At 42.9% G+C, this 413,566-nt stretch carries 349 protein-coding genes, 2 pseudogenes and 4 riboswitches; of the genes and pseudogenes, 265 read left to right on the forward strand and 86 right to left on the reverse strand.

What is annotated here, in order from left to right; genetic code table 11:
* Positions 1–241: 241 nt before the first annotated feature.
* Positions 242–427 (reverse strand): 2-hydroxymuconate tautomerase, encoded by a 186-nt coding sequence (locus tag J7E35_RS10410; RefSeq protein ID WP_044392785.1) that lies wholly within the window; start codon positions 425–427, stop codon positions 242–244.
* A gap of 204 nt (positions 428–631) precedes the next feature.
* Between J7E35_RS10410 and J7E35_RS10415 the strand changes: the two genes are divergently transcribed.
* Both J7E35_RS10415 and J7E35_RS10420 read left to right on the forward strand, forming a co-directional pair.
* Positions 632–1,219: a site-2 protease family protein gene (locus tag J7E35_RS10415; RefSeq protein ID WP_214780060.1), complete on the forward strand. Its 588-nt coding sequence runs from the start codon at positions 632–634 to the stop codon at positions 1,217–1,219.
* A gap of 23 nt (positions 1,220–1,242) precedes the next feature.
* Positions 1,243–1,755 (forward strand): YwhD family protein, encoded by a 513-nt coding sequence (locus tag J7E35_RS10420; protein WP_214779512.1) that lies wholly within the window; start codon positions 1,243–1,245, stop codon positions 1,753–1,755.
* A gap of 243 nt (positions 1,756–1,998) precedes the next feature.
* Here the strand turns inward: J7E35_RS10420 and J7E35_RS10425 are convergent, their stop codons facing one another.
* Positions 1,999–4,062: a transglycosylase domain-containing protein gene (locus tag J7E35_RS10425; protein ID WP_214779514.1), complete on the reverse strand. Its 2,064-nt coding sequence runs from the start codon at positions 4,060–4,062 to the stop codon at positions 1,999–2,001.
* A gap of 429 nt (positions 4,063–4,491) precedes the next feature.
* Between J7E35_RS10425 and speE the strand changes: the two genes are divergently transcribed.
* The 3 genes from speE (at position 4,492) to J7E35_RS10440 (ending at position 7,805) form a co-directional block, all read left to right on the forward strand.
* Positions 4,492–5,319, forward strand: coding sequence for a spermidine synthase (gene speE, locus J7E35_RS10430; protein WP_214779516.1), 828 nt, complete (start codon positions 4,492–4,494; stop codon positions 5,317–5,319).
* A 136-nt stretch (positions 5,320–5,455) separates the two neighbouring features.
* The gene (speB, locus tag J7E35_RS10435; protein WP_214779518.1) at positions 5,456–6,328 is read left to right on the forward strand and encodes an agmatinase; all 873 of its coding nucleotides are present in this window, start codon (positions 5,456–5,458) and stop codon (positions 6,326–6,328) included.
* 157 nt (positions 6,329–6,485) lie between these two features.
* Complete coding sequence (locus J7E35_RS10440; protein ID WP_214779520.1) at positions 6,486–7,805, forward strand: short-chain fatty acid transporter; 1,320 nt, start codon at positions 6,486–6,488, stop codon at positions 7,803–7,805.
* Positions 7,806–8,054: 249 nt separating this feature from the next.
* Here J7E35_RS10440 and J7E35_RS10445 read toward each other — a convergent pair whose 3' ends face one another.
* Positions 8,055–8,207, reverse strand: a complete 153-nt coding sequence (locus J7E35_RS10445) for a DUF1540 domain-containing protein (RefSeq protein WP_214779521.1) — start codon at positions 8,205–8,207, stop codon at positions 8,055–8,057.
* A gap of 232 nt (positions 8,208–8,439) precedes the next feature.
* Here J7E35_RS10445 and J7E35_RS10450 point away from each other — a divergent pair, with 232 nt between their 5' ends.
* On the forward strand, positions 8,440–8,883 hold the full coding sequence (locus J7E35_RS10450; RefSeq protein WP_214779523.1) for a YwiB family protein: 444 nt from the start codon (positions 8,440–8,442) through the stop codon (positions 8,881–8,883).
* On the forward strand, positions 8,880–10,550 hold the full coding sequence (gene argS, locus J7E35_RS10455; RefSeq protein WP_214779525.1) for an arginine--tRNA ligase: 1,671 nt from the start codon (positions 8,880–8,882) through the stop codon (positions 10,548–10,550). Before J7E35_RS10450 ends, argS begins: the two co-directional genes overlap by 4 nt.
* 46 nt (positions 10,551–10,596) lie before the next feature.
* Here the strand turns inward: argS and J7E35_RS10460 are convergent, their stop codons facing one another.
* Positions 10,597–11,007 (reverse strand): hypothetical protein, encoded by a 411-nt coding sequence (locus J7E35_RS10460; RefSeq protein ID WP_214779527.1) that lies wholly within the window; start codon positions 11,005–11,007, stop codon positions 10,597–10,599.
* 445 nt (positions 11,008–11,452) lie between these two features.
* On the opposite strand from J7E35_RS10460, the gene J7E35_RS10465 reads away from it, so the two are divergent.
* On the forward strand, positions 11,453–12,475 hold the full coding sequence (locus J7E35_RS10465; RefSeq protein ID WP_214779530.1) for a M48 family metallopeptidase: 1,023 nt from the start codon (positions 11,453–11,455) through the stop codon (positions 12,473–12,475).
* A gap of 33 nt (positions 12,476–12,508) precedes the next feature.
* Here J7E35_RS10465 and uvsE read toward each other — a convergent pair whose 3' ends face one another.
* Positions 12,509–13,465: a UV DNA damage repair endonuclease UvsE gene (gene uvsE, locus J7E35_RS10470; RefSeq protein ID WP_214779532.1), complete on the reverse strand. Its 957-nt coding sequence runs from the start codon at positions 13,463–13,465 to the stop codon at positions 12,509–12,511.
* A 227-nt stretch (positions 13,466–13,692) separates the two neighbouring features.
* Positions 13,693–14,880, reverse strand: a complete 1,188-nt coding sequence (gene cls, locus J7E35_RS10475) for a cardiolipin synthase (RefSeq protein WP_214779534.1) — start codon at positions 14,878–14,880, stop codon at positions 13,693–13,695.
* Positions 14,881–15,164: 284 nt separating this feature from the next.
* On the opposite strand from cls, the gene J7E35_RS10480 reads away from it, so the two are divergent.
* The 10 genes from J7E35_RS10480 (at position 15,165) to J7E35_RS10525 (ending at position 29,700) form a co-directional block, all read left to right on the forward strand.
* Complete coding sequence (locus J7E35_RS10480; protein WP_214779536.1) at positions 15,165–17,276, forward strand: (Fe-S)-binding protein; 2,112 nt, start codon at positions 15,165–15,167, stop codon at positions 17,274–17,276.
* A gap of 296 nt (positions 17,277–17,572) precedes the next feature.
* Entirely contained in the window at positions 17,573–18,760 is a 1,188-nt protein-coding gene (locus J7E35_RS10485; protein WP_214779538.1) for an acetyl-CoA C-acetyltransferase, read from the forward strand.
* Between the two features lie 67 nt (positions 18,761–18,827).
* Complete coding sequence (locus tag J7E35_RS10490; RefSeq protein WP_214779540.1) at positions 18,828–19,679, forward strand: 3-hydroxybutyryl-CoA dehydrogenase; 852 nt, start codon at positions 18,828–18,830, stop codon at positions 19,677–19,679.
* A 59-nt stretch (positions 19,680–19,738) separates the two neighbouring features.
* Positions 19,739–20,869 (forward strand): acyl-CoA dehydrogenase, encoded by a 1,131-nt coding sequence (locus J7E35_RS10495; protein ID WP_214779542.1) that lies wholly within the window; start codon positions 19,739–19,741, stop codon positions 20,867–20,869.
* 278 nt (positions 20,870–21,147) lie between these two features.
* The gene (locus J7E35_RS10500; protein WP_214779544.1) at positions 21,148–22,287 is read left to right on the forward strand and encodes an acyl-CoA dehydrogenase; all 1,140 of its coding nucleotides are present in this window, start codon (positions 21,148–21,150) and stop codon (positions 22,285–22,287) included.
* Positions 22,288–22,305: 18 nt separating this feature from the next.
* A complete protein-coding gene (locus J7E35_RS10505; protein WP_214779546.1) occupies positions 22,306–22,941 on the forward strand; it encodes a TetR/AcrR family transcriptional regulator in 636 nt (211 codons plus the stop codon).
* 20 nt (positions 22,942–22,961) lie between these two features.
* A complete protein-coding gene (gene icmF, locus J7E35_RS10510; RefSeq protein ID WP_214780061.1) occupies positions 22,962–26,222 on the forward strand; it encodes a fused isobutyryl-CoA mutase/GTPase IcmF in 3,261 nt (1,086 codons plus the stop codon).
* Positions 26,223–26,945: 723 nt separating this feature from the next.
* A complete protein-coding gene (locus J7E35_RS10515) occupies positions 26,946–27,152 on the forward strand; it encodes a hypothetical protein (RefSeq protein WP_214780091.1) in 207 nt (68 codons plus the stop codon).
* 117 nt (positions 27,153–27,269) lie between these two features.
* Positions 27,270–27,836: a DNA-directed RNA polymerase subunit delta gene (gene rpoE, locus J7E35_RS10520; RefSeq protein ID WP_214779548.1), complete on the forward strand. Its 567-nt coding sequence runs from the start codon at positions 27,270–27,272 to the stop codon at positions 27,834–27,836.
* A gap of 262 nt (positions 27,837–28,098) precedes the next feature.
* Complete coding sequence (locus J7E35_RS10525; protein WP_214779550.1) at positions 28,099–29,700, forward strand: CTP synthase; 1,602 nt, start codon at positions 28,099–28,101, stop codon at positions 29,698–29,700.
* Between the two features lie 106 nt (positions 29,701–29,806).
* Here J7E35_RS10525 and J7E35_RS10530 read toward each other — a convergent pair whose 3' ends face one another.
* Positions 29,807–30,328 (reverse strand): DUF2529 domain-containing protein, encoded by a 522-nt coding sequence (locus tag J7E35_RS10530; protein ID WP_214779552.1) that lies wholly within the window; start codon positions 30,326–30,328, stop codon positions 29,807–29,809.
* A gap of 198 nt (positions 30,329–30,526) precedes the next feature.
* Between J7E35_RS10530 and J7E35_RS10535 the strand changes: the two genes are divergently transcribed.
* From J7E35_RS10535 to spoIIR, 12 genes are all read left to right on the forward strand, one after another.
* On the forward strand, positions 30,527–30,895 hold the full coding sequence (locus tag J7E35_RS10535) for a response regulator (protein WP_041964634.1): 369 nt from the start codon (positions 30,527–30,529) through the stop codon (positions 30,893–30,895).
* 320 nt (positions 30,896–31,215) lie between these two features.
* Complete coding sequence (locus J7E35_RS10540) at positions 31,216–32,073, forward strand: class II fructose-bisphosphate aldolase (protein WP_214779554.1); 858 nt, start codon at positions 31,216–31,218, stop codon at positions 32,071–32,073.
* A 100-nt stretch (positions 32,074–32,173) separates the two neighbouring features.
* Positions 32,174–32,821 carry a fructose-6-phosphate aldolase gene (fsa, locus tag J7E35_RS10545; RefSeq protein ID WP_214735491.1) on the forward strand — a complete coding sequence of 216 codons (648 nt, stop codon included), beginning with the start codon at positions 32,174–32,176 and terminating at the stop codon, positions 32,819–32,821.
* Positions 32,822–33,127: 306 nt separating this feature from the next.
* Positions 33,128–34,414 (forward strand): UDP-N-acetylglucosamine 1-carboxyvinyltransferase, encoded by a 1,287-nt coding sequence (locus J7E35_RS10550; protein ID WP_214779556.1) that lies wholly within the window; start codon positions 33,128–33,130, stop codon positions 34,412–34,414.
* A 254-nt stretch (positions 34,415–34,668) separates the two neighbouring features.
* Entirely contained in the window at positions 34,669–35,631 is a 963-nt protein-coding gene (glpX, locus tag J7E35_RS10555) for a class II fructose-bisphosphatase (protein WP_041964630.1), read from the forward strand.
* A gap of 292 nt (positions 35,632–35,923) precedes the next feature.
* Entirely contained in the window at positions 35,924–37,198 is a 1,275-nt protein-coding gene (gene rho, locus J7E35_RS10560) for a transcription termination factor Rho (protein ID WP_167831280.1), read from the forward strand.
* Between the two features lie 143 nt (positions 37,199–37,341).
* Positions 37,342–37,551 (forward strand): 50S ribosomal protein L31, encoded by a 210-nt coding sequence (rpmE, locus tag J7E35_RS10565; protein WP_214779559.1) that lies wholly within the window; start codon positions 37,342–37,344, stop codon positions 37,549–37,551.
* Between the two features lie 497 nt (positions 37,552–38,048).
* Entirely contained in the window at positions 38,049–38,669 is a 621-nt protein-coding gene (locus tag J7E35_RS10570; protein WP_214779561.1) for a thymidine kinase, read from the forward strand.
* Positions 38,670–38,993: 324 nt separating this feature from the next.
* Positions 38,994–39,443 carry a hypothetical protein gene (locus J7E35_RS10575; protein WP_214779562.1) on the forward strand — a complete coding sequence of 150 codons (450 nt, stop codon included), beginning with the start codon at positions 38,994–38,996 and terminating at the stop codon, positions 39,441–39,443.
* Positions 39,444–39,756: 313 nt separating this feature from the next.
* Positions 39,757–40,830 (forward strand): peptide chain release factor 1, encoded by a 1,074-nt coding sequence (prfA, locus tag J7E35_RS10580; protein WP_214779564.1) that lies wholly within the window; start codon positions 39,757–39,759, stop codon positions 40,828–40,830.
* Positions 40,823–41,689 carry a peptide chain release factor N(5)-glutamine methyltransferase gene (gene prmC, locus J7E35_RS10585; protein WP_214779566.1) on the forward strand — a complete coding sequence of 289 codons (867 nt, stop codon included), beginning with the start codon at positions 40,823–40,825 and terminating at the stop codon, positions 41,687–41,689. Before prfA ends, prmC begins: the two co-directional genes overlap by 8 nt.
* A gap of 93 nt (positions 41,690–41,782) precedes the next feature.
* Positions 41,783–42,484 carry a stage II sporulation protein R gene (spoIIR, locus tag J7E35_RS10590; RefSeq protein ID WP_214779568.1) on the forward strand — a complete coding sequence of 234 codons (702 nt, stop codon included), beginning with the start codon at positions 41,783–41,785 and terminating at the stop codon, positions 42,482–42,484.
* A gap of 87 nt (positions 42,485–42,571) precedes the next feature.
* On the opposite strand, the gene J7E35_RS10595 is transcribed toward spoIIR, so the two are convergent.
* A complete protein-coding gene (locus J7E35_RS10595; protein WP_214779570.1) occupies positions 42,572–42,913 on the reverse strand; it encodes a cupin domain-containing protein in 342 nt (113 codons plus the stop codon).
* Positions 42,914–42,927: 14 nt separating this feature from the next.
* Positions 42,928–43,305, reverse strand: a complete 378-nt coding sequence (locus J7E35_RS10600) for a globin domain-containing protein (RefSeq protein WP_214779572.1) — start codon at positions 43,303–43,305, stop codon at positions 42,928–42,930.
* A gap of 306 nt (positions 43,306–43,611) precedes the next feature.
* On the opposite strand from J7E35_RS10600, the gene J7E35_RS10605 reads away from it, so the two are divergent.
* The 37 genes from J7E35_RS10605 to spoIID all read left to right on the forward strand — a co-directional run bounded on the left by J7E35_RS10605 (position 43,612) and on the right by spoIID (position 80,148).
* Positions 43,612–44,013 carry a KGG domain-containing protein gene (locus J7E35_RS10605; RefSeq protein WP_214779574.1) on the forward strand — a complete coding sequence of 134 codons (402 nt, stop codon included), beginning with the start codon at positions 43,612–43,614 and terminating at the stop codon, positions 44,011–44,013.
* 151 nt (positions 44,014–44,164) lie between these two features.
* Positions 44,165–44,608, forward strand: a complete 444-nt coding sequence (locus tag J7E35_RS10610; RefSeq protein WP_214779576.1) for a GNAT family N-acetyltransferase — start codon at positions 44,165–44,167, stop codon at positions 44,606–44,608.
* A gap of 142 nt (positions 44,609–44,750) precedes the next feature.
* Positions 44,751–45,794 carry an L-threonylcarbamoyladenylate synthase gene (locus J7E35_RS10615; protein WP_214779577.1) on the forward strand — a complete coding sequence of 348 codons (1,044 nt, stop codon included), beginning with the start codon at positions 44,751–44,753 and terminating at the stop codon, positions 45,792–45,794.
* A gap of 332 nt (positions 45,795–46,126) precedes the next feature.
* Positions 46,127–46,681, forward strand: a complete 555-nt coding sequence (locus J7E35_RS10620; RefSeq protein ID WP_214738671.1) for a manganese efflux pump MntP — start codon at positions 46,127–46,129, stop codon at positions 46,679–46,681.
* Between the two features lie 291 nt (positions 46,682–46,972).
* Entirely contained in the window at positions 46,973–47,410 is a 438-nt protein-coding gene (locus J7E35_RS10625) for a low molecular weight protein arginine phosphatase (RefSeq protein ID WP_214779578.1), read from the forward strand.
* Between the two features lie 42 nt (positions 47,411–47,452).
* Positions 47,453–48,748 carry a methyl-accepting chemotaxis protein gene (locus tag J7E35_RS10630; RefSeq protein ID WP_353050358.1) on the forward strand — a complete coding sequence of 432 codons (1,296 nt, stop codon included), beginning with the start codon at positions 47,453–47,455 and terminating at the stop codon, positions 48,746–48,748.
* A gap of 324 nt (positions 48,749–49,072) precedes the next feature.
* Positions 49,073–49,513, forward strand: coding sequence for a ribose 5-phosphate isomerase B (gene rpiB / locus J7E35_RS10635; protein WP_167831099.1), 441 nt, complete (start codon positions 49,073–49,075; stop codon positions 49,511–49,513).
* A gap of 39 nt (positions 49,514–49,552) precedes the next feature.
* Positions 49,553–50,134 carry a TIGR01440 family protein gene (locus tag J7E35_RS10640; RefSeq protein ID WP_214779579.1) on the forward strand — a complete coding sequence of 194 codons (582 nt, stop codon included), beginning with the start codon at positions 49,553–49,555 and terminating at the stop codon, positions 50,132–50,134.
* 147 nt (positions 50,135–50,281) lie between these two features.
* A complete protein-coding gene (locus J7E35_RS10645) occupies positions 50,282–51,523 on the forward strand; it encodes a serine hydroxymethyltransferase (RefSeq protein WP_214779580.1) in 1,242 nt (413 codons plus the stop codon).
* Positions 51,524–51,701: 178 nt separating this feature from the next.
* Positions 51,702–52,331: a uracil phosphoribosyltransferase gene (gene upp / locus J7E35_RS10650; protein WP_079506306.1), complete on the forward strand. Its 630-nt coding sequence runs from the start codon at positions 51,702–51,704 to the stop codon at positions 52,329–52,331.
* A 33-nt stretch (positions 52,332–52,364) separates the two neighbouring features.
* A complete protein-coding gene (wecB, locus tag J7E35_RS10655; protein WP_483297657.1) occupies positions 52,365–53,486 on the forward strand; it encodes a non-hydrolyzing UDP-N-acetylglucosamine 2-epimerase in 1,122 nt (373 codons plus the stop codon).
* Positions 53,487–53,973: 487 nt separating this feature from the next.
* Entirely contained in the window at positions 53,974–56,250 is a 2,277-nt protein-coding gene (locus J7E35_RS10660; RefSeq protein WP_214780063.1) for a S8 family serine peptidase, read from the forward strand.
* A gap of 348 nt (positions 56,251–56,598) precedes the next feature.
* Positions 56,599–56,820, forward strand: a complete 222-nt coding sequence (locus J7E35_RS10665) for an AtpZ/AtpI family protein (protein WP_167831103.1) — start codon at positions 56,599–56,601, stop codon at positions 56,818–56,820.
* Positions 56,821–56,826: 6 nt separating this feature from the next.
* A complete protein-coding gene (locus J7E35_RS10670) occupies positions 56,827–57,195 on the forward strand; it encodes an ATP synthase subunit I (protein WP_192471848.1) in 369 nt (122 codons plus the stop codon).
* Between the two features lie 24 nt (positions 57,196–57,219).
* Positions 57,220–57,930, forward strand: a complete 711-nt coding sequence (gene atpB / locus J7E35_RS10675; RefSeq protein WP_214779583.1) for a F0F1 ATP synthase subunit A — start codon at positions 57,220–57,222, stop codon at positions 57,928–57,930.
* 71 nt (positions 57,931–58,001) lie between these two features.
* Positions 58,002–58,214 (forward strand): F0F1 ATP synthase subunit C, encoded by a 213-nt coding sequence (atpE, locus tag J7E35_RS10680; RefSeq protein WP_023613579.1) that lies wholly within the window; start codon positions 58,002–58,004, stop codon positions 58,212–58,214.
* A 273-nt stretch (positions 58,215–58,487) separates the two neighbouring features.
* Positions 58,488–59,006, forward strand: a complete 519-nt coding sequence (locus tag J7E35_RS10685; protein WP_192471850.1) for a F0F1 ATP synthase subunit B — start codon at positions 58,488–58,490, stop codon at positions 59,004–59,006.
* Entirely contained in the window at positions 59,003–59,539 is a 537-nt protein-coding gene (locus J7E35_RS10690) for a F0F1 ATP synthase subunit delta (RefSeq protein ID WP_214779585.1), read from the forward strand. Before J7E35_RS10685 ends, J7E35_RS10690 begins: the two co-directional genes overlap by 4 nt.
* Positions 59,540–59,563: 24 nt before the next feature.
* On the forward strand, positions 59,564–61,072 hold the full coding sequence (gene atpA, locus J7E35_RS10695; protein ID WP_214779587.1) for a F0F1 ATP synthase subunit alpha: 1,509 nt from the start codon (positions 59,564–59,566) through the stop codon (positions 61,070–61,072).
* Between the two features lie 103 nt (positions 61,073–61,175).
* Positions 61,176–62,036 (forward strand): F0F1 ATP synthase subunit gamma, encoded by an 861-nt coding sequence (locus tag J7E35_RS10700; protein WP_214779589.1) that lies wholly within the window; start codon positions 61,176–61,178, stop codon positions 62,034–62,036.
* Positions 62,037–62,303: 267 nt separating this feature from the next.
* Entirely contained in the window at positions 62,304–63,716 is a 1,413-nt protein-coding gene (gene atpD / locus J7E35_RS10705; protein WP_214779591.1) for a F0F1 ATP synthase subunit beta, read from the forward strand.
* A gap of 22 nt (positions 63,717–63,738) precedes the next feature.
* Positions 63,739–64,146 (forward strand): F0F1 ATP synthase subunit epsilon, encoded by a 408-nt coding sequence (locus J7E35_RS10710; RefSeq protein WP_102264580.1) that lies wholly within the window; start codon positions 63,739–63,741, stop codon positions 64,144–64,146.
* A 919-nt stretch (positions 64,147–65,065) separates the two neighbouring features.
* Positions 65,066–65,443, forward strand: coding sequence for an NADH-quinone oxidoreductase subunit A (locus J7E35_RS10715; protein ID WP_023613586.1), 378 nt, complete (start codon positions 65,066–65,068; stop codon positions 65,441–65,443).
* Positions 65,434–65,946 (forward strand): NuoB/complex I 20 kDa subunit family protein, encoded by a 513-nt coding sequence (locus J7E35_RS10720; RefSeq protein ID WP_023613587.1) that lies wholly within the window; start codon positions 65,434–65,436, stop codon positions 65,944–65,946. Before J7E35_RS10715 ends, J7E35_RS10720 begins: the two co-directional genes overlap by 10 nt.
* Positions 65,947–65,949: 3 nt before the next feature.
* A complete protein-coding gene (locus J7E35_RS10725) occupies positions 65,950–67,332 on the forward strand; it encodes an NADH-quinone oxidoreductase subunit C (RefSeq protein WP_214779593.1) in 1,383 nt (460 codons plus the stop codon).
* 3 nt (positions 67,333–67,335) lie between these two features.
* Entirely contained in the window at positions 67,336–68,436 is a 1,101-nt protein-coding gene (locus tag J7E35_RS10730; RefSeq protein WP_214779595.1) for an NADH-quinone oxidoreductase subunit D, read from the forward strand.
* The gene (nuoH, locus tag J7E35_RS10735; RefSeq protein ID WP_214779597.1) at positions 68,436–69,443 is read left to right on the forward strand and encodes an NADH-quinone oxidoreductase subunit NuoH; all 1,008 of its coding nucleotides are present in this window, start codon (positions 68,436–68,438) and stop codon (positions 69,441–69,443) included. The genes J7E35_RS10730 and nuoH overlap by 1 nt, the downstream gene beginning before the upstream one ends.
* 43 nt (positions 69,444–69,486) lie before the next feature.
* Complete coding sequence (gene nuoI / locus J7E35_RS10740) at positions 69,487–69,906, forward strand: NADH-quinone oxidoreductase subunit NuoI (protein ID WP_214779599.1); 420 nt, start codon at positions 69,487–69,489, stop codon at positions 69,904–69,906.
* The gene (locus J7E35_RS10745) at positions 69,903–70,427 is read left to right on the forward strand and encodes an NADH-quinone oxidoreductase subunit J (RefSeq protein WP_214779601.1); all 525 of its coding nucleotides are present in this window, start codon (positions 69,903–69,905) and stop codon (positions 70,425–70,427) included. Before nuoI ends, J7E35_RS10745 begins: the two co-directional genes overlap by 4 nt.
* Positions 70,424–70,738, forward strand: coding sequence for an NADH-quinone oxidoreductase subunit NuoK (gene nuoK, locus J7E35_RS10750; RefSeq protein ID WP_023613593.1), 315 nt, complete (start codon positions 70,424–70,426; stop codon positions 70,736–70,738). Before J7E35_RS10745 ends, nuoK begins: the two co-directional genes overlap by 4 nt.
* 144 nt (positions 70,739–70,882) lie before the next feature.
* Positions 70,883–72,745: an NADH-quinone oxidoreductase subunit L gene (gene nuoL, locus J7E35_RS10755; protein WP_214779603.1), complete on the forward strand. Its 1,863-nt coding sequence runs from the start codon at positions 70,883–70,885 to the stop codon at positions 72,743–72,745.
* Positions 72,745–74,265, forward strand: coding sequence for an NADH-quinone oxidoreductase subunit M (locus J7E35_RS10760; protein ID WP_214779605.1), 1,521 nt, complete (start codon positions 72,745–72,747; stop codon positions 74,263–74,265). Before nuoL ends, J7E35_RS10760 begins: the two co-directional genes overlap by 1 nt.
* A gap of 6 nt (positions 74,266–74,271) precedes the next feature.
* The gene (gene nuoN, locus J7E35_RS10765) at positions 74,272–75,792 is read left to right on the forward strand and encodes an NADH-quinone oxidoreductase subunit NuoN (protein ID WP_214779607.1); all 1,521 of its coding nucleotides are present in this window, start codon (positions 74,272–74,274) and stop codon (positions 75,790–75,792) included.
* 353 nt (positions 75,793–76,145) lie between these two features.
* A complete protein-coding gene (locus J7E35_RS10770; RefSeq protein ID WP_214779609.1) occupies positions 76,146–76,382 on the forward strand; it encodes a DUF1146 family protein in 237 nt (78 codons plus the stop codon).
* A gap of 345 nt (positions 76,383–76,727) precedes the next feature.
* A complete protein-coding gene (locus J7E35_RS10775) occupies positions 76,728–77,447 on the forward strand; it encodes a YwmB family TATA-box binding protein (RefSeq protein ID WP_214779611.1) in 720 nt (239 codons plus the stop codon).
* Between the two features lie 32 nt (positions 77,448–77,479).
* Positions 77,480–78,787 (forward strand): UDP-N-acetylglucosamine 1-carboxyvinyltransferase, encoded by a 1,308-nt coding sequence (murA, locus tag J7E35_RS10780; RefSeq protein WP_214779613.1) that lies wholly within the window; start codon positions 77,480–77,482, stop codon positions 78,785–78,787.
* A gap of 332 nt (positions 78,788–79,119) precedes the next feature.
* Positions 79,120–80,148, forward strand: coding sequence for a stage II sporulation protein D (gene spoIID, locus J7E35_RS10785; RefSeq protein ID WP_214779615.1), 1,029 nt, complete (start codon positions 79,120–79,122; stop codon positions 80,146–80,148).
* A 95-nt stretch (positions 80,149–80,243) separates the two neighbouring features.
* Here the strand turns inward: spoIID and J7E35_RS10790 are convergent, their stop codons facing one another.
* Both J7E35_RS10790 and J7E35_RS10795 read right to left on the reverse strand, forming a co-directional pair.
* A complete protein-coding gene (locus tag J7E35_RS10790; RefSeq protein ID WP_214779616.1) occupies positions 80,244–81,233 on the reverse strand; it encodes a nuclease-related domain-containing protein in 990 nt (329 codons plus the stop codon).
* Positions 81,234–81,538: 305 nt separating this feature from the next.
* On the reverse strand, positions 81,539–81,928 hold the full coding sequence (locus J7E35_RS10795; RefSeq protein WP_251040891.1) for a VanZ family protein: 390 nt from the start codon (positions 81,926–81,928) through the stop codon (positions 81,539–81,541).
* A 344-nt stretch (positions 81,929–82,272) separates the two neighbouring features.
* Here J7E35_RS10795 and spoIIQ point away from each other — a divergent pair, with 344 nt between their 5' ends.
* The 8 genes from spoIIQ to J7E35_RS10835 all read left to right on the forward strand — a co-directional run bounded on the left by spoIIQ (position 82,273) and on the right by J7E35_RS10835 (position 92,499).
* Positions 82,273–83,190 carry a stage II sporulation protein SpoIIQ gene (spoIIQ, locus tag J7E35_RS10800; protein ID WP_214779618.1) on the forward strand — a complete coding sequence of 306 codons (918 nt, stop codon included), beginning with the start codon at positions 82,273–82,275 and terminating at the stop codon, positions 83,188–83,190.
* 160 nt (positions 83,191–83,350) lie between these two features.
* A complete protein-coding gene (locus J7E35_RS10805) occupies positions 83,351–85,351 on the forward strand; it encodes a penicillin-binding transpeptidase domain-containing protein (RefSeq protein WP_214779619.1) in 2,001 nt (666 codons plus the stop codon).
* A gap of 108 nt (positions 85,352–85,459) precedes the next feature.
* Entirely contained in the window at positions 85,460–87,064 is a 1,605-nt protein-coding gene (locus tag J7E35_RS10810; RefSeq protein WP_214779620.1) for a gamma-glutamyltransferase family protein, read from the forward strand.
* Positions 87,065–87,396: 332 nt separating this feature from the next.
* Positions 87,397–87,579 (forward strand): hypothetical protein, encoded by a 183-nt coding sequence (locus J7E35_RS10815; RefSeq protein ID WP_353050359.1) that lies wholly within the window; start codon positions 87,397–87,399, stop codon positions 87,577–87,579.
* A 179-nt stretch (positions 87,580–87,758) separates the two neighbouring features.
* Positions 87,759–88,061 (forward strand): DUF4212 domain-containing protein, encoded by a 303-nt coding sequence (locus tag J7E35_RS10820; protein ID WP_214779623.1) that lies wholly within the window; start codon positions 87,759–87,761, stop codon positions 88,059–88,061.
* A gap of 44 nt (positions 88,062–88,105) precedes the next feature.
* Positions 88,106–89,776, forward strand: coding sequence for a sodium:solute symporter family protein (locus J7E35_RS10825; protein WP_214779625.1), 1,671 nt, complete (start codon positions 88,106–88,108; stop codon positions 89,774–89,776).
* Positions 89,757–91,643 (forward strand): DUF294 nucleotidyltransferase-like domain-containing protein, encoded by a 1,887-nt coding sequence (locus J7E35_RS10830; RefSeq protein WP_214779627.1) that lies wholly within the window; start codon positions 89,757–89,759, stop codon positions 91,641–91,643. Before J7E35_RS10825 ends, J7E35_RS10830 begins: the two co-directional genes overlap by 20 nt.
* Before the next feature lie 190 nt (positions 91,644–91,833).
* Positions 91,834–92,499, forward strand: coding sequence for a 3'-5' exonuclease (locus J7E35_RS10835; protein ID WP_214779629.1), 666 nt, complete (start codon positions 91,834–91,836; stop codon positions 92,497–92,499).
* A gap of 746 nt (positions 92,500–93,245) precedes the next feature.
* Here J7E35_RS10835 and J7E35_RS10840 read toward each other — a convergent pair.
* A complete protein-coding gene (locus tag J7E35_RS10840; RefSeq protein WP_214779630.1) occupies positions 93,246–94,040 on the reverse strand; it encodes a LysM peptidoglycan-binding domain-containing protein in 795 nt (264 codons plus the stop codon).
* A gap of 392 nt (positions 94,041–94,432) precedes the next feature.
* Here J7E35_RS10840 and spoIIID point away from each other — a divergent pair, with 392 nt between their 5' ends.
* Together spoIIID and mreB are read left to right on the forward strand one after the other, a co-directional pair.
* Positions 94,433–94,705, forward strand: a complete 273-nt coding sequence (spoIIID, locus tag J7E35_RS10845) for a sporulation transcriptional regulator SpoIIID (RefSeq protein ID WP_031307660.1) — start codon at positions 94,433–94,435, stop codon at positions 94,703–94,705.
* A gap of 463 nt (positions 94,706–95,168) precedes the next feature.
* On the forward strand, positions 95,169–96,173 hold the full coding sequence (mreB, locus tag J7E35_RS10850; RefSeq protein WP_214779632.1) for a rod shape-determining protein: 1,005 nt from the start codon (positions 95,169–95,171) through the stop codon (positions 96,171–96,173).
* A 161-nt stretch (positions 96,174–96,334) separates the two neighbouring features.
* Here the strand turns inward: mreB and J7E35_RS10855 are convergent, their stop codons facing one another.
* Positions 96,335–96,541: a hypothetical protein gene (locus tag J7E35_RS10855; RefSeq protein WP_214779634.1), complete on the reverse strand. Its 207-nt coding sequence runs from the start codon at positions 96,539–96,541 to the stop codon at positions 96,335–96,337.
* A gap of 256 nt (positions 96,542–96,797) precedes the next feature.
* On the opposite strand from J7E35_RS10855, the gene J7E35_RS10860 reads away from it, so the two are divergent.
* From J7E35_RS10860 to J7E35_RS10880, 5 genes are all read left to right on the forward strand, one after another.
* Positions 96,798–97,616, forward strand: coding sequence for a flagellar hook-basal body protein (locus tag J7E35_RS10860; RefSeq protein ID WP_214779636.1), 819 nt, complete (start codon positions 96,798–96,800; stop codon positions 97,614–97,616).
* A gap of 64 nt (positions 97,617–97,680) precedes the next feature.
* Entirely contained in the window at positions 97,681–98,529 is an 849-nt protein-coding gene (locus J7E35_RS10865) for a flagellar hook-basal body protein (protein WP_214779638.1), read from the forward strand.
* A gap of 19 nt (positions 98,530–98,548) precedes the next feature.
* Positions 98,549–98,809 carry a DNA-directed RNA polymerase subunit beta gene (locus J7E35_RS10870; RefSeq protein ID WP_214779640.1) on the forward strand — a complete coding sequence of 87 codons (261 nt, stop codon included), beginning with the start codon at positions 98,549–98,551 and terminating at the stop codon, positions 98,807–98,809.
* 86 nt (positions 98,810–98,895) lie between these two features.
* Complete coding sequence (fabZ, locus tag J7E35_RS10875) at positions 98,896–99,318, forward strand: 3-hydroxyacyl-ACP dehydratase FabZ (RefSeq protein WP_192471879.1); 423 nt, start codon at positions 98,896–98,898, stop codon at positions 99,316–99,318.
* 427 nt (positions 99,319–99,745) lie between these two features.
* Entirely contained in the window at positions 99,746–100,042 is a 297-nt protein-coding gene (locus tag J7E35_RS10880; RefSeq protein ID WP_214779642.1) for a hypothetical protein, read from the forward strand.
* Between the two features lie 133 nt (positions 100,043–100,175).
* On the opposite strand, the gene J7E35_RS10885 is transcribed toward J7E35_RS10880, so the two are convergent.
* On the reverse strand, positions 100,176–100,613 hold the full coding sequence (locus tag J7E35_RS10885) for a YwpF-like family protein (protein ID WP_214779644.1): 438 nt from the start codon (positions 100,611–100,613) through the stop codon (positions 100,176–100,178).
* Between the two features lie 260 nt (positions 100,614–100,873).
* Between J7E35_RS10885 and ssb the strand changes: the two genes are divergently transcribed.
* The 3 genes from ssb (at position 100,874) to J7E35_RS10900 (ending at position 102,395) form a co-directional block, all read left to right on the forward strand.
* Positions 100,874–101,290, forward strand: a complete 417-nt coding sequence (gene ssb / locus J7E35_RS10890; protein ID WP_214780064.1) for a single-stranded DNA-binding protein — start codon at positions 100,874–100,876, stop codon at positions 101,288–101,290.
* On the forward strand, positions 101,283–101,489 hold the full coding sequence (locus J7E35_RS10895; protein WP_214780093.1) for a hypothetical protein: 207 nt from the start codon (positions 101,283–101,285) through the stop codon (positions 101,487–101,489). Before ssb ends, J7E35_RS10895 begins: the two co-directional genes overlap by 8 nt.
* A gap of 336 nt (positions 101,490–101,825) precedes the next feature.
* Positions 101,826–102,395, forward strand: coding sequence for a YdcF family protein (locus J7E35_RS10900; protein WP_214780065.1), 570 nt, complete (start codon positions 101,826–101,828; stop codon positions 102,393–102,395).
* A gap of 41 nt (positions 102,396–102,436) precedes the next feature.
* Here J7E35_RS10900 and J7E35_RS10905 read toward each other — a convergent pair whose 3' ends face one another.
* Positions 102,437–105,262: a DEAD/DEAH box helicase gene (locus tag J7E35_RS10905; RefSeq protein ID WP_214779645.1), complete on the reverse strand. Its 2,826-nt coding sequence runs from the start codon at positions 105,260–105,262 to the stop codon at positions 102,437–102,439.
* Positions 105,263–105,410: 148 nt separating this feature from the next.
* Positions 105,411–107,063 (reverse strand): SWIM zinc finger family protein, encoded by a 1,653-nt coding sequence (locus J7E35_RS10910; RefSeq protein WP_214779646.1) that lies wholly within the window; start codon positions 107,061–107,063, stop codon positions 105,411–105,413.
* A gap of 439 nt (positions 107,064–107,502) precedes the next feature.
* Here J7E35_RS10910 and J7E35_RS10915 point away from each other — a divergent pair, with 439 nt between their 5' ends.
* From J7E35_RS10915 to J7E35_RS10945, 7 genes are all read left to right on the forward strand, one after another.
* Positions 107,503–108,162, forward strand: a complete 660-nt coding sequence (locus J7E35_RS10915) for a hypothetical protein (RefSeq protein ID WP_214779647.1) — start codon at positions 107,503–107,505, stop codon at positions 108,160–108,162.
* Between the two features lie 12 nt (positions 108,163–108,174).
* Positions 108,175–109,413 (forward strand): efflux RND transporter periplasmic adaptor subunit, encoded by a 1,239-nt coding sequence (locus J7E35_RS10920; RefSeq protein ID WP_214779648.1) that lies wholly within the window; start codon positions 108,175–108,177, stop codon positions 109,411–109,413.
* 927 nt (positions 109,414–110,340) lie between these two features.
* On the forward strand, positions 110,341–110,823 hold the full coding sequence (locus tag J7E35_RS10925) for a C40 family peptidase (protein ID WP_214779649.1): 483 nt from the start codon (positions 110,341–110,343) through the stop codon (positions 110,821–110,823).
* A gap of 127 nt (positions 110,824–110,950) precedes the next feature.
* Positions 110,951–112,267 carry a short-chain fatty acid transporter gene (locus tag J7E35_RS10930; RefSeq protein ID WP_214779650.1) on the forward strand — a complete coding sequence of 439 codons (1,317 nt, stop codon included), beginning with the start codon at positions 110,951–110,953 and terminating at the stop codon, positions 112,265–112,267.
* A 389-nt stretch (positions 112,268–112,656) separates the two neighbouring features.
* Entirely contained in the window at positions 112,657–112,812 is a 156-nt protein-coding gene (locus J7E35_RS10935) for a YwzD family small protein (protein WP_214779652.1), read from the forward strand.
* A 258-nt stretch (positions 112,813–113,070) separates the two neighbouring features.
* Entirely contained in the window at positions 113,071–113,445 is a 375-nt protein-coding gene (locus tag J7E35_RS10940) for a hypothetical protein (protein WP_214779654.1), read from the forward strand.
* Positions 113,446–113,821: 376 nt separating this feature from the next.
* A complete protein-coding gene (locus tag J7E35_RS10945; protein WP_214779655.1) occupies positions 113,822–115,498 on the forward strand; it encodes a DUF4855 domain-containing protein in 1,677 nt (558 codons plus the stop codon).
* A 25-nt stretch (positions 115,499–115,523) separates the two neighbouring features.
* Here J7E35_RS10945 and J7E35_RS10950 read toward each other — a convergent pair whose 3' ends face one another.
* Entirely contained in the window at positions 115,524–115,667 is a 144-nt protein-coding gene (locus J7E35_RS10950; protein ID WP_214779657.1) for a hypothetical protein, read from the reverse strand.
* 202 nt (positions 115,668–115,869) lie between these two features.
* Here J7E35_RS10950 and J7E35_RS10955 point away from each other — a divergent pair, with 202 nt between their 5' ends.
* The 5 genes from J7E35_RS10955 to J7E35_RS10975 all read left to right on the forward strand — a co-directional run bounded on the left by J7E35_RS10955 (position 115,870) and on the right by J7E35_RS10975 (position 123,647).
* Positions 115,870–117,276: an N-acetylmuramoyl-L-alanine amidase gene (locus J7E35_RS10955; RefSeq protein WP_214779658.1), complete on the forward strand. Its 1,407-nt coding sequence runs from the start codon at positions 115,870–115,872 to the stop codon at positions 117,274–117,276.
* Between the two features lie 175 nt (positions 117,277–117,451).
* Complete coding sequence (locus tag J7E35_RS10960) at positions 117,452–119,386, forward strand: S8 family peptidase (RefSeq protein ID WP_214779659.1); 1,935 nt, start codon at positions 117,452–117,454, stop codon at positions 119,384–119,386.
* A 512-nt stretch (positions 119,387–119,898) separates the two neighbouring features.
* Positions 119,899–120,900, forward strand: a complete 1,002-nt coding sequence (locus J7E35_RS10965; protein ID WP_214779660.1) for a C40 family peptidase — start codon at positions 119,899–119,901, stop codon at positions 120,898–120,900.
* Positions 120,901–121,110: 210 nt separating this feature from the next.
* Positions 121,111–123,102 (forward strand): S-layer homology domain-containing protein, encoded by a 1,992-nt coding sequence (locus J7E35_RS10970; protein WP_214779661.1) that lies wholly within the window; start codon positions 121,111–121,113, stop codon positions 123,100–123,102.
* Between the two features lie 98 nt (positions 123,103–123,200).
* Positions 123,201–123,647: a hypothetical protein gene (locus tag J7E35_RS10975; RefSeq protein WP_214779662.1), complete on the forward strand. Its 447-nt coding sequence runs from the start codon at positions 123,201–123,203 to the stop codon at positions 123,645–123,647.
* Positions 123,648–123,766: 119 nt separating this feature from the next.
* On the opposite strand, the gene murJ is transcribed toward J7E35_RS10975, so the two are convergent.
* From murJ to csaB, 3 genes are all read right to left on the reverse strand, one after another.
* Positions 123,767–125,287, reverse strand: a complete 1,521-nt coding sequence (gene murJ / locus J7E35_RS10980) for a murein biosynthesis integral membrane protein MurJ (protein WP_214779663.1) — start codon at positions 125,285–125,287, stop codon at positions 123,767–123,769.
* A 142-nt stretch (positions 125,288–125,429) separates the two neighbouring features.
* A complete protein-coding gene (locus J7E35_RS10985) occupies positions 125,430–126,605 on the reverse strand; it encodes a glycosyltransferase family 4 protein (protein WP_214779665.1) in 1,176 nt (391 codons plus the stop codon).
* Between the two features lie 295 nt (positions 126,606–126,900).
* Positions 126,901–128,010, reverse strand: a complete 1,110-nt coding sequence (gene csaB / locus J7E35_RS10990) for a polysaccharide pyruvyl transferase CsaB (RefSeq protein ID WP_214779667.1) — start codon at positions 128,008–128,010, stop codon at positions 126,901–126,903.
* Positions 128,011–128,273: 263 nt separating this feature from the next.
* On the opposite strand from csaB, the gene J7E35_RS10995 reads away from it, so the two are divergent.
* The 8 genes from J7E35_RS10995 (at position 128,274) to J7E35_RS11030 (ending at position 143,248) form a co-directional block, all read left to right on the forward strand.
* Positions 128,274–129,551 carry a nucleotide sugar dehydrogenase gene (locus J7E35_RS10995; protein ID WP_214779669.1) on the forward strand — a complete coding sequence of 426 codons (1,278 nt, stop codon included), beginning with the start codon at positions 128,274–128,276 and terminating at the stop codon, positions 129,549–129,551.
* 18 nt (positions 129,552–129,569) lie between these two features.
* Positions 129,570–130,283 (forward strand): WecB/TagA/CpsF family glycosyltransferase, encoded by a 714-nt coding sequence (locus J7E35_RS11000; protein WP_214779671.1) that lies wholly within the window; start codon positions 129,570–129,572, stop codon positions 130,281–130,283.
* Positions 130,284–130,469: 186 nt separating this feature from the next.
* Positions 130,470–131,954, forward strand: a complete 1,485-nt coding sequence (locus tag J7E35_RS11005; protein WP_214779673.1) for an O-antigen ligase family protein — start codon at positions 130,470–130,472, stop codon at positions 131,952–131,954.
* Positions 131,932–133,020 (forward strand): glycosyltransferase family 4 protein, encoded by a 1,089-nt coding sequence (locus tag J7E35_RS11010; RefSeq protein ID WP_214779674.1) that lies wholly within the window; start codon positions 131,932–131,934, stop codon positions 133,018–133,020. The genes J7E35_RS11005 and J7E35_RS11010 overlap by 23 nt, the downstream gene beginning before the upstream one ends.
* A gap of 596 nt (positions 133,021–133,616) precedes the next feature.
* Positions 133,617–136,073: an S-layer homology domain-containing protein gene (locus J7E35_RS11015; RefSeq protein WP_214779675.1), complete on the forward strand. Its 2,457-nt coding sequence runs from the start codon at positions 133,617–133,619 to the stop codon at positions 136,071–136,073.
* Positions 136,074–136,364: 291 nt separating this feature from the next.
* A complete protein-coding gene (locus J7E35_RS11020; RefSeq protein WP_214779676.1) occupies positions 136,365–138,737 on the forward strand; it encodes a 5'-nucleotidase C-terminal domain-containing protein in 2,373 nt (790 codons plus the stop codon).
* 143 nt (positions 138,738–138,880) lie between these two features.
* Entirely contained in the window at positions 138,881–142,624 is a 3,744-nt protein-coding gene (locus J7E35_RS11025) for a chitobiase/beta-hexosaminidase C-terminal domain-containing protein (RefSeq protein ID WP_214779677.1), read from the forward strand.
* A 66-nt stretch (positions 142,625–142,690) separates the two neighbouring features.
* Positions 142,691–143,248, forward strand: a complete 558-nt coding sequence (locus tag J7E35_RS11030) for a transposase (RefSeq protein WP_214779678.1) — start codon at positions 142,691–142,693, stop codon at positions 143,246–143,248.
* A 50-nt stretch (positions 143,249–143,298) separates the two neighbouring features.
* Here the strand turns inward: J7E35_RS11030 and J7E35_RS11035 are convergent, their stop codons facing one another.
* Positions 143,299–145,281 (reverse strand): S-layer homology domain-containing protein, encoded by a 1,983-nt coding sequence (locus tag J7E35_RS11035; protein ID WP_214779679.1) that lies wholly within the window; start codon positions 145,279–145,281, stop codon positions 143,299–143,301.
* 256 nt (positions 145,282–145,537) lie between these two features.
* On the opposite strand from J7E35_RS11035, the gene J7E35_RS11040 reads away from it, so the two are divergent.
* From J7E35_RS11040 to J7E35_RS23695, 6 genes are all read left to right on the forward strand, one after another.
* Positions 145,538–146,536 (forward strand): hypothetical protein, encoded by a 999-nt coding sequence (locus J7E35_RS11040; protein WP_214779680.1) that lies wholly within the window; start codon positions 145,538–145,540, stop codon positions 146,534–146,536.
* Between the two features lie 105 nt (positions 146,537–146,641).
* Positions 146,642–146,731: riboswitch (cyclic di-GMP riboswitch) on the forward strand.
* A gap of 90 nt (positions 146,732–146,821) precedes the next feature.
* Positions 146,822–155,260, forward strand: a complete 8,439-nt coding sequence (locus J7E35_RS11045; protein WP_214779682.1) for an RHS repeat-associated core domain-containing protein — start codon at positions 146,822–146,824, stop codon at positions 155,258–155,260.
* A gap of 24 nt (positions 155,261–155,284) precedes the next feature.
* Positions 155,285–155,728, forward strand: a complete 444-nt coding sequence (locus J7E35_RS11050) for an SMI1/KNR4 family protein (protein ID WP_214779684.1) — start codon at positions 155,285–155,287, stop codon at positions 155,726–155,728.
* Positions 155,729–156,268: 540 nt separating this feature from the next.
* Positions 156,269–156,652: a hypothetical protein gene (locus tag J7E35_RS11055; protein ID WP_214779686.1), complete on the forward strand. Its 384-nt coding sequence runs from the start codon at positions 156,269–156,271 to the stop codon at positions 156,650–156,652.
* Between the two features lie 169 nt (positions 156,653–156,821).
* A complete protein-coding gene (locus J7E35_RS23855; protein ID WP_483297655.1) occupies positions 156,822–156,935 on the forward strand; it encodes a DUF6572 domain-containing protein in 114 nt (37 codons plus the stop codon).
* On the forward strand, positions 156,901–157,071 hold the full coding sequence (locus tag J7E35_RS23695; protein ID WP_483297658.1) for a DUF6572 domain-containing protein: 171 nt from the start codon (positions 156,901–156,903) through the stop codon (positions 157,069–157,071). Before J7E35_RS23855 ends, J7E35_RS23695 begins: the two co-directional genes overlap by 35 nt.
* A 60-nt stretch (positions 157,072–157,131) precedes the next feature.
* On the opposite strand, the gene J7E35_RS11060 is transcribed toward J7E35_RS23695, so the two are convergent.
* The gene (locus J7E35_RS11060; RefSeq protein WP_214779688.1) at positions 157,132–157,986 is read right to left on the reverse strand and encodes a hypothetical protein; all 855 of its coding nucleotides are present in this window, start codon (positions 157,984–157,986) and stop codon (positions 157,132–157,134) included.
* A gap of 229 nt (positions 157,987–158,215) precedes the next feature.
* On the opposite strand from J7E35_RS11060, the gene J7E35_RS11065 reads away from it, so the two are divergent.
* Complete coding sequence (locus J7E35_RS11065) at positions 158,216–160,285, forward strand: S-layer homology domain-containing protein (RefSeq protein WP_214779690.1); 2,070 nt, start codon at positions 158,216–158,218, stop codon at positions 160,283–160,285.
* A gap of 47 nt (positions 160,286–160,332) precedes the next feature.
* Here the strand turns inward: J7E35_RS11065 and J7E35_RS11070 are convergent, their stop codons facing one another.
* Positions 160,333–161,118 carry an SGNH/GDSL hydrolase family protein gene (locus J7E35_RS11070; RefSeq protein ID WP_214779692.1) on the reverse strand — a complete coding sequence of 262 codons (786 nt, stop codon included), beginning with the start codon at positions 161,116–161,118 and terminating at the stop codon, positions 160,333–160,335.
* A 225-nt stretch (positions 161,119–161,343) separates the two neighbouring features.
* Here J7E35_RS11070 and J7E35_RS11075 point away from each other — a divergent pair, with 225 nt between their 5' ends.
* The 30 genes from J7E35_RS11075 to J7E35_RS11220 all read left to right on the forward strand — a co-directional run bounded on the left by J7E35_RS11075 (position 161,344) and on the right by J7E35_RS11220 (position 198,386).
* Entirely contained in the window at positions 161,344–162,093 is a 750-nt protein-coding gene (locus tag J7E35_RS11075; protein ID WP_214779694.1) for a YveK family protein, read from the forward strand.
* Between the two features lie 22 nt (positions 162,094–162,115).
* Entirely contained in the window at positions 162,116–162,787 is a 672-nt protein-coding gene (locus tag J7E35_RS11080) for a CpsD/CapB family tyrosine-protein kinase (RefSeq protein ID WP_214780067.1), read from the forward strand.
* A 109-nt stretch (positions 162,788–162,896) separates the two neighbouring features.
* Positions 162,897–163,661, forward strand: coding sequence for a tyrosine-protein phosphatase (locus J7E35_RS11085; RefSeq protein ID WP_214779696.1), 765 nt, complete (start codon positions 162,897–162,899; stop codon positions 163,659–163,661).
* Positions 163,662–163,990: 329 nt separating this feature from the next.
* Positions 163,991–164,884 (forward strand): UTP--glucose-1-phosphate uridylyltransferase GalU, encoded by an 894-nt coding sequence (gene galU / locus J7E35_RS11090; RefSeq protein WP_214779698.1) that lies wholly within the window; start codon positions 163,991–163,993, stop codon positions 164,882–164,884.
* Between the two features lie 46 nt (positions 164,885–164,930).
* Positions 164,931–165,575, forward strand: a complete 645-nt coding sequence (locus J7E35_RS11095; protein WP_285290784.1) for a sugar transferase — start codon at positions 164,931–164,933, stop codon at positions 165,573–165,575.
* 21 nt (positions 165,576–165,596) lie between these two features.
* Positions 165,597–166,538 carry a GDP-L-fucose synthase gene (fcl, locus tag J7E35_RS11100; protein ID WP_214780069.1) on the forward strand — a complete coding sequence of 314 codons (942 nt, stop codon included), beginning with the start codon at positions 165,597–165,599 and terminating at the stop codon, positions 166,536–166,538.
* Between the two features lie 19 nt (positions 166,539–166,557).
* Entirely contained in the window at positions 166,558–167,637 is a 1,080-nt protein-coding gene (gene gmd / locus J7E35_RS11105) for a GDP-mannose 4,6-dehydratase (protein WP_214779702.1), read from the forward strand.
* A 27-nt stretch (positions 167,638–167,664) separates the two neighbouring features.
* Positions 167,665–168,192 (forward strand): serine O-acetyltransferase EpsC, encoded by a 528-nt coding sequence (gene epsC, locus J7E35_RS11110; protein ID WP_251040893.1) that lies wholly within the window; start codon positions 167,665–167,667, stop codon positions 168,190–168,192.
* Between the two features lie 40 nt (positions 168,193–168,232).
* Positions 168,233–169,732: an oligosaccharide flippase family protein gene (locus tag J7E35_RS11115; RefSeq protein ID WP_214779704.1), complete on the forward strand. Its 1,500-nt coding sequence runs from the start codon at positions 168,233–168,235 to the stop codon at positions 169,730–169,732.
* A complete protein-coding gene (locus J7E35_RS11120) occupies positions 169,713–170,930 on the forward strand; it encodes a hypothetical protein (RefSeq protein WP_214779706.1) in 1,218 nt (405 codons plus the stop codon). The genes J7E35_RS11115 and J7E35_RS11120 overlap by 20 nt, the downstream gene beginning before the upstream one ends.
* On the forward strand, positions 170,908–172,032 hold the full coding sequence (locus J7E35_RS11125; protein ID WP_214779708.1) for a glycosyltransferase family 4 protein: 1,125 nt from the start codon (positions 170,908–170,910) through the stop codon (positions 172,030–172,032). Before J7E35_RS11120 ends, J7E35_RS11125 begins: the two co-directional genes overlap by 23 nt.
* Positions 172,029–172,958 (forward strand): glycosyltransferase family protein, encoded by a 930-nt coding sequence (locus J7E35_RS11130; protein WP_214779710.1) that lies wholly within the window; start codon positions 172,029–172,031, stop codon positions 172,956–172,958. The genes J7E35_RS11125 and J7E35_RS11130 overlap by 4 nt, the downstream gene beginning before the upstream one ends.
* A gap of 4 nt (positions 172,959–172,962) precedes the next feature.
* Positions 172,963–174,075, forward strand: coding sequence for a glycosyltransferase (locus J7E35_RS11135; RefSeq protein ID WP_214779712.1), 1,113 nt, complete (start codon positions 172,963–172,965; stop codon positions 174,073–174,075).
* Between the two features lies 1 nt (position 174,076).
* On the forward strand, positions 174,077–174,640 hold the full coding sequence (locus tag J7E35_RS11140; protein ID WP_214779714.1) for a putative colanic acid biosynthesis acetyltransferase: 564 nt from the start codon (positions 174,077–174,079) through the stop codon (positions 174,638–174,640).
* Positions 174,633–175,886: a glycosyltransferase family 4 protein gene (locus tag J7E35_RS11145; RefSeq protein ID WP_214779716.1), complete on the forward strand. Its 1,254-nt coding sequence runs from the start codon at positions 174,633–174,635 to the stop codon at positions 175,884–175,886. The genes J7E35_RS11140 and J7E35_RS11145 overlap by 8 nt, the downstream gene beginning before the upstream one ends.
* An 83-nt stretch (positions 175,887–175,969) precedes the next feature.
* Complete coding sequence (locus tag J7E35_RS11150; protein ID WP_214779718.1) at positions 175,970–177,358, forward strand: sugar phosphate nucleotidyltransferase; 1,389 nt, start codon at positions 175,970–175,972, stop codon at positions 177,356–177,358.
* Between the two features lie 53 nt (positions 177,359–177,411).
* A complete protein-coding gene (locus tag J7E35_RS11155; RefSeq protein WP_214779720.1) occupies positions 177,412–178,506 on the forward strand; it encodes a glycosyltransferase in 1,095 nt (364 codons plus the stop codon).
* Between the two features lie 98 nt (positions 178,507–178,604).
* Positions 178,605–179,924, forward strand: coding sequence for a UDP-glucose dehydrogenase family protein (locus tag J7E35_RS11160; RefSeq protein WP_214779722.1), 1,320 nt, complete (start codon positions 178,605–178,607; stop codon positions 179,922–179,924).
* Between the two features lie 71 nt (positions 179,925–179,995).
* The gene (locus J7E35_RS11165) at positions 179,996–181,735 is read left to right on the forward strand and encodes a phospho-sugar mutase (RefSeq protein ID WP_214779724.1); all 1,740 of its coding nucleotides are present in this window, start codon (positions 179,996–179,998) and stop codon (positions 181,733–181,735) included.
* Positions 181,736–182,708: 973 nt separating this feature from the next.
* On the forward strand, positions 182,709–185,072 hold the full coding sequence (locus J7E35_RS23700) for a glycoside hydrolase family 10-like protein (protein WP_214779726.1): 2,364 nt from the start codon (positions 182,709–182,711) through the stop codon (positions 185,070–185,072).
* A gap of 187 nt (positions 185,073–185,259) precedes the next feature.
* A complete protein-coding gene (locus J7E35_RS11175; protein WP_214779728.1) occupies positions 185,260–186,597 on the forward strand; it encodes an ABC transporter substrate-binding protein in 1,338 nt (445 codons plus the stop codon).
* 149 nt (positions 186,598–186,746) lie between these two features.
* Positions 186,747–187,685 (forward strand): carbohydrate ABC transporter permease, encoded by a 939-nt coding sequence (locus tag J7E35_RS11180; RefSeq protein WP_214779730.1) that lies wholly within the window; start codon positions 186,747–186,749, stop codon positions 187,683–187,685.
* 18 nt (positions 187,686–187,703) lie between these two features.
* A complete protein-coding gene (locus tag J7E35_RS11185; protein ID WP_214779732.1) occupies positions 187,704–188,528 on the forward strand; it encodes a carbohydrate ABC transporter permease in 825 nt (274 codons plus the stop codon).
* A 33-nt stretch (positions 188,529–188,561) separates the two neighbouring features.
* Positions 188,562–189,917 carry an FAD-dependent oxidoreductase gene (locus J7E35_RS11190; RefSeq protein ID WP_214779734.1) on the forward strand — a complete coding sequence of 452 codons (1,356 nt, stop codon included), beginning with the start codon at positions 188,562–188,564 and terminating at the stop codon, positions 189,915–189,917.
* Positions 189,917–192,478, forward strand: coding sequence for a glycoside hydrolase family 38 N-terminal domain-containing protein (locus J7E35_RS11195; protein ID WP_214779736.1), 2,562 nt, complete (start codon positions 189,917–189,919; stop codon positions 192,476–192,478). The genes J7E35_RS11190 and J7E35_RS11195 overlap by 1 nt, the downstream gene beginning before the upstream one ends.
* Positions 192,479–192,508: 30 nt before the next feature.
* Positions 192,509–194,188, forward strand: a complete 1,680-nt coding sequence (locus J7E35_RS11200; protein ID WP_214779738.1) for an ROK family protein — start codon at positions 192,509–192,511, stop codon at positions 194,186–194,188.
* Between the two features lie 90 nt (positions 194,189–194,278).
* Positions 194,279–195,232, forward strand: coding sequence for an acetylxylan esterase (locus J7E35_RS11205; protein ID WP_214779740.1), 954 nt, complete (start codon positions 194,279–194,281; stop codon positions 195,230–195,232).
* 32 nt (positions 195,233–195,264) lie between these two features.
* Positions 195,265–196,803 (forward strand): DUF4127 family protein, encoded by a 1,539-nt coding sequence (locus J7E35_RS11210; protein ID WP_214779742.1) that lies wholly within the window; start codon positions 195,265–195,267, stop codon positions 196,801–196,803.
* Positions 196,787–197,470, forward strand: coding sequence for an N-acetylmannosamine-6-phosphate 2-epimerase (locus J7E35_RS11215; protein ID WP_214779744.1), 684 nt, complete (start codon positions 196,787–196,789; stop codon positions 197,468–197,470). Before J7E35_RS11210 ends, J7E35_RS11215 begins: the two co-directional genes overlap by 17 nt.
* 40 nt (positions 197,471–197,510) lie before the next feature.
* Positions 197,511–198,386 (forward strand): ROK family protein, encoded by an 876-nt coding sequence (locus J7E35_RS11220; protein WP_214779746.1) that lies wholly within the window; start codon positions 197,511–197,513, stop codon positions 198,384–198,386.
* 135 nt (positions 198,387–198,521) lie between these two features.
* Here J7E35_RS11220 and mngB read toward each other — a convergent pair whose 3' ends face one another.
* From mngB to J7E35_RS11235, 3 genes are all read right to left on the reverse strand, one after another.
* Positions 198,522–201,131, reverse strand: coding sequence for a mannosylglycerate hydrolase (mngB, locus tag J7E35_RS11225; protein WP_214779748.1), 2,610 nt, complete (start codon positions 201,129–201,131; stop codon positions 198,522–198,524).
* 75 nt (positions 201,132–201,206) lie between these two features.
* Complete coding sequence (gene mngA, locus J7E35_RS11230) at positions 201,207–203,150, reverse strand: PTS 2-O-a-mannosyl-D-glycerate transporter subunit IIABC (protein ID WP_214779750.1); 1,944 nt, start codon at positions 203,148–203,150, stop codon at positions 201,207–201,209.
* A gap of 144 nt (positions 203,151–203,294) precedes the next feature.
* The gene (locus J7E35_RS11235; RefSeq protein ID WP_214779752.1) at positions 203,295–204,023 is read right to left on the reverse strand and encodes a MurR/RpiR family transcriptional regulator; all 729 of its coding nucleotides are present in this window, start codon (positions 204,021–204,023) and stop codon (positions 203,295–203,297) included.
* 198 nt (positions 204,024–204,221) lie between these two features.
* On the opposite strand from J7E35_RS11235, the gene manA reads away from it, so the two are divergent.
* Positions 204,222–205,166: a mannose-6-phosphate isomerase, class I gene (manA, locus tag J7E35_RS11240; protein ID WP_214779754.1), complete on the forward strand. Its 945-nt coding sequence runs from the start codon at positions 204,222–204,224 to the stop codon at positions 205,164–205,166.
* Positions 205,167–205,282: 116 nt separating this feature from the next.
* Positions 205,283–205,816: an NUDIX hydrolase gene (locus J7E35_RS11245; RefSeq protein ID WP_214779756.1), complete on the forward strand. Its 534-nt coding sequence runs from the start codon at positions 205,283–205,285 to the stop codon at positions 205,814–205,816.
* A gap of 101 nt (positions 205,817–205,917) precedes the next feature.
* Here J7E35_RS11245 and J7E35_RS11250 read toward each other — a convergent pair whose 3' ends face one another.
* Positions 205,918–206,454, reverse strand: a complete 537-nt coding sequence (locus J7E35_RS11250; RefSeq protein WP_214779758.1) for a GNAT family N-acetyltransferase — start codon at positions 206,452–206,454, stop codon at positions 205,918–205,920.
* Positions 206,455–206,582: 128 nt separating this feature from the next.
* Here J7E35_RS11250 and J7E35_RS11255 point away from each other — a divergent pair, with 128 nt between their 5' ends.
* The 10 genes and pseudogenes from J7E35_RS11255 to J7E35_RS11300 form a co-directional block, all read left to right on the forward strand.
* Positions 206,583–208,526: a BglG family transcription antiterminator gene (locus tag J7E35_RS11255; RefSeq protein ID WP_214779760.1), complete on the forward strand. Its 1,944-nt coding sequence runs from the start codon at positions 206,583–206,585 to the stop codon at positions 208,524–208,526.
* A 126-nt stretch (positions 208,527–208,652) separates the two neighbouring features.
* A complete protein-coding gene (locus J7E35_RS11260) occupies positions 208,653–210,044 on the forward strand; it encodes a PTS fructose transporter subunit IIBC (protein ID WP_214779762.1) in 1,392 nt (463 codons plus the stop codon).
* Between the two features lie 36 nt (positions 210,045–210,080).
* Positions 210,081–210,536 carry a PTS sugar transporter subunit IIA gene (locus J7E35_RS23860; RefSeq protein WP_214779764.1) on the forward strand — a complete coding sequence of 152 codons (456 nt, stop codon included), beginning with the start codon at positions 210,081–210,083 and terminating at the stop codon, positions 210,534–210,536.
* Positions 210,537–210,607: 71 nt separating this feature from the next.
* Positions 210,608–211,288, forward strand: a complete 681-nt coding sequence (locus J7E35_RS11270) for an N-acetylmannosamine-6-phosphate 2-epimerase (protein ID WP_214780073.1) — start codon at positions 210,608–210,610, stop codon at positions 211,286–211,288.
* 141 nt (positions 211,289–211,429) lie between these two features.
* Positions 211,430–211,672, forward strand: coding sequence for a transposase (locus tag J7E35_RS11275; RefSeq protein WP_214779765.1), 243 nt, complete (start codon positions 211,430–211,432; stop codon positions 211,670–211,672).
* 442 nt (positions 211,673–212,114) lie between these two features.
* Positions 212,115–212,477: a hypothetical protein gene (locus J7E35_RS11280; protein WP_214779766.1), complete on the forward strand. Its 363-nt coding sequence runs from the start codon at positions 212,115–212,117 to the stop codon at positions 212,475–212,477.
* A complete protein-coding gene (locus tag J7E35_RS11285) occupies positions 212,470–212,811 on the forward strand; it encodes a hypothetical protein (RefSeq protein ID WP_214779767.1) in 342 nt (113 codons plus the stop codon). Before J7E35_RS11280 ends, J7E35_RS11285 begins: the two co-directional genes overlap by 8 nt.
* Before the next feature lie 22 nt (positions 212,812–212,833).
* Complete coding sequence (locus tag J7E35_RS11290) at positions 212,834–213,262, forward strand: hypothetical protein (protein ID WP_214779768.1); 429 nt, start codon at positions 212,834–212,836, stop codon at positions 213,260–213,262.
* A gap of 5 nt (positions 213,263–213,267) precedes the next feature.
* Positions 213,268–213,702: a hypothetical protein gene (locus J7E35_RS11295; RefSeq protein WP_214779769.1), complete on the forward strand. Its 435-nt coding sequence runs from the start codon at positions 213,268–213,270 to the stop codon at positions 213,700–213,702.
* A gap of 1,108 nt (positions 213,703–214,810) precedes the next feature.
* Positions 214,811–215,260 (forward strand): annotated as a pseudogene (locus tag J7E35_RS11300) (ATP-binding protein); the annotation flags it as partial.
* A 222-nt stretch (positions 215,261–215,482) separates the two neighbouring features.
* Here the strand turns inward: J7E35_RS11300 and J7E35_RS11305 are convergent.
* Complete coding sequence (locus J7E35_RS11305; protein ID WP_214779770.1) at positions 215,483–216,154, reverse strand: hypothetical protein; 672 nt, start codon at positions 216,152–216,154, stop codon at positions 215,483–215,485.
* A 699-nt stretch (positions 216,155–216,853) separates the two neighbouring features.
* Here J7E35_RS11305 and J7E35_RS11310 point away from each other — a divergent pair.
* On the forward strand, positions 216,854–217,963 hold the full coding sequence (locus J7E35_RS11310; RefSeq protein ID WP_353050361.1) for a M20 family metallopeptidase: 1,110 nt from the start codon (positions 216,854–216,856) through the stop codon (positions 217,961–217,963).
* Between the two features lie 289 nt (positions 217,964–218,252).
* Here the strand turns inward: J7E35_RS11310 and J7E35_RS11315 are convergent, their stop codons facing one another.
* From J7E35_RS11315 to J7E35_RS11335, 5 genes are all read right to left on the reverse strand, one after another.
* Positions 218,253–219,167, reverse strand: a complete 915-nt coding sequence (locus J7E35_RS11315; RefSeq protein ID WP_214779771.1) for a hypothetical protein — start codon at positions 219,165–219,167, stop codon at positions 218,253–218,255.
* 252 nt (positions 219,168–219,419) lie between these two features.
* On the reverse strand, positions 219,420–220,355 hold the full coding sequence (locus J7E35_RS11320; protein WP_214779773.1) for a hypothetical protein: 936 nt from the start codon (positions 220,353–220,355) through the stop codon (positions 219,420–219,422).
* Positions 220,356–220,715: 360 nt separating this feature from the next.
* On the reverse strand, positions 220,716–222,848 hold the full coding sequence (locus tag J7E35_RS11325) for a M14 family zinc carboxypeptidase (protein ID WP_214779776.1): 2,133 nt from the start codon (positions 222,846–222,848) through the stop codon (positions 220,716–220,718).
* A gap of 358 nt (positions 222,849–223,206) precedes the next feature.
* Positions 223,207–223,554 carry a DUF2628 domain-containing protein gene (locus tag J7E35_RS11330; protein WP_483297659.1) on the reverse strand — a complete coding sequence of 116 codons (348 nt, stop codon included), beginning with the start codon at positions 223,552–223,554 and terminating at the stop codon, positions 223,207–223,209.
* A complete protein-coding gene (locus tag J7E35_RS11335; RefSeq protein WP_214780095.1) occupies positions 223,467–223,691 on the reverse strand; it encodes a hypothetical protein in 225 nt (74 codons plus the stop codon). The genes J7E35_RS11330 and J7E35_RS11335 overlap by 88 nt, the downstream gene beginning before the upstream one ends.
* Before the next feature lie 234 nt (positions 223,692–223,925).
* Between J7E35_RS11335 and J7E35_RS11340 the strand changes: the two genes are divergently transcribed.
* Both J7E35_RS11340 and J7E35_RS11345 read left to right on the forward strand, forming a co-directional pair.
* Positions 223,926–225,137: a processed acidic surface protein gene (locus J7E35_RS11340; protein WP_214779780.1), complete on the forward strand. Its 1,212-nt coding sequence runs from the start codon at positions 223,926–223,928 to the stop codon at positions 225,135–225,137.
* Positions 225,138–225,141: 4 nt separating this feature from the next.
* The gene (locus J7E35_RS11345; protein ID WP_214780077.1) at positions 225,142–225,768 is read left to right on the forward strand and encodes a class D sortase; all 627 of its coding nucleotides are present in this window, start codon (positions 225,142–225,144) and stop codon (positions 225,766–225,768) included.
* 934 nt (positions 225,769–226,702) lie between these two features.
* On the opposite strand, the gene J7E35_RS11350 is transcribed toward J7E35_RS11345, so the two are convergent.
* From J7E35_RS11350 to J7E35_RS11365, 4 genes are all read right to left on the reverse strand, one after another.
* A complete protein-coding gene (locus J7E35_RS11350; protein WP_214779782.1) occupies positions 226,703–226,954 on the reverse strand; it encodes a DUF3006 domain-containing protein in 252 nt (83 codons plus the stop codon).
* Positions 226,938–228,611 (reverse strand): S-layer homology domain-containing protein, encoded by a 1,674-nt coding sequence (locus tag J7E35_RS11355; RefSeq protein WP_214779784.1) that lies wholly within the window; start codon positions 228,609–228,611, stop codon positions 226,938–226,940. The genes J7E35_RS11350 and J7E35_RS11355 overlap by 17 nt, the downstream gene beginning before the upstream one ends.
* Before the next feature lie 303 nt (positions 228,612–228,914).
* Entirely contained in the window at positions 228,915–229,619 is a 705-nt protein-coding gene (locus tag J7E35_RS11360) for a FadR/GntR family transcriptional regulator (protein WP_214779786.1), read from the reverse strand.
* Positions 229,620–229,712: 93 nt separating this feature from the next.
* Entirely contained in the window at positions 229,713–230,627 is a 915-nt protein-coding gene (locus J7E35_RS11365) for a fumarylacetoacetate hydrolase family protein (RefSeq protein WP_214779788.1), read from the reverse strand.
* Between the two features lie 286 nt (positions 230,628–230,913).
* Between J7E35_RS11365 and J7E35_RS11370 the strand changes: the two genes are divergently transcribed.
* Together J7E35_RS11370 and J7E35_RS11375 are read left to right on the forward strand one after the other, a co-directional pair.
* Positions 230,914–231,936: a TAXI family TRAP transporter solute-binding subunit gene (locus tag J7E35_RS11370; RefSeq protein WP_214779790.1), complete on the forward strand. Its 1,023-nt coding sequence runs from the start codon at positions 230,914–230,916 to the stop codon at positions 231,934–231,936.
* 79 nt (positions 231,937–232,015) lie between these two features.
* Positions 232,016–233,890 (forward strand): TRAP transporter permease, encoded by a 1,875-nt coding sequence (locus J7E35_RS11375; protein ID WP_214779792.1) that lies wholly within the window; start codon positions 232,016–232,018, stop codon positions 233,888–233,890.
* 156 nt (positions 233,891–234,046) lie between these two features.
* On the opposite strand, the gene J7E35_RS11380 is transcribed toward J7E35_RS11375, so the two are convergent.
* On the reverse strand, positions 234,047–235,216 hold the full coding sequence (locus tag J7E35_RS11380) for an acyltransferase family protein (RefSeq protein ID WP_214779794.1): 1,170 nt from the start codon (positions 235,214–235,216) through the stop codon (positions 234,047–234,049).
* Positions 235,217–235,554: 338 nt separating this feature from the next.
* On the opposite strand from J7E35_RS11380, the gene J7E35_RS11385 reads away from it, so the two are divergent.
* The 6 genes from J7E35_RS11385 (at position 235,555) to J7E35_RS11410 (ending at position 243,613) form a co-directional block, all read left to right on the forward strand.
* Positions 235,555–236,562 carry a LacI family DNA-binding transcriptional regulator gene (locus tag J7E35_RS11385; RefSeq protein WP_214779796.1) on the forward strand — a complete coding sequence of 336 codons (1,008 nt, stop codon included), beginning with the start codon at positions 235,555–235,557 and terminating at the stop codon, positions 236,560–236,562.
* Positions 236,563–236,634: 72 nt separating this feature from the next.
* Entirely contained in the window at positions 236,635–237,867 is a 1,233-nt protein-coding gene (locus tag J7E35_RS11390; RefSeq protein ID WP_214779798.1) for an ABC transporter substrate-binding protein, read from the forward strand.
* 56 nt (positions 237,868–237,923) lie between these two features.
* On the forward strand, positions 237,924–238,787 hold the full coding sequence (locus J7E35_RS11395; protein WP_214779800.1) for a carbohydrate ABC transporter permease: 864 nt from the start codon (positions 237,924–237,926) through the stop codon (positions 238,785–238,787).
* Complete coding sequence (locus J7E35_RS11400) at positions 238,787–239,608, forward strand: carbohydrate ABC transporter permease (protein ID WP_214779802.1); 822 nt, start codon at positions 238,787–238,789, stop codon at positions 239,606–239,608. The genes J7E35_RS11395 and J7E35_RS11400 overlap by 1 nt, the downstream gene beginning before the upstream one ends.
* Positions 239,609–239,846: 238 nt before the next feature.
* Entirely contained in the window at positions 239,847–241,532 is a 1,686-nt protein-coding gene (locus J7E35_RS11405) for a glycoside hydrolase family 13 protein (protein ID WP_214779804.1), read from the forward strand.
* Between the two features lie 446 nt (positions 241,533–241,978).
* A complete protein-coding gene (locus J7E35_RS11410) occupies positions 241,979–243,613 on the forward strand; it encodes a glycoside hydrolase family 13 protein (protein ID WP_214779806.1) in 1,635 nt (544 codons plus the stop codon).
* Positions 243,614–243,934: 321 nt separating this feature from the next.
* On the opposite strand, the gene J7E35_RS11415 is transcribed toward J7E35_RS11410, so the two are convergent.
* Positions 243,935–244,768, reverse strand: coding sequence for a hypothetical protein (locus J7E35_RS11415; RefSeq protein WP_214779807.1), 834 nt, complete (start codon positions 244,766–244,768; stop codon positions 243,935–243,937).
* Between the two features lie 256 nt (positions 244,769–245,024).
* Here J7E35_RS11415 and J7E35_RS11420 point away from each other — a divergent pair, with 256 nt between their 5' ends.
* From J7E35_RS11420 to J7E35_RS11500, 17 genes are all read left to right on the forward strand, one after another.
* Positions 245,025–245,471, forward strand: a complete 447-nt coding sequence (locus tag J7E35_RS11420) for a VanZ family protein (RefSeq protein ID WP_214779808.1) — start codon at positions 245,025–245,027, stop codon at positions 245,469–245,471.
* 489 nt (positions 245,472–245,960) lie between these two features.
* Entirely contained in the window at positions 245,961–248,012 is a 2,052-nt protein-coding gene (locus tag J7E35_RS11425) for a sigma 54-interacting transcriptional regulator (protein WP_214779809.1), read from the forward strand.
* Positions 248,009–249,427 (forward strand): CoA-binding protein, encoded by a 1,419-nt coding sequence (locus J7E35_RS11430; RefSeq protein WP_214779810.1) that lies wholly within the window; start codon positions 248,009–248,011, stop codon positions 249,425–249,427. Before J7E35_RS11425 ends, J7E35_RS11430 begins: the two co-directional genes overlap by 4 nt.
* Complete coding sequence (locus tag J7E35_RS11435) at positions 249,402–250,088, forward strand: CoA transferase subunit A (RefSeq protein ID WP_214779811.1); 687 nt, start codon at positions 249,402–249,404, stop codon at positions 250,086–250,088. The genes J7E35_RS11430 and J7E35_RS11435 overlap by 26 nt, the downstream gene beginning before the upstream one ends.
* Positions 250,075–250,731 carry a 3-oxoacid CoA-transferase subunit B gene (locus tag J7E35_RS11440; RefSeq protein WP_214779812.1) on the forward strand — a complete coding sequence of 219 codons (657 nt, stop codon included), beginning with the start codon at positions 250,075–250,077 and terminating at the stop codon, positions 250,729–250,731. The genes J7E35_RS11435 and J7E35_RS11440 overlap by 14 nt, the downstream gene beginning before the upstream one ends.
* A 13-nt stretch (positions 250,732–250,744) precedes the next feature.
* Positions 250,745–251,743: a TAXI family TRAP transporter solute-binding subunit gene (locus J7E35_RS11445; protein WP_214779813.1), complete on the forward strand. Its 999-nt coding sequence runs from the start codon at positions 250,745–250,747 to the stop codon at positions 251,741–251,743.
* A 39-nt stretch (positions 251,744–251,782) separates the two neighbouring features.
* Positions 251,783–253,750: a TRAP transporter permease gene (locus J7E35_RS11450; protein WP_214779815.1), complete on the forward strand. Its 1,968-nt coding sequence runs from the start codon at positions 251,783–251,785 to the stop codon at positions 253,748–253,750.
* A gap of 10 nt (positions 253,751–253,760) precedes the next feature.
* Positions 253,761–254,606, forward strand: a complete 846-nt coding sequence (locus tag J7E35_RS11455) for a 3-hydroxyacyl-CoA dehydrogenase (protein WP_214779817.1) — start codon at positions 253,761–253,763, stop codon at positions 254,604–254,606.
* Positions 254,607–254,619: 13 nt separating this feature from the next.
* A complete protein-coding gene (locus J7E35_RS11460) occupies positions 254,620–255,399 on the forward strand; it encodes an enoyl-CoA hydratase/isomerase family protein (RefSeq protein WP_214779819.1) in 780 nt (259 codons plus the stop codon).
* Between the two features lie 16 nt (positions 255,400–255,415).
* Positions 255,416–256,576, forward strand: a complete 1,161-nt coding sequence (locus tag J7E35_RS11465) for an acyl-CoA dehydrogenase family protein (protein ID WP_214779821.1) — start codon at positions 255,416–255,418, stop codon at positions 256,574–256,576.
* A 3-nt stretch (positions 256,577–256,579) separates the two neighbouring features.
* On the forward strand, positions 256,580–257,770 hold the full coding sequence (locus J7E35_RS11470) for a thiolase family protein (RefSeq protein WP_214779823.1): 1,191 nt from the start codon (positions 256,580–256,582) through the stop codon (positions 257,768–257,770).
* Between the two features lie 28 nt (positions 257,771–257,798).
* Positions 257,799–258,809, forward strand: coding sequence for a hydroxyacid dehydrogenase (locus J7E35_RS11475; protein ID WP_214779825.1), 1,011 nt, complete (start codon positions 257,799–257,801; stop codon positions 258,807–258,809).
* Positions 258,806–259,219, forward strand: coding sequence for a PaaI family thioesterase (locus tag J7E35_RS11480; RefSeq protein WP_214779827.1), 414 nt, complete (start codon positions 258,806–258,808; stop codon positions 259,217–259,219). The genes J7E35_RS11475 and J7E35_RS11480 overlap by 4 nt, the downstream gene beginning before the upstream one ends.
* Positions 259,216–260,172 (forward strand): NAD(P)H-dependent flavin oxidoreductase, encoded by a 957-nt coding sequence (locus J7E35_RS11485; protein WP_214779829.1) that lies wholly within the window; start codon positions 259,216–259,218, stop codon positions 260,170–260,172. The genes J7E35_RS11480 and J7E35_RS11485 overlap by 4 nt, the downstream gene beginning before the upstream one ends.
* A gap of 16 nt (positions 260,173–260,188) precedes the next feature.
* Complete coding sequence (locus tag J7E35_RS11490) at positions 260,189–260,950, forward strand: SDR family NAD(P)-dependent oxidoreductase (protein WP_214779831.1); 762 nt, start codon at positions 260,189–260,191, stop codon at positions 260,948–260,950.
* 12 nt (positions 260,951–260,962) lie between these two features.
* Positions 260,963–262,042 (forward strand): tartrate dehydrogenase, encoded by a 1,080-nt coding sequence (locus J7E35_RS11495; protein WP_214779833.1) that lies wholly within the window; start codon positions 260,963–260,965, stop codon positions 262,040–262,042.
* Positions 262,043–262,212: 170 nt separating this feature from the next.
* Complete coding sequence (locus tag J7E35_RS11500) at positions 262,213–263,442, forward strand: hypothetical protein (protein WP_251040894.1); 1,230 nt, start codon at positions 262,213–262,215, stop codon at positions 263,440–263,442.
* Positions 263,443–263,704: 262 nt separating this feature from the next.
* Here the strand turns inward: J7E35_RS11500 and fdhF are convergent, their stop codons facing one another.
* The 3 genes from fdhF to J7E35_RS11520 are packed head-to-tail and all read right to left on the reverse strand — an operon-like array spanning position 263,705 to position 267,879.
* On the reverse strand, positions 263,705–265,756 hold the full coding sequence (fdhF, locus tag J7E35_RS11505) for a formate dehydrogenase subunit alpha (RefSeq protein WP_251040895.1): 2,052 nt from the start codon (positions 265,754–265,756) through the stop codon (positions 263,705–263,707).
* A gap of 17 nt (positions 265,757–265,773) precedes the next feature.
* Entirely contained in the window at positions 265,774–266,616 is an 843-nt protein-coding gene (gene fdhD, locus J7E35_RS11515) for a formate dehydrogenase accessory sulfurtransferase FdhD (protein ID WP_214779842.1), read from the reverse strand.
* Between the two features lie 6 nt (positions 266,617–266,622).
* Positions 266,623–267,879, reverse strand: a complete 1,257-nt coding sequence (locus tag J7E35_RS11520; RefSeq protein WP_214780079.1) for an L-lactate MFS transporter — start codon at positions 267,877–267,879, stop codon at positions 266,623–266,625.
* A 358-nt stretch (positions 267,880–268,237) separates the two neighbouring features.
* Here J7E35_RS11520 and J7E35_RS11525 point away from each other — a divergent pair, with 358 nt between their 5' ends.
* Positions 268,238–268,702 (forward strand): SRPBCC family protein, encoded by a 465-nt coding sequence (locus J7E35_RS11525; protein ID WP_214779844.1) that lies wholly within the window; start codon positions 268,238–268,240, stop codon positions 268,700–268,702.
* A gap of 101 nt (positions 268,703–268,803) precedes the next feature.
* Here J7E35_RS11525 and J7E35_RS11530 read toward each other — a convergent pair whose 3' ends face one another.
* Positions 268,804–269,145, reverse strand: coding sequence for a DUF3221 domain-containing protein (locus J7E35_RS11530; protein WP_214779846.1), 342 nt, complete (start codon positions 269,143–269,145; stop codon positions 268,804–268,806).
* An 11-nt stretch (positions 269,146–269,156) separates the two neighbouring features.
* Positions 269,157–269,588: an immunoglobulin-like domain-containing protein gene (locus J7E35_RS11535; protein WP_214779848.1), complete on the reverse strand. Its 432-nt coding sequence runs from the start codon at positions 269,586–269,588 to the stop codon at positions 269,157–269,159.
* A 377-nt stretch (positions 269,589–269,965) separates the two neighbouring features.
* Between J7E35_RS11535 and J7E35_RS11540 the strand changes: the two genes are divergently transcribed.
* Positions 269,966–270,868 carry an acetamidase/formamidase family protein gene (locus J7E35_RS11540; RefSeq protein ID WP_214779850.1) on the forward strand — a complete coding sequence of 301 codons (903 nt, stop codon included), beginning with the start codon at positions 269,966–269,968 and terminating at the stop codon, positions 270,866–270,868.
* A gap of 137 nt (positions 270,869–271,005) precedes the next feature.
* Positions 271,006–271,284 (forward strand): hypothetical protein, encoded by a 279-nt coding sequence (locus J7E35_RS11545; RefSeq protein ID WP_214779852.1) that lies wholly within the window; start codon positions 271,006–271,008, stop codon positions 271,282–271,284.
* 130 nt (positions 271,285–271,414) lie between these two features.
* Here J7E35_RS11545 and J7E35_RS11550 read toward each other — a convergent pair whose 3' ends face one another.
* From J7E35_RS11550 to J7E35_RS11565, 4 genes are all read right to left on the reverse strand, one after another.
* Positions 271,415–271,801, reverse strand: a complete 387-nt coding sequence (locus tag J7E35_RS11550) for a hypothetical protein (protein ID WP_214779854.1) — start codon at positions 271,799–271,801, stop codon at positions 271,415–271,417.
* Positions 271,802–272,011: 210 nt separating this feature from the next.
* Positions 272,012–274,261 carry an Ig-like domain-containing protein gene (locus J7E35_RS11555; protein WP_214779855.1) on the reverse strand — a complete coding sequence of 750 codons (2,250 nt, stop codon included), beginning with the start codon at positions 274,259–274,261 and terminating at the stop codon, positions 272,012–272,014.
* A 361-nt stretch (positions 274,262–274,622) separates the two neighbouring features.
* A complete protein-coding gene (gene tagU / locus J7E35_RS11560; protein ID WP_214779857.1) occupies positions 274,623–275,558 on the reverse strand; it encodes a polyisoprenyl-teichoic acid--peptidoglycan teichoic acid transferase TagU in 936 nt (311 codons plus the stop codon).
* Between the two features lie 30 nt (positions 275,559–275,588).
* Complete coding sequence (locus tag J7E35_RS11565; protein WP_214779859.1) at positions 275,589–276,074, reverse strand: hypothetical protein; 486 nt, start codon at positions 276,072–276,074, stop codon at positions 275,589–275,591.
* 348 nt (positions 276,075–276,422) lie between these two features.
* Here J7E35_RS11565 and J7E35_RS11570 point away from each other — a divergent pair, with 348 nt between their 5' ends.
* Positions 276,423–277,088: an SGNH/GDSL hydrolase family protein gene (locus tag J7E35_RS11570; RefSeq protein ID WP_214779861.1), complete on the forward strand. Its 666-nt coding sequence runs from the start codon at positions 276,423–276,425 to the stop codon at positions 277,086–277,088.
* Positions 277,089–277,323: 235 nt separating this feature from the next.
* Here the strand turns inward: J7E35_RS11570 and J7E35_RS11575 are convergent, their stop codons facing one another.
* Positions 277,324–277,845 carry a hypothetical protein gene (locus J7E35_RS11575; protein ID WP_214779863.1) on the reverse strand — a complete coding sequence of 174 codons (522 nt, stop codon included), beginning with the start codon at positions 277,843–277,845 and terminating at the stop codon, positions 277,324–277,326.
* Positions 277,846–278,162: 317 nt separating this feature from the next.
* On the opposite strand from J7E35_RS11575, the gene J7E35_RS11580 reads away from it, so the two are divergent.
* Complete coding sequence (locus tag J7E35_RS11580) at positions 278,163–278,570, forward strand: VanZ family protein (protein ID WP_251040912.1); 408 nt, start codon at positions 278,163–278,165, stop codon at positions 278,568–278,570.
* A 48-nt stretch (positions 278,571–278,618) separates the two neighbouring features.
* Here J7E35_RS11580 and J7E35_RS11585 read toward each other — a convergent pair whose 3' ends face one another.
* Entirely contained in the window at positions 278,619–279,830 is a 1,212-nt protein-coding gene (locus tag J7E35_RS11585; protein ID WP_214779867.1) for a M14 family zinc carboxypeptidase, read from the reverse strand.
* A 399-nt stretch (positions 279,831–280,229) separates the two neighbouring features.
* Between J7E35_RS11585 and J7E35_RS11590 the strand changes: the two genes are divergently transcribed.
* The 7 genes from J7E35_RS11590 (at position 280,230) to J7E35_RS11620 (ending at position 288,418) form a co-directional block, all read left to right on the forward strand.
* A complete protein-coding gene (locus J7E35_RS11590; RefSeq protein WP_214779869.1) occupies positions 280,230–280,634 on the forward strand; it encodes a DUF3221 domain-containing protein in 405 nt (134 codons plus the stop codon).
* A 175-nt stretch (positions 280,635–280,809) separates the two neighbouring features.
* Positions 280,810–282,501 (forward strand): sigma-54-dependent Fis family transcriptional regulator, encoded by a 1,692-nt coding sequence (locus J7E35_RS11595; RefSeq protein ID WP_251040896.1) that lies wholly within the window; start codon positions 280,810–280,812, stop codon positions 282,499–282,501.
* A 177-nt stretch (positions 282,502–282,678) separates the two neighbouring features.
* The gene (locus J7E35_RS11600) at positions 282,679–283,671 is read left to right on the forward strand and encodes a 2-keto-3-deoxygluconate permease (RefSeq protein ID WP_214779871.1); all 993 of its coding nucleotides are present in this window, start codon (positions 282,679–282,681) and stop codon (positions 283,669–283,671) included.
* Between the two features lie 12 nt (positions 283,672–283,683).
* Positions 283,684–284,982 carry a four-carbon acid sugar kinase family protein gene (locus J7E35_RS11605; protein ID WP_214779873.1) on the forward strand — a complete coding sequence of 433 codons (1,299 nt, stop codon included), beginning with the start codon at positions 283,684–283,686 and terminating at the stop codon, positions 284,980–284,982.
* Positions 284,969–285,973, forward strand: coding sequence for a 4-hydroxythreonine-4-phosphate dehydrogenase PdxA (gene pdxA, locus J7E35_RS11610; protein ID WP_214779875.1), 1,005 nt, complete (start codon positions 284,969–284,971; stop codon positions 285,971–285,973). Before J7E35_RS11605 ends, pdxA begins: the two co-directional genes overlap by 14 nt.
* Positions 285,974–286,298: 325 nt before the next feature.
* Complete coding sequence (locus J7E35_RS11615) at positions 286,299–287,288, forward strand: Gfo/Idh/MocA family protein (protein ID WP_214779877.1); 990 nt, start codon at positions 286,299–286,301, stop codon at positions 287,286–287,288.
* 146 nt (positions 287,289–287,434) lie between these two features.
* Entirely contained in the window at positions 287,435–288,418 is a 984-nt protein-coding gene (locus tag J7E35_RS11620; protein ID WP_353050364.1) for a glycoside hydrolase family 43 protein, read from the forward strand.
* A gap of 45 nt (positions 288,419–288,463) precedes the next feature.
* Here the strand turns inward: J7E35_RS11620 and J7E35_RS11625 are convergent, their stop codons facing one another.
* Positions 288,464–289,618 carry an ROK family transcriptional regulator gene (locus J7E35_RS11625; protein WP_214779881.1) on the reverse strand — a complete coding sequence of 385 codons (1,155 nt, stop codon included), beginning with the start codon at positions 289,616–289,618 and terminating at the stop codon, positions 288,464–288,466.
* 327 nt (positions 289,619–289,945) lie between these two features.
* On the opposite strand from J7E35_RS11625, the gene xylA reads away from it, so the two are divergent.
* The 5 genes from xylA (at position 289,946) to J7E35_RS11650 (ending at position 295,803) form a co-directional block, all read left to right on the forward strand.
* Positions 289,946–291,262 carry a xylose isomerase gene (gene xylA, locus J7E35_RS11630; protein WP_214779883.1) on the forward strand — a complete coding sequence of 439 codons (1,317 nt, stop codon included), beginning with the start codon at positions 289,946–289,948 and terminating at the stop codon, positions 291,260–291,262.
* 121 nt (positions 291,263–291,383) lie between these two features.
* Complete coding sequence (xylB, locus tag J7E35_RS11635) at positions 291,384–292,883, forward strand: xylulokinase (RefSeq protein ID WP_214779885.1); 1,500 nt, start codon at positions 291,384–291,386, stop codon at positions 292,881–292,883.
* 54 nt (positions 292,884–292,937) lie between these two features.
* Positions 292,938–293,972 carry an aldose epimerase family protein gene (locus tag J7E35_RS11640; RefSeq protein WP_214779887.1) on the forward strand — a complete coding sequence of 345 codons (1,035 nt, stop codon included), beginning with the start codon at positions 292,938–292,940 and terminating at the stop codon, positions 293,970–293,972.
* 12 nt (positions 293,973–293,984) lie between these two features.
* The gene (locus J7E35_RS11645) at positions 293,985–294,968 is read left to right on the forward strand and encodes an aldo/keto reductase (protein WP_214779889.1); all 984 of its coding nucleotides are present in this window, start codon (positions 293,985–293,987) and stop codon (positions 294,966–294,968) included.
* 211 nt (positions 294,969–295,179) lie between these two features.
* On the forward strand, positions 295,180–295,803 hold the full coding sequence (locus J7E35_RS11650) for a YesL family protein (protein ID WP_214779890.1): 624 nt from the start codon (positions 295,180–295,182) through the stop codon (positions 295,801–295,803).
* A gap of 97 nt (positions 295,804–295,900) precedes the next feature.
* Here J7E35_RS11650 and J7E35_RS11655 read toward each other — a convergent pair whose 3' ends face one another.
* From J7E35_RS11655 to J7E35_RS11675, 5 genes are all read right to left on the reverse strand, one after another.
* Complete coding sequence (locus J7E35_RS11655) at positions 295,901–296,794, reverse strand: carbohydrate ABC transporter permease (protein WP_214740958.1); 894 nt, start codon at positions 296,792–296,794, stop codon at positions 295,901–295,903.
* A 14-nt stretch (positions 296,795–296,808) separates the two neighbouring features.
* Positions 296,809–297,687: a carbohydrate ABC transporter permease gene (locus J7E35_RS11660; RefSeq protein ID WP_214779892.1), complete on the reverse strand. Its 879-nt coding sequence runs from the start codon at positions 297,685–297,687 to the stop codon at positions 296,809–296,811.
* A gap of 256 nt (positions 297,688–297,943) precedes the next feature.
* Positions 297,944–299,251 (reverse strand): extracellular solute-binding protein, encoded by a 1,308-nt coding sequence (locus J7E35_RS11665; protein ID WP_214779894.1) that lies wholly within the window; start codon positions 299,249–299,251, stop codon positions 297,944–297,946.
* 109 nt (positions 299,252–299,360) lie between these two features.
* Positions 299,361–300,146 carry a response regulator transcription factor gene (locus J7E35_RS11670; RefSeq protein WP_214779896.1) on the reverse strand — a complete coding sequence of 262 codons (786 nt, stop codon included), beginning with the start codon at positions 300,144–300,146 and terminating at the stop codon, positions 299,361–299,363.
* Entirely contained in the window at positions 300,136–301,890 is a 1,755-nt protein-coding gene (locus J7E35_RS11675) for a sensor histidine kinase (protein ID WP_214779898.1), read from the reverse strand. The genes J7E35_RS11670 and J7E35_RS11675 overlap by 11 nt, the downstream gene beginning before the upstream one ends.
* A gap of 361 nt (positions 301,891–302,251) precedes the next feature.
* On the opposite strand from J7E35_RS11675, the gene J7E35_RS11680 reads away from it, so the two are divergent.
* Both J7E35_RS11680 and J7E35_RS11685 read left to right on the forward strand, forming a co-directional pair.
* Complete coding sequence (locus J7E35_RS11680; RefSeq protein ID WP_214779900.1) at positions 302,252–303,406, forward strand: endo-1,4-beta-xylanase; 1,155 nt, start codon at positions 302,252–302,254, stop codon at positions 303,404–303,406.
* Positions 303,407–303,516: 110 nt separating this feature from the next.
* Positions 303,517–304,278, forward strand: coding sequence for a polysaccharide deacetylase family protein (locus tag J7E35_RS11685; RefSeq protein WP_214779903.1), 762 nt, complete (start codon positions 303,517–303,519; stop codon positions 304,276–304,278).
* A gap of 194 nt (positions 304,279–304,472) precedes the next feature.
* Here the strand turns inward: J7E35_RS11685 and J7E35_RS11690 are convergent, their stop codons facing one another.
* From J7E35_RS11690 to pgaC, 4 genes are all read right to left on the reverse strand, one after another.
* Positions 304,473–304,613, reverse strand: coding sequence for a DUF2116 family Zn-ribbon domain-containing protein (locus J7E35_RS11690; RefSeq protein ID WP_214779905.1), 141 nt, complete (start codon positions 304,611–304,613; stop codon positions 304,473–304,475).
* A gap of 24 nt (positions 304,614–304,637) precedes the next feature.
* Positions 304,638–304,721: riboswitch (cyclic di-GMP riboswitch) on the reverse strand.
* 82 nt (positions 304,722–304,803) lie between these two features.
* On the reverse strand, positions 304,804–305,733 hold the full coding sequence (tagU, locus tag J7E35_RS11695) for a polyisoprenyl-teichoic acid--peptidoglycan teichoic acid transferase TagU (RefSeq protein WP_214779907.1): 930 nt from the start codon (positions 305,731–305,733) through the stop codon (positions 304,804–304,806).
* A gap of 118 nt (positions 305,734–305,851) precedes the next feature.
* Entirely contained in the window at positions 305,852–306,220 is a 369-nt protein-coding gene (gene pgaD, locus J7E35_RS11700; RefSeq protein ID WP_214779909.1) for a poly-beta-1,6-N-acetyl-D-glucosamine biosynthesis protein PgaD, read from the reverse strand.
* A 9-nt stretch (positions 306,221–306,229) separates the two neighbouring features.
* Entirely contained in the window at positions 306,230–307,468 is a 1,239-nt protein-coding gene (pgaC, locus tag J7E35_RS11705; RefSeq protein ID WP_285290781.1) for a poly-beta-1,6-N-acetyl-D-glucosamine synthase, read from the reverse strand.
* A 235-nt stretch (positions 307,469–307,703) separates the two neighbouring features.
* Between pgaC and J7E35_RS11710 the strand changes: the two genes are divergently transcribed.
* Positions 307,704–308,480 (forward strand): hypothetical protein, encoded by a 777-nt coding sequence (locus J7E35_RS11710; protein WP_214779912.1) that lies wholly within the window; start codon positions 307,704–307,706, stop codon positions 308,478–308,480.
* Between the two features lie 124 nt (positions 308,481–308,604).
* Here J7E35_RS11710 and J7E35_RS11715 read toward each other — a convergent pair whose 3' ends face one another.
* A complete protein-coding gene (locus J7E35_RS11715; protein WP_214779913.1) occupies positions 308,605–309,648 on the reverse strand; it encodes an S-layer homology domain-containing protein in 1,044 nt (347 codons plus the stop codon).
* Between the two features lie 278 nt (positions 309,649–309,926).
* Here J7E35_RS11715 and J7E35_RS11720 point away from each other — a divergent pair, with 278 nt between their 5' ends.
* The 5 genes from J7E35_RS11720 (at position 309,927) to J7E35_RS11740 (ending at position 314,014) form a co-directional block, all read left to right on the forward strand.
* Positions 309,927–310,499 (forward strand): hypothetical protein, encoded by a 573-nt coding sequence (locus J7E35_RS11720; RefSeq protein WP_214779914.1) that lies wholly within the window; start codon positions 309,927–309,929, stop codon positions 310,497–310,499.
* A 63-nt stretch (positions 310,500–310,562) separates the two neighbouring features.
* Positions 310,563–311,258, forward strand: coding sequence for an N-acetylmuramoyl-L-alanine amidase (locus J7E35_RS11725; protein WP_214779915.1), 696 nt, complete (start codon positions 310,563–310,565; stop codon positions 311,256–311,258).
* Between the two features lie 190 nt (positions 311,259–311,448).
* Positions 311,449–311,565, forward strand: coding sequence for a DUF4304 domain-containing protein (locus tag J7E35_RS23705; protein WP_214780083.1), 117 nt, complete (start codon positions 311,449–311,451; stop codon positions 311,563–311,565).
* Between the two features lie 88 nt (positions 311,566–311,653).
* Positions 311,654–313,000 carry an S-layer homology domain-containing protein gene (locus tag J7E35_RS11735; RefSeq protein ID WP_214779916.1) on the forward strand — a complete coding sequence of 449 codons (1,347 nt, stop codon included), beginning with the start codon at positions 311,654–311,656 and terminating at the stop codon, positions 312,998–313,000.
* Between the two features lie 48 nt (positions 313,001–313,048).
* Positions 313,049–314,014, forward strand: a complete 966-nt coding sequence (locus J7E35_RS11740; RefSeq protein WP_214779917.1) for a sensor domain-containing diguanylate cyclase — start codon at positions 313,049–313,051, stop codon at positions 314,012–314,014.
* Positions 314,015–314,064: 50 nt separating this feature from the next.
* Here the strand turns inward: J7E35_RS11740 and J7E35_RS11745 are convergent, their stop codons facing one another.
* The 3 genes from J7E35_RS11745 to J7E35_RS11755 all read right to left on the reverse strand — a co-directional run bounded on the left by J7E35_RS11745 (position 314,065) and on the right by J7E35_RS11755 (position 325,517).
* Positions 314,065–320,910 (reverse strand): pullulanase, encoded by a 6,846-nt coding sequence (locus J7E35_RS11745; protein WP_214779918.1) that lies wholly within the window; start codon positions 320,908–320,910, stop codon positions 314,065–314,067.
* Positions 320,911–321,220: 310 nt separating this feature from the next.
* Positions 321,221–324,148 carry a S8 family serine peptidase gene (locus J7E35_RS11750; protein ID WP_214779919.1) on the reverse strand — a complete coding sequence of 976 codons (2,928 nt, stop codon included), beginning with the start codon at positions 324,146–324,148 and terminating at the stop codon, positions 321,221–321,223.
* Between the two features lie 100 nt (positions 324,149–324,248).
* A complete protein-coding gene (locus J7E35_RS11755; protein WP_214779920.1) occupies positions 324,249–325,517 on the reverse strand; it encodes a DUF3221 domain-containing protein in 1,269 nt (422 codons plus the stop codon).
* Positions 325,518–325,821: 304 nt separating this feature from the next.
* On the opposite strand from J7E35_RS11755, the gene galU (J7E35_RS11760) reads away from it, so the two are divergent.
* The gene (gene galU / locus J7E35_RS11760) at positions 325,822–326,718 is read left to right on the forward strand and encodes a UTP--glucose-1-phosphate uridylyltransferase GalU (protein WP_214779921.1); all 897 of its coding nucleotides are present in this window, start codon (positions 325,822–325,824) and stop codon (positions 326,716–326,718) included.
* A 128-nt stretch (positions 326,719–326,846) separates the two neighbouring features.
* Here the strand turns inward: galU (J7E35_RS11760) and J7E35_RS11765 are convergent, their stop codons facing one another.
* Positions 326,847–328,295, reverse strand: a complete 1,449-nt coding sequence (locus J7E35_RS11765; protein WP_214779922.1) for an S-layer homology domain-containing protein — start codon at positions 328,293–328,295, stop codon at positions 326,847–326,849.
* A gap of 217 nt (positions 328,296–328,512) precedes the next feature.
* Between J7E35_RS11765 and J7E35_RS11770 the strand changes: the two genes are divergently transcribed.
* The 7 genes from J7E35_RS11770 to J7E35_RS11800 all read left to right on the forward strand — a co-directional run bounded on the left by J7E35_RS11770 (position 328,513) and on the right by J7E35_RS11800 (position 339,981).
* The gene (locus J7E35_RS11770; RefSeq protein WP_214779923.1) at positions 328,513–328,845 is read left to right on the forward strand and encodes a hypothetical protein; all 333 of its coding nucleotides are present in this window, start codon (positions 328,513–328,515) and stop codon (positions 328,843–328,845) included.
* A 270-nt stretch (positions 328,846–329,115) separates the two neighbouring features.
* Complete coding sequence (locus tag J7E35_RS11775; protein ID WP_214779924.1) at positions 329,116–329,538, forward strand: hypothetical protein; 423 nt, start codon at positions 329,116–329,118, stop codon at positions 329,536–329,538.
* Between the two features lie 266 nt (positions 329,539–329,804).
* The gene (locus J7E35_RS11780; RefSeq protein ID WP_214779925.1) at positions 329,805–330,071 is read left to right on the forward strand and encodes an IDEAL domain-containing protein; all 267 of its coding nucleotides are present in this window, start codon (positions 329,805–329,807) and stop codon (positions 330,069–330,071) included.
* Between the two features lie 96 nt (positions 330,072–330,167).
* Positions 330,168–331,154 carry a UDP-glucose 4-epimerase GalE gene (gene galE / locus J7E35_RS11785; protein ID WP_214779927.1) on the forward strand — a complete coding sequence of 329 codons (987 nt, stop codon included), beginning with the start codon at positions 330,168–330,170 and terminating at the stop codon, positions 331,152–331,154.
* Between the two features lie 218 nt (positions 331,155–331,372).
* Positions 331,373–336,292, forward strand: coding sequence for a S8 family serine peptidase (locus J7E35_RS23275; RefSeq protein ID WP_214779929.1), 4,920 nt, complete (start codon positions 331,373–331,375; stop codon positions 336,290–336,292).
* A 311-nt stretch (positions 336,293–336,603) separates the two neighbouring features.
* Positions 336,604–337,200 (forward strand): hypothetical protein, encoded by a 597-nt coding sequence (locus tag J7E35_RS11795; RefSeq protein WP_214779931.1) that lies wholly within the window; start codon positions 336,604–336,606, stop codon positions 337,198–337,200.
* Between the two features lie 270 nt (positions 337,201–337,470).
* Positions 337,471–339,981, forward strand: coding sequence for a bifunctional 2',3'-cyclic-nucleotide 2'-phosphodiesterase/3'-nucleotidase (locus J7E35_RS11800; protein ID WP_251040919.1), 2,511 nt, complete (start codon positions 337,471–337,473; stop codon positions 339,979–339,981).
* 157 nt (positions 339,982–340,138) lie between these two features.
* Here the strand turns inward: J7E35_RS11800 and J7E35_RS11805 are convergent, their stop codons facing one another.
* The 3 genes from J7E35_RS11805 to J7E35_RS11815 all read right to left on the reverse strand — a co-directional run bounded on the left by J7E35_RS11805 (position 340,139) and on the right by J7E35_RS11815 (position 343,154).
* On the reverse strand, positions 340,139–341,974 hold the full coding sequence (locus J7E35_RS11805) for a bifunctional diguanylate cyclase/phosphohydrolase (RefSeq protein ID WP_214779935.1): 1,836 nt from the start codon (positions 341,972–341,974) through the stop codon (positions 340,139–340,141).
* A 155-nt stretch (positions 341,975–342,129) separates the two neighbouring features.
* Complete coding sequence (locus tag J7E35_RS11810) at positions 342,130–342,726, reverse strand: DUF5317 domain-containing protein (RefSeq protein WP_214779937.1); 597 nt, start codon at positions 342,724–342,726, stop codon at positions 342,130–342,132.
* A 296-nt stretch (positions 342,727–343,022) separates the two neighbouring features.
* Positions 343,023–343,154 carry a Phr family secreted Rap phosphatase inhibitor gene (locus J7E35_RS11815; protein ID WP_192471053.1) on the reverse strand — a complete coding sequence of 44 codons (132 nt, stop codon included), beginning with the start codon at positions 343,152–343,154 and terminating at the stop codon, positions 343,023–343,025.
* A gap of 163 nt (positions 343,155–343,317) precedes the next feature.
* On the opposite strand from J7E35_RS11815, the gene J7E35_RS11820 reads away from it, so the two are divergent.
* Complete coding sequence (locus J7E35_RS11820; RefSeq protein ID WP_214779939.1) at positions 343,318–344,196, forward strand: helix-turn-helix domain-containing protein; 879 nt, start codon at positions 343,318–343,320, stop codon at positions 344,194–344,196.
* A 59-nt stretch (positions 344,197–344,255) separates the two neighbouring features.
* Here J7E35_RS11820 and J7E35_RS11825 read toward each other — a convergent pair whose 3' ends face one another.
* From J7E35_RS11825 to J7E35_RS11835, 3 genes are all read right to left on the reverse strand, one after another.
* Positions 344,256–344,813 (reverse strand): hypothetical protein, encoded by a 558-nt coding sequence (locus J7E35_RS11825; RefSeq protein WP_214779941.1) that lies wholly within the window; start codon positions 344,811–344,813, stop codon positions 344,256–344,258.
* Positions 344,814–344,834: 21 nt separating this feature from the next.
* Complete coding sequence (locus J7E35_RS11830; RefSeq protein WP_214779943.1) at positions 344,835–345,335, reverse strand: matrixin family metalloprotease; 501 nt, start codon at positions 345,333–345,335, stop codon at positions 344,835–344,837.
* 501 nt (positions 345,336–345,836) lie between these two features.
* A riboswitch (cyclic di-GMP riboswitch) is annotated at positions 345,837–345,920 on the reverse strand.
* A 45-nt stretch (positions 345,921–345,965) separates the two neighbouring features.
* A complete protein-coding gene (locus tag J7E35_RS11835) occupies positions 345,966–346,436 on the reverse strand; it encodes a hypothetical protein (protein ID WP_214779945.1) in 471 nt (156 codons plus the stop codon).
* A 182-nt stretch (positions 346,437–346,618) separates the two neighbouring features.
* Positions 346,619–346,709: riboswitch (cyclic di-GMP riboswitch) on the forward strand.
* A gap of 44 nt (positions 346,710–346,753) precedes the next feature.
* Here J7E35_RS11835 and J7E35_RS11840 point away from each other — a divergent pair.
* Positions 346,754–346,918 carry a hypothetical protein gene (locus tag J7E35_RS11840; RefSeq protein ID WP_214779947.1) on the forward strand — a complete coding sequence of 55 codons (165 nt, stop codon included), beginning with the start codon at positions 346,754–346,756 and terminating at the stop codon, positions 346,916–346,918.
* A 40-nt stretch (positions 346,919–346,958) separates the two neighbouring features.
* On the opposite strand, the gene J7E35_RS23480 is transcribed toward J7E35_RS11840, so the two are convergent.
* Together J7E35_RS23480 and J7E35_RS11845 are read right to left on the reverse strand one after the other, a co-directional pair.
* Positions 346,959–347,087: a hypothetical protein gene (locus tag J7E35_RS23480; RefSeq protein ID WP_285290782.1), complete on the reverse strand. Its 129-nt coding sequence runs from the start codon at positions 347,085–347,087 to the stop codon at positions 346,959–346,961.
* 434 nt (positions 347,088–347,521) lie between these two features.
* The gene (locus J7E35_RS11845) at positions 347,522–348,193 is read right to left on the reverse strand and encodes a C40 family peptidase (RefSeq protein WP_214779949.1); all 672 of its coding nucleotides are present in this window, start codon (positions 348,191–348,193) and stop codon (positions 347,522–347,524) included.
* Between the two features lie 377 nt (positions 348,194–348,570).
* Here J7E35_RS11845 and J7E35_RS11850 point away from each other — a divergent pair, with 377 nt between their 5' ends.
* The 4 genes from J7E35_RS11850 to J7E35_RS11865 all read left to right on the forward strand — a co-directional run bounded on the left by J7E35_RS11850 (position 348,571) and on the right by J7E35_RS11865 (position 352,560).
* Complete coding sequence (locus tag J7E35_RS11850; RefSeq protein ID WP_214779951.1) at positions 348,571–349,137, forward strand: transposase; 567 nt, start codon at positions 348,571–348,573, stop codon at positions 349,135–349,137.
* A gap of 173 nt (positions 349,138–349,310) precedes the next feature.
* Positions 349,311–350,540 (forward strand): BglG family transcription antiterminator, encoded by a 1,230-nt coding sequence (locus tag J7E35_RS11855; protein ID WP_214779954.1) that lies wholly within the window; start codon positions 349,311–349,313, stop codon positions 350,538–350,540.
* A gap of 188 nt (positions 350,541–350,728) precedes the next feature.
* Positions 350,729–351,388: a 5-bromo-4-chloroindolyl phosphate hydrolysis family protein gene (locus tag J7E35_RS11860; RefSeq protein ID WP_214779956.1), complete on the forward strand. Its 660-nt coding sequence runs from the start codon at positions 350,729–350,731 to the stop codon at positions 351,386–351,388.
* Entirely contained in the window at positions 351,385–352,560 is a 1,176-nt protein-coding gene (locus J7E35_RS11865) for a toxic anion resistance protein (RefSeq protein ID WP_214779958.1), read from the forward strand. Before J7E35_RS11860 ends, J7E35_RS11865 begins: the two co-directional genes overlap by 4 nt.
* A 287-nt stretch (positions 352,561–352,847) precedes the next feature.
* Here the strand turns inward: J7E35_RS11865 and J7E35_RS11870 are convergent, their stop codons facing one another.
* Positions 352,848–353,414 (reverse strand): sigma-70 family RNA polymerase sigma factor, encoded by a 567-nt coding sequence (locus J7E35_RS11870; RefSeq protein ID WP_353050365.1) that lies wholly within the window; start codon positions 353,412–353,414, stop codon positions 352,848–352,850.
* Positions 353,415–354,011: 597 nt separating this feature from the next.
* On the opposite strand from J7E35_RS11870, the gene J7E35_RS11875 reads away from it, so the two are divergent.
* The 16 genes and pseudogenes from J7E35_RS11875 to hxlA all read left to right on the forward strand — a co-directional run bounded on the left by J7E35_RS11875 (position 354,012) and on the right by hxlA (position 370,107).
* Positions 354,012–354,563, forward strand: a complete 552-nt coding sequence (locus J7E35_RS11875) for a competence protein ComK (protein WP_214779960.1) — start codon at positions 354,012–354,014, stop codon at positions 354,561–354,563.
* A gap of 380 nt (positions 354,564–354,943) precedes the next feature.
* Positions 354,944–355,768, forward strand: a complete 825-nt coding sequence (locus tag J7E35_RS11880) for an MIP/aquaporin family protein (RefSeq protein ID WP_214779962.1) — start codon at positions 354,944–354,946, stop codon at positions 355,766–355,768.
* Positions 355,769–355,841: 73 nt separating this feature from the next.
* Positions 355,842–357,332 carry a glycerol kinase GlpK gene (glpK, locus tag J7E35_RS11885; protein WP_214779964.1) on the forward strand — a complete coding sequence of 497 codons (1,491 nt, stop codon included), beginning with the start codon at positions 355,842–355,844 and terminating at the stop codon, positions 357,330–357,332.
* A 139-nt stretch (positions 357,333–357,471) separates the two neighbouring features.
* Positions 357,472–359,123, forward strand: a pseudogene (locus tag J7E35_RS11890) (glycerol-3-phosphate dehydrogenase/oxidase).
* A gap of 282 nt (positions 359,124–359,405) precedes the next feature.
* Positions 359,406–360,446 carry a LacI family DNA-binding transcriptional regulator gene (locus J7E35_RS11895; protein ID WP_214779967.1) on the forward strand — a complete coding sequence of 347 codons (1,041 nt, stop codon included), beginning with the start codon at positions 359,406–359,408 and terminating at the stop codon, positions 360,444–360,446.
* Positions 360,430–361,386, forward strand: a complete 957-nt coding sequence (locus J7E35_RS11900) for a sugar kinase (RefSeq protein ID WP_214779969.1) — start codon at positions 360,430–360,432, stop codon at positions 361,384–361,386. The genes J7E35_RS11895 and J7E35_RS11900 overlap by 17 nt, the downstream gene beginning before the upstream one ends.
* An 11-nt stretch (positions 361,387–361,397) precedes the next feature.
* Positions 361,398–361,943 (forward strand): 6-phospho-3-hexuloisomerase, encoded by a 546-nt coding sequence (gene hxlB / locus J7E35_RS11905; RefSeq protein ID WP_214779971.1) that lies wholly within the window; start codon positions 361,398–361,400, stop codon positions 361,941–361,943.
* A 12-nt stretch (positions 361,944–361,955) separates the two neighbouring features.
* On the forward strand, positions 361,956–362,966 hold the full coding sequence (gene allD / locus J7E35_RS11910) for an ureidoglycolate dehydrogenase (protein ID WP_214779973.1): 1,011 nt from the start codon (positions 361,956–361,958) through the stop codon (positions 362,964–362,966).
* 31 nt (positions 362,967–362,997) lie between these two features.
* Positions 362,998–364,002, forward strand: coding sequence for a TRAP transporter substrate-binding protein (locus tag J7E35_RS11915; RefSeq protein WP_214779975.1), 1,005 nt, complete (start codon positions 362,998–363,000; stop codon positions 364,000–364,002).
* A gap of 65 nt (positions 364,003–364,067) precedes the next feature.
* Complete coding sequence (locus tag J7E35_RS11920; protein ID WP_214779977.1) at positions 364,068–364,559, forward strand: TRAP transporter small permease; 492 nt, start codon at positions 364,068–364,070, stop codon at positions 364,557–364,559.
* Positions 364,556–365,830 carry a TRAP transporter large permease gene (locus tag J7E35_RS11925; RefSeq protein ID WP_214780087.1) on the forward strand — a complete coding sequence of 425 codons (1,275 nt, stop codon included), beginning with the start codon at positions 364,556–364,558 and terminating at the stop codon, positions 365,828–365,830. The genes J7E35_RS11920 and J7E35_RS11925 overlap by 4 nt, the downstream gene beginning before the upstream one ends.
* Positions 365,831–365,842: 12 nt before the next feature.
* Positions 365,843–366,862 carry a zinc-binding alcohol dehydrogenase family protein gene (locus J7E35_RS11930; RefSeq protein WP_214779979.1) on the forward strand — a complete coding sequence of 340 codons (1,020 nt, stop codon included), beginning with the start codon at positions 365,843–365,845 and terminating at the stop codon, positions 366,860–366,862.
* An 11-nt stretch (positions 366,863–366,873) separates the two neighbouring features.
* Complete coding sequence (locus tag J7E35_RS11935) at positions 366,874–367,509, forward strand: bifunctional 2-keto-4-hydroxyglutarate aldolase/2-keto-3-deoxy-6-phosphogluconate aldolase (RefSeq protein ID WP_214779981.1); 636 nt, start codon at positions 366,874–366,876, stop codon at positions 367,507–367,509.
* Positions 367,506–368,567 (forward strand): mannonate dehydratase, encoded by a 1,062-nt coding sequence (gene uxuA / locus J7E35_RS11940; RefSeq protein ID WP_214779983.1) that lies wholly within the window; start codon positions 367,506–367,508, stop codon positions 368,565–368,567. The genes J7E35_RS11935 and uxuA overlap by 4 nt, the downstream gene beginning before the upstream one ends.
* An 11-nt stretch (positions 368,568–368,578) precedes the next feature.
* Positions 368,579–369,415: an SDR family oxidoreductase gene (locus J7E35_RS11945; RefSeq protein WP_214779985.1), complete on the forward strand. Its 837-nt coding sequence runs from the start codon at positions 368,579–368,581 to the stop codon at positions 369,413–369,415.
* 74 nt (positions 369,416–369,489) lie between these two features.
* The gene (hxlA, locus tag J7E35_RS11950) at positions 369,490–370,107 is read left to right on the forward strand and encodes a 3-hexulose-6-phosphate synthase (RefSeq protein WP_214779987.1); all 618 of its coding nucleotides are present in this window, start codon (positions 369,490–369,492) and stop codon (positions 370,105–370,107) included.
* Between the two features lie 127 nt (positions 370,108–370,234).
* Here the strand turns inward: hxlA and J7E35_RS11955 are convergent, their stop codons facing one another.
* The gene (locus J7E35_RS11955; protein WP_214779988.1) at positions 370,235–371,107 is read right to left on the reverse strand and encodes a glycerophosphodiester phosphodiesterase; all 873 of its coding nucleotides are present in this window, start codon (positions 371,105–371,107) and stop codon (positions 370,235–370,237) included.
* A 200-nt stretch (positions 371,108–371,307) separates the two neighbouring features.
* Here J7E35_RS11955 and J7E35_RS11960 point away from each other — a divergent pair, with 200 nt between their 5' ends.
* From J7E35_RS11960 to J7E35_RS11975, 4 genes are all read left to right on the forward strand, one after another.
* Entirely contained in the window at positions 371,308–372,441 is a 1,134-nt protein-coding gene (locus J7E35_RS11960) for an ABC transporter ATP-binding protein (protein ID WP_214779990.1), read from the forward strand.
* A complete protein-coding gene (locus J7E35_RS11965; RefSeq protein WP_214779992.1) occupies positions 372,438–373,346 on the forward strand; it encodes a carbohydrate ABC transporter permease in 909 nt (302 codons plus the stop codon). Before J7E35_RS11960 ends, J7E35_RS11965 begins: the two co-directional genes overlap by 4 nt.
* A gap of 2 nt (positions 373,347–373,348) precedes the next feature.
* Positions 373,349–374,161: a carbohydrate ABC transporter permease gene (locus J7E35_RS11970; RefSeq protein WP_214780089.1), complete on the forward strand. Its 813-nt coding sequence runs from the start codon at positions 373,349–373,351 to the stop codon at positions 374,159–374,161.
* A 61-nt stretch (positions 374,162–374,222) separates the two neighbouring features.
* A complete protein-coding gene (locus J7E35_RS11975) occupies positions 374,223–375,584 on the forward strand; it encodes an ABC transporter substrate-binding protein (protein ID WP_214779994.1) in 1,362 nt (453 codons plus the stop codon).
* Between the two features lie 57 nt (positions 375,585–375,641).
* Here J7E35_RS11975 and J7E35_RS11980 read toward each other — a convergent pair whose 3' ends face one another.
* Genes J7E35_RS11980 through J7E35_RS11990 form a run of 3 tightly spaced genes read right to left on the reverse strand, consistent with a single transcriptional unit; the run spans position 375,642 to position 377,154 of the window.
* Positions 375,642–376,007, reverse strand: coding sequence for an EamA family transporter (locus J7E35_RS11980; RefSeq protein WP_214779996.1), 366 nt, complete (start codon positions 376,005–376,007; stop codon positions 375,642–375,644).
* Positions 375,994–376,455, reverse strand: coding sequence for a DUF2304 domain-containing protein (locus tag J7E35_RS11985; RefSeq protein ID WP_214779999.1), 462 nt, complete (start codon positions 376,453–376,455; stop codon positions 375,994–375,996). Before J7E35_RS11985 ends, J7E35_RS11980 begins: the two co-directional genes overlap by 14 nt.
* Positions 376,456–376,464: 9 nt before the next feature.
* Positions 376,465–377,154, reverse strand: coding sequence for a glycosyltransferase family 2 protein (locus J7E35_RS11990; RefSeq protein ID WP_214780001.1), 690 nt, complete (start codon positions 377,152–377,154; stop codon positions 376,465–376,467).
* A 149-nt stretch (positions 377,155–377,303) separates the two neighbouring features.
* Between J7E35_RS11990 and J7E35_RS11995 the strand changes: the two genes are divergently transcribed.
* Positions 377,304–378,512 (forward strand): glycosyltransferase family 39 protein, encoded by a 1,209-nt coding sequence (locus J7E35_RS11995; protein WP_214780003.1) that lies wholly within the window; start codon positions 377,304–377,306, stop codon positions 378,510–378,512.
* A gap of 396 nt (positions 378,513–378,908) precedes the next feature.
* Here the strand turns inward: J7E35_RS11995 and tagU (J7E35_RS12000) are convergent, their stop codons facing one another.
* Positions 378,909–379,841 (reverse strand): polyisoprenyl-teichoic acid--peptidoglycan teichoic acid transferase TagU, encoded by a 933-nt coding sequence (gene tagU, locus J7E35_RS12000; RefSeq protein ID WP_214780005.1) that lies wholly within the window; start codon positions 379,839–379,841, stop codon positions 378,909–378,911.
* 298 nt (positions 379,842–380,139) lie between these two features.
* Between tagU (J7E35_RS12000) and J7E35_RS12005 the strand changes: the two genes are divergently transcribed.
* Complete coding sequence (locus J7E35_RS12005; protein WP_214780007.1) at positions 380,140–381,105, forward strand: S-layer homology domain-containing protein; 966 nt, start codon at positions 380,140–380,142, stop codon at positions 381,103–381,105.
* Between the two features lie 87 nt (positions 381,106–381,192).
* On the opposite strand, the gene J7E35_RS12010 is transcribed toward J7E35_RS12005, so the two are convergent.
* Genes J7E35_RS12010 through J7E35_RS12020 form a run of 3 tightly spaced genes read right to left on the reverse strand, consistent with a single transcriptional unit; the run spans position 381,193 to position 382,141 of the window.
* The gene (locus tag J7E35_RS12010; protein ID WP_214780009.1) at positions 381,193–381,426 is read right to left on the reverse strand and encodes a hypothetical protein; all 234 of its coding nucleotides are present in this window, start codon (positions 381,424–381,426) and stop codon (positions 381,193–381,195) included.
* Positions 381,427–381,867, reverse strand: coding sequence for an S-layer homology domain-containing protein (locus J7E35_RS12015; protein ID WP_214780012.1), 441 nt, complete (start codon positions 381,865–381,867; stop codon positions 381,427–381,429).
* Complete coding sequence (locus J7E35_RS12020) at positions 381,806–382,141, reverse strand: S-layer homology domain-containing protein (protein WP_214780014.1); 336 nt, start codon at positions 382,139–382,141, stop codon at positions 381,806–381,808. Before J7E35_RS12020 ends, J7E35_RS12015 begins: the two co-directional genes overlap by 62 nt.
* 341 nt (positions 382,142–382,482) lie before the next feature.
* Between J7E35_RS12020 and J7E35_RS12025 the strand changes: the two genes are divergently transcribed.
* From J7E35_RS12025 to J7E35_RS12040, 4 genes are all read left to right on the forward strand, one after another.
* Complete coding sequence (locus tag J7E35_RS12025) at positions 382,483–384,477, forward strand: phosphodiester glycosidase family protein (RefSeq protein ID WP_214780016.1); 1,995 nt, start codon at positions 382,483–382,485, stop codon at positions 384,475–384,477.
* A 266-nt stretch (positions 384,478–384,743) separates the two neighbouring features.
* On the forward strand, positions 384,744–386,186 hold the full coding sequence (locus J7E35_RS12030) for an MBOAT family O-acyltransferase (protein WP_214780018.1): 1,443 nt from the start codon (positions 384,744–384,746) through the stop codon (positions 386,184–386,186).
* Positions 386,187–386,206: 20 nt separating this feature from the next.
* Positions 386,207–387,289, forward strand: a complete 1,083-nt coding sequence (locus J7E35_RS12035; RefSeq protein ID WP_214780020.1) for a hypothetical protein — start codon at positions 386,207–386,209, stop codon at positions 387,287–387,289.
* A 204-nt stretch (positions 387,290–387,493) separates the two neighbouring features.
* Positions 387,494–391,036, forward strand: coding sequence for a S8 family peptidase (locus J7E35_RS12040; RefSeq protein WP_353050366.1), 3,543 nt, complete (start codon positions 387,494–387,496; stop codon positions 391,034–391,036).
* A gap of 390 nt (positions 391,037–391,426) precedes the next feature.
* Here J7E35_RS12040 and J7E35_RS12045 read toward each other — a convergent pair whose 3' ends face one another.
* Entirely contained in the window at positions 391,427–392,332 is a 906-nt protein-coding gene (locus J7E35_RS12045; protein ID WP_214780024.1) for an accessory Sec system S-layer assembly protein, read from the reverse strand.
* Between the two features lie 14 nt (positions 392,333–392,346).
* Positions 392,347–394,704 (reverse strand): accessory Sec system translocase SecA2, encoded by a 2,358-nt coding sequence (gene secA2, locus J7E35_RS12050; protein ID WP_214780026.1) that lies wholly within the window; start codon positions 394,702–394,704, stop codon positions 392,347–392,349.
* A gap of 464 nt (positions 394,705–395,168) precedes the next feature.
* Here secA2 and J7E35_RS12055 point away from each other — a divergent pair, with 464 nt between their 5' ends.
* A complete protein-coding gene (locus J7E35_RS12055) occupies positions 395,169–396,227 on the forward strand; it encodes a glycosyltransferase family 4 protein (RefSeq protein ID WP_214780028.1) in 1,059 nt (352 codons plus the stop codon).
* Positions 396,228–396,467: 240 nt separating this feature from the next.
* Here J7E35_RS12055 and J7E35_RS12060 read toward each other — a convergent pair whose 3' ends face one another.
* Together J7E35_RS12060 and J7E35_RS12065 are read right to left on the reverse strand one after the other, a co-directional pair.
* Positions 396,468–397,484, reverse strand: coding sequence for an LCP family protein (locus J7E35_RS12060; RefSeq protein WP_214780030.1), 1,017 nt, complete (start codon positions 397,482–397,484; stop codon positions 396,468–396,470).
* Positions 397,485–397,601: 117 nt separating this feature from the next.
* Complete coding sequence (locus J7E35_RS12065; protein ID WP_214780032.1) at positions 397,602–398,240, reverse strand: YigZ family protein; 639 nt, start codon at positions 398,238–398,240, stop codon at positions 397,602–397,604.
* Positions 398,241–398,660: 420 nt separating this feature from the next.
* Between J7E35_RS12065 and J7E35_RS12070 the strand changes: the two genes are divergently transcribed.
* From J7E35_RS12070 to J7E35_RS12150, 17 genes are all read left to right on the forward strand, one after another.
* On the forward strand, positions 398,661–399,803 hold the full coding sequence (locus J7E35_RS12070; protein WP_214780034.1) for a sensor histidine kinase: 1,143 nt from the start codon (positions 398,661–398,663) through the stop codon (positions 399,801–399,803).
* An 81-nt stretch (positions 399,804–399,884) separates the two neighbouring features.
* Complete coding sequence (locus J7E35_RS12075; protein ID WP_214780036.1) at positions 399,885–400,568, forward strand: response regulator; 684 nt, start codon at positions 399,885–399,887, stop codon at positions 400,566–400,568.
* 146 nt (positions 400,569–400,714) lie between these two features.
* Positions 400,715–400,876: a sporulation histidine kinase inhibitor Sda gene (sda, locus tag J7E35_RS23710; protein WP_214780037.1), complete on the forward strand. Its 162-nt coding sequence runs from the start codon at positions 400,715–400,717 to the stop codon at positions 400,874–400,876.
* A gap of 214 nt (positions 400,877–401,090) precedes the next feature.
* On the forward strand, positions 401,091–401,930 hold the full coding sequence (locus J7E35_RS12085) for a DegV family protein (RefSeq protein WP_214780038.1): 840 nt from the start codon (positions 401,091–401,093) through the stop codon (positions 401,928–401,930).
* 382 nt (positions 401,931–402,312) lie between these two features.
* Positions 402,313–403,659: an ATP-dependent helicase ComFA gene (locus J7E35_RS12090; RefSeq protein WP_214780039.1), complete on the forward strand. Its 1,347-nt coding sequence runs from the start codon at positions 402,313–402,315 to the stop codon at positions 403,657–403,659.
* A complete protein-coding gene (locus tag J7E35_RS12095) occupies positions 403,656–404,363 on the forward strand; it encodes a ComFC family protein (RefSeq protein ID WP_214780040.1) in 708 nt (235 codons plus the stop codon). Before J7E35_RS12090 ends, J7E35_RS12095 begins: the two co-directional genes overlap by 4 nt.
* Positions 404,364–404,391: 28 nt before the next feature.
* Positions 404,392–404,793 (forward strand): TIGR03826 family flagellar region protein, encoded by a 402-nt coding sequence (locus tag J7E35_RS12100; RefSeq protein WP_214780041.1) that lies wholly within the window; start codon positions 404,392–404,394, stop codon positions 404,791–404,793.
* Between the two features lie 103 nt (positions 404,794–404,896).
* Positions 404,897–405,160: a flagellar biosynthesis anti-sigma factor FlgM gene (flgM, locus tag J7E35_RS12105; protein WP_214780043.1), complete on the forward strand. Its 264-nt coding sequence runs from the start codon at positions 404,897–404,899 to the stop codon at positions 405,158–405,160.
* A gap of 15 nt (positions 405,161–405,175) precedes the next feature.
* Complete coding sequence (locus tag J7E35_RS12110; RefSeq protein WP_214780045.1) at positions 405,176–405,625, forward strand: flagellar protein FlgN; 450 nt, start codon at positions 405,176–405,178, stop codon at positions 405,623–405,625.
* Between the two features lie 24 nt (positions 405,626–405,649).
* Positions 405,650–407,197, forward strand: a complete 1,548-nt coding sequence (flgK, locus tag J7E35_RS12115) for a flagellar hook-associated protein FlgK (protein ID WP_214780047.1) — start codon at positions 405,650–405,652, stop codon at positions 407,195–407,197.
* A 10-nt stretch (positions 407,198–407,207) separates the two neighbouring features.
* Positions 407,208–408,098 carry a flagellar hook-associated protein FlgL gene (gene flgL, locus J7E35_RS12120; protein ID WP_214780049.1) on the forward strand — a complete coding sequence of 297 codons (891 nt, stop codon included), beginning with the start codon at positions 407,208–407,210 and terminating at the stop codon, positions 408,096–408,098.
* A gap of 57 nt (positions 408,099–408,155) precedes the next feature.
* Positions 408,156–408,710 carry a DUF6470 family protein gene (locus J7E35_RS12125; RefSeq protein ID WP_214780051.1) on the forward strand — a complete coding sequence of 185 codons (555 nt, stop codon included), beginning with the start codon at positions 408,156–408,158 and terminating at the stop codon, positions 408,708–408,710.
* A gap of 14 nt (positions 408,711–408,724) precedes the next feature.
* On the forward strand, positions 408,725–409,174 hold the full coding sequence (gene fliW, locus J7E35_RS12130; protein ID WP_214780053.1) for a flagellar assembly protein FliW: 450 nt from the start codon (positions 408,725–408,727) through the stop codon (positions 409,172–409,174).
* 5 nt (positions 409,175–409,179) lie between these two features.
* The gene (csrA, locus tag J7E35_RS12135; protein WP_214780055.1) at positions 409,180–409,401 is read left to right on the forward strand and encodes a carbon storage regulator CsrA; all 222 of its coding nucleotides are present in this window, start codon (positions 409,180–409,182) and stop codon (positions 409,399–409,401) included.
* 150 nt (positions 409,402–409,551) lie between these two features.
* Positions 409,552–410,328, forward strand: a complete 777-nt coding sequence (locus J7E35_RS12140; RefSeq protein ID WP_214780057.1) for a flagellin N-terminal helical domain-containing protein — start codon at positions 409,552–409,554, stop codon at positions 410,326–410,328.
* A gap of 325 nt (positions 410,329–410,653) precedes the next feature.
* Positions 410,654–410,788: a flagellin gene (locus J7E35_RS12145; protein WP_483297656.1), complete on the forward strand. Its 135-nt coding sequence runs from the start codon at positions 410,654–410,656 to the stop codon at positions 410,786–410,788.
* Between the two features lie 179 nt (positions 410,789–410,967).
* Positions 410,968–413,566: Calx-beta domain-containing protein (locus J7E35_RS12150; RefSeq protein WP_214780059.1), on the forward strand; the 2,599-nt coding region annotated here is incomplete at its 3' end.

The raw sequence follows: 413,566 nt of genomic DNA on the forward strand, positions 1-413,566 counted from the left end.
ATAATGTGCGGATAAATCGTATGGGAAGTAAATTATCGTTACATAAAAGAGGATAATGTGCGGATAAATTGTATGGGAAGTAAATTATCGTTACATAAAGGAGAATAATGTGCGGATAAATCGTGTGGGAAGAGAATGATCGTCACATAAGAGAGGATAATGTGCGGATAAATTGTATGGGAAGTAAATTATCGTCACATAAAAGAAAAAAGCCCAGAATCCTCTGAGCTTTATGTCCATTCTATTCGTCACTCAAACGCTTGCCTGCTACGGCGTAGTGGTTCTTTGACATTTCCTCGATGAACACGACGACTTTCTCTTTAGGTGCACCTGTTGTTTCGCTGACTGCATCGGTTACTTTTTCAACTAGTGCTTTCTTTTGATCTTCTGTGCGGCCTTCAATCATTTTTACTGTTACGTATGGCATATGTTTTGCCTCCTCCTAAATGATGATGATTAGATCTAAATTGAGTTTTTCATAATTCGCGGAAATTCGCAAGTCCGGTGGGAGATTGTCTTTTTCACATTCGCATAAATATGAGTTATACTTTAAGGAAAAGACAAAAAAGGGGAATGGAATGTGAGCTTACCCTATTCGTTAGAGGAAATTCCGTTTGTAGCAGTGGCGCTGATGATCGCTTTTGCGGTCCATGAGTTCGCGCACGCCTGGGTGGCGTATAAGTTTGGCGACCCTACTGCCCAGAGACAGGGGCGGTTGACACTGAACCCGATCAAGCATTTGGATCCGCTCGGAACCATCTTGATTTTCATCGCTGGATTCGGCTGGGCAAGACCGGTTCCGGTCAATCGTTTCATGTTCAAAAATCCGAAGCTTGCCGGAGTGCTTGTATCGGTTGCCGGGCCAGTCAGCAATCTTATTCTGGTCTTCCTGGCATTTGCTATCTGGTACATATTTGTCATGCTTGGGCTGGCACCTGGGATTCCGGATTTTTTCCTGAATTTCCTCAATATCTTCATCGGGCTGAATGCGATGCTTTTCGTCTTCAATTTATTGCCGTTTCCGCCGCTTGATGGCTACCGGATCATCGAGGACCTGGCACCAGCGGGCATCAGGGCAAAAATGACCCAGTATGAAGCGTACGGCTCGATCATTTTCTTGATCCTGGTCATCACGCCACTCGATCAATATACAATTCAGCCGATTTTCTATTATTTAATTCCTGCTGTGACGGATGGAATATACAATCTATTTTTCTGATTCATTTTAAGGAGGTTTCCAATATGGAAGAAAAAAAGGGCAAGAATATTGGCTTCAATATCATCAAAAATGACCCGATGGATGGCCATAAGGGTTTTGGAAAAGGTGTTCTCACACTTGATAATGTCTCGCCCGTCATCATTGATGTCGATGCGGGAGAGGCAGCTGTAGAAGTAGGTGCAATGCATGCGCGGAGTGCTGTCGAGAAAGGGATAAAGTTTCTTCCTGACCGAAATGAAGTGCCTGATGCAAAGTCATACTGGGTTGTCTGGGTGACAATCGACAGGAAGGAAGAGGGGCCTTATTACGCTGGTGTCACTGCCTGCGAAATGACCGTCAACCGTGAAATCCGCCGCGGCTACAAGTCGCTGCCGGAGCATGTGAACCGTCTCGATAAGTCGATCAAGCGTCATATCATCGTAGATCATATGGATGAAAAATCCAAAAACATCCTTGCTGACTTCCTGAAAAAACATGATTCAGGAATGTGGGAACGGTCTGGAGAAAAGCTAAAAACCGACTTGCTAGCCAATTAATATATTTGGATAATTTTCCTAATAATTTGTCTAAATTGTGACACTTCTTAGCAAGTGACAATATCTGGCTTGCTCAAATGCAATAAAAAAAGTAAACTGATATCAGCGTAAAACACATTTTATGCTAGGACGAGAAAACCCCGGAGGCTTGCTTCCGGGGTTTTTCTTTTGGCCTTGACGCTAAGGTTTTCCTTATTATAGTGAGATAATTGTTGTTGACACATTATGTTATAGGAGGTTGCTTTACCACCCGAAAATCCGCTTGTACCATGGCTTCTTTTCCTTAACTGCCTCAGGTTTTTCTTCCTTATGTTCTTCGTGATCCAAATGGTCTGTGCAGTATTCAGTAGGTTCTGTTCCTGCAGCAAATAATGTCAGTCTTTTTACAGGACATCCATCAGAAGCGAGCATGCCATTTGCTGGATCAACATAGACGGCTACCGTTCCTTTTGCTGCCTTGAATTTTTTCGCAGGCTCATTATCAAGTGCTTTTTCCATAAAATCCAACCAGATATTCTTCGCATAGGATTTCTCCACTGTCAGCTCAATTGGCTTTCCTTTATCGTAACCTGTCCAGACGGCGGAAACGAGCTGAGGAGTATAGCCAATCATCCAGCTGTCTGTTTCGGTCGTTCCAGACTTGGCCGCGTATGGTCTTGTCATCTTTTTAATCAGCGTGCTTCCTGTTACGGAAGAATAGCCATTCAATTTTTTATCAAAAATGCCTGTCAGCATATGGGTCATCACGGAGGCAAGTTCGGGCTTCAAAACCTCTTCTCTCTCAGCCTTGTACTCGTATATCACTTCGCCTTTATGGTTTTCGACCTTCTTGATCAGCACCGGGTCGACCTTCTTGCCGCCGTTCGCGAGAATACTGTAGGCGTTGGCCATATCAATCACCCTTACACCGGATGTGCCGAGGGCAAGTGATGGAACCTTGTCCATATCCGTCTTGATCCCAAAACGTTTCGCTGTTTCAACAAGAGTTTCCTCTCCCAGGAACAGATGGGTTTTCACGGCATACACGTTATCGGATAACGCCAGAGCCTGCGCCATCGTAATATCATCCTCGGCGTATTTATTGTTAAAATTGTGCGGCGTATACTCTGAACGTCCATCATCGAACATAAAAGTCGTCAGCTGGCTTTTCATTGTGGAAGATGGAGTGAAGCCATTTTCAAGTGCCGCATAATACAGAATCGGTTTCATAGTCGATCCCGGCTGCCTGACAGCCTGTACAGCACGGTTGAACGGGCTATCTTCATAATTCCTGCCGCCGACAAGCGCAACCACATGTCCATTTTTCGGATTCATCGCCACAAACCCTGCCTGGATCTCTGAGTCGGAAGCAATCATTTTGTTGATCGACTTTTCCGCGATTTCCTGCTGGTCAAGATTAAGTGTCGTATAGACCCTCAATCCGCCGAGCGAAATGGTCCGGTCATCGAAATTCAATGAATTCTTGAGCGCATTCTGGACAGCGTCCTGGAAGTATGGCGCCGCTCCAATCCGGGAATGCTGGTGCTCTCCGACAAGCTTCAGATTTTCTATGCTCGCTTTTTGTGCGGCAAGTTCGGTGATATAACCGTTTTCCTTCATCGTCCTTAAAATGGTCCGCTGACGCTGCTTTGCTTTTTCCGTAGAAGCGAAAGGAGAGTAAATGCTGGGACCTTTTGGGATTCCCGCAAGCATAGAAGCTTCCGCCAGGGATAAATCCTGCGCGTCCTTGCCAAAATAATAACGGCTTGCAGCCTGGACGCCGTACGCACCATTGCCATAATAAATCGTATTCAAATAGCCTTCCAGGATCTCGTCCTTGGAATAATTCATTTCCAGTCGCAAAGTGTACAGCGCTTCTGTCGCTTTCCGCTTCCACGTCTTGTCATGTTCAAGATAGAGGTTCCTTGCATACTGCTGGGTAATCGTGCTCGCCCCCTGGACCTTGGCCATTGCCTTTATGTCAGCAAGCGCAGCACCGGCAATCCGCTTATAATCAAACCCATTATGGGTAAAAAAGGTTTTATCCTCTATAGAAACCGTTGCATTTATCAAATGGGGAGAAATATCCTTGAGCGCAACCCAATAGCGCTTTTGGCCGGAGTGACTCTCGCCAATCACCGTTCCATCATCTGAAAAAAACAAAGTCGATTGCGGCACAGCCAGGGGAGGCGGTCCCTGAAGTTTCGCGTAGCCAATCAGGAAAAAATAGAGTATTGTCGCCAAAGCAAGCCCCGCAAGCGCGAAAAAGATCAAAGCACGCAAATATTTAATTGTCTTGCGAAACCGCTGGTCTGTCATCAGCTCCATACTGCTTCCCCCTCAAAAAGATAGATAATATCAGTATGAAAAAAAACAGCAGGTTTTAAACATAGAATCAAAGTTAATTAAATTTTGCTTGCATTTTTGCTAGATTCAACTATACTTTTTCTGATGTTTGTATTTGTGATGTTGGGGAAGTATAAAATAAAGAAATGCAGAGGCGACTGCTCAGCTCCGACAAGCGTTGCCCGCCTATAACGCCACGTCCTGTGGCTGGCGGGTCTAGCACATCGTGTGCCACGGAGGGCCGGACATTGAAGTCGCTCTTTCACTTCATTGGCAGGACCGAAACGTCTCGAGGAGCTAGGAGCCGCAGCTGGACACATATAGAAGCTTTTGATAGTTTGAATTGCTATCTAACAAGAAATATTCGCCGCATCATAACGGAAATTTTTTTGCCGAAAGGAAGGAAGAAAAATGGGTCTTTGGTTTACAGAAAAGCAGACAGAGAACTTTGGTATCACAATGAAAGTGAACAAGACGTTACATACAGAACAGACAGAATTCCAGAAGCTTGATATGGTGGAAACAGAAGAGTGGGGCAATATGCTTCTTCTTGACGACATGGTCATGACTTCTGTTAAAGATGAATTCGTTTACCACGAAATGGTTGCGCATATTCCATTATTCACTCACCCAAACCCTGAGCATGTACTAGTTGTTGGAGGCGGCGACGGAGGCGTAATCCGTGAAGTGCTTAAGCACCCTAGCGTGAAAAAGGCGACTCTTGTTGATATCGATGGAAAGGTAATCGAGTACTCCAAGAAATACTTGCCTGAAATCGCAGGCAAGCTAGATGACCCGCGCGTTGATGTCCAGGTTGGCGACGGCTTCATGCATATCGCTGAAAGCGACAATCAGTATGATGTCATCATGGTTGACTCTACTGAACCAGTCGGACCGGCTGTAAACCTGTTCACAAAAGGCTTCTATGCTGGAATTTCAAAAGCATTGAAGGAAGACGGTATTTTCGTTGCACAGTCTGACAACCCATGGTTCAAGTCTGACCTTATCCGCAATGTCCAGAAGGATGTGAAGGAAATCTTCCCGATCACACGCCTTTACATCGCGAACATCCCAACATACCCAAGCGGAATGTGGGCATTCACACTTGGATCAAAGAAGCATGACCCGCTTGAAGTGAGCGAAGACCGCTTCCACGATATCGAAACAAAGTACTACACGAAAGAACTTCACAAAGCCGCTTTCGTATTGCCTAAATTCGTTGGCGACCTTGTAAAATAATTAAGCACAATATTTATTCGGCTTCCCGGTAAATCCGGGGGCCATTTTAATGTGAAAAGCGTTGGAGCTAGATAATTCTCAAAGTGATATAGAACTTTGAATTGTAATAAAACATTTTTTGAAAGAGGTGCTTGATATGCGTTTTGATGAAGCCTATTCTGGCAATGTTTTTATCGGCAGCCATTCAAACTATAAGGAAAGCAAGGCAGTTCTTTACGGTATGCCTATGGACTGGACTGTCAGCTACCGTCCTGGATCACGCTTTGGCCCGACCCGTATCCGCGAGGTATCGATTGGCCTTGAAGAATACAGCCCTTATCTTGACCGCGAGATGGCTGACCTGAACTATTTCGATGCAGGGGACATCCCGCTGCCATTCGGCAATGCCCAGAAAAGCCTTGATTTGATTGAGGAATACGTGGACAAGCTTTTGGCTGAAGAGAAATTTCCGCTTGGCATGGGCGGAGAGCATCTGGTATCCTGGCCGGTCATGAAGGCAATCGCGAAAAAGTATGAAGACCTTGCCATCATCCACTTTGATGCGCATACAGATCTTCGCGAACATTATGAAGGTGAACCATTGTCGCACTCAACGCCGATCCGCAAGATTGCTGAGCATATTGGACCGAAAAATGTGTACTCATTCGGAATCCGTTCTGGCATGAAGGAAGAATTCGAGTGGGCAAAGGAAGCGGGCATGCATATATCCAAGTTTGAAGTTCTTGAACCTTTAAAGGAAGTATTGCCGAAGCTTGCAGGCCGTCCGGTATATGTAACGATCGACATTGACGTTCTTGATCCTGCACATGCACCTGGAACAGGAACAGTTGACGCTGGCGGAATCACTTCCAAGGAGCTGCTTGCATCAATCCATGCAATCGCAAACTCCGGCGTGAACGTAGTCGGAGCAGACCTTGTCGAAGTCGCGCCAATCTATGATACATCCGAAATGACCGCAAACACTGCAAGCAAAATCATCCGTGAAATGCTGCTTGGGTTTGTGAAATAATAGTAGCAGCCGCTCTCTTTTTAAAAAGGGAGCGGTTTTTATTTTGCGAAAAAATAGTGACCAGTTACCAATAGTTACTTTCATAGGGAGGAATATTCAGAATAATATAGAAAATATAATGATTATGTAAGTAATCACTAATAAGGAGGTAAAAAGGATGAAAACATTGGTTTCTTTTTTCAACCGCATCATGCAGCGGTATTTGCCTGACCCGTTTCTTTTTGTCATCATCTTAACTTTTGTTGTATTTGGATTAGGCCTTATTTTTACCGACAGCGGTCCGTACCAGATGGCCCAGCACTGGGGAGGCGGCTTCTGGAGCTTGCTGACATTCTCGATGCAGATGGTGCTTGTCCTTGTGACAGGCCATGTTCTCGCGAGCAGCCATATTTTTAAAAAGGGTCTTGGATCACTTGCTTCACTGGCAAAATCGCCAGGACAGGCGATTGTCATTGTTACTGTCGTATCGATGATTGCAAGCTTGATCAACTGGGGCTTCGGTTTGGTCATTGGTGCTCTTTTCGCGAAAGAGCTGGCGAAAAGGGTTCAAAATGTGGACTATAGGCTGTTGATTGCAAGCGCTTACGGAGGGTTCATCGTCTGGCATGGAGGTATTTCCGGGTCAATTCCGTTGACGATTGCCACGGAAGGTCACTTCTCTCAAGAATTGATTGGTGTTATCCCGACAGATCAGACCATTTTTGCCAGCTTCAATCTGCTGATCATCTTAATCATGCTTCTCGTATTGCCAGTGGTTAACCGCCTGATGATGCCATCAAAGGATCAAACGGTCACTGTCGACCCTGTACTGCTTGAAGCGGATGTTCAAGCAGCAACAATCGAGCAGGGAGCGATGACACCTGCTGAAAAACTGGAAAACAGCAAAATCATTTCTTTGTTAATTGGTATTCTTGGCCTTGTTTTTCTATTTTACTATTTTGCAACAAACGGATTTAAGCTGAACCTTGATATCGTCAACTTTCTGTTCCTGTTCCTCGGGATCCTGTTCCATGGCACGCCAAAGCGTTTCCTTGAGGCGGTCGTGAACGCGGTAAAAGGAGCGAGCGGGATCATCATTCAATTCCCTTTTTACGCGGGAATCATGGGAATGATGACAGCATCTGGCCTGGCAGCAGTCATGTCAGAAGGCTTTGTATCAATTTCGAATGAATTCACCTTCCCATTCTTTACCTTCCTGAGTGCTGGTGTGGTAAACTTCTTCGTTCCATCAGGCGGGGGACAATGGGCAGTACAGGCACCTGTCATGCTTGAAGCAGCCCAAACCCTCGGAGTATCCATTCCGAAAACGGCAATGGCCGTTGCCTGGGGCGACGCATGGACCAACCTGATCCAGCCATTCTGGGCACTGCCTGCACTGGCGATTGCCGGCTTGAAGGCAAAAGACATCATGGGATATTGTGTACTGATGCTGATTGTTTCCGGGGTTATCATCTCGGTTGGAATGCTATTTTTCTAAAAAGAAGATTTAAGGAGGAGCTGATTGCTTCTCCTTTTTTACTGGAAAAAATCGATTAATTTCAAGTTCGCGAATTAATGCTATTATTTTGCGAATAAACAACCATTAATGCGAATAAAACAAGATAATTTGCGAATAAATGACGATTTTTGCGATGAACAAGATACGATGTGATGTTCGTCATTGAATCACAGAATTCCAGTCAAAAAATAAAAACTGGGAGGCAAATTTGCCTTCCAGCTCTTAAAATTACATCTTTTCAAACGTATCACAGATGGTTTCTTTTTCATTCACTGCCTGATTGCCTCTTTTGGCTACGACCATGATAGAGTCAGCCACACATTGATCGCCTTCTGCCCAGTATTTACAGTTTTCTACTTCGCATTTTACTTCGATTCTCATGTGAGCACCTCCTTAAAGGTCTTGATAATCAATACCCGATTATGAGGGGGGACAAACCCTATACGTTATTCCCGGACTCCCCCTGGTGATTCATATGGCAATTCGATGCGAACCTTGCACTTTCAAAGGAGAATATTTATACTTATAAAGTTATAATGAAGATAGAAAAGCATCAGCTATTTGATAAGAACCGAATAAGTGCTGAGCTGGATTAGAAAAGGGCGTGTTAACGGTGTCTAGTAAACCCGCTGATCAGATTCCTGTCAAAGTGACGGTAAAAACGGCAATTTACAGTGGCAAAGAGAAGGAAACTTTTGAATTGACTACTTTTGGCCGATACTATACAAAGGCGAACAGCTCTTACCTCCAATATGATGAAGTGATGGAGGAAGGAGATGTCCATACGACGGTAAAAATATCAGGAGACGAAGTGCTGATTTTGCGCAGCGGCGCGATCAAGATGAGGCTTCATTTTCTGCTGAATAAAAAAACTCCGGGTAACTATAAGACTCAATATGGTCTTCTCGGGACCTCGGCGCTCACGAAGCGGCTCGATACTGATTTTAATGAGACAAAGCAGGAGGGCCATGTGGACCTGCTTTATGATATGGCCATCCAGGGCGCGAGTGCAGGTACATACCATTTGACGATCAATTATAAGGAGGAAGGCAAATGAATATAGTTGAACAGGTTCAATTGAAGCTGAAGGAAGAAATCAAGCAGGCAATCATCAAAGCTGGACTAGCCGAGGAAGCCGAAATTCCGGCGGTGATCCTGGAGACGCCCAAGGAAAAAGCGCACGGGGATTACTCCACGAATATGGCGATGCAGCTTGCTCGTGTGGCGAAAAAGGCGCCAAGGCAGATTGCAGAGCAGCTGATTGAGAACTTTGATAAAAGCAAGGCATCCATCGAGAAAATTGAAATCGCCGGACCCGGCTTCATCAACTTTTACATGGATAACAGCTATTTGACGGATTTGATTCCAGCGATCCTGGAAGCAGGAGACAGCTATGGTGAATCGAAGGTAGGAAATGGACAGAAGATCCAGATCGAGTTCGTTTCTGCCAACCCGACCGGTGACCTTCACCTTGGCCATGCGCGCGGCGCTGCGGTAGGTGATTCACTGTGCAATGTGCTTGCTAAGGCTGGATACGATGTTTCCCGCGAGTATTATATCAATGATGCGGGCAATCAGATCAATAACCTGGCACTGTCTGTTGAGGCACGTTATTTCCAGGCGCTGGGCATGGACAAGCCGATGCCTGAGGATGGCTATCATGGTGCTGATATCATCGGGATCGGGCACAAGCTCGCTGAAGAGTTCGGCGATAAGTATGTGAATGTTCCGGACCAGGAGCGCTTCGATGCATTCCGTGAGTACGGTTTGAAATATGAAATGGAAAAGCTGAAGCAGGACCTTGAGAACTTCCGTGTCAGATTCGATGTTTGGTACTCAGAAACTTCTCTATATCAAAATGGTAAAATCGACGTGGCGCTAGATGCACTGCGTGCGAATGGCCATATCTATGAAGAGGACGGCGCGACATGGTTCCGTTCATCAGAGCTTGGCGATGACAAGGACCGCGTGCTGATCAAGCAGGATGGCTCTTATACGTATTTGCTTCCGGACATTGCCTACCATAAGGACAAGCTTGAGCGCGGCTTTGAAAAGCTGATCAACATCTGGGGAGCGGACCACCACGGTTATATCCCTCGGATGAAGGCAGCGATTGAGGCACTTGGCTATGATCGTGAGGCGCTTGAAGTCGAAATCATCCAGCTCGTCCATCTGTACAAGAACGGTGAGAAGATGAAGATGAGTAAGCGTACAGGTAAGGCTGTCACAATGCGTGACCTGATTGATGAAGTAGGTTTGGATGCAGTTCGTTACTTCTTCGCAATGAGAAGCGCGGACACTCATATGGACTTCGACCTTGACCTGGCCGTATCCCAGTCCAATGAAAACCCAGTTTTCTACGCACAGTATGCACATGCACGTATCAACAGCATTCTGCGTTCTGCTGCAGAACAAGGTTTGATCTTCGACATCGAGGCAGATTTCAGGCATATCCAGTCCGAGAAGGAAATTGACCTGCTTAAGAAGCTGGGTGAATTCCCGCTGGCCGTTGCCGAAGCAGCCCAGAAGCGCATGCCGCACCGAATCTCCAACTACATTTTCGAGCTGGCATCCGTATTCCACAGCTTCTACAACGCTGAGAAAGTATTGGATTTGGAGAATAAAGAAAGAACAGTGGCACGCCTGTCGCTGATCAAGACAGCACAGATCACTTTAAAGAATGCACTTGAGTTGATTGGGGTTTCGGCTCCAGAGAAGATGTAAAAAAACTTAGGCATAAGCCCCTTAAACAAGGGGCTATTATGCCTTTTTATAATAGGATCGTCATAAACCCGGAAAAAGCAAGGAAGAGAAATAAAGTTCCTGGCCCTCCTAGTAAAACGATGATGAGGACAACTTCAACTACCTTGTTAAGTTTAAAAGCAAAATAACTTCTTCCGGCTTTTCTTTCTTTAAACAGGAACCAAAGTGTTTTTAAGCTCACTATTCCCAGGAATAAATACAGTCCTATTAACAAAAAGTCTATTAAAATTTCAAAGCCTGAAATGATAAGTGGATTCCATCCTTTTTTAACAAAAAGTTCTCCACCTCCTCCTTTAAAGCAGCCAATTAATAAACCAACAATGGCAATAGGAATAACAAAAGCCAGGTTATATAAAATGTCGCCTATTCTCTCCCGGAATGTACGTGCTGGACCTGGGCCCTTAGCTGTTTTTGCCACGCTACAATTCCCCTCCGAAAATCAGGATAACAAACTCATTTTACGATTTTTTTCATTCAGTGCGCGTTCACTCATGTAAAACCCACGAAAATTCAATTAAGGGAAAAAATACCTGTATATACTCTGGTTTTTTTTATTTTCAATAATCTGTTAATAGCTTACTATATCAATATATTCAACAGATTGGGAGTTGGGGGAAATAAGTATTTTACATAATGAACATGCCTGTCCTGACTGCAGTTCAGCTATTCCTTTCAATAAAGGGTATGTTTCATGGTGCGATTGCGGATATAATATGGATCATTCACCATCAGAAAAGACGGACTCAAAATTAAATGCTTTATATGAAAAACTGGGAAGTAAACGTGGTCTAAGAGTTTTTCAAGAACTGGCTTCCCAACAGGAACTTCGGCAGGGGGTTTCTTTTACAAAAAGCTTAGCTTTCATGGCAGCTACTTTTGTGCACTTAATTAGCATCAGTTTATTTTTACTGGGCTTATACTTGCTTATTTTCCAAAACGCTAATTTCATGTTCATAGCTGCAGGCTTAATTCTTTTGGGTATAGCCTGGCTGGCCAGGCCAAGAGTGCCGAAGCTGGACAAAGATGAGCATTTGATTGCCCGTCAGGAATTTCCGTTTTTATTCGAGGCTGTGGACCAGTTAGCTGATGCTATGCAGGTAAAAAGGATTGATGGAATCATTATTGATGATGAATTCAATGCGTCAGTGGCGCAAATTGGCTGGAGAAGAAGGAAAATCATTAAGATAGGGTTGCCGTTATTTTCTCTTTTGGAACCAGAAGAGCAGCTGGCAATCCTCGCGCATGAATTTGGCCATATATCAAATGGCGATTTAACCAGATCATTTTATATTGGAACCGCCTTATATACGCTGCAGACATGGTATGAGCTTTTAAATCCTGTGCCAATCGATGAATATGACAGCATGGGCTTTTTTGAAATACCTGTATATTATTTTATGGCATTTCTTGCATTAATCCCTTACTCAATATTCTTATTACTAGTGCACCTGTTGTTTGACGATTCCCAGAAGGGTGAGTATTTAGCCGATGAAAGGGCTGCAAAGGCAGTAGGCTATAAACATTTAATCTCATCAATGGAAAAATTCCAATACGCTGATACCTTTTATCTAAAGATAAGGGAGTTAGCGGTGAGGAAAAACACAATTAATTTATTTAATGCTGTTCATGAACAAATCAAAATAATGCCAGGCCGTGAGAAAGAACGGCTCTCCCGCCTTGCACAACTTGAGACATCTAAACTGGATTCGACTCACCCGTCAACAGCCTACCGCATCAAGCTGCTTGAAAACTTGAAAGCTTCTCCTTCTTCTATAGCTGTAGGTAAAGGTACTTTAGCAAAGATGCAGAAGGAGCTTGAAACGCAGCAAACCAGAATTCAAGAGGAAGTAGTCGAAAATTACCGGTATGTTTTGAATATGTATTAATAAAGGCTGCTGGATGGTCCAGCAGTCTTCAGCTTATTTCCATTCCAATACAGCGCCGCCAATCCGTTTCACTCCGCGGATTTTGGCCAAATCCTCGACCAGTTTTAAAGCTGCTTTGTCCTTCTCCTTCGCTTCAATCATGAAATCGACATCCCGGCCGATGCCACGGAGAATATCGATCAATGGCAGGATGAATTCAGGGTCAACGTAATCCGCGTGCGATCGATACGCTTTTTCTGTTTTAGGGGAAGAAATATGGATCTTAGGCTTCAAGCCAGTCCGTTCCCAGGTAGCGAAGCCATCCGGAAGCAGTTTTTCCAAAGACTCTTCACAACGATTTGCCATGTGGTGGTGATAATCGAACATGAAGGGGACGTCTTCCTTCAAACAGGCAGTGAGTGTTTCTTCTGCATTGTACGTTTTATCATCATTCTCAAGCGTGGTGATTTTTTTGATATGCTCTGGCAGTTTGGCGAAGTTTTCATGGAAGCGCAAGATCGTTTCTTCTTTGTTACCGTATGCCCCGCCAATATGGATGTTGATTAGCGCTTCATTTTCCAGTCCCATCGCTTCGAGCATGCCATAATGGTATTCCATATCGATGATTGCATTAGCCGTCACTTCCTCCCTCGGAGAAGTGAACAGCGTGTATTGATTTGGATGGAAACTTGTCCGGATTCCATGCTTCTTCACCAATGCACCGATTTCGAGCCATTTGTCGCGGAACGGCGTGACATAGTCCCATTTTACCTCCGGGTGGGTGGCGAGCGGCGCAATCGAGCTTGAGAACCGATACAAAGGTATATCGTGGGCGATATTGTAATGAATCATTCTTTTTGTGTTCACAAGGTTCTGGCAGGTTACGGAATGCAGCTTTTCACGCCGTTCGTCTTCAGGCAGCTGTCCATAACGGGCGAATGTAAGTGCCTTGGATGGAGATGCATCCCACAGGCTGATGGCGGTGGATACATAGCCCAACCGAATAATCATAGAGACACTCCTTTATTGTCGAGCAGTCCGGTTCATTATAAAAGGCTGTTTTCGTAAAGATTATTGTTAAAATCCTAAAGCCGATTTTAACGTGACAGTAAGCCATTTTGTAGGTCGGTATTAAGTTTTCAAGCTCTTTTCTCATAAAATGCTTTAATTTTGTGAAGAAACATAGGCCATTCAATCCTATTTTGTAGCCAATAGCAACAAAGTTTGAGAAAAGAGCCTTATAAAAAATAGGAAATGGTACTCGCGGCTTTTTCCTTCAGCAGGGCACGGTTGAAGTCATCCAAAGCAGCCTTCCTTGAGTTCAGAATATCTTCCGTAAGGATCCGCTTCACTTTTTTGATAAAATCGCCATCATAAATCAGGCAGTTCAATTCATAATTTAAAAACATGCTTCTTTTATCAAAATTAGCGGTGCCAATGTCACAAACCGTATCATCCACGAGCAGGGCCTTTGAATGATAAAAGCCATTTAAGAACTGATAGACTTCGGCGCCATCCCTGATCAGAGTCCTCAGATAAGGATAGGAAGCTTCTTTAACAAGAGCATGGTCGGAAACGAGCGGGACTAGAACCGTTACTGAAACACCTCTTTCGATCGCATCCCGCAATAAGTTGAATACCCTTTTGCTCGGGATGAAGTACGGTGTCCCAATAAAAATAGAAGTCATTGCATTGCTGATCAGGTCAGACATCATTTCCTCCAGCAGAATGCCTTCAGTGGGAACAAGCTGCTGACGGATCGTGCCTTTTTCGAGGGCAGGGAAATAGGCTTTATTTTGCAGCAAGTTGACTTTTGCAGCTGCATGCCAATCCTCAAGGAACTCCGATTGCAGATCGGCAACGCCTTCCCCGGTCATTTTTAAGTGATAATCGCGCCATGGCGACAGCTTTGAATCCTGATTGTTATATTCCTTACCAATATTGAAGCCGCCGAGATAACCGATCTTTCCGTCAATGACGGTGATTTTCCTGTGGTTCCGCACCTGGGACGAGTAAAATAAGAACGGCAATTTAGGCATTTGGGAATAAGCGAATTCCACGCCGGCAGCCTTCAGCGATTTAATCGTCTTGCGCTTCAGTCCGCTGCCCACCCAATCGACCAAAAGGCGCACCTCGACCCCAGCCTTCACCCGTTCTTTTAATATAGAGAGAAATTCCTGGCTGATTTTATCATCCTGGACGATATAAAATAAAATATGAATGTGCTGCTTTGCGTTTTTTAATTCGGAAAAAAGGTCGTCGAACAATTTAGGGCCTTCGGCAAAAATGGCAAGGTTACTCTCCCGGACAGGCAGCATATTCGTTTTGGCACTTGCCAGATGCTTTTTCCTGCCAAGCATGAAGTCAGCATAGACCCATAGGAACAGCCCCGCTATTATCGCAATTAAAATCCATCCAAAATCCATAGCAATTCGGCTCCCTTAAAAGTAAATTATCAAAGTATGCCCTGGCTCACCTCGATCAGTGTCCAGCTGCAGCGCTTCCGCATTTCATATTATTTTTGCCGAAATCGCCTCATATATGTTAACTTCCTGATAAAGAGGGAGTATAAACAATTTTCAGAAATGAAAGGAAATGAGTTGACTGAATGCTCATTCATTATATAATGTAGTTAAAGGTATATTCAGAAAATTTGTTTGGTTAAAAATTTTCGTCCAAAAATCAGCATCGAAAGGGGTAAATGATTTTTATGAACGGTCTGCTATGGATTAATCTTATTGCGTTCCTTCTTGTAACCGCTTACGCCATCAGCTTGTTTGTTTATGTCGTGAAGACGAGAATCGAATACATCAAGCTCGGCAAGAAATCTGAGTTTGATGATGATATCAAGGACCGCTGGAGGAGAATCCTTGTCCATGTATTTGGCCAGAAAAGGCTTTTGAAGGATAAGAAAAGCGGCGCGATCCACGTTATGTTTTTTTATGGATTCCTTCTTGTCCAGTTTGGTGCAATTGACTTTATCTGGAAGGGGATCAAGCCAGGTTCGCATTTGCCGCTAGGTCCGCTATATCCAGGCTTCACATTTTTCCAGGAAATCGTTACGCTAACAATTCTCGTAGCGGTTGTATGGGCTTTTTACCGCCGTTATGTTGAGAAACTTGTCCGTCTGAAGCGCGGCTTTAAAAATGGACTTGTGCTTCTGTTCATTGGCGGGCTGATGCTTTCAGTATTGCTTGGAAACGCGATGAGCATGATCTGGCACGGTCATGAAGGTACATGGACTGAACCGGTCGCATCTCTGATTGCGGCAGCATTCAGCGGAATTCCTGAGGCAGCTGCCATCACGATTTTCTATATCGCATGGTGGATTCACCTATTATTCCTGCTTGCATTCCTGGTATACGTACCACAATCCAAGCATGCTCACTTGATTGCCGGACCAGCCAATGTATATTTAACAAGGGTTGATTCGCCAGGGAAGATCACAAAGATCGATTTTGAAGATGAAACACAGGAAACATTCGGTGCTGGAAAAATCACGGATTTCAGCCATGAGCAGATGATCGACTTTTATGCTTGCGTAGAATGTGGACGCTGTACCAATATGTGTCCGGCAACAGGCACTGGAAAAATGCTGTCGCCAATGGACCTGATTGTCAAACTGCGTGATCATCTGACGCTTCACGGCGCAGCTGTCACTTCCAAGCAGCCCTGGGTTCCGACATTTGCTTTTTCCAACACAAAGGGCAACCAGATTGCAATGGCAGCTGCAGGGCAGGGTGTCAATGAATCAGCTGCAGCTCTTGCTTATAGCCCGAGCATGATCGGCGATGTCATCACCGAAGAAGAAATCTGGGCATGTACAACTTGCCGTAACTGTGAAGACCAGTGTCCGGTTATGAACGAACACGTTGACAAAATCATCGACCTCCGCCGCTACCTTGTTTTGACTGAAGGTAAGATGGATGCTGACGCACAGCGCGCGATGACGAATATTGAGCGCCAGGGCAACCCTTGGGGCTTGAACCGTAAGGAAAAGGAAAACTGGCGCGAGCTCCGCGACGATGTTGTCATTCCTACGGTTAAAGAAATGAAAAAGGCAGACGAAGAATTCGAATACTTATTCTGGGTTGGCGCGATGGGTTCATTTGACAACCGCAGCCAGAAGATTGCCCTTTCGTTCGCTAAACTATTGAACGAAGCAGGCGTCAAGTTCGCAATCCTTGGAAACAAGGAAAAGAACTCCGGCGATACACCGCGCCGCCTTGGCAACGAGTTCCTATTCCAGGAGCTTGCGACCAAGAATATTGAAGAATTCGAGAAAAATGAAGTGAAGAAGATCGTGACGATTGACCCTCACGCATACAATATCTTTAAGAACGAATATCCTGATTTCGGCTTTGAAGGTGAGGTATACCACCACACCGAGCTTCTTGCAAAGCTCGTGAAAGAAGGAAAGCTAGTTCCGAAGCATGCAGTGAACGAAACGATCACTTTCCACGATTCCTGCTACCTTGGACGCTATAACGAGGTTTATGACGCACCGCGTGATATCCTCAAGGCGATTCCAGGGGTGGATCTTAAGGAAATGGAACGCAACCGCGATACAGCAATGTGCTGTGGAGCAGGCGGCGGCTTAATGTGGATGGAAGAAGAAACAGGACACCGAATCAATGTATCACGTACAGAACAAGCACTTGAAGTGAACCCATCCGTCATCAGTTCCGGATGCCCATACTGCCTGACAATGCTCTCTGATGGAACAAAAGCAAAGGAAGTAGAAGAAAACGTCGATACACTGGACGTAGCAGAACTGCTTGAAAAATCCGTGTTTGGTGAAATCAAAGCGCTTGTATCTTAATACAATCAATACTTAAAACATGAATAGTAGAAGTTGACTCACAGTAAAAATTCGACATAAGACAGAATTTTTAGCAAAGTGTTTCAATTTCTACTATTTTTAAAGTAAAATGAATAATATGATAAAGCGCTTACATTATTCTTCAGCAAGAAATCACCTAAGAACCCCACAAAAAAACAACTGCTTGCTTCTTTTTTTGGACCAGTTTCGAGCGAGCGTTCAGTCACTCAAAGACAGTGGCAACGAGATTAATTTTTCATTTTCAAAAATTAATAGATTGAAAGGGAGAGAAGACAATGGGGAAAACAGTCATTTTAGCAGGTGCAAGAACACCGTTTGGCAAGCTTGGCGGAGCATTGAGCAGTTTTTCAGCCAGTCAATTAGGAGGAATTGCCGTAAAAGAGGCCCTGTCACGCGCGGAAATTAAGCCTGAGGAGGTCGGCGAGGTCATTCTTGGCACAGTGCTGCAGGGAGGCCAGGGACAGCTGCCATCACGACAGGCTGCAAGAGAAGCTGGAATCCCATGGGAAGTAAAAACGGAAACAATCAATAAGGTCTGTGCATCAGGAATGCGCAGCCTGACTCTAGGTGACCAGATCATCCGCGCGGGAGACGAAGAAGTCATTGTCGTCGGCGGAATGGAGTCGATGAGCAATGCGCCATATATTCTTCCGAAAGCACGCTGGGGCTTCAGGATGGGCGACGGCCAGGTGAAGGATTTGATGATTCATGATGGATTAACCTGCAGCTTCAAGGGAGTCCACATGGGCACTTACGGAAATGAAGTAGCGAAAGAATATGAAATCAGCCGCCAGGAACAAGACGAATGGTCATATCGCAGCCACCAGAAGGCGATTGAAGCAATAGAATCAGGCAAGCTTGCTGAGGAAATCGTTCCGGTTGAAGTGCCGCAGCGAAAGGGCGACCCAATACTTGTCGAGCATGATGAAGCACCAAGGAAGGATACTTCAGTTGAAAAGCTGGCGAAGCTTGGTCCGGTATTCAACTCTGACGGCACGATTACTGCAGGTAATGCACCTGGTGTCAATGACGGTGCGGCGGCCCTCGTACTGATGAGCGAAGAGCGTGCCCAGCGTGAAGGCAGGACACCGCAGGCAGTCATCTTTGGGCATGCAGCCATCGCAACAGAAGCGAAGGACTTCCCGAAGACACCCGGAATCGTCATTAACGAACTGCTGAAGAAAACAGGTAAGTCACTTGAGGAAATTGATCTTTTTGAAATTAACGAAGCTTTTGCTGCAGTCGCATTAACAAGCGGACGAATTGCGAACCTTGATACTGAAAAGGTAAATGTGAATGGCGGTGCGGTTGCCCTCGGACACCCTATCGGAGCGAGCGGGACACGCATCATCCTTACTTTGATGCATGAACTTAAGCGCCGCGGCGGCGGGGTCGGCATTGCGGCGATCTGCTCGGGCGGCGGCCAGGGAGACGCAGTGATGATTGAGGTTCCGAAGCAATAACGATATGGATGGAAGGGCATTGTGAGAGCTGCCCTTCCTTAATATGACTTTAATAGGAGGAGTAAGCATGAGTGTAAAAACGATAATGGTAATTGGCGCGGGACAAATGGGCTCAGGAATCGCACAGGTGTGCGCGCAGGCTGGATACAGTGTGTTTTTGAATGACCTGAAGCCAGAATTTGTTGAACGCGGTCTGGCTGGAATCAAGAAAAACCTTAACCGTCAGGTGGACAAAGGACGAATGACAGCTGAACAACTGGATGTGATTGTTGGCAGAATCACGGCTTCAACTGATCTCCAGGATGCCGGAAAGACGGACCTTGTTATCGAAGCAGCTGTCGAGAACATGGACATCAAAGCGAAAATCTTTTCCCAGCTTGATGAAATTGCACCTGAACATACAATCCTTGCTTCTAATACCTCATCATTGCCAATCACGGAAATCGCTGCAGCAACAAAGCGTCCGGAAAAAGTCATTGGCATGCATTTCATGAATCCGGTGCCTGTCATGAAGCTCGTTGAAATTATCCGCGGGCTGGCGACGGCTGACGAAGTCTATCAAACAATCGAAGACATTACCAAAACATTGGAAAAAGTCCCTGTGGAAGTGAATGACTTCCCTGGCTTCGTTTCTAACCGCATCCTGATGCCAATGATCAATGAAGCCATCTACACACTGTACGAGGGAGTAGCCACGAAGGAAGCAATCGACGAAGTCATGAAGCTAGGCATGAACCACCCAATGGGACCGCTAACACTTGCAGACTTCATCGGCCTTGATACTTGCCTCTACATCATGGAAACACTTCACGAAGGCTTTGGCGATGACAAATACCGCCCTTGCCCGTTGTTAAGGAAATATGTAAAAGCAGGCTGGTTAGGCAAAAAATCAGGCCGCGGTTTCTACACGTACGAGTAATAATTTTTCGTGAATCCGTCCTTACATAAATTTTTGTCTGGGCGCGGGGAGGGTTAAAAATGAATCTGAGATTTACAGAAGAGCAGGAAATGATGCGCAAAATGGTCCGGGATTTCGCACAGACCGAAATTGCACCATTTGTTGAAAAAATGGAAGAGGGCGAGTTCCCAAGGGAGATTTTAAGAAAGATGGGCGAGCTTGGCCTGATGGGAATACCTGTGCCTGAAGAGTATGGCGGATCGGAGATGGATTTTATCTCCTACATCATAGCGATCCATGAAATCTCAAAGGTCAGCGCCACGGTTGGCGTCATCCTTTCCGTCCATACTTCCGTCGGAACGAATCCAATCTTGTATTTTGGTACGGAAGAGCAAAAGAAGAAATATGTGCCTAAGCTTGCTGCAGGCGAATATCTTGGGGCATTCTGTCTGACTGAACCAAGTGCCGGATCGGATGCAGCCAGCCTGAAAACACGGGCCGTCAAGAAAGATGGACACTATGTGTTGAACGGCTCGAAGGTGTTCATCACAAACGGCGGCGAAGCGGATGTCTATATTGTTTTCGCTTCGACTAATCCGGAAGCTGGTACTAAAGGTGTCTCCGCTTTTATCGTTGAAAAAGACACCCCAGGCTTTATCGTCGGCAAGGATGAGCACAAAATGGGGCTTTACGGCTCACGCACAGTCCAGCTGACATTTGAAGACATGAAGGTTCCGGCAGAAAACCTGCTTGGCCAGGAAGGCGAAGGGTTCAAAATCGCGATGAGCAACCTTGACTCCGGTCGAATTGGTATCGCCGCACAGGCCCTTGGTATTTCAGAAGCTGCATTGGAAGCGGCGACTGACTATGCAAAGGAAAGAGTCCAGTTCGGCAAGCCAATCGCTGCCCAGCAAGGCGTCGGCTTCAAGCTGGCTGATATGGCAACATCCGTCGAAGCTGCAAAACTATTAATCTATCGCGCTGCCCAGTTACGCTCAGAGGGCCAAAAGTGTGGGCTGGAAGCATCCATGGCAAAGCTGTTCACATCACGGACAGCAGTAGAAGTCACCACAGAAGCCATCCAGGTATTCGGCGGCTACGGCTATACGAAAGAGTATCCGGTCGAACGCTACTTCCGCGACGCCAAAGTAACCGAGATTTACGAAGGCACAAGCGAGATTCAGAAGATTGTTATTAGTAAGCAGTTGTAAGGCTGGTATTATGACAGGTTTGACCGTGAAAGCCGAAAAGCTGTCAAGAAAAGCCCGGAATCGTGACAGGTTTGGCAGTGGAAGCCGAAAAGCTGTCAAGAAAAACCCATAATCGTGACAGGTGTGACCGTGAAAGCCGAAAAGCTGTCAAGAAAACCCCGTAATCGTGACAGGTTTGACCGTGGAAGCATCAAAGTAGTCAAGAAAATCCGGGAATCAGCAAGTTGTATTAATAGCTATTTATATAACCTAATCCAACAGTAACGGAGGAAACAAAAATGAATTTTCGATTATCCGAAGAACATGAAATGATCAGGAAAATGGTCCGTGATTTTGCGAGGAATGAAGTGGCTCCGACAGCTGCAGAGCGTGATGAAGAGGAACGCTTTGACCGCGAGATCTTTGATAAGATGGCGGAACTTGGCCTGACTGGTATTCCGTGGCCTGAAGAGTACGGCGGAATCGGCTCTGACTATCTTGCATATTGCATCGCAGTTGAAGAGCTGTCCCGTGTTTGTGCATCTACAGGCGTGATGCTGTCAGCACACACATCGCTTGCTGGCTGGCCGATCTACAAGTTCGGAAACGAAGAGCAGAAGCAAAAATACTTGCGCCCGATGGCTGAAGGAAAAAGTATTGGCGCATACGGCCTGACTGAGCCGGGCAGCGGTTCAGATGCAGGTGCAATGAGAACGACGGCAAAAGAAGACGGCGATCACTATGTGCTTAACGGTTCAAAAATCTTCATCACAAATGGCGGCGTAGCGGATATCTATGTTGTGTTCGCATTGACTGATCCGGAAAGCAAGCATAAGGGAACGACTGCATTCATCGTCGAAAGCGACTTCGCTGGATTCTCTGTCGGCAAAAAAGAGAAAAAGCTCGGTATCCGTTCATCTCCAACAACAGAAATTATCTTTGAAGACTGCCGCGTTCCAAAGGAAAACATCCTAGGTGAATTTGGCGAAGGCTTCAAAATCGCTATGATGACGCTTGATGGCGGCCGCAACGGCATCGCTGCACAGGCTGTGGGAATCGCTCAAGGTGCGCTTGATGCAGCAGTCGATTATGCGAAAGAACGTCAGCAATTTGGCAAGCCAATCGCGGCGAACCAGGGAATCGGCTTCAAGCTTGCAGATATGGCAACTTCTGTTGAAGCTTCAAGGCTATTAACCTACCAGGCAGCATGGCTGGAGTCTGAAGGCCTTCCATACGGCAAGGAGTCTGCGATGTCCAAGTTATTTGCCGGCGACACCGCGATGAAAGTGACAACTGAAGCTGTCCAGGTTTTCGGCGGCTACGGATACACGAAGGATTATCCAGTTGAACGCTTTATGCGCGACGCGAAAATCACGCAAATCTACGAAGGAACACAGGAAATCCAGCGCCTCGTGATCTCAAGGATGCTGACGAAATAACAAGGCGGGTAGATGTTGATGAAAAAGCGAGAAGTGCAGGCGTCGGTAAAAGATGAGCGACTTGTGAAAAAGAGGCGCGACCAGATGATCAAAGGGGCCGTAACCCTTTTCAAGCAGAAGGGCTTCCACCGAACGACGACCAGAGAGATTGCCCGGGCTTCAGGCTTCAGCATCGGCACCCTTTATGAATATATCCGCACGAAGGAAGATGTGCTATATCTTGTTTGTGACAGTATCTATGACGAGGTTCGCGACCGCCTTCAGGAAAATCTCGACACGAATCAGGGAACACTCGAGAGCCTGAAGGTTGGGATCGCCAATTACTTTAAAGTAATGGACGATCTGCAGGATGAAGTGCTTGTCATGTATCAGGAGGTAAAGTCGCTGACAAAGGATGCTCTTCCTTACGTGCTGAAAAAAGAAATCGAGATGGTGGGGATGTTCGAGGATGTCATCCAGCGCTGCGTCGAAAATGGCGAGCTTGACCTGGATGAAAGACATGTCAAAATCATTGCCCATGATATTTTCGTTCAGGGGCAGATGTGGGGATTCCGCCGCTGGGCGCTGAGAAAGCTGTATACGCTTGAAGAGTATACAGAGCTGCAGACCGAACTGCTTTTCAAGGGGATAAAGGGGTCGGGAATGAAATTATGAACAGGGGGAACAAAATGAGTATGCCGGAAATGTATAAGCCAAAGAATCATATTCGCTTTGTGACAGCTTCAAGCTTGTTTGACGGCCATGATGCCTCAATCAATATTATGCGCAGGATTATCCAGTCATTGGGCGGCGAGGTCATTCATCTTGGCCACAACCGTTCTGTTGAGGAGGTCGTCAATGCCGCGATCCAGGAGGATGCACAGGGGATTGCGATTTCATCCTATCAGGGCGGCCACGTAGAATATTTTAAGTATATGTACGATCTCTTGAAGGAAAAAGGAGCACCGCATATCCGCATTTATGGCGGCGGCGGCGGCGTCATCATTCCGCGGGAAATAAAAGAGCTCCATGAATACGGAATCGCCCGGATTTTTTCACCGGAAGACGGCCGGAAATACGGCCTTAATGGCATGATCGAACAGATGATCAAGGAATGTGATTTCCCGACAGTTACTCCAGAAGGTGTCGAGGAAATCGAGAAGCTCGAAGCAGGTGACCCGAATGCGGTAGCAAAGCTGATCACTCTTGCCGAACAGCATGTCGGTTCGGAAAAAGAAACAGCCGCCGCTGTTGAAACATTGATGGAAAAAGTAAAGTCGATGACGAAGGCTGTGCCGGTAGTCGGGATCACGGGTACGGGCGGAGCCGGAAAAAGTTCATTGACTGACGAGTTGATCAGAAGATTCATCAATGAAATTCCTGAAAAAAGAGTAGCGATTTTATCAGTCGACCCTACAAAGCAAAAAACAGGCGGAGCACTTCTCGGAGACCGGATCCGGATGAACGCGATATTCTCTCCGCGCGTTTATATGCGCAGCCTTGCAACAAGACAATCCAGGTCCGAACTATCGCTGGCAATCAAAGATGCCATCGACGTTGTGAAAGCAGCAGGCTTCGACCTGGTCATCGTCGAAACAAGTGGAATCGGACAGGGGAACGCTGGAATCACCGATGTCTGCGATGTATCGATGTATGTCATGACAAGCGAATTCGGTGCGCCGTCCCAGCTTGAAAAAATTGACATGATTGATTACGCGGACCTGATTGTCATCAATAAATTTGAGCGAAAAGGTTCGGAGGACGCTAAGCGCCAGGTGCAGAAGCAGTACCAGCGCAGCCACATGTTTTTTGACAAAGAACTTGATGAAATGCCAGTGTACGGAACAATTGCCAGCCAGTTCAATGACCCGGGTACAAACGCGCTGTTCGCAGCCCTGGTCAATAAAATCAATGAAAAGGCAGGTACAGACTGGACGACATCTTTCTCTACCAGTGCAGTAGTCGAAAAACAGAATGTCATCATCCCGAATGACCGCCGTTACTACCTGCGTGAAATTTCGGAAACGGTACGCGGTTATCATAAGCATGCGGTCGAGCAGGCAGACCTCGCCCGCAGATTGTTCCAGCTTGAAGGGGCAATCGAGGCGGTAAAAGAACGTGAAACAAACAGCGAAGTGCTGTCTTCTCTTCAGGTACTAAAAGAGGAAGTAGAGTACAAGCTGACGCCAGAATCGAAACATATCATTGAAAACTGGGAATCCCTCAAGGAAAAGTACAGTGCGGACCAGTTCGTGACGAAGATCCGCGACAAGGAAATTGTTACTGAGCTGAGGACTAAGAGCCTGTCAGGTTTGAGCATCCCTAAAGTGGCCTTGCCGAAGTACAAGGATTATGGCGAAATTTTGCGCTGGGTATACCTTGAGAACGTACCGGGAAGCTTCCCGTATACAGCGGGTGTATTCCCGTTCAAGCGTGAGGGTGAAGATCCGAAGCGCCAGTTTGCCGGGGAAGGGACACCGGAACGGACGAACCGCCGTTTCCATTACTTGTCCAAAGACGACAGCGCGAAGCGTTTGAGCACAGCTTTTGACTCTGTTACTTTATACGGGGAAGATCCTGATTACCGTCCGGATATTTACGGTAAGGTCGGCGAGAGCGGGGTCAGCGTTTGCTCGCTTGATGATATGAAAAAGCTGTATGCAGGATTTGATCTTTGCCACCCATCAACATCCGTGTCGATGACGATCAACGGACCGGCGCCAATCATCCTGGCCATGTTCATGAACACGGCAATTGAACAGCAGGTACAAAAGCAGGAAGCAGAGCTTGGCCGCAAGCTGAATGACGAAGAGTTCGCGCAAGTGAAGGAAATGACGCTCCAGACAGTTCGCGGAACAGTGCAGGCAGATATTTTAAAAGAAGACCAGGGACAGAATACTTGTATCTTCTCAACTGAATTCGCACTGAGAATGATGGGCGACATCCAGCAGTATTTTATCGACGAGAAGGTCCGGAACTACTATTCTGTATCGATTTCCGGCTATCATATTGCTGAAGCAGGAGCGAACCCGATTTCACAGCTGGCCTTCACGCTTTCAAATGGCTTCACGTATGTTGAATACTATTTGAGCAGAGGCATGAACATCGATGATTTCGCGCCAAACTTGAGCTTCTTCTTCTCAAACGGTCTCGATCCTGAGTATTCTGTGATTGGCCGTGTTGCCCGCCGCATCTGGTCGACAGTCATGAAGAACAAATACGGCGCAAATGAGCGGAGCCAGAAGCTCAAGTATCATATCCAGACTTCCGGCCGTTCACTTCACGCACAGGAAATCGACTTCAACGATATCCGTACGACGCTGCAGGCATTGATGGCCCTGCATGATAACTGCAACTCGCTTCATACAAATGCTTATGACGAAGCAATCACAACGCCGACGGAAGAATCTGTCCGCCGCGCGATGGCCATCCAGATGATCATCACGAAGGAGCACGGCTTGACGAAGAACGAAAATCCTCTGCAGGGTGCGTTCATCATCGAAGAGCTGACGGATTTGGTAGAGGAAGCGGTACTTCAGGAATTCGAACGGATCAATGACCGCGGAGGCGTGCTTGGCGCAATGGAAACACAGTACCAGCGCGGAAAAATCCAGGATGAGTCGATGTACTATGAGATGAAGAAGCATTCAGGGGAGCTGCCGATCATCGGTGTGAACACATACCTGAATCCTAATCCCCCATCCGAGGAAGAAATCGACAAGATGGAGCTGGCACGTGCGACGAAAGAGGAAAAAGAAACCCAGATTCAAAATCTTGAAGCCTTCAAAGGTAAAAATAAGGATCAATCCGAAGAGGCACTAAAGCGTCTGAAAGAAACAGCCGTCAGCGGAGGCAACATCTTCGCTGAACTGATGGAAACGGTAAAATACGCAAGCCTGGGACAAATAACCAGGGCGCTATATGAAGTAGGCGGCCAGTTCCGCAGGAATATGTAAGTTAAAAATCTATTGTCAATTGTAAATTGTAAAATTGGCTGTAGTGCAAATAGCAAATTTAGGTTAAGGTTGATTCATAAAGATTATGGTTAGAAAATGAATTATTAATAAATAAGTTGATTGGAACGGAAGGTGCGAGACTCCTCCGAAAATGCTAACGCATTTCCATCGTGCGTGGGCGGATTCGTGGAAGCCATTCAATGTCCTGCGGGATCAGCGGGACAGGTGAGACCCCGCAGGCGATTTAGCGCTGAGGAGGCTCACCGCACGCCCCAAGGAAGAATTTGACTTTTGAAAAAGCCGGCAGGTGGGCTTTTTCATAATTCTTCCCAGCGGAAAGCGAAGCATCCTGGAGTGGAAATCAACTCATTAAATTTAACAAGTATAAAAATCAGTATAGTTTAAATTCATAAGAGATTGTGTATAAAGGTAGGACGTGGCATTAGAGAATTTTTGCAATGGACCTGGATTGGGCAAGGTGGCTTGTAGGAAAACTATGAGCCATCTTGCATTTTGTTAAGCTCTTTTTCGTAAAATAGCATTAGGTATTGGCTGCTGTGAACCGCTTTTTACAAGAGAGCAAGAATGTAAGGTGAGATTTGGTCCGGAAAAAACATCATGCAATTACAACTTTTATAGAAATTTTGCATCTCATTTACCAAATAATCTTATATAATCTAGGTATCAGCTAATACATACGACCTACTTCAGGATGTGAAATTTGTGAGATCTGTGTTGTTATCGGCAGGAGCTGTTATGGCAGCTGCAGCCATGTATTATCTTTACCAGCGTCAGCTAGGTGCGATATCTTTTTTCATTCTTTCGATTGTCTTTTTTTTCATGGCATATGCCCAGCTTAAAAAGCGAAAAAGGACTGGCAGCGGGAAAGTGGACGATGAAAGCGAAAAAAGGCAAGAAAACGACAGATAAAACTGGCATAAAGGTTTAGAATTTGTTTATAATGTAGAATATGCATTCTGGGATATTTTCCTTGTTTTCGGACGCAGGGCCGGGTAAGGCCTGGAATAGAGAAAGGAAGTGCGGAGATTGAGTTTAAGTCAATACTCAAAAGAAGAGCTTCAAGAAATGTCATTGATTGAAGTTGCCTTCGAAATTTTAAAAGAAAAGAAGCAAGCGATCACGTTCCAAGAGCTGATGACTGAAATCAAGAGCATTCTTAAGTTGGACGAGGCCGATATTAACGAAAAAATGGTTCAGTTCTATACAGATATAAACATAGATGGACGTTTCATGTCCCAGGGGGAAGGCCGCTGGGGACTTCGCGTCTGGTATCCTGTTGACCAAATCGAAGAAGACAATGTCACGACAGTCAAGCCTAAGAAAAAGAAATCGAAGAAGGCTGTTGATGAGGATGACCTCGATCTTGACGAATTCGATGAGATTGATGAGGAAGATCTTGATTTCGATGACATCGACGAATTTGATGAAGATGATGACGATGATGCCCTGGACGAAGATGATGATGAAGAAGAATTCGATGAGGACCTTGAAGACACTGACGACTTTGAAGACGATGACGAGTTGTTAAAAGACGAAGAGGAAGACGAAGAGCTGGCACTGGAAGATGAAGAGGACGAGGACGAAGAACTGTAATTAACAGCTTGACTTTTACCAGGACCGGCTGTAGAATACTTTTTGGGCTCCTTAAAAAAGGACGATTATGTAAAACAGCACCAAAACGCTCCCCATACTATGTATGCGGGGCGTTTTTTTTATTTTGTCAGGAAAGCTGAAAACCCCCGGTCAAATAGGTTTGCTGGTGAAAAGCAAACCACCGAAATAGTTAAAAATTTTATTAATAAATCAATTAAACAGGTACATATTGTACAAACTGTTTGATGAGGGGGATTACACAATGGCAAAGTATATTTTTGTAACAGGCGGCGTAGTTTCGTCATTAGGTAAGGGGATCACGGCAGCTTCTCTAGGCAGATTGCTGAAAAATAGGGGCATGAACGTCACAATCCAGAAATTCGACCCATACATCAACGTGGATCCGGGGACAATGAGTCCTTACCAGCACGGTGAAGTTTTCGTTACAGACGATGGAGCTGAAACGGATTTGGATCTTGGCCACTACGAGCGCTTTATCGATATCAATCTTAATAAGTATTCTAACGTGACGACAGGAAAGATCTATTCGACTGTCTTGAAAAAAGAACGCCGCGGTGACTACCTGGGCGGAACAGTACAGGTTATCCCGCATATCACGAATGAAATCAAAGACCGCGTTTTCCGTGCCGGAAAAGAAACAGGCGCTGACGTAGTCATCACTGAAATCGGCGGTACAGTAGGGGACATCGAATCACTGCCATTCCTTGAAGCGATCCGCCAGATTAAGAACGATGTTGGCCGTGACAATGTCATGTACATTCACTGTACATTGGTTCCTTATATCAAGGCGGCTGGTGAAATGAAGACGAAGCCAACCCAGCATAGCGTAAAAGAACTTCGCAGCCTTGGCATCCAGCCTAACATCATCGTTCTTCGTACAGAAATGCCAATTTCACAGGACATGAAGGACAAGATTGCTCTGTTCTGTGACATCGATAAAGAAGCGGTAATCGAAGCTGCAGATGCTGATACATTATATTCAATCCCTCTTGCCTTGCAGGAGCAGAAGATGGACCAGCTTGTATGCGACCACTTCAAGCTGGATTGCGGCGAAGCGGACATGACAGAATGGAATGCTCTTGTTGAGAAAGTAACGCATCTTTCCGATAAAACAAAAATTGCACTTGTCGGTAAATATGTGGAGCTTCAGGATGCCTACATTTCAGTGGTTGAATCACTGAAGCATGCAGGTTACGCATTTGACAGCGATATTGAAATCAAATGGGTAAACTCTGAAGAAGTAACAGAAGAGAATGTTGTTGAATTGCTGAACGACGTCGATGGCATCCTTGTTCCAGGCGGATTCGGCGACCGTGGTATCGAAGGGAAGATCCTTGCTACCAAATACGCGCGTGAAAACAAAGTGCCATTCTTCGGAATCTGCCTGGGCATGCAGCTGGCATCCGTTGAGTTCGCACGCCATGTTCTTGGCCTGAAAGACGCTCACTCTGCGGAAATCATGCCAAGCACGCCATACCCGATTATCGACCTTCTTCCAGAACAGAAGGATATCGAAGACCTTGGCGGAACACTTCGTCTTGGACTATATCCATGTAAGCTTGGTGAAGACACGAAAGCATTCGCGGCATATGGCGATGATTTGATTTACGAGCGCCACCGTCACCGTTATGAGTTCAACAATGAATATCGCCAGGCTATGGAAAGAGAAGGCTTCCTCTTCTCAGGAACAAGCCCGGATGGTCGTTTGGTAGAAATCATCGAACTGAAAGATCACCCATGGTTCCTGGCATCCCAGTTCCACCCTGAATTCACATCAAGACCAACACGCCCGCAGCCATTATTCAGGGACTTCATCGAAGCATCAATCAAGTCACGTAAATAACCCGCGGGGAAATAAGTAAAAAGCCGGTGAAATCACCGGCTTTTTTGTGTGTATATGGATTTTCAGTTGGCTTCATTGCAATACCTGTTGTCCCAAACCCACTCTGTTAGTACTCCTCCAAAATCTCCTCAATCGTGAATTTCAGCCCGAAGTAAATGAATAATGCGACGATGGAAGTAGGATAGCCGACTCTGTTGCCCATTTCATCAGGAAGGAGCCCTTTTTTGATTCTTAAATCGATGTGCACGTCAGCCAGAGTATCCAGACTTGCAGCTTCTTGATCGTCGCGAATAGTGGAGATGGACACAAATGGAATCCCTTTTCCCTGCAAGTCAAGCGCTGCTTCCACAGCTTCTATGTCATCTGCATACCTGCTTACAATCAGAACGCGATCAGCAGCCTCTAATTCTACTTCCTCTGTGAAAATCGCAGCAGATTGCAGAGGCTCCTCGCCATAGACGGCCTCAAGGGCAACTGCCTGCATCTCCTTCGTCCCTAAAATATAAATTGTGCCCTCACCAGCTGAAGCTTGTGCCAGCAGGCGCGCTCCATCCTCGATTGAAAATTCTTCTTTTTCCTGAAGTCTGTTGAACAAACCTGTCAGCTGTGTCGAAAACATTTTTAACATAACAGCACCTCCGTTTTTGCCAATACTGATTATAAAGTACTACAATGGGAATGAAAAAGCATCTGTCGAAAAATAAGTTTGAAAATATGGGAGGAATTTCAAGCATTTTAACGAATTGTGTAAATGGGGATAAGACGAAACCGTTTCCTGGACAAATACATTTAACAACATACTACATTATTAGGGGGAAGAGGCGGCATGAAAGAAAAAATACTTATTGTAGACGACCAGTTTGGCATCAGAATTCTACTTAATGAAGTGCTGCAAAAAGAAGGTTATCAAACGTATCAGGCTGCAAATGGCGTCCAGGCCCTGGATATCGTGAAAAAGCATCCACCTGATCTCGTTCTTTTGGACATGAAAATTCCTGGTATGGACGGAATTGAAATTCTAAAAAGAATGAAGGTAATCGATCCGGATATCCGCGTAATCATCATGACCGCTTACGGCGAACTCGATATGATCCAGGAAGCAATGGATTTGGGTGCGCTGACCCACTTCGCGAAGCCGTTCGATATCGACGACATCCGGGCAGCTGTAAAGAAATACTCACAAACCGTTTCGTGAATTTTATACAGTTTACATAGAAATGCCCTCTCGAACTTTCAGAGGGCATTTCCTTTTAAAAAGAAGAGGAAAACCCAGTTTCCAGACTAGTGAAACTATTGGTAGCGCTTGCTTTATAGCATTTTTATGACACTTGCAAAAACAAGGCTAGAACAATGGCAATTCTGATTTTCTTTTGGTATGATACTTATGAATTCCACAGGATCATTTCGTTTTGATGAATGCCATCTCGGGTACATAATCAAAAGCAGAGAAGGAAAACCTTTTAAAGGGTAGCATAGTCAAAAAGACGATTGATCATAAATGAAGGAGGAAATGATATGCCTTTAGTTTCAATGACTGAAATGCTGAAAAAAGCGAATGCAGAAGGCTACGCTGTAGGGCAGTTTAACTTAAATAACCTTGAATTTACTCAAGCGATCCTTCAGGCTGCAGAAGCTGAGAAGTCACCAGTAATCCTTGGTGTTTCTGAAGGTGCTGCACGCTACATGGGCGGCTTCAAAACAGTAGTAAAAATGGTAGAAGGATTGATGGAGGACTACAAAACAACAGTTCCTGTCGCAATCCACTTAGACCATGGTTCAAGCTTTGATAAATGTAAAGAAGCAATCGACGCAGGCTTCACTTCTGTCATGATTGACGCTTCACACGGTCCTTTCGAAGAGAATGTTGAAATCACTTCTAAAGTGGTAGAATACGCTCACTCAAAAGGTGTTTCTGTTGAAGCTGAATTGGGAGTAGTTGGCGGACAGGAAGATGATGTCGTTGCTGACGGAGTTATCTATGCAGATCCTAAAGAGTGTGAAGAACTTGTCCAGCGCACTGGCATCGACTGCCTGGCTCCAGCACTAGGATCTGTTCACGGCCCTTACAAAGGCGAACCGAACCTTGGCTTCAAGGAAATGGAAGAAATCAACAAGACTGCAGGCGTACCATTAGTATTGCACGGCGGAACTGGAATCCCTACAAAAGATATCCAGAAAGCTATTTCTTTCGGTACAGCTAAAGTCAACGTTAATACTGAAAACCAAATTGCTTCAGCTAAAGCAGTACGCGAAACTCTTGCTGCAAAGCCTGAAGAGTATGATCCACGTAAATATCTTGGACCAGCTCGTGACGCAATCAAAGAAACTGTAATCGGCAAAATGCGCGAATTCGGTTCTTCTAATAAAGCGTAATAGCATTAAAATTTTGTTATAATTAAAACCGCCTTACAATAAGGCGGTTTTTGTCCATTTATATCAGACTGAAAATTTTGTCGACTGGAGGCGTTTACAAATGAAGTTTTTTATCGATACTGCGAATATGGAAGAAATCCGCGAGGCCTATACTCTTGGAATCTTATCCGGGGTTACAACTAACCCGTCACTTGTGGCAAAAGAAAAGAATGTGAAGTTTGAAGACCGCTTGAAGGAAATTACTGAACTAGTTCCTGGTTCCGTCAGCGCGGAAGTCATCGCGCTAGATGCAGAAGGTATGATCAGAGAAGGAAAAGAGCTAGCTGCAATCGCTCCTAACATCACGATCAAAGTTCCGATGACACCAGAAGGTTTGAAGGCCGTATCTGTTTTTTCTAAAGAAGGAATTAAGACGAATGTAACATTGGTCTTCAGTGCGAACCAGGCATTGCTTGCAGCTAGGGCGGGAGCTACATACGTTTCACCATTCCTGGGCCGCCTGGATGATATTGGCCATAACGGCCTCGACCTGATTTCAACGATTGCCGACATCTTCACCATCCACGGCATCGACACAGAAATCATCGCCGCGTCCATCCGCCACCCACAGCATGTAACAGACGCAGCACTAAGAGGCGCACACATCGCAACCGTACCATACAAAGTCATCCAGCAAATGTTCAACCACCCGCTGACAGACAAAGGCATCGAAGCATTCCTGAAAGACTGGGAATCTCGCGGGCAGTAAATCGCAACACACATTAACGCATTACAGCACTGGGGGTCAGACCCCCAGTAGTTTAAAGTGTTAATGTGATGCTCGTTAGGAAGTTTTACCCAATTTAAACTTTTTTGCATTTTATTACATGAATTTGGGAATATCGTGTAAACTAAAGGAATAGAAAACTCCCGGAATCTGAGTATTTTTAATGGAAAAATGTTCCTTGTTGATTTCGGTAATCAAATCTAAGTAGAGCCTATATCGGTCTTAGCTGTAAAAAGTTTGCATCTCCAGCTTGACCTTAATACATCACGGCTTAGAAGGGAGTCAAAAATGGAAAAGCTTAAGATTGCAGGCGGCTATCCTTTAAAAGGGACTGTTAGGGTCAGCGGCGCAAAAAACAGTGCAGTGGCCTTGATCCCAGCAACGATTTTAGCTGAATCGCCTGTGACCATTGAAGGTTTGCCGGATATTTCCGACGTTCATATGCTCAAGGACTTGATGGAGGAGATCGGCGGTTCTGTTGAATTCTCGAACAATGAAATGACGGTGGATCCGTCTTCCATGATTTCCATGCCTTTGCCGAATGGAAAAGTGAAAAAGCTGCGAGCTTCATACTATTTAATGGGAGCGATGCTGGGCCGTTTCAAAAAGGCTGTCATCGGACTGCCGGGCGGCTGCCATTTGGGCCCAAGGCCAATCGACCAGCATATAAAAGGATTCGAAGCACTTGGTGCAAGCGTGACGAACGAACAGGGCGCGATTTACCTGCGTGCTGACGAGCTTCGCGGTGCGAGGATTTATCTTGACGTCGTCAGCGTTGGGGCGACGATCAACATCATGCTTGCTGCTGTCCGGGCAAAAGGGCGCACAATCATTGAAAATGCAGCAAAAGAGCCGGAAATCATTGATGTAGCAACCTTGCTTACCAATATGGGTGCGAAAATCAAAGGTGCTGGAACGGATGTCATCCGTATCGATGGTGTCGACGAACTTCACGGCTGCCGACATACGATCATTCCTGACCGGATCGAGGCAGGGACGTACTTGATCCTTGGCGCTGCCATTGGTGATGGTGTGACGATCGATAATGTCATTCCTCAGCATATTGAGTCACTTGTGGCCAAGCTGAAGGAAATGGGCGCTAAAATTGAAGCAAGCGATGAGCAAATTTATGTTGCGCCGTCGGAAAAATATAAAGCAATCGATATCAAGACGCTTGTGTACCCTGGCTTCCCGACCGATTTGCAGCAGCCATTCACTGCGCTTTTAACCAGAGCGGAGGGCTCAAGTGTCGTGACGGATACCATTTATGGCGCACGCTTCAAGCATATTGACGAACTGAGAAGAATGAATGCCAACATCAAGGTCGAGGGCAGATCGGCGATCATCAGCGGACCGGTCAAGCTTCAGGGAGCTAAAGTAAAGGCCAGTGACCTCCGTGCCGGAGCTGCGCTTGTCATTGCCGGACTGATGGCTGAAGGCGTCACTGAAATCACCGGTGTTGACCATATCGATCGCGGCTACAGCCATATCGTTGAAAAACTCAATGGACTCGGTGCCACGATTTGGCGTGAAGATATGACATCTGAAGAGCAAGAAGAGGTAAAAAAATCATAAAAAGTATAGTACAATAGAGCTGTACAATACAAAAAGTGGTGCTATTGCTTATCGGAATCGTAGAATAGTATAACCTATTTGACTGTCTAGCCGCCAACTGCGGCAGCATCAAAGTTTCGCTTTCTATACAGTTCCGCAGACATAATCGGCTAATGAGGAGAAAGCTGATAAATGGAACGGACTGAATAGGAAGGGATTTAGAGGTATGTTATTTCGGTAGGCATTAGCCCCTTTCATGATTAGGGGATGATCATATGGAACGTAGCTTGACGATGGAGCTTGTCCGCGTGACAGAGGCGGCGGCGCTTGCTTCAGCCCGCTGGATGGGACGCGGAAAAAAAGACGAAGCTGACGATGCTGCAACGTCGGCAATGAGAGATGTGTTCGACACCATCCCGATGAAAGGCACAGTCGTAATCGGTGAAGGGGAAATGGACGAAGCGCCGATGCTGTATATCGGTGAAAAGCTTGGGACAGGCTATGGCCCGCGTTTGGATGTTGCTGTCGATCCTTTGGAAGGAACGAACATTGTCGCATCTGGCGGCTGGAACGCCCTTGCAGTCCTTGCGGTAGCAGATAACGGCAACCTGCTTCACGCACCGGATATGTATATGGATAAACTTGCCGTTGGTCCTGAAGCGGTCGGAATGGTCGATATCAATGCTTCTGTTCTTGATAATCTGAAGGCAGTGGCTAAAGCGAAGAACAAGGATATTGAAGATGTTGTTGCGACGGTATTGAACCGTCCTCGCCATGAACATATCATTGCCCAGCTTCGTGAAGCAGGTGCAAGGATCAAGTTAATCAATGACGGAGATGTTGCTGGCGCCATCAATACAGCGTTTGATACTACCGGCGTGGATATCCTGTTCGGTTCAGGCGGAGCACCTGAGGGTGTCATCGCAGCAGTAGCGCTGAAAAGCCTCGGCGGCGAAATCCAGGGTAGATTGCTTCCACAAAATGACGCAGAACTTGAGCGTTGTAAAAAAATGGGCATCGATGTCAATAAAGTCCTCCTTATGGAAGATTTCGTCCGCGGTGACGATGCCATTTTCGCCGCAACAGGCGTAACCGATGGCGAACTGCTTAAAGGAGTCCAGTTCAAAGGCTCTTACGGCTCAACCCACTCAGTCGTCATGCGCGCAAAATCAGGCACTGTCCGCTTCATCGAAGGACAGCACAGCCTGAAGAAAAAGCCGCATTTGGTAATGAAATAATTTTATTTTTTTAAGAAGAACCGTAACCCTTACAAAACAGCTCCCTTTGCGGCGTAGTGCGGCTAAAGGGAGCTGATAAATAAAAAGATTGATTATTTTTCCTGTTTAAGGGTAAAATGAAAATTGTTTTACTGCTCATGTTGATTAGAATGAACACAAATCAGTTGTACACCTTCATTAATTCCTTCTTACAACCTTCAAAGGTAACTCATTTCTTCTTTTTCCATCCATACGCTGATATTCTTAATACATTTTTTATGGGGGAAATCGAAATATTTTAAGGCGTGGTGACATTATGGAAGTTAATATTTCAAGCTTAGAAAATATGAAATTAAAAGAGCTTTATGAACTCGCAAAGGAGTATAAAGTCTCTTACTACAGCAAATTAACGAAAAAGGAACTTATTTTTGCTATTTTAAAAGCGCGTGCAGAACAACAGGGCTATTTTTTCATGGAAGGTGTCCTGGAAATCATCCAATCAGAAGGCTTCGGTTTCCTGCGTCCGATCAATTATTCGCCAAGCTCTGAAGACATCTATATTTCGGCTTCGCAGATCCGCCGTTTTGATTTAAGGAACGGGGATAAAGTATCAGGAAAAGTCCGTCCTCCTAAAGAGAATGAACGTTATTTCGGCTTGCTCCAGGTTGAGGCAGTCAATGGAGATGATCCTGAATCGGCTAAGGAAAGGGTTCACTTCCCAGGATTGACGCCATTGTATCCTGATCGCCAGATGAAGCTGGAAACCACGCATAACAAAGTGTCAACAAGGATCATGGATGTCATCGCTCCAGTCGGTTTTGGCCAGCGCGGCTTAATCGTTGCTCCGCCAAAGGCCGGTAAGACGATGCTTTTAAAAGAAATCGCCAACAGTATTACAACGAACCATCCGGAAGCAGAACTGATCGTGCTATTGATCGATGAGCGTCCGGAAGAAGTAACAGATATCGAACGTTCCGTTGCCGGCGATGTTGTCAGCTCAACTTTTGACGAAGTGCCTGAAAACCACATCAAGGTTGCTGAACTTGTGCTTGAGCGCGCGATGCGTCTAGTTGAGCACAAGCGCGATGTCATCATCCTGATGGACAGCATCACCCGTCTAGCGCGTGCCTATAACCTTGTCATCCCGCCAAGCGGACGTACATTGTCCGGCGGTATCGACCCTGCGGCGTTCCACCGTCCGAAGCGCTTTTTCGGTGCTGCCCGTAATATCGAGGAAGGCGGCAGCTTGACAATCCTGGCGACAGCGCTTGTTGATACAGGCTCACGCATGGATGATGTCATTTATGAAGAATTCAAGGGAACGGGTAATATGGAACTTCACCTTGATCGTTCACTTGCCGAAAGAAGGATCTTCCCGGCCATCGACATCCGCAGATCCGGAACGCGTAAAGAAGAACTTCTTATTCCAAAGGATCATCTGGACAAGCTGTGGGCTATCCGCAAATCGATGTCAGATTCGCCGGATTTCGCGGAAAAATTCCTGCGCAAGCTGAGATTGTCCAAGTCGAATGAAGATTTCTTCGCTGTCCTTGGCGAAGAAATGAAGGGCAATAACAAGCGTTCTTAATACTAAAATTTGGTTGTAAAAACTGACTTGAATTATATAGTTGGACTTGTTATAATGAGGTCAGTGTGTTTTTCCAATAACGGTATAACCGTTGATTATAACTCTGTTTCGGATATGATTCAGGGCGGAAGGAGATGAAAAGAATGAAATCAGGAATTCATCCAAACTACAAAACAGTTAAGGTGACTTGCGCTTGCGGAAACGAATTCGAAACTGGTTCTGTAAAGAACGAGATTCGCGTTGAAACTTGCTCTGAGTGCCACCCATTCTATACTGGACGTCAGAAGTTTGCTGAAGCTGGCGGACGTGTTGACCGCTTCAACAAGAAATACGGTCTTAAAGACAACCAGTAATAGTAATATAAGAAACGACCAAACAGGCAAGAAGCTTTGTGACTTGCCTGTTTTTTATTTTGCTTTTTTTGAAAAGCTGCCTGTGTTTTGGGTACATAAATTTATTTTCGTGAACTTTAATATTGAGTCTGGATTCAGCACTGATTTTTGTTATAATGGAAAAAGCTGAAAAAAGTGTCGAACTTTTAAACAGGCTTTTTTCGTACCTTTATGGCATGAAGAAGCCGTAAAAATACGAAAACAGCTTACTTAGTGTAAGATAAGATTTTAATTTTTCGAATTTAAAAATTGTCTAGCTCCAGCGCCTAGCCAGTTTTCATCTATGACTAAACATCCTAGAGTATCTTGCGAGAAGCGTTAGCTTTAAGCAGCTAGAGTCGCTTCGGTCCGCTCGATGAAGTCAAAGAACGACTTCACCGTTCGGCCCTCCAGCGCTTGTCGCGGCTGCCCAAGGGCTTGCGTTTCCAAATTCGCCACCGAGGAAGGAGAGGCCGACCATGTACGTTATGAAACAAAGCGGTTGGATCGAACTGATCTGCGGCAGCATGTTCTCGGGTAAATCCGAGGAACTAATCCGCCGCGTGCGCAGAACTCAATTCGCCAAGCAAAAAATTGCTGTATTCAAGCCTGCGATTGATAACCGCTACAGCGAAGAATCGGTTGTATCACACAACGGAACTGCAGTTACTGCAAAGCCTATTGCCAACTCTACTGATATTTTCAAGCATATCAACCCTGATATCGATGTCATTGCCATTGATGAAGTGCAATTTTTTGACAATGAAATCCTGCAGGTAATCCAGCATCTTGCAGACAGCGGGTACCGTGTGATCGTTGCCGGCCTGGATCAGGATTTCCGCGGCGAGCCATTCGGACAGATGCCTGCGTTAATGGCGGTCGCCGAAAATGTGACCAAGCTTCAGGCTGTTTGTGCGGTCTGCGGTTCGCCATCAAGCCGTACACAGCGTTTGATCAACGGCAAGCCAGCCTCTTATGATGACCCGATCATCCTCGTTGGCGCGTCTGAATCCTACGAACCGCGGTGCAGACACCACCATGAAGTACCAAAATCACCAAATGAGCTGAAAATCGAGAAAACGACTGAAAGCTTAAAATAGAATGTTTTGATCCTCCCGTGAGCGGGGGGATTTTTTTGCGGTATTCTTCCTATATTTGGATGACGGCACGATTATCCGTCTTTTTTGGGCAATTATTGCTGAACATGGAAAGATTATTGGCCAACTTCGGGAAAATATCACTTATCTTCGGGCAATTATCCAACTTGAGTAAGAGAATAATTTTTCCAGTTAAGGATTCCTGCAAAAAAAAATACTTTTTCTGAGAAAAAGCACCAATATTTTAATCAAATTGAGCAGCATTCTTACCGAAAACGCATGATACATCCTTGAAAAGGGCAACTTAACCACGGGAGGTGCCATAATTTGAAAAAATTACTCATGTTGCTTGTGTTTGTAGTGGTTATGGTCGCGGGATGTGGTCAGGATAATACCGAATCAGTTTATGACAAGGATGAAGACCAGGCTGGCATGGATTTGAATAGAGATGATGATGGAGTCCGCGAAGGAGACGGTCCGAATTTCACGAGGGACCAGGATGACGGCATGACAATGACCGACCAGAACCCGAATTTGCTGAACACCGATAACGAAAACCACTATAGCTTTTCCCAGGACGTCCAAAAAGCGAAGGATGTCATTTCTGATGCAGGCTATGAGCCGGGCTCGATCTGGATCAACGGCGGCGAAATGAACGTTACTGCACAACTTCAAGGCCGCGTGACCAGAAAAGACCGTGAAAATGCCCAAAAGACACTGCAGGAAAAGCTGACCAGAGCATTGCCGCGTTATGACATTAACGTTGATATTCAATAGAAGTTCGCAGTGCAGCAGCATGCTCGTAAAAAGGGCATGCTTTTTCCGTTATAAGGTGCCTGTACAAGGGCACTTTCGTGTTTCTGCATTCATAAGAAAGTTAACCTTTTCACTCCAGTTCTATTACTTGCCGAGGCTGACCTGACAGAGGCGTTTGCACTCTTCTAGTCACAATGGCTTTGACTGAGGGTGTCACCTATACTATAATTAGAATGTTATGCTATGTAATTGCACTTATTGAATAACCGGTAATACACAATGTGAATAGAGGAATAATCCATTTAAAAGGATATTAAAATAGAGGTGAATGTCCGTGTTTGATCGTCTTCAAGCAGTTGAGGATCGTTATGAAAGATTGAATGAGCTATTGAGTGACCCGGAAGTTGTCAACGACTCCAAGAAGCTCCGCGAGTATTCAAAAGAGCAATCCGACATCCAGGAAACCGTCATGGCTTATCGTGAATATAAAGAAGTCAAAGAACAGCTGACAGATGCAAAAGCGATGCTCGAGGAAAAGCTCGATGCTGAGATGCGCGAGATGGTAAAGGAAGAAATTTCTGAGCTAGAACCGCGAATCGAGGAGCTTGAAGCTCGCATCAAGGTCCTTCTGATCCCTAAAGATCCTAACGATGACAAGAACGTTATCATGGAAATCCGCGGCGCTGCAGGCGGCGATGAAGCTGCTCTGTTTGCCGGCGACCTTTACAGGATGTACAGCCGTTATGCGGAATCACAGGGCTGGAAAACGGAAATCATCGATGCCAGCACCACGGGCGTGGGCGGTTTCAAAGAGATCATCTTCATGATCAATGGGAATGGCGCATATTCCAAAATGAAGTTCGAAAATGGCGCGCACCGCGTCCAGCGTGTTCCGGAAACAGAATCAGGCGGCCGTATCCATACTTCAACAGCTACTGTTGCATGCCTTCCTGAAGCAGAAGAAGTGGAAATCGAGCTGCATGATAAAGACATCCGCTTTGACGCATTTGCGTCCAGCGGTGCAGGCGGACAGTCTGTTAACACGACCATGTCAGCTGTACGTCTGACGCATATCCCAACTGGAATCGTCGTCTCATGCCAAGATGAAAAATCCCAGCATAAAAACAAAGACAAGGCGATGAAGGTACTTCGTGCCCGCGTCTATGACAAGTTCCAGCAGGAAGCGCAGGCAGAGTATGACCAGGTCCGTAAATCTGCTGTAGGTACAGGGGACCGCTCTGAGCGTATCCGCACGTACAACTTCCCGCAAAACCGCGTGACCGATCACCGTATCGGCCTGACGATCCAGAAGCTTGACCAGATCCTTCAGGGCAAGATGGATGAGATCATCGAAGCGCTTGTTATGGAAGACCAGTCTCAAAGGCTTGAGAGTGCAAACAATGAGTAATGTCAGGATATTTGAAGCCCTCAATTGGGCTTCTTCTTTTTTAAAAGAACATAATCGTGAGGAGTTCGCCGGCGAGCTATTGCTGCGGCACTATTCGGGGCTGTCCCGCACTTCCATGCTGATGAAGATGCGCGATGGACTGGATGACGAAGTATGGACCGAGTTCCAGACTGCTGTAAAAAGGCATACAGCTGGCGAGCCGATTCAATATATCATTGGCAGCGAGGAGTTTTACGGCCGCCGTTTTGAAGTAAATGAACATGTGCTGATTCCCCGGCCGGAAACGGAAGAACTTGTTTATGGAACACTCCAGCGGCTGGACCGCCTTTTTCCGGAAAGCAATCAAATGGACCTTGTCGATGTCGGCACCGGCAGCGGCGCGATTTCAGTTACCTTGAAGCTGGAAAAGCCAGAATTGAAAGTGACAGCGGTTGACCTTTCCAAAGACGCTCTCGAGGTGGCGCGGAAAAATGCCAGCGAGCTTGGTGCTGAAATCGAGTTTTTACATGGCGACCTGCTCCAGCCGCTCATTTTACAGGGAAAAAAAGTCGATGCGGTCATCTCGAACCCGCCATATATACCAGTTGCGGACCTGGAGTGGATGTCAGACATCGTCACTGAGCATGAACCGCATATGGCGCTTTTTGCAGGAGAAGATGGATTGGACCTGTATCGCCGGTTCATGGAGGAACTTCCGCATATTTTAAAAGAAAAAGCATTGGTTGGCTTTGAAATCGGCACTGGCCAGGGTGAAGCAGTAAGAGGATTGCTGGAAAAAACCTTCCCGCATGCCAAAGTTGAGATTGTTTTTGATATTAATGGCAAGGACCGGATGGTTTTCGCTGAGTTGGACTCCTGATAAAAAAGGGGTCCATTTTTTTCAAAATTACTAGTTTAAGAATCTATCAAACTGTCCACACTGTTTACTAGTGAAGGGACGGTGCGAGAGATGATGATGAAAAAATCAGCCGCTATTATATACATATTATTACTATGTGCAGGTACAATTTTAAGTTTATATACACCAAAAAATGAAGTGACCGCGAAGGAAGCGATGGTTATTCCGAATGAGGCGATCCGCTTGAGGATCCTCGCCGACAGTGACCTGGAAAAGGACCAGAATATCAAACGCCTGATCCGCGATGAAGTGAACAAAGAAATCACGACTTGGGTCCAGGAGCTGACGTCAATCGAGGCAGCGAGGGAAGTCATCCAATCCAGGCTTCCGGAAATCCAGGCAATCGCGGAAAGAGTTGTCGCCGCTGAAGGCTCAAATCAATCTGTAAAAACGGAGTTTGACAAAGTCCAGTTTCCTACTAAATTATATGGTCAGTTCCTCTATCCAGCAGGCGAGTACGAAGCAATCCTGATCACGATTGGCGAAGGCGAAGGTGCGAACTGGTGGTGCGTCCTCTATCCGCCCCTATGCTTCCTTGATTTCTCAAACGGTGAAGCAACAAGCGAAGGCTTCGATGAGAACGACAGCAAAGGTGATGTAAAAGCGGATGCAGAAGACGAGTCTGCTGATGCCAAGCTTGATGATGAGAAAAAAGATAGTAAAAAAGGCAAGAAAAAGGTATATGAAGGCGGCGAAGAAGAAGAGGTTGAGGTATCATTCTTCCTCGTCGAGATCTGGAACAGGATTTTCGGATGAAATAAACCCCTGCGCAGGCCGCAGGGGCTTATTTATGGTATTCCTCGATTTTTTCGAACAGCTAACTAATGTCGAGCTTTGCTTCTATTAAATATTCTGTGCAAACCGCTCATCTGGAATCTTGTTGAGCATCACATAAAGTGTGACTGGCTCAGATCCGGTGTTTTTATAGGCTAGTTCCTCGGTGCCGCCCAGGTGGACGGTTTCGTTTGCTGCTGCCGCGATCTCTTCACCGTCGACTATGAAAGTGCCTTCGCCCTGCATCGTTAAAATGAACACTTCCGTACCTGGATGTGTGTGCTTAGGCAGCTCCTGCCCTGGCATGAAGTTCAGCAGGAAGACAGTACTGTCACCTTTTTTAAATACAATCCTTTTCGTAAAACGTTCTTCGCTGAATTCCTGGTATTGTTTCAATGATTGTTTTTCCATCGTAAAATTCCTCCCTATTGCCTGTTGATCATTATAGGTGCAATCTGGCTCAAACGCTCGAACAGGGCTTTCCCGCCGTCGGTTTCATTCAAGCCTGTTTCCGTAAGAGTTTCGTGCATCAGCTTCAGCCATGCCTGGGCGCGCGCCGGTGTTATTTCGAATGGCATATGCCGCACTCTCATATTAGGCGGCCCGAATTCCTCGCTGTAAAGGGCGCCGCCTCCGGTCAGTTGCGTGAGGAACATCCACTGCTTCCGTTTGATTTCCTCCATATCACCCTCGAACAAGGGGCTGAGTTCCTCATTTTCGTATACCTTTGGATAAAAAGTATCGACAATTTTTCGGATCGATTCGTCTCCGCCAATCCGTTCATATATTGTTTTGATTTCCATCTCGTACCCCCTTTTTGAGAAAGGTTTTCAATTGATTACCTTTATTATAACCATACAAAATGGCTCACATAGTGACTTAAATCACTCACTTATGAATTTTTCACTATGAGAAGCTAGGTAACATTTGCTAGCTTCTCGTAAGAAATACTTGGTAAAAGAGGAAAAATGTTTGTTAGAATTTCCAAAAATATTACAGTGTTGGAACAAGCATATTACATTCCCCTAATACTAGTTTGATAATGGGAGAATCCGGATATTTAAAGTAGTGTAACATCAAAACTTAGATTTCAAGGAGGATGATTTAAAATGGCTAAAAATAATCGAAACAATAATAATGAAGATAAGATGTCTCGAGAAGAAAGAGGTCGCATGGGTGGCGAAGCAACAGCTGAGAACCATGGCAGCGAATTCTACCAGGAAATAGGCAGAAAAGGCGGCGAGGCGACAGCTGAAAGTCACGATAAAGAATTCTACCAAGAAATCGGTAAAAAGGGTGGAGAAGCTACTGCTGAAAGTCATGATAGCGACTTCTACCAGGAAATCGGTAAAAAAGGTGGCGAAGCAACATCCGAAAGCCACGATAAGGAATTCTATCAGGAGATCGGCCGCAAAGGCGGAGAAACGACTTCTGAAAACCACGACCGAAGCTTCTATGAAGAAATCGGCGAAAAAGGCGGCAATGCCCGCAATAACAACAACAATAACTAATCTGTTGGCTTAAAAAGCCTGGAATTTAAGGATGCACGGCAGCTTTCATTTTTAATGGAGGCTGCCGTGTTTTCTTTTTGTCCTTTTTAGGTTCTACTTTTTCATGTCTCTCATATCTATTTACTAGAATCTTATTTTTGAGGTGATAGATATGACGTGGAAAATCAGGAGTGCGAATCAAGAGGATTTACCAAAGCTGGAGGCTTTTTTAACAGAGGCAGGAGTGAGCCCGGAAGGATTGAGTGACTCAATCAAAAACTTTTCACTAATGGAAAACCAGGACGGTGAGCTTAAGGCATGTCTTGGAGTAGAGCCAGTGGATCAAGCAGGCTTGCTCCGTTCATTTGTCGTATCCCCGCAAATTGGCCAGCCGGATTTGATGCTTCTGTTTAAACGGGCATTCCTAACAGCGAAAAATCAGGAGCTTGAAGAGCTTTATCTGGTTACGAACAAGATGAGTGCGGTATCTTTCTTCAGCAGCCTGGGATTTGAGATGGTAAACCAATCAGAGCTTCCCGATTCTCTTCTTGAAAAAAGCCATTTAAAACAAGTTCTAACTGTGGATAACTCCGCAATTATGAAAATAATTCTGTGAATTGTGGATTAATCCACAAAGTTATCCACGGAATCGTTAAAACTATACACAATTTGTGGATAAAAACTTGAGTTCTGCTTATTCTTCTTTTATACTTTCATAGAAATAGACTAGTTTAGCGAGAAGTAAAAGGTGGATGTACATGCAAACACAAATGTGGACAGTGGATAAGAATGTGGATAATTTAAAAACATATCCACAAATCAGCGAAGCTGGACAAAAACTGAAGCAAAATGAAGTCGTCGCTTTTCCGACAGAAACGGTTTATGGTCTCGGCGGGAACGCCAAAAGCGATGAAGCTGTCTTGAAAATATTCGAAGCAAAAGGAAGACCTGGGGATAACCCATTGATTATCCATATCGCCAATCGTGAGCAAATTCATGCCTTTGTAAAAGAAATCCCCAATCAGGCACAAGTGCTCATGGATGCTTTTTGGCCTGGTCCGTTGACCATCATCCTGGAAAAGAAGGATGGTGTGCTTTCAGAAAAAGCAACGGCAGGGTTATCCACAGTTGCCGTCAGGATGCCCGACCATCCGGTAGCTCTGGCGCTCATTGAAGCATCTGGCTTGCCGCTGGCTGCCCCAAGCGCAAATCTGTCAGGCAAGCCAAGCCCGACGACTGCTGATCATGTTGCCGATGATTTGACCGGCCGGATTGCCGGGATTGTCAATGGCGGAGCGACCGGCGTCGGCCTTGAATCCACAGTGGTCGATTGCACCGGCAAGATTCCGGCGATTTTAAGGCCGGGCGGCGTCACGAAGGAACAGCTTGAAGCAGTAGTCGGCGAGGTCTCGGTAGATCCGGCCCTGAAGGATTCAGACCAGGCGCCAAAATCCCCCGGGATGAAATATCGCCATTATGCACCGAATGCTCCATTCTATCTTGTTGACGGAAAAAGAGAAGAAATCCAGCAGCTCGTGAATGAAAAGCGGAGCGAAGGCATGAAAGTCGGCGTGATGACAACCAAGGAAAACAAAGAGTTTTATGATGCCGATATTGTGATCGCCTGTGGTGAAAGAGCCAGACTGGAAGCAGTGGCAGAAGCTCTTTATGACACACTTCGGGCCTTCAACCTGGAGGATCTCGATATCATTTTCGGCGAAATTTTCCCGGAACGTGGCGTCGGCCAGGCCATCATGAACCGGCTGTCAAAAGCATCCGGACTGCCGCTTATTAAAAAATAATACATTACAGAGAAGCGCTTCAATTATGAGGCGCTTTTTATCGTAAAAAGGCCCCCTTGTGGAGGAAGTATTGGTTGAGAAGGATGAAATATTGTAAGGAGGCGATTTAATACCAGTTGGTGAAAATATATTACCAGTTGAGAGCATTTTAATAACAGTTGAAAACGATATAATACCAGTTGAAAATAATATATTACCAGTTGAAGCGAATTCCCCTCCTTGGAAACATTCCTTTGAACAAGACTCTTGATCAATTCAAACTGGAAAAATCCTGCTTCTAAATCCTATTGGACGTGCATATGCTGAATTAGCAAGTCCGAGGGGGCGAAGACATGACAGCAATAGCCGGCGAATTATTCACACTGATGTTGATGGCATTCGCGTTGGGGATGGATGCCTTTTCCGTAGGTCTCGGAATGGGCATGTTCAGACTGACGAAAAGGCATATTTTTAAAATTGGCGTTACGATTGGTTTGTTCCATGTGTGGATGCCGCTGCTGGGAATGGTGGCAGGGAGATTTTTGTCCGAGCAGTTCGGAGCAATAGCAGGATATATTGGAGGCCTGCTTCTGATCGTGCTGGGTGTCCAGATGATTTGGGCAAGCTTCAAGGAAGATGAGACTAGCGTGATTACCCCGGTTGGCAAGGGTTTATTTATTTTTGCCCTTAGCGTCAGCCTTGACAGTTTTTCAGTAGGATTGACCCTTGGAATCTACGGCGCAAGGACGCTGCTTGTTCTGATTTGTTTTGGAGTCGCGGCAATGGTCCTTACGTGGGCGGGCCTCCTGATTGGAAAAAGGGTACAGGGATGGCTTGGTACATACAGTGAAGCATTGGGTGGCAGCATTCTGCTCGCTTTCGGCCTCAAATTACTTCTTCCGCTATAAAATTTTACGCACCTGTTCGTCAGGTGTATTTTTTTTGCGAAGCTCTTTTCTCAAACTTTATTGCTTTTGACTGCAAAATAGGATTGATATCCTATTTTTCTTTGCAAAGTTGACACTATTGTGAGAAAAGAGCATGCAAACTTAATACCGACCTGCAAAATGGCCTTCTATTACGTTAAAATCGGCTTTAGGATTTTAACAACAATCTTTACGAAAACAGCATTTTTCGAAAATGAAATTGCTGAACGATTATCATATAATGAAGAAAAGTCATTCACAGGAGGGACAAGCATGGCGCGCATTTTATTTGTCTGTACCGGAAACACATGCCGCAGCCCAATGGCGGAAGCGATTTTAAAAAGCAAACAGCTCCCTGGAGTAGAGGTGAAATCGGCAGGAGTATATGCCCCGAATGGAGCTGAAGCTTCTGCGAACGCGAAGACCGTTCTCGAGGAAAACGATATCAGCCATGATCATCGTTCCTCGATGTTAACAAGGGATGAAATCGACTGGGCAACCCTGGTTCTGACGATGACACAAAGCCATAAAGGGCTGGTCATGAACCAATATCCATTCGCTGCGGATAAAATTTTTACCTTAAAAGAATTTGCTGAGGAAACGGGAAACCTGGATGTAGCAGATCCGTTTGGCGGAAATGAACAAATTTATCGTGAAGCTTTTAAAGAAATTCAAAAAAGTATCGAAAGAATCCTCGATAAAATCCGATAAAACCCTTGAGGAGTTTTTATTATTTTTTCAGGGGGATTATCAGTGGGGTCTAAACGCAGCTACAAAATGGGGTTAAGAAAGAAAATGGTCATGCTGACGACTGTGTTGGCGATCATCACTTATTCAACGAGCGCATTTTTTATTTATTTCCTGCAGCCTTATGTCCAGAGTTTAATCGAAGTAAATTCGGTCGTTTATAACGTAGCGGTTCTTGGAATGGGGATTTTCTGGTCAGGCCTGCTAGCGTATATGGCTGCCGGATTGATCATCAAGCCATTGCAAAAGCTGGAGCAATCTGCATTAAAAGCAGCACAGGGTGAAATTGGCGAGGATGCGGAAGTCTCGAAATCGGATGATGAAATCCGCTCTTTGGGAATGGCCTTCAACAATATGCTCGCAAACCTGCGTGAAATGGTCAGTCAGATTGATAGTAACTTCAAGGAAACAAATGAAAAAGTCATCCAGATATCCGGACAATCTGCGGCAGCATCTGAGCAGGCGTCGATTATCTCGACAACGATCAAGGAAATTGCCGCGGGAGCTGATTCTTCGGCATTGTCAACACAGACAACTGCTGAGTCTGTGGATGAAGTCATCCGGATCGCCGAGGATGTCCAGGAAAAAGCGCGGACATCTGAATCAATTTCCGTGGAAATGGTCAAAGACCTGCAGGAATCGAAGAATGCGATTCACTCGCTGATTTCCGGCATCGAGACACTGGCAAATGATAACCGTGAATCACTGGGCACGGTAAAACGATTGGAAGAGAACGCGACGAAAGTAGAGCAAATCATCCAGCTTGTTGGCGATATTGCGGCTCAAACAAACTTGCTTGCCTTGAACGCATCGATTGAGGCAGCTCGTGCTGGCGAGCATGGGAAAGGATTTGCTGTGGTTGCCGAAGAAGTCAGGAAGCTGGCAGACCAGAGTGCGGGCGCTGTCCAGGGAATATCCGAACTGATCCAGAACATCCAGTCTGAAGTCCAGAACGTTGTCGGACAGATCGGCAGACAGGTCGAAACCGCGAACAGAGAAGCGAAAAAAGGCGAGAGAACGAACCAGGTGATCGACGCAATGACATCCACGATTCATGAGATGGCTGACGTCATCCACGCAATCGCCGCGCTGGTCGAGACCCAAATGGAAACCATCCAGCATACATCCACCCAATCGCAGGAAATGGCGGCAATCGCAGAAGAAACCTCAGCCGGAGCACTCAGCGTAGCATCAGCAGCAGAGCAGCAGGCAGAAGTCATCTCCAATGTCGAAGACCTCGCCGTTGAACTGAAGAATCAGGCGGAAAAACTAAAAGGCACGATTACGAAGTTTTCGTTATAATTTCTGGACCACAGCTGCGTGCTGTGGTTTTTGTTTTAATTCACTGGAAAAAATGAAGCGGAATTTCCAATTCGCTATAAAAATGAAAAAGTCGCTATAAAAAATAGAAACTCGCTATAAAAATGAAAAAGTCGCTATAAAAATGAAAAAGTCGCTATAAAAGATAAAAACTCGCTATAAAATTTTTCTTGATCCGATTTGTGTATGAACAGCTAAAATATCGACGCAAACCAACTCGTTTTCTTTATAAATCGAAGCGATTATGAGAAAATAACGATAGATTTGATCGCCCCGCAAGCCGGGAATACATAGGAGGATTTTACAATGAAAGTTGCTATTGCTTCAGACCATGGCGGAGTGAATATCCGCGAAGAAATTAAGAATTTGATGGACGAAATGAATATCCAGTATGAAGATTTCGGCTGCGAATGCGGTACATCTGTTGACTATCCAGACTATGCGCTTCCGGTTGCCGAGAAAGTGGCGAACGGTGAGTTTGACAAAGGGATCCTGATTTGCGGAACAGGAATCGGCATGAGCATTGCCGCAAACAAGGTAAAAGGAATCCGCTGCGCGCTCGTGCATGACGTATTCAGCGCAAAAGCGACACGCCAGCATAATGACAGCAATGTCCTGGCGATGGGCGAACGTGTAATTGGACCAGGACTGGCGCGTGAAATCGCAGCCGTATGGCTTTCAGAAGAATACGAAGGCGGCCGCCACGAAAACCGAGTCGGTAAAATTAAGGAGTATGAAAATAAATAACTTCCAGCCTATTTGCAAGGAATATCAAATACCAATGTAATGGAGGCGTTACAACTGGCTATCGAACAATGGAAAGCAGAATTGAACTCCATCCTTACTGAATTTAATGAACAGGTGCAGCTGAAAAAAGGCCAGGTGCTGGTCGTCGGCTGCAGCACGAGTGAAATCATCGGCAAGCGGATCGGCACAGCCGGTACGGATGAGGTGGCGGAAATGGTCTTCAGCCAGCTCCGCGAACTCCAGAAGAAAACGGGCGTCCAGCTGGCATTCCAGTGCTGCGAGCATTTGAACCGGGCGATTGTCGTCGAGAGGGAAACAGCACACCAGAAGCAGCTGGAAGAAGTGACGGTCATTCCAGTCAGGACCGCGGGCGGCGCAATGGCAGCTTACGCCTATCAAAACCTCGGAGATGCAGTGGTCGTCGAGTTCATCAAGGCTGACGCCGGCATCGATATCGGCGATACGCTGATTGGCATGCAAATGAAGCATGTCGCTGTGCCAGTAAGAGTGAAGCAAAAAAGCATCGGTCATGCTCATGTTACCCTGGCGAAGACGAGACCGAAGCTGATCGGCGGCACCCGTGCGGTTTACGAACAAACAAAAGAAAACGAGTCTTGCTGACAGGGGAAAGGCAATGGAGGAAAACACAGGCCTGATAATCAGTTTTCCTTTTACCTTCTTCCTTTCCTTTCATTATAATATCGGCTAAAATAAGAATGAATTTTCTAATAACGGAACCACGCAATACATATAAGAGGGGGAACTTAAGTGAAGCACTTGTCACAGCAGGACAGCCAGCTATATGCTGCAATGCAGGATGAATTGAAGCGTCAGCGCACGAAAATCGAATTGATAGCATCAGAGAACTTTGTCAGCGAAGCCGTAATGGAGGCACAGGGGTCTGTACTTACAAATAAGTACGCAGAAGGCTATCCGGGCCGCCGCTATTATGGCGGGTGTGAATATGTCGATGTTGCCGAAAACATCGCCCGCGACCGCGCGAAGGAAATTTTCGGCGCCGAGCATGTCAATGTCCAGCCGCACTCAGGCGCGCAGGCCAATATGGCCGTTTACTTCACGATTCTTGAGCATGGAGACACTGTGCTTGGGATGAATCTTTCACACGGCGGACATTTGACGCACGGAAGCCCGGTAAACTTCAGCGGCGTTCAGTATAATTTCGTTGAGTATGGTGTTGATGAAGATACTCATATGATCAACTATGATGTCGTTCTTGAAAAAGCTCGCGAGCATAAGCCGAAGCTGATTGTTGCCGGTGCGAGTGCTTACCCGAGAGCGATCGACTTCAAGCGATTCCGTGAAATCGCCGATGAAGTGGGCGCATACCTGATGGTCGATATGGCGCATATCGCTGGACTGGTCGCAGCAGGCCTGCATCAGAATCCGGTGCCGTATGCTGACTTTGTTACAACGACTACTCATAAAACTCTTCGCGGCCCGCGCGGCGGAATGATCCTCTGCAAAGAAGAATTCGCGAAGAAAATTGATAAGTCCATCTTCCCTGGCATCCAGGGCGGCCCGCTGATGCACGTCATCGCTGCTAAAGCAGTTGCATTCGGTGAAGCGCTCCAGGATTCTTTTAAAGAATACGCACAGAATATCATTTCCAATGCGAACCGCCTTGCAGAAGGCTTGAAGAAGGAAGGCATCGACCTTGTATCGGCCGGTACAGACAACCATTTGCTATTGGTTGACCTGCGTTCACTTGGCCTGACTGGGAAAGTAGCGGAAAAGGTTCTTGATGATATCGGCATAACCGTCAATAAAAACACGATTCCATTCGATCCAGAAAGCCCATTTGTAACAAGCGGAATCCGCATCGGTACAGCCGCCGTCACAAGCCGCGGCTTCGGACATGCAGAAATGGACGAAATCGCATCACTCATCGCCTTCACATTGAAAAATCACGAAGACGAAGCGAAGCTGGAAGAAGCGAAGAATCGCGTCGAAGATCTAACTAGCAAGTTCGAACTATATCCAGAGAGATAAGTTTTCACCCGGCGGTCCTCCATGAATGAGGGCCGCTTTTTCAGGGGAAAATCATTAGGCTGTAGCGGTTGCTTGTCCAGAGGTTTTTCTGTAAAATTAGACGAAGTGTGATTCAACAAATCTTACATATAACATACAGGTGTTCACTACTCACTTACCTTTAAAAGGAGCGATACACATGGCAAAAGTATACGTATTTGACCATCCATTGATCCAGCATAAACTTACTTATATCCGCGAAAAAAGCACAGGCACGAAGGAATTTCGCGAGCTTGTAGATGAAGTAGCAACGCTGATGGCGTTCGAAATCACGCGTGACATGCCGCTTGAGGAAATTGAAATTGAAACACCGGTCGAAAAGACAAAATCGAAGGTATTATCAGGCAAGAAGCTTGGGATTATCCCGATCCTTCGCGCAGGCATCGGAATGGTTGACGGCATCCTGAAATTGATCCCGGCAGCGAAGGTAGGACATATCGGACTTTACCGCGATCCGGAAACATTGATGCCGGTTGAATACTATGTAAAACTTCCAAGTGACGTGGAGGAGCGCGATTTTATCGTCGTCGATCCAATGCTTGCGACAGGTGGATCTGCCGTCGAAGCAATCAACTCTCTTAAAAAGCGAGGCGCGAAGCATATCAAATTCATGTGTTTGATTGCGGCTCCAGAAGGGGTAGAAACGGTAAAAGAAGCGCACCCTGATGTTGACATTTACATCGCTGCCCTCGATGAAAAGCTGAATGACCACGGATACATCGTACCTGGACTAGGAGACGCAGGAGACCGTTTATTCGGGACAAAATAAGGAGTGTTTGAATTGAACAAGCCAATTAAAGTAATGACAATTTTTGGGACACGCCCGGAAGCAATTAAAATGGCTCCGCTTGTCCTCGAATTACAGAAACACCCTGAACACTTTGAATCAATCGTAACGGTAACCGCCCAGCACCGCCAAATGCTGGACCAGGTACTGAACATTTTCAATATCACGCCAGACCACGACCTCAACATCATGAAGGATCGCCAAACTTTGATTGATGTAACGACTAGAGGTTTGGAAGGCCTGGATAAAGTAATGAAGGAAGTCAAGCCGGACATCGTGCTTGTCCATGGAGATACGACAACGACATTTGTGGCCAGTCTTGCGGCGTATTATAACCAGATTGTTGTCGGCCATGTCGAGGCAGGCTTGAGGACTTGGAATAAGTATTCTCCATTCCCTGAGGAAATGAACCGCCAGCTGACAGGAGTCATGGCCGATCTTCATTTCGCGCCGACTTCCAAATCAGCGGCTAATTTGCTGCAGGAAAACAAATCTGAAGAGAATATCTTCGTAACTGGCAACACGGCCATCGATGCACTGACGACGACAGTAAAAGAAACCTACCAGCATGAAGTTCTCGATAAGCTAGGCAATGACCGCTTGATCCTGATGACGGCACACCGACGCGAAAACCTTGGTGAGCCAATGCGCAATATGTTCCGCGCCATCAAGCGTATTGTCGATGAGCAGCGTGATGTACAAGTTGTTTATCCTGTTCACTTGAATCCTGTGGTTCGTGAACTAGCAGACGAGGTGCTGGGCAATGACCCGCGCATCCATTTGATCGAGCCTCTCGACGTCATTGATTTCCATAACTTCGCTTCACGCGCGCATCTCATCCTGACTGATTCAGGCGGCGTGCAGGAAGAAGCACCGTCACTAGGCGTGCCTGTACTCGTTCTTCGCGACACAACAGAGCGTCCGGAAGGCATCGAGGCAGGAACATTGAAGCTCGCTGGAAACGAAGAGCAGCCAATTTACCAAATGGCAACAGAACTGCTGACTGACCAGCAAGCATATGAAAAAATGGCCAAAGCCTCAAATCCATACGGAGATGGCCGCGCATCAGAACGTATTTGCGAAGCGATTCGATACTACTTCAAGCGCACCGAAAATCGTCCTGAACAATATAAATAAGAACCTTTTAAACACCTCTTTTTTCAAAAAAAGGGGTGTTTTCTTTTTGGTGAAGGGTTGGCATGGGGAAGTAACAGGTGAAAACAGCTGTAAATTACCCCAAAACACTGCTTGAAAAGGCCTAAACGCGTGCTGGAAAAAATTTTAAATCCCTTCCACGAGATAATTCCCCGAAACTCACCGATATTCTCCTGATTAAACACAATAATCTCCCGAAAAACCAGATTAATTGCCCGAAACTCGGTGATAATCGTGCCGTCATCCTATATTTGGAAAAAAGTCACCCGAAACTGAAAACATTTATATTCATTAATTGCAGGAAACCCAATAGTAATTGCACCCTCAACTCAAATACTTGCACCAAAACCCTCTATAATTGCACCAACATTAGTGGTAATTGCGCGTTCACCCTATTTTTGGAATACAAACCCCGTATATTGGCACCCATTAATTGAAACGCTAATGGAAAAAGGGGGATTCCGTCTTGCTGAAGCGTACGATCTTAATCATTTTTCCAATATTGCTGATACTCGCTGCTTTCCAACAACCGCAAAAACTGCAGCTCCCGCCGATTCCTCAGGAAGATCCCCAAACCGAAAAAGTAGCGATCGTATTAACGAAACGCCAGCCCAAAGAACACGAAATTCACTCTCAGCTAAAGAAACTCAAGAGCACAAAGCTCCGCCGCATCTTCACGCATGCAGTCACTGGATACTCTGTTAAAGGTCCGGTTTCCGAGCTTCAAAAATTAAAAGAGTTGAATGACATCCAACTTCTATCTGAAGTGAATACGTACAAGGTGGAAAACTCAGCCCATCTTCCAACCCGCTACACACGAAGCGAAAGCTTTATCGATCATTTTGAATTGATTGGAACGGATGCGGTCCATGGAATTCTTGATGAAAAAGGCAATCGCCTGACGGGCAAGGGTATAACCATCGGGGTAATTGATACGGGGATCGATTATGAGCATCCTGACTTGAGAAGGAGTTTTGGCGGTGGTCATGACCTTGTTGATGGGGATGATGACCCGATGGAAACGAAGGGCGCCGGATTTCGGAGCACCTTGCACGGCACGCATGTGGCAGGCGTCATCGCGGCAAACGGCAGGATGAGAGGGATTGCTCCCGATGCGAAATTGGTTGCCTACCGGGCGCTTGGCCCAGGAGGAAGCGGCACGACAGAGCAGGTCATCGCCGCTATTGATGAAGCGATCAAGGATAAAGTCGACATCCTCAATCTATCACTCGGAAATGATGTCAATGGTCCGGACCTGCCCATTAGCCTCGCGCTTAACAAGGCGGTGGATGAAGGAATCGTCGCGGTCACTTCATCAGGAAACTCTGGTCCTAATCGATGGACTGTAGGATCACCAGGCACCGCTTCAAAGGCAATCTCGGTTGGTGCGTCAACTCCTCCAATGAATGTGCCGTATCTCAACGCCCCAGGCATATCTAAGGAGATAAGGCTCGAACTATTACAGGGATCGGATAATTGGAATATTACCCAAAGTGAAAATCTTGTTTTTGCTGGACTCGGCACGAACGAAGAGATGAAAGATGTTAGGGATAAGATTGTACTCGTCGAACGGGGGAAGCTTACTTTTACAGAAAAAGCAAAGAACGCACTTGAAGCTGGCGCAATCGGTGTGATCATCTATAACAATACGAAGGGAACTTTCTTTGGCAACCTGGAAGAGAGACTGCCGATTCCCGTGGCCGCGATCAGTAAAGAAGAGGGATTGGCGCTTAAAAAACAGCTAGATAAAAATTCGATTCTGATCCGCATGAATTTAATAGAAGAAAGAGATATTCTTGCTGACTTCAGCTCCCGCGGTCCGGTGACGGTCACATGGGAAATCAAGCCTGATATCGTTGCGCCCGGCGTGGCAATTAACAGCACAATACCTGGAGGTTACCAGCCGCTTCAGGGAACGAGCATGGCCGCGCCACATGTTGCAGGAGCGGCAGCCCTGATCAAGCAGGCCCATCCAGACTGGACACCGGCTGAAATCAAGGCGGCCATCATGAACACGGCTAAGGATATAACCGACCGTGACGGCAAGAGATACCGGACATTCGAGCAAGGAGCAGGAAGAATCCAGCTGGAGGCAGCAATCAATACCGAAAGCCTGGTCATTCCGGGATCTCTGCAATTTGGCAAATTCCAGCTTGCCGATAACATGCACAGGCATAGTGCAAAGCTGACAGTCAAAAATACAGGTCCAGCCAGAAAAACCTATTCATTTTCCATTCCAAAAAAAGAACAGGGGATAGAGTGGGAGCTTCCAATGAGCTTTTCGCTCGAACCGAAGGAAGAAAAAGACGTGGAGATCGCGATGATAGCCGATCCTGCCCTGCTGAAAGATAAAATCCATGACGGGGGCCTTTTTATAGATGATGGAAAAAATAAAATCAGGATTCCATATATATACGTTGTCGAAGAACCGGACTACCCAAGGGTGATGGGCTTCGACTTCGCGCCGGCGGACAATGGGGAAGCGTATCGCTATGAAGTCTATTTGCCTGGTGGAGCTGAAGAATTTGGCATCGCTCTATTTGATCCGGACCAATACCGATTCGTCGGATTCCTTGATTGGGGAAGGAAGCTTGAAAAGGGAATGGTCGGAAAAGAAATACCACTGGAAAAACTGCCGGATGAAGGAATGTACCTCGCGAAGGTGTTCGCAAGAAAGAAAGGACGGGAGAGCACGATTGACGCAATGATTTTCATAAGTAAAAATGCAGCGGCCGGACATAGGTGATTCCTTTCCGGCCTTTTGCAATTTTTTGGGCGTTTCAAAATAGAGATTCGCATGAAAGAAACCATATTTATGGAAAAAATCCAGAAAAAAATAAAGGTAAAAAAAATGCTTTAATAATATAATACTAAAATAGGGTTAATGGTATATATTCACAGTGAAAACTTTGTGAATTTTTTCACCCCAATGGATTGACATTGACAATTGCCTATTGTATGCTTACAAAGGGCATAAAATGATAAGGTTTTCAACGTTGATATGCAAGCTTTTTTTAGTGAAAATATTGTTTTTTCGAAAAATGATTTTTCACCCCCTGAAGCTCCCATTCTCAAAAGTGAGGATGCGTTTTTTATGCGCCGAAACAACCGCCACCCTTTTCAAGCGATGGCACTCATGTCCGCTATACTATCTCAATTGGTAGGCTCCATTTTAATTGGCATTTTCTCCGGAAGATGGCTTGACCGTACTATTGGTACAGAGCCACTTTTCTTAATATTCGGATTGCTGATCGGATTGGCGGCAGGTGTTTATGCCATGCTCCGCCTCATCCAACACTTCTTTTCGGGAGACTAGCCATCTATGGAAATACAGGACTTGTTTATTCGTCAGCGCAAATACATATTCACCTTGTTGTCTTTATACGTACTCGGGTACGGCTTTACAAGCTATCAATCTGTTTTTGCCGGATTGATCTTTGGTACAAGCCTGAGCCTTTTTAATTTATGGCTGCTTGCGAGGAAAATGAACAACTTCGGGGATTCGGTGGTACAGGGGAAGAAGGTGCGCTCGCTCGGCTCGCTGTCGAGGCTTGCGACAGGTGCGCTTGCAGTAATCGTTGCGATGGAATATCCTGATCGCATTGACCTTGTATTTACGATTTTGGGATTAATGACAGCTTATATTGTCATTATGATAGATTTTTTTGTCCAGTCTTTTTTACGTAAATAGCGGGGAAGAGAGGTGAATTAACTGATGCATCATGAAGCTCCATTATTAGATTTATTTGGGCTTACTTTTAACTTAGCAAACATGCTGATGATCACAGTGGCGTCTGCTGTTGTTTTCATCATTGCAGTTCTTTCCACTCGTAAGCTTGCGATGAAACCGACAGGAATACAGAATTTCATGGAATGGATTATGGATTTCGTCAAAGGGATCATCAACAGCACGATGGACTGGAAGGATGGGGGAAGATTTCACGTCCTTGGAATCACATTGCTGATGTATGTGTTTGTTTCCAACATGCTGGGACTGCCGTTTTCTGTCGTATACGACAATTACCTGTGGTGGAAATCACCGACAGCTGACCCAGTCATCACACTGACTCTTGCAGTCATGGTGGTAGGACTTTCCCATTATTATGGCGTCAAGCTTAAAGGGACTGCCGAATACGGCAAGGAATTCTTTAAGCCGTTTTGGTTCATGTTCCCGATCAAGATCATTGAAGAGTTCGCGAATACGCTCACTCTTGGTCTTCGTCTTTACGGTAACATTTACGCAGGTGAGATCCTGTTGGGTCTGCTTGCAGCCAGCCTCGCAACCGGGGTAGGCGGGCACTTGGCCGCAGCCTTACCGATGCTTGTATGGCAAGGTTTCTCCGTTTTCGTCGGAGCAATCCAGGCATTTATCTTCACTATGTTAACGATGGTTTATCTCTCCCATAAAGTGAGTCATGACCATTAATATATACCTGTTCATTTAATGAACAAAACTTAAAAAAACATTTTTTCATACATTAAAGGAGGAACTTTATAATGGGTCTTTTAGCAGCAGCAATCGCAATCGGTTTGGCAGCACTTGGTGCAGGTATTGGTAACGGTTTGATCGTGTCACGTACAGTAGAAGGTATCGCTCGTCAGCCAGAAGCTCGCGGTATGCTTCAAACTACAATGTTCATCGGGGTTGCGTTGGTTGAAGCGATTCCTATCATCGCTGTAGTTATCGCGTTCATGGTTATTGGTGGTTAATAAATAAGAATTAAAGATGGCGAAGATCATTCCGCGCGAACCTTCGCCATTCTATTATGTAGGCTTGGTGCCGGTACAATCCGGCGCGGAGCATACCTGAATTTGAATGTAAGCAATCGTTTGAAATAAAATCGGGCAAGCCCGGGATTTGGAACGGGCAGCCTTATGTGTTGGTTTCTGACCTTTGGCTATCAGCCGCAGGCTTTTAAGCCAGATGGCGCATGTTGGACCTTTTTTAATCATGGTACAACTCTTGAAGGGAGTGAATCGAGGGTGTTAACAATGAATTTTGTATTGGGAGCTGCAGCCGGCCTTAACACTGGCGACATCTTGTTCCAGCTTGTTATGTTCCTTGTTTTGTTAGCATTGCTTAAGAAGTTCGCTTGGGGTCCATTGATGGGCATCATGAAGGAACGTGAAGAGCATATTGCTGGCGAAATCGGAGCGGCTGAAAAAAGCCGTGCTGAAGCACAGAAACTTATGGAAGAACAGCGTGAAATGCTTAAGCAGGCACGCACAGAAGCACAGGGCCTAATTGAAAACGCAAAGAAACAGGGCGATGTACAGCGTGATGAAATCATTGCACTGGCACGTACTGAATCTGAAAGAATCAAGGAATCTGCGAAGCTTGAAATCGAACAGCAGAAGGAGCAGGCTGTTGCGGCGATCCGCGAGCAAGTTGCTTCACTATCTGTCTTGATTGCTTCAAAAGTGATCGAGAAGGAAATCTCTGCAGCTGACCAGGAAAAGCTCATCAATGAATACATTCAAGAGGCGGGTAATGCCCGATGAGCAACTCGACGGTAGCAAAGCGCTATGCCCTGGCTCTTTTTCAACTCGCTTCTGAAAAGCAGGCTCTCCCGCAGGTTGAGGAAGAGCTTCGCACTGTAAAAGAAGTTGTTGTGAACAATCCGGAATTGACTGTTTTTTTAAAGTCTCCGAAGCTTCCGAACGAGAAGAAGAAAGAAGTTTTAAAGACAGCTTTCGGATCTGTAAGCACATATGTCCTTAATACACTGATGATTCTGGTTGACCGCCACCGCGAAGACCAGATCGCAGACGTTGCTGACCAGTTCATCGCCCTTGCTAATGATGCAAAAGGCGTGGCTGAAGCAAAAGTTTATAGTGTCCAGCCTTTGTCGGCTGAGCAGGCTGAAGCACTTTCAGCTTCGTTCGCGCCCCAGGTTGGCAAACAGTCACTTCATATTGAAAACATTGTAGATTCCAATTTGCTTGGAGGCGTAAAGCTTCGCATTGGAAACCGCATTTTTGACGGCAGCTTGCGCGGCAAGCTAGACCGCTTAGAACGTAAATTGCTAGGCTAAGATTCGTAGATAGGGGTGAAACTCATGAGCATCAAAGCTGAAGAAATCAGTGCGCTGATAAAATCGCAAATCGAAAATTATCAGTCGGAAATTCAAGTGAGTGATGTGGGTACAGTTATCAGTGTTGGTGACGGTATCGCCCGTGCTCATGGCCTCGACAATGTCATGGCTGGAGAACTTGTTGAATTTTCAAACGGCGTTATGGGTATGGCACAAAACCTGGAAGAAAATAACGTCGGTATCATCATCCTTGGACCTTTTACGGACATCCGCGAAGGTGACGAGGTACGCCGTACGGGCCGCATCATGGAGGTTCCTGTTGGGGAACAGCTTATCGGCCGCGTCGTAAACCCTCTTGGACAGCCAGTAGATGGCATGGGTCCAATCAACACAACGAAAACTCGTCCAATCGAGTACGCTGCACCGGGCGTTATGGACCGTAAATCGGTTCATGAGCCATTGCAGACTGGTATCAAGGCGATCGACGCTCTTGTGCCAATCGGCCGCGGACAGCGTGAATTGATCATCGGTGACCGCCAGACTGGTAAAACATCTGTAGCGATCGATACAATTCTTAACCAAAAAGGCCAGGATATGATCTGTATCTACGTTGCAATCGGACAGAAGGAATCAACTGTACGTAACGCAGTTGAAACTCTCCGTAAGCACGGCGCGTTAGATTACTCTATCGTTGTTACAGCATCTGCATCACAGCCGGCACCACTCTTATACCTTGCTCCTTACGCTGGTGTAACGATGGGTGAAGAATTCATGTACAATGGCAAGCACGTTCTTGTCGTATATGATGACCTTTCAAAACAAGCGGCAGCATACCGTGAACTTTCCTTGCTGCTTCGCCGTCCTCCAGGCCGTGAAGCTTACCCAGGGGATGTATTCTACTTGCACTCACGCTTACTAGAGCGTGCTGCTAAATTGAGCGACGCTAAAGGCGCAGGTTCAATCACAGCACTTCCGTTCATTGAAACACAGGCAGGCGACGTTTCTGCTTACATTCCAACGAACGTTATCTCGATCACAGACGGACAGATCTTCTTGCAGTCCGACCTATTCTTCTCTGGCGTACGTCCAGCGATCAACGCAGGTCTTTCTGTATCCCGTGTAGGTGGATCCGCTCAAATCAAAGCGATGAAGAAGGTATCTGGTACACTACGTCTTGACCTTGCTTCATACCGTGAATTGGAAGCATTCGCACAGTTCGGTTCTGACCTTGACAAAGCAACTCAGGCAAAATTGAACCGCGGTGCGCGTACGGTAGAAGTACTTAAACAAGATCTTAACAAGCCGCTTGCTGTTGAAAAGCAAGTAGCAATCCTATATGCACTGACTCGCGGCTTCCTTGATGATATTCCATTGCAGGATATCCGCCGCTTCGAAGGTGAATTCCTTTCATGGTTAGACCACAACCATACAGAAGTGTTAGATCATATCCGTTCAACGAAGGAACTTCCTTCAGACGAAGATATGAGTGCTGCAATCAACGCTTTCAAAAAGACGTTTGCAGTATCTGAGTAATCGTGAATAATTAGCAGTGCCAGCATTCCTTTTTAAAAAAGGACCTGGCTCCTGCTTACACTTGGACTAACAATTCTTTTGTAAAAGGGTGGTGAGAACCGAAATGGCATCTTTACGCGATATAAAAAACCGTATTACTTCGACTAAAAAGACGAGCCAGATTACCAAGGCAATGGAAATGGTATCCGCAGCTAAATGGAACCGTGGAGTCATGAACGCGAAAGCATTCGTTCCTTACATGGAAAAAATCCAGGAAGTGACTGCCTCAATCGCAATGGGCAGCAAGGATTCCAACCACCCAATGCTGAACAGCCGTCCAGTCAAGAAGACGGGATATCTAGTGATTACATCTGATCGTGGTCTTGCAGGTGCTTACAACAGTAACGTCCTGCGCCAATTGTATCAGACGATCCAGCAGCGCCATAAATCAAATGATGAGTTTGCGATCATCGCGATCGGGCGTGTCGGCCGTGACTTTTTCAAAAGCCGTGGCATGAACGTTGTCCTAGACATCGTCGGCATTGCAGACCAGCCGTCTTTTGCGGAAATCCAGGATATCGCCAGCAACACTGTTGGCATGTTCTCAGATGGATCATTTGATGAATTATATATTTACTACAGTCATTACGTCAGCGCGATTGCTCAGGAAGTAACTGAGAAGAAGCTGCTTCCGTTAACGGATATTGGCGGAGCTTCTGCAAAGCTTACCTCTTACGAATTCGAGCCGAACGCTGAGGAGATCCTGGAAGTTCTCTTGCCGCAATACGCAGAAAGCTTGATTTACGGAGCACTGCTTGACAGCAAAGCAAGTGAACATGCTGCTCGTATGACAGCCATGAGAAACGCAACGGACAATGCGAAAGAGCTGATCAATTCCCTCAGCTTGAGCTACAACCGCGCGCGTCAGGCTGCTATTACCCAGGAAATCACCGAAATCGTTGGTGGAGCTGCAGCACTCGAATAGATTTAGTGTCTAGCTCCAGCGCCTAGCCAGTTTTCATCCCTGATATTACTTCTTCGAGTATCTTGCGATAAGCGTTAGCTTTGAGCAGCTCGAGTCGCTTCGGTCCGTCCAATGAAGTCAAAGAGCGACTTCACTGGCCGGCCCTCCAGCGCTTGTCGGGGCTGGACAAGGCGCTTGCGCTTTTCTAAATGACAATTGGGGATGTGGCATGAAGCCGCATCCCATCATGATGTATATATTTCAACTAGTACGATAGGAGGGAACAAGATGAACAAAGGACGCGTTCTCCAGGTTATGGGTCCGGTTGTTGACGTTAAGTTTGAAAGCGGCAATCTTCCAGAGATCTATAACGCTTTGAAAATTGTAACCAGCGATGCGGATGTGAACATCGAACTAACTCTTGAAGTAGCCCTTCACTTAGGCGATGACACAGTTCGTACAATCGCGATGTCTTCCACAGACGGCCTTAAGCGTGGCGTGGAAGTATTAGATACAGGTGCTCCAATCTCCGTTCCGGTTGGGGACGTAACACTAGGGCGTGTATTCAACGTATTGGGTGAGTCAATCGACCTTGACGCTCCACTAGCTGCTGATGCACGCCGCGATTCAATCCACAGGGAAGCTCCAACATTCGAACAGCTTTCAACTGAGGTTGAGATCCTTGAAACAGGAATTAAGGTAGTTGACCTTCTTGCTCCATATATCAAGGGTGGTAAGATCGGATTGTTCGGTGGTGCCGGTGTAGGTAAAACCGTATTGATCCAGGAATTGATCAACAACATCGCTCAAGAGCACAGCGGTATCTCCGTATTCGCAGGTGTTGGTGAACGTACACGTGAAGGAAATGACCTTTACCACGAAATGACTGACTCTGGCGTTATCAAGCAGACAGCGATGGTATTCGGACAGATGAACGAGCCGCCAGGAGCACGTATGCGTGTTGCCCTGACTGGTTTGACAATGGCTGAATATTTCCGTGATGAGCAGGGACAGGACGTTCTTTTCTTCATGGATAACATCTTCCGTTTCACGCAAGCAGGTTCTGAGGTTTCCGCCCTACTTGGCCGTATGCCATCTGCGGTAGGTTACCAGCCGACTCTTGCAACTGAAATGGGTAAATTGCAGGAACGTATCACATCTACTAACGTAGGTTCTGTTACTTCCATCCAGGCGATCTATGTACCAGCCGATGACTACACTGACCCGGCTCCGGCTACAACTTTCGCTCACTTGGATGCAACAACGAACCTTGAGCGTAAGCTTTCTGAAATGGGTATCTACCCTGCGGTGGATCCGCTTGCTTCGACTTCTCGTGCATTGACACCTGAAATCGTTGGCGAAGACCACTATTCAGTAGCTCGTCGCGTACAGCAAACATTGCAGCGTTACAGAGAACTTCAGGATATCATTGCGATCCTTGGTATGGATGAGCTTTCTGATGATGATAAGCTAATCGTTCACCGCGCTCGCCGCGTCCAGTTCTACCTGTCACAAAACTTCCACGTAGCCGAACAGTTCACAGGACAGAAAGGTTCTTACGTGCCAGTTAAAGAAACAGTTAAAGGATTCACTGAAATCCTTGACGGCAAATATGACCACCTTCCAGAAGATGCATTCCGCCTAGTTGGCCGAATCGAAGAAGTTATCGAGAATGCAAAACGTATGGGTGTAGAGGTCTAATAACGGACCAGGAGGGTAAAAAATGAAGACGATTAAAGTCAGTGTTGTTACTCCCGATGGGCCGGTGTATGAATCAGATGTTGAAATGGTAAGCACAAAAGCGAGCACAGGCGAGCTTGGAATCTTGCCAGGCCACATTCCTATGGTTGCACCGCTACAAATTGGCGCTGTCCGTTTGAAAAATGGCAGCAATAACGAGTTCATTGCAGTCAGCGGCGGTTTCCTCGAGGTCCGTCCCGAGCAGGTAACCATCCTTGCTCAATCTGCAGAACAATCATCTGAAATCGATCTTGAACGTGCACTAAAAGCAAAAGAACGCGCTGAGCAGCGCCTGCATGAAAGAAAGCAGGAGAACATTGACTTCAAGCGTGCAGAACTTGCCCTGCAGCGTGCAATCAACCGTATTTCAGTTGCAGAACGCAGAATTTAATTTAAAGATTAACACCCTCCGGCGCTGCCGGGGGGTGTTTTTATATGGAGAGAGCCGGCGGCGGATTGTTTGCTTTACTGCTGTCAGATGATTTACAAATCTAGGAGCAGCTTCCGTTTCGCCAATATAGTTGTGAAAATCGCCAATAAAATCAAACTATCGCCAATAAAAAATTATTTTCGCCAATAAAACGAGATTTTCGCCAATAAAATTGTGAAAACCGCGAATAAAACAGAACACAAGCCAATTCACCCTCCGCTTTTCAGAGGAATTCTTCATCCAATCAAGACTTTTTTAGAAAACAAATAGAATTCCTCACCCAATTCCTCACTTGTTAAGCGAAATCAGAAGAACTCATCAATCACTCCGTCAATTTTTCAACAAAATCATCAGAATTCATCTTTCGATCTCCACTCTACACAAGATTTCCATATGCTTTCCCGTCTTTTCAAAAAAGGTTCGCATCCGATCCCCACTTCCCATGCAAATCCATGAAAAAGATCACCAAATCAATTCAAATTCAATCATACAAAACAGATTGCCACAATGTTGACAAACGTCACTGACAACTTAATCCAAATTGTATTTAATATAGAATGTAACCGATTGTCTGCTGCGTTTTACCGTTAAAAGCGCATGCTTCGGAGGCTGCACTCTCCAATCAGGCGGGCGCTCGTAAAAAGCCTGGGCAAAAGAGTAAGAATATATTGACTTCAAAGCAACTAAGTATGAAAGGGGAACCCTCTTTCCGTCAGTCCAACAAGCTCAATCAAGAAACTATTTTTCTATTGAAAAAGGCTTGGAAGAAGGTTGCCAGATTGTTCAAAGGCTTGTCGACACACTATTGTAACAATGGTATAATTGTTATCGGTTACAAGATTAAAAAGTATGAAAATTTCACAACATTGGAGGGATGGGCATGGAGCAGTTGAATCTATATCAAAATAACTATTTGATAGTCTTTGTGTTCCTATGTCTCGGGGTATTGCTTCCGATCGTAGCCTTGTTTGCGGCTAAGCTTCTGCGGCCGAAATACAAGCAGGATGAGCGGAAATATACCACCTACGAGAGCGGGATGGAACCGTTCAGCGATGCGCGGGTCCAGTTTAATGTCCGTTATTATGTTTTTGCTCTTATGTTCGTTATTTTTGATGTAGAAACAGCGTTTTTGTATCCATGGGCTGTCGCCTATGAGAAGCTGGGAATCTTCGCATTGATCGAGATGCTGATTTTCGTCGTAATGCTTCTTATCGGACTCATCTACGCATGGAAAAAGAAGGTGCTAAAATGGATTTAAAGTTGGATGATTTCTCACCTGAAGAAGTAGCAGAACTCCAAAGGAATGTGTTCGTGACAACCCTTGAGCAGGTTAAAGGCTGGGCACGGAGCAACTCGATGTGGCCAATGACTTTCGGTCTTGCATGCTGTGCGATTGAAATGATGGCTTCCAGTTCAGCTCACTATGACCTGGACCGTTTCGGGACATTTTACCGGAACTCGCCTCGTCAGTCCGATGTCATGATTGTTTCGGGCACTGTTACGAAAAAAATGGCTCCAACTGTCCGCAGGCTGTACGATCAGCTGGCAGAACCAAAATGGGTAATCGCGATGGGTTCATGCGCGACAGCAGGCGGTCCATATGTAAAATCATACTCAGTTGTAAAAGGTGTCGATCAGATTGTTCCGGTCGATGTTTACATACCGGGTTGCCCGCCGAATCCAGCAGCATTGATTTACGGGATTAATAAATTGAAAGAGAAAATCCGTTATGAGGCGAAAACCGGGAAGAAGGTGATCTAACCGATGAGCGGGGAAAAGGATTTAGAGCAGATAAAGAGAGAAGCAGCCCAAAAGGCAAAGGAGCTTGCGAAGCAGCGCCAGGCTGCTAAACAGGCTGGGGAAGGAAACGACCCAAAAGAGGTAGCCGACAAAGTCGCAGAACCTGAATTAAAAGAAGCCGAGGCGAAGGCAGAGGCACCAGCAGGTGATGATGCCGAGCTTGCGAAGAAGAAAGCCGCCGCAGCAGCGAAGGCAAAAGCAGCTGCACTGGCGAAAATGAAAGCCAATGGCCAGACAGGTGAAGAAGCGGAAGCCAAAGAGGAAGTATCGGCTCCGGTAGAAGGCCAAGACGCTGAATTAGCCAAGAAAAAGGCAGCCGCAGCAGCAAAAGCGAAAGCAGCCGCTCTTGCAAAAATGAAGGCATCCGGACAGGCAGAGGAAAGCACGGAAGAATCTGCAGCGCCTGAAGCTTCAGCTGGCGACGAAGATGATCTGGCGAAAAAGAAAGCCGCAGCCGTAGCGAAAGCGAAGGCAGCAGCGGCAGCAAAAAGAAAAGCTCAGGAGGCAGGCGCAGGCGGTGAGACAGATGCTCCGGCAGGCTACGATGACCTGGCGAAAAAGAAAGCCGCAGCCGTAGCAAAGGCAAAGGCAGCAGCGGCAGCGAAAAGGAAAGCTCAGGAGGCAGGCGGAGAAGCAGACGCTTCAACAGACGAAGATGATCTGGCGAAAAAGAAAGCCGCAGCCGTAGCAAAAGCAAAGGCGGCCGCAGCAGCGAAAGCCAAAGCCGCAGCCGGCGGAGGATCAGCTGACGACGAGAAAGTGAAAGCGATTGCAGCAGCGAAGGCAAAAGCAGCCGCAGCAGCAAAGGCCAAGTCAGCAGCTGGCTCAAAGGCAGGAACAGAAGAGCCTGTTGAAGAGAAAAAGCCATCTCCAAACCAGCCTTACTTAGATAAATATGTAAAAGCGATCACAGACAATCTCGGTGCTGATATTTTGGAAGATTCGTATATTAATCCTCTTTCAAAAGATGTCCCGACGCTTGTCGCCAAGAAGGAATCCTATTACCGACTGGCTGAATTCCTGAAGTACAACGAGCTATTAGGCTTTGATTACCTATCAGAGATTCACGGCACTGATTTCCAGACACATATGGAAGTGTATGTTCACTTGTACTCATACAAAAACAGGCAGTCAGTTGCGCTAAAGGTCAAGCTTGACCGCGACCAGCCGGTTATTGAGTCACTGGCGAACCTGTGGGCAGGTGCGGACTGGCCTGAGTGTGAAGCGTATGATCTCCTTGGCATTAAATTTGAAGGCCATCCAAACCTCCATCGCATCATGCTTGGTGAAGACTGGGTAGGCCACCCATTAAGAAAAGACTATGAACCGTATGATGTGGAGGTGTAGCCCGTGATACGCACAGAAGAAATGCTCTTGAACGTGGGCCCGCAGCACCCTAGTACACACGGTGTATTCCGCCTCGTTCTGAAAATTGACGGTGAGATCATCGTTGAAGCAAAGCCGGTTATCGGTTATTTGCACCGCGGGACTGAAAAGCTTGCCGAAGACCTGCAATATACACAGATCATTCCGTATACAGACCGGATGGACTACGTTTCGGCAATGACGAATAACTATGTCATCGTCCATGCAGTCGAAACGATGATGGGCATACAGGTGCCAGAACGGGCCGAGTATCTAAGGATACTTGCGATGGAATTGAACAGGGTGGCCAGCCACTTGCTGTGGTGGGGCACATTCATCCTTGACTTCGGTGCGACGAGCCCATTGCTTTACGCATTCCGTGACCGTGAGATGATCCTGAACTTGCTGAATGAATTGTCTGGTGCTCGTCTGACGTTCAACTACATGCGTGTAGGCGGCGTTAAATGGGATGCTCCAGAGGGCTGGATTGAGAAGGTGGCAGAGTTTGTCCCTTACCTGAGAGGCCAGTTGAAGGGCTATCACCAGCTTGTATCAGGAAACGAAATCTTCCTTAACCGTACAAAAAACATCGGTACATATTCAAAGGAAGATGCCATCAATTACTCATTGAGCGGCCCGAACCTGCGCTCTACAGGCGTTAAATGGGATTTGCGCAAGGATGAGCCGTATTCAATCTATGACCGCTTCGACTTTAACGTTGTCACCCGTGAAGAAGGCGACGCGCTTGCCCGTTACCATGTAAGAATGGGTGAAATCGAAGAATCTCTTAAAATCATCGAACAGGCTGTGCAGCAATTCCCGAAAGACGGAGAAATCATAGCCAAGGTTCCAAAAATCATCAAGGCTCCAAAAGGGGAAGCGTTTGTCCGGATCGAAGGCTCCCGAGGCGAAATCGGCTGCTATATTTCCAGCGATGGCAAAAAAGAGCCGTACCGTCTCAAGTTCAGACGACCGAGCTTCTACAATCTGCAAATCCTCCCTAAACTGCTTGAAGGTGAAAGCATCTCAAATCTGATTGCTATTTTAGGAGCGGTTGATATCGTTCTTGGGGAGGTAGACGGATAATGGTTCAGGAGCTACTCGAATCAAGCGCAGGCCTTATGAACTTCAGCATCTTCTTCGTCCTGGCTGTCGTCCTGCTGTTCGTAATCCTTGGATTCGTAACGATGGCGATTCTGGCAGAACGGAAAGTGCTTGGTTTCATGCAGGGCCGTTACGGTCCATCCCATGTCGGCGGTAAGTGGGGGCTGTTGCAATCCGTTGCCGACGTTGTTAAGCTGCTTGTAAAAGAAGACTTAATTCCAAAAGCAGCGGATAAGCCGCTGTTCATTATCGCACCGGTCATCGCATTCGCGCCGTCCTTCATGGTCATGGCGACGATTCCTTTGACTGACGAACTGCAGTTCGCTGACTTGAATGTCGGATTCCTTTATTACATTGCCATTTCAGGGCTGACAATCGTCGGCATGCTGATGGCAGGCTGGGCATCAAACAATAAGTACTCATTGCTTGGCGGTATGCGTGCCGCAGCCCAGATGATTTCCTATGAAATCCCGCTTGTCATGAGCGTACTCGGTATCGTTCTGCTGGCAGGAAGCCTTAACCTTAACGAGATCGTTGCGTATCAAGGAGAAAGCGGCTGGTTCATCCTATGGCAGCCGATCGCGTTCATCGTGTTCTTCATCGCGGCTACTGCCGAACTGAACAGGGTTCCTTTCGACCTTGCCGAAGCGGAAAACGAGCTTGTTGCCGGTTTCCACACAGAGTACTCTGGCTTCCGCTGGGCGATGTTCATGCTTGCTGAGTATGTGTATATGTTCGCAATGTCTGCGTTGATCACAGTGTTATTCCTTGGAGGCTGGCTTCCGCTGCCGTTCCTTGGCTTCATTCCAGGAGCTGTATGGTTCGCGCTCAAGTTCAGCTTGGTGGTCTATATCCTCATCTGGTTCCGTGCTACGTTCCCGCGTATCCGCGCCGACCAATTGATGGAGTTCGCATGGAAAGTGCTTCTGCCGGTAGCGCTGGCAAACATCTTCCTTACTGCTTTGATTAAAGAATTTTTTCTAAAATAGGAACGGAAGCAGCATTGCTTCCTGCATTAAAGGGGTGAATTACGTGCTAGGATGGACTAAAGGATTAGCTTATACCCTAAAACAATTGACTCGCGAAAAGCTGACTTACGATTATCCAAACGAACCGATTCCGCTTCCTGACAGGTTCCGCGGGATCCAGAAGTTTTATCCTGAAAAATGCATCGTCTGCAACCATTGTGCCAATATTTGCCCGACAGATTGCATTAACTTGACTGGTAAAAAGCATCCTGATCCAACGAAAAAAGGCAAAATCATAGATACGTATGATATCAACTTCGAACTATGCATCCTCTGTGACCTGTGCACAGAAGTTTGCCCGACTGAAGCGATCATCATGACGAACAACTTTGAGCTTGCTGAATACAGCCGGGATGATTTATTCAAGAACCTGGAATGGCTTGACGAAAATGATGAGAATATACGGAAGGTGAATAAAGCATGACGTTAACAGGCGAATTTTTTGCGTTTATGTCACTTGCTTTAGTGGCGGTAATCGGCGGCGTGCTTTTATTGAACCTCACCAAGGTCATCCACATGGTCGTAGCGCTCGTCTTTACATTCGTCAGTATTGCAGGTATTTATGTGTTGCTGTCCGCTGAATTCCTGGCGGTCATCCAAGTTATGATCTATTCCGGCGCCATCACGATCATGATGCTGTTCGGAATCATGCTTACCCGCCATCATGGGGATGAAGCTGAGCCAAAAGGCGGATGGCTGCGCAGGCTTGCGCTGCTGTTTGGCGTTCTTGGCTTTGGCGCAGCTGTATATTTCGGAATTTACGATTTGAATTTCGAAGCAGTACCGAATACGCTGCATGAAAATAACACAGAACAAATCGGGGTATCATTGTTCTCGCATTACATCATCCCGTTTGAACTGACATCCGTGATCCTGCTTGCCGCGCTCGTCGGCGCTATTGTACTGGCGCGCAAGGATGACGATAAGGAGGGTGATCAGGAATGAGTTCTGTTCCGGTTTCAGCCTATCTGGCTCTTGCACTTATTCTTTTTTGCATCGGCCTTTACGGTGCGCTGACAAAAAAGAACACAGTTATTGTGCTGATTTCCATCGAATTGATGCTGAATGCGGTCAATATCAATCTGGTAACCTTCAGTAAATACGGAGTGAATCCTTCGATTACTGGCCAGGTTTTCGCGCTGTTCTCCATTGCGGTGGCGGCAGCTGAAGTAGCGGTAGGACTGGCGATCCTGATTTCGCTTTACCGCAACCGCAGGACGGTCAATATTGATGAAATGAATCAGCTGAAAAATTAAGATTGATGGATTTTTCATAGACGGCATTTGCCGCTAAAATCAGAAGATTTCTGTAGCTGGACTGCCCCGTGAAAGACGGGCCTCAATCTGACGGGCGTATATATGATAGATAGCGCGCGTTCAAAAAAGGGGATTGTGATATTAATGGAGAATGCTTGGCTCATTCCGCTGTTTCCGCTTGTATCCTTTCTATTCCTGCTGCTGTTCGGTAAAAAGCTTAAAGAAGCGAGTGCATTCGTTGGGATTCTTGCGACGCTTGCCTCTCTTGTATACTCCATCCTTGTGCTGATCGAGCGCTTCTCGGAGTCTACATTCAAAGCTGAAGCCATATGGCTGACAATAGGGAATCTGGAACTTACTGCGGGCTTTGAAGTAAATCAATTAAACGCATTGATGCTGGTGATCGTATCTCTTGTCAGTTTCCTTGTGCATACCTATTCAAAAGGCTATATGCATGGTGATGAGCGCTTCCCGGTTTTCTATGCTTATCTCGGACTATTTACTTTTGCAATGCTTGGTCTTGTAATCTCGCCGAATCTTTTACAAACCTATATTTTCTGGGAATTGGTCGGTGTAGGTTCATTCCTGTTGATTGGATTCTATTTTTACAAAGAAAGCGCCAAAGCGGCTGCAAAGAAAGCCTTCATCATGACCCGTATCGGGGATGTCGGGCTGCTGATCGGGATGATTCTCTTATTCTGGCAAACTGGCAGCTTCGAATATGATGAAATTTTCGCGGCAGTAGAAGAAGGCGCGATTTCCGGAACGATGATTACCCTGACTGCGATCCTGATTTTCATCGGCGCAGTTGGTAAATCAGGTCAGTTCCCGCTTCATACATGGCTTCCAGACGCGATGGAAGGCCCGACGCCAGTTTCTGCGTTAATCCACGCAGCGACGATGGTAGCGGCCGGTGTTTACTTGGTCGCATCGCTGTTCCCGCTGTTCAATGCGAGTGAGACAGCTATGCTGACTGTTGCGATCATCGGTGCCTTCACAGCGATTTTTGCGGCAACAATCGGCCTTGTCCAGACTGACATCAAGCGTGTTCTTGCATTCTCGACTGTCAGCCAGCTTGGCTATATGATGCTTGCACTGGGTTCTGCCGGTTATGTAGCCGGTGTATTCCACTTGATGACTCACGCTTTCTTTAAAGCATTGTTATTCCTTGCAGCAGGCAGCGTCATCCATGCTGTACATACTCAGGATATTGAAAAAATGGGCGGGCTTTGGAAAAGGCTTTCGTTCACTGGACCTTTGTTCCTGATTGGAACACTGGCAATCAGTGGTGTCCCATTGTTCTCAGGCTTTTTCAGTAAAGATGAAATTTTGATCGCTGCATGGGCACATGGCAATTACCCCTTGTTCTGGCTGGCAGTGATCGCGGCGTTCTTCACAGCATTCTACATGTTCCGCTTGTTCTTCATGGTCTTCTCCGGTGAAGCACGCAGCGAAATGAAGAATGTCCATGAATCGCCATCCGTCATGACTTTGCCTATGGTAGTTTTGGCTGTACTCGCAGTCGTTGCTGGTTATGTGAACACACCTTGGTTCGGCACATTCCTTGGCGACTGGCTTGTTGAAGGAAACGAGGCCCTTGGCCACGGTCATATCGAAGGCCCAGGCTGGATCATGATTGTCGCGACAGTTGTCTCCTTGCTCGGCATCCTGCTTGCATGGATGATGTACAGCAAGAAGTCTATTTCCCGCGACTGGCTGTCCAGCAGAGCGCCAATTGCCTATGGCATCGTGAAAAATAAGTACTATATTGATGAAATTTACAATCAGAGCATCGTGTTCGGAGCGAAAGCGATCAGCTTGTTCCTGCGCTTCATCGAGGTCTTCCTTGTTGAAGGATTGGTGAAGCTGACAACTGCTGCCGTCCAGGGACTTGGCAAAACCGGTGCGAAAATCCAGAACGGCCAGGTACAGACATACGGCACAATCGCCTTTGTCGGCCTTGCAGTCCTGATTGTCATCTATGCGCTGACAGGGGGGTATTTATAATGGATTTCAACTATTTTCTTACCTTGCTGGTATTCTCCCCTTTACTAGGAATCCTGCTTTTGGCATTCATGCCAAAGGCGAATGAATCAGGCATCAAAATGCTTGGCGTACTGGCAACACTGCCGACATTGATCTTAGCTTTGATCGCATACTTTTCGTATCGCGGCGGCAATGATCTCGCCAATTTTTCGGAAAAATTCCGCTGGATCCAATTCGGCGGCCAGGGTGCCGAGCAACAAGGCATGTTCACAGTGAATTACGAACTAGGCATCGATGGGTTCGGTTTGATCATGGTGGTTCTAACAGCAATAATCGCGACGCTTGCGGCCATCGCATCCTTCCATATCAAAAAAGAATGGAAAGGCTACTACATGCTGTTCCTGCTTCTCGAAATCGGGATGCTGGGAGTATTCACATCACAAAACTTGATCCTGTTCTTCCTTTTCTTCGAAATCACCTTGATCCCAATGTTCTTCCTGATTGGAAAGTGGGGTTATTACGAAAGAGAAAAGGCTGCCTACAGCTTCTTGATCTATAACGGACTTGGGTCGGCCATCCTGCTGATCGTCATCATGGTGCTCTTTGCACGAACAGGCACATCAAATATCGAAATGCTGTCAGTCATGATGAACACAGAAAACGCGCCGTTGTTCGCGCCGGTTTCCGATTCATTGAAAATGGGATTATTGATCGCCTTGCTGGTCGCATTCGGTGTCAAGCTGCCAATCTTCCCGCTGCACAGCTGGATGCTGCGCGTCCACGTTGAAGCGCCGCCATCCATCGTCATGATCCACTCAGGGATCCTGCTGAAGATTGGTGCATTTGGTTTGATCCGCTTCGGGATGGGGATTTTCCCTGAACAATTCGCGGAACTGGCCGTGCTGCTTGCAGTACTTGGTGTCATTAACCTGCTTTACGGAGCATTCCTTGCTTTTATCCAGACAGATTTCAAAATGGTCCTTGCTTACTCTTCTATTTCCCATATGGGGATCGTTTTAATCGGACTTGGAGCATTAAATGAAGCGGGAATTCAAGGTGCTATTTTCCAGGTCGTATCACACGGCTTGATTTCAGCATTACTGTTCTTCCTTGTCGGTGTGTTGTATGAACGCACGCACACGACAACGCTTGCAAACCTTGGCGGCATGGCAAAAGGAATGCCGCTTGCATCAGGCTTCCTGCTTGCAGGCGCGATGGCATCGCTTGGATTGCCTGGCATGTCAGGATTCGTCAGTGAATTCATGGCATTCCTTGGGCTATTCGAAGAAATGCCTGTCCTTGCAGCGGTCGGTACAATCGGCATCATCATGACAGCCGTCTACCTGCTGCGCGCAGTCCTCGCCATCACGTATGGCAATGCAGAACGTGAATTTGTCGGAGTGACGGACATCCGTTCATTTGAGTGGGCACCAGTGTTAGTGCTTATCGGCTTGATCGTTCTGATCGGTGTATATCCAGCTGTTCTGAGTGAACCGCTTCAGGCAACATTAGAGACTATCATGATGGGAATAGGGGGGTGATGAAGGATGGATCTAGATACACTCTTATCATTTGAATGGGGGACGATGACTCCGGAATTCATCATCCTTGGTTTTATCGCACTTTTATCAGTCGCTGATTTATTCATGCCAAAGCATGTCGACCGAAAAGTCCTTGGCTGGGTCGGTTTTGGAGGTGTGGTATTGGCGCTGGTTTCACTGGTTACCTTGATTGGTACCGAAACAACATCAATTTTATACGATACATTCAGATTGGATTCGTTCGCCATTGCCTTCAAGCTGATCCTCCTTCTTGGAGCGGCACTTGTCATGCTGTTGGCGATCGACTACAGGACGAATGACGGACTTGAGGAATACAAGGGAGAATTTTTCTACCTGTTCCTCACTGCACTGCTTGGTACGATGTTCATGGCATCAAGCGGCGACTTGATCACATTGTTCGTCGGCCTTGAATTGCTGTCCATTCCGTCTTACGTACTTGCCGGAATGCGCAAGCGCAACCTGAAATCGAATGAATCGGCTATGAAATATGTCCTGAACGGCGGAATTTCCACTGCGATTACATTGTTCGGTATGAGCTATGTGTACGGGATCGCCGGAACAACGAATTTAAAAGGAATCGCCCAAGTCTTTGGAGGTCTGAGTGACCCTCAGCACATCTACATTCTTGGACTGGCATTCTTCATGATTTTCGTCGGCCTGTCATTCAAGCTGGCATCTGCTCCATTCCATATGTGGGCACCTGATGTATACGAAGGAGCACCAACTCCAGTGACCGCTTTCCTGAGCGTCGTCTCGAAAACAGCTGGATTTGTGATTATCCTTCGCATCCTGTTATCGATTTTTGGATACATTCCTGTTGCACAGGAAGACGCACAGCCAATTCCGCTGTTGTTCGCGGTTCAGGATTACATCGCATTCCTAGCTGGAGCAACAATGATCATTGGTAACGTCGTCGCCATAAGACAACGCAACATCAAGCGCATGTTCGCCTACTCAAGTATCGCGCATGCCGGTTACATCCTTGTCGCATTGACTGCCATGTCATTCGTGACCTTCGATGCGATCTGGTTCTACATGCTCGCATATGTATTGATGAACCTAGGTGCATTCGCTGTGATCCAGGTGATCACAATGAAAACTGGCTCAGAAGACATCAGCCACTTTGCCGGTCTTTACCGCCGTTCACCTTTATTGGCTGTCGGAATGGGAATCTTCATCCTGTCACTCGCAGGGATTCCTGGTACAGCAGGCTTCATCGGTAAGCTGAACATCTTCATGGGCGCATTGATGGTCGACCAGGCACACTACGTCCTTGTATCGATCATGATCGCGACAACAGTCGTCTCCTATTTCTACTACTTCGGAGTCATGACGCAAATGTTCTTCCGCCCGGCAGCAAGCGAAGAAAAAATTCAGCTGCCAGCAGGAACAATAGCCGTCATCCTGATCACAGTAGTCGGAACAATCCTGTTCGGAGTCATGCCAAACCTGGCCATCGACTTTATGCATAGTAACTTCAACCAGTTCGTTGACTTTATGAGATAGGCTCTTTTCGTACACTTGTTGCTTTCACAACCCAAGTGAAAACCCGCACCTGGGTTTTTACGAGTAATATTTCCATACTGGTTCAGAAGTTCCTCTAAAAAAGAGCTTTCTGCATCAGAAGGCGAGAACAAGTTCGAAAGGAAAATAGTCATGTTTGGGTTTTGGGGAAAATCAATTCATGGAAACAAAGGGGTAAATTCAGCTGGCCTTGCTTTGATAGCAGGCCAGTTTTTACTTTGTACCCGCCAAAAGACGCAATCATGAACATGAAACTTTCCGTATTCTGAAACGTCTAAATAACAGGTAATCATCGCGTTTATGTTAAAATAAACATGATAAGGGGGGAACGATTTATGATAACAGGTTTTGGCGGTTTTGCGCTGACCAGCATTCTAACACATCTGATTTTTATTGCGCTTGCCTGGTGGGCTCTTCAGGCACTGCAGTTTGATAAATTGCTCAGAGCTAATCATGTTCTTCAAGCTCGCGTTCTATACATCCTACTCTCCATCGTACTGGGGTCCACAGTAAGTAATTTCTTCCTTGATTACCTCCAATGGTCACAGCAGCTTCCGATGATTTTCCAGTAAGGCATTTTCGTTTGCTTTCCAGAAGTCACCTCGAAAAGAACAGTATGCCTTGAATGTGAAACTTTGGGGATAAAAAACCAATTACTGCACTCATTTTGTCATACCTTGATGTAAAGTATAAACAAATTGGTAAAAAATTAGGTCTTCATACATGTTTTCAAAACGCTGTATATTGAGTAAAATTGGCTTTGTGCTTGTTTTTTTGAAATGGCATGTTTATTTTTTCACAAACGGTGAACGCCCGGCCAAGTTGGTACATAGAATGATGTCAAAAAGTGACGAGAATTCCCAAGTATGCGATTTGCTCTCCTGGTAAGAATGGTAATAAGGGAGAGTGAAAGACATATGAAGAAGATTCCATTTATTTTATCAATTTTTGGCATTATTGGTTTTATTGTGCTCCAAGCTGGGAATAAGACGACTGTAGCTGACGCTAATCATGAAATAAAAACTCTGGCCTCAGTTTTGCAAGACGAAAATATTTTGATCACTGGGTGGTCGGTATATGCAAGGGAAACCCTGGAAGAAGAAAATGTCGACAGACTGGTAAGGGACTTGAAGGCTCAGCTTCCAAGTTGGACATGGGAAGGCAGCGATGGAGAAATTACAGCCGTTTCGAAGTCCACAGAACTTCAGGAAAAAATTAAAATTGTTTCTACGGACACAAACGGGCCGATACATACGTATGTCATGTATGAGGTCAGAGGTCACTACTGGAATAAAAATACAGAAACCTTTTTAAACAAAAATTTACCAGGCAGAATATTTGACATTTTTCGAGGGAATGCCACAACTTTCTCTTGTATTGAAGGCGAGTTCAATGATAAGATAAGATCGGCTTTACCTGTTTATAAAAGTAAATTGCTAAAGGCTTTTAATGCGGAGGAAGTCGAAGGATTGGAAGAGGAGTCATTCATTTCCACATCCGCCGTTTCGCCTTTATTCGACAAGTCACTGAGCAATGAACATGAGATGAATATGCAGCTTGGATTACGGAAAACTGAACGATTGGGCGCAAAGACTACCCTCGTAGTTGGCACACCCATCATAACGATTGAATATTAATATAGAGAAATTGGACGCGGAGGGGAATACACTTGGAAAAAATCATCGTCCGCGGCGGACAAAGGCTAAGCGGTTCTGTAAAGGTTGAAGGAGCTAAGAATGCCGTCTTGCCTGTTATCGCTGCAACATTATTAGCAAGTGACGGAAAAAGCGTAATTCGTGATGTGCCAACTCTCTCCGATGTATATACCATCAACGAAGTATTACGTTCTTTAAACGCCGTAGTGGAGTTTGAAAATAACACGATTACAGTAGATGCATCCAGAGAGTTAAAAATAGAAGCACCTTTTGAGTATGTACGTAAAATGCGTGCTTCTGTATTGGTTATGGGATCCCTGCTTGCCAGGAATGGCCGTGCTCGCGTAGCGCTGCCAGGCGGCTGCGCAATCGGTTCCCGCCCTATCGACCAGCACCTTAAAGGCTTTGAAGCAATGGGTGCGACTGTCAAGGTAGGAAACGGTTTTATCGAAGCCGAAGCAGTCAATGGTCTGCACGGAGCTAAAATATACCTTGATTTCCCTAGCGTAGGAGCTACGGAAAACATTATGATGGCAGCTGTCCTTGCAAAAGGCACAACGATCATCGAAAACGTCGCAAAAGAACCAGAAATCGTCGACCTTGCAAACTTCCTGAACAAAATGGGAGCGAAGGTCAGAGGCGCCGGAACTGGCACAATCAAGATCGAGGGTGTTGAAGTACTGTTCGGTGCTGACCACAACATCATTCCTGACCGTATCGAAGCAGGAACATTCATGGTTGCGTCTGCCATCACTGGCGGCAACGTCCTTGTAAAAGGCGCTGTACCGGAACATCTTTCTTCATTGGTAGCCAAGATGGAAGAAATGGGCGTTACTATCATTGAAGAAGAAGATGGCCTTCGTGTCATCGGACCTGAAAAATTGAAAGCAGTCGACATCAAGACGATGCCGCACCCTGGCTTCCCGACAGATATGCAATCCCAGATGATGGCATTGCTATTGCGCGCTCAGGGCACAAGCATGATCACGGAAACTGTTTTCGAAAACCGTTTCATGCACGTGGAAGAATTCCGCCGCATGAACGCGAACATCAAAATCGACGGACGTTCTGTCATCATGAACGGGCCATCAAACCTTCAGGGAGCAGAAGTGGCAGCAACTGACCTGCGTGCCGCAGCATCACTGATCCTGACTGGTCTTGTAGCAGATGGAGTGACTCGCGTAACAGAGCTGTATCACCTGGATCGCGGCTATGTGGACTTCCATCATAAGCTCGCAGGACTTGGCGCTGACATCGAACGCGTCAGCGAAGTAGAAGAACAGCCAGTAACTGATAAATTAGTCTCAGACATGAACGCATAAGGCAATATAGTCTCAGACATGAACCAATAATGAATACTACTCAATGAACCGGAGAATTGTGCTTTTAACGTATAGTTCTGCGGTTTTTTGATTTTTGATCATTAACTTTAAAAGTGGCTGAACTTTTGTTATTAGACCTGTTGATTGGAATGGAAATCAACATCCTATTTTAAAAATATCTGTCCAATTTCGACCGGCTTATTATGAACGTTTTAAAAGAAAATATACAAATACAGAGCTTTTTCGAAATCTGTCATAAAAGCTTGTCCGCCTCCATATGAATGGAATGAGACGGTTAACGACCGTGAAATTTCATAATGGAGGCTTTTTCTATGTTAAAATTCAAACCACTCATCGTACTAGCTGCAATTCTATTCGCCGTCACTCTCCTGATCCCATCATTGCTGGTCCTCCCTTTTATGGAAGAAAAGGCAGGCGGAAAGCTGGGGGAAGAGCTGCAAAGCGAAGCGAAGGATGCAGCTGCTGTCCCGACTGCTGATTCCGCGGTTGAGGTAGCTGTTTACCGGACAGCTCTATCAAAAACCGAAAAGCTTCCGCTTGATGAATACTTGATTGGTGTCGTTGCTGCTGAAATGCCCGCCGAGTTCGAGCTGGAGGCATTGAAGGCACAGGCGCTGTCGGCAAGGACTTATTATGTAAGACAAATGCTAATACCAAATAAAGTGGGCGTTCCCGAAGGCGCTCAGTTGAATGATACAGAAATCCATCAGGTATTTAAAAATAAAGAAGAGTTGAAAAAGCAGTGGGGCGTCGACTATAAATGGAAGATCAAGAAAATCACAGAAGCTGTGAAGGCAACTGATGGACAGGTGCTTACCTATGAAGGCTCACCGATCGATGCTACCTTCTTCTCAACCTCTAACGGCTTTACGGAGAACTCAGAAGAATACTGGTCAAACTCGCTGCCGTATTTGCGGAGCGTAGAAAGTCCGTGGGATCTGCAATCCCCTAAATTCAGGAGCCAGTCCGTGATGACCGTAGCTGAGGTAGAGTCTAAGCTTGGCGTCAAGCTGCCGAACAGTCCGGAGATCGGCAAGGTGATTTCAAGGACCACAGGCAACCGGGTCGCCAAAATCGATATAGGAGGCAAGGTCCTGACAGGAAAAGAAGTGCGTGATAAACTTGGCCTCCGCTCCAGCGACTTCTCCTGGGAGCTCAAAGGCAATAACGTCGTCATCACCACCGAAGGCTTCGGCCACGGCGTCGGCATGAGCCAATACGGAGCCAACGGCATGGCCACCGAAGGAAAGAACTATCAAGACATTGTCAAACACTATTACAAAGGTGTTGAGATCAGCGAAGCGGATAGCATGCTTACGAAGGTGACCGCGAAGAAATAAAATTAGCCTGCTGCAGCAATGAAACGAATAATGACCAGGCCAGGGCAAACAGCGCCCTGGCTTTTTAGCGCGTTTGGGATGTGCTTCGGTAACTTTTATTTTTTCGCAGGATTGAAGAATGCTTCGATGTCTGGTGGCATGTGGTATATGCGGCCTTTGTTGCTGCCCGTGAAAGGAAGATTTAAAGGGAATAAAATGTTAGTGATAGTCCTGGATGATACACCAGGGCAGAACTCTCTGCAAATCTGATTTTTAATAGTAGGACTAATAAGGAGGAAAAATTCTTTTACAGTTTTATGATGAGCCGTTTTGGATTTATGCTCACACACAGGACAATGCCAAAACCATTTTTTACGATTCATGCCATATGTTAAACAAGATGGGCATTGAACACCTTTTTGAAGGTCGTCTGGAGTGAGGGAATATTGTTTCAGAATGTCAGGGTGGTGTGGAGAATGATTCTTTAGAAGTGACCTGGAGAACTTTCTTACTTCTTTTTCAGTAAAACTTGGATTTGTAATGGTTTCATCAAACTGAAGAACGCGACTTAGTAATACATCCCCTTTTACTATCAAGTTATTCAGGGAACGGTCACTTACCTTGATAATGGTGGAGGAATTGCTAAGGGCAACAAGATGGTATATGGGCGGAACACTGAATTTGTGATTCTTCAGCCACCTTTTCAAATGCCAGCTTTGCATTCGAACCTGGTTAATGGGATTATCGTATGATTTTTCTTGACCATCCTTTGTTTGAATCATTTGTTCGGAATGTTTGTCGAAGAAGAGGGTGCCGGAATAGGCTTTGGTTTCAATTAGAAGGATGAAACGAAGAGTTAAAATAAGAGTATCAATTTGGAAATGCCATTTTTCATCTTGCAGACGTAAATCTCGGAATATGTGGTAACCTTCTTCGGGTAAAAAACTTAAACGGTAATCCGTTTGCAGCTCGCCCTTATAGCCAGCACGCCATGCTCTGTAATCTTGTTCAAGGAATGAGGTTTTAGGGTGATTTGGTATGATTCTTTCCATTAAAGCTTCATACATGAGAAGACGGATGGGGTATGTTCTTTCTTTTTCAATCAATTTGGTCACTTCCTTATTAGTTTTTATATGAATTCTTTATTTGTATGGAAATCACCTGTTGAAATAACTGTTTTATTATGAAGTTTTTATGTCCGAATAACCATTTCTAATGATATCTCCGGTTTCAGTGAATATATCTCCAGTTGCAGAAACTTTATCTCCGGTTGAGCGGAGTTTATTTCCGGTTAAGCTCATTTTATCTCCAGTTGAAGTTATGGCTACACTAAAACACAAAAAGCCAGCCTCAATAACAAGGCCAGCCCCTTAAAAATCGTAACTAATTACAATCTATATACTAAACCCAGCTAAAATCCCCGAACTCTCTCTTCAATTCCACGCAAAACCCTCCCCAGCCGCACGAACTTTCCGCTGAAGTAGGCATGATGGATGAAGTGTGAGGCCGCTAAAACCCCAATTACGTCTTTTATAAAATCAAACACGGAAGCCGATCGGTACGGGACGAAGCTTTGATGAACCTCGTCAAGCAGTCCGTACAGGATCGCCACGCCCATGAAGATGAAGCTCAAGCCAGGTGTGAAGCGCCCGGTCGTCAACGCAGCCAGGACGAGCAGCACATACAGAATCCCGAACTCTGCAAGATGGAGAGATTCTTTTATAAAACGATCCACGCCCTGATTGGGCAGCTCGACCAATGCATCAGCAGGGTTGCTGGACATGATCCAGATTGCTGCCATATAGAACAGCGGAAGAATGCGTAGAAACCAAACTAATAACTTTTTCATGATGCTACCTCACTTTATAGTAGTAACTCGAATGGAGTGACAAACCTATCTAATAAGTTAGAACACATTGGAGTGACCAACGTAACGTAATAGTTAGGAATCGAACGTGGTGACAAGCCAGGCTTAATTCAAGCGTCGCAGACAGTCCCAGGTCTAAAACTCAACCGCCAATCAACCCCAAAAAACTTTTTTGCATAAAACTCGCGCCTTTGTCGAAAAATAAGCAGTAAAAAATTTTTCAACTCTATGTATATATTTTTTCGCTTCTGTTCAAACTGATTGCTGAGGTGATGAAAATGAGAGAGGAAGAAAAAAGATCTTCTCAAGACAAAAGCAAGAACAGCTTTTTCAAGAAGCGGTGGGTGTATCCAACAGTTTATATTGCTAGTGCCGCAATCATTCTAACTGGTGTCCTATGGTATCAAAACAGCGGAACCGATCAGCTGGATCAGTCGGAATACAAAGCGACTGACATGCCTGGCAAAAAGATGAATGACGAGCCAGCAGTTGAAGTGAACCGCGCGATGGAGAACTTTGTAATGCCAGTGGTGAATGAAGACGATGCTGTCGTCCAAATGCAATTCTATGACAATGACGGCGACGCGGCTGAGCAAGAAGCAGCTCTAGTGTTCTATGATAATACGTACCATCCGAACACTGGACTGGACATTGCAGCGAAAGATGGCAAGGAATTTGATGTAATCGCATCACTAAGTGGTACTGTCACGAATGTCATGGAAGATGCAGTGCTTGGTAATGTCATCGAAATCGAGCATGACAAAGGTATTGTAACACAATATCAGTCAGTGAAAGACTACCAAGTTAAGGTTGGCGACCAGGTTGAGCAAGGACAAGTCATTGCGAAATCGGGAACAAGCCTGATCAATGAGAAGGCTGGCAACCACGTACACTTTGAGATCCGCAAGGACAATGTACCAGTCAATCCGCATGAGTACTTCAACAAGCCTCTAAGCGCATTGCAGGATGCAAATGTGACAGAAGAAAAAGCTTCTTCTGATGCAGATGCAGGCAAGTCTGAAGATGCTGCCGAAGAAGATGTGGAAGGAAGCTCAGAGGAAGACGCTGAAGGCACTACTCCAGCGGAAGACAAGCCTGCTGAAGGCGGCTCTGATAAAAAAGACGAAGATAAGGATGCAGGAGAAGATACAGACAAAGACTCTTCAACTGACTCTGACACTTCAACAAACTCTTAATAAAATCTAAAATTCTCGAACCTGCCTTGCTATAAAGGCGGGTTTTTTTATTGGATTAATCAGAAAAGATTCAATACAAGGAAAAAGAATTTTTCAAGAAAGCTCCAAGTTTATCTAAATGGAAATTCTATGGTAAAATCAGACAAGAGGAGGGATACATATGAAACGGGTACTATTAATACTTTTATCGGCCGTAATTGCCGCCATCATTTCCGGCTGCAGCAAGGAACCGACTCCCGAAGAACGGTTTTCCCAATACGTAAAGCTCTGGAATGATCAGAAGTTTGATGAGATGTATGGATTTTTATCAGAGAAGGCGAAGGATTCCATCTCCAAGGAGGATTTCGTCTCCCGCTATAATAAAATTTACAAAGATTTAGAGGTCGACGAGCTGAAGGTCAGCTACAATCAGCCTGAGGAAGAGCAGGAGCATGAAGAAAATGCAGAACTTCCTTTTTCAGCAAAAATGAATAGCGCTGCTGGCCCGATCGAATTCGATCATAATGCTACTCTTGTAAAAGAAGAACGTGAAAAAGAAACCAATTGGTATGTCGACTGGAATACGACGTACATTTTCCCAGAGCTCGAAGAAGGGGATAAAATCAGCTTCAAGAATGTCCAGGCAGAACGCGGCAGCATTCTTGACCGCGCTGGGAACGGACTCGCCATCAATGGGACGGCTGTCCAGATCGGAGTGGTCCCTGGCAAGCTGGGCGAGCCAAAAGAGCAGACAATCATGAAGCTTGCGGAGCTGCTCGACATGCCGGAGGAGCAAATCAACAAGGCAATGAACGCGGGTTGGGTAAAACCTGACTTGTTCGTTCCGCTTAAAAAAGTTTCGAAGACAGATAAAGGGCTTCATGAAAAATTATTTGCGCTCGATGGAGTGACAAGCCAGATGGTCGGTGCCCGCGAGTATCCGTATGGAGAGGCATTGTCCCACTTAATCGGATATGTCGGCCCAATCCTCGCCGATGACCTTGAAAAGCTGGAGGGGAAAGGATACACCGCAACCGACCTCATTGGCCGACGCGGCCTGGAACAGGTTCTTGAAGAACAGTTAAAAGGAACCAACGGAGTGAGGATCTCGATTGTGAAAAAAGACGGCACCGTCAAGACGCTAGCGGAAAAACCTGTTGAGAACGGGAAGGATGTCCAGCTGACGATTGATGTTGTCGCACAGCAGCAATTATATGACCAGCTAAAAGGAAAAGCGGGTACAGCATCGGCAATCAATCCGTCAACAGGTGAAACGCTGGCATTGGTCAGCGCGCCGGGCTTCGATCCGAATGAAATGGCGCTCGGAATCTCGCAAAATAAACGAAAAATGCTCGAAGAAGATCCGCTTAAGCCGACGCTTAATAGATTCAAGATGACTTATGTTCCGGGTTCTGTGATCAAGCCAATCACAGCAGCAATCGGGCTTGAGAGCGGAAAGCTCCAGCTGGATACTGCTTATGAAATCACCGGGAAACAGTGGAGTAAGGACGCCTCATGGGGCGGCTACAAAGTGACCAGGTATTCGAATGTCGTAGGGAATATCGACCTCGAAAAAGCGCTGATCTATTCGGATAATATTTACTTCGCGAGGGCAGCGCTCGGAATGGGTCAGGATACATTTACAGATGGACTGAAGAAATTCGGCTTTGAAGAGCAGCCGGAATATCTGTATCCAATCGAGCCATCGCAAATCGGCAAGATTGACAGCGAAATCAGCCTGGCAGACTCTGCCTACGGACAGGGACAGGTTGAAATGAATATTCTTCATCTTGCAGCGACGTATTCACCATTCGTCAACGAGGGAAACCTCATTAAACCGATTTTGAATATGGAAGATAAACAGGGACAAATTTGGCAGGAAGGCCTGGTCAGCCCAGCCCATGCAGCGGCTCTAAGCAACATGCTGACAAAGGTCATCACCGATCCAAAAGGGACCGCGCACAATGGCCTGATTGCCAACTATCCATTAGCAGGTAAAACAGGCACCGCGGAAATCAAGGAAAAGCAAGGGGATAAGGGCCGGGAACTCGGATGGTTCGTTGCCTATAGCCCTAAATCCACCGATATGATCGTCGCGATGATGATCGAGGATTCAGGTTCGAAGGATGTCGTGACCCGGGTGAAGGGATTTTATGAATTAAGACTGCAGAGCGGAATGTAGGAAAGTCCGGCCGATTCGGGCCGGGCTTTTTTACAAGAGGTTTTCTATTTAGAATTTTCAGCTATTTTGGTATAATATTTCGTAAGACGAAAAAATGGGGGAATTAGAATGTCTTTGCATACATATCCTTATCCTTCCCAGCGGATGGCTTCGGTCGTCCGCAATGGGATGGTTGCTACGTCACAGCCGCTTGCTGCGCAGGCGGGGCTTGATATTTTAAAAAAGGGCGGAAACGCGATTGATGCCGCGATCGCGACAGCAGCATGCCTGACGGTTGTGGAGCCGACTTCCAACGGCATTGGCGGCGACGCGTTCGCGCTTGTCTGGGTAAAAGATAAGCTGTATGGCTTGAATGCGAGCGGCCCTGCGCCACAATCGATTTCGATCGAAAAAGTGAGGGAGCTTGGCCATGAAAAAATGCCTTCGCATGGCTGGATTCCAGTCACTGTTCCGGGAGCACCATCAGCGTGGGCGGAGTTATCGAAAAAATTCGGGCGCCTGCCGCTTACGGAAGTAATGAAGCCGGCAATTGATTATGCGCGCAATGGGTACCCGCTGACTCCTATTCTCGCAAAATATTGGAAGGGTGCTTACAATGCCTACAAGACTCGCTTCCAGGGCGAGGAGTACGATGAGTGGTTCCGCGTCTTCGCTCCTGGCGGCAAGGTTCCTGAGGCAGGCGAGATGTGGAAATCGGAGGACCATGCGAACACGCTCCAGGAAATCGCCGAAACAAATGGGGAAAGCTTTTACAGGGGCGCGCTGGCTGATAGAATCGCAGAAGCTTCTGAAAAAGCAGGAGCCTTCCTGAGTAAATCCGACCTTGAAAACTACCATCCGGAATGGGTGGAGCCGATTTCTGTGTCCTATCGCGGGCACGAGGTTTGGGAAATCCCGCCGAACGGACAGGGAATCGTTGCCTTGATGGCATTGAATATTTTAAAAGGGTATGAGTTTACCCATCGTGATGACGTCCAGGGAGTCCATCTTCAGCTGGAAGCGATGAAGCAGGCGTTCACGGATGGCAAGGAATATGTGACCGACCCTAAGACGATGCAGGCGAAGGTAGCCGACCTTCTGTCAGAGCAGTATGGTGAGGACGCTCGCGCGAAAATCTCTGATGAAGCGAGAATGCCTGAACCTGGCCAGCTCCCTAAAGGCGGAACGGTGTATCTATCGACTGCGGATGGGGAAGGCAATATGGTTTCGTTCATCCAGAGTAACTACATGGGCTTCGGTTCAGGAGTTGTTGTGCCGGGAACAGGCATCGGACTGCAAAACCGCGGTCATGACTTCTCGCTTGATCCAGATCATGCGAATGCGCTGGCTCCGGGCAAAAAGACATACCACACGATCATTCCCGGCTTCATCACAAAGGATGGTCAGGCAGTCGGTCCATTCGGCGTGATGGGCGGCTATATGCAGCCACAGGGGCATGTCCAGGTGGCGATGAATATGATTGACTTTGGCTTGAATCCACAGGCAGCGCTGGATGCACCGCGCTGGCAGTGGATCAGCGGCAAGCAAATCGAAGTCGAGCACACCTTCCCGAATCATATCGTCAAGGAGCTCGCAGCGCGCGGGCATCAGATGAAGGTAGCATTTGATGGCGGAGGCTTTGGCCGCGGCCAGGTCATCGTCCGTAATCCGGAAACCGGTGTCCTGACCGGCGGAACCGAAATGCGGACCGACGGTGCCATTGCCTGCTGGTAAGTTATATTCTAATGAAGGAACACTCAAAGGCGAGTGTTCCTTTTACTATTCTGTAAAATCATTACAAACAGAGCAATTCTATGGAAACAAGCTAAAAAAAATTTTTTTCGACAAACTCCTTCGCCTCTTATCACGTCAAACCCTTACTGTTACTAACGAATTTCCCACGGTATGAAAAGTATCGACATAGAAAGCGATTACATTTTTTAAAAATAACGTATTGACCTGCCTGGACATTATATGGATAATTAAATTAAATTTTCTAAAGATTTAGTTAAATAAATAATTATTCATAATATATGCAAAATAATTTTTACGCAGGAGGAATCAACGTGATCATTTTAATCGGCCTGCTGGTGATTACCGGCATAAGCCTGTTCATGGGTTTAAGAAAAAACAAGTTAATTTACCTGGCACTCCCGTTCCTGAGCATATTTCTCTACTTCCTCATCCAGATCATCATGGTTCCGGCTCCATTTTTTGAAACAGTGAAATTCATCTTCAGCTTAAGTTAATCCATCCAGACTCCATTCAATGTTCATCCAAAAATAGGTATTAACTTTGCCTGGCGCAGGGTTCATATAATTAAAATTTATAAAAACAAAGGAGTGAAAAAGGCTTTCAATGTAAGGCTGTGTCTGTCATTCATGAAGGATTTTACAAAGGGGATTAGCAAAACCAAAGGGGTGTAAATGTGAAGAAAATTGATAAGTCAGTTGCTGACGCGTATTTCCGTGAAAAAAACCGTAACATGATCATCTATTTCATCGTCTGGTTCCTCGTTTCGTTTGGCGCGGTCATGATTGCCGAACCACTGAGCGAGATTTCAATCGGCGGCTTCCCGTTCCACTATTTCATGGGAGCGCAGGGGGCAGTGGTCACGTTCATTATCCTGCTGTTTGTCAACGCCAAGCTTAGCGATGGCATCGACAAGAAGTATGGAATCGATGAAGAAAAGAACGTCAAGCTGAGCGAAGGAAAGAGCCTGGATCACTAAACCACGGAGAAAGAAAAAAGAGCGTTTGAATAAGGGGGAGAACTTTGGATACACAATTCTTGGTCTCATTATCTATTATTTTAGCTACATTTGGTTTGTATATCGGGATTGCGGTTTACAATACAGCTAAGCAGACTTCTGACTTCTACGTTGCCAGCCGCGGCGTTCCGCCAATTTTTAACGGGATGGCGATCGGCGCTGACTGGATGAGTGCTGCTTCCTTCATCGGGATGGCCGGTACAATCATGCTGCTCGGCTATGACGGCCTTGCGTATATCATGGGCTGGACGGGCGGATATTTGCTGTTGACCTTCCTGCTTGCGCCACAGCTCAGGAAGTACGGGCGCTACACGGTTCCAGAATTTATCGGTGACCGATACAACAGCCACACGGCACGCGTCATCGCGGCCATTTCCACGATCATCATCAGCTTCACTTACTCGATCGGGCAGCTTTCCGGTTCCGGTGTGGTAATCGGGCGACTGTTTGAAATCGACGCGAAGCTCGGCACGATGATCGGTGTGGTCCTGATCGCTACTTATGCTGCTTTCGGCGGTATGAAGGGGATTACGTGGACCCAGGTTGCGCAATATATCATTTTGATCATTGCCTATTTGATTCCGGTCATTTTCATGTCTCTCCAGGTGACGAGCAGCGCACTTCCATGGCTTTCCTATGGTGAACTGGTCGGAAAAATGGGAGAGCTTGATCGTGAGCTTGGTATTTCTGAATACTTCGCGCCATTCACGAACGGCACGAAATGGCAGTTCCTTGCTCTTATGTTTACATTGATGGCCGGTACTGCGGGACTTCCGCACGTCATCGTCCGTTTCTATACTGTATCAACGATGAAGGCGGCACGCTGGTCAGGAGCCTGGGCACTTCTGTTCATCGGTTTGCTTTACCTGTCAGCACCTGCTTATGCGGCGTTCTCACGCTTCATCCTGATGACAAAGGTTGCCGGCAGCAAAATCAGTGAGCTTCCTGCCTGGACGAAAACATGGGTCGATACAGGCAAGCTACAAGTTGCCGATGGAAATGGCGACGGTGTCCTTCAGTGGAGCGAGTTGATCATCTCCAATGATATCGTCGTTATGGCGACACCGGAAATCGCCAACCTTGGCGTATTCGTCATCGGCCTTGTAGCGGCAGGCGCTATGGCCGCGGCTCTTTCAACAGCCGGCGGATTGATGATCGCGATTTCTTCGGCTTTTGCGCACGATATATACTACCGTGTCATGAAGCCAAACGCTACGGAAAAAACTCGCCTGAATGTGGCGCGTATTTCGATTGTTGTTGCTACATTGTTTGCAGGCCTGATCGCCCTTAACCCTCCTGGAGCGATCACTCAAATCGTTGCCTGGGCCTTCGCGCTTGCCAGCGGAACGTTCTTCCCGGCGCTGATCCTTGGTGTATGGTGGAAGCGTTCAAATTCCCAGGGTGTTATTGCAGGTATGCTCGTCGGTCTTGCTGTGACATTGAGCTACATTTTCGCGGCAAAGTATGGCGGCTTCACGATCCTTGGCATTATTGACACAGGTGCCGGCGTATTCGGCGCTACAGCTGCAATCCTTGCGAACGTCATTGTATCGCTTGCGACACCGGCACCTTCGCAAAAAATTCAGGAGGAAGTACTCGACCTTCGCTATCCTGAACAGATGACCTATAAGAACGGCGAAGTTTGGATGAATGACGATGCAACAAAGTCAGTATAAGCAAATTTGGAAGGCTGTGCAGTTCCATCCCCTGTTCCAGGGGGTGGATGAACGCACGGCCCTTTCCCTTGTCGAGGGATGTATATCATTTACCTATGGAAAGAGCGAAATGATGCTCAAGGCGGACACAACTCGTCTGGGGCTTTTGTTGATTTTACAGGGAAATGCCGAGGTGTTCGTGAAGAATGCTGCCGGACAGGAGGAAGTTCTTGAAGTCATCCGGAAAGGCGAAATTGTAGGGTTTTCGAGTCTGGCAGAGTTCCTTGGGTTGACGAGTGCCGATAAAACACAGGCCAATGTAGAGGTAAGGGCTGCAGACGAAGTACAGGCATTGCTAATCCCTTTTTCCGTACTGGCAAAGAGATGGGATGATCAGGAAGTCCATGATTATCTGCTGGCCCAGGTCTCGATCAGGCTGAGGGATGTGTACGGGTCCCTTGCAGAGCAGGTCAAAATGGCCAGGGGTATCGGCGAGGGTGAAACGATTTTAGCAAGGGTTCAGGATCTTATGAGTGATAAAATCGCGTCCGTTACTCCTGACACGAGCATTCAGGAAGCAGCGCGAAGAATGGCTGGAAGTAAAACCAGTTCTGTACTGGTGGTCGAGGATGGTGAGCTGAAAGGAATCATAACGGAACGGGATATCGTAGGCCGTGTGGTTTCAAAGGGCATCCCATTTGACAGTCCATCCAGGCTGGCGATGACCGAAAATCCCGTGACGATTTCCAGGTTCGATTACTATTATGATGCCTTATCTAAAATTTTACTGAATGGAATCAAGCATCTGCCCGTCGTTGATGATGGGGCAATTTCCGGGGTAGTAACACTGACCGATTTGCTCCGGAAAAAGAATGACAGTGTTATGAGGACGATAAAGAAGATTGACGAGGCTGATGAAATAAATTTGCCAGAGGTAAAGGCAGCAATCTATGAAATGACCGAAACGCTGCTGCGAGACCGTGTTCCGGCTATGGCATTGCTGGATATCATCACAAAGCTATACGACCGATTGATCGGCAGAGCTGTCGAGCTTTCTCTTGCGGCACTCCGCACGAAAGGGCTTGAGCCACCTGCTCCATTTGCATTTTATTTAATGGGATCTGCCGGCCGCGGGGAACAATTCATGCTGACGGACCAGGATCATTTCCTTGTGTATGGAGAAAGTGGTGAACATGGCTATTTTGAAAAACTGGGTGCAGAGATCACTGCAAGGCTGGAGGCTGCCGGCTACGCGCGCTGCAAGGGCTTGATGATGTCGAGTGAGGAGCAGTGGAGGGGGACAGTGCTTCAGTGGCAGGATCGCGTCAGGAAGTGGATGCTACAGTCGACAAATGAAAACCTGCTCCTGGCGCATAACTTCTTTTCCTATCGTTTCGTAGCAGGAAGTGAAGTGTTAGGCGAGGAGTTCGAAGGAAAGATTGCCGAACTGCTCGACCGTTCGAAAATCTTCCTCTACCGGATGGTCCAGGTCGAAAAGGAGCAGGAAATCCCGACGCTGGACGAACCAATCCGTGCACTGTTCAAGCTCGGCCGGAAAAGCATCGATATGAAAAAAGAAATCTTGTTTCCCTTCCATCACAGCCTGCAAATCCTATCGCTCTATTACGGAGGAATCCCGGGAACACCACTGGAGAAAATCGCTAGTTTAAAAGAGAAAGGGATTTTTACCGAAGGGTTCGCGGAAGATTTAAAAGAAGCCTTCAACCATGTGCTGGACCTTTATATCAGGCAAAGATGGGGAAATAAAGGCGGAAGCTCCACCCTGTCATTCACCACCATGTCTACGAGACAAAAAGATGAACTCATCCTGAGCCTGCGAACACTCCGCGAACTTCAGGGAATGGTTTTTGCTAGATTCTCGGTATGATGTGTTCCGGGAATACAAGAGTTGGAGTTGAGTGGCACCAGGAAATTCAGCAAAATCCGGGTAGTGTCAAGCACTGCACCAACCACTAGAAAGATCAGGAGGAATCTGGGTGGAGACAAGCACCGCACAGATCACTAGAAAGAGATCCAGAGAATCTGGGTGGAGACAGGTACTTTGAGAGGAGGCTCGCATGTTTTTTCAACGAAAGAATATTTCCTGCCCGCTTACGTACGAAAAAATCCCTTTATCGACTAGAATCGATGATCTGACATTTATTGTTTTCGACACAGAGACGACAGGGTTCCAGGTGGCGAGCACAGACCGGCTGATTGAAATTGGAGCCGTTCCGGTAAGCGGGATGAAGGTGATGGAAAATGACCGGTTTCAGACATATGTGAACCCGGAGCGACAAATTTCTCGGGAAATAATCGATTTTACTTCGATAACGAATGAAAAAGTTGCCGGTGCACCGGTGGCTTTAGAGGCGATACATGAGTTTTTTGACTACGTTGGGTCACACGAGGCAGTATGCCTTGTCGGGCACTATGTCGGCTTCGATCACCTCGTGCTGAAGAGCGAACTGAAACGCGAAAAGCTGGCACTGAAAAAGCTGTTCACCATCGATACGCTCGATCTGATCGGCTTCATAGCCCCGTCCTACGATATGCGTGACCTGGAGCGATATGCGATGGCATTTGGCACACGTATTTATGACCGCCATAGCGCGGTTGGCGATGCATTGACCACAGCCTACCTGTTTACCGAATTGCTGCAGCAGTTCAAAGACCGGGGACATACCACCTGGGGAGAGCTGATTAAGGCTACCGAAAGCCAGATGCGGTCGATACAGTTTTAGTGGGAACTAGGCATATCGGTCAGCGATACGGCGCGATGCAGTTTGGATAGAAACAAGGTATATCGGTTAGCGATATGTGTTCGATGCAGTTATGATAGGTAGCAGCAACCACCCTCTTTGTTTGGATAAATATATAAAATACTACAGGGCAGTTCATTGACGTAACTGCTCTTTTCTATGGTTGAAATTCCTGAACTGGGACATTAATGGAGAGCTGCATGACTCTAATGTTCGATTTGGTAAGATCAATATACTAAAATAGATATAGTCAGTGCAGGGGTCTTTGAGGGATACTAGCCGCTATTAATTAAATTAGGATACGTAAAATTAGCATGGAGGCAAGATGAAATATGATAGGAAATAGGCTTAAAAAGGTAGTTTTCTCCACGATACTAACGGGTTTGATATCGATCGTATTCTTTGTTATTCCTGTAATTTTCATTGGGGGAGTTATATATTCACTAGTAATAAATCCTGTTCCTGCAGCTGGTAAAATGTTCGATTATCTTAAGCATATTTCTTTTATGATTCTAAGTGGAATAGTGGGCTGGATGGGTTCTGCATATTTTGTCTATGGTGAATTGAATTTGTCTAACTTGTATCTAGTAACTTTTTTTACATTTGTATACTACACTATTTATCTATTCTTAAATAATTATATGGACGAATAATGGCTGAATGCCCTTTTTGAAGCGCAAAAAAATGCTTAGAGTTCTCTATACTCCAAGCATTTTTTACTAACCATTTCAGTTTAATTGCATATCAATCAACGCACCATTTTTATAAGAAGCGAGGACACGCTGTCCTGCCAGCTCCTCATACTTCCGTGCTGTCTTATAGGAAACCTTCAACGGAACTGCTTCCCCGTCCGTCTCAAACTCAACGGTGAAATTATCGGCTGCCCCGGTAACGGTTGCTTTCATGAATTGTATTTCACCGGGAATGACCAGCTGCTGGCCGATCAGCACCATGTCTTCCTTCAGCCTGTTAGCCTGCTTTAATTCTTTCAAACTTACACCGAATCGCTGGGAAATGTTGAACAGTGTATCCCCGGGATTGACGACGTAAATCCCCTCAGCCGTTTCGAAACCATGAGTCGGTACTATAAGGGCTTGTCCAACATAAATAGAGTCACTGGCTAATTTATTTTCACTTTTTAAATCCTTCACGGTTACCCCGTATTTTTTTGACAGGGAGAACAATGTATCTCCTTTTTTCACAATATAAACACCCGCTTCAGCCTCGAGAGGTACCTCCAGCTGCTGCCCGGCTCTAATGAAATCTGATGATAGTGAGTTCACTTCCTGAAGCATCTCAACCGATGTATCGAATTCCTTAGCCAGGCTGTATAGTGTATCGCCTTTTTTGACGGTATAAAAAGATCCGATTGCATCTGTCTTCTTTTGGCCGAAACCAAGCAGCAATCCCGCTGCCACCGAACCGGCTACAGCTGCACCGATCAGCTTTCTGTTCCGTTTCAAGGTCACTTTGCGTTTTTGCTCTCTGATTCTCTGTTTTCTAGTCTGTCTGTAGGTAATCAAGTCTCTTCTCCCCCAATAAAAAAATAACTCCTCAACAGAAATTCGGGAAGGAACAGGTTTTTTTGTACATAATAATGGGTAAACAGGAAAGTTTTTCTGCTAAAAATAGTTGAATTTTTCAAAAAACTTCACAATACCTTGTCCCTATTGCTTTTTTCGTGCATATATCCTCAACCAAGCTAATAAAATGTTACAAACCTGACAAAGAGAGTGTTTGAGGTGAGGAATCGTTTGAACAATATGAGGATTCAGCCGGGGACATGATTAATCTTAGTAATATCCAGAAGGACCAACCTTCTGCCGCAGCGGAATTTTTGCGGAATGCAATATTAGCCGATAAAAGCGAGTCTCATTTCACACTTCTCACATCCAATTTAGGGAGGGCGAGTGGTGTGCACGATTACATCAAAGAGAGAACAATCAAGATTGGAAAGTATATCGTGGAGACGAGAAAAACAGTTCGCGTCATAGCGAAGGAGTTTGGCGTATCCAAAAGTACAGTCCATAAAGACCTGACAGAAAGATTGCCTGAGATCAACCCTGACCTTGCCAATGAAGTAAAAGAGATTCTCGATTATCATAAATCAATCCGTCATTTGAGAGGCGGCGAAGCCACGAAAATGAAGTATCGCAAAGAGGAAAGGGAAGAAGAGCCGGTTAAGTGAAAAAAGATTGAAACTAACAGATTGGAGGGAACGTAATTCAGCTGTGTGAACATTGCCGACATAAAAATGAAAAATGCCCAGCTTAGATCCAGAAAAGCCGGGCATCGCCACAAAAGGCGTGTATGATTCTGCTTTTATACATAGCGGAGGCTGCCGCCTTTTCATTATGGAAAAAAGCGGACAAGCCCTCTTTATCGGCTGAACAAGTGCTTCTGAAATACTCAGCCTTTTAATTGTGACAAATTTAAACAAAATGTTTCAAATTTTTCAGCTGGAAGTTACTTATTTACTATTGTTGTGATAAAATAAACAATTAGGGTAGAATATGGTTCGCAGATTGCGGCAGCGTCTGTGTAATCTCGGACATCGCGATCTATTTTTACATAGATGAGGCTTTTCGTCAGCTGAGATCACGAGGCTTAATCAGCCGCAGCCAGCCATTTGTCAAGGAGGAAAAAGCAAAATGTTTGCAAGGGATATCGGGATTGACCTTGGTACAGCTAATGTGTTGATCCATGTTAAAGGTCGAGGAATTGTCTTGAATGAACCGTCTGTTGTGGCGATTGATAAGAACACGAACAAGGTTTTGGCTGTTGGGGAAGAGGCGCGCAAAATGGTTGGGCGTACACCCGGCAATATCGTAGCGATTCGCCCGTTGAAGGATGGGGTTATCGCGGACTTCGATGTAACGGAGTCTATGCTTAAACATTTTATCAATAAATTGAACGTAAAAGGCTTCCTTTCCAAGCCGCGAATCCTGATTTGCTGTCCGACGAACATTACGAGCGTGGAGCAGAAAGCGATCAAGGAAGCAGCTGAAAAAAGCGGCGGCAAGAAGGTTTACCTTGAAGAAGAGCCAAAGGTTGCGGCAATCGGCGCTGGCATGGACATCTTCCAGCCTAGCGGGAACATGGTTGTGGATATCGGCGGCGGCACGACGGATGTAGCTGTCCTGTCAATGGGGGACATCGTTACATCGCAATCGATTAAAATGGCCGGTGACAAATTCGACGCTGAAATTTTAAGCTACATTAAACGTGAATATAAGCTGTTGATCGGTGAGAGAACAGCTGAAAATATTAAAATCCAAATCGGGACAGTCTTCCCGGGCAGCCGCAGTGAGGAAATGGAAATCCGCGGCCGTGATATGGTGTCCGGACTTCCGCGCACGATTACAGTTCGTTCTGAAGAGATCGAAAAGGCATTAAGGGAATCTGTTGCAGTGATCGTTCAGGCAGCGAAAACGGTACTGGAAAAAACTCCGCCTGAATTGTCCGCTGACATCATTGACCGAGGCGTCATTCTGACGGGCGGCGGAGCCTTGCTTCATGGCATCGACCAGCTGATGCAGGAAGAGCTGAAGGTGCCGGTATTGATTGCGGATAACCCGATGGATTGTGTCGCTATCGGCACAGGCATCATGCTTGATAACATCGACCGGATCGCAGGTCGCCGCAGAATCGTCTAAAATAAAATCTGGAATTGCTTCGGTAAAATTACTGAAGGATTCCAGATTTTTTTGGTTGAAATTAGAATGTACTAAATTTACTTTGAGAATTGTCCAGCTCCAGCGCCTTGCCCCTCGAGACGCTTCGTTCCTGCCAATGAAGTCAAAGAACGACTTCACTGTCAGGCCCTCCAGCGCTTGTCGGAGTTGGGCAGTCGCCTCCTCTTTTCGAATTGTCTAGTGTCGCCTCCTAGAAACTCCGAAACTTCAACTCCGCCGGCAGAAGCAAAAAGCGCTTCTTTGTCGGAGTCTCCAGTTTCTGCGTTTCTAAGCAGTCGGCTATACTTTTCGAGTTCGGTCCTGCCAATGAAGTCAAAGAACGACTTCACTGTCAGGCCCTCCGAGGAACAGGATGTGCTAGACCCGCCAGCCACAGGACGTGGCGCTTTAAGGCGGGCAGCGCTTGTCGGGACAGACCAAGGCGCTTGCGCAATTCGGTTTTACCCATTTTTTCTGGAATAAAACCCAAAATCCTACATTTTCCTGCAAATTTTTAATGTTTCTTGCCGATATATTTCTTATAATAGAGAGTAGTGAAAAAATTACCTGTTCAATCAGGTGTTTTTCCAAAAAGGGTGTGAAACTATGTTCAGAGGTTTTTATACAGTAGCTTCCGGGATGCTGGCGCAGCAGCGCAGGACGGAAATGCTGACGAATAATATGTCAAATGCCAATACGCCGGGGTATAAAGCTGATCAGGCGGGAATGCGGGCGTTCCCGGAAATGCTGCTTCAGCGCTTTGACAAGCAGCAAATCCCTACAGAGAATGGGCTGAATTTGCCGTTCAACAGGGAGATTGGCACAATCAATACAGGTGTATACATGCAGGAAGCGGTCCCGAAATTCATCCAGGGTGATTTGCGCGAAACGGGCCGGAAGACAGATGTAGCATTGCTCGATATAAATATGCCTGAAAATGGCTCAGTGTTTTTTACAGTAAGCAACGCGGACGGCACAGTTCGTTATACAAGGAATGGGAATTTCACGATTGATGCACAGGGGTATTTGACGACTGGCAGCGGCCACTATGTGCTCGATTCTGCTGGCCAGCAAATCCAGCTCTCGAGCGACCGTTTTACCGTCTCTGAAGGCGGGATCCTGACAGGTGAAAATGGTGAGAGTGCAGCTCTTGGTGTTGCCTATTCGAACAATCCGCTGCGGATGGTAAAAGAAGGCGACGGGCTGTTCCGCACAGAAGATGGCGGCGAATTGCCGTTTGCTAATGGCAACGCTGGCGTCCAGTTCAGGACACAGCAGGGTTTCCTTGAGCAGTCCAACGTTGATATCAGCAGGACGATGACCGACATGATGTCAGCCTATCGAGCTTTCGAAGCGAACCAAAAGATTCTCCAGGCTTATGATAAAAGCATGGAAAAAGCTGCGAACGAAATCGGAAGGCTATAGAATTCTGGATCAAATTTTAAAAGGAATCGCTCTCCTACACTGGAAGCGCATTGAGGTATAAAATATGAACAGAACAATGTTTACCGCAACCAATACTTTATCCCAGCTGCAAAAGCAGATGGACATGATCAGCAACAACCTGGCAAATATCGATACTGCCGGGTACAAACGCCGGGAAGCTTCCTTTACCGACCTGCTTGTACAGGAATACAGGAACCAGCCTAATAATGCGCTTGAGCCGCAGAATCGGATGACACCATTTAATATTCGCCAGGGGAATGGGGCAAGATTAGGCCAGATACAGATGAATCTGTCGCAAGGCAATATCAAAACGACGGATAGGCCATTGGATACTGCTTTTACGGCAGAAGGCCAATTTTACCGGGCGATGGTCCAGAATGAAGACGGCAGCTCAGCGATGCGATTGACACGAAATGGTTCACTTTACCTGTCGCCACTTTCTGATAATGAGTCAATGCTTGTCAATAGCGACGGGCACGCGCTCCTTGACGAGAACAACCAGCCAATCACCATTACAGGGAATGTCAAAAACTTCACTATAAATAAATCAGGCCTTTTAACAGCCGAAATGTACAATGGGACAAGCCAAGAAGTGAATCTTGGTGTAGTATTGATTAATAAGCCTCAATTTTTAGAGCAAAAAGGGGCGAATCTGCTTGGGTTGCCAGACAATCTGGCTGAGCTTGGCGTAACGGAGGAAGAGGTCATGACGAACCTGACAGGCCCTCTGAGGAATCAAATCGCCATCCAGCAAGGTGTCCTCGAGCAATCGAATGTAGATGTGAGTAAAGAAATGACGGATTTAATCAATGTACAGCGGAGCTATCAGTTCCACTCAAAATCGATAACACTGGCCGATCAAATGCTCGGACTAGTGAATGGAATCCGTTAAGAGGGGAAGAACAATCAAAATGGCTTTGAACGAGAATAATCAAGAAGCAATAACGCGTGAAGAAGTGAAAAAGAACAAGAAGACACGCGAAAAAAAGAAAAGAATCCGGGTTCGCCTTATTCCGATCTGGCTTCGGATTATGATTGTGGTCCTTCTGTTAGCCGCAAGTGTCGTGCTGGGCGCCATGTTCGGTTATGCCGTGATGGGCGGCGGCGAAGCGAAGGATGTTTTTGAAAAGTCAACTTGGAGTCATATTATTGATTTGGTTAATAGAGAATAATTTTCGGAAGGAAGGGAGATTTCCCTTCCTTTTTATTTGGTTTATTTAGTACAATGGTTAGTAAGTATTAGTAGGAGGTACTAAAAATGTTGGACATTACTCAAATCAAAGAAATCATCCCGCACCGCTATCCATTTTTACTTGTTGATAAAATTGTCGAAATCGAAGAAGGGAAAAGGGCAGTCGGCATTAAGAATGTAACGGCAAACGAAGAATTCTTCAACGGCCATTTCCCTGATTACCCTGTCATGCCCGGTGTGCTAATCGTCGAAGCATTGGCGCAGGTTGGAGCAGTTGCTGTTTTGAAGCTAGAAGAAAACCGCGGCAAAATTGGCTTCTTCGCCGGCATCGACAACTGCCGGTTTAAAAGGCAGGTTAAACCAGGAGACCAGCTCAGGCTGGAAGTGGAAATGATCAAGCTGCGCGGGCCAATTGGAAAAGGAAAAGCCGTAGCTACAGTTGATGGCGAGCTGGCTTGTGAAGCGGAAATTACATTTGCGATAAAGTAAATTATGGAGGGAACCCAATTTTGAGTTGGGTCCTTTTTTTTTACATAATTAGGAAGACGGCGTGATTCCTAGCTGTTTTCGGGAGATTAAGGAGGTTGAGTCGGAGATTAACGATGAGTTTTGGGAGAATGTTATTCATTAATGGGCAATTAACCCCTTTTATTAAGAGAATAATCTTTCCAGTTCGGTTAGGAGGTCTGATTTTCATGAAAAAAGAAACTGGATCCTCAAATAAAGGAAGTTATTTCGTATAACGATGGCTAATAATTTGGCCATTTAGAATATTTTTATGGAAAAAATTTTTTGCAGCAAAAAACGGGTAATTTTTACAAAAAACCATGCAAGTTTTTTTCATTGATGGGCAATATAACAGCAGACCCGTGCAACAGGTCTCAAAAATACTTATTAATGAAAGGGGCTTTTACTCATGAAGAAAAAGCTATTAATGCTAATCGGCGGTTCATTGCTATCCGCTATGTTCCTTGCTGGCTGCGCGAATGATCAGGATCCTCCTCCGAATGATGACGTGGATGTTGAGAACCCTGCAGATAACAATGGCGAGAACGGAAATGACATGATGAATGGCAACAACGGGAACAACGGCAACAACAACGACGTCAACACTGACAACGATGGCGACATGATGGAAGACAACAACGAGCCTGGCGAAGATGCTGTTGAAGATCAACTTGATATGAACGACGAGAACAATAACGATCAATAATGAAAAAAGGGCAGGTGTGAAATCCTGCCCATTTATTTTGCGCTTGGTAACCTCTGTCAGCCTCGCCCAATCTTCGGCTAGTACTTAGATTATTTTTATGTATGAAAAAAACTCCAGCCTGCAAGCGGGAGTTTTATAACACTTTTTTCGGCTGCAAAATCTGCGGCCTTGTGATGATTTTTTCTTTGAATTCTGTAAGCAGAGCATCGCCTTTGTACCCTTTATCAAGTAGATACTCCAGCAGTTTTTCAGGATAATCGCTCTTCGGCTTGGTGAGCTTTCCTGTTAAGAGGATGCTGGCATGGGTCTTCAGCTTCTTCACGCAACAAACTTTGGTCAAAAAGGCTGCCGGGTCGTTCTCCCGTTTGGTGATAACGACTTGGACGATGATTTCTTTGTCATTGTCGCATGCATCCTGGAAATAAGGAATGTATTTATGGTCAGCAAAAACCTCGACGAGCCAGGTGCCTTTTTCATCCTCTTTATTGATAATCAGGCCGTCTTCCATTTCGATATCCACTAAAGCATCATCATCAGCAAGCTGCATTGAAATCAACTTAAACGTCTTCATGTCGACCACCTCCCGAAATTCTTGTCCAAATTATAACACAGTATCAATCGAAAACGAAAATAAGCCATTTTGTCGAAAGAAAAATTTCAGAATTGATAAAAATCATTTTTGGCTGTATGAGGTGGGTGGAAAATTCAATTATCCAGAGATCCCATGGTGGTTTGAAGCAGTTTTTACAGGTAAAAGAACGATTTTCGCCATTTTACCGCCGGCCTGAAAAGGAATATCATCGGGGTATCAAGGAGAAAGGAGATGAAAAAGTGATCAATCAAGTAACGCTAGTCGGCAGGCTGACCAGGGATCCGGACCTCAGGTACACACCTGATGGCAAGGCGGTATCGAATATAACGCTTGCGGTGAACCGTCATTACAAAAATGCCAGCGGCGAAATTGAGGCAGATTTTGTCCACTGCATCCTCTGGGGGAAAACAGCAGAGAACACATCGAATTATTGTAAAAAGGGCTCCGTTCTTGGAGTCACCGGCCGCATCCAGACGCGGAACTATGATAACCAGGAAGGCAAACGTGTCTACGTGACTGAAGTCGTTGCTGAGGGAGTAAGGTTTTTAAGCACAAAACCGGCCAGTACGAGGGAAGCGCCGCAAGCTTCACATCCACCTCAACAGCCGCAGACCGTACCAGCAGCACCGCAAAGAGAGGAGCTTCCATTTGCATAATGAAACCGACTCAATCGAAAAGCTGCTAGTAAGCCTGATTAAAATGGTTGGCAAAAACAATGAGAAGATCGACGAACTCACCAAGCGTGTCTGCCAGCTCGAAACTGCCTCTAAAGAGATTCAGATCAATCGTGTCTACTCCTTCATTGCCGAACCGCCGCGACCCAATACCAGCAGAAAAGAATACGCAAGAAAATAATGAAGTGCTTATCTTTAACATCACTTGTGAATTTTCCTCATAATAGCCTCAAAAAGGATCTTTAAGAGAGAAATTCAATAACCCGATCTCCAATATACCCTCAACATTTGCTTCCGGCTCTTACAGCCGGTTTTTTTATTATTTTGGTTCTGTTAAAGCATATTATTGTCCCGTTGATTGAAGTGGAAGGCGCAGCGCCTGGAACGAATATCAACATTCTATAATAAAAAAGCCTATCAACTTATTTGAATAAATTGGATCATCCTTCTAAAATGAAGATAAAACACCCTGTCAAAGGATTGATTTCAATTGACCAAAAAATTCGGGATCAGATTAATGCTTGCCATAATACTGGTCCTATTTATTTTCATCAGCTATTCGGCTTTTAGCATTTGGTCTTTCAGTAATAAGGTTCAACATGTGAAAACGGATGCGGCTGTGGTACTTGGTGCAGCTGCCTGGGGTGATGAGCCATCTCCAGTTTTACGCGAGCGGATCAATCATTCGATCTGGCTTTATGAGAATGGGTACGTGGATAAGATTATTTTTACCGGCGGCAAGGGTGAAGGCGCTTTGTACGCAGAGTCCGAGATTGCCAGGCAGTATGCTGTTAAAAACAATGTTAACCCGGAGAATATCCTGATAGAAACGAAATCAAGAATTACAGAAGAGAACTTAACCTACGCTTATGAAATTGCAAAACAGCAAAACATCAGGACATTTACGATTGTCAGCGACCCTTTACATATGAAAAGAGCCATGTTAATGGCCAAAAACACTGGAATGGAAGCTTATTCATCGCCGACGCAAACTTCCGTATATAAGACATTGGAGAGTAAAGTTCCGTTTTTCATGCGGGAGTTATTTTTCTATATCGGGTATATTTTTAGTTTGCCTTTTAGGTAAAAAAAGCCACAAAGCGAAAGCTTCGTGGCCTGGTGATGCTACTATGACAAAAACACCAGCTCATGCAATTCATCGGTCGATAGCTCAGTGATCCAGCTGTCGCTCTGGATGATCTGGTCGTTCAGCGACTGTTTCTTCTCAAGCATGGCGTCGATTTTTTCCTCGAGCGTTCCTGTGCTGATCAGCTTGTGCACGTGCACGAAGCGGCTTTGCCCGATGCGGTAGGCGCGGTCCGTCGCCTGGTTTTCAACGGCTGGATTCCACCAGCGGTCGTAGTGGACAACGTGGTTTGCCGCCGTCAGGTTCAGACCGGTTCCGCCGGCCTTCAGTGACAGCAGGAACACAGGGAATTCACGGTTCTGGAATTTCGTGATCAAATCATCGCGCTTCGTCTTCGGCAGGCTGCCGTTCAGGAACGGAACATCAATGCCGAATTTCTTTTTCAGCGCGGCCTGGATCATCTCGCCCATTCCAATGTACTGGGTAAAAATGATGCAGCTTTCTTCCTGTTCGAGGACAGCGCTCACCAGCTCGATCATCTTCTCCATCTTCGCAGAACGATCCACCAAATGCTTCGGATTTTCCTCTTTCAAATACAAAGCAGGGTGGTTGCACAGCTGCTTCAGCCTGCTCAGCATCTGTAAAATTAAGCCCTTGCGCTCGAAACTCGATAATGTTTCGATCTGCGCAAAGGTGTCCTTCACGAGCTGCTCGTATAACGAAGCCTGCTCGGCAGACAGCGGGCAGTATTCCTTCTGCTCGACCTTGTCAGGCAGGTTCAGCGCAACTTCTTCATCCTTCTTCGTCCGCCTCAGCAGGAAAGGCTTGATCAGCGACTGAAGCTGGCTGATTTTTTCCTTTTTGTCTTCTTTTTCAATCGGCAGAATGAACTGCTTCTGGAACTGGCCGGCGCTGCCAAGATAGCCGCGATTCGTGAAATCGAAAATCGACCACAGCTCAGACAGGCGGTTCTCCATCGGCGTACCGGTCAAGGCGATATGGTGCTTGCCCTTCAGCTTCCTCACCGCTCGCGACTGCTTCGTATCGGCGTTCTTTATATTCTGCGCCTCGTCAATCGCAATGCTGCTCCATTCAATGCTTTCAAGCTCATCGAAATCGAGGTGCGTCAGTCCATAGGATGTCAGAACAATATCCGAGCCTGTGGCTTCTTCGGTAAAAGCGCTGCCCTTCAGGCGGTTTGGCCCGTAATGAAGATGGACGCGCAAGTCCGGAGCGAAGCGCTCAATCTCTTTCTGCCAGTTTCCGAGAACGGATGTCGGGCAGATGATCAATGCAGAGTGATCGTCGTTTTCCTGCTCTTTTACCGACAGGATATAAGAGATCAGCTGAATCGTTTTCCCGAGGCCCATGTCATCGGCAAGCAAGGCGCCAAATCCATACTTCCGCAGGAACAGCAGCCAGTTCATGCCGAGCTTCTGATACGGGCGCAGTTCACCATGCAAGCCGGCAGGCACCGGCATATCCGGAATTTCCTTTGTCTCCGACAGCTGCTTCATCATCTGCTTCCAGTGGCGGTTCAGCTCGATCTGGATTTTTGCGAACGCCCTTGGATCCTCGAGTCCTTCAGCGCCTTCTTCCTCATCAGACAGCTCCTGCTGCAGCAGGTCGCGGATGTGGAGGCCTTCCTTATCGGCCTTTTTCATCATTTCCTGGATCTGGCGGATGAAGCCATGGTCCAGCTTGATCCAGCGGCCCTTCAGATAGACAAGCCGGCGCTTTTCATTCACCAGGCGCTGGAAATCATCCTCACTCAAATCCACACCGTTCATCGAAAAACGCCAGTCATAATCGAGCATCGCATTCAAGCCGACGAATGAGCGGCGGTAGCCAGTCTGTCCCTTTAGACGCGCCTTCACCTTCAGGTTCGCATTCTTGATCGCTTCCCACCAGGAAGGGAGGAGGATCTCGATGCCGAGCGCAATCAGCGTCTCGCTCGCTTCGGTTAAAAACATCCAAGCTTCATCCTCGGAGAGAGTGGACTTCAGGCGGCCGTCTTCCTCAATCCACGGAAAAATCGATGCAAGCCGCTTTTCTTCATCCTCAATTCTTTCGCTGAAAAAGTCCCAGCCAGCAGGATAGCTTTCATAGTCGCGGGCTTCAATCAGCATATGCTCTTCTTTTCCGCGCAAAAATAACCCTAGCTTCCAATCTCCCAGGTCATCGATTGGCTCTTCAAGACGCATTCCAATCGAAAACGGCGCCGGATTTTCCTTCAGGCCAATCCATTCAAGCCATCGGTCCTCATCAAAGTAGGCAGCCAGCTGCGAAGCCGATAGCTGCTTTTTCCGCAGCACATCAAGCTTGTCACCAAGCAGATACTTCATCGTCTCATTTTCATGGAAGTAAGACTCGAGCGCATGATGGAACAGGTCCGCCACAAAATCGCGCACGAGAAGCTCTCCGTCACTGATTTTCAACGTTTCCTCCCAGAATGGCTCATGGAATTCATCGAGCACACTCACCGGAAGTTTCCAGCGGAAATCCTCGCCATCAAGCTGGGTAAAATCAGGATGCCATTCCTTCGCGAGGATCGCATCATAAATCGCATGGGCCGTCGACAGGCAGATATCGCCCAGGTCATCCCATTCCCACTCGACAAGCCTGTTGAAGCTCTCCTCGCCAAACAGCGTCACCAGCTGCCAGGCACTCAAAGTCACTCCCTCGGCAGGACCCCATTTTTCCGAATCCAGCATCGTCCCGAAGTAACTCTCCTTATGACGGAAAAAGAGCAGCTTCTTCCATTCAGAGATCTTTAGGTCAAAACCATCAAAATCCTCAGCACTCAAAAAATACCGCCCGCCCGCAACCGGCATCACATCTATATGAATCTGCTTAATCTCAAGCATCAAAAGCACCTCCTTGGCGAGACATGGGGACGGTTCTCCTGTCTCTTTCTCACATTAAACTAGGTATCGTCTGTTTCCGTCACGCCAACTTGAGCAGGGGGAAGCACCCTGCACTTCCTTCGTTTCGCTAGGAGCAGTGGGATGCGCCCTATGCTTCCTCCACCTCAATCAGCTTGCTTCTCGTACATTCTTCATGGAATGCGCGCAGCCGTTTCGTCCTCACGAGCAGCTTGCCGAAAAACTCTTCCCATTCGGGCACGCGCTTCAATTTTTTATAGACCGTACGGAGCTTTTTCAGCAGGCGTGCGGCCTGCTTGTAGCTGCTGCGGTTTTTCATCTCGATTAAATCGCCGATCATCTGGTGATACAGCGGAATCAATACCTCAGGAGCTTCTTTTTGTAAAACTTTAATCCGCTCGCTTGAAATCGAATTATATTCAAAGCCGAAGTAAGACTGCAATTCGCCCCACTGTTCGTATTGTTCTTTTTCAAATAAGGAATCTTCATATTCGTAAAAACTGTATGGCATCGCCTGTGCCAGCGCCCGGTCGTACAGTTCGCCGCGGCCAATTTCACGCGTATACGTGCCAACGAGCTTCAGCGCATAACGAGTGAATTTTTTACAAGCATAATAATCACCCAGGAGCTTAAGGTAATTCCGCAGCTGCTGGACGAGGTATTCGATGAAAGGACCCATCCTGTTCCATTCGCGCTGGACACGGAAACCGTCGAGCCAATAAAACATATATGGAAGCGAACCGACAGGGAGAGCAGTGAATCGCTTCAAAGCCTCACCGTCCTGCTTCGCTAAAACAAGCTGATGGATCAAGGCGATTTCCTCGATCAGGTCCCGCTTGTCATCGCCAAAGTTTTCAAGACGCGCCCGCTCGGCATCACGCCAGCTCCCATTTTTAAAAAGTTTCTCCCATAACAAACGGTATAAATCAATTCGGTCATAGCCAACAGCAGCATCGGGCACCGTCAATCCAATTGTTTCTTCCTTCAGTTTTTCCAAAAACGAATCAAACGAAAACGGCATCGTCCCATAAGCAAGGCGCTCGACGTATTCTTCAGCATCATTGAACAGATCCTCGAACAGCGGCCGGTAATAGCGGTCCATTGCCGACTCTTCATCGTGTCCGAGTTCGCCTGCCAGTTCTGTGAGCAAATTAAAGGAATGAACCGACGCTGCGATCATATAAAGGTTTTTCCAAACGGCCTCAAGCGGAGCGGATACCTCAACGCGGCGAATATAGGAACGGAACAATCCGGGCACAACATAGGCTTTCGGTTCGCCCTGGCCCTTGACAATCTCCTCGAAGCTCTCCCGAAAGGAAGCGGCCCAGCTGTCGTAATCATGTCCAGCCCGGGTGTCCTTTTTTACCAGATCCTTCGCCCGCTGCAGTCCCCATTTTTCTGCGTTCAGCTGCTCCTTTGCAGGCTTTCGCCAGGCTTCGACCCAGTCCGAAACACTCGCGACATCACCGTACGCCTGAAAAAACGCAGCCAGACGATGGCGGCAGAAGGAATTAGCAGGGCAGGTGCAGCTGCTCTCTTCAGGATCTGAAACATTTATGTACACACGAACCGGGGTCACGTCCTGGACCGTCGCCCAGATCGACTTCACCATATACTTCAGATGGTGCACCGTCCCCTGGCGATAGAGCATCAGCCCTTTCTGCACAAGGCGCGCATCCTCCTCGACCTCGGATTTCAGCATCGTATTCAGTTTTGCGGCAGCTTCTTTAAAAATCGGTGCCTGGTGATCAGGTATGACAGCCACAGCGATTCCTCCGTTCATGCAGCATCTCTAAATTCAATCAAAAAGGCTCTTTTCTCAAACTTTGTTGCTATTGACTACAAAATAGGAATGAATTACTTAAGTTTCTTCCAAAAATTAATGCTTATTATGAGAAAAGAGCTTGCAACCTTAGTACCGACATACAAAATGGCTTTTATCACGTTAAAATCGGCTTTAGGATTTTAACAGCAATCTTTCCGAAAACAGCAATCAAAAAAAACATATTCTTTTATTATACCCAAAAAAAGGTGGTTAGAGGAGGGGGATATACAATTTAAAAAATGCAGGGATTACTCTCGATATTGTTGAATAGAGTATAAATCATCGTCCTGTTTTGACAAATTTTTAGTAATTCTTCAAAAAAACGGCGGTTTTCATTTTGGTTTTTGGTATATTTCATATAAAATGAACTATACAAGTAAAATCTGGGGGACATTAGATGAACCGAATACATGTGCTTCGCGGCCTTTTTTATCCTGATTTATATACATATAAATTACGAGATTCAGAATATGTACCTGGAGTTTGGAAGAATACAGCAATGCTGGTCCTGCTCAGCGGACTGATTTTTGGCATTAGTGCTTATTTTGGCATCGGTTCTGAATATCTGTCGAAAAATCTGACTGCCGTTTCAAGGGAAAAATATGAACTTCAAAAACTGCTGTTCATGATCGGGCAGTTGATTTGGGGCCTGTTTTACGGTGTTGCGATGATTTTCATACCGGCATTGTTTTTCTGGACTTTTTCAGATATTGAGCTGAAAAAGTTTGTGACTGTCCAGCTTTACGTTATGCCTGTTCTTCTTTTGGAAAAAGTGATCAACATCCCGCTCGCAACGGGGCTTGGGCTGATTAAAACGTCCTCACCGTTTTCATTGGGCGTGATTGCACAATACATAACGAATAATGACTTCATCATCTATTTTCTGGCAGCTATTACACTATTCAAAATTTGGGTTATTTTTATAGAATACAAGTACATCAAAATGCTTACCGGGAAACGTCCGGGGATTGTCCTGTTGCTGGTAATTGGAATCAATCTGATATTCTGGCTGTTCTCGGCGCTGTTTTCGTTCATTCAATTCGAAAAAATTCTATAAGGGGGTGCACTGATGAAAAAGAAATCACTGATCTTAATGTCGGCAGGCGTTCTGTTTATTTCGGGAAATCTGTACCTGGCGTTGAAAGACGACAGCAAAGCGGTGCGCTCTTCTTATATAAACAAGTGGACAGCGACCGGAAAAGAGAGCTTAACAAAAACCTTGCAGGCGGAGGGAGTCGTTACACCTGTCGAGGAACATCATGTCTATTATAATGACACCCCAGGCGGCTTTAAGAACTTCCTGGTAAAAGAGGGCGACCCGGTTGACGTCGGCAGTCCTTTGTATGAATATGCTGGTGACAGCAATGAAGCAGAGCGGGACAAGCTGGAAATGGAGAAGCGGCAGCTTGTAAGGGAAGCAGCTTTAATCGATGATCAAATCCAACAGCTGGAGTATTTGTTATCCGTATCTGAATCAGCAACAGATAACAGCATTCCTGTGACAGGTGATGGGACATCTGATTCAGGTGGGTCTTCCAGCGAACTTATGAACGTTTCTATTGAAAAAGAAATCTACGATAAGAAGAGTGAGAAAACGAGGATCCAAGCTGAAATCGATGCATATGACAATACATTGAACTCACAAGACAGTGGCGACCAGCTCGGCATTAACAGCGAAGTGGCCGGGACTGTGAAGAAGATTAATTATGATTTGAATAATCCTATTGTGACCATTATTTCAGACAGCCCCAAAGTTGAGGGAGCTTTTACCGAAAAAGATCTGAAGGAAGTCCAGGAGGGGATGGAGGTTTTCGTAAAGTCGGACCTGGTCAAGGGGACTGTAAAGGGAACCTTGACAAGCATCGCCAGCTATCCTGAGCAGGATCCATCGGTAAAAACAGAAAGCCGCTTCCCGTACGAAGTCGAGCTGACCGATGAACAGACGGACCTCATAAAAGGGACGCATGTCGAGGTTGCCGTCGTTACCGACCAGGTCGTGAACGCAGCAACTGTTCCTGAAGAATCAGTAAAAAAGACAAAGAAAGCCAGCTACGTGTATGTTCTAAACGAGCTTGGCAAAGTAGAAAAGAGGAAGATCACAAAAGGATTGACGCTTGACGGCAAAGTCGAAGTGAAAAAAGGCGCCAAACCAGGAGAACTCGTCGTCAAGAATCCAGAAGCAATCCAAAAAGCAGGCGACCCATTCTTCAGCAAACTAAAACCAGACATCCTCAACAAAAAAACACTCAGTAAAGAGCCCGGTAAAGAAATATTCAAGTCCATCATGGTAGGCTTCTTCAAAAGATAAAAAGAGAACTTCAACACACTAAAGCAGTGGGGGTCAGACCCCCGCTGCTTTAGTGTGTTAAAGCGTTCTATATGAGATATTTACCTAACCGTGGATTTCAAATTCGAATGTTTTATGAGGGGTGAATGTATTGAGGATTTTCTTTGAGGTGGTTAAACGGACTTTGGAGGAGATCAGGGGGTGCTGGGGGCTTGCTAAAGATGCGGATACAAATCGCGCTAGAGCAACTTATATGTCTCTCGTCTACATGAATATATTATTTATCCCATTCTATCTAATTCCCCTTCTGTACACCTTGGTCATTGTCATCGATGCAGTATTTTATGGACCGGTCCTGTTAGTGGGCCTGCTTTTAACATCCCATTTGTTCTGTTTGTGCTCTGGGTCAAAGTGAAAGTGTATCCTGTAATGAAGCAGAATTTGATTAACAAAAATATCAGTGCCTGACTTCCATTTCAGAGAAGCTGCTAGTTGTTGAGTCAGGCACCTGTTTAAATCGATAATTATTACTCATTGTCTTTCCACTTTCGTCCCTTCTTGCTGATCTCCTCTAATAATATTAGCTTCTGTTCCTGACTTAACATACTCCAGCTTCCTGCTTTAACCTTCATGTAAAACACTCCTTTTATAATGTATTTTTTTGGGATTTCGTTTTTGTATTCCTCTTATACCGCCTTTTTCAAAAAAATAAACAAAACAAATTCCTACATATTTCCAAGGTGGCAATTAAGTAGAATAGAAGTTTGTCGAATTGAGCAGCCAATTGGGTGAAATGGCTACATGAACTAGGGTTAACGAGTGAATAAAAGGCTGATTTTGTAAAAACAAGTTGATTTTATTGTCGCAAGAATCATTGAAACGAAAGTGAAAAATCCTTCGACTAACTGTGTGTAAACCAAAACATACAGTAATCGGGGGAATGAAAAGATGGGTGCAGTAACAAAAAGATTTTTTATTGGGTTAGTCATTTTTGCAATTGCTTCTTTGGCTTTTTTAGGGTCTGTGGGGCAAAAAGCAAGTGCAAGCGTTTCGTGGGGACAGGAGGTCACAGAGGTAGCGAAGCGCTACCATGGGGTAAAATATAAATGGGGCGGTACAGAACCTAAAAAAGGATTCGATGCGTCAGGCTTCACTCAATATATTTTTGACCACTCAGCCGCAGACATTAAATTACCTCGAACGGCACTCGCGCAATACAAAACTGGCAAGGCCGTAAGCAAAAATGAACTGAAGGAAGGCGATCTGGTCTTCTTCAATACAAACGGAAAAGGAGTTTCCTTCGCAGGAATCTACCTTGAAAAAGGCAAATTCATTGCTGTAACCGTATCAAAAGGAGTCTCCATCCAATCCATGGACTCAAAATACTGGAAAACAAAATATGTAGGCGCCAAACGAGTTTTAAAACACTAACGCATTAACCCGCCGGGGGTCTGACCCCCGGCGGGTTAATGCGTTAAAGCGAAATTACTTATTCACTTGGACATCTTTTGCCTAATCAACAATATACTTTATTAAAAAGAAAGGAGTGATTGATGGGATGTTATCTTCGGTTGCAGATCGTCTGTCCAGGGGAGTCCAGCGGTATTTGCCAGATGCGTTTGTCATTGCAGTCCTTCTTACATTATTCGTTTTTGTCATCGGCTTTTTTACCAACCCAACAGAACCAGTTGATCTAATCAAGTCATTCGGTGATGGTTTCTGGGTGTATCTAGCATTTACCATGCAAATGGTGCTTCTTTTGTTGACGGGTATGGTATTGGCATCAGTTCCTTTTGTGAAAAAAGGGCTTGAACATCTTGCCTCCTTTGCCAGCACCCCGAATAAAGCATATGTATTCACATTTGCGATTTCAGCTTGTTCGTACTATATCAACTGGGGACTGGCAGTGGTCGTGGGAGCGATATTTGTAAGAGAGGTGGGAAAACGAAACCAACAGGCTCACTTCCCACTGTTGGTTGCTGCTGCATATTCACCTACAGTCTTGTACACTGCAGGACTATCAAGTTCAATTGGTTTGACGGTCGCTACCCCGGATCATTTTCTGGCAGATGTAATGGGGGTCATTCCAACTTCAGAAACAATTTTCAGCCTTTCTACCATCATTATCTTTCTCGCCTTGTTCGTCACGATGCCTGTCATCATATGTCTAATGGCTCCAAAAACAAATATAAAACCTTATATTGCAAAGGAAGTTCCTGCGAAGAAGAAAGTGACAGGGGAATATGAGGAAAATACACCTGCACTAAAATTAGAAAAAACCCCTGTTTTAGGAATACTCATAGGACTAATTGGTCTCTTTTATGTGGTCACGGAATTCATAAATGGCCGTGACTTGGATTTGAATATTATTAATATCATGTTTTTATCATTAGGCTTATTCTTCCATAGGTCACTGGGACAGTTCGGCGAGGCTTTTAAAGAGGCAGCAGGTTCCACCTCTCCAATTATTTTGCAATTTCCGTTTTATGCCGGGATCATTGCAGTACTTGGCAGTTCCGGTCTTGGCCAAGCGATCATTGATGGGATGGCTTCAATTGCCTCTAAAGAAACCTTTGATATCTTCACCTATTGGGCAGCAGGTTTAGTTAATATCCTGGCTCCTTCAGGCGGCGGGCAATGGGCACTTCAAGGCCCGCTACAAGTTCCGGCAGGTATGGCATTAGGCGTGGATCCAGCGACAATTGCGATGGCAGTTGGATGGGGAGACGCATGGACCAACTTAATCCAGCCATTCTGGGCACTGCCAATTCTAAGTGTCGTAGGACTTCATATCCGTCACATCATGGGCTACTGCTTCCTGCTTGCCATCTGGGTTGGGGCATTGACAACCGTACTCATGTTGTTTTTGTATTAACACCAAAAAGCAGCAATCCGATAACGCATTAACCCGCCGGGGGTCAGACCCCCGGCGGGTTAATGCGTTAAAGGGATGGGTTTCTCTAGTGAAGAGAATCAACATGTTTACATAAGCAACTTAAGAGGTAAAAGGAAGGAACAAACATACCTAGTTAGCGAAATGAAGGTGGACAGGCCTAATTTAGTGGCCTTTTAATAAGGAAATCATACTTTAAAGCAAGAGGGTAATTTTTGCAGTGCTTAATTGTTAACTGGCTGTAATACGTATGAAAAGATTTTCTACTATAATAGTAGAAAATTGTTCACAAATATATTAACTGGAATTATATTTACAATTTCAATAGTTTTATATATGATATTCATAATGAAATCAGGAGGGTCTTGTCATTGGAACAACAATTGAAGCAGACAGAATATAATCAGGAGCTTTTCTTTGACATAATCAAGAGGGCTTATGAAAAAGGCATGAATGAAAAAGAGATCACCGTAGCCAAGATCGTAGAAGACCTCAAAAACGATCTGAAAAATACCGTAGTCAAATAAACCAGGCAAATGGAAAGCCACTATAAAGGGCATATCCATTTGCTTTTTTCATTATAAACCGAACACGAGTAAACACACTTTATCACTTTAAAGCCCCGGGGGTCTGACCCCCGGGGCTTTAAAGCTTTACTGTATTGGAAATCTGACCCCCATAAACTGTTGAATGATGTCGATTTGTATTTATGTATGAAGTTATGATATTGTAGTTATGTTACTTTTGTGCAGTATAGTATTTGTTTAGGGGGTTCCTTAAATAGGATGTTAAAAGATCTTGCTCCAGGTATAAAAATTAGCATTTCCAGGTCTATTTCTAAGTCATTTGAGCAATATATGGGCAGAATTGGCTGGGATGAAAATAAGTATAACCTTAATGATTTTATCAAGGAATGGCGAGAATATATCATCAATTCTTCATCATGGTACAGCCAGCTCAGTGAGGAAATGAAAGCTGATCCGGTTTTCCACGAAGAACTTGCTGTTAAAATCAATGAAACAATCGAAAAAGTCTTTAATGAAGAGCCAACTCCGGCACAGATTGAAGAAATCGAAAAGCTCCAGGCGAAGCATGGTAAAGAGTTCGATTACTCATGCAAGATGGAAGCGAAATACATCATCGACACTTACAAAAACTAAGCACATTCGTGAGCAGGAATATACAGTTGCAGTGCGTACCTGATACAAGACTCGACATATCATAACTTTCATGTGTAATCATGAAGCTTGCCATATATATTTCTAATTAGGCAGTCCGCATAACGCGGGCTGCCTTTTCTGCGTTTTGGTCCTCATTATCACGTGACAGAGTCTCCGCTTAACTGCTTTCAATCCCGCCACCAAAGTATTCCTGAATAGCATTTATCTCAAACGGTAACCTTTCCTCCGTCTATTCGTCTGTAAAAATGGAAACTTATACTAATAAATACCCCTGGTTGTGTTAAAATTTTACAGTGTCTGTCGATAATAATATTATCATGCAATAAAAATAGTTTGAAAAAGAAAGGTACCTACTATGAAAAGACTAGCAGTATTACTTATGGGCGTTCTGATGGGCATCAGCAGTTTGTTTGCAACACAGGCAGCCGCCGCGGAAACAAAATTCTCCGATTTGACCAGAAGCCATTGGGCATATCACGAAATCAAGTTCCTTACCGAAAAGGAAGTAATCAGAGGGGTTTCAGGAAAGTTTTTACCGAATGAGACGATCACCAGATTGGACGCAGCCGTCATGATGGGACGGGCAATGAATCTGACGGCACAAGGGGAAACAACAACAGTGCCAGCGGATATGTTCGTTACGACAAGGGGATATCAAGAGGCTCTCGCCAGCCTCGAAAAAGGGATGTTCACTTTGAATAACGGTAATTTCATGCCGAATGAGAATTTAACAAGAAAAGATATGGCCAGAGCACTTGCTGTCGGTTTTGGATATGAAGGGAAAGGGCAATCGACATTCACTGATGCGCCTCAATCATCACCATACTATTCTTACATAGATGCAATTGCTGCCAATGATGTGACGACCGGCTACAGCGATGGCACATTCAGGCCGGATATGCCTGTGAACAGGCTTCAATTTTCAATATTCTTAGCGCGGATTTACAGCAAGCCATTGGAGTACAGTGTTAAACAGGACGGGGTCACACTGCACACAGTAAGCGATTCGGAGGAAGCCATCAGCCTGGCTATGACCTATCCGAAAGCGACCGTTCATCCAGTGAGCAATTCAATGGTCACTTATTCTGAACAAACAGGAGCGTTGAACGAAACGGGCATCCGTAACGGCGCGCTTATCTATAATGGTGCAGAGCGTAATATCACGTTCTCTCCAGAATTCTTCAGACCATATATCACTCCAAACGGAAGCTGGGGCACTTTATTCGAGAGCTTTATTTTTCTAGGGAGGAGCTATCCTGGAGGTGAGTTCGGGGCCCATGCTAAAAATAACGCCAATTATTCTGATTGGTGGTGGTACCTCAGTCAGACTTTTGACGAAGCAGGAGGACTTAATAACCTGAACGAAGCAGCGAAAGGCCTTGGCAAAACGGTTAATGTCTATATCGCCATTCCTTACCCTAAAATGGGAGGATCCATCGTCGACTTGGAAGGGAATGAACACCCGAATACCATGTCGGAACGTGAGAAAATCGTTTCCTGGTACATCGACCAGACAGAGATGCTCTGGGATGTAGCAGCTTACGAAAACCTTAATTTCAAGGGCTATTACTGGTTAAGTGAAACGATGGGCCACCGTGAAGATGAGAAAATGATCACAAGGATAGCAGATGAAATCCATGAACGTAACAGAGCGTTCATTTACTCGCCACATGCTACATCAACCAACTACGAGCACTGGAAAAATTACGGCTTTGATGGAGCATACCTTCAGCCAAATGCTTTTAGGCTGAAAATCACAGATACGGAAGCGCGCCTTCACAGAGCCTTCCTGCAGGCACAAATCTACGGAAGCGGGATCAATCTTGAAATCGACCAATACGGCCCACACCAAATGGAAGCCGGGCTGCAAAACTTCAGACAATACATTGAAATGGCTCACCGGTACGGACTCCCAGGCCAAAGCCTGATCGTCTATCAAGGTGTAGGAATGGTAGACCGAATGGTCAAATATTGGAACCAGCCAGCCTATTATCAGACTTACCAATTACTCAGCAGTTTGGCGTATCAATAAAAACAAGGTGACAGGCACCTGCCAGTTATCGGAAGGTAACTTCCAGTTGTTGGGAGGTGCCTGTCACTAGTAAAATAGCCACCGGGCAAGGAGCTTTAATAGCTAAATAGGCGGGTTTTTTCATGAAAATATTGTTATTTTTAGCTCCAGGCTCTTCCAATACATCCAAATATATTAATTTCCCCGATTTCAACTAATATAAAACATGTAATTTATTCCATTTTTAGGTCCTATAAACGTTGGTAAATCAGTATTTAACTCTTTTTCTCCTAATTTTTGTAACATGTTTCGCCTTTTTATAGCTAAATTGGATGATTCAGGCACGTTTTCCATGTGTTAAAATGTAAAAAAAAGACGAAAGGAGCAGACGAATGAAGCGTTTTGTCACAAGTATTTTACTAGCTTTGTTGATCCTGCCATTTACAGCGAATAGCTCTGAAGCGGCTGTTGCTTTTTTGGATGTAGATAGTTCGCATCGAGCTTATCCTGAAATCAGTTACCTTGCCGGAGGAAATATAGTCAATGGAACAGGGGGTTATTTTAACCCTAATAAAGAGGTAACGCGAGCCGAAGCAGCTACAATGCTTGGACGTGCGCTGAACCTCAACGGAACGAAAAGAGCGACGATGTTCAAAGATGTGGATTCCGGAAGTTTTGCTTCAGGATACATACAGTCATCAGTCGAAAAAGGGATCATATCAGGCTACCAGGACGGAACTTTCCGGCCTGAACAACCTGTCAAGCGTGGAGAAATGGCCCTCCTTATTAACAGAGCGTTTGGCTATGGGGGATCCGATACGGTTTCAGCGGCGAATGCACTTATGGTAAAAGGGATTGCCCAGGGGATTTCACCAGGTAACTTTGGTTACGACCTGAAAATCAAGAGAGCAGATTTCTCGGTCTTTTTAGCGAGAGCGGTCAATTATAAATATCGAATCAATGCTTCAGTTGAATTTGGCGGAGATCTGCAAATCAAGGCTGATTCGCTGAATGTCCGCACCGGACCATCGACGAATTTCACTATTGTCCAGGAGCTGCCGATCGCGACTAAGGTAGAAGCAGCCTACAGAGTAGGAGATTGGGTTTTCATCCGTTCAGCTGAAGGTGAAGGACTTGTGCACGGTGCTTATCTTACTGGAACATACCCATCCTTCATGAACAAGCCATTACCTGCCTCAACGCCTTTGAATGAAGAAATGATCATCATTGATCCAGGTCATGGTGGTAAGGATCCTGGAGCGTCAGGTTACGGTATCCAGGAAAAAGCAGTCGTGCTTGATACAGCGCTGAAAGTAAAGGCTCTTCTAGCTAAAACGCCTTTTTCATATAAGTTAACACGGGAAACAGATGTTTACTTAACACTTTCCCAGCGCGTTAGCTTGGCGAAGAGTGTCGGCGGAGATACTTTTATCAGCATTCATGCGAATGCCTTTAATGGATCTGCAAACGGTACCGAGGTTTATTACTATGGTACATCAGCAACGAACCCGTATCAGTCCGACAGCAAAAGACTTGCGGCGGCAATCCAGAATCGCCTGTTGGCAGCATGGAAGCTGTACGACCGCGGAATCGATCAAGGAGATTATCATGTTCTCCGTGAAAATTCAATGCCTGCAGTACTAGTGGAATTAGGATTCATTGATAATAAGAAAGACAACGAGAAGCTTGCATCAGCATGGTGGCGCCAGGAAGCAGCCGAAGCCATTTACCTCGGTATTCTTGATTATTACAAGGCAAAAGGTTATAACGTAACGTATTTATATAATAATGTGAATTAGTTATTTATTGATTTATAATATGAACCTATTAAAATAGGAAAGGAGTCTTATAATAGGCTCCTTTTCTAGTATAATCTTTTTATACTTAGATTAGTGTCTAGCTCCAGCGCTTGTCATGGACAAGGAGCTGGCGTTTTTCTAGTAGAAGGGACTTTTTAGGAAACGAGGAAATGGCATGAAAAACTGGATTGCTTCACTATTGATTTTAGTATTATTCACCTCGGCGGCTGTCCCATCTTTTGCTACCACTATTGAACCGCTAGCAGAGCCGGAACGTTACATAGTGTTTTTTAAGGACGAAATGGCCCTTGAAGGGATTGAAGAAAATGGCGGGGAAATTGTCCAGTCCTATGCTTCGATAAAAGCTGCCACAGTAGTGATGGAACCAGCAAAGCTAGATGGGCTGCTATCTCTTGGTGTGATTACCGGCTTCCAAAAAGAGCATAAGTTCGAAGCAAGCGCGCAAATCACTCCCTGGGCACACACGAATATGAATATCCCTGCCAAAGTGCCTGCTACTTTAACAGGAGCAGGGATAAAAGTAGCCATTGTTGATACTGGTGTTGATTCCAGCCATCCCGATCTGACCGTTAAAGAGGGAGTCTGTACTCTGGATGACTCCATCAGTGTAAATGCATGCAGTAAATCATTCCTTGATGAAAATGGACATGGCACACATGTAGCGGGTATCATTGCTGCGAAAAATAATGATATCGGCATTGTCGGTGTTGCTCCTGGTGCGGAGATTTATGCAGTAAAAGCACTTGATGGCAATGGTGACGGAACAACCTCAACAATTATGGCCGGCATCGATTGGGCCATTCGCAAAGGTGTTCATATTATCAATATGAGTTTGACAACTCCGTATCCTGACATGGGAATTAAGGCAATGGTGGACAAGGCCAATGCAAATGGTATCATGGTCATCGCTGCGGCAGGGAATGAAGGGACTTTTTCAGGAAGTGAAGAAAACGTCGAATATCCTGCAAAATTCCCTAGCGTTATCGCGGTCGCGTCAACTAAGTCAGATAATCGCAGATCGTCTTCGTCAGCAACAGGACAGGAAATCGAGCTTGCGGCTCCAGGTGAGATGATATACTCCACCATCCCAACGAGTCTGGTGAAATCAGGTTACGGTTCCATGAGCGGAACATCGATGGCAGCTCCATTCGTTGCTGGCATGGCGGCGCTCTATAAAGAAAAATTTCCTGGCTATACGAATGATCAAATTCGCTCTCTTCTGCAAAAAAATGCAAAGGATTTGGGCATGGCTGGAAGGGACCGATTATATGGGTTCGGGCTCATCCAGACTGACAAGGTTCCTGTAGACCAGTCTCAGGCACCCATTACTTTTACCACAGCAGGGAAGGGCTCCCTCAAGCTTAATATGCAGCCTGTATTAGAGAAGTACCAAGCATATTCGGTCTATCGAGATGGAAGGTTAATCTCGAATAAAGCAACTTCAGCTACGTTTGAGGATTACGGAAAAAGCGGGTCAATAAAGTACATGATCTATCCTTGGCTCAATGGAAGCATGCTTAAGGATAAAGTAAATGAAACCATTGTATCGCTTTCCAGTCCCGTGATTCCCGACCTTGATAATTCGGTATGGTACAGCCGGAACATGATGTACTTATATTCAGTGAATATACTAAAAGGGGACGCCTTCAACCAGCTGCAGCCTGCAAATAATGTGACCCGGGCAGAAGCAATTGCCATGGTGGGCAGAGCGCTTGGATTGAATGGCACACAAAGGGCGACCAGGTTCTCTGATGTACCGAGCAGCAGCTTCGCATCCGGTTTTATACAATCAGCATACGAACAGGGCATCATCAGCGGCCGGGCAGACAAAACCTTCCGCCCGAATGAATTTGTCACACGTGCTGAAATGGCGATCATGCTGTCAAAAGCATATAAACTGCCAGACGCACAAACCGGAAGCTTCAGCGACGTCCCGGCAGGAATGGCCGGCTACCAGCAAATCTACAACCTGGCAGCAGCCAAAATCACAACAGGATACACAGACGGAACCTTCAAACCAAACGAAAAAATGCAAAGATCCACCTATTCCGTCTTCCTATCCAAAGCCAATAATCCAGCACTGAAGTAAAGCATTAACGCACCAAGGAATTAACGCGCCGGGGGTCTGACCCCCGGCGCGTTAATATGGTAAAGCGGAAATCAACAAACAAAGGCGCACATGAAACCAGTCATGTGCGCCTTTGTTTATGCTTCCAGGGGATAAACATCGTTTTCGACAAAAAAAGACACCGATTTACCAGATCGGTGTCAACAAATGGCTGATTGGCAGCCTCAAATAGATTACCAACCAAAATCTTAACTTATATAAGTTATAGCAGAAAATGTCGAACTTTGTCGAGGGGTAAAAGATGGTAATTCACGTATAACATCCACACCCTATCTCGAAGTTCTCGAATAATTAAATACAATAATAACATCAGAACCAACTATATTTACCCAATCAACAAAACTGTAAACCGATTTTGCGAGATTTGTAATATAATCGTAAAATTTATAACATTCGAATTCTGGTAAAATAGCCTCAATGAGGCAAAAAACGATATTTTTTTCCAAAAAAATCAACGAGGCAGAGGTGTACTGATGAAGAAGCTCATATCCAAGCTAATCTTGGCAGCGCTAATACTATCGATGATCCCATTCCAAACAGCCATGGCAGCAACACAACAAGAACAAGTAGTAGAAATCGCACACAAATACATAGGGGTTCCATATCTTTATGGTGGAACAACGCCAAGCGGATTCGATTGCTCTGGATATATCGGATATGTTTACGACCAAATCGGCGTGGATATGCCAAGGATTTCTGCTGATCAATACAATGTTGGGAAAGCAGTTTCCAAATCAGACCTCCAACCAGGTGATCTAGTATTTTTCGAAAAAACATATAATAAAGCGGGAATTACCCATTCCGGTATATACATAGGCGACAATCAATTCCTGAGTGCAACTTCAAGCAAAGGAATAAAAATCGACTCACTAGACAGTACATACTGGGGACCAAAATTCTATGGAGCAAAAAGAGTTTTGGAAGATGCAACCCTTCAGCCAGGGGAATATCAAGATGTACCGCAGGATCATCTAGCGTATGAAGCTGTACGTACATTAAGCAATCAAAACGTCATTAAAGGCATTGACAATACGACTTTCCAGCCGGAACAGCCGGTTACAAGGGGACAAGCTGCAGCAATCATCAATCGTGTACTAAAACTGAAGCCTGCATCCCTTGACGGATTCAAGGATGTATCGCCTAACTACCAATTTGCAGCTGATATCGCTGCAATCAAGGAAGCCGGAGTCATTAACGGGTTTGCCGATGGAACATTCCGTCCGAACAACAATATGACAAAAGCAGAAATGGCAAAAATCGTTCAAAGAGCATTCAAGCTAAACAACCATGGCATACAGGCAGCAAGCGCACCGTATTCAGACGTTGCACCGGGTTATTGGGCATATGATGCAATTTTGACAATGCATAAAATCGACACAACGACAATCTTTAGCGGCAGCACGTACGGCTCATCACTAAAAGCAACTCGTGCGACATTTGCCGCATCAATCTATAATTCTATCAACGCAAGATAAGCTGGGAAGATTATTCCCAGCTTTTTCTATCATATTTTGTCTAAAAAAATAAGCAATATTACCGATATATAACGGGAGAAACTTAATAGACAGTAGTTTTTGACTATTTTCTTAAATATTCAAAAATAGTCTATTATAATTGTAAATAAATTGGTAGAATGAGAGAGGAAATTGTCAGAAAAAGGGCAAAAAACATCTGGGGGTAAAAGAATGAGGAAGAAATTTGGCATACTCGCCTTGACTTTCGGGTTGACAGTGAGCAGTTTATTGTCGTATCAGCAGCCAAAGGCTTATGCACAGGACGATATTACAGGCAGTGCCTTAGAGACAGAGATGCGTGCAATGATTGCTGAAAAAGTGATCTATGGATATGGAGAAGGTGTCTATAAACCGAATCTTAATGTGAGCCGCGGACAGTTTGCGACATTTATTTCACGGGCACTTAAATTACCTGAAGGTCCGCATGTGTTTTCTGATGTCCCATTATCATCAGGTCTAGCACATGGCATTAATAGTGCCACAGCAGCGGGTATTATCATGGGGTACACACCTACAACCTTCGGGCCAAATGAGCAGATTTCAAGAGAACAGGCGGCGGCGATGATCGACCGTGCGTTTAACTATATGCAAATTTCGCGTGAAGACGCTGTGCTCAATTTTTCCGATGCAAATGAAATCAACAGCAATTTCAAAATGGCTGTCGCAAAAAACTCCAGGGATGGTTTGATCAAGGGTCTTTCAAATGGCGATGGTACATACAGGTTCTTGCCTAAAAAGACCGCAACTCGCCAGGAAGCAGCAGCTTTCATCTATCGCATGTTAAATAAAATGGAAGAAGCACAAATTCCTGAAGAACCAGGTGAGGATGGCGCAGCGGGTTATAAAGTGGCTACCATCCAGTCAAATGGTGATCTAGTTTACAGTTCTAAAACTTATTCAAGCTTTGATGCAGCTAAAACAGCAGCAACTGCAAATAACCAGGTAGTAACCGTTAATGAGCAGATAGTAGAAATGAATGCTGGATTGGTCTGGTCAAAGCCTGTTCTTGGTAAAGCATTGACCTATATATACACTGATTCAAATCTATCATCATCGTTCACGTACCTGCCAGCTGGGCAGGAAATGAAATACGTGGATGCTACAGAGAATTATGTAAAAGTAATTCTTGCGGGCAAAACAGTATTCGTCAAGCATGAAGAAGTTTCGATGGTGCCTTTGCAGTTAATCGAAGGCAGAAACTATTATTCTGTTAACTCTAAAGGTGAGTTGGTCCACTCGATCTTTGACCCTGTAAAAAAATCATATGCTTCTTATACAATGGGATTTGCGCCTAGCTTCATGGTTCAAGGCCAAAATTATTATAGCTGGGATGGCGGCCAGTTCATGAATACGACTGGAAACGTAGTGGGGACTGCTTACCAGTACTTTAACTATTTGCCAGCCCGTACTGAAACGGTATACACTGCTGAAGAGTTAAATAGGTATATTGATAGTGTCCTTGCTGAAAAAGAGGCTCTATTCATATCGAATCCTACAACTTTCGCAAGATATAAGAATGCAACAACTGCGAGCAAAATCAAAGGGCTTGGAGCATACCTGAAAGAAGCAGAAGTGAAGCATAATATCAACGCACTTCTCATCCTTGGAATGGCCATGCATGAAAGTGACTTTGGCATGAGCAAATATGCCTTAGAACGGAACAACCTGTTTGGCATCAAGGCGTATGACAGCAACACCGATGCAGCAGAAACATTTGCTACACCGAATGCAGCTATTGATGCATTAGCAGACCGGTACTTGAACAAGAACTATATCAATCCTACAGGTGCTCACGCTAACGGAGCTTCAACTGGGAATAAAGCACGCGGCTTCAATGTTAAATACGCATCAGACCCGTTCTGGGGACAAAAAATTGCCGGCCATATGCATAGAGTCGACCTGTTCTTAGGGAAAAAAGACCGTGGCGCAAGTGCATATCGTATCGGCCAAACAACAGTCGATGGAGTAAACGCCAGAATCAATCCTGGAACAGAATCAGCATTAGTATATGCAAATAAAAACACAGGATCACCAGTAGCAATCCTGGGATCCGTCAAGCACACAGACAACTACGAATGGCTCAAGATCATGTCAGACGCAGCAGCGCAGAACGAAGTCTATATCCGTTCCGACCTGATCAAAGACCTGCCAATCGTAAAATAAACTTCAACACAGTAAAGCGGTGGGGGTCTGACCCCCACCGCTTTACTGTGTTAAAATCATGTTGATTAAACTAGCTGGACCAATGGGAGGCTTGATCAATGGAAAAGGAATTCATGGAACAGGTAAATGAATTCAGGCGCTGGGCAAGCAAACATACACGAACGGCGGGTGCTGGTGAGTGGGAGACGGAGTATCACCACTGGGAACCCATTTACCAGGCAGCTGCTGAACTGGTCGCTCGTATTCCAGTATGTGACTGGGACCATGACATACTGGATAACTTCCTCTATATCCTCGCCCGTGATAATGAATGTGAAAATATTTTAGAACTCCTCATTCAATATCCAGCACAGCTGACAGCTATTGCTCGCCATGCGGTCGCTTATGAAGACCCGGATACTAGATGGCAAATTGCGTTTGGACTTGGTGAAATTAACACCAAGAGTCAGGAAATCAAAAACTTGTCCAGCCAATTCTTACTGGATGGAAACGAATATGTAAGACGACGAGCTTCTATGGCCTGGGAGAAAAAATGGTCTGAATAGACCTCGTACGGACATAACTTAATTGTTCACCTCGATGAAACTAATACACATCACCACATTAAAGCGGTGGGGGTCAGACCCCCACCGCTTTAATGTGTTAAAACAAACAAATTTCAATATCAAGCTGCTTTCTTCTTCCGCAGTATCCCAAGCAGCTGCCTGAAGCCTTCTCGGTAGAAGAAGTAAATTCCAGCTGCATATAGCACTACGCCAAGCGGCACCAAAATGCCTAGCTGAATGAGCGAGTACAGTTCGGAAATCGGTGTGAACTGTTTGATCAAATAAATGGGAACCGCCATGATCAAAGTCGGCAGGATGACCCGCGCGAACAGATTGGCCAGCCTTAACCGCTCCGCCCGCTCAAAATCCTTATAAACAACAAACGTCGAAACTCCCAAATAATATATAGAAACGAGTGAGCTCGTCAGCGCGAGCCCCGGATATCCAAACGGTCCAACGAGAATCCAGTTGAAGATAAGGTTCAATACAATAGTCGTAATACTGATCCTCAACACAATCGCTGTCTTGCCGCGAGCGTACATCGATTTGGAAACAATGTATTGCAACCCTTGAGTGACGATCAAAGGAATATAATAAACAAGTGCAATATACGTATTCTGTGTATCCTCTGCGGTAAAGCGCCCACGCTCGAAAACAAACGAAATCGCTTCCTTACCAACGAGGAGCAGGCCAACCGCTATCGGCAGCAATGTAACAAGCGTAATCTGCATGCCCATGAACACAGTTCCCTGGAACTTCTTGTGGTTGTCCACCTGTTCAGATAATAATGTAAAAATGATTGCTGCAACGGTCGTCGCATAAATCGCCTGCGGAATGCTCACCAGCAGGGAGGCGTTGTTTAAGTAAGTAACAGCACCGCTCTCGGTACCTGATGCAAATGACTTATTCACGAACATATTGATCTGCCCGACAACCGAATTCAGCAGCGCCGGTGCCAGCAGAACTAGGAAAGCTGAGCCAAAAGCCTTTTCCACCTTAACAGTCGGCTGCCACTCATACCCGTTCTTAAAAAGGAAAAAGAACTGGATGACCATTCCGAGGAAGGTTCCGAAAATAAAACCGTATGCCAAGCTGTAAATTCCCCATTGATCGGAGAACAGCAGCGCAAAAACCGCACCCATCAAGGTTGCCAGCAATTTAGAAACCTGCGTAGGAACAAACACCCGCCGTCCCTGCAAATAAGATTCAAGAATACCGTTCACCGCGATTAAAGTCATGAACAGGAAAAAGAACTGTGTAATTTCAACGGCTACTTCTTCTGTCGTCTCCGTCATGTTGCCATAAATCAGCGGCACAATATAAGGAACGAGGAAATAACCAGCGAGGGTCACACCAAGGAATACTAAAAAAGTGCCATTCAAAATGCCATTTGCATTCCGATCCGTTTCCTCCGGGCTTTCCTTCCGTTTTTGCACGTACATAGGAAGGAATACATTGTTGAACCCGCCAGAAATCATCGCTACTACGAGCGTAATGAAAGAAAAAGCCAGCAAATAGCCATCCGTGTATTCGCTTGCTCCGAACTCTCTGGCAATGATACTTTCCCGCAAAAAACCTGACAGCTTAAGAACCAGAGCCAGGAGGGTGATCCAAATGGCCGTTTTTTTCAATCCTGCCATATCATTTCAGTCACTTTCTATAAAAGAATTTTCATCAAAGCTCTAACATCACTTAAAAAACAGCCTAAATAAAAGTAAGGCGAAACAATGCCGCCTTACTAGTTTCAAACTATATCATATCAGTAATCATGCTCACAAAAAACTATTTACGGCCTAAAGCGCTCAAATAGATTTCTTCATATTTCTCAGCCGCGGCAATATGAGAGTATTCCTCTTCAATCTTCTGGCGAGCCTTCGCGGCGAATTCCTCACCTTTTTCAGGATTCTTCAATAAGAAAATGATCGCTTCCGCAAGCTCCTGGACGTTCTTCTCCTCAACAAGCAGGCCATCTTCTTTATCCACGATGATTTCCTTCAAGCCGCCAACTGCGCATGCAACCAGCGGTGAACCCGAACCCATCGCTTCAAGCGCGGAAATCGAAGTCGCTTCCTCAACACCCGCAGAGTGGACACTCGGCACAAGCGCAACATCGGCAAGCGCATAGTAGTCCTTAACCTTGTCGTGTGCAACAGCACCAAGCAGGTCAACCCTGTCCTCCAGTCCATTTTCAGCAACAATTTTCTTGATTTCTGACAACGCCTCGCCGCTTCCTGCATAGATTAACCTTGTGTTTGGAAATTCCTTCAGCACGGCCGGCATCGCAAGCGCAGGATAGATGACGCCATTCTTTTTCGTCAGGCGGCGCGGCACGAACAATATATGTTCATCCCGAGAGACGCCGTATTGATCACGAAGCGCATTTTTTCTATCCTTATCAGGCTTGAAGCTATGGATATCAATAAAATTGCGGATCGCGAACCCGTCAACACCAGATACGTCCTTCACATATTGTTTCAGGCGCTGGTCAACCGTAATAATCTTACGGGTGTTTTGGTATGCCTTGATCTCGATTTCCTGCATTTCGTTCGCTTCCGGGCTGCCCTCGTCAATCGAACCTTTGCTGACAGCCTCAAAAGCCATGTAACCATGGACAGTCGAAACAACAGGAATTCCTGTCTCCAGCGCAGCCAGGGTAGTGAAAGGATCCTGGGCATTGATGACGTCATAATTCTTGTTCTTGTTTTTTAAAATAAGAGCCTTCAGTAGATTCTTACGTGCATAGTGGCTCCAAAGGATTCCGCGGCCCTTTTTTACTTTATTGATCACAAAGCTTGGACCCTGTGCGTACATTTTGCGGACAACAGGAGACACATCAGTGAACGAAAGGACATCCACTTCATGTCCGCGCTCCTCGAGTCCGGCCTTTAATGTCGCAACGTGAGTCGATAGCCCGCCAGCGTGCGGGTAGTCATAAGCGGTAGCAATAAGAATCTTCATAATTGCACCTCCTGGGTTATTTTGACGATGAAAAAGTTCTAGAAGTTTCTATCTATAAAAAATCCCTACTATATATACAGGTCAATATACACAGTATTTCCAGGAATTTTTCACATCATGTAATTTGCAAATTGGATCAGCAGAACCGACACTGATGTTACCAACCAGGGCAGCACATGAACCGCCGAAGTACAGTTTAAGAAGCTTAACAGGGTTCAACACAAGAACCGCCTCTAAGTCGCGATGGTAAAAACTTAACAAGGTGCGACAAAAGAACGGTCCCTATGTCTCTGGATTACTTTCCAAAGTTCTCCTTTAGCAAATCAACATTCCGAACAGCCTCAACACGCATTTCAGCAGCATTTCCTTGGACGATCTTGCTGTATTTTTCCCTGTTGTCCAAAAGCTCTAAACCATTCGTAGTCAGTTGTTCGACATTCATTTCTTCAAGCACGGCGGAGAATTGCCACATGCCGCTGCGCTTCAGCAGGCTTTCGACCTTTTTATCATAGCTTAACCCAATATGCGGCACGCCTGTCAGTGTCGAGAAAATCAATGCGTGCAATCTCATGCCGATCGTGATCTGGCATTCGCCGATGAAGTTCAAATATTGATTTGGCGTGAAATTCGTTCCAAGGATATGGCATTTATCAGCATGTTTCATATGCTTCAGTACATTTTTGCTGGCCGTGTCGTCGTGATGGCCTTCCATCGGCACGAACACCGGCGTGATATCGCGGGCTTCGATCCAGTTATCGAGAATCTCAGCGATCTGCTCAAACTGCTTTACTTTTTCAAACCATGGACGGACAGATACGGCGACAAGATTATCCTTGCGCTCAAGCTGCAGGCTGTCCATCGCGGCCGTGTCCTTTTTCGGATGGAAAGCGAACACGATGTCCGAAGTCACAACAGTCTCAGGGCGATTCACACCCAACTTATGCAGCAGGTCCTTCGAGAACTGGTCGCGGACCGTCACGAAATCTGCCATATTGGCAAACACTTTCATCAGGATCTTGCCCCAGGTTGAGTTTACCGGGCCAATCCCCTGGGAAAAGAACATGACCTTCGTCCCGACAAGCTTGGCCAAAAAGACAATCAACAGATAATACGGAAGGGGACCGAAAATAAAGCGGGTAGGATATGTATCCTGCAGCAAACCGCCGCCGCCCGAGATCAGCAGGTCAGCTTCCTTCAAAGCATTGACCTTTGCTTTAAAATCCTGGCGCCAGCCGCGGTAAACGGTTTTGACATTATGTTCCTTTGCGGTCTGTTCCGGTGATAAAGAGAATACGGTAATTTCTGGCTGGTCTAAATGTTCTCGCAAGTTATCGACAATGGATTCAAGTATGGCTTCGTCACCAGTATTACCGAGACCATAAAATCCTGAGATGACAATTTTCAAAGAAGTTGCTCCTCCTTAATATAGAAAGTATTGCGTTGGTAAAACATAAGCGTAATAAGCTGTAAAAAAAAGAAGGTGCCGAACGAAATCGAAAGCACCCAAAAGCTAAACAATATTTTAACATTATAACCGAAACCATTCAATGTTCAAGGGTGCATGGTTTGACAAGATTTGATATACTATGTTAGAAATTAAAGCTAGATTGATCAGAAAATCACAATAAATACCTATAATTAACTGCCTTAAAAAGAGAGGTCCTTTTAATGAAAAAGATTTGTGTCATTGGATTAGGTTATATCGGACTGCCAACCGCTGCGATCTTTGCAAGAGCCGGCTATGATATTGTCGGAGTCGATGTCAGCGAACGTGTAGTGAACTCTTTAAATAATGGAAATGTAACAATTGAAGAAGTCGGGCTTCCTGAGCTCGTGAAAGAAGCGGTCGAAAAAGGGAAGCTTCGCGCTTCCCTTACACCTGAGGAAGCAGATGTATTCATCATCGCCGTGCCAACACCAATCCACCACGATTACACTGCGAATGTTGATTACGTCATCAGCGCAACGAAGGCGATCGTTCCTTTCGTTAAAAAAGGCGATGTGGTCATTGTCGAATCGACGATCCCGCCAAGAACGATGGATGATGTCGTCGCACCAATCCTTCAAGAGGCAGGTCATGACGTGCAAAACGACATTTTCCTTGCACACTGCCCTGAGCGCGTGCTCCCAGGCCGCATCCTGATCGAATTGATTGAAAACACTCGTATTGTCGGCGGAACGACTCCTGTAGCCGCTAAAAAGGCTGCAGACGTATACCGCGCCATCGTAACGGGTGACGTGATTGAAACCGAGGCACTCACAGCGGAAATGTCCAAACTGATGGAAAACACATTCCGTGATGTCAACATTGCCCTGGCCAATGAACTCGCTAAAATCAGTGCGAAATTAGGTGTCAATGCACACGACGTGATCGAGCTTGCCAACAAGCATCCGCGCGTTAATATCCACCAGCCTGGACCAGGAGTAGGCGGACACTGCCTGGCAGTTGACCCATACTTCATCGTTGAAAAAGCACGAAATGAATCTGTGCTGATCAAGCTGTCACGTGATATCAACAATTCTATGCCTGAATTCGTTGCTGAAAAAATCGAAGAATTGACAGTCCAGATCGAAAAGCCGAAGATCGCTGTCCTGGGATTGACCTATAAAGGAAACATCGATGACGTTCGTGAAAGCCCTGCAATCGAGATCTATCAATTGCTGGCCCGCAACCCGCGTTTCGAAACCGTGGCCCATGACCCGCATGTCCAGCAGGATCAGGTATCATTCCCGCTTCTTTCATTAGAGGATGCGTTGAATGAAGCCCATGTTGCCGTCGTATTGGCTGACCACAATGAATTCAAAACGCTGGATAGCAAACTTGTCGCTTCCAAAATGAAGTCGCCAGTCGTTTTCGATACAAAGAACTGCACGAACCTTGATAACGATTATGTCACTTTGTACAGAATCGGTGATTTGTCAGGACTGAAACCAATCCAGCTCTAAGAGGGTTTGATACTTGCCATGAAAAAAGAAAATTACCTGGGCGTCGATGTTTCGCCTTATAATTACGAAGAAATCATTGCAGACCTGCGTGAACGAATGAAGGCAGGCCTGCAATCCACGATTATCGCAGTCAACCCTGAAAAGGTCATGGCCGCTGAAAAAAATGAAGAGCTTCGCCAGCTGATCAACTCATCAACCTACCAGATTCCAGATGGAGTAGGGATTTTGCTTGCCTCGAAAATGAAGGGCGGCAAAATTTCCTCCCGCGTCACTGGTGTCGATATGATGGACAGGCTGATCCGCTTTGCTGCCGAGGAGAACCACAAGGTCTTCCTTTACGGCGCCAAAGAAGAAGTCGTCACATCAGCGAAGCAAAAGCTTGAAGAAAAATACCCGGCCCTGGTGATTTCCGGCTACGAAAATGGGTATGAAAAAGATAATGACAAGATTATCAATAAAATTAACGCTTCAGAAGCTGAATTGCTGTTCGTCGCGATGGGCAGCCCAAAGCAGGAACTGTGGATCCGCGAGAACATGGGCAAGCTGAACGTAAAAGTATTCCAGGGAGTCGGCGGAAGCTTTGACGTCTTTTCAGGAAAAGTCCAGCGTGCGCCTTTATTTTTCCGCAAGCTTGGAATTGAGTGGCTGTACCGCCTTTTAAAAGAACCAAAGCGATTCAAGCGCCAGCTGGCATTGCCGCGCTTCCTAGTAAAACTACTTGGAGCTAAATAATATTGATATATTAGAACCAAAATAAGGCTTGAACTAACTATTCAAGCCTTTTAAATTGCCCAAAATTGTAAAAACTACTTTAAACATGGTCAAAACCTGTTTATAATTTAAAAAGTCAGACAAATTTCGTCAAAAACCTGCACTTTTATCATCTATGTCGATTAAGCACGAGAAAGGAATTTTCGAATGAACTCGTTAACCTGGAGAGATTTTCCGTTCATCTTTATTGCCCTGCCGGTTCTCGTAGTGGCTTTGTTGTTTCCCGGCACGATTACAGGCCTTGGGGCAGCAGCAGTTTTAGCATTATACGCACTTGTATCACCTAAAAATGGACTATTAATGCTGCTATTGTATTTCCCGACAAGACCATTTTTAATAGAAATCAACCCCTCACTGAAAATAGTCGGGGATCTCATCATCCTGGCCGCATTCGCAAATGTGGCATTTACAGCGATTCGCACTGGCAACTTCAAAAGTCTGTTCAAGTTCCAGATCTTCGAATGGGCCTTCTTCGGCTTCCTAGCAGTCGGCGCTATTTCAGCATTCATCACAGGCGTTGAACCAGGAGTCATCATTTTTCAGATTCGCGCATTCGTTATTACTTACATTGTTTACTACGTTGTAAAACGTCTTGATATCACAAAGGAAGACATCCTGAAATTCCTTTGGACGACATTTGTTATGGCAATAGTGCTCAGTCTTCATGGACTTGTCGAAAAAATGTCCCTCCGTTCCTATCTAATGCCGGAAAAATGGGTCGGCCGTTCGCTTTCCTATAATAACCGCGTCCGCATCTACGGATTGATTGATAACCCTAACGTGCTGGCAGTGTATCTATCGTTGGCGGTCATGCTCACGGTTTATTTAAAGCAATTTGTCGCGGGGAAAACAAAACTCATCCTCAATATCGGGATGATCCTTATGTTTGGTGTCATTACCCTTACATACTCAAGGGGAACATGGATTGGCTTTGTCATCGCCCTGGCAGTATACCTGGCTGTTTCGAAAAACTGGCAGCGCACAGGCAAACTTTTCGTTGCCGCAGTTCTGTCGATTATATTAATCAACATTCCTGTGACACAAGCAACGAACTATTTTAAAAATGCTGGAGTGGGTGAAAATATTCAGCGTAACATAACGCAGGATGAGCCACCCGAAGAAGACCATCCTTCCGATGAAGAACGGCGCATGAAGGAAACCTTTGAAATGTCAACAGTTGAGCTAAGTAAAACAACCGGACGTCTTTTCATCGTCAATAAAGGCTTTGAAATCTTCAAAGATCACCCAGCTATCGGTACGGGTTTCGCCACATTCGGTGACTCCGCGGCAAAAGGAAACGGCTCGCCTATCTACGAAGAGTACGGAATTGGACACAATATCTACTCAGATAATCAATATATCCAGATCATCGCCCAGACAGGAGCTGCAGGTGTCATCCTGTTCGCCGTCTTCCTTCTCGGCATGCTTTTCTTCCTCTGGAAAAAGCGAAAAGACACCAGCCTGGCAACAGCCGTGCTTGCTGTCCTGATCGGTGTCTATGTCGTAGGCGTTCTCTATAATATCTGGGAAGACAAGACATTCACAACTTATTTCTTTATGATGCTGGCAGCCATCACGCACGGCATTAACTATAAAGGGTGGGGAAAAAATGAAAGTCCTTCATCTCATTAGCGGCGGAGAAACAGGTGGTTCCAAAAACCACCTGCTTTCTTTATTGAAGAACCTGAATGAAACAGAAGTCCTGCTCGGAGTTTTCCAGGAAGGGAAGCTATCAGAAGAAGCAAGGCAAATGGGGATTCCGGTTATCATGTACGGCCAGTCCTCCCGCTACGATTTTTCCGTCATCAGCAAAATTAAACAAACTATCAAAGATAATCAGATTTCAATTGTCCATACACATGGCCCGCGCGCCAATTTATTTACCTATTTCGTACGACAAACAACTCCTTTTAAGTGGATAAGCACGATTCACAGCGATCCATCCCAGGATTTTATCAAGGGCGGTATCAAGGGCAAAATTTTCACGACGATCAATATGACTGTCATTAAAAAGATCGACCATTTTTTCGCCGTTTCTGAACGCTTCAAGCAAATGCTCGTCGGCTTCGGGCTGCCGGCTGAAAAAATCACCACGGTCTATAATGGCATTTCATTTGATGAACAGTTGGAATGCAAGCTGTCACGGGAAGAGCTTCAACTAAAAGAAGATGATTTTGTCATCTGCATGGTCGCAAGGCTGCACCCCATCAAAGGACACACCGTCGTGTTCGAAGCCCTGAAAAAAGTTCTGGCAGCAAAACAAAACGTAAAACTTCTGCTGATTGGCGACGGTCCGGAAAGGGATGACCTCGAACGCGAAGTCCGAGACAAGGGCTTAACAGAAAACGTCCGCTTCCTCGGCTTCCAGCAGGATGTCCATTCCTACCTGTGCCTTTCAGATGTAAAATTGCTTGCTTCCTATAGTGAAAGCTTCCCGCTCGTCATTCTTGAAGCGGCCCGTGCGCATACACCGGTGATTTCCACAGATGTCGGCGGAGTGAAGGATTTGATTGCCGAACCATCACTTGGCTGGGTAGTACCGATTAAGGATGCTGAAGCACTGGCAGGAGCCATTACAGAAGCAATCACCACAAGGAACCTTCCATCACTCGGAAATAACCTGTACGAAAAAGCATCCAGGCTTTACTCAATCGACCAGCTGGCAAAAAGCACAGAAGAAACGTACAAAAAAATTTAGCATACACCCAAAGATTCACTCATAGTTATATCTTTGTGGGCCAAAAACATGTAGGGAACCCTGCATGTTTTTTGTTTGGGCTAAAAGTTACTTGCGTAAAGCTCGAAAAATACATAAATAATTTTTCGGTAATACCCTGAAACTTATTCCCTGTGTCTTACGTCTTAGTTAGTGGAAATAATTACTATGTAATTTTCGCAATATTCTTCCATGGTAAATCTTCCAAAAATAGAATAATAGTAGTATAATCATCTTGTGTTGTGCTGGTAAATAGCCCATAAGACAGGAATAAAAAGCTATTTATTTAGCAATTTTATGTTTTATAGGTAGAAAAATGTAAAAAAAGGTTGAAATATCAACCAAGTTTGGTAGAATAGTGTACATGTATAGTAACCCTATTTTCTTCTGTCAAATTTTAAGAATCAGAGAAATTAAGATTTTCCGTAATACATAGACAGTGAAAACGATTTCTCAGATTTGTAAATAGGACGAAGGAATAGACTATAAAACTATTACAACACGTTTTAAATCCGGATCTTACCAATCCGGAGGCACCATGAAAAAACCTTATTTACAAAACAGGGAGGAAACACAAAATGGCATACCAACCAAAATCTTACCGCAAATTTGTGGCGACTGCTGCTACTGCAACTCTAGTTGCATCTGCAATCGCTCCAGTTGCAGGCGCTGCATCTAATTTCACGGATGTTGCTCCAAAGTACAAAGACGCAGTAGACTACCTTGTAGCGAACAACATCACTCAAGGTGCTACAGCAACAACTTTCGGAACTCACGAAAACATCAAGCGTGGCGATCTTGCAATCTGGCTTGCAAAAGCTCTTAAGCTTGACACTGCTTCTGCACCAGCTTCTGGTTTCGCAGACACTAAAGGCACTCGCTATGATGCATCTGTATCTGTTCTTAAAGCTAAAGGAATCGTTTCTGGTAAATCAGAAACTTCTTACGAGCCATCTGCATACGTAACACGCGGCGAAATGGCAATTATGCTTTCAAGAGCATATGACCTAACTTCAACTGCAACTGCTCCATTCACTGACATGGGAGCTTATGCACCATATATCAATGGACTTTTCGAGTATGAAATCACTACTGGAAAAACTCCAACAACTTTCGGAACTGCTCTTAACATCACTCGTGGAGACCTTGCAATCTTCTTAAAGCGTGCTGCTGAAGTTGTTAAGACTCCAGTTGTTGTTAGTTCAACTGCTGTAAATGGTAAAGAACTAGTTGTTAAGTTCAACCAAGCGATCGATAAAACTGATCTTTCTGGTAAAGTATCACTAACTGGTGTAACTTTCGATGAAACTAAGACAGTTGTTTCTGATGATGCTAAAACTGTAACACTAACAGTTGCAGGTACTGGAGTTATCGATGTAACTAACGCTACATTAGAAATTGCTCCAATCAAAACTAAAGCTAATGCAGATGTTAAAACTGCTAAATACGTAACTCTATTCTCTTACAAAGATTCTTCAGCTCCAGCTGTTGCTAAGATTGAAGCTAAAGGAACTGAAGCAGTTGTTACTTTCAACGAAGCACTTGCTACTGAAGGCACTGTAAGCTTGGATGGCGCTGTTCTTTCTAGCACAGCTTCAACTACTGCTCCTTACTATGTAGTAAGCGGCAAAACTTTGACTGTTAAAAACCTAGTAGCTGAAAAGTCTTACAAGCTTGACGTTGTAGGCGCTAAAGATGCTGCTGGTAACATGTCTGGCCAAATCACTGTAAACTTCACAGTTGCTAAGCCAGTTGTTGACAGCTCTAAACCAGCTGTGTCTACATCAGTTTCTGGCAACAAGTTAACTCTTTCTTTCTCAGAAGAAGTTACTGAAGGAACAGTAACAGTTGGTGGCGTTGCAGTTGATCCTGCATTCGTTGTTGCTTCTGAAGATAAGAAGACTTACACAGTTGACGTACAGCAAGCAGGCTTGTTTGGCGGAACAACATTCTTCACAAGAGAAGTAGTTGTAAATAACTTCGCTGATACTTCTGCAAACAAAATGGACGAAGTGAAGTTCAACGCAACTTTCACTGCTGACACTACAGCTCCTAGATTTGTATCTGCTTCTATCAAGACTCTTGTAAAAGATGATGCAAATTCAACTGCTGACCTTGATGTTATTCTTGTGACTTTTGACGATGCAGTTAAAGCTGGCGACCTTTCAGGTGCAGGTGAGCTTGTTATCAAGTCAATCGACGGCATCTTCCAGTCTAACAACACTGTAGACTTAACTACTGCAAACGTAGCTTATGGCTATGATGTTGATGGAAAAGACGGCATTAAAGGAAACGAAGCAAATGTTGTAGCAATCGCTTTCGACGCTAAAGAAAAGACTTCATACTCTTTCGAATTAGCTGGTAAAGTAGTTGCTGATACTTACAACAACAAAGTTGCTGACACAGTGAGCTTCTCTGCAGTTGCTCCTGAGTATTCAACTACTCCATCTTCTGATCTTAAAGACGTAACTTTCAGTGTTCCTACTTACAACAACACTGACATTACTCTTCAGTTCAACAAAAACATGAGCGATTCAGCAGTAAATGCTTCTAATTACACACTAGGCGGCAAAGCTTTACCTGCTGGAACTACTGTAAAGTTTGTTGACAACAGATCTAAAGTTGTTATCACTTTACCGCAAGGTTCTATCACAGCTAACGGATCTTACGCTCTTGTAGGTACTAACCTAACTGACGTAAATGGAAACACTCTTGTAAATGGTAAAGTGTCTACTACTCTAACATTGAAAGAGAACGTTGTTCCAACAGCTACTTCTGTAGTTCTAGCTGACAGCAAAAACTTCACAGTTAACTTCTCTGAAGCTCTTGTTGACACTACTACAGTAACTGGCGTAACTGTAAAAGTTAACGGAACAGTAGTCACTCCTGCTACTCTAGCAGTTGTAGGTGGAGACCTTAAAGTTACAACTGCTGACAATCTTAAGACTACTGATTCAATCACAGTTGAATTCAAAGATACTAACCTAGTTGATGCTAACGGAAACAAAGTTGCTAACAGCACAGTTTCTAAGTAATCTCTAAAATAGAAAAGAGGATTCTCGATAAGAGAATCCTCTTTTTTTTCAGCCCCTGGTTGACGGTTCGAATTTGATTAACAAATTCTTAACTTATTGTTAAAATATGCCGCGGTCTGACATCTAAAGTGAATTTTCTGTAAAAACTTGATGAACTTTAGTGAAAGTTTTAAAGAGTTTAAGTATAATAGGAATTGGGTCGAAATTACTATTTTTTCAATAAGTAATTTCTTAATTATCTGAATCTATAGAGGTTTAGATGCCCTATAATTTTAAGGGAGGATTGGTTCAATGGTGTTACAGCATAAGTCTTATCGTAAATTCATTGCAAGCGCTGCCACAGCGACCATGGTCACAGCTGTAGTAGCACCGGCTATCTCAGCTGCAGGTTTCACAGATGTAACAGAAAGATATTCAGATTCTGTTGATTTCCTTTTATCTAAAGGGGCAAAAGGATTCAGCGATTCTTACTTTGGTGTTAATGAAGAGATCAAGCGTATCGATGCTGCAATCCTAACTGCTAAGGTATTAGGTTTGGACATCGAAAATGCTCCTGCGTCAGGATTTACAGATGTACCAACTCGTGGAGTAAAAGCAGTAAATGCTCTTAAAGCAGCAGGTATTACTTCTGGTAAAACGAAAACGACTTTTGATTCCAATAGCCCGATTACTCGTGGGGAAGTAGCAATCTGGCTTCAAAAAGGCTTTGATCTTCACGGTGGAGCTGACCTATCCTTTAATGATGTAACAAAAAATTACGAAGCAGCCGTGAAAGCTCTAGTAGCTAATAACGTTGCTAATGGCATGTCATCAGAACAATTTGGTGTCAATCTTAACGTAAAACGCGGCGATTTTGCTATCTTCTTACATAGATCGTCAAAAGTAGTTACTGCTCCTCCGGTTGTAACACCACCGCCAGTGACACCACCAGGCAATGGCGACCCGAACACTAACTATAAGCTTTCATTAATGCATACAAACGATACACATGCTAATCTTGATAACATTGCAAAGACAGTAACTGCTGTTAAACAGGTAAGAGCAGTAAAGCCGGATGCATTATTATTGAGTGCAGGGGATGTATTCTCAGGAACTCTTTATTTTAACGAGTTTAATGGTTTAGCAGACTTAGAATTCATGAATCTTATGAAATATGACGCAATGACATTCGGAAACCATGAATTCGATTCTGGTACCTCTGTGTTGAATAATTTCGTTGAAGCTGCTGAATTCCCATTCGTAAGCGCTAACGTTGACTTCTCTGCAGATGCTAACCTAAGCGATGACTTTAAAGATGAAGTTTCTACAACTGCGGGTGCAAATGGAGAAATCTATAACGGCATCGTTAAGGAAGTAAATGGCGAGAAGATTGGTATCTTCGGTCTAACTACTGCCGAAACAGTAGAAATCTCAAGCCCTGGAGAAGATGTAGTATTTGAAGACTATATCGAAGCGGCTAAAGAGGCAGTCGCAGCATTTGAAGCTGCTGGCGTTAATAAGATCGTTGCACTATCTCACCTTGGTTTCATGGATGGCGGAGGTGACAATGATGTAACGCTTGCCAAGTCTGTAGAAGGTATTGACGTAATCGTCGGTGGTCACTCTCATGACAAGATTACTGCGCCAGTAATCGATACAACAGGCGAAGAAGCAACTGTTATCGTACAAGCTAACGAATACAATAAATTCCTTGGAACTCTTGATGTAGAATTCGACAAGGATGGCAAGGTTGTAGGACATTTAGGAAGCCTTATTGATGTTAAGACTGTTGAAGCTGATGCTGAAGCTGCTGCAATGCTGAAGCCTTATGCAGATAAAGTTGCGGAAATTAAAGACTTACCAGTAGGTGAAGCAGCGGTAAAACTAGTTGGTGGAAACCCGGCAGCTAGAACAGCTGAAACAAACCTAGGTAATGCCATAACAGATGGAATGCTGGCAAAAGCGAAGCAAATCAATCCAAATACAGTAATTGCATTGCAAAATGGCGGCGGAATCCGTACTTCAGTAGAACCTGGTCCTCTTACATTGGGAGAAGTATTGACAGTAATGCCTTTCGGTAACGCACTTGGTATCATGAAACTTACTGGCTCTGAAATTGTAGCAGCACTTGAGCATTCTGTTAAGGATGCACCTGCAGCACATGGTGGTTTCCTTCAGGTTTCTGGCATGAAGTTCACTTACGACAGCAGAAAAGACGCTGGTGAAAGAGTCGTATCGGTTTCTGTTCAAGACAAAGATGGAAACTACTCTTCACTTGTAGCTGATCAAGAGTACTTTGTAGCTACTAACATCTTCACAGCAAAAGGTGGAGATGGTTATGATATGTTTAAAGTTGCATACGATGAAGGCCGTGTAAGTGAGCCAGGCTTTGTTGATTGGGAAGTTTTCAGTGAGTATGTAAAATCACAGCCAAACCAAACAATCTCTCCAGTTGTTGAAGGCCGTATCATCGATGTTGCAACAGCGCCAGAAGTAGTAGACGCTGCTAATTTCAATGGAACAGCTGACGCTCCAAATGTATTCGAAGGTGACGTTAGAGTGGACGTTACTGGCGTAGCTACTCTAGAAAACGCAGTAGTAAAAGGTGACCTTTACCTAAAAGGAAACTCGACTGTCACACTCACAAACGTAACAGTTGAGGGCGAAACAATTTTAGAAGACTAATAGAAAATAGCCTCTGGCAAGCGACACGCTGGAGGCTATCTCTATCGAATTTTTAAAAGTCAGACTTTCGACCTGTGAAAAAAGGTGGCAGGCGCCATCCGAAAAATCACCAACTAAAACTTCTTTAAAAGGAGACTTATTTAATGATTAACCGATCGCAAAGGAAGTCATTAAGCATTCTGTTAACACTAGCTTTAGTCGTTAACCTTTTCTTGCCTTTTGTTTCACAGCAGGTAAAAGCAGCTACAGTTGCTACTGATTTATTCATTTCAGAGTATATTGAAGGCGGCAGCAACAATAAGGCGATTGAATTATTCAATGGTACTGGACATGACGTAAATCTGAAAGAATATAAGTTAGAATTATATTCTAACGGTGCGACTACTCCTTCAAATCCTTTAGATTTTGGAACATTAACCGATGCTGAAGCAACATTAGCAAACGGCGAGACTTTTGTTATTGTCAATGCAGGTTCAGTTGCTGACTTAAAGGCTAAAGGAAATCTGGAACACACCATCACTTATTTCAATGGTGATGATGCAATTGTTTTAACACATAATGGTGTAGTTATTGACTCTTTTGGCCAGGTAGGTGTAGATCCAGGAACTGCCTGGGGAGCTACAGATGTTAAGACTGTAGACCAAACCCTTGTAAGAAAGACCACGGTTACAGTTGGGGATAAAGATCCATCTGACGCTTTTGACCCTGCTACAGAGTGGGATTCACTAGGGAAGGATGTTTTCACAAACATTGGCTCCCACACAATGGACGGCTTTTCAGCTGTACCAACTAAAGTATCCTCTGTAACTGCTTCAGTAACAGCTACTGCAGTAAAAGCAGGAACTGAGGTAGAACTGACTACTACAACTGAAGGCGCAACAATCTACTACACAGTAGACGGTTCTGAGCCGACAACAGAATCAACAGTATACTCAGCACCGATTACAATCAATGGCGATACAACAATCAAGGCATTCGCTGTGGCATCAGACCTTGAAAATAGTGATGTGGCAACATTCTCTTACACAGTTTTACAGCAAAAAACAATTGCTGAAGTAAGGGCAATGAACACAGGTGATTATGCCCTAACAACTGGTATTGTTACGGCTGTACAAGGCAGAAACATCTTCATCCAGGACGAAACTGCCGGAATCGTTCTTTATGGATCTCTTGATGTCCAGCCTGGTGATGAAGTAGAGGCTTCAGGTCAGTTAACAGAGTACAATACTCTTTTAGAGCTAGAAGTAACTTCTGCGGATGTTAAAGTCCTTGGAAAAAAGGAAATTCCAGCTGCTAAAGAATTAACTGCAGCAGAAATATCTGAACAATATGAAGCTATGCTTATAAAAGTAGGCAAGTCAGTAGTTGAAAGCTACTCTGGCGGTAACTATACTCTTGTAGATGCAAACGGTGACTCTTATCAGGTCCGTCCAGATGCACAAGAGTGGTTAGAACTTGAAACATCTTATGATTCAATTACAGGAGTCCTTGGTTCATATAAAGACGTTTACCAGCTTATGCCTCGTTCACAAGCTGATATCGTCCTTGACCCAAGCTTTGTCCGTCCAGTAGTGGCTGCGCCGGGCGCTGGTTTCGTCAACGTTGGTGATGAAGTAACATTGACTTCTGATACAGAGGGCGCAACAATTTACTACACAACTGATGGCAGTGAACCAACAACAAGCAGTGCTGTGTACAGTGCCCCAATCGAGATTAGTGCTGACACGACGATCAAAGCATTTGCTGTAAAAGAAGGCTTAACAAGCAGCAAGGTTTATACGTATGATTACATCATTCAAAAAGATGTTGTCCGTATCCATGACATTCAGGGTGCAGGGCACTACTCTAAGTATCAAGGCTTCAATGTAAACGGCGTTGAAGGTGTTGTAACCTACGTATTAGACAGCAGGAACTTCTTCATACAAGATTTACAAGGTGACGGAGACGACAAAACAGCTGAAGGTATCCTTGTATACAAATACAATCACGGATTGACTCCTGGAGATGTTGTAAAGGTTTCCGGAGAGGTTAAAGAATTCCATGTAGAAGGCTATTCTGATAAAGCAGAAGTTGATCTTCCTTCAACAGAAATCAGTGCATCAACGATTGAAAAAGTCAGAAGCGGCGAAACTCTTCCTACTCCTGTTGTAATTGGTGTTGACCGCACAGCTCCAACAGAAGTAATTGACAACGATGGATTAGCAATTTTTGATCCAGCAGAAGATGCAATTGACTTTTATGAAAGCTTGGAAGGTATGCTCGTACAGGTGGATGATGCAAAAATCGTTGCACCTCAAAGGTATGGCGAAGTTGTCGTGATTCCTGGAACAATGGAAGCTAACACTCCTGCAGGTGGAATGCGCATTTCTGAAGGAGACTTCAACCCTGAAAGAATCACAATCGACATGAACGACGACAATTTTATTGCAAAAATGGGCGACCAATTCAATGGTTCCATTACAGGTGTCATGGGCTACGGCTATAGCAACTATAAGGTTTTAACAAAGAAAACCAGCCTGCCGGCATTAGTTGAAGGCTCAAACACACGTGAAATTACTTCAATTGTACCTGCTGAAGGTAAGTTGACTGTAGCTTCATACAATGTTGAAAACTTCTCGCCAAAGGTAGACCCAGCAAAAGTTACAAAGCTTGCTCAAGCAATTGTAACGAATCTTAAAAAGCCAGATATCGTTGGCCTGACTGAAGTACAGGACAATGACGGCCCAACAGACAGCGGCACAACAGATGGTTCTGAAAGTGCTAAATTATTGATAGACACAATCGTATCTCTCGGTGGTCCGACTTATGCTTACACTGAAATCGCACCACATGATAAGACAGATGGCGGACAGCCTGGCGGTAACATCCGTGTCGGCTTCCTTTACAATACAGAGCGTGTTGAATTAATGGAAGCGCCGAAAGGTACGGCTGACCAGGCAGTGGGCTTTGAAAATGGAAAACTGACATTGAACCCAGGCCGTATTGATCCAACAAACCCTGCTTTTGAAGACAGCCGTAAATCACTTGCAGCTCAATTCAAATTCCAGGGCAAGAGTGTCATTGTTGTAGCAAACCACTTCAACTCAAAAGGCGGAGACCAGCCGTTATTCGGTAAAAACCAGCCGCCTGTATTGAAGAGTGAAGTACAGCGCATGGAAATTGCGAAAATTGTAAATGGATTCGTTCAGGATGTAAAAGCAAAGGATCCAAATGCGAACGTCATCCTGTTAGGTGACTTCAATGACTTTGAATGGTCCAATCCATTACAAGCATTAAAAGGCAGCGAACTAGTGAACATGGTTGAAAAAGTACCTGCAGACCAAAGATATTCTTACTCTTACCAGGGCAATGCTCAAGTACTTGACCATATCCTTGTAACGAAAAATATGGAAGCAGCAACGACTGTTAACATGGTTCACATCAACTCTGGATTCATGGAAGAGCATGGCCGCGCAAGTGACCACGACCCGCTATTGATCCAGACTGACTTGAAGGCGATAGAAAAGGTTTATAACAAAGTCTATAACCTTACCGGCTTTAAGACAAAGAAACTAGTAGTTGGAACAACAAACAGCTTGATCAACATCGATGCTACTTCAGTCATCACAGACGGCATCTGGCTGAAAAAATCAGCAGATGTAAAAGGCGCTGGCCTTGCTACTGCATTAGTAGCAATCAGCCCTGCACAAAGCGGTGCTATCATCGAACTAAGCGGAGCAACTGTGAAAGAAGTATTCATCGACAATGCAAATGTCACTGAAATACACGGAGCAGAAAACGTCCAAACATGGAATGTCAAAGACGGCGTAGACACATCCAACATCAAATTCTACGACTCAGAAGGCAACCTGCTTGAATCACCATTTCAAATGGCTTTAGCTAGTTAAAACAGAGTGACAGGCACCTCCCATTTTATGGGAGGTGCCTGTCACCCCTAAATAGGAGGATATACTATGCCCAGAAAAAGAAGAGAATGGGTTCCTTATGCTTACCATCACATCTATTCGAGAGGCAACAACAGACAAAATATCTTCAAGGATCAAGAGGATATGGAAGAGGTTTTTCGTCTGTTAAGTATGATACATCTAAAATACCCAATATCCATAAGCGCTTACGCAGTCATGACCAACCATTATCATTTCCTGCTAAAGTCCGAGCAGGTCACGATATCAACAATAATGAGTATGTTCAACAGGCGCTATACAGATTATTTTAATCGCAAATATAACCACGTCGGCCACTTATTCCAACATCGGTTCGGAAGTTCTCCTGTACTTTACCCACTAGACCTTCTCAAGGTAAGCAAATACATCCACAGAAACCCGATCTCCACTAATCCACCTATCGTCAAGTACATGGAAAATTACCCATACAGCAGCTTTCAATACTACAAGAAAAGAATCCAGCCTCCAAACCCGTTCATAAACCTAATAGACCTGCCCGCAAGCTTCAATCTCCAACTTAACCAAACCTATGAGCAATATTGCAAATATGTAGAAAGTAATACGTGAAAAGGTGACAGGCACCTCCCAGTAGCTGGGAGGTGCCTGTCACCTTTTACTTAATATCCAGGATATCTTCCACCAAGAGTAATAGCGTGAAAGCTGTTTCCATCTGCATCCTTGATCTTGGCGGCTCCTGTTGATGTAATGGTTACTTCGGCATAGCCGTCATGCGGAATTTTCGGTCCATCGAAGGTTAAATCGACATATTGATCAACACTATTGGCTGAATAGGCCGTTATGTTCCTGGTTGGTACATCACTATCAGGAACGGTAATGGTAAAATCAACGCCATCCACTAACCCTTCTAACCAAACGTTTTCGCTGAAATGCAGCCTCAGTGTATTTTGAAAATTAGGATCATCTGAAGACGAGTAAACCCACGCTTGTTTCAGATAAGGAAGCTGATTCGCCCCATCGACTACAGCCTGTAATGAAGCGTAATCTGTAATGGTAGCAGCGTTCATCTTAATTTCGCTTAGGTAATTATGTTTATTCTCATAGATGATACTCGTAAGTTTCCTGTTATAAACCAATGAACTTAAATATTCACTTACATAATCTACAACGTTAACAGAATCCGGAGAGAAGGCGAGATGGACTAAATGCTCAACCCTTACTGCTTCTGAAGATGAGTATATAGTAGAAGAGAAATCTCCTACATCATTTCTTGCAGGGGCCTGATATTGGACAGTATCTTTAAGTTCTGCTTGCAGCTTATGTGAATTATTAAATGTAATCGGCGCATTAAAATGAAGAACGAGCAATGGATTATCCTCCACAGTCGTATCCCATTCAATCGATGCAAGGTCTGCTTTGTTATAGTCCTGATCTGAGCTTTCATTTGTGACTTGCAGCACATCTATAACTTCGTTTATTTGTGTAGTTGCAAGTGTTGCAGCACTTAACTCTGCATTGAATTTTATTTTAATGGTACTGGAAACTGTATCTTTATCATAAACGAAACGATAGTGATTGAAATTCTTGATATCTATTTGAGCAATTTGATGCTCTTTGAATGAAATGATTTTGCCATTCGAATCTGTTTCATATACCTGGATATACCGGCCGACTTGAGCATTTTTAATTTCGGCTGACCTTGTAAATGAAATCACACTGGCAGGGAGATCACTTCCAGCATTCGGCGTTGAAACAGATTGTTCAGAAACCTGATAATAGGTAGGATTGACTGTTTCAGATTCCAAGAAAATGGCAGTTGATCCATATGTGAAACCTAAAGCGGATAAAACAGCTAATTGGGCTGCAGGTCCTTCAACTGGCGCAGTAGTTCCACCGTCATTCTGCCCCGGAGGAGTGCTTTCTCCAGGAGGAGGGGTAACAATGCTAGGAGGTGGTGTAACTGTCTCATCTGCTGGAGGAACATTCACGCTGTCTTCTGGCACTTCAATAAAATCTGACACTGTTTGATTCTCCGCACGATAAATAAATGCCGCCATTTGTCCTCTCGTTACAGCCTTACCAGGTGCGAAGGATGCAGCAGAAACACCAGCAGTGATTTTATTTTCCAGGATTGATCCTACATAACCCGAGAACCAACTGTTAGCAGGAACGTCAGTGAAGCTGGTTTTCACGCTTGAAGCTTTCAGGCTATAGCCAAGGCTCAACATTTTAGCCATTTCTGCCCTTGTTACCGGCTTGCCAGGAAGGAAATGCTCCTTGTCCAACCCGCTCATGATGCCCTTTTCGACTAAAGCTGCAACAGAGCTGTAGTACCAAACTCCAGATGGAACATCTTTAAACTCGGGGTTTTTAGCAGCCTTTCCATCCAACTCCAAAGCTGAAGCAAGAATCACCGCAGCCTGGGCACGTGTAATCTCTTGATTCGGCCGATATGTACCGTCAGCAAATCCTTTTATAATCCCTTTCTCAGTCAGGTCAAGAACCGCTTCTGAAAAATAATTGCCAGAGTATACGTCTGAAAATCCGTTAGACGCTGCTTCTGCGCTATAAGGCACGGCACTGGCAGCTACGACTGCAGACACACCAGCAGCCAAAAATTTATTGTACTTATCTCTCTTCATGAAATAAATTTCCCCCTAAACTTTAAAAAGTGCACAAACTCAATTTCTATGATTGAAAAACAACCTCTCTTTCTATCAATATTAAAGCCTGTGAAATATTGCCCATCATTCTTATCGGAAGATATTTCAGGAAATTTAGACAAAAAGTGACAGGCACCTCCCAGCTACTGGGAGGTGCCTGTCACCTATACGTAAACTATCATGTATTGTATAATTATCAAGACTAAATCTAGCAAACATAATTAGGTGAAAATAGATGACATATAGAGTGTGGGCGATCAGACTGGTAGTGACTCTAGTTTTGCTTGTTGCTGGCATCGGGGGATTCAACTACTGGATGGATCCGATGTGGATGTATGGCGGGGCGCATGAGTTCAACGATGTCCAGGACACGATCAATGAACGCCAGCAGAAAACAAATCGGATAAAGTTCCAGCCTTTCAGCGTCGATACTCTGTTGATTGGCAGCAGCCGGAGCACCTATATCGACCAGCATGAATTCGAGGGCATGGATGTGTACAATTATTCTGTGGCAAATATGTCGGTGAAAGAATATGAGAGTTATATTGCCTTCGCAAAAGAAAATAGCAAGAAAGAAATCAAGACAGTCATTATCGGTCTGGACTTCTTCAAATCAAGCTTGGCAGAGAGTAAGGCGCCATTATCCATCTATCCTTATGCAAAAACACTGGACGAGCCATTTGTACGCTGGAAAAATATCATTTCATATGATCTTACGAGATACTCTTTCTATAACTTTAAAGCTTCCATAAAAGATGAACCTGTCTTCGTCAGGACCTATGACCGGCAGAATGTCGCCAGCACGATCAGACTCTCAAAAGAGGATGCAGACGAAGAGCTGCAGAAAAAGGTAGAGAAATTCACGACAACCTTCTACGGAGATTATGAATACAACCCGAACTACAAAAAAATCCTGCAAAATATAAAAGACAAGAATCCGGACACAAAATTCATTGTGTTCACTACTCCGATATCGGAGCCGTTATTCCAGGCGCTGATCGATTCAGGTGCCTACCCGCATTATGAAAGATGGCTCAGCGAAGTTACCGCTGTATTCGGCAGCGTCTATAATTTCATGGACATCAACACTGTAACAAAAGATACCTCAAACTACTTCGACGGCCACCACTTCTACCCAGAAGTCGGAACAATGATCGCCCGTCGCATCAGCATGGATAACCCGCCAGACGTCCCATCAGACTTCGGCAAAATAGTGACAGGCACCTCCCAGTAACTGGGAGGTGCCTGTCACTATTAATATTGTCCTATTTTTGAAAAATATATAATATTTTGTCAAAAATTGTTGTATAGTTATTTAGAACCATAACTTTATAACTATTCCGTATAAGGGCAAACTCGTCGAAAGGCGGGGACGCAAAGCTTCGGGTCTAAGGTAGGTCTTTCCTATTATGACAGCCGGGTTGCCGAGAAACTTTACTCCTAGAAATACTCCTTTTATTACCGGTAGCCAAACGGGCAGTCATGTCCTTTTTTATGCGGTAAGGAAGGGGTATTTTTTGTGAGGTTAAAAAGAAGTATTAGTATTTTCTTTGCTGTATTGCTGCTGTTTAGCAGTATAGCAGTCTATCCGGCAAATGCGTTTGCGGAGAAAAAGGCTTATGAGCAGGAGTTTTATTCAAATCCAGACAATCTGCTCAGCTTGCTGCCGGAAACCAATTCATACAAGCCAGCCATGAATCCGGCGCAGGGAATCTCACCTGCTGGAGTTCCGAATGCATCTCCGGAGGTTCCGAACAGCGATGTTTCCCCGAGGAGGCAGCAGGAAGCTCCGCCAGTTGACAATTCAGCTGAAGAACCGCCGGTGAAGATCGAATCTGGCTTCCTTGAACTGAAGGAAGAGAATGTATCCGTACCTCAGGTGCTTCAGCCTTTCGGGATCACCAGGGATTATTCCAGCAACAATGAAGAATCTGGACCATTCGGAAAAGGGTGGACCACAAGTCTTGATTCAAGGCTTCAGATGTATGCTGAATATGCGATGGGTGAGTTCCGCCAGGATGGCAGCACCCAGAATTATGATTTTGAAAAGAAAGATCCGAATGGTTATATCACCGAGTATGACGGTGATAAAATGACCAACTATGAACTCCATAAAGGTGAATACAAACCAGCTGAAAATGGAGATGTGCTTACAAGGAAAGAGAAGGACGAATATACCGTCGTCACGAAGGATAAAACGACTTATACCTATTATGGATATTATGCTCCATGGCGGGAAGAACAAAGCGCTAAAGCAGGTAAAATGATCAAGCGTACCGACCGTTATGGCAATTCTATTAAATACGATTACAATAACTCCGGCCAGCTGACCGCCATGACTGATGATTCAGGCCGCACTGTAAAAATCAACTGGCAGGGCAAGCAAATAAGTGAAATCATCAATCCTGAAAACAAAAAGATTGTTTTTACTTATGATGATGCAAAGCGTTTAAAGAAAGTCGATTATCCAGGCAATAAAACGACGATCTATTCTTATGATAGCGCTGGCAGGATCTCTGGGATCACTAATGGGGAAAATGAGACCACTTCTTTTACATACGACAGCAAGAACCGCGTCGAAATAGTTAAGGGCCCGGATGGAAAATTGATCTGTTCTTATGAATATTCCACTGATGGCTCCAATAAGCTGACTAAGGTTATTAAAGAAAATGCGCTAAATGACAAGTGGACATACGAAATTAAAAATGACAAAGTGGCGAAGGCGACAAATCCGATCGGGGATGTAACCAGCTTTTCTTATAACGACAATGGCAAAATGACAAAAATGGTTTCCAAGACGGGTACCGAGTCCTTTACTTATGATGACAAAGACAGACTGGAAACAAAGACCGATATTTTCGGGACAAAAACAACTTACAAGTATGAAGACCCTTGGAATCTTGTAAAATCCATTTCCGATACCAATGGGAAGTCAGTTTCCTTTAAATATGGCCAAAATGGAAAGCTGGAGAAGAAAACGGAGAATGGAATTGAATCGGCCTATGGTTACGATTCCAAGGGCAAAATGCTCTGGACAAAGGATTCCTCAGGACATCAAATGGACTTTGTCTATGATTCTTTTGGGAATTTACGCGAAGTAAAAAATGCAAAATCAGAAACGACTTATTATAACTTCAATACAATGGGGCAGCTCCAGAACGTGCAGGAGCCGAGCGGACAAAAAGAAATCTATGAATATAATGCTGATGGATATGTTTCCAAAGTCACTTTTGCTGACGGGAAATCCATAGGATACACATATGATAAAGCCGGCCGTCTGAAAACCTTGACGGATAAGCAGGGCCGGGAGACTGTCCATAACTATTATTCAACCGGAAGGCTTAAGGATATCACGAATCCGGCTGGCCAGACCTTCTCATACACTTATGATGATGCAGGAAGGGTGAAAAACGTTACAGGGCCGGGGAACCAGGCATCATCCTATGAATGGGACGAGCTTGGTAGATTGCTAAACTATCAATCTATTCAGGGGACGACCTCCTATGTTTACGGAGAGCATGGTCCGGATAAAGTGGTTTCCCCTGGCGGCACTCTGGAATACAAATATGATCCCAATGGCCAGGTAGAACAGGTGAAGGATCAGCTTGGCCGTACGACAGTTTATACCTACACGGCAGCACAGCAGGTCGAAACCATTAAAGATCCTTCAGGAAGAATCCAGAAATATCAATACGATTCGGCCGGCCGCCTTAAAAAGGAAACCTCTTTTGATGGCCAGACCGTTGAGTATGGATACAACGATTTGGGACTGTTAGAGGAGAAAGTGTATAGCGACAAAACGAAGGAAGCTTACTTTTACGATGCTGCCCGCCAGCTATACAAAAAAACCTTCCGTGATGGAACGGAAGAATGGTATACCTACTATCCAGGCGGGAAGATTGAGACTGTAAAAAATGCCCTTGGTGAAGTGACAAGATACGTCTACGATCGGAATGGACAGGTATCTGAAGTCACGAATCCAGAAGGCGGGAAGACTTCCTATAAATATACGCCAGATGGCCTTCTGGCTTTGAGCGTCAATGCGCTTGAGCAGGAGACCAGCTATGAATACGACGAATTGGGCCGCCTGAAAAAAATCACAGGCCCAGAGGACAGCACACAGACCTATAAGTACGACAGTCTGAACAGGCTGGTAGAGTCAACTGATGTAAAGGGCGGAGTCCACAAATGGGCCTATGATATAGAGGACAATACGACAGTATACGAACGCCCAGATGGAAACAAGCTGAAGTATAAGTACGATCAGAGCGGCCAGCTGATTGAATTTGTCAATGCCATGGGAGAAAAAACAAGCTGGCAATATGACAAAGCAGGTCGTCCGAAAGAAATCGCAGACGCATTAGGGCAGAAAACAACCCTTTTATACAATGAACTCGACCAGATTGTTAAGGAAACAATGCCGGGCAATATCGTCATAGAGTATAAATACAACGAAATGGGTCAGCTGGCTGAAGTTACCGACCCTTTAAAACTTAAAACAACATTAAACTATGATTCTTTCGGGCGTGTGACCACCATGACCGATGTGAAGGGAGAAACCGTCTATTCATATGATGTGATGGGCCGGCTCCTTTCAATGAAAAATCCGCTTGAACACGAGATCAAGTGGGAATACGACAAGCTTGGCAGGGTTGAAAAGGTTTTAGACCCGCTTGGCGGACTGACAGAGTTCCGCTATAACGCGCTTGGACAGCCGGAATACTTGAAAAAGGCAAACGGCGCTGAGCAGCATATGGAGTATGACTTGCTCGGAAGGCTGAAGAGCCAGAGGGACCCGCTTGGAAGGGAAACGGTCTATGCCTATGATGAATTCGGCAATCTTAAGGAAACAACAGATCCTTTGGGCCAGAAAACAAAGATGGAATACAGCCCTGCTGGTGAACTGCTTAAAGTGATCGATCCAGCTGGCCATGAAACTCAGTACCAGTATGACGCGCTTGGACAGCTGACAAAAATCATCAATCCACTGAACCAGGAAACGGCTTATCAATATGATAAGGCTGGCAGGATGACTCAAGTGAAACTGCCGAATAAGGCGGTTACTGCTTACAAATATGATGATCTTGGACGTGCAACAGAAATCATTGATCCCATGGACGGCATTACAACCAGAAAGTATGATGCCGGTGGAAATGTGATCGAGGAAATTGATCCTATGGGCAAGAGTACGACCTTCGCATATGATCCTGCAGGACGTATTCTCTCCCAAAAGGACCGCCGCGGCGAGACAACCAGCTTTGAGTATCACGATAAAGAAGGGTTGATGAAAATCATCGATCCTGCCGGCGGGGTGGTCACTCAAAAATTCGATGCCCTTCAGCAGCTGGTAGAGGAAATGGACCCGCTTGGGCATAAGACGACCTATAAGTACGACGCCCTCAGCAGGTTAACAGAAGTGAAGGATGCACTCGGCCATTCTGAAAAAAGAACGTATGACTCTGTCGGGAATGTTTTAGCTTTTACAAACAAGAAGGGCAGCAGCACAAAGTATGAGTACGACCTAGCGGGTAACATGACAGGAATGGTAAACCCTGCAGGCGGAAGGTTCTCTTACCAATATGATGCGCTGAACCGTTTGACTGCGGAGACCAATCCAGATGGCGGACGAACTGTATATCAATACGACAAGGTTGGCAATCTTCTTCAGGAAAAAGATCCAGAAGGAGGATCCTGGTCTTATCAATATGATGCTCTTGGGCGGAATACGAAAGCAAGCGATCCGCTACAGCGAGTGACCAATTACCAATTTGACGCTGCTGGGAACATCAAGGAAATCACGGATCCTGCTGGCGGTGTAACTTCCTTCGAATATGACTTGCTGTCGAGGGTCATCAACAGGACAAATCCGGAAGGTGAAAGCTGGAAATATAAATACAACAAGGCCGGATATCTTTTAGAGGAGATCGACCCGCTCGGAAACAAAACAAAATATGAATATGATGCAGAAGGCAATCTGTTGAGTGAGACAGACCCGCTGCAGCATCAAACTTCTTATCAGTATGACGAAATTGGGCGTCCTGTAGAACAGACGGATGCAAAAGGCTTTAAAACAAGCTGGACGTATGACAAAGCGGGGAATCTTTTAACTGCGGAGGATGCTGCTGGGGCGGTTACCAAGTTCAAATACGACCCAGTAAACCGTTTGACAGAACAGATCTCGCCGCTTGGCAACAGCAGTAAATTCAGCTATGACCAGGTTGGCAATGTCATCAAAGAAACAAATCCGGCAGGAAGCAGCACAACCTATCAATATAACTCTTTGAATCTATTAACTGGTGTTGTCGACGCGATGGCCGGGACAGCTCAGTATGAATATGATCAAATGGGACAGCTCCTTAAGCAGACGGATCCTAACGGGAACAGCAGGAGCTGGCAGTACGACAAAAATGGACAGGCAGTAAGTGAAACGAATGCCTTGGGTTACCAGAAAGGGTACTCGTATGATGCAGCAGGCCAGGTGAAAAATATGGTCTCTCCTAATGGCATTGCTGCTCAGTTCTCCTATACGCCTCTTGGGCAGGTAAGCGCAATCGATTATGGTGATGAGCTTGTTTCCTACCAGTATGATATGGCGGGAAGAATGACTGCAATGGCTTCACCTGCTTCCGAAGAAAAATATCAATATGATGCGCTCGGAAGGCTTGTCCTGCAGGATAATGTGAAATTGGGCAAACAGCTTGCCTATCAATATGATGCAGTCGGGAATATGCTTGAAGTCACAAATAGCGAGGACCGCACAACCGTTTATACGTATGACGAGCGGAACCAAATGTCTAGTGTCAAAGATCCGGATGATCATCTTACGACATTTGAATACGATGGTCTTGGCAGGGAAATAAACAGGAATCTTGCCAACGGAAACGGTATTTCCAGAAGCTATGATCAAGACGGTAATCTTGCCAGCATCATCAATAAAAATGCAGATGGCATACTCTCTTCTTTTGATTATCAGTATGATAAAAACGGCAACCGAATCCTTCAGACAGAAGAAGACGGAGCCCAGACTAAATACAAGTATGACCAAATGGACAGGCTGATCGAAGTCCTGTATCCAGAAGAGAAAATCCGCTCATTAAAACAGGAACCCGACACACCTAATGACGGAAAAAATGAAGGCAGCAGTGAGGAAAAGAAAACAGGGACATCCAAGGGCCAGAAACAAAAGGCAGCTGCAACATCCTATTCCATTGCGAAGAATGACGGTAATGGGCAGGGGAATGGCAGCGAACCTAGTCCGAAGCCAGATAACGATGCTGCGGATGATGCTGAACCAAATCCTGATGCTGAAGAAAACCAGGACGAAACTGCTTCTGGAAAAGAAGACAGCAAGGATCAACCAGGTCAGGGAAGCGGCAACGGCAACGGAAATGGCAATGGCAATGATGCTGGCGAAGAAGAGTCCGGATCCGATCAGGAAAAGGGCAATGGAGACCAGAAAGATTCGGAAAAAGGAAATGGCAATGACAACGGTAATGGCAAGCCAGAAACCGAAACAGGAAAAGACAAGAGTGGAAATGGAAACAATGGTAATGGTAAAGACAGCAAGGGCAAAGGGAAAAACGAGAAATCACCGCTGGCATGCGGGCCAGATGGAAGCATGGAACTTGACCCTGAGTCCATCCAGAACAACGATCTGCCAGACTATTTAATCGAGCCGCAAAGCAAGGTACAATACACGTACGATGCAGCAGGCAACCGCCTGTCGATGACCAATGATGAAGTTACGGTTCATTATGCATACAATGCCTTGAATCAGCTGACTTCGGACGGCAGCACGAACTATTCGTATGATAAGAATGGAAACATCATCTCAAAAGCAGGCAATGAAGGTGAAGTTAACTATTCATATAACAACACAGACCAGTTAACTTTGGCAGAGTTTGAGGATGAAAGCTATGTCAGCTATTCCTACGATGGTTTGGGCCGGAGAGTTTACCGGGAGGAAATGTCCTGGAAGGATCGTGACGGGATCAAAAAGGGGCAGGGCAAGGAGAAGGGCAATAACGGAAAAGGCGAAGAAAAAAGAAATGAAAACGCCAATAAGCAGAACGGTAAAGGAAACGGAAAAGCCTCCTGCGCTGATGAAGCTGTAAAACCTGGAAAGGGACAGGGACCATTCAATAATCCGGGACAGGGCAAGAAAATCGGACTGTACAAGAAATATGGCGAAAATGGCCAGGACCATGTTTACCATAAGGAAACTACTTATTTATATGAAGGATTATCAAATGTCCTCAATAAAGAGTACAGCGCATCTGGTTCTCCATATGCCGAATATTATAACGGCCCGGATAATCAGATTGTTTCCCGTAAAATGTTCGGCCTGCATGGTTTGTCCAACCCAGCGCATGACCCGGATTTGAAAACAACTGGCGGTCTTCTGTACTATCAGTATGATGGGACAAGAACCGTTTCGGAAGTGACTGACCGCCATGGCGACATCATTGAGCGGTACCGTTACGACGCCTTTGGAGGCATCTTTACAGGAACGACCTCTCCATACAATTATCATGGCTACACAGGCATGAGGTATGATGGGAAGACAGGCCTTGTGGACATGAATGCGCGCTGGTATGCACCGGCTGCAGGAAGGTTCATGACGGAAGACACGTATCCGGGAGAACAGAACCGTACACAGACATTGAACCGATATTCCTATGTCCTGAACAATCCTGTGAACCTATGGGACCCGACAGGACATATGGCCGAAGCGGTTGTCGGCACAAGCATTACAATGCCGGGAGGATTTGCAGATTTACCTGAATGGGTTAGGCCATATCAAACAGGAGAAGTCGTAGATCCGGATAACAAACGCTTTTCTACCATGTGGGTAGCAAAGTACAAAAGTCCAATCTATAACGAAACACCAACAGCCCTGATTTCGACTGAACAGGAAGAGAGATTCTACCGTCAGACATACCAGAAGACAAAGACAACCACATGGTATTATGATTATCAGAGATATGAAGATATGGTAGAACATCGACAGCCGCGAGGGCTGATCTATACCGATTATTTCCAGGAAACCCTCACATACCAGTGGAGCGATGAACTAAGTGCCGAGGAAGTAGCCAATCAAAACCAGGAAGATATCGCCAACTATGGAATCCCGCCCTATGCCAGCATCGTCTCAAGGCAGGTATCCATGCCGCAGCAGTATAATCGGTATGTGCAGAAGCAAATCGAGCAGCACTTTAAATCGATCCAGCCAGCTGCGCCTAAACCGCCAAAAGCAAAATCCGGCAAGGGCAAGGGAACACTATCATTTGGCCTTGATTTCATTCCGTTCGTGGGCACAGCCAAAGCCTTCCAGCAAGCCTTCATCGGCCAGGATCTGGTAACAGGCAAGACCCTTTCCACAGGAGAAAGATGGGCAGAAGGAATAGGCGGAGTGATGTCCTTCATCCCAATCCCAGGCATGAAGCATGTAGGGAAATACGGGGTCGAGGGATTAATTTCTATTTCTGATGACGCATGGGGTGCAGGCAAGCAGCTTGTTGAGCACTCGGATGATTACGTTCCGTTGCTTAAGGAGCCTGCAGCCGGGGACAATATAGGGATTATGTTGAGGCCTCAGGGTACGGGTAATAATAATGTTAAATCTCCTAACCTACAGACAGGTAAAGGATATGATGCAGGTGATGCTCCTGTACGTATTGAAGGTCCATGGACAATTAATGATTTAAAGCAAGGTTTATTGGGGCATTCGCCAAGGGGACTTAATAAACCAGATTTACATCATGGTGGACAAATGCCAGGCGGAGCAAAGCATGAGATAATTCCTTCGCAACATCGAAATAATTCAACGCTTCACCAGAATAAATATAATCAAGGTGTTACTCCTGAAATGCGTCAATCAGATAGGCAGTTGCATTGGTGGTATAGAGCTAGGGAACAAGGTGCCGATGAAATATTACCGGAATGGATCTACGATTAATAATCTTTTTTGGAGTTGAATAGAATGGACTATGTTGAGTTTCTTGAAATTGTTAATGAAACCAGAAATAAAAGACCGATATGGTTTGGACTTGAGTCAGAACCTAAAGGTAATGATAGTCAAATTGAGAAAGTTGAAAAAGCATTATCTCTTTCCCTGCCCGAAGAATATAAACGCTTTGTAAAAGAGTTTGGGGGTGGCTATTTCGCATTCACAAATATATTCTCAGTGAATGATCTTAGTGATTGGTTTATTGTCAACTTAAATGATCAAATTGGACTTGTTAAAACAAATTCCTTTTTAGCTTTTTCCGATATTGAAACTGGTGATTATTATGGGTTTACGCTTGAGAAAGGGGTTTGTGGTTCGAGAGTTATGTTCTATGACCATGAAATTAATAAAGTTGAAGAAACAAAGTATGAAAACTTATATGAATATATTGTAGACGTTGGACTTAATCCTAGGTAAATGTATCTATTTGTTACTTTAGAGCCTCGAAAAGTTTAAAACTTTCGAGGTTCTTTATTTTTAGGGGTGATATGGGTGCAAGTGTAAAACCAATTAGCTCATTTGATAATCGAAGTGCAGGTGCTTATTTAGACCATAAGTTATTAAATTATCTGCATGGAACAAAAGTAAGAGTTATATAACGGAGGGATTAGAGAATGAGTGAGTTTTCTTTTAAGATGAAATTTTTTATTCACAGATTGCATTGTTTCAGTATGGGCTTGATAACCCTTTAATGATTGGAATGAAAATCATGTAAATTAGGGTTTTCGTTGAGAGATCGTTCAGTTTCCCGTGCTTTATATACATTTGAAAAGGTTTCGTCTGTCATGTTCTCCAGTTCTTTTCCTGCTGCTTAGACTCAGACTTACATATCTCTGCATTAATCACTTGGGATTCCTCCAAAGAATACAATATGGTTTATTAGGTGGAGAGCCTATCCCAAGAATACTTGGTAAAATTAATCAAACTAAAAATTTTTTTCTGTAAGGATGTGACAAGGTGAAACTAGATAATAATGTGTTAGAGAGAATAAAAAACATAAATTGGTTTGAAAACTGCGGTATGCAAGTAAACACTCAAATTAACATTCCAATAATTTATGTTAACTCATGGGAGGATGCTAAAGAAACATACCAACTTCCTGATTGGGAAAATACAACTTTAGAAGCAAGGAATGAATTAACAAGTTTTCTACATAGTAAGTTTCGAGCGCAATATTCAATTTGGAATCAATTAGTTAGAGATGCTAAAACGTTTATTGATGTTGAGGTTATACCAAAAATTAATATTATAAAAGAAACAAATAATTTAGATGAAATATTTATTGATAGTGTAAAATGGGATATTTTAAACGCAATTATGGAAGGAACATTCAAAAATTGAATCTTAGAAAGACATTTTTCCTTGATTTACTAACTATTTATGAATCGGGAAATTTTGCTTGCGGTTGGAATGGAAAGTGGCCAGAAGGATCATTATTAGTTTATTAATGGTACCGAATGAAACCATAAGAGAATAATTTTCTCTTTCGAAAATTACTAGGGGGATTAGAATGGGGTTGCAGGAAACAAATGAGATTGATGTAATTAGTTTTAATAAAAATAATGGTGTAGTTACCTTAGGGATAATTGATGCTTTGGATTGGGAAGATTTATTCTGTTTATGAGGTAGCAAGTGGAAATGATTTTGAAATTAAAGTATATTATAAAAATACTCTTCCACAATCAAGTTACAATTTCCTTGAACAAGTATCCGGGATTATAAAAGGAGCTGGATTCGAATTCAGCTATGAAGTTGGTTAATAGTTCTGCGATAAAAGTGACAGGCACCTCCCAGCTTCTGGGAGGTGCCTGTCACTTTGTTTATATCGCAGACTTCGCTTTATCAATCAAAGCATTTTCACGTGCTGCTTTGGCGTTTTCGTATTGTGTCTTGAATTCGTTTGCTTCTGATGAGCTGAAACCTCTTGCTGTCAGGTCACTGACAAGGGAGTCGTAGATATAATTGAAGGTTTTGTCTGTGCTTGCTTCTAGTTCCTTGCCGGCTGATGTGTATTTGCGATAGAAATAGGTGAATGAAATGGATTCGCCGCTTTCCTTTTTCGCGCTGTACTCAGAGAAGGCTGTATTTACAAGCGCGTCGATCTTCGCGTTCGCCTGTGCCTGCAGCTCTTCGAATGATGGACGGTAAGCGGCCTTAATCATTTCTGCTGTTACTTCAGGCTTCTTTTTTTCGACAGTCTTTTCTTCTTCTGCTGCATCCTCATCCGCCTTTTCCTCTTTCCCAGCAGACTCATCCTTTTTCTTGCCTTCCGTTACCTTTGTAGAAGTTTTCTTTGATTCCGTATCCTTTTTGCTTGCATCTGTATTAGAAGCTGAGCTTGTCCCGGCTTCGTTTCCACTGCCTGTATCAGAACTGGCAGCTTCGCTATTGCTATCGTTTACAGTACCAGCCGAAGCAGCCTTGGAACCATCTGCTGCAGTATCTCCGCTGTCTCCGTCACTGTTTTCGGCTCCGTCTCCTTCACCTTCCTCTGTACCTTCAACCAAACTATCCAAATCAGGCAAAGCTACCTTGTATTCCGTCTTGGTGATTTCCTCTACCTTTTCATCGGCAACATCGTATTCCTTCACATTCAGAAAATAATATAGTACACCTGCTGTACCCGCCAGCAGGATCAGGACCGTGGCAATAGCGATTTTAAACGACTTCTTCATTCTGGGTGTTCTCTCCTTTTATTTGACAAATTCCTTAAAAACATTTAAATATTACCATAATATTGTCGGTAAAAGGAACGCTTTCTAGAAAAAGGTTATCGGAAAAATCTTCAAATTAGCAAATTCCGTTGAATATGGTAAAAAAAACTAGTATGATAGTCTCATATTAAATAGACTCTACACAGAGAAAACGAAGTTAGAGCCAATAAGCAAAACGGGGGAAAAAAGATTGAAAAAGTATCCATTCAGCAACAAGGCAATCAAAGCGATTATCGCAGCATCGATCGCACTATCACCACTGGCATCCACTGGAACAATACTGCAGCAAACGACAGTATCTGCTGCCGAAGTAACAACTGTTGATACAGCGGTCCAGCGCGTGACTCTTATTTATAGCAATCTTGGTGAGCAGGAGCTATTCAAGACAGTGGCTGAATCACTTAAGAACGATTTCACCTTCACATCAGAAGATTGGACATATGTCCTGACACAGCCAGTCAGAACCCAGATGCAGGCAAGCATGGATGCTGCCGGTGCTGATGTTGTGGCTGAACAAGTTGTAAAAGAAATCGCTGCATTCGTCTATGACTCTAACGCCACAAATCTTGCGACTAACTACGCGGCATTCAAAGCATCAGCCAGCGGACAAGCAATTACTAAGGTTATGGGAGCCGGAAAGATTGACTTGATGCTTCAATTATTAGTAGATACAGAAAAGCTGCTATGGAGCGAAAAGTACGAAGATAAACTTCTAACCGCTCTGGAAAACGGCACTTTGGAAACTGTAATTGATGAGATCAGGGCTGAGGTCATCGCCTCCAACCCGGCTTACGAGCAACTGAACAAAGACCTTGCTGCCAAAATGGGCACAAACTTTGAAGGTCTCCTTCAAATAAAGAACCGTATTAATGAAAAGTTGGTTGCAAAGGGCATTATCACGTCAACTGACCTTGAAACATTAAAGGATGCTTTCCTGATTGCGGCGCTAAAGGCTGGCAACCCTAACGATGGCGGATCGACCCCTCCTCCTGGCGGTGGCGGCGGCGGAACATTGCCACCAACTAACCCGGATCCGAATGTAATCTCGCTTCCTAAGGATGCTGCGGAGGTAGTACGCGAGAAGAATCCATCCGGTATGGTAGAAGTAGTAACAAAGATTGTTCCTGAAAAGGTTGCAGACATCGTGGCCCTGATCACTGGCGAAAAGAACACGGTAGAGGTAGTCCTTGAAGCAGCAGCACCGGGCGAAAAGGCAAAGGCAGAAGTTCCAGCTGCATTGTTCACAGAAGCAGCTAAGAAAAACCCAAATGCAGTAATTGAAATCTCAACTGCAGAAGCTTCTTATAAATTGCCTGCTTCTGAGATCAAGATTGCTGACCTGGCTGCAAAGCTTGGCACAACAGCAGATAATGTCAAAATCAATATCTCAGTGAATGTCGTAAACAAAACGGTCAAAGGCTTAACCCTTGCTTCCGATGTCATCGACTTTACAATCGAAGCTGTTGCAGGAACAAGGAAAGAATACATCTCTACATTCTCTTCATATGTAGAGCGTGAAATCATGGGCGACACAGACTTCAATAAAGGCAAATCTGTCGCGGTAAGATTGAATGCAGATGGAACATTCTCTGCGATCCCAACTCTTTTCGATGGCAAAACAGCAACAATCAAGTCACTGACAAACTCTGAATACACAATCGTTGAAAACAGCAAAACATTCACAGATGTGAAGAGCGGCTGGGCGAAGGAATATATCGACACACTTGCTTCCAAGTACATCGTGTATGGAAAAGCAACTGGTGAATACGAGCCAGGCAAGCACATGACTCGTGCTGAATTCGCAGTCCTGCTGGTCCGGGCCCTGGGCCTTCCAACAGCTAAGTACGATGGAAGTTTCAAGGATGTTAAAGGAATCGAATGGTTCGCTAAAAATGGCGAACTGACTGCAGCGGTTAAGTACGGTGTGATCAAAGGGAAGGGCGATGGCACATTCGCTCCGAACGAGAAAATCACTCGTGCCCAGGCAGCGGCAATGATTGAGCGCGCGATGAAGATTTCCTTCGTGAAATATGATTTCAGCCAGCTGGATAAAACGAAGACACTGAACGACTTCAAGGATGCCAAGCAGGTTGGCTCATGGGCGAAGTCAGGTGTCGAAGCGGTTTATCAGGCAGGAATCGTCAAAGGTAAAGGGGACGGTACATTCAATCCGAATGGCTACACGCAGCGGAATGAAATGGCAGCCATCCTTGCTAACTTCCTGGTAACGGCGAAACTATTAGACGACACGTTCAAATAAAAAAGTGACAGGCACCTTCCAGCTTACTGGAAGGTGCCTGTCACTTTTTATTTACTTATTAAATAGTCCGTTACATATTTACTCCAAATTTCATGGCCTTGTTCGTTTGGCTGGCTGTAATCAGGTGTGATGTATTCTTTTATTTCTTCTGTTTTGGTATTTGGCCACGCTTCCCAGTGGTCGAGGTAAGGGATCTCATTTTCCTCTGCGTAGTTTTTCAGGGCCTCTACTTGTTTTGGATAATATACCGCATTATAGATTGGGTGTGGAGGCATTAGCATAAACACGGTGTCAGGCTTCGCTTCTAATGTTCCATCGATCACCTGTTGGATATTGTCCAATGAATTCTCAATAGTAACTTCACCGTTATCCATCAAGGTGAATGGCTCGAATAATACCATGTCTGCCAGTGATCCCGAAACCTGAGCTGTTCCTTCCTCATCAATAAATTCAAGTGAAGTCAAATTGAAGGTCTGGATGTCAACTTCCATATGTTCTCCACCATAAGCAGCAATCAATTGCTCCTTAGTTGAAGAAGCCCAGCCTGATTGTTCATCGCCAAGGGCTGCAGAACCTACTAATAATATTTTATAAGTCCGGTTTTCATCCAATGCCTTTTTAAAGTTCTCCGCAGCTTGTTCAGGCCAATTGCGGGTTAAATCTAGTAAAGCATCAGCAGGGCTGGAAGTTACTTCTGCCTCTTTTGTCACCACAACAGCAGGACTAACATCGTTATTTCCTGATACAGTAGTCTTCTTAGTCCAATGCATATTTCCCCATAATAGTACACCCATACACACAACCGCGAGCAGAGTGGTGAAAAAAGCTTTCATATATATAGTCCTCCAAAACTAGTTATCTTCCTCATCTATTGTAGGATTAAACTATTAATTATTTCCAGTTACAAAATATACCTTTCCATTGTATATATAACCCTGTTAAACTATTTTAAGGAAGTAAAGTTACACCTTTATTAAAATTATGACAATATACAACAAATTATACTATAAAATATGGTATTATTATTAGGGAATTTTTATAAAAATTGGAGGATTGTAATGGAAGAGACAATAAGTTTGAAAGAATTGCTGCAAACGTTGAAAAAGCGGTTGAGTTTAATAGCAGTAATCACTCTTTTGGCTGTGACCGTGAGCGGCATCATTAGCTTCTTTTTATTAACGCCTATCTATCAGGCATCTACACAATTGCTTGTCAATCAATCGAAGAATGATCAATCCATGTATAGTGTTGGTGAAGTACAGACCAACCTGCAATTAATCAATACTTATAATGTCATCATCAAAAGCCCGGCCATCCTTGATTTAGTTATCGATGAATTAAACCTGGACATGACAACAGCTGAACTGAATGGAAAGATTTCTGTTCAAAGTGAGCAGAACTCCCAGGTAGTGAATATTGCAGTACAAGATGCTGATGCAAACCAGGCTGCGGACATTGCCAATAAAATTGCAGAAGTTTTCACACGAGAAATTACTAACATCATGAAAGTCGACAATGTCAGCATCCTTGCCAAAGCGGTGGTTGTGGACAATCAGTCGCCAATCAAACCACAACCGCTGCTTAATATCGCGATCGCGATGGTAGTAGGATTAATGGCTGGCGTCGGTCTTGCCTTCTTACTGGAGTACTTGGACAATACAATCAAAAATGAGCAGGATGTTGAAAAGACACTCGGTTTACCACTCCTTGGTGTAATCGCCCAAATTGACGATTCGCATCTTCAAAATAAAGTGAGCGGCCGAAATGAGCGAAAAGCTAGAGTAAGAGGTGAATCTGTTGGTTCTTAGAAAAGAAAACAAAAAGATGGTAATGGATAATCGCCGTAAGCTTGTCTCTGCCCTGGATCCAAAATCCCCAATCACTGAACAGTACAGGACAATCAGGACAAATATCCAGTTTGCCTCCATTGATAAAGAATTAAATACGATCATGGTAACATCTGCAGGACCAGGGGACGGAAAGTCAACGACTGCAGCAAATCTGGCAGTTACTTTCGCACAACAGGGGAAAAGCGTTCTTTTAGTGGATGCCGACTTAAGGAAGCCGACTGCTCACTATACATTTAACCTTACTAACACTGTGGGTTTAACGAGCGTGTTGACGAAGCAGATTACATTGGATGAAGCATTTGTGGAGTCCAGTATCTCTGATCTTTCCATCCTGCCAAGCGGACCGATTCCTCCTAACCCAGCTGAGCTATTAAGCTCTGTTTCGATGGATACCTTCTTGAAACAAGCAATGGAACAGTTTGATCATGTCATTTTCGATACCCCGCCGGTATTGGCAGTAACGGATGCGCAGATCCTTGCGAATAAATGCGATGGAGTCATACTGGTGGTATCCAGCGGCAAGACAGAAGTCGAAGAGGCTACGAAAGCGAAAGAGATGCTCATTGCATCACAAGGGAAGTTGTTAGGAGCTGTACTGAACAATAAGAAGCTGACCGATTCAGACTATTATTATTACTACGGAAAAAAATAACTAGTTTCGACATATCCTGACAAATTACACCCTTTACCGTATATTTTGTCGGTGGTAATATGATAAAAGACTCAACAAAATACCATTATATTGGAAGGGAGTGTTAGTGATGATAGATATACATTGTCATATATTACCGGGAATTGATGATGGAGCGAGAACCCTGGAGGACTCTGTAGCACTGGCAAAAGCGGCAGTCCAAGAAGGAATTGATATAATCATTGCGACACCCCACCATAAAAATGGCCGATATGATAACCCTAAAGAGACGATTAAGGAAAAAACGGAGATATTAAACCTTCTGTTACAGGAAGAAGGGATTCCGTTGGAAATATTGCCTGGACAGGAGCCGGCAATCCATGGGGAAATCATCGAAGGATTGGATAATGGGGAAATCCAGACGCTTAATGGGACACAATATCTCTTCATAGAATTGCCATCAGGCCATGTGCCGAGATATACAGAAAAGCTGTTATTTGATATCCAGCTTAAAGGATTGATTCCGATCATCGTCCATCCTGAACGCAATCAGGAAATTGTCGAGAAGCCGGATTTGTTATATCAATTCATTAAAAAAGGATCTCTTGCTCAATTGACAGCTTCCAGCATCAGCGGGAAGTTCGGCAAGAAGGTAAAGAGTTTTTCAGAACAATTAATCGAAGCAAACCTCGTTCATTTTATTGCTTCAGACGCACACAATCTCACAAACCGTGCTTTTCATATGGTGAGTGCGTTTGACCATATAGAATCCCGCTATGGAATGGATATGGTTTACCTATTAAAGGAGAACGCTGAATTAATCGTTGAAGGACAGAATGTATATAGAGAAGTCCCGCAACATGTCAAAAAGAAAAAATTCCTGGGGATATTCTAAGATTACTCATATGATTTAGATAACCAGAATTAAAATACATCAATGTCAGTTCTACTGACCGGCGATGCCTCCTGCCCGTTACCCATGGAGGCACTCGACCATGCTGTGGGATTGACAAGTTCTCTCCTTAGACACTTCGGTTGTCAGTAGTGTGGTGTGAGGGTGGGTTAGATGCCCGATTTTTACCAATATAAAAATAAATAGATATCTAATGAAAGAACATGTAATGACATGTGTGTTTTCATTAGATATTTATTTTTTGCCGTTGATGCTTTAGTTACCAAAAGCGATATTTAGTTTAGCGAAAATTTACGTATGGGGGAATATTCGTGAAGAAAGTTAGAAAAGCCATTATCCCTGCTGCAGGACTTGGAACAAGATTTTTACCAGCAACTAAGGCAATGCCTAAAGAAATGCTGCCAATTGTAGATAAGCCAACGATTCAATACATAGTTGAAGAGGCGATTGAGTCAGGGATTGAAGATATTATTATCGTTACAGGAAAAGGAAAGCGTGCGATTGAGGATCACTTTGATTTTGCTCAAGAACTGGAACAAAATTTAATGGAAAAAGGAAAAGTAGAATTACTGGACAAAGTCCGCTACTCTACAAATCTTGCTGATATCCATTATATTCGTCAAAAAGAACCTAAGGGACTTGGTCATGCAGTATGGTGTGCGCGTAACTTCATTGGGGACGAGCCGTTTGCAGTGTTGCTCGGTGACGATATCGTTCAAAGTGAAACTCCGTGCTTAAAGCAGTTGATTAATCAATTTGAAGAAACTCTATCATCCGTGATAGGTGTTCAAACGGTTGCAGATAATGAAACTCATCGTTATGGAATCATTGATCCTCTAACACAGGAAAATCGCCGCTACCAAGTTGACAATTTCGTGGAAAAACCAGCACCAGGAACTGCACCATCTAATCTTGCTATTATGGGCCGTTATGTTCTTACTCCTGAGATTTTTATGTTCCTGGATAAGCAAGAAAAAGGAGCAGGAGGAGAAATCCAGCTTACAGATGCAATTCAGCAGTTGAATCAAATCCAAAGAGTATTTGCATATGACTTTGAAGGTAAACGGTATGATGTTGGTGAAAAAATTGGGTTTATTAAAACAACTATCGAATTTGCTTTACAGCATGAAGATCTTCAAGAAGATGTTTTAGACTACATGAAAGAATTGATTTCCATTCATGAAAAAGATCTTATAAAGCTATAAAGTGAAAGAAGGGCTAGAAGTGTCAAATTATGCGCAGAAAGAATATTTGCTTGTTGAAAACAGCGATATTGTAAAAAATACTTCATCAAGTTATCTATTTGCAAAAAGAATAGTTGATTTCGTTGGGTCAATTTTAGGTTTACTAATACTGAGCATTGTTTTTATAGCAGTTGCGATACTGATAAAAATTGAAGACCCAAAAGGACCGATTTTCTTTACCCAAAAAAGAATTGGACTGAACGGTAAAGAATTCCAAATGTATAAATTTCGATCTATGGTTTCTGATGCTGAAGAAAAATTAAAAGAGTTATTAAAATATAACGAAGTCTCAGGTGCCATGTTTAAAATGAAAGATGATCCTAGGATTACAAAGGTAGGCAAGTTTATTAGAAAGACAAGTATTGATGAACTTCCACAACTTTTTAATGTGATTAAGGGTGAGATGAGTTTGGTTGGTCCTAGACCACCACTTCCTCGAGAGGTAGAATTGTATTCAAACTATGACAAACAACGATTGTTGGTCACACCTGGGTGTACTGGGTTATGGCAGGTTAGTGGACGCAATAGCCTTGGTTTTGATGAAATGGTCAAACTAGACCTTAAGTATATCGAAAAAAGAACGCTTCTTTTTGATTTGAAAATCATAATAAAGACAGTTCTAGTTTTGTTCGGATCTAAAGATGCATATTAGAAATGAGGTATAATACGGATGATGAATAAAGATTCCAAAATTTATGTTGCTGGTCATCGAGGACTCGTAGGATCGGCAATCGTAAGAAGGTTAGAAGAAAAAGGTTATACAAATCTTGTGTATAAGACAAGCAAAGATTTAGATCTACGTGACAAAAATGCTGTTGACAGCTTTTTTGCAGAAGAAAAGCCAGAGTTTGTTTTTCTCGCTGCTGCGAAAGTTGGAGGTATTATCGCTAATAATGTATATCCTGCTGATTTTATTCGAGACAACCTTCTTATTCAAACAAATATTATTGATGCTGCCTATCGAAATAACGTAACGAAACTCTTATTTCTAGGAAGTACATGTATATATCCGAAAATGGCTCCACAGCCTTTAAAAGAAGAGTATCTTCTCACAGGAGAGCTTGAGCCAACTAATGAGCCATATGCCATTGCAAAAATTGCTGGAATCAAAATGTGTGAATCATATAACCGCCAATATGGTACACAATATATCTCAGTAATGCCAACAAATTTATATGGAGAAAATGATAACTTTGATTTACACACGTCTCATGTTTTGCCTGCATTAATTAGAAAGTTTCATGAAGCAAAAGAAAATAACAAACCGTTTGTGGAGGTTTGGGGTACGGGAACACCTAAACGCGAGTTTTTATATTCAGATGATCTAGCAGATGCCTGCGTATATCTTATGACCACATACTCAGGGAATGAAATTGTAAATATTGGTGTTGGAGAAGATATTGCTATTAAAGAATTAGCTGAGAAAGTAAAAGCAACTGTTGGATATACTGGAGAAATCCAGTTTGATACATCGAAGCCAGACGGCACACCAAGGAAATTAGTAGATGTCACAAGACTTAATTCTTTAGGATGGAAGGCTAACACTTCATTAGATGAAGGATTAAAGAAAGCCTATCAATGGTTTTTAGACAATCAATTAACAAAAGTGAAATAACATAATTCGGAGGCTTATAATGAAAAAAGCATTGATTACTGGAGTCACAGGACAAGATGGGTCATATTTGGCCGAATTCTTATTAGAAAAAGGTTACGAGGTTCATGGAATCATTCGTCGTAGCTCCTCATATAACCAAGAACGATTAGAAGACCTTCTGACAGAAGATGAGGCTAACGCTTTATTAAATAACTCCAACTTCCACCTTCACTATGGTGATGTAACAGATGCATTGAATATAACGAAGATAATTGGTGAAGTTCAACCTGATGAAATCTATAACCTTGCCGCTCAATCTCATGTTCGTGTATCTTTTGATATGCCAGGTTATACATTAGATGTAGACGCAAAGGGTACATTAAATATTCTTGAAGCTGTTAGAATTTTAGGTTTGACAGAGAAAACTAGAGTTTACCAAGCTTCAACATCAGAACTTTTTGGGAAAGTACAAGAAGTACCTCAAAAGGAAACAACACCTTTTTACCCACGTAGTCCATATGGAGTAGCAAAAATTTATGGATTCTGGATTACTAAGAATTACCGAGAATCCTATAATATGTTTGCGGTTAACGGAATCCTATTCAACCATGAATCAGAACGACGTGGTGAAACATTCGTAACCCGTAAGATTACTCTTGCTGCGGCACGTATTGCACAAGGTAAACAGAAAAAACTGTCTTTAGGTAACTTGGAATCCTTACGTGACTGGGGCTATGCAAAAGACTATGTAGAATGTATGTGGTTAATTCTTCAGCACGATAAACCAGAAGATTTCGTAATCGCAACTGGAGAAATGCATACTGTACGTGAATTTGTCGAGCTTGCATTTAAGCATGTTGGTATTGAAATTGAGTGGACAGGTTCAGGTGTTGAAGAACAAGGTGTTAACAAAGCAACGGGCGAAGTGATTGTTGATGTCGATCCTAAATTCTTCAGGCCTGCTGAAGTTGAACAGCTTTTAGGAGATCCTAATAAAGCTAAAACCCTTTTAGGATGGAATCCCACAAAAACCTCTTTTAGTGAATTAGTCCACAAAATGGTCCGTTTTGATATGGAAAAAGTTAAAACAGAAACTAGGATTAAAAGGATGTTTGACTAAAATAAAATGTATTGAGTGGAAGATAGTATGCTAAAGAAATTAAGAGTAGATATAGATCGAATGTATAGTGGAAAGTTTAGCCGTCTAAGTATATTTAAAATGGTTTTTACACATTCAAACCTACAGTGTTTAATATTATTTAGGATACAAGAGTCGTTATTTCAAAAAAAGATTCCTTTGCTTCCAAGTATAATAAAATTTTTAAATCAGCTTTTGACAGGTGCTGAAATAGGACTCCCAGTAAGTATAGGTAAAGGCTTAGTGATTCGTCATTCCAATGGTATAGTTTTAGGAAATGGAGTTAAAATAGGAGAAGATTGCACATTATTGCACCAAATTACTCTAGGTGAGAAGTACGGTGATGGTAAAGATAGTAAACATCTATATCCTAATATTGGAGACCGTGTAGTCATAAGTTGTGGGGCTAAAATATTGGGTGGCATTAAAGTTGGTAATGATGTAACAATTGGGGCTAATGCAGTGGTTTTAAAAGACGTAAAAGCTAATTGTATAGCTGTAGGAATACCAGCAAAAATATTAGATAAGAAGGACTAGGTCTCTAGTCCTTTTTTGAATAAGGATGGCAGTTTGTAAAATGCGCGTTTTTGAAAAGATAAAAGTGTTTAAAAAAAATCGGGATCTTAATAATATTATATTTAGCTTACTGGCATATGTAATAATTCCTTTTGGTACGATAATTTCAACCCCTATATTAATAATGTATTTAGGATTAGAAGATTACGGGTACTGGATACTTATTAATTCGATTATAGCCATTATGGGGGTTTCTAATTTTGGATTAGGTAACTCTATAATTAAATTTGGATCTAAGTATATAAAATTAAATGAGTCCACTAAATATAAAGATCTCATCTCAACAACATTATTTATGACATTAGTTATTTCCGTAGCTTTAGTTCTAATTTCTATAGTTATGGACTTATTCTTTGTGGATATCTTAGACGAATTTAAAGAAATAAACATATCTTTTACTTTAATAACCGTAATTGTTAGTTTAAAAATAATATCTGGAATTTTTTCATCAATAATAATGTCATATCAACGCTATGACCTCACTAACAAGATTAATATTATTGTAAATTTAATTCTAGTTTTTATCTCAACTCTAATAGCTGTATACAGTTCAAAATTAGAATACTTAATAACAGTTTTATTGTGTGTTACGATTATCTCCCTAGTTGTACACTATTTCAAAGCTCGACAAATATTGGGAGGAATACAGATTACATTACGGTTTGACAAAACTGTATTTAAGAGTATATTGAGTTTTGGAGGATTTTCTTGGCTTCAATCTATTATTAGTATAGTTTACAACCAAGTAGATAAAATTATAGTTAGTGTTATGTTAGGTCCACAAATGCTGGGGGTATATACTGCTTGCTTACAAATTGCTTTAAAAATTCATGAAATACCGACAGCTGCGGGAGCTTTTTTATTCCCAAAATTTAGTGAGAGTTTAGAAGAAGGAAGCAGTGCCTATAAAAAGCTGTATATAAATGCCTCTATATTATTATTATTATTTTTATTTATTTTTAGCTTTCCACTCTTTATATTCGTGGAAGAAATTTTGGAATTATGGATTGATGAAGAATTTTCTGATAGTTATAGTCAGTTATTGAAAGCTTTAATAGTTTCTATATCTACTGGAACTTTATTTGTAATTCCATTTTACTTTTTAAATGGTTTAGGATACGTTAGGTTGAACACCATAGTTAATGGAGCACTCTCAATTGTAAGTGTAATAAGTACCATAATATTAATTCCTTATTTAGACATACTAGGAGCAGCGTATGGAAGATTAATGGGATTACCGATAATAATATTTATAATTATTTATATAATCGAAAATAAAATATTAAAGGAAGCCATATCTTTAAAGATTTTTTCATTTTTAATAATATTGGAAGCCTTTTTTATTATCCCTATATATATGCTAGAAAGATATTTAAACTATAACTCAGTGTATGCCTTTATTAGCATAGTATTTATTATAATTGGAATACATTGTATATATAGTATACCTGTCTTTAAATTAATAAAGAAGAGGTTTAAGTATGAAACTGAATCTAAATGATACTCAAAACCAAATAGTAGCTTGTTTATTAGTAGCTACTACATTATTTATTAGTCCATCTCTGCTAAGTCTATCTTATAGTTTTGTAGGAATAATCTTAGCTTTACTTAGTCTCTTTACTTTTATTGTGCTATTTAAGAAACACACAAATATTTTTCCTATAGCATTAAGTATAATAGTTTTTAATTGTTTATATTGGTTTTTTATTTTAATGCAAACGCTAATTATCTCTGATACAGAATCAGAATATTTGTTACAAACATCAATCATTAATCTTACACTACTGATGGTTTACTCTATTTTACTTAGTGATAAAGATTTGAATTATTCCTATTTTAGGAATTTTATTAAATTAATTTACTTATTATGCCTTTCATTTGCTATAACATCATTACTATCCCAAGTAATGAACTTTGAAAAGTTAAATTTTATGCAAGTTAACATAGGGTCCTATCATACTGGTGGAACTATTTATTTTCCTGTTACAGCGATCTATGGAATCATGCATACTGGTGATTTGGCACTTCCTAAGTTCCAACTATTTTTTAGGGAATCAGGAATTGCCCAAGCTTTTATAATTTGGAGTATATTTAACTTAAAAAAATTCAACTTAAACAAGAAGAGAATTTATTTTATACTTCACTTTGGATTAATAGGTACATTTTCTACCACTGCCATAGCAATTTATTTTGTGACCTTAGCATATTTTTTGATATTAAGAGGGAAAATGAAATTTAAACAAGCATTTTTAAGCTTAGTTATATTATTTGGCGCTTATTTCGGTGTAATGAATCTACCTTATGTGGGGATACAAGATAAGTTGATCACACATTCAGCTTCAATTGAAGATAGATTAATAAATAATTTAGACGGTGCAAGGGAATTACTTATAAATCCATTGGGCACAGGTTTTAAGGCTAACGATAATGAAAATGATGGTATTAGTATTATTGCATTATCTAGTAAAATTGGGTTAGTTGGTTTAATACTAGTTATTTTAACTTTTTTTGGTCCACTAATGTTTTCGAAAGAAAAGAGAGTATATTTTGGTTCGATTCTACCGATTTTTCTTACAGCCCTACTAGCCCAGCCTATAGCAGGTGATACAATGATTGGAGTTATATTGCTATCTTTAATTTTTAATAAAGATAATTATTTAAAAGAAGGGGAACAAAATGAAGAAAATTTTGCTTTATGATGCATCCAATAGTGGGCATCATTTTTTTTATAACTATACAGTCTTAAAATCCTTAAGACGATATAATGATAAATTAGATATCACTTTTGTTTCTCCCGTTACCGAACAAGCTCAAATATCAAAAATCTCTACTTTAAATGTAAAGTTAATTAATAATGCCGAGTATTTCTATGCTAAAAATAATAAAGTTATTAGTTTTTTAAGATATGCTAAAATACTAAATTTAATTAGAAAGGAAAAAATTGATATTATTCATTTTCTTTACTTAGATAGTGAAATACTGAATATGTTCATATTAAGACGTTTTACCTTGTTTACAAAAGTTATGGGGACTCTTCATTGGTATCCATCAAATACGAAAAAAAGGTATATGATTAGTTCTCTTATTAATAATAAAATTCTCAACACAATAATTGTACATGGTGAATATACAAAAAATAAAATTTTTCGACATTCTAATACCTCAAAGGTACATTCTATAACATATCCAAACTTTCATGGTAATTCATACGAAATGATAACAAGTAAATATGAAAAAATAAGACTATTAGCATTCGGTGGACTGAGGTTTGACAAAGGAATTGATTTGCTTATAAAATCCTTGGAAAATGTAAGTCATGATTATGAATTATTAATTGCAGGGCAAGAGGACTATTTTACAAAGAGTGATTTAGAGAATTTAATAAAGGAAAGAGGTATAGAAAGTAAGGTAAAAATGGATTTAAGGTATTTATCAGACAAGGAACTTGATGATTACTTTAATAAGTCTGACATTGTTGTATTACCATATAGGAGATACTTTTCCGGGCAAAGTGGTCCACTAACAGAGGGTGTTGCTAGAAATAAGATCATCCTAGGTCCAAATACAGGAGAAGTTGGCTTTACTATTGATAAGTATAATTTAGGTAGAACATTTGTGCCGGAAGATATCGATGATCTAGCAAAAGAAATAAAGTACTTGATAGAGAATTTTAGGGAGCAAAAAGAATCTTTATTACCTTATCAAGAAGATTATAAAAAATTACTATCTATTGATACATTTATAAATTCATATATTTCGATTTATAATGAAACACTTACTAGTTTGGAGGATAAAGAGTGAATTTAGCACCAATCATTTTATTTGTTTATAACCGCCCAGATGAAACATATAAGACCATCAAGTTATTAGAAAAAAATGTTCTGGCAGATCAAAGTCATTTGTTTGTATTTTCAGATGGTCCAAAAACTGAAGGGCAAATTACTAAAGTAAGTAAGGTAAGAGAAATTATAGCTAATATAGAGGGGTTTAAACAAGTTACGGTAATAAATTCTGATTCAAATAAAGGTCTCGCTACTTCTGTAATAACAGGAGTTACGTCTGTTATAGAGAGGTACGGAAAAGTCATTGTTTTAGAGGACGATTTAGAAACCTCCATTTATTTTCTTAAGTTTATGAACCAAGCATTAGATTATTTTCAACATCACCAAGATATATGGTCTATATCAGGTTATACACCAAATATAGAATTACCTAAAGACTATTATAGCAATATATATAGTATCCCCAGAGCATGCTCTTGGGGATGGGGAACTTGGAAAGATAGATGGGATAAAAATGATTGGGAATTGGAGAATTATGAACAACTCTTAAATAATAAAGATAAGAGAAAACAATTTAATAAGCCAGGAAACGACATGAGTTATATGTTAATCGATCAAAAGAAAAAACTAATCGATTCTTGGGCTATTAGATGGTGTTATAGTCAATTTATTAATAATGCATATACAATTTATCCGAAGTATTCATTTATTAAAAATACTGGTTTTTCTGGAGAAAGTACACATGGATCATTATCCAAAAAGTATGATGTGCAAATATGTCAAACCTATAGTATAGAGTTTGACAAAGTTATTCCTCAAGATAAAGTTATAATGAAATTTGCTGAGTTCTATAATATGACAATTATAAATTATATAGGAAGAATTTTAAAAACCTTGGGTTTGTATAAAAAAGTAAAAGTAATTATAAAAAAAGTAAGGAAGTAAAACTATGAACATTTTTGTGAATGCAACTGCTGCGGATGTAGGAGGCCTAAAAAGTATAGTAGATCATTTTTTAACCCATATCTCAAAAAGCGAAGAAGAAAATATTTATTATATCTTTGTTAGTAATGATCACTTCAATAATTTTAAAAGTGAAAAAATAAAGATAATTAATACAAATTCAAAAAAATGGATTAAAAGGTTGCTTTGGGATTCTTATGGAATGAAAAGGTGGGCTAATAAAAATAACATTATTCCTGACCAAATTATTTCCCTACAAAATACGGCTGTTAACTTTAAAAACGTTAATCAAATTATATACCTTCATACACCCATTCCTTTTGTGGAGTATGAATGGAAAATAACAAAAAAAAACGAAAGGAAACTATGGTTCTACAAAAATATATATCCTTTTTTTATTAAACTTTTTCTGAATAATAATTGTAGTATAGTTGTACAGGCAAATTGGTTAAAGAAAAGAGTTTCATCAAGAATAAAAGTAAGTGAAAACCGAATTTTCGTTATTAAACCAGATTTTTCATTAAAACAGGAAGATACAGATATGCTGCTAAATGTTGATTCTAACAGGAGATTCTCAGATCAAATAAGCATGTTTTATCCTGCAATTGATTATGTTTATAAAAATCATTTGACTATTCTCAAAGCTCTAAAGAAATTAAAAGATGAAAATATTAGCTTATATCAAAAATTGGTTTTTGTAATTACAGTGGATGAGCAATCTGATACTTATAAATATGCTAAAAAACTTGGTATACATGATGCGGTTAAGTTTCTAGGGAAGGTACCCTTTTCTGAAATAGTAAAAGAATATAAAAGATCTAATTTTGTTCTTTTTCCGAGCTATATTGAAACTGCAGGTCTTCCACTATTAGAGGCTGCATACTTTAAGAAATTGATTATCTGCTCTGACGAAGTCTATGCAAGAGAATTAATAGGTGATTATAAGGGAGTTCATTTCACTCCAGCATTAAATGTCGACGAGTGGAAAAGAAAAATAGAACACCATGCAGAAGCAAATATTCCGTTATATGAATATACAATAGATAAGAGTGCTAATAGTTGGGATCAATTATTAAAATTAGTGAAAAAAGGGGATTAATTTGAAAATTAACCTAGCAAATTATAACCAAAGTAATTATAGTAGGGGGAAAAGTGGATTTTATATCCTATTGTGGTGGATTATGCAAGGAACCTTATTTAGATTTTCGTTCCATAACATGTATGGATGGAGAAGTTTATTACTTAAACTCTTTGGTGCGAAAATTGGAAAATCGGTGAAAATCAGGCCTTCAGCAAAATTCACTTATCCTTGGAAGGTTTCAATTGGTGATCATACTTGGATAGGAGATAATGTTAAACTTTATAGTTTAGATCATATAAATATAGGTAGTCATTGTGTTGTTTCCCAAGAATCCTATTTATGTACAGGTAGCCATAAGATTGATGATCCTAATTTTAGTTTAATAACAAAACCAATAGTAATTAAGGATGGGGCTTGGATTGCTAGCGATGTCTTTGTTTATCCAGGTATAACAATTAATAACATGGCAGTAGTAGCTGCAAGAAGTACTGTAACTAAAGATATACCAGCCAATGAGGTGCATGCTGGCAATCCAGCAAAATATGTAAAGAAAAGGTTTAAGGATGAGGAGTTTTATGGCTAAAAAAAAGAAAATTACTTTTGTAATCAATTATTTCTATCCAGATTTGGCATCAACTGGTCAATTAATGACCGATTTATGTACACACCTCCAAAATGAATTTGAAATTACTGTTATTGCATCTCAACCTGGTTATGCTGGGGAGAAAAACACTAAAAAAAATAAAGTTTTTGAAATAGATTATTTGGAAAATATTAAGGTAGTTCGTTTACATCTTCCGGCTGTAGATAAGACATCGAAGATTAGTCGAATGAAATATATATTCTCTTATTTTGTTTTAGCTATAATTGCCTTAATTAAAGAGAAAAGAACAAATGTTATCTACACTATATCTCAGCCCCCTATTTTAGGTGGCTTAATAGGAACAATAGGTAAATTCTTAAAGCGTTCTAAACACATTTATAATATTCAAGATTTCAATCCTGAACAAGCAGCTGCAATTAGTTATACAAGTAAAGAATCAGTTTTTAAGGTTGCTGTAGCCATAGATAAATTGAATTGTAGTTATGCAGATAACATTATTGTTGTTGGAAATGATATGAGTGAAACCTTAAAGAAAAGATTCATTGGGAGAAAAATTCCTAAACATGTAGTTATCAACAATTGGACCGACGAAAAGGAAATAGTACCTATAAGCAAAAGTGATCCTAATGTTAATGGCTTTCTTAAAGAACATGATTTAGAGAATAAATTTATTATAATGTATTCTGGTAACCTTGGATTATATTATGACCTGGAAAATTTAATAAAGATTACAGAACATTTTTATGAAAATCGAGACATAGCTTTTGTTTTTGTCGGAGAAGGTGCAGTAAAAAAGGAAATGCAGGATTTTGTTCAAAAAAATAACGTCCGAAATGTATATTTCCTTCCTTATCAGCCTAAGGAGTTTATAAAATACTCATTGAACGCTGCTGACATTCACTTAGTTGTAAATCAAAAAGGTATAAAAGGTGTTTCGGTTCCAAGTAAAATCTATGGTGTAATGGCAGCAGGAAAACCCATACTTGGTGTATTGGAAAACGGTAGTGAAGCACAAATGCTTATTGATAATAGCAATTGTGGCATCGTTCTAGAGCCCCAGGATTATACTGGTATTATAAAAGCTATAGAGTCTTATTATAAAATGGATAGGGAAACGTTACAGCAGAAAGGGTTAAATGGTAGGAAGTACCTTGAAACGAGTCTAAGAAGGGAAATATCTATTAATAAATATAAAGATGTATTAAAGGAAGTATCGGAATCTTGATATCAAACGATGTGAGGGTAAAACAATTTTATTAAGAATTAAAATCATTAGGGCTAAATTAGAATTTTTTTGAGGTGTTAATATTGAAACTAGTATTACTTTCAGGTGGATCGGGTAAGAGGCTATGGCCACTATCAAATGACACTAGATCAAAGCAATTTTTAAAAGTATTACAAAGTGATAATGAAGAAAAGCAATCGATGGTTCAACGGGTATGGGGTCAGTTAAAAACAGTTGGCCTTGCTAATTCATCTGTTATTGCTACATCCAAAATGCAAAGAGATATGATTCATAGTCAGGTAGGAATGGATGTTCCTCTAATAATAGAGCCAGAACGTCGAGATACCTTTCCGGCTATTGCTTTAGCTTCTGCTTATTTAGCATCTGTTGAAAAAGCACCTTCAGATGAAATTATTGTTGTCCTTCCAGTTGATCCGTACGTGGAGGATGGTTTTTTTGAAAAAGTAAAAGAACTAGAGAAGGTATTAATAGAGACCGATGCAGATTTAGCATTAATAGGAGTTAAGCCGACATATCCTTCATCTAAATATGGATATATTGTTCCTCATAGTGAGTCAAATAGTAATGAATACATTACTGTAAATCATTTTACTGAGAAACCAAGCGAAGAAAAAGCTCAAACATTGATTGATTTAAATGCTCTTTGGAATTGTGGGGTATTTGCTTTTAAATTAAGCTTTTTAATTAATATTATGAATCAAAAAGGCTTGCCAATTGAATATGACGAGCTTGAAATGATGTATAATACGCTTCCTAAGATAAGTTTTGATTATGAAGTAGTGGAAAAGGCTGAGCATATTGTCGCTATTCCTTATGATGGTTATTGGAAGGACCTCGGTACTTGGAATACCCTTACAGAAGAAATGGCAACATCTCAGTTAGGTAAAGGTGTATTAAGTGATGATTCTATTAACACCCATTTGATTAATGAACTTGATATCCCAGTGACTGTACTGGGCGTAAAAGATATAGTTGTTGCAGCTAGCCCTGATGGAATATTGGTTGCCGATAAAGCATCTAGTCCGAAAATTAAGGATTTAATTAGTGGATTTGAACAGCCACCTATGTATGAGGAACGGATATGGGGTTGGTCCAGAGTCCTGGATTATGCAAAGTATGATAATGGGGATGAGATGGTAACAAAACGTATATGTATTCATGAAGGAAAGAATTCTAGTTACCATTATCATAACTTACGAGATGAAGTATGGACGATAGTGCGTGGCGAAGGTGAATTAGCATTGGATGACCACATTACACGAGTTAAGGCGGGCGATATCATTCATCTTCCAGCGGGGAAGAAGCATGGAATTAAAGCCTTATCTGAACTAGAATTTATTGAAGTGCAAACAGGCTTCGGAATAAGTGATGAAGATTTCACACGTCTTTATTTTAAATGGGAAGACGTTATGGCGCATTTTAGTAAATCTAAGGCAAAAGTAATTGTTTAATTTTTGTGGGAAAGGCGATGGCTCTTTCCCTTTTTTATTGGAGTCGAAGTGATATGAAAGTAATTGCTTACTACATTTCTGATTATGGCTATGGGCATGCGTCTCGGAGTATAGCTATTATAAGAGAACTTCTTCTTCGGAATTCTAATATAAGAATTATTGTTTGCCATTCATTTGCAATTTCTTTTATGAAAAATTCAATTCGTTCTAGCAGAGTTTCTTTCCGGGAAGTAAATACAGACATAGGGTATTTTTTAAAAAGCGACTCCATTTATCCTTATAAAAAGTTGTTATTAGAAGAATACCTCAAGTTTACTAATGAGTTGGATTGTCGTCTTTTAGTGGAAGAAGGATTTTTAAAGAGTAACCATGTGGATCTAGTCCTATCTGATATTAGCCCTTTACCTTTTCAATCGGCTAGAAACTTGGGTATTCCTTCTATAGGCCTTTCAAATTTCACATGGTACACAGCATACCGAGGGTTGATTGAGGAATCTGAACTGACTCCACTTAAAGAGGCCTATAGTAAAATGACCTATTTCTTTTCATTAGCAGGAAGCAACGAAACCTGGGGGTTCGATTCCAAAGAGTATGGTTTCTTTTCTAGAAAAGTTGATTTATCAGAAATTAATAGTATTAGAAATCAGGTTGATAAAAGTTATGAAAAAAAGATTGTCTTTTTAGGGCTTGGGATGAAAGTTGATCAGGCAACTCTTGATTTACTCCCTATATGGGATAGTCCTGATATAGAATTTGTTGTTTCTTCAAATGTCCCAGTTATTAGAGAGAATGTGCAACAAATCCCGCTAGATTACGTTGAAACTCAAAACTATATAGCATCATCAAATTTAGTCATAACAAAAGCAGGTTGGGGTATGGTAGGTGAAGCATTAAACAATAATGTCCCACTATTAATACTAGAAAGACCTTTAATGACTGAAGATCAATCTACTATTACTTATTTGAAAAAATATAACGCATGCGAAGTAATCGATTGGAATGAATTTAAAAACCTTCAAGTTGATTATTCATTTATTGATCGTTTAAATAAGAACTTGATTAGAGATAAACATACTTTTAAAAACTCTGTTAATAGAATTGCAGAAGATATCCTTAAAGTTTTAAATGAACAAGAGCAATTAGTATAATTTGGGATATGCACCTGGACGCTAGTTTCTTTATAATAGAGGGGTAATCATTTATTTATCCAAAAATTTATTCAAATAATTTAAAGGTGAGATGGTATATGAAAATAGCTGTTGCCGGAACAGGATATGTTGGATTAGTAACCGGCGTTTGTCTTGCTGAAAATGGGCATAAAGTTACTTGTGTTGATATAGATGAGAATAAAGTAGCAATAATGAGAGCTGGGGTTTCACCCATTTATGAGCCAGGGCTTGAAGAATTAATGCAGAAGAATATGCAGAGCCTTCATTTTACTACAGACTATCAGGAAGCCTATAGAGATGCGGATGTTGTTTTTATTGGGGTGGGAACTCCAGAAAAACAAGATGGTTCTGCTAATTTAACATATGTGTATGGAGTGGCAGAACAAATAGCTGAAAGTATTGAAAAGGATTGTGTAGTGGTTGTTAAGTCCACTGTTCCGATTGGGACTAATGATAAAATTGAAGAATTAATCAAAAGCAAATTGAAGAATAATGTAAATGTATACATTGCTTCGAACCCGGAATTCTTGGCTCAAGGTACGGCAGTGAGAGATACTTTGCATGCGTCGAGAATTGTTGTAGGAGTAGAAGATTCCTATCCTGGTAAAGTACTAAAAGAGGTTTACAAGAATTTCGATGCACCAATTATTGTGACTAACAGAAAAAGTGCAGAGATGATTAAGTACGCTTCTAACGACTTTCTTGCTTTGAAAATATCATTCATCAATGAGATTGCTAACTTGTGTGAAATTATCGGGGCTGATATTGAAGACGTGGCACTTGGTATGGGCTTTGATAGCCGTATCGGAAACAGATTCTTAAATGCCGGGATTGGCTATGGAGGTTCTTGCTTCCCTAAAGATACGAAAGCACTTCACTGGTTAGCCAACTTCCATGATCATGAACTGAAGACGGTTAAAGCCGCAATTGATGTTAATGAAAATCAAAAGCTCAAATTAATTAAAAAGTCTCGTAAATACTATGATAGTTTACAAGGTCTGAATGTTGCCGTGCTAGGTTTGACCTTTAAACCGGGTACAGATGATTTAAGAGAAGCTCCTACTCTGGTTAATATTCCACTTATGCTGGAAGATGGGGCAAATGTTAGAGCATGGGATCCAGTTGGAGTTAACAACTTTAAAAAGTTGTACCCAAATGAAGTTACGTACTGTGATTCAATTGAGAGTACTATAAAGGGTGCAGATATTTGCTTCATTTTTACAGAATGGGATGAGGTTAAAGACTTTGAATTATCCAAGTACTCAGAGCTGATGAAATCTCCAATTGTCTTGGATGGTAGAAACTGCTATGACCTCGAGAGTACAAAAAACGCCAGTATGATCTATGATTCAATTGGTAGAGAGACAGTGAATAGTCTCGAACCGTCATTAGTTTAAAAATAAAACTTCTAGTTGCCCCTTCTCTCTGAGAAGGGGCTTTTTACATATGCATATAATGGAGGATTAACATGGATTGGAAAGAAACATTAGAGAAATGGACTTCATTTAGTGAATTAGAAAACGAATTATCAGATAAATTAGATGAATTATCGAAGACAGCAACGGAGCTGGAAGATAGCTTCTATAAACATCTGGAATTCGGCACCGGAGGCATGCGTGGCGAATTAGGACCTGGTACAAATCGTATGAATATCTATACGATTCGCCGTGCTGCTGAGGGGCTTGCGCTGTATATTGTCGAACAGGGAGAAGAAGCCAGGAAGCGTGGGGTTGCTATTGCTTACGATTCGCGCCATAAATCACCTGAATTTGCCCTGGAAGTTGCAAAGACGGTTGGAAACCATGGAATTAAAGCGTATCTATTTGAAGAATTGCGTCCAACACCAGAGCTATCATTCGCTGTAAGATCTTTAAATGCTATTGCTGGAGTGGTCATAACAGCAAGCCATAATCCACCTGAGTACAATGGTTTTAAAGTATATGGTGAAGATGGAGGACAGGTTCCTCCAGAGGCTGCGGATATAATTATTCAATATGTAAATGCTGTAGAGAATGAACTAACGGTAGAGGTACCGACTGAGGAGGAACTTTTAGAGAACGGTTTGTTAACTTATATTGGTGAAGAAATTGATCAAGAGTATGTTTCAAACCTAAAATCTTTGCAATTGAATGCTGACATAGTAAAAAGTGTTGCGGATGATTTGAAGATTGTTTTTTCTCCTTTGCACGGAACAGGGAATAAGCCGGTTTGGGAAGGGTTGAAGGCGTTTGGTTTTACGAATGTAACAGTGGTAAATGAACAGGAACTGCCTGATCCGAACTTTTCAACGGTGAAATCTCCTAATCCTGAAGAGCATGCTGCTTTTGAGGTAGCAATCCGCTATGGAAAAGAAGTGGATTCAGATATTTTGATGGCTACTGATCCCGATGCTGATCGCCTCGGTGTCGCGGTGAGGGACTTGCATGGGGATTATGTAGTCCTGTCTGGTAACCAGATGGGTGCATTAATGCTGGAATACTTATTATCACAGAAGAAAGAAAAAGGACAATTGCCTGATAATGGGGTCGTAATCAAGACCAATGTAACCTCTGAAATTGGTGGGGCTATTGCGGCTGAGTACGGCATTCCTACCATTGATACCCTGACTGGATTTAAGTTTATTGGTGAGAAAATCAATGAGTTTGAGAACACGGGAGAGCATACTTTCCTATTTGGCTATGAAGAGAGCTATGGATACTTAATTGGTGATTTTGTTCGCGATAAAGATGCGGTACAGTCTGCGGTTTTTGCTGCAGAAGTGGCGGCTTTTTATAAAGCAAAAGGAATGACATTGTATGAAGGTTTGCTCGAAATCTTTGAGAAGTATGGATATTACCAAGAGGGTCTCGAAACAATCACTTTAAAAGGTAAAGACGGAGCAGAGCAAATTGCAACGCTTATGAGTCGTTTCCGTGAAGAAACGTTAAAGGAAATAGCTGCAATTGAAGTAACTGTGATTGAAGATTACCTGGAGAGTACACAATTGGATTTAAGAGGCAATAATGAGAGTGCTATTGAATTGCCAAAATCAAACGTTCTTAAGTATCACCTAGCTGACGGATCCTGGTTCTGCTTGCGTCCATCCGGCACAGAACCAAAAGCTAAGTTCTACTTTGGTGTTAAAGCGGAGACACTGGAGACAAGTCGTGAGAAATTGGTCAGCATAAAAGAAGCAGTTATAAATAAGGTCCAAGAGGTATTATCGTAGAAAAGAAATATAGCCTATCGAAGATTTATTTAAATTTTTCGATAGGCTTTAAATCATTTAGGGACTAAATATATTTATCATTAATTTTATCCATCCAAACAAAGAAATCCATAGCGGTATACTAAGTGAAATTCCCCATGAAAAGCCAACTGCAAAATTACCTTCTCGATTCACTTCATCACATCCCAGTAATTTTGAGAAACTTATATAATGATATTCCCCTTGTCCAGGAGTATAACCTTTATTTGGAATGGGAATTTAATCCACAAATATTGGTTTGTTATGACACTCATAGACAAAATGGGGGAGATCTGGTAACCCAAGCTCTTTTCTCCACTCGTAATTGTATATAATTTGTCGGAATGTTTGAGAATGAAGGAAGGTTCATCCAGTGTAGTTGGTGAATGCGGCTATTTTGGTGGCCAGGAAGCGAGGTACGGCTGGTCTTCCTTTTTGACTCACCATCGTGAATGAAAATTGATGAATTAGAACTTGGTTGAAACATTATTGGATGTGGTTAATCCCTTATCTGGGCAGCAGTGCCGCCTTTGTTCTCGCAGTGTTGAGATTGATAGAGGAATAGAAGGTTAGTAGCAGGGCTTTCAAAAGGATTATGGGGCATTTTTTACCAAAAGAATGCACTCAAGTTTGCACGAGCTTCAACATGAATCGGCCACCTGGTTGTGGAAAAACCCTTCTGGCTGAAAACATTTCGGATCATACATGGTTCAGCTTACGGCGAGAACCATATCATGTTTCCCAACCTTTAATTCTTGCAACATTCTCCACTAAATACAATCCTCCTTTCGACTCAATTCTAACCAAACAAGAAAATAATTTTCATTTTTTAATAAATACTGAAATTTAATTGTAAGATTTTCATATTTATGTTTATAATGGCATTGAAAGCGCTACCAAATATCAAAGTCTAATAGTCTGATAGCGATAAATTGAATCGAAGGGAAGGATGTATGTGAAAAAAAAGTTGAATGTTGTTACTGGTTCAATTCTTGCTTCAAGTCTGGTGTTATCTTCTTTTGGGGGTGTAGGAAATACCAAGGCTAAAAGTGAGGTGCCGGTAAATGTTTTAGCGGTCGTGGATCAGTCTGGGGATATGCTGAAGATTGATTCTTTGAATCAGCGTTCGAATGACCATAAGCTGATAGCGTTCAATGACACATTTAGCTATTACACGGAAACGGATAAAGGAAGCTTTGAAATTGTGCTGGAAAAGAGCGGCCTTAATACATACCGTGTGTTGAAACAGACGGATGGAGACAGTGCAATTCCTGAAAATGGTCTGGTTCTTTCCACTGGCGATTTGACGACACCCGAAATTGAAGCTTTCCTGGCACAATTAGAAGTTGGCGAAATCGTGACACTCCATGAGCCGATGAAGAAGGAAGAGCAAATGCAGTCAAACGCGGTAGATCCAACTGCTCAGTCCAATCCAGCAGGAGCCGTTTTTGACGGGTTCCGGGGTCCAGATCAGCTCATCGTTTATACACCTTCCTTCGGTGAAACAACAAAGACGAATCCATATGGATATGAAATAACAGTAGAGAATGGCTATGTAACAAAGCTGGGCGGAGGAAGCTCAAAGATTCCTGAGAATGGATTCGTAGTCAGCGGGCACGGCATTGCCTCCAAATGGATTTCGGCGAATTCGATAATCGGGGCAAAAGTAACAGTAAGTGATACTGGAGAAGTGAAGATCGTCCAGGATGTAGAAAGTTTCCAATATCAAAGCAGGCAGTCCATCCAAAAGGCGAAGGACAACATCGCGAAGGCTAAGGCAGAGTTCCTTGATGTTGCGATGAGTGATGCAGAGGAAGCTGTAAAAAAGGCTGAGGACCTTCTAAAAGAAGCAGCAGCAATGAATGCAAGTGATCCAGTCCGTTCCCTGGATATGACACGCCAGGCCACTCAGTATGCTTACGATGCATATTATTACTCGCTTCCATCCAATGTGGCAGAACAGCGGGCGATTTGGTACCGTCCAGAAGAGACCACTCTTGATGGAGTGAAACAAGTACTTGACCGGATGGAGAAGGCAGGATTCAATTCGGTCTATCTTGAAACTACATTTTGGGGCTATACCATTTATCCAAGTGAAACAATGAAAGAGTATGGTCTTCCTGAGCAGCACCCTAGATTCAAGGATGGTGACTACGGCACTTATGGAAAAGACTTGCTGAAAGCATATATTGAAGAAGGAAAGAAACGTGGTCTCTCCGTTCAAGCTTGGACTGATGGCTTCATGATCGGCCATGGTTCATTGGGCTTGCCGTCACAATTCGCCAAATACCCGGAGTGGGCAGCAATCCAGCGTTCCAATACAACAGGTCAGCCAAAGCCTGATAGTTCCAACCAATATTACTGGCTCGACATAGCCCAGCCGGAAGTACAAAAGTTCATGCTTGATATTTATAAAGAAATGCAAGCTGATTACGATATTAAAGGCTTGAATATCGACTACATGCGTTATCCGCACCATAAATTTGAACAAGGTTACGGTTACAGTGATACCGTAAGAAGCCTGTATAAACAACAATCAGGGATTGATCCACTTGCTATCAACCCGACCGACACCCCGGCAGAATGGCAAGACTGGCAAAATTGGATTCAGCAAAAAGAAAATGAGTTCGTCGATAAGCTTCACGATCAATCTAAGGCTATCAACAAGAAGTTCATGTTAACAGCGACTCCTGAACCGGGACCTGAGGCTGTGTTGATCAGTGACTGGAAGGATGATCTGGATGGTGTCATTCCTCAAGCATATGGCCATGATTTCAATAGCATCCAAAAGACTGTTCAGGCCAGCAAAAAGCTGATGCCTGAAGGAACGGTTTATTATACTGGAATCTACTCTTTCTATCATCACCTTAGCGAGATGGCAAGCGTCGATGATGTCTTATCGGCTCGGTTCGGAACCTCGGGGGTAAATATGTTTGCATTTGGCCAGGCGAGCGCTCCTTCTGTTGATGCGCTGGGTAAAGGCCCTTGGAGGGAAAAAGCGGTTAATCCTGGAGAGGAACCAATTCTGGCTTCGTTTGCGGTATTGAAGGATATCCAGGAAGAAATCAATCTCCTCTACAGACCACAGGGAGCAGTAGAGGTAGTAGAAGCCAATCGAATCAGACAGTCTGTCAAAGACCTGGAAATAGCGATCAAGAAAAACCCTGCAGACAGCGAAGCCAAGTATGAAGCACTGCTTTCAAGAATAGAAAATGCGATGGCAAGTGGAAAGCTGAATGAAGCAGTGGGAGCAAGAATGGAAACTCAGATAGCTGAAACAAGAACATGGGTAAATTATTTCTTGAAGCATCAAAATTAATTGTACGAAAAGAGGAGATCTTTAGATCTGCTCTTTTCGTTTATGAATATTGTCTAAAATAGAAATTAATTTTCATAAATAAATAAAAAACTAAAAAAAATTACAAAAATGATTGAAAGGATAAAAGGTTGCTTTTATAATAGAAATCAGAAAACGCTTTCAAAAACATTCCTAGGGGGAAAAAGAAATGAAGAAAACGGCAAAGAAATTCGTTGCTGGTTCAATTGCTGCGGCACTGTCACTTAGCTTGATGGCTTGTAACAAAGAGGAAGCAAACGGAACAGACTCAAAAGACGATGCTGCGAAATCTGGGGAGCTATCCGGAAAGGTCACACTTTGGACAGCGTCTCTTGCCGGAGAACCATTCGATACATACTTCAAGGAATTAGAGAAGGACTTCGAAGACCAGCATCCAAAGCTGGATGTCATCATTCAGGACGTACCACAAAATGAAATGGAACAAAAAGTCCTTACTTCGCTCACAGGCAGTGATGTACCTGATGTTGTAAACCTGAACCCTCACTATATGTCTAATATTGCAGCACAGGGCGGTTTGCTGGATTTGACGGGTGAAATCAGTGATGAAGCAAACAGTGCATATGTAGAAGGTCCCTTTGAGTCAGGTAAATACGATGGAGGGCTGTACGCTCTACCTTGGTACCTGACAACGACTGTTGCGTGGTATAATAATGATCACTTCTCAAAAGCGGGTGTAACTGAGCTTCCTACTACAACACAGGGACTCTATGACACTGCTAAGAAGGTTAAAGAAGCAACTGGAAAGCCTGCATACTATCCAGTAATCAATGATGGAAATGCAATCATGGAAAAAATGGTTTCGCTATCAAATGGGGAGCCAATTGTAAAGGATGGCAAAGCGAATCTTGAAGGAAACAAGGCAGTACTTGAATTCTTCGAGCTAACGCAAAAGATGTATCAGGAAGGAATCATTCCTCAGGAAGCAGCGGAAGGTTCAATCAAGACTGGCCAGGAACAGTATATGGCTGGAAACATTTCAATGCTTGAAGGCGGCGTGACTTTCCTTGGACCGGTTGAATCAGGAGCTCCTGATGTATTCAAGGCTTCTAAAGCTGGCCAGCCGCTGAACGATGCAGATGCACCAGTGAACGTGGCTGTCATGAACTTTGCGGTACCTGCTAAGACAAAGAACAAGGAAGCAGCTGTTGCCTTGGCTGAATTCGTGACGAATGCTGAAAACCAGCTTGAGTTCGCAAAGGTTGCCGGAACAATTCTTCCTTCAACAAAAGCATCATTAGAAGATGATTACTTCGCAAACCCTGGTGATTCACCAAAAGGCCTTGGCATGCTTGAAGCATCTAAGTCGCTGAGCCGCGCGGAAGTATTGATTCCTCCAACTGAAAACAGTGCAGACCTTCGTGCTGCGACAAAGAATATTTTCACCCAGAACCTGCAAGGCAAGGTAACGCCTGAAGAAGCACTTAAAGAGCTTGCAGCAGAGTGGAACAAGGCTTTCGAAAAAACAGGTGAAAAAGTTACTTTCTAATTAAATTCAGGAACGGGCTAGTGGCAGCCTGAATGTTTCGGAATGAGGGAACCAACTATCCCGAATGCTAATACCTGTTTTGTTTGTGAAAAGAGACTAGCTTTTTGCCAAAAGAGCTAGTCTCTACTTTTTAAAAGGAGAGGTTCAAAATGAACAGAGAACCTGTTGTCATGCAAAACATCGAGATTAAGTCCATTCCCAAAAAACGCAAATGGGGAATGGGGCAGATTACACCATGGCTGTTTTTGCTTCCATCGATCCTAATATTGGGAACCTTCCTTGTATACCCAATTGTTGAAGCTTTCAAATGGAGTTTCCTGGACTATAAGATCATCGCTGGCACTGGCGAGTTTGTAGGACTTGAGAATTTCAAGGAAATTTTTACGGATAAATATTTCTGGAATGCATTGATCAATACTCTTGTTTTCCTTGTGATTGTATTGCCGCTGAATGTATTCTTGCCGATGATCCTGGCTGTTCTTGTCAACCAGCAAATCAGAGGTGCCGGCACATTTCGGGTCCTTTATTATTTGCCGGTCATTACACCGATGGTCGTTGCGGCGTTGATGTGGAAAATGCTTTACTCACAAAATGGAATTATCGCTGACCTATTACTGAAGATAGGGTTATTCGATTCTCCGACCAACCTGCTGGTCCAATCCTCTACCGCCCTCGCAGCGGTATCTGCTATTACTGTCTGGAAAGGACTAGGCTATTATATGATCATATATTTAGCTGGTCTCCAGTCGATTCCGAAGGATGTTTATGAGTCAGCTGATATTGACGGGGCTTCGGTATGGCAGCAATTCACCAGAATCACCATCCCTATGCTAACCCCATCAATCACTCTGGTATCCGTCATGACAATCATTGCAGGTATGAAAGTGTTCGAAGAAATTGCCCTGACGACTGGCGGCGGACCTGCAGGAGCCACTACGACACTTGTCATGTATATTTACGCCAAATTCAACAGCCTGGATGTGAGTATCGCTTCAGCTGCTGGCCTAGTACTATTGTTGATGGCCATTGCTGCATCGCTCCTTCAAATGAAATTGACCAGTAAGCGGGAAGATGACTTGAGAGCATAACGATAGGGGAGAGCAAATATGAATTCTAAGCGTTTGAGACAAAAGATATGGCTTTATGCTTTGATGGTTTTTATTACAGTCCTGACAGTAGGGCCATTCCTTATCACATTGTTTATGGCCATGAAATCTCCTGGTGAGGGGATTTATAGCAGCATGCTTCCGAAAGATCCGACAATCGAGAATTTTGTGACTTCGTTTGAAAAAGCAAACTTTGCCACGTACTTCCTGAATACCGCAATCGTAACAGGCCTTGCGATTCCATTGAACTTACTTTTTTGCAGTCTGGCGGCGTATCCGCTTGCAAGGATGGATTTCAGGGGGAGAAGTGTGGTGCTGGCCCTGATCATCTCTACCATGATGGTTCCTTTCCAGCTCTATATGGCTCCGCTTTTCCAGCTTTCCGGTGAGCTGGGACTCAGGAATACCCATATTGGCCTGATTGTCATGCAGGTATCGACGGCATTCGGTATTTTTCTGATGAGACAGGCGTATTTGCGAGTGCCAAAAGAGCTTGAGGAGTCAGCTTATCTGGACGGAGCCAATAAATTCAAGGTGTGGTATCTAGTTGTGGTGCCTCTAGTGAAACCGACACTTGTTACCCTTGCTATTTTTACTTTCATGGGAACTTGGGGCGATTATTTATGGCCGCTCTTGAACACGACTGAAAGCAGTAAATTTACATTATCGATTGGCCTTGCGCAGCTGTCCCAGAATTTTGATGGATCAAACTTAAAGCTGATCAGTGCAGCATCGATACTGACTACGATACCGACGCTATTAATCTTTATCTGGCTTCAAAAATACTTCATATCCGGTGCAACTGATGGCGCAGTAAAAGGATGATGGACATACAGGATAGTGAATGGAGGTGCTCAGGTGACAACAGTAGCATTTCATGGACGTGAACTGCCGGTTATTTATGAGATGGACTGTGTGGTAGTCGGCGGTGGAACAGGTGGGGCTGCGGCAGCGCTGTCTGCTTTAGAGGAAGGCATTTCCACTTTGGTAATCGAAAAAACGATTTCTCTTGGAGGAACACAGACAAACTCTCTTGTGTCGCCGATGATGCCGACTTATGTGAAAACACAGCGAATCAACAAATTGATCATCGACCGCCTTAATCAAGAAAACATCAGAACAGAGGATGGCACGACCACTTGCAGCTGGTTTAATGTAGAATCGTTAAGCTATGTGCTCGAACAGCTGATCACTGAGCGCGGAGGAGAAATCCTTTATGATGCGAAGTTTATAGAGTGTGTGAAAGAAAATGGAGATATCAGCCATATAATTGTAAGTACCTGCGATGGGCTAGTGGCAATCAAGGGGAAGACGTTCATTGACGCTTCAGCCGATGCGATTCTTTCCAAATCAGCAGGTGTACCCGTTGAATCCGGTGACAAGGATAAACGGAATCAGCAAATTTCTTTCCGTTTTGAAATGGGCGGAATCAACATCGAAGACCTCAGGAAATTTGTTATGTCACAGGGAGAAACATTTTGTAAAATCGAAGACCCGGAGTTTTTCGAAATAGCCATGGTTCCTGGAAAAGGGCATGTTCTAGAGCCACTGTTCAGAAAAGGGCTTGAACATGGCGACCTGCTAGAGGACGACCTTCGGTATTTCCAGGCATTCACACAGCCGGGAAAACCAACCGTTATGTCGTTCAATTGTCCGCATATTCCTGGGATTGAGAAAACGACAGATCCGCGACTTCGTTCCATGGCAGTGACCAAGGGCAGAGAAATGATCCGAAGACTTGTGAAATTTTTACCAAAGTATATCCCCGGGTTTGAAAAAGCTTTTCTTCTTAAGGAAGCAACCCAGCTCGGCATCAGGGAATCATGGAGAATAGTGGGCCAATACATGCTGACTGAACATGATTATGTCAGACGTGCCCGTTTCTCGGATGGCATTGCCCGGGGCGACTGGTATATCGATGTCCATAGTGTAACAAAGGAAGATGTGGAACAGGCGAAACTATCCAAAGGGGAGTATTATGAGATTCCATATAGGTCGCTGATCACCAGAGAGGTGAATAATCTTGTCGTGGTTGGACGGCATATCTCCAGTACTTTCCTGATGCAGGCTTCCTTAAGGATCCAGCCGACTGTAAGGGATATGGGCGAGGCTGCAGGACTTGCATGCGCTTATTCAGTGAAAGAGGATATTTCGTTAAATAAGATAGACGGAGCGGTACTTAAACAGCAACTTCAACAGGTGGGGGAATCATAATGGACCGCATTAAAGAAGTACATATATTGAATCATACACATTGGGACCGGGAGTGGTATGAAACATTTGAGCAGTTCCGGTTGAAATTGCGAAATGGACTGCGCTATGTCCAGGATTTATTGGACCAGGACAAAATAGATAACTTTTTCCTTGATGGTCAGACGATTGTCCTTGATGATTATCGTGAAGTCGTAAGTGAAAAAGAGTACCAACGTTTGATTCACTTTATCCAGCAAGGGAAAATAGAAGTGGGTCCATGGTACTTGCTGGCAGATGAGTTCCTCGTTTCTGGGGAAGCGATGTTAAAGAATCTTGAAATTGGCACCAAAATGGCAAAATCAGCAGGCTCTGATCATAATATCGGCTACCTTCCGGACACATTTGGCCATATCAGCCAAATGCCTCAGATACTGGGTGGATACGGTATCAATACTGCGCTTGTATTCCGGGGAGCTGTATCAAGGCAATATGAAAACAACTGGCATGGCCCAGATGGAAGCAAGGTGTTTACCTTCGTGCTGCCGCTGTTTGAAGGTTATTACCAAACCTTCCTTAAGCACAAGGATTTCCTCGAGAAGACAAAGAATTATTTAACCGATAAATCTTCTTATATAACATCTGGAAAAGCATTGATCATGAACGGGGCAGATCATACCTTTACCTGCTCTGACCTGAGAGACCGAATCTCCCTGCTGGAAAAGGAATTTCCTGAAGTGACTTTCCGTCAATCCCTCATGTCTGATTATGTAAGATCACATGAAGGGAAGGAACCGATCGGGAAAATTGAAGGGGAACAACGCGACCCTTCGAAGATCTTCATTTTGCCGGGTGTCTATTCAACAAGATCTTATCTCAAGAACCAGAATCAGATGTGTGAGGATCAGGCCATCGGTATTCTGGAGGCATTGAACGTCTGGGATAATGGGGAAAGTGACTCAGCGGAATTCATTGACTATGTCTGGAAGCTGATCCTCAAGAATCAGCCTCATGACAGTATTTGCGGCTGCAGTGTCGATGAAGTGCATGATGAGATGGAAACAAGGTCGCAAAAAGTGTTAAGCGCCATCCAGCAGTATTCCAAAGATGTTTTGAATGACCATTTCCCTTTCGAGTTTCTTGATGAAACGGCTGAAAATCCATATCTATACCTTGTCAATAATACCCCGATAGCGGATATTTATCCTGTCAGGACAAGGATTCGCATCCCTGCGGCTCTTGATTTAGGAACCATCAAGCTTTTTGATGGTGAGCAGGAATTGGTTTTTGATCTATTGAAAAGGGAAAAACGAGAAGAGTTCATCCATCACATCCTGGCAGAGCCTCACTACGCTGAGTATGTGATCTACGATATTGCTTTCAATATGCCGTTTGATGGAGCAGAAATCAAATTTGTCAGGATTGAAAAAGTCGAAAACGAAGCAAAAATTCTATTCAGTCAAGGAAGCGATAGCCTTGAGAATGAATTTTATATAATAAAATGGGATCAGAATGGTCTGGTCATTAATGACCTGGAAACCGGTGCTGTCCATCATAACCAGAATATATTCCTGTCTTCGCTGGATGCCGGGGATTCCTATAATTACTCCCCGCCAGTGAATGATTTGTTCAGCAAAGCTGAACTGATCGGCGTTTCTGATGTAAGGAAGGGAGAGACGTTCGAGTCAGCTACTCTTCATTATAAGATGGAACTGCCGGCTTCCTTGAATGAGAAAAGGACTGGAGCATCTGATGACCTAGTTATTAACCACCTGGAAACCGTTGTAACCCTTTATAAAGGAAAACGGTTCATCCACTTTAAAACAATGGTGGAAAATTATGCGAAGGACCAAAAATTGAGAGTCGGTTTTGCTTCAGCTGAAGCGGATGTTAGCTATGCAGATACCGCATTCGACTTGCTGCAGAGGAAAACACTTCGCGAAAAACAATATGATATGCCTAAGAATAAAGAAGCAGTAATGAACCAGTACCCAACATACTCTACGGTTATGGCCAATGAACATCAGCTTGTCCATCGCGGCCTACAGGAATATGAGGTGGACCAGTTTGATCAGGATGACACCATATTCCTGACAATTATCAGGAGTGTTGGCTGGTTATCAAGAAGGGATTTGCGCACACGAGGAAATGGTGCGGGCCCTGGATTTGAGACACCTGGAGCACAGTGCTTAGGGGTATATGAATTCGAATATGGTCTGATATTGGGACAAGAACATCGTTCCCCGAACCATGCAAGGATGATGCGCCAGCCAATTCTAACGCAACAGTCCAATATAAGAAGAGAAATTCATAAATTATTCAAGCAATCCTCAAATGTGATTGCATTCTCCTCATTTATTCAAAAGGAAGAGGGTTCGTTCGATATACGGATGTTCAATCCTTATGAGAAAGAAGCCATTACGAAGATAAGCTTAGGGTTTGATCCTGAGGAAGTGGCAGAAGTTGATTTTACTGGAGAATCGATCACTGGATACAAGGAAGAGCGCGAATTATCCATTACATTTAAACCGAAAGAAATCAAGACGATTCGCGTAAAAAGAAAAGCTGAATCAGGCCAGGCTTAAATCCATCCTTAGAAATGAAGGTGATCGATGATGAGAAAATTTATAGCGTTTGATATTGGCGGGACATTGATAAAATATGGTGTCCTGACCGAGGATGGTACAATTGTAGAAAAGTTTGAATCTCCTACTGAAGCAAATTTTGGCGGTGCCGCTATAGTCGATAAAGTGAAAAAATATGGGCAAGATTTGGCAGCCAGACATAAAATTTCGGGAGTTTGCATCAGCACAGCAGGTCAGGTGGACTCAAAAGAAGGCACAATCCTGTATGCTTCCTCTCTTATTCCTGAATATACCGGAACACCGCTCAAGCAGGAACTGGAAGAGCATTTTAAGCTGCCGGTTGAGGTTGAGAATGATGTCAACTGCGCTGGTCTCGCTGAATCCTGGGTTGGAACAGGCAAAGATGCAAAAAGCTTGTTCTGTCTGACAGTCGGTACCGGAATAGGCGGCAGTTATATCCTTGATAATAAGCTCCACACCGGGCATAGCTTCAGTGGAGGAGAAATCGGCTATATCCCAATCGAGGGGGATCAGTTCCAGGAACTGGCATCCACCAGGATTTTAATCAAAAATGTAGCAAAGCGCAAAGGTATCGATGAAGGCAAAATCGATGGCAAGAAAATTTTTGAGCTGGCACGTTCGGGTGATGACATCTGCATTGAAGAGATCGACCGCCTTGGTTATTTTTTATCGAAGGGAATCGCAACCATAGCTTATATGATGAATCCTGAAATGGTCATTATAGGTGGTGGCATTACGGCCCAAAAGGAATATCTTTATCCGGTCATCATGAAGCATCTGGAAAAAGATCTGATTCCGGCTATCTTATCTAAAACAAAGATTGAAATCGCCCAAAATTTGAACGATGCAGGTATGATTGGGGCTGTGCGGCATTTTTTGCTGCAGGAAACCCTTAAGCCATTAAAAAGCATTGTAACAATGATAGAATCAAACAATCATAAATTAACGAAGCGTGAGCAAATGATTGCAAAATATATCATCACAAACCTTGAATCAGTTCCGAATAAGACCATTTCTGAGTTATCCCGTCAGATCAATGTCTCAGAAGCGACCATCACCCGCTTTTGCCAGAAGCTAGAGTTCGGCAGCTATAATAAACTGCGGTTACTGGCAAAGGAAGCCTCAGTCAGCACAAGGCTGTACGAGCAGTCAGAGTCATCGGGCATGGCAGAAGTGAAAGAAGCCTATACGGGAATGCTGACAAAGTTCAATACGCTGCAGCAAACCAATGATATTAAAAAAGCGACGCAGCTGATTGCTGATGCGGGTCAGGTATATCTGTACGGCGGACATGAAATGGCAAACGCAGCTGAGCAGCTGAAATTCAAGTTGATGAAGCTGGGCATCAGGTCGGACGCTTTTTCAACATCCTATCAAACGGAAACGTCTGTCCATTCCCTGACTAAAAAGACTGTCATGATTGGATTAAGCTCCAATGGCTATACTCCAGATGTTGTCAAAATGATGGAAATAGGAAAAAAAGCCGGCTGTATGACATTGGGAATCACCAGCCAACAGGATTCGCCACTTGCCTATGTATCAGATCAATGCCTATTGATTCCTGCCACAGAAGAAATCAAAGGGGATAGCAGTTCTTTAGGTGAGGTTTCAGTCTACTTTCTTATAGATGTGATTCTTAAGGAGCTTAAGGACAATTTTAAAGAAGAAGTAAGAAAAGAAATTATCTAATGAAAGCAGGAAGGGGGCTTGGCGGCAATTAAGATAATCCGCTGACAGTCTCTTTTTCTGCTTTATCTGTAATCAGGGGTGTATGACTGCATGAATTTATTTGATCTGCCGATAGAAGAACTGAAGAAATATAAGCCTGAGCTGACAAGGAGGACTGACTTTCACTCTTTTTGGGAGAGCAGGATTGTAGAGAATAAGAAATATCCACTGAACATTGAAGTGAAGGAGAGGTCGTATCCGCTCAAAGAAATCAAGGTATACGATGTTTACTTTGACGGTTTCCGCAATTCAAGGATCCATGGAGTTTATATTTCTCCTGCCAAGGATCATGTGGAGAAGCCAGCTGCAGTCATCTTCCACGGCTATAATTGGAATACGCTTCAGCCTCATTATGCATTCAAACATGTGATCCAGGGAACTCCTGTGTTAATGGTAGAAACTCGTGGGCAAAGCATTGAATCACCAGATGAGAACTCGTATGGTAATGGAGGATCAGCAGGCTGGATGACTTCTGGCATACTGGATCCTGATTGCTATTACTACACTTATGTATATATGGATTGCTTCCGAAGTGTTGGTGTTGTCAAGGAATTATCGGGAAAATCAAAAGTGTACGTAGAAGGCGGAAGCCAGGGCGGTGCATTGGCCATTGCCGTCGCTGCCCTGAAGCCTGATATCCTGTTTGCTCTTTGTGATATTCCTTTTCTTAGCCACTTTGAACGTTCAATAAAACTGGCCTCAGAAGGGCCGTACAATGAAATCTATCATCTTTTCAAAGTCCATGATCCCTTGCATCAAAAAGCTGAAACCATTTATGGAACGCTTAGCTATGTTGACTGCATGAACCTGGCAGGCGGGGTGGCTTGTCCTGTGCTTCTCTCAGTAGGGTTGGAAGATACAGTTTGTCCTCCCTCTGGCGGATTTGCAGTGTTTAACCATCTCCAGGGACCAAAGGATATAAGGGTATATCCAGAATACGGTCATGAAGTGCCTTCCATTCACGAGGAAGAAAAGCTTCAATTCATTGCGGCTCATACAAGTTAGGAAAAAAGAAATTTTTATAGGAGAGGATAGGCATGAAAATTGTTTACCTGCCGATTGATGAACGGCCTTGTAATGTACATTATGTACAGATGATGGCCAATTCATCAACTGATATTGAATTATTGATGCCTGACGTGCAACTGCTTGGGCAAAAACGAAAGGCTGCAGACACAGAGGGGTTATGGAATTGGCTAAAGGAAAAGGCCAATGAAGCAGATGCTCTGATTTTAAGCATTGATATGCTGGTCTATGGCGGTTTGCTTCCTTCCAGGCTCCACTATTTACATGATGAAAGTACTGAATTATGGATGGAAAGATTGCGGAATCTACGGAAGAGCTATTCTCAAATGCCTATATACGCATCGAATCTGATCATGCGTACACCAAAATACAGCTCAAGTGATGAAGAGCCTGATTATTATGAGGATTGGGGTCGGGAACTGTTCTTGCGTGCCTATTTATTGGATAAAAAAAGCAGGGAAACACTGAGCTGTGAAGAAGCTACCCAGCTTGGGGAGATTACAGCAAGCCTGCCGGAAGAATATATCAATGACTATGAACAGCGGCGAAAATTCAATTCCTTAACCAATGTGAAAACCCTTGAGCTTGTTCAAGAAGGAGTGCTTGATTTCCTGGCCATTCCCCAGGACGACAGTGCGGAATATGGGTATACAGCAATGGATCAAAAGGCAGTTGTAAAAAAACGCGAGCAGCTTCGGCTCCATTACAAGGTCCATATGTATCCTGGCGCTGACGAGGTAGGCGCAACACTGCTTGCAAGAGCCTATAATGAATACAAGAAGCAGCGGCCGAAAATTTATCCGATTTGGAGCAGTACGCTCGGCCCGCAGCTGGTTCCGATGTATGAGGACCGCCCTTTTGAAGAAAGTATGAAGGTACATGTCCTGGCTGCCGGGTGCCAGCTGACGGAAACTGCCGGAGAGGCTGATCTCATTCTTGCTTACAATACACCGGGACGTGTGATGCAGGAGTCTTGGGACCAGAATAAAAAAGATATTACATATACAAGCTTCAGGAATATGCTGACATTCGTCGATCAGATCAGGTCATTTATTTCAGCAGGGAAAAAGGTGATCATAGCAGATTCAGCGTATGCGAATGGCGGGGATCGGGAATTGATCACCCTGCTAGACGAGGAGAAACTCCTTGACCGTGTCACCTCTTATAAAGGCTGGAATACAAACTGCAACACACTAGGAACAACATTATGCCAGGGAGTCATTGGCCTGAACGGGAATACAGAATTAATCAAGGAAAATATCATCTATCACCTATTAGATGATTATTTCTACCAGGCGGAAGTCCGAATGGAAATGACCGCTGACTTCCTTCCGGAAAGAGGCTTGACTTATTTCGATTTGAAAGATTCATCAGAAGAGGTCAATCAGGAGAGGGATAGACGCCTGATTCAGCGTTACAGGGAAGAAATCCGCCACAGTTTTAAAGAGGTGGAAATTGAAGAAATCAACAGCTTCGCTCCTTGGAACAGGATGTTCGAATGCGGGCTGACTTTCAAAAAGAGGTGGAAAGAACATGCAGGAACAAATTAAAAAGGGACTTGTCGTCTCCTGTCAGGCACTTGAAGACGAGCCATTGCATGGAGCGGAATTCATGAAAAGGATGGCTGATGCTGCTAAAAGAGGTGGAGCGGCAGCCATTAGGGCAAATGGAGTTGCCGACATCAAAGCAATCAAGGAGTATGTTGGCCTTCCAGTGATCGGGATTATAAAGCGCGAATACGAAGGTTCCAATGTATATATTACACCTACCTTGAAGGAAGTAGAGGAGCTTGTGGGGGTTGGCGTGGACGTAATCGCTACCGACGCAACCAATAGGATCCGGCCAGGAGGAAGGGATCTGGCAGCTTTCATGAAGGAAGGGAAAAGCCGATTCCCTGAGCAAAAATGGATGGCAGATTGCGCAACGCTTGAGGAGTGCCTGTGGGCAGAAGAACTGGGCTTCGACTTCATCGGAACGACGATGCATGGCTACACGGAAGAAACTGCAGGTAAGAAACTGTATCATGATGACTTTCAATTCCTGAAGGACGTTGTGAAGGCCGTAAAACTGCCGGTTATTGCAGAAGGAAATATCCTCACACCCGAAATGGCTTCCAAGGTACTGGAATATGGTGCCTATTCTGTTGTCGTGGGAGGAGCAATCACGAGACCTCAGCAGATTACTGAACGGTTTGTAGAGGAAATCAAAAGGTACTAAACCGCTACCTAAACCACTTCTTAAAATTGGAGGGAATTCTATGTTAGGAGCCATTGAAGCAGGCGGGACCAAGTTCGTCTGTGCCGTAGGCGATGAATCGGGGAATATAGTGGAACGAGTCCAGATTCCAACAACTGTACCATCTGAAACAATCCCGCAGGTTAGAACTTTTTTTCAAAAATATCAAATTAGAGCAATTGGCATTGGATCATTCGGGCCAATCGATGTGAACCCGGGTAGCGCTACATACGGCAATATCACATCGACTCCGAAGCCAGGGTGGAAGGACTATCCTTTTGTCCAGGAAATTAAAAAGGCACTGGGTGTTCCTGTTGGCTTTAACACAGATGTGAACGCAGCCGCATTGGGTGAGGCGATATTTGGAGCAGCGAAAGGACTGGATAGCTGCTTATACATAACCGTGGGGACAGGCATTGGGGCAGGCGCAGTCGTCCAGGGGAAACTGCTTCAAGGACTTTCGCATCCGGAAATGGGGCATATCCTTGTAAGACGGCATCCAGAGGATCACTATAATGGAAAGTGTCCTTACCATTCGGATTGTCTAGAAGGTCTTGCCGCGGGTCCTGCAATTGAAGAGCGCTGGGGAGCGAAAGGTATTGAACTAGTTGGGAGGACTGAAGTCTGGGAAATGGAAGGCTATTATATCGCCCAAGCACTGATGCAGTATATCCTGGTCCTTTCACCGAAAAAAATCATCCTTGGCGGAGGAGTCATGCATCAAAAGCAGGTGTTCTCCTATATCTATGAGTATCTCCCAGAGCTGGTGAATGGTTATGTAACATTACCCGAGCTATCTGATTATATCGTAAGTCCCGGACTGGGAAATGACGCTGGGATCATCGGTTCTCTATTGCTTGCGAAAGGTACGTTAGGTACAGCTGGCACTGCTGAATGAAATAACTAGTTGATCGTTTTCATAGACATATTCACATCTTTTTTGACTATAAATACAAATGAAGAGAGTACTCCATTGAAGTTTAATGGCTACTCTCTTCATTTTATTGTTATATATTACAGCAGCTTTAAGCTCCTAAAACATAACAGTCTTTACTTGGTTTGGTTTTACCAATACGGTGAATTGATTGTTTTCCACCTGTACAGGTGCAATAGCCTTTTCATTTAAGTTTCCTTCCTGGACTTGATTAATAGAGAGATTGACGGTAAAGGAAGCTTTTGCCTCTGCTTCAGTTGGGTTAAAGAATCTGAGGACGAAAGCATCCTCTTTTTCGGCTTTTTTGAGTACACTCAGTACTGTCTCGCTGCTAATTTCCTCAAGAAGGCTGAATGTTAATGGCGTTTGCACATCCTCAGGGTTGAGCTTCATTGCATTATGCGGAATCTTGTTATACGTCTCGATTGGTGTCGTATATTCTTTTGCAATCCTGCCGATGTTCGCTGCTGTTGTTGAATTTTCATGGATTGTAATGGCGAAATCCAGTGTCAGCTTTCCAAGCATCTGAGAGTCAGGGGTAGGAAGTTTGATTCCCGATGGTCGTCCAGGTCTCCTGAGCATTTCTTCTTTTCCTAATACACCGACACTGCGGAACAGTGTAAGGGCGATTGTATCGTAATCGTCTCCAATGACTTCATATTCACGTGTGCTATTGGTCAAGATGCTGACACCATGCTCCCCGTCGGACAAACCAACAAATGAAAGCATTGGATGAATCGAATCTGGGCGTTCATCCCAATCTTCATTCTCCCAGATCTCCATGGCTGAGTCATAAACATCACGCTTTATGAAACCAAATTGATTGTCTGAAACAGAGAAGGATGAAGCGATAACGGTTGGAATCAAGGCACGGAGACGGTGGTCTTTCGCCTGGTTGTCCAGTTCGGCTGCTACCTTAATGATCGGCTTGTCATTGGGAATCGTGATTTTCCAATGGACATCAACGAATCGATCAACTTTATTAGCCTTGCGTTTCTCTAAATCACCAGGTACATCTAGCTTCAACTGAATATCTATTTGAGCTTCATAACCGTTTTGGATCACTTTCACTTCTGCTTCCACGCTGTCACTGTAAATAAGTGATTCATTTGGCAGTGGAGAGAAGTCGTATTCATCGCCGTCATCTCCGCCGTTTTCTAGAAGAAGCACATTGTTGAATTCCTTTTCAAGCTGCTTGTCAAAGATTTTCAATGTTCCATTTGGATTTATAGAAACAGAATAAAAATCAGTTTCTATTGGTTCTTTTTCAACGAAACTATTCATCATTTCCTTCTGTGCATTGACGACAAAGTATGTTTTATATCCCATTGCCGGGATGGAGTCTTTTACCTGAATCGTGTACTGATAGAATGGATCGTAATTCCCGTAATGAACGATCTGGCGGTCGATCAAACCTGGATCAATGATTTCTTTCTCCAGTACTTCAAAAGGAATATTCTTTCCTTCTCCATCCTCAAGTTCAAACGATTCAAGCTTAGTGATGACCTTTGTCGTGACTGTTTCTTCGCGCTCATATGGAAGAAGGTTAAAAGCGGTTAACCGATCTTCTTTACGGTCGGTTGCAATCGCATCAGTAATTTTGCGTTTATAATATTCAATCAGCTGATCCGTCTTTTCTTCTGCTAGGAAGAAGCGGTTCACGATTTCACGATGGACTTTATCTGAACAGCAGCAGCCGATGCTGTCATGGGCATGGTTTTTCATGATTTCTTTCCAAATCAGCTCAATCAATCCATGATGGTACTCAAAACCCAGGGAATAAGCAATCGAAGCTAATGGCTCCAGGATGTTGGTGATTTTGTTTTCAATCCGGGAATTCGCTGCTTTAATATCCATGCGGGTTGAATAGATGCTTCGATGGACACGCATGTATTTCCCATCTAAAAATTCGCCTTGAATGGTAGGCAATTCTTTGTTTTTTTCTAGTTCTTCAAAGACGTTTTCGTATTTACTCAAGAAAAATTCGCGATCTGGATACAAACGCTGTAATTTTTCCATAACTGTGAATATATTTTTTTGAATTGGCATTTGGTCATGGCCATTAGGCAGAATGATGTTTTCAGTTGTCGCCCCGCGATCGAGAACCGTAAAGTACTTATTGATGCGCTCTTGAAGTTTTTCCTCATCCTCAGGCAGGTATTTCCCTATGGCATAACCAAGCGGGAACAGCTGGACAAGAACTTTTGAACCGTCATCACTTTCCCAGTAAAATTCTGTTTTATCAGTGCCATGACGCTCAGAAGTTCCGCGCCAGAAGATGGAATACTTAATATCAAATCCATTCAGGATTTGCGGCATTTGTGAGGATTGGCCGAAAGAGTCCGGCAAGTACCCAATTTTCATAGGAGAACCGAACTCTTCGCTATCCTTCAATCCGTAAAGGAGATTTCGCACAATCGATTCGCCGCCAACGACCATTTCGTCGGTTTGTGTATACCAAGGTCCAATGATTAGTTTTCCTGCTTGAACGAGCTTTTTGACTCTTTCCTTATTCTCAGGTTTTACGGCAAAGTAATCTTCAAGAATCGAGGTTTGTCCATCTAATACATAGTACGGATAGTCTGGGTTGGTTTCAAGCATTTCAAGAATTTCTTCCATGTTGTTAACTAACAGGATTCGTGATTCCTCTGTTGAAAAGTACCATTCTCTGTCCCAATGCATATGGGGTACAATATGAACTTTTTTCATGATGCCCTCCAAATATTAAGGTACCTAGAGGACTCTAGGTACCTTATTTTTTTGTCAAATCAGTTGATTCCGATATTATGCTGCTGATGCTTCTTCTGCGTTTTTTCCTTCTTTTCTTAACTTTCCTTTTCTTGTGGCAATCAGCAGAATCATTGAAATAAGAGCTCCGAGAATTGCTGCTCCAAACCAGATGCTTGCTGCTACAAGCAGAGGCTGTCCTTGTACAAGTGCAAGTGAGAAGATACCTGCTCCAGGAACATTCAATCCAATGTTAAAGTAGGCAACAATAGCACCTGTTACTGCAGAACCTGCAATTAATGAAGGAATTACACGCAATGGGTCATTGATCATGAACGGAATTGCGCCTTCTGTAATCCCGGCCAAACCTAGCAGCCAGGTTTGTTTTCCGACTTCTTGTTCTTGTTTTGTAAAGTATTTTTTCCCAATGATGGTCGCGCCTGTTACAGAGAAGGCAGAAACCATTTTAACGGATGCAAAAGCTGCGTAAGGAATAAAGTTCCCGCTGGCCATGGCACCGATACAGAAGGTGTAGGCTGCTTTGTTCACTGGTCCGCCAAGGTCAAAGGATACCATTGCGCCAAGGATTGCTCCCAGAAGTAACGCATTTGTGCCTGAAAGACTGTCAAGCCAGCTGAGTAATCCCTGGTTTGCTGCGGCAATCGGTTTTCCGACAACGAATAACATGATAGAGCCGACAACTAGGGTTCCGACAACAGGGTATATCCAGAAACTCACGAAACCGGCAAATGTGCCTTTTGGCTTAACTTTATTCTTTAGGAATTTTAAGAAGTAACCTGCAAGGAAACCACCAAGCATACCGCCAAGGAAGCCACTGCCGATCAGGTTAGCGGCAATACCAGCTGCGAAACCAGGTCCAAGTGCTGGCTTATCTGCGATAGAGTAAGCCATATAAGCAGCAAGGATCGGAATCATCAGCTGTCCAAGCATACCGCCGCCCAGCTGCCTTAACAGCCAGAGCCAAGAGCCTTCCTCAGCGTACACGTCCTGTAGGCCGAATGCCTGTGAAATCAACACTGCTGCTGCCAGGGTCATACCGCCGGCAACGATAACTGGGATAATATAAGAGATCCCTGTCAGGATGGAGTCCTTAATTTCGGTTTTAAACGACTTTTCACCATTGTCATCATCAGAAGATGCACTCGACTGGGAAGGGCTGTACTCTTTCTTGGGAGTGCTTTCTGCTTTATCCAGCGCTTGCTGCAACAGATTTTGCGCACTGCGCAATGGTGCTGCAACGGATGTTTTTACCTTAGGAAGGTGTGCAAAGCGCTCTTCTTCTTTGACAGCCACATCATTGGCATAAATAATGGCATCTGCTTTTTTAAGAAGGCTGGTTGTATGGCGGTCTTCAATTCCGTTTGCTCCCTGCTTTTCGACAAAGACATCAACACCCATTTCTTTTCCTGCTTTGATTAATGCTTCAGCGGCCATATAAGTGTGGGCGATTCCGGCTGGACAAGCCGTGATGGCTAATACGGTTTTATTTAACTTTTTTGCCACAGCCGCTTCAATTGCTGTTTCTGTGTTATCAAGCTGGTTGTATAATTCTGTATTCGTTTTAGCATGTAAAAGCCTGTCTTTATAAGATTCATCTGATAATCGTTTTACAAATTCGGAAAGAAGGGTTAAATGTGTTGATCCAGCTTCATTCTCCGGAATTGCGAGTAAAATGACCAGCTGAACTTTATTATTCGGGTTGATGCTTTCCCAGTCAGTTAAAGGCTTTTCCAGAGTTGCGATGGCAAAAGCAGCTTCTTTCACTGCAGTTGATTTGCCATGAGGAATGGCAAGTCCGCCTTCAAAGCCTGTAGGTGAAAGCTTTTCTCTATCTAATACCGATTGAAGAAACTCATCTGGATTTGTTAATTTTCCTTGATCACCTAGCTGTTTAACTAAATACTGGATTACTTCTTGTTTTGATTGAAATGCTTTCCCAGTATTGATTAGGCTTGGTGAGGTAAGTGCTTGTAGTTTCATGAAGATTACCTCCTGGATTTTTATGAAAGTGCTTTCATCTATCTGTGGGTATATCGTAGCAAAAAAAAATAAGAAGATTTGATTCTTCTTATTTTTACACTATTTATCATAAGTGAAGCGTTTTCATGTGTATTTATACACACTTTAGAAGCTTTCCCAATAATTTTGCGATAATGCCTGTAAAACAATCATTACTGGTGTCCGATCGGTTATGTTAAAACCGTTTTTCATCTTCTTCGGAGCATAACAATATAAGTTGACTGACCCCATGGTCTGCAGAGAATTTCGGGTGAAATGTGTCAACGTGACAATTGAAATATCTTTTTGATTGGCTATTTTGGCTATTTCAAGAACCTGCTGTGTCTCGCCTGATAGGCTTATTAAAAAGAGTACGTCTTGTTTATTCATTTGTTCCAGCATATGGAGGATTTCATGGCGGTGAATGGAAAATTGAGATTGCTTGCCGACTACTCGCAAATTTCGCACCATCATTTCACAGAAATCGGCCGAATCGCCAACGCCATAGAAAAGTATATGTTTGGCATCTTGAATCATTTTAGATATTGTTTCTATTCTTTCAATATCGAGTAGTTCGAATGTTTTCTGTATAAAATAATAGGAACTATCCTCATCTGGTTTTGTGGAGGAATCAAGCTCATCTTTGATACTATTTTTCAGATGAGAGAAACCGTCGTATCCTAATTTTTTTGAAAGTCTTGTAATGGTATTAGGTACAGTAAAAAGAGTAGCTGCCAGGCTCTGTATAGATTGAACAGTAAACTGTTGTTTGTTTTGAAGGATATATTCAACAATCTGGTCGTCTGTATCATTTAATTTATATTCAAACTTCTGCACACGATCTTTGAAACGCATATTTCCCCACCACACTTTTTTGGTTTTGTTTTATTATAGCAAAAAGGTATAACCTTGAAATGAAGATATAAAAGAATAAATTTAGGAACGTACGGATTTTTAGATATCTTTGTAGGGTAATCATTTTTTAAGTTGCTCTTATTAAAATTGTCTTCTAATATGAGAGTTATGCGAATTGTTACTATGGAGGTCTTTAATATGTTAAAACAACCATTATTTTTTGAACCGGTTTTTAAAGAACGAATTTGGGGCGGAGAGCAACTGAAATCTTTCGGTTATGAGCTTCCTTCTGACCAAACTGGCGAATGCTGGGCATTTGCTGCTCACAGTAATGGCCAGAGTGTTGTTAAGAACGGTGAGTATAAGGGATTAACTTTGGGTGAGCTTTGGGAAAACCAGCGTCAGTTATTCGGGAATATCGAGGGGGATCGTTTCCCGCTGTTGACGAAAATTCTTGATGCTGCCCAGGATTTATCCGTACAGGTGCATCCTGATGATGAGTATGGCCTTAAGCATGAAGGCGACCTGGGTAAGACGGAATGCTGGTATATCATTGATTGCGAAGAAGGAGCAGAAATCATCTACGGTCATACTGCTAAAACAAGAGAAGAGCTCGCAGCGATGATTCAGGAAGGAAAGTGGGACGAGCTTCTTACGAAAGTACCAGTTAAGCCAGGCGACTTCTACTTTGTTCCAAGTGGGACTGTTCATGCAATCGGTGCAGGAATTGTCATTCTGGAAACCCAACAGAACTCGGATACAACATACAGGGTTTATGACTATGACCGCAGGGATAATGAAGGCAATCTCCGCGAGCTGCATATCGATCAGTCGATTGCAGTAATGACTGTTCCTGCTGTAAAGCCGGAAATCAAACCTGTTGTCAAAACATCAGGTGATATGAAAATCACTACCTTCGTAGAAAGTGATTATTTCACTGTCCATAAATGGGAATTGGAAGGGACAGTGAAATTGAGTCAGCACCTTTCCTTCCAGTTGGTGAGCGTTATTGATGGAATAGGATCACTGGTAAAGGATAATGATCGGTTTGAATTCAAGAAGGGTGACCATTTCATGCTTCCATTTGGATTTGGCGAATATGAACTGGACGGAAGTGCTGAATTGATTGTTTCACATTTGTAAGGTGAAAAGCAGCCGACATTATTTGAATTGTGATAAATGTCCGCTGCTTTTCTTTTCGCAATAAAATGAAAGTGTGAATTTTATTTCGCTGACACCATAAGGAGGAGGGGAAGAAAATGGTTTGGGATATTAAGGAATCAAGCACGAACAAAGTGGACAGGTTCAAGGTTACCATTGATAAGGTTGTTCTTCCGAATAAGGAGGAGAAGACCTTTTCGTATTTGGATTTCGCTAAGGGAGTCTGTATCCTTCCAATTACGGCGGATCATGAGGTAGTATGTCTAAGGCAATACCGCCAAGCTATTAAAGACTGGCAATTGGAACTGCCAGCTGGAAGAATTGATATCGAGGGAAGTTCTCCGATTGAGACAGCAAAAAAAGAGCTTGAGGAAGAAACAGGCTATTTTGCTGAGCATTGGCTCGATCTGGGAAGCTTCTATCCTTCTCCGGGATCAACGACAGAGGAAATCTTCCTCTTTGCCGCTGCAGGTTTGAAGAAGACAGAGCAAAAGCTTGAAAACAGCGAGCAAATTGAACTAAATACCGTCTCGATGGAGGAATTAAAGAACTTGATTGTCGAAGGGGAGTTCAAGCACGGTGCAGGACTTGCGGCTATTCTGAGATATAAATTCATGACTGATAATCAATAAGAAAAAAACGAGAGGATATAACCCAAACCCGGGGTATATCCTCTGCTCCAGTTTTTTCGAAAGTCCAACCATTTAAAAGACATACCGTCCCCATGTACCCATTAGTTCCTCATAATATCTAATTCCTTATAGACTTGTTCCCAAATCGTTTCTTCTCTTTCGTCCTTTATGTAAGGTACAAATCCTAAATTCAAGTAAGCATTAATAGCTTTCAGATTGGTTGTCTGGGTTTTAAGATACGCTTTTCCATGCATGCTGCCCAGTTGTTGGAGCAGAAAGGCCAATAATGGTTTTGCAAGCTTCTTCCCCTGGTGTTCTGGTACGATTCCAACCCAGTGGATCCGCCCCATGTCCTCGCCGTTCAGCTGACCATACCATGCACTTGCTGTGCCTATGGCTTGTCCGTTTTCATCCTCTATAAAAAACATCCTTTGTCTGACGTCATCTGGATATGGAGCAAATTCCTGCCTGAAACGCTGCAACCCTGCTTCTATAGAATCGAACTCACCAGCTCTGGTTAATATGGCAGCCCAGTTTTCTTCATCTTTTTTAAAGCTTCTTATATTATAAGGTTCTGGGAGAGGTAATGAGGGAATGTTGGATAAGGAATGCACCATTATGAGTGGAAGTCTTTGCATATGAATTCCTCCGGTGATAAATGTTTTTTATAAGTATTGCAGAAGGAATAACGCAAAGCAATTATTTTCACAGACAAATTTGTGAAATATGGCTAGAATAATGGGAAAACGATTGTAAGAGGGATTATATGAATAGTAGAAACTATGAGGTATTGAAAGCTTTGCTGGAAAGAGAGCAGACCTTTTCAGTTAAAGAGTTGGCTGACATTGCGGGTTGCTCAGAAAAAACGGTCAGGAATGATTTTAAAGTCATCGATGAGTGGCTCAAAAGGGAAACGAACTTAATCATGGTAAGGAAACCGGGACTGGGGATTTTTATTGAAGGAAACCAGTCAGAAAAAGCAACTGTTCTTCAAAGAATGATGGAAATGAATGGTGAAGAGGCTTCCGACACTTTAAGAAAACTAAACATCATCAAGATGCTGCTTTTGAAAGATGGCCCCTCGACTCTACAGGAATTTGCTGAGCATTTTTATGTCAGCAAGACTATTATCAGGAGTGAGCTTGAAGAAAATGAAGAATGGCTTGCAAGTTTTGATTTGCGATTATTAAAGAAACAGGGCCATGGAATCGAAATTGTTGGCGTTGAAAAGAACTGGCGCACCGCACTTTCGCAGGTCACCCACATGATCATCAAAGCAGCTGCTGAGGAGCGGAAATCGATTGAAAGTATATTTGAATTAGGAGAAATCGATTTTACCAGGAGCAGGTTAAGGAAATTGGAGGTCGAGTTGGGTTTTTCTTTTACCGATGAGGCGCTTGAAAACTTGGTCACTCATATTTTAATTTCTATTAAAAGGGTGAAGCAAGGAAGCAGGATTGAACTTCCTGCAAAGGATATCGAACAAATTGAAAAGAAGACCGAATATGGTACGATTCAGAATTTTGTCAAGGAACTTGAACGAACCATGGCTATCAAAATTCCGAGGGAGGAGATTGCCTATATCACGCTCCGTATACTTGGAGCCAAAATTTACTATCTCTCAACTATTGATATGGAGAAAGTAGGAGAAGAACTGGCAAGGCTGGACCATGATGCAGTTTCATTTACAAAAAAGCTGATTTCAGCTGTTTCTGATGTATCTGGGGATCCTTTTTACAATGATCACCATCTATTGATGGGGTTGGCCTTGCACATGCAAACCTCCTTTTATCGCCTGAAATACTCTTTTCCGGTAGAGAACCCAATGCTGAATGAAATAAAGAAGATGTATTTTACGTTATTTGAGACCATTTATTATGTAATTCCAACTGTCTTAGAAGACTTTCAAATAAGTATCCCGGAAGATGAGATCGCCTATATCACTCTTCACTTCCAAGCTTCATTAGAGAGAATCGGAAAGCAAACCTTTAACAACAGGAAGGTTTTACTTGTCTGCTCAATGGGAGTGGGAATGTCACAACTGATGCAGACAAAGCTTGAAAGAAAGTTCCATAACCTTGAAATCGTAGGGACTTCTTCAATAAAAGATATTAAAAAGGAAATCAACGATAAAAATCCAGACCTTATCATCAGTACAGTTCCATTTGAAAGTGGTTCAGTCCCGCTTATTACTGTTTCTCCTTTTTTAATGTTAGAAGAGGAACGGAAGATAAAAGACTTTTTGGAGAATCCTGTTCTTGAACAGATGGAAAATAACTATCCTACCATCCACTCTCTGATTGAAAAAGAACTTATAGTTATCAATTCAGAGCGGAATACAAGGCCGGGGATCATTGGCAGGCTCTCAGATACCCTGATAGAAAAAAGATATATACAACCTGAATATAAGCAATCAGTGTATATGCGGGAAGATCAGTCCTCTACCGTTATAGGCAGCGGCATTGCGATTCCGCACGGAAATCCTGATTTTGCTAATGAAGCTAAACTGGCCGTGGCTCTGTTCCAAGAGCCGATACAATGGGGGATTGACAAGGTATCAGTGGTGTTCCTGCTGGCAATAGATCATGCAAATAAAGGTATGTTAAAAGAGCTGTTCAAAGAAATCTCACGATTGATGGACGATCGTTTAGCTCTTCAGAAATTGAGTGAAACTTCATCACCTGAAGAAGTGTTGAATATCTTCAATTAGTGAAAGCGCTTTTACTTAATTTGTTTTTGCCGTAACTTACGGTAAAAGTAGTTCTTTTGGCTGGGAAAGTAAGAGTTATTATAAGGGTGTAATTATTTTTAATTTATTTTTCAGGGGGTAAAATAAATGAAGTTATTGGCGATTACATCCTGTCCAAACGGAATAGCTCATACTTATATGGCTGCCGAAAATCTTCAGAAGACAGCTGAAAAGCTAGGTATTGCCATGAAGGTAGAGACACAGGGTTCTATCGGAGTGGAAAACGAATTTACTGAAGCCGAAATTGCAGAAGCAGATGGCATTATCATCGCTGCAGATAAGACAGTTGATAAAAGTCGTTTTGTTGGCAAGAAGCTGATTGAGACCGGTGTTCAAGATGGTATTCATAAAGCAGAAGACTTAATCAAACGCTTTGAAACTGGTAATGTACCAGAATATAAAGGTGACCTTAAGTCAATCAATGAAGTGAAAGATGAAAGAAAGAGCAAACAAAACCCAGTTTACCGTCACTTGATGAATGGTGTATCCTATATGATCCCATTTGTTGTAGTAGGAGGACTATTGATCGCTCTTGCATTGGCACTTGGCGGTGAACCGACAGAAACTGGTCTGGCGATTCCGGAGGGCTCTATGTGGAATAAGGTCCTGAGTGTAGGGGCAGCAGGCTTTACATTCATGGTTCCAATCCTTGCTGGATTTATCGCGATGAGTATTGCTGACCGTCCTGGTCTTGCACCTGGTATGATTGGCGGATATATCGCAGCTAACGGAAGTTTTTATGACAGTGAAGCAGGTGCAGGTTTCCTTGGCGGGATCCTTGCAGGTTTTGTAGCAGGTTATATTGCAAAATGGATTAAGACTTGGCCGGTTCCAAAGATGATCCAGCCGATCATGCCAATCCTTGTTATTCCGCTTTTAGCTTCTCTAGCTATCGCATCGTTATTTATTTTCGTAGTCGGTGCTCCGATTGCAAGCTTGATGGATGGATTGACTTCATTCCTGAATGGAATGCAAGGTGCAAGCAGTGTTGTTCTGGCTTTACTTCTTGGAGCGATGATTGCATTTGATATGGGTGGTCCAGTTAATAAGGTTGCCTTCCTATTTGGAGCAAGTATGATTGGAGCAGGTAACACCGAGATTATGGGTGCTATTGCCGCAGCAATCTGCGTACCGCCTCTTGCAATGGGTGTCGCAACATTATTGAATAAAAAGAAATACGAAAAGGCTGAACAAGAAGCAGGTAAAGCTGCCCTGGCAATGGGTCTTGTTGGTATCACTGAAGGTGCCATTCCATTCGCGGCAAAAGATCCGCTTCGCGTTATTCCTAGTATCATGGTAGGTTCTATGGTAGCTTCGGTCATCGCTATGCTTGCTAATGTTGGCAACAACGTGCCACACGGTGGACCAGTAGTAGCTGTCCTTGGAGCAATTTCTAACCCGGTTATGTACTTCGTTGGCATCATTGCTGGTGTTATCGTAGCCGCCTTAATGGTTAACGTATTGAAAAAGAACGTATAAATCAACTTTGCTCAGCAACTGATAGGAGTGTTACAAATGAAATTAACAGATTTGACTAACCTTGAGCTTATTAGCACGGATCTAAATGGCTCAACTCAAAAAGAGATTATCGATGAATTAATCGAAAAGCTGGATGGAGCAGGTGTGCTCAAATCAAAGCGTAAATTCAGGAAAGCAATTGAGAAGCGTGAAGAGGAAGGCAGCACAGGAATCGGTTTCGGCATAGCCATTCCTCACGGGAAATCAAAAGCTGTAACAACTCCGCAGGTTGCTTTTGGAATCAAGAGGGATGGAGTGGATTGGAAAAGTGCCGATGGGTCACTGGCGAAGCTGGTCTTTATGATTGCTGTACCTGAAGAGAGCGCAGGGAACGAGCACTTGAAAATCCTGCAAATGCTGTCCCGTAAATTAATGAACGAGGATTTCAGAGCGTCCTTGATCAATGCCCAGACAAAAGAAGAAGCTTATAAGCTTCTTGAAGAAATTGAATAGAGACAGTAAGGAGGAGAGATGAAGTAGTCTCTTCTCTTTTTTATAAGACAAGTGTGGGAGGAAACTTTGTGATGCTTAAAAAAATCCATAACGGCCTGGTTGTATCATGCCAGGCACTTGAAAATGAACCATTGCACAGCCTGTTTATCATGGGGAGGATGGCCCTTGCCGCAGAACAGGGAGGTGCTGTCGGAATCCGGGCAAATACCGGGGTTGATATTAAGGAGATAAAGAAAAACGTAAGCCTTCCGGTCATTGGGATTGTCAAACAAGACTATCAAGATTCAGAAGTGTACATCACTCCTACAATAAAAGAAGTCGATGAACTAGCTCTTGCCAGGACAGAGATGATTGCATTGGATGGGACAAATCGGATTCGTCCTGGTGGAATGGATCTACAAACCTTCTTTAATGTGGTAAAACAGAAATATCCGCTACAACTGTTGATGGCTGATGTATCTACAGTTGAAGAAGCAGAGTTTGCACAGCAATTAGGGTTTGACTGTGTATCTACTACTTTGGTCGGCTATACAGAAGAAACAGCTGGACATAAATTATATGAAAATGATTTTGAGATTCTTAAAGAGATGATTGCGAAAGTAAAAGTACCAGTTATCGCTGAAGGGAATGTTCATACGCCGGATATGGCAAAGAGGTGTTTAGAGATAGGTGCTTATTCGGTGGTTGTTGGTGGAGCTATAACGAGGCCACAAACTATAACGAAGAGATTTTTTGAAGAGATACATGGATGACTTTTCTTCACCCTAAGTACCGACGTCTAGTATTTACAGATTAACCCGGACGATTTCCGACATGAGAGGCGAGCAATTTATTTCTGACATTATGATTGAAGAAGCACTTCTTGCGCAGGATTGGAAAGTGAGGTGGAATGGATGCCTCGGGAAGCAAGAAGGAAAAGTGCAAGCGGTGTTTACCATGTGATGCTGCGCGGAGCGAACCGGCAAGAGATTTTCCATGATGAAGAAGACCGGATGAAGTTCCTTGATATTTTGAAAAAGTACAAATGGATAGCTGGGTTCACTATGTATGCCTGGTGCCTAATGGGCAATCATGTGCATTTGCTATTAAGGGAAGGAGAAGAGGAACTGGCCGCGACGATGAAGCGAATCGGTTAAGCTTCGCCACCTTTTACAATTGGAAGTACGCTACGACAGGACACCTATTCCAGGACCGGTTCAAAAGTGATAACGTCGAAACCGAGGAATACTTTCTCACCGTTGTTCGGTATATCCACCAGAATCCCGTCAAGGCAGGTATCTGTTCACGGGTGGAAGACTGGCAATGGAGCAGCTGTGCCGGATATTATGGCAAGAAATATTTTCCGGGAGGGTTGCTGGATCGAAATATAGTGTTGAAAAAGAAGGTATTATCGGTTGAAAGCGAGAATACTCTATAAACTGGCATTTAATTTGAGGATTGAAATATACAAACACATTGGATATACATATGAGTAGGTATCCACTGAATTTTGTATTTTTTTATAAAAATTTCGGAAAAATATTACATAAATGAAAGAAAAGTGTATAATTATATAAAAATATCTTCGGTGGTTTTATAATGAAATATGAAAAACTTTTGGCAGCTAAGCATAGTATTGAAACAATTAGACAAAAGAAGTTAGAATTAGCTGATGAAGAGTCTGTAGAAATTGAACGCTTTATTGATGAGGCTAAAAAAGTATATACATATGAAAAAAGGTTAGAAATCATTGAATGTTACCAGACAGAGGAGGAAAGTTGGAAATACCATGAATTGGTGGCAATTCATAAAAAGTGGGCAGAAGGAAAAGTGGAGTATGATGACATTATAAAATTAACTACATATGATGTTAGTCTAAAAGAATTTAGGGAAAAAAAGTATCAAAATTCACTTATAAACAAAGTTCATGATTTCCTAATGGGAGATGATAATAATGGGTAGAAATGTAACTTTGATTTATAACTATAAAAATAATTATGAAATGCTTCTTAAAGAAAGTGAACAAATTTATAAGACAAAATTAAATAAATATTCCACATTTTTTGCTAATGGAATTAACGAGGAGTTTAAGTTCTTCATCGATATTAGTCCAATGCAACTTCAGTTAATTTTCTCCGATTTTGTTGATGAAAGCTCGATGAATCATATTTTAGAACAAACTAAGGTTTTTATAGAGAATAACTTTAAGGAAAATAAAGTTGGAATACAAAGCGAAAATTACTATTATAGTCAATATTTCAAAAATATACCAGAAGTTAAAACAATAATAATGTAACAAATGGGGGCAGAGGTAGAATATGAACGCCTTGGATAAGTTAAAAAATATTATAAATGAACTTGAGTTGCCAAAGCCGAGGTATGTTGAGGAACTAGATGGTTTTTTAGTTAGAATGAGTGTTGATAAGAGTACTAAATTCACCTTATTTATTGGGGTAGATTCAGAGAGAGAAATTCTTAATTTTATAATTCCTGATATTAAGCAAATTAATAAAAGTAGATACAATGAAGTTGCTAAAAAGTTATTAGAATTTAATCATCAAAAATTAATGTATGGATCGGTTTCAATGGGGGAGAATTATGAAGGAGATTTTTACTTAATCTCATATTCAAATGCAATTTATACCAAACGGGATAATGATGAGCCTTTTACAATAAGTGAGTTTAAAGAATATGTAGGTTACGCCGGTTATGTGTATGAAAATATACAAGAATTAGTTAAGGAATAATTTATATGGAGAAAAAGATAATTATATATTTCCAAATGGGTATTTTTATCACTTTTTTAATTCTCGGTGTAATTAGAATGTTTGATGAGAAGTTTATTTTTTCAGCTGTCATAAGCTGTGCGTCTTTTGTGTTTTCAATAATTCTTCTCTTGTATACAACCAGGTTAAATGTTATAAAATCAAATAAACTTTGGGATGGGAAAAAGAAGCATAGGGCCAATCTTCTGGAATTATCTATAGGTATTGTTGTGATATGTGGTATTTTCATCTTTGGACCTTTGGTAATTTATAATAAAATATCATTGGTATTTGCTGAAGCCTTATCAATTTTTTCACTAGGTATATCCCTCAGTAATGCGCTTTTGTCTAATCTATTATATAAAGTATTGTGTTTTATAATAAAAAGTAAAGAGGAAAATGAAAGTGCACAAGCAAGCTGAAAATTATTTCTTTTTAATTATAATTGTTAAGCATTGACCAAAGGAGAGTCTTTGTTCCTGGGAATAATGAAATACAGGGACGGTTCTCGTGTCTATTTGGAAGCCGAAATAGGAGTGTAACTGGTGTTCTATTCATGTTGCTAATTGTCTTGCAACTGGTAGATTCCCTGTTTATCTGTAATTACAGGGTATTTAGAAATAGAAAAGAGCCAAATACGCAAGGAGTGAGTTAACCTTGCATATTTTGGCTCTATTTTTTAATCTTTTTAACATGTATTTTTATCCTCTTGAAATTCCGATTGCCCTGCTATGATTACGAAGGTAGTCCAAATAAAATTAGGATTACTAGTAGAATACTAAAAAAGCAAAAATAGGAATTCAATGTATTCATCTTTCCCCTTTCATCCCTTATACATATGATAAAAATGCTCCGAGCCAATACCAAATCAATGTGTTTACTACTCCCTTTTGGAATCGATCCAATATACCATATCCTAAAAGGTAATGCTAAAATAGGCACCAATTATAGCTAGGATAAAAGAAATCGCCAATTTATAAGAACGATTCTTAATCATAGCGCCCCACCTATTAGTGCAATATTACACTAATATCAACAAGTATATACTAATCTATGTGTGTTGAAAGAATATTTGTAATAAGGGTAAGTATGGTGACGTACCTGTTATTATTGTCCCGCAGATACATACGGACAGTTCTTCGAATTCCATCTGGAAGTCGAAGTACTTTCAAAGAGAGATGTGAGACAAAGAGACGGTTCGTTTACTTAAATAAATAAAGTGAAAAGCTCGATTGCTTGAGAAAGCAGACGGGCTTTTTAAGGTTGTTGGAAAATGTGTAAGAGAAGTGTCCTTTGGTTTGTATTTCATCACTCGGTATGGAACGAAACAACTCAGAAAAACCGTTACCTTGCACAATTTTTGAAACAAAATATATTCCCAATCGTAAACAATATATGGGTAAATAGAAGTAAATACTATGAGGGCTAAAATGGTTACTGGCCATACAGAAACCGGCTTTAATAGGAAGTTGAATAGGTTTTTGGCGGATAAATCGAATGAATCTTGAAGGTAAAGTTTGTTTCGCCAATATACTTGGGCCACATGGCAATGGAAAAACGTACATCGCAATTGGGCTGGGACTCGAAGCCGTCTAAAGAGGATTCAATGTTTACTTCGCTCCAAAGGGTGAGCTTGTACAGCTTTTAAAGACAGAAGAATACCTGAATAAATCTAAGTCCAACTCAGACGGATTAGCAATGCCGATCTTATGATTATCGATGATTTGATGTACATGGCGATTGATCAGAGAGAAGCAAACTTATTTTTTTATTTAATTAATCATTTATTCGAACGAAGTTCAATAATTCTTACCTCAAATAAAAGTCGAGATGAATGGGTAATTTAATTGGAGATCAAGGCATTACGACAGCTATTTTGGGCCGTTTACTTTATCGTGTGGAAGTGGTACATGGTGGAGTGGATGAGGAAAGTCCTCTCGGATGAAAAAACGAAAAGGCATCTTTTCAGCAGAAGTGTAAAAGGAAACGAGCATAAAGTGCAAAAATCCACTTGAGTCTACAGGGACATGGGGTGATTCGAGACCACAGAAAAAAGTGCCCTTTTTTTCAAAGAGAAATCTCTATTTCCAGGTTGCATCTGGAAATAGAGATTTTCATTTGATACTTTGAAAAAAATAAGTGACAATAAATCGTGTAAAAACCTTTGTAGTGTAGCGAAGAGCAGGTTATGGGTGGCACCCCCTAATCTTTTGATGGTTTTTCGTTATTAAGAATGAATCGTTTATAAATAATATTTCCTATAGATGCAAAAATAGTTAACTCTATTACTTTTGTGGAGGCTATGTGTAAAAATTGAATGAATCTTCCAAGATTGTCTTCATTTAAAATGCTTTTTAATTCAAATACTTTTAATGAGGCATCCATAGGAATTGAGTAATGAAGAGTAAAGCTAAAATATAATAAGTCAATAAATGTGTAATCTTTATCGTGAAAAACCGCAGAAATGAAACCATACATTTCTGCAAAAAATGCTTCAGGTGCAACTAAAAGAATCAAAATTATAATGATTGTAAGAATAGTGACTTTCTTTTGGCCTAATTGGGTATTTGTAGATTCAATATAGTATTTTGTAGATCCTATCATTAAAAGGAACATCTTATGAACGAAGTAAATAACTAGAAACAATGTGACTATAATACCTATTATTTTATCGGTTTGAATAAGGATATTTTCTGATATTCCTAAGTTAAACAAGTATTCATATAGTTTAACTAAACCAGCAAAGGCTAACAATAAACCAAAAATCAAGGATAAAAGTTCTATGGAGGACTTATAAAACCAATAATCAAATTTTCTTTCTTTGAACTTCTTTAAATAATACTCACCAAAAATTGGAAGGAATAAGAATGACAAGGTTCCAAAAAATAGATAAATTTGCTTTAGGTTAAGTATCGACGTGAACAATGCACTTAAAATGTAAACCATTATTGTTAAAGTATTTTTTTTTCTGATAAAGATTAAGACGGCAAAACTAACTATAAAAAAGGTAAAAATGTGTAGATTAGTATAATTGACCATTAATGGAGTAAATAAATAGATACTAATAAGAAATATAGCTGAATTTCTTGAAAGAATTATATTATTAAAAAAGTTCAATAAATATCACCAAGGAAGATTATAACAGAAATTTAGTTAAACAAGATAAAAATTTTAACTCTTGGTATGATACGGAGTGTCAAATCGTGCATCGATTTGCCCCAGGACTCCAACAAGGATTTTAAGTAAAATCAGAGTCATCGAACACACTCGCGGGACACAGGGACGGTTCTTACGTTCCATCGGAAGTCAAAATAGTTTGTTGATGGTCCGGTTATCAAAATCCAACCAAAACCAATAATCCCAATTAACAAGCTCGATTACTTAATAGCAATCGAGCTTTTTGAATAGAGTAAAACATGCAGGAAAACCGTCCCCCTAAGCAATTTGTAAATGTTATAATAGTAAAATCGTAATATTCCGGAGCTGCATAGATATTATGCAGCCTTTATCAAATAAATATAAGAAAGCAGCGTGATATTAATGGATTCCATAAGGCAGTTTATGGAGGACCATTTGCAAGAGATTTTAGATGATATGAAGTTTCTGGTTGAAAGTGATTCTCCGTCATTAAATAAAAAACTCGTGGATGAGTGTGGAGAGAGGATTCAGGAGCTTTTATATCGCTACTTTGGTGAACGGGCAGAAGTGATGGAAGAAGAGAAATACGGAAATCATCTGAAATTTGAATTCGGGGAAGGTGACGAAACCATCTTAATCCTTTCCCATTTTGATACAGTATGGGAGCCTGGAGATTTAGAGTTTAAGATTGAGGGCGATCTTGCATACGGACCTGGCATTCTGGATATGAAGGGCGGTCTGGTACAGGCGGTTTGGGCAATAAAGGCCATTAAGGAATTGAATATTCCATTGTCAAAGAAAATTGTGTACCTTTTTACCAGTGATGAAGAGGTGAGCAGTCCGAAATCACGCTATGTCATTGAAGAGATAGCGAAGGATTGCCATTATGCATTAGTTACGGAACCACCCGTTGTTCGGACGGGTGCCTTAAAAACGGAAAGAAAGGGATCAGCGCGCTATTATATTGATATTACAGGCAAGGCTGCCCACGCTGGCAACAACCATCATGAAGGAGCTAGCGCTATTCAAGAGGCTGCCAAGGCCATCGATTTTTTAGAGTCATTAACAGATTACGACGTTGGAACCACCGTCAATGTGGGATTTGTTAAAGGCGGAGGCAAGCTTAATGTCGTGGCTGACCATGCAGAGATTGGCATTGATGTCCGAGCGGGAACAAGTGAAGAACAGGAAAGAATTGATGAAATAATTCATGGGCTGACACCTTTCACAGAGGGCACAAGTATCGACGTTCAAGGGGGCATCTCCCGCCCGCCGATGGAACGAAATCAAGATACAAAAGATCTATTCCAAACCGCCAAAGAAGCAGCAAAAGAAGAAGGCTTCAAGTTAAAAGAAGCTTCGGTTGGAGGAGGAAGTGACGGAAACCTCACAGCCAACATGGGAATCCCAACCCTGGATGGCCTCGGTACCATTGGAGACGGAATCCATGCAAGAAACGAACACATCATCATCAGCCAAATCCCAGAACGAGCAGCATTTTTCACTAATCTGCTGGTTAGTATTGGGATAAAAGAGGGGGAGTAGGGAGAGTGGTTTGCAACTTTAAAAGTAGCAAGATGAAAATGATTCCCTTGCTCGGACAATCTCCGATTTGAAAGGTGAGAAACATATATTGGTTGGAGGAAACAATGGAGTTGCAGGTGAAGCAAAAGAATGGATGAATAATTGAAGCGTGGGGGGGAAGAAGCATAGGGTGGCTTCCCTATGCTTGTGGAAAAGCAGGAAGGTTGAGTGAGCAGTGACTAGTTTTATTCCCTGCATTTATAGGCCATTTTTATATAAGGCTCTATTTGATTGAAGCTATCTACCCACTCTAGACGTATATATGCTTCGTGTGGGTATTTGAAATATTCATAGTCCTTCTTGGATATTGAATCCCCAGTTGTTTGTCTATTTCAGATTGAATTTGTAACCCCAGCTTTTGCTCTTTTTGCCCAATATGTAAGATCAAACATCTTTGTCTTTGAGTGGTTAGAGTTGCAAATTTCGGTTTCCCTGCTATTTTATATCCTATCCCATCATTTGTTCCAGCATCTATTACGTTAAATTCAGGACTATTCCATATATACGAATCGATATGTCGAGCAAGTTCTCTTGCTTTTGCCTTCTCAAATCTTAAAAAGAAATATTCTTTTGATTTTTGTTTGTCTCCTATACAGTTTATGGTACAAAACTCCTCAAACTGTTCTAGCAAGAAGCATGTGAGTATATCGGATTTCTCCTCAAAAGGCTTGTATTGTTTTTTAAAAAAATCTCGTACCTCTTTCCAGGTTAAAATAATGGGGTGTACTTTGACCACTTGATTTGGAGGAAAAATAGCTTTATGTCGATTTAATTGTTCTACGTCCAAATAAGAGTTGTAACCTATTTTATTTTCAATTAAGAGCGAAACTTCCTTTGATATGATGGCCCCATCAGGGATGCCATACTGCCTAGATGTTCCAACCTTTAACTCTTTGCTTTCTGCAATTCCAACGATGGCAGCAAAAGGAGTGGCTTTGGGTAACTGTGAACTAGTTTGATGGAGATATTCAAAGTGCTCTTCACCAGAAAGAAGCTCCAACCCTAGGAATCTTAGAAAAGCTAAAGTCAATTCATAAGATGAATGTTGCAAAACATTTAAAAAAGCTTTCGTTACTTTATTTTCAACTTGTAAAACTTGAGACGCTTCAGAACTGTTCTTAGACTGCCCTCTATAATAATGAAAGATATTCTGATAAATAGACATTAAATCATCCTTTCCAAGGCATCTTAGACGAACCACTTTACTTCTGTACTGCCTGTATAGGTGTTGTTTTGGACTCTCTGTTGGGACAAATAGTGATAATAAATGGGACATGTGCTGAAAAGGTTGAAGTGAGTTTATTCTAAAGCTTTTGTGCATTAGATATGGAGGAGAATTTTGTTTTGAGAGGAACGCCCCTACCCATTCTTATTTGTGCCTATATCCATATCATTTTGGATGACTAGAATTCTCTATTTATTCTTCATCAAAAATTTTTGTGTTTATGAGTTCCGCTAAATCGTTTGCTAGCATACCTATGTAAGCAATTAATTCTAGATCTCTATCATTAAAATAACCATCATTTACAAAAAGTTTTCTAAACCATTTATAAACACGAGTTATAACAGGGATTTTGTAAATCTCTTTGTAAATACGGTTATACTCTTCCTCAAATAGTTCTCGAGCTTTCTCAAGAGATAGTGTTAATTTTTTTGCAGGTGTAATGCTACTAATGTATATGGATTCAAGCGTTGGTAAATTCTCTTTAATTTTCCGTATAGCTTTATTTATTTCAATTGTTTTTTCATCAAGTTCCTTAATCTTTTTGTTGGCAGAGCGATGACTAAGAATGCCAGAAACAACAATAATAGGAATTACAAATAATCCCCCTAAAACAGTAGCTCCTGCTGCCGTTCCCCCACCACCAGCAGCTAAGGCTCCACCGCCAAACCATGCAAGAGTAGCATTGGATGCTGCAACCCCCGACAACCCACCAATTGCGGTACCGGTTGAAGAAATTCCTACTGATGAAACTAATGCCCATGCTCCAACAGCTGTACCTACCCCAGCAGTGACTCCCCCTGTAGTGTTAATTACTGCATTAGCGGTTGAAAGAGTGTGCTTTATGTTACTAAAAGTATAATGCTTTACGTTTGATTCTATTTTTTTGTTTAATATAATCTTATCTTCTTCTAATAAGTTTTTAGAAATCTTGTTTATCTTGTTTAATGATTTAACTGAGTCAACTTTAGCTTTTATTAATTTTTCAAGGACACTATTGATTTCATTTCTGATTTCTTCCATTTTATTGTATAAGGCTTCATACTCATTATAAATAACATTAAATTCATTTACTCTTTTTTCTATTCTATTTGATGCACCGAATGTAATGATTGATTTGAATACGCCCATCTTCTCTATGGACCCCCTGAGAAATTTATAAAGATTGAAAATGATTTAAGTATATTTAAATACTAAGGAATACATTAAATACTAATTTAAATAATACAATAATTAGGAAAAATATAACATATTCAAATAATATAAAAATTAAAGTTTTTAAGAGAGATCATGTGGAATTTGGACGACCCTTTGCTTCATTGGTGTTGCGAAAGTGTGTGCTGCTGATGTTTTTGTAGGAACTATGACAGGGAAATGAAATTTTCTCATTTATGGATATATAGAGAGACACATGGAAAATGGTAGGATGAGCTGCTTTAAATGCTCATCCTGCCATTTATTTTTCAGCTAGCAGTCAAACATACAGAATAACTATGAAGCAACTTTCTCGTCAGAAAGCTCTTCCTTTCCAAGTGAATCTTCTTGTTGGTCGTCCTCTACTCTGTTTTCTGTCTTCTCTGATCCTTCCTGTGTTGATTCTCCATCTTCAATTATACCTTCTTGTACTTCTTCAACTGCAGGAGTTTCTTCTTGTGTACCAGCAGGTAATTCATCCTGTGCTGGCTGTTCTTCTGCATCTGCAGAAGGTGTTTGTTCTTCTGCTTTTAAATCCACAGAAGTTTGCTCTTGTACAGGGTCTTCCCCTATATCCACAGTAGGTGTTTCATCTTCTGGAATTGGTTCTTGTTGCCCGGAAGTTTCCTCTACATCTTCAGAAAGAGCTTCTGTTTCTCCTGGTTCTTCTTGTACGGGAGTCTCCTCTGCTTTATCGGTTTCTGTATTTTCCTGTAGATTGTAATTTGTTTTAAGTCTTGTGATTAATGCTGCAAACTGTGCGCGCGTTAACTTTTCCTGTGGACCGAAGATTCCTTGGCCATCCCCCAAGAAAATGCCGCGGTCTTTTACAAAAGCGATGGAATCGGCTGACCATGCAGCAGGACTGACATCCAAGAAAGGAGATTCGGTCACATCTGGTATTTCCTCACCAAATAACCTTCCTATCATCGCTGCCATTTGCTCCCTGGTCACAGGTGCATGTGGGCTGAATACTCCTTTGCTTGTCCCATTCATAATCCCCCTGGCATTTACAGCTTCGATAGATTCGTAAGCCCAATATGATTGTTGGACATCCGAAAAGGTTTTACCGGTAGAAGGAGGCGCTATCAGAGAGTAAACCCTTGAGATGACCGCAGCGGCTTCCGCCCTTGTAACCGAGTTATTAGGGAAGAAATAAGACCCATTGCCTACCATGTACTTATTTTCATACGTATAGTCGATCGACTCGCGTGCCCAATAAGAAACAGGCACATCCCAAAAGTTCTGACCATATAACATACCCTCATTATTTGAAACATATATCCAGCGATCCCCGAGTGAAGTCCCGATCTGATACCAATTTCCTTGTTTCCTCTTGGCACTCACAATCTCTGAAGCTATCTTATTCGACGTAATCGAGTCGAAAGATGGTGTTGTATAGAGAGTGTAAGATTTGTCGAATTTCATTTTAGCGCTTAGATATACAGATTCCGCTGGAAAAATTTCTCCTGCTTTCGCTGCCATCCATAAGCCAGTTGTTTTATTTTTGTCCCAGATTTTCGGAAAGTTGCTTTGAGGCACATGCCGATTCCCGACATAAGGGCTTAATTCCGGTGTGAATCCTGGTTTATTGAACTCTTGAATAAACCAATCTGTATAGCCTCTGCCGCTTGGCTTTACATCCGTGCCAATAATCCGGTATCCGGTAATATTGCTCAGCTCTTTTACAAGCTTATAATCTCTTGTTTTTTGCTTATTGTAAAAATACCAAAAAATCATTTCGCCTGATGTATGGTAGGCAGTTGTAATATCAGGTTTAATTTTATAGGTAAAATCTCTTATGTACTGCACTTCTTTTTCTTGGAAAGGTTTTTGTCCCTTATAACCTGCCCAAGAGGGTTTACTGGCTTCACTTGGACTTTCCCATTTCGCGGGGTATTGTCTGTTCAGATCAACACCATTGGCATTTGCTTTCCAGCGGGTAAAATCTCTGCTTCCTTTATTCATTGCTATTAGCTTTGAATGAACCGTTGTTGGGAATGCAGATAAGCCCCGCTGCTGCAGCGTCACACCATCTGGATTAACCATAGGAACAAACCAGATTGTATATTCATCTAAAATATCACGAGCATTGTATTTACCGACAAGCAAGTTCTTTTGATACGCATTAGCATATTCCTCAATCATCTTCATAATCAATTGAGTAGTGATCCATTCCCTGGCATGGTGAGAACCATTCAGGAAAACCGTTCGCTTTCCTTTTCCTAACTTCACTGCCCAGACCTCTCTCTGATAAGAAGTTTTCCCAAGCGAATGATAATCTACCAAATCAGGATATGTACCTTTCAATCTCTTAATCTCATTAGAAACATCCTCATAGGAATACGTACCATCATCCCAGACAGCAGCCTCGGTACTTAACGGTTGAAAAATGGAAAACAATAAAAATAAAGACAAAAAAATACGCATAACAAACCCCTTTTAGATTATTTGAACAGTACAAAGGCACGACAAAGGGACGGTTCTTGTGTCTCATTCGGAAGGTGAAACAAATAGAATTATGGAGAGCAGCTGGAGAGTTTAATAGAGCATCCTCACATTTAATATCGGAATTCAGAGCCAATAATGAAGCGGGAAAAGGGGCAGGATGTGTCCCATTTGGAAGGCGACCTGAAGGGTGCGGAGTTTTGGTTTCTTTCACATTTTCACCATATTCATTCAACTCAAGGAATTAGGGCCTAACTTTTGTAAAAGCCTTTTGGAATCTCGGATAAAAAAAGTGCTGAATCTTAATGCCAGCAAAAAAAGAGGATATTATACACATCCTCTACCAGTTAAAAATTGCTCCGAAGATCATACCCATGAAACCACCTAAAAATGCAATGCCCAAGGCACCGAGCCACGTTGTACCACCTGCTGCTGATAACTTTTCAAGGGCGTTATCATCAGGTCCGACTTTGCTTAGCTCTCTTTTGACCTTGTGGAAATAAAGCCTGTTACCCAATAACCCCATTATCACAAATACTCCTACATCTAATACCGTAAACTCATTGGCAACCCCTAGAAGTGAAGAAACGGTCATTAAGACTAAAAGATAAATGATAGCTTCCTTGTACATCTTTCGGTAACCCAGCCACGCACCGCTAAATAGAGCCGCTGCCCAGTTCCATGAAATTCTTTTAACAGGTTCAACCGGCAAGTCTGCATGTCCTCAGTGAATCCCCACTTCTTGAAATAAACGTCCGCTTTATTTCCTATAAAAGCTCTTGCTTTGTCTGTCTCTGATTCTGTAATCTGATGTTCTAATTCCACTTAAATCACCCCAATTGCATTTTACTTTAGTAGAATCATATCAAAAAAATGGTTATTAAGGGGTGAATTAGTGCAAGGAAAAGGCCCTCCAACTCTCATTTTGGTGTCCGGGGAGTGAGAAGGCGGGAGAAGAATGGTTCCTCTGTTTTATCCCATTAATATCCACTATCTGTATTATTATTATAATTATATAATTCTTCTGTACTATATATGAATTGTAGGAGGAAGAATTACTTGAAGCGCGTTTTATCTATTCTTTTGGCTTTCACATTAACATTGGGACTGCTTCCGTTTGCTGCTTTTGCTGCAGTTGACCCACAGGATCAGGAGTTCCAACATTATCTCCAGGAAATCGGTATGACTGAGGAGGAGTTCATTGCCTATATGAAAGACTGGCATGATTACTCTTTGGAAGAGTTTGAAACACTGGAAGAGTTGACAGACTACCTGGGAGCTGAGCTCGATGAAGAAAATCTCCAGGAATTGCTTGCTGATTTTGACATGACAGAGGAAGAATTCAACCTGTTGCTTGAGGAAAATGGAGCAACATTGGAAGAATTCGTTTTTTACGATGATCTATATTTCAGTGTCTCAGAATGGCTTTACACTGAAGAATTGACTCCTATTACTGACGAAAGCCTGCAAACGCTTCTTGAAGATTATGAATTTGCATCGATTGAAGAGTTGGAAGCTTTCTTGAATTCTTATGATGATTCAATCGAAAACTATGAATATATCGAAGACCTTGAATTTGCGGTAGCTGAACACTACTTCATGGAATCTAAGGATGATTTGATCAACACTTTGGATTCTTTTGGTCTATCGCTTGCCGAAGCCAATAAACTTGCCAATCATGTGATTGCGATTATGGAAAATCCTGACCTCGATCCTGAACAATTTTTCACAGCGCTCGAGGAATACGGTGCAAGATTAATGGATTTCCCTGAGTTTGATAGTGCAGCTGATCTTTCAGCTGAAGACATTGCCGAATTCATTGACATTTGGGATGGCTTGCTTACTTTGTTGGATCTGAAAGTAGAATACTACTTGGTTAAGGATGGCGTCGAGTCTCCTGTTTTATTTGCTTCCCTTATGCAAATGGTTTCTACCAATGGAGCGGATTTAATGGTAAAAATCCTTTCAGCCAATGGTGACCTATTGGCTGACATGGTCATCACGAAGGAAATGTTCGACTCTGAATTCATGCAAGAAACCGGAGAAAACCTGGAAGATACAACTGAGGCAGCTGAAGAAGTGAAAAATGCTGCAGAAGAAATGGAAAAAGCTGAAGAGAAATCCCCTGCAGCCAAAGCACCTGTTAAAACTGTCAAAGGCGGCAAACTTCCAAACACCGCTTCAGATTACCTGCAAAATACAATGGCTGGATTAGCTATGATTCTTTTGGGAGCTATTGTATTCAGGAAAGTGAAAGTTAAACGTGTTTAAATATATGAAAGAGAGAAGAACCGGAAAGCTGGTTCTTCTTTCCTTATCCGTTGTCATAATCGCACTCGGTTTCTGGTTCAGCGGAACAAACGCTTATAAATTCATGAAGGGCTATTGGCTTTTTAAAACTGGTGAACCCCAAACAGAGGTCGTCCTTGCCGATAACCCTGATCAAACGGCAGATAGAGAAATGCAAGAGAGTCCTGCCAGCCTCTATTCCGAGAGGCCTGAAAAAGGAGAAATGATCGGTAACCTGGCCATTCCTAAACTCAACGCCACTTTGCCCATCTATCATGGAACTGATGAAGATGAGCTTGAAAAAGGGGTAGGGCATTTCGCCGGCAGCGTGCTTCCAGGTGAAAAGGATAATTCTGTTTTATCCGGCCACCGTGATACTGTTTTTCGCCAGCTTGGCAATGTTGGCAAAGGAGACTTGCTCGTCGTCTCGACAGAAGCAGGAGAATTCACCTACAAGGTCAGGAAAGTCCGCATTGTGGATGCAGACGACAGAACAGTAATTGTTCCAAAACCTCGCGCCACACTGACCGTCACAACCTGTTATCCTTTTGATTTTATTGGCGATGCCCCAGAGCGATATATCCTTGTTGCAGATTTGATTGAAGAGAAATGAAAGGCCTGAGCACACACCTAAAATTGGTGCTCAGGTTTTTTCTTTGTATAATACGATCAGGAACTATTGGTACGGGTCAGCTCGAGACAAGCAAGCGTGGAGTTTTAAAGCCTTCAGAAAGATTGTCCACCTTGATGGAACCTTATCCGAAATTGTGAAGACTTCGGACAAGTCTAGAGAGAAAAGAAGGGAAAGTGTCTGAACTTGGGGCGACTTCGGACAAGAATAGTGGAAACCAACGAAAAGTTGTCTGAACCCGAGGCGACTTCGGACAAGAATAGTGGAAACCAACGAAAAGTTGTCCGAACTTGAGACGACTTCGGACAAGATAGGAGGAAACCAACGAAAAGTTGTCTGAACCTGGGGCGACTTCGGACAAGAATAGTGGAAACCAACGAAAAGTTGTCTGAACCTGGAGAGGCTTCGGACAAGAATGGGGGCAACAAACGAAAAGTTGTCCGAACTTGAATCAACTTCGGACAAGAATGGAGGAAACCAATGAAAAGTTGTCCGAACCTGGTGCGACTTCGGACAAGAATGGAGGCAACCAACGAAAAGTTGTCTGAACCTGAGGCGACTTCGGACAAGAATAGTGGCAACCAATGAAAAGTTGTCCGAACCTGGTGCGACTTCGGACAAGAATGGTGGAAACCAACGAAAAGTTGTCTGAACCTGGTGCGACTTCGGACAAGAATGGAGGCAACCAATGAAAAGTTGTCTGAACCCGAGGCGACTTCGGACAAGAATAGTGGCAACCAACGAAAAGTTGTCTGAACCTGGAGCGACTTCGGACAAGAATGGAGGCAACCAACGAAAAGTTGTCTGAACCTGAGGCGACTTCGGACAAGAATAGTGTAAACCAACGAAAAGTTGTCTGAAGCTTGACAGTTCTTATGCGGCAGGACACCAAAAAAGTGAGCAGGAGAACCCCTGCTCACTTTTTCTTAAGTTTGTTTAAAAGGTCTTCAACCTTCTTCCTTGCAGCTTCAGTCTCTTCTTCTAATAATTTTACATGCTGTACACTGCCATCCTCATTAAATTTAACAAATAAGAGGTCACCTTCAGCAGCGTTTGAGGGTAATGATTCTTTACTGAGTAAAACCTCTTTAGTCTCATCATCTCTAAACAACAGTACAGCCATATCTTTTTCAAATCGATCGAGTGTGTACTTACCTGGCAAGTTCATCAATTATCGTCCCCTGTGGGTCTACGAGCCTTGCGGCGTCCCCGTTATTATCCCAGGTATAAGCTGTAGTCCAAAGAAGATGAGTCGGCCTGCTTTCATAAGCGCTTCTTCCAGTTGTCACAGTAACCGAAGCACCTTTCTTCAAGACAAAATCACTTGGGAATTCGTATTGCTGATTTCCATCAACACTTATTAATGTCCAGCCATCCATCGGAACATCACTTGTATCGATATTTTTCAATGTAACGATTTCTTGGCTTAAGTCTAGATTGGTGATATCGATTTTACCAGTATTGGGAGTTGGCTGAGGTTCAGTTCCTGGAACACCTTTAATCAGCTGTATGGAAGAACCGTTTGATTCAAAGGCGATATCTCCATTGGTTGTTGGTACAACTGTTGCGCCCATAGCTGTTAGTCGGTTCACCACAACGCTATCTGGGTGTCCGTAACTATTCCCTTCGCCAAAAGACAATACTGCCCATGTTGGAGTAACTTCGTTTAAGAACAGTTGGGAAGATCCTGTCTCTGATCCATGATGCGAAACTTTAAGTACATCAGCATTCACATCAAAGCTGGAAACCATGTCAGCTTCCGCTTGGATCCCTGCATCCCCAGTAAATAGGTAAGATTTTGAACCGTGAGTTACTTTCAATACAACGGATGCCTCATTATTATCTGAAGAACCATCGCCACTATTCAATACTTGAACTTTGATTGCAGGGTCTACATCAATGAATTCACCTGTTTGGGCAACATGGAAAGGGATGTTCTTCTGATCAATCAACGTTAAGTAATCCATGTATGTTTGCGAAGTATGTGATTTTCCGCTATCGATTACATTTTTAACAGGAATTTGATTTAACACCGGGATTAACCCGCCAATATGATCGGCATCCGGATGAGTTGCTACCAGATAGTCAATCGAAGTTACGCCAGCTGCTTTAAGGTAAGAAACAACCTTTTCACCAGCAGTTTGCTTACCGCCATCAATTAGAATTGTTTTACCGTTTGGAGTAATTAATAGACTGCTGTCTCCTTGATCAACATCCAGGAAGTGAACAGCTAATTTACCGCTTGAGGCAGGTGGCTCGACTTTAAAACTATCATTTAAAGCTCTAGCTAAGAAAGCAGAAAAGTCTCCGCGAGACAGCTGTTTATTGGGTCTGAAGGTATTGTCTGCATATCCTGTCGTGATGCCAAAGGCGAGAATCTTTTTAATCGACGAGTATGCAGTAATACTAGGACTTACATCTGAAAAATAAACATTTGCTTCATTACTTAACTTAAATGCTCTGGCCAGGAAAATAGCCATTTGCCCGCGTGTAACCGGCTCCTTTGGCCTATATGTGCCATCAGCATATCCGCTGATAATTCCCTGCTTAACCGCCGAATCTATAAATCCGGATGCATAATTGCTTGCACCCACATCAGAAAAGGTCGTGTTTCTTTGTGTGCCATCTAACTTTAACGCTCTGCCAATCATTGCGGCAGCAGCATCTCTAGTTACAACAGCATTTGGCTTAAATTCTCCATTACCATAGCCACTAATAATCCCGCGATCATACAGATACATGACCTCGTCATAGAAATTGTAGCTTGAATGTACATCTGTAAATTCTGTACTCGCATTTGCGTTAGGGGTAAAGACGCTGAACAAAAACACAGAACAAATTAACAATAATAGTTTTTTCACTTCTCCACTCCTTTCTATTATTACTAGGTTAACACAGGGATAATAGTAGATTAAAGAAATGGGAAGGATTTCTAGTAAAAACCAGTCGAATTGTATATGGGTAAATGTGGATATAGATGAAAATTGGAAGGATATGAAATGGTTTCGTTCTTATGTTTCCTTTTCGGAAGTCGTAATAGATTAATGTAAATTACTTAGGGCAAAAAGAAGGAGGCTGACAAGGTCAAATTTAATGACCGTGTCAGCCTCTTTTCTTTAATGTTATAACTAGTATAAATCCTCATCTTCAAAAAAGTTCCTCTTCACTGTTAGTATGTGTTTTTTAACCATTTCTGCGGCTAGTGAAGAGTTTCTTTCCTTTATAGAATTAAGAATTAATTGATGCTCTTGATGATATATATTTATTCGTTCAGGAGTTAAGCTCCTCTTTTTTATAGAACCCCATAAGGTCTCCATTCGAACATTATTTATTAATGTTGTAAATTTAATCAATAAGCTGTTTTTTGCTGCTTGTGCGATCCCTTGATGAAATTGACCATCCCAATGTTCAAATTCGGTAAACTTATCTTGATTATTTTTCATCTCGCTAAGACACTTTTCTAAAAAAGTTATATCCTCTTGGTTAGCGTTTAAAGCAGCAAGCTTACCTAAATATGGCTCTAACGCAATCCTCGCTTCAAAGACTTCTAACGGGCTTGTTTGGGTTTCAATTTCAGAAATAAGTTTATCTATTTCAGAAATTGAAGAAATCTTAATAAAAGTCCCTTGTCCGACCCTACTATCAATTAGCCCAATAATTTCAAGTGCTCTAAGAGCCTCTCTAACAGTGGCTCTACTTGTTCCAAAGGATTCAGCAAGACTCCGTTCTGGAGGAAGACGGTCACCATCCTGAAATTGTCCTTCTTCTATTTTATTCCTTATTTGCATAGCTATTTGGAGAAAAGCCTTATTTTGTTGAATTGGAGAAAACATCAATAATCAATCACCTTTCCTCTCCTAGTATAATGATTTTATCTAATATCACATACAAAGGAAAGAAACTATTAATAAATTGGATAATTTCTTTTATATAACCGTGTTCCTTAAAATCCCAATACCGCTTATTTCTACTTCAACAGAGTCTCCAGGTTGAAGAAATTTAGGTGGATTAAAGCCCATTCCAACCCCAGAAGGAGTACCGGTTGCGATAATATCTCCTGCCTCTAGAGTCATTCCATCAGATAATACGGAAACTGTAGTTGGAATATCAAAAATTAGTTTGCTAGTATTTGAATTCTGCCTAATCTCTCCATTTACAGTGCATTTAATATCAAGGTTATCATAGTTTGGAACCGAACTTTTATGAACGAGATAAGGACCCATAGGAGCAAAGGTATCTAAACTTTTTCCCCGGTACCATTGAGAATGCTTTTTCTGCAAATCGCGAGCAGTAACGTCATTAATGATCGTAAAGCCAAAAATATGATCCATAACATTTTCTTTCGGAATATTGGTACCTCTTTTGCCGATAACAACAGCTAATTCTGCCTCATAATCCAATTCAGTAGTTATACCTTGATGACTAAATATTGCTTCACCAGGATGATTAACAGAAGTAACAGATTTCGAAAAGATTACAGGATACTTAGGGACTGCAATACTTTCATCCTTAGTTTTTTCAAATTCCAATGCATGCTCTTTGTAGTTCTTCCCTAAGCAAAAAATATCTTTTTCAGGCCTTGGAATAGGTGCTTTTAAAGTTACTTCTTCTAGTTGTAATAAAAAGGGATAATTATCATTAGTGTCAACATTTGAGATTATTTCGTTTATTTTTCCAATAAGTTCCTCGCCGTGTTTTACTATTTCCAATAAAGAAACATCTAACTTATTTGTTCCGAAAAAATATTCCTCTGCTGTACCTAGTGCAATTATCTTGCTGTGATCTTTAGTTAAAACCCCAGCCTTTGTTAGTCCGTTATATTCAAAAGTTACGAAAAACATATACTTACCTCCCATTGTAAATGATTTGTTTTTTACGCTGATAAATCACTGATAATAAACGGGTAATTAAATTATTGGTCAATTGGTCTAGCCAATTAAATTATAAATATACTTATAAAAAATTGTCAATCACTTTTCGTAACGGAAAAACAAGTGGTTTATCTCAGGTTTGATTTATTAGTTATAATATTCTAAATTGTTTAAAAACTATTGACTTTGATTTTTTCATCTGATTTAATCTAATTATGGTTAATTGGTCTAGCCAATAAAATTTAGGGGGGTCCTTATGAGAAAGTATTCAGGATTATTGTTAATTTTGGTACTCATTTTCTCAGCCTTATTAATGGGGTGTGCAGCTACAAATCAATCTAGTGGAAATTCAAATGAAAGCGCTTCCGAAAATGACAAAGGGAATAAAAACACAGGTAAAGACGTGCAGATATCATTTGGTGGAAGTGCACCTGGTGGAGTTTACTTCTATATGGTAGGAGTTTTAGCCAACCTATTATCTGAAGAACTTCCAGGAATTAATGTTACTAATGTTTCTACAGGTGCATCTGTAGCTAATGTAATTGGAATAGCAAATGGAGAACTTGACTTCGGATTAACTTATGGGTCGTTAATAAAAGAAGCGTGGAATGGAACTGATACATTCAAGGATCAAGGTGAACAGAAAATGATCAGAGGGATTGCAAAAGCATATGAGAGCCCGCATTACTTTGTCGCAATGAAAGATTCAGGCATTACATCTATGGCTGACTTGAAGGGGAAAAAAGTTTCAGTAGGGCCTCCTGGGTCAGGCGCGCAGTATAATACCGATATTATTCTAAATATATTAGGTATTGATGTTAAAAGGGAGTTTTTATCATTTGCTGATGCTGGAACAGCCTTAAAAGAAGGCAGAATAGACGCATTTGGTCAAAGTGGCGCTCCATCAGGTGCAGTAACAGAGCTTGCGGAAACCTCCGATATTGTAATTATCCCATTTAGTGATGAGGAAATGGATCAACTTGAGAAAGAAACAGGTTTTTATACAACTGGTCAACTAAAGGCTAATACCTATAAAGGAATCGATCAGGAAATTCAAATGCCGATGTTTACAGTTTATTGGATAGCTCATAAAGATGTTGATGATGAAACTGTAGAGAAAATCCTTGAAGTAGCAATGGATGAGAATAATCGTAAAACATTAGTGGATGGTTACCCTTTATGGTCTGAACTAACACCCGATATTGAAAATTTCGAAAAACTTGGTGTACCGTTTCATCCAGGAGCAGTCAATTATTATAATAAAAACAATTTAAAATAATGTACAAACTGAGAAGGCCCTAATGTTATTATGCCGGGCCTTCTTATAAACTTAATTTTATTATTAGGAGAGGATCTCTATGCAGACAAGGAATTTGCAAGGGCCATGGAGTATGGCTTTTCGATACACCGCTATTGCTTTCTCCCTCTTTTATTTGTATGCAGCCGGAATAGGCCTAGTTTCTACAGAACTACATAGAGGATTATATTTATTATTTAACTTGGCACTAGGTTTTATGATCTATCCTCTAGTCAGAAAAAAAGGTGGCGGTACGAAGGTTCCATTTTATGACCTTGTTTTAATAGGCTTAACCATTTTATCCTTTGGGTATTGGATTTTGGAATATAAAAATTATGTTACCAGAGCAATGATGCCCAATGACTTTGATTTTTGGTTTGGAATCATTGCTATAATTCTCCTTTTTGAAATTACACGTAGGGTATTAGGGAATGTACTATTAATTATTGGCCTTGTTTTTTTTCTTCAATTATACTTCGGACCTTATTTACCTGGTAACTTAGCACATTCAGGATTTAGCATTGAACGAATAGTAGAATTTAATTACAGTTCTATGGAAGGGATTTTTGGAGTAATCACACAAACGTTTGCAACTTACGTCCTGCCATTCATCATTTTAGGAGCGTTTTTTGAAAAGTCTGGTGCGGGTGACTTCTTTATTAAACTTGCAGTATCATTAACGAAAGGTTGGTCTGGTGGACCGGCTAAAGTAGCTGTTATAGCTAGCGGTGTCTTTGGTTCAATAAGTGGAAGTTCAGTTGCTAATGTTGTATCTACAGGTGCTTTTACCATACCAATGATGAAAAGGGTTGGTTTTAAACCTCATGTCGCAGGTGCCATTGAAGCAGCGGCTTCTACTGGTGGACAGTTCTTACCTCCAGTAATGGGCGCAGGTGCCTTTTTACTGGCAACTTTGACGGAAACTTCATACACGCAAATTGCACTAATGAACGTAATACCAGCCTTGCTTTACTTTTATTGGGTAGGAAGTGCTGTCCATTTTGAAGCGAAACGTTATAACATCATGGGTTTACCGGAAAATGAAATCCCTGATTTTTGGATTACTCTTAAGTCAGGTTGGTTTTTCTTTGCCCCTTTAGCTTTGATCGTAATCGTATTAGTTTTAGGTTTCTCTCCGGCTCTAGCTGCATTTTGGGCTATTATTTCAACTATTGTACTAAGCTGGATTAACAAAAATACGAGAATGGGAGTCAAAGAAGTTCTTGATGCTTTGGAGATTGGAGGAAAAAATAATCTGTCTGTAGGTGCTTCGATTGGTATGCTCGGTATAATTATGGGAGGGATGGTTTTAGCTGGATTAGGTGCTAAATTCTCTTCTTTAGTTGTTTCGTTATCTGGTGGAATTGTATTAATAAGTATTGCGCTAGTCGCTTTTGTAGGAGCCTTAATTGGTATGGGGGCAACACAAACAGCAACTTATCTAATTGTAGCTATGATAACCGTCCCGGGAATGATTGCTCTTGGAATTGATAAGGTAACAGCTCACATTATTGCATTCTGGTTCTCAGCTATTTCTAACGTAACACCACCTGTTTGTGTATCAGCATTTGCAGCAGCCTCAATAGCAAAAGCAGATCCTATGAAAACTGGCTTTACGGGGGTTAAATACAGTCTGTTACTATTCATTCTCCCCTTTACATTTGTTTATTTCCCAGAAATTCTATTACAGGGATCTATAGGGGAAATAATCTATGCAGTAATTAGCTTTGCCATTGCAATACCTATTCTAGCGGCAGGAATACAAGGGTTTTTGATTAGAGACCTGACGATATTGCAGAGGGCAGCTTTGCTAATAGCAGGAATAATGATGTTTATACCAACATTTTGGACTGATTTAATAGGTATAGTGGTAGTTTTGGTCGTCTATTTTATACAGAAAAATGTCTCTAAGCCAGTTAGTCTAGATGTCAATTGACATGTGAAGAGGGACATGGATAGGAAACTCGTTTCCCATTCGAGAGTTGAAATAGAGGGTAAGGAGGCATCGGGCTGTTCCTTATGCTTCTTTTTATACTTGAAATTAAAGAGAGACATAGGTACACGTGCCCTATGTCTCCCGGGTAATTCAATTTTAGTTTCTGCCATAAGTACTGGTATTATTCGGCACAAGATGTCCGTCACCAGGCCGGTTTGCTTTTAACCCAAAAAGAACACGCAGAATATTTACTCTTCGAATGATCAACTCATATAAGCCCATTATGATTAAAAATGCTGATGAGATTAAAAAAATCAATTTTACAGGTACAGCCCAATCCAGGTTATAGATGAGAAACCCTAACAGAATGATGACAGGCTGATGAAGCACATAAAACGGCATAGACGCTTCACTCGAGTATTTCAATGCTCTATTGGAAACGTTCAGATACTTATCGCCTAAGCTGAGAATAAAGAAGATCATGTTCCATACCAGCAGGACACGGGTCAGCATGAATACTGCCCAACCAAATGAAATCTCCATGGGGAATCCGAAGAAAAATACCCAGGATATATAGGCAGCTGTACTCAGTATGCTCATAGCTCCAGCTAGAATCCCTATTTTACGGACAAACGCCCTCAATGATTCTCTCGTAAAAAAGTAAAATCCCAAAATATATAGTAGTAGATAAAAAATGATTCCCCAGCTCGCTAAATTTACAACATTGTTGACGGTCAAAGCGGCGATTGATAAAGGGATAGGGATGAATAAATAATGAAGAATATTAAATTCCTTACCAGCTGCCATTCCCTTAGTTTTTAGGAAAAAAGGCAGCGTAATGACTGAAAATAACAGTAACATTAAAAGATACCACAGATGATGTCCAAAGAATGCAAAATTCCCGTTACCGCCCATTTCCAGATAGAGTCCATCAAAGTAATGAGGAAAGAATTCCAGAAATGAGCCCTCAAATTGATGATTCGTTATTCTTTCAATATACACCTGGGGAGGTGACAGCAGAAAGATCCCCAAAAGCAAGGGTAAACCAAGCCGTAAAAGCCTTTCTTTGACAAAACTTTTTGGATTTCGTCTGCTTAATGCATAGTAAGTAGCCATTCCTGATACTACAAAGAAAATAGGCATGATCCAATTCCCCACTAACAGAGAGAAAAATTCGATATATGTATGGTTAATTGAGTTGTTTTTAATGTGCCAATCAAACGAATTAAAAAACATTGAACAATGATAAAGGAACACGAGCAGCATCGCCAATACCTTTATCCAGTCCAAATCATAATGTCTAGCTAACTTTGTATTATTTTCCATAAATTTCCCCTCCAAGTTAAATATATCTTTTTATTTGGATAAAATACATATGTTTTTAAGATAGGTTCCCATGCCATTAAGGAGTTGAAGGGGATAGAGGAGGGGTTTTGAGGCAGTTGGACGAAACTGTACCCTGTGCAGCAGACGAGTGAAAATAGTCTGCCGCACAGGGTCTTTTTCTCGTCCAAAAGGTAAAAATGGGAAGGAAGAATGTTGGGAGTAACAAAATGTTCACATGGAAAAATCAAAAAAGGGATTGAAAGGGGTTTCATAAAGTGCTATTATGACTACGTAAACGTTTTCGTTATTTAACTTATTTTTTATAAAGTAGGTGGGATATGTCCTATACTATTAAAGATGTTGCGAAGAAAGCAAATGTCTCGATTGCAACCGTTTCGAGGATTCTGAATGGCCAGGCAGGCTATTCGGAAAAGACCAAAATTAAAGTAATGAAGGTCATCGAGGAGCTTGGATACTCGCCGAATGCTGTAGCCAGAGGGTTGATCAATAAAAGAACCCATACAATCGGCGTCCTTTTCCCTAAACTCTCCAGTTCACTTGTAACAGACCTGCTGGATGGGATTGAAAAGGCTGCAAATGAGAGCGGTTCCAGCGTCATTGTCTGCCACACCGAATCAAATGGTGAAAAGACCATGAACTATCTTCAGCTGTTGATTGAAAAGCGAGTGGATGGGATTGTTTTTGCGAGTGAAATCCTTAAGGATGAATACTATCAATATGTCACGAAATCCAAAGTTCCCATCGTTCTTTTATCAACAGAATCGTATGCATTCCCCGTTCCTTACGTTAAGGTGAATGACTTTCACGCGGCTTATTCAGCTGCGATGTATTTAATCGATAAAGGTCATACAGAAATTGGCATGATCAGCGGGAATAAGGATGATATAGTGGCTGGGAAACCGAGGATTGACGGGTTTCAGAAGGCTCTGGCAGACCATGGGATTCCCTGTGGTGAGAGAAATATCGTGAACAGCAGAGGATTTGGTTTTCGTGAGGGGATCGTTGGGTTGCCAAAAATGAAAGAACAACTTCCGGATGTAACAGCCATATTTGCTGCAAGTGATGAAATAGCAATGGGTGTATTATCATCCGCTTACCAGCAGGGAATAAAGGTTCCGGAAGAGCTGTCCGTCATTGGTTTCGATAATTTAAACCTTGCAGAAATGACGATACCGCCGCTCACGACCATTGGCCAGCCGCTGGTTAAAATGGGAGAAATTGCAGCACAAATGTTATTTAAGATATTGGAAACAGGTGAAATCCCCGAAAGCCGGATTATGCCTCATAAAGTAATTGAAAGATTAAGTGTAAAAGAGAGAATCTAATGGCTCTCTTTTTCTCAGGACATTTGAGTAAACGTTTACGTAAATGAGCGTAAAAACTTAGGAGGTATATACATGATTAAGAAAATGACAGCAGGTGTAATGGCATTAGCAATGGGAGCATCTTTACTAGCGGGCTGTTCCTCAGACAAAGCAGAAGATGGAAAAGTTACGCTAGAACTTTTTTCTAATAAATCCGAAAGCATTCAGACTTACAAAGGGTTAATAGCAGAATTCGAAAAGCAAAATCCGGATATCAAGATCAAGCTGGATGCACCGCCTGAAGCGGAAACCGTTTTAAAGACACGTCTGACTAAAAATGATCTTCCGGATCTTATGTCCATTGCCGGCAACGCAACTTATGGTGAGTTAGGGCGTGCAGGTGTATTGGAAGACTTCTCAGGTGCAGAACTGGAAAAGAAAGTTCAGCCTTCCTATATTGACATGGTTAACCGTCTAGTTGGACCTGAAGAAAAGGGCACATTTGGCCTTCCATATGCTACTAATGCAAATGCTGTTATCTATAATAAAGCAAAGTTTGAAGAGCATGGACTGACGGTTCCAACTACTTGGGATGAGTTTGTCGCAAGCCTGGAAAAAGTGAAAGCAGCGGGAGACACTCCGATCTACTTTACATTGAAGGATGCATGGACAGGCATGATTGCCTGGAACTCCCTTGGTGCTAATGTAGCTGGTGAAGATTTCGCACAAAAGAAGAATGCCGGTGAAGCATCATTCGTTGAAAACTATGATGAAGTAGCGGATAAAATGGCGACATTGGTGAAATATGGCCACAAGGACAATATGGGTGTTGCCTATGGTGACGGAAATAATGCGTTTGCCAACGGAAAGTCTGTCTTCTATCTTCAAGGAAACTGGGCTATTCCAGAAATCCTGAAAGCAAATCCTGATATGGAATTGGGAGTGTTCCCAATGCCGGTTACAAACGACCCTGCAAAAAATAAATTGGTATCAGGTGTTGACGTACTCCTTACAGTAAACAAAGATACAGAGCATAAAGAAGAAGCAATGAAGTTTGTTGAATTCATGATGGATCAAGAAACAGCTAAAAAGTATATCGACGAGCAAAAAGCATTCTCTGCAGTTGAAGGTGTATACCAGGAAAATCCTGTTTTTGAAGGAATCAAAGGAAACTTTGAAACTGGTGCGATTACAAGCTTCCCGGATCACTATTACCCAGCAGGAATGGGAGCTGAAAACTTGGTGCAGGAATTCCTGATCAAGAAAGACAAGGAAAAGTTCCTGAAAAAGATGGACAGCGAGTGGGAAAAAGTACAAAATCGTTAATCCGCAAAGAAGCCAGGGTGTCTTATGCCCTGGCTTTCTAAAAAGGAGTTGTCAACATGAATAAGAAGAGTAATGTTTTCCTGGTCATTGCCATACCTGCCTTTATTCTATTTTTCATTTTTCATACCTATCCTGCATTGCAAGGGATTTTTTACAGCTTCACAGATTGGAAAGGGTATGGGGACTGGAACTTTGTAGGATTGAAAAACTATTTAAATGTATTTGATGATGGGCGTGCCGGTGATGCGTACCTGTTCACTTTTAAATTTGCCATTGTTTCTACGATTCTGGTAAACATTATCAGCCTTGCAGTGGCAATAGGACTTAATTCAAAAATCAAATTCCATAAAACGCTTAGGGCGATTTACTTCCTGCCTTATATTCTCAGTATTTTAATTGTAGGTTTCATTTTTAATTTCATCTTTGCTCATTTTCTTCCGCAACTTGGTGAAGCTTTAGGCTGGGAATTCCTGAGCAGAAATATTCTTGGAAATCCTGATCTTGCCTGGTTAGGAATTGTCCTTGTCGCAGTTTGGCAGGCCGTTTCGTTTAACACTATTCTGTATCTGGCAGGTCTTGTTACGATCTCAGAGGATTTATATGAAGCAGCCAGTATTGATGGAGCCGGTGTCTGGACGAAGTTCTGGAGGATCACTTTTCCGTTGATCGCACCTTTCTTTACGATCAATATGGTATTATCGCTTAAAAACTTCCTGATGGTATTCGACCAAATCGTCGCATTGACAGGCGGCGGACCTGGTAAATCAACGGAATCGATTTCCCTGCTTATCTACCGCGGCGGTTTTGAAGGCGGAGAGTTTGCCTATCAATCTGCCAATGCTGTGATTTACTTTATCGTGATTATCATTTTCTCTGTCATTCAATTGAAATTCTTAAATAAAAGAGAGGTGGAAAACTGATGAATCGCAAAAAAAATAGCTGGCTGATAACCACTCTCTTGATTTTAGGTTCATTGTTAATACTGTTTCCACTTTATTTAACGGTTACGATCGCTTTTAAAACACCGCCTGAAATGGCTGGGAATTTATTGGCGCTTCCTAAGACATGGTCATTTGAAAACTTTGCACAGGCGATCGAAATGACAAACTTTTTTAACGCATTTAAGAACAGTGCTTTTGTTACCGTTTTTGTCGTGATCTTCACCGTGTTGACGAATTCACTAGTTTCTTATGCGATCGCAAGGAACATGCATAAGAAGTTTTATAAGTTTCTATTCTTCTATTTTTTAAGTGCGATGTTCATCCCGTTTCCAATTATCATGCTCCCGCTTGTAAAGCAGACAAGTGCCTGGGGAATGGATAATCTGGTAGGGCTGATCATCCTGTACATTGTGTTCAATTTATCCTTTAACGTATTTATCTACATCGGATATATCAAGTCTATTCCTATTGAACTGGAAGAGGCGGCAATCATGGATGGAGCAAGTACCTGGGGTGTGTTCTGGAAGGTCATCTTCCCGCTGCTGGCACCAATGAATGCGACAGTCGCGATCATTACGAGCCTTGGAGCATGGAATGACTTCATGCTGCCGCTTGTGTTGCTGAGTGACCGAGAAATGGCGACATTGCCTCTCGTGCAGTATATTTTCCAATCGCAATTCAGCACGGACTATAACCTTGCATTTGCCTCTTATTTGATGGCTCTTGCGCCTATGATTATCGTATACATTTTTGCCCAGAAATGGATTATTAGCGGTGTGATGAAAGGTTCGATAAAATAAGTTTAGCAATGGCTCTGTTATAGCAAAATGTTGTTTTTCAACTCCTGTTGATTGTAGTGGAAGGCGCGAAGACTCCTGCGGGATGAGCAAGTCAGGGGGAGACCCCGCAGGCGCATAAAGCGCCGAGGAGGCTCCCCGACTGCCCGCGGAAAGCGAAGCGCCTGGAACGAAAATCAACAGCCGAGTTTAACAGAGCCTTAGTAGTTTAGATTTTTAAAATTGATCGGAGTGTATTGATGTGAATAAGACCTGGTGGAAAGAAAGCGTAATTTATCAAATTTATCCGAGAAGCTTTAATGATTCCAATGGTGACGGTGTTGGCGACATCAATGGAATAACGGAAAAAATTCCTTACTTGAGCCAGCTTGGAATTGATGTCATTTGGCTGTCTCCAGTTTATAAGTCACCAAATGATGATAATGGCTATGATATTTCTGATTATCGCAATATCATGGACGAGTTTGGCACGATGCAGGATTTTGATAAAATGCTGGCTGAAGCCCATCAATATGGAATCAAAATCATGATGGACCTCGTTGTCAACCATTCAAGCGATGAGCATGCCTGGTTCCAGGAATCTCGTAAGTCAAAAGACAACCCATACAGAGACTATTATATCTGGAAAAAGACAGATAATGGCGAGCCACCAACAAACTGGGGTGCTGCTTTTGGCGGGAGCGTTTGGGAACTGGATGAACAGACAGGCGAGTATTATCTGCACCTTTTCAGCAAAAAGCAGCCTGATCTAAACTGGGAAAATCCTGTGTTAAGGAACGAAGTATATGAAATGATGCGATTCTGGCTGGATAAAGGCATTGACGGATTCCGTATGGATGTCATCAATTTCATCTCAAAAGATACTAGCTATCCTCAGGGAGAAGTTCGTGAAGGCCATAAATATGGGGATGGAAGCAAGTATTATATGAACGGTCCGAAAATCCATGAATACCTGCAGGAAATGAACAAAGAAGCACTCAGTGGTTATGACACGATCACGGTCGGGGAAATGCCAGGTGTTTCGGTTGAAGAAGGCAAGCTTTATACAGGTGCGGAGCGAAATGAATTGAATATGGTGTTCCATTTTGAACACGTTGGCCTTGGTGATGGCCAATATGGCAAATGGGATCCGCGTGAATGGAAGCTGACCGAGCTGAAGGAAATCTTCACTAAGTGGCAAAAGGGGCTGGAAAAAGAAGGCTGGAACAGTCTTTACTGGAGCAATCACGACCAGCCGCGGGCTATTTCACGCTGGGGCAATGATTCCGATGAGTACAGAGTAGTATCGGGCAAGATGATTGCTACATGTCTTCATATGATGCAAGGTACTCCATATATTTATCAGGGTGAAGAAATCGGCATGACGAATGTGAAATTCGAAGATATCAATGATTACAGGGATATCGAAACACTGAATGCATATCGCGATTTAACTCCTGATTCCTTGACCCATGAAGAAATTTTCAAAGGAATTCATGAGCGCGGCCGTGACAACGCAAGGACTCCTGTTCAGTGGGACGGCAGCCCGAATGCAGGCTTTACAACAGGAACACCTTGGATCAATGTAAATCCTAACTATGAGACAATCAATACCGAAGCCGTTTTAAAAGATGAAGAATCTATTTTCTATTACTATAAGAAGCTGATTCAACTCAGAAAGCAAAACGAAGTAATCGTGTACGGCACATATGATTTATTAATGGAAGAAGATGAGCAGATTTTTACTTTCACGCGAACACTTGGGGATGATCAATTATTGGTGATCTGCAACTTCAGTGACCAGAATCCTGTCTTCAAACTTCCTGAAAGTGTCCGTTACTCAACGAAGGAATTACTGATCTCTAATCTCAGCGTGGATGGAACTGAATCCATCGATGAATTGACGCTTCAGCCTTATGAAGCAAGAGTGTATCGATTGAAAAAATAATGAACGGGCCTAATGAGGGCCCTTTTTCATGGAAAAATTTGATTTCGCTTGTGGAATGTCCAGATTAGCCTTTGTCAGTCTGGATTTAAAATCTCTTTTTGATGAAAATAGGGCTCATCACCATAAGAATTGGTTTGACCTGGTGAGGTTCGCTGACTTATTGCCCGATTAAGAATTGGCTGCGGCTGTTGCTGTGAAATAAGCGGAGTTTTTCCGCTTATGCCAAGAAAAATGGGCTCATCTTATGTTTTTTTGACAAATAAGCGGAATTTTTCCGTCTATTTAAGAGATTTTTAAGCGGATTTTTTAAATAAGCGGAATTTCTCCGTCTATTCTGGTGGAGGGCTCAACCTTGTCACACCAACCGTATAAATTAAAGGTGCAGCTTGCTTAAACCACCAGTTATGGTGATGAACCGGAAATAGTAGATGGATTGAGGTGCTTACATGAAGAAAAAATGGTGGAAAGAAGCCGTAGTTTATCAAATTTACTGGCGAAGCTTTTATGATTCCAATGGGGATGGATACGGTGATTTAAAGGGAGTAATGGAAAAGCTCGATTACATTAAAAGCCTTGGAATCGACGTGATTTGGCTGAATCCTTTCTATGAATCGCCTGATCGTGACAATGGCTACGATATCTCGGATTATTATGGTGTGATGAAGAAGGCCGGAGATATGGCGATTTTTCAGGAATTGGCCCAGGAGATTCATAACCGGGGAATGAAGGTGATCATGGATTTAGTCGTCAACCACACATCTGATCAGCATCCATGGTTCCTTGAATCCCGCTCGTCAAAGGATAACCCGAAGAGGGACTGGTATATTTGGGAGGATTCGAAAGAAGGGAAGGAGCCGAATAACTGGCGCTCTTATTTTGCCCCATCATGCTGGGAACTGGACCCTGAAACAGGGCAATATTATTATCATTCCTTTGCGGTGGAACAGCCGGATTTGAACTGGAAAAACCCTGAGCTGCGAAGCGAAATTTATAAGATGATGCGATTCTGGTTGGATAAAGGAATCGATGGTTTCCGGATGGATGTGATCAATCTCCTGGCAAAAAGAGAGGATTTTTCAGACTCCGAGAATCCATACGACATTAGTTACCTGGCAAATAATCCAGGGATTCATGATTATCTCCAGGAAATGAATCGTGAGGTACTTCAGCATTATGATGGGATGACAGTAGGGGAGATTCCTTTTGTTACACCTGAGGAAGGGCTGCTATATGTGGATGAGGAGCGGAATGAGCTTAATACATTATTCCATTTCCAGGTGGCCGATGAAATGCCAACCTGGGACATGCTCCGTTTTAAGAAAATCCAGTCAGGCTGGTATGAAGGCTTGAAGCAAAAAGGCTGGAACTCACAATTTTTGAACAATCATGACCATACAAGGCAAGTGACGCGCTATGGAAATGACGGGGAATATCGTGAGCAGTCTGCCAAGCTGCTGGTGACAATGATTCATACACTGCCTGGTACACCTTATGTTTTTCAGGGCGAAGAGATTGGGATGACCGGAGTCAGGTTCGACTCAATTGAGGATTATAACGATATTGCTATGAGAAATAAATACCATGAAGAAGTAGCAAAAGGACGTGACCCACAAGAGGTCTTTGAGAGCCTGCTGCTGTTGAGCCGTGATAATTCCAGGACACCAATGCACTGGAATGATGGCCCGCAGGCAGGTTTTACAAGCGGCGAACCGTGGATTAAAGTCAATCCGAACTATAAGGAAATCAATGTGGAAACGGCATTAAAAGACCAGGACTCCATCTTCTATTACTACAAAAAACTGATCAGTCTGCGAAAAGAAAATGAGGTTATGGTATACGGGGATTATCAGGATCTATTGCCTGATGATGAAAACCTATATGTTTATACTCGTTCATACAATGGAATAACGTGGCTCGTTGTCCTGAACCATTCAGATGAGCAGCGAGAGTTTACCTTCCCGGAAGAGTTTCAATACGCTGAAAAACAGCTGATTATCAGTAATTATGAGGCAAAAACGGGAAGTGAGGAACACCTTCTGGATCCGCATGAGGCGAGGGTTTATGAGATTATCGGGAGATAGTTAGCAGGGGTATAGCTTACCGTGGCCATTTGGGGCGGGGCATAGTTTGCCAGTGCATAAAGCCTATCAAAAAGATGTACTTAAAATCGGATATGTACTTCTGCAAGCAAAAAGAAATGACTTACCTGCACCCCCACAATGCAGAGTAAGTCATTTGTAAGAACATATATATAGTTGTTAAGTTTCTTTAATGAAAATGGCCGTTATTTCCATTTTAACATTTGATTCCCTATTAAAATTAGAGTAAACGATGCACTCTCTTTTTTTGTAAATACAGTATCTATGCCAGGCGCAGTCTGTTGCTGCGTTTTTTAAAAGACTTTAATAATAGTCCGCCAGCATGGACAAGTCATGATTCCATTCATTTATTGCATTGGCAAATTTTATATCCCCATCCTCCTGTAATTTCCTTGTTTCAATCAATCCAGAAATGATATTGACAGTCCGATCCAATCCCAATTGAGGGATTGCTTTGTTTTTCAAAATATCCCAACGTTTATATCTTGATAGGCCAGTAATTTTGTAGCCTAGTTTATGCAAATCTGACTCATCTGAAAAACGTCCTTCGTGTGTATTGGTGTTCTGCTCTTCAAACTGTATAACTTCTTGCTGTGCCTGAGGGCTTAGTAATTCTTCATATCTATTCTCCCAAAATTTGTACTCATCAGCTTTAATTGAAATAGAGATTGAATTGTCTTTAAAGGAATTAATTGCGCTTTGTAAGCTATTTTGGAATTCCAAGACATCATTTAATTCTTTAAAATACTTTTTATTGAATAGGATCTGGAAAGTGATTTCTTTATCGAGGAACATATCCAATTTTTTTGCCAGATAAATACTTAATTCTACTTCGATTTTATATTTCTTTAGGTTATTCGGCGTCCTGCTGTATTCATAAAAAGCATAATAGAATTGCTTGATATTCTCTAAATCCTTCATGTTATCATTTGCCATTGAATAGATATTAAAATCTTTACGCCAATCGAATTTCTGATTTTGCATTTCTTTTATTTTGTAATACATTTGGTCGATGTTATTTTTACAAGACTGGTACTCCTCTTCGCTAAAATGAGATCGAACAATCCGGGCAAAATGTCTTTTGATCAATTTCGTAACCGATACAAGAATCTTCTCTTCCACTCTAATCGAAATCATAAATACACTTCCTATTAATCATGTTGTCACTGATAATATCGGTTAAAAACGGAGAAGTTGAAGAGACGGTGACAGGCACCTTCCAATATTCTGGGAGGTGCCTGTCACGCGGTAAGCATGGAAGTTGATTTCGGTAAATCTTGTACATAGGGGGAGGATTTAATGTGGGTTTTTAGAACTAAAGAACCATTATTATAGTGCTCATTTGCTATAATTACCTTATGAAAAATTGTAATTAAGGAAAAAGGAAGAAGAAATGAATAAATTACTTGCATGGGGTGCCGTACTCCTCTGGTGTGTACTAATATTCAGTCTATCAGCACAACCGGCAGCAGTTTCGAATGAGCTCAGTAAAGGTGTGACTGAGGCCATGATTGAACACGCTGAGAAAGTTGTTCCTGATGGGGAGTTAAACATAGGGAGGCTTAATCATATTGTGAGGAAGAACGCACATTTCTTCCTCTATTTGATCCTCGGTATACTCGTGTTGAACGCTTTACGGCAGAGTGGTAAGAAAGGAAAGGGAGCCTATGCACTGGCCTTGCTAATCAGTGTGCTTTATTCAATGACAGATGAGTTTCACCAGTTATATGTTGCCGGCAGAGGAGCACACGTTAGGGATGTATTGATTGATAGTGCTGGGGTCGTTGTTGGGTTGGGAGGATATTTTATTATTTGTTGGGTGTGGAATAGGAGAGAGTAGGAGAGAGACGAGTGACAGGTACCTTCCAGGATTCTAGAAGGTGATTGGCACATTGATCAAATCCCTCAAACCAATTAGGTGAAAGGCATCATCCGGAAAATGGATGGTGCCTTTTTATATAAGTTCTGTTGTGAATAAATATTCTATTTAATATGAGTCTTGTATTTTTTTATTATGAAGATTTAAGGGGAAATCTCTTCTAGACATAGTGCCAGTTATTAGGAGAGTGTTGCGGAACAGCAACACTTTTTTAATCTAGCAGGAGAAAAGTCATAAGATTTTGTTAGAATAAACGCCTTGAAAATAAGAAAAAAACAAGGTGATTGCAAAAAAGCAACACCTGTTGCGGTATTGCAACAAATTTCTATTGTATCTATAGTTTAAATATTACAAAATGTTTGAAATATCAGCATTTTCTTATTTTTTTATAGTTGGCACACTTCTTGCATTATAAATTTATGAGTGAATCACTCAGAGGGAGCGAGAGAATTGTTAGTAAAAGAAGCGATGACTCGTACTTCTATCAAGTATTTTGAAAACGATTACATCGAAAGAGTTGCTAAAGGGTTGTTGGAATACCATATGAAAGGCGGGTTGATCTATAACGTTAAAGATGAATTATCAGGCTGGTTTACAGAGCGAGATCTCCTAGCGGGTTTATTGGAAGGCAGAAAAGTTCTATCTGAAATTTATCAGACAACCTTGTACTTTCTAAATGAATCTGATGAATTACAAAGTATAACAGTTGAAGATCAGGGAATCTGCCCGGTTCTTAATAAGAACGGTCAGGTAACAGGATACCTGACGAGAGAACAATATCTGGATGCCCATGCCAGAGCTTCACAAGTGGAACTTAGCCGCCTTGATGCCGTTTTTAATTCAGCCCATAATGGCATTCTTTCTATAGATCTGGAGGGCAGAATTACATCAATGAATCCTCCGGCAGAAAGAATGGCTATGGTAACGAGAGAGAAGGCAATTGGGAAGTTTTTGACAGATGTCGTAACACCAAGTGGACTATTGAACGTGATCCGGACAGGTAAAGGCCACACAGAGAAATATCGAGTGGGAAAGAGAATGTATTTGACACATCGGACCCCTCTTTATGATGGCAAGAAACTTGTAGGTGCGGTTGGAGTTTTTCAGGATATTTCTGAAATTGAATTTGTTTCCAACGAGCTTGAATCTGTTAAACAACTGTTAAAAGAGCAGGAAACAATTTTGGATAACTCTACTGACGGTATCTGTATTACCGATGGGACGGGAATCATCCTTAAAAGCAACCAGAGTTTCTGTCAGCTTTTTAATCTTGACCAAAATGCACCATGTGATACTCCTAAGGAAATTAAAGAAATAGTCAATCAGGTAAAAGTAAAAGGCATGCCCCATAACGTGATGGGGACCAGCAAGGATAATGAGAACTCTTTAATTATTTCTGCAAACCCAATAAAAAATAACGCCAATGGGATTGAAAGAGTAGTTATCAATGTTAAAGATATGACTGAATTTGATGCACTGAGAAGCGAACTCGAAAAGACGAAATCTATATTAGAAAATTTAAATGCTGCCGAAAAATCCGATTCCTTTATAGCTCAATCATCAGAGATGAAGAGGCTGTTAGAAACGATTGAACAGGTTGCTAAAGTAGATGTCACTGTCCTTTTAACCGGAGAGTCTGGAGTAGGAAAAGAAGAAATTGCAAAGCTGATCCAACAATCGAGCCCGAGATCAGATAAACCCTTTATCAAAGTAAACTGTGGTGCCATACCGGAAACATTAATGGAATCAGAGCTGTTTGGTTATGAGGGAGGCGCCTTTACAGGAGCTTTAAAAAAGGGTAAGGCCGGTTTGTTTGAACAAGCTAATACAGGGACTCTCTTTTTGGATGAGATTGGTGAAGTACCTAGTCACCTCCAGGTGAAGCTTTTGCGGGTACTGCAGGAAATGGAAATAACCCGGGTAGGTTCAACTACACCAACAAAAATAGATGTGCGTGTCATTGCCGCTACCAACAGGGATTTGCAGGAATTAGTCAGAGAAGGAAGCTTTCGGGAGGATTTATTTTATAGGCTAAACGTTATTCCCGTTTCAATTCCTCCTTTAAGGCAAAGAGCTGAAGATATTCCGCTGCTTATTAATACGTATGCAAAAATATTTGCAGCGAAATATGGAAAGCAGCTCAAGTTCAGTAAAAAAGCAATACAAGTCCTTGCAAATTATCAGTGGCCGGGAAACGTAAGAGAACTGGTAAACATAATTGAAAGGATTTATGTAACAGCTGCTTCTAAGGAAGTTGATGAGCAAGATGTAATGTCTTTGTTCAGCAAGAACAATGAGCCAAGCACGCCTTTCACTAAATCTATTGTTGTAAATACCATTATTCCTCTTAAAGAGGCTGTCGAGGAGCTTGAATGGGAGCTGATCCAAAAAGCGTCTCTAACAGAAAAATCATACAGAGGCGTTGCTAGAGTACTTGAAGTGAATCCTTCCACAATTGTAAGGAAGGTACAAAAGTATAAAGAGGGGAGAAGTGAATCATGAGAACCTTGCAGCCGATTGTATCCCCTAAAAATATTGCCATCATAGGTGCTTCAGAAAGATTCCATCAAAATGCCGGGCGTGTAATGGTGAATCTTCAGAAATCTAACTATTCCGGGGAGATCTTCCTGGTTAATCCCAACTATGAAAGTATCTCGGGAATTCCATGTTATCCGAGCGTACTTGAAATTAAAGATGAGATTGACCTTGTATGTATAATAGTTCCCTACTTACATACCCCGAAAATTTTAAAAGAATGTGTAAAAAAACAGGTGAAAAGTGTCGTCATTATTAGTTCAGGCTTTTCTGAGAGCGGACCGGATGGGGTTATCAGGGAGGAAGAGCTGAAAGAAATTATAAGAGGGACTAATATAACCGTTTACGGTCCAAACTCACCTGGTTTCTATCATTTTATTGGTAGTTGGGGAATCTCTTTTTCTCCCCGTTTCGAGCCGAAAAACTTCCGGAAAGGATCTGTAGGCCTAATTAGTCATGGAGGCAGTATAGGACGGGCTGTACTCGATGCAAATGAAAAAGGACTTGGGTTTTCGTATTGGCTTTCTCCCGGCAACGAGATGGATATCAACATGAATGATTGTTTTGAATTTTTAATTGATGACCCTTCAACCGAAACCATTCTATTGATCATTGAATCTATTTCAGAAGAAGAACGTTTTTTTCGACTCCTGCATCAGGCCTATATCAAGCAGAAGCCAGTTATTCTGCTCCCAATCGGTCATTCAGAAATTTCCCGGATCGCAGTAAAGCATCACCTTGGAAGAAATAATGACTATGCAATTCCATGGGATATGGTGACTCATCCCGGGTTATTAAAAGCTGAAAGCATCGACGAGGTAGTATCCATATCCTGGATGTTTGATTCGTTTAAAAAATCAAGAGGAGAGCGTACAGTTATCTTTTCATGGGCAGGGGCGACCTCCATTTACTTGGCTGATTTATGCGACAAATACGGAATTCCGCTTCACCCTTTGTCAGCAGAAATCCAGCAGAAAATCATTGAGATTACTGGGATTAACAAGTCATTTATGAATCCATTGGATCTTACGACGATTGTTTATGATGACTTATCTAAGTTGACTTCTTGTTTGGAGGTTCTATATGAATCGGGAGAATTTGATAATATTATTGTCCCTTTTCCCTTTCAGGTAGACTATCAAAATGAAATTCTTTCAGGACATATCAAAAAAATAATGAATGAAAGTGATTGTCTATTTATTCCTATCTTTATGTCTCAAGGCTATCAGGATGAACTAGCTATTGAGATATTAAAAGAAACTAAGAAACCTTATTTTTTCAATGAAAGTACCGCAATTAAGTCGCTTTCTGCCTATGTGAAATATTCAGCCTGTCAAAAACAAAAGGAGGATTTAAATGGAAAAATTATTAAATCCAGCTGATGCTTTAAAGCATATCAACAGTGGTGACACTTTGCTGGTTGGAGGATTTGGGCTTTCGGGAACACCTTTGACCCTAATTGATGAATTGGCTGTTTCAAATAAACAAGACCTTACAGTCATTAGCAATAATTTAGGTGAAGAAGGCAGGGGATTAGGAAAGCTCCTGCTGGAGGGCAAATTAAAAAAAGCAAAAGGTTCCTATTTCACGACTAATCGAGATGCTGTTAAAGCCTGGTCAAAGGGCGAGCTGGAAATTGAATTGATTCCTCAGGGAACATTGGCGGAAGCCATCCGCAGCGGTGGAGCAGGGATCGGTGGCTTCTTTACTAAAACCGGAGCTGGAACAAAACTTGCTGAAGGAAAAGAGGAAAAAGTAATTGATGGCGAAACTTACATCTTTGAAAAAGCCATCAAAGGGGATGTGGCGATTATCAAAGCACTTAAAGCTGACACTCTTGGGAACCTAGTTTATGACAAAACGGCAAGGAATTTTAACCCAGTTATGGCAACGGCAGCGAAAATTGTAATTGCTGAGGTAGACGAAATTGTAGAAGCAGGAGCTTTTGCTCCGGAAGAAGTGGTTACGCCGCATCTATACGTCGATTTCATGGTTCTAAACCGTTATGTGAAAAAAGGAGGGAGATACGTTGAGTCGGTCTGAAAGGATTAAAATCGCCAAGAGGGTGGCAGAGGAATTAAAAGAGGGTGAAGTCGTCAATTTGGGAGTCGGCATTCCTACTATAATTCCAGATTATCTTGGTGATAAAAAAGTGTACCTACAGTCTGAAAACGGCCTTTTGGGAATGGGGCCGACACCTGCTGATGAAGACATTGATATGGATTTGATCAGTGCGAGTAAAAAACCGATTACCATGGATGTCGGTGCCTCACTCTTTGACAGCTCAGATTCCTTCTTGATGATTCGTGGCGGACATATTGATGCTGCAGTCCTCGGTGCTTTGCAGGTGGATGAAACCGGGGAAGTTGCTAACTGGGCAGTACCTGGTGAAACGATTCTTGGAGTAGGCGGAGCCATGGATTTAGTTGCTGGAGCTAAGCGTATGATCATTGCTTCCATGCATTTATCTAAGGATGGTAGCCCAAAAATTGTAAAAGAGCTTTCCTTTCCAAGCAGCGGAGCAAGAAAAGCTGACATGATTGTAACAGAACATGCTGTATTCAGGTTTATCCAAGGAAAAATGTATCTTGTCGAAATTCTCTCCGATATCTCTGTTGAGGAATTACGTGAAATAACAGATGCTGACTTTTCCATAATTGAAAAAACAAAAATAAAAGCAAATTAAGGGGGATTTAATGATGAAGAAGTTCTTGGCAGTTTTAGTTGCATTTATGTTGGTGGTTTTAACAGCTTGTTCTTCAGATGAGACAGGAAGCAGCCAGAGTGGAAAAGAAAAGCAGGAAGCAACTGGTGCTCCAAAAGATATGGCTTTTGGATCCGCCACAGTTGGCGGCTTCTGGTATACATTGTCCGGAGCAATGGGCGAAAAAATGAAGGAAGTATATCCTGATTCATCTGTCACAGTAGTAGAGGGCGGCTCTGTTTCCAATCTTTTAGGGCTAAGCCAGGGCACGTTCGCGCTTGGATTCAGTAATGGCCAAACGGTCCCGGAAGCATTGAATGGAATTAACTCGTTCAAAGAAAAGGTGGACAATGTCAGCACGGTTGCAACCCTATATCCAAATGTATTCCATATCGTTGTTCGTGCCGATTCTGATATCAAATCCGTTAAAGATTTAAAAGGGAAGAAAGTCAGCCCTGGAATTAAAGGTTACAGCGGAGAGTTAGCTTTCATTGATATTTTGGATCTAAATGGCATGAGTTATGACGATCTTGGAGGAATTGAGTATATCGGTACAGCTGATGGAGCAGACCTTCTTCGTGACGGGCATATCGATGCAATTGTAGGAATGGTTTCAGCTCCGGTTTCCACTTTCCAGGAACTTGATACAACTCTTGGTATCAGATTGATTCCTTTAGATGATGAAACTGTTAAAGGGCTTCATGAGAAAAATGAAGGTTACCTTGAATATACGATTGAAGGTGGAACATATTCAAATGTAAAAGAGGATGTAAACACTGTCGCTGGATACACTGTTTTACTGGTTAACGATGATTTAATGGACGAAGACACGGTTTATAAGCTTACAAAGATGATGGTAGAAGAAAAAGACACTTGGGCAACATTATCACCAATCATGAAAGATTTTAGTGCTGAATATTCAGTGGAAAATAACGTAGGCAAGCTTCATCCAGGAGCAGAGAAATATTACAAGGAAGTTGGGGCACTTAAATAAGACCAACTCATGACATCCCATGAAAAAGAAGGTGAAATTATGTCTAAGCAAGATATAGCAGACTTGGAAGCATCAAAAATTGTAACTGAATATGATGAAGATGGAAATCTTAATAGCAAGCTGCGCCTTTTAAAGGGCGCAGCTGCAAAGGTCATCTCGATTGTTGCTGTCTTAATGTCACTGTTCCATTTATATACGGCTTTCTTTGGGGTATTTGAGTCAATTCTACAGCGGTCTGCCCATCTGGCATTTGCACTTGTTTTAACATTTGCAATCTACAAGCCGTCCAAAAAAGCAGTAAAGGATGAGAGCATCCCTTGGTATGATTGGTTATTTATGATCTTATCAATCGTGTGTTATTCGTATTACGTCATGAATGCTCAGGTCATATCTTCTCGGATGAGTTATATTGAGCAGCTGACAACAATGGAAATTGCAATCGGGATTGTGTCTGGCTTGTTGTTAATCGAAGCGACACGGCGTGTGATTGGCAATACGCTTGTGATTATCATTTTTATTTGTATCGTTTACGGTGTTTGGGGACACCTGATTACCGGCCCTCTTTCCCATCGTGAATTTACCATCATGTGGATTGTTGATCACTTGTTCTATACAGTAACAGGAATATTCAGTACTCCTCTTGGGGTATCAGCCACATTTATTTTTCTGTTTATATTGTTTGGAAAGTTTCTTGAGGTTTCAGGAGCCGGGCAATTTTTCATCGATCTTTCAGTTGCCGGCATGGGGAAATATCGTGGGGGTCCAGCGAAAACGGCAATCGTTGCCAGCTCCATCTTGGGTACGATTTCAGGGAGTGCTGTTGCCAACACTGTAACAACTGGTGCCTTCACTATTCCGTTAATGAAGAAAACCGGTTATAAGCCCCATTTTGCAGCAGCGGTTGAATCGGTTTCCTCTACAGGCGGGCAAATTATGCCTCCGATTATGGGAGCATCTGCATTTATCATTGCATCCTATTTGGGTGTTCCTTATATGGACGTAGCCGTAGCCGCTATTATTCCAGCAGTCCTTTATTACGCCTGTTTATATTTTCAAGTTGATATGAGGGCGAGACGTTTAGGATTGGTCGGTTTAAAGAAAGAGGAGCTTCCAAAAGTTTTAAGTGTTTTGAAAAATGGATTCATGTTTTTTATCCCGCTTGTGGTGATAGTAGTCATGCTCAGCTCGGGTTCTTCACCTATGAAGGCAGGCCTCTATTCTATTGGGGTAACCATATTGGTAGCCGCGTTGAAAAGTGTAACTAGACTATCATTCGCGAAAATTTTCAAGGCACTTGATTTAGGAGCCAGGGCAGCAATTGAAACTGCAATTGCCTGTGCGGCATCGGGATTTATTATCGGGATTATTGGGCTGACAGGCATTGGACTGAAATTCAGCAGTCTAATCATTGATTTATCTGGCGGTATTCTAATCGTTACGCTTATTTTCACTATGATTACCAGTATCATTCTCGGAATGGGCCTTCCTACGGTGGCTGCTTACATAGTGCAGGTTCCGCTTACGATTCCGGCATTAATAGAACTGGGTGTATCACCGCTTGCTGCACATATGTTTGTATTCTATTTTGCAGCCTTATCCGCTATTACTCCACCAGTAGCTCTTGCTGCTTTTGCTGCTGCAGGGCTTGCTGGATCAGACCCAATGAAAACAGGGTTAACAGCAGTGAGGCTAGGCCTTGCCGCCTTTATTGTTCCGTATATGTTCGTTTATGGGGAGACCTTGCTTCTTGTTGGGGACGTTCAGCATATTATTCTTTCTGTTGTAACATCCATTATCGGAATAATAGGAATTGCTTGGGCTGCTGAAGGCTGGCTGTTCCGCCATTCCTACTGGTATGAAAGGGTAATCCTTTTTATCGGCTCTCTTTTGATGGTTAATCCAGGATTTGTATCAGATTTAATTGGATTTGCGATCCTGGCAGTTGTGTTTTTATATCAAAAGTTAATGCCAAAAGGGACACCAGTTGAAAATACGATCTCAAACTAGGAGGAAGAGAATGAAAACCATCACAGTAGTAGGTTCGGGTGTAATGGGAAAAGGAATCGCTTATACTTGTGCCGTTTCAGGATTCCAAGTCTACTTAAATGATATTAATGAAGAAGTACTGGGAAAAGCGAAGAACGAGATCTTCGCTCTTCTGGATAATAGTTTTCAAAAAGGGTTTATTTCTGAAGATCAATACGGAAAAGCAAAGGAACATCTTTTTTTTGAAACAGATTTGGGAATTGCAGCAAAAGATGCTGATTTAGTGATTGAAGCAGTTCTTGAAAAAATAGAGTTGAAGATTGATATCTTTAAAAAGCTGGACGGCATCTGTTCTCCAGAAACAATTTTGGCTACAAATACGTCGACCATGAGTCCAACAGAGATTGGAGCTCAAACTTCCCGCCCGGATAAAGTAGTCGCAATGCACTTCTTCAATCCGGTTCACAAAATGAAGTTGATTGAAGTCATTCGCGGGTTGGAAACTTCAGATGAAACGGTACGTGCAGTCAAGGAAGTTGGAGAAAGATTGAAGAAAGAAACAGTTGAAGTCAATGAGTTTCCTGGCTTTGTTACTTCCCGAATGAACTGCCTCATTGGCAACGAGGCCATGAACATGCTGATGGAAGGTGTGGCATCGGCAGAAGATATTGATAAAGCGCTAAAGCTTGGGCTCAACCATCCTATGGGTCCTCTGGAGCTGGCAGATCTGGTTGGCTTGGATACTCGATTAAGGAATATGGAGTATTTGCACCAAACGCTTGGTGAAAAGTATCGTCCGTGCCCGCTTTTAAGTAAATATGTAAAAGCCGGGCGGTTAGGGAAAAAAAGCGGCAGCGGCTTCTACCAATATTCCTAAGGAGGTGGAGAATATGCATCAATACGAAAATCTCCTAGTTCAAATTGAACAGGGAACCATGTGGCTTACGATAAACCGTCCTGACTACAGAAATGCATTGAATCAGGAAACACTTCAGGAGCTTGACGATGCTTTTCAATGGGCTGAAGCAAATGATGCCGTGAAGGTCATCATCCTGCAAGGCTCTGGGGAGAAGTCCTTCGCAGCGGGAGCTGATATTAAGCAGCTGCATGAAAGAAAAATGCTAGAGGCCCTTATACCAGGAATGCAGGGACTTTATAAAAAAATTGAGCAATCAGGCAAAGTAACAATCGCCGCTGTCAGGGGCTACGCTCTGGGTGGAGGTTGCGAACTTGCCTTGGCCTGTGATATACGTATCGCTACTAAAAAAGCAAAGTTCGGATTGCCTGAGTTAAACCTGGGCATTATTCCTGGAGCAGGCGGAACACAGCGTTTGTCCAGAATTGTAGGCAAAGGTAAAGCGCTGGATATGATTCTTACTGGCAAAATCATTGATGGGGAAGAGGCAGAAAGAATTGGTCTTGCTTCTTATCTAACTGAGGAAGAGGAATTGGAGCAAAAGGCAGAAGAGATAGCCTATCAAGTTATGAAAAAGGGACCTGTGGCTATTAAACTGGCAAAGCTAGCGATACATAAAGGCTATGACGCAGATATTGAAACTGCCATGCTGATCGAAAAGCTTGCACAGGCTGTCGCGTTTGGAACAGAAGATAAAAAAGAGGGAACCCAAGCATTCTTGGAAAAGAGACCAGCGGAATTTAGCAATCGATAAAAAAGGAGAGATAGAAATGGATTTTAGTTTTTCTGAAGATATTCAGTTTTTAAGAAGTAATGTACGCAGGTTTATTAAAGAAGAAGCAGAACCATTAGCAATGGAGATTGAAGAAAAGGACATGATACCTGAGAAGCTGGTTGAGATGTCAAAGGAAATGGGCCTATTCGGTTTAAGCATTCCTGAAGAATATGGCGGTCTTGGACTCGATATGGTCGGGAAATGTGCAATATATGAAGAGCTTGGAAAAACACATAATGGTTACACAACATTGATAGGAGCACACACTGGAATCGGGTCTGTTGGAATTGTTGAGCTGGGAACAGAAGAACAAAAACAAAAGTATTTGCCAAAAATGGCTACAGGTGAATGGATAGGTGCTTTTGCTTTAACAGAGCCGAGCGCTGGCTCAAATGCTGCTGCATTGAAAACCACTGCCGTAAGAAAAGGTGACAAATACATTCTGAATGGCTCCAAGCACTATATTACAAATGCAGTTGACGGACATGTCTTTACAGTGATGGCTGTAACAGATCGTGCCAAGGGAGCAAAAGGTATTACCTCTTTTATAGTAGAAAAAGATTTCCCTGGTTTTGTCCTTGGAAACGTCGAACAAAAGATGGGTTTAAGGGGCTCCCACTCTGCTGAGCTGTTCTTTGAAAATATGGAGGTTCCTGCAGAAAATGTTCTTGGCACAGAAGGACAGGGCTATATCAATGCTTTAAAAATCCTTGCAAATGGCCGTGCCGGTCTGGCTGCAAGAAATCTGGGATCATGTGAGAAACTCCTGGAGCACTGCTTGCAATACACCCAGGAACGGGAGCAATTCGGAAAGCCGATTATCGAAGTCCAGGCTGTTCAGCATATGCTTGCTGAAATTAGCATGCAGATCGAGGTTCTTAGGTCTATGACGTATCGCGTTGCATGGATGACCGATCAAAAAATGAGAGTCGTGAAGGAAGCGGCCATCGCGAAATTGTTTGCTTCAGAAGTATACAACAAGGTCGCCGATTTAGCGGTACAAATTCACGGTGGAATTGGGTATATGAGGGACTATCCAATTGAACGTTACTTCCGTGATGCGAGAATTACGAAGATTTATGAAGGAACGTCCGAAATTCAACGCAATATTATCGCAAATGAACTGAAGCGTGAATCTTCCTATGTGGGGGTGTAAGGTATGAATCAGCCTTATATTGTTGAATCTGTTCGTACAGCTATTGGAAGAATGGGTGGCACGATCAAAGATGTGACGGTGGACCACCTTGCTGAGAAGGTGATACGAGAAGTATTGAATCGCTCCAATTCTGAAGTGACAGTCGATGAAGTTATTCTTGGCCAGGCCAAGCAAAGCGCGGATACTTCCAATCTTGCCCGTCTTGCTGCATTAAGGGCGGAACTGCCAATTGAAGTAACCGGTTATACTGTCCATCGTCAGTGCGGTTCTGGCCTTCAAGCCATTAATAATGCCGATATGCAAATCAGGCTGGGATACTCCGATGTAGTGGTAGCTGGAGGTGCGGAAAGCATGAGCACAGCCCCCTACTATATCCGTAATGCCCGCTATGGTTTTCAAGTAGGAAATGCGCAGATTCTGGATCCGAATACGGAAAGCCAGCCTTGTTCCCAGCCAATCGAAAAATACGGCAACCTTACCATGGGACTGACTGCCGAGAATCTTGCAGAAAAATATACTATTTCCAGGACAGAACAGGATGAATTTGCGCTCCGCAGCCAGGAACTTGCACATGCAGCAATCGAATCTGGCCGTTTTGAGAAGGAAATTGTCCCGGTTGAGTATAAGCAGAAAAGGGAAACACAATTATTCAGTGTAGACGAACATCCTCGCATCACTACAATCGAAAAACTCTCAAAGCTAAAGGCTGTTTTCAAAGGAAACGGCACTGTGACAGCTGGGAATGCAAGCGGCCGAAATGATGGAGCTTCAGTCGTATTGATGATGAATGAACATAAAGTAAATGAATATGGTTTAAAGCCAAAAGCAAAAATCATCGCCCAGGCTGTGAGCGGAGTTTCTCCAGAGATTATGGGGATTGGTCCTGTGACCTCTACATTTAAGGCCTTAAAGCAATGCGGCCTGTCCATGAATGATATTGGACTGATTGAGCTTAATGAAGCATTTGCAGCTCAGGCACTTTCAGTAATCCGTGAATCAGGAATGGACATAAACAAGGTGAATGTAAACGGCGGAGCCATTGCTTTAGGTCATCCAATTGGGGCTACAGGAGCAATCCTTATGACAAAGCTGATTCACGAGATGGAACGCAGAGGCGAAAAGTATGGCTTGGTCACGCTTTGTATTGGCGGAGGCCAGGGAATATCGACAATCATTGAGAACCTTCAAGTCTAACTGGTTTTGCCAAAAAGGAAGTGTTGAGATGAGGAAGCCTCATATTGTTCAAATTCTCCCCATGTATCATCCAGATGGGGAGGATATCCTGAACAAACGTGCTGAAGTGAAGAAGTTTACTGAATTTAAAGAGACGGAAATATGTGATTATCTCCTGAATAATAAGGTTGATGGAATAATCCTTAGGGCCCCAGCAAGGATCACGTCAGCTATTTTAGACAACTGCCATCAAGTAAAGGCTATTTCAGGAGCAGGAGTGGGACTTGATAATATCGATGTAGGTTATGCAACTGAAAAAGGGATTCCTGTATTGCATGCCCCAAAGCTCAATAGTACGGCAACCGCAGAACATGCAGTGAGTCTTCTGTTAGCAGTGATGAAAAAAACTGCCTACTTTGATAGGGAAACAAGAAGCGGAAACTTTCAATCAAGGGATGGAGCCTACACTCATGAACTGCAAGGTAAGCAGCTGGGGCTCGTTGGCTTTGGAAGTATCGCACAGAAAGTCGCCAGGATTTTAGTCCATGGTTTTGGCATGAGGGCACTGGCTTATGTCAGAAATATAAATGAAGAAAAACAGCAAACAGCCGAACGAATAGGGGTAGAGTTAACCACTTCTATGGATAAGATTTTTTCTGAAAGTGATGCAGTGAGCTTACATATTCCATTAACTAAAGAAACAGATCAGCTTGTTGACAATAAATTGCTGTCGCTTATGAAAAACAACGCAGTGCTCATTAACACTGCCCGTGGCGGTGTTATCAATGAACAGCATTTAGTCCAGGCACTGAGGCAAAATCAATTACTAGGTGCAGGGATAGATGTATTTTCTGATGAACCACCCCCTGCTGATCATCCATTTTTTCAACTAGAGCAAGTAACGATGAGCCCGCATATTGGAGGAATCAGTCTTGAGGCAGCGAGGCAGACATCAACCCTAATTGCAGAGAATCTTCTGCGAGTTATAAATGGCGAAAAGCTGTCGGTCATTGCCAATCAAGCTGAACTTGCAGAAACAGGAAAGGGGGCTTTTTCATGAAAGTAGAAAAATTACAGAAAGTAAGAGCAGAATTTGAAAATAGCCCATTTTGGAATTTTATTGGATTGCAATTAAAAGAATTAAAAGAAGGATATGTTTTATTGGCACTTCCAATCAAACAGGATTTCATTAATGTAAGAAATACAGTCCATGGTGGCATTTATGCGTCCGTATTGGATACAGCAATGGGGATGGCGGGCAAGTCATTGGGATATGATGGGGCAGCCACACTGAATTTAAACATCCAATTTCTGAAGTCTGTTATTGATGGAGTGGTTTATTCAGAGGCAGAGATCATCCATCAGAACCGGAATACCGTATTCGTTGAGGGCAGGCTTAAAAATGCCGACGGTGAACTGCTTGGCCATTGCACAGGAACTTTTAAGGTCACTAAGGGTGATGGCTCATGAGGAATACGGCAATAACAAAAATGTTCGATATCCAATATCCTATTATCCAGGGAGGGCTGCAAGGGCTTGGAACATCGCCTCTTGTCTCAGCTGTATCCAATGCAGGAGGACTTGGATTGATCACAGCTGGCAGTTTTTCTTCGAAGGAAGAGATGATGAAGGATATTGAGGAGACAAAAAGGCTTACTGCAAAGCCTTTTGGCGTAAATATTGCAATTGGTATTCGCAAGCCGATGGATGAATTTTTCGAAGGTGCGATTGAAGCAAGAGTTCCGGTTATTTTTACCTCAGGTAACAATCCCGAAAAATATATCAAAGGTTTAAAAGCAAACGGTATGAAAGCAGTTCATGTCGTCCCTTCTGTGAGATTTGCAAAAAAAGCAGAGGCAATTGGATGTGATGCAGTTGTTGTAGTCGGCTATGAGTGCGGAGGCCATCCCGGCAAAGATGATGTGACAAGCTTAACTTTGATTCAGAAGGCCGTTGCGGAGCTTTCAATACCGGTCATTGCAGCAGGTGGATTTTCAACAGGGAAATCTGCACTTGCTGCTTTTGCTTTAGGAGCCCAGGGTGTACAGATGGGGACAAGGTTTTTAGCTTCAAAGGAAGTCAGCCTGCATCACTCAATTAAAGATAAATTAAAAGAGTTACAGGAGACGGATACTGTAATCGTAAAGAAATCAATAGGAAAAGCCATGAGGGTTATGAAAACACAACGTGCAATCGAGCTATTGAAAAAGGAAGAAGCAGGAGCAACGCTGGAGGATATTTTTCCTTATATTAGCGGTGAATCCTATCAGGAATATATTGATACGGGGGATGAAAACTCGGGTGTTATCTCACTCGGACAGACAATCGGCCTGATTAATGAAATTAAAAGTGCAAAAGACATTATTCAAGATATTGTGAAGGAATACGAACTGCAGCTTGAGCGATTGAGCAGAAATCTATAAAAGATTGGAGCCAACTATGTTTAGCTTGGAAAATCAAGTAGCCGTTGTCACTGGGGCAAGTAGGGGGATAGGAAAAGCAATATCCAAAAGGCTTGCCTCGGAAGGTGCTTATGTATACTTAGTCGATATAAATGTAGATGCATTAAATGAATCTTGCCAGCAATTGGCCAGTATGGATCTTTCCGTGGAGGCAGTAGTTGCTGATATCACTAATGAAGAAGAAGTTATAAGGCTTTTTGAACGAGTGGAAGAGAAGCAAGGGAAGATCGATATCCTGGTGAATAATGCCGGAATTATCCGTGATAACCTATTCTATAAGATGAGTGCAGATGATTGGGATAATGTAATGAATGTCCATATGAAAGGGACTTTTCTATGCAGTAAATATGCCCAGAAATTAATGGTTAAAAATCAGTATGGAAGAATTATTAATCTATCCTCCGTTTCAGCTTTGGGTAGCAGAGGCCAGGCTAATTATGCTGCAGCCAAAGCTGGTATACAGGGCTTTACAAAAACTCTCGCCATCGAGCTTGGTAAATATAATATTACAGTCAACTCGATTGCACCAGGGTTTATTATGACAGATATGACAAAAGCCGTAGCAGAACGGCTCGGAATTCCATTTGAGCAACTAATAGAGACAAAAGTAAAACAAATTCCGGTCAATAGGGCGGGGAATCCAGAGGATATCGCACAGGCTGCAAGCTTTTTCGCAAGCCCCTCGTCTTCCTTTATAAATGGCCAGGTTTTATATGTTGCCGGCGGACCGAAGGCATAGGAGGTACTTAAGATGAAACATTGGAAAATTGCCCTCATCCCTGGGGATGGAATTGGGCCTGAAGTCGTTTCAGAAGGTGTAAAGGTTTTAAAAATGATTGAGGAATTAGATCCGGGTCTATCGTTCTCTTTTACCGAGTTTCCGTGGGGTTGTGAATATTATTTAAATGAAGGAAAAATGATGGATGATGACGGCATTGAACAATTAAAAGAGTTTGATGCAATCTATTTGGGAGCAGTAGGGTATCCTGGTGTTCCTGATCACATTTCATTATGGGATTTACTTTTGAAAATCAGAAAAGAATTCGATCAGTATGTAAACATTCGGCCTATTAAGCTGCTGAACTCTGAATTAACTCCTCTTAAAAATCGGGAAGAGATAGATTTTTTGGTAATCAGGGAGAATAGTGAAGGGGAATATGCAGGAGCAGGAGATTGGCTTTTTAAAGGAAAACCGGAAGAAGTAGTTCTACAGACAGGCGTTTTCTCTCGTAAAGGGACGGAACGTATCATTCGTTATGCTTTTGAAGAAGCCCGTAAACAGAAAAAATCACTTACTAGCATTAGCAAGGCGAATGCCCTCAATTATTCTATGGTATTTTGGGATGAGGTATTTGATGAAGTAGGAAAAGAATATCCTGATGTAAAAACCAGCTCTTTTCTCGTAGACGCAGCGAGTCTTTATTTTGTTCTGCAGCCGGAGCGATTTGAGATTGTTGTTACTTCAAATTTATTTGGTGATATCTTGACTGATTTAGGCGCTGCTATTACAGGCGGTCTTGGATTGGCAGCGGGGGCCAACATTAATCCAGAGCGTGAGTTTCCTTCTATGTTTGAGCCAATTCACGGTTCTGCTCCTGACATCGCTGGAAAACGCATTGCCAATCCTCTTGCTGCAATATGGTCCGTAAGCCAGATGATGGATTACTTTGGGGAAGAGGAGTGGGGTAGTGCGATCCTGGATGCGATGAAGGAACTGCTCACTGACAAGAAAGTCCTAACTTCTGACCTTGGCGGAAACGATACTACAGAACAAGTCGGAAAAGAATTTATTAGGTTGCTTAGAAGCAAGGCTCCTAGTGGAAGGAAGTAGCCTCTTGTCTTGAATTAATTAAATATGTTAAAAAGACAGAGAGAAGGGACAAAATGATACGTTTTTCTCTCGTATTGAGTATGTGCTTGTTTTATATTCTTTATGCTTTTATCCCGAGCGTACCAATTTATCTGATTTTTAATCTCGTGGCTGTTGCTGTATTCTTTGCCATGGTTCCATTATTGGAGCGAAAAGGCAGGGTCTTCACTCTAAGTTTGTTTATTGCAGGAATGATCATACACTTTATGGTTGGTGATCTCGGAATCCATTTAATCGAGGGAATCACTCAGAATCTTGCGCTGCTTTCCATCCTCATTTTAGCGCCATTATTATCTGTTCCTTTAAGAAGAGAAGGATTTATTGATACAGTAGTGCTTTATTTAAATGAGCTGAAAAGTAATCCGAGAAATACATTTTATGGCATAAGCTCTTTTATGTTAACCTTGGCTCCTATCTTAAATATGGGTGCGTTGAGGATTGTACATGGTTTTGTGGAAAGCATACAATTCCCTTCTAAATATTTGTCCCGATCGTATTATGTAGGGTTTACCCCAGCAGTCATTTGGTCACCATTTTTTGCGTCTGTAGGAATTGTACTTTTTTATTTAGATATCACTTACTTGTCCTATGTGGCTGTAGGTGTTTTGTTCGCCATAATGCAAATGGCAGTGGGAATCTTTTTCTTTCGGCCGGGAACAATTGTGGAGGAGGCAGCTGCACTTGAGGAGAAAAAGGCGATTTCATTAGTGGGTTTTAGTCGTAAGAGGGATATATATGCTTTAATTGGATTCGTATTCGGACTTATACTGCTTCTTATCATAATGGAGCAGGCCACTCAAAAATCGATGTTGTTACTGGTAAGCATTGTTTGTATTATTGTCCCGGTTGGATGGATTATTGTAAGGAATAAAAGGAAGTTAATAAAAGAAGAACTCTCGCTGTATAAGAGCAAGATTTTATCTCAGAAAATGGAGATTTGCCTTTTCTTGAGTGCTGGATTATTCGGTAATGCAATATCTCATACTCCTGTAAAACAGCTTTTGGAAAAGTCCATGCAATGGTCAGCGACACAATCTATAAGTATATTGTTTTTATTTATCATCCTGTTTGTGACCTTTATGGCCTTTTTAGGGGTACATCAAATCATTGTAATTCCACTGATCCTCACTTCATTAAACTTTGCCCAGATGCCAGATATATCTGTTGTCAGTGTGGCCTTTATGTGTATCTTCACCTGGATGCTTTCTTCCGCCATTTCTCCTCTTAATGCAATGAATATTATCATTAGCCAGTGTGTCCAAAGAAATGGTGTGACAGTTGCTTTTAAGTGGAATGGATTGTATTTTTTATCAGTAACCATCATGGCTTTTGTTTATATTTATATGTTAAGTTGGATTTAATGTACAAATGGACGGTTTGAACATCTCCAAAAGAGAATATGTAAAGTTTTAAAATAGGGGAACCGTCCTATGTCCCACCTGACTCATGTTCATTCTTTGTGGTTAAACGTGTATTATGGCGCTTCATAGTAAAATGTCGAAAAAGGCACCTTCCTGAGAATGGAAGATGCCTTTTGTTATACTTTGAAGGATACGAAAATGCAATATTTGTCATAACGTGTTTTATAAAACTGAAACGTCCCGAATTTACAATTCACTTCTATTAAACTGGCTTCTGTACTTGCTCAATCTTCACCGCACACGCCTTAAACTCAGCGGTTCCAGCTAAAGGGTCAGTTGCGGAATTGGTTAATACATTGGTGCTTGCCTGGTCGGGGAAGTGGAAGGACATGAAGACTAAGCCCTTTGGCTGTTTTTTGCTGATGTTGACTTTGGTAATGAGGCTTCCTCTTCTTGAGCTTACTCTTACTTGATCTCCGTCTTGTAATCCATATTTCGCTGCATCCTCGGCATGGATCTCTAAAGCTTCTTCTGCATTTTTCATTTTCTTATAATCTCTTGTTTGCACGCCTGTATTATAAAATTGTAGCCTGCGGCCGGTTGTCAGCATCAAAGGAAACTCTTCATCCGGCTCCTCGGCAGGAGGCTGGTAATGGGTTGGCACGAATTTCGCCTTCATTCCCACCTCTTCTGACCAGAGACGGCTATGGAGAAATGGAGTCCCTGGATGATTTTCATCAGGACATGGCCATTGAAGGCCGCCATCTTTGTCAATCCGTTCGTACGTTACACCGGCAAAATTAGGTGCAAGCTTGCGGATCTCCTCCCAAACTTCCTCCGCTGATTGATAAGTCCATTTTTCTCCCATTTTATTGGCGATATCCTGAACGATTTCCTGGTCATGCCTGGACACACCTGGTCCTTTTAGAGCGGGCCGGACGCGTTGAATCCTGCGCTCAGAATTAACCAGTGTCCCGTCGTTTTCAGCCCAGCCCGTTGCCGGAAGGACGACATCCGCAAGTATCGCTGTTCTTGTCATTAAAATGTCCTGGACAACGAGGAAATCGAGGTCTTTAAAAATCTTTTCCACCTGATTCCCATTGGCATCCGATTGAACCGGATTTTCGCCAAATACATAGACTGCCTTGATTTCTTTTTTCTCCATTGCCTCGAGCATCAAGGTTTGATGCTTTCCGATTTTTTCAGGAACCGGGGTGCCCCATACTTGTTCATGCAGTTTTCTTCCTTCAGGATCATCATAATTCCAGCCGCCGACAAGCCTGTTCGGCAGGGCGCCCATGTCTCCGCCGCCCTGGACATTGTTTTGGCCCCTCAGCGGATTCAGTCCAGAGCCATACTTCCCGATATGACCGGTCAATAAGGCTAAATTAATCAAAGCAAATACATTTTCGGTGCCATTATGATGTTCTGTAATCCCCAGCGTCCAGCAAATCGTTGCTTTATCCGCATTCGCATAAAGCAGGGCGATTTCCCGGATATCTTCCGCTGGGATACCGGTGACCTTTTCCGCGAATTCAGGGGTGTATTTTTTGACCTCTTCCTTATACTTATCAAACTGTTCTGTCGCCTTTTCAATAAACCCCTTATGAACTAAGTCCTCTTCAATGATGACATGGCCCATCGCATTTGCCAGGGCAATATCGGTTCCGACCCTGACTGGCAGCCACTTGTAGGCCAGTTTCGTCTGGTCAATCTGACGGGGGTCAATGACGACCATTTTTGTCCCATTTTTTATCCCGCGTCGCATATGGTTAAAAATAATCGGGTGGCATTCCTGGGTATTGCTTCCCCAGACCAGAATGACATCGGTGTCCTCAAGTTCGTCATAAGAACCCGTGGCAGCACCTGTACCAAACACAGTCACCAGACCGGTGACGCTTGGAGCGTGTCAGGTTCGGTTGCAGCTGTCAATATTATTGGTGCCGATGACCGTCCGCATGAATTTTCCAGCGAGATAATTTAATTCATTGGTTGATCTCGAAGAGCTGAAACAGCCAAAGGCATCTGGCCCATGTTTTTCTTTGATGTCAGAAAAATTATCCGCAATGAGGGTCAGTGCTTCTTCCCAGCTGGCGGGTGTCAACTCTCCATTTTTTCTGATCAGCGGCTGGGTCAGCCGTCGGTCGCTATGGAGATATCCCCAACCCATTGCACCTTTTACACAGGTTTCCCCATGGCTCGAAGGGTTTTCCTTGTATCCTTTTACTTTGCTAATCTTGTTATCTTCTGTTTCGACGACAAGACCGCATCCTGTACCGCAAAAACCGCATATCGTTTCCACTTGATCCTGCATGCCGTTTTTATACCTCCTTAATCTATTACTTCCACAATCCGATCTGGCCTCGTATAAACATTCAAAGCATTGTTCCGAATAAAGCCAACCGTCGTCATTCCCAGCTCTTCTGCAAGCTCCAGTGCCATTTCTGTCGGTGCGGATTTTGATAACACCACTTCACAGCCGATTTTTGCGACTTTTGTGACGATCTCAGAGGAGATCCGTCCGCTAAACACGATGATTTTATCTTCCAAAGAAACTTGATGCCGCAGACAGTGGCCATATATTTTATCCAGGGCGTTATGGCGTCCAATATCCAGGCGGGACAGCAGGACACCGTCTCTTGTACATAGTGCTGCATTGTGGACCCCGCCTGTTTCCTGGAAAACTGCTGAACGACTTTGCATCTCTTCCATTAATCGAAAACAATCTTGATAGGTTAATCGGACATTCACCTGCTTAAAATGGTGGGATAATCTCGCATCGTTAAAAAAGACGAATCCCTGCCTGCTTTTGCCGCAGCAAGAGGTGATATAACGTTTTGAGTGAAATTTTTCATAAAAGGAATTGGTATAGTGTGTTTTCACATGAACAAATCCTTCTTTTTCCTGGATCCATAAATCATCAATATCGGCGAATTTTCTGATTACACCTTCTGAAGCTAAAAACCCGATGACCATATCCTCAATGTATTCCGCTGTACAGACTAAAGTAGCAAACTCTTTTTCATTCAATTTGATCGTAAACGGTTTTTCAGTCGCAATAGTGTCTTCAACTTTTTCGGTGATCCCATGTACATAACGGGTAATGGTTCGTTTTGTACTTGTCTTCGTCACGATATTTTGTTCCTCCCCCGTACGCAAACAAAATAGGGACATTTAAATCTAGGCGGTTATTTCTGATTCATTTTGTTTACGAAGCTTAGCCATATCCACTCTGATCAGCAGAGAAATAACGAATGCTGCGACAAATAACCCTGCAAACACTGATAAGCTGCCGGCATACGATCCGGTTGTATCTTTTATATAGGCGGCAAACATTGGTCCCACCAGACCGGCCGCTGCCCATGCTGTCAGGATGTAGCCATGGATGGCGCCGAGCTGTTTTGTGCCGAATAAATCGCCGATATAGGCAGGTATGGAGGCAAATCCCCCTCCGTAGCACGTATAAATGACCGCAAGCATTACCTGGAAAAGCAGGGCATTGGTCGTGTGCGGAAGTATGAAAAACAATCCGATTTGCAGGATGAAGAATGTTGTATACGTATTCGGACGGCCAATGAAATCTGAAATGGAGGCCCAGCCAATCCGGCCCAGCCCATTGAAGATCCCAATTGCTCCAACAAGCGCAGCAGCTGCCGCTGTCCCAATGCCGATCGACTCCATCGCAAGCGGTTTCGCCACTGCTAAAATCGCAATCCCGCATGTGACATTGATGAACAGCATCAGCCATAAATACCAGAAACGGGTCGTTTTTACCGCTTCGTTCGCCGTTAGCTGTGAAAGGTCCATTACTGGCTTTGCGGCACCAGATTCAACTTTTTCCTTAAAGCCCTCCGGCATCCATCCTTCAGGCGGCTTTTCCAGATACAAAGACGATGCGGTCATTAAAATTAAGTAAGCGCTTCCTAAAATGAAGAACGTGTTCGCGACTCCTACACTTTCAATCAAACTATTCATGATTGGGCTGGAAATGGCTGCGGCAAAGCCAAAGCCCATAATCGCAAGGCCCGTAGCAAGCCCGCGCCGGTCTGGGAACCATTTTACCAACGTAGAAACCGGTGCAATATAGCCAACACCAAGACCAATCCCGCCTAACACCCCGTAAAACAGATAAAGGAGTATTTTTGAGCCCAATAGAACGGCAAGACCGGAACCGGCAATCCCGATTCCAAAGAAAGTCGCCGCAAGCAATCCAGCCTTCCTAGGACCATGCTTTTCCACAAAATGACCCAAAAACGCAGCAGCAAGACCAAGGAACAAGATAGCGATACTAAAGGTAAGAGCCACTTCCGAATCGGACCAGCCAAACAAATTTTTCAACGGGTTCGTGAAATTACTCCAAGCATAAACAGAACCAATCGAGATATGAATCCCAACAGCGGCGGCAGCAATCAACCAACGATTTTTTCTTTGTTTCAGCCATTAACACTATTTCCTCCTTTTAATCTTGTTTACAAGCTCTGTTATACTTTATGACAGTAAAAGTTACAAAATTCTGACATTTTTAAATTTCTATCGGGAAACGAAAGGAAAGGAGGGTATGAACATTTCCAGGGTATTAAAATGCTACTTCAAAATAATAGTTAGAGGAAAAATTAAGTGATCATATGATTTTTAAAAAGAGGCTGATAGAATTGAAGGGATATGATTAAAGTAATAAATCATTAATAACTTGTGATGAATGCGGCCATGTAGAGTAAGGACGTAATGATGAGACATATAAAGCCACTTTTAAGAAATAATAAAAGTATTCCAGCGCTTTTAAAGGAGAATTAAAATGCCTGTCATTGAGCATCAACAATTTATTCGTGCACCAATCGAGGTATGTTTTGACCTCGCGAGGAACGTAGAGATCCATACTCAGACAACTTCCAATACCATGGAACGAGTTATAGGCGGAGTGACAGAGGGATTATTAGAGGAAGGAGATACGGTTACTTGGGAGGCCGTTCATTTTGGTTTGAAACAAAGATTAACGGCCAAGGTGACATATATGGAAAAGCCAAATGAGTTTGTTGATATTATGGTTAAGGGGGCCTTCCATTCCTTTGTTCATACACATCAGTTTCTTGAAAAAGGAGAAGGCACCATAATGATTGATAAATTTCAGTATAAGTCACCATTAGGCCCAATTGGCGTTTTAGCCGATATGTTGTTTTTAGAAAGGTATATGCGAAAATTCATTGTTTCTCGTGCAGAGGCACTAAGAAATATTGCCGAAAAGGTTGATCTCGGAAATTAAGCCGCTAGAGACAAATATGGTCCTCAGTCAAATCCACCATAAAAGTGTATTTTTTTGCACCGGCAGACACTGCCCCTTGCGCCGGTTCAACAGCCCGAATTTTATTTTAATATGATGAGAAAGGTCGCTTCATTTTGGCTAGGGGCAGAAGCATTTGTTTTACCATCCGAAAACACACTTACATTTTGGGCGACTTCGAGCTTTTCTTTAACAAAGGAAGGGATACGATCGGTGTCGTAGTTTGTTCCTTTGAACTTATAGATTTCTTTTAATTTCTCTTCCGTTTTTCCTTGGATGTTTTGCTCATTGTCCCGAACCAGCCAGATATCCTTTTCTGTTACACTGATAATATAGCCAGTATCTATGTGATTGGCTTCGGTGAAAATGAATGCAGCAATACCAAGCATGGCAATGAAACTGGTTATTATTAATAACCTTTTCATAGCTGCACCTCTCAATTTTCCGTGCCGACATTTATTGTATGGGCTAGTACCACATCTTTTTGGCCTTTCTCTTTCGCCTTCAGGACCTTTATTAATCTATATTTTCCTTCTTCGGATATCATTTCTTTCAACATATTGTTTTCAATTTTCTGGTGGTAACCCCCGCCAGGACCAATGAATTCAGTTTCTCCTTCAAAAGATGCTTCTCTTGGGATTAAAACCTCATACCAGGCACCATCAATAAACTTTTCAACAGTGAGTTCAGAATCAGCTAAAAATGTAAGAGAGCCTTTATTATAGATTTCAAGGATCGAAAATTCTGGTGCCGGATTTATTGGTTGCATCATTAATGCGAACCCTAGGTTATTGTGTTTATCCTCATGCGTCAATTCACCGTACTTTGATTTGTTTTTTTGAACTGAGGTTTCACTTATTTTCTTCATACTATGATTCGAATTGGTGTCTTCATATGCAGCACAGCTGGTCAGTACAAGCGAGCCTGCCAGCAAAAAGGCAGCTATCTTCATAAATTATCCCTCCTATAAAGCTTAGACGGAATTCTACAGGAAAGGTTTTACTGCAATTTACAAAAGTGACTTTTGGCCTGCATGATTTTCTCTGACCACAACACAAGTACTCATATCCTTTTACGCGGATCATACTAATTCAAGAATCCTGACGGTTTAAATAATTTAATAATGGATGTGTCTCTCCCATATCGCGAATCTATTAAAAGTAAGAAAATTTTATAAACTCAAACAAAATCCCTGCACAGCCTGGTTTCCTTTTTTATAATAAGAGAAAAGGAAGGAGTGGTTTCATGGTACATACCATTGCAAAGGAACAATATTTCTATGCTTTCAGCAAGGAAAATAAAACAGCGCTAAAGGTGCCTTCTGGTTCACAGGTGGTGATTGAAACGTACGATTGTTTCCAAAACCAGATTCAGAGCAATGATGCAGCCTTCAATTCAATTGACTGGAATCAGATTAACCCGGCTACTGGTTCAATATATGTAGAAGGTGCCCAGCCAGGCGATATACTTAAGGTGAAGATCGACAATATTGAATTGGGCAATCAGGGAGTGATGGCAACCGGACCCGGACTTGGTGTCATGGGCCATCGAATCGATGAGTTTCAGGTTAAGATGATCCCGATTGAAGATGGCAAGGCTGTCTTTAATGAAAAGCTCCAGCTGCCTTTGAATCCGATGATAGGTGTCATTGGTGTGGCCCCTGAAGCAGATCCTGTTTCGTGTGGTACTCCAGGGGCTCACGGAGGGAACATGGATACGACATCTGTCACGACTGGTGCAACGCTTTATTTCCCGGTATTCCAGGAAGGAGCCTTGTTTGGCCTGGGAGATTTGCATGCAGCGATGGGAGACGGAGAAATTGGCGTTTCAGGCATTGAGATTCCTGGAAAAGTAACCGTCACGCTCGAAGTTGTCAAAGGAACATCGATTTCTTACCCATTCCTTGAAAATGAAGAAGGGATGGCTGTTCTAGTTTCAAAAGAGACGCTTGATGAAGCGGCCAAAGCAGCTGTGGAGATTTTTATTGATACTTTGCAGCCGCATACAGATTTGAGTCTGGGGGATCTGACCATGCTTATGAGTGCCGTTGGCCAGGTCCAGGTATCGCAAATCGTCGACCCACTTTTGACAGCCAGGTTTTTCGTTCCAAGATATGTGCTTGATGCCTATCAAGTAAAGTTATTCTAGGGGGGGGAAGATTAGCTGGCTATTGCAAATTTAGCTATGATTCTTGAACTTACAAATAAAATGAAAAGCCAGTGTCTATAAGTGGGACACTGGCTTTTCATTGCCGTTTTTCAAGGAAGAATTATTTTTTCAGCAATATGGTCCTTGTGAAAAGACGAATGAGTAACACTCCGATCAGCATAACAATACCAGTTGATATAATCACGAAATTCCTTCCAAAAGGGTTAAACCAAGAAGGATTTGGAGGAGTGATAAACTCTGTCCCCCAAAAAACTGATATTAATATAGTGACAATGTTAGTCAAGATAATCACTGGAAATTTTATTTTTATAGATAATAGACCTGCTGTAATTACCAATAAAAACGTGCCTGACTGCAGAATAGCAGGTCGTGGGGAAAGAGCAATTTCAAGATAATGAAACAAAAATGGACTAGGAAATAACGAAACTAGGAACCATAAAGATTTGATAGGATTTCCCCCTCTTTAAGTAATTATAGCGACCGTGCAAAATAGAAAGTGAGCGTGAACTTGGGGCCCCTCATTTGTTAAAGCTCGTGAAAGTCCTCAATTTCTCCATTTTTTAAAAAACAGAAGCTCCCTAACGGATATTTGGCTTCTTTTTTGGCTAAATCGAGTGACATATTTTTATGCATTCCAAAAACATCTACTTCATTTTCGGATCTGTCATATACATATTCATATCGAATCTCTGGATCATCATTGTAGTAAACCATTTTAGACCAGCCACTTTTATAATTGAAAAAGCTATTCTCTACTTTATCTTCAGAAATATTTACTTTCTGAAATTCCATTGCTTTCGTAATCCGGTTGTCAGCTGTTTTTTCATAGTGGAACATATTGATCTTAAAAATGAGAAACCCTGCGAAAAATACGATTGTAAAATAGGTTAGGACAATCAAGACACTTTTCATTGTAAGAAGCTCCTTAAAGTGTAAATTTACACTTTAAATATAAATTTTTCCATTGGTTTAGTCCAATATGTATTAAGGGGGACAACGTGATTTTATCTTTTTTTACAGGCCAACATGGCATAAAGTTTTGGCTTTATCGATAAAAAAACTGCACCTCCAATTGTTAAGTGTTGTTAACAATTGGGGTGCAGTTCTCTTTTCTACATACTGCTATTTCACTTTGAATCTATCCTCAAGGGCTCTCGCGACAAAAGCGGAAAAGTCGGACCGAATGAGGAGTCCGTTTGGCCGGTAGGTTCCGTCTGCATAGCCGGTGGTGATTCCAGCAGCCAGTATTCTTTTAATATAAGGGTATGAGGATGTTCCCTCTTTTACATCTGTGAAGGAAGCATCAGCTTCAGCGGATAGGCTGAATGCCCTTGCCAGGAAGATGGCCATTTGTCCTCTCGTTACAGGTGCATCGGGGCGGAAGGTGCCATCCGCATATCCGGTGATGATTCCTCTCTCCACAGCAGATGCAATATAGCCTGAAGCGACGGATGCAGGGTCGACGTCCTTGAAGGTAGTCTGCCTTTTCGTTCCGTCGAGTTCCAATGCTCGGCCAATCATAATCGCTGCCTGTGCACGAGTTACTGCATTTCCAGGACGGAAGGTGTCGTCTGCATATCCTGTTATAACTTTCCGTCCTACCAGGTAGTTGATTTCATGATAAAACCGATGGCTAGTGCTGAGATCAGTGAAGGAAACAGAGACTGGTTTTTCTACAGTTGCTTTATACACTTCACTAATCAGTCCGGCTGCATCTGTAGCCGTGATTTCAAAGGTGGTTCCTGCTGCCTGGGATTCTGTTAATTCAACAAGGAATATGCCGTCATTCTGGGTTACGGCTGAAGCCAGGACAGAACCATTCTTAAGTACAGTTATTTTTGCACCAGGCTCTGTCATCCCATAAAAGCTTGTTGCTTGATCTAAAATTGGGCTGACAAATTTGATGACAGGAGGTGTTACATCCCTTACAGTAACTTTAACTGGTTCACTGTAAAGTTCTCCATTCTTCGCTATGATTTCAAGCATGGTCCCTGGCTTTTGTTTTTCAATACTAACCGAAAAGACCCCATTCTGATTCACAGCAGCCGTTCCGATGGTCGTACTTAGTGACTTCACCAGAATGGTCGTTCCAGGTTGGCCCGTTCCGCTAATGGAAACGGTTTGGTCCGTAATATCCATCGTGCTTAGGACAGGTTTTGCAGGCGGAGTTACATTTTTAACCGTTACAGTCACTGAAGGACTGATATTATTCGCAGCATCCTGGCTGATAACTGTAAGGATTGTCCCGGCCGGCTGTTTTGCGATTAAGGTAGCTTCAAAGGTTCCATTCTGATTTGCTATTGCGCTGCCAACCGTTTCGCTCCCTTTTCGTACTGTAACGGTTGAACCAGTCTCTGCTGTCCCGGTTACTTTAGTTGACTCATTCGTTACTTCATGGACTTGCGGAGCTGCAGGAGCGGTCTTATCCTCGACAGTTACCACTGTTTCCTGGCTCACTCTTCCGTAGCTGTCTACTGCAGTCACGCGCAGCTGACTTCCTGCAGAAGGACGCTGGATCGCAATGTTAAATGTGCCCGATGGTCCCGAATATCCGTCACCAAGTTTTTGTGAACCGGAATAAACGGATACCAGGCTGTCTCCATCAGTCAGCCCGCTGACAGATGAATCCGCATCCGAAACTTTATTCACTTTAGGAGCACCAAATACTCCTAGAGGGTAGCCATTATGAAATGGTTTTGAAGCTATGGAAGAAATATCAAGTTGGTCCCGGAAGTTAATATTGTCGTTGGCGTCGACAATTCCTTGATTAATGAATACCGGGTCGGTTGTGCCCCAGTAGTTGTCGAGACCGTTAAATGTAATGCGATTATATCCGTCCAACCTAACTTTCATTTTATTAAAACCGAAAAAATTATTTCTATTAATGAAGACATTGGGCGTTCCGCCATCAGGATCCCTGCTGAGTACGAAAATATCCTCAATGCTGTCTCCCTCGTTTAGAAATGTATTACCCTGGATTGTGACTCTGCTTCTCCCGTTTTGTACATCAATCCTTGCCCGGTTTGAAAATGAGTTATTTTCAACTGCAATGTCACTGTACTGGGGAGAAAGGGAGACTTGGCCATTGGAGAACCGATTATGGCGAAGCGTGACCGCCCTTTTTAGAGAGGATACAAGATATCCCCCATTAAAAGTATCATGTGACAGATCTGTATATTCAAGGTGGATGGAACTATTGATAAAATCCCAGCCTTTGACGGTTACATCCTTTAATAAAATTCGTTCAGAAGATGTACCAATAGCTTCTAGTTGTCCTTTCACATCAAACCAAATACCGCTCGAGGCAATGACTTCAACCCCTGGCTCAATCTTAAGCTTAACACCAGGATAAACCGTAACGCTGCCAGACATCCTGTACGGTGAATTAGCCTTCGTCCAGGTGGGTTTTCAGTTATAGGACCTGATACCACTGATCCCGCAGCACTCGCCTTATCAAAGCGGAGCGGAAATAAAGACAAAATTAAAGAAAATACGACCAGAACCTTAAAAAATAATCCTAATCTACACTGCAATGAATCTTCCCCCATTATTTTAAAATTTAAAAATATTAACCTTGTTATATTTTAGGTAGATTAGAAATTAAATACAATGGGAAAGAATGGGTGTTTTAGTGGCATAAGGGGGGAGGGTGAAACTATTTAACACTGTAAAGCGCCGGGGGTCAGACCCCCAAGAGATTAAAGCGGTAAAGCGGTGGGGGTCTGACCCCGTTCTATTGAACTTCTAAATGATCCTTCAGCTCACTTTGAACTTTTTGTCTTTCTTCTTCATTTACAATGAGATAGTAAATCTTATTAATCTTTGTTCCTGTTCCGTTCAATTGGAGCTGTTGTACATCTTTGCCTGCATTTTTATAGTGTTTTTGAACTTCAGTCATTTCTTGGAATGTCATATTTGTTTTAACGTTATTTCCAAGTGCTTCGAATATATCGTCAAATTTAGTTAGTGAGCTTAGGCTCGCGCCTTTTCTAATAACACCCTGGATTACTTGTCTTTGTCTTTGCTGGCGGCCGAAATCGTTATTCGGGTCTTGTTTTCTCATTCTGACGTAGGAAAGAGCTTCCTTGCCGTCAAGCGTGATTTCACCTTCCGGGTAGCTGTGTCCGCCCTCGCTAAAGGCTAGATTATTGTTAACCTCAACTCCGCCTACGGCATTTACGATGTCTTCAAAGCCCTCCATATTAACTTGCATGTAATAATCTATAGGGATATCAAGGAATTCCTCAACCGTGTCCATTGACATTTCAACTCCGCCAAAAGCATAGGCATGATTGATTTTATCCTCAAATCCTTTTCCGACAATTTCGGCTCTTGTATCACGGGGAATGCTCAACATTTTTGTCGAATTAAGTGCAGGATTTACAGTCAGCACAATCATTGTATCTGACCGGCCTTTATCTCCTGGCCTTTCATCTACCCCTAGCATTAGAACAGAGAATGGCTCTTTGTTTTCAAAAGTAACTTCCTTTGTCCTCTTGCTGGATTGATCCCTGTCAATCGGCTGGTGCATCGTTTCCACTGCATTTGTGAGGGAAGAGTAAACATTATAGATGTACGCACCAATTGCAATCATTAACAAAAGGAAAACAACCCCGGTAATTCTCAGCCATTTTCTTTTTTTCTTACCTGAATGTTTTTCTGCTCTCATGACTTAACCCCCATATTATCTTGAACCCCACTAATTCTTTAATGGCACGCTAGTTTCTGTACCACCTTCAACAATTATAACGCTCTCTAAATTTTTGGCTTCTTCTTTATCTATCTGGATGACAAATGTTCTCGGTGTTGCATCTGCAGTGCAATTACCGTCTGGGTGTGCGATGGTTATTGTTGTGTTGTCCGCATTGGATTCTACATTTTCAATCTCGGATGGACAGCTTCCGGATTCATAGACTCCTATAAAGAAAACACTTTTCGTCTTAAAGTCTATTTCAGGTGCTTGTTTTTTAAATCCATACAAGCTCCAAAAATTTTCAAAGTCTGCTTGGTTATCTGACATCCTCACTAAATATTGATAACGAGGCGTTTCTTCTCGTTGGAATGCCAGTTCATGCATGTTCGCAGGCAAGTTTTTTTCACTAGCGACTATGTCGAAGTTTTGTTGATTATTCTCAGGATCATTGCTGCAGCCATATAACAATAATAGTGACGAAATTAAAGTCAATAGAAGTGGCAGCTTGATTGTTTTCAGTGTACATCACCCTTTCTAATTAAATTAGACGGTAAAAAACACTAAAGGTTTCTCATTTTTCAAACACAAAACGTTCTGTTGTAAAAGGATTGGGAATGTCATGGGGTTAGCAATATCGACAGTTTCTTTTTCTAAAAGCTTGAAAGACATGAGGTATTCTTCTTCATTCTTAAATGTATGAAAAAGAACTTCGGTAATTGCTACTATTGAGCAGAAGATTAAAATTAAGTTGTGCTTTATTAAGAATGAGTGGGGGAGGATACTATAATTCTTACAAAGAAAATTGCCAGTATATTGCTGGCTGGAACGTTGCTGGCAGGCTTGCCTGGCGGTGCATTTGCAAAGCCGGAAAAGAAAGTGGCAGATTTAGCGGTATTGGGTGATTCTTTAGCTGCGGGCTGGACACCTTATGGTAAAAAAGGTCCAGGATATGGGGAATTTTTAAAAGCAAGGTTTGAACAATCTCAATACAAAGGTGATTTAAATAATCATGGTTTCCCAGGCTATGATTCCAGTCAGTTATTAAATGATGTGCTGACAAACACCGATGTCATACAATCTATAGAAGATGCAGAAGTCATCGTGATGGACATTGGGGCAAATGATCTTTTAAGGGCATTGTCATCGAAAAATCCTGGGGTAATACAAGGAGCTTTGTTCGGGGTGAATGAAAATTTAAACCGAATTTTAAAAACAATAGATGAATTAAACCCAGATGTCGATGTCTATGTAATGGGGTATTACAACCCATTTCCTTACTTGCAGGAGGAGCAGCAAGCTTCCTTGATGCCATTGCTAGAGAATTTGAACCAAACGATTGAAAAAGCTTCCGAAGATAACGGTGACACTTATGTTCCAACTGAGAAAATAATCGCAAAACATTATGAAGAATACCTTCCTAATCCAGCTGATATACATCTTAGCGAGGAAGGCTATAAAATAGTGGCGAAAGAGTTTTGGAAAGCGATTGATGATAACCTGAAATAGCTTGAGTGCCTGGCTTTAGACGGCCAGGCATTTTTTGTGCATTTTTTTAAGTATATTTAAAGATCGAATTTGATCTTTATTTTAACTCACTGGTTGTACTTTGAATTGTTAGAATAATAGGTCTTAATGTGATAGATGATCGTTCCATCCGCTTGAACCGTATAGTCAATGTCCTCTGTTTCAAATATCCCTATTAATTTATTCCTCTCCAATTGCTTTTTTACATTCAGTTCATTTATATGCTGGGTGAGTTCACCGTTATAAGGGCTATTTGTCTTTTTAGTATTTCAAGGTAGGTGATAATGAATAGTCGTTTCTCCATGGCCTCCAAAAATGATTGTTTATGGGATTTGAATGCGGAAGGGACCTTTAACTTTTCAGCTTCCAGCAGAAGGACGTTAAGGGAGGTTTTATCTTGCTGTAAAGAAGCCAAGTCAACAGCTGAAGGAAATGGTGTTGCGGTTAAATATTGATTTAAAAGAGCGTCACTTTTCTCCGTATATTCGCGGTGTGCCTCCAGGTACTTGAAAATTTTATCATGTTTATTAACGATCAAGTCACTGTAAATCTTTGTTGGTATAGTAGAAAACATAATGGCAAAAAGGATGATGCCGGCCAAGCTGTAGGTCCACCATGGCCTATTACTTTTCTTTCTTCTATTACCGGGATAATATATGCTTTCCTGTTCAAAATTCAAGCCGTCCCGGTTAAGCTTATTCATTTCCTTTTTAAAATGTTTCTGTGCAGGAGTAGCCATCTAAAACACCCTTTGGATAATCTTTCTAAACTCACTTTATTTTAATCCTTATGGGGGTATTACTCAATAAAAAATTGTCGAATTTTACCTATCTCACTTGAGTTTGTCGTATTGACCCAGAAACGGAGACGAAGTAATAATATCCTGTTTTGAGAGGGAATTACTAACAGGGCTTCCGATCTCTCAGGCAAAATGGTCTTTGAGAGTTACTAATCTAATTCCTGCACTGATTATCAACCGCTCACTTTGGCTAGGCTGAAGGTAAAGAGGTGATCGGGTTGCTGGATTTTCAACTGATATCCGGGCTGGATAAGCTTATGCATTTCTTGGGTTTTGCAGGTGTTTCAGTGTCAATAGGAATATTCCTTTTAATAATCTCAGGTCCTGACGGTGTGAAACAACAGCTGAAGATTGTATGGTTAGCCCTGGTGACGGTCGGAATCATTGAGGAGTACCGACAGTTCCTGGATCCTGGCAGAAGTGCTGAGTTTCTGGATGCAGTGGCAAATATGGTAGGGGTAAGTGTGGGGGTTGGTATTACATTAGGATTATTTTATTTAGTTGCTAATAAGCAGCGAATATTTTCAAGTGTATTTCGACTTTACCCAATGTTCCTGATGATGCTGTTATTAGGATTGCTATACATAAACGAAAGGCCTTTTTTAAAGGAGGAAGTTTCCTTTCAAGAACGGGTCAGGAGCCTGGCTACTTTGATCGGATTTTAGGGAACATGAAAAAAGCGGGGGACTCATTCCTCCGCTTTTTTCATAATCTTATAGCCCTGGTGAATAGGCAGTTTTCGGGATGTTATCATAATCAGCTGAGTCCAGCGTCTCCACTGAACCATCAACCACTCCGTTGACGATTCCATAAAGGCCGGTTTCAACAGCTTTAACCAGCTGTCCTTTTTTCTTTTGCCCTAAGGAGTGCGATTGGCCTCTTACTTCGAAAAGAACTGTGCCGCTTCCGTTCAAAGCAAAGCTTCCAAGTGCAGTTCCAGGAAGGTCCAGGTCTTGTTGATATAGGGTGATGTTGTTGAATGGTGAGTTTTCACCAAGTGATTGCAGCGCATTGTAGGCGGCAAGATTCAGTTGCTTGGAAAACTCGAAATTATAGTTGTCCTTATACTCAGCGTACTTAGCACCTTCTGTTGTGTTCGGGTCCGGTACAAAGTCCGCTGATAGGGACATAGTGACAAGGTCGTCTGTGCCTTCAACATAATATTGACCCTGGTGGTGAAGGTCGATGAAGACATCCACTTTGCCGAACTCTGCCTGGAGCTTCTTATACACATCGCGCACGGTTTGTGATTCAGGCGTGATGTACCAGCCAGCTTGACTTGATGTTCCAGGGAAATCTTCTGCCTGCGGAACATAATCAAGGTCTGGATTAAAGTCCCGGTTTACGTCAAATCCAGGGCGGCCATTGTAATCTCTGTCCTGGATAATGCGGTTGTTATAGTAATTCCAGGCAGGAGACGCTGCATCTGCAAGCTGAGGGAAATCTTCGACGACTTCTTCCCATGACATATCATTGCCGCGGCGGTCCAACTCGGATGCATCAGGGTTCATTTTTGGCAAAGTAACGAGAGTGATTTCCTCGCGGATTTTTTGGGCTTCAGGCGAATTGCTTGAACCCAGATATTGAAGCATGCTAAGCAAAGCTTCTGTTCCAGTGCTCTCATTGCCATGGATCTCGCTTTCAATCAGGACTACTTTTTCGCCAGTCCCGACTCTCGCCTGATAAATATCCCTTCCCTGGTTTGATTGGCCGACAACCTCCAATGCGACTTTACCCTGGCTGTTCGCTTCGATCTGCTGAAGACGTTTGACCATTTCAGCATAATCAGTATATCCGTTGACCGAATAAACCTGATTTTCGTTGTAGAGTTTCCCGTTTGGCGAGTTGGTTGCCAGTGTTGGCGTCGCAAGGGCAGTGCATAATGCTAAAACACTTAGTCCGGTGATTACTTTGCTTTTCTTCATCGACACATCGCTCCTTTAACTAGTAAAAGTAATTTCCTAGCTATTTTAATAGGGTTAATAGAGAAATGTTGACGCAATTTGTCGAATATTTCGATTTCCGAAATAAATGAGAGAAAGGGACTAGGCTGCCTAGGGAGATTGGTAGTTTTGATTTAGAAACAAGAGAATTAGAGGGTATATCTATTTTCCTGTATTTTTGAATTGGAGCAACATAGGGTGAATATATGTCTTTTAGGGAATCAAGTTTTTTATTGGAGAGAGGGTTGGCAGGGTGTAGACGAGTATCACTTGAAATTTTGTCAGAAGAGGTGAAGTTATTTTATATAAGACCGGTTTCGCCAACTTCTGTGGTAAGTCATAATGGAATAGAATGGGAGAACTTTGTAGGGAGGAATGAAGTTGAAGCTAAAAGGCTTTGAGATTGTAATAGTAATTATGACAATTATCATCTTTGGTGTTTCTGTATTCATTGCTTTTAGGTCTACTATTGACCTGTTCTATGATAAGTACGAAGGATATGTGGCATTTACTGAAGTAGAGGACGATCGTTATATTGTGCTAGTGATTAAAGATATAACAAGGGAGGAAATTGAAACATATTCGGATGCAGCCGAATTAGATTATATAGCTCAGCAAGATGCGAGGGATTATGGAACAAGAGGCAATTACTTTTCAATAAATCAAAGAGATTTCAAGAAACTTAAAAAAGGACAAAAAGTCGAAATCTACTATAAAGAACAGGCAGCAGCAGATATATGGGGAGCTGCCATAAAAGCTTCGAAAGTTAAGATTATAGAAGAGTGAGTTGAAGACTTTACCACACCACCGCACTGGGGGTCTGACCCCCAGTGCGGTGGTGTGGTAAAGGTTAAAAGTATGGTTCCTTCTGGTTATGCTTATTGGTTTTGTTGTTGGAAATCAAGATTCGGATTTGGGACTGTTTCTTTGTCATTGCGCTTTTCTTCCGGGTATGCTATGTATGAAGGGAAGGAAAGAACGGGTGATTAAGATGATTAAAGTGTTATTTATTGCGCCATATCCTGCGATGGCTGTACTGATCGATGAATGTAAAACAGATGCTGAGGATTTGGATGTTACGGTAAAGACCGGAAATCTGGGCTCTGCGGTCCCGCTGGCTAAAAGGGCGGAACAGGATGGTTTTGATGTAATCATCAGCCGCGGAGGAACTGCTAAATTGATTGAAGAAGTGACCAATTTGCCGGTTATTGATATCCATGTTTCTGGTTATGATATGCTGCGTGTGCTTACTCTGGCGAATGAGTTTCCAGGCAAGAAGGCGATTGTTGGCTTCTCTAACATTACATTGGGGGCAGAGACAATCACTGATATATTGGAATTTCCAATTGAAGTATTTACTGTTGAAAGAGCAGAAGAAGTCGGACCACTTATTAAGGACCTTAAGGATCAGGGGTTTAGTGTCATTATGGGGGATGTTGTTACTGTCCATAATGCTGATCGGTACGGGATGGAAGGGATTTTGATTCAATCAGGGCGCGAGGCAATCTTTGACGCTTTCCAGCGAACCAGGACCATTTATTCCTTTTACCAGAAGAAACAGACAGAGATTGAATTGATGAAAGCTATGTTGGATACAGCAGCATCAGACTTTGTCGTCATTGACTCTGATGGTGGTATTGTTTACGAACAGTGGAAAACAATTTCATCATCATTAATAGATTTAACTGAATTACCCGAAGACGGGAGTCTGAATTCCCAGGGGGTTATAACAACAGGCAATGAAATGTACAAGGTAAAACCATCTGTGCTGACTAATGGGGGCAGGAAACACTATCTGTATTCTTTTTCTAAGCTAGAACAATCAATGGATGAATCATTGATAAAAGTGGAGCATGTATCTCAACTTCCTTTAATCATTCAGGAAAGCGAGCAGATGAGGAATTGCATTTCCTCGATAGGAGCAAATATTAAAAGGTGCAAATGGGCGTTGATTGGCGAAAGAGGTACTGGCAAGGGTTTGATTGCAAGGTATATCCATTATATGAAGCATGGAGGAAATGGGCTTTTTGCAGTAGTAGAGGCTAGGGATTTTTTAAAGAATTCTGAAGCGGATAAGGACATCAAGACGATTTATCTTCAGTGTATTGATGCTTTGGATGCCTCTGAACAACAGAGACTGCATCGGGTGGCTGATCATTATTGCAGCTTAGGTATCGATGTCATCTTTTCTGTTCAAGTGGAAAATGAAGGAGTCTTTGATTCCAATGTTGCAAGAATCTACTTGCCGCCTTTGCGGAACCGGTCTTGTGATATAAGGGCGCTTGCCGCATATTTAATTGCGGATTCGAATCAGCGCTTTGGGACATCGCCGATCAAGATTAAAGAGGAAGCTCTCGACCTTTTGGAAAAGTATCATTGGCCTGGCAATGTAGCAGAGTTGAAAGCTGTCTTGCATGACGCCGTTGCTGCAGAAAAGGGTTATGTTTTAGGTACGGAAATGATTGGTCCTATGCTGGAATTGAAGATTACAAGCGAATTATCAATTCCGGACGATTTTTTACAGGGAACATTAGAAGATATCGAGAAGAAAATTATCCTTGCAGTCATGGAACAAGAGGACGGGAATCAGACAAGAGTGGCGAATAGGCTGAATATCAATCGTTCCACATTATGGAGAAAGCTGAAGAATTAAATCTTTGGCTTTTTTTATTTGTGTTTAATAATGCAACAGTTTTGTTGTGTAATAATTTTACAACAAATATTTTGTGAAAAAACTATTGCAAAAATAAAACGTTTTCACTAAAATGAAACATGTAAGCGATTACTAAATCGTTTAAATTTGAAACATTATAAAAGGGGATGCTAGAATATGAGAATAAAGGCAGGTTTAGAAAGAATTCCTGGTGGAATGATGGTTGTCCCGTTGCTTATTGCAGCAACACTAAACACCTTTGCACCAAACTTGCTTCGTATTGGTAACTTTACAGAGGCGCTGTTCGTAAATGGCGCAGGTACTTTAATTGCACTTTTCCTATTGGCGACTGGTGCACAAATAAATGTTAAATCTTTCGGTGTTTCGGTTGGTAAAGGTGCGACACTGCTTGGAATCAAGTGGATTGTCGGTGCCGCTGTCGGACTTATTGCTTACTTATTTGCTGGTGACAACGGATTGTGGTTAGGGCTGGCGCCAATCGCGATCATTGCCGCAATGACAAATAGTAATGGTGGATTATTCGTTGCTTTAGTTGGTCAATACGGAAATAAAGAAGACCGCGCTTCTTATTCACTGCTTGCATTGAATGATGGTCCTTTCTTAACGATGGTTGCACTATCAATCTTCGGTGCAATGGGCTTTGTTGACGGAATGTTCTCTATCCAATCATTCATTGCTGTATTGCTGCCAATCCTTGTTGGTATGGTGTTAGGTAATCTTGATGAAGAAATGCGTGAATTCCTTGATAATGGAAGTTCAATGCTGATTCCATTCTTCGCTTTCGCACTTGGTATGGGTATCGATTTTGGAGCAATCGTTGCAGGTGGATTAACAGGAGTTCTATTAGGTATTATGACAGTTCTATTCACAGGTACTGCAGGTTACTTTGTGTTCAAGGCTTTCAAGTGGAATCCTATCGTAGGTGCTGCGGAAGGCTCAACAGCGGGTAATGCGGTTGCTACTCCTGCCGCGATTGCTGCCGCAAATGCAAGCTTCTCACAATATGCTGAGCTGGCGACTGTCCAGGTAGCTGCATCGACTGTTACAACAGCAATTCTACTGCCGCTATTCATCGCTTTCCTTGTTAAACGACTTGAGAAAAAGGGGTACGCGTTCAAGCAGGGAAATGTCATAAAAGTGGATAATTAAGGGTGTGATCACATGGGTGAAAAAATCGGAATCATCGCAGACGACTTAACAGGTGCCAATGACTCTGGAGTACAATTGGCTAAAAAAGGGTTTTCTTCAACCGTAGTGTTCAATCTAGAAGGTATTAAAGAAGCAGGCTCAACCCCTGATGTCCTGGTTGTCGATACTGACAGCAGGGCAGTTCCTGGGGAGAAAGCGCATGAAGCAGTGGTTAAAGCTGCTTCTCTTCTTTTTCAGAATGGGTATTCACATGTCTACAAGAAAATCGATTCTACTTTACGTGGGAATGTAGCGGTTGAAATCGCTGCAACCGCCAGTGTTTGTAAGCCAGAGGCAGTTGTGATTGTGCCAGCTTTTCCGAAGGTGAACAGGACTACAGTCAATGGCCTTCATTATGTAAATGGCACACTGATTACGGAAACGGAGTTTGGGCGCGATCCGAAAACTCCAGTTACAGAAGGGTTTATCCCGGATTTGCTAAAGAAGTCTGTGGAAGAAGATATTGCTTTAATTGATCTTGATTTGATTCGTGGGTCAGAGGATCAGTTAGCGGAATTCGTCGATAATTCAATAGACGGCGGGCAATCCTGGTTCGTTTGTGACAGCGAGACAGAAGAAGATCTAAAGGCAATCGCGGCATTTTTTGCAAAATTGGGCAAAAGGATTATTTGGGCTGGGTCTGGCGGATTAATTGAGTATCTTCCTGCTGAATTGGCGATTTTCCCTCAGTCAGGACAAAATATGAAAAAGACCTCCATCGATCGGACCCTTACCGTATCCGGGAGCCTTTCTAAGGTGACGAAAAATCAGCTTGAGAGCCTAAAGGGGTTAAAGGAAGTTAAGTTTATAGAAATAAATCCAGTTCAATTGGTTGAAGATACACTTGAGGCGAGTAACTTGGCAGTAAACAAAGAAGCCAATCATTATGTTCTTTATGTTGATTCATCTGAAGCAAACAGAGTGGCTGCGCGTGAAGTTGGCGACAGATTGGGCTATAACAGCAACCAGGTGAGTGAAGCGATTGCCTCCGGACTGGCGAAGGCCGCAAAAGTTTTCCTCCAGCAGGTCCAGAATATCGGCGGGCTGGTTTTAACAGGTGGTGACACTGCGAAAGCTGTTTGTGGTGAATTAGGTGTGAATGAAATGGAACTCCACTCTGAGGTCGAATCCGGACTGCCGTTTGGCAGGATCAGGAGCGGGGAAAAGGACTTCTGGGCAATTACAAAGGCTGGTGGCTTCGGAAACGAAGGCTCGCTTGTAAAAGCAGTGGAATACATGACAGGAAAGGTTGGGCAATATGAAACAAACTAAACCAGTGGTCGGAATAACAATGGGTGACGCAGCAGGTGTCGGCCCGGAAATCATTTTAAAGACCCTTGCAAATGAAGAAATCTATAAGATCAGCAATCCTTTTGTCATCGGTGACAGCAAAATCCTTGAACGTGCCAAAAGCTTTGTCGGCAGTGAATTGGAAATCCAGTCTGTTACGGCGGATGGGTTAGGGGAGATTGAATATAAGCTTGGGACTGTTCATTGCCTTGACTTAAATCTTCTTCCTGCTGACCTGCCAGTCGGAGAGGTTTCTCCCGATGCTGGACACGCAGCTTTTGAATACTTGCGTACAGCAATCGAGCTTGCCAATGAACAGAAAATCGATGCGATCTGTACGGCTCCTTTAAATAAAGAAGCGCTTCAGAAGGGTGGCCACAAATATCCTGGCCATACTGAAATTCTTGCGGACCTTACCGGAACACAAGATTACTCGATGATGCTTTCTGCTCCTAACCTGCGCGTAATTCATGTTACGACGCATGTAGGAATCATCGATGCAGTTAAAATGATTAATCCAGAACGTGTATACCATGTCATCAAGCTTGCACATGATACATTGCGCAAAGCAGGAATTGAAGCTCCGAAAATCGCGGTTTGCGGTATCAATCCGCACGCTGGTGAAAATGGATTATTCGGTTATGGTGAAGAAGACGAGAAGGTCGTTCCAGGTGTAGAAAAAGCTCAGGAAGAAGGAATCGCTGCGGTTGGACCGCTTCCAGCTGATACACTATTTTTCCGTGCTGTTCGCGGAGACTTTGACATTGTCGTTGCTATGTACCATGACCAGGGCCATGGTCCGGTAAAGGTTTTAGGCTTGGATGCGGGCGTCAACATCACGGTTGGGTTGCCAATCATCCGCACAAGCGTCGATCACGGTACAGCATTTGATATCGCTGGTAAAGGCATTGCCGACGAAAAGAGCTTGATTGAGGCTATGAGACAGGCGGTTGAGCTTGCGCCTAAAAGATAGAGTGGCTTTTACTGATTAATTTTACGGATAAAGTCTATTAAAGGTATTTCCTTAAGGGGAAATGCCTTTTTTAGTAGGGTTTTAACAACATATTTCCATTTATTAGAGAAATTCTATACAACCTTAGTCAATCGATTAGACAAACAGAAGAAACGATTGATAAGATTAGGGTGAATTTACTTTTATCTTAGTAAATTTGCTTTTAAACTGGCAGACCGCATGGACTAGAGATGTTTGCCATTAAAGTGGCTACACTTTGTTTTTTACTATCTTTTTTTATAAGTATTAATCTAATTCTCAAGATTGCACTATGGGAGGAAAGCTAATGAGGAAAATTATATGGGGTATTTTAAGTACCGCGAACATTGCTCAAACACAGGTCATTCCTGCGATTCAAAGGTCGGCTTTTGCAGAGGTTGAAGCGATTGCCAGTTCTAGCGGCAAAGCGGCGGAGGTGGCCGCGAAGCTGAATATTCCAAGAGTATATGATACATACGAAGAGCTTTTGCTTGATCCGAATATCGATGCTGTTTATATTCCTCTGCCTAACAGCCTCCACCGCAAATGGGTTCTCGAAGCAGCTAAACACGGAAAGCACATTCTATGTGAAAAGCCTGCGGCGTTAACAGCCGAAGAAATGGTTGAGATGGACAGGTACTGTAAGGAACAGGGTGTCTTATTCATGGAAGCCTTTATGTATCAATTTCATCCTCAACATGAGCGTGTCAAGGAGATCATCGCCTCTGGAGAAATTGGCGAGGTAAAACTGATGCGAAGCAGCTTCTCTTTTTTCATGGAAGACCGTGACAAGAACATCCGCATGGATAAAAGCTTGGGCGGGGGAAGTATTTATGATGTTGGCTGCTATTGCATCCATAGCTTGCGGTTTATTTTAGGAGCTGAACCTGTGAAAGTCCATGTACATGCTAAACTCGATTCAGAGTCAGGTGTAGATGTTTCAGCTGTGGCTTGTCTGGAATTCGACCAGGGTATTCAGGGTGTTTTTGATTGCAGTTTTGAAGCAACCTTCAGACAGGAGTATGAGGTAGTGGGCACTAAGGGGAGGATTCTGGTACCCAGAGCTTTCCGTCCGGATGTATGTGGGGATGTTGGGCTGGTAACGGTTGAATCTAATGGCCAGCAACGAACCGAGCAGGTGGAAGGCGATATCTATTTACTTGAAGTAGATCATCTTTCCGAAGCGATTCTTGAAAAGAAACCCCTAAGCTATCCAGCAGAAAAGACCATCGCAAATATGCGTGTCATTGATGCCTGCTATTCATCTTTAGAAAAGAAAGAAGAAGTTACTATATAAGCAGCCAAAATCAGAAAGTTACTAGAAACAAGAAAATCCGTCCTTTTTTTGTCTCCGCAAGAAAAGTTAGTTTAATCGGTATACAAAGTAGATAGGCTTCGTTTATAATTTGAATAGATCTTAATATGAACATGGAGGTTATCAGTGTGAAAAATTCTAAGCAGAATGAACCTTTAGTTACGCATATTTTTACGGCAGATCCTTCCGCGCATGTTTTTGAAGGGAAGCTTTATATTTATCCTTCACATGATCTTGATCATGATGAGCCTTCTAATGATAATGGGGACCAGTATAAAATGGAGGATTACCACGTCCTTTCCATGGAAAATGCCGATGCTCCATGTATTGACCATGGGGAAGTGCTTCATCTAAAAGATATCCCTTGGGCAAGCAAGCAGCTATGGGCTCCAGATGCTGCTTATAAAAACAATACGTATTATTTATTTTTCCCGGCGCGGGACCAAGAGGGGATTTTCAGAATTGGTGTGGCAACAAGCCAAAGTCCTGCAGGGCCTTTCAAACCGGAGCCAAATTATATTCCTGGCAGCTTTAGCATTGACCCGGCAGTGTTAGTGGATGAGGATGACAGAGCTTATGTTTATTTTGGCGGCCTCTGGGGAGGACAGCTGGAAAAGTGGCAGACAGGCACGTTCATACCTGATGCTGAAGGCCCAGCACCGACGGAACCTGCATTAGGGCCAATCGTTGCTGAATTAACCGATGATATGCTGAATTTCAAAGTTGAACCACAGGAAATCTCCATCGTCGATGAAGAGGGCAATCCGATTCTAGCAGGTGATGAGGACCGCAGATATTTTGAGGGGCCATGGGTTCATAAGTACAATGGTCTTTACTATCTTTCTTATTCTACCGGCACGACTCATAAAATTGTTTATGCTGTCAGCGAGAATCCGCAGGGGCCATTTGTATATAAAGACACGATTCTTACACCTGTCAGCGGCTGGACAACCCACCATTCGATTGTTGAATTCAAAGATAAGTGGTATTTGTTCTATCATGACTGCTCGATGTCTGGCGGCGTGAACCACAAACGTTCTGTGAAATTCACCGAACTAAAATATAATGAAGATGGAACGATCCAAACAATCGATCCTTATGCTGATCGATAAAATTTACAGAGAAAAAACCCGATTCAAAGCTGAATCGGGTTTTCTCTATTCTTCTCCTGCTTTTATAAAATGGTCAACGACAAAAGCGGAAACACCCAGAGCAGTTGAATATTTTCCAAGCTTTGAGAACTCCAGTTGCATCTCCTTTTGGTGGTAGGCAAGTGTATGATTCTCAATCGTTGTTAGGATTGGCTCCTCAATCCATTCTCTTAACAGAGCTAAACGGTTTCCGATGATCACCTGGTCAGGATTGAAGGTATTGATGATGTTATTGATCCCGAACCCTAAGTACTGTCCAATCTTTTCAAAAAGCTCGATTGCGGATTTTTCTCCATTTTTAGCATGCTCGATCAAGGACTCCAATGAGTCAATATTCTCTCCGGCCATTTCCAGGAGGGCATTTTCAGAGGCGTAGGCTTCCCAGCACCCTCTGCTGCCGCAGTTACAGCGTTTGCCGTTCAATTCTATAATCATATGGCCCATTTCACCTGAAAATCCACTTTTCCCCTGGTACAGCTCTTTGTTTAAAATAATTCCGACACCAATCCCGATTCCCGCACTGACATAAAGGATGTTTTGATAGTCCTGGCCTGCGCCAAATTGCTGCTCGCCGACAGCTCCGGCATTTGCTTCATTTTCGATGATGATAGACACGTTAAAGATTCTTTCCAGGTCCTCTTTTAATTGGATATTTGTCCATCCTAAATTTGGAGCTAGCAGGACGGATCCCTCTTTGTTCACAATTCCAGGGACACCTACTCCAATTCCGACAATGCCATATCTGCTGTTAGGCATCTCATCCATCAGGGATTGGATCATTGTTTGGACAGTGCTGATAATGGAAGAATAGGAGGTCCGGTTTACATTTTGGCTTTTCTCAACGATAATCTTTCCTTTTAAATCTGTTAACACTGCGAGGACATAGTTGACGCCGATATCAACACCGATCGCATAGCCAGTATTCCTGTTGAAATGGAGGATGACCGGCCGCCTGCCGCCGCTTGAGATCCCCGGGCCGGATTCGTAAATCAGTTCATCCTCTAATAATTCAGTGACTAAAGAAGAAACGGTGGTCTTATTCAAGCCTGTTACATTGGCGATGTCTGCTCTGGAAATCGTCTCTTTTTCAATAATCAAACTCAGGACAAGTGCTTTATTATTTTTTTTTACAACATGCTGATTCCACGTTAAGATTCCCACTGATTTATAGCTCCTTATTTAATAGTAATTTTATTTTACCACAATCTTAGTTTGCCAAGCATACAAACTTCGGAGGATAGGTTAGAAATCGTAGATAGTGGAACTTATATTTAACTGCGAGTTCTAGGTTAGTAAAAGAAAACTGAAGGGATTTATCTGTATTATATCTAAATCTTTCTTCATACAATCTTAGTTTATCAGATAGACAAACTAAGATTTTAGTGCTATAATTTGATTTGTAACAGGAAAAAAGATATTTTATATAACAAAATTTTGTAAGCATTTACATGAATGAGTTCTAAACAAAATTCAGGGAGGAATTACGGCATGGCTTATTTTGAATCAGTGAACAAAATCCAATTTGAAGGTCCACGCTCCAACAATCCTTTTGCATTTAAATATTATAATCCGGAAGAAAAAATCAATGGAAAAACAATGGAGGAACTTCTTCGTTTTTCTGTAGCCTACTGGCATACATTCACGGCTGATGGCACAGATCCATTTGGTGTTGGGACGGCAATCCGTTCTTGGGACCGTTTCGATGGCATGGATCTGGCAAAAGCACGAGTTGAGGCTGCATTTGAACTTTTTGAAAAATTGAATGTGCCGTTCTTCGCTTTTCACGATGTGGACATTGCTCCTGAGGGCAGCACTTTAAAAGAAACAAACGAAAACCAGGACGCAATTGTTTCCATGATTAAAGATTACATGAAAACAAGCAAGACGAAATTGCTCTGGAACACGGCTAACATGTTCACGAATCCAAGATATACGCATGGTGCCGCGACTTCTCCAAATGCTGATGTTTTTGCATACTCTGCAGCAAAGGTGAAAAAAGGCCTTGAAGTAGCGAAAGAACTTGGTGCACAAAACTATGTATTCTGGGGCGGCCGTGAAGGCTATGAAACACTTCTTAATACAGATATGAAGCTTGAGCAGGACAACCTGGCACGTTTCTTCCATATGGCAGTCGATTATGCAAAAGAGATCGGCTTGAATGTACCATTCCTGATTGAGCCAAAACCAAAAGAGCCTACTAAACACCAATACGACTTTGATGTTGCTACTGGTCTAGGATTTTTGCAAAAATACGATCTGACAGACTACTTCAAATTCAATATTGAAGCGAATCACGCTACACTTGCCGGCCACACTTTTGAGCACGAACTAAGAACGGCACGCATTAACGGAATGCTAGGTTCAGTAGATGCGAACCAGGGAGATACACTGCTAGGCTGGGATACAGATGAATTCCCAACAGATTTGTATACTAATACACTGGCAATGTATGAAATCCTGAAAAATGGCGGCTTGGGAAGCGGCGGCTTGAACTTCGATGCTAAAGTAAGAAGAGGTTCTTTCGAGCCGGAAGATCTTTTCCACGCACACATTGCAGGGATGGATGCATTTGCAATCGGCCTGAAAGTAGCAAACAAATTAATTGAAGATAAGGTTCTTGATAGCTTCATTGAAGAACGCTACAGCAGCTATACAACAGGAATCGGCTTAAAAATTGCAGAAGGTAAAACAAACTTCCGTGAACTTGAAGAATACGCTCATCAGTTAACCGAAATTAAAAATCAGTCTGGCAGAACAGAACGCTTAAAAGCAGTAATCAATCAATACCTTCTGGAAACACTTTAATTCGTAAAAGTATAATTCAAACATAAGCATTGGGGTTGTCTAAATAACGAAGGTGGTAAATCCTCACAGTGAGGACCAGCCCTGTTAGACAGCCCCATTTCTATAGAATAGGAGGATCTCGATGAAATACGTCATCGGAGTGGACCTGGGCACAAGTGCCGTTAAAATACTGCTGGTCAATCAAAATGGAGAAGTATATAAGGAAGTTTCTAAATCCTATCCGCTTATCATTGAAAAGTCTGGTTATAGCGAACAGAACCCTGAGGAATGGGTAGAAAAAACCACTGAGGGCCTTGCTGAACTATTAGAGCAATTTGATGGAGATGCCGCTGAAATTGAAGGCATCAGCTTTTCCGGGCAAATGCACGGGCTTGTTTTATTGGACGAAAACCATCAGGTGTTACGGAATACGATTTTATGGAATGATACAAGAACAACGCAGCAATGTGAGGAGATTTACACTGTTGTGGGCAAGGAGAGGCTTTTAGAGGTAACGAAGAACCCTGCATTGGAAGGATTCACCTTGCCAAAGATCCTCTGGGTAAAAGAAAATGAACCGCAACTATTTGAACGTGCCAGCACTTTTTTGCTGCCTAAGGACTATTTGCGCTTTCGTATGACCGGGGAGATTCAGATGGAATACTCGGATGCTGCCGGGACTTTGTTGTTGAATGTGGCTGAGCGTCAATGGAGCCAGGAAATCCTCGATGCATTTGGTCTTTCTCCTGATTTCTGTCCTCCGTTGGTGGAATCCCATGAATTCGTTGGCAGTCTTTCACCTGAATTTTCGAAGGCAACCGGATTAATGGAAGGAACAAAAGTATTTGCTGGCGGTGCAGATAATGCATGCGGCGCGATTGGCTCCGGGATTTTATCGGAAGGAAAAAGCTTATGCAGTATCGGGACCTCAGGTGTTATTCTATCTTATGAAGCAAGAAATGACCTCGATTTTGCAGGTAAGGTTCATTATTTCAACCATGGGGAAGAGAATGCTTATTACACAATGGGCGTGACGCTGGCAGCCGGTTACAGCTTAAGCTGGTTCAAGGATACCTTTGCAAAACAGGAAGCTTTTGACCAGTTCTTAGAGGGAGTGAATGAAGTACCATCAGGCAGCAATGGCCTGTTATTTACTCCTTATATCGTCGGGGAGAGAACGCCGCATGCTGATTCAGCCATTCGCGGCAGCTTTATTGGCATTGATGCTTCACATGAGCGAAAGCACTTTGCACGCGCGGTGCTTGAGGGAATCACCTTCTCATTGAATGAATCGATTGAGATTTTCAGAAGCAGCAGAAAGACGATTGATTCCATCATCTCCATCGGCGGCGGAGCTAAAAACGAAACATGGCTGCAAATGCAGGCCGATATTTTCAATGCGAAAATTGAAAAGCTGGCAAGTGAACAGGGACCTGGAATGGGAGCGGCCATGCTCGCTGCATATGGCTGCGGCTGGTTTTCATCATTGAAGGATTGCGCAAAAGCATTCATTCAAGTCTCTAAAACCTACGAGCCAATTCCAGAAAATGTTGAACAATATAAGAAGTTCTTTTCGATTTATCAGGATGTATACACACAGACCAAGACGCTCAATGAACAGTTAAAAGAATTCAGGAGATAAAATTTGAATCCCCACTTAATGTGGGGCTTTCTTTTAAAAGAGTGGAGGATCTGCATGGAAGTTTTGAAAGAAAAATTCGGACAGATTGGCAGCCAGCCTGTGCATTCCTTTACTTTGAGAAATGACCATGGCATGGAAGTGACCGCCATTAATTATGGCTGTATTATCACGAAAATGATTGTTCCCGATCGAGATGGGAAATTTGAGAATATTGCTCTCGGCCATGACACACTTGATGAGTATTTGAACGACCCTTACTTCCTCGGTGCTGTTGTCGGGAGGGTGGCAGGACGCCTCAAAGGCGGCAGTTTTGAACTGGATGATAAGAGTTTAACTCTGGCCCAAAACGATAACACTAACCATCTCCATGGCGGATTGAAGGGCTTTGACAAGGTGGTATGGGATGCAAAGGTCATTGACGACGGTGTTCTGTTCTCCTATTTAAGCAGGGACGGAGAGGAAGGCTATCCTGGAGATCTGTACATAGAAGTAACTTACAGACTGAAAAACGACAATGAATTATCGATCCAGTACCGGGCGCAAACGGATCAAAAAACGCTGCTTACTGTTACCAACCACTCTTATTTTAACTTAAGCGGCAATTTGAAACGGGATGTTTTGAATCATTCCTTGCATTTAAAAAGTTCCCGTTTTCTTGAGCTGGATGATGAATTCCTGCCGACCGGCAGTATTTTGAATGTCAAAGATACACCCTTTGATTTTACAAACGGTGGTACTGTAAAAGCGGGAGCTGAATCGGATCACCCCCAAAATGTTCTCGTAGGAAATGGATATGATCATCCATTTCTATTAGATGATAACCATGATAATGAAATTGTTCTGAAGGACTCTGAAAGCGGGCGTACCCTGACGGTTGAAACAGACGAACCTGCTGTTGTCGTATACTCGGGGAATTCTCTAAAAGCGGAAGGGAACTTCAGAGGTGTACCTTCCAGAAAGTATTTGGGAATCTGTCTGGAAACACAAACCTTTCCTGATAGCATCCATCACCCACATTTTCCATCGATGGTTCTGGACAAAGGGGAGATGTACTCGTCTATCACGAAGTATAAATTTGGATTGGAATAAGGAGATGATGAAATGAATTACCGTGAATTAGGAAATACCGGGATCAAGATCAGTGAAGTGAGCTTTGGGACATGGGCAATCGGCGGATCATGGGGAAAGACTAATGATGAAGAAGCATTAAGATCCCTGGAGTACGCGATTGACCAGGGTGTCAATTTCTTCGATACAGCCGATGTTTATGGTGATGGCCATAGTGAAGAGTTGTTAGCGAAGGCCACTAAAGGCAAGGAAGATCAGATTCATATCGCAACAAAGTTCTGCCGTCAGGGTGACATCTTTGACCCGAAAAACTACAGCTATGAAACAGTCAGGTCTTATTGTGAAGATAGTCTTCGCCGATTGAACAGGGAAGCAATTGATTTGTATCAAATCCATTGCCCGGCTACTGAGATTTTGAGGGATGGCAGCGTGTTTGAAGTTCTCGACCGTCTTCAAGCAGAAGGGAAAATCCGTCACTATGGAGTCAGTGTCGAAACGGTGGAAGAAGGGCAGATCAGCCTCGAGAACCCAAATGTCAAAAGCCTGCAGATCATTTTTAATATGTTCCGCCAGAAGCAGCTGGAAACATTGATTCCTCAAGCCTATCAGAAAGGGGTAGGACTGCTGGTGAGACTGCCGCTTGCAAGCGGGCTGCTGACTGGTAAATTTACGGCAGGGCATGTATTTGAAGAGGATGACCACCGCCGCTTCAATGAAAATGGAGAGGCGTTTAATGTCGGAGAAACATTTGCCGGCCTTGGGTTCAAGAAGGGTGTTGAACTGGCCGACCAGCTGAAGTGGATTGCAGAAGGACGCCAATCAATGGCGAGCGCAGCACTGCGATGGATTCTCGACCAAAAAGAGATTACCTGCATCATTCCTGGCTTTAAAAACATTGATCAAGTAAAGGATAATCTCCAGACACTGGAAACAAAGCCATTCACAGAAGAAGAACTTCAGGCAATCCAGCTTTTTTATCAGGAGAATGTAAAGGGATTTATCAGAGGTCCTTACTGATCATTAAAGATTTGAAGCACAAATATAAAGTTTGTGCTTTCTTTTGATTTTGGGCGGTGGACGCTTAGTTAAACTGTTTTATAATGTTAGGAAGGGCTTAACCGAATAAGAATACTGATTAGTCTCTTTCCCTGAAGTTGGTACTGTTGGTGTACTGGAAAGGGATATATAAAGGAATTACATGCTAAGGGTTTTGGATGGAGGGGATTGGATGAATACACTGGCAAACCGGGCTTATGCAGCTACGGAATGGATATCGAAATTTGCCTATATAAATATTCTATGGATTGGGTTCTCACTAGCGGGTGTCATTATTCTGGGGTTTTTCCCGGCGACGATTGCGATGTTCACAATCATTCGCAAATGGCTGAAAGGAGAAACAGAAATCCCGATTTTTCGGACCTTTTGGACAACCTGGAAGTCGGAGTTATTCCGCAGTAATGGATTGGGATTGCTCGTAGCTGCAGTCGTTGGGCTTATTGTTTTTAACCTGGTCTTCGTAGAAAGGTCAGTGATCGGTCTTGTAAGTGTCATTCAGATCCCAATCTATCTGTTTATGTTTGCTGCCATCATGACTATACTCTATCTATTCCCGGTATATGTCCATTTTGAATTGAAGTGGTTCCAGATGATTAAAAACTCATTCCTGATAATGCTGATCAGCCCGATTGAAAATATCGTGATGATCGCAGGCATCGTTTCAGTACTATTCGTCGTAAAATTCATCCCTGCATTAGGCTTCTTCTTCGGCGGCAGTCTCATAGCAGCCATCATTATGTCCGCAGCCTATCTCGTTTTCGGCAAGATGGACAGGAAAAGAAGTCTAACTGAGTAAATGAAAAGGGCCCAATGACACATTGGGTTCTCTTTTTTTAACCGCATAAAAAAAGACAGATTACAAAAGGATCCTTTTGTATCTGTCTTTTCCCATATCAACCCTTAACAGATCCAGCTGCCATCCCCTCAACAATCTTGTCACTCAAGAACAAGAAAGCCAGAAGGATTGGTACGATACTGATTACTAGAGTTGCTCCGATTGCTCCCCAATCTGTTAAATATTGTCCTACGAAGTTATTGATTCCAACCGTCAGTGTCTTCCAGTTATCTGAACTGATGAAGGTGTTAACAAACACGAACTCATTCCAGTTATAGATCATATTGATGATGGCGGTTGTTGATAGAACAGGTACGGTCATCGGCAGGGTAATCTGGAAGAAAATCCTGTGGACAGAGCATCCATCCATGACCGCAGCTTCTTCAATCTCCCGCGGGAAGGTTCGATAAAAACCTAATAGAATCATAATCGTCAAAGGCAGGTTGAATGCCGTATATGATAAGACGATCGATACAGGGCTATCAATTAGATTTGCACTGTTATACATATTAAACAAAGGTATTATGGTTGAATGCAATGGAATCATATAAGCGACTAAGAATAAGCCAAGAACTAGGCCGCTAAGTTTCCAGGTCATACGTGTAACAGCAAATGTCACGAAACTGGCCAGGATGATCGTAAGGGCAACGGATAAAACGGTGATCCATACACTGTTGAAGAAATAGACTCCGATATTGCCTGACGTCCAGGCCTTTGTATAGTTGCCCCATTGCGGGTCTTGCGGCAACGAGAATGGTGACATCCCGAATACTTCCTGATTGGTTTTTAATGAAAAGAACAACAGCCATACTAATGGGTAAATTTGAATGACAGCAAATAACCCTAATATTAGATAAAGAAATCCAAATCCGATTTTGTTCAAGTAAGATTTCTTTGTTTTTTGGGGTGCGGAAAGGGTCGTTGCTGCTGGTTGTGTGCTAACCTCACTCATTATGTTTCACTCCCTTAAAATTGAACATCGTCTTTAGATTTCGTTAGTTTCGAAATTAACCAGGTCATGAAGAGTGCGATCACTAATAGTCCAAAACCGATGGCACTGCCATAACCGAAATTATTCAATTTAAATGCTTCTTTGTACATATAGGAAGCCATTACTTCACTGGCTCCGTTAGGCCCTCCGCCGGTCATAACATAAATCAAGTCAAAATATTTCAGTGAACCCACTACTGCGAGCATGATTGTCACCTTGAAAATTCCGGATATCAGGGGGAGTTTTATTTTATAAGCAATCTGTAGTGAGCTGGCTCCATCAATTTTCGCCGCTTCAATGATTTCATCGGGCACATTCTTTAGTGCAGCATAATAAATAAGAATGTAAAATCCTGCATACTGCCAGATAACCGGGATGAAAATCGCATATAGTGCGATGTCAGGGTCTGCCAGCCAAATTGGTGTATTTTCCACACCAAACATTTCAAGTAATGTATTCGCCATACCGTTGGTTGGATCGAAAATCTTCATCCAGAGCTGGGCGATGGCAACAGAGGATAAGAGCATTGGGATTAAATAAATCTTCCTTAATAAATCCGAACCTTTGATTTTACTGGCTAAAACCAGGGAAATGGCCAGATACAGCAGCAAGCTCGCTGTAGAGAAAATAGCTAAAAGAAAAGAGTGATAGGTACTTGTCCAGAACATTTTATCCTGAACGAGGGTGATATAGTTATCCAACCCAATAAATGTCATCTCACCGATTCCATCCCAGTCCATGAAACCGTAATAGCCTGATAATACAATGGGAATATAGATTAGGGTGAGTATGAGAAGCAGTGCTGGAAGCGTATAAAGGGCAATTACGTATTTATTCGACATAACATTTTTCATGTTGGTGAGCCGCCTTCCTTTCCTATAAGGCTCTTTTCGTAAACTTGTTGCTTTTTCAACGAAAGTAAAAACCGGCACCAGGGTTATTACGAGTTTTAAGTGAAATTTAGTTCAGAGTTCTCTTCGAAAAGAGCCCCGATACCCCTATAGATGCGGATCATATTACTTGTTCGAAATGCAACAATCAATGCGAGAACAGCCTTCTATAAAGAAGAGGGCATATTCATCAGCAATATGCCCTCTTTCTAAGCAAGTATTATTTCTCAGCAGCAAGTGCTTCTTCTTGCGTTTTTGCAAACTTTTCTGGGGTTGTTTGTCCGCCGAATAATGCTTGGATCTGGTTCAAGTGAACATCTGCTACGCTGGCAGACATCTGAACATCTGCATATAGAGTCAGGTTCGTTGCGTTTCCTAAGTCATTCAGGATGTCAATGTACATTGGGTGAAGCTCGCCATTGGATGTATCAACGACTGTAGCAGGAATGACTCCAGCATCAACAACGGAACGCTTGCCCCATTCTTCTACCAGGTAGGAGACAAATTCTTTCGCTTCGTCTTTAACCTTTGATTGTTCTGATACGAACAGACCAACACCAGGTCCCCCTACATAGCTGTCAATATCGCCTTTTCCGCCTTCATAGGTAGGGAACTTGAAGTAACCAACTTTGTCCTTGAATTCCTGGGAAACATCAGGAGTTGTTGTATAGTTTGGAAGCTCCCATGTTGCCATCATGTACATAGCAGCTTGTTCATTCATAAAGTAACCTTTTGCTTCATCGTTGGAAAGACCGTTGTAGCCTTTGACGAATGCATTCATCTTAACAAGCTTTTCAATTTCTTCAGCTGCCTGGACAAGAGCTGGATCTTCAAAGCTTCCAGAGCGGTTGATTGCATTGTTCAATGCTTCAGGTCCGCCAATGCGGTCAGCAAGGTACATATACCACATGGATCCAGTCCAGCGGTCTTTGTTTCCTAGAGTGATTGGAGTAACCTTGTTATCAGCAAGTGTTTTAACGACATTCAGGAACTCATCATATGTCTTTGGAGCTTCTAAATTATATTTCTCAAAAATTTCTTTATTGTAATATACCGGGGTGATGTTCAATTCAAGAGGTACAGCATATGGCTTTTCGTCAACTGAGAAAGCATCAAGCGTACCAGCAACGAAATTGTCTTCCTTAGCAATGTCATCTAATGGAGCAAACATCTTTCCATCAACGAAAGGCTTCATATATCCTGCGGCCCAGGTGATCCCAACATCCGGCAGTTCATTTGAAGCAGATAATACTTTGATTTTTTCCTTGTACTGCTCATTGCCTAGAATTTCGGTCTGGATGTCTACATCTGGATGGTCCTTTTCATATGCATTGATAATGTCATCCACAATAGTGTATTGTGCATTTGAACTTCCTTCTGGCCATAGATGCATCATTTTCACGACAGTTTTATCTCCGCTGGACGCCTTTTCATCGCCCGAGGAACCAGTAGAGGAAGAACAGCCTCCCAAAATCAGTCCGCCTGCCAATGCAAAGGTCATTACAGAGGAAAACGCTTTCTTTTTCATCAATCCAAAACCCCCTCAATTGTTTGTTTGTCTATGCCTTACAGTTAAAGTCTAACACCAGGGGGGAGACCAAAAAAGGCAACTATGATTAGGAAAAATACTACTATTTTTAGAAAGCCCTTTCATTTCCTGTTTTTCGATAAGCACTCGGTGTCATACCCTCTATTTCTTTGAAAATCTTAATGAAGTATTTTGCGGTTTTATAGCCGACTTCCTCTGCTATTTCATTAATCGGAAGGGTAGTCGAAAGGACTAATTCCTTTGCGCGCTGAATCCTTCTTCTGGTCACATATTCACTGAAATTAAGGTCGACTTGCTCCTTGAACAATACGCTAAAATAACTGGGGTTCAAATGGACATGGGCTGCAACATCTTTCAATGTGAATTCTTCCTTTAGATTGCGGTCAATATAAATGATCGCCTTGCGGATTGTATCTTTGGTTGAATTCATCTTGTTGCTGGCATCGACTATTTTCTCGTCGACCACTTTTTCGATCAATCCGGCCCTTTCTTGTTTCTCCATGACCTTCACAGCATCTTCGACAGCTTCGATCAGCTTCTTTTTCCCAATTGGTTTCAAGAGATAATTGATGACACCGAGCTTTAATGCTTGCTGTGCGTACTCAAATTCGGAATAGGCGGATATGACAATTACTACTGGCCGCATTCCTTTTTCCTTCAGTGTCTTTAATAACTGGAGACCTGTCATTTCCGGCATCCGGATATCAGATAGTAAAATATGAATCTTCATTTCCTTGGCAATGCGCAGGACATCCTCACCGCTTTCGGCAGTGAGGATGGCGTATTCACCGTTGTTCCAGCTTTCTAGTGTTCTTTGCAAGCCTTGTCTCGTTCTGGGTTCATCATCCACAATCAAAATATTTTTAGACAACATTCTTTTCGCCTCCTTCAATCGGTAGTTCGAACGTAATCCGAGTTCCCTGGTCTAACTCACTCTCGATCAAAAGGTCTGAGTGTGAAATGCCCTGGTAATATAGTTTTAAGCGCTTATAGACATTTGAAATGGCCATCCCTTTTCCGTTCGCAGAGGAGGTACCGCCATCTTCAATGTTCTGGATAATCTGTGACAGCCGCTCTGCGTCCATCCCGGATCCATCATCTTTTACGATGATACGAATCCGATTTTGGTTTTCAACTTTGACGGGTTCTACGGTTACGGAAATCTGGCAGTTTCCTGTTTTATTTCCAGCTCCATGGAGGGCTGCGTTTTCCACCAGAGGCTGTATGATTAGTTTTGGAATCCTCACATGCTCATATTTTTCCAGGACTGAGACATGCCATTTCAGCCTGTTGCCAAAACGCATTTTCATGATTTCCATATAGTCGCTGATGTGCTTGATTTCATCCTTTAGGTACACCCAATCATCATCGGTTTCTTTTGTAATGGTATAACGGAATAAATCAGACATGGCCACTACCAGTTCAGCAAGCTCTTCCTCATCTTTTTCATCCAGTGACCAATGAAGCGCATCTAGCGTGTTGAATAGGAAATGAGGATTGATTTGCGCCTGAAGCGCTTTCAATTCACTTTGGCTTCTTAAGATCTCCTTCTGATAAACAATCTGCATCAAATGGTTCGTTTCTTTTACCAGTTGGTTATAGGTACTGTTTAATTCATTGATTTCATTTACGGAATACACTTCCGGATTCAGTGTTAATGAACCATCACCGGCTCGCTGCATGGTTTTTGTCAATCTCAATATCGGGCTTGTAATCAAGGTAGATAGAAAGAAAGAACTGATGGAGAAAATGATGAGGCCGACCACTCCAGACAAAATGATGCCGTTCCTGATCCAGGACATGCCCTCAGTCAGCTCACTGACAGGTGTTAAAATGAAGACAGTCCACCCTGTAAGGCTTGATGTTTGCTGTGTTACAATATAGTCCCGCTCATTAAGCTGTACGGCGTTTTCTTCACTTTCAATGATGCTATTGATATCTCCGGTATAATTTTGGATGATCGGATTTTGATATTGATCCAAAAGAATCGAATATTGGTCGTTTTCATATTTTTCATTCGCAAAATGAAAATGATTACGGTTAATACTGATTAAGAGATAACCGCCATTTCTATATTGTCTTTCCATTAAATTAACTCTCCGGATGGCCAGGAAGTAGTTTTTATCATTTGGATCTTCACCAATCCAAACGATCCGTCCTCTTGCTTGATATGCTTCATCAATCCACTTATTGCCGATTCGGTTTATTAATTCATCCTCATCAAGGGGGAGGATCCGCTGCTTTTTATCAGAAAAGAGCTGAAAGGAAAAAATCCCATCCGTATTCCCGATAATCCGGTTGATATGCCCCATTAATTGCTGCCTGTCGCTAAAAGATACTTGTTTTTCGTCATGGACATCCGTTAAGATTCTTTGAACTCCTTCATCTGTTATGACAAGCTTTGAATTCATATTGATCTGCTCGTAAAGAGATTCGATTCGTCCATTGGCTTCAATCGCTACTTGCTGTATTTGCTTTTCGGCGTTGTTCTGCAGCAGTGCCGAAACTTGTCCTAATGTTAGAAGACTGACGATCAATAATACAATGACCATGACAATCAAAAAGATAAATAGAATCTGGTTGCGTAATGTGTTCCACTTTTTTAGTTGTTTCAGCACGGGCGGTTCGCCTTTCTTTTCTATGAGTATTTGTACTTACTATTATATCTCCTTTCTTAATAGCTGTTGATATGTCTATTTCAGGTAAAATGTACAAAAATTCAGGATGCAAATGGCTTATGTTCCATCTAGTCATATTTTATCATTTTTAGAGAAAACTTTAAATTATTAGTTTATTAAGTGGATAAACTAAGTTTTGTGTTGATATAATCATTTTAAGTCAGGTAACAGCTGCATATTTTTTTACATCTTAATGAAAGCCCTTACTTTTGTTTCCTGGCAAGCAAACAGCATAGGGGGGAGAGTTCGTTCGATCTGTAAAGAATGTAAAAACAAATTGAGAAAGAGGGGAAAGCATAACATGTTAAAAGTATTGCGTAAACCATTTCTTACTGGGCTGGCTTTGGCCCTATTTTTACCTGCCGGATTATCCAATGTTGCAGCAGCTGAACCGATTAGTGCCCTGGATGTCGAAGTGGAACTTGATGAAAGGTATGCAGATTCATTTGATATTGGTGCAGCCGTTGAGCCTAGCATGCTGGAAGGCAAGGACGCTGATGTCCTAAAGCGCCATTTTAACAGTGTTGTTGCCGAGAATGTCATGAAACCGATTAATATCCAGCCTGAAGAAGGGAAGTTCACCTTCGAGGAAGCAGATAAAATCGTCAAGTTTGCGAAAGAGAATGACATGGAGCTGCGTTTTCATACGCTGATCTGGCACAGTCAGGTCCCTGAATGGTTCTTCCTGGATGAGGAAGGAAATAAGATGGTCGATGAAACAGATCCTAAGCAGCGTGAAAAGAATAAAAAGCTGTTGCTAAAACGATTGGAGACTCATATTAAAACGATCGTCAAGCGATATAAAAATGACATCAGCTCTTGGGATGTTGTCAATGAAGTAATTGATGAGTATGCGCCTAACGAAGAGGGCTTACGCGAATCTCCATGGTATCAAATTACAGGTAATGAGTATATCAAGGTTGCTTTTGAAACAGCGAACCGCTTTGCCGCAAAGGACGCTAAGCTTTACATCAATGACTACAACACTGAGGTAGAACCGAAGAGAACCCACTTGTACAACCTGGTGAAGGAATTGGTTGAAGCTGGTGTTCCGATCGATGGAGTTGGGCATCAGGCACATATCCAAATCGGCTGGCCATCTCTTCAGGAAATAGAGGATTCCATTAACTTGTTTGCCGGGTTAGGCCTTGATAACCAAATTACAGAACTCGATGTAAGCCTTTATGGATGGCCTCCAAGACCTGCTTATCCAGCTTATGATGAAATCCCTGCAAGCGAATTCGAGCGCCAGGCAGTCCGCTATGATCAGCTTTTCCAGCTCTATGAGAAACTAGGAGACAAGATCAGCAGTGTGACATTCTGGGGTGTTGCTGATAATCATACTTGGCTGAATGACCGCGCAGAACAGTACAATGACGGAGTGGGAGTTGACGCGCCGTTTGTCTTTGATAATGAATACAATGCCAAGCCGGCTTATTGGGCTATTATTGACTAGAAATTTAGATTAATAGTTGCATTTTATGATGTCCTTGGGAATTCCTGCATCCACTTTGTTGTTTATAACAACAAAGTGGATGCAGCTAAAAATAGGAGGGAACGGTGCGGATGAAAAAATTTAAAGGACTGTTTATGGCTTTGATCCTATTACTAATTGCGAGTACTCAATACCAGCTGCCAGCCAGCGCTACACAAACTGAACAGGTTGAAATTCCTGTCCTGCTTTATCATGTCGTGAAACCTGATCCAGACCCGAATAATCCCTATCAATTCAGTCTAGAAGAATTCGAAAAACATATGGCTTATCTTCATGAAAATGGCTACCGCACTTTAACAATGAAGCAATATTTTAACATCCTTGATAAGAAAGCGGCCATGCCAAAGAAGCCAATCCTCCTGACATTTGACGATAATTCAAATGATTTTTATCCGTATGTCTATCCATTACTGCAGAAATATGGGATGAAGGCGACTCAATTCACGGTGTCCAATTGGGTGAATGGAAGCTGGAATATGACTTCAGATGAACTTCTAACCGTAATGGAGAACGGGATAGATATCCAAAATCATTCAGTAACACACCCAGCTCTTGCCGATCTAACCAGGGAGCAGCAATACACAGAAATCAATGAAGCAACAAAAGCCCTTAAAGAGTTAACAGGAAGAACAACGAATACCTTCGCCTATCCATATGGAAGCTATAATGCCGATACAACCTCCGTTTTAGAGGAATTAGGGTTTAAAGGCGCATTCAAAGTGGGCGGCGGAATCAGCACAGATCAAAGTGACCGATATGAACTGCCTCGGATTATGATCCTGCAAGAACATACTTTAGAGGACTTTGTCAGAATGGTAGAGACGGGGTATTAGCAGCAAATGAGAATTATAGAGTTAAAGGTCGGACATAGGTGTTATCCTGTGGCCGGCTTTTTATGTTTGAATCATTAGACATGGATGAAGAAAATACGAAGCTAAGTTGAGGGAGCTCGCATTGAAAAGGCTTCAGGAGGTTTGATTAATAATGAAAAAGTACCTGGCATCAGTCAGGTACTCAATAAATGTATTTACATTTGGTTAGCAGCTATGGTAACGATAGCGCTTAACAAAACGGAAAGAAGGATTAAAGCACCATACATGATAGTCTGTTTCCTTCTTTTCTTTTTTTGCTTGGCTTCAGGCGTAAGCCATTGATATTCTGTTGACATCAAATGATCTCCTTTATCTATTTTGATGGCAGCTGGCAGGCTTTGTCTGTGACAGAGGCCCCTATAGCTTTGCGTCATTACTTTTCAGTAATTTTGCTCTTTTTTATTATATAAATTTTTTGAATAATAGTACTATAGGTAATAGATACCCTTTTATTTACAGAAAATGGCACCCTTTTAGCTTTGTGTGTTATTCCATTTCCAGGTGTTCTTTTAACGCTTGCTGTAATTTTTGCTTTTCTTCCTCAGATACGATGTAGTAATAAACACCATCGATTTTCGTGCCGTTACCAGTTGCTTCCATCTGTTGTATGCTTTTTCCTGCATCCTTATAATTCGATTGAATATCTACCATTTCATCAAACTTCATGTTGGTTTTGATGTTTTTTCCTAATGCTTCAAAAATTTCATCAAATTTTGTCAGTGTTGAGAAACTTGCGCCTTTACTGATTACACCCTGGATAATTTGGCGCTGGCGAGATTGACGCCCAAAATCTCCGCGTGGATCCTCATATCGCATCCGGGAGTATTTCAGGGCTTTTTCACCATTTAACGTGATTTCACCTTTTGGAAAGTGTTCCCCTCCATAGTTGAAATCAAGATCATTGTTCACAGTTACTCCGCCTACAGCATCGACAATATCCTGAAAGCCTTCCATATTGATTTGCATATAATAATCAATCGGTATATCAAGGAAGTTTTCGACTGTATCCATTGACATTTCGACTCCGCCAAAAGCATAAGCATGGTTGATTTTATCGTCAAAACCTTTGCCTATAATCTCGGTTCTAGTATCACGGGGAATACTAAGCATCTTGGTTGTTTTTGTTTGAGGATTCACAGTTAGGACGATTAGTGTATCGGAACGTCCACGATCACCTTCACGCTCATCCACACCCATCATTAGCACAGAAAAGGGCTCTTTTTTATCGAGAGTTATCGGTTCCGACCGCTTCTCCGACTTATCCCGCTCAATCGGCTGATGCATCGTATTAACCGCGTTAGTCAATGAGTTATAAACATAAAACGCATAACCTCCCACAGCAACAAAGAGGACAAGAATAGTTATTCCTATAACCTTAAGCCATGCAGGCTTTTTCTTACTCTTATTCGATCTCATATCTTTTTCCCTTCCAGAATTAGAAAATTTCACACTAATCCCTATATTAGCAAATTTTTATCCAAGAGAGAATCTATTTTTTGAGTGACAGGCACCATCCAATTATGGATGGTGCCTGTCACTTTCTATCAATATAATTACTTTCTCGAATGTTCATATGTTCATCCTCGGTCACCTGAAAATACTCAGCCATTTCTTTCCCACACGCCTGTGGTGGGAAGGTCCTCCTTTTGAGCGCCCCGTATTTGCACCTGTTATATGAACTCCACCAGCTGAGGAAAGCGGCACTTATGATTACCACAAGGATGGTGATCAGCATGATTGAATTCGCATTGGCTAAATTCAGTTCAAGAAAAGTGAAATCCAGGGTACCTTCGAAATAAGTAATAATGTTATACAGGAACAATGCGAGAAATGCCCAGCCGAACAAGGTGAAAAGCAGGTCGATGATTTTTCGCGGTCTTGACTGCTTGTTGTTAATAATCATATGTTCTCCTTATAGATGGAGTCCACGGTCAGGACTTTCCCATGTGGCGAATTGGTTTTTGTTTTTCTTGAGGATCTTTAGCCCTCTTGGGAGCGCTCTGATCACAAGCAGGGCATTGATATGCCAGTAAAGGATTGGGTACCAGATTCCCCAGAGCATGTATTTCAGGATTCCTTTTTCATACTTCCTCTCTATGTAGAGGGCAACGAGGAATTGCAGCAGACAAATGATAGATAGATAGTTTCCAATCCACAAAGTCGGCAAGATGAATTCCTGATGGAAAAAGTATTTGTACAGCATAATGAGCAGCGAGACAAACCAGGTGATTGACCAAAGGACGCTGAGAACCTGTTCGAGATAGACAGGGTACAACCTCCGCTGCCGCCAGTCGAGAAAGATATCCATATGGCGCAGGGTGACTTCGATGCCGCCCTGGGTCCACCTCAGACGCTGCTTCCAGATTCCCCTCAATGTTTCAGGGACGAGCATCCAGCATAATGCTTTCGGTTCATAGCGGACATCCCAGAATCTCCTTTGCAGCTTCCATGTAATCCCGATATCGTCAGTGATCAGGTCAGTATCCCACATCCCCGCGTCCAGGAGGGCTTTTTTACGGAAAACGACAAACACTCCGGAAACCGTCATCACTTTCCCGAGCACTCTTTGCGTCCTTTTTATCAGACCGATGATGCTGGCGTATTCCACGAGCTGGATTTTCGCAAGCAGGCTTGTCCGGTTGCGGATCCTTGGATTGCCGGTAACCGCTCCTACTCTTTCCCCATTATTAGGCGTGATGAAATGAGGGACGATATGGTGGAGTGCATCCTTGTCAAGAATGGCGTCACTGTCAATTGTCGCGATGAGTTCACCCTTCGATGCCAGCACACCCTGTTTCAGGGCATTCGCTTTGCCTTTGTTATTTGTGACGTTGACGACACGCAACTTAGGGTTTAGGCCCAATAGTGATTTCAGGATCTCAAGGGTCCGATCCTTGCTGCCATCATTGATGACAATCACTTCATAATCGGGATAGTTGAGATTTGATGCGTACTCCACTGTTTCCTCAATTGTCTGTTCCTCGTTGTAGGCGGGAATCAGCAGGGAAACGAAGGGGAAATCGTCCGTTCTATGTTCAAGGTAGCGATCCTGCTTTTCTTTTTTTACAAAATAAATTAGACTTCCCGTAATCCAAACAATTCCCATAACAAGTGGATAATAAAACAAAAACAGAACCAAAAAGTTAGCCAAATTTGCATCCGTCCTATTAAAAAATTTCAGTTGTATTAAGATGATATTACTTTGCTGGATTGCAGATTAGCAATCTTTAATATTTGGTAGTATTTGGAGCGGTTTGACCGGAGGATTTGGCTGTAATTTTAATGGAAATTTCCGATATAAAATAAAAAGCAATTATCAGGAGGTCTATATGAGTTACCTGGGAAAATACAAGCAAATGCCAGCTGCATTTGAAAAGTTGCTAGTGTTGGAAAAAGAACTAGAAAGCCATGGCTATTCTCTCGACCGGGAGTTAAGTTTAGTACTTAGGTCTGACTTCTTTGCTTACAATGTGACGCCGTTTGATGTCATAACCTTTGCTGATACTGGATCTGATGGTATCCATTTTGGCTTTTTGACTGACTTTGGGATGGTTACGGATTTAGACAATGCTTTCATTGTTTGTGTGAGCCCGATGGATTTTGGCTGTCATATAAAAATAGTTGCGCGGAATTTACAGGAATTTTTAAATTTGTTGTACACGATGAAAAGTGCAGTAACGATTTCGAATTTTGTTCAGTTAAGCAGCGAGGACGAGGAGCAATACAAAAAATTAAAACTTGATTTAGAAAAAGAAGAAAAGGATAACCCTAAATTTTTTGAGAGAGCAGACTTTGTTGTTGAGAAGTTGCAGTCAGCATTGGAATGCCAGCTCATCGATAATATTTACGAATATATTGAGAACACTGTTGCAGATGACAGGAAGAAGCAAACAGTATTAACCACACGGGATGGAATAGGGGTTGTCCCTTTAAGCCCTGACAGTGGCGAACATGGGAACTTTCACCCTGAAAAGGGGAATTCAAAGGATGTCTCAGTATTTTTTGACCAGGCAACAACAGAAAGTAAACTTGCATTTATCAGAGACGCTCAATTTACGAATCAAATCCAGGATGACATAGAACTACAAGAATTAGTGATCAGTGAAATGAAAAAGCTAGGATTCCATGATGAAGCACACCGAGCTGCTGAGTGTTTAGAGTGACAGGCACTTGCCAGATACAGGGAGGTGACAGGCACCTTCCAGTTAAAGGTAAAAAACCTTCCAGGTAAATAGAAAAAGCAGACTCACTCAGATCCGTGTATTTGGACCTGGTGAGCCTGCTTTCTTATTCTTCATCGACAGTGTCAATCGTGCGTGTATCAACGGCTGCCCAGATGAATTCACGCATGAAGTTCTGGTATTGTTGATGTTCGTGCAGGAATACAAGATTCACTCTTTCTAACAGGACTCTATAGGCATCTTCCTTTGTCCTTGTGAGAACATAGATATCGTAGTCTGTGTCCCAATAGTCCAGGATGAACATGATTAGTTCCTTTTTTTCGGTACTGTTCATCGCTGCCCAGTCGTATCCGTCCATCTCATCGAGAGAATAGTAATGGTAGTTCCACCACAGTTCGTCAAGGAATATCTCAACTTGATCGTCTTCCACTGTACCATCGGTATAGGTGACCTTCATCTGGTTGTCGCCCAGATAGACCACTTTTTCAATATTTTCATAAACTTCTAAAGCAATGCGGTTCAACGCTAATTCGAAGTATTTATGTTCTTCGATTGTAAAGCGATAGGTCAGCTTGGCGAATGCTTCACGTGTGGTCGCATCCTGTGGGAAATAGAGTTTGCCATTTCCATCCGCAAAACCAATGTCCTTCAGGAAGAACACATGTGGTTTGGCCCAGCTTGAAATCTTGCTGGAGTCGGCAAATGGATGATTGTAGTCTAGCATGTAAACAAACTCTTCAAGACCCATGGCGCGGACGAACATTACGGCCATTTCCTGTCTAGTAATAAAGTCATTTCCGCCAAAAGACGTCTTGGATTTGCCATGGGAGATTCCGGCTTTCACCAACGCCCCGACATATGGCCTTGACCAGTCAGCCAGGTCGGTAAACTGTCTGGCAGCATTCGCATCCGGAGACAGTCCCATCGCAAGCGCAAGCATTTTCGCGTATTGAGCCCTTGTTACCTTCTCCTTTGGCCTGAACGTTCCATCCGAGTAGCCAGTTATGATCCTTTCCTGTGCAAGCCGTTCAATATGCGGCTTCATCGGTGATGAATCAATATCGGTAAACGCATTAGCAGCTGCTGGTGTGCCCCCAAAAACCCCCAATAACATAGCAGCAGAAACAAAAGAAATTATCGTATTTTTCAAGTTTTCACCTCAGAAGTTTTTCTATGAAAAGTATAAAGGAAATAGGAGGGGAAATCCCGTGGCTTTGGGACTAATTAGGCAGTTAAGCAATGGAATAAATAGCTGAAATGCATGGCAGATATAAAAAAATAGACTGATAGATAAAAAGAGACAGACAACAATTTTTAGCTTATGTTAAAATAAGTAAAAATAACTAATTTATTTTAAGATTGAAAATATTATATTGTAGGCGCTCTTGCGCTGTGTCTGCTCCTTAAACAAGAGAATAATGTCACTAGATGATGAAGGTAGGGGTTTATATGCACTCATTAAACATCAGTAAAATAACCATTCCTTATGATCCGAATTTGTTGCATAAGTGGAAACGACGGGATCCTGGAATTGTTCCTGCTTTTCTGCTTGGCCGTAAAGGGCCAGGGATCAGCAATGGGTACGGTTTTGGCGAATGGCATGCCGAGCAGTATTTCCGCAGTCATGGGTATCATGTTTTTACAGATGAGTTCAATTTCCTTTCGCAGAAATCGATGTTTGACCCCTATAACCGAATGATTGCGACCCTTATAGGTCAAGAAAGAATCTCAGCATTTAAGCAGGAAGCGGCCCGGCTGATCGAAGGAAATGTTCTAATTGAAAACCCGGATCTGTTCGTCTACAACTTGGATTCTATCTTTTTTGCTGAAGTAAAAAAGGAAAGAGACCATCTAAGAGAATCCCAACTGCGCTTTATGTATCTTGCTAAAGAGTACCTTGGAATTGAGAGTGTCTTAGTTTACCTTTGTGACCGAACCATCGAAGTTGAAGTGGAAGAGATTGAGGAACAGTTTTCAATGAATGAACTTCAAGAGGTATAAAATCGGTGACAGGCACCATCCAATTTATGGATGGTGCCTGTCACCTAAAGGGAGAATGCAGGGATGAATGGGAGAGTTCTGCTGGTGCTTCTGGTTTTTTTGCTGATAATGGGTGGTTGTTCTGGTCAAGTTCATGAGGAGGTTGTGGCCAAAGCTGAGACGAAGAAGAGCAGGGATGTTTACACAGAAATTCAAATCCCTGTCATCAAGGATTTTATGCCAAGGCTTAATTATGTGCCGAGGAGTAATATTCAAACCCATGTTGTGCTCCATTTTATCAGCAATGCGGCAATGAATCCTGAAAATCCATATATATATGAGGATATCCGGGAGATTTTTGTGAATTATGATGTTTCTCCTCACTATATGATTGATCGCGAAGGGAAAATCTATTATTTGTTGCCGGAAACCAGGGCTGCCCGGCATGCCGGCAAAGGCGAGCTGCCAGGGTATCCTGAATATAAAGATGATTTGAATGACTATTCCATCGGGATTGAGCTTATGGCGATTGGGACTGAAGCGGAAATGGGAACAATCCTCTCCGGAGAAGCCTATAAAAAAATCCCTCAAGAGCATATTGGTTACACAGATGCCCAATATCAATCACTGAACCGGCTGCTTGAAGACATCCTGGGCAGGAATAAAAAGATTGGGCGGAATAGAGAGCATATTATTGGGCATGATGAATATGCTCCTGAACGGAAGGATGATCCCGGAAGCTTGTTTGACTGGTCGAAGATAAATATTGAAGGAGAATAAATATGAGGCTCCATCATTTTATTTTTAAAATTGAAACAGTACTTACTGCTGGGGTGATAATTTTAGTAGGTGCATTCACTATCTGGCTGATAGCTAAAAGTATGAAGAAAAATGTATAAATTGGAGTGCACAGTTAATGACCATTGCAGGATATGTTAAAAGAAATCATTAAGGATAGTATTGCCCCTCTATTCAAAGCCAAGGGTTTAAAAAGAGAGGGAATAACTTTGCAAAGGATTGTGACGGATTTTCTTTGACGGTGAATATCCAGTCCTCAAGGTATTTAGTGACAGGCACCTCCCAATAAAAGGGAGGTGCCTGTCACTTTTTCTATATTGGCTTTTAGAATAATCTGGTAAAATGTATATAGGAAAAAAGTAGGAGGTTCTGTGATAATGAGAGGGGAAATGAGATTCATAGTTTCGATGGTTTTGATGGTAGTGCTAATAAGTTTTGTTACTGCTGGTCCTGGGTTTGCTAAAACTAAATTTGTAGATGTGAATAGTTCCTATTGGGCGTCGGAGGAAATCAGTTTTTTGGTTGAAAAGGGTGTGATTGGCGGTTATAAGGACCAAACGTTCCGTCCGGGGGAAAACATTACCCGAGGGCAGGCTGTCATCATGATTGCAAGGGCCTTTAAGCTGGATGGTTCCAAGTATAAGGATCCTGGGTTGAAGGATGTCGGTAAAACAAGTCCATATTATATGCCGGTAAAAGTTCTGATTGGTGAAGGTATTTTGACGGAAGTCATTACAGAAGGCAAGCTGCTGCCTTCCAAGGCTTTGACGCGCGGTGAAATGGCCTCTATTGTAGCGAAGGCATACAAGCTGGAAGGGGCTTATAAAGGTCAATTCAAAGATGTGGGCAAAACGCATTTTGCCTATGATGATATCAACTTGCTTGCCGCTAACAATATCACGATTGGTTTTGCTGATAAAACTTTCAGACCGAATAAACCGTTAACGAGAGTGGAGTTCTCGGTTTTTTTAGCCAGGGCAATAGATGACCGATTTAAGACACCATCTGATGGTCAAGAGACGGTCAGTCTTCCAAAATTGGATTTGGTAGGGCTGGATACGGAAAACCCATATTATTGGACGACAAATCAAGCGCATATTGCTCTCGGCGGGAAAGGCGGAGTGTACAGTCAAATTAAAGACTACGTTCAGCCGGGGATGGAGTTCTTGGCATGGAAGGTGTCAGAAAAACCGATTAACCTCGCAGAAATGATTGAAAAGCCTGGGAGGATCGAGACAATCGGAAGAAATTCAGCCATTATTAACCACATTTCTAGTGAAGAAATTTCTGATCCAAAACGATATGTCACGGTCATTTTCTATGACAAGGATAAAAAGCCGTTGGCCTACCAGGAAAATGTGATTACACTCAAACCTGCAATCATCACCCAAACATCAGCAGATAAAATCGATGGCAATGGCATTTTTAAAGTGGATAATAGCAGAGGGATTTATTTCATCTCCACGAATATCCCTGCAAACTATCAGACACTTGGATCCTATTACTCACTGCACGGCAGTTACTCAGACTTCACATACAATGATGCCATTTCCGCCAAAGGAGACCGCATCTTTAAAATTAGTGACAGCTTCGGTTTATCGGCAGTTGCCATAGCCAACTTCAAAGAAACCAATAAAGACGGCAAGTTCTATATTACCCTTGTTATCTATGATCAAAACCTCAAGCCAGTAGCCTATGTAAAGGAAGAGTTGAATTTGAATTAGGTGACAGGCACCATCCATAAAATGGATGGTGCCTGTCACCTGGAAGGAATGAAAATAGTGAAGCTGATGATGTTTTTGTTTGGTTTGTTGGCGGGGGCTGCTGGTTTTGGGGTGTTTTATTTTTTTGAGAAGAGAAGGGTTCAAAGGGAACAGCTTGAGGAGGATCAGCGTTTTACTGGTTTGGTAGCGAGTAGGAAGGATATTATTTATTATTTTGAAAAGAAACCTGGGTTCCAGTTTCGTTATGTCATGCCGCCTTTGGAGCATTTTTTCGGAGAGGAAATGGCGAAAGAGGCCTTTGTGGATCCTTCAAAGTTCTTTTATCTCGTACATCCTGACGATTTAGAAATGCTATGGAAGAAAATCAGGGGCGAGATAGATTACAATCAGCCGATCATTTACAGGATCAATGACCGGAAAGGCGGCTATACCTGGTATGAAGAATATACGACTCCTGTATATAAGGATGGAGAAATAGTCGCGTTGCAGGGTATACTTCGAAATATTTCAGAGAAAATCAAGCTTCAGGAGGAACTGGAGTATCGAATCAATCATGATGATCTGACAGGTGTGTATAATAGGGGTTATTTTGAGAAGATGCTTGAAAAATATGATTCCGAAGAAGATTCATCGGCTGCGGTCATTATGTGCGACCTGGATGATTTGAAACATGTGAATGACCATTTTGGCCATAAGGCAGGGGATCTGTTAATCAAGGCTGCTGCCAGCATCTTGAATGGTTTTGCTTCTGACCAACTTGTGGTTTCCAGAATGGGGGGAGATGAGTTTGCTCTATTAGCTGCTGGTTTCAGTCGGGATCATGTAGACAGAATGGTCAAAGAAATCGCTGATCAGGTGAATAGTCATACGATTGAGACGATTGGATTATCTGTCAGCCTTTCAGTTGGTTATGCTTATTGTGACCACTCTTTATATAAAATGGATAAGCTTTTTAACGAGGCAGACCAAAATATGTACCGGAACAAGAAGAGTAGAAAGCTCGTGTTGATATGAAAAAGTGCCTGGCACCTCCCAATTAAAGGGAGGTGCCAGGCACTTTGTTTTTAATAACTCATCAACTTCGCTTTTTCGAGGAAGTTTGCAAGGATTTTGGCCATTTCGTTACGCTGTGTGTTGCCTGCAGGTCCGAACTTGTCTTTTGCTTTTCCGTTCATGATTCCTGCCTGGTACACTGCTTCTACGTCTGCTTTGGCCCAGTTGCCGATTGATCCTGCGTCTGTGAAGTTTTTAAGTGTCTTCGTTTTATCCAATCCAGATAGGTCGTAGTTGATAAAGTCGAGTTTCATCGCGCGACCGATCATTGCGGCTGCTTCTGTACGGGTAATCTTTTCGCCAGGAGCGAATGTTCCGTTGCCTTTGCCCTGGATGATTCCGTATTCGATTGCTGCCATTAATGCGTTGTTGTCGTTGAACCACTCATTGCCTTTTACGTCCTTATAACGGCCGTCGTATTTCTCGCCAGGCAGTCCAAGAGCACGTACCAGCAATGCTGTGAATTCTGCGCGAGTCAGCTGCTGTGTGCTGCCGAATGTTCCGTCGCCCTTACCCTTGATGATGTACTTGGATGCAAGAGCTTCGATGTACTGTTCAGCCCAGTCCTTGCCATTATTGACATCAGTGAAAGTCACATCATTTTCAACAATTGTATAGGTTGAGTTAGTCAAGGACTTAATCGTTGCCTTCTTGCCATCGAATAATGTAGGAACTGCACTGAACGTACCATCTTCGTTCAGTTTTACAGCAACTGCTTTGGAAGCGTTGAAGTTGGTGCTGCCAAGGATTTCGCGCTCTACATAGGTGCTGAATTCCTTGATTTCTTCTTTCTTGCTTCCGGCTGCTGCTTCAACGGTGAAGTCGATGATCGCAGATTTAATGTTCAGCTTGTTTTTAGCGTCTGGCTTCACCACGTTCACGGAAACCGTAATCTGAACGTCGCTTGCAGACACACCAAGCTTTTTAGCAAGATCTGCAACATTCACTTCTGAAACAGGAAGAGTGTAGCTAGCATCTTCTGTAACAATTTCAACTGTTGCCTGCTTGTTTTTCTTCGCTGCTTCAGTAAATAGGTTTGCAGGAAGCTGTGCTTTTACTTTTTCGCCAGCTGCCGGCTTTTCAAGCTTAACAGCTACGTTTGTCTTATCAGCAGTAATCGCATTGACGATTTCAGCTACTTTGTTTGCCGCTACCTTCGTGATGACTTCAATCATGCCTGAAGGGTTCTTTTCCTTCACGACTTCTGCTGCACCTGCAGGAAGCTCGATTGTGTGAGGCTTCTGAGCTGCTGGTGGGGCAGGAGGGTTCGGGTTTGTCCCGCCGTTGTCAGCAGGAGATTCTGTTGCTTTACGGTCAAGCTTGATTACAATTGTCGTTAATGGATCCATTGTTAATTTATCTCTTGATAAGCTGAAGCCGGATTTTTCTGATACAGGTTTCACACCAGCTTCATCGCTGTCGACAAGCACCTTGCCGCCTGTGAAGTTGTAATCGCCAAGCGTCAGTGTGCGCTCCTGTGTATCAGCGTTCACGAACACATAGTAGTTGCCAGTGTTGTCAGTCGATACGTTTTCGTATGCGATGACAAGGTCTGTATCCTGGATTTCAGGGATATCAAGCAATGTTACGTTTTGGTCAACCAATTCCATTTCGCCGAGGCGGAAAGCGTTCGTTGACTTTCTTAACTCAATCAAACCTTTAGTGAAGGCTTGTGTTGTTGTGTTCACTGCGTATTCTTCTTTGTTTGTTGCTTTTTGCCAATCGAACATGTTGATTGCGTCGGAAGAATCATAAGAGTCGTGGATAAAGTATCCGAATGACTTTCCTTGTGCATCCTTCAGTTCGTGGTACTTCTGTTCAGGAACGCCTTCGCCTTTCCACTGCTTCGTTCTGCCATATTCCTGGCCTGCGTGGAGGAATGCGGTTCCCTGTGATGTTAAAATAATCGAGTTTCCTATGCGGATACGCTTATGGATTTCCAACTCATTTTCTGGTACTGCTGGATCCTTCTTGATGGATTGTGCAATGACATCGTGAAGCGGCAGGTTATCGTGCGCTGCGATGTACTGGACCATATCGCCTGGATCGTCGTCAGCAGTATTGCCTGGCTGACCTTTGATGTTGTTGAAGATTGTGTTGATGTCTCTTGCTCCGCCTGTGATGAAACGAGGTTCACCTTCAGAACCGAAGCCTGATTTCAATTCGTTGCGGATTTCGTCAGAGAATACGCCAACGTCATCTGTCTTGTCCATCCAATCCTGGTCTGCACCCATGCCAGCCAGTTCTGGCTCAGCGATATGGCCTGCGAATGTTCTCCAACCCTCGCCGATGAATAAAGCATCAGGATTCACAGCAGCTGCTGCGTCATATGCGTTTTGAACGGATGGATAGGTTGCGTCACCCATCATATCGAAGCGCATACCGTCAATCTTGTACTCTTCGAACCAGTATTTCACTGAATCTACCATTAGCTTTTCAGCCATTGTATGGCTTGTTGCCAGGTTGTTTCCAAAGCCGCCAAGGAAGTTGCCTTGAGCGTCCTGGAACGCATAGTAATCAGGAACGATATCATTCAGCTGGCTGGCTTTTGCCATATGAGTGTAAACAACGTCAAGGACAACACCCATTCCAGCATCATGGATTGCATCGATCATTTCTTTAAGTTCTTTTACGCACTGTTCAGGATTTGTCGGGTCAAGTGAGTAAGCTCCATCCGGCGAGAAGTAGCTGTGCGGGTCATAGCCCCAGTTGTACTCGTTTCCGCCAGCTGAGTAATTAAGCTCTCTTTGCCCCATCTTTGTTTCGTCGCCATAATACCAGGCCATTACAGGAAGCAGTTGGACATGTGTTACGCCAAGAGACTTGATGTATTCCAGCTTGTCTTCGAATGCTTTGTATGAACCCCATCTTGCATTGAGATCACCTTCGATTGAAGGATCTGAAGTAAAGTCACGTACATGAACCTCGTAGATGACTGCATCTTCGCGCTTTTCATAGCCATCGATCTTCGCGTGGCTGAATCCTTCAGGATCTGTATCGCTAAGGTCAACGATCGCTGCCTTTCCAACAGTGTCTCCGTCTGGACCAGCTTCGCCTTCCGTATTCACTGTGAAGGCTGCCATTGATTTTGCATAAGGGTCAAGTACCTGACGAGTCACGCCGTCATTTGTTACATCATACTGGTAAAAATAACCCTCAAGATCAGTGACGTTTAGGTCTCCAGGAGCTACGTCTGCAGACCAGACTCCTTTGTCACCCTTCGTCAACTCGATGCTGCCAATGTTTTCAGCTGCGTTATCTTTGTTGAAGAAGTTTGCCACAACCTTGCTTGCTTTTGGAGCCCATAGCTTCAATGTTGCTCCGCCGTTGTTGTAGGTCGCACCAAGGTCATTTCCTTCATAAGCATACATATCATCAAGCATTCTCCAGCCAGAAGCAGCTGAAACCGTTCTGCCTGCATATGTTACGGATAATGGAAGTTTATCTAGAGCAAATTGTGCTGTAATTTTTACAGAAGTTGTGCCTGTGATTTCGACGCTGTCGATTGTCACTTCAGCACCGTCTGCATCTGTGATTGCAAGAGCTTCTGCTAATGCCTCTGGTGTCAGGCCATCTGTTAGCGTGAAGCCTAATAGAATTGTTTTTTCATTGAGAACTTCTGCAGATACAAGACCTGTAGCCTGCTCCCAGTATGGAGAAACGTAGACATTGTCATCACCTTGTTTTACCCATACGTGATTGTATTTGTCCAGGAGGTTGAACTTTTTGTCCCCGCCATCCTTTTCTTGCGTTGCCTTGTTTAGGGTTATCATCCCAATTTCTTTTGCGCTTTCTTTCAGCTGGATATCGACATACGCACCATAACGGTCTGTATTTTCGAAGCTTGGAGCGTCTGCTGTCCAGTTTGAAGGAGGGGATGTAACATCACCCCAGAACCAAAGCCCAAAGTCTTCGTAGTCAGCGTTATCACGTACATAGTGAACGCGGACTGTGTTGGCTGGAAGGTCAACTGGTTCGTATTTGTAAACCTTGTCATCACCCTGTTTGATAAAAATCTCATTGATTTCCGGCGATGTGATTGTAAAGCCCTTGTCTCCGCCGTCTTTACCAGCATCACCTTTCGTAATATCCATTACGAGGAAGCCGATGTTCTTTGCGCCTTCTTTAAGCTCTACATCGATATATGCTCCATAGCTGTCTGTCTTTTCGAACATTGTAGCGCCTGTCGGCCAGTTGGCAGAAGGGGAAGCTACATCGTTCCACAGCCATGCACCAAAGTTTTCATAGTTATTGTCGTCACGCTTGTAGTGGATCCGTACATGGTTCGCAGGGATTGGTTCAACTGTTCCATCTCCGCCGCCATCCCCAGTACCAGCAGTTGCAGCAGCCGTAATGGCACCGCCTTCAGCTGTCAGTAAAACAGTACCGCCATCAGCTTTTGCAGGGATTGTTAAAACAACTTCTCCTGTTTCTGAAGCAGTGAAAGTTTGGCCTGAATAGTGGTCTGTAACGACCGCTCCGGCATCAACTGTCAATTTCACTTCTTTTGCTGTGTCAGCAACGTTCAAGCCAACATATGCAGCTTCATTTCCATACGTTCTAGCAAAAACCATGAACTTGTCAGCGTCTGTACCGCCGATTGACTTACGTTCACCTTTAGCGAAAACTTCGGAGTTATCGCTGCGGAAGTTCAGGATTTTTTTATAGTGTGAAAGGACATTGTTGCCTTCAACCTGATCCCAGGCGAGGTCATAACGGTTGTCGTACTGCGGATAGTTATTTGCTCCAGTTTGTCCAAGTTCTTCACCGTAGTAAATGACCGGCTGGCCTTTTGCTGTTGCTTGCAGGGAAGCAGCAATTTTAAGCTTGCCAACGTCATTGCCGACAGCATGAAGGAATCCATCTTCATCATGGCTGCCAAGGAACTGGCCAAGTGTAGCACTGTTGTCGATTTTTCCGTTACGGGAAATCAGGGCATCGTTGGCTGCTTTTAGCTGGCCATTTGCGAAGTTCTTCGCGATATTTTTAAAATCAAAGTCGAGAAGGGAGTCCATCATTCCTGATTCAAGGTATCCAGAGTCATTTCCTGCACTTGCTCCCCAAGTTTCGCCGATCATCTTGTGTTCCGGCATTTTTTCAGTAATTGCGTTCTTGAACGCCATCCAAGTTGTGTCTTCAACGTGCTTTACAGTGTCTACACGGAAGTAGTCGATTGTGTTGCCTTTTGAAGTTGTAGCTTTGTCGATCCAGTCAGTCTGCCATTGGATGATTGCGTTACGTACTGCAGGGTCTTCCGTTTTGAAATCTGGAAGGCCTGCCAGTTCACCGCGAACCTCATCGGATCCGACATTGCTGCCCTGACGAAGTAGGCTGCTGAATGCGCTGCGCTCAGCATCCGTTGGGTAGCCGGCAGGAGGGTTTGTAACCTGGCCATCAATATCTTTCAGGCCATAACCTGTGTGGTTCAATACCACATCGACCATGATTTTGATGCCGCGCTCGTGTGCTGCGTCAATCAGGTTATGGAAGTCCTGCATTGAGCCGAAATGAGGGTTCAATTGCCCAAAATTACTAGCCCAATATCCGTGATAAGCATAGTAAGAGTGGCCTTCCGCATTGTCGTAGCGAACATCGTGCTTGATGTTTTCAACAATTGGGCTGATCCAAATTGTGTTTACGCCTAGTTCATCAAGGTAATCTAATTTTTGTGTGATCCCTTTGAAGTCACCGCCCTGGTAAGTACCGCGGTCATTTTTAGCATCGTAGTTCTGGTTGTAAGGATCATTATTTGTTGTATCACCGTCAAAGAAACGGTCAGTCAGCATGAAGTAAATGATTGACTCATCCCAGTCGAAATCATTTTCGCCGACAGCTTGTCTTGTTTTGACTTCTACAGTAGTTGAACCGTTGTAGTAGTTTCCGAAAGAGTCAACAACAGTAAGTGGAATTTCTTTTGATCCCGCAGTTACATTGTCATCCACTGCAATGGTGATTTCTTTTAAGGAAGGGTCGATTTCAAGCTGATTCGATCCGCCAAGTGCCGAAACGTCAGCTGTGATTTTGCTGATTGACAGACCTTCTGTCAGGCCTTGTACATCAACGGATAATACAGCGTTCTGGTTGTAATCAATCGCAGCTGGTGCGACTGTTCCTGAAACCGTCAGTTCACTCTTTTGGAAGACGATTTCTGAAGTCGGATTGTATGGGTCCTGAACTTCGGTTGTAGTACCGTCTTTCATGGTTACAGCATAAGTATAAGGAGTTGAGCCATTAGGGATGTTATCGTAAGCAGCTACGAATCTCTCATTTTCAGACTCATACGTCATTGGAATGGTTTCGTTATTAAACTTCAATTCTACCTTTTCGATCGTGTCCATTGCGTCGTTAGCAAAAAGCTCTTTGTCGCGATAGAAGAAAGTAGCATTTCCCTGGTCAATTTTAGGGGCAGATCCATCAGGAACGATGCGGATTTGTTCTACACCGCTTGTGATGAAGGCTTTTGTGATGGAGTCGTTTTGGCTTAGTGGGATAAAACGGTCTCCAAATTCTTTTTCGGCAGTATTCCAATCATAGGTGCTGCGTAATACAAAACCCATTTGAGTGGCATTTGTGCCAATTGGGATTTCAGCTACAGCCCTACTGCCCTCTTTAGATGCAAAGTCAATTTGGCCATCGGAACCATCTGTGTTCCAGACCCAAATGTTCCAATCGCCGAAAGTTTGATCTTCACGAATATACGTGAAGCGAACTTTCCGTTCGTCAGCTGTCACCGAGTCTTCTGTTGTCGAAGAACCTTCTGCAAATGCTTGAGGAGCAGGCACAAAAGGCAGCCACAGGCTCAGCAGCATGATCGCAGTCATGAAGATCGAGAAATTACGCTGTGTGTTCTTTCTCATTTACATTTTTCCTCCTTAATTTAAATAATTGTTCAGTAGAGTAGTAGATTATAAAAATCTAGTACTTTACCACTAGTGAAACCGTTTGCACAAGTGAACAAAAAAATTATGCTTCAATGAATGCAAACGCTTGCAACGAGTTTTCCTCTCAATATTACAATAGATTCAAAGAAACTTCAATTCATTAAAGCAAAAAGAATCTGCTGAATAATCTAAAATGTGAAAGAAACGTGAAGCAATTATGACTTTAACAAACTAACACGCCAGCGCGCCGGGGGTCTGACCCCCGGCGCGCTGGCGCGTTTATGCTTTAGTGTAGTGCTCGGTATAGGACTACGCTTGTTTGGGCTCTTGTTGCTTTGGCGAGCGGGTTGAAGCTTCCGTCTGGGAGGCCTTTTATGAGTCCTGCTTTGGTTGCTTGATAGATTTCTTGTTTGAAAGTGGTGCTTAGCTGCTTGTCGTCTGTAAATGGTTTAGTCGTTGCTGAGTTCTCCTGGAGGGCAGCCGGATTTTCGACTCTCAGTGCCCGCACGATCATCGCTGCCATTTCTTGGCGGGTGATGACCCTGTTCGGCTGGAATGTGCCATCGCCAAGCCCGGATGTAATTCCATGGCGCTGAGCAGCTTCGATAAATCCGGCAGCCCATGTCTGGCTTTCAGGCACGTCCTTGAACGTCCCCGCGTATTCTCTGGTTGGGATGCTGAGCATTCTTGCGAGCAGCACGACAAACTGAGCGCGGGTGACTTCCTCATTGGGAGAGAACAGGTCGGCCGTTTTGCCCTGAATAATCAACCGTGATGCCAGCTGTTCAATCTCGGGTTTAGCCCAATGATTTTTAATATCCAGGAATGTTCGATGATTCTCCAATACAGCAAAAGAGGCTAACTGCCTTGTCTGCAGCACTAACTTTCCACTGACAATATTTCCGCCTGCAAACTGCCACTCGCTGCCTGCTTTTCTGGCACCGAACATTGCTTTTTCAAGGCCTGCACTTGGTACAGTTGGAAGATCCAATGCGATTGTCATGGGCTTAACAAAAGTATTGAATTGTCTTTTAGTCACCTGGTCAACCATAACGATTTTTGCAAGGTCAGTTAATAGGCTGGCACCTTTTGGTGGTGCCGATGTTTCCTTGCTAACAGAGATCTCGGTAAGGTGCTCAAGCCTCAAATCCGCAATATTTTCCTTCGGCATCAAAATAGATAAGCCATTAAGAGACATGTATAGGTCTTTCTTCATTATTTTTAACTCATTCCAAACATCAGGAGAGAAAATGATTTTCCCTGTGTTTGATGGTAAAGTCAACTCAATTTTACCGTTGGTTTCAACCAGCTTTTCTTTGGTAACCAATAATTCACCATGATCACCCGGTGTCGGTGCAGTCTCAACCGGACTCGGTGCAGGTGCAGTAGGTAACGGGCTGACTGGCTGTTCTTGTGTGCCAGGCACTGATGGAACCTGCCCGCCTGGTTCGCTAGGAGACGGAGATTCAACAGGAACTTCGACTACACTAGCCTCTGTAGTGAAAGCAACAGTTTTACCGGGTGATTCATTCCCTGTCTGATCAATTGTCCTGATAAGCACAGAGTAGGCTGTATTAGGAGTAAGGCCCGTGAGTGTATAAGAAGGAGTTTCGTCCTTCAGCACTGTCTTTATTTTTTCATCGTTAAAATAAAGATTCACCTGGGAAAAATCATCCTCAACAGGGTTTGTCCACGAAATTATTGCAGAAGTCTCTGTAATACTTTCTGCTCTCATTTCTGTTACTTCAGAGGGTGGGGTCGTATCTGGTAAAGCCTTTGTTTTTACCAATATGCTGGCACCTTTGGAAAGATTGCCATGTCCGTCAACGGTTTTGGCACTAATATTGTATTCCTTGTCAGGACTCAAGTCAGTAAATGTGTATGAGTCGGCAGCTATTTCACCTGAAAGAACACCGTCTAGGTAAAGGTTTGTTTTTACAAAATCAGCATCGGCCGGCTTCGTGAATGAAACTGTAATAGAATCTGTGGTTGTTGCGGCTGCTTGCAGGTTTATTACGTCACCTGGTGGAATATCATCCAAAGTATTGTAGTCGATGAACCCGTATCCATAAAACTCATCACGGCCCTCAGGACCTAAATCCTCTGCATATTTTTGCAATTCGACGCGAAGCTCGCTCGCCGATTTGGAGGGATTCTTTTGCTTCAATAGCGCCAGGAATCCTGCGATGTGGGGAGCTGCCTGCGACGTTCCGCTCATCATTCCATAAGTTGAAATGCCTCCATCAACATATGTGCTGGCTATTCCACTGCCTGGCGCTGTGAATTCGACCTCGGTACCGGTAGAGGAAAAGCTGGATAGTATCTTTCGGGAGTCAACGGAAGAAACGGCAATCACAGAGTCGTATTTAGCGGGATAATTGACCGGACTGCCCACATTATCATTGCCGGCAGCGCCAACTAGTAAAATCCCAGCGTTATATGCTCTGTCAACTGCATCCTGCAGTAACTGAACATGGCTCGACAGGCCAAGGGAAAGATTTATAATATCCATATCATTAGCAATCGCCCAATCAATCGCTTCGATGACGTCCAAAATACTTCCCTGGTCACCGTCCATGACTTTCAGTGAGTACAGACTCGCATTGGGAGCTACTCCGACAAACTCTCTGCCTTCAATCGAAGTCGGTCCACCGATTTTTGCTCCGACAATTCCGGCAACATGTGTGCCATGGCCATGATTGTCAAAAGGGGAGGACTCGTCTTTCAGGGTTGCTGGGTCGTCCTCCACGAAGCTGATCCGCTGTACCACATTCGGCATTTCGGTATGATAGGCAACACCTGAATCAATGATCGCTACTTTTACTTCCAGGCCGGTAATTCCTTGTGCCCATGCCTTAGGGGCATTGACTGCTTCTACATTCCATTGTCCAGGGGTGCCCAGCAATTCTACCTGTTGATCGACCTGGTGCTCAATATAGCTGATATCCGGGTCGTTTTTTAAAAAATGAATTGCAGAATCGGATAGTACTAGATTAATGGCTCTCAAGGATGTAAATTCATCCTTTACTTCGATCGCCTGATTCAAAACCTTTTCTCGCCCGGCTGAATTCTTGTAAACTACGACAACTTCCGATTTCTGCATCACCGTATACGGTGGCGACTCTAGCGCAAGTGCAGGAGATACCGACGTAACCATGAGACTTACTGCAGCCAACGGAACAACAACTAAACTACGAAACCTTTTCCTATTCATACTCTGCCCCTTCTTGTTGAAAACTTGGATGCTATTTATATCGGAAGTATAAAGGTGGATTTAAAGTGACAGGCACCATCCATTTTATGGATGGTGCCTGTCACTCTGCTATATTGATTTCAAGTTCCTGCCCCTGGAATCCATACTGGAAATTTACAGTCCATGCGCTTGCTTCTGGGTTAAAGGATATGTCTCGGATAATGAGTAATTCGTCGCCGCTTGTTTTTTTAGCCTCCGTCATGGCTTTTCTGATTACCTGGGATTCGGACATATTCGCGCCGGCAGGCTTGTATTCTGGCAGGACTGTGACATAGAGTGCGCCTCCCTGGCCTGGGTAGGATTCCATGATCGGTCCGTCCGCTTCAACTTCGACCCTTTGCCCGATTTTCAACTTTTTGGCGGCCTCAGGGAAAGAGAAGTGGGTAGCGCCAAATTGCAATTCTCCCGTTGCTTTGTTGTACACACGCCCCTGTGCACTTACCGCAAGCAGACCATCTTTGGATAGTTGCATGATATAATCGCCTTCCTTGGAGGGCTGGTCGGTGAATTCCTTTTCAGGATAAAAAGTGTCAGGCTCTCCTTCTTTGGGAATCATTCGGCCTCTCTGTTCAAAGACGACTTTTCTTTCCGGTAACTGTTTTATGATTTGATTTTTCTCTTCTTCTGAAAGGAAGTTGTGGCCAATGACGACTTCTCCAGTGACGGTATCTACATGGGAAGAGTGATTTCCGCTGGTATAACCTGATAATCTATGAATTCTTTTTACAGTCTCATATACCTTAGTGGTTAAATCATAGTTCTCCGTTGTTGTGTAAGGAGAATAGAAGATATGGATATACTCTGCTTTAATTTCTCCGGCATCGACTTTTGTCTGCATTTCTTGAAGGAACTTAGTCAAGCGGTCATCAGCCTTTTTAACACCAATCCAAAAGCCCATTCGTTCACCGTTTTGATTGCTGTTTTCTAGAAAAATCACCATATTATCCTCTAGAGCTTTGTATCCGCCATAGAGTCTTTCCAAAGCCTGAGGAGCTATAGTTCCCTCGATAGCTTGCATAGTAAGTGCTTCCGCTAGTTCTTCAGTCGGTTTACCGAATAAGCCGTCTTTAAAATCCTGACGTTCCTTAGTTTCTTCAATTTTTTTATTGCGTTCCGGGGTCTCTTTCGCAGTCTGCTTCAATTTCGCAATGATGGCTCTGTTGTTGACAACCTCAATCGTTTTCCAGCCAGATTCATTCGCAGGGAGAGTATTCTCGACCGGTGTTCCCGCTGCTTTGTCGAACCCATGATTGTCTTTATCTGTCGGCCCGCATCCCGAAATGGTAATTGCGACTCCAAGCAAAGCGGCTGCTACATGATGTCTCCTCATAATATCCTCCTAATAATTGTTATTAACTTAGACGGACAGCGAAGGGAGAAGTTACAAATTATGCCTGCTTTAACCCAGTAACGCGCCGGGGGTCAGACCCCCGGCGCGTTACTGTGCTAAAGGGTGGAGTTTTTCGTTCTTATGGCTGGAGGTCTTGATATGCTTGGTTTCTAGGTGTTTTAATCAAACGTTTGATTAAATAAGAATAGCGATTAGAAAATATAATTTTCATAAAGAAATTAGACTGCTAATATAAATTGATAAGATAAAGACCAAAAGAGATGATTTCTAAAGGAGGGGGAGTATGAAGAAAAGGGTTCGAAAGGCGATTATCCCTGCTGCTGGTTTGGGTACACGGTTTTTGCCGGCGACGAAAGCAATGCCGAAGGAGATGCTGCCAATCGTTGATAAGCCGACAATCCAGTATATAGTGGAAGAGGCGGTCGCTTCTGGAATTGAAGATATTATCATTGTTACAGGTAAAGGCAAGCGTGCGATTGAGGATCATTTTGATTTTTCACCTGAGCTAGAAATGAATCTGGAGCAAAAAGGTAAGCTTGATTTGCTTGAGAAGGTTCGTTATCCATCTAATCTGGCGAATATCCACTATATCAGGCAGAAGGAGCCTAAGGGTTTGGGGCATGCTGTTTGGTGTGCCAGGCATTTTATCGGCGATGAACCATTTGCGGTCCTGCTTGGGGACGATGTTGTCCAGAGCGAGACACCTTGTTTGGGGCAGTTAATGGAGCAGTATGATAAAACGAGATCAACGATAATTGGGGTACAGCCAGTGGAAATGGGTGAGACACATCGATATGGGATTATAGATGGAGCGGAGCTGGAGGACCGGCGTTATGTAGTAGAGACACTCGTGGAAAAACCAGCGCCAGGCACGGCACCTTCTAACCTGGCGATTATGGGACGATACATCCTTACGCCCGAAATTTTCATGTTCCTTGACCAGATGGAAACCGGGGCAGGCGGTGAAATCCAGCTGACAGATGCCATCCAAAAGCTCAATCAAATCCAGCGAGTTTTCGCTTATAACTTCGAAGGAAAACGGTACGACGTGGGTGAAAAAATTGGCTTTGTAAAGACGACCATTGAATTCGCTCTGAAAGACCCCAACCTTCGCTCAGATATCTTGAAATACCTGGATGTTGTATTGGAAAAAGAACGTAAAGATAAGAAAAAGTGGTAAAGGGTTACATTACCACGTTAAAGGGATGGGGGTCTGACCCCCGTTAGAGTAACGTGTTAAAGTGCTTTGTTAAATTCAAAAAGCGCCATGGCTGCAGATTAATCTGGCCTTGACGCTTTTTGAATTTATTATTCGATTTCTTCCTTTTTCTCTACTGAACGCTGGAGGAATCTTGCAAAATCTCCTCTTGTCAAGGTTCCGTTTCTGTCAAAGTCTTTAGCAATGGTAATTTTATTATATGCCAGCTTGTTGATATTAGTGTAGTTTGGATCAGTAGTACTTACACCTGAATATTTGTAGCCAGGCGTTGGATTTGCTAGATAGTCTTCAAAAGCCCGAATTAGTATACTTGCCATATCAGATCTAGTTAGTGATTTACTTGGCTGAAATTCACCACCTACACCTTTCATGATTCCATTTGCTTCAGCAATTCTCATATACTCATAGAAAGGATGGTTTGGCAATACGTCTGTTGCTGTTAATTTATAATCACTTGAAGGTACCTTTAGATTCAAGGCTTCTACGATTAATTTGGTAGCCTGACCTCTAGTTAATTCAGAATTCGGTTCAAACCTTGTATCAGAGTAACCATCGATGATATCACGTGCTTGCAGATAAGTTACTACAGGTTGAAGTTCATTCGTAACATCAGTAAAGACATTGACGGTATTGGATGTGATGAGGTTTGATCCTGCCATAAACCCTTCAAAGCTTTTCCCTTTTATCTCGTAGTATACAAAATGATTATTTGTATTTGAACTTTGGTAAGGGCCACTTACAATATGGAAAGGTGTGTAGTTAGGAAGTGTAGCAAGTACCGTGCCGTCAACACTTTTTCTTATTTTAGCTGAATTGATTGAAGTATAAGTGTAAGCGATGTCTCCAGCTTTGTAATTTTGGGCAGTCTTTGTGCTGGACGGCCATTTATAACTAACACCCGCCGGGAAAACCATAATATCAGGAGCACCAGGCTTTGTGTAACTAATGCTTAATTTTGGTGTGGTTCCAATTGGAAGTAGGCTATAATCCCGGATATATTGAAATACCACTTCCTGGTATGCTTTACTTCCGCTGTAATTTGGATCATTACGCTTAGATAGGCCGTTATAGGCCATAATCGCAAAATACCAGTCTTCAATTCTATTTTTGTCATGGTTATTGACTATCGGTAAGTTGCTGTTGTCCCATTTTCGCAATAAGTGTATAGCACCTTGTTCAATGTTATAGCGTGTGTCGTACATCAATCTTTCTTTATTAACGTTATATTGGATAAATTCTTCATTGGAAAAAGTGAGTTGCATTAACCCAATTCCACCATCGGCAGTGATTAGTGGAGTGCCATCATCCTTAAATTGCTGTAACTCTTTATTTTCTTTTAGAGCGATTGCTTTAAGAATTTCTGCTGGAATTCCATTCTCTATTGCAACTTCTCTCAAAATTTCTAACTTTTCCAATGCGGGCAGTTCTTGTCCCACTTCTGCAGCCGCCTTAATGCTCGTTAAGTCTTGAGCGTTAATGCTTGGAGCAAAGCCTAAGATTAAAGTTGTCACTACAGCTGCTTTGATTAATTTCTTCATTCTCTATCCCTCCCAAATAGTAGTTTACCAGAATTTCCAACTATTTACGTATAAAATCAGAGAATAGAAAAATAGTAACAATTAATAAGTTAGAATACTCTTTCGGTTTTTATTGACTAGGGCTATTTTACTAATTAAGATGAAGGTAGATTAAATAAACATATGGACGGGATAAATGGTGAAAATCGAAAGTGTTGTCTTTAAAATTGAAAATCTAATGAGTAAACAACGCTACGGGGCAGCTAGAGAAGTCGTTTTAAAGGAATGGAACCGGATAACTGAACCGAATAACTTTCGTATGCTTGGCCAGCAATCCAAGGATTTAGTCAAAGTTATTGCAAAAGAAAAAGAAACAAATGAGTTTGCTATGCTGACAAATCAGGACAAGAGAATCTTGAGGTTATTGAATGAAGCGGTCAGGGATGTAAAACTTCCTTATGCCAAGAAGATTTTCTTTGAACATAAAGATCTTATTGATCAGGCACATGCTCAAAAGTGGCTTACGGCTGATGCGAGATTTATGTGTTTTGCTTGGCAGAAGGAAGCATAATGAAGGCAGGGATCTTTATTCCCTGCCTTTTTTGTATGTTTGGGCCACCAGCTGTAGGCATCCCCAAATTTGGCACACCCATTCCTCTCACCTCTCACTTTTGATAATCCAAGTATTTTCTTTTAGGTCGAAAGGCATAATAAGTCCCATTCATTAAAAATTTGAATATCGATAACAATGTCAGACGAAAGAACTGCTTCACCGCATTAAACGGGTGGGGGTCTGACCCCCACCCGTTTAATGCGGTGAAGTTTATGGAGGGTGATTTGAATGGAAGCTCTACTTGGTCTAGTACTATTGCTGGTGATTGCTGGGGGAGTTTATGTGTTGTTTGTTAAGAGGAGAGATACTGTTAATCAGGGGGAGCAGCTTGCTGCTGGGATGAATTTTGATCTTGAGAATGTGGGGCCATTTTTGGAGGAGTTGTCGCAGGTTTTCGACCAAGGGTTTACTGACGAGCAAATTGCTTTTATCCAATCTGACATCGAGGGAATGAAGGAAGACCATAAACTTAATGAGATTGGGACCTTTCCGGTGACATACAAAGGGGAAACCGCTGAAATCCGGATAGAAGCTGAAATACATATTGAGGATGATTTGAAGGAAGTAGTATTAACTATGTACAGCCGGCCTGATGTAGTTCGAATAATCGATCAGGAAATGATGAGATTTATAGAGGAAAGAGGGATGTAGTCTCTATTAAATCATAAGGAGATTCACCTCAATAAAGCACCGACCTAAGAGAGAATATGATAATAACGCCCAAAGCACTAGAAATTTTCCAGAACCTAAAAAATGCTGCGGATTATTAAGGGAGAAGGGCTGAATCAGTATATCCGATGAGATAATCTTTCGTGTCTGGTGATTTTCAAATAAAAGGAAGTTATCAGGCACGTTTAATTATAGGCAAATTGTGGGTAAATAGAAATTAATATAACAATCGGGAAGAGGTGTTGATGATGAACAATGATAAAAAGCCTAATTTTTATAAACCAGAAGAATTTATTGACTTGTATCACGACACTGTAAATTTGGAAGATAATACGCAACACCTTTTAAACCAGGAGAGAACGAGATACACAAAAGGCGCCAACGCTGTCATCAAGAAAGTCCAAAAAGAATTCCTGGAAAAAAAGAGAACAGAAGAAATTGACCTCGCACTGGAATTGAAGGATAAGGAAAGATTTATGGCTCTTACATCAGATGGATGGGAAGAAGTAATATGACATAAAGTGACAGGCACCAACCAATTATTGGGTGGTGCCTGTCACTTTTTTTGTAGTAAACTATGAGTACAGATTGAATTAGAAGGAGATAATTGTATGATTTTAGTTGTTGGCGGAGCTGGCTATATTGGCAGTCATCTTGTTGAGGAATTGGTTAAGTCGCACGAGGTCATTGTGTTGGATAACCTCTCAACTGGGCATGAAAAAGCAGTTGATTCCCGGGCGACTTTTGTAAAAGGGAATCTTGGAAGTCTGGAAGATCTGGAGGTAGTTTTTAGTGAATATCCTATTAAAGGTGTGATGCATTTTGCGGCGAACAGCCTGGTAGGAGAATCAGTTGTTGATCCGTTAAAGTACTATGAAAATAATGTGGCTGCAACGCTTAAGCTATTAAAAGTAATGTTGAAGTACGGTGTGAAAAACTTTATTTTTTCATCGACAGCGGCTACATACGGAATACCGGACGCAGACATGATCAGCGAGGAAAGTCCAACCGTGCCAATCAACCCTTATGGACAATCTAAGCTGATGGTGGAAAACATTTTGGCGGATTTCGCTTCTGCCTATGATCTGCGCTATGTCGTTCTTAGGTACTTTAACGCTGCGGGTGCAAGCGAATCAGGAAGAATTGGTGAAATGCATGATCCAGAAACGCACTTGATTCCAATTATCCTTCAGCATTTGCTTGGACAGCGCGAGCAAATTTCCGTCTTTGGCGATGACTATGACACACCAGATGGAACCTGCATTCGTGACTATATCCATGTGACCGACCTGGCAAGCGCCCATATTGCGGCATTGGAATCCCTATTAAGCGAAAAGACTAAAACGGCCATCTATAATTTGGGTAACGGTCAAGGATATTCTGTTAAAGAAGTAATCAATACTTGTGAAAAAGTGACAGGCCGCAAAGCCAATATTGTCATGTCTGAAAGAAGAGCCGGTGATCCGGCCCGACTGGTGGCCTCCTCTCAAAAAATTCAGCAGGCACTAGGATGGAAGGCTGAGAGAAATCTGGATAATATTATTAGCTCCGCGTGGGATTGGCATAAAAGCCAGAAACTGTCAAAAAATGAAGAATAGTGTGGAAGTACCATGGATAAACCAAATATTGGTTAATTCATGGTGCTTTTTTGTCGAAATTATAAAAATCTAATTCTTTTGAAATAGTATTTTAATAAATATTTACTACTAAAGTAATATATGGTATTAATTAAATAATCGGAATCTTTATAAATTCCAGAATATTAGAGAAAGGAGAATATTTTACAATCTACTAAACTACTTAAGGGGGAAAATAGGTGTTAAAAAAAGGTATAGTTAGTGCACTTGTAATGTCTCTAGCATTTTCTAACGCAGCTATGGCAGCAGTGCCTGAGCCGGCTGCTAAAGTGAAGACTAAAGTTCAAAGAACTCTGACGAACGCTGTCGTCGAGTATGCTGACACAGAAAAAGTCCGAGTCATAGTCGAGCTTAAGGACAAACCAACAATTGATTTTGCCCAGACAAAAGGCGTTAAGTACAGCGAGCTTGATGAAGCGACTAAAGAGAGCTTAGAATCTGCAGCTCTTCAACAGCAGGATGAAGTTGTTTCTCAATTAAGCGCGAAGAAACTCAATATCAACGTCCTTGAAAATTTCACAACTGTCGTGAACGGATTCAGTGCAGAGGTAGAATACGGGAACATCAAATTCATCAAAAACCTTGAGAATGTAGCGGAAGTTTACATAGCTCACGAATATAAGCGACCTGAAACAAAGCCTGAAATGCTTTACAGTAAGGAATTGGTAGAAGCTCAGAAAGCATGGGATGAGTACGGTTATAAGGGCGAAGGAATGGTTGTTGGTGTCATCGATACTGGTATCGATCCAAAGCACCGCGACATGATCCTTTCAGCTGAAACAGAAGAAGAGCTCACTGCAAATGAAGTGGAAGCAATTGCAAGTGCAAACGGCTTGAAGGGTAAGTATTATACGGAGAAAGTTCCATACGCATACAACTATATGGATGACAACGATACAATCCTTGACCTTGGCAAGGAAGCATCCATGCACGGTATGCACGTTTCTGGAACAGTAGGTGCGAACGGTGATGAAGAAAACGGCGGTTTGAAGGGTGTCGCTCCAGAGGCGCAAATCCTAGGCTTGAAGGTTTTCGGAAACGATCCTGAAATGCCATCTACCTTCAGTGATATTTATGTAAAAGCAATCGATGATGCGATCAAGCTTGGCGTTGACGTCATCAACATGAGCTTGGGTTCCACTGCAGGTTTCGTATTGCCGGATGACCCTGAACAAAAGGCTGTTCAAAAAGCAGTGGATAACGGTGTTATGATGTCGATTTCTGCCGGTAACTCCGCACATTTTGGGAATGGTTGGACTGCTGCAAACCCATCACCTTCCAACCCTGATATTGGTGTTTCAGGTTCACCAGGTGTTTCCTACAACTCATTGCAGGTAGCATCTTATGAAAACCAGTTCATGGATCTGGATGCCATCACTGCGAACATTGGGGATGCTGAAAGCAAATATCCATTCTTATCAGCAAGCTCAGTGCATCCTAATGACATTGAAAAGAAAGCCTATGAAGTGGTTTATGCTGGTTTGGGCCGTATGCCTGGTGATTCACCAACAAGCCCGGAAGCTAATGACTTCGAAGGTTTGGATTTGACTGGTAAAATTGCTTTAATTCAGCGTGGAGAAGCTGCTTTCACTGCCAAAACATTAAATGCCCAAGCTGCAGGAGCTGCTGGCGTAATCATTTTCAACAATGCTGATGGCTACGTGAACATGCAGACTGATCCTGCTATAAAAATTCCACAGCTGTTTATGCTTAAGACGGATGGTCTAGCATTGAAAACTGCTTTGGATGCAGGTGAAGCTGTAACATTGGAATTTAAGGGTGATGTCACTAAAGCCACGAACCCGGCAGCTAATAAAATGAGTGATTTCACATCTTGGGGATTAACACCAAACCTTGATTTTAAACCGGAAATCACGGCTCCAGGGGGACAGATTTTATCCACATTCCAGGACAACAAGTACGGAATGATGAGCGGTACCTCTATGGCCGCCCCGCATGTTGCTGGCGGATCTGCTTTAGTATTGGAGCGTGTTGATTCGGAGTTTGGTGTTAAGGGGCTTGAGCGAGTTAACCTTGCAAAAAACATTCTTATGAACACAGGGGCTCCTGTTATTGATAAAGGTACTATTAATAGTATGTTTGGATTGGGTATTCCATATTCCCCAAGACGTCAGGGTGCAGGTTTGATGCAATTGCACGCAGCATTATCAACTCCTGTTGTTGTTGCAGAAAAAACAACTGGAGAAGCAAAAGTTGCACTGCGGGAAGTTGGAAATAATGTCACTTTTACATTAACAGCTAAAAACTATTCTAATGAGGCTGTTAGCTATGATGTAGGTGTCAATGTCCAAACTGACCTTGTTCTTTTTGGTGAAATGGGCTATATGCCAAGTGAACTAGAGGCACAGCCACTTGAAGATGTTACTGTAAAGGTTAATGGTACTGATTCAGCCGTAGTTGAACTAGCTGCTGGCGAAGAAAAAGAAATCACTGTTGAGATGGATCTATCTGCTGCGAAAGTTTTCACTAGAAATGCTGGCGGATATATTGCAGCAACAGAAATTTTCAAAAACGGCTATTTCGTTGAAGGTTATGTTACTTTAACTGATACTGCCGACACTTATCCTGAACTGACTGTTCCTTATGTCGGCTTCAATGGGGAATGGGGCAAGGCGCCAATCGTTGATTCTGCCCAGTGGGAAGATGATTCATTCTATGGAATGACTGGGCTTTTGGATGAAAACTATAATTTCCTTGGCTATGACTTTTTGAACGAAGAGGTTAATCCAGAATTCATGGCATTCTCTCCAAATGGAGATGGTTCACAGGATAAAGTAATTCCGTTGGTATCTTTCCTGAGAAATGCTAAGAAAGTAGAATTCAACGTCCTTGATAAGGATGGGAACAAAATCCGTACGCTTCGTACTGAAAATAATGTAAGGAAGAACTACTATGACGGCGGAAGAAGTGCTAATTACTCCCTGAATCCTGCCAGAGCATGGGATGGCGTCGCTGACCTTAAAAACGTTGCAGAAGGGGATTACTTCATTGAAGTCAGAGCTGTTGTAGACTACCCGGGTGCTGAATGGCAGTCATACAAGTACCCTGTCAAGGTAGACGTAACGGCTCCGACAGTTGAGGCAGTATACGACGCTGAAACGAAACAATTGACACTGACAAATGCAGCTGACAATGAAAACGGAAGCGGCCTGGCATACGTGGATGTGTTAATTGATGGTGAATCCGTATTAGAAGCACCATTGAGCGGTGACGGAACCCATGACCTTGGTTCAATTCCTGCGACATCTTATGTTGACGTTGTGGCTGTTGACTATGCAGGCAACTTCACAGTTGTGAACGCACAAGATGCAGTAGATGCCGAAATCCCAGATGTACACGTTTTAACTCCAGATGCATTTGGAACGATCAACACGAAAGAAACTGTAGTTTCTGGATGGGTTGCTGACAATTCTGGAATCCGTGATTTGAAGGTGGCTGGACAAGCTGCAGACCTTGTATACAATGCAGCAGAAAAACGCTATGACTTCTCATCTAAACTGACATTTGACACTGATGGAGTCAAGAAGTTCGATGTCACAGCGGTTGATGGAAAGAATAACGAAATTTCCTTCCAACGCACATTGTTTGTGGATTCAACTGCTCCAACTTTGAGAGTCAAGGGAGCTCCTGGAACTGTAGCACCATCGGTTAATAAGCTGCCGGTATCACTCGATGTTGCTGACAACTTCGATGAAATCCGTGTATATGTAAATGGAAATGAAGTATTCTACAATGAGTTCGTTGAGCCTTACGCAATGCGTGGATTCAAGAAGACAATTGATGTTGAACTGGATCTGAAGGATGGCGACAACAACTTCGTGTTTGAAGTAACTGACCTTGCTGGCAATAAAGCGACTGAAAAAGTAACAATCAAAAAGCTTGTTGAAAGCGGAAATGGCGGCGGCGCTACTCCAGGACCTGCTCCAGCTCCGGTACCAAGCTCTGATTTAGGACAAGTTGATGTTGATAATTCTAAAGGAGAAGCAACAGTTGCTGTGGATGAGCAGAAGTTTGCCGCAGCACTTAATGGTTCTTCTGATAAAAATGTAACTTTAGATTTCTCTTCAGTATCAGATAAGGTATCTACGGTTAATGCAAAGCTTCCTGCTGCCTCTATTGCCAAAGCAGCAGAAAGCAAGAAGAGCTTGACTCTTAAGACAGGCAGCGAGTCTGTAGACGTACCTGCGGCAGTTTTAGCTGACCTTGCTAAAGAGAAAGGCAACGTTGTATTCACAATCGGAAAAGCGGCTGTGAAAGCATCGGCAGTACAGGCTCTTGCAGAAGTTAACCTGTATGTAGTGGTGGAGAAGGACGGAACGAAAACTGCTTATACGAATTTTGATAAGCCAGTTGCTGTTTCGGTGTCTCTAGCAGGCAAAACTGTTACGGATAAGAGAAAAGTTGCTGCATACGCTGTAGCTGGCTTAAAGGCAGACTACGAAGGCGGTAAAGTAACTGGAGATACGTTTACATTCAAGACACACCAAACTGGCAAATTTGCAATCTATGAAAACAGCAAGACATTCAAGGATGTGACAACTCACTGGGCTAAGGATGAGATTGAAGTTTTAGCTTCACGCGAGATCATCAAAGGTAAAACGGATGAGCTATTCGCTCACGGCGAAAGCGTCACCCGTGCCCAATTCGCGGTTCTGGTAGCCCGCGCATTGAACCTGCCGACTGCTGAGTACCAGGGAACATTCAAGGATGTACCTGCTGGCTTAAGCTGGGCGGCTCTTGAAATCGAAGCAGCGAACCGTGCTGGAATCATCTCTGGAATGGGCAATGGCAAATTTGCTCCAAATGAGAAGATTACACGCGAACAAATGGCTGCAATGGTCATCAGAGCGATCCAGTACAAGGACGCAAGCCTGCTTGAAGGCGTAAAAGCACCGGCTTCGTTCAAGGATAGTAATAAAGTCAGCAGCTTCGCGAAAGACTACGTAGCCCAAGCAGCAGCACTTAAGCTAGTAAACGGCTACGCAGATCAAACATTCGCACCAAAAGCCGACACAACACGTGCTCAATCAGCGGTCATCCTATACCGCCTGCTTGATGCACTAGACGAAATCAAATAAATACAGCTTCAACACACCACCGCACTGGGGGTCAGACCCCCAGTACTGTAAAGTAGTGAAGTAATAGAAACAGGACAGGCACCCTCCGAAATCGGATGGTGCCTGTTTCAATGTAAGGACAGTTCAAACATGTTGTACAGCGTCAAAGCGGTGGGGGTCAGACTCCCGACAAGGTAATGCAGTAAAGTGAATTGTGTTATTTTCTGCAACTCTGAAACGTCTGTCTTAATTAGTGCGTCTATGTATTGTATAGAGGTGAGTCCTTACTTTACGCTGGCCCGTCCATTAATAAGTGAGAGGTGTTCTGACAAATGAAGAAAATGCTTACATTATTATGCCTCATATCGGCTGTTGGAATAATTCTAGTGACGTTTGCTGGTTTGGCAGCTCCCCCTCCGACGGAAGTAGAGGAGAGAAAAAAAGAAGCACCTTTTCAACTGATCGGGACTGTCACCGCTGATGAAAAATTCAAGGATACATCCCGGGATAAAGAATACCCGCAGCAAATTCGGAGAATGAGTTTAAGAGTGGATCGCTTGATTAGGGGATCTAATGAAGTGAAAGAAAAGACGGATATAGAAGTGTTTTACTGGTACATACCGTCCTGGCAGTCTAATGAATACACCGGAGGAGAAAGGATGGATATTGCAGTAGGTGATGTTATAGAAGTTTGGCTGACTGATGGAGAGCATGGATTGGAACCGGCATTAGGCGGCAATACAGTCGAACATATTAAGTATGCAGAAATTCGTAAGGAACCAGTGCCTGAACCTTTCTTGCATCAGATACAACGAAAGTTTTCCTTTTATTTAGCGGAATATATAGAAGTATTTGTCTTGTTAATTCTTTCATTAATTTTGTTAATAATCTATTTTTCGGCACGTAAATCAGCAAAAAAAGCTCAATAAAAGATATAAAAACACTTATCAATAATTATGGTACTTTTTGCACATCTATCACTGACTCTAATACCTTCGAAAATCCTTTAACGCAGTACATCGGTGGGGGTCTGACCCCCACCGATGCGCCGCGTTAATTTGTTAAATTCTAGCATGTAATTAGTCCTATTTGTTAAATATTTATTAATATAGAAAAAATCTCTTAACTTTTAGTTTCTGGTAGGCTACAATAGCTTTTGCAAGCGATTACATTATTTAGGGGGAAATACCTTGAAAAAGATGAAGAAACTAGCTGCAACGGCTATAGCGCTTGGTCTAATCATACCTCAAGCGACACCAATGGTTTCATATGCAGAGGTTATGGATCAAGACATAGTTAAGCTTCGCATTCTCGAAACGACTGACTTGCACTCCAACATGATGAACTACGATTACTATCAAGATAAAGAAGTATTAAACTTCGGTTTTGCCAAAACAGCAACATTGATCAAGAAAGCGAAAGAGGAATCTCCGAACAGCTTGCTGTTTGATAACGGTGACCTCATTCAAGGAAGCCCAATGGGCGATTACATTGCAAAGGTAAATAAATTGGAAAATGGTGAAGTTCACCCAGTATATAAAGCCATGAATCTATTGGGCTACGACGCAGGTAATCTGGGAAACCATGAATTCAACTATGGACTCGATTTCCTTGACCGAACGTTAAAAGGCGCGGAATTCCCTTATGTTAATGCTAACGTCTACATTGATGATGCTACTGATGATAAAAATGCATTCACACCTTATGTTATTTTAGATAAAGAAGTAGTTGACGGTGATGGCGAGAAACATACGATTAAGGTTGGTGTAATCGGGTTCGTTCCTCCACAAATCACTCAGTGGGATGCAGCGCGAATCGGCGGACAAGTCATCGCTAAGGATATCATTGAAACAGCGAACAAATTCGTTCCAGAAATGAAAGCAAAAGGTGCAGAACTGATCGTTGCGATTCCTCACTCTGGAATCGATGTCAATGCAAATGGAAAGAACGAAGAGAATGCTACTTACAACTTGAGCAAGGTTGAAGGAATTGATGCTATTCTTTTCGGACATTCTCATGCTACATTCCCAAGCAGCAAGTATGAAGGCTTAGCAGGCGCTGATCTGGAAAAAGGAACGCTGAACGGGGTTGCGACTGTTCAGGCAGGTATGTGGGGAGATAACCTGGGCCTGATTGACATGACTCTTGAAAAAGATGCTGCTGGTAAGTGGACAATTACTGACACTAAGAGCTCAACCCGCCAAATTTTCACTAAAGATTCTACAGGAACACATTCAAATGCAGAAGTGCATCAAGGTGTTGTTGATGCAGTTCTGCATGATCATGAAGCTACAAAGAATTATATGAAAGGTGCACTTGGTAAAGCAACTGCTCCAATCAACAGCTATTTCTCACAAATTAAAGACAACGAAGCCATTCAGGTATTGAATGAAGCTCAAAAATGGTACACAGAAAATGCAATCCAAGGAACTGAATTTGAAAAGCTTCCAGTTCTTTCAGCAGCTGCACCATTCAAAGCTGGTACTCGTGACAATCCAAATTACTATACAAATATCCCTCAGGGAACTTTGCAAATTAAAAACGCTGCAGACTTATACTTGTATGATAACAACACCTTACATGCAGTAGTTGTAACCGGTGCGCAGCTTAAAGAATGGCTAGAAATGACTACTGGCCAGTTCAACCAGATTAAAACTGATACTGCAGACGAACAAATTCTTGTTAATGGCGAATACCGTTCTTACAACTTTGATGTAATTGATGGTGTTACTTACGAAATCGATGTAACAAAGCCGGCTAAGTATGATGCAAAAGGAAAGGTAGTTAACGCTGATTCTAGCCGTATTGTTAATCTGCAATTCCAGGGAAAAGCAATTGACCCAGCACAAAAATTCGTAGTTGCAACAAACGACTACCGTGCATCTGGAACTTTCCCGGGAGTACAAGGTTCTGAGATTATAGTAAAATCTCCAGAATCAAGCAGGGAAGTAGTATCCGCTTATGTTCTTGAAAAGAAGGTCATTGACCCGACTCCAGATATGAACTGGTCATTCAAGACAATTGAGGAAGATGTAAATGTATACTTCTTATCCTCGCCAGAAGGGCAAAAGTTTGTAAGGCCAACTGATAACTATAAGTATGTGGCTACTCAGGAAGACGGTTTTGCCAAGTATTCTATCGATATGAGTACCAAAGCTACTGTCCCTGCAGAAACACCACAAAGATTCAAAGATGTTAATAAAGATCACTGGGCGTTTGATTTTATCGCTCAATTAACTGAGATGGGCATCATCAAAGGCAAGTCAGCTGATAAATTTGATCCAAGCGGAAATGTAACAAGAGGAGAATTTGTATCGCTGTTGGCTAGAACTTTGAAGCTTGAAGCTGCTAAAGAGCATCCGTTCAAGGATGTTGGAGGCGTACTTGAAGCTGATATAGCAGCTGCTTACAAAGCAGGTATCACAGCTGGCATGACGAAAGACAAGTTCGATCCAAACGCACAAATCAACCGTGAGCAAATGGCTACAATGCTTGTCCGTGCTTACGAATTCAAGACAGGCAAAAAATATGACACTACATCACCAGCTAAATTCACTGATGTCAGCAAAGTCTCCAACTTCGCTAAAGAATCAGTCAACGAAGTAAACCAATTAGGCTTCATGGTAGGCATCGGGGGCAAATTCGAGCCAAAGAACAAAGCCACAAGAGCACAAGCAGCAAAAGTCGTATCACTGCTGCTTAACAAATAATTAGCATAAGTGATATATTCATAGAAAAAAGAAAGCCCTCCATCTAAGGAGGGCTTTCTTTATCCCTTTAAAGCATCGGGGGTCTGACCCCCGGTGCGTTAGTGCGTTAAAGTTTGTTAATTACCAAAACAAAAACCCTCTTCAAAAAAGGGGGTTCCTATACAACAAATTCTTTTTCTGCTTTTGTATTTATATCGTACTGCTGAATGATCATTTCGATAAACTGCTCTGCGTAATAGGCATCAAACTGTTCGCCAGCGCATGAGCGTATTTCCTCAATTGCTTCGGCAAAGCTTTTCGTTTTCTGGTAAGGACGCTCCGTTGTCATCGCATCAAAAGAATCAATAATGCATAGCATCCTGGCAAGCTTTGGTATGCTTTCTCCTTTTAGACCGTGAGGGTAGCCTTTTCCGTCGTAGCGCTCATGATGCAGCTCTACCAGCGGGATTAGTTCTTGAAGCTCCTTATTGGTAGAAATGATTTCTTTTCCCCAGATTACATGCTTTTTGACCATTTCCCATTCGTGAGGGTCGAGCTTTCCCTTTTTGTTGATGACATCCCTCGGTATTTCCAGCTTACCAATATCGTGGACAAGGGCGCCCAGCGTAAAAATACGGCGTTCATGATCCGAAAGCTCAATTTTTCTGGCAAAATCAACTGAATACTGAAAAACCCTTTTGCTGTGGCGGTACGTATAAATATCCTTAGATAAGAAAATTTTTAACTGCTGCTCTGCCTCTTCGAATTGTTTTTCAAAGGAATGAGAAGAATCTAGTTGCTGATCGGTTTTATCATAGATATGGACCATGTTTTTACCCTGTGCTTTAGAAAAATAAAGTGCCTGATCTGCCTTATTTAAAAGTTCAGCAATATTATAGGTCTCTCTTTCAAATTCAGCAATTCCAGCAGAAAAGGATAGGCAGCCATAAGGAAGGATTTCAACACCATTTAACGCTGTATCATTAATGGTTTTCCTCACCTTATCAAGGAAAGTAAATGCCTCTTCCTTCGTTATATTCGGCATAAGGACAGCAAATTCTTCACCGCCGTATCGAGCAACCAGGAATTCCTGTTTTTTTGAATGCTGGCGAAGCAGCGTGCCGAATTCTTTTAACAGTCTGTCACCCTGGATATGTCCGAACAGGTCATTGTATTTTTTAAAATCATCAAGGTCGATCAGCGCAACGCTGAGAGGCTTGTAGTTTTCCTTAAGTGATATAACTTCCTTTTCGAGTTGTTCCTTAAAATAGCCATGATTATATAGTCCGGTCAAGTAGTCATGCTTTGCTTTCTGTGAAACCACCTGGAGATTCTGAAAATGCTGGTTAAAGGCAACTGACAGCAGAAGTGCAATCGAGACGAATAAGAAAAGCCCGAAAATATTCTCATGCTGCATTAAGATTGCTAGCACCAGCGAAAGGAGGAAAATAATGAAATAGCTAACCTTGAAAGTCCTATCTCTAAGAAAACCACCGAAAACATTCAACAGACTTTCTTTTTGCGCTAGGAAAAAATAAGTGCTGACAAGAGTGGTATTCAAAATGAAATAGACCGTTAAAGCGGCAATATAAGGGATGATATTTGATGAATTAATATCGCCGACTTCTCCGCCAAACAAAAGGAATGCGTAGTAGGCTGAAATAATCATGATGGAATAGATAGAGAAGTTGAACACATGCTTCCACCATTTAATTTTCCACTGAATGACTGTAAAAATAAGGGCGAACATGAATAAGATATCAAGTGTGTCACCCAATCCATACAGGAATATAGCTGCAAGGAAAATGGCGGAATCCATAGAGATGGAGTTGCCATCTGGCGGCAGAGGAATAGGGTACTTATCAACAAGCAGAACTGCACCAATAAGTGCATATATTAATACAGTCTTTGAGCTAGCGTCAAAATGTACCTGATGGAGAGCGACGAAGCCGAAAATACCAATCAAGGAAATTAATATTAAATAGAGATTTGAAGCGTTTGTTATTTTCTGCATTTTAATCACTCACATATATTAATTAGAAAGGAGAAGGAGGACATTAAACCCATCTTCCCCCGCTTTTTTACATTAGATAAGTCTAAAACCAGATGTCAAAGCAATAATTAAAGAACCAAGGATAATTGCGTTAAGTACGATACCTTTTGTATTTTTCAACTTGTTTCACCTCCTTTCAATTGAAAGGAGACGTCGTCTTTCGGTTTATTATTTAAATGGCCAAGCATTAAATGCTGGATGAATATGAAAATGCCGATATTCATTAAAACATCGCCAATGCTGATTACCTGGTTTTTCGGATATGGATCAGTAAGAGGGATAATGTCTCCCAGAAAGCCCAGGTTTGTGGAACTTGTCAGCACGGCATGCTTCGCGTATAGCTCTGTTTTAATTGCTTCAATATACGCTGGATCCAGTATGACAGCAGCTTCCATTGAAACGGGCATCCGGCCGCCGTTAACAGCCATAACTAGAAAATTTAAGAATACGCCTATAAAGATAAGCACAACCCCTTTATAGTGCCGATTCATTGCCAAAAAGAACAACCCTGCAATATATACAAGCATAAATACTAGGCCGCTTGCCTGGCCAAGTGCTGGAATTTCATTCTGAAGTGAAAAAACGGCAATCTGGACGAGCAAAAGAAGTGGAAACACCCAGCCGAATTTTAACTTTAGAGTTGCAAGAGATTTAAGGCTGCCTTTACGAAGATATCCGACAATAACTGCTAAAATAATACCATCAAAAACCATAGTATATGCTCCTGTTTAGTTTAATTGGAATAAGAAGAAAAATATAACAATTCACTCATTTTTTTAGTATATCAATATCTGAATTTAATAGAAAGAGTCTTTTTACACGATGAATTTCAATCGTCTTACAATTTTGTGTTTGTGTTGGATATTTATCAGTTATTATTTCGTTAAAATTACATGAGTTTGAGTCCGAAAAAAAACACGCTGTAATATGACAACGTGTAAAATGAGTTTCTTTCCAAATAAACTTTTACAAATATTTCATTTTAAGTATATTATTAACTTAGGTGTTTTTAGTGTTCGAATGGCAGGTCAACAGTTGGCGTTGGTGCTTCTGCATGTGCGGAAGTTTGAGCGACAGGTACAGCGAATGACATAATACCTAGAATAGCGATTCCGAATAAAATTTTAGATAGTTTTTTCATCATAATCCCTCCTGAGAAAAATATACCATGTTATTAAATTATAGGTATTTTTACTTACAAGCGATTATTAGGGTATTTTGTTGGGATTTTCCGATAGAAACCCCTTTTATCGACAACGAATATTCTTATAGGAATATTTAAAGATAGGATAGGAGATTTACATATGACAGAATTTAATTTTAAAAATCTAGGTGAATCGATACATTCCATAAGAGTCAAACTTGGAATCAGTCAAAAGGACCTTGCCAGCGGAATTTGCAGTCAATCGCAGATCAGTAAGATTGAAACAGGAGAAATTAGTCCCTATATCCATACTCTAGTGAATATTTCTGAAAGATTGGGTATAAACACCAACCACTTCATTAATCAAATTTCCAAAGAACATTATGAGTTTGTCACCCAGTCGAAATATAGAGTACGTGAGCATATTAAAAAGAAGGACTATAGGGAAGTAAAAAGGATAATCAGTAAACTCGAGAAGCATCCATCTTTTCAAAATATTGAGGAACGACAATTCATTTCCTGGCATAAAGGGGTGTGTATTTATTATCTGGATCATGATTTTGAAAGAGCCATTCAAGCGTTGAAGGCTGCCCTGGATTTAAAGGATTCCATCCAGGCGACTGAGCAGGATATCCAGATCATCAATAGTACAGGAATTATTTATGGGGAAAAAGGAGAGTGGGAAGCGGCGAAGGAATTATTTTTGAAAGCTCAGGAAATTTATAATAAGGCTTTATATCCGATGGATTTTTCAATCTTGATCAGGGTTTACTATAATTTAAGTAAAATTTATTACAGACTCGCTGATGGTCATAGTGCTTTGTCTGTAGCGGACAAAGGGATTTCTTTGGCACTTGAGAATGATTCGAATTACTTGCTGGGTGAGCTTCTATATCAAAAAGGGTTTATTTTTGCTGAGCGGGGCGATGTGACACAGGGTATTTATTTCCTGCAGCAGGCAGGTGCGATTTTTAATCTTCAGGAAAAGGAAGGTTATATACAATTGGTGCAGGACAAACTGGCGATGTTCCGGCAATGAAGCGCCGGGCTAGCCGATAAAAAAAGGTGTAGAATTGTATCTACACCTTTGAGCTCAAATTATTTTTTATCCTTTAAATCTTCTGGAATAACCTGATTCTTGTATGCTTCCTTGAAGGCCTTCATAATTTCAGATTTTTTAGCTTCGCTATCGATTTTGAGATCGCCGTAAGCTGGGACTACAGTATGCCAGTTTTCAGATTCTAAGTATCTTGTTGCGAATAAATATGTTTCACCCGGTACAAGAAGCTGATCGTCTTCAATCAGAAGAAGTTCTGTTTCGCCTTCTTCATTTTCCAGGTAACCACCTTGTTGATTGACAAGAACCTCACCAGACAATTTTCCTTTTACCGTTGAGATGACTTCAACTGTAAACTGTGTCTCCGGACCCCCATCAAGTGATTTTGTTCCAGCTTGTTCGATGACTTTTCCAACGAAAACATTATCAGTTGCTCCTACAAGTTTTCTTTTATCTGAAAAATCATCAATGAAATTTGCATGTGCTTCCCTTACAACAACGTTATCTGCACTTGCTTGTTGGTTATTTATATAATTTGCACCCAAAAACCCGCCTGTAATGACGGCTGCTAAAGTTAGTGAGAAAGTAATCTTTTTCATGGTAGCGATTCCTCCTTTAAATTAATAGCCCCAAAGGGAATGATAGTCAGATTTGTCATGCGAGCCTAAGCTGGTCTTGGAGGTGACATATTTGTGCATAATTTGATCAGAATAACTATGTGCTAGTCCCAATGCATGTCCAAGCTCATGTGTGAAGACATTCTGCCTCTTAGCCGTTGTATAACCATTTAGATAATAGTTATTCAGCTGGATTCTGTCTGCGCCTGATAAATTGCTGTATAATCCCGCCCAGGTTACATCTGAGCGATTAGCATCCTTGAAGGATAGGTCCTCAACGGTAGTAGATGTATCACCTAGGATATTGATTGGATTGATCCCGTTCCAGGTAGAGATCGCAGCGCTCCTGGCGGTTGTCCATTTTGTTGTTCCATGGTAAGTACCCCAGCGGATTTCCTTGCCGTCGACTGAATCGTAGCCCAGAAAATGGGCTGACGCACCTGAAGGAAGGAGCATGAGTCCCAAAGCCCCGACAATGATTCCTTTTTTAATGAATTTTTTCATTTTGTATCCCACCTTATAATCATTTATATACACGATCATATCTATTGCATTTGGAAAACTAGTTCTAAGGTTGGCCAACCTTTAATAGGAGTATAGCAGGATAAAAAGTTAAATAGTTTAAATATTCTCATAAGTGTTCAAGAGAATGAAAAAGGGAGAAAATGAAAGATAAATAAAGAGAAAACACGAAAAAGCCGGAGAAATAACGATGCAAAACAAGAAGAAAATAAATAGCTTCACCACAGCACAGCACTGGGGGTCAGACCCCCAGTGATTTAAAGCGGTAAAGTGATTTTGAAACAAAAAGACCCTGGAATGTAAATCCAGGATCTTTTGGCAATCTTATATTTGGTTTGCCAAGATAGTTATGAGTGCGCTTAATACTACTGAGAAGAATAGGAGGGAAGTGTACATTATAACTTTGTTTCTTCGCTTCTTTCTTTGTTTCTCCTCTGGTGTAAGCCAATAGTAAGTAGACATCAAAATACTCCTTTTCTCTTTGATGGCAGCTGGCTGGCCTTGCCTTAGACAGAGGCCCCTATAGCTTTGCGTCATCACCTTTCAGTGATTTTGCCTATACTTATATCGGATATATTAAGATAATTGTTAATAGTAATTCCTGATAAATAGCTATTTAGAATTATAGTCCCACAATATAGCCCATTCACCTTTGTGCTTTACAACATAAACTTCCTGTTGGAAGTTGAACTTTCCGTATTTACCTGCATACTTCTGAGTAACAACCATTTTGTAACCACTACCAAAGGTCTCCTGTCCATCTTCAGGTTTCCATTTATCAAATTCAACAGGCTTACTGATCTCATACGAAAAAGTATCTGCCCCAAAATGGCCAATAAAAACGTGAGCGCGATCCTGGATGAATGATGACTTCGTAAACCTCTCCTTCATATATGGATGGAAAAGTTCCCATGAATCTGAGAAATTACCTTTTTGTTCATGCTGATAAAATTTTTCAACAATATCTTCAGCTTGAGTTGGGGAATTAAATAAAAAGAATTTCAAGTAAATTAATAATAAAGCAACTAGGAGAATACCAATTAGTATGGGAAGCATGGGCAGCTGGTTTCGCCTCTTCCTCATTTTCACCACCCCTTAATAAGGATAATTATGTTCAATTATGGGGTTTTATTCTGTCCAAAGAGTTTTTAAAGGGAGGGAAGGGGGAATATAAATTAGTAGTGACAAAAGCTTTAATAGGACTTTAGACCCTAACTAAATGTGTTTAATTTTGGTAATTTCAGAATAGAAAACACACATAAAACGTACGATAAGGGCAAAACCATTGAAAAATGGTGACGCAAAACTACAGGGACTAAAGTTATGACTTTGTGACTATGTCAGCCAGTTTCCGAACACGAACTCCTGCGGATTTATGTGGCAAAAAAGGAGGAAAAAATGTGTTGAAATCTGTATTTAAGTTAAAATACCGTTTTCATTTATTATTGCAAAAGTATAATGAAGTTTTAATGGAAGATGCCGTATGCAAAGAGCTTAAGTCCAGGCTACAGCAAAGGGCAGTATATCATAAACAGCGGGCGATTTTTATAGAGTTTAAAATGTGAAGAGCAGACATATTGTCTGCTCTTTTGTAGTTAGTGCAGGTTAATTGGTCATTCTTTTTCGTGGTTTGTTCCAAAATTTAATATATGTATGGCCTTCCTTGCACTTGAAAACCTTTATCCCGATCAGCTTGAGTGGCGTATAGACTTCCTTCATCTGAAGTAAAGGCATATTTATTAACTCCTCCCAAATAGTGTTAATTAAATTCTATACGAAAAGTTAAAGAGTTTGTACAAAATGTTCTCGATAAGAAACGACGGCATTCGGGAAAATGGTCGTATATAATTTCTGGTTGATACATGAAATTGACAGGTAAAACGAACGGTTATTTGGTTCATTTGTATGTTGCTGGCACTTAGAACTATTAAGTTTTTCCTGATGACTTGAACTGTTGAATTCGAGATAAAGAACAACCATGGAAGTTATATACAAGAGGTAATAACATGAACACTAACGGAGTAAAGCTTTAACCCACCGGGGGACAGACCCCCAAGGCAGTAACGCGGTGAAGTTCCGGGGGTCTGACCCCCAGTGAGGTAAAGGGTTGAAGTGTAATTATATTTGAAATACAAAAAAAGGTGGCTAATCAGCCACCTTTCAATTAATTATAGTCTTTTAGCGCCAATGAATCTTGGCTTCCAATATGAGTTATTGATGCTGGCGATTGATACGCCGTAAGAAGTTGCAGCGTGGATCATCTGGCCATTTCCAATGTAAATCGCAACATGTGTGACTTTCTGGCCGCCGCCAGTTGCGTAGAATAGTAGATCTCCAGGCTGGTATGAGGTTACTTTAGTTCCTACATTATACATTTCTCCTGCAGTACGTGGCAGTTTGTTGTATCCAGCATTTTTGAAAGCGTAAGTTACCAGGCCGGAACAATCAAAACCGCTAGGAGTTGTTCCTCCCCAAACATATCTGACACCCATTTGGCTTTTAGCTATTGAAATAGCTTTTGATTTATAATCAGTGCTTACTGTAGAAGCTTTTGTTACAGTGCTTCCAGGAGCAATATATTTTGTGCTTACATAACCGATTTTCCCGCTGTAAGAAATTCTAGCCCATCCATTACCCTGGCTCGTTACCGTTACATTGTAGCCTTTTGGCAGTTTAGTATAAATCTTACCAGATAGTGATGGTTGATTTCTAACATTTAAATAGCCGGAACTTACATTAATATGATAAGCTGTTCCAGCAGCTGAAGCTTGATCCATGGACGGAGTGGCAGTGGCAAGTAGTGAGATGAGCATCGTAGAAGCTATAATTCTCTTAAACAAAGTTGTTTACCCCCGTTTGCTAGATGTTAAACATAGTATATATCGAAAGGGGTTACAGACCAATAACAGGAAAATTACGTTTATATTACAAAAAGCGACATTTTACGTTAATAGATGATAAATTACCCATGTTTTTTCAATAAATATCCTACAATGGTGATATTTTCCAAAAAAAGATACCTCGTAATTAACTCATCAATATAAAAATCAGCAATAAAGTTGGTTTGATGAGACAATTCTTTCCCATTTGAAAAGAAGAGCAATAACTATTCTTGCAATTCAGGAGGATGATATAATAAAAAAAGACAAAGGGAGGTGCCGATTCAATCAAACTTAATATCTATTAAAAGTCAAAATATTATAAAGGAGCTGTCACTATGTCCCGTAAACCGCGCATATGGTATCCAGGAGCCGTCTACCACATTACAGACCGGGGAAATAGGAAAATGCCTATCTTCAGTGATGATAAGGATCGCTTCAAATTTATGGATTTACTAGAGGAAACCCGAATATCTCACGCATTCACCCTTCACGCTTATTGCCTCATGACCACCCACTATCATCTTCTGTTGGAAACCATCAACCACCATCCGCAAGAGATTATGAAATTGCTTAACTCCCGATATGGAATCTACTTTAATAAGCGTCATGATTTGGTCGGGCATGTCTTTCAAGGCCGTTATAAATCTGAGTTGATTGACACCGATGAATATTTTTTGAATGCCAGCCGCTACATTCACCTCAACCCTTATGAAGGGAATATTGTCCAGAATCCTGCTGAGTACAAATGGAGCAGTTACCAGGCTTACATTTCAAACAGGAAAAATCCGCATATCACCACACATCGAATCTTATCCTACTTCCCGGATCCGCCAAAAGAACACTATAAAAAGGTTATAGACCATGAAATATCCTTAAAACAAAACCCTGAAGCCATTATGTAAGAAGTCCATTCGCTTCACCACACCACCGCGCCGGGGGTCTGACCCCCAATGCGGTGGTGCGGTAAAGGGCTTTCTATTCTTAATGATTTTCCTTTTTGCTGGCAGTATAATAGATGGTAGATGGAGTGTTCGATTGGCTGTTTTCGCAGTTTAAGAGAATGGGGGGTCTTTTGATGGTTCTGAATGCGCGGAGTGTTGGGATCTTGATAAGGCTTGTTGATTCCCATTCGTATGTTTCTGCGAAGGAGCTGGCGCGGAAGATGGGGGTTTCGAGAAGGACTATCTTCAGTTATGTCGAAAATATCAATCTATGGCTGGAAGACCATCAACTAGCTGCTGTCCAATATTACCCTTCTGTGGGCTTTTACTTTGAACATGCTGGCAAGGCCCTTATTAAAGAGAGGCTTGGGGAGATTAACCTCGACAGACAATATAAAAATTCCCGCGGTGAGAGGGTGGCCTGGATCGGTGTTCTTCTGCTGACCAGGGAGCAAACCATATTCCCAAATGACCTCACCGAAAAATTCTCATTGAGCAAGAGTACCATCCAACGCGACCTGAAACTGCTGTCTGAAACTCTTTTGCCCTTCAGGCTGAAATTGGTTTTCAGCAGACAAGAAGGATATTCCATTTCAGGAGATGAACAAAACAAACGGAAGGTCCTAATCCACTTTTTATCAAAATTACACCCTCACAGAGAAACTCACTGGATCATCCAAAACACACAATCAACCCGAGAGTGGCGCAGTGACCTGGTTGCACCGCCGCATGCCTTGAGAATCCACCAAATCATATTAGATTCACAAAAATACCTTAATGTCCGCTATCCGGCAGATGTAATCGAATTATTAAGCATACAGTTACTGCTTTTACTATCAAGATATAAGCAGGGGAAAGTCATCACCCTCGACCCCGTCGAAAAGGTTGTGGTTAAGCCTTCCCCAGAATTCCAGGCATCAAGCTTTATAGGTGAAAAGGTGAAAGAAACGTTCGGCGTCGAAATTCCAGATGATGAGCTGTGCTATATCACCATTTGCCTGATGGCCGCCAAGAATCAGCACCCGCTCGCAAACAGCAGTGAAGAGGACATGGATATTCTTAAGAGTGTCATCCACGAAATGGTCGATCGGTTCCAAGAGGAAGCTGATGTACAGTTTAAAACCAGGGAGGCGCTGGAACAAAGTTTATTTTTTCATATAAAATCAGCCTACTATCGCATTGTCCATGGGCAAATGTATGATAATCCGCTTTCCGGCATGATCCAGATTAACTATGCCGATTTGTTCCAGAAAACAAAGAAGGTCATTTCCCACCTTGAGGACGTGATCGGAGATGAAATTCCGGACGATGAATTAGCATTGATTACCATGCATTTCGGCGGCTGGATCGAAAAAGAATCTTAACTGGTACTTCGATTTGCTTTTCTCCAAGCACATCCAAAAAATCGGTCTCAGGTCTTAGACAACATTACATTACTAGACTGTTAATGACAGGGGAGTTTATGGGTAATATGAAAGTATGGAAAAAGTGAAACAATGACCCTATGTCATTCGTATACATAGGAAGGATTCCATGAAGGAGTGTATTTTCGATGAACCCGATTCTTTCAGTAATTATCCGTACACTTATAGCCATGCCTTCGACAGGATTTATATGGCTTTTAAGTTATGCTGGTTTTGATCAAACATTTGGAATGGCTTCGCTCATTGCCATCGGAGCGGGAGGACTTGTTTATTTCGGACTCGGCAGTATCATGAAGAGCCGATTTTTAAAAAAACACGGCCTGACCCGAAAAGAATATCATTATATAAAGAAGAATCTGGACGAGGCGAAGCAGAAAATCAATCGCCTGCAAAAGGTACAGTTTTCAATCCGCCACATCAGGTCGCTGAAGCAGCGGATGGAGCTGGTCAGGATGGTCCGGAATATTTATAGCCTGACCCGGAAGGAACCGAAGCGATTTTATCAGGCGGAGCAGTTTTATTTTTCACACCTGGATTCTGTACTTGAACTCACTGAGAAGTACGCATTTCTATCCGCTCAGTCAAAAACGAACCGTGAGATGCAGTACACACTGGATGATACGCAAAGGACATTGAATGAAATGACAGGAGCAGTGGAAAAGGATCTCTATCAAGTCCTGTCAGATGACTATGACCATTTGAATTTTGAGATAGATGTAGCTAAACACAGGCTTAATTCAGTGAAAGAGCCTAAGTATCTTGATGGAAACTGGAGGACGAAAAAATGAAAGAGAAGGATATCGATTTATTGAAAAACAGCGGCAGTCTTATGGATGATATGTTAGCCAACCCTTTTGGCGATCAAGGTGAATTAGTTTTGAAGGCAGTGGAGAAGGATCCGGAAAGCAAGCCGGTAAAATTGATTGATGTGATTCCTGAAGAAAACCGGGCAAAGGCTTACCAGCTGGCAGAGCAGATCGACCCGAAAAATCATCAGGCAATGATCACCTATGGAACACAGGCGCAAGGAAAGCTGTTATCTTTTTCGCATTCGATGCTTGAACATGTCCAAAAAAAGGACGTCGGTGAAATCGGGGACATTATCAGTGATCTGATGAAGCAGCTGAACCATGTCAGCCCTGATGAATTAAGTGTAGAGAAACCATCCTTCTTTTCAAAGGTATTTGGGAGGGTGTCAGGCTCCATTCAAGAAGTGCTTTCCAAGTACCAGAAGACCGGTGCCCAGATCGACCGGATCAGCGTGAAATTGGACCGCAGCAAGAATGTGCTGCTTTCCGATATTGGCATGCTGGAAAAATTGTATGAAACAAACAAGGAATATTTCAATGCCTTAAATATTTATATCGCGGCCGGTGAAATAAAGCTGGAAGAGCTTCATGATAAAACGATTCCAGTTTTGAAAAAGGCGGCGGAGGAAACGAACGATCAGATGAAGTACCAGGAAGTGAACGATATGATCCAGTTCGCTGACCGTCTTGATAAAAGGCTGCATGATTTAAAATTAAGCAGGGAGATCACGATCCAGAGTGCACCGCAAATTCGCCTGATCCAAAATACCAACCAGGCACTGGTTGAAAAAATCCAGTCTTCGATTGTCACGGCCATTCCACTCTGGAAAAATCAGGTGGCGATCGCGTTGACGCTCATCCGTCAGCGACATGCTGTGGAAGCACAAAAGAAGGTCTCCAAGACGACCAACGAGCTGCTGCTTAAAAACGCCGAAATGCTGAAAACGAATACGATTGAGACGGCCAGGGAAAATGAACGGGGCCTCGTCGATATTGAAACATTGAAAAAGACTCAGGAAAACTTGATTTCCACCCTTGAAGAAACGTTGAGAATCCAGGAAGAAGGCCGAACCAAGCGCCGTCTGGCCGAACAAGATCTTGCGGCGATGGAAAATGAGTTAAGAGTAAAGCTTCTGGAGTTAAAAGACTAATAAGTTAAAGGTAAAGCTTCTTGAGCTAAAAGACTAATAAGTTAAAGGTAATGCTTCTGGAGTTAAAAGACTAATAAGTTAAGGGTAAAGCTTTCTGAGTTAAAAGACTAATACCTGCAAATTAGGACCGTTGCTGCTGAGCACGGTCCTAATTTATTTTTGTGCAATTTTGCTACAAGCTCCACCCGAATTGAATTTCGTAAAACGGCTCTTTATCAATGCTTTCAGGCTTTATGAATAGAATTACTAAAATGAATCTATCTATAATTTCCTCACTTTTGAACCATCTAATCTACAACCTCGATCAATTGCTCTTTTAACTTCCTTTTAGCTCCATTTCTCCACTGCTTGACCGCGGACAGTGAGACATTTTCCTTTTCGGCGATTTCTCTGATGGAGAGGAAATCCATGCAGGTGTAGACGACCCACTTTGTTTCTTTTTCGGTGAGGCCCTGGCAATAGCTGAGCAGGAATTCAAGTTCAAGCGGTTGGTCTGCGTTCGTCTCCTCGACGGTTTCCCAGTATTCCTCTTTTTGATGGATGCTCCGTTCTGCTAACCGGTTGTTTCGGTTCATTTCATTCAGGATTTGTCCTTTTATATACGAATAGGCGTAATTGGTGAACTCGCCTTTTTCTGGATTAAAGGCTTCTGCAGCTTCCCAAAGCCCGACCAGTCCGATGTGATAGTAGTCTTTTTTATTTTTATAGATATTCAGCGATGAGATAATTTTATGGATCATCGGTTCATATTGTTTTGCCAGTTGTTCAAAGCCTTCCATTTTGCAATCCTTTCGGGATCGCGCGCGTTCATTGTATTCCCGGGTAGCTTTACCATACTCCCGGATATGGATCATGCACCAATCGCAAAAATTGAATTTTGGAAGGCAAAATAGCCTAAAAATACGAAAAAAGGCCTCAAAATTGAATTTTCAAGGCCTTTCCACAGAAGATATGTTAATTAGGTGCCATTAATGTTTACGGTTCCGAAGTAATTGTGAAATTTTTTAGACAACTCTTGATAAATATTTTTCCAGTATTGGGTCGGCCAGTTTATAATATCGGCATAGGAGTAAGGCTGCCAAAACTATCAATCATGGGCCGATAAACGCAAAAAACGGACCTGAAAGCAGGTCCGCAGAAAATTATATTATACTAATAAAATGAATTTTTAGCAATATTCCATAAGAACTAGGTTGAAATTCAGCTAAAAATACAGATTTACATTTAAATGCCATTATCAATATAATGATACCTATAGGGGTTTTATCCAACACCAAGAACATGAACACACGTGCCCTGTTAACAGGACAGGAGGTTATGACGTGAATTTTACATTAAAAAGTCCCCAGGAATAAGTCGTGCGGACGATCCTGAGGACAGTGTGTTGGGTATACCAACTCTGTTAGTATACCTTTTTTGTCAAAGAATGCAATACATAGGAGGACTAATGAGTGAGCCTATTAAATGATTATAGAATTAATCAGGAAACAGTGTTGCTGACAGGAGAGTATGATGAAAACGGGAAGCTGTGTACAAGAGTGATTGAAGGCGAGAACACTTTTCTTGTTAATTTGAGGCCGATAGAAGTGATTGACAAGACCATGCTTGATCTCGGGTCTGATTTTCATGCTGGCCGGAAAAGTGCGAGGGAAATACTGGGCGATATCAATATGTGCCCGATTAAGATCAACTGTCATCTGGGGATCTGGCTATTTCCGACCAAGTCTTATAATGATGACTTTTGCATCTGGTTTTCCCTTAAGCATGTTCAAAAAACGAAACCCCTTGGAATCCGTAAAACCGAAGTCTATTTAAGTCATAATCATACATTTATAGTCAATATGAAGCACTCCACCTTCAATGACCGGAAGCAAAAAGCAAAGGACCTGCGCGATGAAATGCTGAAAAACTCTCAAGGCAAGCTGACTTTATATGTCGAGCTGAAAAAGGGTCTCGTCATTTTTGAAGGGGAAGGAATCAATAGATATAGAATAAAGAAGTAATATGGTTAAGGCATCTCCTCGTTCTGAGCGGCGTTTTTACTAAAGTCTATTAATTACAAGATAATTGTAATGGACTTAATCGTGCTGTTTGGCAAATAGATCTCAGCTCGGGTTCGATCTGAACGAAATGATTACAGATGAGATAAATAGAAAGATAATACGCACTATTAAAAAATTAAAAACCAAAAATATGAGACAAACTGTTGACAGCGCTTTCAGATTTAAGTATACTCCAATTACAAGTTAAGAATGTGACGGAGATTGGGAGATTCACACTGAAATACCTATGCTTTTTTAGGTATGCTGTGTGAATCTCCTTTTTTTTGCATCTTCTTAGCTGTATATACATCTTATTGATATACACGAAAGGGGAATTGTTTATGTCAGCTTTTATGGGAGAAGTAATTGGCACGATGATCTTGATTGTCTTCGGTGCCGGGATTGGCGCTGGCTCATCGCTGAAGAATTCTTATGCGAAGGACGCTGGATGGATTGTTATTACGATTGCTTGGGGACTTGCCGTTACAATGGGGGTTTTTGCAGTTGGTTCAATAAGCGGGGCACACCTTAACCCTGCGGTTACACTGGCACTTGCGATTGATGGCTCATTCCCGTGGGCAGATGTACCAGGCTATATGCTGGCACAGATGATTGGGGCATTCATTGGAGCAACACTAGTATTCTTTCACTATCTTCCACACTGGAAGGCAACGGATGATCCTGGCACAAAATTGGGCGTTTTCTCTACAGGCCCGGCAATCTCAAACACCTTTTCAAACTTATTCAGTGAAGTTTTCGGCACTTTTATTCTTGTTTTAGGATTATTGTTCATCGGAGCGAATCAGTTTACTGAGGGATTAAACCCTATCGCAGTTGGTCTGTTGATTGTAGTAATTGGTATGTCACTTGGCGGTACAACAGGATATGCGATTAACCCTGCGCGTGACCTTGGGCCGCGTGTCGCTCACTTCCTGCTGCCGATTCCAGGCAAAGGCGGATCGAACTGGGGATATTCATGGATTCCGGTTGTTGGACCGCTGTTAGGTGGTTCACTGGGAGCTGTTGCATACAAAGCTCTTTTCACAGGAGCTATCACAGGGACTTTTTGGCTGGTAATTGGTATAGTAGCAGTAGTTCTGGCATTAGCTTATACAGTAGGAAAAAAACAAGCAGGACAATTAAATCCATCTAATATTGGAGCATAATTAAGATAAATGCAGGTTGGAGCATAAAGGGTTAAATTGAAAGCGTTTAAGAAGCTAAGGGGAGGAAACTTTAATGGAAAAGTACATTTTATCTTTAGATCAGGGAACGACAAGTTCAAGGGCTATTCTTTTTAACAAAGCTGGAGAGATTGTGCATGTGGCACAAAAGGAATTCACACAGCATTTCCCGAAGCCGGGCTGGGTAGAACACAATGCGAATGAAATTTGGGGTTCTGTATTAGCTGTTATTGCAAGTGTTTTATCTGAGGCGGGTGTTAAACCAGAGCAAATAGCGGGAATTGGTATCACCAACCAACGTGAAACAACAGTGGTCTGGGATAAGGAAACAGGGGTGCCAGTATATAATGCGATTGTATGGCAATCACGCCAGACGAGCGGAATTTGCGATGAGTTAAAAGAAAAAGGCTATAACGACATTTTCAGGGATAAAACAGGCTTATTGATTGATGCTTATTTCTCAGGAACTAAAGTGAAGTGGATCCTTGACAATGTAGAGGGTGCGAGACAGAAGGCTGAAGATGGAAAGCTGTTATTCGGAACGATTGATACATGGCTGATCTGGAAGCTGTCTGGCGGAAGCGCACATGTTACCGACTTTAGCAATGCTTCGCGTACGCTTATGTTCAATATTTATGATTTGAAGTGGGATGAGGAGCTCCTTGATATTCTTGGAGTACCAGCAACGATGCTGCCGGAGGTTAGACCTTCTTCTGAAATCTATGCGAACACTGTCACTCACCATTTCTTCGGGCAGGAGATTCCAATCGCCGGGGCAGCAGGTGACCAGCAGGCAGCATTGTTCGGCCAGGCGTGCTTCGAGAAAGGAATGGCGAAGAATACGTACGGCACAGGTTGCTTCATGCTAATGAACACTGGTGAAAAAGCGGTAAAATCAGAGCACGGACTTTTGACGACACTTGCCTGGGGCTTGGATGGCAAGGTGGAGTATGCGCTTGAGGGCAGCATTTTCGTTGCCGGGTCTGCCATCCAATGGCTGCGCGATGGTTTAAGAATGTTGAAGAGTGCGAAGGACAGCGAAGATTATGCAACAAAAGTTGAATCTACTGATGGGGTCTATGTTGTCCCGGCATTCGTGGGCCTTGGAACACCGTATTGGGATAGTGACGTAAGAGGAGCGGTATTCGGGCTTACTCGCGGAACAAGCAAAGAGCATTTTGTCCGTGCGACTCTTGAGTCACTTGCATACCAGACGAAGGATGTTCTATCAGCGATGGAAGCAGACTCAGGAATCGAGCTGAAGACACTCCGTGTTGACGGCGGGGCAGTCATGAACAATTTCTTGATGAACTTCCAGAGCGATGTGCTGAATGTTCCAGTTGAAAGACCGGTTGTTAACGAAACGACTGCATTAGGAGCCGCTTACCTTGCAGGTCTTGCAGTTGGCTATTGGGAAAGCCAGGAGGAAATTGCCTCACAGTGGGCGATCGACCGTTCATTTGAACCGAAGATGTCTGATGAGGACCGCGACCAGCTTTATGGCGGCTGGAAAAAGGCTGTAAATGCAGCTATGGCTTTTAAATAAATATCATTCCACAGTTTAATTTGATACAATGATAACAAGTTAATAAAACGGCAGGAGATCTGGAGAGACCGCGAAGCATTACCGTTCATTAGGTAATGTTTTTCGTGGTCTCTTTTCCTGTTTTGGGGAGGAAAACAACATGTTCACGAATACAAAACGCAATGATATTATCTCCAATCTGAAAAACAATAAATTTGATTTACTAGTAATCGGCGGCGGCATTACAGGTGCGGGAATTGCTCTTGACGCTACTACGAGAGGGTTAAGCACCGCCGTACTTGAAATGCAGGATTTCGCGGCAGGTACGTCCAGCCGTTCTACAAAGCTTGTTCATGGGGGCCTTCGTTATTTGAAGCAGCTTGATGTCAAAGTTGTGGCTGAAGTTGGAAAGGAAAGGGCGATTGTTTATGAAAATGGGCCGCATGTAACGACTCCTGAGTGGATGCTGCTTCCGTTTCACAAGGGCGGAACCTTCGGCAGCTTTACAACTTCGATCGGACTGCGTGTCTATGACTTTTTGGCGGGTGTAAAAAAGTCCGAACGGAGAACGATGTTTTCCAAGGATGAAACATTGCGAAGAGAGCCGCTTATTAAAAAGGAAGGTTTAAAGGGTGGCGGATATTACGTCGAATACCGTACGGATGATGCGCGTCTGACAATCGAGGTCATGAAGGCAGCGGTTGAAAAAGGAGCAACAGCTCTGAACTATTCCAGGGTCGAGAATCTTCTCTATGAAAATGGCAAGATTGTTGGCGTCATCGTCAATGATCAACTATCAGGGAAAAAATACGAGGTTTATGCGAAAAAGATCATCAATGCGACTGGTCCGTGGGTTGATAACATCCGTGAAAAAGACGGCTCAAAAAAAGGCAAGAGTTTGATTTTGTCAAAGGGTGTACACATTGTTATCGATCAGTCCCGATTCCCGCTCAAGCAGGCAGTCTATTTCGATACGCCTGATAAAAGAATGGTGTTCGCGATTCCGCGCAATGGCAAAGCCTATGTTGGCACGACAGACACGTTTTATGATGATGACAAAGCGGACCCAAAAATGACTCAGGCAGATATGGATTATTTGATCAATGCGATTAATTACATGTTCCCGGAGGTAAAAGCAAAGCCGGAGGATGTTGAGTCCAGCTGGGCCGGGATCCGTCCATTGATTCATGAAGAAGGCAAAGATCCATCCGAAATTTCCCGTAAAGATGAAATTTGGGAGTCGGATTCAGGCTTGATTACGATTGCCGGCGGTAAATTGACGGGCTACCGCAAGATGGCGGAAACGATTGTTGACCTTGTGGCCGGAAAATTTGAATCGTCAGAAGGCCGGAAACTCAAGTCTAGCCAAACGATGCATTTGCCGATTTCTGGAGGAGATTTTGGAGGATCAGAAAAGTTCCCGCAGTTTATCGAGGCAGCAGCGCATCAGGGGGGGAAGCTGGTCTATCTAAAGAGAATGCAAAACACATTGCATCGTTTTATGGCTCAAACGCTCAAATTGTGTTTGACCTGGTCAATGAGCGAAAGGCAGAGGCTGAGAAATTCAATTTGCCACTCGTCACCTTTGCAAAATTGGTTTATGGAATCGAACACGAGATGGTTGCCACGCTTGTTGATTTCTATTTCAGAAGAACGGGAGATTTGCTGTTTGACATCAACTCTGTTTATAAAACAAGAAAAGCTGTCAGCAATTATATGGCGGATCGCTTTAACTGGTCAGAAGCTGAAAAAGCTAGATTTGAAGCAGAACTTGATCAAGAGATTAATAAGGCGACCACCCCGGCTGTTTAATAGTAGATTAAATAATATGTCATCTAGTGGTTAGGTTGGGATAAAGAGAAGAAAACTTCTTCGACTATAAGCCAGAACCGGCGTTTATTTCCTAAGAGAGCAGCTTTAATTAGCTGTTCTTTATTTTGATGCAGGGCGTGAGAATCATGATTGTTATGGTTGGAAAAAGAAGTGTGTAAATTTTTAAAAAATACTGATTGATTTTTGAAAGGGGTTTCATTTATACTGTTACTAAACCGGTTTACTAAATCGGTTTAGAGGATTCACAAAGAAGGGATTCCTATGAAAAAAGTAACCATGCAGGATGTTGCTGAAAAGGCGGGCGTTTCGAAAAGCACGGTTTCTCAGTACATAAATAACCGTTATGAGTTCATGGCGGAGCCGACAAGGATCCGCATTCAGGAAGCGATCCGCGAGCTTGGGTATATCCCGAATTTCGTCGCGAAGAGCTTGAAGCAAAAAAAGTCATCAACCATTGGCGTGATTGTGGCGAATATTCTTCACACATTTTCAACGGAGATTATCCGGGCGATTGAAGATGCGTGCGAAGAAAGCCAGTTTCATATGTTTGTCTGCAATGCAGATGAGAACCCGGAGAAGGAACGGGCATATATCAGCATGCTGCTCGCGAAGCAGGTGGATGGTCTGATTATCTTCCCGACGGCTGATAATATGTGTTTGTATGAAGAGCTGAAACGGTCGAATTTTCCGGTTGTCTTCGTTGACAGAAAAGTGGAGCAGCCGATTTATCCGACTTTGATGCTGAACAATGAGAGAGCAGCAGAAATTGCTGTAAGGGAGCTTCTAAAGAAGGGCCATAATAAAATCGGTGCTGTATCGATGTCCATCACCCAGAAGGTTTCACCAAGGGTGGAGCGTCTTACCGGTTTCAAGAAAACGCTTACCGAAAACGGTATCACTCCTAATGAAAACTGGATAACAACTGCTGAACGGAGGGAAATCGGGCCGGCGCTTGAAAAGCTTTGGGAGCAGGAAGAAAGGCCGAAAGCGTTTTTTGCCACAAATGATCTTTCTCTGATTGAACTGCTCAAGTTTTTGAGGAAAAAGAAGCTTCAAATCGGTAAAGATGTAAGCGTTATCGCGGTCGATGACTCTGATTTCCTTGAAATCGCAGCCACACCGATTTCGGCAATCAAGCAGCCAACCTTCCAAATCGGCAAGGATGCAGCCGAAATGCTGTTCAACCTGATTTCTGAGGAGAGAATAGAAGATTCATATGATATAAGAAGGTACGACCCCGTATTGGTAGAACGGGAGTCAGTGCAAGTGTTGGGAGAGAAGAATAATGCCAGATCGGTATAAAGTTATGACCATCGGAGATGCAATGATTACATTCAATCCATCTGTGCAAGGCCCCCTGCGCTTTGTGGAAAGCTTTAATAGAAAAGTAGGCGGAGCGGAGCTGAATTTTGCGATTGGCTGTGCCCGGCTTGGCCTGGATAGCAAGTGGGTCAGCAGGCTTGGCAAGGACGAGTTCGGCAGGGTAATTTACAACTTCACTCGAGGAGAAGGTGTCGATGTCTCTGAAGTGGAGCTGGTGGAGGGCTATCCGACCTCGCTTAATTTTAAGGAAATCAATGGTGATGGTTCGGGAAAGACCTTTTACTACCGATATCATTCACCGATTACAACCTTGACTCCTGAAAAGGTTAAGGAAGAATGGCTTGAAGACGTCGACCTGCTGCATCTGACTGGTGTGTTCATGGCCATTGACCCGAACAATGTGAAGGTTGTTAAAAGGCTGGTTGAACTAGCCAAAGACAAAGGTATTCCAGTCTCATTCGATCCAAATATCAGGTTGAAGCTTTGGACAATTGAAGAAGCACGCAAAGCTTACAACGAAATTTTCCCTTATGTCGATATCCTCCTCACTGGCCTGGATGAAATCCGCCTGATCAATGGCAAGGATTCGACGGAGGACCTTGGAGAGTTTGCAAATCAATATGGAATCAAAGACCTGGTGATTAAAGATGGAGCAAATGGCTCCAAGCTTTATCGTAATGGAACTTGGATCGAAGCCCCTGGCTTCAGCGTAAATCCAATTGATACGGTAGGAGCTGGCGATGGCTTTGATTCAGGTTATGTATACGGATGGCTCAATGGCCTCAATCCTGAACAGCTTCTCCGTTTTGCAAATGGAGTCGGCGCCCTTGTCACCACGGTATCAGGTGATAATGAAGGTCTTCCTTATTTTGAAGAAGTAAGCGCTTTTATAAACAATGAATCTATCATTGAGCGTTGACGGGAGGGACCATGAATACAATTTCAACTATTTTAAAAGAAATGCTGACAGTCTGTATGGATGTGAATTCTGAAGAGTACGATTCCTTCGTTCAACTGCTAAAGGAAGACGGGCGTTTCTTTTTCACAGGAGAAGGGCGGTCAGGCTTTGTAGCAAAGGCCATCGCCATGAGGCTGATGCACAGCGGAAAGACGGTCTATGTTGTCGGGGAAACAACAACTCCGGCAATCCAGGAGAAAGATATTTTAGTGGTACTTTCAGGGTCTGGAAAAACCGCTCAGGCGCTGAATATATCTGAAAGCGCCCGCCGCGCTGGTGCAGCAGTATTCATGATTACGACAAATGATGAAGCGCTTCAGCTTCCATTCATATCAGGTGGGATGAGAATTCCGGCCGCAACTAAATATCGTTTTGCGGGTGAACCGGAAACAATCCAGCCGCTTGGAAACCAGTTCGACCAGGCAGCCCATCTTATTATGGATGCAGCAATCATTGACAGCCTGGCAGCAGGAAAGACGAACGAAGAATTGAGAAAGAAGCATTCCAATCTGGAATAGGGGGGAGAAGGAATGTCAACAGTAACCATTCCGCATCAAGAAGCGAAAGAATTAGCAGTGAAAAAACTTACCGAGGCCGGACTGAACAAGGAGCATGCAGAGAAAGTAGCAGAAATCCTTGTACACGCGGACCTTCGAAACGTTAACTCACAGGGTGTTTTGCGCACAGAACATTATGTGAACCGTCTTAATGCCGGGGGAATCAACCCCAACGCGAATATCCAATTCAATAAAACTGGCCCTGTAACAGGCGTAGTCGACGGTGATGATGGTTTCGGCCATGTGATCGCGGATGTTTCGATGAAACAGGCGATCGATATGGCAAAGGAAAATGGCATCGGGATGGTGACTGCGATCAACAGCAGCCATTGCGGCGCACTGAGCTACTTTGTCCAGGAAGCTGCTGAGCAAAACCTAATTGGGATCGCAATGACACACACGGATAAAATCGTCGTTCCGTTTGGCGGCAAGGAAGCTTTCCTCGGGACGAATCCAATCGCCTATGGAGTGCCCGCCAAAACAAGCAAACCGTTTATTCTGGATATGGCGACATCAAATGTAGCGCTTGGTAAAATCCTTCAGTACAAAGAAGAAGGCAAGGAGATCCCTCCTGGCTGGGGAGTCGACGGAAACGGGGAAACCGTTACAGATCCAGCCAAAGTAGTGGCACTTCAAACATTCGGAGGCCCTAAGGGTTACGGGCTGTCAATGATTGTCGATATCTTCTCAGGATTGCTTGCAGGAGCAGCGTTCGGGCCACATATCTCCAAGATGTACGGCGACCTGGATAAGAAACGCAAGCTTGGCCATTACTTCTGTGCTATCAATCCGGCGTTCTTTACGGATGCCGATGCATTCCTGGAAAACATGGACCAGATGATGGCTGAAATTCGTCAGGCTCCGCCTGCGCCAGGATTCTCGCAAGTATTCGTTCCAGGCGAGATCGAGCAGATGAATGAAGAAAGAAACCTTGAAAATGGCATTACCATTGCTTCTACTGTGCATCAATATTTAACAAAATAAATCATTGAAAACAAAGGGGAGGAAATTTTTCATGAAGAAAGCAAAATTTTTATCAGGTATTTTAGCTGCATCACTTCTTTTAACTGCATGTGGATCAGGGGATTCTGAAAAAGCTGGAGGGGAAAGCAAAGGGGAAGTAATCAAGTGGAAGTTCGGCCACCTGGCTGATGAGAATCACATCTGGCACAAAACAGCGCAAAAGTTCGAGGAGCTTGTTGAGGAAAAAACGGATGGCAGCATTGATATCACTATCTATCCTAACAACTCCCTTGGCGGAGAAACAGATACCATCAATGCCATCCAATCTGGAACTGCAGATATGGTAATCTCCGGTGAGACTCTGCAAAACTGGGCACCTAAAGCTGCTTTAATGGCTGTTCCATATGCATTCCGTGATTTAGACCATGTAAAAACAGTGGTAGAAGGAGAAATCGGTGAGGAAATCGAAGCAGAAATCAATGAAAAAGCTGGTTTAACACCTTTGTACTATCACACTCGCGCACCACGTAACCTTACATCCAACAAAGAAATCAAGTCACCTGAAGATCTAAAAGGCTTCAGCATGCGTGTACCGAACGTTCCATTGTTCCTGAAAGTATGGGAAGCTGCAGGCGCTAAGCCACAGGTAATGGACTTTAATGAAGTGTTTACTGGTCTTCAGCAAGGTGTAATCGATGGTCAGGAAAACCCAGTTGATTTGATTAAGAGTGCTGCATTCTATGAAGTTCAAGACTATGTGAACCGTACAGAACATGTATATTCATGGATCTATATCCTGGTTGGAAATAAGCAGTTCGACGGACTGAATGACGAGCAGAAGAAAGCAGTTACTGAAGCTGCTGCGGAAGCACAAAAATACGGTGCAGAGTTGTATGACAAAGAAATCACTCAAATTGAAAAAGATCTTCAAGAAGAAGGCATGAAGTTTGTAGATGTTGATCAGGATGCATTCCGTGAAGCAATGATTCCTGCAATCAAAGCAAACCTTAAGCCGGAACAATTCGAACTTTACGAAAAGATTCTTGACACTAAGTAATCCTGATAAGGCACTGTCCGGCCGCCATAGCCGGCTGTGCCTTTCCTTTAGAAAGGAATGAAACTATGAAAATTCGTAAATGGCTGGATATGCTGCTGTCTTTTTTAACGGTAGTCAGCTTTGCGGGAGTCATTATAGTCGTGACGATCCAAATCATGTCCAGATACCTTCCTTATAATGCAATCTGGACCGAAGAACTGACACGATATTTATTCATTTATGCCATTTGCTTTGGAGCTCCGCTAGCTTTGCTTCGCGGGGAGTTCATTAACGTGGATATGATTCTTGCGAAAATGTCCCATCATTTCAGGAGATTTTATGAGATAGGGATTTACCTTCTCTTGCTCCTTCTGTTTGCTGTCATGATCATGACAGGGTATGACTTTACGCTGATAGGTACTCAAACGTCTGCAACAATGCCATTTACAATGTCGGTAGTCCATGCAGCGATCCTGATCATGTCTGTGCTTCTGGCATTATATTCTATCGTTAAAATTGTTAGGTTGATTCGTAACCAAGAAGACTTCAAGTCAGACATCGATGGAGGAGAGCTATAATGGCGGCCATTTTGTTCATTTCATTCATTTTACTTATATTTTTAGGCGTGCCGGTTGCTTTTAGTCTCGGTTTGTCTTCCTTGTTCTATTTGATTGTTGCGGATATTCCTCTTACCATCATTCCTCAAAAAATGTTTGCGGGATTGAATTCCTTTGTGTTGCTTTGTATTCCAGGATTTATCCTTGCAGGCAACCTGATGAACGCGGGCGGAATTACAGATCGAATTATCAAGTTTGCCAATAACCTTTTCGGACATATCCGCGGCGGATTGGGATTGGCGAATGTTGGCTCTTCTATGGGTTTTGCGGGAATCTCCGGAACTGCACTTGCTGATACAGCAAGTATCGGTGCCATCCTGATTCCTGCGATGAAAAAGGAAGGATATGGAGCAGGGTTTTCGGCGGCAGTTACCGCTTCTTCATCCACAGTTGGCCCGATCATCCCTCCGTCCCTGCCGATGATTATTGTCGGTACACTGGCATCCGTTTCTATTGGTGACTTATTTTTAGCAGGGGCCCTTCCAGGACTGATGCTTGGAATCGGGTTGATGATCCCAACTTATATCATTTCTGTTAAGCGCAACTATCCAAAAGGGGAAAGAAAATCTCTAAAAGTGATTTTCCAGAGCTTCATGGGTTCCTTCTGGGCGTTATTCATGACGATCATCATTTTATGGGGTATTCTTGGCGGTTACTTTACACCAACTGAAGCTTCCATTATTGCTGTATTATATGCACTTGTTATCGGGATTTTCGTCTACAAGGAATTGCCGATTAAAAAGATTCCTGGCATCATGTTATCTTCCATGACAACTACTGCTTCCATTATGCTGCTCGTAGGGTTTGCGAACCTGTTTGGCTGGATCATGGTCAGTGAACAAATTCCTCAGATGGTTGCAGATGTGATCCTAGGAATCTCTGAAAATCCTATTGTCGTAATCTTACTGATCAACCTTCTGCTTTTGTTCGTTGGAACGTTCATGGAAACGATCGCAGCGCTTGTCATTTTGTTCCCTGTATTGATGCCTGTTGCTGCCCAGGTAGGAATGGATCCAGTCCAGTTCGGCGTCATGATGGTTCTAAACCTGGTGATCGGTCTGGTTACTCCTCCAGTAGGAGTGTGTCTGTTTGTAGCATCCCAGATTGGAAAAGTTCCAATCGGAAAGGCAGCAAGAGAGCTTGTACCATTCATCGGAGTAAGCCTTGCTATCTTGATGCTGGTGGCATTTGTCCCACAGGTATCACTGTATTTACCAAGTTTATTTGAATAGGTGGTTTTAAAGATGAAGGCAGTACAAATTCCTCGAGCGATGGAGCTCGTAATTCAAGATTTAGAACAGCCCACAATTAAAAAACCCGAAGATGTTCTTGTAAAAGTGAAGCGGGTTGGTATTTGCGGATCTGATATGCATATCTACCATGGCACGAATCCACTTGCTACTTATCCAAGAATTCCCGGCCATGAGGTTGCCGGGGAAGTGGTCGAAGTGGGATCTGCTGTAGTAAATGTAAAACCGGGGGATCATGTTGTTGTCGAGCCGATCCGCTACTGCGGGGAGTGCTATGCATGCCGCAAAGGACGCCCGAATGTGTGTAAATCATTGTCCGTTTTTGGTGTTCACGAAGATGGCGGAATGCGCGAATCCTTTGTACTGCCTGAAAAGCAGCTTCACGTAGTCGATCCATCCCTTGATTGGGATGAAGCTGTTTTAGCAGAGCCATTCACGATTGGGGCCCAGGCTGTTTGGCGAGGCGGGGTAGAAGAAGGAGATACGGTATTAATTCAGGGCTCAGGCCCGATTGGAATCTGTATTTTAAAAATGGCAAAGCTTCAAGGTGCAAATGTGATCATGACAGATCTCGAAGAGGAGAGATTGGCCTTCGCGAAAGAAAATGGCGCTGATGTAGTTATCAATGCTCGTGAAGTATCTGTTGAAGAAAAGGTGATGGAGCTTACGGATGGTGAGGGTCCTAATGTCGTGATTGATGCAGTTTGCCTTCCTTCGACAGTCGAGTTGGGTGTGAACATTGTCTCTCCAGCAGGAACAGTTGTGGTGCTCGGCTTTGACGAACGACCATCCCAGATTCCTCAGCTTCCGATTACGAAAAAAGAAGTAACGATTGTTGGTTCCCGTTTGCAGACAAACCAGTTCGGAAAAGTGGTCTCATTGCTCAAAGAAAGAAAATTGAAGGGGAACGGATTTATTACACATCAGTTTCCACTTGAGAAAGTGAAAGAAGCTTTCACATTTGTAGAAGAGAATCCGGGTGAAGTACGAAAAGCAGTTATTGTTTTTGAATAGGGAGCGATTGGATGAATTTGAAAATAGAAGCATTAAAGCAATTGGCTGAATCTAAAGTTGTCGCTGTTGTCCGCGGGGGTACGGCTGAAGAAGCGGTTCAAATTTCCGAGGCGGCAATTGAAGGTGGCTTCCGGGCAATTGAACTTACCTATACAACACCGGACGTGGCAAAGGTGTTCGAAGCACTCGCAGGAAAGGATGCTATTTTAGGGGCAGGAACGGTCCTGGACCCGGAAACAGCACGCCATGCCATTTTAAGCGGAGCAAAATTCGTGGTCAGCCCGAATTTCAACAAAGAAATCGCTGTATTGTGCAACCGGTACTCTATTGCCTATCTGCCAGGCTGCATGACTATTACCGAAATCGTTACGGCGATTGAAAGCGGCTGTGACATCGTGAAGCTGTTCCCGGCAAACCGTTTTGACCCATCTTTCATTGGAGCGGTCAACGGGCCTCTTCCTCAGGTTCGTATCATGCCAACGGGCGGTGTCAACCTTGATAATGTTAAGGATTGGCTGGGAGCTGGCGCAGTCGCAGCCGGAATTGGCAGTGACCTGAACAAGGCATACCGTTCAGCGGGAAAAGAAGCTGTCACGGAGCTCTGCCATAAGTATATTGAAGCAGTAACTGGAGGGGATGCATCATGAATATAACATTTCGCTGGTATGGCCGTGATAATGATACGGTCACTCTCGATCATATAAAACAAATTCCCGATGTAAAAGGCATCGTATGGGCTCTGCACCAAAAGCCGGTCGGTGAAGTTTGGGAAAAAGAAGAAGTCAAGGCGGAAATGGATTATATTCAATCGTTTGGTTTCCATGGCGATGTGGTTGAAAGTGTCAATATCCATGAAGCGATTAAACTTGCGAATGAAGACCGTGACCGCTATATCGAAAATTACAAGCAGACAATCAGGAATCTGGGGGAAGTTGGCGTCAAGGTCATTTGCTACAATTTCATGCCGATCTTTGATTGGACGCGTACCGAAATGTTCAAGGAGCTTCCTGATGGCTCGACTGCTTTATTTTTCGAAAAAGCGAAAGTGGAAAACCAGGATCCTCAGGAGTTGATCGATACCGTTTCTTCAGCATCTGATTTAACACTTCCAGGCTGGGAGCCGGAAAAAATGGCGCGGATCAAGGAATTATTTGCGGCGTATGAAAATGTTACAGAGGAAGACCTCTGGGAAAACCTTGGCTATTTCCTGAATGAAATCCTTCCGGTTGCTGAGGAGGCTGGAATCAAAATGGCCATCCACCCGGATGATCCGCCCTGGACTATTTTTGGACTGCCGCGCATCATGACTGGAAGAGAGAGTCTGCGGAGACTTCTATCAGTCTCTGATTCTCCATCAAACGGGATTACCTTCTGTACAGGTTCACTCGGGGCCAGTCCTAAGAATGATATGGTCGCACTTGCCGCAGAGTTTGCACATAATTCACCGTTTGCGCACATACGGAATGTGAAAATCTTTGAAAATGGCGACTTTATTGAAACATCCCATTTAACAACAGATGGTTCCATCAATATCAAAGGGGTAGTGAAAGAGCTATCTGATATCCAGTACGATGGATATGTCCGTCCGGACCACGGCAGACACCTTTGGGGCGAGGTCTGCAGGCCGGGTTATGGTCTATACGACAGGGCGCTTGGCATCATGTATCTTCATGGGTTATGGGATGCATACCAGGCTACAAAATAGGAGGGAATAGGATGTTTCCAATCCATGAAAACTTGAAAGGTAAAACCTCGGTGATTACCGGAGGAAGCGGAGTGCTTTGCTCCGAAATGGCAATGGAGCTGTCAAGACATGGCGTGAATGTGGCGATCCTGAACCGTACAGAGGAAAAAGGGGCAGCCATCGCGAACAAAATAAACTCAGCTGGCGGCTCAGCAATCGCTGTTGCTGCAGATGTGCTTGACGAGAAGTCACTTGAAGCGGCAAAAGCTACCGTTGTCGAGGCGTTTGGACGTGTGGATATCTTGATCAATGGAGCAGGCGGAAATCATCCTGACGCGATTACAGCAGTGGAGACATATGAAGAAGAATCAACAGAAACATCCTTTTTTGATATGGATGCCCGCGGGTTCTCCAAGGTTTTTGACACTAATTTCATCGGAACTTTTTTAACGTGCCAGGTGTTTGGCAAGGAACTTCTGAAGCAGGAGGCTCCTGTCATCATCAATGTTTCATCGATGAGCGCTTATTCACCGATGACAAAAGTTCCTGCATATAGCGCGGCTAAATCGGCGATCAATAACTTCACTATGTGGATGGCGGTCCATTTTGCCGAGACAGGACTGCGTGTCAATGCCATTGCGCCAGGATTCTTCCTGACTGCGCAAAACCGCAACTTGCTGCTGAATGAAGATGGAACGCATACAGACCGCTCCAAGAAGATCATTGCGCATACGCCAATGAAGCGCTTCGGACAGCCGAAGGACTTGTTAGGTGCATTACTGTGGCTGACAGATGAAGAGTACTCCGGATTTGTGACCGGTGTTACCGTGCCGGTCGATGGCGGATTCATGGCTTATTCAGGGGTTTAAGTTAATAATGATTTTTCACAACATCCACAGAGCAACTTCTGTGGGTGTTTGCTTTTTAAAGGGAGGGAACAGCATTGAAAATTCAGCTTGCACTTGATCGGCTTACAAGGGAACAGTGCTTTTCTATTTTGGAAGAAACGTATGACTACATTGATTGGATAGAGATAGGCACTGGTGTCATCAAAGAATTTGGGATGGCAATTGTTCGAGAGATTAGAGAGACCTATCATCATAAAATGATTGTCGCCGATATGAAAACATGTGATGCGGGGCGGCATGAAGCAAAGCAGGCTTTTGAAGCAGGTGCAGATATTATCACGGTAATGGCATTTTCACATAACAACACAATCGCGGAGACACTAGAGACAGCTCAGCTTTTTGAAAAAAGGGTCATGATCGATTTACTTAGTGTCCAAACCAGGGAACGAGTCGAAGAACTTCATGAACTTGGAGTCAACTTGTTTTGTCTCCATATAGGAAAGGACATGCAGCAGGAGGGTGTATTGGCAGACCGTTCACTATACCAACTGATTGAGGGACTTGAAAATGTCGAAGTGGCAATAGCAGGGGGTATATCGGAGAAGACAATTGGAGGGCTCCAAGCCTTAGATATTGCTATTGTGGGAAGCGCAATTACAGGAAGCAGCAATCCAAGAGAAACAAGCAAGGCAATTAAAAGACAAGCAGGATAGTATTTTAAGAGGAAAAATGAGCCCAGTAACAGAATGATTTTGTTGCTGGGCTTATTTGTATTTTTGAATTCACTCTCGACCGAAGGGATGTAAAACATTTAGCTTAAACTAATGTTATTCTCTGGCATTAGATACTTTCAAAAACTTCTTTATTTACCTTCTTTGATGGGGCTGGCCTTTTTTCAGGATAATCCGTAAACACTCCATCCGCTCCGATTTCATAAGCCTGCTGAATGTCTTCGTCTTTATTGACGGTAAAAAGGTGGACACCCAATCCATGATGATGGGCTTTTTTAATATAATCTTTATCCACCTCCCCAAAATTGGCTCCGATTCCTGATGCATATTTTTTCAGCGACCGTAGCTCCCGGTCTGTCATTTGAGCCTTATCAGAATATCTGTAAAGCTGGACCAGCGGAATTGCCGGTTCCAGCTTGTGGATTTTCTTCAGGCTTTTGCTGTGAAAAGATTGAATGATGACTTTCGATTCAGACTGAACCAGCGAATACTTCCTCAGCAGATTGATTAATTTCTCTTCCATCCTTGGGGATTTGGTTTCGATGTAGTAATTTGCGGTTCTCCCATATCGCTGAAAGATTTCCTCAAGTGTAGGGATCTCGACATTTTCGTAGGTAGGGTCGGCGAGTTGCGGATACTGCTCATTGAACCACGAACCGGCTTCCAGCGCCTTGATTTTTTCCAGAGTTAGCCCCTTTGCCAGCCCCGAGCCATTTGTCGTCCGGTCTAACTCCGGATCATGCAGGGCAATCAATTCACCGTCTTTTGTCATCTGCAAATCGATTTCGATATAATCGGCCTCCGAATCCACTGCCAGATCATATGCTGGCAATGTATGTTCAGGCGCGTAGGCCGATGCTCCTCTATGAGCGATGATGATGAAATCTTCCGTTAAAACAAAAGCAGGCTCAGCTTTGCGATCCTCGCAACCGGCACTTGCCAGCAACATAAAGCAGAAGATAAATAGCCATATATTTCTCATGATTCCCTCACTTTTTGTGAAATGTAATTTTCTAACATACTAGCAAAATAAAAAACATATACTCTCAATATATATTGCAAACTTTACAAGTTAATACTTTGTGACGGAGACCAGGAGACCACATCTACTGCCTGAATGGATAGGCATTATTTGTGGTCTCTTTTTTCAGGAAAAGGATTTTTAGAGAAAGGGTGGAGAGCATGAAAAAGGTAGAATTGGTTGGTGTTTCGAAATCATATGATAAAAAAACAGAAGTCATTTCAGATATTACAGTCACGATCGAGCCTGGAGAGTTCTTCGTCCTTGTCGGTCCTTCCGGCTGCGGGAAAAGTACGATGCTGCGGATGATCGCCGGCCTGGAGGAAATCACGGGCGGAATCCTGAAAATCGGTGATGTGGAGGCGAACTGGCTGCCGCCAAGCAAAAGGGATATCTCGATGGTTTTCCAGAACTATGCTCTATATCCCCATTTGACGGTCGAAGAGAACATCATTTTCGGGCTCCATGTAAAAAAAGTCCCGAAAACGGAGCGGAAAAAACGTTGTGAGGATGTCGCGGAAATGCTGGGATTGACACCGTACCTGAAAAGGAAGCCTCGTGAGCTGTCCGGGGGCCAGAGACAGCGGGTCGCCCTGGCACGGGCGATCGTCAACCAGGCCCCGATTTGCCTGATGGATGAGCCGCTATCCAATCTGGACGCGAAATTGCGCGCGCATATGCGGTCGGAAATCCGCCAAATCCAGAGGCGGCTTGGCATCACGATGATTTATGTCACCCATGACCAAGTCGAGGCGATGACAATGGGGGACAGGATCATGATTCTCCATGACGGAAAAATCCAGCAGATTGGCAAACCGATCGATATCTACAATAATCCCGCCAATCCTTTTGTTGCGACATTCATTGGCTCCCCGCCGATGAATATTGGCGAAGGGAAGGTAAATCAAGAAAAGAACGAGGTTGTGTTCAGTGAGGATGCAAAACTAGCCATCCCAGTAGAGGATCGTCATTTATTAAAAACAGACCGGATTATTGTCGGCATTCGACCTGAGCATCTGAAGGCAGCGACGAAGGAGACGAAGGCGGAGAATAAGGTCTATGTAAAAACGACCAATGTTGAGGTGCTCGGCAATGAAACAATTTTTTCCTTTGACATGGGAGGAAGGGAATGGATGGCGAAATGGACTGGCCAGTGGCGGATTGACGTCGGGGATGTGGTTCCTGTTGTCATCGGATATGATTCGGTCTGCCTGTTTGACAGCGATACAGAAAAAATCATCAAGATTCCTTCTGACATCGAGAACCATGTGTTTGATAAAGAGGTGTTCATATGAAAGCAGACGATCCTCCAAAACTGGGTTTTTGGAGAAAATCGCTCAATGCCCGCACAGCCCTTTTATACCTGTTTCCGTCAATCCTCCTGTTTGCAGTGTTCATTTTTTACCCGATGTTCCGGACGATTTACCTTAGCTTTTTCCTGACCGACCAGCAGGGTGCCGCTGCATTGTTTGTCGGCTTTGAAAATTACGCTTATCTTTTCGAGTCGAAGGAATTCCGCAATAGTATCAAGGCGACGGTGCTGTTTGTCCTGTATACCGTTCCGACAGGGGTGATCATCGCGCTGTTCCTGGCGCTGATTGCCAATGAGAAGCTGAAAGGAATCGGCTTCTTCCGGACGGTCTATTCCTCGACAATGGGCATTTCGGTTGCTGCTTCCTCTGTCGTCTGGCTGTTCCTGTTCCACCCCAGCATCGGCATGTTCAACCGGCTGCTGAATGTCATGAATTTGCCAGGTGTCCAGTGGCTGCTCGATCCGGATTGGGCCCTCGTGTCGATTTCAATCTCGACGATCTGGATGAATATCGGCTTCTCTTTTCTGATCCTGCTCGGCGGGCTGCAGAACATTGATGAATATTTATATGAAAGTGCCAGGATCGACGGTGCCGGATACTGGTATCAGCTGCGCAGGATCACGATTCCGATGCTGTCGCCGACATTGTTTTTCATCATCACGATATCTCTGATCAATGCATTCCAGACATTTGGTCAGGTCGACATTTTAACGAAGGGCGGCCCTTCCCAGGCAACCAATCTGATCGTTTATTCTATTTACCGGGAAGCATTCGTCAACTATCAGTTCGGGACGGCAAGCGCCCAGGCAGTATTTCTATTTATCTGTATTTTAATCGTGACGATTCTGCAATTTAAGCTCGGAGAAAAGAAGGTGCACTATCAATGATGATGTCGACACCGAAAAAAATCCTGTTTTATGTTTTGCTGGTGATTTCGGCCTTCCTGGTCTTTTTTCCGGTACTATACGCCTTCATGATCAGCTTTATGTCTGGCGGGGAAATCCTCCAGGGAAAGTTTTTTCCTGAATCGATTCATTTTGATAACTATGTAAAAGTGTTCGACCGGCTGCCGTTGATGAACTACCTGATCAATAGCTTCGTCGTGTCGTTCGCCGTTATGCTGGGCCAGCTGGTTGTCTGCAGTCTGGCGGCATATGCCTTTGTTTTCATTCCTTTTAAGGGAAGGGATTTCATCTTCTTCCTTTTTATCTCGACGATGATGATTCCCTGGGAAGCAACGATGATCCCTAACTTTTTTACCATCCAAAAGCTTGACTGGATGAACACATATCAAGGGTTGACCGTGCCATTTTTCGCTTTGGCCTTCGGGACCTTTCTGCTGCGGCAGCACTTCAAGACGATACCCAAGGAGCTGCATGAAGCAGCAGAAGTCGCGGGGCTCGGGAAGTTCGCTTTCTTTTGGAGAGTGATCCTTCCTGTGTCAAAAACAAGCCTAGTCACGCTGGGTGCCTACGGATTCCTGACGACATGGAATATGTATTTATGGCCATTGCTCGTCACAAGCACGGACCAGGTAAGGACGGTCCAGATCGGCTTGAAGCAGCTGCAATCCCAGGAGGTCGCGACCGAATGGGGCGTCGTCATGGCGGGAGTGATCGTGGTCATTATCCCGACGCTGCTATTGCTTTTTGCGGGCCAGAAGCAGCTTCAAAAAGGCCTGACCCAGGGAGCGCTCAAGTAAGTCATATCGGGTTCAACTTCTGGTATCCAGAAGCATTTTTATAAAAGGGGTGTTCAGCAAGATGGTGAAAAAGTTCAGATGGTTCCTCGTGATCAGTGCGATTTTCAGCCTGTTGGTTATGTCGGCATGCTCCAATGATGCAAGCAAGGGAGATGACAAAGACAAGGAGAAGGATGGCGGCACGAAGCCTGGCGAGAAAGCAGAAATATCGTTCTGGCATGCGATGTCGGGACCGGGCCAGGAAGCGCTTGATGGCATTGTCGCAGATTTTAACAATTCACAGGATCAAGTTGTGGTCAATGCAGAATTCCAGGGTACGTACGAAGAAGCGCTGACAAAGCTTCGAAGTGTCGGCGGCACCGATAATGCGCCGGCCATCATGCAGGTATTTGAAGTAGGAACGAAGTACATGATCGAGAGCGGCTTCATTGAGCCGATGCAGACATTCATTGACAAGGACAATTATGATTTATCCCAGCTAGAGGAAAATATTCTTAACTACTATAAGGTTGATGGCAAGCTGTATTCCATGCCGTTCAACTCCTCGACACCTGTGATGATTTATAACAAGGATGCCTTTAAGGAAGCGGGACTTGATCCGGAAAGTCCGCCGCAAACATTCAGCGAAGTGAAAGCGGCAGCGGAAAAACTGACGAAGAAAAATGATCGTTTTGGCTTCTCGATGCTGACATATGGCTGGTTCTTTGAACAGCTCGTCGCCACACAGGGTGGGTTGTATGTTGACAATGATAACGGCCGTTCTGATGACGCAACAAAAGCTGTGTTTAATGGGGAAGAGGGACTGCGTGTCTTTAAGTTCCTTGATGACATGAACAAAGCTGGAACTTTCGGCAATTATGGAACGAACTGGGATGATATCCGCGCTGCCTTCCAGACAGGCAAAGTCGCGATGTACATGGATTCATCCGCAGGTGTTGCCGGTGCGATCAATAACTCTTCATTTGATGTAGGTGTTGCCTATATCCCTTATCCGGATGAAGTCGAAAGACAGGGTGTCGCAATTGGCGGAGCATCATTATGGATGAGCAAAGGGATCGGCGAAGATAAGCAGCAGGCAGCATGGGAATTCATGAAGTTCCTCGCCTCACCTGAAAGCCAGGCAAAATGGCATATCGGCACAGGCTACTTCGCCATCAACCCGGCAGCCTATGAAGAAGACATCGTGAAGAAAGAGTGGGAGAAATACCCGCAGTTCAAGGTAACCGTAGACCAGCTCCAGGATACAAAACCATCATTCGCGACCCAGGGGGCGTTGATTTCCGTATTCCCAGAATCACGCCAGCAAGTCGTGACCGCACTTGAAAACATGTACCAGGGAACACCCCCGCAGGAAGCACTAGATCAGGCAGCAGAAGGAACAGACCGGGCCATTGAGATCGCCAACAAAACAAAGAAAAAATAGCTTTACCACACTAACGCGCCGGGGGTCTGACCCCCGGCGCGTTAGTGTGGTAAAGCCTTAGTTTCCTTGTATGCCTATCAGGGATACTCCTGCCATGATGAGGAGGACGCCGATGATTTTTGGGGTGGTGAGCGGTTCGTTGAATACGAAATAGGCACCGAACACTGCGAAGATGTAGGCCAGTGATTGGATCGGGTAGGCGACGCTGAGCGGCACTCGAGTCAGGATGAACAGCCACAGTACTGTCGCCAGTCCGTACATGAACAGCCCGCTGACGATCAATGGTGAGAGAAACAGCTTGACGACTCCTCCGACGGACTCGTAGCTGTCAGTCCTTCCCATCAATCCGAATTTCCAGAGGAATTGTCCGCCAACCAAAATCAGTGTATTCACTAAAATAAGAAAGAAATTAAGAATGCTCATTATGCCGCTCCCCGCTCATGCTTTTTTCATTAACCTCAAACCGTCCGTTCTCAAAACCCTCGCCAGTTTGCCCTCTGCTTATATGTTGTTGGTCCTGGAATTGAGAATTCTTCAAGTCCTCGATTTCCTTGGAAAGGTAGGCAACCTCCTGCACAAGATCAATCAGTTTGCTTTGCTGACGCGAAAAAGCAATCGTATGATACATCAATAAAGATAAGACGACAAAAAAGGCAATCAAGAAAATAAGCGATGGCATATAGCTGACACCGATTGCCACAGCTAGACGATTTAGAGATGGCAGGCTAAAAGCGACGACCAATGCTCCAATCGCAAACATCATCCACATAAATGCCTGCTGATCATGCAGCCGGTGCTTGGAGGTGAGCCAGAGCACCTGAAGCAGGAAAAAGACCGCAGCTAAAATAGCGATAAGTTGAACCGTGTTCATGTAGCCCTCCTAAAAAACCGACCGTATGATAGAGAAGAATGTCACCTTCATCATATAGTACATGGATTTTACCGGTGTAATCGAAGATTGGCCGCCTTGACGGGCATTCATCTCCACCTTCATTTCCTTTATTTTATATCCTTTATGGGCAAGCTTAACCAGAACTTCTACCTCAGGATAATCAATCGGATAGTAATTCGCGAACTCCTCAATGATTCGACGGTTGACCACCCTGTAGCCGGAAGTCGGGTCCATCACTTTAATTCCTGCCAGTAAGCGGATCATATAGTAAAAATAAAAAATTCCAATTCTACGGATCAGGCTTCCTTTATAGGCTGTTTTCTCAACAAAACGAGACCCGATCACCATATCGTAGCCGGACCGTCCGATTTCTGTCACAAGGTTGCGCAAATCAGCAGGATTGTGCTGGCCGTCAGCATCGAGCTGGATGGCATAATCATAGCCGTGCCGCTGAGCATATTTGTACCCTGTCTGCATAGCGCCGCCTATTCCCAAGTTAACCGGGAGATTAACGTAGTTGAAGTGGTTATCTTTTAAAATTTGTGCCGTGCGGTCTTTTGATCCATCGTTGACAACGAGATAATCATAATCGCAGGAGTTGATCAGGTTTGTCACTGTATGAAAAATGGCTTCTTCTTCATTGTATGCAGGAATGATGATCAGCACTTTTTTATGCATTGCATGGCTCCTTTGTTTGTACTCGCTTCAAAGTATATCAAATTCATTCACCATAAGCGAAGAGAATTCTGATAGACTCACGCTTTTGCAGTCTTCCATTTTAGTGTATCCTTATTTTGATACAAGACTGACAAAGGTAGGTAAATCAATTGAAGCGTATTTTTGAAAAAATAGGGCCAATCCATTACTTGCTGCTCTTTTTATTCATAGAGGCGTGTCTGCTTCTATATATAAAGGCAGGACCGCAGCCGCCCATGGTTATCACGCCTGATGGCAAACTCTATTACAACCTGGCAGAGAACCTTGTTAATGGCAAAGGGCTGATCAATACGGTCAGGGAAGAGGACATTATTGTACCGCCGCTTTTCTCACTTATCCTGGCACCATTCGTGCTGCTCTTTGACAGCGGCACACCATTCATCGTATTCCAATACATCTTGTTTGCGGCGAACGGTGTATACATCAGCTTCCTTGCTGGAAAGATATTCAGATCCCAGCTGGCTGCAATCCTGACGGGAATCATGTACGCTGTCCATCCCGTTATTTTGTTGAATGGACCACAATATTTGCTGACAGAAACTATTTTCATCAGCTTTTTATTAGTAGTCTTACATCTTGGCATCAACTGGATCACTGCAGAAAACAAACAAAAACCATTTTTTCTGCTCCTGTTCGTATTGACTCTGAGCCTGTTATTCAGGCCGCATCTTTTATTCATGTTCCCAATCGTATTGCTGTTTGTGTTGTTTTTCATCGTAAAAAGAAAGCAGAAACTGATCTCGCTCACGGCTTTCCTTATCCCAGTCGTCCTGCTGCTCTTGAATGGCTGGCATAACCAGCAGCTGCATGGAGAGTTTGTGACCCTTGAAAATTACAGCGGGATGAACCTTTATATTGCGAACAATCCAGAGTCTGATATAGGTTTTTATAACTCAAGCATGCTCCCCGATTATGTCGGTCCGATTTTTCATGAATTAAAGGACGTTCCGCTGTCGGAAAAAAGCGCTATTTTAAAAGAAGTTGCCTTCGACTATATTTTTAGCCATCCAGTCGAAACGGCAAAACGAGTTATCGCTAAATTCTTCTTATTTTTCAAAGGAATTTTCTTGATCGACTGGGTTACGATCATTTTAAGCATCGCGGGTCTATTGCTGGCATTTCTAAAGCTGAAGGAAAATCGCATTCTGCTGATTTTTATCCTTCTGTATATTTTGGGATTCGCAGCGCTTACTTCAGCAGGATTGCTAGTGGGGGGACAGCGGTACCGGACACCAATCATTCCAGTATACCTGCCTTTTGCGGCATTTATAATATCACATTTGTCCGGCAGAATTTTTTCAGGAAGAAATAATTTATAAGAGGGAGGACAGGCGGATTTGCCTGTCCTTTTGATTGTTTTATTATCGAACAGCTTTTAGTCTTTAAAGCAGCTAAATACAATGATTGTACCAAGTAACATAGTTTCCGAAATAACCTTTATCCTAAAAAAGTGCATAAAAAAACCCCCGTCTTTTACCAGAAGAAGGGGGAAGCCCAAAATGGCTATTCAACCAAAATCTAATATATCTTACGCTTGCTAACTAAGTTTTATTAGGGTCATTCATTATGGTAAAATAAAGAATTATGTGTAAAAAAATATCAAAATACACTGTATTAACCATATTTATAGGGAAATAACTCTAGTATTTGGATAATTCTAGTTGAAAAACAGTAAAGAAAAAACTGGATTTTGAGGATTTTTTCCTAAAAAATTTTTATTTTTTTATCCCCAAGTGTGATTTAAACTCTTCCTGAACCCTTTGTTTTTCAGCATCATCCACCTGGTAATAGTATATTCCATCGATTTTTCCGCCCGTTCCCTTCAACTCGATTTCCTCGATTTGCTTGCCGGCGTTTTTGTATTTAGATTGAATATCATACATCTCGCTAAGTGTAAGGTTTGTTTTAACATTGTTGCCTAAAGCCGTAAGTATTTCATCGTAGTTCCCTAAAGAAGAAAGTCTGGCCCCCTTGCGGATTACCGCGCGGATGATTTCCCTTTGTCTTTGCTGTCGGCCGAAGTCGCCTCTCGGATCCTCGTATCTCATTCTCGAGTAAGCAAGCGCCTTTTTTCCGTCAAGATCAATTTCACCCTTGGGGAACTCATAGCCTCCATATTTAAAGCTGAAGTCGTTTAGAACAGTAACACCGCCAACGGCGTCAACAATCTCTAAAAACCCTTCCATATTGACCTGTAAATAATAATCAAGGGGGATATCAAGCAGGTTTTCCACGGTATCCATCGAGATTTCTGCACCGCCGAAAGCATAAGCGTGGTTAATTTTGTCCTGAAAGCCTTTTCCGATAATTTCTGTTCTTGTATCCCTGGGTATGCTCAGCATTTTTACAGAGTTCAGATCAGGATTTACCGTAACCACGACCATCGTATCGGATCGGCCGCTGTCACCGTCGCGCTCATCAACTCCAAGCATTAGTACCGAGAAAGGTTCTTTTTTTTCAAGTGTAATGGGTGTAGCCCTTTTTTTGGATTTTTCCCGGCTGATTGGCTCGTGTATGGAATCCACTGTCTTGGTTACTGAGTTATATAGTGAATAAGAGTATATACCGATTGCTGAAATTGTTAATAGGAAGAACGCAATCAAAATTCGTCTCCAAATCTTTCTATTGCCTTTGGCATTGCGGGTCATGTGAAAAAAACCTCCGATTTAATATGCTCATCTTATCCTTTACAAGATATTTGTGCTTTAAAACAAAAATATGCGGGAAGGAATATTTGGTGTGAAAAAATACTTGCATTCTATCAAGCGGGAGTATGCGGATTTACCTTTTAAAGGAGTTGTTGCATGGTTGATTGATACTATATTATATTCCCTATTAAATAGGGAATATTTACATGTATTAGAAAAACTTTAAATTTGCTAAAATCTTTTTAGCAAGAATTGGTTTCTTGTAAAATATCACCTTATTATTCCAGGAGGAATTACATTGGCAAATCGTTCTTTTAACAAATTTTTAGCAGCAGGGACCTCTGCGGCGATTGTCGTTTCTGCGGTTGCACCGGCAGCGTTGGCTCACGATAATCATGTATTTACAGATGTAAGCGGTAACTATGAAGAAGCTGTTTATTCTCTTCATGATTGGGGCATTGTCAACGGCAAGTCAGATACTACTTTCGGTACAAACCTTAACTTAACTCGTGGGGATGCAGCTGTCATCATGGCAAACGCTCTTGGCCTTGATACTGAAAGTGCACCCGCTGCTGGTTTTACTGACCTTATTCCTCGTATTGAAGGATCTGTAAATGCGTTGGCTGAAGCAGGGATTATTTCCGGCGTTGGCAATGGAAAATTTGCTCCGAATGAGCCTTTGACTCGAGGTGCGATGGCGAAAATTCTTGTTTTAGGATTCGGACTTGAGGACTTTGCTGTTGAAACCCCATTTAAAGATGCAGTAGGAGCATTTGGGCCTTATATCGAGTCATTATATGGAACTGAGATCACGTTCGGTAAGACAAAGGATTCTTTTGGTACGAACATGAACATCACTCGTGGTGATTTTGCCAACCTCCTGTATAGAACTTTCATGTTCATCGACGAAAATATTTACTTCCCATATGCAGTAACTTCTGAATTTTTGGATTCAAATACATTGAAGGTTACTTTGGAAGAAGCGGCACCTGTGGAATACACACCTCAGGATGTTGCAGAAGGCCTCTTGATCTATATTGAAAACGAAGATGGATCCGTGACGATGCCTTCTATGGCAAATGCTGTTCTTTCAGAAGACCGCATGACAGTAACATTTGATATCTCACCAGACCTGGCTGGCAAAAAAGGAATCATCTATGTAGATGACATCGAACAGACCTTCGATTTCACAGTCAAATCTACGCCAGTATCAATCAATATCGATACAAAAGGAACAAGCACAACAGGCACAGCACTACTTTAACGCATAAAACCCCTGGGGGTCTGACCCCCAGGGGTTTTATGCGTTAAAGCGTTGGGGGTCAGACCCCCAATGCTGTAATGCGGTGATTTATGATTGTTCTTCTGTGATGTATTCGATTGTGAAGGTGTCTACTGCGCTCCAAACCAGGGTTTTGAGCAGGCCGTCTTTGTTGTTGATGTTATTTACGTAGTAGCCGTTCACTCTGCTGAGCAGGATGGAATAGGCCTGGTCTGCTGGCTTTTTTAGCATATAGTCGCTATATTTGCTGTCCCAATAACTGATTGCGAACATGATGATTTCTTTCTTTTCAACCGAGGTCATCTACTGCCACATAAATCCATCAAGGTAAGCAAGCGATTCGTACTGGAATGTCATGTACAGCCCCTGCAGATAGTAGGCGATATCATATTCAAAAACTTCCCCGTCATCATAGGTTACTAAAATTGTCTCTTCGTCGATCAGCTCAACACCGACAGCCTCTTCGATCATCATTTCCAGAATGATGCGGTTAAGTGCAAGCTCATAGTACTTCGATTCTTCCATTTTGAATCGATAGGTCAGCTTGGTGAAGGCTTCGCGAGTAGTCGGGTCATGCGGGAAATAATATTTTCCATTCCCTTCGATAAAGCCGATATCCTTCAAAAAAGCGACATGCGGCTGAGCCCAACTGAACACTTTTTGGATGTCTGCAAAACTTGCATCATATTCCAGCAGCACCACGAATTCTTCTAATCCCATCGCCCTTACAAACATCACTGCCATTTCCTGGCGAGTAATTAAAGTGTTCGCCCCGAACAATGTCTTTGATTTTTCCGTAAGTAATTTCTGAATTTACAAGCGCGCCTACATATGGTCGCGACCAATCGGCCAGATCTGTGAATTGCGCAGCGGCCTTTGAATCTAATGGCAATTCCATGGCAAGAGAAAGCATTTTAGCGAATTGTTCCCTTGTCAAATTTTCTTTAGGCCTGAAGGTTCCATCAGCATATCCGGAAATTACATTGTTTTTCGCAAGCTCTTCTATGTAAAACTTCATGGGCGACCCGTCTATATCTCTAAATGTCGCAGAAGCTCAAGGCAGAAGGGCTCGAGTACAAACCAAGCGCCATTGTAAAAGCAAGCAGCAATGCGGTGATTTTCCTCATTATATTTCCCCCATTAAAATCTAGTAATCAGCTAAATTTTAAATATGAATCCTTGATAAATATATTGGTAATTAAAGGATAAATATAACTCAGAAAATGGCAATTATCAGGCTTTTTATGTAAAAATGCCTATTTATGTCCATCATTCACCAATCGACAAAAAATGTTTAATGTGGTAAAAATATTTTGGTAGATACAGATAATGGCAGATTACATAATAGGGGGAAAAGAGTTGAAGTTTGTAAAGAAGGTAGTCGTCACATTAGCCGTAAGTCTTCTGTTCCTTCAGTCAGTAGCAGTGCATTCTGGGTTCGCAAGTATATTTGAACAATTCCAGGTATCACCAGGTGTTAAATACACTGAAAACAAGGAGTATATTAACAGTTACACACAGTCGATTAAAGTTCTTGAAGTAAATCTTCAGGACCCATATACGAGGCTGGATGTTTCGATTCCGGAAATCGGGAAAATTTCGAGTACGACAGCGCAGGCGAAAGCAGTTCACCGTGCAGGCAATAGAGTAGTAGGGGCGGTAAATGGTTCTTTTTTCGATACAAACACAAAACTGCCAATGTACCTTATTGCTCAAAATGATGTTTTGGTGAACTCCGGGATCATCGCCTCTGGGCGTGACCAGTATGTGAATGAACCGATTGCATTTGGAATCAATGCGGCTGGCAAGGCACAAATCGAGCATTTTGACCTTGACCTGACTGCTGTCCATAATGGGTCAGCAGCTGAAATCACCAGCCTAAATAAAATCAGGAATAACGATAATTTAATTCTGTATACACCGGATTATATGGATGGATATACGAATACCAATGCATTTGGATATGAGGTTATTTTTACAGGAGCTTCGAAAAATAAGAATCTAGCATTCGGTGATACCATCACTGGAACTGTCAGCGCTAAGCGCCTATATAATGATGCAACACCGACAAAAATCCCTGCGGACGGATTTGTCCTATCAGGACACGGTACTGCGATGGAATTTTTAAAATATATGCAGGTAGGAGAGCAGGTACAGATTTCAATTGGAATCGATGAGAAGTGGAAGGGCGCTAAATACATATTGGCAAGTGGCCCAAGGCTTGTGGATAATGGGGCTGTTTCCTTGAGCATAACTCCTACGAGCTCAAGGGCGACTGAGAGAGCACCAAGAACAGCCATTGCCGTTGACCGAACTTTGAGCAAGGTTTTCCTAGTCACTGTGGATGGAAGACAATCCGGTTATAGTAAAGGGATGAACCTGACAGAGTTCGCCCAGTATCTTGTAAAAATAGGGGCCTATAAAGCTATTAATCTAGATGGAGGCGGCTCGACTACGATGCTTGCCCGTGCATATGGAAATGATATGGCTACATTGATCAACCGGCCATCTGACGGCTGGGAAAGACCAGTGTCCACGACATTGCAGGCGATCAGCACTGCACCAGTTGGGGTCGAGACCAGCTTTGGCGTAGGACTTTCAAGTTCGTCTGTCAATGTCGGATCTACCATTACGGTTTCTCTTAAATACGTACTGGACCAATTTTACAACCCGCTGGCAAAGGATACGGCAAAATTAAAACTTTCCAGCACAATGGGCACTTTTGAAGGCAATACTCTAAAAACGACTAAAGTTGGTGACGGTGTCATCGTCGCAACTTATGGTAACATGACAAAACAAATCCCGATTAAGGTGAAGAATGATTCTCCTTTTGTCGATATCCCAAGCACGCACAAATATTACCCAATCATCAAGTATTTATATGATCAGGAGGTTATTGCTGGGTACGCAGACAACACGTACAGGCCTGCCAACACGCTGAAGCGTATCGATGCAGCATTATTGCTTGTGAGGTCATTAAAGCTTGATACCACAAACGTGCAGGATGTAAACTTCCTTGATGTTCCGAAAACATACCGTTTTTATAATGAAATAGCGGCAATTACGAATGCCGGAATTATATCAGGTAAACAAAACGGGACACTTTTCGACCCGAATGCACCATTAACAAGAGCAGAGATGGCCGTCATCCTGCAAAAAGGCTTTAAATTAGAGGGAACAGCAGTGACGCCATTTACAGATGTCCCTGAGCAAAGCTTCGCATACAATGCTATCTCAGCACTGTATGCAAACAAAATCACAGAAGGATACGGCACACTGTACAAGCCAGCAAACACAGTCGACCGCATCCAATACGCCCTATTCCTATACAGGGCACTGCAAAACCAAAAATAAAAATTATAATATAGTATGAAAAATTGGGGGTCAGTCCTTCAGTGCATTACCGCGCTGGGGGTCTGACCCCCATTCAGTTAATACGTTAAAGCACCGGGGGTCTGACCCCCATTCAGTTAATACGTTAAAGCACCGGGGGTCTGACCCCCAGTGGGTTAGTGCGTTAAAGCAGCTCTCTTTAGTCCCATATTTCGGGATGAAATGACATTATTCTTTAATTTATGTATAATTGTGCAGTAAATATTTTTAATGAGGGTGCGTGTGCTGTGTTATTTAATTCGTATGAATTTATTTTCTTTTTTCTGCCTTCTGTTTTTGTTATTTATTTTGTGCTTCAGTATGCGGGTCTTTCGCGGCTGGCGAAGATTTCGCTTGTCGTGGCATCCTTATTTTTCTACAGCTGGTGGAATGTAAGTTACCTCCCATTGATCTTGGCGTCTGTTGTGGTCAATTACGCGGTCGGTACTTACCTCGGAAAAACCGACAAACTGGGAACACGTAAAGCCGTCCTTACGATTGGCATCATCTTCAATGTCCTGTTATTGGGCTATTATAAATACACTGATTTCTTTATCGCAACTGTGAATACTGTGCTAAAAGAAAGCTTTCCTTTGCTTCATCTGGCGCTGCCGCTGGCGATCAGCTTTTTTACCTTCCAGCAAATCGCTTACCTCGTCGACAGCTACCGCTATGAAACGAAGGGATACCGGTTCGATGAGTATATGCTTTTCGTCGTGTTCTTCCCGCAGCTCATTGCCGGTCCGATTGTCCATCACAAAGAAGTGATGTCCCAATTCCATAACGAGAATTCACGGATGAATGCGAAGAACATTTCGCTAGGCCTGTACATCTTCGGCATCGGCCTGTTCAAAAAAGTCATGATTGCCGATACCTTTGCGATTTGGGCTAATGATGGATACAAAAACGCCTTCGACCTGAACCTTGTCGAAGCCTGGATCGCGTCACTATCTTATACATTCCAGCTATACTTCGACTTCAGCGGGTATGCGGACATGGCGGTGGGTGCAGCGCTCTTATTCAACATCATGCTGCCAATCAACTTTAACTCGCCATACAAGGCTTTGAACATCCAGGACTTCTGGCGCCGCTGGCATATTACGCTAAGCCGTTTCCTGACGGCCTATATATACATCCCGCTTGGCGGAAGCAGGATAAGCCCGTCGCGAACGTACATCAATATCTTGATCATATTCTTGATTAGCGGTTTCTGGCATGGCGCCGGCTGGACGTTTGTATTCTGGGGTTTCCTGCATGGTTTAGCTTCGGTCATCTACAGATGGTGGAACCGTCGCGGCTACTCAATGCCAAAGCTGCTCGCGTGGTTCATCACATTCCAATTCGTGAATGCAGCGTGGGTGTTCTTCCGGGCTGAGAGCTTCGCGCAAGCGATCGCGATTTTAAAAGCGATGTTTGGAATGGGCAAAATAGAGCTGCCGACAAGGGTGGCAAGAGTCCTTGAACCAATCTTCAACATCAACCTTTTACCAGATGGCCCAATGCTTTATACAACCCCGAGCGTGCTGCTGATCATCATCGGTATGCTTGTCGTGACGTTTAGAAAAAATTCATTCGAAATGCTTGAAAGATTCAAGCCTAACAATATGAACATGGTATTCATCGTGCTCATTTCAATCGTATCGATTTTACAGCTTGGAAAAGTTTCCGAGTTCCTGTACTTTAACTTTTAATGTTTGAAGGAGTTCTGCACGTGGAGCATCAATATAAGAAGTACGTTCTTAAATTCATAGCCGTCTTCGCAGCAGTGCTTATCCTCATTGCTGGGTTCGTTTATGTGAGTGATCCTTACGTCTATTATCATAAAGACGGGATTTACAAGCGGACTTTTACGAAAAACTTTAATATGCGCTACCAGATGCCTGGGCTGATCAGGAACCTGGAGTATGAAACATTGTTCGTTGGCACATCGATGTCTCACAATTTTAACGAGGAAAAAATAGATGAAGTCTTGAAGACAAAATCGTTTAATGCGACGATATCCGGCTCCTCCGCAAGAGAACAGCGGGAGGCGGTTGAGCTAGCGATGAAGTCAAAGGAAATAAATCATATTTATTGGGAAATCAATTATGATTCGCTGGCTGGTGATCCGGACCGGGTTGATGCAACCTTTCCTAAATTCTTATATGACCGTAATTTGATCAATGACCTTCCATACCTTCTGAGTTACGAAGCAATCAAAAAGATTGATTACCAGATTAAGAACCAGCATCTCGTAAAAGACGATGTCAATCCACATAGCTTCTATAAATTCGGCGCGAAAAAAGAGCCGTTGACAATCGATAAAATGAGGGCTCAAACGGAGGGGCTGAATGCTCCGCCCGAGGCCTCACATAACCTGGAATCCTATCTGGAAAGCTTCAGGAAGAATATGATGTATATGGTAGAAAAATATCCAGACACGAAGTTCACATTCTTTTATGCACCGTATCCCATTACAAGGCATATGGTGATCCAGTCCCAGAAGCCTGACATTAACGAAGACAGACTTCAGACCAAGCTGGCAATCTTTAACGAGTTAAAAAGCTATAAGAATATCGAAGTCTATGATTTCCAGGATGAAGCAAATATTACTTTCAATGTAGGAAATTATATCGACCGTTCTCATTACTTTCCCTATATAAATGACATATTGCTTGAAGAAATGGCTTCCGGAAAACCGATTCAGTCGGAAAGAGATTACAAAGAAAAAGTAGAGAGTTTAGCAGACCAACTTGAAAACTTTTCATATGATCAGCTAAAAGCACAACCTCTCCACGCGAGTAATAATGAATAAATCTAGGCTGCCAGACAGGATCTGGCAGCCTTTGTTTTACCTCCAAATGCCTGCCCCCTCTGGACCACTCTCCATAATCCACGAAATTTCAACACTTGCCTTGTCGGTTGTTGCGATATTTCTTGCATGGTATTTCTTGTAAAAGCCGTCGAAAAAAAGTAGTATTAGAATTGGATGAGAATTCCAATAGTAGAGACAGGGGGAGTGGGAAAATTGGGGAAATGGAAAAAGAACCTCGTTTCGATTGGTGTCAGTGCCAGCCTAATTGCAGGCACAGCACTCATGCCGGGAGGAACAACATTTGCAAAATCCAGTGATAAGCATGTTGGGACATCAGCAATTTCTGTGAATTCACCATTGCTGCAGAAAAAAATCGACCAGAAAAAGCCGCCGTTCAGTGAGGATACTTTGGTCATTAAGTACCAAAAGCCGCTGACAGCAACAGAACACCGCAGGCTCGGGGGAACATTGGTCCATCAGGTTTCAGGATTGAAATATGCCGTTGTAAAGGTAAAGGATAAGAAGAACCTACATAAGGTCATATCACAATACCAGCAGCTTGATAAAGTGGTGTCAGTCACTCCATCTGTCCTGTACCAGCAGCTTGGCCTCAAAGACCCAAAGGTTGGGGAGCAGTATCATTTAACCCAGCTGCAGATCGAAAAAGCGCAAAAGCTTGCCGGGAAAAATAAAGTGAAGGTTGCTGTCATCGATACTGGGATCAAAGCAGACCATCCTGATTTAAAAGGGAAAATCATTTCAAGCAAAAATACCGTCAACCCAATCAGCCCCGGGATGGCAGATTCACATGGAACCCACGTTGCCGGAATTATCGCTGCGAAAAAAGATAACGGAATTGGCGGATATGGAATCAATCCGAATGCTGATATCCTGTCCATCGATGTTTTTGACCGCGGATGGGGCGCAAGTGACTATGCTATTGCCGAAGGAATCCTTGAAGCTGTAAGAAGCGGTGCAAGAGTCATCAATATGAGCCTTGGTGGCCCAATGCCATCGCCGATCATAGAGGATGCCGTCAAGCAGGCAGCTGCCAGGAATGTGGTTATTATTGCGGCAGCCGGAAATGATGCTACTGATTGGACAAACTATCCTGCGGGATATGAAGGTGTCATCAGCGTTGGTTCTACCAACAAGTATAAAAAACTATCAAGCTATTCTTCTTTCGGGCCATCTGTTGATATTGTCGCTCCGGGAGAAGAAGTCTACAGCACCATCTATGAACCGGAAAAACTATCAAGCTATCGTAAAATGAGCGGTACGTCCATGGCATCTCCGGTCGTAGCAGCAACAGCTTCACTTTTGCTTTCCAAGTATCCAAAGCTTACTGCCTCACAGGTTGAGTATATCCTGGAGCACAGTGCAGATGACCTGGGCGAAAAAGGCTTTGACGTAAAATTTGGACATGGATTAGTGAATCCTGTAAAAGCGCTCCAATTTGACCAGAAGAAGATTCCTTCCATCGTAAACAAGAAGATGACTGAAAAAGAAATCTTCGCAGCTGCCAAAAACGTGAAAGTCAGCGAGCAATCGTTGTTCTCTGATACGATCACAAAGCCTTACGAGGAAAAATGGATCAAGTTCGATGTGAAAAAAGGGGACAACATCCAGTCTGTATTATCCGGTGCGGGTAAGTATGATTACAAAATGATGATGCGCTTCACTTCTGCCAGCACAAAGCGCATTCATGAAGTCAATAAAGTTCGTGAAGGCAAGGCAGAAGGCAAGCTTTTCATAGCTCCAGCTGACGGCGTCCTGGCAATTGGCGTAAAGGACGTCAATGCAAACTATGATGACTCTAAAAAGAAGACATCTAAATATACTTTGCAGCTAAGCAGGACAACCGGTTATCTGACAGATGATTCGGATCTTGAGAATCCGGTGGCAATCGAAACGATTCCATACAGCAACGACGAAAATCCGCTGACTTTTACAGGCAGGTATGGAGAAGATGATGACTACTTCACGTTTTCTGTGGAAGAACGCCAGGTCGTAAAGCTGGAAGTAAGTGCTGTACCGGGAACCAACTCGGCAATCAGTGTTTATCCTGCAGATATGATTATGCCAGGTTCAGGAGAGATGCCTGAGGGAGAATATCCTGAAAAAGGTGAATACCAGGCGGCACATGAAGGCGACCATGGCGAAGAATTTGAACCAATGTACTACGCCAACAATGGCGGAATCAGCGAAAGCGAAGCATTGACCTTTACTGCTGAGCCAGGGATGCCTTATGCTGTAAAAGTTTCTAATCAGCCTGGCAACTTTTACGGGATGTATGAATTCTATTTCGGCTATGATTTATTCACTGAAACAATGGTGAAGCCTGAAAGCTCTCTAGTACCATATTTCTTCAGCATTAACGGTAAAGTAATGCCGGCGGATGAAGACAATCTTCCATTCATGGAGGAACCGCCAATGTCCGAGGAGCCGATGGAAGAGCATGCTGAAGGGGACCTTGAGCAGCAAAGAATCAAAATTGCTTCAGCCTATCAAGCGGCGCATGAAGAAAATCCTGAGCTGGAATACCTGAATATGGTCCAGGAAAATGCACGCCCATATACAATCGGCAAACGTGCTGACGGATATTTATCATCATTCGAAGATGAGGATTGGTTCACACTAAGTCCTCAGCAGACAGGAGTTTACGAGTTCACACTCGACAAATCCGGCAATGTTCCTTGGTTTGAAGTTTATAAGCTCGAAACCGAAAAGAATGATGAAGGTGAAGAGTTCAAATGGCTGAACTATATCGGAACAAATGTCACCTGGGAAATGTTTGGCAATGGAATGAACACTAAAGTATACACTGGTTTGAAAAAGGGTGAGCAATACCTGATCAAACTGAACAATGATTATATGAGGAACGAAATCAGCTTCAATTCATATGCTTTCAATTCAAGACTTGTCACGAAGGATGTTATGGATAAATACGAGGACAATGACAAGCTGGAGAAAGTAAAAGACATGCCAGGGTCAGTCGTTCAAGGCAACTTCGGTATGCCCTACGATCAAGATGTATTCTACTTCAAGGCAAAGGCGACCGGAGTCCATGGTGTTACACTCGAGCGTGGTACACTGACAAAGACGCTTAGCCGACTGCCTAAAGAAATCGTCAGTCCGTTCTACGGTTTTGTACAAATCATCGAAGACCGGAACAAGAACCGCAAAGCAGACGAATTCGAGTACAATCTTGCTCAATATATTGAAAAAGGAGTATTTAACGGTTATACATTCGGTTCTTTCAAGGCCAAAAAGGACAGCAACTACATTATCGTGGCAGCTGGCTGGCCAGAGAGCAGCACACCGTTAACTCTCCTGCCTTACAAGCTGACCGTAGCCGCAGCCAATATGAAGGATGAGGACGCAGGCAACAAAGTAGTAAACAACACAGCATCCAAGCCTGTAAAAATGAAGAAGTTAACAGTTCATACATGGGAGTCAACGGGCCACTTCAACTCCGGATTAACATTCGGTGACGAAGACTGGTATACATTCACCCTTGAGCGTAACTCTTCAGGTGTCATCAAATTGGAAGGTTCTATTGAAACAGATGGCAAAATCGAGCTATACCAAAACGGAAAGCTGGTTTCTTCCGCTGATTTCTATCCAGAAGGTGATGCCGAAGTGTTATCAGCTTCTTTGAAAAAGGGAACATACCAGATCAAAATCAGCGATTTCCATGGCAGCTCAACCATCAAGCCATATAAGCTGAAAGTGTACATGAAGTAAGAAAATAGAATGGAAGGGGCAACAGCCTCTTCTATTTTTTCTTGCAAAATTCAGTCAATTATCAAACGAACATCCGGTACTGGGAATCATAAAAAATACTAGTTAAATATGACAATATTTCTTATTTTATCCTTGTATAAAGATACCAACGTGGTAAAATAGTAATGTAGCACAATTCCTGTTTTGTTATTTTTCAAATGTGCAAGGGTTGGTTATGGCCGATGAAGAGTACCTGCTTAGAAAGCAGGTACTCTTCATTTTTTTAGAAATCCTGTCTTCATACCGATTGAAGCTTTTGGAAGTTTCATGTGACTATTCGAGCAGACCATATCAGTTAATATATTTAAAAAATCCGGATCCTCCAAAAGGGGGGTCCGGATTTTTTTTCTATTATATCGTTTCTTTTTGCTCGACAATCTTAACCTTCCACGTGGAAAGATCAGGGTCCTGAACAAGCAATAGCTCCTTCGGGAAAATAAATGTCCAAGGCTTGCTTGTATTGGCTTTTACCTCGAACTGCTCCAGTGCGAATCCGCCTTTGGCAATCACATCACCCGCAGCGTCCTCGACTTGAAGAGGGAGTTGATGCAGCTGGATGTTCTTGTTATTTCCGTTTCGGATGAATATCGTGACATTCAAGCCATCATTCTCATTCTTTTTTGCCTGAAGCCCCATGAAATTTACTTCACCTTCGTTTGGAGGTCCCAGTTTTTCAACCAGCTTGACCAGCTTCTCCTTTTCTTCATCCGGAAGAGCGTTATCCCATGCAGGATCCAGGTCAAGGCGATGGGGAGCTTTGATTTCAAACGCAAGCTTCCAGCCTTCAGAAGGGATTTCATTGGTCAGGACATCACTTAAATGAAAGTGGAAATGCCATGGTCTGCTGCTGTTTGCCGGGATTTCACCAAGCTCTGTTAAATCAAACACCTTTCGAGCCAAATGCTCTCCATTTTGACCGATCAGCAATATTGGTGATTCCTTCAGGCTAATCGCTTTCGGCACACTGTTGCGGACAAATGCAGATACCACCAGCTGGCTTTCTTCGGCTCGAAGCTCAATTCCTGAAAGTGATACCTGGTTCGGCTTCAAAGGAGGAAGCTCGTTATTGAGGAAACGGAGCACATACTGTGTTTCCTGCGGCACATTCATGGATGGGTGTAGCGACAGCTCTGTGTATACTTCCTGGTTATCCTCAACGCTGCTTTCGTCATCAAGCAATTCCTTTGAAGCTACTACAGTGTCTTCGCCTAGTTTTTCAATCTTATCTTTTTTGTTTTTTTTGAAAAAAGAAAACATATCCTTAATCCTTTCTATTGCTGGGATTCAGCTACGATCATGAGCTGGGCAGTCTGGATGCTGATTTCTTTCGTGATTTTATAATAGGCCATTTCAAAAAGCTCTAGGCCTTCCTTCTGATAAAGGCGCATTGGATCCTCCTGCTGGTAATGACGCATTCCGATGCCTTCCTTAAGCCTTGTCATGTTTTCAAGATGCCTGATCCAGTTACGGTCAATCACAAAGATATTAGACCCTCTGAAGGCTTCCTGGAGCTGCAGGTTATCGCGGACAGACTCAGCTTTTTCTTTGAACTCTGAAACACGTCCTTCAGTCATTTTCCGGATGGTTTTCTCGTCAAAATTTTCATCAGGGAACTCGATATTTGTTCCCGGAAGGAATTGATCCAGTTCGAGCTTCAAGTCCATCAGCGGCCAGTTCTCAGGAATTTCGTCCTCCAGGCAATATTTATCCAATAAATGTTTGACGGTACGATCCACAAGCGGCAAAATGATGGAAACTTGATCTTGCTCTTCAAGTACACGATTGCGCAGAGTATAAATGACATTGCGCTGCTCGTTTATGACATCATCCAGCTTCAGGTTATATTCGCGCATTGAGAAGTTTGCACCCTCCACAATCCGCTGCGTGCGGTCGACAAACTCCGATATCTTTTTGTTCTGAATGACGCCTCTTTCATCAGTAACCAGGGCAGGCTTGAGCTTTTCCAGGTCATCCTGGGCGAATCGGCGGAACATATCGTCCTCAATCGAGATGAAGAATTGGGAAGATCCAGGGTCACCCTGCCGTCCTGCACGGCCCTTAAGCTGATTATCGACACGGCGGCTTTCATGCCTTTCGGTACCGATGACATGCAGGCCGCCCAATTCCGCTACCCCTTCACCAAGGAGGATATCTGTTCCCCGGCCGGCCATATTGGTCGCGATTGTGATCCTGCCGCGCTGCCCAGCCTGGGAAATCAGGCGGACTTCCTGTTCAACCGTCTTGGCGTTCAACAGTTCGAATTGCAGGTTTTCCTTCTTCAGGTATTCTGCAACCTTTTCCGATTGAAGGATTGAGGTGGTTCCAATCAGGACTGGCTGAGCTTTAGCATGTCTTTCCTTGACCTCATTTGTAACAGCAGTGTATTTTTGGTCCTTCGTCTCAAACACAAAGTCTGTAAGGTCTTTGCGGATGACAGGTTTATTTGTAGGAATTTGAATGACATCCATCCCATAAACCTGGCGGAATTCGCTTTCTTCTGTCTTCGCAGTACCGGTCATCCCAGACATCATTGGGTACATACGGAAATAGTTCTGTACCGTGATCGATGCCTGTGTTTTATTTTCATCCGTAACCTCTACGCCTTCTTTTGCCTCCATTGCCTGATGGAGGCCATCTGACATCGTCCGGCCTTCCATGATCCTGCCTGTGAACATATCGACCAGCATGACTTTGCCATCCTTGACAATATAATCGACATCCAGTTCGAACATCACATGGGCGCGTACTGCCTGGATCATATAGTGATAAAGCGTTTGATGTTCAAGGTCATAAAGGTTATCGACCCCAAATGCTTTCTCGACTTTATTGATGCCGGTATCCGTAAGGCTCGTTGCCTTCGTTTCTTCATCGAAGGTGTAATCTACATCCTTTTCGAAACGTTTGGCAAGCCGGGCTCCAATATAATGGAGGTCCGCGCTTGATTCCATTTTGCCGGCAATGATCAAAGGTGTTTTCGCTTCATCAATCAATACACTGTCAATTTCATCAATGATCGCAAAATGGTAAGGGCGCTGTACTCGCTGTGCGACGCTGGCAACCATATTGTCACGCAGGTAATCAAAGCCGAATTCTGTCCCGATTCCATATGTAATGTCAGCCTGATAGGCAAGCTGCTTTTCATTCGCCTCCATCATCGGTACATTCAATCCGACCGTCAACCCAAGGAATTCATGGATCTTTCCAATCTGGTTACGGTCACGCGTTGCAAGGTAATCATTGACCGTGATGACGTGAACCCCCTTGCCTTCGAGGGCGCGAAGGTAGCTAGGCAGTGAAGCAACCAAGGTCTTACCCTCACCGGTAGGCATTTCAGCGATGTTGCCCTCATTGAGGACAAGGCCGCCGATCAATTGGACATCATAGTGGCGCAAGCCAAGGACACGCTTTGATGCCTCACGAACGACAGCAAAGGCTTCAACTTTGATATCATCCACTTTTTTGCCGCTGGCAAGCTGCTCTTTAAAGTATTGTGTTTTATTTTTAAGCTCATCATCACTGAGTCTTTCAATCTCTGGTTCTAGTTGGTTGATCTGTTGAACCAACTCGCGATATTTCTTAAGGCGCTTCTCATTCGAATCGCCAAATTTCTTCTTTAAAATCGACAGCATCCATTAACGCTCCCTTAAATAAATTCGTTTATAAGTATATCATTTATTTTCTTATAATAGTATGTTTTGCCAGGGTGACAAATTTTTCTATTATTCTCGGTAACTTATTCGTATTGCACAACGTCTATATAAAAGATTGAGTTGAATACCCACTAAATAATCAGGTTATTTACGAAAAGTATAAGGGGCTGGAATACGTTTGTTTTAAAAAGAAATTGGGAAATGTACTAGTATATTGAAGATATTTGTCGATAGTTAGGAATATTAGTTGTTTCAGAGATTCATAACTTATGCTATAATGCTTTTTGTGGTAATCTGAGCACTTGCTCATTTCGGCTTTGAACATGCACTGCAGACAGTCCTGACAGCTGCTTTGTGCACTGACAATTTATAACGAAAAAGTCATCAATTAGATGTTCAAAATAAACCCGCATTGGTTATGCTATTAATTAAGGAGGACCAACATGATTTATGTTACAATGTTCATTTGTTTTATCACCTCCATTTTGATCACGCCGCTGGTAAAAAAGTTTGCCATTAAAATCGGCGCGACAGATAAACCTAATCAAAGAAAAGTCCATCAAAAAATAATGCCTCGACTTGGAGGCTTAGCGATTTATATCAGCTTCATCATCGGTTTGCTCGTACTCCAGCCAAGCAGTGAAACCCACTGGCCGCTGGTAGTCGGCAGCTTAATCATTATTTTAACCGGAATTTTCGATGATATGTTCGAACTTTCCGCTAAAGTAAAACTTGCTGGCCAATTGGCAGCAGCAATTGTTGTGGTAGTCTGGGGAGATGTCCTCCTATCCTTTATCAAGCTTCCGTTCGGAGGAATAATCGAATTCGGCTACTTCAGCATTCCTTTGACCATATTATGGATCGTTGGAATTACCAATGCCATCAACTTAATTGATGGATTGGATGGCCTTGCGGCAGGCGTTTCATCCATTGCGTTGATTACCATCGCCTTCATGGCTCTGATCATGCAGAATTTTTATGTTGTTGCTATCGCAGCAGTATTGCTCGCAAGCACACTTGGTTTCCTGTTTTACAATTTCCATCCAGCGAAGATTTTCATGGGAGACACAGGAGCATTGTTCCTAGGCTATATCATAGCTGTCCTTTCCCTGCTGGGATTCAAAAATGTTACAGTCATTTCATTGATTGTTCCTATTATTATCCTCGGCGTTCCCATTTCTGATACATTTTTTGCGATCATAAGAAGGGTAGTGAACAAAAAACCGTTATCAGCGCCGGATAAATCACACTTGCATCACTGTCTTTTGAGACTTGGCTATTCACATCGCCAGACAGTCATTCTTATATACGCAATGGCAGCATTTTTTGGGCTGACAGCCGTGATTTTCTCGCAAGCAAAAGTGTGGGGATCATTCCTTGTGATTGGAGGCCTGCTGCTTTTGATTGAACTTTTAGCAGAAAGCATCGGCCTCATGGGTAAGAACCACCGACCATTGTTAAAATTCATGCGACGTTATTCAACAGCAAAAGATCGATCATAATAAAGAAAGCCGTTCCTGAATTGGAATGGCTTTTTTTGTTGGGAAAAATGGATTTGAGGAAAAATATGTTTAGGCTTTTTCGCTGTTGGATATATAGAAAAAATAAGATGTGTTTTATGAGTTAAAGAAAATGTCGTTTCCGCAATTCGCTTACTTATCAAAAAACCACAAAGAAACTTACATAAAAGCACATTATTTTCCGCAAAATAAAAAGGACAGCTTTAGGCTGTCCAGTAAATATTATTCTTCGTCATCTTTTTCTGCAAGTTTGTGCGTATCTTCTTGTCCGGACACCATCAGGTGGGTTTTGAGGTCAAGCATTGTTTGCCGCAAGGCTTCTTCGTCAAGCTGGTAATAATATACGCCGTCAATTGTAGCATCGGCACCCTGGAGAGACATTGTTTCTACATCCAGGTTTGATCCTGCCGTAGCATAGTCGATCAATGCTTTCATTTCGCTGAAAGATAGGTCTGTCTGCATGTTGTCGCCAACAGCTTCCATTACGTCTGAATACTTTGTGATCGATTTAGCGGACGCTGCTTTTTTCATGATTGATTTAAGGATTTCCTGCTGGCGTTTGCCGCGTTCGATATCGTTGTCAAGCTTCCTTGTGCGTGCAAGAGCTAATGCTTCTTCCCCGTCAAGGGTTTGGAGTCCAGGTTTCAGGTGAACAGCACCATTGCGGTCAGTTGAATCTTTTTCTCGTAATTCAAAAGGGACTTCAACTTCGATGCCATCCAGGGCATCCACGACATCAATGAAAGCTTCAAAATTCATCTGGACATAATAGTCAACCGGTACATCGAGCAATTCTTCGACCGTTTCAATCGTAGAAGTAATGCCGCCTTTACCATACGCGTGATTGATCTTATCCTCATATCCCTTGCTTGGGATATAGACAAGCGAGTCACGAGGGATGCTTAACAGCTTGATCGATTTGTCTTTTTCATTAAGTGTTGCCAGCATCAATGCATCAGTACGTGATGCGGATTCGAAATTACGGGCTTCGCTGTCATCGATTCCGACAAAAAGGACGGAAATGTTATCAACATCAGGATTTACTTGTTTATCCCTCTTATCGGACTGGCGGTCCAGCGGTTTATAAGAATCATCAATGACGGATTGTGCTTTACTGTATAAAAATGCCCCGTAGCCACCTGCAGTGAGAACGGTGAACAGCACTACGAACAATATGGTGGAAACGACTCTTCTTCGTTTCTTGCGTTTCTTCAATAGAGAACGTCTATCAACAGACATAAGATAGCTCCTTTTGTAAAATAATAATCAACCTTTTTTTTGTAAGCCAAATCTAATTCTACAATTTTTATGTGGTTTCGTAAATTGAATTTTTTTAGTTAAAGGGACAGAGATCGATTAAATGGCGGCTGGTTCCTCCAAATATTGCATGTCGCCGTCACGTAATTCACACTGTCCGCTCGTCAATTCAACCATCCATTCTTTAAACGTTTCAGTCTGTGCTTCTTCCACGTATGTTTCGATTTCCACTTTATCAAGGTAATGAATTTCTTTTAATTGATATATGGAGGATCTTAGTTCATTTTCGATTTTGCCAAGCCAGGTGTAATCAACAGTGGTGTGAACGATTCGCATCAGTTTTCGCTCGACGATTCCTGTCGCTGACAAACCTTCAGAAGTTGCCTTGCCATAAGCGCGGATCAAGCCGCCGGCTCCAAGTTTGATGCCGCCGAAGTAGCGCGTGATCACAACAACCGTATCCTTTAAATGCTTCTTTTTTAAAACCTCAAGGATTGGAACACCGGCAGTTCCGCTTGGTTCTCCGTCATCATTGGCCTTCTGGATCAGGTCACTCTCGCCGATGAGGTAGGCAGAACAATTATGATTCGCATTCCAGTGTTTTTTCTTGATGGACTGGATGAACTCCTGGGCTTCTTCCTCTGTTTCCGCTCTATTTATATATGCTATGAAACGGGATTTTTGAATCTCGATTTCATGCTCTCCATAACCTTTTACCGTATAGTAACTATGAAGCAAATTGGTTCGTTCCTCTCTTTGAAAATTTCCCAACACTACATATGGTTATTTTGACATAGTGCTTGTTTTCGTTCTTTCTTTTTAGTGCTACAATTCATTATAAGTTTACTACTAATCATAGGACAATTCCTGTCTTATGATTGTAATATAACTTTAATACAGTAAATATGTATGGATGTTATAATGTTTAGTGGTCCTACCAATGGGAAAGACTCCGATTATTATTTTTGGAAAAATGTTTTAATTTCCATAGAGGAGTTTATTTCTTAAAATTATAGGATATAAGACTTAGAATGGTAAATTGATTCTGTGTCTTTATGACGATTTTTAATGAAATTGGCATGATTTTCTTGTTGAAATTAGTAACCATCCATGTTTCGCGATAAAATATCTATGTGTGCCACCCGTGGGGGAATTTAAATGGTTATTAAAATGTTTGACTCTAAAGCGCTTGACCTGATTCTTGAAAAAATGATTGAAACTGTTGGCGAAAGTAAAGACGAAATTTTTCGAATTGGCGAGGAATGCCGCTCGGATTATGAGTCGATTACAGATGAACTGCGAGAAATTAAACGAAAGGTTGCCCAGACGATCAATGAAGGTGACTTTCTTGATACCCAGGTAAGGGCAGCGAGAAAAAGGCTGTCAGAAGTAAGCAAGCATTTTAAGGATTATACGGAAGTTCAGGTCCGCGAGGCATATGAGGTTGCTCATAAGCTGCAAATGGAACTGACCCTGAACAGGCAGGTTGAAAAACAGCTTCGGGAAAAACGAGATGATCTTGAACGCAGGCTTCTAGGATTAAGTGAAACAATTGAACGTGCTGAACACCTTGTTTCTCAAATAACCGTCGTCATGAATTATTTGATGAGCGATATCAGGCAGATGGGTGAAGCACTTGAAACTGCAAAGCAAAAGCAGGATTTTGGCCTGAAAATCATTGAAGCTCAGGAAGATGAGCGAAAAAGGCTTTCCCGGGAGATCCATGACGGTCCCGCTCAGATGCTGGCGAATGTGATGATGCGATCAGACCTTATAGAGAAAATCTATAAAGAACGCAGTGCAGGCGAAGCGATCAAAGAAATCAAAGACATGAAAAAAATGGTTCGTTCGGCACTTTATGAGGTTAGGAGAATCATCTATGATTTGAGACCAATGGCTCTTGACGATTTAGGCTTGGTTCCTACCCTCAAAAAATACTTGCAAACAATCGAAGACTATCATAAGACTACAAAAATAGAATTCTCAAATATGGGTGAGGATAAAAGACTCCCTACCAAATATGAAGTTGCGCTGTTCAGGATGATCCAGGAATCAGTGCAAAATGCGCTGAAGCACGCCAATGCTACGATTATCCAGGTTAAGCTGGAGATAAAAAGAGACCTGGTAATGGCAGTGGTAAAGGACAATGGACGAGGCTTTGACGTCAATGAAGCCAAACCTGAATCCTTCGGTATCCTCGGAATCAGGGAAAGGGTAGAGCTGCTCAATGGCGAGCTGAACATCCACTCGAAAATTGGCACAGGGACTTTAGTCATCATCCAGGTACCGATGAATCTATGATAATAGCAGCGTATCCGATGCGGCAAAAGCCGCTTACAAGATAAAAAATAGAGATAGAAGCCGTAAAGGGAGGCGAATGTTATGACAACAAAGATTGTCATTATTGACGACCATCAACTTTTCAGAGAAGGGGTAAAACGGATCCTTGATTTTGAACCATCATTCGAAGTAGTGGCAGAAGGTGACGACGGCAGCGAAGCTATCTCGCTAGTAGACCAGCATCAGCCAGACGTTGTCATTATGGATATCAATATGCCGAACACCAATGGCGTAGAAGCGACAGCTGAACTGATTGAAAAATATCCCGAGTCAAAGGTGATCATCCTCTCCATCCATGACGATGAGAATTACGTAACACACGCACTAAGGACAGGCGCGACAGGCTATCTGCTGAAGGAAATGGATGCAGATGCGCTGATTGAAGCTGTTAAAGTTGTTGCAGATGGGGGTTCATACCTTCATCCGCGTGTAACGCACAACCTTGTAAAAGAATACCGCCGATTATCCGCTGATGAAGGCGGATCAGATAAGTACATATCCCCGGTTGAAATACGCCGGCCTTTGCACCTGCTTACACGCCGCGAATGTGAAGTCCTCCAGCTATTAGCTGATGGAAAGAGCAACAGAGGCATTGGCGAGGCGCTGTTCATCAGTGAGAAGACAGTCAAGAACCACGTAAGCAATATTTTACAAAAAATGAACGTAAACGACCGGACCCAGGCTGTAGTCGTAGCCATCAAAAATGGCTGGGTAGAAGTGAGATAAAACGAAGAAACGAAGAAACCACATTTGTCGACACGGCAGATGTGGTTTTTTGTCGGTTTTTGGTGGAAAAATACGACAGAAAAACCGCCAGAGATTTACAAATTCTTAATAAAATCCGATATAATGAGGGAAAGTAAATCGAAGGGGTGGTCAACATTTCTACACTATGGGAACTAACAGATGAAAAATTACTAGAAGCATACCAAAAGGCTACTCTGTTAAATTTGGATGTAACCTTTATCGAAATGCTGATAGAAGAAATTAATAACAGAGGATTAAACAGCTTAAAAAACCAATACGTTTCTTAATTTTTTGACACTGTGCAATCGCTTGCCAGTGTCTTTTATTATTCCTGACCAGAGTTTGTTGAAGGGCAGAATACTATTCACTATAAATTGTTATTCCACATTTCCAAACCTCTTTATCAAAATAGTTTCCCTGAAAGAATGCATTTTGCAGGAAGTTCATATAAAATGAGATTGTACAAACTGTAGAGAAAAACATAAGGATGGTAATATAATAATGAAAACGGCAGTTATCACGGATAGCACTGCGTACATCCCGAAAGAGTTGCGGGAAAAATGGAATATCCACATGATTCCGTTGAGCGTGATTTTCAATCATGAGACATATAGAGAAGAAATAGATATCAGCGCAGAAGAGTTTTATGAAGAAGTGAAACAGCGCGAGCTTCCGACAACTTCAATGCCTCCGATTGGCGAGTTCGTCGAGCTTTTTGAAAAACTAGCAAAAGAATACGATTCGGTCATCACCATCCATTTGTCCAGCGGGATCAGCGGCACATACCAGGGCGCTGTTAGCGCAGGCGAAATGGTTGAGGATATAAAAGTATATCCATTTGATTCTGAAATCAGCGCGATGGTTCAGGGTTTTTATGCTCTGGAAGCTTCAGAGCTGGCAGAGCAGGGTGTTGAACCAGAGAAAATCATCGAGCGCTTGAATGAGATGAAACATTCCATCCGTGCTTACTTCATGGTGGATGATTTAAGCCATCTCCAGCGCGGCGGCCGTTTATCCAGTGCCCAGGCATTGATTGGAAGCCTGTTGCAGGTGAAGCCTTTGTTGCATTTTGAGGATAAGAAGATTGTTCCATATGAAAAAGTGCGTACACGTAAAAAGGCGATGAACCGGGTCGTCGAATTGCTTGCAGAAGATGCGAACAGCGGCGATGAGTACCGGGCGGTCGTCATCCATGCCAATCGTGAAGCAGAAGCACTTGAATGGAAAAGCGAGCTAGAAGCTCAGTTCCCGAATGTTGAATTCCTGTTAAGCTACTTCGGTCCGGTCATTGGAACCCATCTTGGAGAAGGTTCGATGGGGATGGGCTGGTATAAGAAATAACTACGGAAAGTTCTTACAACAATGATGAAGCGCCAAATCCGTATTAGGAGGAGGCGCTTTTTTTCTTTGTCCACATAAAAACAGTAGTTATCAACAAAACGGTCCACTTATTAACAGGATTTTTGCATTCACCTCTGATTATCCACAACAAAAACCGCTTACATCACTCTGGATAGACACTTATCAACAAATTAACCCACATTATCCACATGAAAACCATGTTATCCACATAAAAATCCACAAAGGGCTGTGATTAACTTTGTTAAAAGAGAAAATTGTTATCCCCAACAAAACTAATACTGTTGATGAACAGGCATTCAGCGACAGGTTTCCCTCGTTATCCACAGGTCGAAATTTCCAATACAATCCTGAACTGCAAAAAATGCTTACTGGGAAACAGCTGCTGCTTGAGGAATTGCCTTTTTCAATGGAGGAACTACAGAAGCATAATGAAAATGGCTATATACTTTATCGAAAGGGTATCAATCGAGTGCCATTGTCCTGCACAAGATGCGGCACTTCAGATCCTACCTGGTTTGCTGAGTTCCCATGTTCACGATGTGGAAAAGTAGAGTTCTATTGCCGCAGTTGTTTGATGATGGGAAGGGTGAGTGAGTGCACGCCACTTGTCAGCTGGGCTGGGCCGAATCTGGAATTTAATAGAATTTCTGAACCGCTTCATTGGGACGGTCAATTATCAGCAGGGCAGAAAGCTGCTTCCCGACGAGTTATGGAGGCTGTGGAAAAATCAGCTGAGCTCCTTGTCTGGGCAGTTGCCGGAGCTGGTAAAACGGAAGTGTTATTTGCCGGGATTGCACAGGCATTATCCACAGGCAGGCGGGTTTGCGTGGCTACGCCAAGGACGGATGTGGTTCTTGAGCTGGCGCCTCGCTTCGAAAAAGTGTTCCCGGATATTAAAATTGCCGCTCTTTATGGCGGCAGTGAAGACCGCCATGAATATGCCCAGCTTACCATTGCCACCACGCATCAACTGCTCCGCTTTTACAAAGCGTTCGACGTTATGATTGTCGATGAAGTCGATGCCTTCCCGTATTCCATTGACGAAACTCTTCAATATGCAGCCCGGCAATCGAGGAAGTCTCAATCCTCGTTGATTTACTTAACTGCCACACCTAAAAAACAATGGCAGAAGGAGTGCCGTCTTGGAAAAAGAAATTATGTCACGATTCCTGCCCGTTTCCACCGTCATCCTCTGCCGATACCCCAGTTTGTTTGGTCCGGTAATTGGGAGAAGCAACTCAGTAAAAGGAGACTGTCCACTCCAATAAAAAAATGGATAGAATCCAGATTAGCCAGCGGAAAACAAGCTATGATCTTTGCCCCGAAAATTATCGCCATGGACAAGACCCTCCTCATCCTTCGACAATTGCATCCTCTTATTGAATCAGTCCATGCTGAAGATCCTGACAGAGAAGAAAAAGTAATGAAGTTTCGAAACAAAGAAATCCCCATTTTGCTTACGACAACCATTCTTGAACGCGGTGTAACCATCTCTAATATTGATGTTGCAGTCATCGGTTCTGAGGACAGGATTTTTACCGAGAGCGCACTTGTCCAGATTGCTGGCCGGGCAGGGAGAAGTGCTGAGTATCCGACAGGTAATGTTACTTTTTTTCATTATGGCAAAACAGAAGCAATGTTCAGTGCCCGCAGTCAAATTGTGATGATGAACAAAGATGGGATCAAGAGGGGCTTGATTGATGTATGAAAGGGAGTCATTGTCTGATTTGCCATGGAGAAATTGAATCTGCTTTTTCCTGGAGAACTCTTTTCGGGGAAGATAAAGCACCAAAGATTTGCGGAGAATGCAATGAGAATTTTTCAATGATTACAGGGGAAGTATGTGAAATCTGCGGCAGGCCATTTGCCTTTTTGGAAGGAGAATATTGTGCGGGATATCTATGCTTCGACTGCAAGCGATGGGAGGAAGACGAGCATTGGAGCGGGAGCCTCGATCAGAACCGCTCGCTGTATCGCTATACAGATTTTACAAAAGATGTGGTGGCGAAATTCAAATTTCGCGGGGACTATGTACTTGCGGAGATTTTTGCAGAAGATCTCTATCAGGCTCTGCAAGCTTTCCAATATGATTATATTGTCCCCATCCCTCTCAGTGAAGAACGGCTCTACGAAAGAGGCTTCAATCAGGCAGAGGCACTCATCACTACTGCCGGCTTCGAACCAACCCACTTACTATCCAGAGTCCATACCGAAAAACAGTCAAAAAAGTCACGCTCCGAAAGAATACATCTGCAGAAGGTATTCAAATTGGATACAGACCTAAATCTTAACAGTAAAACAATTTTGCTGATTGACGATATATATACTACAGGCTCAACGCTGAGGCATGCAGCCAAAATACTAAAAGATAACGGAGCGGCGAAGGTGTATTCATTCACTTTGGCGCGTTAGATGAGATATTATTGAAGGAGGAAGGACAATGGACCTTCAAAATTGCCCGCAATGCGGCGAAATATATATGAAAAGTAACTTCCGGGACGTATGCGAAAAGTGCTGGAGAAAAGAAGAAGCTGCTTATGATACTGTCGCTAAATATATGAGGAAGCGTGAGAACCGCGCTGCGACCATGCTACAAGTGGTTGAAGCGACAGGTGTTTCGGAACAGCTGATCCTGAAGTTCATTAAAAATGGCAAGCTTCAGATTGCGCAATTTCCAAACCTTGGTTATCCTTGCGATAAGTGCGGAAAAGTAATCCGTACCGGAAGACTTTGTGAAGGCTGCGCTAATGAGCTCAGAACCAATTTGAAACATCTAGAGCGTGAAGAAGAATTTAAACAAAAGCTGAACAACCATAAGGCGACGTATTTTTCAAAGGACTAATAAGCCTAAAGTCTGTATTTTACTTTATTACTAAAGATAACGGGGAAATATCCGATATATAAGATATAGAATCCTCAACTTAATGAAAGCGAGGGATATTGAAATGAAGATCAATAATTTTGGCACAAATAGAATTAATCCATATAACCGACAGGCGAATAAAATTGATGAAATGAAGAAGGCCGAGAAACCAGTTGATAAGGTCGAGATTTCATCCACAGCGAAGGCAATGCAGCAACTGTCAGAAGTTGAACAGCTTCGCCAGAAAAAGGTGGAAGAGCTGAAGGTCCAGGTGGAGAATGGGACGTATAAGCCAAATCCACAGGATATTGCAAAAAGCATCGTTGATTTTTACGCGAAAAAATAATGCCGGGGGAAGACAATGAGCATCCATCTTTTAATTGAGAGCATGCAAAAGCTTTTGAAGCTGCATAAGAGCTTGCTGGAATTGTCGCTGAAGAAGACGGGGATTTTGGAGACAGAGGATATCCAGGCTCTTACCCAGCTGTTAAAAGAAGAGCAGGCTCATATCCTGGCAATTGAAAAGATCGAAGCAGAGCGGATGAGAGCGGCTTCTGACCGAAAATTAAATGATCTCCTAGAGGAAATTCCTGAACCGGAAAAGGGTATTCTGGAAGAAATCAGCCAGGAACTCAGGGAAGTCATTTCAAGTATTCATGAACAGAACAAGCTGAACCAAAGTCTCATTTCACAATCCTTGAAATTTATCACTTTTTCAATGAGCATTGTGGAGCCGCCGCAAGATGATTATAACTATGGACCGAATGAAACGGGCGTTCCGGGAAAGAGCCTGTTCAGTTCCAAAGCGTAAATTTTATACTGGAGGAAGTCTTACATGCGTTCGACCTTTATGGGATTAGAAACAGCAAGGCGCGGGATGTTCACGCAGCAGACCGCTTTACATACGACAGGACATAATATCGCCAATGCGAATACACCTGGCTACACGAGGCAGCGTTTGAATTTTGCGCAGACGGAGCCTTACCCGACAGCGTCATTCAATCGCCCGAACCTGCCAGGACAAACTGGCACTGGAGTCAAAGCTGATGCCGTGCAGCGGATCCGTGAGGGCTTCCTTGATATCCAGTATCGCGGCGAGACGAATAAGCTGGGGTACTCTTCAACAAAAGCTGAAGCGTATTCCAAGCTGGAACAGATCATGAACGAACCTTCAGAATCTGGTCTCGCAAATACGATGGACCAATTCTGGCAGTCGCTTCAGGATCTTGCGGTTAATCCGAATAATGAAGGTGCAAGGTCGGTTGTCCGCCAGCGTGGTATCGCGGTTGCTGAGACATTCAATTATTTGCATAATTCGCTTGTGGCTGTGCAAAAGGATATCGGCAATGAAATCAATGTGACCGTTGATAAAATCAACTCCATTGTAAGCCAAATCCATGGCTTGAATGATCAAATCGGCGATATCGAGCCTCATGGTTATTTGCCAAATGACCTGTATGATGAGCGAGACAGGTTGATTGATGAACTCTCTTCTCTTGTGAATGTAAAAGTGGATTATGCAGCTAGCGGCGGGAATTCCCATTCGGGAGCTGAAGGGAAAGCGGTCATCAAGCTTGTCGGTGATGATGGCAAGCAGCATGCCGTACTTGTTGGGTCGGCAGGTTACAACAAAATAAACGTTAACAAAGATGGGATAGAAGGTTCTGTTAAAACCATTTCTGTCGGTAGCACGAATCTGAATTTCACTGACATGAAATCAAGCGGCAGGCTACAAGCGCTAGTTGAGTCCTATGCTTATGAAAAAGATGGCGAGGCGACTGCGGTTTATGCAGATATGCTTAGAGAACTCGATAATCTTGCATTTACATTTGCAACTGAATTCAACACAGTTCATAAATCTGGCTTAAGCCCGAATGAAATCAAGAATGAAAAAGCAGAGGAAATCTCTTTTTTTGTTGATACACAGTCTGGTGGCATCGATCGAAAAGGATTTGCCGGCCGAATGACTCTTGATGGCAAAATCCTTAATAGCCTGGATAATATCGCATCGGCAACAGGTGACGACCCACTTAAAGCTGCGCTTGGAGATGGCACAAACGTGCTAAACCTCGCAAATGTCCTTAATAAGCAATTTGATTACAATGGCAGTTCTGAGTTAGCGGATTTCCGGAATTATTATGAAGGAGTCATCGGCAAGATGGCCGTCGAGTCACAAGAAGCCAACCGTATGACAATGAATAATGGGGCGCTCCAGCAAGCAGTCGAAACGAAGCGCCAGTCTGTAAGCTCAGTCTCCCTTGACGAGGAAATGACAAATATGATCCAGTTCCAGCATGCCTATAACGCATCAGCACGTATGATTACCCTGCAGGATGAAATGCTCGATAAAATTATCAACGGCATGGGAACAGCCGGAAGGTAAGGTGAAATAAATGCGGATCACACAATCGATGCTCGCCTCCAATTCGCTTAAGCATCTGAGCGAGAGCTACAGGAGAATGGGCAAATACGAGGACCAGTTATCCACTGGCAAAAAAATAACAAAGCCTTCCGATGATCCAGTCGTCGCGATGAAGGGGATGACATACCGATCTAACTTAAAGGAAGTAGAACAATATAAGCGCAACCTTTCAGAGTTATATCTTTGGATGGACAATTCAGAGGCCGGAATCGACCAGGCAAACAGTGCGCTCCAGCGTGTGCGCGAGCTGACAATCCAGGGGATGAATGATTCCTACAGCCAGGAAGACCGCCAGGCGATTGCCCGGGAAGTAGAACAGCTGAAGCAAAGTCTTGTTGCAACTGCGAATACACAGGTTAGCGGCCGGTATATTTTCCATGGCACGGATGTCATGAACCCGCCGGTCCCGCAGGAAAATCCTGTACAGGTTGACGCTAACATGGCAGATGAGGATATCAACAACTATAAAGTGGAAGTTTCCCGCGGCGTTTTCATGAAGGCTAATGTGAATCCAACCAATGTTTTCAATCAGGAGATGTTTGACACGGTTCAAGCAATTCAAGATGAGCTTGGTAGTGCCAATCCACAAAAGATGGACGAGCTGCTGAAGGATCTTGATAAAGTCATGAATACCTTGTCCGCAGAACGCTCAGAGCTTGGCGCACGCTACAACCGCCTCGAAATGGTTGAAACCCGTCTTGGAGAGCAAGAAGTCATGGCAACAAAGATCCTATCAGATAATGAGGATGCCGAAATCGAGCGCGTCATCATGGATTTGAAATCGCAGGAAAGCGTCCATCGAGCAGCGTTAAGTGTCGGTGCACGGATCATCCAGCCGACATTGATGGATTTCTTAAGATAATACAAAGCCTTATCAAGCTATTTGATAAGGCTTTTCTTATAGTAGGGAGGAAAACCTATGAATATACCTCAACTTAGGATGGAATCTACTTTTGCTAAAATTGGAATAGAAACACAGTCTGCCAGAAGGGATATCCAGCAGCCGAAAGCAGATATGAGCATCGAGCAGCCAAAGGCAGAAATGATGATCAACCGGAGAACGCCTAAGCTGACGATTGATCAGTCGAGAGCTTTTGCAGATGCTAATCTGAAAAGCGTTTTTCGAATGACGGAAGAAAATGCCCAGGCAGGGTACCAGGCAGCGATTCATGCCATCGCCACCATGGCCCAGGAAGGTGATGAGCTGATGATGATCGAGCATGGTTTCTCAGCACTCCGAAGCCAGGCCGAGCGAAACAGCTTGCCCCAAAAGGCAGATTTCAATATTGGTTGGATTCCATCCCATAACAGTGTCAAAATAGATTATGACCCGGGTGACTTGAACATCCGCTGGAACACGCAACCTGTTAAAATTGATGTAAGACCAAACAAGCCAATCATAGAGTACTATCCAGGCAAAACAGAGATCTACCTGCAGCAGAAAAATTCACTCAGGATCGATTTTGAAGCATAAAAGGAGACTTTGAAATGAGACTTAATACAAAATACCATAATGAAGTTAAGATAAAAGAAGAAGAAATTTTGTTGTTTGAAAAAGGAATTCCAGGGTTCCCGGAGGAAACCAAGTTTGTGGTATTGCCATTGAATGAGGATGGGTCATTTTCAGTCATGCAATCCGTTACCACTTCCGGACTGGCATTCATCATTGCCAGCCCATTTGGATTTTTCCCGAACTATGATTTCAAATTAGAAGATTCAGTGGTAGAAGAGCTTGAGTTGAAATCCGAGAATGACGTCGTCGTTTACTCTATCCTGACAGTCGAAGATCCATTTGATAAAACAACTGCAAACCTTCAGGCACCAGTCATCATCAATAAAGCAAACAACAAAGCAAAGCAGGTCATCCTCATAGAAGAAGGCTATAAAACAAAGCACAACCTGTTCGGCAAAACAGAACTGCATAAGGTAAAGGGGTGAGATGAATGCTCGTATTGACACGCAAAAACGGCGAAACCATCAAAATCGGCGATGACATTGAAATCACCATCGTCTCATCCAAAAACGACCAGGTCAAAATCGGCATCAAAGCACCCAAAAACATCGAAATCTTGAGAAAAGAAATCTACGAACAAATCAAGGAAGAGAATCAGCAGGCGTCAAAAGATATCACAAGTCTATTAACGAACCTGAAAATCCAAAAATAATTTAATATTTTTTTCTAAAACTATTAAACAAACAAACCTCCAGACGATATATAAATTGTAAGGGAAAATAAGGGCGGCCGACCTTATCAAACCGGACAATTTAACAGGTTCACAAGGAAGTGAACCTACACATTCAAGGAGGAAATTATAATGAGAATTAATCACAATATTGCTGCGTTAAACACACACCGTCAGTTAACAAGCGCTTCTAGTGCACAAGCTAAATCAATGGAGAAATTATCTTCAGGTCTTCGTATTAACAAAGCTGGAGACGACGCAGCTGGTCTTGCAATTTCTGAAAAAATGCGCGGACAAATTCGTGGTTTGGATCAAGCATCTCGTAATGCTCAAGATGGTATCTCTTTAATCCAGACAGCTGAAGGTGCCTTGAACGAAACTCACTCTATCTTGCAACGTATGCGTGAATTAGCTGTTCAGTCTTCCAATGATACCAATACAGCAGAAGACCGTGGTGAACTTCAAAAAGAAGTAGACGAGTTAGCGAAAGAGATTACTCGTATTTCTAACACTACCGAGTTTAATACAAAGAAATTAATTGATGGACAAGGTGGGGCTTCTCTAGACTTCCAAATCGGTGCTAATGAAGGTCAAACAATGAATCTTGCTATCGGTGCAATGGATGCGGCTACTCTAGGAGTTGATGATGGAACAGGTTTAGCTGCAACAGCTGCAGGTGGAGATGCAACTACTGTTGGTGGTATTGACATTTCTACAGATGCGGCAACAGCAACAGCTGCGATTACTACAATCAACTCTGCTATTGAAACAGTATCTGCCGAACGTTCTAAACTTGGTGCAAACCAAAACCGTCTAGAACACACAATCAACAACTTGAACACATCTTCAGAAAACCTAACAGCAGCGGAATCACGTGTCCGTGACGTTGATTATGCTTTAGCTGCTTAAGAGCAGTAACAAGCACAGTCGTCCTGGCTGGTAACGGCCAGAGATCATAATCGGGTGAATTGCTGGAAACCCCTTATAGCTTTCTTCACCACAGCGGAGCTGGAAACGGCAAACGCGAAGGGCAGAAAAGAAGAAGGATTGGGCAATCAGCAGCCAAGCTCCTGTCTCGAAAGAGTGGAGAAGGTTCAACGACTAGGATAAACCATCTAAGGCAAAAGCTATGGTGATGAAATCCATAGGTGAAACAATAACCATCAGTATTGTGAATCCGAAGTGCCCGACCCCTACTAAGTAATTAGAGGGTGAAGATATAGTCTAGTCATTTATGAAAATAAATGTTCGCGCGATGGCGAAAGAAATGATGGAACAAACTAAGAATTCTATTCTTGCTCAAGCTTCACAAGCTATGCTAGCGCAAGCAAACCAGCAGCCGCAGGGAGTTCTTCAACTTCTTCGTTAATTAGTGACTTTAAAAACGACCACTGGATTACCCTTTGGTCGTTTTTTTATATAAAATATATAGGACTATATTACTAATATAATCAAAAGATATATATTGATTCTAATTAGCATAACCTAAATAACTTTTTCGGGGGTGTATCTTAGTACTAATATCTATCTTTAGTATTAAGGTGAAAAATGAGAAAGATAGCAAAATCTTTTTTTGTTGTATTTTTGATAAATATTCTTTTATTGCCAAACTTCACCTTTGCCTTGGAGGCCTGGTTATCTCCTAAATTAGTAAAACTAAACCTCGCTCCTAATGAGAATGCGGAATTCAACTTAACGTTTACTACTGGTACTCCACCTGTAAAGAAACTAGATGTTGTTTTTGTTTTTGACACTACTGGAAGTATGGGCGGAGAAATAGAAAATGCAAAATCAAGATCAATCGAAATAATGAATAATATTAGCAGTAAAGTAGAGGATACTACTTTTGGCGTGGCATCCTTCCGTGATTATCCTAGTTCATATGATTATTCAGGCTACTCATCTACTTATGGTGGATCAACTGATGTTCCATTTTATTTAGACCAAACGTTAACAAACAATATTAGCATTGTTTCTGCTTCTATACAAAAACTCTACGCGAGTGGTGGCAGCGATTGGCCAGAGAGTTATACGAGAGCTTTGCACGAGGTTTCAAAAAGCAGTATGAGATGGCGAGAAGATTCCAAGAAGGTCATCATTTTAATTGGCGATGCTCCGACACACGATTCTGATTATGCAGGATATAATTTTGGTGTAGACCCGGGGGAAGATGGAATAGCTGGTACTGATGATGATTTGAATTTTGAAACTGTCGTCAACTCATTAAGAGATAAAGAGATGATGGTCCTGGCATTACAAGCAGGTTCTTCAGTTGAGGCAGAAGCAACATTAAAAGGGGCATCCATCGGTTTTAGTGAACTTGAAGGGACAAATGGACAATATTATGCGTTAACATATTCTAGTGAAGTCTCCTCTAAGGTAATAGAGATGGTTAGTCAGGAAGTATTAAATATAAAAGAGCTTTCTTTTAATGTGCCAGATCAATTTAAATCGTGGTTCTCCTTTAGTCCATCAATCTTCTCCGATGTAGGGCCCAGAGAAACTCGTACAACAAAAGTAAATGTCCATATTCCATCGGATGTAATAGATGGACTTTATGAAGTACCTATAAGTATTAAAGGTGATGGATACTTACTAGATACTTCTTATGTGAATATTACAGTTAATCAAAATTCTGCAACAGAACAATCAGTTGAATTTATAACTTCAAATTTCGGTGTTATTGAAAATGATGAAAATGCTACCTTAACATTAATGCGAACAGGTGAATTAGAAGGAGAATATAGTGTAAACTATTCTACTTTAGATGATACTGCAAAAGAAAATGAGGATTATCACTCTAGTAGTGGTACCGTTACTTTTTCTTCAGGTGAAAAATTCAAAACTATTATTATCCCAATTATTAATAATGATTTTTATGAGGATAAGGAGGAATTTAGCGTCATCTTAAGCGAGCCATCACCAGGTTTAATAATGGGAGATCCGACATCAGCAACAGTAAGCATAGTAGATGATGAACTGAATCACCCAGGAATTCTAGAACTTACAAGTGCGCAATTTTCCGCTTATGAAGGTGACGAGCTTGAGGTCACTGTTCAAAGACATTCAGGGTCCGATGGAACTGTTTCAGTCAACTATGAATTAATAGATGGCTCTGGAAAAGCCGGACTAGATTATATTAAAAACAGTGGACAGCTAATCTTTAATGAAGGTGAAACGACCAAAACGTTCTATGTAAATATTTATTCAGATGACATAGAAGAGTTGGATGAAAATATATATATAAGACTTAGAACACCGAGTAATGGAGCAATACTTGGATTAAATAGTACAGCAGAATTGATTATAAAAAATAAATTCGATGATAGATTATATGTAAATCCTACAGCTATAGATTTAAAACCGGGAGAAAGTAAGTCAGTAGAAGTTTTGTTTAAACAGGCAGATGGATCTTATAAGAATGTAACTGTAGATCCAAATGTTACGTTTGAAAGCGATAATAATAAATTATTAGTAAACAATGGTCAAATTTTAGCCTCCAATTTACTTCCTCCAGGTAGCTATAAGGTAATAGTGAGCTATCAGGACGTAGTAAAACAAATAACTGTGAATATCTTGCCACCTCCAACAGTTTCAAATATTATTGTAAATCCTGAAAGTATTGAACTGGCACCGGGCAAAAGTGTACCTTTTACAGTCACAGCTATGATGAGTGACGGCACATCTAAAGAGGTGACAACAGACAGTTCGACTGCATATGAAATCAGTGATAGTAAAATTGTACGGAACCTAGATACAATAGTTGCTTCAAACTTGGCTCCGGATGGCTTAGTGGCAACAGTACATGTTAGCTATGGCGGGAAAGTAGCAACATTAAATGTACTGGTGAAGAAAACAGAAGTAATTGTGGAAAGCCTGGCAGCAAATCCAACGGACATCACAGTGGCTCCAGGCAAAAGTGTGCCATTCACAATCACAGCAAATATGAGTGATGGAACGATAAAGAATGTAACGCTTGATAGTACAACTAAGTATGTGAGCAGTGACAGCCGGATCGTGAGAAGCAGCGGAATAATCGTAGCCTCCAATACGGCTCCGGATGGACTAACCGGGACGGTCACCGTCACGTATGGAGGAAAAGAGACGGCCATCACTGTTTTGGTGAAGAAAACAGAAGTAATTGTGG

This window comes from Bacillus sp. ISL-45, from assembly GCF_018613195.1.
In the GTDB taxonomy this organism is placed as follows: Bacteria; Bacillota; Bacilli; order Bacillales; family Cytobacillaceae; genus Mesobacillus.

Bases quoted from the DNA above. Each gene is read 5' to 3' on its own strand.
- J7E35_RS11075 (WP_214779694.1), top strand. From the start codon at position 161,344: ATGGAAGAGACAATAAGTTTGAAAGAATTGCTGCAAACGTTGAAAAAG.
- glpX (WP_041964630.1), top strand. From the start codon at position 34,669: ATGGAACGTAGCTTGACGATGGAGCTTGTCCGCGTGACAGAGGCGGCG.
- J7E35_RS11645 (WP_214779889.1), top strand. From the start codon at position 293,985: ATGAATTACCGTGAATTAGGAAATACCGGGATCAAGATCAGTGAAGTG.
- J7E35_RS11085 (WP_214779696.1), top strand. From the start codon at position 162,897: ATGATAGATATACATTGTCATATATTACCGGGAATTGATGATGGAGCG.
- J7E35_RS11855 (WP_214779954.1), top strand. From the start codon at position 349,311: ATGGTTCTGAATGCGCGGAGTGTTGGGATCTTGATAAGGCTTGTTGAT.
- J7E35_RS11120 (WP_214779706.1), top strand. From the start codon at position 169,713: ATGAAACTGAATCTAAATGATACTCAAAACCAAATAGTAGCTTGTTTA.
- galE (WP_214779927.1), top strand. From the start codon at position 330,168: ATGATTTTAGTTGTTGGCGGAGCTGGCTATATTGGCAGTCATCTTGTT.
- J7E35_RS11275 (WP_214779765.1), top strand. From the start codon at position 211,430: ATGCCTCGGGAAGCAAGAAGGAAAAGTGCAAGCGGTGTTTACCATGTG.
- J7E35_RS11810 (WP_214779937.1), bottom strand. From the start codon at position 342,726: ATGGTTTTTGATGGTATTATTTTAGCAGTTATTGTCGGATATCTTCGT.
- xylB (WP_214779885.1), top strand. From the start codon at position 291,384: ATGAAATACGTCATCGGAGTGGACCTGGGCACAAGTGCCGTTAAAATA.
- J7E35_RS11920 (WP_214779977.1), top strand. From the start codon at position 364,068: ATGAAAATTCGTAAATGGCTGGATATGCTGCTGTCTTTTTTAACGGTA.
- rpiB (WP_167831099.1), top strand. From the start codon at position 49,073: ATGAAAGTTGCTATTGCTTCAGACCATGGCGGAGTGAATATCCGCGAA.
- fdhD (WP_214779842.1), bottom strand. From the start codon at position 266,616: ATGTCCCTATTTTGTTTGCGTACGGGGGAGGAACAAAATATCGTGACG.
- J7E35_RS10720 (WP_023613587.1), top strand. From the start codon at position 65,434: ATGGATTTAAAGTTGGATGATTTCTCACCTGAAGAAGTAGCAGAACTC.
- J7E35_RS11490 (WP_214779831.1), top strand. From the start codon at position 260,189: ATGTTTAGCTTGGAAAATCAAGTAGCCGTTGTCACTGGGGCAAGTAGG.
- J7E35_RS11580 (WP_251040912.1), top strand. From the start codon at position 278,163: ATGCATTTCTTGGGTTTTGCAGGTGTTTCAGTGTCAATAGGAATATTC.
- J7E35_RS10925 (WP_214779649.1), top strand. From the start codon at position 110,341: ATGGGTGCAGTAACAAAAAGATTTTTTATTGGGTTAGTCATTTTTGCA.
- pgaD (WP_214779909.1), bottom strand. From the start codon at position 306,220: ATGATTATTAACAACAAGCAGTCAAGACCGCGAAAAATCATCGACCTG.
- J7E35_RS11175 (WP_214779728.1), top strand. From the start codon at position 185,260: ATGAAGAAAACGGCAAAGAAATTCGTTGCTGGTTCAATTGCTGCGGCA.
- rpmE (WP_214779559.1), top strand. From the start codon at position 37,342: ATGAAATCAGGAATTCATCCAAACTACAAAACAGTTAAGGTGACTTGC.
- J7E35_RS11470 (WP_214779823.1), top strand. From the start codon at position 256,580: ATGAATCAGCCTTATATTGTTGAATCTGTTCGTACAGCTATTGGAAGA.
- J7E35_RS11180 (WP_214779730.1), top strand. From the start codon at position 186,747: ATGAACAGAGAACCTGTTGTCATGCAAAACATCGAGATTAAGTCCATT.
- speB (WP_214779518.1), top strand. From the start codon at position 5,456: ATGCGTTTTGATGAAGCCTATTCTGGCAATGTTTTTATCGGCAGCCAT.
- J7E35_RS12020 (WP_214780014.1), bottom strand. From the start codon at position 382,141: ATGAAGTTTTACATAGAAGAGCTTGCGAAAAACAATGTAATTTCCGGA.
- J7E35_RS12060 (WP_214780030.1), bottom strand. From the start codon at position 397,484: ATGTCTGTTGATAGACGTTCTCTATTGAAGAAACGCAAGAAACGAAGA.
- J7E35_RS10425 (WP_214779514.1), bottom strand. From the start codon at position 4,062: ATGGAGCTGATGACAGACCAGCGGTTTCGCAAGACAATTAAATATTTG.
- J7E35_RS11345 (WP_214780077.1), top strand. From the start codon at position 225,142: ATGAAAGAGAGAAGAACCGGAAAGCTGGTTCTTCTTTCCTTATCCGTT.
- J7E35_RS10910 (WP_214779646.1), bottom strand. From the start codon at position 107,063: ATGAACGGAGGAATCGCTGTGGCTGTCATACCTGATCACCAGGCACCG.
- J7E35_RS10975 (WP_214779662.1), top strand. From the start codon at position 123,201: ATGGAAAAGGAATTCATGGAACAGGTAAATGAATTCAGGCGCTGGGCA.
- J7E35_RS11685 (WP_214779903.1), top strand. From the start codon at position 303,517: ATGAAAAAATTTAAAGGACTGTTTATGGCTTTGATCCTATTACTAATT.
- J7E35_RS11350 (WP_214779782.1), bottom strand. From the start codon at position 226,954: ATGAACTTGCCAGGTAAGTACACACTCGATCGATTTGAAAAAGATATG.
- mreB (WP_214779632.1), top strand. From the start codon at position 95,169: ATGTTTGCAAGGGATATCGGGATTGACCTTGGTACAGCTAATGTGTTG.
- J7E35_RS10690 (WP_214779585.1), top strand. From the start codon at position 59,003: ATGAGCAACTCGACGGTAGCAAAGCGCTATGCCCTGGCTCTTTTTCAA.
- J7E35_RS11215 (WP_214779744.1), top strand. From the start codon at position 196,787: ATGCAGGAACAAATTAAAAAGGGACTTGTCGTCTCCTGTCAGGCACTT.
- J7E35_RS11535 (WP_214779848.1), bottom strand. From the start codon at position 269,588: ATGAAGAAAATAAGTGAAACCTCAGTTCAAAAAAACAAATCAAAGTAC.
- J7E35_RS11605 (WP_214779873.1), top strand. From the start codon at position 283,684: ATGGGTGAAAAAATCGGAATCATCGCAGACGACTTAACAGGTGCCAAT.
- J7E35_RS10760 (WP_214779605.1), top strand. From the start codon at position 72,745: ATGGATTTCAACTATTTTCTTACCTTGCTGGTATTCTCCCCTTTACTA.
- J7E35_RS11185 (WP_214779732.1), top strand. From the start codon at position 187,704: ATGAATTCTAAGCGTTTGAGACAAAAGATATGGCTTTATGCTTTGATG.
- speE (WP_214779516.1), top strand. From the start codon at position 4,492: ATGGGTCTTTGGTTTACAGAAAAGCAGACAGAGAACTTTGGTATCACA.
- J7E35_RS11680 (WP_214779900.1), top strand. From the start codon at position 302,252: ATGTTAAAAGTATTGCGTAAACCATTTCTTACTGGGCTGGCTTTGGCC.
- J7E35_RS10410 (WP_044392785.1), bottom strand. From the start codon at position 427: ATGCCATACGTAACAGTAAAAATGATTGAAGGCCGCACAGAAGATCAA.
- J7E35_RS11370 (WP_214779790.1), top strand. From the start codon at position 230,914: ATGAGAAAGTATTCAGGATTATTGTTAATTTTGGTACTCATTTTCTCA.
- J7E35_RS12085 (WP_214780038.1), top strand. From the start codon at position 401,091: ATGAAAACGGCAGTTATCACGGATAGCACTGCGTACATCCCGAAAGAG.
- J7E35_RS11315 (WP_214779771.1), bottom strand. From the start codon at position 219,167: ATGTCTATTTATCAGAATATCTTTCATTATTATAGAGGGCAGTCTAAG.
- J7E35_RS10905 (WP_214779645.1), bottom strand. From the start codon at position 105,262: ATGCTTGAGATTAAGCAGATTCATATAGATGTGATGCCGGTTGCGGGC.
- J7E35_RS11955 (WP_214779988.1), bottom strand. From the start codon at position 371,107: ATGAGAAATATATGGCTATTTATCTTCTGCTTTATGTTGCTGGCAAGT.
- J7E35_RS11430 (WP_214779810.1), top strand. From the start codon at position 248,009: ATGAGAACCTTGCAGCCGATTGTATCCCCTAAAAATATTGCCATCATA.
- J7E35_RS11930 (WP_214779979.1), top strand. From the start codon at position 365,843: ATGAAGGCAGTACAAATTCCTCGAGCGATGGAGCTCGTAATTCAAGAT.
- murJ (WP_214779663.1), bottom strand. From the start codon at position 125,287: ATGGCAGGATTGAAAAAAACGGCCATTTGGATCACCCTCCTGGCTCTG.
- J7E35_RS10530 (WP_214779552.1), bottom strand. From the start codon at position 30,328: ATGTTAAAAATGTTTTCGACACAGCTGACAGGTTTGTTCAACAGACTT.
- flgL (WP_214780049.1), top strand. From the start codon at position 407,208: ATGCGGATCACACAATCGATGCTCGCCTCCAATTCGCTTAAGCATCTG.
- J7E35_RS11720 (WP_214779914.1), top strand. From the start codon at position 309,927: ATGATGAAGGTAGGGGTTTATATGCACTCATTAAACATCAGTAAAATA.
- J7E35_RS10595 (WP_214779570.1), bottom strand. From the start codon at position 42,913: ATGGAAAAACAATCATTGAAACAATACCAGGAATTCAGCGAAGAACGT.
- J7E35_RS11915 (WP_214779975.1), top strand. From the start codon at position 362,998: ATGAAGAAAGCAAAATTTTTATCAGGTATTTTAGCTGCATCACTTCTT.
- J7E35_RS10445 (WP_214779521.1), bottom strand. From the start codon at position 8,207: ATGAGAATCGAAGTAAAATGCGAAGTAGAAAACTGTAAATACTGGGCA.
- allD (WP_214779973.1), top strand. From the start codon at position 361,956: ATGTCAACAGTAACCATTCCGCATCAAGAAGCGAAAGAATTAGCAGTG.
- J7E35_RS11835 (WP_214779945.1), bottom strand. From the start codon at position 346,436: ATGAGGAAGAGGCGAAACCAGCTGCCCATGCTTCCCATACTAATTGGT.
- J7E35_RS11970 (WP_214780089.1), top strand. From the start codon at position 373,349: ATGTCGACACCGAAAAAAATCCTGTTTTATGTTTTGCTGGTGATTTCG.
- J7E35_RS11880 (WP_214779962.1), top strand. From the start codon at position 354,944: ATGTCAGCTTTTATGGGAGAAGTAATTGGCACGATGATCTTGATTGTC.
- J7E35_RS11460 (WP_214779819.1), top strand. From the start codon at position 254,620: ATGCATCAATACGAAAATCTCCTAGTTCAAATTGAACAGGGAACCATG.
- flgK (WP_214780047.1), top strand. From the start codon at position 405,650: ATGCGTTCGACCTTTATGGGATTAGAAACAGCAAGGCGCGGGATGTTC.
- J7E35_RS11165 (WP_214779724.1), top strand. From the start codon at position 179,996: ATGGATTGGAAAGAAACATTAGAGAAATGGACTTCATTTAGTGAATTA.
- J7E35_RS10640 (WP_214779579.1), top strand. From the start codon at position 49,553: ATGGAGGCGTTACAACTGGCTATCGAACAATGGAAAGCAGAATTGAAC.
- J7E35_RS12045 (WP_214780024.1), bottom strand. From the start codon at position 392,332: ATGTTTTCTTTTTTCAAAAAAAACAAAAAAGATAAGATTGAAAAACTA.
- J7E35_RS11395 (WP_214779800.1), top strand. From the start codon at position 237,924: ATGAATAAGAAGAGTAATGTTTTCCTGGTCATTGCCATACCTGCCTTT.
- J7E35_RS11525 (WP_214779844.1), top strand. From the start codon at position 268,238: ATGCCTGTCATTGAGCATCAACAATTTATTCGTGCACCAATCGAGGTA.
- J7E35_RS11295 (WP_214779769.1), top strand. From the start codon at position 213,268: ATGGAGAAAAAGATAATTATATATTTCCAAATGGGTATTTTTATCACT.
- J7E35_RS11765 (WP_214779922.1), bottom strand. From the start codon at position 328,295: ATGAAGAAATTAATCAAAGCAGCTGTAGTGACAACTTTAATCTTAGGC.
- J7E35_RS11070 (WP_214779692.1), bottom strand. From the start codon at position 161,118: ATGAAAGCTTTTTTCACCACTCTGCTCGCGGTTGTGTGTATGGGTGTA.
- J7E35_RS10540 (WP_214779554.1), top strand. From the start codon at position 31,216: ATGCCTTTAGTTTCAATGACTGAAATGCTGAAAAAAGCGAATGCAGAA.
- J7E35_RS11475 (WP_214779825.1), top strand. From the start codon at position 257,799: ATGAGGAAGCCTCATATTGTTCAAATTCTCCCCATGTATCATCCAGAT.
- J7E35_RS10490 (WP_214779540.1), top strand. From the start codon at position 18,828: ATGAGTGTAAAAACGATAATGGTAATTGGCGCGGGACAAATGGGCTCA.
- J7E35_RS12125 (WP_214780051.1), top strand. From the start codon at position 408,156: ATGAATATACCTCAACTTAGGATGGAATCTACTTTTGCTAAAATTGGA.
- J7E35_RS10665 (WP_167831103.1), top strand. From the start codon at position 56,599: ATGCGCCGAAACAACCGCCACCCTTTTCAAGCGATGGCACTCATGTCC.
- J7E35_RS10420 (WP_214779512.1), top strand. From the start codon at position 1,243: ATGGAAGAAAAAAAGGGCAAGAATATTGGCTTCAATATCATCAAAAAT.
- J7E35_RS10885 (WP_214779644.1), bottom strand. From the start codon at position 100,613: ATGAAGACGTTTAAGTTGATTTCAATGCAGCTTGCTGATGATGATGCT.
- J7E35_RS11540 (WP_214779850.1), top strand. From the start codon at position 269,966: ATGGTACATACCATTGCAAAGGAACAATATTTCTATGCTTTCAGCAAG.
- J7E35_RS11900 (WP_214779969.1), top strand. From the start codon at position 360,430: ATGCCAGATCGGTATAAAGTTATGACCATCGGAGATGCAATGATTACA.
- J7E35_RS11005 (WP_214779673.1), top strand. From the start codon at position 130,470: ATGAACTCGTTAACCTGGAGAGATTTTCCGTTCATCTTTATTGCCCTG.
- J7E35_RS11735 (WP_214779916.1), top strand. From the start codon at position 311,654: ATGAGAGGGGAAATGAGATTCATAGTTTCGATGGTTTTGATGGTAGTG.
- J7E35_RS11545 (WP_214779852.1), top strand. From the start codon at position 271,006: ATGGTCCTTGTGAAAAGACGAATGAGTAACACTCCGATCAGCATAACA.
- spoIIQ (WP_214779618.1), top strand. From the start codon at position 82,273: ATGAGAGAGGAAGAAAAAAGATCTTCTCAAGACAAAAGCAAGAACAGC.
- J7E35_RS11795 (WP_214779931.1), top strand. From the start codon at position 336,604: ATGAAGAAAATGCTTACATTATTATGCCTCATATCGGCTGTTGGAATA.
- J7E35_RS11500 (WP_251040894.1), top strand. From the start codon at position 262,213: ATGGTTCCATTATTGGAGCGAAAAGGCAGGGTCTTCACTCTAAGTTTG.
- J7E35_RS11375 (WP_214779792.1), top strand. From the start codon at position 232,016: ATGCAGACAAGGAATTTGCAAGGGCCATGGAGTATGGCTTTTCGATAC.
- J7E35_RS11745 (WP_214779918.1), bottom strand. From the start codon at position 320,910: ATGAGAAAGAACACACAGCGTAATTTCTCGATCTTCATGACTGCGATC.
- atpE (WP_023613579.1), top strand. From the start codon at position 58,002: ATGGGTCTTTTAGCAGCAGCAATCGCAATCGGTTTGGCAGCACTTGGT.
- J7E35_RS11400 (WP_214779802.1), top strand. From the start codon at position 238,787: ATGAATCGCAAAAAAAATAGCTGGCTGATAACCACTCTCTTGATTTTA.
- atpD (WP_214779591.1), top strand. From the start codon at position 62,304: ATGAACAAAGGACGCGTTCTCCAGGTTATGGGTCCGGTTGTTGACGTT.
- J7E35_RS10440 (WP_214779520.1), top strand. From the start codon at position 6,486: ATGAAAACATTGGTTTCTTTTTTCAACCGCATCATGCAGCGGTATTTG.
- J7E35_RS10505 (WP_214779546.1), top strand. From the start codon at position 22,306: ATGAAAAAGCGAGAAGTGCAGGCGTCGGTAAAAGATGAGCGACTTGTG.
- secA2 (WP_214780026.1), bottom strand. From the start codon at position 394,704: ATGCTGTCGATTTTAAAGAAGAAATTTGGCGATTCGAATGAGAAGCGC.
- J7E35_RS11415 (WP_214779807.1), bottom strand. From the start codon at position 244,768: ATGATTTCGATTAGAGTGGAAGAGAAGATTCTTGTATCGGTTACGAAA.
- mngB (WP_214779748.1), bottom strand. From the start codon at position 201,131: ATGAAAAAAGTTCATATTGTACCCCATATGCATTGGGACAGAGAATGG.
- J7E35_RS10805 (WP_214779619.1), top strand. From the start codon at position 83,351: ATGAAACGGGTACTATTAATACTTTTATCGGCCGTAATTGCCGCCATC.
- J7E35_RS11690 (WP_214779905.1), bottom strand. From the start codon at position 304,613: ATGTCAACAGAATATCAATGGCTTACGCCTGAAGCCAAGCAAAAAAAG.
- upp (WP_079506306.1), top strand. From the start codon at position 51,702: ATGGCAAAAGTATACGTATTTGACCATCCATTGATCCAGCATAAACTT.
- J7E35_RS10610 (WP_214779576.1), top strand. From the start codon at position 44,165: ATGACGTGGAAAATCAGGAGTGCGAATCAAGAGGATTTACCAAAGCTG.
- J7E35_RS10960 (WP_214779659.1), top strand. From the start codon at position 117,452: ATGAAAAACTGGATTGCTTCACTATTGATTTTAGTATTATTCACCTCG.
- cls (WP_214779534.1), bottom strand. From the start codon at position 14,880: ATGGATTTTGGATGGATTTTAATTGCGATAATAGCGGGGCTGTTCCTA.
- J7E35_RS23855 (WP_483297655.1), top strand. From the start codon at position 156,822: ATGGGGTTGCAGGAAACAAATGAGATTGATGTAATTAGTTTTAATAAA.
- J7E35_RS11020 (WP_214779676.1), top strand. From the start codon at position 136,365: ATGGTGTTACAGCATAAGTCTTATCGTAAATTCATTGCAAGCGCTGCC.
- J7E35_RS11670 (WP_214779896.1), bottom strand. From the start codon at position 300,146: ATGTTGTCTAAAAATATTTTGATTGTGGATGATGAACCCAGAACGAGA.
- J7E35_RS10955 (WP_214779658.1), top strand. From the start codon at position 115,870: ATGAAGCGTTTTGTCACAAGTATTTTACTAGCTTTGTTGATCCTGCCA.
- J7E35_RS11390 (WP_214779798.1), top strand. From the start codon at position 236,635: ATGATTAAGAAAATGACAGCAGGTGTAATGGCATTAGCAATGGGAGCA.
- J7E35_RS10985 (WP_214779665.1), bottom strand. From the start codon at position 126,605: ATGAAGATTCTTATTGCTACCGCTTATGACTACCCGCACGCTGGCGGG.
- prmC (WP_214779566.1), top strand. From the start codon at position 40,823: ATGAGTAATGTCAGGATATTTGAAGCCCTCAATTGGGCTTCTTCTTTT.
- J7E35_RS10600 (WP_214779572.1), bottom strand. From the start codon at position 43,305: ATGGAAATCAAAACAATATATGAACGGATTGGCGGAGACGAATCGATC.
- J7E35_RS11320 (WP_214779773.1), bottom strand. From the start codon at position 220,355: ATGGGCGTATTCAAATCAATCATTACATTCGGTGCATCAAATAGAATA.
- J7E35_RS12145 (WP_483297656.1), top strand. From the start codon at position 410,654: ATGAAAATAAATGTTCGCGCGATGGCGAAAGAAATGATGGAACAAACT.
- J7E35_RS23860 (WP_214779764.1), top strand. From the start codon at position 210,081: ATGAAATTAACAGATTTGACTAACCTTGAGCTTATTAGCACGGATCTA.
- fsa (WP_214735491.1), top strand. From the start codon at position 32,174: ATGAAGTTTTTTATCGATACTGCGAATATGGAAGAAATCCGCGAGGCC.
- J7E35_RS11755 (WP_214779920.1), bottom strand. From the start codon at position 325,517: ATGAGGAGACATCATGTAGCAGCCGCTTTGCTTGGAGTCGCAATTACC.
- J7E35_RS10830 (WP_214779627.1), top strand. From the start codon at position 89,757: ATGCAACAAAGTCAGTATAAGCAAATTTGGAAGGCTGTGCAGTTCCAT.
- mngA (WP_214779750.1), bottom strand. From the start codon at position 203,150: ATGAAACTACAAGCACTTACCTCACCAAGCCTAATCAATACTGGGAAA.
- nuoH (WP_214779597.1), top strand. From the start codon at position 68,436: ATGGTTCAGGAGCTACTCGAATCAAGCGCAGGCCTTATGAACTTCAGC.
- J7E35_RS11195 (WP_214779736.1), top strand. From the start codon at position 189,917: ATGGACCGCATTAAAGAAGTACATATATTGAATCATACACATTGGGAC.
- J7E35_RS11245 (WP_214779756.1), top strand. From the start codon at position 205,283: ATGGTTTGGGATATTAAGGAATCAAGCACGAACAAAGTGGACAGGTTC.
- J7E35_RS11010 (WP_214779674.1), top strand. From the start codon at position 131,932: ATGAAAGTCCTTCATCTCATTAGCGGCGGAGAAACAGGTGGTTCCAAA.
- J7E35_RS11495 (WP_214779833.1), top strand. From the start codon at position 260,963: ATGAAACATTGGAAAATTGCCCTCATCCCTGGGGATGGAATTGGGCCT.
- J7E35_RS11820 (WP_214779939.1), top strand. From the start codon at position 343,318: ATGACAGAATTTAATTTTAAAAATCTAGGTGAATCGATACATTCCATA.
- J7E35_RS10965 (WP_214779660.1), top strand. From the start codon at position 119,899: ATGAAGAAGCTCATATCCAAGCTAATCTTGGCAGCGCTAATACTATCG.
- J7E35_RS10550 (WP_214779556.1), top strand. From the start codon at position 33,128: ATGGAAAAGCTTAAGATTGCAGGCGGCTATCCTTTAAAAGGGACTGTT.
- J7E35_RS11200 (WP_214779738.1), top strand. From the start codon at position 192,509: ATGAGAAAATTTATAGCGTTTGATATTGGCGGGACATTGATAAAATAT.
- J7E35_RS11865 (WP_214779958.1), top strand. From the start codon at position 351,385: ATGAAAGAGAAGGATATCGATTTATTGAAAAACAGCGGCAGTCTTATG.
- J7E35_RS11410 (WP_214779806.1), top strand. From the start codon at position 241,979: ATGAAGAAAAAATGGTGGAAAGAAGCCGTAGTTTATCAAATTTACTGG.
- J7E35_RS11220 (WP_214779746.1), top strand. From the start codon at position 197,511: ATGTTAGGAGCCATTGAAGCAGGCGGGACCAAGTTCGTCTGTGCCGTA.
- J7E35_RS11990 (WP_214780001.1), bottom strand. From the start codon at position 377,154: ATGCATAAAAAAGTGCTGATCATCATTCCTGCATACAATGAAGAAGAA.
- pdxA (WP_214779875.1), top strand. From the start codon at position 284,969: ATGAAACAAACTAAACCAGTGGTCGGAATAACAATGGGTGACGCAGCA.
- J7E35_RS11465 (WP_214779821.1), top strand. From the start codon at position 255,416: ATGGATTTTAGTTTTTCTGAAGATATTCAGTTTTTAAGAAGTAATGTA.
- J7E35_RS12095 (WP_214780040.1), top strand. From the start codon at position 403,656: ATGAAAGGGAGTCATTGTCTGATTTGCCATGGAGAAATTGAATCTGCT.
- manA (WP_214779754.1), top strand. From the start codon at position 204,222: ATGTTAAAACAACCATTATTTTTTGAACCGGTTTTTAAAGAACGAATT.
- J7E35_RS11555 (WP_214779855.1), bottom strand. From the start codon at position 274,261: ATGTCTGGCAGCGTTACGGTTTATCCTGGTGTTAAGCTTAAGATTGAG.
- J7E35_RS11035 (WP_214779679.1), bottom strand. From the start codon at position 145,281: ATGAAGAGAGATAAGTACAATAAATTTTTGGCTGCTGGTGTGTCTGCA.
- J7E35_RS11290 (WP_214779768.1), top strand. From the start codon at position 212,834: ATGAACGCCTTGGATAAGTTAAAAAATATTATAAATGAACTTGAGTTG.
- uxuA (WP_214779983.1), top strand. From the start codon at position 367,506: ATGAATATAACATTTCGCTGGTATGGCCGTGATAATGATACGGTCACT.
- J7E35_RS11655 (WP_214740958.1), bottom strand. From the start codon at position 296,794: ATGAGTGAGGTTAGCACACAACCAGCAGCAACGACCCTTTCCGCACCC.
- J7E35_RS11145 (WP_214779716.1), top strand. From the start codon at position 174,633: ATGGCTAAAAAAAAGAAAATTACTTTTGTAATCAATTATTTCTATCCA.
- J7E35_RS11000 (WP_214779671.1), top strand. From the start codon at position 129,570: ATGAAAAAAGAAAATTACCTGGGCGTCGATGTTTCGCCTTATAATTAC.
- J7E35_RS12075 (WP_214780036.1), top strand. From the start codon at position 399,885: ATGACAACAAAGATTGTCATTATTGACGACCATCAACTTTTCAGAGAA.
- J7E35_RS12100 (WP_214780041.1), top strand. From the start codon at position 404,392: ATGGACCTTCAAAATTGCCCGCAATGCGGCGAAATATATATGAAAAGT.
- J7E35_RS11665 (WP_214779894.1), bottom strand. From the start codon at position 299,251: ATGAAAAAGAAAGCGTTTTCCTCTGTAATGACCTTTGCATTGGCAGGC.
- J7E35_RS11280 (WP_214779766.1), top strand. From the start codon at position 212,115: ATGAAATATGAAAAACTTTTGGCAGCTAAGCATAGTATTGAAACAATT.
- hxlB (WP_214779971.1), top strand. From the start codon at position 361,398: ATGAATACAATTTCAACTATTTTAAAAGAAATGCTGACAGTCTGTATG.
- J7E35_RS10860 (WP_214779636.1), top strand. From the start codon at position 96,798: ATGTTCAGAGGTTTTTATACAGTAGCTTCCGGGATGCTGGCGCAGCAG.
- J7E35_RS11780 (WP_214779925.1), top strand. From the start codon at position 329,805: ATGAACAATGATAAAAAGCCTAATTTTTATAAACCAGAAGAATTTATT.
- J7E35_RS11895 (WP_214779967.1), top strand. From the start codon at position 359,406: ATGAAAAAAGTAACCATGCAGGATGTTGCTGAAAAGGCGGGCGTTTCG.
- J7E35_RS11160 (WP_214779722.1), top strand. From the start codon at position 178,605: ATGAAAATAGCTGTTGCCGGAACAGGATATGTTGGATTAGTAACCGGC.
- J7E35_RS23480 (WP_285290782.1), bottom strand. From the start codon at position 347,087: ATGCCTTTACTTCAGATGAAGGAAGTCTATACGCCACTCAAGCTGATC.
- J7E35_RS11135 (WP_214779712.1), top strand. From the start codon at position 172,963: ATGAACATTTTTGTGAATGCAACTGCTGCGGATGTAGGAGGCCTAAAA.
- J7E35_RS10500 (WP_214779544.1), top strand. From the start codon at position 21,148: ATGAATTTTCGATTATCCGAAGAACATGAAATGATCAGGAAAATGGTC.
- J7E35_RS11775 (WP_214779924.1), top strand. From the start codon at position 329,116: ATGGAAGCTCTACTTGGTCTAGTACTATTGCTGGTGATTGCTGGGGGA.
- J7E35_RS11600 (WP_214779871.1), top strand. From the start codon at position 282,679: ATGAGAATAAAGGCAGGTTTAGAAAGAATTCCTGGTGGAATGATGGTT.
- J7E35_RS11015 (WP_214779675.1), top strand. From the start codon at position 133,617: ATGGCATACCAACCAAAATCTTACCGCAAATTTGTGGCGACTGCTGCT.
- J7E35_RS10495 (WP_214779542.1), top strand. From the start codon at position 19,739: ATGAATCTGAGATTTACAGAAGAGCAGGAAATGATGCGCAAAATGGTC.
- J7E35_RS10700 (WP_214779589.1), top strand. From the start codon at position 61,176: ATGGCATCTTTACGCGATATAAAAAACCGTATTACTTCGACTAAAAAG.
- J7E35_RS11660 (WP_214779892.1), bottom strand. From the start codon at position 297,687: ATGAAAAATGTTATGTCGAATAAATACGTAATTGCCCTTTATACGCTT.
- spoIIR (WP_214779568.1), top strand. From the start codon at position 41,783: ATGATGAAAAAATCAGCCGCTATTATATACATATTATTACTATGTGCA.
- J7E35_RS10770 (WP_214779609.1), top strand. From the start codon at position 76,146: ATGATAACAGGTTTTGGCGGTTTTGCGCTGACCAGCATTCTAACACAT.
- J7E35_RS11530 (WP_214779846.1), bottom strand. From the start codon at position 269,145: ATGAAAAGGTTATTAATAATAACCAGTTTCATTGCCATGCTTGGTATT.
- J7E35_RS11380 (WP_214779794.1), bottom strand. From the start codon at position 235,216: ATGGAAAATAATACAAAGTTAGCTAGACATTATGATTTGGACTGGATA.
- tagU (WP_214779857.1), bottom strand. From the start codon at position 275,558: ATGAGAGCAGAAAAACATTCAGGTAAGAAAAAAAGAAAATGGCTGAGA.
- J7E35_RS11960 (WP_214779990.1), top strand. From the start codon at position 371,308: ATGAAAAAGGTAGAATTGGTTGGTGTTTCGAAATCATATGATAAAAAA.
- xylA (WP_214779883.1), top strand. From the start codon at position 289,946: ATGGCTTATTTTGAATCAGTGAACAAAATCCAATTTGAAGGTCCACGC.
- J7E35_RS10775 (WP_214779611.1), top strand. From the start codon at position 76,728: ATGAAGAAGATTCCATTTATTTTATCAATTTTTGGCATTATTGGTTTT.
- J7E35_RS10525 (WP_214779550.1), top strand. From the start codon at position 28,099: ATGGCAAAGTATATTTTTGTAACAGGCGGCGTAGTTTCGTCATTAGGT.
- J7E35_RS11585 (WP_214779867.1), bottom strand. From the start codon at position 279,830: ATGAAGAAAAGCAAAGTAATCACCGGACTAAGTGTTTTAGCATTATGC.
- J7E35_RS11155 (WP_214779720.1), top strand. From the start codon at position 177,412: ATGAAAGTAATTGCTTACTACATTTCTGATTATGGCTATGGGCATGCG.
- J7E35_RS10615 (WP_214779577.1), top strand. From the start codon at position 44,751: ATGCAAACACAAATGTGGACAGTGGATAAGAATGTGGATAATTTAAAA.
- nuoN (WP_214779607.1), top strand. From the start codon at position 74,272: ATGGATCTAGATACACTCTTATCATTTGAATGGGGGACGATGACTCCG.
- galU (WP_214779921.1), top strand. From the start codon at position 325,822: ATGAAGAAAAGGGTTCGAAAGGCGATTATCCCTGCTGCTGGTTTGGGT.
- J7E35_RS11455 (WP_214779817.1), top strand. From the start codon at position 253,761: ATGAAAACCATCACAGTAGTAGGTTCGGGTGTAATGGGAAAAGGAATC.
- J7E35_RS10605 (WP_214779574.1), top strand. From the start codon at position 43,612: ATGGCTAAAAATAATCGAAACAATAATAATGAAGATAAGATGTCTCGA.
- J7E35_RS11125 (WP_214779708.1), top strand. From the start codon at position 170,908: ATGAAGAAAATTTTGCTTTATGATGCATCCAATAGTGGGCATCATTTT.
- J7E35_RS23695 (WP_483297658.1), top strand. From the start codon at position 156,901: ATGCTTTGGATTGGGAAGATTTATTCTGTTTATGAGGTAGCAAGTGGA.
- J7E35_RS11595 (WP_251040896.1), top strand. From the start codon at position 280,810: ATGAAGGGAAGGAAAGAACGGGTGATTAAGATGATTAAAGTGTTATTT.
- J7E35_RS11255 (WP_214779760.1), top strand. From the start codon at position 206,583: ATGAATAGTAGAAACTATGAGGTATTGAAAGCTTTGCTGGAAAGAGAG.
- J7E35_RS11030 (WP_214779678.1), top strand. From the start codon at position 142,691: ATGCCCAGAAAAAGAAGAGAATGGGTTCCTTATGCTTACCATCACATC.
- J7E35_RS10940 (WP_214779654.1), top strand. From the start codon at position 113,071: ATGTTAAAAGATCTTGCTCCAGGTATAAAAATTAGCATTTCCAGGTCT.
- J7E35_RS11485 (WP_214779829.1), top strand. From the start codon at position 259,216: ATGAGGAATACGGCAATAACAAAAATGTTCGATATCCAATATCCTATT.
- J7E35_RS12110 (WP_214780045.1), top strand. From the start codon at position 405,176: ATGAGCATCCATCTTTTAATTGAGAGCATGCAAAAGCTTTTGAAGCTG.
- J7E35_RS11420 (WP_214779808.1), top strand. From the start codon at position 245,025: ATGAATAAATTACTTGCATGGGGTGCCGTACTCCTCTGGTGTGTACTA.
- J7E35_RS12140 (WP_214780057.1), top strand. From the start codon at position 409,552: ATGAGAATTAATCACAATATTGCTGCGTTAAACACACACCGTCAGTTA.
- J7E35_RS10945 (WP_214779655.1), top strand. From the start codon at position 113,822: ATGAAAAGACTAGCAGTATTACTTATGGGCGTTCTGATGGGCATCAGC.
- gmd (WP_214779702.1), top strand. From the start codon at position 166,558: ATGAAAAAAGCATTGATTACTGGAGTCACAGGACAAGATGGGTCATAT.
- J7E35_RS10725 (WP_214779593.1), top strand. From the start codon at position 65,950: ATGAGCGGGGAAAAGGATTTAGAGCAGATAAAGAGAGAAGCAGCCCAA.
- J7E35_RS10880 (WP_214779642.1), top strand. From the start codon at position 99,746: ATGAAGAAAAAGCTATTAATGCTAATCGGCGGTTCATTGCTATCCGCT.
- J7E35_RS10745 (WP_214779601.1), top strand. From the start codon at position 69,903: ATGACGTTAACAGGCGAATTTTTTGCGTTTATGTCACTTGCTTTAGTG.
- fcl (WP_214780069.1), top strand. From the start codon at position 165,597: ATGAATAAAGATTCCAAAATTTATGTTGCTGGTCATCGAGGACTCGTA.
- J7E35_RS11260 (WP_214779762.1), top strand. From the start codon at position 208,653: ATGAAGTTATTGGCGATTACATCCTGTCCAAACGGAATAGCTCATACT.
- J7E35_RS11870 (WP_353050365.1), bottom strand. From the start codon at position 353,414: ATGATCCATATCCGGGAGTATGGTAAAGCTACCCGGGAATACAATGAA.
- J7E35_RS10570 (WP_214779561.1), top strand. From the start codon at position 38,049: ATGTACGTTATGAAACAAAGCGGTTGGATCGAACTGATCTGCGGCAGC.
- J7E35_RS11060 (WP_214779688.1), bottom strand. From the start codon at position 157,986: ATGAAGAAGTCGTTTAAAATCGCTATTGCCACGGTCCTGATCCTGCTG.
- tagU (WP_214780005.1), bottom strand. From the start codon at position 379,841: ATGACCCGCAATGCCAAAGGCAATAGAAAGATTTGGAGACGAATTTTG.
- J7E35_RS10795 (WP_251040891.1), bottom strand. From the start codon at position 81,928: ATGGCAGCAATCTGGATCATGTCCAGCAACCCTGCTGATGCATTGGTC.
- J7E35_RS11365 (WP_214779788.1), bottom strand. From the start codon at position 230,627: ATGTTTTTCGTAACTTTTGAATATAACGGACTAACAAAGGCTGGGGTT.
- J7E35_RS11115 (WP_214779704.1), top strand. From the start codon at position 168,233: ATGCGCGTTTTTGAAAAGATAAAAGTGTTTAAAAAAAATCGGGATCTT.
- glpK (WP_214779964.1), top strand. From the start codon at position 355,842: ATGGAAAAGTACATTTTATCTTTAGATCAGGGAACGACAAGTTCAAGG.
- J7E35_RS12015 (WP_214780012.1), bottom strand. From the start codon at position 381,867: ATGGCAGTGATGTTTGTAAGGGCGATGGGATTAGAAGAATTCGTGGTG.
- uvsE (WP_214779532.1), bottom strand. From the start codon at position 13,465: ATGATTATTCGGTTGGGCTATGTATCCACCGCCATCAGCCTGTGGGAT.
- J7E35_RS10670 (WP_192471848.1), top strand. From the start codon at position 56,827: ATGGAAATACAGGACTTGTTTATTCGTCAGCGCAAATACATATTCACC.
- J7E35_RS10835 (WP_214779629.1), top strand. From the start codon at position 91,834: ATGTTTTTTCAACGAAAGAATATTTCCTGCCCGCTTACGTACGAAAAA.
- J7E35_RS11945 (WP_214779985.1), top strand. From the start codon at position 368,579: ATGTTTCCAATCCATGAAAACTTGAAAGGTAAAACCTCGGTGATTACC.
- J7E35_RS11360 (WP_214779786.1), bottom strand. From the start codon at position 229,619: ATGTTTTCTCCAATTCAACAAAATAAGGCTTTTCTCCAAATAGCTATG.
- J7E35_RS11815 (WP_192471053.1), bottom strand. From the start codon at position 343,154: ATGAAAAAACTATCTAAAATTTTATTCGGAATCGCTATTCTAGGTATT.
- J7E35_RS11805 (WP_214779935.1), bottom strand. From the start codon at position 341,974: ATGCAGAAAATAACAAACGCTTCAAATCTCTATTTAATATTAATTTCC.
- J7E35_RS12090 (WP_214780039.1), top strand. From the start codon at position 402,313: ATGCTTACTGGGAAACAGCTGCTGCTTGAGGAATTGCCTTTTTCAATG.
- J7E35_RS11640 (WP_214779887.1), top strand. From the start codon at position 292,938: ATGGAAGTTTTGAAAGAAAAATTCGGACAGATTGGCAGCCAGCCTGTG.
- argS (WP_214779525.1), top strand. From the start codon at position 8,880: ATGAATATAGTTGAACAGGTTCAATTGAAGCTGAAGGAAGAAATCAAG.
- flgM (WP_214780043.1), top strand. From the start codon at position 404,897: ATGAAGATCAATAATTTTGGCACAAATAGAATTAATCCATATAACCGA.
- J7E35_RS11830 (WP_214779943.1), bottom strand. From the start codon at position 345,335: ATGAAAAAATTCATTAAAAAAGGAATCATTGTCGGGGCTTTGGGACTC.
- J7E35_RS10480 (WP_214779536.1), top strand. From the start codon at position 15,165: ATGAACGGTCTGCTATGGATTAATCTTATTGCGTTCCTTCTTGTAACC.
- J7E35_RS11205 (WP_214779740.1), top strand. From the start codon at position 194,279: ATGAATTTATTTGATCTGCCGATAGAAGAACTGAAGAAATATAAGCCT.
- J7E35_RS11285 (WP_214779767.1), top strand. From the start codon at position 212,470: ATGGGTAGAAATGTAACTTTGATTTATAACTATAAAAATAATTATGAA.
- J7E35_RS10900 (WP_214780065.1), top strand. From the start codon at position 101,826: ATGCTTGCCATAATACTGGTCCTATTTATTTTCATCAGCTATTCGGCT.
- J7E35_RS10535 (WP_041964634.1), top strand. From the start codon at position 30,527: ATGAAAGAAAAAATACTTATTGTAGACGACCAGTTTGGCATCAGAATT.
- J7E35_RS10620 (WP_214738671.1), top strand. From the start codon at position 46,127: ATGACAGCAATAGCCGGCGAATTATTCACACTGATGTTGATGGCATTC.
- J7E35_RS11850 (WP_214779951.1), top strand. From the start codon at position 348,571: ATGTCCCGTAAACCGCGCATATGGTATCCAGGAGCCGTCTACCACATT.
- J7E35_RS10810 (WP_214779620.1), top strand. From the start codon at position 85,460: ATGTCTTTGCATACATATCCTTATCCTTCCCAGCGGATGGCTTCGGTC.
- J7E35_RS10465 (WP_214779530.1), top strand. From the start codon at position 11,453: ATGGCAGCTACTTTTGTGCACTTAATTAGCATCAGTTTATTTTTACTG.
- J7E35_RS10920 (WP_214779648.1), top strand. From the start codon at position 108,175: ATGAAAAAGAAATCACTGATCTTAATGTCGGCAGGCGTTCTGTTTATT.
- J7E35_RS11965 (WP_214779992.1), top strand. From the start codon at position 372,438: ATGAAAGCAGACGATCCTCCAAAACTGGGTTTTTGGAGAAAATCGCTC.
- J7E35_RS11250 (WP_214779758.1), bottom strand. From the start codon at position 206,454: ATGCAAAGACTTCCACTCATAATGGTGCATTCCTTATCCAACATTCCC.
- fliW (WP_214780053.1), top strand. From the start codon at position 408,725: ATGAGACTTAATACAAAATACCATAATGAAGTTAAGATAAAAGAAGAA.
- J7E35_RS11210 (WP_214779742.1), top strand. From the start codon at position 195,265: ATGAAAATTGTTTACCTGCCGATTGATGAACGGCCTTGTAATGTACAT.
- J7E35_RS11975 (WP_214779994.1), top strand. From the start codon at position 374,223: ATGGTGAAAAAGTTCAGATGGTTCCTCGTGATCAGTGCGATTTTCAGC.
- J7E35_RS11860 (WP_214779956.1), top strand. From the start codon at position 350,729: ATGAACCCGATTCTTTCAGTAATTATCCGTACACTTATAGCCATGCCT.
- atpA (WP_214779587.1), top strand. From the start codon at position 59,564: ATGAGCATCAAAGCTGAAGAAATCAGTGCGCTGATAAAATCGCAAATC.
- J7E35_RS11985 (WP_214779999.1), bottom strand. From the start codon at position 376,455: ATGAACACGGTTCAACTTATCGCTATTTTAGCTGCGGTCTTTTTCCTG.
- wecB (WP_483297657.1), top strand. From the start codon at position 52,365: ATGACAATTTTTGGGACACGCCCGGAAGCAATTAAAATGGCTCCGCTT.
- fabZ (WP_192471879.1), top strand. From the start codon at position 98,896: ATGTTGGACATTACTCAAATCAAAGAAATCATCCCGCACCGCTATCCA.
- nuoL (WP_214779603.1), top strand. From the start codon at position 70,883: ATGGAGAATGCTTGGCTCATTCCGCTGTTTCCGCTTGTATCCTTTCTA.
- icmF (WP_214780061.1), top strand. From the start codon at position 22,962: ATGCCGGAAATGTATAAGCCAAAGAATCATATTCGCTTTGTGACAGCT.
- J7E35_RS11080 (WP_214780067.1), top strand. From the start codon at position 162,116: ATGGATAATCGCCGTAAGCTTGTCTCTGCCCTGGATCCAAAATCCCCA.
- J7E35_RS11650 (WP_214779890.1), top strand. From the start codon at position 295,180: ATGAATACACTGGCAAACCGGGCTTATGCAGCTACGGAATGGATATCG.
- J7E35_RS11025 (WP_214779677.1), top strand. From the start codon at position 138,881: ATGATTAACCGATCGCAAAGGAAGTCATTAAGCATTCTGTTAACACTA.
- J7E35_RS11450 (WP_214779815.1), top strand. From the start codon at position 251,783: ATGTCTAAGCAAGATATAGCAGACTTGGAAGCATCAAAAATTGTAACT.
- J7E35_RS11770 (WP_214779923.1), top strand. From the start codon at position 328,513: ATGAGTAAACAACGCTACGGGGCAGCTAGAGAAGTCGTTTTAAAGGAA.
- J7E35_RS12055 (WP_214780028.1), top strand. From the start codon at position 395,169: ATGATTTATGTTACAATGTTCATTTGTTTTATCACCTCCATTTTGATC.
- J7E35_RS10865 (WP_214779638.1), top strand. From the start codon at position 97,681: ATGAACAGAACAATGTTTACCGCAACCAATACTTTATCCCAGCTGCAA.
- J7E35_RS11445 (WP_214779813.1), top strand. From the start codon at position 250,745: ATGAAGAAGTTCTTGGCAGTTTTAGTTGCATTTATGTTGGTGGTTTTA.
- J7E35_RS11980 (WP_214779996.1), bottom strand. From the start codon at position 376,007: ATGAGCATTCTTAATTTCTTTCTTATTTTAGTGAATACACTGATTTTG.
- J7E35_RS11935 (WP_214779981.1), top strand. From the start codon at position 366,874: ATGAATTTGAAAATAGAAGCATTAAAGCAATTGGCTGAATCTAAAGTT.
- J7E35_RS11270 (WP_214780073.1), top strand. From the start codon at position 210,608: ATGCTTAAAAAAATCCATAACGGCCTGGTTGTATCATGCCAGGCACTT.
- spoIID (WP_214779615.1), top strand. From the start codon at position 79,120: ATGTTAAAATTCAAACCACTCATCGTACTAGCTGCAATTCTATTCGCC.
- J7E35_RS11480 (WP_214779827.1), top strand. From the start codon at position 258,806: ATGAAAGTAGAAAAATTACAGAAAGTAAGAGCAGAATTTGAAAATAGC.
- J7E35_RS11325 (WP_214779776.1), bottom strand. From the start codon at position 222,848: ATGCGTATTTTTTTGTCTTTATTTTTATTGTTTTCCATTTTTCAACCG.
- J7E35_RS11385 (WP_214779796.1), top strand. From the start codon at position 235,555: ATGTCCTATACTATTAAAGATGTTGCGAAGAAAGCAAATGTCTCGATT.
- tagU (WP_214779907.1), bottom strand. From the start codon at position 305,733: ATGAGATCGAATAAGAGTAAGAAAAAGCCTGCATGGCTTAAGGTTATA.
- J7E35_RS11235 (WP_214779752.1), bottom strand. From the start codon at position 204,023: ATGCGTTTCAAAGATCGTGTGCAGAAGTTTGAATATAAATTAAATGAT.
- J7E35_RS11575 (WP_214779863.1), bottom strand. From the start codon at position 277,845: ATGGCTACTCCTGCACAGAAACATTTTAAAAAGGAAATGAATAAGCTT.
- J7E35_RS10485 (WP_214779538.1), top strand. From the start codon at position 17,573: ATGGGGAAAACAGTCATTTTAGCAGGTGCAAGAACACCGTTTGGCAAG.
- J7E35_RS10995 (WP_214779669.1), top strand. From the start codon at position 128,274: ATGAAAAAGATTTGTGTCATTGGATTAGGTTATATCGGACTGCCAACC.
- J7E35_RS10915 (WP_214779647.1), top strand. From the start codon at position 107,503: ATGAACCGAATACATGTGCTTCGCGGCCTTTTTTATCCTGATTTATAT.
- J7E35_RS11800 (WP_251040919.1), top strand. From the start codon at position 337,471: ATGAAGAAACTAGCTGCAACGGCTATAGCGCTTGGTCTAATCATACCT.
- J7E35_RS10970 (WP_214779661.1), top strand. From the start codon at position 121,111: ATGAGGAAGAAATTTGGCATACTCGCCTTGACTTTCGGGTTGACAGTG.
- J7E35_RS11725 (WP_214779915.1), top strand. From the start codon at position 310,563: ATGAATGGGAGAGTTCTGCTGGTGCTTCTGGTTTTTTTGCTGATAATG.
- J7E35_RS10710 (WP_102264580.1), top strand. From the start codon at position 63,739: ATGAAGACGATTAAAGTCAGTGTTGTTACTCCCGATGGGCCGGTGTAT.
- J7E35_RS11040 (WP_214779680.1), top strand. From the start codon at position 145,538: ATGACATATAGAGTGTGGGCGATCAGACTGGTAGTGACTCTAGTTTTG.
- J7E35_RS11740 (WP_214779917.1), top strand. From the start codon at position 313,049: ATGAAAATAGTGAAGCTGATGATGTTTTTGTTTGGTTTGTTGGCGGGG.
- J7E35_RS11050 (WP_214779684.1), top strand. From the start codon at position 155,285: ATGGACTATGTTGAGTTTCTTGAAATTGTTAATGAAACCAGAAATAAA.
- J7E35_RS12010 (WP_214780009.1), bottom strand. From the start codon at position 381,426: ATGACCTCGGTTGAAAAGAAAGAAATCATCATGTTCGCAATCAGTTAT.
- J7E35_RS12070 (WP_214780034.1), top strand. From the start codon at position 398,661: ATGGTTATTAAAATGTTTGACTCTAAAGCGCTTGACCTGATTCTTGAA.
- atpB (WP_214779583.1), top strand. From the start codon at position 57,220: ATGCATCATGAAGCTCCATTATTAGATTTATTTGGGCTTACTTTTAAC.
- J7E35_RS10930 (WP_214779650.1), top strand. From the start codon at position 110,951: ATGTTATCTTCGGTTGCAGATCGTCTGTCCAGGGGAGTCCAGCGGTAT.
- J7E35_RS10870 (WP_214779640.1), top strand. From the start codon at position 98,549: ATGGCTTTGAACGAGAATAATCAAGAAGCAATAACGCGTGAAGAAGTG.
- J7E35_RS10715 (WP_023613586.1), top strand. From the start codon at position 65,066: ATGGAGCAGTTGAATCTATATCAAAATAACTATTTGATAGTCTTTGTG.
- csrA (WP_214780055.1), top strand. From the start codon at position 409,180: ATGCTCGTATTGACACGCAAAAACGGCGAAACCATCAAAATCGGCGAT.
- J7E35_RS11435 (WP_214779811.1), top strand. From the start codon at position 249,402: ATGGAAAAATTATTAAATCCAGCTGATGCTTTAAAGCATATCAACAGT.
- epsC (WP_251040893.1), top strand. From the start codon at position 167,665: ATGCTAAAGAAATTAAGAGTAGATATAGATCGAATGTATAGTGGAAAG.
- J7E35_RS11750 (WP_214779919.1), bottom strand. From the start codon at position 324,148: ATGAATAGGAAAAGGTTTCGTAGTTTAGTTGTTGTTCCGTTGGCTGCA.
- J7E35_RS11615 (WP_214779877.1), top strand. From the start codon at position 286,299: ATGAGGAAAATTATATGGGGTATTTTAAGTACCGCGAACATTGCTCAA.
- J7E35_RS10415 (WP_214780060.1), top strand. From the start codon at position 632: ATGATCGCTTTTGCGGTCCATGAGTTCGCGCACGCCTGGGTGGCGTAT.
- nuoK (WP_023613593.1), top strand. From the start codon at position 70,424: ATGAGTTCTGTTCCGGTTTCAGCCTATCTGGCTCTTGCACTTATTCTT.
- J7E35_RS10625 (WP_214779578.1), top strand. From the start codon at position 46,973: ATGGCGCGCATTTTATTTGTCTGTACCGGAAACACATGCCGCAGCCCA.
- J7E35_RS11550 (WP_214779854.1), bottom strand. From the start codon at position 271,801: ATGAAAAGTGTCTTGATTGTCCTAACCTATTTTACAATCGTATTTTTC.
- J7E35_RS11825 (WP_214779941.1), bottom strand. From the start codon at position 344,813: ATGAAAAAGATTACTTTCTCACTAACTTTAGCAGCCGTCATTACAGGC.